The following is a 461,373-nucleotide window of genomic DNA, read 5'->3' as shown; positions in this document are numbered from 1 at the left end:
CGAGGGCCACGAGGCCGGTGGGGACCAGGTGGGCCGGGAGGAGTGCGGTGAGATGGTCGCGCAGGGCGGCGATCAGGGCGTCGGCGCTTCCGGCGGACCGGGGGCGGGCGCCGAGCCCGGCCCCGCCCCCTCCCCCGGGCCCGTCGTCCGGCTCCGGCACCACGTAGCCGACCAGCTGCTTGCCCGCCTTGCCGGTGACGTCCCTGGCCACGACCACGGCCTGCGCCACGTCCGGGTGGCCGGTCAGGACCGCCTCGACCTCGGCGGGCTCGACGCGCACCCCACGGATCTTGATCTGGTCGTCGGCGCGCCCGGCGTATTCGAGCTGTCCTTCGGGGTTCCAGCGGGCCAGGTCCCCGGTGCGGTACATGCGCGCGCCGGCCGGGCCGTAGGGGTCGGCGACGAAGCGCTCGGCGGTCAGGGACGGGTGCCGGTGGTAGCCGCGGCCGAGGCTGCCCGCCACGTACAACTCGCCGACCACGCCGGGCGGTACGGGGGTGAGGCCGGGGCCGAGGACGTAGGTGCGCATGTTGCCGATCGGGGTGCCGATGGGGGCGCTGCCGGTGCCCTGCCAGGTGTCGTCGGCGGTGAAGGTGGTGGCGTAGAACGACTCGCTCTGGCCGTAGGCGTTGATCACGGTCACGCCGGGCAGGGCCTCGCGCACCTTGGCGACCAGCGACGCGGGCAGTGCCTCACCGGCGAACACGACGGTCCTGAGCCCGGTGATGGTGCCCATCTGGTCGCGGAGTTCGGCGAAGACCGACGGCACCGTGCTGATCACGTCGGCGGCCAGGGACGTCCGCTCGCCGAGGACCATGGCGTCGCGCACCACTTCGACGCAGCCGCCCCGGGAGAGGGTGGTGACGATCTCGAACACGGACACGTCGAAGTTGACGGAGGTGCCCGCGAGCATCCGTGTGGTGGCGTCGACGCCCACGCGCCGGGCGAGCCGGGCCACGCCGTTGACCACGTTGGCGTGCGTGATCATGACGCCCTTGGGGGTGCCGGTGGAGCCGGATGTGTACATCACGTACGCCAGGTGGTCCGGGCTCGGCGGCTCGGGCCTGTCGGGGCCCAGCCGGTCGGAGGCGCCGAGGTCCATGCCTTCGAGGTGGTCGAGGTGCAGGCACGGCGTGTCCGTCCTCGGCAGCACGTCCACGGTCGCGGAGTCGGTGAGGATCAGGGCGGGCCGGGCCTGGGCGAGGATGAAGTCCAGGCGGTGGCTGGGGTACGCGGGGTCGATCGGGAGGTACCCGGCGCCCGACTTGAGGACGGCGAGCATGCCGGTGACGAGGTCCGCCGTGCGCGGCAGGGCCAGACCCACGACCTGCTCGGGACCGGCGCCGCGCGCGCACAGCTCGCGGGCGAGGACGTTGGCGCGGGCGTTCAGCTCCCGGTACGTCAGGGAGTGGTCGCCGCAGACCACGGCGGTGGCGTCGGGCGTCTCGGCCACCTGCTTCTCGATCAGCTCCGGGATCGTGTGCGCGGTGGTCGGCTCCGCGGTGTCGTTCCACTCGCCGACGATCCGGTGGCGCTCGCCCTCGTCGAGGAGGTCGACGAGCCCCACGGGGGTGCCCGGTTCCTCGGTGAGCCTCGTCAGGACGCGGCCGAGGCGGGTGGCCAGGTCGGCGGCCGTGGCCGCGTCGAGGGCGTGCCGCTGGTACTGGACGGTCAGGCGGGGGTGGGCGCCGTCGGGGTAGACGAACAGGGTCACCGGGTAGTGGCTCGCGGTGAAGGAGCGCAGGCCGCTCACCGTGATCCCGGCGGCCTCGCTCGCCTCGGCGATGCCGGTGCGGTCCAGCGGGAACGACTCGAAGGCGACCACGGTGTCGAAGAGCGTCGCGAGGCCGGTGCCGCGCTGGATCTCGGTGAGGCCGAGGTGGTGGTGGTCCAGGAGCGCGGCCTGCCGGTCCTGGAGTTCGGTGAGGACCTCGGCGAAGGGGCGCGCGGGTGCGCAGCGGACGCGTACGGGAACGGTGTTGAGGAACATGCCGACCACGGAGTCCACGCCGGGCAGCGTGGGCGGCCGTCCGGACACCGTCGCGGAGAACACCACGTCCTGCCGTCCGGTCAGCCGGCCGAGGAGGACTCCCCAGGCGCCCTGGACGAGGGTGTTCATGGTGACGCCGGACTCGGCGGCGCGGGCGGCGAGTTCACGGACCTGGGCCGGGGTGAGCGGCACGTCGGTCTGGTCGATGCCGGTGCTCGTGGTGTCGAGGGCGGCGGGGGCGACCAGCGTCGGCTCGGTGACGCCGTCCAACTCGTCGGCCCAGGCGCGCAGCGACTCCTCGGGGTCCTGCCGCTCCAGCCAGGCCAGGTACTCGCGGTAGCTGCGGGCCCGCCCGAGCGCGACGGCGTCGCCGTCCGCCGCGTAGAGCTGGAGCAGGTCCTGGATGAGCAGCGGCAGCGACCAGCCGTCCACGAGGACGTGGTGCACCGTCAGGACGACGGCGTGGCGGCCGGTCTCCGTGGCGATGTGGGCCAGGCGCAGCATCGGCGGCGCGGCCGGGTCGAAGTGGGCCTTCAGGTCCTCGGCGAGGAAGTCCTCGTACGCCGTGGCGCGTTCGGCCTCGGCGTGGCCGGTGAGGTCGAGGTGGCGCCAGGGCACCTCGACGCCGTCGACGACGAGCTGGACCAGGTCGCCGTCGGGGCCGGGCACGAAGGCGACGCGCAGAGCGGGGTGGCGGTCGAGGAGGGCCTGGGCGGCGGTGCGCAGGCGGGTGGTGTCGACGGGGCCCGACAGGTGCAGGACGTACTGCTCGTGGTAGGCGTCGAAGTCGGATCCGGACTCGGCGACCAGCTTGGAGTGGAAGAGCAGTCCGGACTGCAGGGGTGAGGCGGGCCAGACGTCGGACAGTCCGGGGTAGCGCTGTTCCCAGCCCTCGATGGCGTCCTGTCGGACGGGGGTGAGGAGGACGTCGGAGGGGGTGAGGCCGCCGGCGCCGGGGTCGGCGGTGTGCCGGGCGAGGCCGGTGAGGGCGGCGCACCACAGGTCGGCGAGTTCGCGCACCTCCGCGGCGCTGAGCACGCCCTGCGGGGCGGTGAACAGGGCGCCGAGGCTGGGGCCTTCGGGGGTGTCGGTGACGTGGGCGTTGATGTCGAGCTCGGCGAGGGCGGCCATGCGGGGGTCCTGGCCCGCGTCCAGTTCGGCCAGTTCCGTCAGGCCGGGGGTCTGGGTGAAGCCGAGGCCGCGGAGGTTCTCGGGCATGTCGGCGGCGGCGGAGAAGCGGCCCAGGTAGTTGAAGGAGATCTGGCCGGCCTCGTGACCCTTGAGGGCTTCGGTGGTCTCGGGGTTGAGGTAGCGGAGCAGGCCGTAGCCCATGCCCTTGTCGGGGACGCCGGCCAGGTGCTCCTTGACGGTCTTGACGACGCGGCCCGCGGCGGCGCCGCCCGCGAACGCCTCGTCGACGTCGGTGCCCGCGAGGTCGAGGCGGACCGGGAACACGCTGGTGAACCAGCCGACGGTGCGCGACAGATCGGCGCCCGGCGCCACGGACTCCTCGCGGCCGTGCCCCTCCAGACGGATCAGCGTGGACGGCTCGTCGACGCCGCGGCCGCGGCGCCAGCGCGTGACCGCCATCGCCAGCGCGGCTAGCAGGCCGTCGTTGACGCCGCCCCGGTAGGTCGCGGGCAGGGTGGTGAGGAGTGCCTCGGTGACGGCAGGGGGCAGTTGCACCCGCACCTTGCCGAGGGTGGCGACGACGTCGACGGTGGTGTCGAGGCGCCGGGTGCCGAGCACCGGGTCCGGTCCCGCGACCACGGACTTCCAGTGCTCCAGCTCGGCGGTGCGGCCGGGGCGGCCCGCCTCCTCGACGAGGGCGTGCGACCAGCGGCGCACGGAGGTGGCGACCGGGTCGAGTTCCGGTGTCGTACCGGCGCGCACCTGCTGCCAGGCCGCCGCCAGGTCGGGCATCAGGATGCGCCAGGAGACGCCGTCGACGACGAGGTGGTGCAGGGCGAGCAGCAGCCGTCCGGCCCGCTCCGGTCCGGCGTCGAACCACACGAACTGCGCGACGGTCCCGGCGGCGGGGTCGAGGCGTCCCGCGGCGGCGTCCAGCTCGGCGAGCAGCGACTTGTGCCACTCGGCGGTGTCCCACGCGCCCGCGCACGCGACGCGCCGGATCAGCGACGCCGTGTCGACCGCCCCCGGGGCCCCGGTGACCAGGCCGCTGAGGACGCCCTCGACCAGCCGGGCCCGCAGCAGGTCGTGCCGGTCGACGACCGCGCCGAGCGTCGCCGTGAGCCCCGCCTCGTCGATGCCCTGGGGCAGGTCGAGGACCATCGCCTGGAGGAACCGTTCGAAGCCGGGGCCGCGGTGCTGCAGCCAGCGCGTCACCGGCAGATGCGGTACGAAGCCGACGCCGCCGCTCTCGAACTCCGCGAGCACCGGGGCGTCCTCACCGGACGCGACGGTGTCCGCCGCGTGCGCGGCCAGGTCGGCGACGGTGCGCCGCTCGAACACCTCCCGGGTGCTGAGCGCCACGCCGCGGGCGCGCGCCCGGGTGACCAGCTGGATCGACTGGATGCTGTCGCCGCCGACGACGAAGAAGTCGTCGTCGACGCCGACCCGCTCCACGCCGAGGACCTCGGCGAACAGCGCGGCGAGTATCTCCTCCCGCTCCGTGCGCGGCGCCCGGTAGGCGGCGCCCCGGAACTCCGGCTCCGGCAGGCCCGCCCGGTCGAGCTTGCCGTTCGCGGTGAGCGGCAGCGCGTCGATGACCACGAACGCGGCCGGGATCAGGTACTCGGGCAGGGTGCGGGCGAGGAAGGTGCGCAGCTCGCCGGGGCCGAGGCCGGCCGCGAGGGCGAAGTGGCCGGTGCCGCCGCCGCGTTCGGCCTCGAGGTCGGCTTCGTCGGCGGCCGGGACGACATAGCCGACGAGCTGCTTGCCGCCGTTGCCGCGTCCCTCGTGCGGGACGACCACGGCGTGCGCGACCCGGGGGTGCAGCTCCAGGGCGGCCTCGATCTCGCCGGGCTCGATGCGGAAGCCGCGGATCTTCACCTGGGCGTCGACGCGGCCCTCGAAGCTGATCTCGCCGTCCGGGGTGCGGGAGACGATGTCGCCGGTGCGGTACATGCGCTCGCCGGGCGCGCCGAAGGGGCAGGCCACGAAGCGTTCGGCGGTCAGGGCGTGCCGGTTGAGGTAGCCGCGGGCGAGGCCGGGGCCCGCCAGGTACAGCTCGCCGCTGGTGCCGGGCGCCACCGGGCGCAGTGCGTCGTCCAGGACGTACGCGTCGATGCTGTCCATGGCCCAGCCGACCGGGAACGGCTCGGCCACGTCGGCGGGTTCGGACACCGGGCGGCACAGGGCGAACGTCGTCGTCTCGGTCGGGCCGTAGCCGTTGACGACCGTCAGGTCCGGGCAGCCGCGAAGCACCCGCCGCACCGCCTCCGGAGACACCACGTCGCCCCCGGCCCACACCTCGCGCATCCCGGTGAAACTCTCCGGCCGCTCCTCGGCGACCACCTTGAACAGGCCGGCGGACATGAAGGCGGCGGTGACGCGGTGCTCGGTGATGAGGGCGGCCAGGGCGGTCGCGTCGAGGACGCCCGGCGGGGCCACGACCAGGGTGCCGCCGGAGAGCAGCGGCACCCACAGCTCGTACGTCGAGGCGTCGAACGCGAGCGGGGCGTGCTGCAGGACGCGGGTGTGCGCACCGCCCTCGTAACGCCCGTCCAGGGCCAGGGTCACCACGTCTCGCTGGGTGACGGCGACGCCCTTGGGGGTGCCGGTCGAGCCGGAGGTGTAGATGACGTACGCGAGGTTGTCGGGGTGTCCGGGCGGGGGCGTGGCCCCGGTCAGCGGGCTGTCCGTCGTGGGCGCGGGGCTGTCCGTCGTGGGCCCGGTCGGCGTGATCGCCTCGCTCGTGCCGGGGTCGTCGAGGACCAGCTGCGGCACGGTGCTCGTGGGCAGGGAGCGGGCGGTCCCGGTGTCGGTCACCAGGACCGCGGGGGCGGCGTCGCGCAGCATGAAGTCGAGGCGCTCGGCGGGGTAGTCGGGGTCGACCGGCAGATAGCCGCCGCCCGCCTTGAGCACGGCGAGGACCGACACGACGTACTCCGGCGACCGGCGCAGCGCCACGCCGACGATCGACTCCTCGCGCACCCCGCGCGCGGTGAGCACCCGTGCGAGCCGGTCGGCGCGCTCGTCGAGCTGGCGGTAGGTCCACGCGACGTCGGTTCCCCCGACGACCGCCACCGCGTCCGGTGTCGCGGCCGCCTGCCGCGCGAAGAGCGCGGCGACGGTCACGTCGGGGACGGGCAGGGCTGCGGCGGAAGACTCATGAGGGTCGGTCACGAAGGCTCCAGAGACTCAGAAATTCCGTGCGGGACGCGGTGAGCGAACAGTTCGCGACGCCGTCGGTGCGGCGGCGGCGAGCCATGGCAGCGCAACGGAACCCAGCATTCGCCGGTGCCTCCGAGAGCCGTGGAGATAAGGGCGGATCGACGCGAAGTGCGGCGCACTTCCGGCGGCCCCGACCGTCTCCACTCCCCCATTGGTTTCCGGTCTCGCTTGCCTGCCGGGGAACCGTAACGCAACGAGTTCGGGGCCGTCCGACCACCGGATTTCACCCGTCGCCACGCCCACCGTTCTCAGTCGTTCGGACAGTCGCTCGTCGCATCGGACTCGTCCTGCGCGGATCACGTGAATGTCCTTTCTCACGCCTTCACCGCGGTGCGCCGCTCGATATTTCCCAAAGGAGGTAACTGTACTTTCTCAGCACCTCATTCAGAGAGATGCCTTCTCCCCCCTTAGCCGCAGGTCAGAGGCGGTACACCGACCGTTCTCACACCGCTTCTCGCGGGTGCCTCAATGACCTTCGAATCGGCCGGTCCACGCGGTTCGCACAAGCCCTGGCCAGCCATGTCCCGTCACCGGGACAGCCCCCGACGGCGAACCTTTCTTCGGTTCACCAGGGCTCGGGGACGGGGTACGTTCGGACTCGGCCCGAGTGCGGCCCGACGGCGCGTTCCGAATCGGGGCGCGGCAGGTCTCGCCATGAGACCCGGAGTTCTTGGATCCAGGCCGGGTCCCCACGATTTCCTGACGGAGAAATAACGCCGCCCAAATACCGCACGGCCTTCTTTAGGACCGTCCACGAGTTCCATCACGGCCGTCCCTTACGCCCCGTGCCGCCGCACGGCATCCGCCTAGACCGAGAGCGAGTAGAACCGTGTCTGCCGACCGCATGCGCACCGATGCCGGGCCCGCCGGGGAACCCCTCTTCCGCAGCGGCACGATTCCGCTGGTCGTCTCCGGGGCCACCCCGGCGGCCGTACGCACGCGGGCACAGCGGCTGCTCGCGCTGCCCGCCGACGGCCGGCCCGCCGTACGGGACCTCGGCCTGTCCCTGGCGGCCGCCCACGCCGCCGCTCCCCCCGGTGCCGGCGCCGAGCACGCGCGGCGCGCACCGACCGCGGCGCGGCACCGGGCCGTCCTGTGGGCCGACGACGAGGCACAGCTCGTCGAGGAGTTGACGGCGCTCGCCGAGGGCGGTCGCAGCGCCACCCGGATCAGCGGGATCGCCGGAGCGCTCGACCGGGCCGTGTTCGTGTTCCCCGGCCAGGGCCCGCAGTGGCTCGGCATGGCGGCCGGACTCCTCGACGACTCCGACGTGTTCCGCGCCTCCGTCGACGCGAGCGCCCGCGCGCTCGCCCCGTACATCGACTGGTCCCTGGAGGACGTGCTGCGCGGGACGCCCGCCGCCGCGTCCCTGGACCGCGACGACGTGGTGCAGCCCGCCCTGTTCGCCGTGATGGTGGGCCTGGCCGAGCTGTGGCGGTCTTTCGGGGTGCGGCCCGCGGCGGTGCTCGGGCACAGCGTCGGCGAGATCGCGGCGGCCGTGGTCTCGGGCGGCCTGTCCCTGGACGACGGGGCGCGGGTGGTGTCGCTGTGGAGCAAGGCGCAGGCGCGGCTCGCGGGCCTCGGCGGGATGATCTCGGTGTCGGCCACGCGGGCGTACCTGGACACGAAGGTCGCGCGCTGGGACGGCCGCGTCGGCGTCGCCGCGGTCAACGGGCCGCAGTCCGTGGTCCTGTCCGGCGACCGTGACGTGATCGACGTGCTCCTGGAGGAACTCGCCGCCGAGGACGTGCGGGCCCGGCGGATCCCGGTGGACCTCGCGGCCCACTCCTCGCACATCGAGGCCATCCGCGAGGAGATGCTGACCGGGCTCGCGCCGATCCGGCCGCGCACCGGGAACGTGCCGTTCCACTCCACCGCGACCGGCGACTACTTCGACACCGCCGGGCTCGACGCCGCGTACTGGTACGCCAATCTGCGCGGCACGGTCCTCTTCGAGCAGTCGACCCGCGCCCTGGCGGCGGACCACCACGCCTTCATCGAGGTCAGCCCGCACCCGGTCCTGACCATGGCGCTCCAGCAGACCCTGGACGACCTCCAGTCGGACGCCGTCGTCGTGGAGTCGCTGCGGCGGCGCGAGCCCGGCACCCGCCGGTTCCTCACCTCGGTGGCCCGCCTGCACGCCGCGGGCGCCGCGGTGGACTGGCGGCCCGCGTTCGGTCCGGACGCGACGCTCGTCGAGCTGCCCGCGCCCGTCCTGCCGGAGTCCGACCAGGGAGCGGACGCCGACACTCCGCACCGCGCGGACACCTCGGCCGGCGAGTCCGAGCAGGAGGCCGTGGCCCGCCTCCTCGACGTCGTACGCGCCGAGATCGCCGCCGTCCTCGGCCTCGACGCGGACGCCGAACTCGACGACACCGGGGCGTTCAAGGACCTCGGCTTCGACTCCGTACGCGCGGTGGAGCTGCGCAACCGCCTGGTCGACGCCACCGGGATGCGCCTGCCGGTGACCATCGTGTTCGCGCACCCGACACCGGAACGCCTCGCCCAGCACCTCGCCGCGCAACTGAACGGCCCCTCGGACTCCGCGGCACCGGCCGCGCCCGCGGCCCGGCGGAGCGCCGACCCGGACGAGCCCGTCGCCATCGTCTCCATGGCGTGCCGCTTCCCCGGCGACGTTGACTCGCCGGAGGACCTGTGGCAACTCGTCGTGGACGAGCGCGACGTCATCTCCGGCTTCCCCGTCAACCGGGGCTGGCCCCTGGACACCCTCTTCGACGGCGACCCCGACCGGGCGGGCCGCTCCTACACGCGCCAGGGCGGATTCCTGCACGACGCGGACCAGTTCGACGCCGAGTTCTTCGGCATCAGCCCGCGCGAGGCTCTCGGCATGGACCCGCAGCAGCGCCTCGTCCTCGAAACCGTGTGGGAGGCCCTGGAGCGGGCCGGCGTCGACCCGGCGGCCCTGCAGGAGACCGACACCGGCGTGTATCTGGGCGCGCTCGCCCAGGACTACGGGCCGCGTCTGCACGAGGCCGACGACAAGGCCGGCGGGTATCTGCTCACCGGCAACTTCACCAGCGTCCTGTCCGGCCGCGTCGCCTACACCCTCGGTCTGCGCGGCCCCGCCGTCACCGTGGACACCGCGTGCTCCTCGTCCCTGGTGGCCCTGCACCTGGCCGCGCAGGCACTGCGTGCCGGGGACTGCGAACTGGCGGTCGCGGGCGGCGTGACGGTGATGTCGAGCCCCGGCATGTTCGTCGAGTTCAGCCGTCAGCGCGGCCTGTCGCCGGACGGCCGCTGCAAGGCGTTCGCCGAGGACGCGGACGGCACGGGCTGGGCCGAGGGCGTGGGCGTGCTGCTCCTGGAGCGCCTGTCCGACGCCCGTCGCAACGGCCACGAGGTCCTGGCTGTCGTCCGCGGCTCGGCGATCAACCAGGACGGCGCCAGCAACGGTCTGGCCGCGCCGAGCGGTCCGGCCCAGGAGCGCGTGATCCACGCCGCGCTCGCCTCCGCCGGGCTCGGCCCCGCCGACGTCGACGCCGTCGAGGCGCACGGCACCGGCACCCGGCTCGGCGACCCGATCGAGGCGGGCGCGCTGCTCGCCACGTACGGGCAGGGGCGCGCGGACGAACAGCCGCTGTTCCTTGGCTCGTTGAAGTCCAACATCGGGCACACCCAGGCCGCGGCCGGGGTCGGCGGCATCGTCAAGATGGTCCAGGCGATGCGCCACGGCACGCTGCCCCGCAGCCTCCACCTCGACCGGCCCTCGTCCCACGTCGACTGGAGCGCCGGTGCGGTGCGCCCGCTGACCGAGGCGCGTTCCTGGCCCGAGACCGGCCGCCCCCGGCGCGCCGGGGTGTCCTCCTTCGGCATCAGCGGCACCAACGCGCACGTGATCCTGGAGCAGGCGCCGGTGGAGGCGGCTGTGCCGGGTGAGGGGGATACCGACGGGGCGGGTGGCAGCGCGAACGGTGCGAGGGTTACGGCCGCCTCGGACACCCCGAGCGACGCCGCCCCGCAGCCGTGGCTTCTCTCCGGCCGCACCGAGGAGGCCTTGCGCTCCCAGGCCGCCCGCCTGCGCGACTTCGTCGCCGACCAGACCGACCAGACCGACCGGACCGACCGGACCGACCGGACCGACCGGACCGACCGAGCTGATCAGACCGACCGGGCCGACCAGGCCCACCAGGCCCACCAGGCCATCCTCGCGGACATCGGCCTGACGCTCGCCACCGCGCGCACACGCTTCGCGCACACCGCCGCCGTCGTCGCGCAGGACCACGAGGGCTTCCTCGCCGGGCTCGCGGCACTGGCCGACGGGGCGCCCTCCGCCGACGTGGTGCACGGCCCGGCGGGCGCGGCCACCGGTGGCCGGACGGCGTTCCTGTTCACGGGACAGGGCAGCCAGCGCCACGGCATGGGCCGTGAACTGTACGCGTCCCAGCCGGTGTTCGCCGCCGCCTTCGACGCGGTGTGCGCGCAGCTCGACCAGCACCTCGACGTGCCGCTCAAGGACGTGGTGTTCGCCGCGGACGACGCCCGTCTGCACCGGACGGAGTTCACGCAGCCCGCCCTGTTCGCGCTGGAAGTCGCGCTGTTCCGGCTGCTCGAACACTTCGGGGTCACCCCCGACCACCTCCTCGGCCACTCCGTGGGCGAGATCGCGGCCGCCCATGTCGCGGGCGTACTCGACCTCACCGACGCCTGCACCCTCGTCGCCACCCGCGGCCGACTCATGCAGTCCGCCCCGGCAGGCGGCGCCATGACAGCGATCGAGGCCACCGAGGACGAGGTCCGCGAGGCCCTGGCTCCCTACGCCGGGCGCCTCGACATCGCCGCCGTCAACAGCCCCGGCTCCGTCGTCGTCACCGGCGACACCGACGCCGCCGCCGAACTCGCCGCGTCCTTCCGGGAGAAGGGCCGCCGCACCACCGACCTCAAGGTCAGCCACGCCTTCCACTCGCCGCACATGGACGGCGTCCTCGACGCGTTCCGCGAAGTCGCCGCCGGGCTCACCTACGCGCCGCCCCGCATCCCGGTCGTCTCCAACGTGACCGGCCGCACGGCCACCGCCGACGAACTCTCCGACCCCGAGTACTGGGTGCGGCACCTGCGGCACACCGTCCGGTTCGCCGACGGCGTCCGCGTCCTTCAGGACGAGAAGGTCACGACGTACGTCGAGCTGGGCCCGGCGCCCGTGCTCGCGGCGATGGCCCGGGCCTGCCTCGGCGAGGAAGGACCGCGTCCGGTCGCGGTGCTCCACCCCGACCGGCCCGCGCCGCACACCCTCGCCACCACGCTGGCCCACCTCGCCCTGCACGGGGCGCCCGTGGACGCCGGCGCGCTGTTCCCCGGCGCCCGCAGGACCGTGCTGCCCACGTACGCCTTCCAGCGCCGCCGCTACTGGCTCGACACGCCCGCGCCCACGGGCGACGCCACCGGACTCGGCCTGGAGGCCGCGGGGCACCCGCTGCTCGGCGGCATGACGAGCCTCGCCGGGGGCGACGGCCTGCTCCTGTCGGGACGGCTCTCGGCGCACACGCACCCCTGGCTCGCCCAGCACCTCATCGCGGGCTCCACGCTGGTGCCCGGCGCGGCCCTCGTGGAACTCGCCGTCGCCGCGGGCGACCGGGCCGGGCTCGGCTCCCTGCGCGAACTCGTCCTCGAGGAGCCGCTCCGCCTGCCCGCCGACGGCATCCGCCTCCAGATCACCGTGGGACCCGCCGACGACTCCGGCGAGAGCTCCGTCGCCGTCCACTCGCGCCGCGACCCGGCGGCCGAGGGCTCCGCGTGGGGCGAGGGCGAGTGGACGCTGCACGCCTCGGGCGTCCTCGCCGCCGCCGGTACGCCCGCACCCGCGTCCGACCCGCAGGGAAGCTGGCCACCGCCCGGCGCCCGGCCGCTCGACCACGAGGGCCTGTACGCGCGCCTGGCCGACCTGGGGTACGCCTACGGCCCGGCGTTCCAGGGGCTGCGGGCCGCCTGGCGGTCGGGGCCCGACCTGTACGCGGAGGTGTCGCTGCCCGAGGAGCAGCACGCGGAGGCCGCCGAGTACGGCCTCCACCCCGCCCTCCTCGACGCGGCCCTGCACGCCCTGCTGCTCGGCGAGCCCGACGCACCGGGCGGGCTGCGCCTGCCGTTCTCGTACGACGGCGTCACCCTGCACGCGGCGGGGGCCACGCGGCTGCGCGTCCGGCTCAGCCCGGGCGAGGGCGACGGCGTGCTCCTGGAGGCCACCGACCCCGCAGGGCAGCCGGTGCTCACCGTGGACTCGCTCACGATGCGCCCGGTGCCGCTGGACCGGATCGCCGCAGGGGGCGGCACCGTCCGCCAGGGCCTGCACCACCTGGAGTGGCACCCGGTCCCGGCCGTCAACAAGGCTCCGCAGAGCGGCCGTTGGGCCGTCGTCGGCGCAGCCGTGTCCGGCCTCACCGGCACGCCGTACCAGGACCTGGACGCCCTGGACGCCGCCCTGGACTCCGGCGAGCCCGCTCCCGACGTCCTCGTCCTGCCGTACCGCACCCCCGAGGACCGGCGCGAGGACCTGGCGGCGACGGGCGACGCGGTCCGCCGGACCCTCGCCACCGTGCAGCGCTGCCTCGCCGACGAGCGGCTGCAGTCGACCACGTTCCTGTTCGTGACCCGCGCGGCCGTCGCCACCGCGTCCGGCGACGACGTCCGCGACCTCCCCGGTGCCGCCGTGCACGGCCTGCTGCGCACCGCGCTGAGCGAACACCCGGGCCGTTTCGCCCTCCTGGACACCGACGGCGACTCCGAGGGGAGCGGCGCCACCGGGACCGCCGCGGCCGCCGCCCTCGCCGCCGCCGACGGGCTCCAACTGGCCCTGCGGGACGGCACCTTGTACGCGCCCCGCCTGACCCGCACGTCGGTCCCCGAGGACGCGGCGGTTACGCTCGACCCGGACGGCACCGTCCTGGTCACCGGCGGCACCGGGGGCCTCGGCCGACTCGTCGCCCGGCATCTGGCCGCCCGGCACGGGGTGCGGCACCTGCTGCTGTGCAGCCGCAGCGGGCACGCCCCCGAACTGGTCGCGGAACTGGCCGGTTCGGGCGTCACCGCGACCGTCGTGGCCTGCGACGTCACGGACCGGGAGCGGCTGGCCGAGGTCCTCGCCGCCGTGCCCGACGAGCATCCGCTGACGGCCGTGGTGCACACGGCCGGCGTCCTCGCCGACGCCACGCTCGACAACCTGCGCCCCGACGACGTCGACCGGGTGCTCGCCGCGAAGGCCGTCGGTGCCCGGCACCTGCACGAGCTCACCGCGGAGCTGCCCCTGTCCGCGTTCGTGGTGTTCTCCTCCATCGCCGGGCTCCTCGGCAACCCCGGCCAGGGCGCCTACGCCGCGGCAAACGCCCACCTGGACGCCCTGGCCCAGCACCGGCGCGCCCACGGTCTGCCCGCGACCTCGCTCGCCTGGGGGATGTGGGACGCGGCGGCCGGAGGCATGGCCGCGAAGCTGTCCGACGCGGACGTCGCCCGCTGGGGCCGCAACGGCATCCTGCCGCTCACGGCCGAGCGCGGCATGGAGCTGTTCGACGCGGCCCTGGCCTCGGGCGAGCCGCTGCTCGTCCCGGTCGATCTTGACGTGGCGGCGCTGCGCGCTCCCGACGCGTCCCCGCCCGCGCTCCTTCGCACCCTGGTGCCCCGCACCCGCTCCCGCCGCCGGGCCGCGGACGGCGGCGCGGGGACCGGCGCGGACTCGTGGGCCGCGCGCACGGCGGCGCTGCCGGAGGCCGAACGCCGCCGCGCCGTCATGGACTTGGTCACCTCGACGGTGGCCGCCGTCCTCGCGCTGCCGAGCGCCGCGGGCATCGCCCCGGACGCGGCGTTCCGTGAGCTGGGCCTCGACTCCCTGTCGGGCCTGGAGCTGCGCGGCCGGCTCGGCACGGCCACCGGCCTCAAGCTGTCGGCCACCGTGGTCTTCGACCACCCCACGCCGTCCGCCCTCACCGACCACGTCGTGTCCCGGCTCGACCAGGCCCCCGCCGCCCGTCCCGGCACGCCGAGCGCCACGCCGACCACCGTGCGGGACGACGACCCGATCGTGATCGTCGGCATGGCCTGCCGCTACCCCGGCGACGTCCGCACCCCCGACGACCTGTGGCGGCTCGTCGCCGACGGCACCGACGCCATCGGCCCGTTCCCGGAGAACCGCGGCTGGGACGTCGAGAACCTCTACGACCCGGACCCCGAGCGGCCCGGCAAGTCCTACACCCGGCACGGCGGCTTCCTGTACGACGCGGACCGCTTCGACCCCGAGTTCTTCGGCATCAGCCCGCGCGAGGCGGCGGGCATGGACCCGCAGCAGCGGCTGCTGCTGGAGACGAGCTGGGAGGCCGTGGAGAGCGCGGGCATCGCGCCGACGGCGCTGCACGGCAGTCGTACAGGTGTGTTCTGCGGCGTGATGTACAGCGACTACACCTCGCGGCTGCGCGCCACGCCGGAGAGCGTGGAGGCGTACGGCTTCACGGGCAACTCGCCCAGCGTGGTGTCCGGGCGCGTCTCCTACACCCTTGGCCTGAAGGGCCCCGCCATCACCGTGGACACGGCATGCTCCTCGTCGCTGGTCGCCACGCATCTGGCGGCGCAGGCGCTGCGCAACGGCGAGTGCGAGTACGCCCTCGCCGGGGGTGTCACGGTGATGTCGGCGCCCGCCACGTTCATCGAGTTCAGCCGTCAGCGGGGGCTCGCCCCCGACGGGCGCTGCAAGGCGTTCTCGGGCGCGGCCGACGGCACCGCGTGGAGCGAGGGCGCGGGCGTGCTGCTGCTTGAGCGGCTTTCCGACGCCCGGCGCAACGGCCACGAGGTCCTGGCCGTCGTCCGTGGCTCCGCCATCAACCAGGACGGCGCCAGCAACGGCCTCACCGCGCCCAACGGCCCCTCCCAGGAGCGGGTCATCCGCGACGCCCTGGCCCAGGCCGGGCTCTCCCCCGCCGACGTCGACGCCGTCGAGGCGCACGGCACCGGCACCCGGCTCGGCGACCCGATCGAGGCACAGGCGCTCCTCGCCACGTACGGCCAGGACCGGGACGCCGAACGGCCCCTGTACCTGGGCACGCTGAAGTCGAACATCGGGCACGCGCAGGCCGCGGCCGGTGTCGGCGGCATCGTCAAGATGGTCCAGGCGATGCGGCACGGCACGCTGCCGCGCACGCTGCACGTGGGCGAGCCGACGCCGCACGTCGACTGGGGCTCGGGCACGGTGTCGCTGCTCACGGACGCGCGGCCCTGGGAGGCGGGTTCGGTGCCGCGGCGGGCCGGTGTGTCGTCGTTCGGTGTCAGCGGCACGAACGCCCATGTCGTACTGGAAGAGCCGCCGCCGGTCGCTCCGTCGGCCGAGCAGGCGGGGCAGCCCGGGGAGCCGGGGGCCGAGCAGGCCGAGGGGTCCGAGGCCGGGGTGTCCGCGGGGCCGGGTCTGGTGCCGTGGCTGGTGTCGGCGCGGGGCGCCGGGGCGCTGCGGGCGCAGGCGGCGCAGTTGCGGCCGCTGGCGGCCGGGGCCGGCAAGGAGTCCGCCGGAGGCGTCGGGGCCACCGGGTCCGCTGGGGACGTCCTGCGTGACGTGTCCGCCGAGGTCGCCTTGTCCGACGCGTCGGCTCAAGCCATCCAGTCCGTCGCGTCGGTCGCGTCCGCCGCCTCCACCGGGGCCACCGAGGCCCGCGACGCCTTCGACGCGGCGGCGCTCCGCCGGGCGGACCTCGACATCGGCCACTCCCTCGCCGCGTCCCGCGCCACCCTCACTGACCGGGCCGTGATCCTCGCGGCCGACCGCGCGGAACTGCTCGCCGGGCTCGACGCCCTGCGCGACGGCGAGGCGGCGGCGAACGTGGTGACCGGCGCCGTGGCGGGCCCGGTGCGCACCGCGTTCCTGTTCACCGGGCAGGGCAGCCAGCGGCCGGGGATGGGGCGTGAACTCCACTCCCGCTTCCCGGTGTTCGCCGCCGCCCTGGACGAGGTCTGCGACCGGATGGAGTCGGTCGCGGGCGTCGACCTGCGCGAGCTGATGTTCGCCGACGAGGGCAGCCCGGAGGCGGCCCTGCTCGACGAGACGCAGTACACGCAGCCCGCCCTGTTCGCCGTCGAGGTCGCCCTGTTCCGGCTCATGGAGCACTTCGGGGTCACCCCCGACCACCTCCTCGGCCACTCCGTCGGTGAGATCGCGGCCGCCCATGTCGCGGGCGTACTCGACCTCACCGACGCCTGCACCCTCGTCGCCACCCGCGGCCGACTCATGCAGTCCGCCCCGGCAGGCGGCGCCATGACAGCGATCGAGGCCACCGAGGACGAGGTCCGCGAGACCCTCGCGCCCTACGCCGGACGTCTCGACATCGCCGCCGTGAACGGACCCACGTCCGTCGTCGTCACCGGAGACGTCGAAGCCGCCCTGGAACTGACCCGCGTCTGGCGGGACAAGGGCCGCCGCACGTCCCGCCTCCGCGTCAGCCACGCCTTCCACTCGCCGCACATGGACGGCGTCCTCGACGCGTTCCGCGAAGTCGCCGCCGGACTGACCTACGCGCCGCCCCGCATCCCGGTCGTCTCCAACGTGACCGGCCGGGTGGCAGGCGCCGACGAACTCGCCGACCCGGACTACTGGGTACGGCAACTGCGCGGCACCGTCCGCTTCTTCGACGGGGTGCGCCACCTCACCGCGGACGGAGTCACCGGCTTCCTCGAAGTCGGCCCGGACGCCGTGCTCACGGCCATGGTCCGGGGCAGCGAGGGCGAGGACGTCTCCGTCGCGCCGCTGCTGCGTCGCGGCCACGACGAAGTCCGTACCGTCACCACCGCACTGGCCCTCAGCCACACCGCCGGCGCGGCCGTCGACTGGAGCGACTTCTTCCCCGGCTGCCGCACGGTGCCCCTGCCCACCTACCCCTACCAGCGGCAGCGGTACTGGCTGAGCGCCCCGGCCGCCCCGGCCGGCCCCGCGGCGGCCGCGGGCCACGGCCATCCGCTGCTCGACGACGGCGTGGAACTCGCGGACGGCCAGGCCCTGTTGTTCACGGGGCACCTCGACCCGTACGCCGAGCCGTGGCTCGCCGACCATGTCATCGCCGGTTCCGTACGCCTGCCGGGCGCCGCCATGGCGGAGTTCGCCCTGTACGCGGCACGGCGCACCGGCGCGGCACAGGTGGCCGACCTCACCCTGGAACAGCCGATGTCGCTCGCGGAACCCGCCGCGGTCCAGGTCATCGTCGGCGCTCCGGCCGACGACGGCAGCCGCTCCCTCGCGCTCTACTCCCGGCCCGCGGGCACGCCCGCCGCCCCGTGGACGCGGCACGCCACCGGCGCGCTTGATCCGGACGGGGCCGCCGGGCCCGGCGCGGCCGGTGGGTCGGCGGGGGCCGCGCGAGGTCCGGCCGACCTCACCGCCTGGCCGCCCCGGCAGGCCGCCCCGGTGCCGATCGACGACCTCTACGCCCGCCTCGCCGACCGCGGCTACACCTACGGCCCCGCCTTCCAGGGCCTGCGCCGCCTGTGGCGTGCGGGGGCCGAGCTGTACGCGGAGGTCGGCACGCCGACGGGCACGCTCGACGCCGGGTTCATGCCGCACCCCGCGTCGCTCGACGCCGCCCTGCACTCGCTGCTCGGCGCCGCCCAGGACGACGACCGGCTCCTCGTCCCGTTCGCGTGCAGCGGCCTGAGGCTGCACACCGACAGCGCCGAGGCCGCCGGATCCGCGGACTCCCCGCTGCGTGTCATGCTGCGGCACGGCGGCGGCGACACGTACTCCCTCCTCATCGCCGACGCGACCGGCGCCCCGCTGCTCAGCGCCGACGCGCTCACCCTGCGCGAGCTGCCGCCCGGCACCGTCCAACCGGACGACAGCGCCGCCCTGTTCACCCTGGACTGGACCGAGCAGAAGCTGCCCGCGTCCACCGCGGCGGGCACCTGGGCCGTACTCGGCCAGGGCACGGACGCGCTGCGCGACACCGCGCGGGCCGGCGGCGTGACCGTTCGCGCCCACGCGGCGCTCGACGACCTGCTCCGCACCCACGACGACGGGGCCGAGGCGCCCGACGTCGTCGTCCTCACGCTCGGTGGGGCCGCCGCACACGGCGACCTCACCGGATCCGGCGCGCCCGGCCTGCCGGGCGGAGCCAATGGGTCCGCGGCACCCCGCGGATCCCACGCACCCGGTGGGTCCACCGAACATGGCGGACCCACCGGGGCGGCCACCACCGAAGTGCTCGAACTCGTCCAGCGCTGGCTCACCGAGGACCGGTTCACCGCGAGCCGTCTCGTCCTGCTCACCCGGGGCGCGGTCGCCGCGGCCGACGGTGAGCACCCCGACCCGGCGCGGGCCGCGGTGTGGGGCCTGGTCCGCTCCGCGCAGGCCGAGCACCCCGGCCGGTTCACGCTGATCGACACCGACGACCACGCCGACTCGGTCCGCGCCCTCGTACGGGCCATCGCCTCCGACGAACCCCAACTCGCCGTCCGCGCCGGTACGTCACTGGCTCCCCGGCTGCGCGAGCACCAGCCGGGCGACAGCGCGGCCGTGCCGTTCGGCGAGCACAGCAACGTCCTGATCACCGGTGGTCTGGGCGCACTCGGCCGGGTCGTGGCCCGTCATCTGACGGAGCTGCACGGTGTGCGCCGCCTCGTCCTGACCGGGCGGCGCGGCCTGGACACGCCGGGCGCCGAGGAGTTCGTGGCCAAGCTGGAGGCCGCCGGGGCGCAGGTGACCGTCGCGGCCTGCGACACGGCCGACCGGGCCGCCGTGGCCGCGCTCCTGGACGGGCTGGAGCAGCCGCCGACCGCGGTGGTGCACTCGGCGGGCGTCCTCGACGACGTGGTCGTGGAAGGGCTCACCCCAGAGCGCCTGCACGCCGTCCTGCGCCCCAAGGCGGACGCCGCCCAGCACCTGCACGAGCTGACCCGGCACCTGGACCTGTCGGCGTTCGTCCTGTTCTCCTCCCTGTCGGGCATGCTCGGCACCGCAGGACAGGGCAACTACGCGGCCGCCAACACCTTCCTCGACGCCCTGGCCCGGCGCCGGCACGCCGAGGGGCTGCCCGCCGTGTCGCTGGCGTGGGGCCTGTGGGCGGGCGAGGGTGACATGGCCGCAGGGCTCGGGAACACGGATCTGCTGCGCCTTTCGCGGTCCGGTGTCGCGCCGCTGTCCGCGGACGAGGGCCTCACCCTCTTCGACGCGGCCGTCGCGGACGGGGCGCCCGTCCTGGCGCCCGCCCGCCTCGATCTGCGCGGACTCGACTCCGGCACGGTCCCGCCGGTCCTGCGGACCCTCGCCCCGGCGGCGGCCCCGGCCCGGGCGGCGACCGCCCGGCCGACCGAGACCCCGGCCGCCGTACTGCGCGGCCGCCTGTCCAACGCGCCGCACAAGGAGCAGCGCCACATCATCCTGCAGGCGGTACGGGCCGAGGTGGCCGCCGTCCTCGGGCACGCGGCGCCGGAGCGGATCGGGGCGGGGAGCCGGTTCCAGGACCTCGGGTTCGACTCGCTCACCGCGCTGGAACTGCGCAACCGGCTCAGCACGGCGACCGGCGTCCGGCTGCCCCCGACCCTGGTCTTCGACCACCCGAGCCCCGGCGCCCTCGCCGACCGGCTCGCCGTGGACCTGGCCGTACGGGCGGATGGGCCGCAGGACGGACCTGTGAACGGCGATGTGCCGTCCGGATCGGACGGGGCCGACGGAGCCGACGGAGCCGACGGGGCCGACGGAGCTGTCTTGGCCGACGGGCCGGGTGACGACAGCGCCGTCGACGCGATGAGCACCGACGAGTTGGTGCGGCTCGCCCTGGGCGGCGACCCCGCCGGATCGGACGGTGCCGCGGGAGCGAACGGCGCGCCGGTGGCGTAGCCGCGACACAGCGGCCCTGGTCCCGGGTGGCACTTCCCCCGGGACCAGGGCCTTCTGCCTGTCGCGGCCCTGACGGACCGCCGGACCCGGTGCCCGACTGGCCGCATCCGCCCGACCAGCCGATCAGCCGGGCCCGCCCGCCTCTCCGGAACCGCCGCGCCGTCAGTCCGCCGCGACCTCCGCCTCGATGGCGTGGAACGGCGGGGCCTGCGGCAGTGGTGTGACGGACGTGACCGTGAGTCCGGCGCGGCGGCACACCTCCTCGAACTCCGCGCGGGTGCGCTCCCTGCCGCCGACGTTCACCAGCATGTTCAGGTCGCTCAGGTAGATGCGCCCGGCGGTCTCGGGGTCGACGATCTCGGAGAGGACGGGCTCCACGATCAGGACACGGCCACCGGGCGGAAGGGCCGCGCGGCAGTGGCTCAGGATGGTCACCACCTGGTCGTCCGACCAGTCGTGGACGATGCTCTTCATCATGTGCAGATCGGCGCCCTCGGGCACCGAACGGAAGAAGTCCCCTGCCACCAGCGAACATCGGTCGGCGAGACCGTCCTTGCCCAGGGTCGCCGGGGCCTGCGCCAAGCCCTCCTCGGTGTCGTAGATGATGCCGGTGACAGCCGGGTGCTCCCGCAGCACGGCGCTGAGCAGCGTGCCGTCACCGCCGCCGATGTCCATGACCGTCTTGAACCGCCCGAAGTCGACGGCGCCCGGCAGCGCCGCGGCCGTCTGCCGGGTGCCCTGGCTCATCGCCGTGTTGAACTCGGCCGACAGGTCCGGGTGTTGCTTCAGGTGAGCGAAGAAGTCCGTCCCGAAGACCTTGTCGAAGGCGACCTCGCCGGTGCGGACGCTGTCGTCCAGCTGCTCCCAGCCCCGCAGCATCATCGGGTCGGTGAACATCCGGGCGATGGACGCGAGGGAGCCGGGGCGCGCGGGGTCGAGGAGAGCTCCTGCGGGCGTGACGGCGAAGGTGCCCGCGGCGCGTTCCTCGAGCAGGCCCATGCCGGCCAGCGCGCGCAGCAGCCTCGCCATGGACTGCGGCGCCGCGGCCACCTCGGCGGCCACGTCGTCCGCCGTCATCTCCTTGTCGCCGATCAGCTCGACCACGCGGAGCCGCAGGGCCGCGCGCATCGTCTGCGCCGCGACGCCGCCGAAGGCGTACTCGATGACCAAGCGCGCGTCGTCGGGCAGAGCCTGCCGGGCCTCGTCATTCGTCACTGTGTCTTCCCTTTCGCCAGTGGGTCGCTGCTGAGCTGGGTGAGTCGGGTGAGTCGGGTGAGCTGGGTGAGTCGGTTGCTCAGCCGGGTGGGTCGGTCGGCTTGGCCGACTGGGTGGGCTGCTTCGCCAGGCGGGTCGGCTGTGTCTCGGGATGTGTGCCGGTGTCGGCCCGGTGCGCGGCTCGCGCAAGAGCGTCGCCGTCGGCGTCGGCGGAGGTCGCAGTCCGTACCAGCGCACCCGGTGTGCACCCGGTGAACTCGCGCACCTCGCGGTGGAGATGGGACTGGTCGACGTATCCGCACGCCAGCGCGGCCTCGGCGACGTCCGCGCCCGCGCGCAGGCGGCGGGCCGCGCCGTGGAAGCGGACGAGCATCGCCGCGCGTTTGGGGGTGAGGCCGACCTGGGCGGTGAATCTGGCCCACAGCCGCTTGCGGCTCCACCCGCACGCGGCCGCCAGGTCGCCGACCCGCACCCGGCCCCGCCGGGCGACGATGGCCGACCAGCTCGCGGCCACCTCGGCGTCCGCCGTCGGCGCCCGCGCCGCCCGTTCGGCGAGGAACCGGTCGACGAGGGCGAACCGCTCCGGCCAGCCCCCGGCGCCGGCGATCCGTTCGCCGAGTCGCCGCCCCGGCGCTCCCCACGGCTCCTCCAGGCCGGTCACGGCCCCCTGGAGGTCGGCGGGCGCGGTGTCCATGAGCGCGTAGGCGGCCAGGGGCGAAAGGCGCAGCTCGACGCAGGAGAACCGGCCGGAGCGGATGCGGGTCGGCCCAGGCACGGGACCGGCGACGAGGCCGGGCAGGGCCGCCCGGCCCGAGCCGCCCTCGATGTGCAGCAGGGCGTCGCCGAAGCCGAGGACGACGGTCACGAACGGCTGCGGGAGCACGCGCATGTCGAGGCGTCCGTCCGGGTGGGAGCGGTACCCGGCCATGTACACCCCGCGCACCGTGGGTCCGCCGACGGGCAGGACGGTGTCCCAGCCGCCTTCGAGGTCACCGCCGCCTTCGGAGTCGTCGCCGTACATGCCCCCACCCTGGCCGGTTCGCGCCGGCTCGTCTTGGACGAATGTTCCCCGTCCTACGCCGGGACGCGCGGGCTCACCAGCATCCGGATGTCGTCGGCCGCCCAGAGCACGAACCGCTCGACCGGCGTCACCTCGTGGCCCGGCACGGGCCGGAACCGGAAGCGTCTGAGCAGGACGGCGAGGATCAGTTCGGCCTCGACCACGGCCAGGTTCGCGCCCTCGCAGCTGCGCGGGCCGATGCCGAAGGGGATGTGGGCGAGCCGCGGCCGCTTCGCGATCTCCTCGGGCGTGAACCGCCCGGGGTCGAACCGCTCCGGCTCGGGCCAGTGCTCGGGGTTCATGTGGACGGCCCAGAAGGGGTAGAAGACCGTCGCCCCGGCGGGGATCTCGTAGTCGCCGACGACGAGGGCGTCGGTGGTCTCGCGTGCGCCGTAGGGCCCTGGCGGGTAGAGCCGCATCGACTCCTTGAGGACCATGTCCAGGTACGTGAGCCGGCGCAGGTCGGCGTAGTCGGGCGCGGCGCGGTCGCCGAGCACGCGGTCCAGTTCGTCGGTGACGCGCGCGGTCACGTCGGGGTGGCGCGCGAGCAGGTGCAGGGTCCAGGAGACGGCCACGCCCGTGGTGTGGTGGGCGGCGAGGAGCGTCGCCATGACGGTGTCGCGGATCCGTGCGGGCGGTTCGCCGGCCTCGACGAGCGCCCCGATCAGATCGCTGCGGTCGGCGCGGCCGTCGGAGCGGTGCGCCGCGACCACCTGGTCGACCGTCGCGCGCAGCTGCGCCAGGGCCGCGTCGGCCCGCTCGGCGCGCTCCTCCTGGGTGCCGGGGACCGGGACTTCGTAGAGCCGTCCCAGATACTCGGTGAGGACGTCCTCGAACGCGGTGATGACGCTGTCGGGGTCGGCGGCGCCGCTGCCCCCGAGGGCGTACGCGCAGATCATCCGCAGGGTCAGCGCGGTGAGGTCCTTCTGGAGCTCGACGGGCTCGCCGTCGGCCCGCGCGGCCCAGTCGTCGGCGAGGTCGGCCGTCAGCTCGGTGAAGGTCGCGAAGTGCCGTTCGTGGGAGGGGCGGCCGGCGAACACCGAGAGCAGGATCCGGCGCCACGGCGTGTGCTGGGCGGCCGGGATGACCTGGAGGTTGTCGGCCTCGCACAGCGGGGCGAGGAACTCGAACAGCCGGTCGGGGCGTTCGTTGAGGTGCGCGGTGGCTTCGAGGAGCGCGGGGTCGGCGACGGACACGGCCGTCTCCACGCCGGGCAGCTGGAACCGGACCACGGGGCCGTACTCGGCGTGCAGCCGCAGTTGGTACTGGTGCAGCCCGCCCGCCTCCGTCACGGCGCCCACGCCGCCGTCCGGCCGGGGCTCGGGTCCCGGTATTTTCGTCATGCTCATGGCCGGATTTCCTCCTCGTGCAGCCGCCCCACCAGAAAACCCCCACCCCGTGGGCCAGTTCCACTCCATTCGAGCCATTTCGATCCATGGATACCGGCCCCTCCGCCCGCGCGCACCGGCCGCGCACCCCCGTCAGGGCCGCTCGCGGCGCCGTCCTTCGGAGCGGTCCGCGGGCTCGGCGTCGCATGCCGCCCGATAGCGGGTGATGAGCGCCGTCAGCTGCGGGTTGAAGCCCTCGGCCGCCTCCAGGGCTGCGTCCGGCAGGGGGTCGTCGGCCGCGTAGCCCAGGGCGGGCTTTCCGCCGAGGTGTCCGCAGAGGGCGTCGAGGTGGTCCAGGAGGGCCGCGTCCCTGGCCTGCTCCGGGGTGAGGGAACGCAGCCACGCGAAGCGCCCGGCCGGGGCGGCGGGGCGGGGCGGCAGGTCCCGGCGCAGGGCTTCGGCGCGGGCGGACAGGGTGTTCCACACCGGCAGTCGCAGGGCCGCGACCAGGTCGCCGGGTGCGGCGCGCGTGGTGGTGGTCATGCGTCCACGTTCGCAGGGGGCACTGACATCGGCGGGGAGGCGGGGCGGGGGCCCTGCGGGGCTTTCCCCGATCCCGCCCCTTCCCGTAACGGGGGGCTCTGCCCCCAGACCCCCGCTCCTCAAACGCCGGAGGGGCTGATTTCAGCCCGTCCGGCGTTTGAGGACGAGGCGCGGAGCGCCGATCAGCGGGGGTCCGGGGGCGCAGCCCTCGGTTTCGGGAAGCCCCGATGCTCGCTAGTAGGAGTTCTGAGTGGGTGTTCTGCGGGTGTTCGGCAGAGTCGTAGTGCTTGAGGGCGGGTTGTCCGGTTCGAGGGCTTCCCGGCCAGCCGGGGGTGCGGTGCGCTGTGAGTGTGGAGGGACGCGAGCCGTACCCGAGCGATCTGTCGGATGAGGCGTGGGAGCTGGTCCGACCGGTGATCACTGCGTGGAAGGCGAGGCATCCCTCGGTCAGTGGGCACGAGGGCCAGTACGCGATGAGGGAGATCATGAACGCGCTGCTGTATCAGGCGCGGACCGGCTGCCAGTGGCGCTACCTGCCCCATGACCTGCCTCCCATGAGTGCGGTGTACTACTACTTCGGCCTCTGGCGTGATGACGGGACCGCCGAGACCATCCACGAGCTGCTGCGCTGTCTGGCTCGGGAGATGCGTCGGCGGCGCGAGGACCCCACCGCTGTGGTGCTGGATTCCCAGACGGTGCGGGCCTCGGTGAACACGCCGAAGGAGACGACCGGGCTGGATCCGGGCAAACGGAGCCCGGGGCGGAAAAGAGGCATCGCCACAGATGTCCTCGGCCTGGTCATCGCCGTGATTGTCGTCGCCGCGAGCGTGCACGACAACGCCATCGGAACCGCCCTGCTGGACAAGGTCGCCCGCACCGCGCCGGCGGTGACGAAGGCGTGGGTGGACGCCGGGTTCAAGGAGGCCGTCGTGGCGCACGGCGCCCGTCTCGGCGTCGATGTGGAGATCGTTCAGCGCGATCCGGGGATGAAGGGGTTCACGCCGGAGCCGAAGCGGTGGATGGTCGAGCAGACGCTCGGCACCCTCATGCTGCACAGGCGTCTCGTGCGTGACTACGAGAGCAGGCCGGCCAGTTCAGTGGCGTGGATCCACTGGTCCATGACCGGCATCATGCTCCGCCGTCTCACCCGCACCACCACCACGACCTGGCGCGACCCGCCCGCCCAGCAGGAGCCCCGGTGAAGCACCTCCTGGACAAGATCGAGGCCCGGCAGCAGCTGGTACGCGAGACAGCCGGGCACCTGCGTGAGCAGATCGCGCTCCTGACCGAACAGCTTGCCGCGGCCGAACGCACCCTTCAACGCCTGGACATCACCCGCGAGACGATGCTGGAACTGGCCGCCGAGGACGGCATCGAGGCGCCCGAGCCGCTGCCGCCCGGCTACCGCGAGGTCCTCGCCGCGTTCGACCAGGCCGGGCACCGCCTCCGGGCCAAGGAGATCTGCGAGATCCTGGGCATCGGCACCGAACCGCGGCACACCGAGAGCGTCCGCGCCAAGCTCAAACGCCTGGTCGACCGCGACATCCTCACCGAACCCGAACCCGGCCTGTTCACCCCCGCCCGGCCCGCACCGGCCACCCCGGACCCCAACTGTAGGGTCCGCGAGTCGATGCGCAATGTCGGCTGAGGATGCGCAATGAATGCGCAAATCCAGCACTCGATGCGCAATCGCTACAGCCCGTGGCCGTCGTTTCTCGGTCTCTTGCGGACTCTCGGGAAGGCGCACGCCAGGGCTCCGTACCGTCTAGAGCATGACAGTACGGAGCATGGGCAGCACCCGCTCCACACGCAAGGTTCCAACGGCATGGATCCGGTACGAGGATGCGTCGGTACGTGAAGTGCCGGTTCGGCAGCTGCGGTTGGCGGACTTCGCGGAGTCGAGGCCATGGCGGGATGTCCGGTCGGTACGCGGGCAGGCGCACTGCACGGGGAGCTATGCGCCGGTGACAGCGGGTGGGCGCGTGGTCTATGAAAGCCGTCTGGAACTGGCCCGGTTGCTCTTAGCGGACTTGGACCTCGCGGTTGAGGGGATCTTCGTCCAGCCGTGTCGGCTGGCGGCTCGGGTCGATGCACGCGTTTCCACGTGATCATGTGCACCGTTCGAGCATCCCCGCGTGATCATGGGCAGCGGCTTCGGCAGTAGCGGGCAGTCTCCTGCAGTATGGAAAGCTATCAGCCAATCTGCCACCATCTGTAAAGTATCTATCGCTCTGTGTAGTTTCGCCGGGAGGATGAGGCGGCGCAGCCCCGCGTCCGGCGAGGTTGTGCTCCTACGTGGGGAGCTGTGGATGTCTTCACCCGCCGACAACACCTCGGACGTAACGCAGCCTGAGCGGCTGGAGCGGCTGCGTGCGCAGCTGCAGGGCCGGCCGGTAGGCCGGTCCACCCCGCCGAAGGCGACGCCGGTTCCGGCGATGAACCTGCTGTACGGGGTGATGCTGCGCGGCGCCGCCCGCCTGGACGCGGGCCTGGAGCCGACCGACCTCGAAGCACAGATGCTCTCCTTATTGCGGAAGGTGGCCAGTGAGGAGGAGGTGCGCGAGTTCGGGCGCGTCTTCAAGGAGGAGGAACGCTCGGCGCGGGCCGCGCAGGTCTTCCCCACCGTCTTGACCTCCCGCAGCGTGGAGGAGGGGTATGCCTTCGCGGACCTGGTCCACGATCTGCCCGAACTGCGCCAGCAGATCGCCGAGCAGCCGAACCTGAACCTGGTGGACCTCGACCGCCTGCCCGAAGGCGCGCCGCAGGACAGCCCGGAGTTCGTGCAGGGCGTGGCCGACTACGGGCACGGGGTGACGGTGATCACCGCCTCCGACCACCGCGCCGACGACGCGGAGGCTTCCGCGCTGTCCAACGTGAAGATCGACCTGAAGTTCTTCAAGTGCCACCGGGAGTCGAACGAGGTAGGCCGGGACGAGATCTACTGGGCCCTGTCATCCGCTTCCGACACAGGCAACAAGCTCAAGAGCGTCACCGACGAGTACGGCGCCATCAACACCGGCGACATCGCGCACTTCAGCGCCGGGACCGTGCTGTTCCACAACACCATGCAGGACTTCCTCACCGCGCAGATCACCTGCTGGGAAGCCGACCACAGCCCCGGAGGCTGGTACGAGAAGCTGCACGAGGCGATCAGCACCATCTCCGACCTGCTGTTCGAGATGGCCGACAGACTCGCCCAGTACGGCGGGCACTTCCCCGTGCCGGAGTACCACGACCTGATCGACTACGTCGAAGTCGCCGGGATGATCGCCCTGGCGATCGCCGGGCTGATCAAACTGTTCACCAACCACGACGACGAGGTGGCCTCGCGCACCTTCGTCCTGGACCGTGCCGCCCTGCGGCGGGCCATCACCGAAAACACCCCCCTGAGCTGGGACTTCAACGGCGGCAGCGGTGGCCACTTCATCCTCGTGGCGCAGGCCAGCGGTATCGTCCGCAGCGACCTGCGACTGACCTCCGCCCCGTTCACGCCCACCGGCGTCACCTGGGGCAAGCAGTCCACACTCCCCGAACGGGACGTGACGGGCACACCGGCCCTGTCCGGAAGTCCCACCGGCCGGCTCGGCTGCGTGGCCCGGGGCTACCCCGACAGCAACCATCTGTACTGGGCCACCTGCCAGGGCGGAACCTGGAGCCCCTTCACCCGGATCCCGGGCATCGAGGACGCCGAGTCCGTCGCCCTGACCAGCGACGGCAACGGCAGGTTCCACCTCGTGTACGGACGCACCGATCGCCACCTGGCCCACTGGGTGCTGGACGGAAACACCTGGCGCAAAGCGCATGAATCAAACAGCAAGCTCGCCTACGGTGTGCCCGCCCTGGCCATGCGCGGACTGGAACTGCTGTGCGTGGTGCGCAACTCGGACCGGTACCTGTGGGAGGCCAAGTGGAACGAAACCTCCTCCCACATGGGATGGACCACCATTCCCGGCAGCAACAACACCCTCAACGACCCGGCACTCAGCAGCGCCGACGGAGGGCTCATGACGGTCAGGGGCGAGGGTTACCTCGTGCACTGGGCCAGGCGTGAAGCCTACAAATGGACGCCCTTCACCCCGATCCCCAACAGCAGGACCCACAGCACGCCCGCCCAGGAGGGAAACATGGTCGTGATCAAGCCCGCGGACAAGGGCGACGAACTGCACTGGGCGCTCTTCAACAGTGCTGCCGGCAGCTGGGGCCCGTTCACCAAACACCCCAGCGCCAGCAGCCAATACCCGCCCGCCCTCGCCTACCTCGGCCAGCAGTCCGGCGACCCCGACGCACCGTACGGCCGCCTGTACTGCCTCCACCTCCACTAGACGGTCCCTGCCGGGGCACCACGCGGCCGACGCCCAGGGTGCCCCGGCCAAGGTCGACACGGGGCTGGGCCTACGTAACACGCGTGCTAGCCGCTGACCAAGGCGCCCATGGTCTGGGTACAGACCGTGGCGGCCCCCGCTCCGGGATGTCGGTGCGAAGTGCGGCACAGGGCCGGCGCCTGCTGGACCAAGCCCTGGCCGCGGACGCAGCGCACCTCACCGGCCCGCAGCGTCTCGAAGCGATGCAGGCCCTCTCGCCTGGTCACGGCCTCGGCGGCTGCGGCTGGGTGGGCACGAGCCGCACGACGGGATCCGGATCAGCCAGCTGCCGTCGGCATCGCCGGTTCCCCGTGGCGAGTTGGTTCACGACGCGCACCAGGGATTCGACGACTTTGCGGAGAGTGGTCAGCTCACCTTGGTCCTTCCGACTCAGGATTTTGAGCCTGACGACCTCCTTGCAGAGTCGGAGCTCGACGGCTGAAGACAGATCGAAACGTCTGGTCTGTGTGGTGTGCCCCCGGCGTGTGACAGGCGGCTTTGCGCCGTCTTCGGACTCTCGATGGCCGGGTCCTGCTGGTGTGGATTGCGGATCGCACCCAGTGGCTACGGTTCAGGATGATCATCAGCGCCGTGAGGTCTGGCCGGTGCGGCGTCCATCGGATGGGGAGGCAGGCTATGCCCGAGAACAAGGTGCCGGGAATCTACGTACGAGAGACGCTCGGAGTGGGGCTGTCCGTGGGCGCGGGGGCGACAGCCGTGCCGGTCTTCCTCGGGGACTTCGGTCAGGCGGTGGACTCGGTAGCGCGCGTGAACGGCTGGCAGGACTTCACCGGCCTCGGCGACACGCTCAACGCCTCGGCGTTCGCGCCGGTGCTGCGGGGCTACTTCACCAACGGCGGCGGCTACTGCTACCTGGCCAACACCGCCGGACGCTCGCTGGACGACACACTCGCCGCGGTGGAGAAGTTCTCCGACATCACCATCCTGGTCGCCCCCGGCCTGTGGGACGAGGGCGAGAAGCAGGCGGGCGAGTGGGCCCGCGGCCTGGCCGGTTACGCGGCCTCCCACCGGGCGATGGCGATCCTGCACGCCGACCGGGCCCACACCGCCGCGCAGGCGAGCGTGGCGGTGGAGGGCTGGGGCCTGGAGGAAAACGTGCGCCCCTACGCGGCGCTCTACCACCCCTGGGTGCGCCAGGCCGGCACCGGCGGAGACGTGGTCGTGCCGCCGTCGGGGATCCTCGCCGGCATCTGGGCCCGCACCGACGTGCAGCGGGGTGTGTGGAAGGCCCCGGCGAACGTGGTGATGGCCGGGGTGACGGGCCTGGAGTATCAGGCGAGCGACGAGGAGCAGAGCGAGTACCGGGCGCTGAACTTCGTGCGCGAGTTCCCCGGCCGGGGGCCACTGGTGTGGGGGGCCCGCACCCTCGCAGCCGACGACGGCCCGGCCTGGCGCTACATCCCCATCCGGCGCCTGGCCGACGCCATCAGCCGGGACATCTCCACCGCGCTGCAGAGCGTCCTCTTCCAGCCCAACACCCCACCCACCTGGCAGGCGGTGCGCGCCGCGGTCGACAGCTACCTGAACAACCTGTGGCGCCAGGGCGCGCTCCAGGGCGCGAAGCCGGAGGAAGCCTACTTCGTCCACATCGGGGAGGGCGTCACCATGACCCCGCAGGACATCGCTGACGGCAGGCTGATCGTCAGGGCGGGGATCGCGACTACCTTTCCGGCCGCGTTCATCATTCAGGAGCACATCATCGAGGTGGGTCAGGGCTGACGGTTCCTGCGCGCCGGGTGGCGGTCTGCTTCGGCCGGCCACCCGGCGCCGGACCCGTCGCTGCCCGTCGGCGCGGGTGGAACGCCCACGTGACGCGAACTCCGCGGTCAGTGAGTGGGTCGCGGTGTAGCACGTGCCTCGCGCTGGTCCGGTGGTATCGAAGCGTGATCCAGCCCTGCGACTTTCGTTCAGACCGGCGAAGTGCCAGCATGCCCACCGTGATTCATGCACGCGGTACAGTCGGCGGCCCGCCGCCACAATCCGTGTCGGGAACTGTCGCAGGTCTATGTCGGGCGGGGGCGCGGGCAGAGGCCCCTGCCGCGTAGGGAGTTCGTGTGCGAGCTGGCTCACCTCGGCCACCTCACCGCGTAAGCGCAGGCGTCTTCCTGCCGGCTCTTGCCCACCCCCCGCCTTCGGGGCCCTGCCAGATGTCATCGGCAGCCTCGCCCGGTCGCCCCGAGTTCCAGTCAGCGCGGCCCATTGTGCAGAGCTGGGGTCTCGCCGCCCCGACAGCGTGCCTGATGCGGAAGATCCATTACTCAAAGTGAGCATTGAATCGGCACCGCAGGCGGGGATTGCTCACCTTCCACCGACAGCAGCACTGCTCATCGAGCCCGGATCCTGGAGTTTCCGCAGAATCCACTGCTCGCGGAGACGTGGAGCCTACACCAACTCAACCTGAAGCCCGGCGAAACAACACAGAACACCCGCTCAATCAGGGGCAGCGGTGGTTTAGCGGCTGCCGAGTTCTCCCTTGGTGAACCCGTATTTGTGTGCCGCGAGCACAGTGGCGAGTGCAGGGACGAGCAGTGCGAGCGTGACCCAACTCAGCCAGGATGCACCCGATCCGCTGAGGACGATGCCTCCGATGATTCCACCACCGGCGATTCCGACGTTCCATCCGGTGGTGAGGAGTGCTTGGGCGACATCGCCGGCGTCGCCTGCTGCTTCGGCGACTGCGGTCTGCAGCAGAGTAGAGGTGCCGCCGAACGCGAGCCCCCAGAGCGCTGCGCTGGCGTAGACGAGCCAAGGCACGCCGGAGAAGATGCCGAGCAGCAGCGCGCATGTCGCGAAGAGCACACACGCGAGGATCATGAGGAGGCGCAGGTGCCGATGGACGAGCGCTCCGGCGATCCAGATACTCACCAGCGACACCAGGCCGAAGGTGAGCAGCACGGCGTCGACTTGACCTGCCATGCCGAGCGGCTTGAGGAACGGGGCGATGTAGGTGTAGAGGATGCTGTGGGCGAGCACGAACGTGAGGGTCACGAAGAGCACGGGCGCTACGCCGGGAATGCGGAAGGTACGGGTGAGCGGGAGCCGTGAGCCCTTGGGCTGTCCGGGGAAGTTCGGCACCGCCGCGATGACCCACACGATCAACGCGAGCGTGAGGACGGTCATGATCCCGAACGCGTATCGCCATTCGACGAGCTTGGCCAGAAACGCCGCAGCAGGAACGCCGACGGACAGGGCAACGATTGCGCCCCCCATCGCGATCGCCATTGCCTTGCCGCGCTGATGTGAGGGAACCATCCGTACCGCGTACCCGGCCAACAGCGCCCAGAGCAACCCGCCGACGATGCCGCCGAGGCACCGGGCGGCTAGCGTAAGTGCGAAGCTCCCGGAGAGCGCGGTGACGGTGTTGGCGATCGCGAGTCCTGCGATCGCCACCAGCAGCAAGTGTCGGCGCGGCCAGCCGATCGTCGCCTTGGTGAGCGGGATCGCGGCGAGGATCGCCCCGATCGCGAAGACGGTGACGCTCTGCCCGGCAGTGCTCTCGCTCACACCCAAGTCTCGGCTCATCGCGGGAAGCAGCCCGGCGGGCATCGTCTCGGTCAGGAGCGTAATGAACCCGGTGGTGGCCAAGGCCAGAAGACCCGCCAGTGGGAGCCGGGCGTTCGTTATCGAGGGAGACGGCAGAGTATCTGATCGTGTCATGGCCCTATGGTCGAAGGGTGACATTGGTGTGAGGGTCAAATCGGTGTCCGCTGAGTCACACGACGCCAGCCACAGAGGGCGAGGAGAGGGATATGCGGATCGGTGAGTTGTCGACGCGCACACGGACTCCGGTGAGGTTGCTGCGCTACTACGAGGAGCAGGGACTGATCGCGTCAGATCGACTGCCCAACGGATACCGGGACTATGAGGAGTACGTCGTTGACCGGGTTCTCCAGGTACGAGGCCTGCTCGACGCAGGGCTGCCCACACGGATCATCAAGCAGATCCTGCCCTGCCTGAACACCCCCCGCACGATCCACATGCCCTACGTCACGCCAGACATGGTCGCAACGCTCGAACGCGAACGTGACCGCATGGCCGAAAAAATCGAATGCCTCACCAAGAACCACCGAGCCATCACCGACTACCTCGACGCGTACGCCGCGATATCCGAGCCTCCTACTGAGGTTTTCGGTGTGGGGTCGGGAGGTGACCGGTGATCGTGAGGCCGGTCTCGGCGAGGCAGCCTCGGCCGGGAACCCCTCGAACCGGACAACCCACCCTCAAGCACTACGACTCTGCCGAACACCCGCAGAGCACCCACTGAGGGTAGTTCCTGGTCAGAGCGTGCGAAAGCCCTCCCCGTGCGGCTCTCAGGTAGCGCACGGGGGGGGAGTCCCGGTCACTGCTGGATGTGTTCGGAGCTGTCCAAGGCACGAAGCTGAGCCAGCCGCTGCTGGTACAGGGGTCCGGCCACGTGCGCGGCTCGCGCCTCGCTCGGCGCTGACTGCTCAATGAGGTGGTGGGCCACAGCCTTGAGGTGTGCCGCCCACGCCAACACGTGTTGCTGAGCCGTCCGCCCACACTCCTGCGGCTCGCCAGGGAGACACAGAGGAAGATCAGGGCCGACCTTGTTCGCGGCGTGCCGGATGTACCCAGCGATGGTGGCCCATTCCTCTTCGCTCCGCTGCACGACACCGATGGGGGTTTCCGTGCCCCACTTGCTGAAGTCGTCGCCGTGGTCGTCCATTTGTGCGCTCCTGCGGTTCCGGAGGGTCAAGCAGGTGCGCCGATCGTAGCCGCCTCCGCCGTGGCGTCGGCCTTCCTCGGATCGCAGTGCCCCACGGAGGGGACACACGGTCCGCAGGGCCCGCACATGGGGAGGAACTGAGGCGGTGTGCACGACTGCGCACCTTCTCCGTGCACGGCGGCGATCTCGGCTGTCACCGTGGCCATCTGTTCGCCACCCCAGATTTCGGCGAGCGACGTTCGGAGCACGTTGCCGATGGTCAGGAACCGCCCCAGCACGCACGGCCACATGTCCCCGGAAGGACCGATGGCGCACTTCTCGTGGGCGCAATGCCCGCACAGGTCGTCGATCGTCGGTGCGGCCCCGTTGCCGGCTCGGCCGAATGCCCGCGTACGGTCCCCGCCGACCGTTTCCACCCCCAGCGCCGCCAGGTCCCGCGCTGCTTCCTGCACGCGCTGACCTTGGTTCACGGCAACGACGCCGCCCCTCAGCGGGATACCAAGGCTCAGCGCCCTGGCCACGTTCGCTCGGGTCCGCTTGTGGGAGCCCCGGAGTCGGGTCACCTGGTCGTGCTCGGTGGCCGTGTCCGAGTACTACGACGTGGCGAGCTTGACCCCGCATTCCTTGAACGTCTCCCACAGATGGCCCCGGATGTGGGTCAAGTTGGAGAACACCTCGACCGACAACCCTGCCCCGTGGGCGTGCGTGATCAGTTCCCGCAGGTGCGGGTACAGGGTCGGTTCGCCGCCGATGAACTGGACGTCCTCGGCGCCCATGGCTGCCAACTGGTCGATGGTGCGTGTCCAGTCCTGCATGGTCATCGTGCCGTTTGTCCCCTTGGGGGACGAGTCGGCGTAGCAGTGATCGCAGAACTCGTTGCAGAGGCCCGTCACCTCTAACCATGCGAATTTCAGCGGGTTTTGGGCAGCGCTCATCTGGAGACTCCTTGCGGATGGGATGAGAGATTGCGGCCCGCCCGGCCGACTCCGCTCACGGGAAATGGGAAGGCGTGCGGCCGGACGGGCGTAGTGCCCCTCCTCGAATGGCGCGGGGTCTGGGCAGCGATCCGAGGAGGGGAGTTTGAGTACGCGTACGCCCTGGTGCTGGATCAGGTGGCCCGTTGGCGCCCTGATGTGCGGCAGCGTCGGCAAGGGTAGGGGCAGGCTGGGAGTTCGCGTGCCTGGCCCTGTGGAATATGGACGACGCCGGAGCGCCGATCCAGTACGCCACCGAACTGGTTCCACCAGCCAGGCGGAGGCTCCGCGTACGGGCCTGTGGGGTCGTCGATGAGGCCCATCGACTCCGAGGGCAGCGAGAGCTGATCAGCACGCTTGTGGGGCCGTGCAAGGGCAGTCACTGCTGCACCAATTTCAGGAGCAAGGCGCGGAGTTCATCAAGGTCGTCGGCGGGACTGAACGTGTCCGTTTCCCACAGTTCCCCATCCCTCAGCGAAGCCAGCGTGACTGTGACCGTCTGGCCGTCCCACGCGAGTGCTTCCCCGATCCGGCCGTCGGATCCCTTGACCAGGTCGCCCGGCGCGGGCACCCACGGGACTGTCACGGCAGCGACCCGACCGGGCGTTTCCAAACCCGTGCCTGCCACGTCTCGTTTTCAGCCGGCTTGCGCAGTCGGCCAGGCGGCGCCGTCCACTCAATCCCTCCGCCCGGGGGCACGAGGTGCACGTTCCCTTCGTGCAGTCTTCGGACTTCCCCGATGCGGCTGTCTGCCGTGTCCACCGCGTACGTTCCCGTGGTGGGAGTCCATTCGTTATCCATCGATCTTCGCCGTCCCCTCGCGTCGTCTCTGCAACGACCATCGGACGGCAACGCCCCCCAAACAATTGGGAGTTTGGGAGTCGTCTGAGTTAAAGTCACATATCCGCAGGTAGGCGTACCGCGTCGGCCAGTTCCCGGATCTCAGGGGTCAACCGCCTACGCTTGCGCACCACCTTGCCGAGGATGTCCCGCGCGAACCGCTGGTTCGGCAGCCATTCGGGAGAATTGTTCCGGATCTCGGTCAGTTTCTCGACGGCCCGCCCGTAGTTCCGGAGCTCCACCTCGGCGTTCGCCACATCCAATAGGTGACGGTTCCAGTTGTTCGACGTGGGGCGACGACCGCCCACGGGTACGAGGGCGGACAGCCTCAACACTTCGTCCGGGCGCTGCACGACCGAAGCGTTCTCAGCTCGCTTCAAAGCAACGGTGATCGGCCCGAACGCCCGCAGAAAGTCGCCGCCGGGCGCGTGCTCCCGCCCCAGGGCCACAGCGGCGGCATGAGCCAAGCGGAGCGCGTCATCAGCGTCCCCTGGACGCTCGTCCCGAACACTGGCGGCAGACAACCGCAGCAGCGCCCAACCCCACGCGCTCAGCTCATCCGGCGTCGCTCTGGACATGCGGGGCTCAAGCTCGTCGGCCCATCGGACAGCCAGCTCGCGGGCCGCCGACAGCCGCCCTTGGCGGAGGAGCAGCCAGCACTGGGTGGTGACCGTGGCGGCTCCCTCCAGTCTGTCGGCGGAGCCGTCCAACGCGCGTGACAAGGCCACCTCCGCGGCCTCGAACTGGCGGGTCTGAACCATGAGCCACCCAGCGAGTTGCAAGAGCCGCACGCGAACTCTCCGGCCTTCTGCACCGAGTAGTTCGGCCTCGCGAAGCAATGGCGGCAGCACGGTGGAAAGCTCCGCGAACTGGTCCCCGGAGAACAGAGGCGTCATGTCCCGTACGAGGGTCTGAACACCCGCCACGGTCGGCGGCACGTCATCCGGTCCCAACACCGGCGGCGGACCCATGAGAACGGACCGAACGTCCGCCCAGCGCTCCACGGTGTCAGCATCCGGATCACCGGCCTCTGCCCGGTCGCCCTGTAGATAGCTCGTGGTCGTGCGCAGGGGAGCGGCCAGCTTTCGTAGCGTTTCCAGACGAGGCGTGCCACCTCGGCCTTGCTCCAGGTTCTCGACGGTCCGGAACGAGACCCCGGATGCCTTGGCCAGCTCGCGCTGCGTGAGATCAGCGCGCTTGCGGAGTTCCCTCAACCGATCCCCGACACTGCTCATGGCTCGCAGCGTACGCCGGAGGTGCTACAGCAGGCAGGGGATCACTTGTGCACCCGCGATCAGCCTCGGAAACACGAAAGGCCCCGCCCCCGCCGCCCCGAAGGGTGACGAGCGCGGGGACCTGTGAGCGTTAGCCGTTCAGGACGCCGGTCAGGCGGGCGGCTGCCTTGCCGCCGAACAGTGCGAGCCCGCAGTAGAAGTCGATGCGGGTGCGGTAGACGGGCTTGTCGTGGGACTCGCCGAGGTCGGTGACCTGGATGCCGCCGTTGGTCAGACCGGAGACAGCGGCATCGGCTTCGGAGGAGCCGAAGCGTACGGCGTAGATGTCGCCGGTCTGCTTGCCGCCCGTGCCGGTTGTCAGCGGCAGCACGTCGGTACCGTCGAGCTTCTGTCCTGCGTCCAGGAGCGGAATGCCGTTCCAGGCAACGGTCCGCTTCCCCGCAATCTCAGAGGGAAGCAGTTCCCCGCCGCCGAGTCGGCGGAACCCGGACACGACCTTGGCGCGGATCTCGGCGTTCATGGACAGCGCGCCATTGGATCCGTTGATGCCGCGTATCTGCGCGGTCAGCGCGTCCAACGCATCAAAGAAGTCACAGCCGTTGGCGACAGGCCCAACGCCCTTTGCATCCAGGACTTGAGAGCCGAGCAGCCGCTTGCGCAAACCGTCGAACCCCTTTGGGTTCACCGCGGTGTCGCCGTTGAAGAACTGGTCCGCAAAGTGGATGGAGGCGGCCTTGACCTTCATCACGGTCTGAATGGCCCGCTGGTCGTTCAGGTTTCCCCGGGTCTGCACGATGAACTTGTCCACGTCCGCGTCACCGCCGAGGATGGCGAGCGTCTCGATCCGCTGGTTCACAGCACCGGTGCTCTCCGGGTACGCCTCGTTCACTGCCCGGAACGAGACGCCGGGGAGGGAGGATTCTTCGTTGTAGCGGTAGGCGTTCCCCGCCACATCTATCAGCGGCAGTCGATCCAGGATGGGAGACTCCTGAACGAACGTCTCAATCACTCCACGCCGCAGATCATCCTGAGAGAGCTTCGCGGACTCAGTCAGGGTCAAAGCCATAAGAGTTCTCCTTAATAGGTAGCCAGAATTCGGCATATCAAGTGAGCGCCAGAACGTCTGGCGATGCGCATGACCCACAGGAACGCTCAAATGAGCCATGCGAGGTTTTCGCCTCCCTGCCGATCCATCTCGGCGAGGCGCGGGGGTCACCCCCTGGTCGCCGCGTCAGCGTCGGCGAGGCTTCACGCGCTCGGCAGCCCAACCACCCGGTTGATGCCGCGCGGTCTCACGGTTGTGGCACGACGTGCACAACGGACGCAGACGAAAGAACGCGTCCGGATCGGACACGCCCCGAGCAACCAACGAGCGGCGCGACTCTGGGAAGTGATCGGCCACCGTCGCGATGCGCGAGCACAGCACGCACCACGGATGCGCGTACAGGTAGCGCCGCCGGATGCGGCGCCAGCGGGTGTCATAGCCCCGCTCGGTGGTCGTGCCTCGTTGCTGCTGTGCCTCGCGTTCGTGCGTCGGGCAGCGTCCCCCGCTTGTCAGTTCGAGGCACCCGGGGATCGTGCAGGGGGTGCGGGGCCGTCGGGGCATGGGGGATCACCTCCCGAGGGGTGAGGGTGTCGAGAGGTGCCACTTTGCGCCAGTTTCTCGGCAGAAAGGCGCCAAAGCCATTCAAGATGGCATTCGGGGCAGGACAGTTGAGGGCGAACGCTGACAGCAGGCGTACCCCCGATCCTCCGGTGCGGTGTTGCTCCCTGAGTGGTGCCGGTCGCCGGACAGACAAGGAGTACAGATGCCCAACTTCCAGACCGGCGAGATCCCGCACGGCTTCGCGTTCAACGAGAATGGTGGGCTCATCCACTACAAGCACACCATCACGCTGGCCGTCCCGGCCGCCAACCAGGCGAATGCCTGGGGTGATGCGTGGCTGAGCTTCGGCTCCGACTGGGCGGACGTGCAGCTTCGGGTGGCTGTCCATGACGGCAAGATCTGGGCCCTTGTCAAGAACTGGGACATCAAGGCGGCGAGCGGGCGCCTCGCCGAGAAGCTCCCCGCGGGCGCCCAGAAGATCAGTATCGGGCGAGTGAAGACGAGCGGTACTGACTCGGTGGACGACGCTCCGGTCAGTTGGCTGCTTGAGTACCTGTAGGCCCGACTGAAGCTCCCATTCGGCGCCCTGGTCGAGCCCTTGGCCGGACCGGGGCGCCGTTGCCTGCCAGGCCATTCAGCTTGCACCCCTTCCGCATCCTGCGGACTCGACCAAGGCCCCGACGGAACAGCGCCCTTCGCGCCACCGTGTCGATTCCCGGCCGTTTCGCCGAGAGTTACTGTTCGGTGACACTGTGTCCTGCAACGCTCCGACCGGGTCAGCAACGTGCCGACCAGGGAGGGGACATAGGTATGTCCGAGACCACGCCCAACCAAAAGGGACCCGCACCGGCCCAGTACAAGCCCGCAGCGACCGAACCCGTGCCTGTCCCGGCGTCCGAGGTTAAGTCTGAGGACATCGGAAAACTGTCGCTTGAGTACCGGGACGGTCAACCCGTCATCATCGTCAATGACGGACCTGCCATTCCCGCGGGGCTCTCAGTTGTTGACCCCTCAGGGACGGCCATTGCCGGCTACGCCGCCACGCAGACCCGCAATCAGTACGGGTCTTTCCACACCGGCGATAGCTACATCGTTCTCAACACGTACAAGCCTCGTCCCGATTCTGAAAAGTAGATCTGTGTCAGCGTGAAGCCTGATGCATCTTGATGTGGCGGCACGGACACGCGGTGACGGCCCGTCGTCGTCCGTGCCCGTCGCGTTGAGCTGTGCGGCCCCCGAACTCCGCCGCTGTCTTCAGCCCGTGGCACCCGGTGCACAGCACCTGAACGTTGCCCGCCGTGTCCGTCCCGCCCATCGCGAGGGGCCGCACGTGGTCCACGTCCACCGCATCCGCGGGGAAGTCGCCCAAGCACCAGTCACACCACGCGTGACCGCGCTCCCGTACCCGTTGGCGGAGCCGCGCCGCCGCATCATGCCGCCCCGCACGACGCCTACCGCGTGAACGACGGACGCGAACCGAGGGACGCGTCTGGTACTGCGCATCGTGAACGTCGCAGCGTCCGCGGCGAGTTGCCGTATCGCTGCACTCAACACATGGGGTCATGAGGGTGCGCGCCTGGTAGGCCGTCCAGTGCGCCGAGGGGGAGAGCACGCCGTCCGCGTTCAGTCCGCGTGCGATCGTGTGCAGCCCTCGGCCGTCGACCAGCTCGGCAATGATCCGCTCAATGATCGTGACCGCGTACGGGTCGGCGACCAGGGTCCAGCCGATGCCGCCGTGCTCGGCGGGCATGGGGGCGGGCAGGTAGCCGTATGCGGGCTTGCCGCCGCCCCGCCACCGCAGCGGCATCCTGCGCATGGCTGCCTGTGCCCCGGTGACGCGGTCCTTGATGCTCTGCGACTCGACCTGAGCGGCAAAGGCCAGCATGAGCATCATGAGTTCCGCTCATGGGGTCCATCGGGTTGCGGAAGTCGAACGTCAGACGGCCCCCGCCGATGCCCTCGGCGAACACGATGAGCTTGCGATGCTTGCGGGCCCACTTGGCAAGCTCGTGCATGTCGCCCATGTCCCGGATGGCCCGGTCGAAGCGCCAGAACACCAGGGCGTCAAAGTCCCCGGGGCGCTTCAGCCATCCGCCGAGCTGTGGGCGGTCGAAGGGGCCGACCAGGGACGCGGACACGTCCAGGTCGACCGCTTCCCGCAGGGCAGCACCCTCGCCGAAAGTGATGCCGAGGGCTGCCGCCGCTGCGTCGTCCGCCTCGCGCTGCCGCTCCGGGCTCGTCGTCTCGTCGTCTCGTCGTCTCGTCGGTACGGACGGACAGCCGGATGCAGCGGACACCGCGCAGTGTGCCGGTAGGCAGATCCTTTACAGGTGTGGTGGGGTTCTCCATGCTCCTGCTAGGGAGCGAAGATTGCCTAGCGTCCCTGACCTGCGTAGATACCGCCATGACCCGATCACTCCAGAAGTGTCACTCTGGAGTGATCGGGAAGGGGCGGGGTTGGGGAGCCCCCGGCGAGCAGCTCGCGGCGAGCACGGCCCGGTGCACGGCCCGGGCGAGCCGTGCGCCCCACAGCGACCTCGGCCCGGCAAAGGCGTGCACCTCGTCCCCTGCACGCGGAACACGCGCGGCCACGCACACCGCGTCCGTGGGCGTGCCCGAGCAGTCGTGGGAGGCGTCGAGGAGCGCCTGCACCTTGGCCTCCGTGGCGGTGGCGACGGCGTTCACGAGCGCCGCGTCGGTCAGGGCGACCGGCAGCGCCACGACGATGTTGATCGTGCCGGGCCGCGCCAGGAGCAGGGCCCCCTCGTCCGGGGCGGCCGCCCAGCCGCGCACCCTGATGCCCGCGGTCACGACGGCCTCCACACCGCCGTCGTCGGCGTGGGCGAAGGCGGACACGTCGGCGGCGGTCATCAGGCCGACGCCGGGCCCTTCGGCTCACGCCGCGCGCGCGAGTTCCGCGAGGTGCCGCTCCGGGTCGGTGCGCCGATAGCCGTGCGAGACCTGCGCGTTGAGCACCCAGGAACGCTCCCCGATGCCACCGCCGAGGACGGCGCTGCTGACCATCCGCCAGCCCGGCCCGGCACGCCACAACAACGCCCGCAGCCGCTCCCCGTCTTCATCCCTCGTACGCATCTCCGGAGCCAACAGGCCCCTCTCCGGAGACGGCAGGCCGGATTGCGTCGCGGGACATCGCGTCGGGGGACTCGGTAGGGCGGAGGGCACGGGCGAGGACCTTTGCGGAGAGACTGAGCGGCAGGTGATCGTACGCCGTCACCGCCGACTGCCGCGCCCCACCCGAGTACCGCCCGAAGTACCGCCCTCCCAGGAGTAGCGCCATGAACGTCTCGATCGTGCTGTTCACGTCCGATCTGCGACTGCACGACCATCCCCCGCTGCGCGCCGCGCTGAACGAGGCGGACGAGGTCGTTCCGCTGTTCGTGCGGGACGACCGCGTCGACGCCGCGGGGTTCGCCGCGCCCAACCGCCTCGCCTTCCTGGCCGACAGCCTGACGGCGCTGGACGAGGCCCTGCGCGAGCGCGGCGGGCACCTGGTCGTGCGGTCCGGGGACGTGGTGGAGCAGGTCGGGGCCGTGGTCGCGGAGACGGGCGCCGGGTCGGTGCACATGGCGGCGGGGGCCAGTGGCTTCGCGCAGGCCAGGGAGCGGCGGCTGCGGGCCGCCCTCGCGGGGCGCGGCTGTGCCCTCACCGTCCACGACTGTGTGGTGACGGCCGTCGCGCCGGGCGAGGTGACTCCGGCGGGAGGCGACCACTTCGCCGTGTTCACGCCCTATTTCAGGCGCTGGTCGCAGCAGGGCGTGCGGGATGCCGTCGCCGCCCCGCGCACCGTCCGCGTCCCGTCCGGCCTCGCCTCCGAGCGGGTGCCGGCGCGCGCCGACGTACGGGAGGTGTCGCCGGGTGTGCCGCCCGGCGGCGAGGCCGTGGCGCGGGCCGGGCTCACGGCGTGGCTGCGTTCGGGGGTCGCGGGCTACGCGGACGGCCACGACGATCTGGCGGGCGACCTGACCTCGCGGCTCTCCCCGCACCTGCACTTCGGCACGCTCTCGCCCGTGGAGCTCGTCCACCGCGTGGGGAAGAAGGACGGGCCGGGTCCGGACGCGTTCGTACGCCAGTTGTGCTGGCGGGACTTCCACCACCAGGTGCTCGCGGCCCGGCCGCGCGCGGCGTCGGCGGACTACCGGGACCGGCACGACCGCTGGCGCGACGAGGACGAGGCGGCCGACGACATCGAGGCGTGGCGGCGGGGGCGCACCGGGTTCCCGGTCGTGGACGCCGCGATGCGCCAGCTCGCGCACGAGGGCTGGATGCACAACCGGGGCAGGCTGATCGTCGCGAGCTTCCTGACGAAGACGCTGTACGTGGACTGGCGCGTCGGCGCCCGCCACTTCCTGCGCCACCTGGTGGACGGCGACATCGCCGCGAACCAGCTCAACTGGCAGTGGACGGCGGGCACCGGCAACGACACCCGCCCGAACCGCGTCCTCAACCCCGTCCTCCAGGGCAGGCGCCACGACCCGGACGGGACGTACGTGCGCCGTTGGGTTCCCGAGCTGGCGGAGCTCGACGGCGCCGCGGTGCACGAGCCGTGGAAGCTCACCGGCCTGGACCGCGCCCGGTTCGACTACCCGGATCCCGTCGTCGACCTCGCCGAGGGGCTCGCCCGTTTCCGGCAGGCCCGGGGCCGCGACTGAAGCAATCGCTCCGCTTGTTCCGGGGGTGGCGTCCCGGGCCGGGCGGGGCACCGTGAATGATCGAGGTCATGCTCCTCGAGTTCCTGTCCGTCGCCGCTCTGGTCGTCGTTCTGGTGTGCGCCGTGGTCCGTCCCTTCGGGAGGCCGGAGGCGGTGTTCGCCGTGCCCGCCGCCGCGCTCGTCGTCGTCACGGGGGCGATCCCGCCGGACGACGTGCGCGACGAGGCGGCCCGGCTCGGGCCGGTGATCGGCTTCCTCGCCGCGGTCCTCGTGCTCGCCAAGCTGTGCGACGACGAGGGTCTTTTCCGGGCGTGCGGCACGTGGACGGCCCGCTGGGCCCGGCACCGGCCGCGGCGGCTGCTCGGCTCGGTGTTCGCCCTCGCGTCGGTCGTGACCGCAGCGCTCAGCCTGGACGCGACGGTGGTCCTGCTGACCCCGGTGGTGTTCGCCACGGCCACCCGCATGGGCACCTCCGCGAGGCCGCACGCCTACGCCTGCGCGCACCTGTCGAACACGGCGTCCCTGCTGCTCCCGGTGTCGAACCTGACGAACCTGCTCGCGTTCACGGCGACGGGCCTGACGTTCACTCGCTTCGCGCTCCTGATGCTGCTTCCCTGGGTGGCCGCGATCGCCGTCGAGTACGTCGTGTTCCGCCGCTACTTCGCGGCCGACCTGGACGCGCCCACCGACGACGACGGGGCCGACGAGCGCCCGGAGGTGCCGCTGTTCGCGCTGGTGACCGTCGCCGCGACGCTCGCCGGGTTCGCCGTGGCCTCCGCGGCCGGCGTCGATCCGGCCTGGGCGGCGGCGGCCGGCGCCGCCGTGATGGCGGTGCGCGCGCTGGCCCGGCGGCACACCACGCCGGCGGGGATCGTCCGCTCCGCGGGCCTGCCGTTCCTGGCGTTCGTCCTGGCCCTCGGGGTCGTCGTCCGCGCCGTCATCGACAACGGCCTCGGCGACGTGCTCGGTCACGCCCTGCCCGACGGCACGTCCCTGCCCGCGCTCCTCGGGACCGCCGCGCTCGCCGCCGTCCTCGCGAACCTGATCAACAACCTGCCCGCCGTGCTCGCCCTCACCCCGATCGCCGCCGCCTCCGGCCCCGGCGCGGTCCTCGCCGTCCTCCTCGGGGTCAACATCGGCCCCAACCTCACGTACGCGGGCTCTCTCGCCACGCTGCTCTGGCGCCGCATCACCCATCACCACGAGCACGACGTCCGGCTCAAGGAGTTCACCGTCCTCGGGCTCCTGACCGTCCCCGCCGCGCTCCTGGTGTCCACGCTCGCGCTGTGGGCGTCGCTGCGGGTCATCGGCACCTGACGCGCGCCCGCACGGCCCGCCCGTGCAGCCGCCCGACCGCCCCACGGCCAAGAACACCCGGCGCGTCCTCAGCGCGGGCAGGAGCGTCCGTCGCCCCGGGCCTCACCGGCGCTGGTGATGGCCGCGTCGAGGCGGTCCCTGGTCTCCAGCATGCCGGTGATCTGCTCGTCGATGCGGGCGCGTTCGGCGCGCAGCAGCTCCAGGATCTGCGGGACCACTTCCTCGGTCTCGATGCAGGGCAGCACCTTCACGACGGTCTTGCTCGCGAGACCGGCCGCGTACAGCTGCTGGATCAGCTGGACGCGCTCGACGGCCGAGTCCGGGTAGTGGCGCTGGCCGCTGGCGCTGCGCTGTGCGACCAGCAGGTCCTTCTCCTCGTAGTACCGCAGCGCCCGCACGCTCACGCCGGTCGCGGCCGCGAGTTCACCGATCCTCATGAGCCCCTCCTCCGGTCCCGCGCGGCCCCACCGGCCGCACTCCGCCGCCCGCCATCGGAACGGGCCGTCGCCCGTCATCGGGGCGGATCGCCGCCGACCACACTTGCCTCTGACGTCAACGTCAGGTTTTAGCGTAGCCGACGCACCACCCCGCACTCGCCGGTACTACGCGAAGGACACGACTGTGACCAGCCTGTTCGACAGCTTCCAGCTCGGGAGCCTGACGCTGCCCAATCGCCTCGTCATGGCCCCCATGACCCGCGCCCGCGCCTCGGCCGACGGCATCCCCGGCGAGCTCACGGCGACGTACTACGCGCAGCGCGCCACCGCCGGGCTCCTCGTCACCGAGGGCGTGCAGCCCAGCCTCACGGGCCAGTCCAACCCCCACACCCCGGGCCTGCACACCGACGCGCAGGTCGCCGCCTGGCGGCCGGTGACCGACGCCGTCCACACCAACGGCGGCCGCGTCTTCGCCCAGCTCATGCACGCCGGGCGGGTGGGCCACCCCGACGTCGCCGGGCACCACCCCGTCGCGCCGTCCGCGATCGCCCTCGACGCGACCCTGTACACCGGGCCCGAGGGCCGCCAGGCCGCCCCGGTCCCGCGCGCCCTCACCACCGCCGAGGTCGGGGGCGAGATACGGGTCTTCGCGGACGCCGCCCGGCGCGCCGTCGACGCGGGCTTCGACGGCGTCGAACTCCACGGCGCCAACGGCTATCTCATCCAGCAGTTCCTCTCCGCCAACACCAACCGCCGCACCGACGCCTACGGCGGATCGGTCACCGGCCGCATCCGCTTCGCCGTCGAGGCGGCCGAGGCGGCGGCCGACGCGATCGGCGCCGACCGGGTGGGTCTGCGCCTGTCCCCCGGCGGCAGCGTCTGGGGCATCGCCGAGGACGACGTGCCCGAGCTGTACGCCGCCCTCGTCGCGGCCCTTGCGCCCCTCGGCCTGGCCTATCTGCACGTCCTCACCGGCACCGACGAGGACACCCTCGTCGCGCTCCGCAAGGCGTGGCCGGGCGCCTACATCGTCAACCCCGGCGGCCAGATCGGCCCACGGGAGGGCGACCGGGCCGCCGGCGAGCACTGGCTCGCCCAGGGCGCCGACCTCATCAGCTACGGCCGCGCCTTCCTCGCCAACCCCGACCTCGTGGAACGCTTCCGCGCCGGCCTGCCGCTGCACACCGCCGACCCCGACACCTGGTACCAGGGCGGCGCGACGGGCTACGCCACGTACACCAGCTACCAGCACTGAGGGCTGCGGGACGGGGGGCGTCCGGGCGCGGGCGGCCCCCGTCACTACGCTCACTGCCATGGGCCTCGACATCACCGTGCTGATCGCCGACCGGTCGTGGCTCGGGGAGGTGCCGCCCCGGGAGCGGCTGCCCCGGTTGCGCGACGCCTGGTACGCCGACGAGACGGGACTGTGGGACGTCGGTCCTGAGGCCGCGCGGGCGGTGGAGGGCGACTGGGAGTGGCCGCGCGGGACCGGCGGCCCGCTCTTCGGGATCTACGAGTTCCGGGGCACCCTCGGTTCGTTCAAGGCGCATTTCTGGGCCGGGGAGCGGTGGGAGGCCGTGCGCGAGCACGCCGACCCGGTGCTGCGCACCGAGGTGGACTCCCTGCTGCTGGGGCTGGTCTGGAACGGCCTCGACGGCGAGGCCGAGCACACCGACCCGGAGTTCTTCGCGGACCCCGGCGTCCCCCGCGACGGCCCGGCCGTCCCCCACGGCGTGCTGCTCGCCCGGTCGCCCGACAGCGTGCGGCGTCTGGCCGCGACGTGGGAGCGGGCGCGGCCCCTCCTGGGTGGGCTGCGCGAGGCCTTCGGCGTCCCTTCCACGAAGCCGCACGGCGGCGGGTGGGTGCGCACCTTCGACGAGTTCGCCGTCCTCCTCGAGGACTGGGGGCGCGTCCTCACCGAGGCGGACCGGCGCGGCTGGTGCGTGGTGGGGCTCAGTGAGTAGACACACGATCGGAGCGTTGATGACGAAGACGAACGAGGACCGGCACCCCGGCCACGACGACCGCTTCCTCGACACCGTCGCGGACCGGCTCGCCGCCCTGCCCGCCGTGCGCGCCGTCGCCCTCGGTGGCTCGCGCGCCCAGGGCACGCACACCCCGGACAGCGACTGGGACGTGGCGGTGTACTACCGGGGCCGTTTCGACCCGGACGACCTGCGGGGCATCGGCTGGCCCGGGGAGGTCTCCGAGATCGGGGGCTGGGGCGGCGGCGTGTTCAACGGCGGCGGGTGGTTCACCGTCGACGGCCGGAGCGTCGACGTCCACTACCGGGACCTCGACGTGGTCGAGCACGAACTCGCCGAGGCCCGCGAAGGCCGGTTCCGCTGGGAGCCGTTGATGTTCCACCTCGCGGGCATCCCCAGCTACCTGGTCGTCGCCGAACTCGCCGTCAACCAGGTCCTGCGCGGCACCCTGCCCCGCCCCGACTACCCGCGGGCGCTGCGCGAGGCCGCCCCACCGGTGTGGCGACAGCGTGCCGCGATGACCCTCGACCACGCCAAGTCCGCCTACGCGCCGCGCGGCCAGGCCACGGAGGCCGCGGGCGCCATCGCCACCGCCGCCCTGCAGTCCGCGCACGCCGTCCTCGCCGAGCGCGGCGAGTGGGTCACCAACGAGAAGCAGCTCCTGCGCCGGGCGGGCCTGCGCGACATCGACGCGGTCGTGGCGGGGCTGCGGCCCGGCGACCCGGCCGCGTTGGCGCACGCGGTCGCCGAGGCGGAGGCGCTGCTCCTCCCATGACCGATCACCTGCTGGACCGGGACGCGTTCCGGGCCTCGGCCTCGCGGCTGGTCACGGCGCGCCACCCGCACGCCCTGGGCGCCCTGCTCGGCGGCTCGGCCGCGCAGGGCCGCGCGAAGGCGAGCAGCGACCTGGACGTGGCGGTGCTCCTGACGGACCAGGTCCGGCTACGTGGACGACTTGGACGACCCGGCCCACACAGGCGACGCGAGGGGCACTGACCCAGCCACGCCCCACATGCAGTTGTCCGTCGCCGACCACGGCCTGCGCGAGGCGACGCCTCTGCTGATCGCCCTGCACGGCGCACCGTGGCGGTGGAGCAGGTGCTCGGCCTGCCCGGCGGCCCCTTGCGCGAGGGGTACGGGCACCGTTGGAGGCCCTGACCCGGAACTCGGTCCGCCCGCGCCCGGAGCGTCAGCGCTGACTCAGCATCGGCAACAGCACCGCCGCCGACCAGCTGAAGTTGGGCGAGTTCAGGGGTGCGCCGGTCAGGGGGTCGTAGTTCTCCATGACCGGGCCTCGGGTCGAGAGGCCGTGGGGTGCGGTCAGGAGGCGGTCGGTGAGGGTGCGGGCCTGGGCTGTGTGGCCGTAGCGTCGCAGGCCCGCCTGGGCGAAGTAGGCCTGGTCGAGCCAGACGGGGCCGCGCCAGTAGCGCTGCGGGGCGAAGTAGGGGGAGCTGCGGGCGACGGTCGAGAAGGGGACGGGGGTGGCGAACTCGCGCGGGTCGGTGAGGCGGTCGCGGACGGCGGCGGCCTGGGCGCGTGAGGCCGTGCCGGTCCACAGCGGGATGGCGCCCTCGATGCCACGGCCGCGCGCGGTGAGCCGCCGGCCGCCGTCGAGGGCGATGTCGTGGAACCAGCCGTCCCCGGGGTCGTACATCCGCGTCCGCACCGCCCGGTGCGTGGCCTCTGCCCGGTCGCGCCAGCGCCGCTCCCCCGCGCGGTCCCCGGTCGCGCGGGCGATGTCGGCGAGGTGGTCCTGGTCGGCGGCGAGATAGGCGTTGAGGTCGACGGACTCCTGGGTGAGGGAGTAGCCGGTGACGGTGCCGGAGGCGTCGCGGTTGGTGACGACGGAGGTGCCGAGGGCGGCGTCGAAGCGCGGCGCGTTGTCCATGCCGCTCTCCCAGGCCGCGGCGAGCCTGCGCTCCTCGGCGCTGTCGTTGGCCGGGTCGACGGTCGCGCCGTACTCGGCGAGCCCGTCGCGGTCGTGGTCGCGGTTGCGGTACCACCAGGCCTGGTACGCGGCCAGCTTCGGGTACATCTCGCGCAGGAAGGCACGGTCGCCGCCGCGCCGGTAGACCTCCCACACGGCCCAGGCGGCCAGCGGGGGTTTGCTGTTGCGTTCGTTCCAGTTGCCGCCGCCGTCGGCCTGGTCGTTGTAGAAGACGGCGTCGGGGATCATGCCGGCGTCCTGCGGGCGGGTGGCCGATGTGGGCCGGATCTGGTGGTCGAACATGGCGCGGATCTGGGACTGGGCGAGCCGGGGGTCGAAGCGAGCGGTGCCGACGGCCTGTTTCCAGGTGTCCCAGGCCCAGATGCCGCCGGTGAACCACTTGTAGGAGATCGAGGGGCTGATGGCGTCGTGCCGGATCCGCCCGGCGGCGGAGCGCCAGTTGGTGACGAGGGTCTCCAGGGACTTCACGGCGAGGCGGCGCCGGTCGGCGGGGACGCCCCGGGTGACGTCGGCGACGTAGCCGCGCCAACGCGCTTCACCGGCCCGCGCGTTGGCCGCGGCGTGGGCGAGGACGCGGCGTACCGCGGCGGCTTCGCGGGTCCGCTCGGCGGCGGTGAACGTGTAGCTCTCGGTCCAGTCGAGGCTGCGGGCCGCTCCGGGGGCGAGTGTGAGGGGTGCGGTGAGGTCGCTGCGGTAGGTGTCGCCCGTGACGCTGGTGCGGACGGGCGCGCGGTGGGTGACCTCGAAGCGCTCGGTGCCGGCGGTGAGGTAGTCCCACTTCTCTCGGACCCGGGCGAAGCCGACGGCGACACCGCGGGCGGTGGCGGCCAGGGCGGGCGCGTCGCGCTGCGGCGGCGCGTCGGGGCGCAGCAGGGTGCCGGTCCAGGCCGCGCCGAGGGTGCGCGGCGCTCGGCCGGTGTTGTGGATCCGGGCCCGGACGAGGGCGGTCCGGTCGGTGGCGAAACGCAGGTCCAGGGTGAGGCGCAGGCCGTCGAGGCGGTAGGTCTGGCGCAGCGCCCCGGGCAGTGAGGTGAGGCGGGGTGCGCCGCCCGCGCCGAGGTCGAGGGCCTTGCCCGCTTCGGTGAGCCGGATCCGGCTGAAGGACCTGCTCAGCCACCAGGGGTACTCCTGGGCGATGTGCAGCGGTCCGGTGAACCCTCCGTACGTGGCCGGGTCTTCGGCCTTCGGCAGGGCGTAGGCGTGCCAGGCGCCGCGGTCGGCGAAGACGTTGACCGGGTTGAACTCGCTGGGCTGCGCGGCGGTCGGGACGCCTTGCAGGTCGAGGACGTTCGCGTACGAGGAGGGGGTGGCCGTGGCGCGGGGGTCCGGCGCCGGAGTGGCGTCCCGTGCGGGGTCCTGCCGTGCCGCGTGCGCCGGTGGCGGCCCGTGGTCCGGTCGCGCCGCGTCGGCGGCGGGGGCGAGGCCGAGGGCCAGGGCGGCGGCGAGGGCTGCGGCGGTCAGGGCGCGCGGGCGGGAACGCAACGTGCGGGTCTCCGAACTGTGGTGGGGAGGGGCGGCCGGGCGGGTGGTCCCGGCGTCGCCTCCGCGCGGCGACCGCACGGAGGCGACGGGACTGGCTACATGGTGATCGGCTGTGCGCCGGTTCGGTGGTGCTCAGCCGTGCGGGCCAGGCGGCGCTGCGGTCAGACGCCCGCGACGCTCTGGACCCAGGAGCGGTACGCCGTCACGTTCGTGTACGCGGTCGTGGTCTGGCGGTCGCTGGTGGACGCCACGCCGACCTGGATGCCGTTGGCCATCATCGGGCCGCCCGAGTCGCCGCCCGCGGTGATGCCGTTGCCGCGCCGGGCGCAGATGGCCTGGCCCTGGTAGGCGTCGCGGCAGCCGCCGGTGACGACGACGTTGGCGACCTTCAGGAGCTGCGACTGGCAGTTGATCTCCTGGCCGCACTGGGAGGTGGCGCCCCAGCCGTACACCTGCACGGTCTGGTTCACCTGCACGGAGCCCGGGTTGCCGAGGCGCGCGTAGGTGCCCGCCACGGAGCGGTCGAGCTTGACCAGGGACAGGTCGGAGCTGGCGTGGTTGTGGACGCTGACGCCGTTGGCCGTGGTGCCGCCCGAGGTCTGGTCGAGGCTGCCGATGCGGAACGACAGGCCGCCGCCACTGACACAGTGCTTCGCGGTGAGGATCCAGGTCGGGGCGATGATCGTGGCGCTGCAGGTCTGCCGGCCGTTGGAGAACAGGCGGGCCGCCCAGGGCGCGTTGCTGGCGTAGCCGCCGCCGATGATGGGCTGGGCGGAGGTGCCGGACGCCACGGTGGGCGCGGTGGCGGACGGGGCCGTCTGTGCCACGGCCGTGGGGGCGAGCCCCAGGACGGCGAGGGCGGTGGCCGCGAGCGCGGGGACGAGTCTGGATATTCGCACGTTCGTCTCCATTGTGTGGGGGATGAAACGCCCTGTGATGAGGACGCGACCGCATAGGTATGCGGGTGGAGCGCACACGCGGAAGGCGGGTTTCCCCTGGCGCGTGCATGCCATGCTCGGCTGGGGTGAATGTGGCAGAGGAGCCACGGAGGCCGCAAGAGGTTGACCGCCGAAATTCCCTCGCCATAGCGGCCCCGAGGGCGACTTGGGATCTGTTTCGCAGTTCACTGTTGCGATGTGACCTTCAAACACCTGCCCGGACGGGCGCGGCGCGAAGGGAACCCGGAAGCCCGCGCGCAGGGCCGGGGCCGACTGCGTGAGCTTGCGTCAACCCGCATGCCCAAACGGGGCATCTTGGTCTGGACCATTCTGTACGCAGGTGCGGCCACCCCGACAACCGCCTTTTGCGACAAGTCTCTTGAGGCCCGGCACCTCGGGCCGAACGTCATCGTCTTCGGCCCGCCCACGGGCGTCTCGTACCCCTGAGCACGTATCCGAAGTAAGCGAGGGGGGCTGGACGGATTCCCCGTCCAGCCCCCTCGCTCGATCCTGCCTAGCCGACGGCCACGGCGCCGCGCAGCGCCTCACGCACCGTCGCGATCACCTCCGCCGCGCGCGGGCTGAGGTAGAAGTGCCCGCCGCGGAACACCTGGAGGTGGAACGCGCCGGTGGTGTGGGCGCGCCACCGCTCGGCCTCCGGGACGGTCGTCTTCGGGTCGTCGTCGCCCGTCAGGGCGGTGATCGGGCAGGCGACGGTCGTGTCCACGGGGCCGTACGTCTCGATGGCCCGGTAGTCGCTGCGGAGGGCGGGCAGCACCATCCGCAGCAGTTCCTCGTCGCCGAGGACCTGGGCGTCGGTGCCGCTCATGGCCTTCATCTCGGCCACGATCCCGTCGTCGTCCCGCTGGTGGACGTTCTCCTCGCGCACCGTCGACGGCGCGCGCCTGCCGGAGGCGAACAGGAGCGCGGGCTTGTGGCCGCGGGCCTCCAGCCTGCGTGCGACCTCGAACGCGAGGACCGCGCCCATGCTGTGCCCGAAGAACACCACCGGCCGGTCGAACAGCGGCTCCAGGACCGGCGCGATCCGGTCGGCGAGGACACCGATGTCGTCCACGTTCGGCTCGTGCCGCCGGTCCTGGCGGCCGGGGTACTGCAGGGCCGTCACGTCACAGCCGTCGGCGAGCGCGGCCGAGACCGGGAAGTAGAAGCTGGCCGATCCGCCCGCGTGCGGGAAGCACACGAGGCGCACCGGGGCGTCCGCTGCGGGGTGGAACCGGCGGAGCCAGAGGTCGCTGCCGTCGGCAACTGTCATGTTCTTCGTCCATTCTGCTGTCGTTGTCGTACGGGGACGGGGTTCTCGTCCCGGTCTAGCGGGAGTTGGCGTCAGGGCCCTCCTCCAGCCAGGCTCGCACGGCGAGCGCGGTGGAGTCCGAGCGGTCCTCCATGATCGTGAAGTGGTCGCCGGGGACGTAGGCGTCCTCGTGCGGGAACGGCCAGTCGGGCTGCCAGTCGTCCTCTGTCTCCATGGCCTGCGACTCCCCCGGCGGGAAGGTCGCGTGCACGTACAGCGTCGGGATCGCGACCGGCTCGGGCTCCCAGTCGCTGAACACCCGCAAGTAGCCGCCCTGCCCGGTCAGTTGCGCGCCGTTCATCATCGCGAACGCCTCGGTGGTGGTGCCGCGGGCCTGCAGCGCCGCGTAAAGCCGGTCCTCGAAGGAGTTCGTCGCCGTGTACGTGTCCACGAGCACCGCCGCCACCGGGGCGTGGCCCTGCCGTTCGAGCAGCGCGGCGACGGCGTTGACCATCCAGCCGCCCGACGAGTATCCGGCGAGGACGAACGGCCGGTCACCGGCCGCCCTGCGGACGGCCTCCGCCTGGTGGCGTACGACCGCGTCGCGCGTCGCGGGCAGCAACTCGCCCGCACCGAAGCCGGGGTTGGGCAGCACGGTCACGTCCCGCTCGCCCGCGAAGACGGGGGCGAACCGGGCGTAGTAGTGCGGCCCCGAGGGCGCCATCGTCGGCGGGAAGCACAGCAGCGGGATGCCGGGGCCCTTCGCCAGGGTGACCGGCGGCAGCGCGGGCTGGTCCGCCGGCTCCTCGAACACCTGCCGCAGCCGGGCGGCGGCGTTCACCATCTCCCACGCCTCGTCCTCCAGGCCGAGGTCGTACGCCTGCCGGTACAGGCCCGTGAGGGAGTCCTCCAGTGCCGACGAGGCCGGGGCGGTGGGGGCGTCGCCGACCACCGAGGCGAGTTCGCGCCGCAGGTACCCGGCGAGGGCCGGTCCGGTCGGCTGGTCGAAGACGACGGTGGTGGGCAGACGGAGACCGGTCACGGCCGCGAGCTGGTTGCGCAGTTGCAGCGCGGTCAGGGAGTCCAGGCCGAGCTGGGTGAGGGTGCCGGACACGTCGAGGCCCTCCGGCGCGTAGCCGAGGACGGCCGCCACCTGGTCCCGGACGAGGCGCAGCAGTGCGCCCTCCTGCTCCTCCTCCGTGAGCCCGGCGAGGCGCCGCGTCAGCGGTTCCTCGTCGACGGCGGCCGCCTTGGCGGCGCGCGGGCGCACGAGGCCGCGCAGCAGCGGCGGCACGGCGTCGGGGCCGCCGCGCAGGGCGCCGGCGTCGAGCCGCATCGGCACGACGAGGGCCTCGTCGGCGGCGCAGCCGAGGTCGAACAGGGCGAGGCCCTGCTCCTCGGTGAGGCCCGCCACGGCGGAGCGGGACATCCGTGCGACCCCGCCGTCCGCGAGGTGCCCGGTCATCGCGCTCGCCGTCTCCCACAGGCCCCACGCCAGGGAGGTGGCGGGCAGGCCCTGGGCGCGCCGGTGCTGGGCGAGCGCGTCGAGGAACGCGTTGGCCGCCGCGTAGTTGCCCTGGCCGGGGCCGCCGAGGATGCCCGCCACCGAGGAGAACAGGACGAACGCCGACAGGCCCAGGTCGCGGGTCAGTTCGTGCAGGTGCCAGGCCGCGTCGACCTTGGGCCGGAACACGCCGTCGATCTGGTCGGGCGTCAGGGAGCCGATGGTGGCGTCGTCGAGGACGCCCGCGGAGTGCACCACGCCGGTCAGCGGGTGGTCCAGGGGCACCGCGGCGAGCAGCTCCGCGAGCGCGTCGGGGTCGGTGACGTCGCAGGCGGCCAGGGTGACGTGCGCGCCGAGGCCGGTCAGCTCCGCGTGCAGTGCGTCGGCGTCGGGCGCGGCGGCACCGCGGCGGCTTGCGAGGACGAGGTGGCGCACGCCGTGCTCGGTCACCAGGCGCCGGGTGACGAGGCCGCCGATCATGCCGGTGGCGCCGGTCACCAGGACGGTGCCGCCGGGCGCGAACGCGACCGGGGTCTCCGTCTCGGACGGCCGCGAGCGGGCGAGCCGCGGCACCAGTACGTCACCGGCGCGCACCGCGGCCTGCGGCTCGGCGCCGGTGAGGACGGCGGGCAGCGCGGCCCAGGACGCGTCGTGCCCGTCCACGTCGACCAGCGCGAACCGGTCGGGGGTCTCGGACTGCGCCGACCGGAGCAGACCCCACACGGCCGCTGCGGCGACGTCGGGCACGTCCTCGTCGGGTCCGGTCGCCACGGCCCCGCTGGTCACGAAGACCAGGCGGGAGTCGAGGAACCGGTCGTCGGCCAGCCACTCCTGGGCCAGGCGCAGCGCGCGCAGGGCGGCGGTGCGGGCGCCGGAGACCGGCTCCGCGTCGTCCTGCGCGAACGGGACGACGACCACCTCCGGCACCCCGGCCGCGGCGAGGGCCGCCAGGTCGGCGTGCTCCTCGACGGTGACGCCGGACGCCGCGAGGCCCGCACCGGCTTTGAGGTCGTCCGGTCCGACGACGGCGAGCGCGCGGGCGGGAGCGTGGGTGGCCGCACGGGTCGGTGCGGCCACCCACTCCAGCCGGAACAGCGCGTCGCGGTGGCGCGCACCCCATTGTTCCGCGGCGATCGGCCGCAGGACGAGGGATGCGACCGTCGCCAGGGGGTGCCCCTGGGCGTCGGTCAGTTCCAGGGAGACGGCGTCGGTACCGGCCGGGGTGAGCCGGACGCGCGCCGCTGTGGCACCGGTCGTGTGCCGTCGGATCCCGCTCCAGGAGAACGGGAGCCGGGGCCGACCGGCGTCTTCGACGAGGCCGCCGAGCATGCAGGCGTGCAGCGCGGCGTCGAAGAGCGCCGGGTGCAGCCCGAAGGACGCGGCGTCCCCGTGCTGGTCTTCGTCGAGCTCGATCTCGGCGTACACGGCGTCCGTGCCGCGCCACGCCGACTTCAGGCCCTGGAAGGCGGGGCCGTAGAAGAGCCCGGTCTGCTCCAGGCCTTCGTAGAGGCCGTCGAGGTCGACGGGTTCGGCGTCGGCGGGCAGCCAGTCGGCGGCCGGGGCCGGGTCGGGGGCGGCTCCGGTGGCTCCGGTGGCTCCGGTGGTGAGGAAGCCGGTGGCGTGCCGGATCCAGTCGGTGCCGGTGGCCGGGTCGTCGGGGCAGGAGTCGATGCTCAGCGTCCGGCGGCCGGAGCCGTCGTCGCCGCCGACGGTCACGCGCAGCCGGGCGCCGCCGCGTTCGGGCAGTACCAGCGGTGCGGCGAGGGCGAGTTCCTCGACCTCGTCCAGGCCGAGCCTGCCGCCCGCGGCGAGGGCGACCTCGACGAAGGCCGTGCCGGGAAGGAGGGTCGTGCGCCCGACGGCGTGGTCGGCGAGCCACGGGTGGGTGTCCGTGCCGAGCCTGCCGGTGCACACCAGGCCCTGTCCGTCGGCGAGTTCCACGACGGCGCCGAGCAGCGGGTGGTCCGCGCCCGCCAGGCCGAGCCCACCGGCCGCCTCGTCGAGGCGCAGGTCGCGGGGGGCGTTCAGCCAGTACGACGTGCGCTGGAAGGCGTACGTGGGCAGGTCGACGCGGCGCGCGCCACGCCCGGCGAACAGCGCCTCCCAGTCCACCCGCACGCCACGCGTGCCGAGTTGTGCAAGGGCGGCGGCCAGCGCGTGCTCCTCCGGCCGGTCGCCGTGCAGCACCGGCACGAACGCCGCGTCGGGCGCGGACTCAAGGCCCAGCGCCGACAGCGTCCCGCCGGGACCGACCTCGACGAACGTGGCCACGCCCTGGGTCACGAGGGTGTCCACGGCGGCGCCGAAGCGCACCGCCTCGCGGACGTGGCGCACCCAGTAGTCCGGCGATGCCAGCTCCTCGGCGGTCGCCTTCGTACCGGTCAGCGTCGACACGATGGGGAGCGACGGCGTCTCGTACGACACGCTCTCAAGGACAGCGCGGAAGTCGTCGAGCATCGGGTCCATGAGCGGTGAATGGAACGCGTGGCTGACTTTCAGGCGGGTCGCCTTACGGCCAGCTTCACGCCAACGCTCGGCGACCGCATCGATGTCGGCGGCCGCACCGGAAACGACGACCGAGTGAGGACCATTGACCGCCGCTATACCCACCTTCTCCGGCAAGCCCTCAGCCATCACCTCGGCCTCGGACGCCTGGATCGCGACCATCGCGCCGCCCTCGGGCAGCGCCTGCATCAGCGCACCACGCGCCGACACGACCTTGACCGCGTCGGCGAGCGACCAGACCCCGGCCACGTGAGCCGCCGCCAGCTCACCGATCGAGTGCCCGGCCAGCACATCCGGCCGCACACCCCACGACTCCAACAACCGGAACAGCGCCACCTCGACCGCGAACAACGCGGGCTGCGTCACCCCCGTCTCGTTCAGCGCCTCGGCATCCGCACCGAACAGCACCTCCCGCACCGACGGATCGAACTCGGCGAGCACGGCGTCCAGCGCCTCCGCGAACACCGGGAAACGGGCCGCCAGTTCACGCCCCATGCCGAGCCGCTGCGAGCCCTGGCCCGAGAACAGGAAGCCCACACCGCCCACGGCGACAGTTCCCGCGTACAGGCCGGGGAACGCCCGCCCCTCCGCCAGCGCGGCGAGCCCGTCGAGGAGTGCCGCGCGGTCGTCCGCCACGAGAGCGGCACGGTGGTCGAGGGCCGACCGCGTCGTCGCCAGGGAGTAGGCGACGTCCGTCACGTCGGTGTCCGGCTCGTCCGCCAGTCGCTCCCGCAGCCGGAGTGCCTGCGCCCGCAGCGCCTGCGCGTTCTGGGCGGACAGCACCACCGGCACCGGGCCGACCGGCGCGGCTTCGGTGGCGGACGCCTCGGGCTCAGGGGCCTGCTCGATGATGGTATGCGCGTTGGTGCCGCTGACGCCGAACGACGACACGCCGGCGCGGCGCGGGCGGCCGGTGTCCGGCCAGGACCGGGGCCGGGTCAGCACCTCGACCGCGCCCGCGGTCCAGTCGACGTGGGGCGAGAGCTCGTCGACGTGCAGGGTGCGGGGCAGCTCCGCGTGGCGCAGCGCCATCACCATCTTGATCACACCGGCGACACCGGCGGCGGCCTGGGAGTGGCCGATGTTGGACTTCAGCGAGCCGAGCCACAGCGGCTCACCGGTACGGTCCTGGCCGTAGGTCGCGAGGAGGGCCTGGGCCTCGATCGGGTCGCCGAGCGAGGTGCCGGTGCCGTGCGCCTCGACCGCGTCCACGTCGGACGTGGACAGGCCCGCGTGGGCGAGGGCCTGCCGGATGACGCGTTCCTGCGAGGGGCCGTTCGGGGCGGTGAGGCCGTTGGACGCGCCGTCCTGGTTCACGGCCGAACCCCGTACGACGGCAAGGACCTCGTGGCCGTTGCGGCGGGCGTCGGAGAGCCGTTCGAGGACGAGCATGCCGACGCCCTCGCCCAGGCCGGTGCCGTCCGCGTCGGCGGAGAACGCCTTGCAGCGGCTGTCCGGGGCCAGGCCGCGCTGGCGGCTGAACTCGATGAAGGCCCCCGGGCTCGCCATCACCGTCACGCCGCCCGCGAGGGCCAGCTCGCACTCGCCGGAGCGCAGGGCCTGCGCGGCCAGGTGCATGGCCACCAGCGACGACGAGCAGGCCGTGTCCACGCTCACGGCGGGCCCTTCGAGGCCGAACGTGTACGAGAGGCGGCCGGAGGCCACGCTGCCGGAGCTGCCGAACCCGAGCTGGCCTTCGAGGCCTTCCGGGGACCGGGAGAGGCGGGCGGCGTAGTCGTTGTACATCACGCCCGCGAACACGCCGGTCGTGCTGCCGCGCAGCGACCTCGGTTCGATGCCGGCCCGCTCGAACGCCTCCCAGGAGGTCTCGAGGAGCAGGCGCTGCTGCGGGTCGACCGCCAGGGCCTCGCGCGGCGACATGCCGAAGAAGGCCGGGTCGAAGTCGGCGGCGTCGTGCAGGAAGCCGCCCGTGCGGACGGTGCTGGTGCCGGTGTTCTCGGGGTCCGGGTCGTAGAGCGACTCCACGTCCCAGCCCCGGTTGTCGGGGAAGTCGGAGATCGCGTCGCGGCCCTCGGCGACCAGGCGCCACAGGTCCTCGGGCGAGGTGACGCCGCCGGGGTAGCGGCAGCTCATGCCGATGATCGCGATCGGCTCGTCGTCGGCGACGGCGCTGCGGACGACCGTCGCCCCTGTGTCCTGGTCGCCGAGGAGCCTTGCGCGCAGGCGGCCCGCGAGCGCCAGGGGCGTCGGGTAGTCGAAGACGAGGGTCGCGGGCAGGCGCAGGCCGGTGGCGGCGTCGAGCCGGTTGCGCAGTTCGACGGCGGTGAGCGAGTCGAATCCGAGGTCTCCGAAGGACCGCTCCGGCTCCACCTCGGCGGCGGAGGCGTGGCCGAGCACGGCGGCGACGGCCGTGCGGACGACGTCGAGGAGCGCCGGGAGGCGTTCGTTGTCCGGCAGGTCCGCGATGCGTGCGGCAAGGCCCCCTTCGGCCTTGGCGGCCTCGGGGCGGGCGGTGCGGACGAGGGAGCGAAGGAGCGGCGGGACGGTGTCGGGGCGTGCGCGCAGCGGCGCCAGGTCGAGGCGCATGGGGACGGCCACGGGCGCCGGCAGGGCGAGGGCGGCGTCGAAGAGGCGCAGGCCCTCGTCGGCGGACAGCGCGGTGGCACCGGCCCGGGCGAGGCGGCCGCGGTCGGTCTCGGCCAGCTCTTCGGTCATGCCGCTCGCTTCCGCCCACAGGCCCCACGCGAGGGAGGTGGCGGGCAGGCCCTGGGCGCGGCGGTGCTGGGCGAGGGCGTCGAGGTAGGCGTTGGCCGCGGCGTAGTTGGCCTGGCCGGGGTTGCCGAACGTGCCTGCCGCCGACGAGAAGAGGACGAAGGCCGTCAGGTCCAGGTCGCGGGTCAGTTCGTGCAGGTGGCGGGCGGCGTCGACCTTGGGCCGGAACACGGTGTCGATGCGCTCCGGGGTCAGCGACCCGATGACGCCGTCGTCCAGGACGCCCGCCGCGTGCACGACGGCCGTGACGGGGTGCTCCGCGAGGAGGGCGGCCACGGCGTCCCGGTCGGCCACGTCACAGGCGACGGCGGCGACCTCGGCACCGAGCCCCACCAACTCGTCGTACAGATCACCGACTTGACCGCGTCGACTCGCAAGCACCAGTCGTCGTACACCATGGCGCCGCACCAGGTGCCGCGCCACCGACCCGCCGAGCATGCCGCTCGCACCGGTCACGAGCACCGCACCGGCATCACCATCAGCACCGGCACCGGCACCGGCACCGGCACCGAATGGCGGAGCCTCCTCCCCCTCGGGGCGGGCCCGTACGAGCCTCGGGGCGAGGAGTTCGCCTGCGCGCAGCGCCAGTTGGGGTTCGCCGGTCGCGACGGCGGCGGGCAGCGCGGGGGCGGAAGCCGCGAGCAGGTCGACGTCGACGAGGGCGAAGCGGCCGGGGTGTTCGGCCTGGGCCGTGCGCACGAGGCCCCACACGGGGGCGTTGGCCAGGTCGGGGGCGTCCTCGTCGGGTCCCGCGGCCACCGCGCCGCCGGTGACGAACACCAGCCGCGCCGAGGCGAACCGGTCGTCGGCGAGCCACTCCTGCACGAGGGCGAGGGCCCAGTGCGCCGCCTCCCCGGGGTGCGCGGCCGGGGGCACGGGGGCGAACACGAGGTCCGGCACGTCCTCCTCGGCCAGCGCGGCGAGGTCCGGGTGGGCGTCGACCGGCTCGGTGAACTCCGCCTGGGCGAAGCCGTGTCCGAGGACGGCCCAGCTCACCGGGGTCGCGGCGGCGGGCCGCACACGCGTCCAGTCGACGCGGAACAGCGAGTCGAGGCGGCTGCCGGTGAGGCCGTCCGTCGACAGGGGCCGCAGGGACAGGGCCTCGACCGAGGCGACGGGGGTGCCCGTGGCGTCGGTGAGGTCGATGGCGACGCCCGCGGCGCCCGCCGGGGAGAGGCGTCCGCGCAGCGCGGTCGCGCCGCCGCTGTGCAGCCGCACGCCGCTCCAGGAGTACGGCAGGTGCAGCCGTTCGGCGTCGGCGACGAAGGTGCCGAGCCCGATGGCGTGCAGGGCGGAGTCGAGGAGCGCGGGGTGAAGCCCGAAGGAGCCCGCGCCGTCCTGCTCGGGCAGTTCCACCTCGACGAACACCTCGTCGTCCCGGCGCCACGCGGCGCGCAGGCCGCGGAACGCGGGGCCGTAGCCGAGCCCCGCCGCGGCGAGGTCGTCGTAGCGGCCTTCGAGGTCGACGTGTTCGGCTCCGGCGGGCGGCCAGGCCTCTCCGGTGCCGGTCGCAGGGGCGGCCCCGCCCGCGGTGAGCGTCCCGGAGGCGTGCCGTGTCCACGGCTCGCTGTCCGGCTCGTCGTCGGGCGCGTCGTCGGCCCGGGAGTGGACGCTGACCGCGCGGCGCCCGGACTCGTCGGGGGCTCCGACGGACACCTGGAGCCGCACCGCGCCGTCCTCCGGCAGGACCAGGGGCGCCGCCAGCGTCAGTTCCTCGACGTGGTCGAGGCCGACCTGGTCGCCCGCCCTGATGGCCAGTTCCACGAGTGCGGCGCCCGGCACGAGGACGACGCCGCCGACGGTGTGGTCGGCGAGCCAGGCGTGGGTGGCGAGGGAGAGCCTGCCGGTGAGCAGGGCGCCCTCCTCGTCGGCGAGGGTGACGGCGGCGCCGAGGAGGGGGTGGTCGGCGGGGCGGAGGCCCACCGAGGCGACGTCGCCGGCGTGCGCGCCCGCGTCAAGCCAGTAGCGGGTGCGCTGGAAGGGGTAGGTGGGCAGGTCGGTCCTGCGGGCGCCGCGGCCCGCGAACACCGCCTGCCAGTCCACGGTGACGCCCCGCACGTGCAGCGCGGCGACCGCCGAGGTGAGCGTGGCGCCCTCGGGCCGGTTCGCGCGCGAGGCGGCCACGAGCAGCGCGCCCTCGTCGGCGCAGTCGCGGCCCGCCGCGGTGAGGACGGCGTCGGGGCCGAGCTCCAGGAAGTGTGTGACGCCGTGCCCGGTCAGGGTCCGCACGCCGTCGAGGAACCGCACGGCCTCGCGGACGTGGCGCACCCAGTGCTCGGGGTCGCGCGCCTGCTCGGGGGTGAGGACGGCGCCGGTGAGGGTGGACACGACGGGGATGGTGGGCGTGCCGTAGTCGACGGTGCGGGCGACGGCACGGAAGTCCGCGAGGACGTCGTCGACGTGCGGGGAGTGGAAGGCGTGGCTGACCTTGAGGTAGCGGGTCTTGCCGCCGCGCTCCCGCCAGGCGGCGTCGATCGCGGCGACCGCGTCGGCGTCGCCCGCGACCACCGTGGACTCGGGGCCGTTGACCGCGGCGACGTCCACCGTGCCGCCGTGCTCGGTGACCAGCGCGCGCACGGTGTCCTCGTCGGCGCGCAGCGACAGCATCACCCCGCCCTCGGGCAGCGCGCCCATCAGCCTGCCGCGGGCGGCGACCAGCTTGCACGCGTCGGCGAGGGTGAACACGCCCGACACGTGGGCGGCCGCCAGTTCCCCGATGGAGTGCCCGGCGAGGAACTGCGGGGCGAGGCCCCACTGGGTGACGAGGCGGAAGAGGGCCACCTCGATCGCGAACAGCGCGGGCTGCGTGTACGTGGTCAGGTCGAGCAGGTCGGCGGTCTCGCTGCCGGGCTCGGCGAACAGCACGTCCCTCAGCGGCCGGTCCAGGTGCGGGTCCAGGCCCGCGCAGACCTCGTCGAGGGCCTTCGCGAACACGGGGAACTCCCCGTACAGCTCGCGGCCCATGCCCACGCGCTGGCTGCCCTGCCCGCTGAACAGGAACGCGAGCTTGCCGCGCGTGCCGACCGTGCCGCGCACCAGGTGCGGTGCCTCGCCGTCGGCGGCGAGGGCTTCGAGGCCGCGCAACAGCTCGGCGCGGTCCGCGCCGACGACGGCGGCCCGGTGTTCGAGGGCGGTCCTGGTCAGGGCGAGGGAGTAGCCGACGTCGACCGCCGGTACGTCCGTGCCGTCCAGATGGGTCAGGAGGGCGGCGGCGCGCTCGCGCAGCGCGGCGGGGTCGTTGCCGGACAGGACCCACGGCAGGGCGTCGGCGCGGACCGGGTCGACGGGTGCCTCGGCCGGTTCGTCCTCGGGGTCCTGGTCCGGGGCCTGTTCGAGGATCACGTGGGCGTTGGTGCCGCTGATGCCGAACGACGACACGGCCGTGCGGCGCGGCTGTCCGGTCTCGGGCCAGGGCCGTGCCTCGGTGAGGAGTTCCACGGCGCCAGCCGACCAGTCGACGTGCCGGGAGCGCTCGCCGACGTGCAGGGTCGGCGGGAGCACGCCGTGCCGCATCGCCATGACGGACTTGATGACTCCGGCGACGCCTGCGGCGGCCTGGGTGTGCCCGACGTTGGACTTCACCGAGCCGAGCCACAGCGGCTCACCGCCGCGCTCCTTGCCGTACGTGGCGAGCAGGGCCTGGGCCTCGATGGGGTCGCCGAGGGTGGTGCCGGTGCCGTGCGCCTCGACCGCGTCGACCTGGGCGGCGGTGAGTCCGGCGCTGTCGAGGGCCTGGCGGATCACGCGCTGCTGGGAGGGGCCGTTGGGCGCGGTCAGGCCGTTGGACGCGCCGTCCTGGTTCACCGCCGAACCGCGGACGACGCCCAGGACCCGGTGGCCGTTGCGGCGGGCGTCGGAGAGCCGCTCCAGGAGCAGCATGCCGGCGCCCTCGCCCCAGCCGGTGCCGTCGGCGCTCTCGGAGAACGACTTGCAGCGGCCGTCGGCGGCGAGGCCGCGCTGCTGGCTGAAGCCGATGAAGGTGTCCGGTGTCGCCATCACGGTGACGCCGCCCGCGAGGGCGAGCCCGCACTCGCCGGACCGCAGTGCCTGGGCCGCGAGGTGCATGGTGACGAGCGAGGACGAGCAGGCGGTGTCCACCGTGACGGCGGGCCCCTCCAGCGCGAACGTGTACGACACGCGCCCGGAGGCGACGCTGCCGAAGCTGCCGGTGCCGAGGAAGCCGGCCACTTCCTCCGGCACCGACCGCAGCCGGGACGCGTAGTCGTGGTACATCACTCCGGCGAACACGCCGGTCCTGCTGCCGCGCAGTGTCGCCGCGTCGATCCCGGCGCGCTCGAACGCCTCCCACGACGTCTCCAGGAGCAGTCGCTGCTGCGGGTCCATGGCGAGGGCCTCGCGCGGCGATATCCCGAAGAGGCCGGGGTCGAACTCGGCGGCGTCGTGCAGGAATCCGCCTTCCCTGCGGAACTCCCGGCCGGGGTCCTCGGGGTCGGTCAGTTCGACGTCGCCCCAGCCCCGGTCGGCGGGGAACGCCGTCACGCCGTCCCGGCCGTTCGCGACGAGCTCCCACAGGTCCTCGGGCGAGCGCACGCCGCCGGGGTAGCGGCAGCTCATGCCGATGATCGCGATCGGCTCCTGCTCGCCTTCCTCGACCTCGCGCAGCCGCCGGCTCGTCTCGCGCAGGTCGGCGGTGACCCGCTTCAAATAGTGGCGGAGCTTCTCTTCGTTGTTCATGCGGTCTCTACTCCAGGAAACGTTCGAGCAAGTGGGGTGGCCGGGCGGGTCAGGAGATGCCGAACTCCTTGCCGAGCAGTTCGAAGACCTCGTCGTCCGTCGCGTCGTCGAGGTCGTCGGACGCCGCCGCTTCGACGTCGGCGCGGCTGTCGCGCCACGCGGCGAGGAGCGCCGTCAGGCGGGCGCCGACCTGGTCGTCCTCGTCGTCGCCGGGCTTGACCGCGGCGAGGCTCGCCTCGATGCGGTTCAGTTCGGCGAGCAGCGGCGCCACCGCGCCGGGCTCCTCGATGGCGAGCCCCTCCTCGAGCAGTCCGACCAGGTCGAGCGGGGTCGGGTAGTCGAAGATGAGGGTGGCGGGCAGCCGGAGACCCGTGGCCGCGCCGAGCCGGTTGCGCAGCTCGACCGCGGTGAGCGAGTCGAAGCCCAGCTCCGTGAAGGCGCGCCGTTCGTCCACGTCCGCCGCGCCGGTCAGCGCGAGGACGGCGGCGACGTGGGCGCACACGAGGTCCACGAGCGCCGAGGGACGCTCGGACGCGGGCAGCGCCGCGAGCCGCTCCCGGAGCGCGGCGGCCGGGTCGAGCCCGGTCTCCGCGGCCCTGCGGGTCGTCGTGCGCACGAGTCCGCTGAACACCGGGGGTACGTACGGGAGTTCGCGTACGGCGCGCAGGTCGAGCCGCATCGGTACGACGACCGGGTCCGCGCCGAGGGCCACCGCGTCGAACAGCTCCAGGCCCTCCTCGGGGGTGAGGCCCGCCGTGCCGGCGTCGGCCATCCGGGCGCCCATGCCGTCCCCGCCGGACCACAGGCCCCACGCGAGCGAGGTCGCGGGCAGGCCCTGGGCGCGCCGGTGCCGGGCGAGGCCGTCGAGGAAGGCGTTGGCCGCGGCGTAGTTGCCCTGGCCGGGGTTGCCCAGGGTGCCCGCGGCGGACGAGAACAGCACGAACGCCGTCAGGTCCAGGTCGCGGGTCAGCTCGTGCAGGTTCCAGGCTGCGTCGACCTTGGGCCGGAAGACGGTGTCGACCTGGTCCGGGGTGAGCGAGCCGACGGTGGCGTCGGCGAGGACACCGGCGGTGTGCACGACGGCGGTCACGGGGTGCTCGGCGAGCAGGGCGCTCACCGCGTCCCGGTCGGCCACGTCGCAGGCGACGGCGGCGACTTCGGCGCCGAGGCCCACCAACTCGTCGTACAGGTCACCGACTTGACCGCGTCGGCTCGCAAGGACGAGCCGTCGTACGCCGTGCCGCCGCACCAAGTGCCGCGCCACCAATCCGCCGAGCATGCCGCTCGCACCGGTCACGAGCACCGCACCGGTGCCGAAGGACGAAGCCTCCTCCTCCGCGTCGGCGGTCCTGACCCGTGCGAGCCTCGGCACGAACGACTCGCCTCCGCGCACCGCCAGCTCGGGTTCGGACCTGGTGAGGGCGGGCTTCCAGCCGTTCTCGTCGTCGACGTCGACGAGCACGACGCGGTCGGGGTGCTCCGACTGCGCCGTACGCACCAGGCCCCACACCGCGGCGGCGGCCAGGTCCGGCACGTCCTCACCGGACCCGACGGCGACGGCACCCCTGGTCACGAGGACCAGGCGCGAGGTCTCGCACCGCTCGTCGGCCAGCCAGCCCTGCACCAGCTCCAGGACGGCCAGGACCCCGGGGCGTACCGCGCCCGCGTCATCGGTGCCGTCGGACTCGGCGCACCGCACCACGACGTTGTCGGGCAGCAACTCGCCCGCGTCCAGCTCCGCCCGCACGGCGGCCCAGTCCGCGAACTCCGCCACCGAGCCGACGCTCCCGCCCGAGGAAGCCGAGGCGGCCGTCCAGTCGAGCCGGAACAGCGACTCCCAGGTGCGCCGGGTCAGCGCGGCCGTGACCGGACGCAGGACGAGCGAGTCGATCGAGACGACCGGAGCGCCCGTTCCGTCCGTGACGGTCAGCGCCACGCCGTCGGTGCCCGCGGGCGCGAGACGGACGCGCACCGCGCCGGCACCGGAGGCGTGCAGCCGCGCACCCGACCACGAGAACGGCAGCCTGCCGGGATCGTCTCCCCCGCCCATGAGGCCGATGGCGTGCAGCGACGCGTCCAACAGGGCCGGGTGCAGACCGAATCCGCCCGCGTCGACGCCGTCCGGCAGGGCGACCTCGGCGTAGATCTCCTCGCCCTTGCGCCAGGCGGCGCGCAGGCCCTGGAACACCGGCCCGTAGCCGAACCCGCCATCAGCCATGCGGTCGTAGAGCCCGTCCAGATCCACGGCCTCCGCCCCGGCAGGGGGCCAGACTCCGGCGTCGACCATGGGCGTCTCCGCGCCGCCCGTGAGGGCGCCGCTCGCGTGCCGGACCCACACGTCGCCGTCGTCCTCGCGGGCGTGGACGGTCACGGGACGTCGACCGGACTCGTCCGGCGCGCCGACCCGCACCTGCACCCGAACGCCACCACGCTCGGGCACCACGAGGGGCGCCTCCAGCGTCAGTTCCTCGACCACGTCGCACCCGACGTGGTCACCGGCACGCACCGCCAGTTCCAGGAAGGCCGTGCCGGGCAGCAGGACCGAACCCTGGATCGCGTGATCGGCGAGCCACGGGTGGGTTCCCCTGGAGAGTCGGCCCGTGAACAGGACGGTGTCCTCGTCCGCGGGCGCGACCGCGGCGCCGAGCAGCGGGTGGTCGGCGGAGCCGAGGCCGAGCCCGGTGGCGTCGGTGGCGGGCCGCAGGCTGGTGTCGGGCCAGAACCGCTGGTACTGGAAGGCGTACGTCGGCAGGTCGACGGTGTAGCCGCTGCCCGAGTAGTAGGCGTCCCAGTCGACGCGCACGCCGCGTACGTCCAGTTCGGCGAGCGCGGTCATGACCGCGTTGTCCTCCGGCCGGTCGCCGCGCAGGACGGGCACGAAGGCCGCGTCCGGCAGGGACTCCTGTCCGAGCGCGGAGAGCACGCCACCGGGTCCGATCTCGACGAGGACGTCCGCGCCCATGTCGACCACGGCGTCGGCGAAGCGCACGGCCTCGCGCACGTGCCGCACCCAGTAGTCCGCCGAGCCCAACTCCGCGCCGGAGACCGCCTTACCGGTCAGCGTGGACACGATCGGGATCGTGGGCGTCTCGTACGACACGCTGTCGAGGACCGCGCGGAAGTCGTCGAGCATCGGGTCCATCAGCGGCGAGTGGAACGCGTGGCTGACCTTCAGACGGGTCGCCTTGCGGCCAGCCGCACGCCAGTGCTCCGCCACCGCATCGACATCGGCGGCGACACCGGAGACGACGATCGAGTGAGAACCATTAACCGCCGCAATACCCACCGTCTCCGGCAAGCCCTCGGAAGTAACCTCAGCCTCCGACGCCTGGATCGCCACCATCGCGCCGCCCTCGGGCAGCGCCTGCATCAACGCACCACGCGCGGAGACCACCTTCACGGCGTCGGCGAGCGACCAGACACCCGCCACATGCGCCGCAGCCAACTCACCGATCGAGTGGCCCGCCAGGGCATCCGGACGCACGCCCCACGACTCAAGGAGCCGGAACAGCGCCACCTCGACCGCGAACAACGCAGGCTGCGTCACCCCCGTCTCGTTCAGCGCGTCGGCATCCTCACCGAACAACACCTCCCGCACCGCCGGGTCGAAGGCGGCAAGGACCTCGTCCAGCGCCTCCCCGAACACCGGGAAACGCTCGGCCAGTTCACGCCCCATCCCGAGCCGCTGCGACCCCTGCCCCGAGAACAGGAAGCCGACCCGGCGCTCGTAGGCGACTCCGCGTACGACCGCGTTGGTGAGCCGTCCCTCGACGGCGTCGGTGAGTCCGGCGAGGAGGTCGGCGGAGTCGCGGCCGACGACGGCGAGCCGGTGTTCGAACCCGGCTCGCGAGGTCGCGAGGGCGCGGGCGACGTCCGCCGGGGCGAGGTCGGGCCGCGCGGTCAGGTGGTCGCGCAGCCGGACCGCCTGGTCGTGCAGCGCGCTCTCGGTGCGGCCGGAGACCAGCCACGGGCCGAGCGGTGCGGCTTCGGCGGCCTGCGGCTCGTCGGCGTCCGGCGCGGACTCGATGATGACGTGCGCGTTGGTGCCGCTGAAGCCGAAGGACGACACGCCGGCCCGGCGGGGCCGGTCGGTGTGCGGCCAGGGCCGTGCCTCGGTGAGGAGTTCCACGGCGCCCGCGGACCAGTCGATGTGCGATGAGGGCTCGCCGACGTGCAGGGTCTTCGGCAGCAGTCCGTGCCGCATCGCCATGACCGTCTTGATGACGCCGCCGACGCCGGCGGCGGCCTGGGTGTGGCCGATGTTGGACTTCAGGGAGCCCAGCCACAGCGGGTCCCCGGCGCGGTCCCGCCCGTAGGTGGCGAGCAGTGCCTGTGCCTCGATGGGGTCGCCGAGGGTCGTACCCGTGCCGTGCGCCTCGACCGCGTCGACGTCGGACGCGGCCAGGCCCGCGCTCGCCAGTGCCTGGCGGATCACCCGCTGCTGCGAGGGACCGTTGGGCGCGGTGAGGCCGTTGGACGCGCCGTCCTGGTTGACCGCAGAGCCGCGGACCACCGCGAGCACCTGGTGCCCGTTGCGGCGCGCGTCCGAGAGGCGTTCCAGGACGAGCATGCCGACGCCTTCGCCCCAGCCGGTGCCGTTGGCGTCCGTGGAGAACGAGCGGCAGCGGCCGTCCGGCGAAAGGCCCTGCTGGCGGGTGAAGTCGATGAACGCGGAAGGAGTCGCCATCACGGTGACACCGCCCGCGAGCGCGAGATCGCACTCGCCGGAGCGCAGCGCCTGAGCGGCCAGGTGCAGGGCGACCAGGGACGACGAGCAGGCCGTGTCCACGGTCATCGCGGGCCCTTCCATCCCGAACACGTACGACACGCGGCCGGACGCGACGCTGCCCGCGTTGCCCGTGCCGAGGAAGCTCTCGACGCTCTCGGGCACGCCGTGCAGCTGGGAGGCGTAGTCGTGGTACATGACGCCCGCGAAGACGCCGGTCGCGGTGCCGCGCACCGACTTGGGGTCGATGCCCGCCCGCTCGAAGGCCTCCCAGGAGGTCTCCAGGAGCAGTCGCTGCTGCGGGTCCATGGCGAGGGCCTCGCGCGGCGATATCCCGAAGAAGCCCGGGTCGAACTGGTCCGCGTCGTGCAGGAAGCCGCCCTCACGGGTGTAGGAGCTGCCGGCCCGCTCGCCCGCCGGGTCGTACAGGGACTCCACGTCCCAGCCGCGGCCGGTCGGGAACGGCGTGATGCCCTCGGCCTCGTCGACGAGCAGGCGCCACAGGTCCTCCGGGGTGGTGACCCCGCCGGGGTAGCGGCAGCTCATGCCGACGATCGCGATCGGCTCGTCGGTCACGGCCGCGACGGCGACCGTGCCGGTGGCCGGTGCGGCGGCGGGTGCCCCGGCGAGTTCGACGCCGACGAACGCGGCGATCGCCGCGGGGGTCGGGTAGTCGAAGATCAGCGTGGCGGGCAGCCGGAGGCCCGTGGCGGTGCCGAGGCGGTTGCGCAGGTCGACGGCGGTCAGCGAGTCGAAGCCGAGCTCCGTGAACGCCTGTCCTGCCGCGACCTCCTCCGGTCCGGCGTGGCCGAGCACCACGGCGGCCTGGGTGCGGACGAGGTCCAGGAGCACCCGCTCGCGCTCGTCCTCGGCCAGGGGCGCGAGCCGGTCGCGGAGCGCGGCGGCCGGGTCGGCGCCGCCTCCCGCCGCCCTGCGGGTCGTCGTGCGCACGAGTCCGCTGAACACCGGGGGTACGTGAGGGAGTTCGCGTACGGCCCGCAGGTCGAGCCGCATCGGTACGACGACGGGCTCGGTGCCGGAGACCGCGGCGTCGAACAGCGCGACGCCTTCGTCCGCGGACAGGCCGGTCTCGGCGGACTGTGCCACGCGGGCGCCCATGCCGTCGGCCCACAGGCCCCACGCGAGTGAGGTCGCGGGCAGGCCCTGGGCGTGCCGCTGCCGGGCCAGGGCGTCGAGGAACGCGTTGGCCGCCGAGTAGTTGCCCTGCCCGGGCCCGCCCAGCGTGCCCGCCACGGACGAGAACAGCACGAACGCCGTCAGGTCCAGGTCGCGGGTCAGCTCGTGCAGGTTCCAGGCCGCGTCGACCTTGGGCCGGAAGACGGTGTCGACCTGCTCGGGGGTGAGCGAGCCGACGGTGGCGTCGGCGAGGACACCGGCGGTGTGGACGACGGCGGTCACGGGGTGCTCGGCCAGGAGCGACGCCAGGGCGTCCCGGTCGGAGACGTCGCAGGCCGCGTACGTCACTTCGGCGCCCAGCGCGACCAGTTCGTCGCGCAGCTCCTCGGCGCCCTCGGCCGCGATGCCGCGCCTGCTGGCGAGGACGAGGCGGCCGACTCCGTGGCTGCCGACGAGGTGCCGGGCCACGAGGCCGCCCAGGGCTCCGGACGCGCCGGTCACGAGGACCGAGCTGTCCGGTCCGAACGCCGGGTCCGTGCCGGGCTCCGGCCGCATCCGCGCGAGGCGGGCCACGTACGCCCGTCCGTCCCGTACGGAGATCTGGGGCTCGCCGGTGGTCAGCAGCGGCTTCCACGCGCTGTCGTCCGCGGTGTCCGCGTCGACGAGCACGATGCGGTCGGGGTTCTCCGCCTGTGCCGCACGCACCAGGCCCCACACCGCGGCGGCGGCCAGGTCCGGCACGCCCTCGCCGGATCCGGCGGCGACGGCGCCTCGGGTCACGAGGACCAGGCGCGATGCCGCACAGCGGTCCTCGGCGAGCCAGCCCTGCACCAACTCCAGGACGGCCAGGACGTGTTCACGTACCGCGGACACGTCGTCGGACTCGGCGCACCGCACCACGACGGTGTCCGGCAGCGTCTCCCCCGTGCCCAGCTCCGCCCGCACGGCGGCCCAGTCCGCGAACTCCGCCACCGAGCCGGGGTTCCCGGCGGACGCCGGGGCGGGCACCCAGTCCAGGTGGAACAGCGACTCCCAGCCCTGCCGGGACAGCGCGGCCGTGACCGGACGCAGCACGAGCGAGTCGATCGAGACGACCGGAACACCCGCTCCGTCGGCCACGGTCAGCGCGACGCCGTCGGTCCCCGCGGGCTTGAGCCGCACCCGCAGCGCCGTCGCGCCGGAGGCGTGCAGCCGCACGCCCGACCACGCGAACGGCAGCCTGCCGGGTCCGTCCGCCGCACCCATCAGGCCGATGGCGTGCAGCGACGCGTCGAGCAGCGCCGGGTGCAGACCGAATCCGTCCACGCCCACACCGTCCGGCAGGGCGACCTCGGCGTAGATCTCCTCGCCCTTGCGCCAGGCGGCCCGCAGGCCCTGGAACACCGGCCCGTAGCCGAACCCGCCATCAGCCATGCGGTCGTAGAGCCCGTCCAGGTCCACGGCCTCCGCCCCGGCGGGCGGCCAGACACCGTCAGCGGCCGACGGCACGTCCGCACCGGTCAGGAGCGTGCCGCTCGCGTGCCGGACCCACACGTCGCCGTCGTCCTCACGGGCGTGGACCGTCACCGAGCGCCGACCGGAGTCGTCCGGCGCGCCGACCCGCACCTGCACCCGTACGCCACCACGCTCGGGCACCACCAACGGCGCCTCCAGCGTCAACTCCTCCACCGCATCGCACCCGACCTGGTCACCGGCACGCACCGCCAGCTCCAGGAACGCCGTACCGGGCAGCAGGACCGAACCCTGGATCGCGTGATCGGCCAGCCACGGGTGGGTCTCCACCGACAGCCTGCCGGTGAAGAACTGCCCGTCCGAGTCGGGCGTGTCGACGATCGCGCTGAGCAGCGAGTGGTCGGCCGCGCCGAGCCCCGCCGCGTCGAGGTCGCCCGCGGAGACCCCGGCGTCGAGCCAGTAGCGCTTCCGCTGGAACGCGTACGTCGGCAGGTCGACGCGGCGCGCGCCACGACCGGCGAAGAACGCCTCCCAGTCCACCCGCACACCGTGCGTGGACAGTTGGGCCACCGCCGTGGTCAGCGCGGTCTCCTCCGGGCTGTCGCCCCGCAGCGCGGGCACGAAGTTCGCGTCCGCCGCGCACTCCTGGCCCAGCGCCGCGAGGACGCCGCCGGGGCCGACCTCGACGAAGGTGACGATGCCCTGGGCCACGAGGGTGTCGACGGCGTCGGCGAAGCGCACGGCCTCGCGGACGTGCCGCACCCAGTACTCGGGCGAGGTCAGCTCCGTCTTGGAGGCCGCCTTGCCGGTCAGTGTGGACACGATGGGGAGCGACGGCTCTCCGTACGACACGCCCTCAAGGACCGCGCGGAAGTCGTCAAGGATCGGGTCCATCAGCGGCGAGTGGAACGCGTGGCTCACCTTCAGGCGGGTCGCCTTACGGCCCGCAGCACGCCAGTGCTCAGCGATCGTGTCGACGTCAGCGGCAACTCCGGAGATGACCACTGAGTGAGGACCATTGACCGCCGCTATACCCACCGTCTCCGGCAAGCCCTCAGCGGCGATCTCTTCCTCGGACGCCTGGATGGCGACCATCGCACCGCCGGCCGGAAGCGCCTGCATGAGCGCGCCTCGCGCGGACACCACCTTGACGGCGTCCGACAGCGACCAGACACCCGCCACATGCGCCGCTGCCAGCTCACCGATCGAGTGGCCCGCCAGCACATCCGGGCGGACACCCCAGGACTCAAGGAGCCGGAACAGCGCCACCTCGACCGCGAACAACGCGGGCTGCGTCGACCCCGTCTCGTTCAGCGCCTCGGCATCCGCACCGAACAGCACCTCCCGCACCGACGGGTCGAACTCACCGAGGACAGCGTCCAGAGCGTCCGCGAACACCGGGAAACGGGCGGCCAGTTCACGCCCCATGCCAAGGCGCTGCGAGCCCTGGCCCGAGAACAGGAAGCCCACCCCGCCCACGGCGGCGGACCCCGTGTGCAGGCCGGGGAACGGGCGCTCCTCGGCCAGGGCGGCGAGCCCGTCGAGGAGCGCCGCGCGGTCGTCCGCCACGAGGGCGGCACGGTGGTCGAAGGCGGACCGGGTCACGGCCAGCGAGTAGGCGACGTCCAGGACGCCGGCCGCGGGGGCGCCCGCGACGTGGTCCCGCAGTCGCCGTGCCTGCTCGCGCAGCGCCTCCGTGTTCCTGGCCGAGAGCAGCCACGGCACGGCGCCGTCGGCCGGTGCCGGGACGTGGTCGTCGCTCGGGACCTGCTCGATGATGGTGTGCGCGTTCGTGCCGCTCACGCCGAACGACGACACGCCGGCGCGGCGCGGGCGGCCGGTCTCCGGCCACGAACGGGCCTGCGTCAGCAGCTCGACGTCACCGGCCGACCAGTCCACCTGCGAGGTGGGCTCACCGACGTGGAGGGTCGGCGGCAGCACGCCCGCCCGCATCGCCATGACCATCTTGATGATGCCGGAGACTCCGGCGGCGGCCTGGGTGTGGCCGATGTTCGACTTGATCGAGCCGAGCCACAGCGGCTCACCGGCGCGGTCCTGGCCGTAGGTCGCGAGGAGGGCCTGGGCCTCGATCGGGTCGCCGAGGGTCGTGCCCGTGCCGTGCGCCTCGACCGCGTCCACGTCGGACGTGGACAGGCCCGCGCTCGCCAGCGACTGCCGGATCACACGCTGCTGGGAGGGGCCGTTCGGGGCGGTGAGGCCGTTGGACGCACCGTCCTGGTTCACGGCCGAACCGCGTACGACCGCGAGGACCTTGTGGCCGTTGCGGCGGGCGTCCGACAGACGCTCCACCAGCAGCATGCCGACGCCCTCGCCCCAGCCGGTGCCGTCCGCGCTGTCGGAGAACGACTTGCAGCGGCCGTCGGCGGCGAGCCCGCGCTGGCGGCTGAAGTCCACGAACGTGCCCGCGGTCGCCATCACCGCGACACCGCCCGCGAGCGCAAGTTCGCACTCTCCCGACCGCAGCGCCTGCACCGCCATGTGCAGCGCGACGAGCGACGAGGAGCACGCGGTGTCGACGGTGACCGCGGGGCCTTCGAGGCCCATCATGTAGGCGACGCGGCCGGACGCGACGCTGCCGGACGCGCCGGTGCCCAGATAGCCCTCGACGTCCTCCGGCACGGAACGGAGCCGCGCCGCGTAGTCGTGGTACATCAGGCCCGCGTACACACCGGTGGCGCTGCCCCGCACCGACTCCGGGGCGATCCCGGCCCGCTCGAACGCCTCCCAGGAGGCTTCGAGGAGGAGGCGCTGCTGCGGGTCCATGGCGAGGGCCTCGCGCGGCGAGATCCCGAAGAAGCCCGGGTCGAACTGGTCGGCGTCATAGAGGAATCCGCCTTCACGCGCGTACGAGGTGCCGATGTGGTCCGGGTCCGGGTGGTACAGCCGCGCCAGGTCCCAGCCGCGGTTGTCGGGGAAGTCGCCGATGGCGTCGGTGCCGTCGAGGACGAGCTGCCAGAGGTCCTCGGGCGAGTTGACGCCGCCGGGGTAGCGGCAGCTCATGCCGACGATCGCGATCGGCTCGTCGGTGATCGCGGCCACCGTGCGGGTGGTCGCCGTGACGACCGGGGAGCCCGCGAGTTCGGAGCCGAGGAAGGCGGCGACCGCCGCGGGGGTCGGGTGGTCGAAGACCAGGGTCGCGGGCAGGCGCAGTTCGGTGACCGCGTTGAGGTTGTTGCGCAGTTCGACGGCGCTGAGCGAGTCGAAGCCGACTTCGCGGAAGGCGCGGTCGGGTGCGACGGCGTGCGGAGAGCTGTGGCCGAGGACCATGGCCACGTGCTCCTGGACGAGCGTCAGGAGGGTCTTCTCCCGCTCCGCGTCGGTCAGGCCCACCAGGGACTCGGCCAGCGCCGAACCCGCGACGGCGGCACGCTCGACGGTCCTGCGCACGGTACCGCGCACCAGGCCGCGCAGGACGACCGCCACGGGGTGGGAGCGCGCCTGCCGGTGCAGCCCGGGCAGGTCGAGCGGGACCGGCGCGAGGACGGCCCGACCCGTCGTGCCCGCCGCGTCGAACAGCGCGAGCCCCTGAGCCGTGCGGAGCGGGATCAGGCCGCCCCTGCTCATCCGCTTCACGTCGGCCTCGTCGAGCTGTCCGCTCATGCCGCTTGCCTCGGCCCACAGGCCCCAGGCCAGCGAGGTGGCGGGCAGCCCGGCCGCGCGGCGGTGCTGCGCGAGCGCGTCGAGGAAGGTGTTCGCGGCCGCGTAGTTGCCCTGTCCCGGGCCGCCGAACACGCCGGAGGCGGAGGAGAACAGGACGAACGCGGACAGGTCGAGGTCGCGGGTCAGCTCGTGCAGGTGCCAGGCCGCGTCGACCTTCGGGCGGAAGACGGTGTCGATGCGGTCCGCGGTGAGCGAGCCGATCGTGGCGTCGTCCAGGACACCGGCGGTGTGGACGACGGCGGTCACGGGGTGCTCGGCCAGGAGCGCCGCGAGGGCGTCCCGGTCGGAGACGTCGCAGGCCGCGTACGTCACTTCGGCGCCCAGCGCGACCAGTTCGTCACGCAGGTCCTCGGCGCCCTCGGCGGCGATGCCGCGCCTGCTGACCAGGAGCAGGTTGCGTACGCCGCGCTCGGCGACCAGGTGCCGGGCGAGCAGACCGCCCAGGGTTCCGGTGGCGCCGGTGACCAGCACCGCGCCGGAGCCGAAGCCCGGGTCGTCCACGGCGGCGCGCGCGGCCCTGGCCAGGCGCGGCACGCTCACTCGGCCTGCGCGCAGGGCGAGTTGGGGTTCGCCGGTGGCGAGCGCGGCGGGCAGCGCGTCGAGCGAGGCCGCCTCCTCGTCGAGGTCGACCAGGACGATCCGGTCGGGGTTCTCCGACTGGGCCGTGCGCACCAGGCCCCACACGGCGGCGTGCGCGAGGTGCGGTACGTCCTCGTCGTCCGTGGTGGCGACCGCGCCCTTGGTCACGACGACCAGGCGGGCCGCATCGAAGCTCTCGTCCGTCAGCCACGTCTGGACCAGGTCGAGGGCCCAGTGTGCCGCCTCGTGCGCCGAGGCCACGGGGTCGGGCGCGGACGGGTCCGGGCTCGACACGACCACGTAGTCGGGCAGTTCCGCCGACGGCGTGAGCGAGTCGGTCCACGTGGTCGTCGGGAGGTCGCCGTCGGTCAGCGGTACGGGCGACCAGTCCACGCCGAACAGCGCGTCGCTGAGTTCGTCGCCGGCCAGCTGGTCCTGCGAGACGGGCCGGATCACCAGCGAGTCGACCGTGGCCACCGGGGCGCCCGCCCCGTCCGCGATCGCGAGCGCCACCCGGTCGGGGCCGGAGGAGGTCAGGCGTACCCGCAGCAGTTCCGCGCCGGAGGCGTGCAGCCGCACGCCCGACCACGCGAACGGCAGCCGGCCGACGCCGTCGGCCTCGCCGGACAGGCTGATGGCGTGCAGGGCCGCGTCGAGCAGCGCCGGGTGCAGCCCGAACCCTTCGGCCTTCACGCCGTCGGGCAGCGCGACCTCGGCGTACACCTCGCCGCCGTCGCGCCAGGCGGCCTTCAGGCCCTGGAACACCGGGCCGTAGCCGAAGCCGCCCTGGACCATGTGGTCGTAGAAGCCGTCCAGGTCGACGGCCTCGGCGCCGGTGGGCGGCCACTCGGTCAGGGCGGCGCCGCTGCGGGCCCGGCCACCGGCCTGGAGCACGCCGATGGCGTGCCGGGTCCACGGCCTGCCGTCGTCGGTGTCGCCCGCGCTGGAGTGGAGCGTCAGCTCGCGCCTGCCGGACTCGTCCTCGGCGCCGACCCACACCTGGACCCGCACCGTGCCGTTCTCGGGCACCACGAGGGGCGCCTCCAGCGTCAGTTCCTCGACCACGTCGCAGCCGACCTGGTCACCGGCGCGGACCGCCAGCTCAAGGAACGCCGTACCGGGCAGCAGGATCGAGCCGAGCACGGCGTGATCGGCCAGCCACGGGTGCGTGCGCACGGACAGGCGGCCGGTGAGCAGCACGCCGTCGGTGCCGCCGAGGACGACCGTCGCGCCAAGGAGTGGGTGGTCGGCGGCGCCGAGCCCGGCCGCGGTCACGTCGCCCATCGCGGGCATCACGTGGGGCCAGTAGCGCTGGTGCTGGAAGGCGTACGTCGGCAGGTCCACGCGGCGCGTGCCCTGGCCGTCGAAGAAGGGCCGCCAGTCCACCTGCACGCCGCACACGTGCAGGTGGCCGGCGGCGGTCGTGGCCGCGGCGTCCTCGGGGCGGTCGCCGCGCAACATCGGTACGAAGGCCGCGTCCGGGGCGGACTCCTGGCCCAGGGCGGACAGCGCGCCGCCGGGGCCGACCTCGACGAACGTCGCCACACCCTCGTCCACGAGCGTGCTCACGGCGTCGGCGAAGCGCACCGCCTCGCGGACGTGCCGCACCCAGTAGTCCGGCGTCGCCAGCTCCTCGGCGGTCGCCTTCGCACCGGTCAGCGTCGACACGATGGGGAGTGACGGCTCCGCGAAGGAGACGCCTTCAAGGACCGCGCGGAAGTCGTCAAGGATCGGGTCCATCAGCGGCGAGTGGAACGCGTGGCTCACCTTCAGGCGGGTCGCCTTGCGGCCCTCCGCACGCCAGCGCTCCGCGATCGTGTCGACGTCAGCAGCGCCACCGGAGATGACGACCGAGTGAGGACCATTGACCGCCGCAATACCCACCGTCTCCGGCAAGCCATCGGCGGCGATCTCGACCTCCGTGGCCTGGATCGCGACCATCGCACCACCGGACGGCAGCGCCTGCATCAACGCACCACGCGCCGACACCACCTTCACGGCGTCAGCGAGCGACCAGACCCCGGCCACGTGCGCGGCCGCCAGCTCACCGATCGAGTGGCCCGCCAGCACATCCGGCCGCACACCCCACGACTCCAACAACCGGAACAGCGCCACCTCGACCGCGAACAACGCGGGCTGCGTCACCCCGGTCTCGTTCAGCGCCTCGGCATCCTCACCGAACAGCACCTCACGTACCGACGGATCAAAGGCGGCAAGGACCTCGTCCAGCGCCTCCGCGAACACCGGGAAACGCTCCGCCAGTTCACGCCCCATCCCGAGCCGCTGCGACCCCTGACCCGAGAACAGGAAACCCACCTGTCCCGGTTCACCGGCGACGCCCGTGACCGCCGCACCGGTCATCCGGCCGTCCGCCACGGCCGCCAGCGCGGCCAGGAACTCGTCCCGCTCACCGGCGACGACCACCGTGCGGTGTTCGAGGACCGCCCGCGACGACACCAGGGCGTGGCCCACGTCCGCGACGGTCAGCTCGGGGTCGTCGGTGACGAAGGTCCTGAGGCGGGCGGCCTGTTCCCGGAGTGCCTCGGGGGTCTGGGCCGACAGGGTCCACGGCACGAGGCCGTCGCGCACCGGCTCCGGCGCGTCCTCCGGGGCGTTCTCCGGCTCGACCGCCGGGGCCTGCTCGATGATCGTGTGGGCGTTGGTGCCGCTGACGCCGAACGAGGACACGCCTGCCCGCCAGGGCCTGCCGGTCTGCGGCCAGGGCCGCGACTCGGTCAGCAGCTCCACGGCGCCCGCGGACCAGTCCACGTGCGACGAGGGGTCGGTGACGTGCAGGGTCCGGGGCAGGACTCCCTGCCGCAGCGCCATCACCATCTTGATGACACCGGCCACCCCGGCGGCGGCCTGCGTGTGCCCGATGTTCGACTTGACCGAGCCGAGCCACAGGGGGTCGCCGGTGCGGTCCCGCCCGTAGGTGGCGAGCAGGGCCTGGGCCTCGATCGGGTCGCCGAGGGTCGTACCCGTGCCGTGGGCCTCGACGGCGTCCACGTCGGACGGGGCCAGGCCGGCGCTCGCGAGCGCCTGGCGGATGACGCGCTGCTGGGAGGGGCCGTTGGGGGCCGTCAGACCGTTCGACGCGCCGTCCTGGTTGATCGCGGAGCCCCGCACCACCGCCAGGATCCGGCGTCCGTTGCGCTGGGCGTCCGACAGGCGCTCGACGAGCAGCATGCCGACGCCCTCGCCCCAGCCGGTGCCGTCGGCGCTGTCGGAGAAGGCCTTGCAGCGGCCGTCGTCGGCGAGGCCGCGCTGGCGGCTGAAGTCGATGAACACGCCGGGTGTCGACATCAAGGTGACGCCGCCGACCAGGGCCGTCGAGCACTCCCCTGAGCGCAGTGCCTGCACGGCCATGTGCAGGGCGACCAGCGACGACGAGCAGGCCGTGTCGACCGTGACGGCGGGGCCCTCGAGGCCGAACGTGTAGGACAGGCGGCCGGAGATGACACTCGCGGCACTGCCCGTGCCCATGTGTCCCTCGACCTCACGCATGGTGTCCGGCGCGGCCATCAGGAGCGTCGGGTAGTCCTGGCCGTTGGTGCCGATGAACACGCCGGACCGGCTGCCGCGCACGGAGTGCGGGTCGATGCCCGCCCGCTCGTACACCTCCCAGGTGGTCTCCAGGAGGAGGCGCTGCTGCGGGTCCATGGCGAGGGCCTCGCGCGGCGAGATCCCGAAGAACGCCGGGTCGAACTCGGCGGCGCGGTCGAGGAAGGCACCCTTGTCGGTGTACGACGTGCCGGGGGTCGCCAGTTCCGGGTCGTAGAGCGCGTCCACGTCCCAGCCGCGGTCGGTGGGGAACTCCACGACGGCGTCGGTGCCGCCGGCGAGGAGGCGCCACAGGTCCTCCGGCGAGTTCACACCGCCGGGGAAGCGGCAGCTCATGCCGACGATGGCGATGGGCTCGTCGACGGCGACGGTGGTGTGCGTGGTCGCCGCCTCGACGGGTGCGCCCACGAGTTCGGTGTCGAGGAACGCGGCGAGGGCGGCGGGCGTCGGGTAGTCGTAGATCAGGGTCGCGGGCAGGCGCAGTTCGGTGACCGCGGTGAGGTTGTTGCGGAGTTCGACGGCGCTGAGCGAGTCGAAGCCGAGTTCCTTGAAGGCGCGGTCGGGGGCGACGGCCTGCGCCGAGCCGTGGCCGAGGACCACGGCGACGTGGCTCTGCACCAGTTCGACGAGTGCCTTCTCGCGGTCGGCGGCGGTCATGCCCGCCAGCGACTGCGCCCAACTGGACCGGGCCGTGGCACCGGCGTCGGCGGTCCGGCGCGCGGCGGAACGCACCAGGCCGCGCAGGACCGGCGCCACGGGGTGGGAGCGCGCCTGCCGGTTCAGGGCGGGCAGGTCGAGCGGGACGGGTGCGAGCAGGGCGCGGCCGGTCGAGGCCGCCGCGTCGAACAGGGCGAGCCCGTCGGCCGTGCGCAGCGGGAGCAGGCCGCCGCGGCCCATCCGCTTCACGTCGGCGTCGTCGAGCGCGCCGGTCATGCCGCTGGCCTCGGCCCACAGGCCCCACGCGAGGGACGTGGCGGGCAGTCCGGCGTCGTGGCGGTGCTGGGCGAGCGCGTCGAGGAAGGTGTTGGCGGCGGCGTAGTTGCCCTGGCCGGGGGCGCCGAGGATGCCCGCCACCGAGGAGAACAGGACGAACGCCGACAGGTCCAGGTCGCGGGTCAGCTCGTGCAGGTTCCACGCGGCGTCGACCTTCGGCCGGAACACCGTGTCCACGCGCTCCGGCGTCAACGAGCCGATCACGCCGTCGTCGAGGACACCGGCGGTGTGCACGACGGCGGAGACCTCGTGCGCGGAGAGGAGCGCCGCGACGGCGTCGCGGTCGGCCACGTCGCAGGCCACCAGGGCGACTTCGGCGCCGAGCGCGACCAGTTCGGCGCGCAGTTCCTCGGCGCCTTCGGCCGCGGCGCCGCGCCTGCTGACCAGGAGCAGGTTCCGTAGGCCCCGCTCCGCGGCCAGGTGCCGTGCGACCTGGGCGCCCAGGGTGCCCGTGGCGCCGGTGACGAGGACCGCGCCCGAGCCGAAGCCGGGGTCGTCGACGGCGGACCGGCCGACCCTGGCGAGCCGCGGCACGCGGAGGTCGCCGGAGCGCACCGCCACCTGCGTCTCGCCGATGGCCAGTCCGGACGCCAGCGTGTCCAGGGAGGCCGCGTCGTCGTCGAGGTCGACGAGGACGAACCGGTCCGGGTTCTCCAGCTGGGCGGACCGCACCATGCCCCACACCGCCGCCTGCGCGACGTCCCGCAGCTGCTCGTCGGCCGACGCGGCGACCGCGCCCCTGGTCACGACGGCCAGGCGGGCCGCGTCGAACCGCTCGTCCGCGAGCCACGTCTGGACCAGGTCGAGGGCCCAGTGCGCCGCCCGGTGCGCGGAGGCCGCCGGGTCGGACCCGGACGTGACGGGGCACGACACGACCACGTAGTCCGAGCGCGGCTCCGTGAGGGCCGCCAGGTCGGTGAACTCGGTCGTCGGTGCGGCGCCGCCGGACGGCGCGACGGTCACCCAGTCGACGCCGAACAGCGCGTCGTCGCGGTCCTCCCCGGCGACCTCGTCCGGCGTGATCGGGCGCAGTGCGAGGGCGTCCACGGTCGCGACCGGGGCGCCCGCTCCGTCCGCGACGGCCAGCGAGAACCCGTCCCCGCCCGTGGGCGCGAGGCGCACCCGCAGCACCGTGGCGCCGGAGGCGTGCAGCCGCACGCCCGACCACGCGAACGGCACCTGTCCTGTCTCGTCGGCGCCGCCGGACAGACCGATGGCGTGCAGCGCGGCGTCGAGGAGCGCGGGGTGCAGGCCGAATCCGTCCGCGCCCGCCTCCTCGGGCAGTACGACCTCGGCGAACACCTCGTCGCCGCGCCTCCACACGGCCCGCAGGCCCTGGAACACCGGCCCGTAGCCGAGGCCGGCGTCGGCCGCCCGGTCGTAGAGCCCGGCCAGGTCGACGACCTTGGCGCTCGCGGGCGGCCACTCCACCAGGGAGGTGGCGTCGGTACGTCCGGCCGCGCGCAGCACACCGGTGGCGTGCCGCGTCCACGGCCGGTCGTCGTCGGTGTCGCCCGTGCTGGAGTACAGGGTCAGCTCACGGCTGCCCGACTCGTCCTCGGCGCCGACCCACACCTGTACGCGGACCGCGCCGTGCTCGGGCACCACGAGGGGTGCCTCCAGCGTCAGTTCGTCGACGAGGTCGCAGCCGACCTGGTCGCCCGCGCGGATCGCCAGCTCCAGGAACGCCGTGCCGGGCAGCAGGACCGAGCCGTGGACCACGTAGTCGGCGAGCCACGGGTGGGTCTGGACGGACAGGCGGCCGGTGAGCAGCACGCCGTCGGTGCCGCCCACGGTGACGGCCGCGCCGAGCAGCGGGTGGTCGGCGGCGCCGAGTCCGGCGGCCGTCACGTCGCCGACGGCGGGCCGCGCGTCGAGCCAGTGGCGCTGGTGCTGGAAGGCGTACGTCGGCAGGTCTACGCGGCGCGCGCCGCGACCGGCGAAGAACGCATCCCAGGCGACCTGGACGCCGCGCACGTGCAGCTGTCCTGCGGCGGTCGTGGCAGCGACGTCCTCGGGGCGGTCGCCGCGCAACATCGGTACGAAGGCCGCGTCCGGGGCGGACTCCTGGCCGAGCGCCGAGAGCGCGCCGCCGGGGCCGACCTCGACGAACGTCGCCACGTTCTCGGCGGCCAGGGCGGTCACGGCGTCGGCGAAGCGCACGGCCTCGCGGACGTGGCGCACCCAGTAGTCCGGGGACGCCAGCTCTTCGGCGGTCGCCTTCGCGCCGGTCAGCGTGGACACGATGGGGAGCGACGGCTCCCCGTACGACACGCTCTGAAGCACCGCGCGGAAGTCGTCAAGCATCGGGTCCATGAGCGGTGAGTGGAACGCGTGGCTGACCTTCAGGCGGGTCGCCTTACGGCCCGCCGCACGCCAGCGCTCCGCGATCGCATCGACGTCAGCGGCAACTCCGGAGATGACCACTGAGTGAGGACCATTAACCGCCGCTACACCCACCGACTCCGGCAAGCCCTCAGCCATCACCTCAGCCTCGGACGCCTGAATCGCCACCATCGCACCGCCCTCAGGCAGCGCCTGCATCAACGCACCACGCGCCGACACCACCTTGACCGCGTCCGAAAGCGACCACACACCAGCCACATGCGCGGCCGTCAGCTCACCAATGGAATGACCGGCCAGCACATCCGGCCGCACACCCCACGACTCCAACAACCGGAACAGCGCCACCTCGACCGCGAACAACGCAGGCTGCGTCGCCCCCGTCTCGTTCAGCGCCTCGGCATCCGCACCGAACAGCACCTCACGCACCCGCGGGTCGAACTCCGCGAGCACGGCCTCCAGCGCCTCCCCGAACACCGGGAAACGCTCCGCCAGTTCACGCCCCATGCCGAGCCGCTGCGACCCCTGCCCCGAGAACAGGAAGCCCACCTGGCCGGGGTCGCCGACGACCCCCGTGACCGCCGCACCGGTCACCTCGCCGGCGGCCACCGCCGCCAGCGCCTCCAGGAGTTCGGAGCGTTCGGCGGCCACGACCACCGCGCGGTGCTCCAGCATCGCGCGGGACGTCGCGAGGGAGTAGCCGATGTCGGCGACCGGCTGGTCGGCGACCGCGGCCAGGAGGCGTTCGGCCTGTTCCCGCAGGGCGTCCGCGTCACGTGCCGAGAGGACCCACGGCATCACGCCGTCGCGCACCGGCTCGGGCGCGTCCGCCGGGGCTTCCTCCGGCTCGACCGCCGGGGCCTGTTCGACGATGACGTGGGCGTTCGTACCGCTGACGCCGAACGACGAGACGCCCGCGCGCCACGGCCTGCCGGTCTCCGGCCACGCCCGTGCCTCGGTCAGCAGCTCCACCGAGCCCGCCGACCAGTCCACGTGCGAGGACGGCTTGTCGATGTGCAGGGTCTTCGGCAGCGTGCCGTGCCGCATCGCCAGGACCATCTTCATCACACCGGCGACACCGGAGACCGCCTGGGTGTGGCCGATGTTCGACTTCAGGGCGCCCAGCCACAGCGGCCGGTCGGCCGCCCTGTTCTGGCCGTACGTGGCGAGCAGCGCCTGGGCCTCGATCGGGTCGCCCAGGGTCGTGCCGGTGCCGTGCGCCTCGACGGCGTCGACGTCGGAGGGCACGAGGCCCGAGTGGGCCAGGGCCTGGCGGATGACGCGCTGCTGGGAGGGGCCGTTGGGGGCGGTGAGGCCGTTGGAGGCGCCGTCCTGGTTGACCGCGGAGCCGCGGATCACGCCGAGGACGGGGTGGCCGTTGCGCTGGGCGTCCGAGAGGCGCTCCAGGAGCAGCAGGCCCGCGCCCTCGCCCCAGCCGGTGCCGTCGGCGGCGTCGGCGAAGGGCTTGCAGCGGCCGTTCTCGGCGAGGCCGCGCTGGCGGCTGAACTCGACGAAGGTGTCCGGCGTGGACATCACGGTGACGCCGCCCGCGAGGGCGAGCCCGCACTCGCTGTGCCGCAGCGCGTGCACGGCGAGGTGCAGGGCGACCAGGGAGGACGAGCAGGCGGTGTCGATGGTGAGGGCGGGGCCCTCTAAGCCGAGGACGTAGGAGATGCGGCCGGAGACGACGCTGGCCGCGTTGCCCGTGAGGAAGTAGCCCTCGTAGCCGTCGGGCACGCCGCCCTTGGCCAGGCGGGCCAGGTAGCCCTGGCCGTTGGTGCCGATGAAGACACCGGTCCTGCTGCCGCGCGTCGCGTGCGGGTCGATGCCCGCGCGCTCGAACGCCTCCCACGACGTCTCCAGGAGCAGTCGCTGCTGGGGGTCCATCGCCGCGGCCTCGCGCGGCGAGATCCCGAAGAACGCCGGGTCGAACTGGTCGGCGTCGTGCAGGAAGGCGCCCTCCCGGGTGTAGCTGGTGCCCTGCCGCTCGGGGTCCTGGTCGTAGAGCGCGTCCAGGTCCCAGCCGCGGTTGGTGGGGAATCCGGAGACGGCGTCCCTGCCGTCCGCCAGGAGCTGCCACAGGTCCTCGGGCGAGTTGACTCCGCCCGGGAACCGGCAGCTCATGGCGACGATCGCGATCGGCTCGACCTCGCGCTCCTCGGCCTCGCGGAGCTTGCCACGCGCCTCTTGGAGGTCCACCGTGGCTCGCCGGAGGTAGTCGAGGTACTTCTCCTCGTTCGACATGTGTTGCGACCTTTCAAGCGAGTTCATCGGCTCAGGAACCGAGTTGTTCATCAAGGAGTGCGAGAAGTTCGTCCGCGGAGGCAGTGCGCGCGTCCGGTCCGGACGTGGCGGCTTCGGTGCTGGTGTGCGCCTCGTCCCACCTGGCCAGGAGCGCGCGCAGGCGGTCGCCCACGGCGGTGCTCTGCTCGGCGTCCGGCGTGAGGACGGCCAGCGCGGCCTCCAGGCGGTCCAGCTCCGCGTCGATGGTGGGCGTGCCCATGCCGAGCATCTGCTCCAGCACGTGTGCGGCCAGCGCCGACGGGGTGGGATGGTCGAAGACGAGCGTCGAGGGCAGGCTCAGTCCGGTGGCCGTGTTGAAGACGTTGCGGAACTCGACGGCGGTGAGCGAGTCGAAGCCCAGGTCCTTGAACGCCCGGCCGGGTTCGACGGCCGTCGTGGTGTCGTAGCCGAGGACGGCGGCGACCTGCTCCCGCACCAGGTCGAGGACGACGCGCTCGCGGTCCTGCGCGGGCAGTGCGGCGAGCTCGGCCGACAGGTCGAGCGGCGCTGCGGCCTCGGCGGGGGCCGGGGCCCGGTGCGCGAGGGGCAGGTCCCGCAGGAACGTGGCCGGGAGCGTGGGCGCGTACACGTTCCAGTCGATGTCCGCCACCACGAGGACCGTCGGGTCGTCCTGGCGCAGGGCCCGGTCGAGGGCCGCGACGGCCAGTTCGGGCTCGAACGGGGCGGTGCCCTTGCTGCGCAGGATGTCGGCGAGCTGCTCGCCGACCATGCCGCCGCCGCCCCACGGCCCCCACGCCACCGAGGTGGCGGCGAGGCCCTGCGCCACGCGCCGTTCGGCGAAGGCGTCGAGGAAGGCGTTGGCGGCCGCGTAGCTGCCCTGGGCGACCGCGCCGAACGTGCCGGAGATCGAGGAGAACATCACGAACGCCGACAGGTCCAGGTCCCGGGTCAGCTCGTCCAGGTTGACCGCGGCGTCGACCTTGGGCCGCAGCACGGTGGCGAGCCGCTCCGGGGTGAGCGCGGTGAGGACGCCGTCGTCCAGGACACCGGCCGTGTGCATGACCGCGGTGAGCGGGAACTCCTCCGGCACCGACGCGAGGAGCCGCGCCAGGGCGTCCCGGTCGGCGACGTCGCAGGCGGCGATCGTCACCTGGGCGCCGAGCGCGGTCAGTTCGGCGCGCAGGTCCTCCGCGCCGTCGGCGTCAGGGCCGCGCCTGCTGGTGAGCAGCAGGTGTTCGGCGCCCTTCGCGACGAGCCACCTGGCGACGTGTGCGCCGATGCCGCCGGTGCCGCCGGTGACGAGGACCGTGCCGGTGGGGTCCCAGTCGCCGAGGTGTCCCACGGGGGCCTGCACGAGCCTGCGGGCGAACACGCCGCTGGACCGGATGGCGACCTGGTCCTCGTCCCGGGTGCCCGACAGGATGCCGGCGAGGCGGGCGGCGGCGCGGTCGTCCAGGGAGTCGGGGAGGTCGACGAGGCCGCCCCAGCGCTCGGGCTGTTCGCGCCCGATGACGCGGCCCATGCCCCAGACCATGGCCTGTTCGGGGCTGACGGCGGTGTCGGAGCGGCCGACCATGACGCCGCCGCGTGTGGCGTGCCACAGGGGCGCGACGAGTTCGGCGTCACCGAGTGCCTGGATCAGGGCGAGCGTCGCGTACACGCCGCCCGACGGCAGTTCGGGGTCGAGGGCGAACAGGGACAGGACGCCCGCGACGGGTTCGTCGACGGCGAGCCGCGCCGTGAGCGCGTCCCGGTCCACGGCTTCGCCCGCCCGGACCGGCAGCACGCGGGCGCCGTGCCGGGTCAGCGCGGCGGCGACGGATTCCTCACCGGCGCCGTCCCGGCTCACCACGAGCCAGGTGCCCTTGAGGGCGGCGACGGGCTCGGGCACCGGCAGCCAGCTGACGCGGTAGCGCCAGCCGTCGATCTCGGAGTTCTCGGACTGTGCCTGCCGCCACGAGGCGAGGCGCGGCAGGACCGTGCCGATCGGGTCGTCGAGGGACACGTCCAGCTCGTCCGCGAGATCGCCGAGGTCGCCCTCCGCGACGGCCGCCCAGAACTGCGCGTCGACGGTCCCGGTGACGTCGCCCGTGGGCGCCGCGGCCATGGCGGGCCAGATCCGCCCGCGCCGGAAGGCGTAGGTGGGCAGGTCCACGTGCCGTCCTTCGGGCACCAGCTGGTGCCAGTCGAAGGGCAGGCCCGCCACGTGGGCCTCGGCGACGGAGGCGAGGAACCGGCCGACGTCACCGTCGTCGCGGCGCAGGGTGCCCACGACGACGGCCCGCGTGTCGGTGGCGTCCAGCGTCTCGCGTACCCCGAAGGTCAGCACGGGGTGCGGGCTGCACTCGACGAACGCGCCGACGCCCCGCTCGATCAGGCCGCGCGTGGCCTCCTCGAAGCGCACGGTGTTCCGCAGGTTCCGGTACCAGTAGTCCGCGCCCACTTCGGTGCCGGTCAGCCACTCCCCGGTGACGGTGGACAGCATCGGTACGCGCGCGGCCCGGGGTTCCACCCCGGCGAGCACGGTCGCCAGTTCGTCCTGGAGGCGCTCGACGTGCGGCGAGTGGGAGGCGTAGTCGACGGGGATGCGCCGGGCGCGGGTGCCGTCGGCGGCGCCGGCCTCGACCAGCTCGTCCAGGGCGTCCGCGTCACCCGACACGACCACCGAGCCGGGTCCGTTGACCGCGGCGATCGAGATCCGCCCGTCCCACGGCGCGATCCACTCCCGGGCGTCGTCGACCGTCGCCGCGAGCGACACCATGCCGCCCTGTCCGGACAGCGCCAGGATCGCCTTGCTGCGCAGCGCGGCGATCTTCGCGGAGTCGGCGAGCGAGAGGGCGCCCGCGACGTGCGCGGCGGCGATCTCACCCTGGCTGTGCCCGACAACCGCGTCCGGCTCCACACCGTACGAGCGCCACAGCGCCGCGAGGGACACCATCACCGCCCACAGCGCGGGCTGCACGACGTCGACGCGTTCCAGCGCTTCCGCGTCGGCGAGGACGTCCCACAACGACCAGTCCACGTACGGCGCGAGGGCCTCGGCGCACGCCTCCATCGAGGCACGGAACACCGGCGACGACTCCGCCAGCTCCGCGCCCATGCCCAGCCACTGCGAACCCTGGCCGGGGAACACGAACGCGACCTTCCCCGCGGGCCCCGCGACACCCGTCGCGACCCGCGCCGACTCGACGCCCCGGGCGACCGCCGTGGGTCCCTCGACGACCGCGGCGAGGCCGGCGAGAAGCCCGTCACGGTTCTCGCCGACGACGACCGCGCGGCTGTCGAAGGCCGACCGCGACACGGCGAGCGTCGCGGCGACGTCGCGCGGGTCGAGGTCGGGGTGCGCCGCGAGGTGGGCGCGCAGCCGGTCGGCTCCCGCGCGCAGCGCCTCGTCGTCCTTGGCCGAGACGAGCAGCGGTACCAGGGACGTGTCCGGTTCGGCGCGCTGGTCGGTGGCTTCGGTGGCGGGTGCCTGCTCGATGATGGCGTGCGCGTTGGTGCCGCTGAACCCGAACGACGACACGCCGAACCGGCGCGGCCGGTCGGTGTCCGGCCAGTCGTGCGCCTCGGTGAGGAGCGCGACGTCACCGGTCGACCAGTCGACTTCCGACGTGGGCTCGGCGACGTGCAGGGTCTTGGGCAGCACGCCGTGCCGCATCGCCATGACCATCTTGATGATGCCCGCGACCCCGGCCGCGCCCTGCGTGTGCCCGATGTTGGACTTGACCGAGCCGAGCCACAGGGGCTCGCCCTCGCGGTCCTGTCCGTACGTGGCGAGCAGGGCCTGGGCCTCGATGGGGTCGCCCAGCTTCGTGCCGGTGCCGTGTGCCTCGACGGCGTCCACGTCGGACGCCTGGAGTCCGGCGCTCGCCAGGGCCTGGCGGATGACCCGCTGCTGCGAGGGGCCGTTGGGCGCGGTGAGGCCGTTGGACGCGCCGTCCTGGTTGATGGCGGAGCCGCGGACCACCGCGAGCACCTGGTGCCCGTTGCGCTGGGCGTCGGAGAGCCGCTCCAGGACGACCGTGCCGACGCCCTCGCCCCAGCCGGTGCCGTCGGCGTCCGACGAGAACGGCCTGCACCGGCCGTCGGTGGACAGGCCGCGCTGACGGCTGAACTCGATGAACGAGCCCGGCGTCGACATCACCGTCACGCCGCCCGCGAGCGCCATCGAGCAGTCGCCCGTGCGCAGCGCCTGCACCGCCATGTGCAGCGCGACGAGCGAGGAGGAGCAGGCGGTGTCGACCGTGACCGCGGGTCCTTCGAGGCCGAAGGCGTAGGCGACGCGCCCAGAGACGACGCTGGCCGCGTTGCCCGTGCCGATGAAGCCTTCGACGGTCTCGTCGCTGTTCGCCAGGAGCAGGGTGTAGTCCTGCACGTTCGAGCCGGTGAAGACGCCGATGTCGCGCCCCCGCACCGCGCTCGGGTCGATCCCTGCGCGCTCGAAGGCCTCCCAGGACGTCTCCAGGAGGAGGCGCTGCTGCGGGTCCATGGCGAGGGCCTCGCGGGGCGATATCCCGAAGAACGTCGGGTCGAACTGGTCCGCGTCGTACAGGAAGGCTCCTTCCCGTGCGTACGAGGTGCCCGCGTGGTCCGGGTCGGGGTTGTACACGTTCGCCAGGTCCCAGCCGCGGTTCCCGGGGAACTCGCCGACGGCGTCGACGCCGTCGTGGACGAGCTGCCAGAGGTCCTCGGGCGAGTTGACGCCGCCGGGGAAGCGGCAGCTCATGGCGACGATCGCGATCGGGTCGTCGCTCACCGATGCCGTCGTGCGGGTGGCCGTCACGACGGCGGGCGCGCCGGTGAGTTCGGTGCCGAGGTGCGCGGCGAGCGCTGCGGGGCTCGGGTGGTCGAAGACGAGTGTCGCGGACAGGCGCAGCTCGGTGGCGGCGCCGAGGCGGTTGCGCAGTTCGACGGCGGTGAGCGAGTCGAAGCCCAGCTCCTTGAACGCGCGGTCGGGCACGATGGTGTGCGCCGAGCCGTGGCCGAGGACCACGGCGACGTGCTCCAGGACCACGTCGAGGAGCGCCTTCTCCCGCTCGGCCCCCGTCAGCCCGGCCAGCGACCGGGCCAGCGCGGATCCGGCGGCGGCGCCGGACTCGGCGGTCCTGCGCGCGGCGGAGCGCACCAGGCCGCGCAGCAGGTGCGGTACGGGGTTGGTGCGTGCCTGCCGGTGCAGGGCGGGCAGGTCGAGCGGGACGGGCGCGAGGACGGCGCGACCCGTGGTGCCCGCCGCGTCGAACAGCGCCAGGCCCTGGGCCGAGCGGAGCGGGATGACGCCGCCCCTGCTCATCCGCTTCACGTCGGCCTCGTCGAGCTGTCCGCTCATGCCGCTCGCGTCCGCCCACAGGCCCCAGGCCAGGGAGGTCGCGGGCAGCCCGGCCGCGCGCCGGTGCTGCGCGAGGGCGTCCAGGAACGCGTTCGCCGCCGCGTAGTTGCCCTGACCCGGGCCGCCGAACACACCGGCGACGGACGAGAACAGGACGAACGCCGACAGGTCCAGGTCGCGGGTCAGCTCGTGCAGGTGCCAGGCCGCGTCGACCTTGGGCCGGAAGACAGTGTCGATGCGGTCCGAGGTGAGCGAGCCGATCGTGCCGTCGTCGAGGACACCTGCGGTGTGCACGACGGCGGAGATCTCGTGTGCGGCGAGCAGGCCGGCGACGGCGTCGCGGTCGGAGACGTCGCAGGCCGCGTACGTCACTTCGGCGCCCAGCGCGACCAGTTCGTCGCGCAGGTCCTCGGCGCCCTCGGCGGCGGCGCCGCGCCTGCTCACGAGCAGGAGGTCGCGGACGCCGCGCTCCGTGACCAGGTGCCGGGCGACGAGGCCGCCCAGGGTTCCGGTGGCGCCGGTGACCAGCACCGCGCCGGGGCCGAAGCCGGGGTCGTCCACCACGGAGGGGCTGACCCTGGTGAGGCGGGGGACGCGGATGTCGCCGGACCGGAGGGCGAGTTGGGGTTCGCCGGTGGCGAGTGCGGCGGGCAGCGCGTCGAGCGAGGCCGCCTCCTCGTCGAGGTCGACGAGGACGATCCGGTCGGGGTTCTCCGACTGGGCGGAGCGGACGAGGCCCCATACGGCGGCGTGGGCGACGTTCCGTACGTCCTCGTCGTCCGTGGTGGCAACCGCGCCCTTGGTCACGACGACCAGGCGCGCCGCCTCGAACCGCTCGTCGGACAGCCAGGCCTGGACCGCGGTCAGGGCCCAGTGCGCCGCTTCGTGCGCGGCGGCGACGGGGTCGGACGTGGCGGCGCTCGGGCACGACAGGACGGCGAAGTCGGGGAGTTCCGTCGCCCCGGCCAGTTCCTCCAGGCCGAACAGCTCGGACAGGTCGGACAGGTCGGTCCGCCGGGTCGTCGGTGTCTCGCCGTCGGGCAGCGGGGCGGAGGTCCAGTCGACGCCGAAGAGCGCGTCGCCGCGCTCGTCGCGGGCGAGCTGGTCGGCCTGGACCGGGCGCAGCATCAGCGAGTCGATCGTGGCCACCGGGGCGCCCGCCCCGTCCGCGATCACCAGCGTCACGCCGTCCGCCGTGTCCGTGGGCGTGAGGCGTACCCGCAGCACGGTCGCGCCCGAGGCGTGCAGGCGCATGCCCCACCACGAGAACGGCAGCTGGTCGGGGTCCGTGCCGTCGGTGAGGCCGATGGCGTGCAGGGCCGCGTCGAGCAGCGCCGGGTGCAGCCCGAAGCCGTCGGCCTTCACGCCGTCGGGCAGCGCGACCTCGGCGAACAGCTCACCTTCCTTGCGCCAGGCGGCCTTCAGGCCCTGGAACACCGGCCCGTAGCCGAACCCGGCGTCAGCCCGCTCGTCGTAGAACCCCTCCAGGTCCACGGCCTCGGCCCCCGCCGGAGGCCACACCTCCAGGGAGACCCCGTCGGACAGGGCGGCCTCGCGCAGCACACCGACCGCGTGCCGGGTCCACGCACGACCGTCCTCGACATCGCCCTCACTGGAGTAGAACGTCAGCTCACGCCGACCCGACGCGTCCGACGCGCCGACCCACACCTGCATCCGCACCGACCCGGACTCGGGCAGGACGAGCGGCGCTTCGAGCGTCAGCTCCTCGACCAGGCCGCAGCCGACCTGGTCCCCGGCACGCACCGCCAGTTCGGCGAACGCGGCGCCCGGCAGCAGCGCCGATCCCTGGACCACGTACTGGGCCAGCCACGGGTGCGTCTGGACCGAGACCCGCCCGGTCAGGAGCACACCGTCCGTGCCACCGACGGCAACAGCCGCCCCCAGCAGGGGGTGTTCCGCCGCACCGAGCCCGATCGCCGCGGCGTCGCCGGTCGAGTACGAGGCGTCCAGCCAGTAGTGCTCGCGCTGGAAGGCGTACGTCGGCAGGTCTACTCGGCGCGCGCCGCGACCGGCGAAGAACGCATCCCAGGCGACCTGGACGCCGCGCACGTGCAGCTGTCCGGCGGCGGTCGTGGCAGCGACGTCCTCCGCACGGTCGCCGCGCAACATCGGGACGAAGACCGCGTCCGAGGCGGACTCCTGGCCAAGCGCCGACAGCGCGCCACCGGGGCCGACCTCGACGAACGTCGCCACACCCTCAGCGACCAGAGCGCCCACCGCGTCCGCGAAGCGCACGGCCTCGCGCACGTGCCGCACCCAGTACTCGGGCGAGGCCAACTGCTCGGCAGAAGCCCGGGCACCGGTCAGCGTCGACACGATGGGGAGCGACGGCTCTCCGTACGACACGCCCTCCAGGACCGCGCGGAAGTCGTCAAGGATCGGGTCCATCAGCGGCGAGTGGAACGCGTGGCTCACCTTCAGGCGGGTCGCCTTACGGCCCGCAGCACGCCAGCGCTCCGCGACAGCTTCGACATCGGCGGCAACACCGGAGACGACCACCGAGTGAGGACCATTGACCGCCGCTATACCCACCGTCTCCGGCAAGCCCTCAGCGATCACCTCGGCCTCGGACGCCTGGATCGCGACCATCGCGCCGCCCTCGGGCAGCGCCTGCATCAACGCACCACGCGCGGAGACCACCTTCACGGCGTCCGCCAGCGACCAGACCCCGGCCACATGCGCCGCAGCCAACTCACCGATCGAGTGGCCCGCCAGCGCGTCCGGACGGACACCCCACGACTCAAGGAGACGGAACAGCGCCACCTCAACCGCGAACAACGCAGGCTGCGTCACCCCCGTCTCGTTCAGCGCCTCGGCATCCGCACCGAACAGCACCTCCCGCACCCGCGGGTCGAACTCCGCGAGCACGGCCTCCAGCGCCTCCCCGAACACCGGGAAACGCTCCGCCAGTTCACGCCCCATCCCGAGCCGCTGCGACCCCTGCCCCGAGAACAGGAAACCCACCTGACCGGGCTCATCGGCAACACCCGTGACCACAGCACCGCTCGACTTGCCATCGGCCAGGGCCGCCAGCGCGGCCAGGAACTCGTCCCGCTCACCGGCGACGACCACCGCGCGGTGTTCGAGGACCGCCCGCGACGACACCAGGGCGTGGCCCACGTCCGCCACGGTCAGCTCGGGGGCCGAGTCCACGAGGGACTTCAGCCGCACGGCCTGCGCCCGCAGCGCCTCGGCGCTCCGGGCCGAGAGGACCCACGGCGCGATGCCGTCGGGCACCGGCGCCGTGTCAGCGGCCGACTCCTCCTCCACCGGGGCCTGTTCGATGATGGCGTGGGCGTTGGTGCCGCTCACGCCGAACGACGACACACCGGCGCGGCGCAGGTGGCCGGTCTCCGGCCACGGCTGGGTCTCCGTGAGGAGCTTGACGGCGCCCGCCGACCAGTCGACGTGCGACGACGGCGCGTCCACGTGCAGCGTGCGCGGGAGCACACCCTGGCGCATCGCCATGACCATCTTGATCACACCGGCCACACCGGCGGCGGCCTGCGTGTGGCCGACGTTCGACTTCACCGAGCCGAGCCACAGCGGGTCACCCGCACGGTTCTGCCCGTACGTGGCGAGCAGCGCCTGGGCCTCGATCGGGTCGCCCAGCTTCGTGCCGGTGCCGTGCGCCTCGACGGCGTCCACGTCGGACGGCGCCAGGCCGGCGCTCGCGAGCGCCTGGCGGATGACGCGCTGCTGGGAGGGACCGTTCGGGGCGGTGAGGCCGTTGGACGCACCGTCCTGGTTGACCGCCGAACCCCGTACGACCGCAAGGACCTTGTGGCCGTTGCGGCGGGCGTCCGACAGACGCTCCACCAGCAGCATGCCGACACCCTCGCCCCAGCCGGTGCCGTCCGCGCCCTCGGAGAACGACTTGCACCGGCCGTCGGCGGCGAGCCCGCGCTGGCGGCTGAACTCGATGAACGCACCCGGCGTGGACATCACCGTCACACCGCCGACCAGAGCCAGTTCGCACTCGCCCTTGTTCAGCGCCTGGCCCGCGAGGTGCAGGGCGACCAGCGACGAGGAGCACGCGGTGTCCACGGTGACGGCCGGGCCTTCGAGGCCGAACGTGTAGGAGAGGCGGCCCGAGATGACGCTCGCCGCACTGCCCGTGCCCGCGTACCCTTCGGCGCTCTCCTGCGCGGCCATCAACAGCGCCGCGTAGTCCTGGCCGTTGGTGCCGACGAACACGCCCGAACGGCTGCCGCGCACCGCGTGCGGGTCGATCCCGGCGCGCTCGAAGGCCTCCCAGGACGTCTCCAGGAGAAGGCGCTGCTGCGGGTCCATGGCGAGGGCCTCGCGCGGCGAGATGCCGAAGAAGTCCGCGTCGAACTCCCCTACGCCGTGCAGGAATCCGCCTTCACGCGCGTAGGTCGTGCCCGCGTGGTCGGGGTCCGGGTCGTAGAGGGACTCCACGTCCCAGCCGCGGTCGGTGGGGAAGCCGGACAGGGCGTCCGCGCCGGACTCGACGAGCCGCCACAGGTCCTCGGGCGACTCGACGCCGCCGGGGAAGCGGCAGCTCATGCCGACGATCGCGATCGGCTCGTCGGTCGTGGCCATGGCCGTGCCCGTGACCGTCTCGACCACGGTGACGCCCGCGAGTTCGGCGCCGAGGTGCGCGGCGAGCGCCGCGGGCGTCGGGTAGTCGAAGACGAGGGTGGCGGGCAGGGCCAGTTCGGTCGCCGCGCCCAGGTGGTTGCGCAGTTCGACGGAGCTGAGCGAGTCGAAGCCGAGGTCCTTGAACGCGCGGCCGGGTGCGACGGCACCCGCCGAGCTGTGGCCGAGCACCACGGCCACGTGGCCGAGTACGAGGTCGAGGAGGGCCTTCTCGCGGTCCGCGAGGCTCAGGCCGGCGAGCGAGCGGGCCAGCGCCGAACTCGCGCCGGCGCCCGACTCGGCGGTCCTGCGCGCGGCGGAGCGCACCAGGCCGCGCAGGAGGTGCGGAACGGGGCGGGTGCGGGCCTCGCGGCGCAGCACGGGCAGGTCCAGGGGCACGGGTACGAGCGCGGCGCGGCCGGTCGAGCCCGCCGCGTCGAACAGGGCGAGGCCCTCGGCCGTGCGGAGCGGGAGCAGTCCGCCCCGGCCCAGCCGCTTCATGTCGGCCGCGCCGAGGTCTCCGGTCATGCCGCTGGCCTCGGCCCACAGGCCCCACGCGAGGGAGGTGGCGGGCAGCCCGGCGGCCCTGCGGTGCTGCGCGAGCGCGTCCAGGAAGGCGTTCGCCGCCGCGTAGTTGCCCTGGCCGGGGGCGCCCAGCGTGCCCGAGACCGAGGAGAACAGGACGAACGCGGACAGGTCCAGGTCGCGGGTCAGGTCGTGCAGGTGCCAGGCCGCGTCGACCTTCGGGCGGAAGACGGTGTCGATCCGGTCCGGGGTGAGCGAGCCGATCACGCCGTCGTCGAGGACGCCTGCGGTGTGGACGACCGCGGAGATGTCGTGTGCGGCCAGCAGCGCGGCGACAGCCTCGCGGTCGGCCACGTCGCAGGCGGCGAGCACCACTTCGGCGCCCTGCGCGGCCAGTTCGGCCCGCAGTTCCTCGGCACCTTCGGCGGCGGCGCCGCGCCTGCTGACCAGGAGCAGATCGCGTACGCCGCGCTCGGCGACCAGGTGCCGGGCGACGAGGCCGCCCAGGGTGCCCGTGGCGCCGGTGACCAGCACCGCACCCGGCCCGAAGCCGGGGTCGTCCACCGCGGACGGGCTGACCCTGGCCAGGCGCGGGGCGCGCGCGGTGCCCGAGCGGAGCGCCACCTGCGGCTCGCCGGTGGCGAGCGCGGCGGGCAGCGCGTCCAGCGAGGCCGCCTCCTCGTCGAGGTCGACCAGGACGATCCGGTCGGGGTTCTCCGACTGGGCGGACCGCACCAGGCCCCATACGGCGGCCTGCGCGACGTCCCGTACCGCCTCGTCGGCCGAGGCGGCGATCGCGCCTCTGGTCACGACGGCCAGGCGGGCCGCGTCGAAGCGCTCGTCGGCCAGCCAGGCCTGGACCGTGGTCAGCGCCCAGTGTGCGGCGTCGTGCGCGCCGACGGCCGGGTCGGACGCCGAGGTGTCGGGGCAGGACAGGACCACGAAGTCGGGCAGTTCGGCCGCCAGCGACGCGGTGAGCGCTTCCAGGTCGGCCTGTTCGGCCGTCGGGGCGTCGCCGTCGGGCAGGGGCACGGACACCCAGTCGACGCCGAACAGCGATTCCGGGTCCTGCCTCGACAGTGTCTCCGTCACGGGACGCAGGACGAGGGAGTCCACCGTCGCGACGGGGGCGCCCGCGCCGTCGGCGAGCGTCAGCGTCACCGCGTCCGCTCCGGCAGGGGCGAGGCGCACCCGCAGCGCCGTCGCGCCGGAGGCGTGCAGGCGCACACCCGACCACACGAACGGCAGCCTGTCGTCGGCGTCCGCGCCGTCCGTGAGGCCGACCGTGTGCAGCGTCGCGTCGAGCAGCGCCGGGTGCAGCCCGAAGCCGTCCGACTTCACGCCGTCGGGCAGCGCGACCTCGGCGAACACCTCGCCGTCCTTGCGCCAGGCGGCCTTCAGGCCCTGGAACACCGGCCCGTAGCCGAACCCGGCGTCAGCCCGCTCGTCGTAGAACCCCTCCAGGTCCACGGCCTCGGCCCCCGCCGGAGGCCACACCTCCAGGGAGACCCCCTCAGTGCGGCCACCCTCGCGCAGGGCACCGACGGCATGCCGGGTCCAGGACCGCCCGTCCTCGACGTCACCCGCACTGGAGTAGAACGTCAGCTCACGCCGACCCGACTCGTCCGACGCGCCGACCCACACCTGCACCCGCACCGAGCCGTCCGAAGGCAGAACGAGCGGCGCCTCGAGGGTCAACTCCTCCACCAGATCGCACCCGACCTGGTCACCCGCACGCACCGCCAGCTCGGCGAACGCCGCACCGGGCAGCGACGCCACACCCTGGACGACGTACTCGGCCAGCCACGGATGCGTCCGAACCGAAAGCCGGCCGGTCAGCAGCACACCGTCCGTGCCACCCACAGCAACAGCCGCACCCAGCAGCGGGTGTTCCGCCGAACCGAGCCCGGCCGCGGTGACGTCGCCCGTCAGCGCCAACGCCTCGGGCCAGTAGCGCTCGTGCTGGAAGGCGTACGTCGGCAGCGCCACACGGCGCGCGCCGCGCCCGGCGAAGAACGCCGCCCACTCGACCTGGACGCCGCGCACGTGCAGCTGTCCGGCCGCCGTGGTGGCGGCGGTCGCCTCCGGCCGATCAGCGCGCAGCAGGGGTACGAAGACCGCGTCCGGGGCGGACTCCTGGCCCAGGGCGGACAGCGCGCCACCGGGGCCGACCTCGACGAACGTCGCCACACCCTCGGCGACCAGAGCGCCCACGGCGTCGGCGAAGCGCACGGCCTCGCGCACGTGCCGCACCCAGTAATCCGGGGAAGCCAGCTCCTCGGCCGTGGCGAGCTGTCCGGTCAGCGTCGACACGATCGGGATGGCGGGCGCCTCGTACGACACGCCCTCAAGGACCGCGCGGAAGTCCTCAAGGATCGGGTCCATCAGCGGCGAGTGGAACGCGTGGCTCACCTTCAGACGGGTCGCCTTACGACCCGCCCCGCGCCAGCGCTCCGCCACCGCATCGACATCGGCAGCGACACCAGAGACCACGACCGAGTGAGAACCATTAACCGCCGCAATACCCACCGACTCCGGCAAGCCCTCAGCCATCACCTCAGCCTCGGACGCCTGAATCGCCACCATCGCGCCGCCCTCAGGCAGCGCCTGCATCAACGCACCACGCGCCGACACCACCTTCACGGCGTCCGCCAGCGACCAGACCCCAGCCACATGCGCCGCAGCCAACTCACCGATCGAGTGGCCCGCCAGCGCGTCCGGACGCACGCCCCACGACTCAAGGAGACGGAACAGCGCCACCTCGACCGCGAACAGCGCGGGCTGCGTCGTCCCCGTCTCGTTCAGCGCCTCGGCATCCTCACCGAACAGCACCTCCCGCACCGAAGGATCAAAGGCGGCAAGGACCTCGTCCAGCTCCTCCGCGAACACCGGGAAACGGGCGGCCAGTTCACGACCCATGCCAAGCCGCTGCGACCCCTGACCCGAGAACAGGAAACCCACCCGGCCGGGCTCAGCCGCGACGCCCGAGACCACGGCGCCGCTCGCCTGGCCGGCGGCCACCGCCGTCAGAGCCGTCAGGAACTCGTCCCGGTCACCGGCGACGACCACCGCGCGGTGGTCCAGGGCCGACCGCGTCGTGGCGAGCGAGTAGCCGACGTCGGCGAGCGCGTGCTCGTCCACAAGGGACGTGAGGCGCTCGGCCTGCCCGCGCAGGGCGTCCTCGCCGCGTGCCGAGAGCACCCACGGCAGGGGCCCGTCGGCCACCGGCTCCGGAGCTTCCTCCGGCTCCACGACGGGGGCCTGCTCGATGATGGCGTGCGCGTTGGTCCCGCTGAACCCGAAGGACGACACACCGGCACGCCACGGCCGGTCGACGGCGGGCCACGAGCGGGTCTCCGCGAGGAGTTCCACCGCGCCCGCGGACCAGTCCACGTGCGGCGACGGCTCGTCCACGTGCAGCGTCTGGGGCAGCACTCCGTGCCGCATCGCCATGACCATCTTGATGATGCCCGCGACGCCCGCGGCGGCCTGCGTGTGGCCGATGTTCGACTTGACCGACCCGAGCCACAGCGGCCGGTCGTCGGCACGGTTCTGGCCGTAGGTGGCGAGCAGCGCCTGGGCCTCGATCGGGTCGCCCAGAGTCGTGCCCGTGCCGTGTGCCTCCACGGCGTCCACGTCGGACGCGGCCAGGCCTGAACTCGCCAGGGCCTGGCGGATGACGCGCTGCTGCGAGGGGCCGTTCGGGGCGGTGAGGCCGTTGGACGCGCCGTCCTGGTTGACCGCCGAGCCGCGTACGACCGCGAGCACCTCGTGGCCGTTGCGGCGGGCGTCCGAGAGGCGCTCGACGAAGAGCATGCCGACGCCCTCGCCCCAGCCCGTGCCGTCGGCGGCAGCGGCGAAGGCCTTGCAGCGGCCGTCCTGCGAAAGGCCGCGCTGGCGGCTGAACTCGATGAACGAGCCCGGCGTCGCCATCACGGTCACGCCGCCCGCGAGGGCCAGCGAGCACTCGCCCGAGCGCAGGGCCTGGATGGCCAGGTGCAGGGCGACAAGGGAGGACGAGCAGGCCGTGTCGACGGTGACGGCCGGGCCCTCGAAGCCGTACGTGTAGGACAGGCGGCCGGAGGCGACGCTGGACGCGTTGCCGGTCGCCGCGTAGCCGCCGGTGTCCTCGGCGGCGCCGCCGAGGACGTACGCGTAGTCATGCATGTTCGAGCCCACGAACACACCGACGCTCTCACCGCGCAGCGACGCCGGGTCGATGCCGGCGCGCTCGAAGACCTCCCAGGAGGTTTCGAGGAGGAGCCGCTGCTGCGGGTCCATGGCCAGGGCTTCGCGCGGCGATATCCCGAAGAAGCCCGCGTCGAAGCCGCTCACGTCCGACAGGAACGCGCCCGACTTGAGATACGTGGTCCCGACCGCGTCCGGGTCGGGGTTGTACAAGGCCTCCACGTCCCAGCCGCGATCGGCCGGGAACTCCGTGACCGCGTCGCCACCGGAAAGGAGCAGCTGCCACAGGTCCTCCGGGCTGGCCACACCCCCGGGGAAGCGGCAGCTCATGCCGACGATCGCGATCGGGTCGTCGGCCGCGACGGAGGCGGCGGCGACCGGGGCGGCGGCGATGCCCGCACCGGACAGTTCGGTACGCAGGTAGGCGGCCAGGACGGCGGCCGTCGGGTAGTCGAAGACCAGCGTGGCCGGAAGGGCGAGACCGGTCGCCTCGGTGAGGCGGGCGCGCAGTTCGACGGCTGTCAGGGAGTCGAAGCCCAGGTCGCGGAAGGCACGGGTCGCGGAGAACGCGTCCCCGGAGACATGGCCGAGGACGGCAGCGGCCTCGTACCGCACCAGCTCCGTGAGCTGACGCTCCTGCTCGGCCTCGTCCAGACCGGCCAGGCGCTGCGCGAGCGCCGACGTGCCCTGCTCGGCCGGAGCGGTGGCGAACGCGGCCTGCACGTCGGGCAGTTCGCTCAGCAACGGGCTGGGGCGCTGCGCCATGAAGGTGCCCGCGAACCGCTCCCAGTCCATGTCGGCGACGACGATGTTCCCGTCGCCGCGCTCCAGGACGGTGGCCAGGCCCGCGATCGCCACGACGGGAGCCATCGAGTTCAGGCCCCGGCGGCGCAGCTGTGCCGCCGAGTCCGCACCGGAGTCGGCGACCATGCCGCCGTCGGCCCACGGGCCCCACGCGACAGCGGTGGCGGGCAGGCCCGCGGCCCTGCGGTGCTCGGCCAGGGAATCCAGGTAGGCGTTGGCAGCCGCGTACGCGCCCTGCGCACCGCTCCCCCACACACCGGCGATGGACGAGAACAGCACGAACGCGTCCAATGGCGTGTCGACCAGGAGCTCGTGCAGGTTCCGCGCGCCGTCCACCTTCGCCGCGAGCACACCGGCCAGGTCGTCCTCGTCCAGCTCCGCGAGCGGGGCCGTGCGCTCGATGCCGGCCGCGTGCACGACCGCGGTGAGCGGGAACTCGGCGGGCACGGAGGCGAGTACGTCGGCCAGCGCGTCCCGGTCGGCGACGTCGCAGGCCGCGATGGTGACGCGCGCCCCGAGCGTGGTCAGCTCCGCACGCAGTTCCTCGGCGCCTTCGGCCGCGGCGCCGCGCCTGCTCGTGAGGAGCAGGTGCTCGGCGCCCTTCGCCACCAGCCATCGGGCGACGTGCGCGCCGAGCGCGCCGGTGCCGCCGGTCACCAGGACCGTGCCGCGCGGCGACCAGCCCTCGGGGGCGGCACCACCGAGCGGCGCGGGCACCAGCCTGCGACCGAGGATCCCGTCGCCGCGCAACGCGACCTGGTCCTCGCCGCCCGTACCGGCGAGCACGGCGGCCAGCAGCTCACCGGTCGCCTCGTCGGGCGCCGCGGGCAGGTCCACCAGACCGCCCCAGCGGCCCGGCTGCTCCAGCGCGGCCACCCGGCCGAGACCCCACACCAACGACTGCTCGAACCCGGCGACCGCGTCGCCGTCGGCCGCCGCCACCGCACCGGACGTCAGGCACCACAACGGCGCCTCCACGCCCGCGTCACCGAGCGCCCGCAGCAGGCCGATCGTGGCCGTGACCCCTGCGGGCACCGCCGACTCGCCCGCATCGGCGAGCCCAAGGAGCGAGACCGTTCCGCCGAGAGCGGGCAGTTCGCTCAGCTGCTCCGCCCAGTCGACCGTCTCCGGATCCACGTCCAGGGTGTGGACGTCGGCTCCGCCCCGGGCCAGCGCCGCACGCACCCATGCGGCGCGGTCCTCGCCCGCAGGCGCCACGACCAGCCAGACGCCGTCCAGTGGACGGCTCGCGGCGGTGACCGGGCTCCAGTCGATCCGGTAGCGCCAGCCGTCCACGGTGGCCCGCCCCTGCTGCTCCGTGCGCCAGGCGGACAGCATGGGCAGCACGTCGCTCAGCGGGTCGTCCGACGACACGTTCAGCATGCGGGCCAGGTCGGCGAGGTCGCCCTCCGCGACGGCCTCCCAGAACCGCGCCTCCACCGGCGACATCCGCTCGGTGCGCGCGTCGGCGGGCACGTCCAGCCAGAAACGCTCGCGCTGGAACGCGTACGTCGGCAGCTCGACCTGCCGGGCGCCGCTGCCGTCGAAGCAGGCGGTCCAGTCGACCGCCACGCCGTGCGTGTGCAGCGCGGCGACCGTGGTGAGGAACGCGTTCTCCTCGGGCCGGTCCGTACGCAGCGCGGGCAGGAACACCGCCTCGGGCGCACTGCCCAGGCCGAGAGCGCAGAGCGTGCCGCCGGGGCCGACCTCCACGAACGCGTCGACACCCTGCTCGCGGAGCGACACGACGGCGTCGGCGAAGCGCACGGCCTCGCGGACATGCCGCACCCAGTAGTCCGGGGACGCCAGCTCCTCGGTCGTGGCGAGCCGCCCGGTCAGCGTCGACACGATCGGGATCTGGGGCGCCTCGTACGACACCTCCGCCAGGACCGCGCGGAAGTCGTCAAGGATCGGGTCCATCAGCGGCGAGTGGAACGCGTGGCTCACCTTCAGGCGGGTCGCCTTGCGGCCCTCCGCACGCCACCGCTCCGCGACCGCATCGACATCGGCAGCGACACCGGAAACGACGACCGAGTGAGGACCATTAACCGCCGCAATACCCACCGTCTCCGGCAAACCCTCAGCGGCGACCTCGGCCTCCGTGGCCTGGATCGCGACCATCGCGCCACCGGACGGCAGCGCCTGCATCAACGCACCCCGCGCCGACACCACCTTCACGGCGTCCGCCAGCGACCACACACCCGCGACGTGCGCCGCCGCCAGCTCACCGATGGAGTGGCCCGCCAGCAGGTCGGGGCGAACACCCCACGACTCCAACAGCCGGAACAGCGCCACCTCGACCGCGAACAACGCGGGCTGCGTCACCCCGGTCTCATTCAGCGCCTCGGCATCCTCACCTAACAGAACGCCACGTACCGAAGGATCGAACGCCGCAAGCACCTCGTCCAGCGCCTCCGCGAACACCGGGAAACGCTCGGCCAGTTCACGCCCCATGCCGAGCCGCTGCGACCCCTGACCCGAGAACAGGAAACCCAGCAGGCCGCTGCCGGCGGTGCCCGTCACCAGGCCCGGGGTCTGCCTGCCCTCGGCCAGTGCCGTGAGGGCGGTCAGGCGGGACCCGTGGTCGTCCGCGACGACGACGGCACGGTGTTCCAGGGCCGCCCGTGTGGTGGCGAGCGAGAAGCCGACGTCCTGGGGGTGGAGGCCGGCGACGTGGGAGCGGAGCCGCTCGGCCTGGACGCGCAGCGCCTCGGGGCTCCGGGCCGAGAGGACCCAGGGCACCAGGCCGTCGCGTACCGGCTCCGGGTCCTCCTCCTGCTCGACGGCGGGGGCCTGCTCGATGATGGCGTGCGCGTTGGTGCCGCTCACGCCGAAGGACGACACACCGGCGCGGCGCAGGTGGCCGGTCTCCGGCCACGGCCGGGCCTGTGTGAGGAGTTCGACGCCGCCCGCCGACCAGTCGACGTGCGTCGAGGGCCGGTCCACGTGCAACGTCTGCGGCAGTACGCCGTGGCGCATCGCCATGACCATCTTGATCACGCCCGCGACACCGGCGGCGGCCTGGGTGTGGCCGACGTTGGACTTCACGGAGCCGAGCCACAGGGGCTCGGCGCCGCGGCCCTGGCCGTAGGTGGCGAGGAGTGCCTGGGCCTCGATCGGGTCGCCCAGGGTGGTGCCGGTGCCGTGTGCCTCGACGGCGTCGACGTCGGTCGGGGCGAGGCCCGCGCTCTCCAGGGCCTGGCGGATGACGCGTTGCTGGGAGGGGCCGTTGGGGGCGGTGAGGCCGTTGGACGCGCCGTCCTGGTTGACCGCGGAGCCGCGCACGACCGCGAGGATCTTGTGGCCGCGCCGCTGGGCGTCCGACAGGCGCTCCACGAGGAGCATGCCGGCGCCCTCGCCCCAGCCGGTGCCGTCGGCGGCCTCGGCGAACGCCTTGCACCGGCCGTCCACGGAGAGGCCGCGCTGGCGGCTGAACTCCACGAAGGAGCCGGGTGTCGACATCACCGTCACGCCGCCGACGAGCGCCATGTCGCACTCGCCCTTGTGCAGGGCCTGCGCCGCGAGGTGCAGGGCGACAAGGGAGGACGAGCAGGCCGTGTCGACGGTGACGGCCGGGCCTTCGAGGCCGAACGTGTACGAGAGGCGGCCGGAGATGACGCTCGCCGAGATGCCGGTGCCCGCGTAGCCCTCGACGGTCTCCATCGCGGCCATCAACAGGGCGGCGTAGTCCTGGCCGTTGGTGCCGACGAACACACCGGACCGGCTGCCGCGCAGGGTGTGCGGGTCGATGCCCGCCCGCTCGAACGCCTCCCACGCGGTCTCCAGGAGCAGCCGCTGCTGCGGGTCCATCGCCAAGGCCTCGCGCGGCGATATCCCGAAGAAGCCGGAGTCGAACTCCGCGGCGCGGTCGAGGAAGGCGCCCTTGCGGCTGTAGGTGGTGCCGGAGCGGTCGGGGTCCGGGTCGTAGAGGGACTCCACGTCCCAGCCGCGGTCGGTCGGGAAGTCCGACACCGCGTCCGTGCCGGACTCGACCAGACGCCACAGGTCCTCGGGCGACTCGACGCCGCCGGGGAACCGGCAGCTCATGCCGACGATCGCGATCGGCTCGGCGGCCTTCTCCTCGACCTCGCGCAGCCGTTGCTTGGTCTGCCGCAGATCCGTGGTGACGCGCTTCAGGTAGTCGAGGACCTTGTCGTCGTTCGACATGTGCTTTGTTACCCCTTTTGGTGAGAGTCCGGACCTGCGGTTCAGGACTCAAGTTCCTCGTCGATGATGTTGAACACGTCGTCGAGCGTTGCCGAGTCGAGGTCGCCCGCCGCGCTCTCCGGCTCCTTGTCGTCCCAGGTGGACAGGAGTGACCGGAGCCGCAGCCGGATGTCTCCGACCAGCGCGTCGTTCGGGTCGAGCTTGGAGATGGTGACCGTCAGCCTGTTCAGCTCGCCGAGCACCTCCGCGGCGGGTGTGCGGTCGTCGGCGAGCACCGTCGTCCGCAGGTGGGCCGCGAGTGCCGCCGGGGTCGGGTGGTCGAAAACCAGGGTGGCGGGCAGTCGCGTGCCGACCTCGGCGTCGAGCCTGTTGCGCAGCTCCACGCCGGTGAGCGAGTCGAACCCGAGCTCCTTGAAGGCCCGTTCCGCCTCGACGGCCTCCGGCCCGGCGAAGCCGAGCACGGCCGCCGTGTGGGTGCGGACGAGGTGGACGAGGGTGCGGTCCCGCTCCGCCTCGGTGAGGCCCGCGAGCCGCTGGGCGAGCGAGACCGTGCCGGGACCGTCGCCGGACCGCGCGGCCCTGCGGGCGGGTGTGGGCACCAGGCCGCGCAGCAGCGGCCGCACCTGCTCCGGGTGCGCCCGCAGCGCCGCCAGGTCGATCGCGGCGGGCACCGCCGTCGCGGCGCCGGTGGCGCGCGCCGCGTCGAAGAGTGCCATGCCGTCGGCGGAGGACAGCGGGGCCATGCCGCCGCGCGCCATCCGCTGGACGTCGGCGTCGTCGAGGTGCCCGGTGATGCCGCTGGCCTCGGCCCACAGGCCCCACGCCAGTGAGGTCGCGGGCAGTCCGGCGGCCCTGCGGTGCTGGGCGAGCGCGTCCAGGAAGCTGTTCGCCGCCGCGTAGTTGCCCTGGCCCGGGCTGCCGAACACACCGGCGACGGCGGAGAACAGGACGAACGCTGACAGGTCCGCGTCGCGGGTCAGCTCGTGCAGGTGCTGCGCGGCGTCGCCCTTGGGGCCGAACACCGCGTCGACGCGCTCCGGGGTCAGGGACTCGATCACGCTGTCGTCCAGGACACCGGCGGTGTGCACGACGGCGGTCACGGGGTGCTCGGCCAGGAGTGCCGCCACCGCGTCGCGGTCGCTCACGTCGCACGCGGCGATCGTGACGCCCGCGCCCAAGTCCTCCAGTTCCCGGCGCAGTTCCTCCGCGCCCGGCGTGGCCGGGCCGCGGCGGCCGGTGAGGACCAGATGGCCGACGCCGTGGCGGGCGACGAGGTGGCGTGCGGTGAGGCCGCCGAGCACGCCGAGGCCGCCGGTGATCAGGACCGTGCTGTCGGCGGTGAACGCCGCGGGCTCGGGTCCGTGGTCGGGCTCGGGTGTGTGGCCGGGCTCGGGTGTGTGGCCGGGCTCCGCGCCGTCGGCCGGAGTCGCGAGCCGTGCCAGCCTGGCCACGGAGGCGGCGCCGTGCCTGATCACGAGCTGCGGCTCCCCCGCGGCCACCGCGGCGGGCAGCCCGCGCAGCGACTTCTCGTCCTCGTCGACGTCGACGAGGACGAACCGCTCCGGGTGTTCCGACTGCGCCGACCGCACCAGGCCCCATGCGGGAGCGCGGACCAGGTCCGGGACGTCCTCGTCGGGCCCTGCCGCCACCGCGCCGTGCGTGAGGAGCACGAGCTGCGCGTCGGCGAACCTGTCGTCGGCGAGCCACTTCTGGAGCAGGTCGAGAGTGTCGCGCGTCGCCGCGCGCGGGGACGTCGCGCCCTCGCCGGGCGTCACCGCCACGCGCCGGGGCACGGGCGCGCCCCCGTCGACGGCGGCGACGAGCGCGGCCAGGTCACGGTGCTCGTCGACCGGCTCGCCCGCCGCGGTGAGCGCGTGGGCGAGGCGGGCGGTGTCGCCGCCGAGCACCGCCCACGTGCCCGTGTCGGGAGCGGCGTCCCGTACGGGGACCCACTTCACCTCGAACAGCGAGTCGCGGTGGGCGGACCGGGCGAGGTCGAGCTGGTCGGCCGAGAGGGGTCGCAGGCTCAACTGGTCGACGGCGGCGACCGGTTCACCGGAGCCGTCGGCGACGAGCACCGCCACGGCGTCCACGCCGACCGGCGTCAGCCGGACCCGCAGCACCGTCGCGCCGGTCGCGAGCAGCCGCACCCCGGCCCACGAGAACGGGAGCCCGTCCGAGCTCACCCCGAGCCCGGCCGTGTGCAGCGCGGCGTCCAGGAGGGCCGGGTGCAGGCCGAAGCCCTCGTCCGTGAGGCCGTCCGGCAACACCACTTCGGCGAACACCTCGTCGCCCTTGCGCCAGGCGGCGCGCAGGCCCTGGAAGGCGGGGCCGTGGTCGAGGCCCGAGGCGGCGACGGTGGCGTAGTGGTCGTCGACCTCGACCGGTTCGGCCTCGGTCGGCGGCCAGGCGACGAGGTCGTCGGTGACGGGTTCGGCGTCCGCCGCGAGGGTGCCGGTGGCGTGGCGGGTCCAGGCGCCGCCCGCGTCTCCTCGGGAGTCCACGGTGAACGCCCGCCGGCCCGCCGCGTCCGGCCCGTCGACGCTGAGCCGCACCTGGACGCCGTCCCGCTCGGGCAGCACCAGGGGGGCCTCCAGGACGAGGTCGTCCAGGGACGCGCAGCCGACGTGGTCACCGGCGCGCAGCGCGAGGTCCACGTAGGCCGCGCCGGGGAGCACGGCGGTGCCGAGGACGCGGTAGTCGGTGAGCCACGGGTGGGTGCGCAGGGACAGCCTGCCGCTGAACACGAGGCCTTCGGAGTCGGCGAGTTCGGTGACGGCGACGAGGACGGGATGGTCCACGCGGCCGAGGCCGGCCGAGGTCACGTCGCCGGACGCGGTGTGTGCCGCCGTGGGCCAGAAGCGCTCGTGCTGGAACGGGTACGTCGGCAGGTCGACGCGCTCTGCCGCGGGGAGCGGCCACTCCACCCGGCCGCCGCGCGTGAACAGCGTGGCCGCCGAGGTCATGAGCCGGGCCGGGCTCCCGTCGCCGCGCCGCAGCGAGCCGACGACCACGCCGTCGGCGCCGACGAGTTCGCCGAGCCCGGCCACGAGGACCGGGTGCGGGCTGACCTCGACGAAGGTGCTGAAGCCCGCTGCCACCAGTGCGGAGACGGAGTCGGCGAACTGCACGGTCCGGCGCAGGCTGCGGTACCAGTACGCGGCGTCCAGCTCGCGGGTGTCCAGCCAGCCGCCGGTCAGCGGCGAGAAGTACGGCACGTCCGCGGAGCGCGGCGTCACGTCCGCGATGCCCGCGAGAAGTTCCGCCTCGATCCGCTCGACGTGGTGGGAGTGCGGGGCGTAGTCCGCCTGGACCCGCCGCGCCCACACGCCCTTCTCGGCGCAGAGGTCCACCAGTTCGTCGAGCGCGGCGGCGTCGCCGGACACGACGACGGAGGCGGGGCCGTTCACCACGCCGATGTCGAGCTGCCCGTCCCAGGGCGCGACGAGGTCCCGTACGGCGTCGACGTCGAGCGCGACGGACACCATGCCGCCCTGTCCGGCGAGCGCGGTCAGCGCCTTGCTGCGCAGGACGACGAGGCGCGCCGCGTCCTTCAGGGGCAGGGCGCCCGCGACGCAGGCCGCCGCGATCTCGCCCTGCGAGTGCCCGAGGACGGCGCTCGGTTCGACGCCCCACGACCGCCAGGTCGCGGCCAGCGACACCATCACGGCGAAGAGGGCGGGCTGGACGACGTCCAGGCGCTCCATCAGGGCGGGGTCCTGGACGGCGTCGAGGAGCGACCAGTCGACGTACTCGCCGAGGGCATCCGCGCACTCCCGCATCCGCGCGCGGAACTCCGGCGAGGACTCCAGGAGTTCGAGGGCCATGCCGACCCACTGCGTGCCGTGGCCGGGGAACACGAACACCGTGCCGGTGCCGCGGTCGTCGGCCGCGCCGGTGACGACGTTCGGGGCCTCGCGGCCGTCGGCGAGGGCGGTGAGGCCGCTGAGGAAGTCCTCGCGGTCGACGCCCACAAGTACGGCGCGGTGGTCGAAGGCCGGCCGGGACCGCAGTGTGTGGGCGACGTCGGCGACCGGCATGTCCGCCTTGTGGTCGAGCTCGTCCCGGAGCCGGGCCGCCTGCTGCCGCAGGGCATCGCCGGACCGGGCCGAGAGGACCCACGGCAGGACGCCGGGCTCCGTCGGCTCTGTCGGCTCTGTCGGCTCCGTCGCCTCGGCGGGCGTCGGCGCGGGGGCCTGCTCGATGATGGCGTGCGCGTTGGTGCCGCTGAACCCGAAGGACGACACACCGGCACGCCACGGCCGGTCGACGGCGGGCCACGCACGCTCGTCGGTGAGCAGTTCCACGGCGCCCGCGGACCAGTCGACGTGCGGCGACGGCTCGTCGACGTGCAGGGTGCGCGGCAGGACGCCGTGCCGCATCGCCATCACCATCTTGATCACACCGGCGACACCTGCGGCGGCCTGGGTGTGCCCGATGTTGGACTTCACGGAGCCGAGCAACAGGGGCTCACCGGCACGCTCCTGGCCGTAGGTGGCGAGGAGCGCCTGGGCCTCGATGGGGTCACCGAGCTTCGTGCCGGTGCCGTGCGCCTCGACGGCGTCGACGTCGGACGCCTGGAGTCCGGCGCTCGCGAGGGCCTGGCGGATGACGCGCTGCTGCGAGGGGCCGTTGGGGGCGGTGAGGCCGTTGGACGCGCCGTCCTGGTTGACCGCCGAGCCGCGGATCACCGCGAGGACGGGGTGCCCGTTGCGCCGGGCGTCCGAGAGGCGTTCGACGAAGAGCATGCCGACGCCCTCGCCCCAACTGGTGCCGTCGGCGGCAGCGGCGAAGGCTTTGCAGCGGCCGTCGAGGGAGAGGCCGCGCTGGCGGCTGAACTCGATGAACGCACCTGGCGTGGACATCACCGTCACGCCGCCCGCGAGCGCCAGTTCGCACTCGCCCGACCGCAGCGCCTGCACCGCCAGGTGCAGCGCGACCAGCGACGAGGAGCAGGCCGTGTCGACGGTGACGGCCGGGCCCTCGAAGCCGAACGTGTACGACAGGCGGCCGGACGAGACGCTGGCCGCGTTGCCGGTCGCCATGTAGCCGCCGACGTCCTCGGCGGCCTCGCCGAGCACGAGGCCGTAGTCCTGCGCGTTCGAGCCCACGAACACGCCGACGCTCTCACCGTGCAGCGACGCCGGGTCGACCCCGGCCTGCTCCAGAAGTTCCCAGGAGGTTTCGAGGAGGAGCCGCTGCTGCGGGTCCATGGCGAGTGCTTCGCGCGGCGAGATCCCGAAGAAGCCCGCGTCGAAGCCGCTCACGTCGGACAGGAACGCGCCCGACTTGAGGTAGGTGGTCCCGACCGCGTCCGGGTCGGGGTCGTACAAGGCCTCCACGTCCCAGCCACGATCGGCCGGGAACTCCGTCACCGCGTCGCCACCGGACAGGAGGACGTTCCACAGGTCCTGCGGGCTGGACACGCCTCCGGGGTAGCGGCACGACATCGACACGATCGCGATCGGCTCGTCGCTCACCCCGGAGACCGCGACCGGAGCCGAGTCCGTGGGTGCCGCACTGGCGCCGCACAGTTCGGTACGCAGGTACGCGGCCAGGACGGCGGCCGTCGGGTAGTCGAAGACCAGGGTCGCGGGCAGGGCGAGACCGGTGGCGTCGCTGAGGCGGGCGCGCAGTTCGACGGCTGTCAGGGAGTCGAAGCCCAGGTCACGGAAGGCGCGGGTCGCGGAGAACGCGTCCCCGGAGACATGGCCGAGCACGGCGGCGGCCTCGTACCGCACCAACTCGGTGAGCTGCTGCTCCTGCTCGGCCTCGGCCAGGCCGGCCAGGCGCTGCGCGAGCGCCGACGTGCCCTGCTCGGCCGATGAGGACCCGAACGCGGCCTGGACCTCGGGGAGTTCACCGAGGAGCGGGCTGGGGCGCTGCGCCATGAAGGTGCCCGCGAACCGGGACCAGTCGACGTCGGCGACGACGACGTTCCCGTCACCGCGCTCCAAGGCCGTGGCCAGACCGGCGATCGCGACCGCCGGAACCAGCGTCGACAGGCCCCAGCGCTGTAGCAGCGCAGTCTGCTCGGCGGTGGCGACCATGCCGCCGCCGCCCCACGGCCCCCACGCGACAGCGGTGGCGGGCAGGCCCGCGGCCCTGCGGTGCTCGGCCAGGGAATCCAGGTAGGCGTTGGCAGCCGCGTACGCGCCCTGCCCGCTGCTGCCCCAGACTCCCGCGATGGACGAGAACAGCACGAACGCGTCCAGCGGCGTGTCGCCCAGGAGCTCGTGCAGGTTCCGCGCGCCGTCGACCTTCGCCGCGAGCACACCGGCCAGGTCGTCCCGGTCCAGCTCGGCGAGGGTGGCCGAGCGCTCGATGCCCGCCGTGTGGACGACGGCGGTGAGCGCGGGGACGCTGTCCAGGAGCGCCCGGACCGACTCCTTGTCCGCCACGTCGCAGGCGGCGACGGTGACGCGCGCGCCCAGCTCGACGAGCTCCGCCTCCAGTTCCTCGGCGCCCTCGGCGTCCGGGCCGCGACGTCCCGCCAGGACGACGTGCTCGGCGCCGCTCGCCGCGAGCCAGCGCGCCACATGGCCGCCCAGGGCGCCGGTGCCACCGGTCACGAGGACCGTGCCGCACGGCGACCAGCCGGAGCCGGAGCGGACCGCGCCGAGCGGCGCGGGCACCAGCCTGCGACCCAGGATCCCGTCTCCGCGCAGCGCGACCTGGTCCTCGCCACTCGCCCCGGCGAGGACGGCGGCCAGCAGGTCACCGGTCGCCTCGTCCGGCGCCTCGGGTACGTCGACCAGACCGCCCCAACGGCCGGCCTGCTCCAGGGCGGCCACGCGGCCCAGACCCCACAGCATCGACTGCTCGAACCCGGCGACGACGTCGCCCTCGGCCGCCGCGACCGCACCGGACGTCAGGCACCACAACGGCGCTTCCACACCCGCGTCACCGAGCGCCCGCAGCAGGTCGACCGTGCCCGCGACACCCACGGGCACCGCCGACTCGCCCTTGTCGATGAGCCCGAGCAGCGAGACGACCCCGTCGAGCGCGGGCAGTCCGCTCAGCTGCCGCGCCCAGTCGACCGCATCCGGGTCCACCTCCAGGACACGGATGTCCGCTCCGCCCCGGGCAAGCGCCGCACGCACCCACTCGGCTCGGTCCTCGCCCGTCGGCGCCACGACGAGCCAGACACCGGCCAACTGCCGCGCTTCGGCGGCTACCGGCCGCCACTCGACCCCGTACCGCCACCCGTCGGCGACAGACCGGTCCCGCTGTTTCCTCCGCCACGCCGACAGCCGAGGCAGCACCGCACTCAGCGGATCGTCCGACGACACCTCGAGCGTGCGGGCGAGATCGGCGATGTCGCCTTCCTCGACGACTTCCCAGAACCGCGCTTCGACCGGCGACATCCGCTCGGCGCCCATCTCGACGGGGTCGGCGTCGAGCCAGTAGCGCTCGCGCTGGAAGGCGTAGGTGGGCAGGTCGACCTGCCGGGCGCCGCCGATCGCGAAGTACGCGGTCCAGTCGACCGGCACGCCCTGCGTGTGCAGCGCGGCGACCGTGCCGAGGAGCGCGTTCTCCTCGGGCCTGTCGGCGCGCAGCGCGGGCAGGAACACCGCGTCGGGCGCGCTGCCGAGGCCGAGAGCGGAGAGCGTGCCGCCGGGGCCGACCTCGACGAAGACGTCGGTGCCCTGCTCGCGCAGCGCGACGACGGCGTCGTGGAAGCGCACGGACTCGCGGACGTGGCGCACCCAGTAGTCCGCAGAGGCCAGCTCCTCGGCCGTGGCGAGCTGTCCGGTCAGCGTCGACACGATCGGGATCTCGGGTGCGCCGCACGCGATTCCCTCGACCACCGCACGGAAGTCGTCGAGCATCGGGTCCATGAGCGGCGAGTGGAACGCGTGGCTCACCTTGAGGCGGGACACCTTCCGGCCCGCCGCACGCCAGTGCTCCGCAACCGCTTCGACGTCGGCGGCCACACCGGAGATGACGACAGAGTTAGGGCCATTAACCGCCGCTACACCCACTGTCTCCGGCAAGCCCTCAGCGATCAACTCGGCCTCGGACGCCTGGATCGCGACCATCGCACCACCGGACGGCAGCGCCTGCATCAACGCACCACGCGCCGACACCACCTTGACCGCATCCGCCAGCGACCACACACCCGCCACATGCGCCGCAGCCAGCTCACCGATCGAGTGGCCCGCCAGCACGTCGGGCCGCACACCCCACGACTCAAGGAGCCGGAACAGCGCCACCTCAACCGCGAACAGCGCAGGCTGCGTCACCCCGGTCTCGTTCAGCGCGTCGGCATCCGCACCGAACAGCACCTCCCGCACCGAAGGATCGAACTCCGCGAGCACCTCGTGCAGAGCCTCGGCGAACACCGGGAAACGAGCCTCCAGTTCACGGCCCATACCCAGGCGCTGCGACCCCTGCCCCGAGAACAGGAAGCCCAGCCGGTGCGGCGCCGCCTCCCCCACCGCGACACCCGGACCGCCACGCCCCTCGGCGAGCGCGGCCAGGCCCGCCCGGAAGTCGGCGCCGTCGGCGGCGACGACCACGGCGCGGTGCTCAAGGACCGCCCGCGAGAACACCAGCGCGCGGCCCACGTCCGGCACCGACAGTTCAGGCGCCGCTTCCACAAAGGACTTGAGCCGCCCGGCCTGCTCCCGCAGCGCCTCGGGGGTCTTGGCCGAGAGGGGCCACGGGACGACCGCGCCGACCGGCAGCGGCTCCGGGACGTCCTCCCGTACGACCACGGGGGCCTGCTCGATGATGGCGTGCGCGTTGGTCCCGCTGAACCCGAACGACGACACACCGGCACGCCACGGCCGGTCCGCGGCAGGCCACGGCCGGGCCTCCGCCAGGACCTCGACCGCGCCGGCGGACCAGTCCACGTGCGGCGACGGCTCGTCCGCGTGCAGCGTCCGCGGCAGCACACCGTGCCGCATCGCAAGCACCATCTTGATCACACCGGCGACACCGGCGGCGGCCTGCGTGTGGCCGATGTTCGACTTGATCGAGCCGAGCCACAGCGGCTCACCGGCACGGTCCTGGCCGTAGGCGGCGAGGAGCGCCTGCGCCTCGATCGGGTCGCCGAGCTTCGTGCCGGTGCCGTGGGCCTCGACCGCGTCCACGTCGGACGGCTCCAGGCCCGCGGCCGCCAGCGCGGCGCGGATGACGCGCTGCTGCGAGGGGCCGTTGGGAGCGGTGAGGCCGTTGGACGCGCCGTCCTGGTTGACCGCCGAGCCGCGCACGACGGCGAGCACCTGGTGGCCGTTGCGCTGCGCGTCGGAAAGACGCTCGACGAGCAGCATGCCGACGCCCTCGCCCCAGCCGGTGCCGTCGGCGTCCGCGCCGAACGCCTTGCACCGGCCGTCCACCGAGAGCCCGCGCTGGCGGCTGAACTCCACGAACGCGGCGGGCGTCGACATCACCGTCACGCCGCCCGCGAGCGCCAGTTCGCACTCGCCCTTCTGCAGGGCCTGCACGGCCAGGTGCAGGGCGACGAGCGACGAGGAGCACGCCGTGTCCACCGTGACAGCGGGGCCTTCGAGGCCGAACGTGTACGAGAGCCGGCCGGAGATGACGCTCGCCGCGCTGCCGGTGCCGAAGTAGCCGTCGACGGTGTCCTGAGCGGCCGTCATCAGCCGTGTGTAGTCCTGGCCGTTGGTGCCGACGAACACACCCGACCGGCTGCCGCGCAGCGACTGCGGGTCGATGCCCGCCCGCTCGAACGCCTCCCAGGAGGTCTCCAGGAGCAGCCGCTGCTGCGGGTCCATGGCGAGGGCCTCGCGCGGCGATATCCCGAAGAGCGCGGGGTCGAAGTCCGCGACGCGATCGAGGAAGGCACCCCTGCGGGAGTACGACGTGCCGACGCCCGCGCCCTCCGGGTCGTACAGCGCCTCGACGTCCCAGCCGCGGTCGGTCGGGAAGTCGGTCACCGCGTCCACGCCCGACCGCAGCACCTGCCACAGGTCCTCCGGGCTGGACACGCCTCCGGGGTACCGGCACGACATCGCCACGATCGCGATCGGCTCGTCGCTCACACCCACGGCGGCCGCGACGGCGGTGGTGGCGGCGGCTCCGGACAGTTCGGTACGCAGATAGGTGGCCAGCGCGGCGGCCGTCGGGTAGTCGAAGACCACGGCGGCGGGCAGGGCCACGCCGGTCGCCTCGCTGAGGCGGGCGCGCAGTTCGACGGCCGTCAGGGAGTCGAAGCCGAGGTCGCGGAAGGCGCGGGTGGCCGAGAAGGCTTCGCCGGACGCATGGCCGAGGACTGCGGCTGCCTCGTAGCGGACCAGCTCGGTGAGCTGACGCTCCTGCTCGGTCTCGTCCAGACCGGCCAGGCGCCGGGCGAGCGCCGACGTGCCCTGCTCGGCCGGAGCGGTGTCGAACGCGGCCTGCACATCCGGGAGTTCGGCGAGGAGCGGGCTGGGGCGCTGCGCCATGAAGGTGCCCGCGAACCGGGACCAGTCGACGTCGGCGACGGTGATCTGTCCGTCGCCGTGGCCGACGGCCGCGCCGAGGCCGGCGAGCGCCGCGTCGGGGGCCATCGTCGTCAAGCCCCTGCGGTGCAGGTGCGCGGCCACGTCCGCACCGGCGTCCTCGACCATGCCGCCGTCGGCCCACGGGCCCCAGGCGACGGCGGTGGCGGGCAGGCCCGCGGCCCTGCGGTGGTCGGCGAGGGCGTCGAGGTAGGCGTTCGCCGCGCCGTAGGCGGCCTGACCGCCGCTGCCCCAGACTCCGGCGATGGACGAGAACAGCACGAAGGCGTCCAACGGCGTGTCGCCCAGGAGTTCGTGCAGGTTCCGCGCGCCGTCGACCTTCGCCGCAAGCACGTCGCCGAATGCGGTGAGGTCGCCCGGGTCGAGGTCGGTGAGGGCGGCGGACCGCTCGATGCCCGCCGTGTGGACGACGGCGGTGAGCGCGGGGACGCTCTCCAGGAGCGCCGCGACAGCGTCCCGGTCCGCCATGTCACAGGCGGCGAACGTGGCGCGCGCGCCCAGCTCGACGAGCTCGGCCTCCAGGGCGGCGGCGCCTTCGGCCGCGGCACCACGACGGCTCACCAGGACGACGTGCTCGGCGCCGCGTGCCGCGACCCAGCGCGCCACATGGCCGCCCAGGGCGCCGGTGCCGCCGGTCACCAGGACCGTGCCGCGCGGCGACCAGCCCTCTCCGGCGGCAGCCCCGAGCGGCGCGGGCGCCAGCCTGCGGCCGAGGGTCCCGTTGCCCCGCAGGGCGACCTGGTCCTCGCCGCCCGTACCCGCGAGCGCCTTGGCCAGCAGGTCACCGGTCGCCTCGTCCGGTGCCGCGGGTACGTCGACCAACCCACCCCAGCGGTCAGGGTGCTCCAGAGCTGCCACCCGGCCGAGGCCCCAGAGCATCGACTGCTCGATTCCGGGGACCACGTCGCCCTCGGCCGCCGCCACCGCGCCCGACGTGAGGCACCACAACGGCGCGGACACGTCCGCGTCACCCAGGGCGCGTAACAGACCGATCGTGGCCGCGACACCCGTGGGCACGGCCGAATCACCCCTGTCGACGAGCCCGAGCAGCGAGACGACCCCGTCGAGCGCGGGCAGTCCGCTCAACTGCTGCGCCCAGTCGACCGCCTCCGGGTCCACGTCCAGGGTGTGGACGTCCGCTCCGTTGCGAGCCAGCGCCGCACACACCCACTCGGCGCGATCCTCACCCGTCGGCGCCACAACCAGCCACACACCGTCCAGTCGACGGCTCGCGGCGGCTACCGGCCGCCACTCGACCCCGTACCGCCACCCGTCGGCGACGGACCGGTCCCGCTGCTTCCTCCGCCACGCCGAAAGCCGAGGCAGCACCGCGCTCAGCGGATCGTCCGACGACACACCCAACGTACGGGCGAGGTCGGCGGGATCGCCTTCCTCCACGGCCTCCCAGAACCGGGCCTCGACCGGCGACATGCGCTCGGCGCCCGTCTCGACGGGGTCGGCGTCCAGCCAGTAGCGCTCGCGCTGGAAGGCGTACGTCGGCAGGTCCACGCGCTGTGCGCCGCTGCCGTCGAAGCAGGCGGCCAGGTCGACCGCGACACCGCGCACATTCAGGTGGCCGACGGCGCCGGTCAGCGCGACGAGCTCGGGGCGATCACCGCGCAGCGCGGGTACGAAGGCGGCCTCCGGCGCCGTCAGCTGCCCGAGGCCGGACAGCACTCCGCCGGGGCCGACCTCCACGAACACGTCGGCGCCCTGCTCTCGCAGCGACACGACGGCGTCGGCGAAGCGCACGGCCTCGCGCACGTGCCGCACCCAGTAGTCCGGGGACGCCAGCTCCTCGGCCGTGGCGAGCTGTCCGGTCAGCGTCGACACGATCGGGATGGCGGGCGCCTCGTACAACACGCCCTCAAGGACCGCGCGGAAGTCCTCAAGGATCGGGTCCATCAGCGGCGAGTGGAACGCGTGGCTCACCTTCAGACGGGTCGCCTTACGACCCGCCCCGCGCCAGCGCTCCGCCACCGCATCGACATCGGCAGCGACACCAGAGACCACGACCGAGTGAGAACCATTAACCGCCGCAATACCCACCGACTCCGGCAAGCCCTCAGCCATCACCTCAGCCTCGGACGCCTGAATCGCCACCATCGCGCCGCCCTCAGGCAGCGCCTGCATCAACGCACCACGCGCCGACACCACCTTGACCGCATCCGCCAGCGACCAGACACCCGAGACGTGCGCGGCGGCCAGCTCACCGATCGAATGCCCCGCAAGAACATCGGGCCGCACACCCCACGACGCCAACAGACGGAACAGCGCGACCTCGACGGCGAACAGCGCGGGCTGCGTCACCCCGGTCTCATTCAGCGCGTCGGCATCCGCACCGAACAGCACCTCACGTACCGACGGATCGAACGCCGCAAGCACCTCGTCCAGCGTCTCCGCGAACACCGGGAAACGGGCGGCGAGTTCACGCCCCATCCCCAGCCGCTGCGACCCCTGCCCCGAGAACAGGAAGCCCAGCCGGTGCGAGGCGGCCTCGCCCACGACGACGCCCGAACTGCCACGCCCCTCGGCGAGCGCGCTGAGCCTGTCGAGGGTGGTGGCCCGGTCCTCCGCCACAAGCACGGCGCGGTGCTCGAACAGGGAGCGGGTCGTGGCCAGGGAGAAGCCGGTGCCCGCCGGGTCGAAGTCGGTGGCGGCCGCCACGGCGGACCGGAGTCGGTCGGCCTGTGCGCGCAGCGCGTCGGGAGTGCGGGCGGACAGCGCCCAGGGCGTGACGGGGGTGGCCGACGTGTCGGCGTCCGTCGTGGGCCGCGGGTCGGCGGCGGGCGTCTCCTCCTGGACGGCGGGTGCCTGCTCCAGGATGACGTGGGTGTTCGTGCCGCTGACGCCGAACGAGGACACGCCGGCGCGGCGCGGCTCGCCGGTCTCCGGCCACGGCTGTGCCTCGGTGAGCAGCGCCACGGTGCCGGCCGACCAGTCGACGTGGCTGCTCGGCTCGTCGACGTGCAGGGTCTTGGGCAGCGTGCCGTGCCGCATCGCCATGACCATCTTGATGATGCCGCCGACCCCGGCCGCCGCCTGGGCGTGGCCGATGTTCGACTTCAGGGAGCCGAGCCACAGGGGGCGTTCGGCGGTGCGCTCGGCGCCGTAGGTGGCGATGAGGGCGTGTGCCTCGATGGGGTCGCCGAGGGTGGTGCCGGTGCCGTGCGCCTCGACCGCGTCGACCTGGGCCGGGGTGAGTCGCGCGCTCGCCAGGGCCTGGTTGATGACGGTCTGCTGGGAGGGGCCGTTGGGCGCGGTCAGGCCGTGGGACGCGCCGTCCTGGTTGACCGCGGAGCCGCGGACCACCGCGAGGATCGGGTGGCCGTTGCGGCGGGCGTCGGACAGGCGCTCCACGAGGAGCATGCCGACGCCCTCGCCCCAGCCGGTGCCGTCCGCGCTGTCGGAGAACGCCTTGCAGCGGCCGTCCACGGACAGGGCGCGCTGCCTGCTGTACTCGACGAACGTGCGCGGCGTGGCCATGAACGTGGCGCCGCCCGCCAGGGCGAGGGAGCACTCCTCACGGCGCAGCGCGACCATCGCGAGGTGCAGGGCGACCAGCGACGAGGAGCACGCCGTGTCCACCGTCACCGCGGGCCCGACGAGGCCGAGGGTGTAGGCGATGCGGCCGGACGCGATGCTGCCCGCGCTGCCGTTGGCGAGGAAGCCCTCGAACCCTTCGGGCGCCTGCGGCAGCCGCGTCGCGTAGTCGTTGTACATGACGCCCGCGAAGACACCGGTCCTGGTGTCCTTGGCCTGGACGGGGTCGATGCCCGCGCGCTCGAACGCCTCCCACGACGTCTCCAGGAGCAGTCGCTGCTGCGGGTCCATCGCCGCGGCCTCGCGCGGGCTGACCCCGAAGAACGCCGGGTCGAAGCCCGCGGCGTCCTGGAGGAAACCGCCGTGCCGGGTGATGGACGTGCCCGCGTGGTCCGGGTCGGGGTCGTAGAGCGTGTCGGCGTCCCAGCCGCGGTCGGCCGGGAACTCCACCACGGCGTCCCCGCCGTCGGCGACGAGCTGCCACAGGTCCTCGGGCGAGGCCACGCCGCCGGGGTAGCGGCAGCTCATCCCGATGATCGCGATGGGCTCGTGCTCCCGGTCCTCGACCTCGCGCAGGCGTCGGCGCGTGTTGCGCAGATCGGTGGTGGCCCGCTTGAGGTAATCGCGGAGCTTGTCCTCGTTCTCCATCTGGCGTGTACTCCTTACGGCGGTGCGGACGTGTTCGGTGCGGTCCGACCGGTTCACGAGGTCTCAAGTTCGTTGTCGAGGTAGCCGAAGAGTTCGTCGTCGGTGGCCGCGTCGAAGCCGGCCTCCGCGTCGTCCTCGGCGTCGTCGGCCCGGGTCTCGCTCCAGGTGGCGAGCAGGGCGCGCAGCCGCAGGTCCACCTTGGTGGCGGTGCCGTCATCGGTGAGCGCGAGCAGCGCGCTCTCCAGTTGGTCGAGCTGGTCGAGTACGCCGGTCCCGGGGTCGGGCTCGTCGCTCGGGAGCAGCGTGAGCAGGTGCCGGGTGATCGCGGCGGCCGACGGGTGGTCGAAGACGAAGGTCGAGGCGAGCCGCAGGCCGGTGACCGCGGTCAGTCGGTTGCGCAGTTCCACCGAGGTCAGCGAGTCGAACCCGAGGTCGCCGAGCGCGCGGCCGGGGTCGACCTCGGTGCCGGGCGCGTGGCCGAGCACCGCCCCGACCTGCGTGCAGACCAGGTCGAGGACCGTCTGCTCGCGTTCCTCGGCGGGCAGGCCCGCGAGAGTGTCGGCGAACGTCGCGGCCGCGACGGGGGCCGTCGGCGTGGCGCGGCGGGCGGGGGCACGGACCAGGCCGCGCAGCAGCGGGGGCAGGGTGCCGTCGGCCGCCTGACCGCGCAGTGCGGCGGTGTCGAGGAGGACCGGCACGAGTACCGCGCGGTCGTCGCGCGTCGCGGCGTCGAACAGCGCGAGCGCGTCGTCGGTGGGCAGTTCGAGGACGCCGGAGCGGCCGAGGCGGGCCCGGTCGCCCTCGTCGAGCGCCGCCGTCATGCCGCTCGCGGCGGCCCACAGACCCCACGCCACGGAGACGCCGGGCAGGCCGAGTGCGTGGCGGCGCCGCACGAGCGCGTCGAGCGCCGCGTTGGCGGCCGCGTAGCTGCCCTGGCCCGCGCTGCCGAGGACTCCGGCCGCCGAGGAGAACACGACGAACGCGGACAGGTCGGCGTCCCTGGTCAGCTCGTCCAGGTGCAGCAGGCCGTCGACCTTCGGGCCGAAGACGCGGTCGACGCGTTCGGATGTCAGCGACTCCAGTACGCCGTCGTCGACGACGCCCGCGGTGTGCACGACCGCGCCGAGCGGCCGGTCAAGCGAGGCGAGGAGCGCCGCGACGGAGTCCCGGTCGGCCACGTCGCAGGCCGCCACGGACACCTCGGCGCCCAGCGCGACCAGTTCGTCGCGCAGCTCCTCGGCGCCCTCGGTCGCCAGGCCCTTGCGGCCCGCGAGGACGAGGTAGCGGACGCCTCGTTCGGCGACGAGGTGCCGGGCCACGATCGCGCCGAGCGTGCCCAGGCCGCCGGTCACCAGGACCGGGCGGTCCGGGTCGATCGGTGCGGGCACGGTCAGCACGGCCTTGCCGGTGAGCCGGGTCTCGGCGACGTGACGGAACGCCTCGGGTGCGCGGCGGACGTCCCAGGCGCGCACCGGCAGGGAGGACAGCACGCCCGCCTCGCAGAGCGCGAGGACGTCGGCGAGCATCTCCTGGCAGCGGTCGGGGTCCGGCTGCGTCTGGTCGAACGCGGCGTACGTGACGCCGGACGGCAACGCGTCGGGCTCGTGTCCTTCGGCCTTGCCCGCCTCGACGAACCGCCCGCCGTCGGGCAGCAGTTCCAGGAAGGCGTCGGTGAACTCCCGCCCCGCCGGAGAGGTGTCCGCGTGCTCCCGCGCTTCCGTGGCGGCCGCCTCGGACTCCCGCGCCAGCAGGTTCAGGACCACGTGCACGCCGCGCCCGCCGGTCTCCACGGCGAACGTCGCCGCGAAGCCGGTGTCGTCCGACGACGCCAGGTGCGCGGCGGGCACACCCGCAGCCCGTACGACGTCCCACTCCTCGGGGCGCGCGGTCGCGAACACCTCCGCGCCCCAGTGCCGGGCGAGTTGTACGGCGGCCAGGCCGACGTCGCCCGCCGCTCCGTGGACGAGGACGGACTCGCCGCGGCGCAGGTCCGCCAGGTCGCGCAGGGCGTGGTACGCGGTGAGGAAGGCCAGCGGCACCGTGGCGGCGTCCGCGAAGGACCAGCCCGCGGGCACCGGGGCGAGGAGCCTGTGGTCGGTGACCGCGAGCGGTCCGAAGCCCCTGCCGGCCAGGCCGAGCACGTGGTCGCCCACGGTCAGGCCGGTCACCGCCGAGCCGGTCTCGGTGACCACGCCCGCGATCTCGCCGCCCGGTTCGGCGGCGTCGGGGTGGGCGTCGAGGGCGATCAGCGCGTCGCGGAGGTTCAGTCCGGCCGCGCGGACGGCGACGCGTACCTCGCCGGGTGCGAGGGGAGCGGTGGCGTCCGGGTGCGGCACCAGGGCGAGGCCGTCCAGGGAGCCGCGCGCCTTGACGTCGAGGTGCCACGGGCCGTCGGCGGGCGGAGTGAGCACCCTGTCGGCGGTGGTGCGGGCGAGCCTGGGCACGGTCACCCGGCCTGCGCGTACGGCCAGTTGGGGCTCGTCGGAGGCCAGCGCGGCGGGCACGGCGAGGGCGGACTCGGCGGTGTCGGCGGTGTCGTCGATGTCGACGAGCACGAACCGGCCGGGGTTCTCGGTCTGCGCCGACCGGATCAGGCCCCACACGGCGGCCTGCGCCGCGTCGGGCACGTCGGTGTCGACGGCGCCGCGGGTCACGAACACCAGGCGCGTGCCCGTGGTCCGCTCGTCGGCGAGCCAGGCCTGGGCCAGGGCGAGCGCCCAGGACACCGTGTCCCGGGCCGCCTTCCCGTCCACGTCGGACGCCCGGGGGCAGCGGACGAGCAGGTCGCTCACGCCGTCGAGGGCGGCGAAGTCGGAGACGGTGGGGGTGTCGGGGCCGAAGTCGGCCGCGTCCGGGCCGCGGTGGGCCGGACTGCGGCCGTTCACACGGAGGTGGTCCGCGCCGCCGGCCGTCGCGTCGCGGCCGTCCGCAGCGAGAGCGGCCGCATCCCGGCCGTCCGCGCCACGACCGTTGACACGGACGTCGTCCGCACCGCGAGCCGCCCCGTCCCAGCCGTCCACCCCGTGAGCCGTCGCCCCAAGGCCGTCCACACCGAGGCCCTCCGCCGCGAGCACGGCGAGCCCGACCGGCCTCTGCCCGCTCGCGGCTAGCGGCGCCCACTGCACTTCGAGCAGGGCGTCGGAGGTCCGGGAGCCGGTCCCGCGGAGGTCCGCCGGTCGCATCACCAGTGACTCGACGGTCGCCACCGGCCGCCCCGCGGGGTCCGCGACGGACAGCGACATCTCGTCCATCCCCTGCCCCGTCGGCGACCAGCGCACCCGCAGCGCCGAGGCGCCGACGGCGTGCAGCCGCACTCCCCTGAAGCTGAACGGCAGCCGGGGGCCCGCGCCGACCTCGTCGAGGGCACGCAGCACGGGTGCGTGCAGCGCGGCGTCGAGCAGGGCGGGGTGCACGCTGAAGCCGTCGCCGACGGTCCCGTCCGGCAGGGCCACCTCGACGTACACGTCGCGGTCGAGGCTCCAGGCCGCGCGCAGCGCGCGGAACACGGGCCCGTAGCCGTAGCCGAGTTCGTCGAGGCGGTCGTAGATGCCGTCGACGTCCATCGGTGTCGCGCCTCGCGGCGGCCACGCGGCGAGGTCGGTCTCCTGCACGTCGCCCGTGGTGAGCAGGCCGGTGGCGTGCTCGGTCCACGGTGCGTCCCGGTCGGCGTCGTCGGCCCGTGAGTGCACGCGGATGCTCCGCGTGCCGTCGTTCTCCGCGCCCACCGTGACGCGCAGGGCGAGGCCGCCGCGCTCGGGCAGGGCCATCGGGGCCTGCAGGGTCAGTTCGTCGACGGTGTCGAGGCCGCAGTGGCTCGCGGCGTGCAGGGCGAGGTCGAGGAAGCCGGTGCCGGGGAACAGCACCCGGCCACCGACGCCGTGGTCGGCGAGCCACGGATGGGTCCGGGTGGAGAGCCTGCCGGTGAAGACGACGCCGTCGGATTCGGGCAGCGCGACCGCGGCGCGCAGCAGCGGGTGGTCGCCCGCGGCGACACCGAGAGCCGCTGTCGCCCCGTCACCGGCGGGGGCGACGGCGGCGGTCAGCCAGTAGCGGTCGTGCTGGAAGGCGTAGGTGGGCAGGTCGACGCGGCGACCCGGGCCGCCGAGCGCGGCGGCGGCGTCCAGCTTCGCGCCGCGGACGTACAGGTGCGCGGCGGCGAGCGTGAGCGCGTCCGGTTCGGGCCGGTCGGAGCGGAGCGTCGGCACGAACACCGTGTCGGGGGCGCTGTCCTGGCCCATCGCGGCGAGCACGGTGCCGGGCCCGACCTCCACCATCGTCGTCACGCCCTGCGCGACGAGTGCCGTGACGCCGTCGGCGAACCGCACCGGTCGGCGCACATGCCGCACCCAGTGGTCGGGCGAGGCCAGTTCGTCGGCGTCGACCGGCGCGCCGGTCAGCGTGGACACGATGGGCAGCGTGGGCGGATGGGCGGTGGCGCCCGCCACGACACGGCGGAACGCGGCCAGCATCGGCTCCATGAGCGGCGAGTGGAACGCGTGGCTGACGCGCAGCCTGGTCACCTTGCGGCCCTGTGCCTTGAGGCGGTCGGCGAGGTCGAGCACCTCGCGTTCGCTGCCGGACAGGACCAGGGAGTTCGGGCCGTTGATGGCGGCGATGCCGACGTGCTCGGAGAGCTCCGGCGCGATCTCGTCCTCGGCGGCCTGCACGGCGACCATGACGCCACCGGCGGGCAGTTCCTGCATGAGCGCGCCGCGGGCGGCGACGATCGCGCAGGCGTCGGCCAGCGAGAAGACCCCGGCGACGTGGGCGGCGGTGAGTTCGCCGATGGAGTGGCCCGCGAGCGCGTCGGGCTTGAGGCCCCAGGACTCCCACAGGCGGTAGAGGGCGACCTCGACGGCGAACAGCGCGGGCTGGGCGTACTCGGTGCGGTCGAGGAGTGCCTGGTCGTCGCCGAGGACGACGTCGCGCAGCGGCAGCGCGAGGTGCGGGTCGAGGTGGGCGAACGCCTCGTCGAGGGCGTCGGCGAACACGGGGTGCGCCGCGTACAGGCCGCTGCCCATGCCGATGCGCTGGGAGCCCTGGCCGGAGAACAGCACGGCGAGCGTGCCGCCGTCGGGGGTGCCGCGCACCACGGCCGGGTCGTCGGCGCCGACGGTCAGCGCGTCGAGTCCGACGCGCAGTTCGGAGGTGTCGGTGCCGAGGACGACGGCGCGGTGGTCGAGCGCGGCGCGGCCGGTGGTGAGCGTGGTGGCGACGTCCACCGGGGACAGGCCGGGCCGCTCGTCGACGGTGGCGGCGAGGCGGGCCGCCTGGTCGCGCAGCGCGGCGGTGTCGCGGGCGGACAGCGCCCACGCCAGGGTCCGTCCATCGGGCTCGGCGGTCGGGGCCGCGGGTACGGACTCGGCCTGGGTGCCGACCTGTTCGAGGATGACGTGTCCGTTGGTGCCGCTGACGCCGAACGCGGACACGGCGGCACGCCGGGGCCGGTCGGCCTCGGGCCACGGCCGGTCGTCGGCGAGGAGTTCCACGGCGCCGGTCGTCCAGTCCACGTGCTGGGACGGGCGGTCCAGGTGCAGGGTGCGCGGCAGGACGCCGTGGCGCAGCGCCTGCACCATCTTGATGACGCCCGCGATGCCCGAGGCCGCCTGGGTGTGGCCGATGTTGGACTTCAGCGCGCCGAGGAGCAGCGGCCGGTCGGCGGGGCGTTCCTGGCCGTACGTGGCGAGGAGTGCCTGGGCCTCGATGGGGTCGCCGAGCCGGGTGCCGGTGCCGTGGCCCTCGACGGCGTCCACGTCCGCGGCGGACAGGCCCGCGTTGGCGAGGGCCGCGCGGATGACCTGCTGCTGTGCGGGCCCGTTGGGCGCGGAGAGGCCGTTGGACGCCCCGTCCTGGTTGACGGCGGAGCCGCGGACGACGGCGAGCACTTCGTGGCCGTTGGCCCGGGCGTCGGAGAGGCGTTCCAGCAGGATCAGGCCCGCGCCCTCGCCCCAGCCGACGCCGTCGGCGGCGTCGGCGAAGGGCTTGCACCGGCCGTCGGGGGCCAGGCCGCCCTGCAGGCTGAACTCGGCGAAGGGCATCGGCGTCACCATGATCGCGGTGCCGCCCGCCAGGGCCATCGAGCACTCCCCCGACCGCAGTGCCTGCACGGCGAGGTGCAGGGCGACCAGCGAGGACGAGCAGGCGGTGTCCACGGTGACGGCGGGACCGCGCAGGCCGAGGGAGTAGGCGACGCGGCCGGACACGACGCTCAGGGCGTCGCCGGTCAGGCGGTAGCCGTCCATCTCGGGCGTCGCCTGCTCCATGGTGCCCGAGTAGCTCTGCGGCGAGGCGCCGACGAACACGCCGGTGAGGCTGTCGCGCACGGACGACGGGTCGATGCCCGCCCTTTCGAAGGCCTCCCAGGCCAGTTCGAGCACCTGCCGCTGCTGCGGGTCCATCGCGAGGGCCTCGCGCGGGGCGATGCCGAAGAAGCCCGCGTCGAAGCCGCCCGCGTCGTCGAGGAAGGCGCCCTCCAGGGTGCGGCTGCGGCCCAGGGCCTCCGCGTCGGCCGGGTACAGCCGGTCGGTGTCCCAGCCCCGGTCGTCGGGGAACTCCCCGACGGCGTCGTGTCCGGCCATGACGAGCGACCACAGGTCCTCGGGTCCGCGGACGCCGCCGGGGTAGCGGCAGCTCATCGCCACCACGGCGATCGGATCGTCGGCGGCCCCGGTCGTGGTGGTCGGGGTCGGCGCGGCGGTCTGCTGTGCGCCGAGCACGACGGTCAGCAGTTCGGCGGCGAGGGCCGTGGGGGTCGGGTGGTCGAACACGACGGTCGCGGGCAGTCGTACGCCGGTCGCGGTGTTGAGGCGCTTGCGGAGCTCGATGGCGGTCAGGGAGTCGAAGCCCAGCTCGCGGAAGGCGCGGTCGGGCGTGACGGTGTCGGGTCCTTCGTGGCCGAGCACCGCGGCGGCGTGGCCGCGGACCAGGTCGAGCAGGAGCCGGCGCCGGTCGGCGTCGGTGAGAGGGGCGAGGCGGTCGGCGAGCGCGCCACCGGCGGCGGGCTGGTCCACGGCGTCCTGCTCGGCGAGCGCGACGACGTCGGGTATCTCGCTGATCAGGGGGCGGGAGCGGGCGGCCGTGAAGCCGGGGGCGAAGCGGGCCCAGTCGAAGTCCGCGACCGTGAGGGTGGTCTCGCCCGCCGCGAGGGCGGTGGCGAGCGCGCCGACCGCGAGCTGTGGCCGCATGGGGCGCAGGCCCCGGCGGCGCAGCTGGTCGTCCAGGTCGCCCGTGACCATGCCGCCGCCCGCCCACATGCCCCAGGAGACCGAGGTGGCGGGCAGTCCGTCGGCGTGGCGGCGCTGTGCGAGGCCGTCGAGGAAGGCGTTGGCGGCGCCGTACGCCCCCAGTTCACCGCTGCCCCACACCGCGGAGCCGGAGGAGAACAGCACGAACGCGTCCAACTCGCGTCCGGCGCACAGCTCGTCGAGGTGGACCGCGCCGACGGCCTTGGCGCCGACGGCGTGGGCGAGGTCCGAGGTGGTGGTGTCGGCGAGGGGCAGGGACGGGACGGTGCCGGCCGCGTGGAAGACGGAGCGGACGGGGGTGCCGTCGGCGTCGAGCCGGGCGAACAGGTCGGCGAGGGCGGCGCGGTCGGCGGCGTCGCAGGCGGCGACGGTGGTCCGGGCGCCGAGCGCGGTCAGTTCGGCCACCAGGTCCTGGGCGCCGGGGGCGTCCGGGCCGCTGCGGCTGGTCAGCACGATGTGTTCGGCTCCGCTTGTCGCCAGCCAGCGGGCGACGTGCCCGCCGATGGCGCCGGTGCCGCCGGTGATCAGCGCGGTGCCGCTGGTGCGCCAGGCGGGTGCCGCCGCAGGTGCGGGCGCCGGTACGAGCCGCCGCACGGTCACGCCGGAGGCGCGGACGGCCAGTTGGTCCTCGTCGGTCTGCCCGGCGAGGACGGCGGCGAGCCGGGTGCCGGTCCTGGCGTCGGGGGTCACGGGGAGGTCGACGAGGCCGCCCCAGCGCTCCGGGTGCTCCAGGCCGACGGCGAGGCCGAGGCCCCACACCTGGCTCTGCGCCGGGTGGGTCAGCGGGTCGGAGCGTCCGACGGACACCGCGCCGGTCGTGGCCAGCCACAGGGGCGCGCCGATCCCGGCGTCACCGAGCGCCCGGACCAGCGCCAGCGTGCCGGAGAGACCACCGGGGACGGTCGGCGCCGCGGGGTCGGGCCGCTCGTCGAGGGCGAGCAGGGACAGTACGCCACTGGGTACGACGTCCAGGGCGCTCAGCGACTCGGCCGTGCCATCGACGTGCAGGACGTCGGCGCCGTGGGCACGCAGCGCGTCGGCGGCCGCCGTCAGCCACGGGTGCTCCGCGTCGGACGGCGGGCCGACCAGGAGCCAGGTCCCGGTCAGGGTAGGGGTGGTGGCGGTGCCGAGCGGGCGCCAGACGATCCGGTGGCGCCAGGAGTCGACGGCGGTCCGCTCCTGGCTGCGGCGGCGCCAGTCGGCGAGGCTGGGCAGGACGTCGGTCAGGGGCGCGTCGGCGGGCACGTCGAGCGTGGTGGCGAGGTCGCCGCGCTCCACCGCGGCCCAGAACTCCGCGAACGCGGGGTCGTCGCCACCGGCCGCGGGGCGGGACGTCTCGTCGAGCCAGAACCGCCTGCGCCGGAACGGGTACGTCGGCAGGTCCACGTGCCGTCCGGCGGGCACGACGGCGTGCCAGTCGAAGGACAGGCCCTCGACGTACGCCTCGGCGGCGGAGAGCAGGAACCGGTCGAGGTCGCCGTCGGTGCGGCGCAGAGTGCCGACGACGATGGCGTCGCCCCCGGTCGCGTCCACGGTCTCGCGGACGCCGATGGTGAGCACGGGGTGCGGGCTGCACTCGACGAACGCGCCGACACCGTGGTCGATCAGGCCGCGCGTGGCCTCCTCGAAGCGCACGGTGTTCCGCAGGTTCCGGTACCAGTAATCGGCGCCCACCTCGGTGCCGGTCAGCCACTCCCCCGTGACCGTGGACAGCATCGGCACACCCGCGGCCTGAGGCTCCACGCCCGCCAGCACACGCGCGAGTTCGTCCTCGATGCGCTCGACGTGCGGCGAGTGGGAGGCGTAGTCGACGGGGATCCGCCGGGCCCGCCTGCCGTCGGCGGCGCAGGCCTCGACCAGCTCGTCCAGCGCGTCCGCGTCACCCGCGACCACCACCGAACCGGGCCCGTTGACCGCGGCGACCGAGATCCGCCCGTCCCACGGCGCGATCCACTCCCGGGCGTCGTCGACCGTCGCCGCGAGCGACACCATGCCGCCCTGACCCGACAGCGCGAGGATGGCTTTGCTCCGCAGCGCGACGATCCTGGCGGCGTCCGCGAGCGACAGGGCGCCCGCGACGTGCGCGGCGGCGATCTCGCCCTGGCTGTGCCCGACGACCGCATCGGGTTCGACACCGTACGAACGCCACAGCGCCGCGAGCGACACCATCACCGAGAACAGCGCGGGCTGCACGACGTCGACCCGCTCCAGCTCCGCCGCGTCGGCGAGCACGTCCCACAACGACCAGTCCACGTACGGCGCGAGGGCCTCGGCGCACGCCTCCATCGAGGCACGGAACACCGGCGACGACTCCGCCAGCTCCGCGCCCATGCCCAGCCACTGCGAGCCCTGGCCGGGGAACACGAACGCCACCTTCCCCGCGGGCCGCGCGACGCCGATCGCCATCCGGGCGGACTCGGCCCCCTGGGCCACCGCAGTCAGCGCGTCGGCGCCGCCCGCCACCACCACGGCGCGGTGCTCGAAGACCGAGCGGGACAGCAGACCGGCCGCCATGTCGGCGGGCGTCAACTGCTCCACGACGGCGGCGAGTCGGGCGGCGTGGGCGCGCAGGGCGTCCTCCGAGCGCGCGGAGAACACCAGCGGCACGGACGCGGACGACGGCTCCGGGTCGGCCGGAACCTCGTCGGGCGCCTGCTCCAGGACGGCGTGGGCGTTGGTGCCGCTGATGCCGAACGAGGACACACCGGCCCGCCGGGGGCGCTCGACCTCGGGCCAGGGCGTGTTCTCGGTGACCAGGGACACCGCGCCCGTCGTCCAGTCGACGTGCGGGGTGGGCTCGGTGATGTGCAGGCTCTTGGGCAGTTCGCCGTGCTGCAGCGCGAGCACCATCTTGATCAGGCCCGCGACGCCGGACGCGGCTTGTGTGTGGCCGATGTTCGACTTCACCGAGCCGAGCAGCAGCGGCCGGTCGGCCGGGTGCTCCTGGCCGTAGGTGGCGAGCAGCGCGTCGGCCTCGATCGGGTCGCCGAGCTTCGTGCCGGTGCCGTGCGCCTCGACGGCGTCGACCTCGGCGGCGGACACGCCCGCGTCGGCGAGGGCCTGCCGGATCACGCGGCGCTGGGCGGGGCCGCTGGGGGCGGTGAGGCCGTTGGACGCGCCGTCCTGGTTGATGGCGGTGCCCTTGACGAGGGCGAGCACGGGGTGTCCGTTGCGGCGCGCGTCGGAGAGCCGCTCCAGGAGCACCATGGTGGCGCCCTCGGCGAGGCCGAACCCGTCCGCGCTGGCCGAGAACGCCTTGCTGCGGCCGTCGGGGGCCAGCGCGCGCTGGCGGCTGAACTCCACGAACAGGCCCTGCGACGGCATGACCGTGACGCCGCCCGCGAGCGCGACGGTGCACTCGCCGCGGCGCAGCGACTGCACGGCCAGGTGCAGGGCGGCCAGCGACGACGAGCACGCCGTGTCGACGGTGACGGCGGGTCCTGAGAAGCCGAACGTGTAGGAGAGCCTGCCGGACGCGACGCTCGCGGTGTTGCCGGTGAGGAGGTAGCCCTCCAGGTCCGCGGGCGCCTCGTGCAGTCGCGGCCCGTAGTCCATCGTCATCGCGCCCACGAACACGCCCGCGCGGCTCCCGCGCAGCCCGGCCGGGTCGATGCCCGCGCGCTCGATCGCCTCCCAGGAGATCTCCAGGAGCAGCCGCTGCTGCGGGTCCATGCCGAGGGCCTCGCGCGGTGATATCCCGAAGAACTCCGGGTCGAACTCGGTGGCCCCGTGCAGGAATCCGGCTTCGCGCTGGTAGTAGCCGCCCGCCCGCTCGGCGTCCTCGTCGTAGCGTCCGTCCAGGTCCCAGCCGCGGTCGGCGGGGAACGCGGTGACGCCGTCGCCGCCCGCGGACAGCAGCTCCCACAGGTCCTCGGGGCTCTGTACGCCGCCGGGCAGGCGGCAGCTCATCGCGACGACGGCGATCGGGTCGTCGTCGCCGGCCGTCATGGGGGCCAGGGGCTCGTCGTCCTCGTCGGCCGTGCCGAGCAGGACGCGGTCGATGTGCGTGGCGAGGCCTCGGCACGTCGGGTTGTCGAACACCGCGGACACGGGCAGCTTCAGGCCGGTGGCGGCGTTCAGGAGGTTCCGCAGCGACACCGCGCCCGCCGAGTCCACGCCCAGCTCCAGGAGCGGCGCGTCCACGTCGCCCAAGAGCGCGGCGTCCCCGCCGGCGACGGCGGCGACCTGCGCGCGGACCAGGTCGAGGAGGAGTCCGTGGCGGTCGGCTGCGGCCGCGAGCCGGTCGGTGAGCGACGGGGCGGGGGTGGTCGCGGGCGCCGCGTCCAGCGGGTAGGCGGGCAGCGGCACCGTGCGGGCGTCCCGGCCCGCGAACACCGCGTCCCAGTCGGGGAGTACGCCGTGCGCGTGCAGGGCGGCGAGCGCGGCGGTCAGGTGGTCGGCGCTGCCCGGGCCACGGCGCAGCGTCCCGAGGACGACGGCGTCGACGGCGGCGTCCTCGGCGGTCTCCTGCACGGCCCTGGTGAGGACGGGGTGCGGGCTCGACTCGACGAGCAGGCGGTGGCCCGCGGCCAGTGCGGCGCGGGTGGCGCCCTCGAAGTCGGCGGTGTGGCGCATGTTGCGGCACCAGTGGTCCGCGGTGAGCGTGAGCGGGTCGACCCGCTCGCCCGTGGTGCCCAGGTAGATCGGCACGTCCGTCGGGCGGGGTGTGATCGGGGCGAGGTCGGCGCGCAGCCCGTCGAGGACCGCGTCGACCTGGCGGCCGTGCGCCGCGATGCGGATGTCGATGGCCCTGGCCTTGATGCCGTCCGTGGCGAGCTCGGCGAGTAGTTCGTCGGCCTCGGCCTCGACGCCGGAGACCAGGACCGAGCCGGGGGCGTGCACGGCGGCGAGGTCGAGCCCGTCGTAGCGGGTCAGCCGTTCGCGTACCTCGTCGGCGGACGCGAGGACGGACAGCATCACGCCGCCTTCGAGCAGGTGCACTTGCGCCTGGGCGAACAGGGCCACGGCCCGCGCGCCGTCCTCGACGGACAGCGCGCCCGCGACCGTCGCGGCCGGGAGCTCGCCGGCGCTGGAGCCGATCACGGCGTCGGGCACCACGCCCCAGGACCGCCACAGGGCGGCCAGGGACACCATCATCGCCCAGAGCGCGGGCTGTCCCACGTCCGGCCGGTCGAGCGACGGGGTGTCCGTGCGGCCGCGCAGGACGTCCATGACGGGCCAGTCCACGTGCGGCGTGAGGGCGTCCGCGCAGGCCCGCAGCTGCTCGGCGAACACCGGGAAGCGGTCCATCAACTCGTCGGCCATGCCCGGCCATTGGGGGCCGTGCCCGGGGAACACGAAGGCGAGGCCGTCCGCGGCGGCCGGGGCGGGGCCGCCGGTGGCGAGTCCCGGGACGGGCAGTCCGCCCTTGCTGAAGGCGGCCAACTCGTCGGTGAGGCGGGCCCGGTCGGCGCCGACGAACACGGCGCGCTCGGCGAGCGCGGGGCGGGTGGTGGCGAGGGACAGGGCGACGTCGGCGAGCGGCAGTTCCGGCTCGGCGTCGAGGAGTACGCACAGGTCGGCGGCGCGCGCCCGCAGAGCGTCCTGGCTGTGGGCCGAGAGCGTGATCGGGACGGCGGGGCCGGGTGTCGCGTCGCGGCCGGGGGCGGGGCGGCCCGAGTGCCGGGCGGCCTCGACGAGTGCGGAAACGTTGTCGGGCCACGTGTGGTCGGGGCCGACGCGGTAGCCGAAGGTCGCGGTCCTGGCGTCGTCGCCCGGCGCGAGCACGGCGTGGGCGCCGTCGGCGCCGACGAGCGCCAGGTCGCAGGCGCCGGAACGCACGGCGGCGAGGGCCTCGGCGAGGGCCTCGGGTCCGGTGCGGCGCGGGCCGCTGAGGCCGAGCGCGTCCGCTAACTCGTCGGCGTCGCCCGCATCCGCGCCGTCGGCGGTCAGGTAGACGCCGATGCCCGCCCGGTCGTCGCCGACGCCCGCGTCCTCACAGGCCGTCCACGCCGACTCCACGGCGGCGGTCAGGTCCGCCGGCGGCGTCGCACCGGTCAACTCGGCCCACACACCGGGATCCGGCTCGGTCCGCACCGGTGCCGCGGGGGCGACTCCGATGACGGCGACAGTGCCGATGTCCACTCGTGCCAATTCGCACATGGCAGCCTCTGCCCTCGTCAATCGTCCACTAAAGAACACGCACTTGATTGGCCCCGAATTGACTCCGACGACTTCTCGGCCAATCGGTCCCGACAACTGGCGCAAGTCAAGACCAGGGCTCCAGAAATTGTCAACTGACGTCTATTTCAAGTCGACCGACGACTATTTCCGGTCTCAACCATCACTGGCCGACTTTGAACATGCGGGTATCGCGCCCGCGCGAGGAATACACACCATCGCCACACGGACGCCAGTCGGCGCGCCCTGACTCATGAAATTTACGGGGCCGACCTCGGGAATTTACCGGGGCCGTTGACCTTCAAGGCAACGAAAACCCCTGCTCATACCATGCGAGGCGGCCGGACGGGCTCCCGAGGATGTGACGAGTCCGAGACATCTGGTTGATGCGTGGACATGTCCCTGTCATACGACTGTCGATCTCGGGTCACGCGAAGCTCCATAACAGGTAAACGCCTGCCCGTATTCGCGTCGAAACGCCAATCGCGTGACGAAAAGAAGACGCCGAGCGGACCGGTGGCGTAACCCCGGGAAACACCGGCGCGGGGCTCAAGGCAGGGCAATGGCGCGGATGCTGACGCGGCACCGGCATGGCACCGCGACGGCCCGGAACACCCAGGCCGGGGCAGCATGGAAGGGACCCGTCAGCGCCACCCGGAGCGGGCCGGGAGCGTGGGCTCGGACGACCTCGGCGCCGCCAGGCCGGAGCGGAGTGTCGTGCGCGTGTCAGCCGTCGGTGGAGCGCCGGGACAGGAAAGCACGGCGATCGGCGATTTCACGGTCTTCGGGACACGCAAGAAAGCAGAGGGAAAGCCCTGGTTCCGCTCTCGAAAGAACACGGCTGGGGTAGAGACGTGCAATACGTCGAGGCATGCATTACATCGAGGTTCGGCAGCCATGGACCGAGTGGGGCCGAGTGGCACGGAACGTCAGGGGTCTACTTGGTTTTAGGTATGGACAACGGCCCGGAATGGACTCCGCAGGGCGGCCGGCAGGGCGCGCCGGGAAGAACCAGAACCTGCTTCGCGGGTCACCGGACCTCAGTCTCCCTTTACCTGGACTCCACATGAGCATCGGGCTCACTGCGGGAAGTCGGGGGAACGACTCTCCGGGAGGCCCAATGGGGGTACGCGGCCATCTCGCTCACGGGTCAGGTGAATGCGATGTCACCGCGTTGCGCCTACGGCAACAGTATCGGACGCCCCTTTGCCCGTACCACCCTGACCTTTTGTGGCTATCGGTGGCGCGACCACCCTTCCTTACTCCTGCGTAAGATCAGTCGCCGCGCACACCGAACGCCCCATTTATATGCCTGAGCGAAGAGTCGCCGCCCTTGCCACCTGGGCGTCAGCCCGGCCCGGTTCGCATCCGCGATACCCGGGACCGACACCCGCGCGGCATCGGGCCCCGCACCCGGGAACGGACATCCAGGCAGGCGGACGTGCCCGTTTGGCCATCATGACTGCCCGTTTCCCGCCCGTATCGGGCCCTTAAATGATCATCGTGGCCCATCTCACAACGCACCCGGTCGCTCACGCACCGCAGTCCCGCGGGGCCCGCCGCAGATCGGCGAGGAGGCCGTCGAGCGCACCGCCCAGAGCTGCGGAGTTGGCCCGATCGAACCAAGTGGTGCGGATGCGCTCGTTGTTGCCGCGCGGGGTCTCGTGGTCGGCGGCGAGCCGGTCCAGGGAGCGGCTCGCGTCGCCCAGGGAGCGGCCGACGCCCTCAAAGAGCCCCCGGACGTAACGCTCGGCGTCCTCGGGGGCGATGCCCTGGTCGGCGGCCCACGACGCGAGCGTGGCGAGATACGCGTAGTGGGTCGTGAGCGTCCCTGTGAGCGCGGAGAAGACGTCGAAGGCGGCCTCGTCCGCGACCGGGAGCGCCCCGCCGAGGCGCTCGAAGAGCGCGTCCACGACCGGATGCGACGGATACGTGACCGTGACGGAACGGCGTTCGCGGACGGCTGGCAAGGGGATGGCTCGTGTCAACGGAGCGTCCGTGGCGAGCGTGCGGCGCAGCTCGTCGTTGCCGACGCCGGCCATCACGTTGACCACGACCTTGTCGTCGTCCACCCGCAACCCGGCGAGCGCCGCCCGCTGGTCCTGGCGGCGCACGGCGATGAACACCACGTCCGAGCGGTCCACCACCTCCTGGTTGTCCGCGCAGGTCCGCACGTTCTCGTGACGCGCCGACAACTCCGCGGCCGTGCGGGCCCCTCGGGGCGAGAGAAACACCTCCGGCGCCCCCTCGCCCCCGCCCTCGTCCCCCTCGCACAGGCCCGTCACGACGGCCCGTCCGATCTCGCCGACCCCGATCACGCCGATGCGCTTCACCATGTCTTCCTCTCCTTCGCGTGCTGATCGGGGCCCATGCTCCGTCGCCTCACCCGGCGAGGGAAGCGCGGAGGAAGTCGAGGATCTCCGCCCGCGCGGGCTCGGCCTGCGGGACCACGCCCGGCAGGCTCAGGAACGCGTGCGGGGCTTCGGCGTGTTCGGTGAGCCGCACAGACGTCCCGGCCGCGCGCAGCCCTTCGGCGTAGCGGCGGCCGTGATCGGCCAGCGGGTCGTGGGTCGGCACCACCACGAGCGCCGGGGGCAGCCCGCCCAAGTCGTCGGCGTACAGCGGCGAGAGCGCGCGGGGGTCGGTCCCCTCCGGCACGGCGAGCCGCTGGAACAGGCGCAGGACCGGCAGGGCGAGGGTCGGGGTGTGCGCGTGCTCGGTGATCGAGGGGTACGCGAACATCGTGTCGGTGACGTCGACGGCGGGGTTGACGAGCACCTGCGCCCGCAGGCCCACGTCGGCCCGCCTGGCCCGGATCGCCGTCAGGGCGCAGATCAACGCACCGCAGCTCTCCCCGAACACGGCGGTCCGCGCCGGGTCGACGCCCCAGCGCCCGGCCTCGCTCAGCACGTGCGTGAGCACGTCCCAGCCGTCGTCGACGGCGTCCGCGAGGGGGTGGTCCTGGTCGACGAGGCGATGCTCCACCGACACCACGACGGCGGGCAGTCGGGCCGCCACATGACTGGTGACCCAGTCGCACTGCGCCGCCGTCCCCACGAACCCGCCCCCGTGCACGTGGAGTACGAGCGGCAGGCCGGTGCGCCCGGCGCCCCCGTCGTCGTGTCCCGGGACCGGCCGGTACACCCGGACCGGGAGTTCACGTCCGGGCAGCGCCACCGTCTCCCACTGGACGGTGGCGCCGGGGTCCGGCTCGCCCAGGATCGACCGTGCCGCGCTCGACGCCCGGAAGCGGTTCTCCGCCTCGCGGTAGGCGACCAGTTCCTCGGCCGTGATCGTCGGCCAGTCGGGCTCCTGCGGGCGCTGCGCGGCAGTGATGTCACTCATGTTTTCTTCTCCTTGCCCGGCGTTGGTCATCACCCGGAGTTTCGCGACCCCAGGTATCGATACTCAAGGTAGCGAAAAGAGGTAGGGTGTGGATATGACATCGCCCACATCCGCCAGGCCGCCGGGCCGCCCGCGCGCCGGCGTCAACGCGGCGGTCTTCGCCGCCACTTTGAGCACGGTCCAGGAGGTCGGGTACGCGCGCGCCACCGTCGAGCGCATCGCCGGCGCGGCGGGCGTCGCGAAGTCGACGGTCTATCGGCGCTGGCCGACGAAGGGCGCGCTGATCGTGGACTGCCTCCTGGACGCCTTCGGCCCGGCGCCGCTCGCGGGCGGCAGCCGGGCCGAGCTCATGACCTCGACGATCCGCTGGGTCGCGGCGAAGGTCGGCGAGCCCGGGGTGGGCGACGCGTTCGCCGGAGTGTTCAGTGACGCCGTCAGCGACCCGGCCCTGCGCGAGATCCTGTCCACGCGGCTGCAGGACCCGTACCGGATCGCGCTCCAGGAGGCGCTCGACGAGCCGGAGAACCGGGTCCTGTTCTTCATCGACGTCGTCGTCGGAGTCCTGCTGCACCGCATGGGCATGACCGGCCAGCCGATGGTCGAGCGCGATGTCGACGCCCTGATCGACATGATCCTGCCGCACTTCACCGAAGGACCGAGCCGGGACTGACGCCTCATCGGGCCACGTCCGGGGCCCGGCGTCCGACGCCGGGCGCCGTGAACACGCGGGCCACAGGCGCCGGAACGCCTCAGGGGCGCCGTCGCCGACGAGTGTCGAGCGACGGGCCCCTGAGAGCTGAGGAGTTGCGGGCTGGGTCAGCGGGCGAGCACGCCGAACTCCATGCCGGGCCACGGGACCTCGGAGGCCGTCGGCGCCTTCACCACGCGGGTGGGCGCGGTCCCGGCGATCTTGCCGCCCTTCGTTCCGACCGACCACACCTCCGACACGTTCGCCCGGACGGGAACGGTGATCTCGGGCTGCTTGTCCCCGTTCAGATCCGTCGTCTTGAGCTGCATGGGGATGCGGTAGACACCCGCGGGACGGGGCAGGCCGGGCGCGTTGTAGCTGGTGAACAGGGCGCCGGTGCCGGTCACACCCTTCTTCGTGCCCTTGAGCACGTACAGGCCGCCCCCGCTGATGTAGCAGTGCTCGCAGGTGGCGTGCCGCTCACCGGGAGCGCCGACGACCAGGTCGGCGTAGCCGTCCTTGTTGAGGTCGCCGGCGGCGACGTCGATGCCGAAGCTGTCGCCCGCCTCCACACCGCCCGGGACTCCGGGGCTGTCCTCGGTGAACACCTTGGCGGCACGGTTCTCGTCCACGCCCCCGGAGGAGCCGTACTGCACCAGGACGCGGCCCGCGTGACGCTCGGTCTCCCGTACGTACGTCGAGTCGCCCACCGCGATGTCGCCGTACCCGTCCTTGTCGAAGTCGCCGACCGTGACGCTGTTGCCGCCGCGGACGGTGGCCGCCGTCTTGCGCAGCCCGGACGCCCCGCCGAGCAGCACCCGGCCCGGCCTGCGCTCGTCGCCGAGGACCACGAGGTCGTCGATGGCACCCTTGTTGATCCGGCCGACGGCCAGCCGCTTCTGGGCGTCGGTGTACCTGAACCCGGCGCCGACGTCCACGGACACGACCGACGCGGGCGAGCCGTCCGCCTTGAAGGGGCCCTTGTGCAGGCGGAGCGCCGTGGAGTCGCCGACGATCAGATCGGCCTTGCCGTCCCCGGTGAAGTCACCGGCCTTCAGGACCGTGCCGAATCCGTCTCCGCGCCCGCCGCCGGGCATCGTGCTGCCGCCCTTCAGGCCGGTGCGGCTGCCCCAGAGCAGCGTGACCTCGCCGCGGCCCTCGGAGCGGGACGCGACGGCGAGGTCCGCGTAGCCGTCGGCGTTGAAGTCGCCGTTCGCGAGCGTCCGGCCGAACACCTGGTTCTGCTTCGCGTCGCCCGGCACACCGGGGCTGTTCTGGGTGACGGCCTTCAGGCCGGTCTGCTGGGCGCCGTTCTTCGAGCCGTACGAGACGGTGACGTAGCCCGCGTTCAGGACCCGGGTGGTGCCGCCGTCCGCGCCGGGGACGTCCAGGCCGCCGTCCGGGGCGCCGATCGCGAGGTCGCGGTACCCGTCGCCGTTGAAGTCGTCGGCGTACCGGGTGGGCGCGGGACCCGCGGGAGCGGCCTCGGCCGCCTGGGTGCCGGTGAGGCCCGGCAGCCCCCCGGTGAGTGTCAAGACCGTCGTGGCCGCCGCGGCGACCACGATCGCGCGACGGAGGTGGCTGCGCACGTCCGTTCCCCCTCTGGGAAGTAAGTAGATGGCACCCCCAAGACCCGTGACGTGCGGGAACGGTTGTGCGGATCTTCACGGCACTTTCACCGCCGCGCCCGGATCCGCCCGGGCGACCGCACCGCCGGGGATGCCGGACGGGGGCCCGGGTCCCCACCCGCAGGAGGACGGCGCGCCGGAGCGCTAGCCCCATCGATGTACCGGCGGGCTCCGCACTCGGCACGATGAACGGCCGCTCGGCGCGGACGAGCATGGGATACGGGCCTTCTCCCCACCCGCACGCCCCCGTACATATCCCGCTCGCACCTGCCCGCACCTGTTCGCACCCGCCGCCTCGAGGAGGCCCCGTCGTGCCCAAGGCATCGAGATCACGGACGCAGCGCACCACCACGGCCGTCGCCGTCACCCTGCTTGCCGCCACCGCCCTGACCGGGCCACCGGCGGCCGCCGACGACCGCCCGCCGGGCGCCGACCTGCGCGCCGACCTGCGCGCCGACGTGAACCAGGACGGCCGCGTGGACGTCACCGGCGGCTCGGACGAGGCCGGTGAGGACTCCTGGCGGCCGGGGCGCGGCGCGGTGTTCCTCGCCAACGTCGACGACGACTCGCGGCGCTGCCGGACGCGCCCCGGCGACCTGGACCGGATCGACCCGGCCGTGGACACCCGCCTCGCCGCCTGCCACGACGCGGCCGACGAGAAGGTCAACGGGCCGCGCGACGCGGCCGATCTGGCGCCGCTGCGCGTCGCACCCACCGAGGTGGGCGACGACGCGACGGGCCACGTCACGGTGGCCTCGGCCCAGCGCCCGTACGTCCGCCTCTTCGTCAGGCGCGACGGCCGGCTGCGGGTCCTGCGCGGCCCCCTCACCACCGCCGAGCTGCGCGCCGGGGTCGAACTGGCCCTGGAAGGCCGCGACATCGTCCGTGACCCGCGCCGCTGGAACGGCCTGGCCGACGTGACGCTCACCGTGCGCGGCCAGGGGCACCGGAGCTCCGACCACGTGCGCCTGAAGGTGGCGCCCGTCCTCTTCCAGAACGACCTCCAGCGCGCGCGGAGCGTCTTCGCCGCGAAGCCGGGGCCCGGCAGCGGCGCCATCCCCGGAGGTCCCGGCGCCGGTTACCGGCCGCGCGAGTGGAAGCCGTTCGCCTCCTCGCTGCGCCGGGCCGCGCGCGCCGCGGGCCTCGCCGACCGGGACGTGACGTTCACGGCCGGTACCCGGCAGTGGTGGCGCGAGATCTGGCGGCAGGACATGGTCGAGCCCACCGTCGCGAGCGTGCCCGCGCCCGGCGGCCGGGTGCACACCATGCGCGTCCTGCTGCGCAGCCCCATGAAGTGGCTGTCCCCCGACGGCGGCAAGACGACCCTCAGCCGGTCGGGCCGGCTGCTGTTCCGTGACTTCCGGGGTCCGGACGTCGGCGTCGTGCAGCAGTTCACCCCCGGCCGCGAGCCGGACGGCATGGACCTGCAGAACGCCACCGGCAACTTCGAGTCCCTGCCGCCCTCCCCGGGCCATCTGCAGGGGCGGGTCCTGTACGGCACCGATCCGCTGCGGCAGCCGGACGCGTCGTACGTGAAGATGATCGAGGCGCAGGCCCAACAGCCCTCCGTCACCATCGACACCTCCTGGCTGCTCGTCGGCCATGTGGACGAGACCGTGCACGTGGTGCGGGCGGACAACGCACGCGGCTGGACACTCGCCGTCGCCGACCCGCGCCTGGCCCTCGACCTGCTGCGACGCACCCAGAGCGCGGGCCAGGGCGGACAGCGGATGTTCGCCGCGACGAGCATGCCGGACAAGCCGACCGTCGACGAGCTCCTGGCCGACGACGAGTTCCTCGCAGACAACGCGAAGGCCGCGGGCCACATCGACGGCCAGATCCGTGCCCTGCTGCGGCAGACCGGCCTCAGCGAGCGCGACCTGGTGCGCCTGCCCGTGCTCTACACCATGGCCACCGTCCATCCCGAGATCCCCGAGGGCGCGGTCGCCCTCTCCCCCAGCATCCCCAACGGCCTGTCCCTGACCAGCCGTGACTACGCCGCACCCGACCCCCACGGTCCTCGCCTCCGCGGGCGCGACCTGTTCCGCGACGCGGCCGAGAAGGCGCTGGCCACGGGTGGGGTGCGCGTGCACTGGGTGGAGAACTTCGCCTGGGCGCACCTGGCAGGCGGCGAGGTGCACTGTGCGACGAACGCCCTGCGGGACACCTCGGGGACGGCGCGGTGGTGGACTCGGCGCATGGCATAGCAGGACATAGAGTGATCGGTCGCAGCCCGCGGCCGAGTGTGCCGCGGGCTCTTGTTCGTCGGTCACCTCTCGGTGGCGCCCGGCCGACGCCGGGCGCCACGGGTTCTCTCAGCCAGGAGTTGTTCCCTTGTCCTCACATGAGCATGTGAAGTCGCAGGCGCCCGCCGGGTCCGCGTACGTCGGCACGGCGGCGGTCGGGCGTGCCCGGCGGTTGTCCGCGGCGGCCGTGGTGGCCGGTGCGGTGGTCGTGGCCTGTCTCGCGGGCACCGTCCCGGCCCATGCGGCCGAGGGCGCCGCGCCCGTCGGCCACCGGGCCGCGGCGGCGCCATCCGCCGCAACAAGCGTCGCAGCGGCGACCACCGTGGTGACGGAGGGCCAGGTCAAGGAGGCGGCACCCGGCGGGACGCTCCTGTACCCCAGCGTCACCAGCTGTCTGACCGTCACCGTCCACCTCCGCTCGGGCGGCGCGGTCGGCGCGCACGCGAGCCTCTTCCAGGTCCCGGGCGAGCTGCGCTCGGACCAGATCCTGGACCGGGTCAAGGCCCTGGTGGGTACACGCGAGGTGGCGTCCGTGGAGGTCAGGGGCGCGGTCGGGGCCTGGCATCCGGCGTACTTCACCAAGGCGATCGAGAGCTACGGCGAGGGCGAGGAGGTCCCCGTGCCCACGGGCCGGGACTTCGCGGGGCTGACGGCGGCGGTGGCCCGGGGCCTCGGCGTGCCGGCGGACGCGGTGACGGTCACGGACGTACCCGACGGCGATCAGGTCGTCGAGGTGCGGCGGCACTGACCCGCGGGGCCGGACCGCCGGGTTTCGGTGGCCGCCGCTCGGCGGTCCGGCAGACATCCGTGACCACCGCTCGGCGCTCCGTCAGGCCTCCGCCACCGCCTGGCGGTCCGTCAGGCCTCCGCCACCGCCTGGCGGTCCGTCAGGGCCCGCGCCTTGGCGTTCTCGATGTGCCGCCGCATCTTCTTCGCGGCGCCCTCCGCGTCGCCCGCCGCCATCGCCTCGTATACGGCGGTGTGCTCGCGCGCGGGCGACTCGGCCTCGGAGGAGCCGAGTTCGGTGAAGAGGCGGAAGCGCTGGACGTGGCCGCCGAGGGAGCGGTAGGCGGTCTCCAGGAACGGGTTGTCGCACTGGGCGGCGATGCGCAGGTGGAAGCGCTCGTCAGCGGCCCAGTACGGGCGCACCGACGCCGACCTCGGCGCCGCCGCGCAGCGCCTCAGCTCCTCGATGCTCTCCTTCAGCTCGTCCAGGAACTCCGGCGTGGTGCGGCGCGCCGCCTCCTGGACCATCGCCGGTTCCAGGACGAGCCGCGCGTCCATCAGCTTGATCAGTTCGCGCTCGGTGAAGAGCGGTGCGACGCGGTAGCCCTTGAGCGCCTCGCGGCGCACCAGGCCCGTGTGCTCCAGGCGGGCGAGGGCCTCGCGGAGCGGCGTCTGGCTGACGTTCAGCTCCCTGGTCAGGGCCCCGATGTTGAGGGACTGCCCCGGTGACCACAGCCCGTCCATGAACTGCCCGAGCAGGACCTCGTACATCTGGTCGGCCAGGGGTTGCCGGGCGGGCGGGCGCGTCGTAGCCATCATGCCTCCTTCGCGCTCGACCCTAGCGCAGCCGTTCCCCACTCTTGATCACGGCCAGATCCTATACTATTTTGCATATCGCTATAGTATAGCGAGTGATCGAGGAGGACTCCCATGCCTGCCACGCGGGTGCTCGTGACCACGGCGTATCTGGAACCCGGCGGAGAGGTCGACCGGCTGTTGCGGGAGGCCGGACTGCATACGGTCTTCGCACGCCCCGCGGACCGGCGTGCGACGGGCCGCTCCCTGGCCGCGGCCGTCGCCGACGCGGGCGCCGCGGGCATCGTCGCGGGGACCGACCCGTTCCCGGCCGCTGTGCTCGACGCCTCCCCCGCACTGCGGGTCGTCGCCCGCTGCGGCGCCGGGTACGACAACGTGGACGTGGCCGCCGCCACCCGCGGCGGCGTCGCCGTCACCCACACCCCCGGCGCCAACCGCCGCTCCGTCGCCGAGCACGTGCTCGGCCTGATGGTGAGCTGCGCCCGGGGCATTCCGCAGAGCGTCGCCGACGTACGGGCGGGCGGCTGGTCGCAGCCCAGCGGGCGGGAGTTGGCGGGCGCGACGCTCGGGGTCGTCGGGCTCGGCTCGATCGGGCGGACCGTGGCGCGCCTCGGCCTGGCCATCGGCATGCGCGTCGTCGGGCACGATCCGCGGCTCGACCCGGCGTTCCACGCGGAGACCGGGGTGGCCGCGCTGTCCCTGGAAGAGGTGCTCGCCGAGGCCGACTTCGTGACCCTGCACCTGGCCCTCGACGACTCGACCCGGCACCTCGTCGACGGGGCGGCGCTTCGTCGGATGCGGCCCGGCGCGTACCTCATCAACACCGCGCGGGGCGGCATCGTCGACGAGGAGGCCCTCGCCGACGCCATCGCCGAGGGGCGGCTCGCGGGCGCCGCGCTGGACGTGACGGAGCAGGAGCCGCTGCCCGCGGACTCCAGGCTCCGGGCGTTCGGCAGTGTCCTGGTGACAGGACACATCGCGGGCGCGACGGCGGAGGCCCGGTCGCGCTCCAGCCTGGCGGCCGCCCGGCAGGTGATCGACGTGCTTTCGGGGCGGGATCCCGCGCACGTGGTGAATCCGGAGTGGGCCACGGCACGCGCGGAGGTGCGGTGATGGCGGGCGACGACGCGCCGGGGACACTACCGGGAAAGTCGGCCCCCGCACCTCACGGAGCCGCCCTGCGCATACCGGGTGGCCCGCCCCTCGCCGCCAACCTCAAGTGGCTGTTCACGGAGCTGCCCTTCGAGCGGCGCTTCGACGCGGCGGCCGGGGCGGGCTTCGCGGGGGTCGAGTACGCCGACCCGTACCCGTATCCCCCGGCGCGGCTGCGCGGCCTGCTGCGGGACGCCGGGCTGCGGCAGGTGCTCATCAACTCGCCCGCCGGTGCGGCGGGTTCGCCGGAGCGGAGCGGACTCGCCTGCCACCCGGGGCGCAGCGCGGACTTCCGCGCCGGGATCGAGCGCGGCCTCGAGTACGCCACCGAGCTGGGCGCCGGGCTCCTGCACGTCCTCGCCGGGGTCACGCCCCCGGACGTACGCCCCGAACGGGCCTTCGCCACGTACGTCACGAACATCGCCTGGGCCGCGGACCGCGCGCACGGCACCGGGGTGCGCGTCGTCGTCGAGGCGCAGAACCAGCGGGACGCGCCCGGGTACTTCCTGCGCACCCAGGACCAGGCGACGGCCGTGGTGGAAGCCGTCGGCCTCGACCGGGCAGGACTGCTCCTCGACCTGTACCACGCCCAGGTCACCGAGGGAGACCTCATCAGAACCCTGGGCGCCTGCCTGCCGTTCGCCGCGCACCTCCAGATCGCCGACCCGCCCGACCGCACCGAGCCGGGCAGCGGCGAGATCCGGTGGCCGCGGGTCTTCGAGGCGCTGCGCACGGGCGGGTACGCGGGCTGGATCGGCTGCGAGTACCGGCCCGCGCACGGCACGGTCGCCGGGCTCGGCTGGGTCTCCGAGGTGAGCGCATGACCGCCTCCGCCCGCCCGCGCCCCCGCCCCCTGCCGCCGCGCGCCCGCCCCCGCATCGCGCTCATCAGCGCCACCCCGGCCGCGATCGGCCCCGCCGTCGCCGGGCTCGCCGCCGCCTTCCCCGAGGCCGAGCCCTGGAATCTGCTCGACGACACGCTGCTCCCCGACGCCGAGGCGCAGGGCGGGCTCACTCCGGCGCTCGCCGACCGGATGCGGCGGCTCATCGCGTACGCCGTCGAGGGCGGCGCCCAGGGCGTCCTGCTGACGTGCTCGCTCTACGGGCCGGTGGCCGAGTCGCTCCGCGGGCCGTCGGGGGACTCGCACCCAGGGTCGGCGGCAGGCTCGCTCCACGAGCCTTCGGCCGAACGCGCCGACCCGCCCGTCCCCGTGCTCGCGGCGGACTCCGCCGCCTTCGCCGAGGCGCTTGCCGGAGGCCATCGCCGGATCCTCGTCCTCGCCTCCTTCGCCGGGGCGTTGGAGGACTCCCTGGAGCGATTCCGCGCCGCGGCGCGGGCCGCCGGCTCGCCCGTGGAGGCGGTCGGCCGGGTGATCGTCCCGGGGGAACGCCCGGATCAGGGCGGCGCGGACGCGGTCCTCCTGGCCCAGTACTCGCTGGCCACGCACGCCGAGGACCTGGCCGCCGCGCTCGGGCTGCCCGTCCACACCGGGCCGCACAGCGCGGCCCGTGCGCTGCGCCTCGCGACCGGTGCGGGCACGGCGACCGCCCCGAGCAGAGCAAATGCGGCAATAACCATGAAAGGTTCATCAGCGACAGAAGGGGATCCGTCATGCTCGGAGTGATCGCCGATGACGTGACCGGGGCGAGCGATGTGGCCCTGGCCCTGCGTGCGAGCGGGCTGCGGACCGTCCTGTACTTCGGGGTGCCGGCCGCGGACGTGGCGCCGACGGACGGGGGCGAGGCGGTCGTCGTCGCGCTCAAGAGCCGGATGGCGCAGCCCGCGCACGCCGTCGCCGAATCGCTGGCAGCCCTGCGCCGCCTGCGGGAACACGGCGTACGGCAGGTGTACTTCAAGTTCTGCTCGACCTTCGACTCCACCGCCGACGGCAACATCGGCCCGGTCCTCGACGCCCTCGCCGACGCCCTCGACGCCCCGGCCGTGCTCCTGACGCCCAGCTCCCCGCAGCACGGCCGCACCCAGTACGAGGGCCAACTCTTCGTGAACGGGGTGCCGTTGGCCGAGTCGCCCATGCGGCACCATCCGGTGACGCCGATGACGGACTCGTCGCTGCCGAGGCTGCTCCGGACCCAGACGGACCGGCCCGTGGAGCTGGTCCGGTGGGGCACCGTGCGTGCGGGCGTCGACGCCGTCCGCGCGGCGGTCACCGAGGCCGCCGCGCGCGGAGTCCGCTATCTGCTGGCCGACGCGCTCGACGAGGACGACCTGCGCACCCTCGGCCGCGCGGTGGCCGACGCGCCGCTCACTGCGGGGGCGGCCGGGCTCGCGGGCGGCCTCGCGCACGCGGCCCCCGGCGGCGCCCTCGACCCGTACGAGGAGAAGGATCCGCTGGACGCCTGGCCCGCGGCCGTCCTCAGCGGAAGCTGCTCCGCGCGCACCCTGCAACAGCTCGACGCCCTGCGCGCCCAAGGCCGGCCCGTGCACCGGCTCGACCCCGTCGCCGAGCCCGACCCGGCGGCGCTGGCCGGGCGGGCGCTCGACTGGTACGACGCGCTGCCGCCCGGCTCGCCCGCCGGGGCACCCGTGATCCACTCGTCCGTCGGGCCCGGCGAACTCCGCGCCGTCCAGGAGGCCTTGGGCGCCGAGCGGGCCGCAGCCGTCCTGGAGGAAGCCACCGGCCGCATCGCCGCCGGGCTCGTGGCACGCGGCGTACGGCGCGTCGTCGCGGCGGGCGGGGAGACGTCGGGCTCCGTGGTGGCCGCGCTCGGCATCACGGGCGCCTGGATCGGCCGGGCCGCCGCCCCCGGCGTGCCGTGGCTCCGTCCCACGTCCGGCCCCGGCATCGCGCTGCTGCTCAAGTCCGGCAACTTCGGCGCCCCCGACTTCCTGGCGACCGCGTCGGCACCGCCCGGGGCCCGGGCCTCGTCTCCGGAAGCTCCTGAACCACGGCCCCCGGACGCCCCCGCTCCCCCGACCTCTTGCGCATCCCAGCACCACGCCGGGCCCCCGCGTCACACTCCCTCCCCTCCCTCTCCCTCAGCCGACGCGCACCCAACTCCCCGGGCCGACCACCCACCGCCCGACACCCCGGCCCCGCCCGACCGCGCCTCTCCGCCTCCCTCTCCTCCCCCTCAACCCTCTCCTCCCCACCACCAGGACCCCCCATCTCCCCCACCCCACTCCCCCTCCCCGCAGAGCCGTCCCCAAGGAGCCCGCCCATGACCACCACCCAGCCCCGCCCCACCGCTCCCGGCGTCCCACCCCACCAGTCGCACCAGACCCAACACCCGCACACCGCCGACCAGCCGCACCCTTCGCGCACCCCCGCCCCCTCGCTCTCCCACCCCTCCGCGCGTGCCGCCGTCGTCGCGACCGCGCACGCCCTGGCGGCCCGTGGACTCGTGCACGGGCGCACCGGCAACGTGTCGCTGCGCACCGCCGACGGCGGCATCCTCATCACGCCGACCGGCGTCGACCTCGCGGCCGTGGCGCCCGATGACCTGTCCGTCGTCGACGCCGACGGCGGCCACGTCGACGGACCGCCGTCGTCCAAGGAGGCGTTCCTGCACGCGGCGGTGTTGCGGGCGCGGCCGGACGCGCGGGCCGTCGTGCACACCCACTCGCCGTACGCCGTCGCCGTGTCGTGCCTCGAAGGGCTCGACGCCGACGACGCACTGCCGCCGCTCACCGCCTACTACGCGATGCGCGTCGGACGGCTCCCGCTGCTCCCCTACTTCGCGCCGGGCGACGTGCGGCTCGCGGGCCCGGCCGAGGAGAAGGCCCGTACCCACGCGGCGCTGCTGCTGCGGCACCACGGCCCGGTGGTGGCGGCGCCCGGGCTCGACGCGGCGCTGGAGGCCGTCGAGGAGCTGGAGCAGACGGCGCGGATCTTCCTGCTGCTTCGCGGCACGGACCACGCCCGCCTCACCGAGGAGCAGCGCACGGCCCTCGCCCCTCGACTCCCCCGCCCCGTGGCGCTGTTCAGCGCGCTCGCGATCAAGAAGGCCCTTGACGACACCGTCCTGGAGGCGTTCGCCGGCACCACCGGCATCGACGTCGAGGGCGTGTACGAGCCCACGAACGTCCTCCTCGACCAGATCGCGGGCGGCGCGCGGCCCGACGTCATGGTCGGGGTGACGGGCGGCCTGGAGAAGCTGGCCGCGTCGGGGGTGCTCGACCGGGCCTCGCTGCGTCCGCTCGCGCGCGTCGGCATCGGGGTGGCCGTGCCGCCGGGCGCGCCCGCCGTCGACGTCTCCAGCACGGACGCGCTCGTACGGGCGTTGACGTCGGCGCGGTCGGTGGCGTACTCGCGTACCGGGGCGAGCGGTGTCGCGTTCGCGGCGCTGCTCGACCGGCTCGGCATCGCGGCCGAGGTCAACTCCCGGGCCACGGTGGTCGAGAAGGGGTTCACGGCGCTCGCGGTCACCGACGGGCGGGCGGACCTCGCCGTACAGCAGCTGAGCGAGCTGCGGTTCGTGCCGGACGCCCGGGTCGTCGGCCCGTTCCCCGATGAGGTCCAGCACTACACCGACCTCTCGATCGCGCTCGGCGCGCACGCGCGGCAGCGCCCCGAGGCCGCCGCGCTGCTGCGTCACCTCACCGCCGCTCCCGCCCGCGCGGCGTACCGTGCGGCCGGACTCGAAGACGCAAGCTGATGAACGCGATCCTCGCCCTGGTGGCGTTCATCGGCGTCATCGTCATCTGGAACGTGGGCTTCCGGCGGAACATCGGTGAGGCGATGGTGCTCGGGTTCCTCGCGAGCGCGGCGTTCGGCGGCGCCGACGCGCCGCGCGTGGCCTGGGAGAGCCTCACAGAGGGCCTGAAGTCGGAGATCACGTTCGCGGCCCTCGCGTTCGTCTTCGTCAGCGAACTCCTCACGCGGACCGGCCTCGTGCACCGGATGATCGACATCCTCAGCTCGCTGCTCGGCCGCCGCAAGGGCGGTTCCGCGTACGCGGCGACGGTGGCCTCCGGTCTGTTCGGCGCCGTCGCGCACAACGGCGCGGCGATCGTCGCCACCGTCGGCTCGCTGGCCATCCCGTGGATGAAGCGGTCGCGGGCCAGCGGCGAGACGGCCGCCCTCGTGCTGTCCGGCAACGCGGGCGTCGGCGCGACCTTCCCGTTCAGCGGTGCGTTCTTCGTGCTCCTCGCCGCGCCGACCGTCGTACCCGTCCTGTCGTCGCACGATGTCGTCGCCACGCTGTTCGTCACCGGGGCGTGGATGGTCGCGATGCGGCTCGTCGTCGCGTACACGATCGTGCGGTGGCGCGGTGTGGGCACGATGGCCGCGGCGGACATCCGGCCGCTGCGGCAGTCGTTCGGCGCGGGCTGGACGTCCCTGCTCGTCCTCGCGGCCGTCGCCGTCCCCGTCCTCCTCACCACCTCGCCCGGCAGCGACTGGGCGACGGACCGCCTCGGCGGGCTCGACGCGACGGACGCGGTGCCGCTCCTGATGTGGCTGCCGGTGGTGATGCTGGTCGCCGGACTGCTCGTGGAACGGCGCGCGCTGCCGCACGGCGGGGCCGACTGGTGGCGGACGCTCGGCGAGATCAGCCCGAAGCTGGGGCTCGTGGGCGTCACGATGGTGTCCGCGTTCGCCGCGTCCGAGGTCCTCGCCCGACTCGGCCTCGGCGAGCAGCTGGCCCCGTACCTCGAGGACCTCCAGGACGTCCCGCCCCTGGTCGCGGCGCTCGTGGTGGGCCTGGTCCTCGTCATCGTCGCGGGCCCCCTCAACACCACGTCCACCCTCGCGGCCGTCGGCCCCGTCGCCTTCGCCGCGCTCACCGCCGCCGGCATCCCGGCCCACGTGGCCTTCGCGTCGGTCATCGTGTGGGCCTCGTCCGAGGGCTGCTCACCCCCCGGGGCCGCGCCCCTGTACGTGGCCGCGGGCATCGCCGACATCAACCCCGCCCGCATCTTCCTGCCCGTCGCCCTCTACTACCTGGTGCCGACCTACCTGTTCGGCGTCCTGATGGCGGTGGGCGTGCTGTGGATCCCGGGCTGACCGGCTCACGAAGCGAACTCAGTGAAGCGAACGCAATGAAGGAACGCAATGAAGAGAGTCTCGTGAAGAGAGAAGGAGAGCCCTCATGCACAACGTCGTGCACAGCTTCCTGCGCGTCTTCCTGCTCGGCGCGACCCGCGTCCTGCTCATCGCCTTCCTGCTCGGCGGCTGCGCCGTCGTCGCGGGTCAGATCGTGGCCCTCGCGGCCGGCGACCCGGACCTGATGACGCTGTTCGGCACCGACGTCACCGAGGTGGTCTGCGTCATCGCGGGCGCCGCGGGCGCCTGTTCGTTCCTGCTCCTGTACGTACGGGAGCGGGGGCCCGCCGACGGCCCCGCGGGCGGGGACGGCGGGGCGACGGACGAGGGGAAGAGCGTCTGGGACTGACCGGGACCGGCCGTCACCTCCCGCATACCACTCTCGGGAAAGGGCACTCGGTACGGCGGAGGTGGAAAGACATGGTTCCTTTGCTGCTGGTTCTGCTGATCGCGCTCGTGCTGTTCGGCGCGGGCTTCGCCCTGAAGTTCCTGTGGTTGGTGGCTGCCGTCATCCTCGTGGCGTGGCTGCTCGGCTTCATCGTCCGCCCGGCCGGGGTGGGCGGACGCAGGGGGCGGTGGTACCGCTGGTGAGTCACGGGGACCCGACGGTGTAGGTGTCCTTGACCTTCACCTCGGTCACCCCGCGCCCCTCGGGGAACACGGCCCGCCAGTCGCCGATGACGTGCAGCTCGTCCGTGCCCATGGCGCGCACCACGGCGAGGCCTTCGCGGTGCGCCTTGTACGCCTTGGTCCAGAGGTTGGAGAACGCCTGGGAGCGGATGAGGTGCATCCAGTCGGGGCGGTACAGCTCACGGTTGTAGTTCGACTCGCCCATCGTCGAGACGAACTTCGAGTACATCGCCTTGACGTACTCCAGCGTCACCTCGTCCGCCGCGGCGATCGCCGCGTCCCGGGCGTCCTTCAGGGCGACGCGGAACTTCTCCAGGAGGTTCTCCGTCGCGCCGGACGTGAACGACTCGTGGATCTCCGGCGGGTCGCACAGCCCGTACTTCGGGCCCGCCAGGCGCAGGAGCAGACGCAGGGTGGGTTCGGTGACCCACAGGGGCCCCGGTTCGTCGCGGTTGCCCAGGGGATTGGGCAGGATGTCGTCGTGGTGCCAGTCGGGCGGGGTGATGAGGTGCACGCCCGCGCGGCGGTGGTCGTGGTCGAAGCCGGTGGAGTGCTCCAGCTGGCCGATCGGCAGATGCGTCTTCAGGGCGGAGAGGTAGGCGCCGTTGATGTCGAGCGCGGTCACCTCGTGGGCGCCGGGCGGCAGTTCGCCGCGCGTCCACTTGGGCCGGCCCTCCCAGATCCGGTCGGCGCCGCGCGCCGTCTGCTTGCGCAGGATGTCCGGGACCCAGGGGTGCGCGACGACGTCGTAGCGGGCGCCCTTGCGGGTCTCGTCGAGCAGCGCCATGGCGTCCGGGATCGCCCGCTTCACCAGCGCCGCCGTGGCCGCCTCGACGTCACCGGAGGCCGCGTCGAGCGCCCCGGCGACGGCGTCGCCGATCAGATCGGGCATGTCGGAGACGGCCTGCGCGCGCCGCCCCACCGGGACGACCTTCATGCCCCGGCCGGGGCTGCGGACGACACGCTGTGGGGCGGTGACGGACGTCGGCCGCGATGCGGGGGCCGGGGTCTCCTGCGCGGAGGCCCGCGGCTCAGCCGCGACGGCCGAAGGCTCCGGTACGGCCACCCGGGGCTCGGCGGCGACCTCCGGAGGCTCCGGTGCGGGTGCGGCGCACTCGGCGGGGTCCAGATGCTGCGGATACCCCTCCACCTGGTGCCGGGCAGGCCGACCGCACAGCACGCAGGGGCGGGGCTCGGCGAGTTCACCCTGGTCGTCGACGGCTTCGGCGTCGTCCCGCACAGCGTGCGCCGCGACGGCTTCCGGCACGGCGGCCTCCGATGCCGCCGGTCCGGAGCCGGACCCGGCCGCCGGGTCCTCCGATGCGCCGCCCGGCTCCTCCCCCCGCCGCCCGTGCCGCTCCTCGGCCTGCTGGAGGAAGTACACGTACCGGCCGCGCAGCTCCCCGCTGGGATCGCGCCCCGCCTCCCACGCCGCGAGCGTCGACGAACCGACCCCCATGGCGCGGGCGACCTGCGCCCGTGACAGGCCCAGTCCTTCGCGCAGCAGCCGGCGCCGGTCGGCGGGGGGCAGCGGGGTGGCGTCGGGCGCGGCCGCGAGCAGCGCGTCGATCGCCTCGAATTCACTCACGGCGCTTCTCCTGGATGGGCGGAGCTGTCGGCTGGACGGGCGGAGCTGTCAGCAGCCAGTATCCAATGTCCGCGGCGGACACCGGGCCGCCCCGGCCCGCTCAGCCCGTCTTCCTCCGGTCGAACCACACGGTGGCGAACGTCGGCGCGAGACCGGCCCAGAACAGCACCGTCGGCACGGCCCGGTCGGTCCACGGCACCTGGGTGATGACAAGGGTGCAGAGCATGGCCCAGGCCGCCTGGGCGACCACGACGCGGGCCCAGCGGCCGCGCCTCAGCAGCGACTGGACGTTGAGCTGGACGCCGGTGCGCCGGCGGCGGTAGCGCAGCAGGGCGCCGACGGCCCAGATCGCGCTCATCGGGACGAGGAACCACAGCCGCTGGCCCAGCTCGACGGGCAGTTCCCGCTGTGTCTCGCCGTCGACGGCGAACAGGTCGATCATCGCGGCGCCGAGGCCGAGGCACAGCAGCGCGAGCCAGCGCACACCGCGCAGCATGCGGTACGTGGCGTGGTCGAGGCCGCGCCGCAGCTCCTCGGAGTCCGGCGCGACGGCGAGCCCGGCGGCGTACAGGTCGGCCGCCTCCACGGCCTTGACGCCGGGAGTGTCGGCGGCCTTGCGGGTCTGCCGCTCCAGGGCCCCCGGGTGCTGCGGGTCGAGCCGCAGGATGGCGAGGTCGAGCTGGTCGGCGGCGGTGCCGTTGCCCGAGATCGACGCGATCTTGTACGCGACCTCGTAGCCGTAGACCTCCTCGGGCGCGAGGCGCAGCGCCTCGTTGACGTGCTCTTCGGCGAGGCGCGCCGATATGTCCATGTCCTCGCGCGTGACCTGGCCGCCGCTCGCCTGGCCGCGGCCGACGATGTTGTTGATGAACGCGACGTCGGCGAGGAGTGCGTGGCCGAGCCAGTACTCCGGGGCGATGCGGACCACTTCGCGCAGGATCTGCTCGACCTCGGGCATGCGGCCGCCACCGACCCGGCGCAGCGCGTAGGACCGCATGAGGAGCCCGCCCACGTCCTCCGGGTCGAGCTTCAGGGCCTCGTCGGCGGCCGCGAGGGCCTCGTCGGGGCGGCCCGCGTCGAGGTGACAGCGGGAGAGCTTGGCCCAGGCGCGGATGTCGGCCGGGTCCTCGGCGATGCGCTGGGCGAGCAGGGCGCTCGCCTCGTCGTACCGCTCCAGGTCGATGAGGGCGTCGGCCCGCTCCACGGCGGGGTGGATCGTGGTCACAGCTTCCGCTTCTTCTTGAGGTGGGCCACCAGGTCGTCGTACATGCCGCCGTCGTTGGCGTACATCGCCACGTTCCGCGCCGAGGCGAACCACGGCTCGGTGGAGGGCACGACCTGCCGTGCGGCGGCGAGCAGGTCCTTCATGTCGATGAGGCGCACGGTGCCGGTGCGCGCCGAGTCGAGGAGCGCGCTCTCGGCCGCGGCCTCGCACAGGTGGGCCAGGTCGGCGCCGGACAGGCCGTCGGTTGCCTTGACGAGCTTGCCCAGGTCGACGTTCTCGATGGGCCGCTCCCGCAGGTGGTAGCGGAGGATCGCCTCGCGGGCCGGGCCGTCTGGCGGCAGGACGAGCAGGGTGCGGTCGAGGCGGCCGGGGCGGCGCAGCGCGATGTCCACGTCCCAGGGCACGTTGGTGGCGGCGAGGACGAACACGCCCTCGTTGGCGCCCGCGTCGACGCCGTCCAGCTCGGTCAGGAGCTGGTTGACGGTGTTGCGCATGCCGCTGCTCTGGCTGCGGCTGCGCTTGCCGCCGAGCGCGTCCAGCTCGTCGAGGAAGACCACGCACGGGGCCTGGCGGCGTGCGGTGCGGAAGATCTCGTGCATGTTGCGCTCGGAGTTGCCGATCCACATGTCGAGGACGTCGTTGACCGACACCGACAGGAACGCGGCGCCGAGTTCACCGGCGACGGCCCGTGCGATGAAGGTCTTGCCGCAGCCGGGCGGCCCGTACAGGAGCAGCCCGCCGCGCAGGCTCTTGCCGTACACGCGCCGCAGTTCGGGGTTGCGCAGCGGCGCGAGGAACGCGGCCTCCAGACGCTCCTTGACCTCCCGCATGCCGCCGACGTCGGCGAGCCGGACCGTACCGGGCCGCTCCACGTCCCACGCGGCGGCGTCCCCTGCGTCCCCGCTCCCGTCGGCGGTGAGCGGCGCCTCGACGAACCGGGGCGGGAGCACGTCACCGACCTGGTCCTGGGCGGCCTTCCAGTCGAAGCCCTGGCGGGTGGGCGGGGCTTCCGGGGCGGAAGGGGTCTGCGGGGCAGGCGCGACGTCCGGCGCGGGGGCGACCTCGGCGGCTGCTGCGGTCACCGGCGCGGACTCGACCCCCACAGCTCCCGCAGGCGCGACCTCGGGCCCTCCCACCCCCATCGCCCGCGCCATCAGTTGCCGCGCCTCCACGTCCCCCGGCGCGTGCTGCAGCGCGACGGCCGTCTCGGCGACCGCGGCGTCGCCGTGCCCTGCGTCCAGGAGCAGCGCGGCCAGGTGCAGCCGCAGGGGGACGTCGTCGGGCGCCGCGGCGACGGCTGTCCGCAGGCTCTTTATCAGGGGGGATTCCACCGGCATGGCGCCAACTCTACGAAGCCGCCGCCGGCGCCCGGGCCGCGCCCCCGTGCGGACGAGGCCCGGAACCGCTCCCTACCGAGGGGCCACGGCGCGCGTGTGCGCGGCCCGTGCGACCTTCGGGCCGAGCCAGCGCTTGAGCCGACGCAGGGCCGTCAGCCGTCCCACGGCCTTGTCGAGGCCGTAGTAGAGCTGCGGCGGGATGTGCGGCAGGAGCGGTGAGTGCCGCTGCCCGAGCAGGGCGAACATGCGGTGTGGCGGCAGCGCGAGATAGCGGGGCAGGTTCTCGTACCACTGGGCGCTGTAGCGGGCGGCGCTCTGGACGGGCAGGAGGGCGGACTTGCGCTCCTGCTCGTACGCGGCGAGGGCGCCCGGCAGGTCCGGGTGCGCGCGCAGGGCGTCGGCGAGCGCGATGGCGTCCTCCAGGGCGAGGGTCGTACCGGCGCCGACGGAGTAATGCGTGGTGTGGGCGGCGTCGCCGAGCAGGACGACGTTGTCGCGGTACCAGCGCTGGTTGGTGAGGGTGCGGAAGGTCAGCCACTGGGGGCGGCCGTCGGTGGCGGAGCGGCCGATGAGGCGGTGGCCGTCGAGGAGGTCGGCGAAGAGCCCTTCGAGGAGCGCGAGTCCGTCGGCCTCGTCCGCGCGGTCGAGCCCGAGGCCGGACCAGGTCTCCGGGGCGCACTCGACGACGCAGGTGCTGCCCTCGGCGCCGTACCCGTAGGCGTAGCACCAGACCCAGCCGTGCTCGGTCTCCACGAAGGCGAAGTGGAAGGCGTCGAAGACCTTGGTCGTGCCGAGCCAGGTGTAGTGGTTGCGCCCGGCCCTGACCTCGGTGCCGAAGTGGTCGGCGGCGTCGGTCCGCAGGGCGCTGTGCAGCCCGTCGCCCGCGACGACGAGATCGGCGTCGGCCGGCAGCGCGCCGACCTCCATCTCGTGCGCGAACTCGAGCCGCACACCGAGGGCCCTGGCCCGCTCGGCCAGGATCCGGAGCAGCCGGTGCCGCCCGATCCCGAAGCCCTCGTCCCCGTGGTGGCGGGTCGTCAGTTCCCGCACGTGGGCCACCCCGTCGTGCCACCGCACGGAGTGCTCCTCGACGGCACGCGCGGACTCCGGATCGTGCGCGTGCAGCTTGTCGAGCAGCCCCCGCCAGTAGGTGACCCCCCACCCGTAGGTCGAGCCCTCCGGGTTGCGCTCGTACACGACGACCTCGGTGGAAGGATCCTGACGCTTCAGCAGGATGGAGAGGTACAGACCCGCGGGCCCGCCTCCGACGCAGACGACCTTCACGCACACCTCTATACGTTGCTCATGATTGCCGAATCGCAACGGAGAGTAGCACCAAAAGTCAGAGATCCTACTAAATGCCGGAATTAGTGCCACCGATGGTGTCCTTACACTTCCGTCGACAGACTCCCTCGACGGCCGACAGGCCGATGCGCGCAGCGCGAGCCCGCCCAGGAAGAAGGTAGCGAGGTGCCGAAGCCGCTCGGCCTGTTCACCCACCGGCTCCTGGCCGCCCGCCGTGAGCGGTCGGCGGAGCGAGCGCTGCGACAGCGGCTGCGTCGGCAGCTTCGCGATCTGGACGTCCAACCCCCGTTGAGCGTCGCGGCCCTGTGCCGGGCGGTGGAGCGACAGCGGCAGCGCCCGCTCGTCCTGCGCCCCCATCCGCTGCCCGTCCCGGGCCCGCTGGGGCTGTGGGTGTACACCCCCCGCGCCGACCTCGTGCTCTACCAGCAGCACACGTCACCGATGCACCAGGACCACATCATCCTGCACGAAGTGATGGGCCACATCTGCGGCAACCACACGACCGGTACGGGCGGCGACCGGTGGGACGCGTGGACGCGCACGGTGCCCGGACTCGGCCCCGAAGCGGTGCGGCGGGTCATGGGACGCTGCGCCTACGACGACGGGCAGGAGTGCGAGGCGGAGCTGGCGGCGACGATCGTCATGGAGTGGGCACTCGTCCTCGACGGTGTCGCCCCCGCCCCGGTCGCCGATCCCGAGCTGCGCAGAATCCATTCCGCGCTGGGCGACAGCCGCGGGTGGCTGTAGATGTACTACGGGATCTTCTGCCTCGCCCTGGCGATCGCCACGGCGTGGAAGCTCTACCAGGTCTCCCGGGCGCCGAGGAGCCTTCCGCTGCGCTGGCTGACCCTGTGCCTCGCGTGCGCCGCGGTGCCCTATCTGCTGATCAGCGACAGCGGCAGGGCGGGGGTCGACGGTGCGCTCGGCGACGGCGCGGCGAAGCTCCTGGCGGACGTCCTGTTCCTGGGGATGAGCTACTGCCTCATGGTCTTCTATCTGTACTCCGCCGACGAGGGCCCGGCGACCCGGCGCAGGGTCCGCCTGGAGGGTCTGGGGCTGCTCGGCTTCGTGGCCGTCATCACGATCGCGGCGGCGACGGCGCCCCGGGACAGCGCGCTGCGCAGCTCCTTCGAGGGCGCCGACATGACGATCCCCCAAGTCGCCGCCTTCTACCTCGGCCTGGGCGTGTACCTCATGTACGCGTACATCGTGTCGTGCCGCCGGACCCATCGCTACGCGCGGATGTCCAGCGGTCACGAAGCAGTCGGGCTCTGGCTCGCCACCGTCGGCCTCCTGGGCCACATCGGCGCCACCGCTGTCCGCTCGGGCTTCGCCGTCGTCCGCACCCAGGGCGTCGCCGTGGCGGACTGGCTGACCCTTTCGTCGGGCGTGCTCCTCGTGGTCTCCACGCCGGTCTTCGTCCTCGGTGTCACCTGGCCAGGGGCGCACAGCCGCCTCACGGCGTGGCGCGTCCGGCGCCATCACCGCCGCGTGCACCGCCAGTTGGAACCTCTCTGGCTGCTGCTGTCCACCACATACCCGGACACCGTGTTCCCGGCCCCGGCCAGGGGCCGCCGGGCCCACCGCGCGTACACACGCCGGGTCGTGGAGTGCCGCGACGGCCTGGTCCGCATCAGCCCTCACCTGCGGCGCGAGATTCCCGCGGAGCCGGCTCTGGAATCCCTGGCGCCCGAGGACCTCGCCGAACGCCTGCGGCGCGCGGCGAACGACGTGCGCGGCGGACACGCCGGACCACCGTCCGGGACTCCGCTCCGCCTGCCGCACGTCGGTGACCGCGAGGCCGACGTGCAGCAACTCGTCACCTTGTCGCGCGCGTTGCGCGCACTGCCGGGCTGAACGGCACGGCAGCCGTGACGGCGCCGGATCGCCGCCGGACTAGCGGTCCGCGGACGCACCCCCGCCCGGTTCCCACTCCTCGTGGAAGTTGTCCACGAAGTCGTTCACGACCGCCAGCACATCCGCCGACAGCCCCTCGTCACCCAGGCCGCGCGCCGCGATGTGGCCGATGCGTCCGGCACGCGCCAGCTTGAGGGTGCGCAGTCCCTCCACGAGCTGCCGGACCATCAGGTCGTTCGGCTGGAAGAAGAACTCCGACACGCCGAACACCTGGGACAGGCCCTGCCGGATGACGGGTGAGGTCTCGGTCAGCCTGCCGGTGCGCAGCCCCTCCATCCCCTCCGCGGAGATCACCTCGGCGCCGGCGGCCTCGTTGACGCCCCGAGCCATCTCCGCGTCCGACGGGGGCTGCCGGTCCGGGTACGTGTGCGCAAGGAGGTACGCGATCTTCTCGGCGAGCGTTGTCGGGATCGGAGCCTCACCGCCGCCGAAGGATCGATCCTCCGCGGCCCTCAGGGCGTCCCCGCTCACTCCATAGGAAGCGGCAAGAGCGACGGCCAGGTCGGGGGCGAGGCGCCGAATGCCGCGCTCGGCCTCACCCACGGCGTCCTTGCCGCCGACCAGCTTCTCGATCTCGTACTGCGCGTACCCGGCATCGCACCGCAGATCGGCGAGGTCGGGGGCGCCGTGCCGGGGGAAGAGGAGGTTGATGTCCCGCCCCAGGGCCTTGGCGATGGCGGGAAGGCGCTCGCTGTCGGGCCCTCGGCCGCTCTCCCAGGTCGCGATCGCGGAGCGGGACACTCCCAGCACCTCGGCGAGGTCGGCCTGTTTGCGGTACCCGGCTTCCAGCCGCGCCGATCGCAGGCGCGGGCCATCGAAATGGCGTGCGGGCATGGGGACTCCAGTGCGGCTGGCTGTACACGACCAGGGAATCGTAGCCACTTGAACCCCAGGCCAAGTTGACCTAGTGTCAATTTCGCCCGGAAACCCGGATCAACAGCGTGACCGCACAGGATGGGACCCAGAACCATGACCTCACACGACTTCGGCCGCGCCCTGGCTCAGCGGGACTCCTCAGACCTCTCCTGGTCACTCGTCTGACAGCTCGGCCACCCGCACCCAGGACCAGCCCACCACCTCACGGCTTCCGCCCCACCCCCACATACACCGGCAGGTCCTCGTCGCGAATTCTCATCGCCCGGTCCGGCCGCCACTTCGGGCCGACGACGACGCCCGGCTCGCACAGGTCGAGCCCGGCGAAGAACGCGGAGACCTCGGTGCGTGACCGTGCCCGTACCGGGGTGCCGCCGCTGCGGTAGATCTCGTCGATGCGTTCCCAGATGCCGGGGTTGAACTCGTGGGTGACGTGCGACAGCAGGAGGTGACTGCCGGGGGCCAGGGGCTCCAGGAGGGTGTCGACGATGCGCCGGGGGTGCTGTTCGTCGGTCACGTAGTGGAGGAGCGCGATCAGGGACAAGGCGACGGGGCGGTCGAAGTCGAGGTGGGTGCGGGCGTACGTGATGATCGACTCGGGGTCTCTGAGGTCGGCCTGGACGTAGGCGGTGCGGCCCTCGGGTCTGCCGCGCAGGAGCGCTTCGGCGTGGCGCAGGACGATGGGGTCGTTGTCGGTGTAGACGACGCGGGCGTCGGGGGCGACCTCCTGTGCTATCTGGTGGAGATTCGGTTCCGTGGGGATTCCGGTGCCGACGTCCAGGAACTGCCGCACTCCCTCATCGGCGGCATAGCGCACGGCCCGGTGCATGAACTCGCGGTTGGCCCACGCCGTCTCCTTGGCGCCGGGCATCAGCTGGACCACTTCCTCGGCGGCCGCCCAGTCGGCGGGGTAGTTGTCCTTCCCGCCGAGGAACCAGTCGTACATACGAGCCGGATGCGGAACGCTCGTGTCGATGCCGTCCGCGTCGAACGCGCTCTCTGTCACGTCGGTCCTCCCCCGCCGCAAGGCGGCGCGCCGTCTTCGGTTCGGTCGAGTTGCCTGAATTCGGAGTACGCAGTTGCACAGGCTTGAGCATGCTCCCACTTGGATCACGGCATCGACAGGCCATCAGTTGTGTTTGCATTGCGGAAAGTTGAAAGGTGTCCTGAAGGCGCCCGCTACGATCTCGATCACATGGGCCCAGGACCGGGGCCCGACAGGCAAGTGGGGAACTTCCTATGGTGAGAAATGGGTTCGCTCGTTCGGCGACCGTGGCTGTGACCGGCGTGGTGCTCGCGGCGGTGGGCGCGACCACCGCCGTGGCCCAGCCGGCCGGGGACAAGGCCGCGACCGGCGGCAACGCGGCGGCGGCCGATCCCGCGGCCGTCCGCGCCGCCCTTGAGCGCACCGTCGCCGCGGGCGCGCCGGGCGCGTTCGCGGAGATCCGCGACCACGTCGGCCCCAAGCAGAGCCTCGCCGTCGGCAAGGCCGACCTCGACGGCACGCCGATGAACGCCAACTGGCGTTTCCGCGTCGGCAGCAACACCAAGATGTTCACGTCCGTGCTCGTGCTGCGCCTGGCCGAGCAGGGCCGCATCGACCTGGACAAGCCGCTGCGCGACTACCTCCCCGCGGGCACCCTGCCTGCGGGCTGGGACATGACCGGACGCCAGGTCATGCAGCACCGCTCCGGGATCTTCGACCACACCAACGACCTGCTCGAGCAGCAGGGCGAGGAGACCACCAAGGCGTTCGAGGAGCGCATCCGCAACACCGTCTACAAGCCCGCCGACATGGTGGCGATGTCGGTGAAGCACGGCCAGCAGTTCAGGCCGGGCAGCAAGTACGCGTACTCGAACACCAACTACGTCCTGCTCGGCATGGCGATCGAGCACCTCACCGGCGGCTCGTACGCCAAGGCCCTGCGCAAGCAGATCATCGAGCCGCTGAAGCTCAAGAAGACCTCGTACGTGGTCCCCTCCAAGACCATCACCGGCAAGCACGTCACCGGCTACCTCACCAACGACGACCGCACCAAGCCGCTCCTCGACTCCACCGAGCAGAACGGCTCCTGGGTGGGCAGCGCGGGCGCCGTCATCTCCTCCGCCGCCGACCTGGACCGGTTCCTCACCAAGCTGCTCAAGGGCCGCTCCGGCGGGCTGCTCTCCGACGCCTCGGTGAAGGAGATGACGACCACCCTGCCCACGCCCACGGCCAAGGTCTCCTACGGTCTCGGGCTGCGCGCGATCGAGCTGTCCTGCGGCACGGTGTACGGCCACGGCGGCATCGTGCAGGGCTTCCAGACGCAGTCCTTCGCCACCCGCGACGGCAAGAAGACCGTCGTCGTCTTCGGCAACGCGTCCAACAACACCTCGGTGACGCAGGGCCTGACCAACACCCTCGAACCCGCCTTCTGCAGCACCGAGCCCCCGGCCGCGGCCAAGTCGAAGCGCTCGGCCGACCGGAGCGCCTCGACCGCTCCCACCGCCCCGGCCGTCCCGGTGGTCGACGACACCCGTCTGTAGGACACGGCCGCCTCCGCAGGTGACGCCTCGGACCGCACCGTCCGGGGCGTCACCGAAGCCCCCTCGCGCCGTTGACACTGTGCGGCCGTACGCATACGTACAGAAGCGGAAGTACGTATCCCCTGCGGCGGCCCAGAGAAGTGGTCGGGACAACAGCGAGAGAGCGGTCGGCCGGTCCGGGATACGGCGGTCGACGGGCACGGGGGCGTCATGGGATTCGGCTTCGGGCAGCGGCGCGGCGGGCAACTGCCGGTCGAGCGGACCAGTTTCGTCGGGCGCGCGGCGGAGATCGCGCGGGTGCGGGCGGCGTTCGCGCAGGCTCCGCTGGTCACGCTGGTGGGACCGGGCGGCGTCGGCAAGAGCCGGACGGCGCTGCGCGCGGCGGAGGGGCTCGGGGACCGCTTCCCCGACGGCGTGTGGCTCGCGGAGCTGTCGGGCCTCCGGGATCCGGAGCTGGTGCCCGCGACGGTAGCCGCCGTCCTCGAACTGCCCGAACAGGTGGGGATGGAACCGCTCGACGCGGTCGTGGCGCATCTGCGCGGCAGGCGGCTGCTGATCGTCCTGGACACCTGCGAGCACCTGGTGGACGCCTGCGCGATGCTCTGCGACGTCCTGCTGCGGGAGGCCGCCGACGCGTGTGTGCTCGCCACCAGCAGGCAGCCCCTGGACGTGCCCGGTGAGCAGTGCCTGTCCCTCGCGCCGCTCGCCCCCGAGGACGCCGTGGAGCTCTTCGTGCAGCGCGCCACCGCCGTGGCACCGGGCTTCACCGCCGGTGAGGACAACCAGGCGCAGCTCAGCGCGCTCGTGGGCCGCCTCGACGGCATCCCGCTGGCCCTCGAACTCGCGGCGGTACGCCTGCGCGCCGTGCCCCTCAGCCACCTGGTGGCCCGCCTCGACCAGCGCTTCGGCGTCCTCACCGGCGGGCGGCGCACCGCTCCGGCCCGGCACCAGACGCTGCGCACGGCGATCGACTGGTCGTACGAGCTGTGCCTGCCGCGGGAGCGTGAACTGTGGGCGCGGCTCTCGGTGTTCGCGGGGTCGTTCGAGCTGGCCACCGCGGAGCAGGTGTGCGGCGGGGGTGAACCGGCGCCGGACGACGTCCTGGAGACGCTGGTCGGGCTTGTCGACAAGTCGGTGGTGCAGCACCTCGGCGCGGGCACGGGCCGCTATCGGCTCCTGGACACGCTGCGCGCGTACGGCGCCGAGCGCCTGGCCGAGGCGGACGGCGCGGCGGGCGTGCGCGAGGCACACTTCGCGTACTACCGGCGCCTCGGCCAGCGGCTGTGGGACGACCTCCTGACGGACGCGCAGGCCGAGCTGTTCCGGACGATGCGCGCCGAGGTCACCGATGTGCGGGCGGCGTTGGGGTACGCCTTCGCCACCCCGGGCCGGGCCCGGCAGGGGCTGTGGCTCGCCGCCCAGCTGGCGCCGTTCTGGCGGGCCGCGGGGACGCTGTCGGAAGGGCGGTACTGGATCGACAAGGGGCTCGACCTGGTGCCCGAGGACTGCTGGGAGCGGGCCTGGGGGCTGCTGCTCGGCGGGGTGCTCGGGGTGTGGAGCGGCGACCTGGAGGCGGCGCCGGGCCGGTTCGCCCGGGCGCGGGAGGTCGCCGGGCGGTGCGGCGAGGAGCGGGTGCTGCTGTTCGCCGAGCCGTACATCGGCGCGATGCGCGCGCTCGGCGGCGAGGTCGAGGAGGGCCTGGCCGCGCTGGAGCGGGGGCGGCTGCGGATCGTGGCGGCCGGGGACGCGCTCGGCATCGGCGTGGTGCACTACGAGGCCGCGCTGCTGCGGGCCGTGCTCGGCGACATCGACGGGGCACTCGCCCTGTGCGGGACCGGCCTCGCCCGCCTCGAAGGCACCGGCGACCGGCAGTTGTACGCCTCGACGCTCACGGTGCAGGGCATCATCCTGTGGCTCGCCGGGCGGCACGAGGACAGCGCGCCACCGCTCAGGCAGGCCCTGGACGCGGTCAGCGAGGTCGGTGACGTCCTGGTCGCCGCGCTCTGCTGCCTGGGCCTCGGCTGGCACGCGGCCGGGCAGAAGCGGTACGTCCGGGCGGCGTGGCTGCTCGGGTACGCCGAGAGCGCGCGGCGGCTGACCGGCGACCCGGTGGCCATGCTGCCGTCGCTCCTCGAAGAGCAGGAGTCGACGCAGCTCGCCGTCCGGGACGCCCTCGGCGACACCGCGTTCGAGCGCTGGCACGGCCTGGGGGCGCGGATGACGGGCACGGAGATCCTGCAGTCGGTGCGCGCCGACGTGGACGCGCCGACGTCGGCGCGGGGCGTGCCCGGCGCCCGGCGGGCGCGGGCCACGGACTCCCTCACCCCGCGCGAACGGGAGGTCGCCGAGCTGGTGGCGGGCGGCCTCTCCAACAGGGAGGTCGCCGAACGCCTGGTCATCTCCAAGCGGACCGCCGACACGCACGTCGAGCGCATCCTCACCAAGCTCGGCCTGCGTTCGCGGGCGGAGATCCCCGGCTCCCTTGCGGACTGACCGCTCCCGGGGCGGGAGGTGGCGTACGTACGTATGCTGCGGGCCGCCGCCGCGCGCATCCGGCCTGCCTTTACGTATACGGACCTCAGCGTATTGCGGATGCCGGGACGCCCGGCCGCTCGGGAGGATGAGGCCGCCGCCCGGGGGCCGGGAGCGTGGTGGGCGCCGGCAGCGCGGAGGTGTCCCACGCTGCCAGGCACGGGTGCCCGGTACCGCCTCCCCCCTCAGGCGGTGCGGGAGAGGTGCGACTGCCGGCGTCGGCGGGGCAGCCGCGCCTCCGCAAGGCGTCGCGGGCGCCCGCCGCGCCCGCGACGCCCCAGGGCCCCGGACCCCGGCCCCCGCACCACGCGGGCGCACCCGCCACCGACGCCGACCGGCCGCCGCCCAGCCTCCGCCGTCGCCCCGCCGTCGCTGTCGCCCCGCCTCCGCCGTGGCCCGGCCTGTCGCGCGCCGCCCCCTGCCTACGATCCCCCCATGGCCCTCTTCCGCGTCGAACGCGCCACTCCGCTCAGCCCGGCCGAGGCCTGGCGGCGGCTCACGGACTGGGAGCGGCACGGCCGGGTCGTGCCCCTGACCCGCGTCACCGTCTCCGGCGGCCTCCCGCGCGGCCTCGGCACCGTCTTCACGGCGCGCTCCGGGGTCGGGCCGCTGGCGTTCGACGATCCGATGGAGGTCACCGTCTGGCGACCGCCGGACGCGGCGCGGGGCGGGCTGTGCCGGCTGGTCAAGCGCGGTGCGGTGGTGACGGGTTGGGCCGAGATCGAGGTGTGGCCGCAGGGGCGCGGGGCGCGGGTGGTCTGGCGGGAGGAGCTGCGGATCCGGTGGCTGCCCCGGCTCCTGGACCCGGTGGTGGCGCGGGTGGCCGCGCGGGTCTTCGTACGGGCGGCCGGGGCGCTGCTGGCTGCGCCGTGAGGTTCCGGTTGCCGGGTTCGCTGTCGCTGCGGTGACCGGTCCGGCGGGTCGGCCGCGTCGATGACCGGTCAGCGGGTCGGCCGCTGCGGCAACCGGCCCGGCAGGTCTGTCGGCTCCGCCGCCCCGCCCCGACACTCAGTCGAGGGGCTTCTCCCACACCGACACATGCTTCGCACTCTCGCCGGTGAACGGGGTCCGCGACCACTCCTCCCACCGGTCCCGCAGCCGCAGCCCGGCAAGGCGCGCCATCAGGTCGAGCTCGGACGGCCACACGTACCGGAAGGGGACGGCCCAGTGCTCGGCGCGGCCGTCGGTGATGGTGACGTAGTTCGAGCTCATCGCCTGGGTGGCGACGTCGTAGGTGTCGAAGGCCCACTCGGTCGGGCCGATGCGGAACGGCACGGCGGTCTGGCCGGGCGGCAGGAGGCGCAGGTCGGGTACGCCGACCTCGACGACGAAGGTGCCGCCGGGCAGCAGGTGGTCGGCGGCGTTGTGGAAGCAGGCGACTTGGGCGTCCTGCGTGGTGAGGTTGTTGATCGTGTTGTAGACGAGATAGGCGACCGTGAACGCGCCGGGCACCCGGGTCGTGGCGAAGTCGCCGATGGTGACGCCTACGGCGTCGCCGCCGGGCTTGTCCCGCAGCCGGGCCGCCATCGCGCGGGACATCTCGATGCCGTGGACCGGGACGCCGCGGGCCGCGAGGGGCAGCGCGATCCTGCCGGTGCCGATGCCGAACTCCACCGCCCGCCCGTCGCCCGCCAGTTCGGCGAGCAGATCGACCGGCGGGTCCACGGCCTCGGGCCGGAACATGTCCGCCGACGACGTGTCGTAGGTGGCCGCGATGTCTTCCCCGAAGTATCCGTCCTCATCAGGCATCCCAGGACCGTAGTGCCTGGGATGCCCGGGGCGCGCGGCAATTTCCGTGCGGCGCGGCTGCGCGGTGGGACGTCCTGGACGAGGTCCGGGCGCGCGGCGCGGCGTCCCCGCCGGGGTTCAGGCGCGCAGCGCGGCGTCGAGGTCGCGGATGAACTCGCCCACGCGCCCGTCCCCGGACGGCGCGGCGGGCAGGCGGCCGAGGACCGCGCCGACCGCTGCCGGCGCGTGCCGGCGCGCCCACTCCAGGGTCTCCGCGGCGACGCGCGGGTCGTCCCCGGCGGCCAGTTCCTCCGCCCGCGCCGCGTGCGCCGCCGCACCGACGATGTGCTTCACCTGATGAGGGCTCGCCTTGGGGTGGAGGAACGCGGCCGCCGCCGCGTGGCTCGCCGACCACGCGGCGGCGGCCACGGCGGGGGACTCGGCCTCCTTCGCCGCCTTGTACGCGGCCCACGCGCTCTGCCGCAGCGCGGTCGTGCGCCGCTCACCCGCGGCGAAGGCGGCGGCCCCGTCGATGGCTTCGCGGGGGCGGGTGTCGGCGGGGAGTTCCTGCTCGAAGACCGCGAGGACCCGGCGGGCGCAGTCGGCCGCGTAGCCCGTGATCTCGCGCAGTTCGTCGTCGCTCAGCTCGATTTGCTCTGTCTCGGTGGGCACGGGCCCATCCTGCCGCAAGCCGCGCCGGCCCCCGCCGCAGGGTGCCCCGTCAGCTCTCGCCGACGGTGAAGTGCCGCTCCTCGCGCGGGTTCTCCAGCTCGTCGAGGACCGCCACGGCGAGGTCCTCGGCCGAGATCCGGGACCCGCCCTCGGCGTCGGTGAGGAGGGTGGTGGTGCCGCGCCGGTACGTACCGTTGCGGTGCCCGGGTTCGAGGACGGCGGGCGGGCTGAGGTAGATCCAGTCGGCGGCCGGGTGTGCGCGGCAGACGTCCAGTTGCGCGGCGCTCGCGGCGGCGATGCCGCGCCACTCCTGCGGCACGTACCGCGGGGTGTCGAGGACGAGGCGGTCGGGGTGGCCCGGTGCCCGCAGGGGTGCGGAGCCGCCGACGACGAGGATGCGGGTGCGGGCCGTGGCGGCCGCGTCCAGGAGTGCCGTGGTGGTCGGCACCGCCGTGTGTTCGTGCCCGGGGGCGGGGCGGGTCGCGGCCACGACCGCGTCGACGCCGCCGAAGAGGGCGCTCATGTGGTCGAGGTCCTCGGCGTTGCTCTCGACGGCGGTCACGCCGGGCGGCAGGGCGCCCGACGGCGGTCTGCGGTACACGGCTATGAGGTCATGGCCTCGGCTCGCGGCTTCGGTGATGACGCGGGAGCCGACCATGCCTGCGGCTCCGACTACGGCGATCTTCATCGGGGTGTCCCTTTCGATACGGGTACGGAAGCGGGGGCGGGAGTTGAGTGGGGAGTTGAGTGGGGAGTTGAGTGGCGAGTGGAACCGGGCGCGGGTGCGGGGGTGCCGGTGGATGCCGCACCGGGCGCGGCCGCGGCCCCACGTACCCGCCGCGACGGCGGCAGCTGCCCCGCGACGATCGCCGCGAGCGAGAGCCCGAAGCCCACGAGTTGGACCGGCCCCAGCGTCTGCCCGAGCACGGCGGCGCCGAGCACCGCGGCCACCAGCGGCGACAGCAGGCCGAGCACCGCCACGGACGTGACGGGCAGCGTCGTGATGCCGCGGAACCACAGGACGAAGGTGAGCAGGCCGCCGACCAGACCCAGCCAGAGGTAGCCGAGCACGGCGCGCAGGTCGACCGCGGGCGGCGCCCCCTCGGCGAGGAAGGTGAGGGGCAGCAGGAACAGTCCGCCGGCGGCGAGTTGCCAGCCCGCGAACGCGGTGGGGCCGACCCCGGCGGGCCGCCCCCAGCGCTTGGTGAGGGTCACGCCGAGCGCCATGGTGGCCGCTCCGCCGAGGCCCGCCACCACGCCGACGGCGTCGAACCCTGCGTTCGGCCGGATGACGACCAGGCCGACGCCCGCGGCGCCGACGACGCCCCAGAGGAAGCGCCGGGCGGAGGGGCTCTCGTGCAGGACCGTCACGGCCAGGACGGCGACCATGAGGGGGGACGCCGCGGCCAGGGTGGCGGCGACGCCTCCCGGCAAGCGTTCGGCGGCGACGAAAAGGAGCGGGAAGAACAGACCGATGTTCAGGACGCCGAGCACCGCGGCCTTCCCCCACCACGCCCCGCGCGGCAGCGTCCGGGTCACCGCGAGGGCGACGAGCCCGGCGGGCAGCGCGCGCAGCAGCCCCGCGAACAACGGGTGCCCCTGCGGCAGGAGTTCGGTCGTCACGACGTAGGTGGTGCCCCACACGGCGGGAGCGAGCGCCGTCAGGGCGATGCGGGGCAGATCCCCTCGGAGAGCACCCGCGCCGGTTCCACCGGAACCCCTCGGTGCTGCAGGACTTGTCATACCCATAGCCTCGCCCGGCGCGATCAATGAGTCCAACACATGTTTGTCAGCTCATCGATCTCGATACAAGATGGATCGCATGGAGCTCCAGCAGATGCGGTACGTCGTCGCCGTCGCCGAGACGAACAGCTTCACCCGGGCCGCCGAGCGGTGCCTGGTCGTCCAGTCCGCCCTCAGCCACCAGATCGCGCGCCTGGAGAAGGAGTTGGGCGCGCGGCTCTTCGAGCGCACGAGCCGCCGGGTGCGGCTGACCCCGGCCGGTGCGGCGTTCCTGCCGGCCGCCCGGCAGTGCCTGGACGCGGCGGAGCGGGCCGCGGCCGAGGTCGCGGCGGCGGTGGGGGAGGTACGCGGACGGCTCGCCGTGGGCCTGATCCCGACCGTCGCCGCGGTCGATGTCCCGGGCGCGCTGCGGGACTTCCGCCGCCAGTACCCGCAGGTGCGGATCAGTCTGCGCGTGGGCGCGAGCGACGACCTCATCGAGCAGGTCAGGGAGGGCGCCCTCGATGTGGCCTTCCTCGGGCTGCCGACGACGGCGCGGCCCCAGGGCGTCGCGGCCCACGAACTCGCCCGCGACCGGCTCGTCGCTGTGGTCGCCCCCGACCACCCCCTCGCCGGTCAGGCGTCGGTCAGCCTGCGCAGGCTCGCGACCGAGGTGTTCGTGGACCTCCCGGCGGGCACGGCCGGGCGCCTCCAGTCCGACCAGGCCTTCTCGGCCGCCGGTCTCAGCCGGGACGTCGCCTTCGAGGTGACGGCCGCCGACTACATGACCCGCCTCGTCGCCCCCGGCCTCGGCATCGCCATGCTCCCCTCCGCCTACGCGCCCCAGCTCACCGGCGTCACGACCGTCGAGGTCGCCGACGCTCCGGCCCGCGTCGAGTACGTCATCTGGAGCCGCCACGGCCGCACACCGGCGGCGGCCGCCTTCCTCGCCGTCCTCGACATCCCGACCGGGGTCGCACCCACCGCGTGACGCCCGTACCGCGGACGTCAGTCACTGCCGCCCGAGCCACCGCCGCAGCCGAACCCGCCGCTCGAACCGCCACTCGAACCGCCGCTCGCCCCACCGACCGAGCCACCGCCCGCACCGCAGCCGTCGCCCTCACCGCCGCCCGGATCCGTGTCTCGGTCGACGGCGTTGCCGAGGCGGATCATGGCGCGGCCGAGCCCCGAGGGAGCCGGGGCCGCGCTGAGGACGCCCTGCCGCACCGGCCCGTCGGGCAGGACCGCGGCGCCGGCGAAGACGTGAGCGGGACAGCTCCCGTCCCGCTCGGCCGCCGCGAGCAGCCGTCGGCCCGCGCGGGTCGGGCGGCCGCGCGCTCCGGCCACGAGCCCCTCGTCGGCGAGGCGCAGGACGAGGGCGTCGACCTCCGGTGAGCGCGTCAGGATGGCCCGCAGCCGGGTGAGGCCCCTGCTGCCTTCGGGCGGGCACGCCGCGAGCAGGGCCCGCTCGACCGGGTGCGCGGGCGGCGGCGCGCCCTGGCGGCCGCGTTCGGCCGCGCCCACCGCCCGTACCCGCGACGCCCGCACCACCACGAGCCCGCGCTCCGCCAGCGCGATCACCGCGCTGTCCACCACGCGCGGCACCCCACCGGCCAGACAGGCCACGTCGTAGACGTCCAGAGCCGGGGACTCCCCCGCCGCCGTGGACCGTCGGAACCGCATCCGCATGCCAACCACCCCCTGGAGCACCGCGCTTGACGGCAGTGTCGCCGTGCCGCGCAGCCCGCAATCCCCGGACCCCGCGCTTCAGAGGAACACTTGAGCTTCCCGCGCGGGCGGCCGGGCCGGGCCGCGCACCACCGGGCAAACCCGTCCCGAAAGCCTGTTGACTCCCCGGGCGGCCCAGGCGGAAAGTACCGCTGACCGGCTTGTCATGTTCTTGTCCACACCCTTCCGACAAGAGGTGAGCCTTGTTCCTCCGCCGCACACCCATACGACGCGCAAGAACGACGCACCCCCGAGCCCGCCGCGCAGGCCTCCTCGCCGCGCTCCTGGCCCTCGTCCTCCCCCCGCTGGCCGCCGTGCCCGCCCAGGCGAACCCCGAGCCGTCCGGCAGCCGCCCGCTCGTCCGGCCGATCGACCCGCAGCGCTGGCAGAACCCCGACGACATGACGTGGGCCGACTACCGGTCCGTCCCCGGCACCGACTGGGCGAACCCCGATCTGGAGCCGACGAAGCGGACCTTCAAGGGCGCCCTGGTCCTTCTCGACTACCCCGACGAGGAGTTCACGGTCAGCAAACCGGCGGGATCAAGCCTGTTCGGCAATCCGCAGCCCAGCGCATCGAACGTGCCGCGCAGTGAGGTTCCCTCCTTCTACCGGGACTTCCTCAACAAGCCGGGCAAGCTCAACCGCGGCCACACCATCAACGAGTACTGGATGGAGGACTCCGGCGGCCGCATCGGCGTCGACCTGACGTCCTTCGGCGTCTACCGCATGCCGCACAAGTCGTTCCAGTACGGCATCGAGCCCCAGATGAACCCGGGCGCCTGCCCGACCGGCTTCAGCTGCGGCAAGGACATCCGCGCCGACGGCAAGGCGGCGTGGGTCGCCGACGCGGGCGAGGCCGAGACCGCGAAGTACGACTTCATCTTCTACCTCACCGCCGGGCAGGACGAGTCGTCCGTCTGGCAGGAGTTCGGGCAGATGAAGTTCGCGTCCCCGCAGGACGTGCCGGCGAAGTGGGGGCCGCCCGCGCCCATCAGCACCGGGGGCAACGCCGCCAACACCCGCTATGTGCCCTGGACCTCGTGGGCGGCGGCCGCCCGGATCTGGCCGAACGCCTCCGGCGGCTCGTCCACCCAGGCCGAGAGCTCCGGCATGGCCGTGTACGCCCATGAGCTGAGCCACATCCTCGGCATCGCCGACAACTACAACAACCCCTACGGCACTCCGCTGCGCCGCGCCTACACCGGCATCTGGAGCATGCTCTCGCGCGGCTCCTTCAACGGCCCCGGCGGCCCGCACACCCGCTGGCAGATCCCGGCCGCCAACGGCGCGTCCATGGGCTCCCAGCACATCCTGCGCGACAAGCTGAAGCTCGGCATCGTCGACGAGAAGAACGTGCTGCGCCTGGACCGCGACGCGCTCAAGGACTCCGGCACGGTCGTCGCCCGCGTCACCGCGCGCTCCGCGCCGCCCGGTGACAAGGGGCTCAGCGGAGTCAACATCGCCATGAACCGCGATCTGTCCCCGGCGTGCGACCCCGCCACCGACCCGCTGTGCGACGGCGGCGGCTACAACAACTACACCGTCGAGGTCGTCGACCGCATGGGCATGGACTCCTTCACGCCCGACAACGGCGTCCTGCTGAGCAAGACCAAGAACCAGGACCGCGCCCCGTTCGCCTGGGTCGTCGACTCCCACCCCGAAGACATCGACATGGTCGACTTCAAGCGCCCCGACGGCACCCCGCAGAAGATCACCATGGGCGACTACCGGCAGCTCAGCGACGCGCTCCTGCACGCCGGGGCCGACTCAGGGAGCGAGTACGAGTACGTCGACCGCGCCAACCGCCTGCACTTCTACGTCCTTGACCTGCACCGCACCCGCGCCGGTGTGCTCTCCTACACCGTCGCCGTGAAGTCCCTGGACGGCGCGGGCCCGCAGCGCCGCGGCGCCGACCTGAGCCGCGGCCACGCCAAGGGCGACCCCGACCGCCGGGCCGTGTGCAGCTTCGACCTGGACAACACGGGGCGGGCGAAGGCCCCGCAGTCCGGGCACCCCGAGAACCCCGCGAGCATGGACAAGTACCTGGACTCCGACGTCTACCGGCTCACCGCCACGTCCTCCGCCCGCGGCTGGTCGGCCTGGCTGCCCAACCGCCTCACCACCGCGAAGGCGGGCGGCTCCGTCGAGGTCGACGTCGCCGTCAAGGCGAGGCCGGGCGCCGAGCGGCACAACCGCGTCACGCTCACCGCCCGGTCGGAGAGCGACCCGCGCGAGACCGCGACGGCCGTCTGCAAGCTCAGGAAGTAGCGGCGGGGGCGGTCGGCCACAGCGGCGTGGCCGGCCGCCCCTGGCGTGCGCGTGGCCGTCGTCACCCCTCACAACCGGCTCCCTCGCCGCCCGTTCCTCCTAGGCTTACGCCTGGAAAGGTGGGAATGATGGACATACCAAACGTCGTCGGGGACTGGCAGGAGTATCAGTCGGAGGAGTGGGCCGGGCTGCGCGTCCGCGTGCACCACCTCCGCAGGGCCACACCGCAGCGCGGGCGCGACGAGGACGCCAAGGGCCTGACGTATGTCGCGTTCGACGTCACCCTCGACAACCGCGGCTCCACCTACTTCACCATCGACCTGCACGATCACCCGCGCCACTACGACGTCCGCGTCGGCAGGGACGGACACGGCGCGTTCGTCGACGAGTTCGGCGGGGCCGTGATCCGTGACTTCAACCTGTATCCGCAGCGACGCGTCACGGCCACGCTCTACGCCGCGGCGCCCGCCTCCAAGCTCAAGCAACTCGACATCCAGATCAGTCCGGCGGTCGACGACGAGCCCGCGTTCGGCTACGTGTGGTCCGGCGGTCTCGGCGTCCACGAGGGCTCCACGCGCACCGGCGGCCGCGCCTCGTCCGCCAAGACCGGCGTGGCCAGCGAAGTGGAGCGGTTCCTCCAGGACAGCTCGGGCGACTGAGCCGGAGCCGGAACGCGGCCGGGCCCGGTCGGCACGGTCTCGCCGTGCCGGCCGGGCCCGGTGGCACCTGTCAGCGGGTGCCGGTCACCCCGTCAGTTGGTGATGGTCACGCAGGGCAGGCCCACGCTCGCCCCACCGCGGAAGCCCTCCGCACACAGCCGGGTGCCCGCGGGGAAGTGGCGCTGGGGGTAGGCCTGGTCGCGGTACGTCCTGAACTTGGCGACGTCCTCCACCTTGGTGTTGGCCGACCAGCCGTTGGTGGTCCACACGCGCGCGGAGATGCGGTTCGGCTGGTTGGTGTTGGTGACCGACACCTCGACCCGGCCGAGGTAGGTGCCCGAGTCGTACGTCTCGATGCAGACGGAGTGGTTGCACCACTTGCCGTCGGCCACGGCCGAGGGTCCCGCGACGATGACGCAGCCGAGTGCGGCGACCACGGCTCCGACTCCGGCGGCGACCTTCTTGGTGAGCTTGTACATGCTGAGCACTCCTTCGAGCGTGTCCCTCATGGCCCCGCGGCGAGGCACTGGGAGCTGACGGTTCGGGTCCCTCTGAACGGGCCCGCCCCGGTCCGATGTCGCCGGACAGGGGCGGCCCAGGCAGACCAACGCGGAGCAAGATCATGAGTTACGCCGAAACACGACGGAGCCCGGTCGACCGAGGTCGACCGGGCTCCGCTTCACATCGTCAGGAGGTCAGGCGCCGGGCCCCCGCCCTCCCCGGGGCTGAGGTCAGCGACCCCAGGTGCCCTGGTTCACCGCGCAGTTCCAGCCGTTGCCGCGGACGCTGAACTTCACCTTGTACGAACGGGTGCTCAGCAGGCGCGTGCGCACCTGGACGCCGAGGCTGGCCTTCTTCTTCAGGGTCTTGGTGTGGACGGAAACGGTCCTCGACGTCTTGCGCGTGACCTTGCCGCCCTTCGCCTTGGCGCTGCCGAAGCGAATGTTCTTCACGTTGGTCACCGTGAAGGTGACCTTCTTGAAGCTCTTGGTGCTCTTGTTCTTCAGGCCGAAGTACAGGCCGTTGCCGGTGACCCAGCCGTTCGAGTTCGTGTAGAACCTCGACGTGTAGACGATGTCGATCGGGCAGGCGGCGCTCCGCGGCGCGACCTTGGACGCGGTGGGAGCGGCCTTCGGCCCCTCGGCCGCGGACGCGGCACCGGCCAGACCGAGCTGAGCGGCGGTGATGGCCCCGGCGGTGGCCAGGACGGCGGCGGACGTGCGCATGCGGTTCACTACGGTGTTACCTCTTCCCCCTGTGGCCCCTTGTGGGACCGACTGACAACACAATGCAATGCGTTCGCGCCGGACGATTCACGTCCCTGCGGCGCGCCCCGTATTCCTAGCACGAGGACGACACAGGAGAACAAGTCAGCCAACGCGTCTCCGCGGCACCGTGACAGAAGCCGGACAATCGTAAGGCATTCCGAGGTGTACTCCGGAACGGGTTCCGAAAGGGCCCTTTCCGGGGTGATTCCGGTGAACTTCCGGGGGCGCCTTCCGCGGGCCTTTCCTTCGCGGAGCCCTTCGTTCCGCGTCCGGACGCGTTCACAGAATTCGATTGCAGTGGCTAATTCTCACCCCTCGCGGGGGCGTCGGGCGTGGCTTGACTGCGTCGTCACGGGGGCCACTGGGGCGGGTGCAATGGACGGGTGCACGGGAACGGACCTGTCCGCGCGGGCCCCGGCGGCCCGCACCTGCTCGGAGGAGACCGTCTTGGCAACGAACCCGACCGCGAACGCGCCCGGCGCGCACGGCACTCCCAACCCCACCCCCGACGACGTCGGGGCGATGTACGACCAGTTCGGCGACCTGCTCGCCATGACGCTCGGGTCGACGGCCGTGCACATCGGCATGTTCGTGCCGCACGGCGAGCCCGCGCCCGTCACGTCGCTCGTCGACCTCGCCGACCTCGCGCAGGACCGGCAGACCGAATTCCTCGTCGACACGCTCCACGGCGCCGTCGGCGGCACGCGGGCCCCGCACTTCCTTGACATCGGCTGCGGCACCGGCGGCCCCGCGCTGCGCCTCGCCGAGCGCACCGGCGGCCGGGTCTCCGGCATCACCGTCAGCAAGACCCAGCTGGCCCGGTGCGAGGACCGGCGCCGTGGGCACCCGGCGGGCGAGCGCGTCGACTTCGCGTACGGCAACGCCATGGAGCTCGGCCACCCCGACGCGTCGTTCGACGCCGCCTGGTCGATCGACTGCGTGCCCCATCTGTCCGACCGGCCCGCCGCCCTGCGCGAGGCGCTGCGGGTGCTGAGGCCCGGCGGGCACCTGCTGTTCACCGAGTTCGCGCTGCGCGGCACCCCCACCGAGGAGGAGTCGTCGGCGTACACGCGGCTGTGGACCTGTCCGCCGCTGCGGCCCTTCTCCGCGCTCGTCGGCGAGATCGAGGAGACCGGCTTCCGGATCGCGCGGGTGCAGGACATGACGGCCAACGCCGTGCTCTGTTCCGAGCTGATGTCGACCCTGTACCAGGACCGGCGTACGGAGATCGAGGAGCGCTTCGGCAAGGAGGCCCTGACCCACACCGACCCGCTGATGGGTCCCTACCGTTCCTTCTGCCGGGACCACTTGGACTACCACCTGTTGCTGCTGCGCAAGCCGGAGGCGTAGCCCGGCGGCGCACCGTCCCCGCGGTCCAGGTCCTACGGCTGCCCGCAGGCGCCCGCGACCTCGTCGAACGTGTCGAGGAGGCCGAGGAACGCCTCCCTCCCCCAGGCGCCCACCGCCAGCGCGGCGGCCAGGACCGCGGTGCCGTGCGCGCACGCCGTGCCGTCCTCGCCCCAGCCCCGCAGCCCGGTGTCGTCCCCCGCGGCCCAGGCCCGCACCGCCTGGGTCACGGCGAGTTCGTGGTGGGGCGGCCCGGCGGCGGCGATCACGTCGGCCGTGCGGACGACGTCAGACGCGGTGAGGGTGCGCGGGGCCGACAGGACGATGCCGACGACCAGGCGCAGGATGTCCCCGGTGACGGAGGGCAGTTGGCGGGCCGCGGCGGGGTCCGCCCCGTCGAGGGCGGCGGCGACCCCGGCGGCGTCCTCGCGCGCGTAGGCCCGGACGAGCGCGAGCCCGCGCCGCGCGGCCTCCCGACCGCCCGGGGAACCGGGCAGGGCCGCCCCCTCCCCCGTCTCCTCCCGGTCCGGAACCGACAGCGCCCCGTACGGGTCCAGCTCTGAGCGGTACGACGCCATGCCCAATCCCCTTTCACAGGACGTGCTCCGATCCTGCAACTTCAAGTGCACTCGAGGTCAAGTCGGCCGATCAGGGGATCGGAGCCGCTTGAGTCTCCTCCGAGGGGAGACTGCAGGGTGGGCCCATGAGCGACGAAGCGCTGTATTCGATCGGTGAGCTGGCCCGGCGCACCGGGCTGACCGTCAAGACGATCCGGTTCTACTCTGACCGGGGCGTCGTCGAACCGACGGACCGCAGTCCGGGTGGCTACCGCCGCTACGGCACCGAGGCGGTCGCCCGGCTCGACCTCGTGCGGACCCTGCGCGATCTGGGCCTCGACCTCGACACGATCCGCAAGGTGGTCGACCGTGAGCTGTCGCTCGCCGAGGTCACGGCGGCGCACGCCGAGGCGCTGGACGTGCAGATCCGCGGGCTGCGGCTGCGGCGCGCCGTGCTCGCGGCGGTGGCGCGGCGCGGCTCCACCCCCGAGGAGCTCGATCTCGTGCACCGGCTCGCGAAGCTCTCCGAGGCCGAACGGCGACGTCTCGTCGACGACTTCCTCGCCGCGGTCTTCGACGGCCTGCACCGGCACCCGGAGTTCATCGGCGTCAAGCGGTCGATGACGCCCGAGCTGCCCGCCGACCCGGAGGTCGAACAGATCGAGGCGTGGGTGGAGTTGGCCGAGCTGTTCCAGGACCCCGGATTCCGCGCCGGCATGCACGGCATGGCCCACGACATGGCGGCCGACCGGGCCCCGGACGACACCACCGGCCTCCCCCGCGTCCTCGCCGAGGCCCTCCGCGCCCGGGTCACCCCCGCCGTGGCCGCGGGCATCGCCCCGGACGCCCCCGAGGCCGGTCCCGTCGTCGCCGACCTCACCGCGCACTACGCGCTCATGATCGGCGACCGCATCGACCCCGCCGACCTGCGCCGACGGCTCCTGTCCCGCCTGGAGACCATGAACGACCCGCAGCGGGACCGGTACTTGGAGCTGCTCGCCGTCGTCAACGGCTGGCCGCCGCCGGACAGCCTGGCACCGGTCCTCGACTGGTCCGTCGCGGCACTCCGCGCACGGTGACCGCTGCGCCCGACGAGCTGACAGAGCCCACAGAGCCCACAGAGCAGCGGACCGCACCCGCCGCGCACCGGCCCCCGTCCGGCTACCGCGCGCTCCGCGACGTCCCCGGCTTCTGGCGGATCGCGGCGACCGGCATGCTGTCGAAGCTGCCCACCGGCATGGCCTCGCTGGGTCTGCTGCTCCTGATCAGTCATCACCATTCTTACGGCGTCGCGGGGTTGGCGATGAGCTGTGCGGCGATCGGGCAAGGGCTCACGGCTCCGGGGCGGGGGCGGCTCGTGGACCGCTGCTCCCACCGGCCGGTGCTGCTGTGCTGTCTCGCCGGGCAGGTGGGGGCCGTCGCGCTTCTGGTCGTCTGCGCACGGGACCAGGGCCCGCTCCTGCGGCTGCTCGCGCTCGCGACGCTCCTCGGGGCCTGTGCGCCACCGGTCGCCGTCATGATGCGTACCGTCTGGCAGGGGGTCGCAGCCCGCGCCCTCGGCCCGGCGATGGCGCTCGACTCGGCGATGACGGGGGCGGCTCTGATCTTCGGGCCCGCGCTGGCGGGCCGGCTCGGTGTGTCGGTCTCGCCGGGCGCCCCGCTCCTCGTGGTGGGCGTCCTCTCGGCCGGTGCGGTCTGGTCGTTGCTCGGACTGCCGGTCGCCCGGGGGCCGGTCGGGCGCGGGCTCGGGGCGGGGCCGCTGCGGAGCGCGCCGCTGCGCCGCCTCCTCGCCGTGAACGGCCTGTTCGTGTGCGCCGTCACCGGCATGGACGTGGTGCTGCCGAGCTACGCGCGGAAGCGCGGCGCCGCCGCGTACGCGGAGTGGTGTCTCGGCGCGCTGTCCGTCGGGAGCGTCGCGGGCGGTCTGGCCTTGGGGCTGTGCCTGCCCTGCCGGGAGGGCCGGGGGCGCCGGATCGGCGTGCTGCTGTGCGTCTTCGCCGCGGGGGCGGGCGCGCTGGCCTGCGCGGCGCGGGTCTCGCCGCCGGTCGTGCTGCTCGTCTGCCCGGTGGCCGGGCTCGCCATCGGTTCGGTCTTCGCGGCGCTGCGGACGACCGGTGGGGAGCTCGCGCCGGAGGGACGCGTCACGGAGACCATGTCGTGGCTGAGCACCCTCGACCTCGCGGGTGGCGCCGTCGGGGCGGCGGCCTTCGCACAGCTCGCGGTGGTGGCGGGGAGCGGGACGGCGCTGGTGGCGGTGGCGGGGGTCGCCGTGCTCGCCGCCGCGGTGCGCCGGCTTGCCGTACGCGCTCCTCAGCCGATCCACGCCTCCGGGTCCCGATGACGCCCGAGCCCCACCGCCGCGAACTCGTCCTCGTCCGCGCCCGCCACCACGCCGAGCCGCCGCAGTGCCTGCGAGATCGGGCTCCCGGCGGCGGCAAGCCGCCCCTCCCCCACCCTGAGCGGCCCCAGCGCGAGCGTGCCGCCGTCCCACACGGCGGCCCGCTGCTCGCCCACGCCACCGAAGTACTCGGCTTCCACGTACGCCACCGGACCCGCGGCCGACCAGGTGGCGAGGAGGGCGTCGAAGCCGCCCGGCAGCCGCCGGAACCCCGGCGGGCGCGCGGGCCCGCCGTCCGTGACGGCGTCGAAGAGCGCGTCGGTCATCGGCATCAGCGACAGGCCCTGGCCGAGCGGAGCGAGGCGGGCTGCGGCGACGTCGCGCGCGGCGTTCCGCAGCAACTCGCCCTCGGCGATCACCGCGTGCAGCTCATAGCCCATACCGGCGCCCCCTCCGTGGCCGGCCGATGCGACGCCCCATACTGCCCCACGGGGCGAGCGGTCCACAGGGCCACCGCACTCGCGCCGAAGCCGAGGCCGACGCCGAACGCACGGGGGCGCCCCACCCGCCGAGCAGGTGGGGCGCCCCCATCACAGAGATCACGTCACCCGGGCCACGTCACCACCGCCGCGCATGCGCAGGGCCTCGACCCTCACTCGTGCCCTCACTCGTGCGCCTCCGCCTCCACCGGCTTCGGGATGAGGAAGGACGTCACGAACGCCGCAGCGATGAGGGCGACTCCGGCGATCATGGCGGCCGAGTAGCCCGCGGTCGACGTCTTGTCGGCGGGTGCGGCGGCGGTCTGGACGGCGTACAGGAGGGCGAAGCTCAGGCCCGCGCCGAGGTTGAACGCGCCGGCGTTCAGGCCCGGCAGGAAGCCCGGGTTCTCCTTCGGGGAGAGGACGATGCCGAGGCCGTTGAGGACGATGTTGCCGACCCCGGCGTAGGTGACGCCGATGAGGACCGACGAGACGAGCAGGAGCGCGCGCGAGTCGGCCTGGAGGGTCACGAGCATCAGGGCGACCGTCGCGGCCGAGCCGACGAGGCCGAGGCGCAGGATCCTGCCGTAGCCGTGGGTGGCGGCGAGGCGCCCGGCGAGCGGGCCCATGGCGAGGCCCGCGAGGGCGTACGGGGTGAGGGTCCACCAGGCGGACGCCTCGGCGCTCATCCCGAACCCGGCGTCCGCGTTCTGGGCGAAGGCCGGGATCATGCCGTTCATGACGGCGAAGACACCGGTCATCGTCAGGACCGTGGTCAGGAGCAGCGCCCACGTGGAGCGCTGACGCAGGTGCCGGGTCGCGACGAGCGGGTGCCTGCTGCGGTCCTCGGCGCGCCAGAACGCGGCGAAGGCGAGGGCGGCGACGACGGCGAGCCCGGCCACGAGCGGCCAGTTGGCCTTGCCGAGCTTCCCGGCCTCGTTGAGGGCGACGAGGGCCGCGCCGACCGAGACGACCAGGAGCGCCACGCCGGGCCAGTCCATGCGGTTGTCGGCGCCGGAGGCGCGGGCCGTGGACTCCGGGGTGAGCGTGGCGACGAGGACCATGGCGAGTCCGGCGACGACGGCCATGACCCAGAAGACGGACTGGAAGCCGTAGTGGTCGGCGAGGGAGCCGCCCGCGATGGAGTCGACGCCCGCGATGCCGCCGTTGACGGCCGTGATGACGCCGAGGAGCGTGCCGTACCGCTTCGGCTCGTGGACCTCGTTGCGCAGCATGATCAGGCAGAGCGGCACGGTCGGCCCGGACACGCCCTGGATGACGCGGCCGACGAACAGCATGGGCACGCTCTGCGCGAGGGCGGCCACGACGCAGCCGACGGCCATGAGCGCCATCATCGCGGCGAGGACGCGGCGGCGGCCGATGAGGTCGCCGAGGCGCGGCAGGAAGAGCGAGAACAGCGCGGCGGACGTGAAGAACGCCGTCTGGGTCAGACCGACCTCGGCGGAGGTCGCGTCGAGGGAGTCCTCGACGCTCTTCAGGGCGGGGCTGAGCATGCTCGCGTTCAGCTGGAAGGCGAAGCAGGCCGCGAGGAGCGCGGTGACGAGGACCCACACGCGGACGGGCCGGCCGCCGGGAGAGGCGGCGGACGGTGCGGGTTCGGCGAGGGAGGCGTTCACGCGGGCACGTCACCGATCCGCTCGAGGGCATCCACGACCAGGCCCCAGAACCGCTCGTGGTCCAGGTCGACGGCGACCTGGGTGCGGCAGTCGGCGGGGGCGGGCGCGCGGAAGTCCGCGACGGTCATGCCGAGGGTGAGGGTGCCGGTCAGCTCGATGTCCACGGGGGCCTTGCGTACGGTCATGACGCTCGGGTCGATGACGTACGCGACCGCGCACGGGTCGTGCACCGGCGGGTGCTCGAAGCCCTGCGCCTCGCGGTAGGCGGCGCCGAAGAAGTCCAGGAGTTCGCCGACGAAGACGGCGGGGCGGGTGCCGACCTCGGCGATGCGGCGGGTGACCTCCGGCGTCGCGAGGGCCTGGTGCGTCAGGTCGAGGCCGACCATCGTGACGGGCCAGCCCGCGTTGAACACGATGTGCGCGGCCTCGGGGTCGATCTTGATGTTGAACTCGGCGACGGGGCTCCAGTTGCCCGTGTGGTAGCCGCCGCCCATGAGGACGACCTCGCGGACGCGCTCGGCGATGCGCGGCTCCTTGCGGACGGCGAGGGCGATGTTCGTCAGGCCCGCGGTGGGCACGATGGTGATCTCGCCGGGCTCGTGCGCCATGACCGTGTCGATGATGAGGTCGACGGCGTGGCGGGGGTCGAGGTCCAGGGTGGGCTCGGGCAGGACGGGGCCGTCGATGCCGCTCTCGCCGTGGATCTCGGGTGCCGTCTCGACGGTGCGCACCAGGGGGCGGGGGCAGCCTGCGGCGAACGGGACGCCGGTGATGTCGGCGATGCGGGCGACGGAGAGGGCGTTGCGGGTGACCTTCTCCAGGGTCTGGTTGCCGACGACCGTGGTGACCGCGACCAGTTCGACGTCCGGGTTGCCGTGCGCGAGGAGCATGGCGATCGCGTCGTCATGTCCGGGGTCGCAGTCGAGGATGATCTTTCGGGCCATCGGCGGAACCTCTTTGTTCGGCTGAGCTGCCACGGCGGGGCGGCACTCGGGAAAACGTTCTCCAACAGACTGTGTGGAGATGGATGAATTATGTCAATGATCCGCGGCACGTCCCGACCCACGCGCCGCCACGGGACCCGGTCCCACCCTTCCGACCAGGCATGAAGAACCCCTGGTGACCGACCCCCGCCGTTGATAACGTTTGCCGAAACGCATTGAAGGGGTGGGCCGAGGCGTGGCTGACGTAACACTGCGGGACGTGGCCCGGGCCTCCGGCTGCTCCGTCGCCACCGTCTCCCGGGTGCTCGCCGGGACGCGCCCCGTCGGCCCGGAGACGGCCCGCCGCGTCCGCGAGGCCGCCGAGGCCCTCGGCTACCGGCCCAACCAGGCCGCCCGCGCCCTGCGCAGCCGCTCCACCGGCACCGTCGGCCTGGTCCTGCCGCAGATCACCAACCCCTTCTACCCCGCCCTGGTGCGCGAGCTGACCCACGCCCTGCACGCCGAGGGCCGCGCCGTGCTGTTCGCCGACTGCGACGACGACCCGAAGGCCGAGGCCGAGTACATCGACGACCTCCTGAGCCGTCGCGTCGACGCCCTCCTCGTCATCCCGGCCGACGAGCACCGCAGCCGGGACGCGGTCGCCGCGGCGGCCGCCCGGGTGCCGCTGGTCCTGATGGACCGCGGCTGCGGCCCGGGCATCGCCGACTCGGTGGCCGTCGACAACGCCGCGGGCATGGCCCTCGTCCTCGGCCACCTGGCCGCGACGGGCCGCCGCCGCGTCTGCTACCTGGGCGCCGACGGGACGGCTTCGGCCGCGGCCGAGCGGCGCGCCGCGTACGCGGCCGGGGCCGCCGTCCTCGATCCGGGCGCGCCCGGGCGCCTGGCGCTCGGCGGCTTCTCCGTGGAGTGGGGCCGGGCGGCCGTCGACCTGGTGTGGGACGCCCGGCCGGACGCGCTGGTGTGCGCCAACGACCTGATCGCGGTGGGCGCGCTGCAGCGCCTCCAGCAGCTCGGCGCGGACGTGCCCGGCGAGGTGGCCGTGACCGGCTTCGACGACATCCCGATGGCCGCGCTCGCCGCCCCCGGCATCACGACCGTCCGCCAGCCGGTCGCCGAACTGGCCGCGGAGGCCACGCAGTTGCTGAACCGCCGCCTCGCCGGGCGCAGCGAGGGCCCGCAGCGGGCGATACGGCTCGCGCCGGAGCTGGTCGTACGGGAGTCGAGCGCGCCGCGCCCCTGAACCGGCACCGGTGTCCCCGTCAAGGTCATCGGGACGTACCTTGTGCGGTGAGACAGTTCACGCCCCGGTAGAAGACGGACGGTGCCATGACCGACCCCTCGACGACGCCCGGACAGGCCGCGCGCCCGCACATCGACACGTCGGTGCCGCACTCGGCCCGGATCTGGAACTACTGGCTGGGCGGGAAGGACAACTACCCCGTCGACGAGGCGGCCGGTGACGCCTACAGCGCCGTCTACCCCGGCATCGTCACCATCGCCCGCAGCAGCCGCGCCTTCCTGGCCCGCAACATCACGTACCTGGTCGACGAGGCGGGCATCCGCCAGTTCCTCGACATCGGGACCGGCCTGCCGACCGTGGACAACACCCACGAGGTGGCGCAGCGGCTCGCCCCCGAGACCAGGATCGTCTACGCCGACCACGACCCGATGGTCCTCGCGCACGCCCGCGCCCTGCTCACCTCCACCCCCGAGGGCGCGACCGCCTACGTCGACGCCGACATCGCCGAACCCGACCGCATCCTGGCGGCCGCGGCCGAGACGCTCGACCTCAGCCGCCCCACCGCCCTGATCCTCAGCAACATCCTGGGCCACGTCGCCGACTACGACCAGGCACGCGCCATCGTCGCCCGCCTCCTCGACGGACTGCCCTCGGGCAGCTACCTCTCGATCAACGACGGTTCGCGAGGCGTCGACGCCGACTACGAACAGGCCCAGGACGCCTACAACGAGACCGGCGCCGTCCCCTACTACTTGCGCCCCGTCGACCGGATCGAGGCCTTCTTCGAGGGCCTGGAGCTCCTGGACCCCGGCGTCGTCTCGGTCCCCTTCTGGCGCCCGGACCCCAAGTCGCCCGCCCCGGTGGCCATCGGTGAGCACGGGGGCCTCGCGCTCAAGCCGTGACGCCCAGGATCGGGTGAGCGCACCGCGGTCGGTGCGTGCGCGCGGGACGGCGCGGTCCGGTGCGCGCCGCTGCGCCGCCGTCGCGCGGAGCTGTGGGCGGCCGCGGGCCGACCGGACGACCCGCTCGTCGGACTGTGCCTGGTCGCCGCGCAGCGATGGGTGCACGGCGCCGTTCGCGCCGCCGCTCACAGCCACCCGGCGTCGCTCACCGATCCCAGGCTGGTGCCCGACAGACGGCGGTGCAGGGTCGTGGCCTGGCCCTCGGTCAGGGACGCGACGTGGTCGGCCGCGGCGCGCAGCGGGTCGCCGTGCAGCTCCAGTTCCTCGGCCCGGTCGGTGGGCAGGAGCCCGGGGGACTCATGGGTCCAGCGCAGCAGTTCGGAGACGACGCGGCGCTTTCCGTGCTGCTGGGTGGCGAGGGCCGGGCGGTCGATGACGTAGCACCAGACCAGTTCCTTGAGCAGGTCGCAGGCGGCCCGGCGCTCGGCGGGGACGACGAGCCGCGCCCCGTGCCGGATCGCCGCCGGGCCGCCGACGTCGAGGCCGATGTCCCGCGTGAAGTGGTCGATCAGCTTGGCGGTCCTGGCGTTGACGGCGACGTCGTCCGCGTGCCGCCCCGCGTAGGGCCCCGGCACCGAGAGGGCCTTGGCGATGTCGGCGAGCAGGCGCACCGCCTCGTCCCGGTCGAAGGCGGCACCGGCGCGCAGCCGCTTGGCCTCCACGTAGTCCAGGAAGCGCCGCGTCTCACGCTCGGTGTCTCCGCCCCCGGCCCCGGGCGGCGGGAAGAGCGCGGCGAGCGGGATCAGCCCGGTGCGGTAGAAGTCCTCCACGTCGTGACAGGCGTACGTGACGTCGTCGGCCCAGTCCATCACCTGCTCCTCGACCGGCACCGCGTCGTCGCCCCGGCCCGCCCGCACCCAGGCGAACGCCTCCCGGTCGACCGCGTAGACGCCCCACTTGGTGTGCCGGGCGGGGTCGACGTCGCGCGAGGCGCGCTCCCAGGGGTACTTGGTCGCCGCGTCCAGGCAGGCGCGGGTCAGGTGCAGGCCGCGGTGGCCGGGGTACTTGTGCGCGGCCAGGAAGGTGAGGATGTGCAGGGTCTGCGCGTTGCCCTCGAAGCTGTCGAGCTTCCCGTCGGCGGCGCGCAGCTCGTCCATCGTCGCCCGCAGCGCGGTCTCGCCGGCGTGGCCGAAGGGCGGGTGACCGATGTCGTGCGCCATGCAGGCCGCCTCGACGAGGGCCGGGTTGGGGCCGCCGTAGCGTCGCTCGAGGCGCTCCGCCATCCGCCGCCCGAGCTGGGCGACCTTCATGGAGTGGGTCAGCCTGGTGTGGTACGCGCCGAGTTCGCCGCTGGCGACGACCTGGCTCTTGCCCGCGAGCGCGCGCCACTGCGTGGAGTACAGGATCCGGTCGACGTCGTGCTCGAACCCCGATCGCTGTCCGTCGTCCGCGACCCTTCGGCGCAGGGAGTGCTGTTCCAGGTCTTCGTCGCTGTACCGGGCCGGTCGCATGACGGGATGGTAGTGCCCCGCCACCGTTCCCCGACGGGGGGGACTTGCCTCAGCGCCCGCCACCCCGCTCCCGGGCATCCGTCACCTCGGCCCCTCCTCCGCCCTCGCGAGGATCCCCTCGACCACGTCCGACTTGGCGTCGGCGTAATTCTGCAGGTACTCCCACGTCCGCTCCGCCAGCGCCCTCTTGGTGCGGGCGTACAGGTCGCGGTCGTCGTCGTGGGCGCGGAGCCGGTCCCGGAACCGGAGCATGCGGGCGGCCTCCTCGCAGCCGTACGGGAACACGTGCAGGTTCGCCGAGGCGGCACCGGGCGCGAGGTCGTACCGGCGCAGCACGCGGTGCTCGTACCAGTCGGGCTCCCGGATGGCGAGGGTGTGGCCGAGCTGTTCGAGCGCGGGCACGTACGTCTGCTCCGCCCCCGGGTCCGGGACGGTCAGGAGCATGTCGATGACCGGCTTGGCGGGCAGGCCGGGCACCGACGTCGAGCCCACGTGCTCGATCGTGTGCCGGACGTCCGCGAGGGCGGCGCCGATGCGTGCGGCCTCGGCGGCGAAGACCTGGGGCCAGCGGGGGTCGTACTCCGCCAGCGTGACCTGGTCGTCGAGCCTGGGCACCGCGCCCACGTGGGCCGCGGCGATCTCCTCGGCGGTCATCGGCGCTGTGCCGTCGGGCACCGGAGCGTGCTGCTCCTGGTCGTGGGTTCCCGGCTCGGGCATGGCCTGCCGCTCCTCACGTTGGTCTGGGTGGTGTACTCCATGATCCCGCAGTGCGGTCCGGGGCCGCCTATGCCGGGCACAGGCCTTTCACCGGTTGGTCCGGGAGGAGTTGTGCCCAGTGGTGGGCTGTGCTGAGGCGGCAGACGCGCGTGGCGACGTAGTCGGCATCGATGCTCCAGGCGCGGGTCGTACCGGGGGTGCCGACGGCCAGGGCGCGGCCGTCGGGAGAGAACCGCACGGTGGGTATGCCCACAACGGCCGATCCGGTGAGGGTGGCGCGCACACGAGCGGCGCGGGTGTCCCACAGCCGTACGCTGCGATCGGTGCTGGTGGTGGCGAGCGTGGAGCCGTCGGGGCTGAACTCCGCCCCGATGATGACGCTCGTGTGGCCGGTGAGCGTGGCGGTGGCGCGTCCGGCGGCGATGTCCCACAGCTTGACGGTGCCGTCGTTGCCGCCGACGGCCAAAGTGCGGCCGTCGGGGCTGAAGACCAGGGCCATGCTGGCGTCCGTGGGGGCAGGCAGGGGGCGGGCTGCCGGTCCGGAGCGGATGGTCCACAGCCGCGTGGTCCCGTCACCGCTGGTGAAGGCCACGGCGCGGCCGTCGGGCCGCAGGGCCAGCGCGGTCACCGGACGGCCCGTGCGCAGCGTGGCGACGGTGCGGCGGGCGGCGACGTTCCACACCCGGATGGTGCCGTCCGTGCCTCCGGCGGCGAGGGTTCTGCCGTCCGGAGCGATCGCCAGTTGCCGCAGGTTCCAGGTGGCCTTGGGAAGCGTGGTGATGCGTCTGCCGGTAGCCCGATTCCACACGCGCACGACGCGCTCCCGATCTCCCGTGGCAAGCACCCGGCCGTCGCCACTGACCACTGCTTCGGTGACGGGCGCCGGGGAGCGGATGGCGGCCGGGCGGGTGCGCGGGGCGACGGTGGACCAGCGGAAGGCCGATGTGGCGGGGTCGACGGTGAGGTAGGCGTGGGGGTCCGCGAAGGACGGCCTCGCGGTGAGAGTGCCGGAGCGCTCGGGCAAGGTGGCGGTCGGCCGACGCGAGTCCGCGTCCCACAGGCGGACGGTGGGGTCTTGGCCCGCGGTGACCAAGGTACGCCCGTCAGGGGAGAACGCGACCGAGTTGAGGGGCTTCTTCGTGGTCAGGGTGGCCACGGCCGGACCCGGACGGGGACGCCACAACCGGACGGTGCGGTCGGCGCTCGCGCTGGCCAGCGTGCGGCCGTCCGGCGAGAACGCCACACCTTGCACAGCGCCGGTGTGGCCGGTCAGCGTCGCCAGCAGGCGGCGGGAGCGCACGTCCCACAGCTTCACGCTGTCATCGGTGCCCGCTGTGGCCAGGGTGCGGCCGTCGGGAGAGAAGGCCACCGCGTTGACAGCGCCGGTGCGCCCGGCCAGCACCGCGAGGGTTCTGTGGGAGGACACGTCCCACAGGCGCGTCGTGCGTCCGGAGTCCGCACTGGTCAGCATGGCGCCGTCCGGAGAGAACTCCACGCGGAACACCGGATCGGCGTGGCCGGTCAGGACGACGCGCTCCTGGTGCGTGCGTACGTCCCACAAGCGCACCGTGCGATCACTGCTCGCGCTGGCCAGGGTGCGGCCGTCCGGGGAGAACGCGACTCCCTCGACCGTGTTCGTGTGGCCGGTCAGCGTGGCGAGGAGGCGGCGGGACCGTACATCCCACAGCTTCACGCTGCGGTCGTTGCTCGCCGTGGCCAGGGTGCGGCCGTCGGGCGAGAATGTCACCGCGGTGACGGCATCGGTGTGGCCGGTCAGGGTGGCCAGGAGGCGGCGGGAGCGCGGGTTCCACAGTTTGACGCTGTGGTCCCAGCTCGCTGTGGCCAGGGTGCGGCCACCGCGGGCGAAGGCCGTGCTCAGAACGGACGCGGCGTGCCCGGTGAGCTGGTTGGCGTTGAAGCGGGCGTGCACGCTCAGCAAGCTGCTGCGGGCTTCCGTGGTGGGGGCCTGCCGGTATCCCCGAAGAGCGAGAACCATGGCCGCCTCCGGGCGTCCGTCGCTCAACTGACCGGCACGTGCGGCCAGTTCACGGGAGGTGGCCAGGCGCCGCTGGGTGTCGGCGGCGGTCGTCCGCTGGACGGCGATGCCGGTCGCGGTCAACGCGAGCACCACAAGGACACAGAGGGCCGCCATGACCTGACGGGTGCGCCGGGTGCGCCGTCGGGCGGCGCGGGTGGACTGGTGGAGGAAGTCACGCTCCGGCGGGGTCAGTTCCTCTTGCTGTCCGGCGGTACGGAAGGCGTCCTCCGCCTCGCCGAGTTCGGTGCCGCGCAGCAGTGCCCCGCTGTCCCGGCCGCGGTCGTGCCAGTTGCGGGACGCCGCGGTCAGCCGCCGGTGCCTGCGCAGCCGCTCGCGGTTGTCGTCGATCCAGCTCCGCAACCGGGGCCACGCGGTGATCAGTGCCTCGTGGGCGAGGTCGACGGTGTCGCCGTCCAACGTGACGAGGCGGGCCCGGGCCAATCGCTGCAGCACCGTGTCCGGGGCGGGGTCCGGAGCCGGGCCCGCGCAGGGGGCGGTGGCGAGTTCCGCGCGGTCGACGGGGCGGCGGGTGTCGGGGGCGCCCTCTCCTGGGGTGATCAGGCGCAGCAGTATGTGGCGGGCCGCCTCCGCCTGGGGCGGGGTGAGTCGGGTGTGGAGGTCTTCGGCGGTCTGGGCGATGGCGCCGTGGATGCCCCCGGCGGCTTCGTAACCCGCCAGGGTCAGTGTGCGGCCCTGACGGCGGCGCCAGGTCTCCAGGAGTGTGTGCGAGAGGAGCGGAAGTCCGCCTGGCTCCTGGCCGGTCTCCTCGATGAGCCGGGCGGTCAGGGCCCGTTCCACGATGAGGCCCTCGGCGGCCGCGGGCTTGACGATGACGTCGCGCAGCTCGTCCGGCGACATGGGGCCGACGGGCAGGCTCGCCTCTCCGAGGACCCCGGCGAGCCCCTGGTGTTCGAGGCAGCGGGCGTAGAAGTCCGCCCGCACGCCCACGACGGCGCGCAGCCCGCTCCCGGCTTCCCGGGCCGAAAGCACCAGGTCGATGAACTCCCGCCGCTGCCCCACGTCGTGGCAGAGGGTGAACACCTCCTCGAACTGGTCCACCACCAGCCAGGTGTCCCCCGCTCCCGCGGCCGGGGTGAACAGTCGGCGGTGATCGCGCACCGGCTGCGGGCCGGGCGTGAGGATGCGGATGGCCGCCGGTCGCAGCTCCGGGTCGGTGGTGTTCCGTAATCGCGGGACGAGGCCGGCGCGCAGGAGGGAGGACTTTCCGCTGCCCGAGGCGCCGAGCACCACGAGACACCGTCGGGCCCCGGCCAGGGCGGTGAGCCGGTCCACGAGACGCGTGCGGCCGAAGAACCGTGAGTGGTCGCCGGGTTCGAAACGCGTCAGACCGCGATAGGGCGGATCAGCCGCCTCCGCGTCGGCCTCCCGGACCTGTGCGGCCTCTTCGTCCCGCACGGCCTGCCATCGCAGCTCCCACTCCGCGGGTTCCCCTCCGCAGGCCCGTACATAGGCCAGGGTCAGCGCCAGGGACGGCAGCACCTCCCCCGCCGCCGCGCGGGACAGCGCGGCGATGGAGTATCCGGCGTCCTCGGCCATCGCGCGGTAGGGCGGACCTCCCGCCTCTCGGCGCAGTTTGCGCAACGCGAAGGCGAATGCCTGCACCGGCCCCGCGCCGGGATCGATCGGTTTCTCACGGCGCCCCACCGCAGCCTCAGCCTCCCCTCGACGGACTCCTCCCCAGCCCATCACAGCCACCACGGCGCCGAGAAGGCGCCGTCAGGCCGGTCTCCCCCGCAGCCGGGCCGGCGCTGTTTTGTCCACCGGCACGGACAGGGGCTGCGAGAAAACGGCCGACCGCCTGAAATCGCCAGGACAGCCCGGCCACGAGCCGAGCACGCAGCTGCCACATCCGGACGGAAGGGATCGTTCACCCGTGAACTCACATATGACCAAGGCGCGCACAGCCGCCGTGAGCGGCATTGCCGCCGCAGCGCTGCTGGGCGGCATGCCGACGGCGACCGCTGCTCCTGACCCCGGCGCCGATGCTCCCCAGCTCCGCAACTGGCAGGGCCATCTGAGCGGCGCCCTCACCGGATTCCAGTCCCGCCGGTGGCAGGACAAGGGGTACTCACAGGTGTGGTTCAAGAAGTGCCGGGTCCTTGGCGCCCGGGACATCTCCACGCATGTGCAACTCCGGTGGGACCGCAGCTTCCGGCCGGACAAGAGCTGGGGCACCAAGAAGTTCTCCCGGTGCTTCCACGGCAACCGCAAGAGCAACGGCCAGTGGCACGGCCTGTCCAACGGAAAGCACTTCTTCCAGATCAAGAAGATCAACGGCCGTGACTACGGCAACAGGCTCAGCGTGCGAAAGGTGTACGTCGACACCTCGAAGCACGACTGACCCGGAAGCCGGCCACGTCGAGGGGTGCCTGCGGACCACGGAGGCACCCCTCGCTTCTCGTCTCTGCTGCTCTGGAGTCCCATGAGATTCGCCGCCCTGGTACGCACCTCCAGCGCCCTGTGGGCTGCCCCGCCGGCGCTCGGGCTGGTGTTGTTCTATTTCCACGTCAGCTTCTCGCGCGACTACGAGTTCACCCGGGGGGACATCCCGTACGCCCTGGAGACCGTCTCCTTCGTACTGGACCCCCTGTACGCTCTCGCGTACGCCACCGCGTCCAGCCTGGCGGCGTGGGAGAGCGGCCGCATGAAGCGCGCCGGAGTGTGGGCGGGCGCACCCGCCAGGAACCACCACGCCATCGCCGCCCAGGCGCTGCTCCCCGTCCTGGTGCTGGCCTGGGCCATGCTCCTGTTCCCGGTGGGCCTGGGCCTGCTCAGCGAGGGAACGGTGTTGACGCCGGACTGCGTCCCGCTGCTGGCCATGGCTCTGTTCGTGGCCGCCGCTCACGGTGTCATCGGCTTCGCCGTCGGCCTGGTCGTGCCCCGCCTCGTTGCGGCGCCGCTGCTCGCCGCGGGCGTGTTCTACGGCGTGGCCTCGTCGGCCTCCTCCGGCGAGCGCATGTGGCCCCGCCATGTGTCCGGGGCGTTCTCCACGGTCCTGTCGTTCGGGGAGCGGACCACGTGGACCGCTCTCGCTCCCCAGTTCCTGTTCACCGGGAGCATCGCGCTGGGCTTGGCGTTGCTCGGGGTGACCGCCCGGAACCGCGGTGTCCGCACCGCCGTGCCCGTGCTCTCCTGCGTGGTCGCCCTCACCGGCACGCTGGCCGCGTACGACATCGCCGAGGGCTGGGGCCACACCGCGCCGCTTTCGGTCGGCCACGCGCGGATGACCTGCGCGGGATCGGCTCCCCGGGTCTGTGTCCCCGTCGCCGGGGGCGCGGAGCCCGCCGAGGTGCGTGCGGAGGCAGAAGCAGTGGTGCGTGAACTCGCCGCAGCGGGCGTGCGGGTGACGTTGCCCCGCACCATCTCCGACAACGTCATCAACGGCGCCCGCCCCCGCCCCTCCACCGGCGAAATCTGGTGGCTCCCCCTCACAGCCGGCCAGCGCGACGCAACCACGCGCTACCAGGTCCTGACCCGGGCCGTCCGCTTCCCGTGCGCGAACACCTCCGACGAAGTCGCCAGCCGCAGCGCCATGTTGTGGGCCGCCGGGAACACCGGTGAGGCCAAGCGGTATCTGACGGCGCAGCGCGAGGAGTTGGCCCAGTACGACAACGGCGACGAGGTGTTCGCGCTCATCAAGGAGCGAGTCGCGACCGTGCGCCGCGCCTCCACCGCCGCGCAGGCGTCCTGGTACCGGAGCGAGCTCAAACGCGCCTGCGGTGACGCGGGCCGCGCGGGTGACACGTGATGTGGTGGTGGGTCAAGGCGCGCCGCGCGCACACCCTGCTGCCCGTGGGGCTGACACTGCTCACCGCACTCGTCCTGCTGCTGCACGACACCGTGGCGCGGTTGCCGTCGTTCCGCACCGGTGCCGACAACCCGGTGCCGGCCATGCTGCTGGTGCCAGTGCCCCTGTGTGCCGTGCTGCTGATGTCGCTGGAGTCACGGCTGTCGGCCGCCGAGGACTCGTCCGTGCGCCGCGTCCGTGCCCGAGACGCGGGACTCACGCTGGCCGCCGTCGCCGCCGCGACGGCGGCCGGGCTCGGCGCCGACGCGGTGCTGGGCCCCGGTGCCGCCACGCCCCTGGGCCGCAACACCGCCTTCCTCACCGGACTGACGCTCTGCGTGCGGCCCCGTGCCGGGCCGCCCGCCGTGATGACACCGGTCGTCTGGTTCGCCGCCGTCGTCTTCTTCGGCTTCGACCGCACCGGCGACCCCGCCCTCTGGACCGTGCTCCCCCGCGCCGCCGACGACCCCGTCGCGGCCACGGCGGCCGCCCTCACGCTGTCCGCCGGTCTCGCCGTCCAACTCGGCACCCGCCCCCGTACCGACTCCTGACCACTGGGGAAGAGATCGCCATGACCCTCGAAATCCGTTCGTGCACCTACGCCTACCGGCCATGGGCCCCGCCCGTCCTGCGCGACCTCGAGTACACGCTGCCGCGGGGCCTGACTGTCCTGCTCGGCCCCAACGGGGCGGGCAAGTCGACCCTGCTGCACCTCGCGGCATCCGTGGCCCGCCCCCGCAAGGGCACCATCACCCTCGACGGCATCCCCTCGCACCGGCGCGCCTACCGTGCCGCCGTCGCGTGGCTGCCGCAACGCGTCATCCCCATGACCGGGCTGACAGCGCGCGAACAGGTCGCCTACACCGGCTGGCTCAAAGGCATGGGCAAGCGCGCCGCGTGGGACGCCGCCGCCCGTGCGCTCGCGCGCGTCGAGCTCACGGAGGAGACCGAGACGAAGGCCAGGCGCCTGTCCGGCGGCCAACTGCGCCGCGTCGGCGTCGCCTCCGCCCTCGTCCACGAAGCCCGTGTCCTGCTCCTGGACGAGCCCACCGCCGGCATGGACCCGCACCAGCGCCGCGTCTTCCACGACACGCTCGGCGCACTCACCGACGACGTACGCGTGCTCCTCTCCACCCACGACGTCGCCGACCTCGCCGCGGCGGCGGACCACGTGACCGTCCTGCGCTCCGGCCGCATCACGTTCAGCGGCACCCCTGCGGGCTTCCTGGCCCACGCCCCGGCGGACTCCGCCCCGGGCCGTGTCGCGGAGGCCGCCTACACAGCCCTCAGTGAGGGAAGGTGGGCACGAGGCCGAGACTCAGTCCCGCAGCACCACCAGGACGAACGCGGCGGACACCGCGCCGAGGGCGACGGCCGCGACCCCGCGTGAGAACCGGTGGTCCCGCAGCACGGGCAGCAGTTCGTCGGCGGCGAGGCGGCCGGGCCCCGCCAGGGCCACCGACACCGCGCCGGCAAGCAGCACGATGTCGTACTCGACGCCCTCGGGGCTGAAGAAGCCGCCGCCCCACTTCACGGCCATGGCGTTGAGCATGATGCCGAGGATCCCGGCGCCCGCGAGCGGTGTGAGCAGGCCGATGGCGAGGCCGAGACCGCACAGGGTCTCGGTCAGGGCCGCGACCCAGGCCATCGTCTTGGCGGCCTTGTAGCCGTCGGAGGCGAAGAAGGCGGCGGTGGCGTCGAGGCCGTTGCCGTCGAACCAGCCGAAGAGCTTCTGCGAGCCGTGCGCGGCCATCGTGAGGCCGACCGCGAGGCGCAGCAGCAACAGGCCGACGTCAGCGCCGGGTTGGGGGCCGGAGGCGACCGCGAGGGCGTGTCGGCGCGGGGTGCCGGTCGGTACGGAGGTGTGAGGGGACGGGGAGGGGGGCGGCGGGGCAGAGGAGTCGGTGGAGTGAGGGGGGTCGGCGGAGTGGGTGGGGTGAGCGGAGTGAGGGGGACGTGACGGTGAGGACATGCGTGATCTCTCCTTGTGCCGAGGGGGGAAGGACGGGAACAGGGAGGAGAGGTCCCTCTGCGTGCTGAACGGCGTGCGGCGTGGCTCCCGCAAGCGGGACGTCCTGTCGGAGCCGAGGCGCCCGCCCCGGCCCGAGGGCGTACGCTCGCCCGCTCATGCCGACCGATGATAGGTCCAGACCAAGTCGGTATGAAGCCCTCCGACCGTCACAGACCCCGCCCTGGCTCACTGCGGCCGGTTTTCGCCCCTCGCCGCTCCCCTACCTCCCCCGGCTACCGGAGAGGCGCGGCGGGCAGCGGCACGGGGCGCCGCATGCACACGCGGGGCCAGCGGTCCAGGCCGTGCTCGGCCTCCTTCGCCCGGACGGCCCGCAGCCCCGGGCCCAGTTCGGCCTCGTCGAGGAGCACGAAGCCGCAGCGCGCGTAGTACGGGGCGTTCCACGGCACGTCCCTGAAGGTCGTGAGCGTCAGCGCGGGGACCGCCTCGGCCGCGGCGCGGTCGGCGAGGTGGTCCAGGAGGGCGCGGCCGATGCCGTGGCGGGCGTGGTCGGGGTGCACGGACACCTGCTCGACGTGCAGGTCGCCGTCGACACGGTCGGCGATGAGGTAGGCCACCGGTACGTCGTTCTCGTCGGCGGCCACCCAGGCGAGCCCGGCGCGCTCGTAGCCCGCGAGTTCGTCGAGGGCGGGCGGTTCGTCGTCGGCGATCTCCGGCATGCCGACGTCGTGGAAGCAGCGGCCGGCCGCCCGCTCGATGTCCTGGAGGCGGGTCGACTCACCGTGACGGAGGGATCGGATGCGCATCGCGCCATTGTCCCGGGTCGGTGGGGCGACAGGGCCTCGGGCCCCCTGGGGCGCGGCCGTGCGGTCGACGGCGAGGCGGAACCGCCTTGCCGATCCCGGTCGGGCTTCGGGCTCGGCGAGGCGGATTCCACCCGGTGGCTCAGGCCTCGCCGCGCCGGGGCTCGGGCGCGAACGTCTCCGTGTGCAGGGTGATCGCCCGGACCGGGCAGGCCCGCGCCGCCTCCCGCAGCATCGGGTCGGCCACCTCTTCCTCGCACCCGGGAAGCAGCTCGCTGAAGCCGTCGTCGTCCTGCGTGAAGACCTTCGGTGCCGTCAGGACGCACTGGCCCGCGCCGATGCAGACGTCCGTGTCGATGGTGACGCGCATCAGCCGCGCCCCCAGGTGACGGGCAGGTCGACCAGGCCCTGGATGGTGTCGCCGGGCTTCATCTCGATCTCGTCGACGGGGACGGCGAGCCGCAGGTCGGGTAGGCGGGTGAGCAGGGATCGCAGGGCGATCTCCAGTTCGGCGCGGGCCAGGTTCTGGCCGAGGCACTGGTGGATGCCGAAGCCGAACGCGAGGTGGTGCCGGGCGCTGCGGCGCACGTCGAGGTCGTCGGGGTCGGGGTAGACGGCGGTGTCGCGGTTGATGGTGGAGGCGGCGAGGACCACGCCCTCGTCGGCGCGGATGGTCTGCCCGGCCACCTCGATGTCCTCGGTGGCGACGCGCACGAGTCCGTCCGCGATGGACAGGAAGCGCAGCAGTTCCTCGACGGCGTCGCGGATCAGGTCCGGGTCGGCGTGCAGGGCCGCGAGCTGATCGGGGTGTTCGAGCAGCGTGAAGGTGCCGAGCGAGATCATGTTGGCGGTGGTCTCGTGCCCGGCGACGAGCAGGATGAGGGCGATGCGCACGAGTTCGTCGCGGTCCAGGCTGCCGCTGCTCAGCCGTTCGCGCACCAGCTCGTCGAGTACGCCCTCGGGGGTGGCGTCGGCCGCGGCCGCCCCCGTGCCGCCGTCGGCCGTCTTGGCCTTGCGGTCCACCAGGTCGCCGAGGTAGTCGAGGAGTTCGACACGGCCCGCCTCCGACTCCTCGGCCGTGGCGCCGCGCAGGATGCGGCGTGCGGCGTCCTCGAAGAAGTCGTGGTCGGCGTACGGGACGCCGAGGAGTTCGCAGATGACGATGGACGGCACGGGCAGGGCGAAGGCGGCGACCAGCTCGACGGGCGGCCCCTGGGCGACGACGGCGTCGAGGAGCCCGTCGACGATGTGCTGGATGCGGGGGCGCATCGCCGCCACCTGTTTCACCCCGAACGTGGGGATGAGCATGCGGCGTTGTTTGTTGTGCAGCGGGTCGTCGACGCCGAGCAGGGCGAGCGGCTCCCGGCGGGAGAGCTCGAAGCGGGCCGCGATCATCGGGAAGGCGGGATGCTGCCGGTCGGCGGAGAGGCGGCGGTCGGTGAGCAGGGCCTGGGCCTCGGCGTGCCCGGTGACGAGCCAGGCCTCGCTGTTGTCGTAGAGGGTGACGCGGTTGACCGGGCCCTGGGTGCTGAGCGGCCGGTAGCCGGCGGGCGGGTGATAGGGGCAGGTTCGGTCCTGGGGGAAGGGGGCGGCTTGCGCCATGGGGGCCTCCGATGCGCTCGGACGGGTGGTGCGGTGTCCCGACCCCCACTTCATGCCCCATGCACACATCTGGAACATGCCCGGTTCGGCCAACTTCGCGCCGGACGCCCCTGAGTTCAGCATCACGGCCGGTTTGTGATGCTCCCGCGCCGCCGTCACGCCCCATGACCTCGCAGGGGGCGCAGCTCTCGCCCGGGAATTTCGCGACAGTCACTGACACGAATGGCGTGATCACGTCGTTCCCGTCTGCCGCGCCACCCGGTCCCGTGCCGTCGCGCCACAAGGACGGGCGGCGTCCCGTGCTACAGCGCCGCCGCCAGGCGTTCGGCGCCCGGCCCGGACACGCCCGCGAGCCCGGCGGGCCTGCCGGTCGCCAGGAGCAGCAGGTCGCCCGCCGGGCCGCTGACCTCCTCCGCGCCGTCGCCCGTCGACCAGTCCGCGTCGGTGGCGATCAGGCGCAGGCCGCGCAGACGCTTGCGGGCGCCGTAGAACGGGCTGCCCACGACGTGGTCGAGAGCGGTGGCCGTCGGCTCCGGGGGCATGGTCCGCGTACGTCCGAGCGGGCGCGCGATGTCCTGCCCGTGGACGAGGAAGTCGACCAGGGGGTCCGCGGGGGCGGCCATGGGTGCCCGGCGGGGCGACGCGGCCGTCTCCCGGATCTGGGCGACGAGGTCGGCGGGCGGGAACGCGGCCGCCCGGCGCACGGCGAACTCGGCCTCCATGCGGTTCCAGTCACCCCGGGCGCGCAGGGCGCCGCCGAGCACCATGCGCCATGTCGTACGCGTCGACAGCGTCAGATGCGCGGCGACATCGCGCACCGTCCAGCCCTCGCAGAGCGAAGGCGCCTTCCACTCGGCGTCGTCGAGCTCCGCCAGGAGGTCGGCGACGCCGAGGCGCTCCGTCTCCACCCAGCCCAGAATCCGCTCCGCGTTCACGTTCGTGCCCATGGTCACGCCTCTCACCTCGAAGGCAGCAGGGCACCGGCGGCGCAGGACCGCCGGAACCTCTGCGCGGGAAGTGCAGGTATGACCACCCGACCGGCGAGAAGTGAGCGACCCGCTGGCGTGGCCTGGGTCACAGCGCGTGCGCGACGGGCGGGTCACGGTCGGCGACCCGCCCGCCGCGGCACCGATCAGGACCCGACGTACTCGCGCAGGTGACGGGCCGTCAAGGTGTCGCTCCCGGTGACCAGTTCGGCGGGGGTGCCGGTGAAGACGATCTCGCCGCCGTCGTGGCCGCCGCCCGGGCCGAGGTCGATGATCCAGTCGGCGTGGGCCATGACGGCCTGATGGTGCTCGATGACGATGACGGAGTTGCCGTCGTCGACGAGCCGGTCCAGGAGGGCGAGGAGCTTGTCCACGTCGGCCAGATGGAGGCCGGTGGTGGGCTCGTCGAGGATGTACGTGGAGGACTTCTCGGCCATGTGGATGGCGAGCTTCAGACGCTGCCGCTCGCCCCCGGAGAGCGTGTTGAGCGGCTGGCCGAGGCGCAGATAGCCGAGGCCGACGTCGGCGAGGCGGCCGAGGATGGTGTGCGGCTGGCCGGAGGGGAAGAAGTCGTACGCCTCGGCGATCGACATGCCGAGGACCTCGCTGATGTTCTTGCCGTTGAGGCGGTAGGTGAGGACCTCCGGTGTGAAGCGCTCACCCTGGCACTCCTCGCAGACGGAGGCGACGCCCTGCATCATCGCCAGGTCGGTGTAGACAAGGCCGAGGCCGTTGCACTTCGGGCAGGCGCCCTCCGAATTGGCGCTGAACAAGGCCGCCTTGACGCCGTTGGCCTTGGCGAAGGCGTTGCGGATCGGGGTGAGCAGGTTCGTGTACGTCGCCGGGTTCGAGCGGCGCGAGCCACGGATCGGGGACTGGTCGGCGACCACCACCCCGTCCTGCCCGGACAGATAGCCGTGGATCAGGGAGCTCTTGCCGGATCCGGCGACCCCGGTGACGACGGTGAGCACGCCGAGCGGCACGTCGACCGAGACGTCCTTCAGGTTGTGCGCGTCGGCGCCCTTGACGGCCAGGTGGCCCTTCGGGGTGCGGACGGTGTCGCGGAGCCGGGCGCGGTGGTCGAGGTGGCGGCCGGTGAGGGTGCCCGAGGCGCGCAGGCCCGCCACGTCGCCGGTGTAGCAGATCTCGCCGCCCGCGGTGCCCGCGCCCGGGCCGATGTCCACGACGTGGTCGGCGATCGCGACGACCTCCGGCTTGTGCTCGACGACGAGCACGGTGTTGCCCTTGTCGCGCAGCCGGAGCAGCAGGTCGTTCATGCGCTGGATGTCGTGCGGGTGCAGACCGATCGTCGGCTCGTCGAAGACGTACGTGACATCGGTGATGCTGGAGCCGAGGTGGCGCACCATCTTCACGCGCTGCGCCTCGCCGCCCGACAGGGTGCCTGAGGGGCGGTCGAGGCTGAGGTAGCCGAGGCCGATCTCGGTGAGCGAGTCGAGCAGGTCGAGGAGGTTGGCGAGCAGCGGGGCGGTGCCCGGGTCCTCGATGGAGCGGACGAAGTCGGCGAGGTCGTCGATCTGCATCGCGGAGCACTCCGCGATGTTCACGCCGTCGATCTTCGAGGAGAGCGCCTCCTGGGTCAGGCGGGTGCCCTCGCAGAGCGGGCATCGCCGGAAGACCACGGCACGGTCGACGAAGGCCCTGATGTGCGGCTGGAGTCCGTCGCGGTCCTTGGCGAGCCAGGTGCGCTGCATCTTGGAGACGAGGCCCTCGTACGTGAAGCCGTTCGAGCCGACCTTCACCTTGACCGGGCCCTTGTGCAGCAGGTCCGCCCACTCCTGCTCGGTGAAGTCCTTGAGCTTCTTGTCGGGGTCGTAGAAACCGGAGTTGACCATGATCTGCCAGCTCCAGGAGTCCACCGCGTAGTACGGGAGGGTCAGGGCGCCCTCGTTGAGGGACTTCTCGCGGTCGAGGAGCTGGTCCACGTCGACGGTCGAGACCTCGCCGGTGCCCTCACACTCGGGACACATGCCGTCGGGCAGATTGAAGCTGAACGCCCCGGACGTGCCGATGTTCGGCACGCCGAGGCGGCTGAAGATGATCCGCAGCATCGTGTACGCGTCGGTGGCGGTGCCGACCGTGGAGCGGGAGTTGGCGCCCATGCGCTCCTGGTCGACGACGATCGCGGCGCTGAGGTTGCGCAGCTCGTCGACGTCCGGGCGGCCCACGCTCGGCATGAACGACTGGATGAAGGCGGTGTACGTCTCGTTGATCAGGCGTTGCGACTCGGCCGCGATGGTGGCGAAGACGAGCGAGGACTTGCCGGATCCCGAGACTCCGGTGAACACGGTGAGGCGCCGCTTGGGCAGGTCGAGGGAGACGTCCTTGAGGTTGTTCTCCCGCGCTCCGCGGACCTGGATCAGGGTGTGGCTGTCGGCGGGGGTGACCTTCACGGGGGCTCCTTGTACGGCTCGCACAGCTGTCCGGCATGAATAGCGTACAGCGTACTCAGTCAGCGGCCACCACGCCTCTGTTTTTCGTGAGCCTCCCGTGCCGCGGTCCCCCCTCGCCCCCGTACGCCCCTTATGTCGCGGGTCCGGCGGTCACGTCGCCGGGACCAGGACGCCCCGGCTCTCCGCGATCTCGACCTTTCCGGTCGCGACGTACAGGGCGAACTGGAGGTCGCGCAGGCCGCCGAGGGAGCCGAGGTCCCGGGACATGTGCGCCTCCAGGGCCCGCAGATGGGAGCGCACGGTGGCCTCCGACAGGCCGAGCGCCCGCGCGGCCGGCTCCAGGTGCGCCTCGTGGGTGAGCCACACCGTGGCGGTCGTGATCAGGTCCCTGCGGTCGCCGCGGGCCGACCGCAGCAGGGTGTCCGCCCACGCCGTCACCTGGGGCGAGGACAGCAGGGAGTGGAGCGTCGGCGCGTAGGCGCCAGGCGTCATGGACCGCGCGGGCGGCTCCCGGTGCGTGACCAGTTCGAGCGCGAGGCCGACGGCTATCCGGTCGGCGACGGAGGCGAAGTCCACGCGCAGCGCCTCGGCGGCCCGGGCGACGCGGCGCGTGACGGTGTTGCGGTGCAGGTTCAGGCGCCGGGCGGCGACGGTGTAGGGGTGGGCGAGGGCCATCGACAAGGTCTCGCGCATCTGCTCCCACTGGCCGTCGTGGCGCATCAACGGGTCGAGCAGGCTCCTCGCCCACAGCTGCGCGTCCCGCGGCGGGAGCAGCCCGATCAGGTCCGTGTTCGGCGCGGACAGCGCGGCCGCGTCCGGCTGCAGCAGCGCGAACCCCTGGGCCGCGCTCGCCTCCCGGAGCGCGTCGGCGAGCAGGGACATGGAGTAGACACCGCTGCCGCCGACGGAGGCCTCGGCGCCCAGGGCGGCGACGAGCCGGGTGAGGTCGGCGCCCACGCCGTCGTCGGCCCGGCCGGGGCGGACCGGCTGCACGACCAGGATCCGGCGATCGGCGCGCGGGTCGGCGATCACCAGGGCGCGGCCCTCCGTGACGACCTCGCACCGGCGCACGGCGACGTCCCGGTGGGCGCAGGGCACGTCGACGACGAAGACCCGGACCGTGTCGGCGTCGAGGAGACCGGGCGCCTGGGCGGCGAGCACCCTGCGGGCCTTGTCCACCTCGCCGTCGAGGAGCAGCTCCACCGCCGCCCTGCGGGCCGCGCGGGAGGTCTCGGCGGCGGCGCGGTACTCCCGGCGCGCCTGGTCAAGGAGGCCGAGGAGTTTCGCGGCGTGCCCGAGCAGACGCACCTCGGCGTCGTCGAAGGGGGCCGTGCCGCGGGCGATGGCGAGGACCGTGCCCGCACCGCGCGCCGGGCCGAGGGAGATGAGCCGGGTGTGCGGACCCGTGGGGCGGCCGGACGCCGCCGCGTCGACGGAGCTGTGGATGATCGCCGGGGCCAGGGCCTCGGCGGCCGTGGCGGGCGAGGCGGCGAGCACCCGGTGCGGGTCGCTGACGAGGACCTGGACCTGGAGGGCGCGGGCGAGCCAGTCCGCGATGCGCTGCATGGCGCGGGGGTCGGCGAGTTCGGACGGCACCTGCTGCACCAGCGTGGTGAGCTGGCTGGCGCGCAGCTCGGCCCCGGCGAGGCGGCTCTCCTGGAGGCGGTGGCGCGTCTTGGCCCACTCCCGCAGCGGCGCGGTGGTCACGAGCACGGGCACGGAGAGCGCGTGGGACAGGTCACGGATCGCCTGGGGCAGCGGCTGGTGCGCGCCGGGCGCGAGGCTCACCACGAGGCCGGCGCAGGCGTCCAGGGCCAGCTGCTCCATGAGCGTCTCCAGGGCGACCTCCGCGCGGCCCCGGCCGCGGAACTGCAGCCCGGTGACCAGGACCAGGCACCCGGCGTCGAGGCGCCGCTGAGGCTCGCCCTCCAGCAGCTGCGACACGGTCAGGGCCGTCAGTCCGGCCACGCCGACGGCCTCGAAACGGGCGGCGTCGACACCTCCGGCGAAGGCCAGCTCCAGCTCCGCCCTGCCTGCCAGCATGCCCAGTGTCAGCACGTCATCTCCCCCTTCTGCCCGAGGAGTTGGTGATGTCCCTCGACGGGTCTCACAGCCGCATGGTGTGCCGACGCGCTCTCTCTCGGGCTCGCCGACACGTCAACTCCAGCCGAAGCAAGCTCAGGCAGTGCACGGCGACTTGACCGGTTTCCCGTCGGCTGTCGCCATGGACATACTCAAAGGGTTGCGCACACAGATTGCAAGCGACAAGGTGTGCACTGTCCGCAAATTGCGGAGAGTGCCGGAAGGAGCGTTCGTGGCCCGCGAAAGGTCTGGTCCGACCCTCGCGCATCTCGTTCTGGCCACCCGGCTCAAGAGCCTCCGCGAGGCGGCGGGACTCTCCCGCAAGCAGGCCGCCGACGCCCTCGGCGCCCACCCGGTCACGGTCCGCCGGATCGAGCAGGCCCAGACGTCCCTGGACGAGGGCCAGGTCCGCTCGCTCCTCGGGGCGTACGGGGCACCGGACGCGGAGATCGAGGAGTTCCTCGGTAAGCTCGCGACCGCCAACCTGCCCGGTTGGTGGCATCCCTGGCGCTCCGTCATGGACCCCTGGCAACTCGACCTGATGAGCGTGGAATCCGCGACCAGCATCATCCGTACCTGGGAGCCGGCCCTCGTCCCCGCCCTGTTACGCACGCGGGACTACGCCCGCGCCGTCGACGACGCCCTGCGGCCCGACCTCACCGCCGCCGCCAAGGAGGCCCGCACCGAACTCCTCATGGTGCGCCAGGAGCGGCTGCACACCCAGCAGACCCGGATCTGGGCGCTGATGTCGGCCGTGGCCCTGCACACCCGCGTCGGCAACGCAGGGGTCATGACCGAGCAGCTGACCGCGCTGCGCGCCGCCGCCGAACGGTCGGACGTGACCTTGCAGATCCATCCGCTGGACGGCCCCCCGCACGCCCTGACCGGCAAGCCGGCCATCACCGTCTACCGCGTCGAGGCACCGGAGATCCCCGACCGGGTGGTCCGCGAGGGCGGCCCGGTCGGCGCCGCCGACATCTGGGACGCGCCCACCACCGTGACCGACTACCGCCTGCTCCTTGACTACTCCTGCGCCACCGCCCTCCATCCCGACAAGTCGAAAGAGGCACTGTCATGACCGAGCCGACAGACCCCCTGCAGATCGACACCTCCGTCGCGCACAGCGCCCGGGTCTGGAACTACTGGCTGGGCGGCAAGGACTGGTTCCCCGCCGACCAGGCCGCGGGTGACGCCTACCGCGACAAGTACCCGATGATCGAGCCGATGGCCCGGGAGTCCCGCGGCTTCCTCATACGCAGCGTCAACTGGCTCGCCCGGGAGGCGGGCATCAGGCAGTTCCTGGACGTCGGCGCCGGGCTGCCCACGGCCAACAACACCCATGAGGTCGCCCAGCGCATCGCGCCCGACTGCCGGGTGGTGTACGTCGACCACGACCCCCTCGTCCTGCTGCACGTCCACGCGATGCGCAAGAGCACGCCCGAGGGCGCGATGGACTACGTACTCGCGGACATGCGGGACACCGACGCCGTCCTGGAGGGCGCCGCCAAGACCCTGGACATGACCCGGCCCATCGCCTTAGTGATCAATGACGTGCTCGGCCACATCGTGGACTGGGACGAGACGCTGTCGCTGGTGCGCCGGCTCATCGCCCGGCTCCCCTCGGGCAGTTATGTGTCGCTGAGCCACTCCACCGCCGCCGACGAGCGGCACCGGGAGGTCCAGGAGGAGTACAACAACTCCGGCGCGATCCCCTACATCTTCCGGGAGCCGGAGCAGACGGTCGCCTTCTTCGACGGCCTCGAGCTCGTCGAGCCCGGCTATGTGTCCTGGCCCAACTGGCGACCCGACGCCACCACCGGCCGGCTCACCGAGCGGGCCGGGTGGGGCGGGGTCGCCCGGATCTCATGACGACCGGTGGCACGGGCCGCCCGCAGCACCTCGCGGCGCCCGCGCCCACTCCCCCGGCGCCGGACCCGGCGGGCCAGTGGGTGCAGCGGCTCACGCGGGCGGCGGCACGCTCCGGCGCCGTCCTCATCGCCGAGACCGCCGCGCTCGCCGACGGCTGGGCCGCCCTCGTGGACCCCTCGGTCGGCGCCGTCCACAGCACCCCCCGTACCGCGGGCCCCGACGGCGAGCGCGCCGCCGCCCACCCGCAGACCCATCCGCACCTCACCGTCCGGCACGTGGGCGACGCCTCCGGTTCCGTCCTGGTCGTCGGCCCCGGGCGGGCGCCGCACGCCCACGTCGCCCTGATCGCCCAGGCCACCGCCGACCTGCTGCGGGTACGGGCCCGGCGGGCGGACGACGTGCGCGGCACCGAGCAGCGGCTGCACGCCGCCGTGCTCAACCTGCTGCTGCACGGCCAGCACGCCCTGGCCGCCTCCGTCCTGGGCGACGGCGGCGCGACGCACGCGACCGTGTACCGCCTCACCGGGCGCACCGTGCACGCCGCCTACCAGTCCCTGTGGCGGGCGGCGCAGCCCGGCGCGTTCCTCGGCGGTCCCCGGATGCTGGTCTGTCTCGACGGGACGGAGCTGGTGGCCGTCGCCCGCCACGGCGCGCACGGCGACCACACGTCGGCGCGCACCCTCGTCGCGCGCATCGCCGAACGGCACCAACTGACGGGGGGCGCGGCGGAACCCGCGCCGCTGGACATGTTCGCCACCGCCTGGTCGGAGGCCGGTGCCGCCCGGCACAGCGTCACCGCGGGCCGTCTCGCCGCCGCGAGCGGCCTCGGCGCGGAGGGGCTGCTCCGGGTCGTGCCGGGCGACCGCCTCGGCGCCTGGTCGGCGGCCGTGCTGCGGCCCCTGGACCGGGAGCAGCGCCGGACCCTGGAGGCCTGGCTGCGGTCGGGCTCGGCGCAGACGGCCGCGCCCGCGCTCGACGTGTCCGAGGGGACGGTGCGCGCGCGGCTGCGGACGGCGGGGAGCCTCCTGGCCGTCGATCTCGACCACCCCACCGTGCAGGCGCAGTTGCTGCTCGCGCTGCGCGCCCCGGCCGCGCCCCTGCCCGGGCAGGCCGCCGCCGCCCCGACGACCGCTCCGGTGCTTCCGGTCCCGCCGGTGCGGGCGACCGCGCCGACCAGGCTGCGCACCGACCCTGCGCTGCCCTCCGGTCTGCTCGGCCCGCAGGACGCGGCCCGGTGGGCGTCCGGGCTGCTCGAACCGCTCGACACCCGCTTCCGCATCACGCTCCGGTGCTGGCTGCGGCACCGGGGCCGCACCGCGCCCGCGGCCGCCGAGCTGGGGCTGCACCGGTCCACCCTCACGGCCTGGCTGGCCGAGTGCGGCAAACTCCTGGACCTGGAGCTGTCGTCGACGACGACCAGGAGCGAACTGCACCTGGCCGCCGAGACGATCGCCACCCCCGCCGACACACCGGCGGCGCTGCCGCGCCGCGGGGGCAGGACCTATCGAGGGGCACGGCAGTAGGGCTTTTCGGCAACGCGGCGAGCGTGCGTGCCAGACGCCGCGACGCCGCGCCGACCCATCGGACAGGCCCTAGGACCCGGCGGCGGCCAGGGGCGCGGCGAGCCCGCCGAGGACCCGGGCCGCGGGGGCCGGGTCGGTCAGCCACTTCAGGTGGCTGCCCGCCAGGTCGCGGACGTCGTACGGGTTGTCCGGGGTCAGCGCGTCGCCCTCGCGGATCAGCCGGTCCTGGAGGGCGAGCGGCAGGCTCGTGTCGTCCGTGAGCCGCACGTAGGTCTTCGGGATCCGGCCCCAGGTCTCGGCCTGCGCCCGGTCGGCGGAGGTGCCGACGTCCAGGTTCTCGTCGGGCTGGAAGGTGTTCAGGAAGGTCAGGAACTCCTCGTCGGTGCCGTCGGCGAGGAAGGCCGCCTTGAACGCCGCCAGCGCGTCCGGGTCCGCGGTGCGGAAGTTGACGCGGAGCAGGCCGAGTTCGGCCGGGTTCCCGGCCATCGCCAGGGCCATCGACGCGGCGTCGACCGAGGCCATCTCCGGCTCGGCGTAGTAGTCGCCGACGTTGAGGAGGACCGGGCACCAGGCGGAGACGTAGACGATGCGGTCGATGAGGTCCGGTCGCGCGTTGGCCGCGGCGGTCGCCGTGACGCCGCCGCGGCTGTGCGAGACGAGTATCACGGGGCCGTTCCGCTTGGCCCGCTCCAGGATCCCGATCAGGTGCGCGACGTTGTCGGCGAGCGTGACGCCCTTGATCCCGCCGGGCGCGGTGGCGAGCCCTTCGGAGTCCTGCGGCGCCTGGTAGGCGCGGGTGTAGGTGGCGGCGAAGCCGTGGCCGGGCAGGTCCACGGCGACCGAACGGTGGCCGAGGAGGCCGAGTTCGGCCTGGAGCGGCGCGAAGGAGAAGGAGTTCGCGAAGGCTCCGTGCACCAATACGAAGGTCGGCTGCATCTGTGTGCTCACTTTCTGGCCCCCCATGGCGTCGAACGGGCGGCCGCACGCCCGACACCGGGAAAACTGGTTTCCGGTTCCGATGGCGCACCCTACCTGCGCGTTTCCACGGGGAGCACCCCTCTGAAGAAACATACACACGCGCATGTATGGTTGCTCCCGGAGGAAGGGCAACCGGCCTCCGTACAGCAGGACTTCGACCATCCGGTGCGACGAACCGAGCGGAGCAGTCATGCGGACCCCGGACGCGCGGGACGAGGCACGGCCCCGGCCGGCCGCCACGGACGGCACCGGCCGCCCTCGCCCCACCCAGGCCGACCGCAGCGCGCGCTCGCGCACCGCGCTGCTCGAGTCGGCCGCGCGGGGCCTGTCCCGCCACGGCTACGGCCATCTCAAGCTGGAGCAGGTGGCCCGCGAGGCCGGGTACACACGCGGCGCGCTCTACCACCAGTTCAAGGACAAGCAGGATCTGGCCCTGGCCGTGTGCGCGTGGTTCCGCGAGACGTACTGGCACGAGGTGGCGCGCTTCGTCGAACAGGAGCCGGACCCCGTGGCGGCGCTGCTCACCCTCGCCCGCGGTCACGCCGTCTTCTGCCGACGGGACGTGGCGCGCGTGCCGATCGCGCTGCGCCTGGAGTTCAGCGGCCGGGACCATCCCGTCGGGCGCGAGGTCGAGCGGAACTACGACACGCTCCTCACCCGCGTCGCCGGTCTCATCGACGCGGGGCGCGCGGCGGGCGCGATTCCGCCCGGCCGACCGACCCGGAACCTCGCGCTCGCCTTCGTCGGCGCGCTCGAGGGCACCGTGATCGCACTGGCGGGCCGGCCCCCGGACGACGAGCTGTTCGCGGCCCGGGCCGTCGCGGGCGTGCTCGGCGTCGCTCTCCCGCCGTAGCGGGCACGCCCACGCGCGCCCGCGCCCCCGCGCCCCCGCGCCCCCTCTTAGGCCCCGCGGACCCAATCCCTCGACGTCACCGACACACCGAGCAGACGGAGGTTCCACGCATGAGGCTCCCCAACACCGCGCACACGTCCCGGCCCTGGCGGATCCACGAGGTCACGCCGGACTTCCGTCTCTACGACGTGTGGGCCCTGCCGACGCCGGGCGGCCCCGACGACTTCCCGCACCTGGTGCGGCAGACCACGAAGGGCGACACCTCCGACAACCCGTCCCGGATCGCCCGCGTGCTCTTCGCGATCCGCTGGAAGCTCGGGAGGCTCTTCGGCTGGGACAAGGCCGACGCCGGGGTCGGCTCCCGGGTGGCGACGCTGCGGGACCGGCTGCCGGACGACCTGCGCGACGGACCCTTCGGGCCGGAATTCGACCGCCTCCCCTTCCGCTCGGTCTTCCTGACGGACGACGAGTGGGCGTCGGAGATGAGCAACCGGACCATGCACGGGGTGATGCACATGAGCTGGGTCCCCGACGGCAAGGGCGGCCACCGCGGCCAGATGGCCGTGCTCGTCAAGCCCAACGGCCTGTTCGGGAAGGCCTACATGGCCGCCATCGCACCGTTCCGGCACCTGCTCGTCTACCCGCCCCTGATGCGGGGCATCGCCGCCGAGTGGCGCGCCGATCCACCCCGAGGGGCCGAGCCCGCGGCGCCGGACAGGTCCTAGTTCGCGTCAGTGGCGTCCCGGCGGGCCGGAGCGATGGTTCAAGCCGGGACGACCGCTGGCCGGTACGCCTCTCACGTCTTGTCATGTCCACACCTACCTTGGTGTGTCGAAGCGGTCGCGCGCAGCGTTCCGCTTCCGGCCGATCCAACGGCCGACCCACCAAGGAGGCAACCGTGTTGAGACGCATCATCGTGGCCGCCGCTCTCGTGGCCACGACCGTCCTGGTCCCCGTCGCGCCGACGGCGGCGGGCGACGCCTCGCTGCCACGCGCCGAGGCCGCCCCGATCCCCACCGTCGGCGAGGAGAAGGCGGTGGATCTCGCGCTCGGCTCGTCCGGGAGCCCGTCCCGGCAGGAGATCCGGCACCCCGGAGCGGCGTACGTCAAGGTGCACTTCGCCCGGCTCGACCTCGCCCCCGGCGACTACGTGACCGTGGCGGACCCGACCCGGCGCGAGGTGCACACCTACCACGGCGACCCGACGCGCGGGTCCGCCGCGCGCGACGACGCCGGATTCACCCGGCACGGCCGCGCCGGCTTCGCCGCGATGTCGGTCGACGGCGACACCGCCGTGATCACCCTGCACACCCGCGGCAAGCGAGGATCGACGGCCGCGATCGACGGCTACTGGCGTGGCTACGGCGAGACGGAGATCACCGCCAGGAACCCGCGCAGCGTGTGCGGCGCCGACGGCCGCAGGGACGCGGTCTGCTACCGCACCAGCCATCCCGCGCAGTACGCAGCGTCGCGCGGCGTGGCCCGCATGCTGAAGAACGGCGGCGGCTGGTGCACGGCCTGGCGCGTGGGCCGGGGCAACCACATGATGACCAACAACCACTGCGTGAAGAACCAGGCCGAACTCGACACCATGGAGGTGCAGTTCGACTACGACTGCGCGACCTGCGGCGGCAACAACCCGCGCCCCGGCACCAAGGTCGGCGCGAACGCCCTGCTCCGCACCTCGCCCGCGCTCGACTTCTCGCTGTTCAGCGTGGACAACTTCGACCAGATCACCCAGTTCGGCACCCTGTTCCTCGAGCCCCGCGCGCCGATCGCGGGCGAGCGGGCCTACATCGCCGGCCACGGCGACACCAAGCCGAAGCGCATCTCCCTGTTCGAGGAGAACGACGGCGGCGCCTACTGCGGGATACGCGCCCCCCAGCTCGGCACGGAGGACGTCGGGTACAACTGCGACACCTCCGGCGGCAACTCCGGCTCCCCGGTCCTCGCCGCTTCCTCGCACAAGGTGATCGCCCTGCACTGGGGCGGCTCCTGCCCGAACAACGTGGGCACACGCATGGACAAGATCTATCCGCAGATCCAGGACCTGGTGGACAACCGCCCCTAGCCGCCCCCGGCCGCGCCTGCCGGACCGCGGCACTCCGCGGTCCGGCACCTGGCCGGAACAAGCCGGTGCCCCGCACCTTCGGGGTTGAGGACGAGCACGGTCCCAGGAGTTACTTGGTCCAACAGCTCCGGGCGCGACTCGCCCTGCCAGCAAGGGACTTCACATGAACCTCCGCCTCGCCGCCCCCGCCGTCACCGCGGCCCTCGCCATCGCCCTGGGCGGCCTCGCGCTCACCCCCACCGCCGCCGCCTCCCCCACCTCGCCCACCGTGTCCCCCGCGTCCGCCTCGTCCGCCTCGTCCGTCCCCTCCGTCAAGGACGCCCCCGCCTTCGACGCCTCGGGTACCTGGGGCGTCACCCAGAGCAACGGGTTCCACCCCACCGTCCACGTGACCCAGGACGCCCTGGGGAAGCTCAGCGGCACCGCGTCGTACGGCGGCACGACGGGCACCTTCGAGCAGGGCTTCGTGGACGGGACCTACATCGAGTTCGTCATCGCCTGGAGCAACGGCAGCAAGGGCCGCTACATCGGCTCCCTCGGGGCCGACCGCCGCCTCGGCGGGGTGGGCACCGACCTGGCCCATCCGGAGAGCCAGGCAACGTGGGCGTCGAACCGGACGTTCTGAGACGGAACCCGTGCTCCAGGACCTGACCCGCGAGGTGTCGGCGGGAGTTCCCCGAGGGAAGGAAGACCGGCGTGACTGATTCTGACGCTGAGGGTGTGTCCGACGTCCGTACGGAGTGCGGAACGGTCCGCGGGCGACGGGAAGGCGGGGTGACGGTCTTCCGGGGGATCCCGTACGCGCGGCCGCCGGTCGGGGCGCTGCGGCTCGCGGCGCCGGCGCCCGCCCTGCCGTGGGAGGGCACGCGGCACGCCGACGCCTTCGGCGAGTCCCCGCCGCAGTCCCGGGCCTTCGGCCCCTTGGGCGGGCCCGAGGGCGACGCGGGGACCGGGGACTGGCTGACGGTGAACGTCTGGACGCCCGACCCGGGCGCGGCGCGGCTGCCCGTGCTCGTGTGGATCTACGGCGGGGTCTATCTGTTCGGCACCAGCGCGGGACCGACCTACGACGGCACGGCGCTGGCCCGGCGCGACACGGTGGTCGTCACCTTCAACCACCGCGTGGGCGCGGAAGGGTACGGGCACTTCGAGGGTGCGGTGCCCAACCGCGCCCTGCTCGACCAGGTGGCCGCGCTCCAGTGGGTGCGGGACAACATCGCGGCCTTCGGAGGCGACCCGGACCGCGTGACGGTCTTCGGGGAGTCCGCGGGCGCGGGCGCGATCGCCGCGCTCCTCGCCATGCCCCGCGCGGCCGGGCTCTTCCACCGTGCGGTGGCGCAGAGCGTGCCGGGGCCCTTCTACACCACGGCGCTTGCCGCAGACATCGGGACCGCCGTCGCGGCCGAGCTGGGAACGGCGCCCACGGCGGCCGAGGTGGCCGCGGCGACCCCCGAGGCGCTGCGGGACGCGGCCGACGCCGTCCTGCACAAGATCACCCAGCACGAGCCGCGGTGGGGGCTCGCCGCACGCGCGCGGATACCGTTCGCACCCGTGGTCGACGGCGAGGTGCTGACGCGCTCGCCCTGGGAGGCGCTCCGGGCGGGCGCGAGCGCCGACGTGACGCTGCTGGCCGGTCACACCCGGGACGAGACACGGCTGTTCACCGCGCTGTCGGGTCAGCTCGGCCTGGTGACCCCGGAGGAGGCCGCGGACACCGTGGCGTGGTTCGCCCCCGGGGACGCCGGCCGGCGCGCCTACCTCGCGGGGCCGGCGGCGGCCGACCCGACCGCGCTGCGGGACCTGGTGATGACGGACTGGCTGTTCCGGATGCCCAGCCTCCATCTGGCCGAGGCGCACATCGAGGGCGGCGGCACCGCGTACGCCTACGAACTCGCCTGGGAGGCGACCGGTCTGGGAGGCGCACTCGGCGCCTGCCACGCGCTCGACGTGCCGCTCGTCTTCGGCTCGCTGCACGACGGGATCGGAACGCTGCTCCTGGGCGAGGAACCGTCGGAGGAGGCCGTCGCGCTCTCGGACCGGATGGGGGCCGCGTGGACGGCGTTCGCCGCGACCGGCGACCCGGGCTGGGCCCCGTACCGGACGCGGGAGCGGCTGACCCGCGTCTTCGACGCGGAACCGCACACGGCTCCCTACCCGGCGGAGGAATCCCGTCTGATCTGGGCGGAGCATGTGTTCGCCACGCTCGATGCGGCCCCGGCGGCGGACTGACGGCGGGTCAGGGCACGTCCTTGGGCGGGGCCTCGGCCTGCCTCACCCGGGGCAGCTCCTTGAAGAGCGTCAACTGCGGTAGCAGTTCGGAGAGTTGGAGGTGGACGCGGGCGAGCTGTTCGTGGCCGCGGTTCCGCTCCGCGACGACCGTGGCGAGGACCAGGGAGGTCAGGGCGGCGGAGCCGTTCAGGGCCTGCAGGACGAGCATGCGCGTCGCGACGTCGTGCCCGGCGAACGGGCCGGTGCCCGCGGCGGCCGCGGGCACGGCGAGCACGGACACCAGAAGCGCGCAGGCCACGCCACCGACGATCTGGAAGCGGTAGGCGGCCCAGATGAGGAACGGGAAGACCAGGAACGACAGATTGAGGGACGTGCGCGTCGCGAGCAGTGTGACCGCGGCCGCGGCCGCCACGAGGGCCGCCGCCTCGGCCCAGCGCGCCACGGGGATCCGCCGCGGCCACGAGGAGCCGAAGAGCACCAGGAGCAGCGGGGTGACGAGGAGGACCCCCATCGCGTCGCCCGTCCACCACACCGACCAGGTCGCCCACACGCGGTCCGGGCGCAGCGCGCCGGTGCCCGCCAGGACCGCCGTGCCGACGGTGGCGCTGACCAGCATGCCGGTCAGCGCGCCCAGGAAGACCAGGGACAGCGTGTCCCGCAGCGCCATGAGCGTCGGGCTGAAGCGGACCTGGCGCAGCAGCAGGACCGCGCACACGGGGGCCAGCGTGTTGCCCGCGGAGATGCCGACGAGCGCCCAGAGGGACGGCCCGAAGGGCCAGTTGACGAGAACGGCGCCGAGCGCGATCGCGGGCCACACGCGCAGCCCCCACAGCAGCAGCGCGGCCACGGCGATCCCGGTCGGCGGCCACAGGGGCGTGACCTGCCCGCGCACCACTTCCAGGAGCAGTCCGCAGCGGCCCGCGGCGTAGTAGGCCGCCGCCACGGCGGCCAGGCGCAGGATGCGGTCGGTGTGGTGGCCGAGCGGGTCGGACGCGCTGCACCGCAGTGCCAACATGGGCTCCGGGGATGTGCTGCCGCCGGGCGGGGACCGAACCGGCGCTGTTCGTACGGGATGTGAGGATTCCACGCCGGCGCCCCTGTGAACCGTACTTCCCCACAATGCGTCGACCCGTCGCGGTTCGGCACGTACGGCGAAGTGACGCGCCGGGTCGACGGACCGGTACGTTCACACGTCGCGCCGCCGCAGGCGCCAGGCGGCGAGGACGAGGAGCAGCGCGCTGTAGGCCGTCACCAGGGCCAGGGAGGGCCAGGCGCCCAGGGAGCCCACCGCCTCCGGTCCGGCGTCGGAGGTCTGGGTCAGCTTCTCCAGCGCGGCGGTCGGGGAGGCGCCCGCGATCCACCGGCGGGCGTCGCCGAAGAGGGGGCCGAACAGGGAGGGCAGCAAGAGGACGGCGACCACGGTCGTCACCGAGCCGACGGAGGCCCGCAGCAGGGTGCCGATCGCGAGGCCCAGGACACCGACGACGGCGAAGAGCGCGGCGATCCCGAACAGCGCGGGCAGCGGTTCGCCGCGTGCGTACGCGCCGTCCTCCAGGATCGCGCCGCCGAGCAGGTACGCCACGGCGCAGGAGACGAACGCGACCCCGTACAGGAGGACGGCGAGCAGGACCGCCTTGGCCAGGAGGACCCGGTCGCGGCGGGGGACGGCGGTGAACGTGCTGGTGACGGTGGCGGCGGCGTACTCGCCGCACACGGTCAGGGCTCCCACCACGCCCGCGATCATCAGGGACACGATGCTGAGGGTGAGGCTGCCGCCGAGGACCGTGTCGTCGGGTTGCAGGCTGCCGCTGACGCCGACGAAGACCGCGCCCGCCACGGTGACCAGACCGGTCGCCGCCATGGTCCAGCGGGTCGAGCGGAGGCCGGCGAACTTCGTCCATTCGAAGGCCAGGGCCGCACGGAAGCCGGGTGTCCGGCCGGTGAGGGTGCTCATCGCGCCGCTTCCTTCCCGTGGGAGGTCGTGTCGGAGGTCGTGCCGGGGACCATGTCTGCGCCCAGGTCGGAGGCGGCTCCCCGGTACTCGACCGAGGACCGGGTCATGGCCGTGTAGACGTCCTCCAGGGAGGAGAAGACCGGGGTCAGCTCGTGCACGGCCAGGTGGTGCGCGCGGGCCAGCTCGCCGATCTCGGCGGGCGGGATGCCGACGGCGCGCCAGCCGCCCCGCGCGTCCAGGCGCACCTCCGCGCCGTGCGCCTCCAGCAGGGCGCGCAGGCGCTGTGCCTCGCCGTCGGAGGTCCGCACCCGGGTGCCGCCCTGCGAGTGGTCCTCGATGAACGTCCGCATGCCGGTGTCGGCGAGCAGCCGTCCCTGTCCGATGACGATGAGCCGGTCGGCGGTCAGCTCCATCTCGCTCATCAGATGGCTGGAGAGGAAGACGGTGCGGCCCTCGGCGGCGAGCCGTTTGAGAAGGTCGCGGATCCAGCGGATGCCTTCGGTGTCGAGCCCGTTGACCGGCTCGTCCAGGATGAGGACCGCCGGGTCGCCGAGCAGCGCGGCGGCGATGCCGAGCCGCTGGCCCATGCCCAGGGACAGGCCCTTGGCCCGCCGGTCCGCCGCCTTCTCCAGGCCGACCTCGCCGAGGACCTCGTCCACGCGCCGCCGGGGCAGGGCGTTGGAGCGGGCCAGGCCGAGCAGGTGCCCGCGCACGGTGCGCCCGCCGTGCACCGCGCGCGCGTCCAGGAGCGAGCCGACCTCGCGCAGGGGCGCGGCGAGGCGGTCGTAGCGGTGTCCGTCGACGGTGACGGTGCCCGCGCTCGGGGCGTCCAGGCCGAGGATCGCGCGGATGGTGGTCGACTTGCCGGCGCCGTTGGGGCCCAGGAAGCCCGTCACCACGCCGGGTCGTACCGTGAAGGTCAGCCGGTCGACGGCGGTCCGCGCGCCGTACCTCTTGGTCAGTTCCCGTGCTTCGATCATGCGGCCGACGCTACGGACGCCGGACGGCCCGGACATCCGCCGTGGGGAGTCGGCCGCTACTCCCCCGGGAGCAGCCGCTCGGTGTCAGCCCTCGCCGGGCCGCACCAGGCCGGTCTCGTACGCGAGCACGACCAGTTGGGCCCGGTCGCGGGCGCCGAGCTTGGTCATGGTCCGGCTGACGTGGGTCTTCGCGGTGAGCGGAGACATCAGCAGGCGGGTGCCGATCTCGTCGTTGGACAGGCCGCGTCCGACGAGCGCGAGCACCTCGCGCTCGCGGTCGGTCAGCGGCGCGAGCCGTTCGCGGGCCTCGGCCCGCGGGCCCTGCAGCCGGGCGAACTCCTCGATGACGCGCCGGGTCACGGCGGGCGCGAGCAGGGAACGCCCCGCCGCGACCGTGCGGATGGCTTCGCGCAGATCGTCGGGGTCGACGTCTTTCAGGAGGAAGCCGGCCGCGCCGGAGCGCAGGGCGTCGAAGACGTACGCGTCGGCCTCGTAGGTCGTCAGGACGAGGACGCGGACGCCGTCCAGGGAGGGCTCGGCGACGATGCGGCGGGTGGCCTCCAGGCCGTCGACGCCGGGCATGCGGATGTCCATGAGCACGACGTCGGGCCGGGTGGTGCGGGTCAGCTCGACCGCGGCCGCCCCGTCGGCGGCCTCGGCGACCACCACGAGATCGTCCGTGAGGTCGAGCAGCGCGCGGAAGCCCGCCCGGACGACGGTCTGGTCGTCGGCGAGCACGACCCGGATCACGGCGCCTCCAGGGGAAGCACGGCACGTACGCGCCAGCCACCGCCCGGAACCGGGCCCGCAGCGGCACTCCCGCCCGCCGCCGTGGCCCGCTCCCGCACGCCGATCAGGCCGTAGCCCCCGGTGGCGGCGGCCCGCGCGGGCGTTCCGTCGTCGGTGGCCTCCACGATCAGGGCGTCCCCGTCCGGGCGGCCCGCCGCCAGGACGACCGAGACGGCGACGTGCCGGGCCTCCGCGTGCTTGATCACGTTGGTCAGTGCCTCCTGGACGATCCGGTACGCCGCCAACTCCACCATCTGCGGCACCTCCCGGCCACCGGTGTCCACGTGCAGCGACACCTGGAATCCCGCTCCCCGCACCCGCTCCACCAGGTCCGCGAGGCGTTCCAGGCGGGGCGCGGGCCCGCGTTCGGGCTCCTTTCCCTCCCGCAGCACGCCGACCGTGGCCCGCAGCTCCCGTACCGCTTCCTTCCCCGACGCCCGCACCTGCCGCATGGCGTCGCGCGCCACATCCGGCCGCTTGTCCAGCGTGTCAAGGGCCAACCCCGCCTGCACGGTCATCGCCGACACGGTGTGCGCCACCACGTCGTGCAGCTCCCGGGCGATCCGCACCCGTTCCTCGCGCACCTTGCGCCGGCCCTCCCGCTCCCGCTCGGCCTCCGCGCGGACCGCCCGCTCGGCGTACTCCGCGAGGAGTTCCGCGCGTCCGCGGACCACTTCGCCCAGGAGCAGCGGTACGAGCGGCCAGAGCATCTCCAGGAGGGGCGCCCCCTGGGGCTGCGCCACGTCGATGCCCGCGACCACCGACACGACGCCCGATGCGAGCGCGGCGACGGCCCCCGCCTTCAGGGTCCGGCGCCGGTCGCCGCGCACGGCGAGCGTGTACAGCGCCACCATCACCGGCAGGTTCAGGAGCTCCCCGATGTGCCCGTACAGCGCCCAGCCCGCGCACGCCGCCCCCGTGACGACGCTGACGGCCACCGGCCACCGGCGGCGCACGAGGAGCGCCGCGACGGAGACGCCGAACAGGAGCCAGGTCAGCCAGTCGGCCTGGCGGTAGGAGGGGTCGTTGACCGCCGCGTCGGCGCCGGTGAGCGCCGCGACCACGGCCGCCACCGCGAGGTCCGTCGTGAGCGGGGACGGCGGCCGCAGGGGCCGGGGGACGCGGCGCGGGCCGGGGTGAGCGGGGCTCGGAGAGGGCACGTTCGAAACGATAGGCCGCCGGTCGGCGGCCCGTGTACGCCCTCAGGAGTACGCGTCCCCGGGCCCGCTGTCGCAGCCGTACTCGGCGATGACGCCCTCCGCGAGCCAGCAGTGCGTCTGCCCCAGACTCGGCCCGGGGGCGGTGGTGAGGGCGTCCAGGTGCTGCCAGTAGCGGCGGACCAGGGGCACGGTGGTCCGTACGCCCGCGGCCATGAAGGCACGGAAGTCGGCGGTGTCGTCCATGTCGAGGGCGCGGGCGCAGGCCCGGCAGAAGGCGTCGAGCGCCTCGCACCTGTGCGGTGCGCGCCCGGCGGCGACGGCGGGCGCGGCGCCGTCCGAGGCGTCGAGCAGCGCCGCGTACATCGATGCCTTGTCCCGTACGTGGGCCGCGGCCCAGTAGTCCAGGAACGCGGGCTCCGCGACGAGCAGGTGCAGTTCGGCGTAGGCCAGCACGGCGTCGGGGGTGGGGTCGAGCGGCAGCTCGGGGACGGCCTGCGCGGTGACGGCGGCGGCCAGGCGCGGCGGCAGGCTCGCGGGCAGGGCGCGCTGCCACGCCCGGGTGAGGTCGGCGGTGTCGTGGGGCCGCCGCTGCACCCGGGCCAGCAGGCGAAGTCGTCGCAGCCGCTCCGGTCCTTGGCACTCCGCGAGCGCCCGCAACGCCGCCTCCCGCCACCGCAGTTCCGCCAACTGTGTGCGGGTGCTGTCCAGTTGCTCGGCCACCAGGTCGCCGAGCCCCGACTCCCCCGTCGCCACTTCGGTGATGGCGGCGATCGGCACGCCCAGCGCGCGCAACTGCCGTACCAGCCGGAGTTGTTCGAGCGCCTGCGGCGGATAGCGGCGGTGGCCTCCCTGGCTGCGCGGGGCCGTCGGCAGGAGGCCGATGTCGGTGTAGTAGCGGATGGCCTTCACCGAAAGGCCCGTGCGCCGGGCGAGTTCTCCGATCGACCAAGTGCCGTGCATCCCAGCCCCTTGAATCTCCCGTGCGGTGGAGGTCCTAGCGTACGAAGCACCGGACCAGGCTTCCCTCGGACCGAGCCGCACGCATTGGAGGAGCTCATGGTGCTTCCCCCGGGCCAACGTGCCGTCGCCGGATTCCCGCGCTTCGGCACCCACCTCCATCATCCGCCGCCGCCCGTCCCCGCCGACCCGGTGATCACGATGGCCGGAGCCCTGGCCAAGGACGTCACCCTGTCCGTGGCCGACCTCGCACTGCTGCCACGACAGGAGGTGGCGGCCGACTTCCACTGCGTCGCCGGATGGTCGGCGACCGGCCTGCGGTGGGAAGGAGTCACATTCGGGGCCGTGTACCGCGCCCGGGTCGAGCCGCTGCTCGCGTCGGACGCGGCCGTCAGCCACGTCGTCTTCGAGGGGCTCGACGGCCACCGGTCGGTCGTGTGGCTGGAGGACGCCCTGGCCGACGACGTCCTCATCGCCGACCGGCTCGACGGGCGGCCGCTCGACAGCGACCACGGTGCTCCGGTGCGGCTGGTCAGCCCCAGTCAGTACGGCTTCGTCAGCACCAAGCATCTCTGCCGCGTCGAGTTCCACACGTCCCGGCCCCCGGACCCCGACCGGTGGTCGCTCATCGCGGCGCACCGCAGGGCGAGGGTCTGGCAGGAGGAACGGCACCGGCGCCTTTCGGGTCGCTTGGTGCGCCCGGTGTACCGGACGCTGATCCGGCCGATCCGCGCGCTCAGCGCGCGAGGCAGTCGGACCGGGACGCAGGGATAGCGCTCGCGCAGGTCGGGGCGCAACGAGCGGGCTCCGGAGGGGTTTTCACGTCCCGTTAGGATTCGATCATTCGAACCCCCCGGCCCGTCGCGCATCCGAACCGACCTCGTTCCTGGAGACGACATGAGCAGCGCCCTTCTCGTGATGGACGTCCAGCAGGCCATCGTGGACCTCGTCGACGACGGCTCCGGGTATGTGCCACGGGTGCGCAGGGCGATCGACGCGGCCCGGGCCGCGGACATCCCCGTGATCTACGTGGTGATCGCGTTCCGCCCCGGCTTCCCGGAAGTCGGCACGCGCAACAAGCCCCTCGCGGCCATCGCGCAGGCCGGTCTCTTCGTCGAGGGCGCCCCGGGCACCGAGATCCACCCCGGGGTCGCGCCGCGGCCGGGCGACGTGGTGGTCACCAAGAGGCGGGCGAGCGCGTTCTCGGGCAGCGACCTCGACGTGGTCCTGAGGGCACGCGGCATCGACGGCCTCGTGGTCGCCGGCATCGCCACCAGCGCCGTGGTGCTCTCGACCGTGTGCCAGGCCAACGACCTGGACTTCGGCCTCACCGTCCTGTCCGACGCCTGCCTGGACCCCGACCCGGAGGTGCACCGGGTGCTCGTGGAGCGGCTGTTCCCGCAGTGGGCGGACGTCGTCACCGTTGACGACTGGGTCAAGTCGACGGCACCGACGCTATCGTGATCGCATGTCGTCCGTGCCAGAGAATGTATCGCCACGGGTCACAGAAGTTGACCGTGACTCCGCCGTTCAGCGCCTGCAAGAGGCATTCGCCGAGGGGGTGATCCCTCAGGACGAGATGCACGCGCTGCTCCAGACCGCGCTGACCGCCACGACCCAGGCAGAGTTGGCGTCGGCCCTGGCGTCGCTGCCCGCCGAGGACACGGGACCGACAGTGGTCGTGAACGCCGCCGGCGGGCTGATCCACCGGCGCGGCAGGTGGCACGTCCCACGGAACTTCAAGGTCACCTCCCGGATGGCGAAGGTGTACCTGGACCTGTCGCGGGCGGTCGTCGAATACCCCGTGGTCAACATCGAGTTGCATCTGGGGTACGGCTGGGCCCGGATCATCGTGCCGCCCGACGCGACGGTCGACTACGAAGAGCTGACCGCCGAGTGGAAGCAGCCGCTCTACAAGGCGCCCCAGCACAGCGGCACCAAGGGGCCGCGCGTCCGGATCCTCGGGACCATGGGGCACGGCCGGTTGCGCGTGAAGCACGGCCGCGGCTGAGACGGTCTCAGCCGCGCAGGACGCGGCCCTCGGCGTCGGTCTTGCCATTGCTGGCGATCATGAGGATCCCGTCGAAGAGGGACCAGACGCCGAGCCCGCCCAAGGTGATGAGCTGGCAGACGGCCATGCGGTTGTGGCCGGTGTAGAAGCGGCCGATGCCGAGGGGGCCCAGGACGATCGAGAGCGCTCCTGCCACGATCTTGGACTTGTCGGAGTAGGGCCGCCCGAACGGGTCGTAGCCGTACGGGGCGTTGGTGTCGGGTGCGCCGCCGGGTGCGCCGACGCCCGGGGCCGCGCCCGGCCGGGGTGCCGGAGCGGCGCCCGACTGGGGTGCCGGAACCGTGCCCGGCCGGGGCGTGCCGGCGGGGTCACCACTGGACTCCGCCTGGCCCAACTGCTTGATTTCCTGGCCGTATTGGTTCTTCGGGACCGGGTGGCTCACGAGTGTGTTCCTCCGAGCGATCGTGGTGGGGGACTGTACCCGTCGCGAGGGGCATCACCCTGGGAACCCCCGTGCCGCAGTGACAGATCCTGACCATGCTCGTCATAGGGAGTGCCAGTTGTCCAGTGCAGTTTTGGCCGCTTGCGGCATGATCTTTGCCGCGATCACTGACGCCCTCCGCACAACCTATGCCGTGACGACCGACACTCCCGCGTCCACGAACCGCGCGGCCATGTCCGCCGGGACCGCCGTGTCGGTCACGAGTGTGTCCACGCGTCCGGTCTCGCAGATGCGCGCGAACGCGCGGCGGCCGAGCTTCGTCGCGTCGGCCGCGACCACGACCCGCGTGGCGCTCTCGCACAGCAGCCGGTTGATGGCCGCCTCGTCCTCGTCGTGCGCGGTCGCTCCGTGCGCCACGTCGAAGGCGCCGACGCCGAGCACCGCGACGTCCATCGTGATCTGCCCGAGCACCCCGCCGGCCAGCGGGCCCGTGAGCTCGTAGGACTGCGGGCGGGCCACCCCGCCCGTCACCACGATCTTGAACTGCGGTCGCACGGCCAGCTCGTTGGCGATGTTGAGGGCGTTGGTGACGACGGTCAACGCCGGTGAGCCGGTGGCCAGTTCGGGCCGCAGGGCGAGCGCCCGCGCGACCTCCGTGGTCGTCGTGCCGCCGGTCAGGCCGACCGCCTCACCGGGGGCGATCGCATCAGCCACCGCCTTGGCGATCCGCTGCTTCTCCGAGGCCTGCCGGGCGGTCTTGTAGCGCAGCGGCAGCTCGTACGAGACGCCGTGGACCACCGCGCCGCCCCGGGTGCGCACCAGCATCTGCTGCTCGGCGAGCTGGTCGAAGTCCCGGCGGATGGTCGCGGCCGAGACGCCGAGCTCCGTCGCCGCCTCGTCGACGTCCAGGCGCCCCCGGTCGACCAGCAGTTCAAGGAGCGCCTGCCAGCGGGCATCGCGCGACATCCGCACCCTCCACTCCGTTCCCACTCACTGTCCGTAATGACTTTAACCCACCAGTGAATGCTTGATTGTGATTGAAACATGGCTATAGATTGCAGAAAACTGCATCCTGGCGCCGAGGGGCGCCCGACCTCCAGGGTGGAAACCGGCCATGAGCCATGCCGAGAACGAACTGACGACCCAGCCCGAGTGCTGGATCCGCGCCGCCGACCTCGCGGTGCGCCACAAGGACGCGCTGGCCTCGCCCGGCGAGCGGGTCGCCGTGGTGGGCTGCGGGACCTCCTTCTTCATGGCGCAGGCCGTCGCCGCGCTCCGCGAGGACGCGGGCCTCGGCGAGACCGACGCCTTCGCCGCCTCCGAGTTCCCCGCGGCGCGCTCCTACGACCGGGTGATCGCCCTGACCCGGTCCGGCACCACGACCGAGGTGCTCGACCTGCTCGCACGGCTGCGCGGCGGCGTCCGCACCACCGCGATCACCGCCGACCCCGAGACCCCGGTGATGCGCGCCGCGGACGACCTCGTGGTCCTGGACTTCGCCGACGAGCAGTCCGTCGTCCAGACCCGGTTCGCCACCACCGCCCTGACGCTGCTCCGCGCCCACCTCGGACTGCACACCGAACAGGCCGTCGCCGACGCCCGCACCGCGCTCGCCGAGCCGCTGCCCGCGGGGCTCGTGGAGTGTTCCCAGTTCACGTTCCTCGGCAAGGGCTGGACCAACGGCCTCGCACAGGAGGCCGCGCTGAAGATGCGCGAGGCGTCGCTGTCCTGGACCGAGGCGTACCCGGCGATGGAGTACCGGCACGGCCCCATCAGCATCTCCACCGACACCACCGCGACCTGGATGTTCGGCGAGGCGCCGACGGGGCTCGCCGAGGAGGTCCGGGCGACCGGCGCGCTGTGGGTCGAGGGCGGCCTGGACCCGCTGGCCGAACTCGTGCGCGCCCAGCGCCTGGCCGTCGCGGTCGCCGCCCACCGGAACCTCGACCCGGACCGGCCGCGCCATCTGCGTCGCTCCATCGTCCTCGACACCCCCTGACCGGGACGGAGGAGACCTGATGCCGCTGGCACAGACCGGCGCCCTCGTCGCCGAGGCCGCCACCAAGCGCCGCGCCGTCGCGGCCTTCAACATCATCACGCTGGAACACGCCGAGGCCGTCGTCGCCGGCGCCGAGGCCGCCACGTCCCCGGTGGTGCTCCAGATCAGCGAGAACGCGGTCAGCTACCGCTACGGCCGCATCCTGCCGCTCGCCCGCGCCGCGCTCGCGCTCGCCGAGGCGGCGACCGTGCCGGTCGCCCTGCACCTCGACCACGTCACGCAGGACGCCCTGCTGCGGCAGGCCGCCGACGCCGGTTTCAGCTCCGTGATGTACGACGCGTCCCAGCTTCCCTACCACCAGAACCTGACCGCGACCCGGGCCGCCGCCGACTGGGCGCACAGCCAAGGCCTCTGGGTCGAGGCGGAGTTGGGGCAGGTCGGCGGGAAGGGCGGCAAACCCCCGCTGGACGCGCACGCTCCCGGCGCGCGCACGGGCCCCGAGGAGGCCTGCCAGTTCACCGCCGAGACCGGCGTCGACGCGCTCGCCGTCGCCATCGGCAGCTCGCACGCCATGACCTCGCGCACGGCCGTCCTCGACCACGCCCTGCTCGCCCGCCTCGACGAGGCCCTGCGGGTGCCGCTGGTCCTGCACGGCTCCTCCGGTGTCCCGGACGACGAGCTGGCCCGGGCCGTCTCGGGCGGCATCGCCAAGGTCAACATCGGTACGGCCCTGAACATCGCCATGACCAACGCGATCCGCGCATACCTCGCCGACCACCCCGAGGCGGTGGACACCCGCAGCTATCTGACGGTGGGCCGGCAGGCGATGACCACGACGGCCACCCGTCTGATCGGGGTCCTGAACGCGGACAGCTAGCGGTCCTCGACGACGCAGCGGCGCCCGGCGGATCACCGCCGGGCGCCGCTGCGTTCCGGCCACCGACTCCGAGGCGGCCGGAACACGCCGCCGAGCTCGTGATCGAAGAAGCGTGGATTGTCGAACACGGTACGGGGCATGCTGCTCCGAGGCCGCAGCCTCGCGCGCTCGTCGAGCGAACAGCGAGGGTTCACGCGCGGCGACGCGCCGACGGGGCAGCACCGGGCGTCGGCCGCGTACCCGCTCAGGCGCCGACGGCGCAGCGGCGGCCCGTCCCCGCACAGCGACGACTCAGGGGGCGCACGCAGCACGTACTCATCCGCCTCATCCGCCTCATCCACGCAAGGATCGGAGACGAAGACCGCATGAGCACCACCACACAGGGATCGCAGTGGCTCGCCCAACAGGTCCGCTGGACCCTCGGGCACGCCCTGCCCCGTATCACCGTCGCCGCAGCGGCACGGCGGGACGAGCTCCACAGCCAGTTCGTGGCCCAGTCCAGAAAGCCCGACCCCACGGGCGCGGGCGAAGAGCGGCTCCACCACCTGATGGACCGCATCCGCGACCTGGGCCCCGTCCATCACGGCCGGTACGGCTACGTCACGGCCTCGCACGCCGTCGTCAAAGAAGTGCTCAGCAGCAACGACTTCCGCACGGGCATCATCCCCGACGGCACGAGCCCGCTCGCACGCCTCGCCTCCTGGTCCGCCGCGAACGCGCCGATGGGGCCGTTGAAACCGCCGTCCCTGCTGGTCACCGAACCGCCCGAGCACACGAGGTACCGCAAGCTCGTGACCCGCGTCTTCTCCGCCCGGGCCGTGCAGCAGCTGCGCACCCGCACGGAGAAGATCGCCGACGAGTTGCTGAGCGACCTCCAGCGCGCCGAGCCCGGCGCCGCGCCGGTGGACCTGGTCGCCTCGTACTGCAGTCTGCTGCCCGTCACCGTGATCGCCGAGATCCTCGGTGTGCCGCAGTCCGAGCTGCGACGGCTGCGGGCCTTCGGCGCGGCCCTCGCTCCCAGCCTCGACTACGGACTGTCCTGGCGCCGGTTCCGTTCCCTCGAACGCTCGCTGACGAACTTCGATCGCTGGCTGGAGCACCACATCGAGCGGGTCCGCCGCGAACCCGGCGACAACCTGCTCAGCCAGCTCGTCGCCACCCGTGACGACGACGGCAGCGGCCTGACGGACGTCGAACTCCGGGCCACCGCCGGGCTCGTGCTCGGCGCGGGCTTCGAGACCACGGTCAATCTGCTCGGCAACGGCATCGGCTTGCTGCACCGCCATCCCGACCAGCGTGCCGCGCTCGGCGACGATCCCACCCTGTGGCCGAACGCCGTGGACGAGATGCTGCGGTTCGACCCGCCGCTGTTCCGCACCGGACGGACCGCCGTCCGCGACACCACCGTCGCCGGACACGCCATCCCTCAAGGAGCGGCCATCTCCCTGTTGCTCGCCGGAGCGAACCGGGACGCCTCGGTGTTCGCCGAGCCGCACCGCTTCGACATCACCAGGACCGACGCCAAGGACCATCTGTCCTTCTCCGCAGGCCGCCACTACTGCCTCGGCGCGGCACTCGCCCGCATGGAGGGAGAGGCCGGGCTGCGCACTCTCTTCGAGCGCTTTCCGCGGCTCGGCCTGACAGCGGGGGCCCGCCGTCGCGGCACCCGCATACTCCGCGGCTATGACCGGCTGCCCGCCCGCCTGGAGCCGGCACCGGCCTAGCCGCCTCTCACCCTCTTCGCAGCCCCGAAACTGGCAAATCTATGCACACTGCTGTCAAGTGAAAGGGGAAGTTCATGTTCCGAAATGCCTCGGAGCTGCAGACTTTCCCTTTCATTTGATGTCACACAAGGAGATCCATTGGATCTCTGGACTCCCGAACAAGCCCTGTGACAGACTCGCCGCGTTGCACGTGAATCCTGCACGCAGTTTGACCGACCGCCCATGCATGCCGTTGTGACCTGCACTTTTACGACGGATGCGATAGCGGCCAGCACAGCTTCGCACCGTCGAGGCCGTTGCGCCGGCCGTCGCGAAAGGAATTGAACGCGGCATGACCAAACAGGCACATTCTTTGCATGACGCTGTGCACGACGATCTCATTGTTGAGTTGAAGAATCACCTTGAGTCGCTCACTGCCTCCACGGTCGAACCGGACGACGACTTCTTCGAGCGCGGGCTCATCAATTCCCTGAGAGCACTCGAAATCGTGGTCCACGTCGAACAGGCCCATGGCGTTTCCGTCGACGTCGAGGACCTCGATCTCAACAATTTCCGTACCGTCAACCGCATCGCCGATTTCGTCCGGCGCAAGCGTGGGGAGCAGCAGTCGCCCGCCGCGGAAGCGGTGTCGCAGTGACGGTGACCGACCTCGCCCCCGGTCTCCCGCCCGGCCTCTCCCCCGGCTACCCGGCGCTGCTCGCGCGCGCGAGGGCCGAGGCGTCCGCGTGGGACGCCGGGACCGGCCTGCCCCGTGACGTCATCGGGGAGGCCGCGCGGGCCGGGCTGCTCGGCCTGGATGTTCCCGTCGCGTACGGAGGCGGCGGCGCCGGTGCCCGCACGATGGGGCACGCGGCCGCCGAACTCGGTGCCGTCTGCTCCTCGTTGCGCGCCCTGCTCACCGTCAGCGGCATGGTCAACGCGGCCGTCCAGCGCTGGGGCACGGCAGCGCAGCGGGGGACCTGGCTGCCGCGCCTCGCCTCGGGAGACCTCCTCGCGGGCTTCGCCGCCACCGAGCCCGGCGCGGGGACCGAGCTCGCGGCCGTCGCCACCCGCGTCGAACCCGACGGCGGCGAGGTCCGGGTCAGCGGCCACAAAGTGTGGGTCACCTTCGGCCAGGACGCCGACGTGCTGCTGGTCCTCGGCCGCGCGCCGGGCGGACTGACCACGGTCCTGGTGCCGGCCGACGCCCCCGGCGTACGAAGACAGCCGGTCACGGACGCGCTCGGGCTGCGCGGCGCCCGCCTCGCCCACATCGGCTTCGACGACGTCCGCGTCCCCGCGGACCACGTCGTCGGCCCGCCCGGATTCGGGCTCACCCACACCGTCGGCACCGCCCTCGACCACGGCCGCCACACGGTCGCCTGGGGGTGCGTCGGCATGGCCGAGGGCAGTGTCGCCGAAGCCGCCGGGCACGTGGCCCGGCGCAGGCAGGGCGACGTGCCGCTGTCCGGGCACGCCACCGTGCGCGCGGCCCTCGGCCGTGCCCACGTGCGCGCGGAAGGCGCCCGCTCCCTGTGCGAACGGGCCGCCGCCCTGCGGGAGTCGAAGGACCGCGAGGCCATCGCCGCGACCATCATGGCCAAGTACGCCGCCGCCACCGCGGCCGCCGCGGTCACCCGCGACACCGTCCAGCTCCTGGGCTCGGCGGGCTGCACCCTCGACGGGCGGGCCGGGCGCTTCTTCCGGGACGCCAAGATCATGCAGATCATCGAGGGCACGGACGAGGTCTCGGAGCTCGCGATCGGCGACCGGGTCGTCGCGCGCCACACCCCGCACGTCAGGGACAGGCAGCGGTGACCGCCGCACCGCCGGTGACCATCGGCCACGTCGGCACCTGGTTCCCCGACACCGTCAGGACCGTCGACCGCCTGGCGGAAGGGCTCCCCGACGCCCGGCGCGGGCACGCCCGCGCCCTCGGCATCGACGAGGTGCGCGCCGCCGACGGCCTCACCGAGTCCGACCTCGCGGTACGGGCCGCGGAGGCGACGCTGCGCGCGACCGGCACCGAGGCCGCAGAGCTCGACGCGCTGCTGCTCGTCCAGGGCCGCGCGCCGCAGTACCTGATGGCCTCGGAGGCGACCCGCGTCCAGCACGCCATCGGCGCCCACCGGGCGCTGGTCTCCGGCGTCGGCGACCTGGGCTGCGTCTCGGTGTCGGCGGCGTTCAGCCTCGGCACCGGGCTCCTTCGCGGCATGCCGGGCTTCCGCCGCGTCTTGGTCGTCGCCACCTCCAAGGCCGCCGCGCCCGCACGCTACCGCCCGCCGATGACGATCGTGGGGGACGGCGCCGCCGCCGTGCTCCTGACCACGTCCGGGGAGCCGGGCCCCTTCGAGCTGGTCGACCAGTCGCTGCGCACGGACGGCGCCTTCGCCGATCTGTTCCGCATCGACTACCGCGACGTGCCGGAACGCGACTGGGCGGAGCAGTGCGCCAACGAACCGGACTACACGTTCCGCCTCGCCGTGCGCAGCCGCAAGGAGTTCCTCGCCCTCAACGAGGACCTGCTCCGCCGCAACGGCCTGACCGGCGGCGACATCACGGCCCACCTGACGCAGAACCTGTCCGGGGGCGCCTTCGGCTTCTGGCAGGAGGCCCTCGACGTCCCCATCGACCCGGTCTGCGGGCGCAACCTCGCCCGCTACGGGCACCTGGGCCCCGTGGACGTCCTGCTCAACATGGCCGACGCCGCGCCCGCCCTAAACCCCGGCGCCCACGCCCTCGTGATGAACAGCAGCCCCGTGGCCGCCTGGAGCAGCTGGCTGGTGCGCCGCACCGCGCACGCGGCGGCCCCGACACCGGGAGCGGCCGCGACCCCGACACCAGGAACGGAGGAACCGCGATGACCTCACAGCCTTCACCGACCCCACAGGCCTCGTCGACCTCGCCGGTCGCACCGGTGAAGTGCCTGGTGTGGGACCTGGACGACACCATGTGGGACGGCGTCATCCTGGAGAACGACGCCGTCACCCCGCGCCCGGAGGCCCTGCGCGCCCTGGCCGAACTGGACCGACGCGGCATCCTGCACGCCGTCGCCAGCCGCGGCGACCACGAGACCGCCACGACGCATCTGCGGGCCCACGGCCTCCTCGACCGGTTCGCCGCGGTGTGCGTGGGCTGGGGCGACAAGTCCGAGTCCGTGCGGCGGATCGCGCGGGAGCTGAACATCGGCGTCGACTCGCTCGCCTTCATCGACAACGACCCCCTGGAGCGCGCCGAGGTCAAGCACGCCGTGCCGGAGGTCCGCGTCTACGCGCCCGAGGACATGGCCGACCTGCCGGAGCGGCCCGAGTTCACCCCCGCCGTCACCACCGCGGAGTCCGCGGACCGCGCCGCCCTCTACCGCACGGAACGCGCGCGGAAGGAGAGCGAGGACGCGTTCGACGGCACCCGCGAGGAGTTCCTGAGCTGGCTCGGCCTGGAGATGCGGATCTGGCGGGCCACCCCGGACGACCTGGCGCGGGCCCACGAACTCACCGTACGCACACACCAGTTGAACAGCACGGGCCTGGTGTACGGGATGGCGGAACTGCGGGATCTCATGGATTCGCCCGACCACGAGATCCTCGTGGCCTCGCTGCGGGACCGCTTCGGCGACTACGGCACCATCGGGCTCTCCGTCTCGCACCGGCGCGGCGGCGACAGCGTGCTGCGGCTGCTGCTCATGTCGTGCCGGGTGATGTCCCGGGGCGTGGGCAACCTGTTCATCCAGCACGTCAACGCCCGGGCCAGGACGGCGGGGCTGCGTCCGCTCGCCGAGTTCGTGGCCACGGACGTCAACCGCGTCATGCTCGTGACGCTGCGCTTCTCCGGCTTCCAGGTACTCGATCCGGGGCCGGACCCCGTGGTCCTCGTCGCGCCCGACGCGCAGGGCCCTCCCACGCCGCACGTCACGCTCGTCGACGACTCGGTGGCACCTGCTCCGGCCGTCACTCCGCCCGACGTCCTCGGCCTGATCTCGCGGCAGTTCCAGCGGGTGCCCGAGCGGACCGCCGCGGCCGTCGGCGCAGAGTCCATGACGTATCGTCAACTTGACGCGCAGAGCGGTAACTTGGCGCGCCGACTGCAAGACTCCGGTGTGCGTCCCGGAGACACCGTGGTGCTCTACGCGCGCCAGCGGCTCTCGCTCCTCGTCGGCATGGTCGCGGCCCTGCGCACGGGGGCGGCCTGGTGCGTCGCCGACCCGGGGCATCCCGTCGCGCACCTGCGTGCGGTCGTCGGCGACACCGGCTGTGCGGCGGTCGTCTTCCACGGCGAGGACGCCGCGACGTCGCCGGAGAAGGTACGCGCGGCGGTGGCCGTCGACGCCACCGGCCCTCGGCTCGTCGACCTGGACGCGCCACCGGTGGGACGGACGCCGGACGAGGGCGCCGGGGGTGCCGGCACCACGCCGCCCCCTGCCGTGTCGTACGCCGTCCCCTCCCCCCACTCCCCCGCGTACCTCATCTCCACCTCCGGCACGACCGGCCCGCCCAAGAACGTGATGATCAGCCGCGGGGGCCTCGCCTCCCTGATCGCCTCGCGCCCTTACGAACCCGGGCTCACGGCGTTCTCCGCGCTGCGCCTCGCCTTCGACGGCTCGCTGATGTTCACGTTCCACGCGCTGTGCACGGGCGGCACCGCCGTGCTCCCCGACGCGGACGAGCTGATGTCCGCCGAGCGGGTGGCGGCCCTGCTGCGCGCCCACGAGGCCCAGCAGTGCCTGACCACGCCGTCCTTCTACCGGCAGTTGCTCGCGCACCTCGACGGCGCCGACCGTCATCTGCGGCTCCTCGTCCTGGCCGGTGAGGCCACCGCGCCCGCACTGGTCCGGCGCCACCGCGCCGCGCTGCCGGGCACGCGGCTCGGCAACGAGTACGGGCCGACGGAGGCGACGGTGGCGGTCACCGCCCACGACGTCAGCGGTGACCCGGAGGACGTGGTGCCCATGGGGACGATCACCGCGGGCTCCTCCGCGCACCTCCTGGACGATCGGCTCAGGCCCGTCCCGGCGGGTGACGTCGGCGAGTTGTACCTGGGCGGTCTCCAGCTCGCCCTCGGCTACGCGGCGCGCCCGGCGACGACCGCGGTGCGGTTCGTCGCCAACCCCTTCGCACCCGGGGAGCGGTTGTACCGCACGGGTGATCTGGCGCGGCTCAACCCCGAGGGGCACTTCGAGTTCCTGGGGCGCGGCGACGGCCAGGTCAAGATCGGCGGGGTGCGGGTCGAACGGCTCGCCGCCGAGACCGTCCTGGAGGGTCACCCGGGGGTCGGGCAGGCCGTCGTGGTCGCCACCACGGAGGCGCTCGCGGGCGTGGAGGACGCGGACGTCACCACGCTGACCGCCTACTGGGTGCGCGCCACCTCCGAGGGCGATGAGCAACCGCCCCCCGATGCACGGGAGTTGCGGGAGTTCTGCGCGCGCGGGCTCGTCCCCCAGGCTGTACCCGGACGGTTCGTGGCGGTGGACGCCATCCCGCTGACCCCCAACGGCAAGGCGGACGAGAAGGCGCTGCGCCGACTCCACACGGCGACGGCCGGGACTGTGGCCCTCGACGCCGACCGGTGGCCGACCGACGCGCAGCGGGAGGTCGCGGCGTGCTGGGCGGGCGTACTCGGCCACGGCGACTTCGACGCGCGGGACAGCTTCTTCGACCTCGGCGGCACCTCGCTCCAACTGCTCGCCCTGCACGCGTCGTACGAACTGCGCTGGCCCGGCGCCGTGCAACTGGGCCAGCTCTTCGACAGTCGGACGGTCGCTTCCCACGCCGAACTCATCGCGAGCACCGGCGCGCCGGAGCCGGCCGCCGCGCGGCCGTCGACCCCGGCCGTGCCCACAGGGAGCGACGTATGAGCGCAGCGGAACGCACGAACCGCAGCCGAGACGGAGGGGCCGCATGAGCGCGGGAGCACAGATCGGTACCGCGATCCTCAGGGGCGAGGCGCACGGACTCCGGGAACCGGCCACGGGTCCGCTCGGCCCGCAGGAAGCGGACGGCGCCGCGAGGGGCGTGCTCGACACCGACATCGCCATCGTGGGCATGGCCGTGCGCTTCCCGGGCGCCGACGACCTGGACGCCTTCCGCGCCAACCTCCGCGCGGGCCACGACGCCGTCCGCACCATGCCCGCGGCGCGCGCGGCGGCCACCGGACTCGACCCCGCGGCGGACTACCTGCCCATGGGCTACCTGGACGACATCCACACCTTCGACCACGCGTTCTTCGGACTCACCCGGCACGAGGCCCAGCTGATCGACCCCCAGCACCGGATCGCCCTCACGCTCGCCCACCAGGCGATCGAGGACGCCGGGCAGAGCACCGGAGAGCTGCGCGGCCGGTCCACCGCCGTCGTCTTCAGCGCCACGTCCTCGGGCTACGGAAGACGCATCGACCAGTCCGACGTGCTCGGCGCCCTCGGCAACGCGCCCTTCGGCCTGCCCGCCCGGATCGCGCACACCCTCGGCCTCGACGGGCCCTGCTACTCCCTCGACAGCGGGTGCAACGGGTCGCTGCTCGCCGTCCGGCTCGCCTGTCGCGAACTGGCCGCGGGCGACGCCGAGTACGCGCTCGCCGGGGGCGTGAGCGTACGCCCCGACGGCGTCACGCGGCAGCAGGTCGGCGGCTTCGCCGAGATCGCGTCGAGCAGCGACCGCTGCCGGTCGTTCGACGCGACGGCCGACGGCACCGTCGCGGGCGAGGGCGGTGCGGCGCTGCTCCTCACCACGGTGGCGCGGGCCCGCGCCGCGCACCTGCCGGTCCACGCCGTGATCCGCGGGATCGCCGCCCGTCACAACGGCGGCGCGGCCGCGACGATCAGCGCGCCCAGCGCGGCGGCGCACGCCACCGTCATCCGGCAGGCGTGGCGGACGGCGGGCGTCGACCCCTTCCGGGCGGGGTTCCTGGAAGCCCACGGCTCGGGCACCAGGCTCGGGGACGCCGTGGAACTGGAAGGTCTCGCCGAGGTCTTCCGGGGCCGTGCGCGACCGCTGCCCGTCGGGTCCGTGAAGTCCGCCATCGGCCACCTCGACGGCGCGGCAGGAGTGGCGGGCCTGGTCAAGGCCGTCCTGAGCGTGCGCGACGCCGAGCTGTACCCCTCGCTGCACTTCACCCAGGCGCCGCCCGGGGTCGACCTGCGGGCCGCGTCCCTGGAGATGATCGGCGAGCCCCGTCCGTGGGAGGACGACGAACGCCTCGCGGGGGTCAGCTCCTTCAGCCTCGGCGGCGGCAACGCGCACTGCGTCGTGCAGGCTCCGCCCCCGCCGCCCGCGCCCGCAACGCCGGACACGCGGTCTCCGCGGCTCGTCGGCGTGTCGGCCCGCAGCCGCACCGCCCTCGCGCGGCTGTGCGCCGATCTCGCCGTGGCCCTCCACGGCGACACACGGCACCTCGACGACATCGCCCACACCCTCAACCGGGGCCGCACCCACTTCCGGCACCGCGTCGGTGTGACCGCCGATTCGACCGGAGCGCTCGCCCTGAACCTGGCCGCCCAGGCCACCTGGCTCGCCGCGGGCCCCGAAGAGGACCCGCCCACCACAGCGCCCCGGGACGACCGCCCCCAGGTGGTGCTGCTGCTCTCCCCGGACGCGCCCGCGCCCGTCGCCGCCCCGGCGGGCCTGCCTGACCGGCTCCCGGCCGTCGGTGCCACCGCGGAGATCCTGTCCGCCCAGCTGGCCGCCGTCACCGAGCTGAGGCGCTGCGGCATCCGTCCCGACGTGGTCATCGGCGCGGGCGTCTCGCGCTACCTGGCCCGTCACCTGCGCGGCGAACTCACTCCGGCGGACACCGCCGACCTCGCCGCGGGCACCGACCCCGGCCCGGTGGACGCCGGCCGCTTCGCCCAGGTGGTCGGGGACCTGCTCGAGCAGGGGCCCGCCGTCCTCGTCGACGTCACCCCCGGTGGCTCCCTGGGCACCCTCGCGCGCGAACGGTTCGGCGCCGACCCGCGCGCCCACTGCCATGTCGTCGACCCCGACGACCGGGACCTGCTGGGTGTGCTCGGCGCTCTGTACGAGGCCGGGGTGGACCCGGACTGGTCCGCGGTCGGCCCGGCCGCGCCCCGGCACAGCCGCGTCCGGCTCCCCGGACACCCGCTGCGGCCGACGACGTGCTGGCTGCCGCCACGGGAGGCGCACGCGGCGCCGCCCCCGCCCGCATCGACACCGGCACCGGCACCGACACCGACACCGACACCCGACGCCGTCCGCGCCGCGGAGCCGGGCGACGGGCGCGGCACGCTCGACTGGCTGTGCGCGACCCTCGGCGAGCTCCTCGGGATACCGGTCCCCGGCCCCGAGAGCGACTTCTTCGAGCTGCGGGGCAACTCGCTGATCGCGCTCCAGGTCATCAACCGCGTCGAGGAACGCCTCGGGGTCCGCCACCGGCTCCTCGACCTCTACGAACACCCGCGCATCGAGGACTTCGCGCGGTTCATCGAGCCCTCCTCGAACGGGCCCGCCCCCGACCCGGCGGAGCCCGCCCCCGATCTGGCGGAGCCCGCTCCCGTCCCGGCACCACCTGCCGCCGACGCGGAGCCCGCTCGCGCGCCGGAGCCCGCCGCACCGGCGGCCCGGCCCGAACTGGCCCCGCGCGACGAACTGACCATGTCCTTCGGTCAGGAGCGGATGTGGTTCCACCATCAGATCGATCCCGGCACCACCCTGTACAACCAGCCGACGGTACGGCGGATCGACGGTCCGCTGGACGTGGACGCGCTGCGCGGCATGTGGCACGACCTCGCCCTGCGGCACGAGCCGCTGCGGTGCAACTTCGTCGACGTCGACGGAGTACCGCAGATGCGGGTCCGCCCCGACCCGGGCGACTTCTTCACCTTCACCGACGTCTCCGACTCCCCCGACCCCGAGTCGTCCGCCAGGGAGTTGGTCCTGCGGGCCGCGCAGCACCGCTTCGACGTCGCCGAAGAACCGCTGCTGCGGGTGCTGCTGGTGCGCGTCGCGCCCGACCGGCACGTGATGCAGTACACGACGCACCACGCCGTGAGCGACGGCGGCACCCCGCGCATCCTGCGCCGCGAACTGCCCGAGCTGTACGCGGCACGGCAGGAGGGTCGAGCGGCCCGGTTGCCCGCCCTGCCCGTGCGGTACCGGGACTATGCCTGCTGGCAGCGCGAGTTGCTCGCAGGATCCGCCCTGGACCGCGAACTCGCGTACTGGAGGAAGACCCTTCAGGACGCGCCCCGCGTCGAGCTGCCCCTCGACCACCCGCGACCGGCGCGCAAGTCGTACACCGGCGCCATGGTGCCGTTCACCGTCGAGGCACCGGTGGTGGAGCGGCTGCGGACGCTGGCGGCCGAGGAGTCGGTGACGCTGTTCGTGGTGCTCCTGTCCGGGTTCAATCTGCTGCTCGCGCGGCTCACCGGGCAGCGGGACCTGGTCGTCGGCACGCCGACGTCCGGCCGCAACCATCCGGCGCTGCAGGACCTGATCGGCTACTTCAACAGCACGGTCGCGCTGCGCTGCGCGGTGCCGCCGCAGGCCGGCCTCGGTGACTTCCTGCGCCGGACACGGGCGACGGTGCTCGACGCCATGGACCACCAGGAGGTCCCCTTCGACCGGGTGGTCAGTGCGCTGGGCGCCCGGCGCGAGGCAGGTCGCGACCCTGTCGTCGACGTGTCGTTCGTCCACCAGGAGGTGCCCGGCTTCACGCTCGCCGACGGCAGCGGCGGCGGCCTCTTCGACGAGCGGGAGAACGTCGTCACCCTCGTCGAGGGGATGCCCGCCCACACCTCCAAGCTCGACCTGACGCTGGTCACCAGCGTCAGGGAGGGCCGGGCGGACGTGACGGCGGGCCTGGAGTACAGCACCGAGCTGTTCACCGCCGACACCGCGGCCGGCTTCATCGGCGCCTACCAGGACGTGCTGCGGGCCCTGGCCTTCACCCACGACACCGCGCAGCCGATAGCCGCGCTCCTCGACACCTCCGACGCCGCTCCGCACACCACCGCCGAAGGCCCGGACGCCGACTCAGTCCTGGAAGGACCACGATGACCGCAGACAACCGCCCCCTGGACGCCGCGGAACGCGTCGGTGTCGTCGGCGCCGGGACCATGGGCAGCGGAGTCGCCCAGAGCCTCGCCCAGGCCGGGTACGAGGTCGTGGTCGTCGAACCCGACCCTGCCGCTGCCGAACGGGCGCGCGCCGCCATCAAGGACGGCGTGCGGCTCGCCGCCCTCCTCGGCCGCGTCGAGCGGGGCGCCGCCGTCGGCGTCCTCGGCCGCGTGCGGTGGGCACAGGAGCTGAGCGCCCTGGACGACGTCGGTTTCGTCGTCGAGTGCGCCACCGAGCGGCAGGACCTCAAGGAGAAGCTGTTCGCCGAGCTCGACCGCGTCACCCCGCCGGGCGCCGTCCTCGCGTCCCTCACCTCGGCGATCCCCATCGCCGGGCTCGCCGCCCGCACCGACCGCCCCGACCGGGTGCTCGGTCTGCACATCATGAACCCGGCGCCGCTGAAGGAGACCGTCGAGGTCGTCCGGACGCCGGAGACCAGCGACGACACGCTCGCTGTCACGGCGCGGCTCCTGGAGCGCATGGGCAAGCGGCAGTTGGTGGTCCTCGACGGCCCCGGCTTCGTCATCAACCGCGTGCTGATGCTGACCATCGTCGAGGCGGCGGCGGCCATGGGCGAGGGCAAGGCGGACGCGACGACGACGGACGCGCTGTTCGAGCAGTGCCTGGGCCATCAGATGGGCCCTCTGCGCACGGCGGACCTCATCGGCCTCGACAACGTGGACGACACCTTGACCGTGCTGCGGGCGCACACCGGGGACAGCCGCTACACGGCGCCGCCCGCCCTGCGCGAGCTGGTGGACGCGGGGCACTTCGGCCGCAAGACCGGGAAGGGTTTCCATGACTACGCATGAGACACGCGGCCCGGAGCGGGAGAACGGCGCCACGACGGCGGAGGGCACCGCGGAGCGCCCGCAGGACGCCTTCCGCCAGATGAGCACCGACGAGCTGCGCGCCCATCTCGACACGATCCTCGACGCCACGCCCCAGCAGCCCTCCTCACCGCGGCGGCCCGCCCCGCCCGCCCCCGGCGACCGGCCGGCGACCGGCCCCACCGGCCCCGGACAGCGCCCCGTCCTCGTGCACGAGCGCTTCGCCCAGTGGGCCACGCGCACCCCGCACGCGGTCGCCCTGGTCGACCGCGACACCCACGTCACGTACGCCGAACTCGACGCCCGCGCCGACCGGATCGCGCACCGCCTGCGCGCGCACGGCGTCGGACCCGGCATCCTCGTCGGCGTCAGCATGGACCGGTCCGCCGACCTGGTCGCGGCTCTTCTCGCCGTCCTCAAGGCCGGGGGCTGCTACGTCCCGCTCGACCCCTCCTACCCCGAGCGACGGCTCCGGTACCTGGTCGAGGACTCCGGGGTGGCCACGGTGCTGGTCAGCCGCGAGGTCCCGCGGTGGTGGTCCGGGTTCACGGGCACCGTCCTGGACCTGGCCGACGCCCGCGAGGACGATCCTTACCCGGCCACGCCGGTGGCGGACGGCGCCGGGCCCGACGACCCCGCGTACCTCGTCCACACCTCGGGCTCCACGGGCCGCCCCAAGGGCGTCGTGGTGCCGCACCGCAACGTCAGCAGGCTGTTCGACGCCACCGAGCAGTGGTTCGGCTTCGGCCCGCGGGACGTGTGGACGCTGTTCCACTCGTACGCCTTCGACTTCTCGGTGTGGGAGCTGTGGGGCGCCCTCGCCCACGGGGGCCGGCTCGTGGTGGTGCCGTACGAGACCAGCCGCGCGCCCGACGCGTTCCTGCGGCTCCTGCGCGAGCAGCGGGTCACCGTCCTGAACCAGACGCCGTCGGCCTTTCACCAGCTCATCCGCGCCGACGCCGCCGCGCGTCCCGACGAGGGCGAACTGGCCCTGCGGTACGTCGTCTTCGGCGGTGAGGCGCTCGACCCGCGCGCGCTTGCCGACTGGTGCGCCCGGCACGGCGACGCCACGCCCCAGTTGATCAACATGTACGGGATCACCGAGACGACCGTGCACGTGACCTACCGCCCGATCACGCTGAGGGACGTCACGGCGGGCACGAGCAGTGTGATCGGCCGCCCCCTGCCGGATCTGGAGCTGCACGTCCTGGACCCGCGACGACGACCGGTTCCGGCCGGAGAGACCGGCGAACTGTACGTGGGCGGAGCGGGCCTGGCCCACGGCTACGCCGGCAAGCCCGGTCTCACCGCCGAACGCTTCGTCCCGCACCCGTTCGCGACGCGCCCCGGGCAGCGGCTGTACCGCACGGGCGATCTGGCGCGCGTGCTGCCCGACGGGGACATCGAGTACCGCGGCCGGCTCGACTCCCAGGTCCAGCTCCGGGGTTTCCGGGTGGAACTGGGTGAGATCGAGTCGGTGCTCACCGAGCATCCGGCCGTGCACGAGGCCGTGGTGGTGCCGCGTACCGACGAGGAGGGGCACGTCCGCCTCGCCGCGTACGTCACCGCGCGCGAGACGGCCCCCGGCCCCGGGGCGCTGCGCACCCACGCGGTCGGCGGGCTGCCCGCCCACATGGTTCCCGCGACCTTCACCGTCCTGGCCGAGCTCCCACTCACCGACCACGGCAAGGTGGACCGCGACCGCCTTCCCGTGCCGGACGCGCACGAGGCAGGGTCCGCCGAGCCCTACGTCGCTCCCCGCGACCGGGCGGAGAAGATCCTCGCCGACGCGTGGTGCCGGGTCCTGCGCCTGGACCGTGTGGGCATCGACGACAACTACTTCAGCCTCGGCGGCGACTCCATCCTCAGCATCCGGATGCTGGCGCTCGCCCGGAAGGCCGGCCTGGACCTCGCGTTCCAGGACCTGCTGGAGTGCCAGACGGTCCGCACGCTCGCCGCGGTGGCCCGGCAGACCGCGCAGGAGCCCCGGGCGACTCCGGCGTACGAGGCGTTCTCCCTGCTCGCGTCGGCGGACCGGGACCTGTTGCCGGACGGCGTCGCCGACGCCTACCCGATGACGCGGCTTCAGCAGGGCATGCTGTTCCACAGCGATCCGACGGCGCCCGGAGCGGCGTACCACAACGTCTCGACGTACCGGCTGCGCGGCCCCTTCAGCGAGCGTGCCTGGCGCGAGGCCGTGTCCGGCCTGCTGGAGCGGCACGACGTCCTGCGGACCTCGTTCGATCTGGTCCGCTTCAGCGAGCCCCTGCAGCTGGTGCACCGGCGGGTCGAACCGCCCCTGACGTTCGAGGACCTGCGTGGGCGCGATCAGGCCGAGCTGAACGCGGCCGCGGACCGCAGGTTCGCCCGGGAGCGGGCCGAGCGGTTCGACTGGCGGTCGGCCCCGCTGATCAGGTTCCACGTGCAGCGCCGCACCGACGACACGCACCAGCTGTTCGTGACCGAGCACCACGCGATCCTCGACGGCTGGAGCGAACGCTCGCTCTTCGTCGAGCTGCTGCGCCGGTACGCCGACGGGGTCCGCGGCACGCACAGCGCGACGCCTCCCGCGCCCGCCACCCGCTTCGCCTCGTTCGTCGAGCTGGAGCGCGCCTCGGTGGCCGGCGAGGCCGACCGGCGTTTCTGGGCGGACCAGTTGGCGGGGGCGACGTTCACGCCGCTGCCGCGCGGCGTGCCCGCCGCCGGGAGAGCGCCGGGACCGGCGATGCGGATCGACGGCCGCTGGATCTCTCCGCAGGTGTACGAGGGCCTCCAGGCGTTGGCCCGTGACCTCGGTGTGTCGCTGCGCATCGTGCTGCTCGCGGCCCATCTGCGGGTGATGAGCCTGCTGAGCGGGTCGGACGACGTCGTCACCGGCGTCATCCACAACGGGCGCAGCGAGGAGGAGGACGGCGACCTGACCCTCGGGCTCTTCCTCAACACGCTGCCCGTGCGCGGCCGTCTGACCGGAGGGACCTGGCGCGACCTGGTGCGGCACACGGCGGAGCTCGACCGTGCCGTGCAGCCGCACCGCCGCTATCCGCTCGCGGAGATCCTGCACGGCACGAACGCACCCGAGCTCTTCGAGACGTTCTTCAACTACACCCACTTCCACGTCGAGCGTTCCCTCGCCGACCAGTCGGAGGTGGAGGTCGTCGAGCAGGACGTCGTCGCCGACACGCACTTCCCCTTCGGCGTGGAGTTCCTCCGGAGCGGCACCGAGGACGCGCTGGGCCTCGGGCTGCGGTTCGACGCCTCGCTGTTCACCGCCGAGCAGATCGACCTCGTCCACGGCCACTACGTGGCCGCGCTCACCGCCCTCGCCACGGACGGGGACGCGCGCTACGAGACCACCGACCTGCTGTCGGCGGCCGAGCACCAGCGGATCCAGAAGTGGAACGACACCGCGGAGCGCTTCGACCGCCCGCACGTCCTCCACACGCTGGTGGCGGAGCAGGCACGCCGGACCCCCGACGCCACGGCCGTGCGCTTCGACGGCGCGGGGATGACGTACCGCGAACTGGACGAGCGGGCCGACCGGCTCGCCCATCTGCTGCGCGCCGGGGGCGTCCGGCGCGGCAGTCTCGTCGCGGTGGTCCTCGACCGTTCGGCGGAGCTGCCGGTGAGCCTGCTCGCGGTGCTGAAGGCCGGTGGCACCTATGTGCCGCTCGACCCCGAGCACCCGCGGCGGCGGCTGCGCGAGATCCTCACCGACGCGGGGATCACCCTGGCGGTCTCCCAGGGGCCCGGCGGCGAGAAGGTCGCGGCGCCCGGCGTCACGGTCGTCCGGCCCGACGCGGCCGAGGTATCGGGGTTCACCTGCCCGCCGGGGCCGCCCGAGAGCGGTGCGGGGCCGGACGACGGCGCCTACATGATCTTCACGTCGGGCTCGACCGGGAAGCCCAAGGGCGTCCTCGTCTCCCACGGGGCGATCGCCAACCGGCTCCTGTGGCTGCAGCGGCAGTTCCCGCTGCGGCCCGGTGAGCCGGTGCTGCAGAAGACCCCCGCGACCTTCGACGTGTCCGTCTGGGAGTTCTTCTGGCCGCTGTTCACCGGCAGTGTCCTGGTCGTGGCCCGGCCCGGCGGCCACCGCGATCCCGCCCACCTCGCCGAGCTGATCGTCGCCGAGTCCGTCACGACGGTGAACTTCGTGCCCTCCATGCTCCGGGCGTTCCTGGAGGATCCGGCCGGCGCCCGGTGCACCGGTCTGACCCGTGTCCTCTGCGCGGGCGAGGCCCTCCCGTACGACCTGCAGCGGCAGTTCCAGGCCACGCTGCCCGCGGAGCTGCACAACATCTACGGCCCCACGGAGGCCGACCTCACGCACTGGCGGTGTGCCGAGGACGGCAGCGGCACCGTGCCCATCGGGTGGCCGATCGCGAACTCCGAGGTCCATGTCCTGGACCGCCACGGGCAGTACGTCCCCCAGGGCGTGACCGGGGAGCTGTACCTCGCAGGCGCCGGGCTCGCCGAGGGCTACCACCGGCGGCCGGACCTGACCGAGGCCGGCTTCGTCCAGCACACCGACCACGCCGGTGTGGCCCGCAGGATGTACCGCACGGGTGACCTCGTCCGGCATCGGCCCGACGGCGCCCTGGAGTTCCGCGGCCGTGCCGACGCGCAGCTCAAGCTGCGCGGCCACCGGATCGAGCCGGGCGAGATCGAGGCCGTGCTCCGGAGCCACCGGGACGTGCTGGAGTGCGCCGTCCTGCTGCGGGAGGGGCGACTGGTCGCCTTCTTCGTCGCGGACGCGGGAGCCCGCCCCGACGCCGGGGAGCTCGCCGCCCACGCGGCGAGCAGGCTGCCCGCCCACATGGTGCCGGCCGTCTGGTCGCGACTCGACGCGATGCCCCTCACCGGCAGCGGCAAGGTGGACCGCAAGGCCCTGCCGTCGGTGCCGGGCACCCTGCTGACCGACGCGGCACGCGACACCACGCCGCCACGCGACGCCCGCGAGGCCCGGCTCCTCGAACTCTGGACCGAACTCCTCGGTGGGCAACAGCTCGGCGTGCACGCCGACTTCTTCGCCGCGGGCGGTCATTCCTTGCTGGCGACCCGCCTGGTGTCGCGCATCCGCTCCGAGTTCGGTGCGGAGCTGAGCATCGGCACCTTCTTCGAGAAGCCCACGGTCGCGGCGCTCGCCGCGGTCCTGGACACGTCCGGTCGCCGTCGGCCCGCGCTCACCCCCGCGACCGGCCCACGGGTGACTCCGCTGTCCTTCGCCCAGGAGTGGTTCCGGGACGAGTTGGACGGCCCCACCCGGCACAACATCACGATGGCGCTGCGGCTGACCGGCTCCCTGGACCGCAAGGCACTGCGGGCGGCGCTCCAGGATGTGGTCGACCGGCACGAGACGCTGCGGACGGTGTTCCCGTTCAGGGACGGCGAGCCCTGTCAGCACGTCGTCGACACGGGTGTCGCCTCGTTCGGCCTGCCGGTGCTCGACGTGACGCGCGAGGAGGTGCGCCCGGCCATCGAGCGGGAGTCCCACCACGCCTTCGTCCTGAGCGACGAGATCCCCTGGCGGGCCCACCTGCTGGCGGTGGACGAGGAGGAGCACGTACTGGTGATGGTGGTGCACCACATCGCGTCGGACGGATGGTCCGAGCACGTCCTCGGCCGGGACATCTCAGCCGCCTATGCGGCCCGCGTCGAGGGCCGTGCGCCGCACTGGGCCCCGCCGCCGGTGCGTTACACCGACTACACGCACTGGCAGCGCGACCTGCTCGGCGACGAGAGCGACCCGGACAGCACGCTGCGCCGCCAACTGGCGTACTGGAAGGCCAGGCTGGCAGGGGCCCCCGAGGAGCTGACGCTGCGCACGGACCGGCCGCGTCCGGCCGTCGCCTCGCGCCGGGGCGGCGATGTGCCGCTGCGCCTGCCGGCCGATCTGCACCGCGATCTCGTCGCGCTGGCCGACGAGCACGGGGCGAGCGTGTTCATGGTGCTGCAGTCGGCGCTGGCCCTGCTGCTGTGCCGCAGGGGGGCGGGAGAGGACATCCCGATCGGTACGGCCATCGCCGGACGCACCGACGACGCGCTGGAAGATCTCGTCGGCTTCTTCGTCAACACCCTCGTGCTGCGTCACGACCTGTCCGGAGAACCGTCCTTCGGCGAACTGCTCAAGCGGACCCGCACGCACACGCTGGCCGCCTACGACCACCAGGATCTGCCGTTCGAACGGCTCGTGGAGGAGCTGGTCCCCGACCGGTCGGCAGCCCGCAACCCCCTCTTCCAGGTCAAGCTGGTCCTGCACAACACCCCGGAAGCCGCCCTGGACCTCACCGGCCTGAAGGCCGAGCCGGTTCCGATGGAGCACACGTTCATCGTGTACGACATCAACATCCACCTGTACGAGCGGTTCGACGCCGCGGGCCGCCCGGCCGGTCTCGAGGGGAACCTGATCTTCGCCACCGACCTCTTCGACCGGAGCACCGTCGAGGCCCTGGCCCGGGGGCTCACCCACGTCCTGACCGCGGCGGCCGCCGATCCCGCGCAGCCGGTCAGCGGATTCCGCGTACCGGTCTGACATGCCCTCGATGCCCGTTCTGCTGGAAGCCCCGGAGAGGGCACGGGAGGACCGCGACTGGCTGCGGCGTCTCGACGAGCATCCGGACATCGGGGTTCTCACCTACGGCACGGCGCCGCCGCATTGGGAGGTGTCGCTCGACCACGGGCACTCCGATCATGTGCTCCACCTCGTGGTGGCCGGCCGGTACGAGGGTGTGGCCGGCCACCGGCGGATCCAGGTGGGGCCGGGGACCCTGGTGTGGCTCAAGCCGGGGGTGCCGTTCGCGGTGCGCGCGGCCGGAGCGCGGCCGCTCGCCCTCTACCGGCTCCACCTGCCACCGGCCCCCGGGGAGGAACCGCCGCTGGGTCCCGCCGTGGTGCTGCCCGGCGCGTGGGAGCTGCGGGCGCCCCTTGACCTGCTGATCAGCGAACGGCAGGAACAACAGCCGTTCCGCGAGGTCCGGATGCGGGCGGCTCTCGAATTGCTGTTCAGCTCGGCTCTGCGGCTCGCGGAGCAGCAGCAGACCGTACGTCCGGCGCTGGACGCCGCGCAGCGGCGCATCCTGGAGGACCACTCCGACGAACGGGTCGCCGAGCGGGTGCACCCGGCGGAACTGGCCCAACTCCTTCGGATGTCCCCGGAGCACTTCACGCGCTGCTTCCGCCAGACCTATGGCTGCCCGCCGAAGGTGTGGCTGGTGCGGCGGCGGATCCAGCACGCGGCGCGGCTGCTCGACGAGACGCGGGAGACCGTCACCCGGATCGCCCGCGGCCTCGGGTACTGCGACGTCTATCTCTTCAGCCGTCAGTTCAAGTCCGTGATGGGTGTGTCCCCGCGGAGCTATCGCGCGCGCTGAGGCGTGCGGTTGAGTGCAAGTTTTACCCGGCCTCGGGCATGGTCGCCGGGGGTCGCCCACTGCCACCGTGATCTCCATGGACACCACCACTGCAGCGCTGACCCGCGACGAGGTCGCCCGATTCCACGAGCAGGGCTTCATCGGGCCGTTCGTCGCCTGCCCGCCCGAGGAGATGGACGCCTTCCGCGAGCGCATCGACGCCGAGGTGCTCACCTCGCCAGGGCCCAATCCGGCGACGCCCCTGCACTCCCGTCACCTGGACCACCGTCCGGTCCACGACCTCGCCACCCTGCCCGAGGTGCTCGGCCGGGTGCGGAGCCTGCTCGGCGACGACATCCTGCTGTGGTCCACGTTCCTGTTCAACAAGGAGCCGGGCGGCCTGGAGGTGCCCTGGCACCAGGACATCGACAGCTGGCCGCTCGATCCGCCGGTGAACCTGTCCCTCTGGCTGGCGATCGACGAGGCGACCACGGAGAACTCGTGCGTCCAGATCATCCCCGGCTCGCATCACGAGCTGCTGCACCACGTGCCCTCCCGCCCGGGGCGGGCGTTCCCGCAGGAGATCGACCCGGCCCTTGTCGACACCACGAACGCGATCGACATGGAGCTCGCCCCCGGTGAGTTCTTCCTCTTCAGCGAGCAGCTGATGCACCACTCGAACAAGAACACGTCGGACCGGCGCAGGCTCGGGCTCTCCGCCCGCTACACGACCCCCGCGGTCAACATCGTCGACCAGGACTCCTCGCCCCTGTTCCCGGGCCACGCGTGCGTCCTGGTGAGCGGGAGCGACACCGTGGGCCACAACCGCATGACGCAGCCCCCGGCCTGACCCCGGCGGACCCGTCCTGTCGGTGCGGTCGCGCGTACGGGTGAGAACACAGGAGCGCCGTACGTCCGCGGGGCGGCCGAAGCCGGTCCCCGCGGACGCACGGCGCGAGTGGACTCACCCGGCGGGCTCGAGCGCGGGCCCGCCGGACGACAGGCGTCAGCCCAGTTCGCCCGCCGCCTTCTTGATGTCGGCCGCGAAGTGGCTCACCTCGGTGTAGACACCCGGCTTGGACGGACGGGCGCAGCCCTCGCCCCAGCTCACGATGCCGACCTGGACGAGCTTGTCGCTGTCGTCCTTGCGGAACATGGGGCCGCCGGAGTCGCCCTGACAGGTGTCGACGCCGCCGGTGTCCATCTTCCCGGCGCACAGCTCCTCGTCCTCGACCAGGTTGGAGTAGGCGCCCTTGCAGGTCGCGTCGTCCACGAACGGCACCTGGGCCTTGAGGAGGTGGCGCTGCTGGCTGCCGCCCTCCTTGTCGGCGCCCCAGCCGGCGATGGTGAAGTCGCCCTTGTCGAACGAGTTGTTCTCGGCTATCGGCAGCGTCGGCTGGTCGATGGCCTTCTCCAGCTTGATGACCGCCCAGTCCTTGCCGGTTCCGTTGTAGCCGGGAGCCTGGATGACCTTGGTGGCCTTGACCGTGACGGCGTCCGGCGACTCCAGGTCGACCACACCGCCGGTCGCCGTGATGTTGGGGTTGTCGCTGCTGCCGTCGACGCAGTGGGCGGCCGTCAGGACGACGTCCTTCTCCAGGAGCGAGCCGCCACAGCCCATCGAAAGCCGGACCATGAACGGGAATTCGCCCTGCTCGGCCGGGGTGCCGCCGACGACCCTCGTGCGGGGCCCGTCGCCGCCGGGACCGTCGGCGGGGACGGCCCAGGAGTTGGCGGGGTTCAGGCTGAAGGCGGCGAGGGTGACGGCGCCGACGGCGGCGGCCCTCTTGAGGTACGTGACCGTGTTCTTCAACGGACTTCCTCTCGGTGGGGGGATGAGCACTCTGATGGGCTCATGCCAACCCCAATGACCGGAGGCGCCCTTCGGAAAAACCGCGTGGAGAAGGGCAGTTGACCGCAAGGTGTCCGGGCCCAGTGGGGTGAGCCCGTGAAGTGCTCCCGTGATTATGGAGAACCACCGAACGGCACGGCAAGACCTTCTCGCACACCAGTCGCACCCAACGCGGAGCGCCCGCAGGGCACTTCTGCCCCGAGATCGCCGGGTCACGCGTGCCCGGGAGACGGTGGGCGACGCGCACCCGGGACGCAGTGCGCCCGCACACGGAAGGCAGCAGCGGCCCGCGCCCGCGCGAACCGGGAACATTGCTCTGCCCCGGCGCGCCCTGCCCACGGCCTGCACGTTTGCCCCTCGCGGCGCTCCCGGCGCCCACGGCAATGTTCCCGAACCAGCCGATCTTCTCGCCGTCGGGCCGCGCGCGGCCCATGCTGGCTCGCAGTTCCTGGGGCGGGGGGCGCCGGTGGGCGTCACAGGAGCTGGTCCACGTACCAGGACGCACGATCACGTAAGCGAAGGAGCCTGATGCACAGGCCACAGACAAGCCCGCGCGCGGACGGTTTACGCACACCCCCGCCCGCGACCGACGCCGGGGAGGGCGCTCGGTGAGCGCACAGCCGGCACCGAAAGGCGCCCGCCACCGACGCCCCGGGCGCAAGCTGGGGCCCATCGCCGAGGGCACCAAGCCGGCCCACCGGGCCTGGCTCGAGCACCTGCGCGGCGCCTATCACGACAGTGGCCTGACGTTCATGCAGCTGGAGAAGGAGGCGAACTGGCCACGTTCCAAGATCTCCGAGCTGTTGCGGGCCATAGGCCGCTATCCCCGCTGGCAGATCACCCGCGACCTGCTGGTCGCCCTGCGCCTGCCCGACCCGGCGCTCGCCGACATCAGGGCCCAGTGGGTGCGTGCCGCCCAGGAGGCCGACAAACGTCTCAACTGGATACACAAGGCCCTGGCCAAGGAGCGGGAGAACGGTCTGCTCGGCCAGCGCCCCCCGCTGGACTTCCTCGCCTTCAGGGACACCCACCGCACGAACTACACCGCGTACGCGGCCACGTTCCAGCGCCGGTCCGGGGAGGCGAAGCGGTCCGTCGGCGACGTGTTCCACCTGCTCCTCATCCTCTGGCCGGACGCCCTCGCCAGCGAGCGGCCCGAGCAGTACGCGTGGCGGCTCCTGCGCCAGACCGTCATGGAGCGCGCCCCGCACTGCGACGGCCATCCCGCGCTCGCCGAGGCCGCGTTCGACACCCGCGCCCAGCGCGACGCGGCGGACCCGCTCGCCCGGATCGCGAAGACCCTCGACCTCTTCGACGCGATCCGCCGCCTGCCCGCCCTGCACCTCGACGTCATCGTGCTGCTGCACCTGCGCGGGCTGCGGGACAGCGACGTCGCCGAAGTCCTGGGCATCCCGTGCGCCACGGTCCGTGCGGCGGACCGGCACGCCAAACGCCATCTGACGGCACATCTCCGCACCACCACCTAGGAGGGACACCCCGGTGACCTCACCGATTGATGAGCTGCTCCAGGGCGCTCTGCTGCTCGACGAATCCCCTGCCCCCCACGACCCGGTGCCGACCCGACCCGCCCTGCCGCCCCACCCGGCCGCGGCCGACGACCCCGGCCACGCCACCGCTCGCGCGGCGGACAGCGATCTGCGGATCCTGTGCGAGGCCGTCGTGACCACCACGCCCCTGGCGTCCCTGACCGACTTCCTCACCGAGTTCCTGCCCACCCCGTCGGGCGCGCTCGTCCTCGGCTGCATGCTGCGGCTCAACGACAGCGCGCACACCGCCCGCTTCCTGTGGCAGTACGCCGCCGGGGCCGGGGAGACGGCGGCGGCCTACTGCCTCTACCTGCACCACCTCACGCTCGGCGAGACCGACGACGCGGCCTGGTGGAAACAGCAGACGCCTGACGCCGCCCTGCCCGCCCCGGAGGCCGATGCCCCCCTGCCCCGCCGCGCTCCCCGCCCCGAGCGGGGCGCCCCCCTGCTGAAACTGGAATGGCCCACGGAGCCGCCGGCCGTCAGCGTGGCGGCGACCCTGCGGATGCTGGGCATCCTCAGGATGACCAATCGGGCGACGTTACGCTCCTGGCCTCCCGTCGCCCTCGCCGTCATGGAGTACGCCGCCCTGGCGGTGCGGTTCGTCGACGACGACGTCGAACTCCCCCTGCCCATGGGCGGGTTCCACGACCGCGTCCGCCATCTGACCGCCCGGCCCGGCCACGCCCTCGACCCCGCGCGGCGCGCCGACCCCGCCCCCGACGAGCGCGACGAACTCCCGCCCCGGCCCGCACGGCAGACCCCCTGGCCCCCGGGGCCCTGGCAGAAGCACCCCACGTACCGCAGGCGAGGACGCGGCAACCGCGCCTACGTCGTCGAGTACAAGCTCAAGTGCGGCGCGTGACCGGCGACTTCGGGCCAGAGGTTCCCGGGCGTCACCTGCGGAGCCAGGCGCTTGCCGCCTCCCGCCACTCCTGGAACAGCTCCCGGTCCCCCACGATCTCCACCGCTTCGTCCAGGACGGAGTCCCGCTGGTACATGAGCATCAGGAGCGCCGCAGCCGAGCCGCGCAGGCTCACGGCCGCTTCCCCGGGGGTACGCTCCCCCGCCCCGGAGCGCCGCACGGCGGGGGCGTCGCCGGTGAGGTCGATCAGCCAGTCGCCCTCCGCCCCGGGGGCCGCGTCCGTGGCGTGGAAGTGGACGGTCCTGCCGGGCCCGAGCAGGGCGCGCATCGCCTCGACGGACTCGTAGACCTGCGGCAGTTCGAGGAAGCCGAGCCACTCGGCCAGGGCGTCGAGGGCGACGTCGTGGTCCAGGGTGTACGTCCCGTCGACGGCCCCGACCGCGTCCGCGCGGTGCACCACCGTCTCCACCGTCATGCGGCGCGCCCAGAACACCGGGGTGCCGCCGGGCGCCACCGTCCACACCGGCGCCTCCGGTCCGGCCTTCCGCAGGGCGTCCGCGTACAGCGCCGCGCCCTCGGTCAGCCAGGCGCCGAGCGCGGCGACGTCCGCCCGGTCGTCGCCGGACACGTCGTTCACCTGGTCGTCGGGGACCGGGCCCGTCGCCCGGGTGCGGACGATCTCCTCGGCCCAGCGGTGCGCGCCGCCCAGGTGCCGCAGGAGGTCGCCGAGGCTCCATCCCGCGCAGGTCGGTACCGGGGCCGCGAGGTCCGCGCCCTTGATCGACGAGGTCAACTGCTCGGTCTGGGCGATGATTTCGGCGGCGTATCGATCCAAGGTCAAGTCGGTCATGGGGTCACGATAGCGAGGGGTCGGCGCTGGGTCCCGGTAGTTTTCCCGGGTGTGGGGCGTCGGGTTCCGGGGGTCGTGGAGCGCGGCGTTCCGCGAGCTCGGAATGCCGCATGCGCCGCGCGCGGGGCGTCGCCCGCACCGGGCCCGTGGGGCGCGGCGGGCAGGGCGGCCGCGTGTGCAGCGGCCGCCCTGCCCGCACCGGTCAGGACCCGTCCACGCCCCCGCTCAGGACGACGTCGCCAGGAACTGCGTCGCGGCCAGCTCCCCGTACAGCGGGTCCCCCTCGACCAGTTCGTCGTGCGTGCCGACCGCCCGGACCCGGCCCGCGTCCATGACGACGATCCGGTCGGCCAGTGTGACCGTCGACAGGCGGTGCGCGACGACGAGGACCGTGACCGTCCTCGACACCTCGGCGACGACGTCGCGCAGCGCCAGCTCGTTGACGGCGTCCAGCTGCGAGGTCGCCTCGTCGAGGAGCAGCAGCCGGGGCTTGCGCAGCAGGGCGCGGGCGATGGCCACGCGCTGGCGTTCGCCGCCGGAGAGCTTGGAGCCGCGGTGGCCGACCACGGTCTCGAGGCCGTCGGGAAGCTTCGCCACGAGGCCGTCGAGGCGTGCCTGCACGAGGACGTCGTGGATCTCGGCGTCGGTGGCGTCCGGCGCGGCGAACAGCAGGTTCTCGCGCAGGGTGCCCGCGAGGACGGGGGCGTCCTGCTCGACGTACCCGATGGTCGCGCGCAGTTCGGCGAGCGGCCAGTCCTGTACGTCCCTGCCGTCGACGAGGACGCGGCCGCCCGTCGCGTCGTAGAAGCGCTCCACGAGTCCGAAGACGGTGGTCTTGCCCGCGCCGGACGGGCCGACGAAGGCCGTCATGCCGGGGCCGGGGACGGCGAAGGTCACGCCGTGGTGGACGTGCGGCAGGTCGGGGCGGTAGCGGAAGGTGACGTCGTCGAAGAGGACGGACGCGGGCCGCTCCACGGCGGCGCGAAGGACCGCCGCCCGCCCCGCTCCACCGGCCTGGTCCTCGACGGCGGCCGCTTCCTCGGTCTCCATCCGCTCCGCCTGCACGATGCGGGCCACGGCGGCGGAGCCCACCTGGTACTGGGTGACGGCGTCGACGAGGCGGCTGACCGGGTCGATCAGGTAGAAGAGCAGCATCAGGAACGCCACGAGGGTCGCCACGGAGATCGCCTCGGAGGCGACGCGGGCGCCGCCGACGCCGAGCACCGCGAGGAACGACACCTGGATCGCGAAGCCCATCGAACTCCATGCCACCGCCTGCCACTTGGCCGACTTCACGCCGTGCCGCCAGGCCTCGCGCGCCGCCGCCTCGACCTTGGCGACCTCGCGCTCCTCGGCGCCGGACGCCTTCAGCGTGCGGAAAGCGCCGAAGGCCCGCTCCAGGGCGGTGGAGATCATGCCCACGGCTTCCTGGGAGCGCTGGGTGGCCTTGGAGATCTTCGGCATGACCAGGCCGGTGGCGGCGCCGATGAGGACGATCACGCCGAGCGTGACGCCGAGGAGCACCGGGTCCATGAAGGCCATCATCACGATGGTCGCGACGACGGTGAGCGCCCCGGAGAACGCGGACACCACGGCCTGCGTGGTGACGGCCTGGAGCAGCGTGGTGTCCGAGGTGACGCGGGACATCAGGTCGCCGGGCTGCACGCGCTCGATCTCCGCGACCTTCAGGCGCAACAGGCGGCCGATGAGGGAGCGGCGGGAGTCGAGGACGACGGACTGCGCGGTGCGTTCCAGGATGTAGCTGCCGACGGACTCGACAGCCGTCCCGATCACCAGGAGCCCCGTGAGCAGCACGAGGATCGAGGTGATCGACTCGTCGTCCTGGAGCCGGCTCACCAACTGCTCGACCGCGACCGGCTGCGCGAGGCCGGTGGCGGCGCCGATGAGCGTGAACAGCGCGCCGAGCGCCACGATGCCGCGGTGCGGCTTGAAGTGGCGGTACAGGACGGTCCAGGTCTCCCGCGCGGGAAGCCGCTCGGGCCCGTCCCCCTTCTCGGAGTTCTCGGAGTTCTCGGAGTTCTCGGAGTTCTCAGCGCTCTCGGTGCTCTCGGACTCCTCCGTCCTCTCGGACTCCTCGGCGTCCACCGGCTCCTCGGCCGGGTCGGTGTCGGGTCCGGCCCGGCGCGGGCCGGTGGGGTCTCTCTCCGCGTGAGGTTGTTTGTCGAACGTTGGTTCTGGACTAGTCACACACGACAGGACGCGTCAGGGCGCGTTCTGCCTGACCGGAATTCGCGGTCGGCCGCGCGGCGTCGGGCGGGCGCGTGCGGGTCAGGTGTTGGTGCCTCGTGCGGTGACCTGCCAGCGGTCGACCACCTCGCGGTCCCGGACGACCAGCAGCTCGTCGGCGAGGTTCACCGGCGTGCAGACGTGGTTGGGGACGACGGCGACCGTCGACCCGAGGCGCGGCCCTCGCACCCCCTCCGGGAGCCGCACCACGGCGTGGTGCTCCCACAGTCCGGTGACGGTCCCCTCGGGGAACCGGGGCAGGTAGCCGTGGCCCGACACCCAGGGCGACCGGTCGGAGCCGAGGACCTTGCTGCCGACGTCGAGCACGAAGCGTTCCGGGGCGGGAACGCTGATCACCGTCGCCACGTCGGCCAGCGCGAGGTCGTCCGCCCCGCAGGTGCCGATGGCCAGCTGGGTGGCGTCGTTGAAGACGTAGACACCGGGCCGCAGCTCGTTCACCGCGCCGGGCCGCCACTGCCCCACCGTCGGGGTCGACCCGCCGCTGACCACACGGACGTCGAGCCCGAGGTCCCGCAGCACCTGCGCGGCCTCCCCCAGCGTGCGCTCCTCGTCCCGCGCGGCCCGCTCCCGCGCCCGGGCGTCGTGGCCGTAGCCGTGCCCCGGGAACGTGAACACGCCGACCACGTCCAGGCCCGCGTCGGCGGCCGCCTTGCCGACCTCACCGGCGGCGTCGGGCCGCACCCCCGTCCGACGGCTCCCGCTGTCGACCTCGACGAGCACCTCGACCGCCCGGTCGCCGCCGCGCAGGGCGTCCCCCAGCCGCCGCGCGCCCTCGACCGACTCCACACCGACCCTCAGGGCGACGTCGTCCGCCAACCGCCGCAGCCGCCGCTCCTTGCCGGCGTCGAGCCACACGGGGAAGGCGATGAACAGGTCGTCCACGCCCGCGCGGGTGAACGCCTCGGCCTCGCCGATCGTGGCCACCGAGAGCCCGCGCGCGCCGGACCGGAGCTGACGGTCCGCGATCCGCGCGCACTTGTGGCTCTTGGCGTGCGGACGCAGGGCGAACCCCTGGGCGCGCGAGGCCTGCGCCATCCGCGCGATGTTCCGGTCCAGCACGTCCGGATCGACGACCAGCGCCGGTGTGGCCGGCCCGTCGGGCAGCGATATCGCCATTTCTTGCCTCCCACCTCGGAACACGACGGGATGATCATGGCAGGTGGGCGCACCCCGGCCGCAGGGCCACCGCCGACGGCCCCCGCACCGACCGGGAGGTGCGCCTAGGACCGCCGCCCGCCCAGCTCCGCGGCCCGGGCCCCCGCGTTCACCGTGATCCTCCGCAGCACCCCCTGCAAGGCCGCGATCTCCGCCTCGTCCACGCCCATCGCCCCGCCGATCGCCGCGGGCACGTGGGCCGCCTGCTGCCGCATCGCGCGCCCCTCTGCCGTGAGGACGACGGCGACCGAGCGCTCGTCGTCGGGGCGGCGGCGGCGCTCGACGAGGCCCCGCGCCTCAAGGCGCTTCAGGAGCGGGGACAGCGTGTTGTAGTCGAGCTGCAGCTCCTCCACCAGCTCCCGGACCGTGCTCTCGTCCCGTCGCCACAGCACCAGCATCACCAGGTACTGGGGGTAGGTGAGACCCAGCGGGTCGAGGAGCACCCGGTACACGGACGTGACGCTGCGCGAGGCCGCGTAGAGGTCGAAGCAGAGCAGTTCGGCCAGCGGTGACGTGTCTTCCCTCGTGCCTTCCATGAGGACCACTGTAAGCCAGAGCACAGCGCGGACGATTGCATCGTGCGCGAGGTAATCGTGTACGCTGTTTCTGCGTCGGCAAGCGAGACGACCAGAGGGAACGAACGAGAGGGACTGCCATGCCGTACATCACCGTCGGTACCGAGAACAGCGCGTCGATCGACCTCTACTACGAGGACCACGGCACCGGCCGCCCCGTGGTGCTCATCCACGGCTACCCGCTGGACGGGCACTCCTGGGAGAAGCAGGTGCCGGCCCTCCTGGAGTCCGGGCACCGCGTCATCACGTACGACCGCCGCGGCTTCGGCCGCTCCAGCCGGCCGACGACCGGCTACGACTACGACACCTTCGCCTCGGACCTCGACATCCTGATGCGCACGCTCGACCTGCGCGACGCGGTGCTCGTCGGGTTCTCGATGGGCAGCGGCGAAGTCACCCGCTATCTGGCGACGTACGGCACGGAGCGCGTCGGCAAGGCCGCGTTCCTGGGGCTGCTCCAGCCCTTCCTGCTCAAGACGGACGACAACCCGCACGGCGTCGACCAGTCCGTCTTCGACGGGATACTCGCCGCCGTGAAGGCCGACCGGTACGCCTACTTCGACGCGTTCTACGCCGACTTCTACAACACCGACGAGACCCTCGGCTCCCGCCTCAGCGAGGCGGCGCTGCGCGCCAGCTGGAACGTGGCCGCGGGCTCGTCCGCCCACGCGTCGGTCGCGGCCGTGCCGACCTGGATAACGGACTTCCGGGCCGACTCGGCCGCGATCGCCGCCTCCGGTGTCCCCACGCTGCTCCTGCACGGCACCGCCGACCGGATCCTGCCGATCGACGCCACCGCCCGGGCGTTCCGCGAGATCCTGCCGGACTCCACGTACGTCGAGATCGAGGGCGCCCCGCACGGCCTGCTCTGGACGCACGCCGAGGAGGTGAACGAGGCGCTGGTCGCCTTCCTCGCGAAGTGAGCGAGCCCGTTCCGCGCGAAGTGAACGGGCCCGCGCGGAGATGACCGGGCCGGGGGCCGGGTCAGAGTGCCGCCCGCGCGGCCGGGCCGAGCGACGGCCCGGCCCCCGGCGCCTCCCCGGTCTCCGTCCGCCGCCGCCCGCCCCGCGCCAGGAAGTCCGCGAGCGGCAGCGTCGCCGCGCCCACCGTCACCGCGTCCGGGCCCAGCTCGCCGAGCGCCACGGTGACGCGGGCCGCGGGGTGGCGCAAGGAGTACGCGGCGGCGTGCTCGCGGACGGCGGGCAGCAGGCGCGGGCCGAGGGCGAGGCCGGCCCAGCCGCCGACGAGGACCCGTTCGGGGCCGAAGAGGTTCACCAGGCCGGAGATGCCCGCGCCCAGATACTCGGCGGTCTCGTCGAGCACGGCCCGCGCCACGGGGTCCCCGGCGCCACCGCCCTCGGGGTGGGCGGCCTCGAGCAGCGCGGCGACCCCGCTCTCCTCACCGGTCGAGGGCGGCTCGCCCCCCGCCTCGCGCCAGCGGTCGAGCAGCGCCTCCGCCCCCGCGTACGCCTCCAGACAGCCGAGCGCCCCGCACCGGCAGCGCCGCCCGCGCACATGGACGGTCAGGTGCCCCCACTCGCCGGGCCCGCCGTGGGCGCCGCCGTGGATGACGCCGTCGGTGACGATGCACGCGCCGACGCCGGAGCCGAAGAGCACGATGACGGCGTCGCGCACCCCGCGGCCGCCGCCGAACCACATCTCGGCCTGGCCGAGCGCGCGGGCGCCGTTGTCGATGAAGTACGCCGTGTCCGCCGGGAGTCGGACGGCCTCGCGGAGCAGGGACTCCAGCGGCACCGCGTCCCAGCCGACGGTCTGGCCGTGGACGAGGGCGCCGCCGGGGGCGGTCGTCTCGACGATGCCGGGGACGCCGACGCCGACGCCGATCAGGCCCTCGCCCGCCGTGAGCCCGGCGGCGGCGGTGACTTCGGCGATGCCGTCGCGGATGTGGCCGACGACGGCCTCGACGTCGTGGCCGGTCGGGGTCAACGGGCGGTCGGTGCGGGCGAGTTCGGTGAGGGCGAGGTCGAAGGCCTCGACGCGGACGCGGGTCTCGCCGACGTCCACGCCGATGAGGTGCCCGCTGCCGGGGGCCACCCGCAGCAGGGTGCGGGGGCGGCCGCCGTCGGACTCGACGACGCCGGCCTCCTCCAGGAGGTGGTCCGCGGTGAGTTCGGCGACGACGTTGCTGACGGAGCCGGAGCTGAGCCCGGTCGCGCCGCCGAGCGCCTGGCGGCTCATCGGCCCGTGGAAGTACAACCGGCGCAGCACCGAAGCCCGGTTGCCCAGGCGCAGGTCACGCACGGTTCGGCTGTTCCGCTCGGCCATGTGGCTCCTCTCCCCGTTCGCAACATACCCGTGCCGAACCTCTTGACGCGACTTGCCTTCAGGATTTAACTCACGTCCTAAATTAAGTCGTGAAGCTCGTTCAAGCACTGAACACAACCGTCACGGGGACCCCTCGCGCCACCCCTCGGGTTCCCCGACACGGCCGTGCTCGCAGGGACTTGGGCGCAGCCACCGCCGAGATCCTCCCCGGAAAGGGGCGTATCCGTCATGCGCAGACTCCGAGCCGCAGCCGCCGTCGCCGCGCTCACCGCTCTCACCGCCACCGCGTGCGGCGGCGGCACCGCCACGGGCGGCGGGAGCAACGACTCGCCGAAGACGCTCACGTACTGGGCGTCGAACCAGGGGCCGGACATCGAGGCCGACAAGAAGATCCTCACGCCCCGGCTCGAGAAGTTCGAGGAGCAGACCGGGATCAAGGTCAAGCTGGAGGTGATCCCCTGGTCCGACCTGCTCAACCGCATCCTGACCGCGACCACTTCGGGCCAGGGCCCGGACGTCCTGAACATCGGCAACACCTGGTCGTCCTCGCTGCAGGCGAGCGGCGCGCTGCTGCCGTGGGACGCGAAGAGGTTCGGGCGGATCGGCGGCAAGGACCGGTTCGTGTCCGCCGCGCTCGGCTCGACGGGGGCGCGCGGCAAGGACCCCGCCGCGGTGCCGCTGTACTCACTGGCGTACGCCCTCTACTACAACAAGAAGATGTTCGAGGACGCGGGCATCGAGAAGCCGCCCGCGACCTGGGAGCAGCTGGTCGCCGACGGCAAGAAGCTCTCCAAGGGCGGCAAGTGGGCGCTGGGGGCGGAGGGTTCGAACCTGGTGAACAACATCCACCAGGCCCATGTCCTCGGCAAGCAGCACGGCGCGGACTTCTTCGACGCGGCCGGGAAGCCGACGTTCACGTCCCCCGGCGCGGTCGCCGCCGTGAAGCAGTACGTCGACTTCATGGCCAAGGACAAGATCATCGCGCCGGGCAACGCCGAGTACGCGCGCAACCAGTCGCTTCAGGACTTCGCCAAGGGAAAGACGGCGATGGTGCTGTGGCAGGCGGCCGCGACGACCTTCGAGGCGCACGGCATGAAGCCCGCCGACTGGGGCGTGGCCCCGGTGCCGGTGCCCTCGGGGACGCCGGGCGCCGGCAAGCAGGTCAACTCGATGGTCGCGGGCATCAATCTGGCCGTCTTCAAGAACACCGACAACCTCGACGGCGCGGTGAAGTTCGTGAAGTTCATGACGAGCGACGCCGAGCAGACCGGGCTCAACAAGGCCTACGGCTCGATCCCTCCGGTGAAGGCCGCCCAGTCGGACCCGGCGTTCGCCCGCCCGGAGACCGCCGTGCTGCGCGACACACTCGCCAAGAGCGCGGCGCCACTGCCCCAGGTGCCCAACGAGTCGCAGTTCGAGACGGCGGTGGGCACGGCCATCAAAGAGCTGTTCGCCGACGCCGCCGAGGGCCGCCGGGTGACCACGGACTCGGTCAAGTCGGCGCTCGCCAAGGCGCAGCAGCAGATGCCGAAGGGCTGAGCCGCGCCATGACCGCTCCGACCACCGCCCTCGACGAGACGCACGCGGCGCCCGCGCGCGAGGAGGGCCCCGGTACGCGTCCGCGCGCACGCCGTCCGCGCGGACGCCTTCGCCGCCTCGCCCTGCCGTACTTCCTGCTGCTCCCCGCGCTGCTGCTCGAACTGCTCGTCCATCTGATCCCGATGGCCGTGGGCATCTTCATGAGCTTCAAGGAGCTCACGCAGTTCTACATCCGCGACTGGGGCGCCGCGCCCTGGGCCGGGCTCGACAACTACTCCCTGTCGGTCGACTTCGACGCGCCCGTCGGCGAGGCGCTGCTGCACTCGTTCTTCGTCACGTGCACGTTCACCGTGGTGTCGGTGGGCCTGTGCTGGCTGATCGGCACGGCCGCCGCGCTGTTCCTCCAGGACCACTTCCGGGGCCGGGGCCTGCTGCGCGCCCTGTTCCTCACGCCGTACGCGCTGCCCGTGTACGCGGCCGTGATCACCTGGGCGTTCATGTTCCAGCGCGACAACGGCCTGGTGAACCACGTCCTGCACGACCAGCTCGGGATCACCGACGGCCGGCCGTTCTGGCTGATCGGCGACAACAGCTTCTTCGCGCTCGCCACCGTGTCGGTGTGGAAGCACTGGCCGTTCGTGTTCCTCATCGTCACGGCCGGGCTGCAGAACATCCCCAAGGAGCTGTACGAGGCGGCCGCCATCGACGGCGCCGGGATGTGGCAGCAGATCCGCCGCATCACGCTGCCCTCGCTGCGGCCGGTCAACCAGGTCCTGGTCCTGGTGCTCTTCCTGTGGACCTTCAACGACTTCAACACGCCGTATCTGCTGTTCGGCGATGCGGCGCCGGAGTCGGCGGACCTCATCTCGATCCACATCTACCAGTCGTCGTTCGTGACCTGGAACTTCGGCACGGGCGCCGCGATGTCGGTCCTGCTGCTGCTCTTCCTGCTCGTGGTGACGGCCGCGTACCTGCTCCTGACCTCCCGTGGAAGGAGGGCCTCCGATGGCTAGCGCGACCAAGGCCCCGCCGGTGCCCGACGCCGCGCGACGGCGCTCGCCGATGGCGCCGCCCCGCTCATTCCTGTGGCTGCGCCGCGTCTTCCTCACCCTCCTCGCCGGGTTCGTCCTGGTCCCCGTGTACGTCATGGTGTCCAGCTCCCTGAAGCCGCTCCAGGACGTCGCGGGGAGCTTCCGCTGGCTGCCGTCCACCGTGACGTTCCGCCCGTACGTCGACATCTGGACGACGGTGCCGCTCGCGGACTACTTCGTGAACTCGCTGATCGTGGCGGGCGCGGCGACGGTGTGCTCGGTCGTCGTCGCGGTGTTCGCGGCGTACGCGGTGAGCCGCCACCGCTTCCGCGGCAAGCGCGTGTTCACCGTGACCGTGCTGTCCACGCAGATGTTCCCGGGCATCCTCTTCCTGCTGCCGCTGTTCCTCATCTACGTCAACGTGGGCAACGCGACGGGCATCGCGCTGTTCGGTTCCCGCGCGGGCCTCGTCCTCACCTATCTCACGTTCTCGCTGCCGTTCTCCATCTGGATGCTGATCGGGTACTTCGACTCGGTGCCCAAGGAGCTGGACGAGGCGGCGCTCGTCGACGGGTGCGGTCCGCTGGGCGCGCTGTTCCGGGTCGTCGTCCCGGCCGCGGTTCCCGGGATCGTGGCCGTCGCCGTCTACGCGTTCATGACCGCCTGGGGCGAGGTCCTCTTCGCCTCGGTGATGACCAACGACACCACCCGCACCCTCGCCGTGGGCCTCCAGGGCTACTCCACGCAGAACGACGTGTACTGGAACCAGGTCATGGCCGCCTCGCTGGTCGTCAGCGTGCCGGTGGTCGCCGGATTCCTGCTGCTCCAGCGCTACCTCGTCGCCGGGCTCACCGCCGGAGCCGTCAAGTGACCGCTCCCGCGCCCGTCCCGCCCCGCACTCCCCCTGCCGAAAGGACCTCCGTGACCGACGCCTCCGACCTCGCCGCGCTCCCCCACCCCTTCACCTGGGGGGTCGCCACGTCGGCGTACCAGATCGAGGGGGCCGCCGCGGAAGACGGCCGCTCCCCGTCCATCTGGGACACCTTCTCCCGCACCCCCGGCAAGGTCGCGGGCGGCGACACCGGCGACGTGGCCTGCGACCACTACCACCGCTGGCCCGAGGACATCGCCCTGATGCGGGAACTCGGCGTCGACTCCTACCGCTTCTCCGTGGCCTGGCCGCGCGTCGTGCCGGGCGGCGACGGGCCGGTCAACGCGGCCGGCCTCGCCTTCTACGACCGGCTCGTCGACGCCCTCCTCGAAGCGGGCATCACGCCGAACGTCACCCTCTACCACTGGGACCTGCCGCAGGCCCTCCAGGACCGCGGCGGCTGGCCCGCGCGCGACACCGCCGAACACTTCGCCGCGTACGCCGCCGTGGTCGCCGAACGCCTCGGCGACCGCGTGCCGCAGTGGGCGACGCTCAACGAACCGCTCTGCTCGGCCTGGATCGGCCATCTGGAGGGCCGCATGGCCCCCGGCCTCACCGACATCCGCGCCGCCGTGCACGCCTCGTACCACCTGCTGCTCGGCCACGGACTCGCCACGCAGGCCATCCGCGCCGCCGCGCCCGAGGCCGAGGTCGGCATCGTCAACAACCTCTCCCCCGTCGAGCCCGCCACGTCCCGCCCCGAGGACGTCGCCGCGGCCCGGCGCGTCGACGGCCACACCAACCGCTGGTGGCTCGACCCGCTGCACGGCCGGGGCTTCCCCGCGGACATGCTGGAGGTGTACGGCGTCGAACTCCCGGAACAGCCGGGCGACTTGGACACCATCGCGCAGCCCTTGGACTGGCTGGGCCTCAACTACTACTTCCCGGCCCACGTCACCGACGACCCCGCGGGCCCGCCTCCGCACGCCCACCAGATCCACCGCCCCGGCAGGCGCCACACCGGCATGGACTGGGAGATCGACGCGAACGGCCTGGAGACCCTGCTCCTGCGCCTCACCGAGGACTACGGCGCGCGCAAGCTGTACGTCACCGAGAACGGCTCGTCCTACCCGGACGTGGTCCGCGCCGACGGCTCCGTCGACGACCCCGAGCGCGCCCGTTACCTCCGCGAACATCTCGCGGCCTGCGCCCGCGCCACCCACCGGGGCGCGCCCCTCGCCGGGTACTACGCCTGGTCCCTCCTGGACAACTTCGAGTGGGCGTACGGCTACGACAAGCGCTTCGGCCTCGTCCACGTGGACTACGCGACGCAGCGGCGGACGGTGAAGGGCAGTGGGCGCCTGTACGCGGACCTGATCCGGCGGCACCGGCTGCGGGCGCGGCGGGCGGCCTGAGGCTCAGGAAGGTCCGGGGCGGGCCGCGTCGGTGAGGGCGGTCGCGGTCTGGGTGAGGTGCCGCGCCAGGACCTCGGCCGCCGTGTCGGCGTCGCGGGCCAGTGCCGCCTCCTCCAGGCGGCGGTGTTCGCCGAAGCCGTCCCGGTCGGGGTCGCGCAGGGCCGACCAGCGGCGGGCCAGCTCGCTCGCGGTCCACATGCGGTCGAAGGTCTCCATCAGGACGCGGTTGCCGCAGGCTTCGAGCAGGGTGCGGTGGAAGACGCGGTGGGCCTCGGACCAGGCGCCGCTGTAGTGCTCGCCCTCGCCCGGTTCGTAGGCGGGGGTGCGGGCGAGGCGGTGGTGGGCGGCCCGTACGCGGGCCTCCCAGTCGACGTCGCCGCGCTCGATGGACATGCGCAGGACGACGGGTTCGACGGTCCTGCGGGCCTCGGCGATCTCCTGCCAGCGGTGGTCGGAGAAGGCCGGGACGGCGAAGCCGCGGTTGTGCAGGCGGTCGGCGAGGCCTTCGCCGACGAGCCGCACGAGCGCTTCGCGCACGACGGCCAGGCTCACCCCCTGGTCCTTGGCCAGGTCCTGCGGTTTGAGGGCGTCGCCGGGGGCGAAGTCCCCGCGCATGATCGCGTCCCGCAGGTGTGCGTGGACCTGCTCGGAGAGCATCTGCTTCCCGGGCGGGGGCGAGGTGGGGGCCGTCTGCGTCATGCCGTCAGCATAGACGATCCCTTCAATAATCGATTATTGGTGCTATGGTCGATTCATCGGCGACGAGAGACGGCTTCGGCGCCTCCGTACGACGCTGCGTGCCCTCCGTCGGCCACCTCGTCGCCATCCCCAGCACGGCTTGAAAGGAACGACGTGATGAACGCCAACGACCCGTTCGCCCGCCTCCCCGAGGCGGCCTCCTTCACCGTCACCAGCGCCGACGTCACCGACGGTGCCGCCTGGTCGCCCGCGCAGCTCTCCGCCGGTGTCCCCGGCGGCAAGGACCTCTCCCCGCAGCTGTCGTGGAGCGGCGCCCCGGAGGGCACGAAGAGCTACGCGGTCACGGTCTACGACCCCGACGCCCCCACCGGGTCCGGTTTCTGGCACTGGGCGGTCGCCGACATCCCCGCCACCGTCACCGAGCTGCCCGAGGGCGCGGGCGACGACACCGGTTCGGGCCTGCCGGAGGGCGCCTTCCAGCTGCCCAACGACGCCCGCCTGGCCCGCTACATCGGCGCCGCCCCGCCCGCCGGGCACGGCCCGCACCGCTACTTCGTCGTGGTGCACGCCCTCGGCGTCGAGTCCATCGGCGTCCCGGCGGAGGCCACCCCTGCCTTCCTCGGGTTCACCGTCGCCGGCCACATACTCGGCCGCGCGGTCCTGACCGCCACCGCCGAGACGTCCGCCTGACGCACGGCATGACCCGACTCATCGACGCCACGGAGATGTACCTCCGCACCGTCCTGGAGCTGGAGGAGGAAGGTGTGGCCCCGCTGCGGGCCCGCATCGCCGAGCGCCTGGACCAGAGCGGTCCCACGGTCAGCCAGACCGTGGCCCGTATGGCACGCGACGGGCTGCTGCGCGTGGCCGCCGACCGGCGCCTCGACCTGACGGAGGAGGGGCGGCGCGTCGCCACGCGCGTGATGCGCAAGCACCGGCTCGCGGAGTGCCTGCTCGTCGAGGTGATCGGGCTCGACTGGGAGCAGGCCCACGCCGAGGCCTGCCGCTGGGAGCACGTGATGAGCGAGGCCGTGGAGCGCCGCGTCGTACGGCTGCTGCGGCACCCGACCCAGTCGCCCTACGGCAACCCGATCCCGGGCCTGGAGGAGCTGGGCGAGGAGAGCGCCCCACGGCCGGCCACCGACGCCCGCATGGTCAGCCTCAGCGACCTCCGCCCCGGGCCGGACGGCGCGCGTGCCGTCGTCCGGCGCATCAGGGAACGCGTCCAGACCGACCCGCAGTTGATGGACACCCTGTGGCGTGCGGGGGTGCGGCCGGGCGCGGTCGTGAGCGTGACGTCGGCACCCGGCGGCGTGCTGGTCGGCAGCGGCGGGGCGACCGCCGAACTCCCCGCGCGCACCGCCGCGCACGTCTTCGTGACGGAGCACTGAGCCCGGCGGGGCACCGACGCGGACGCACACGGGGACGGCCCCCGACCACGGTGGTGGTCGGGGGCCATCCCTCTCCATGGCTCTCTCCGGCTCAGCGCAGGACGCGCAGCCGCAGCTCACCGACCCTCAGCAGCCGCGCGAGCAGCACGTATCCGGCGATCAGGACGGCGGCGCCCGCCGTGAGCGCGAGGGCCGTCGTCGCCGTGTTCGCGGCGCCCGCCCGGTCCGCGCAGGCGCGGGCCACCAGCCAGGCGAGGGCACCGGCGGGGGCGGCGGCCAGGGTGAGCTTGCCGTACGTGCGCACCAGGCGCCTGCCGTCCATGCGGCCGTCGAGGCGCCGACGCAGCAGCCGCGCGGTGAGCAGCAGTCCCACGGCGTACGACAGCGTGTACGCGGCGGCCATGCCGACGACCGCCCAGCGCGCGGGCAGGAGCTGATAACAGACGGCGGCCAGGGCGATGTTCACGGAGGCGATCCACGCCGCCGTCCAGAACGGCGTGCGGGTGTCCTCGTACGCGTAGAAGCCGCGCAGCAGCAGATACTGGGCGGAGAACGGGATCAGGCCGAGGCCGAAGGCCTGGAGCATCTGGCCGAGGGGGCGTGTGGCCGCCGCGTCGGCCGCTCCGTGGCCGAACAGCAGCGCAGCCGTCTGCGGGCCGAGCGCCAGGAAGAAGAATCCGGCGGGCACGATCACGACTCCGGTCAGGCGCAGCGCGCGGGACAGCTCGCCGCGCAGGTCGTCGGTGCGGCCCTGCGCCGCGGCCTTGCTCAGCCTCGGCAGCAGCGCGGTGACCAGCGAGACCGTGACGATGGACTGCGGCAGGAGCCAGATGGTCTGCGCGTACGTGTACGCCGTGTACCCGGCACCCGCGTGCGGAAGGCGCTGGTCGGTGGCGTTGGCGTAGTTCGAGACGACGGTCAGGGCGACCTGGTTGACGAGCACGAACAGCAGGGTCCAGCGGGCGGCCCGGGCGCTCTTGCGCAGGCCCGTGCCGCGCCAGTCGAAGCGCGGCCGGAAGCGGAACCCCGCCTCGCGCACGTACGGCACGAGCGCGAGGGCCTGCAGCGCGATGCCGCAGGTGGTGCCGACGCCCAGGAGCCTGACCTGCTCGGCGGTGATGTCGCCGACGCTGTCCGGCGTGGCCATCAGCCCCAGGTAGGCGCCGAACATGGCGATCAGGACGACGTTGTTGAGGACGGGCGTCCACATCATCGCGCCGAACTTCTCGCGGGCGTTCAGGACTTGGCCGAGCATGCCGAACATGCCGTAGAAGAAGATCTGCGGCAGCAGGAAGCGGGCGAAGACGACGGTGAGTTCGAACGCCTCGTGGTTCTCCGCCGTGTCCCGCATGTACAGGCCGACGATCTCCGGCGCCGCCCACACGGCGAGCGCCGTGCCCGCCGCGAGGACGCACAGCACCAGGGTGACCAGGCGCTGTTCGTAGGCCCGGCCGCCGTCGGCCTGGGTGGCGCGGGCCCGGACGAGCTGCGGCACGAGCACGGCGTTCAGCGCGCCGCCGATCAGGAGCGTGTACAGGCCGGTGGGCACGGTGTTCGCCGTGTTGTACGTGCTGGCCAGCAGGCCCGTGCCGAGCGCCGCCGCCTGGAGGACCTGCCGGATGAGGCCGGTCGCCCTGGACACGACGGTCCCGGCCGCCATGAGCAGCGAGGACCGTGCGAGGCCGCCTTGTCGCGCGCTTTTTCTCTTGTGTTTCGCGATGGTGTTCCCCTCCCCCATCCCGCCACCTTACGCAATGAAGATCAAGTGGGGGCAAAGGCCGCATCGCTCTCAAGGCCTGCTGAGCCGGATGGTGTCCCCTGCCCTGCCACCCCTGATCACGGTGATCTCCGCTCCGGTGTCGGGGTCGGCGAAGGTCTGCCCGGGGGCGTGGGCGGCCAGGTCCAGTGGCGCGCAGCGGGCGGATCGGGCGGCGGACGGCGCGGCGTTCATGACTCTGACGGGGCCCTCGCCGGTCGGGGTGGCGGAGTCGACCTTGTAGATGAGGACGCCGGTGGAGCAGGCGTTCCGGTCGTGGCCCTCGGCGCGGCGGGACTCGGCGACGTACGCCGTCGTCTCGCCGGTGCGCAGGACGGCGATCTGCGTGCCTCCCCCGCGTTCCACGGGGGTCAGCCGCACCGTGCGCCGCCCGGCCGCGGGCAGGCAGGCCACCTGCCGGTCGCGGATCCAGCCGAGCTTCCAGGAGTGCCAGCCGAGGTGCTGCGGCGCGCGTCCCGCGATGTCGCCCATGACGTCCCAGCCGCCGGTGTACCGGTGGGTGTCGCCCGTGAACGCGTAGAGGTCGGGCAGGCCGAAGGTGTGCCCGGTCTCGTGGGCGGCGACCTTGTGCCCCCAGCGCCACAGGTCCTGGCCGAAGGTGACCCCCCACTTGACGCGCCTGCCGTCGGCGCTGACGCCGGGCGTGCCCGGGTCGAAGAGGTAGGTCGGCGAGAAGGTGATGGCGGCGGCCGCGCGGGTGGGGACGACATGGACCATGTCGTAGCGGGAGAAGTCCGCGTGCGGGTCGGCGGCGGTGACGGCGTCACGCACGTACTTCTCGTGCGCCTCGAAGGTCAGACCACGTTCGAACCCGTACGAGGCGGAGTCCGCGGGCATCCGGATCCAGCGGTGCAGCGAGGTGACGGCGAGCCGGGAGCGGCCGTGGCTGGCCTGCTTCAACCACGCTGCGGCGGGGGCGAGTCGGTCGGCATAGGCATGTGTGGAGTCGGTGGCGGGCGCGTCGGGGAAGTCGACGAAGAGGGTCAGGACCTTGCGGGTGCCGGCGGCGCGCTGGAACTGCCGGGTGTCGGTGTCGTGGCCCTCGTCCGCCCAGCCGGTGCGGCCGGGAAGGGCGCAGTCGGCGGCGGGGGCTGCGGGCCGGGGCGGGGTGGCCGCTGCGGCGGCGGTGGGGGCGGCGAGGCAGGCGACGAGGGCGAACGCGGCGGTCAACAACAGCGGGCCGAGGGGGTGTGCGGGCATGGCTCTCCCGAGGGTGCGGAACGGCCCGAGGGTGGAAGGGGGCGGTGCGTGTGGGGGGATGGTGCGGCGTGCACGGGGAGGGGAATGGGGCGGAGCGCGCCGGACAGGCCCTAGGCGCGGCCTGCGGCCATCGCCGTCAGGCGTTCGAGGACGCGGCCACCGGAGGCGGTCACGCCGTCGTGCTCCCACTCGTTGGTGACCCAGACGCGGGCGGCGCCGACCTGGCACGCGGTGCGCAGGGAGAGTCCGGCGTCCACGTACATGTCGTCGTGGTAGACGATCGCGGCGAGGGGGACCTGGTTGGCCGCGAGGCGGTCGAGGTCGTACAGCGGGGGCCAGTCGGCGCGGTCGGCAAGGAGGTCGGCGGCGGCCGCGAAGGGGCGCAGGCCCGCGATGTCGCGGAACATCCAGGGGTAGATCATCTCGCCGGTGGGCAGGAGCGGGTCGGCGTCCTCGGTGAACTCGGCGAAGTCGGCGAGGGCACGGGCCGCGGCCCACCCGGTGGGGCCCGCGCCCTGGCCGTACAGGGTCTCCTGCATGACGGCGAACAGCGGGTTGTCGGTGAAGCCGGTCAAGGCCATCGCCTGGTGCAGGAAGGTGTCGCTCAACTCCCCGTCGTCGTCGAGGGATTCGTCGAGCAGCCAGTGGATCCTCTCGTATCCGTCGCCCATGCCCAGGGCGAGCCCGAGCGTGCGCAGTCGGCGGACGGTGAGGCGGTCGCCGTCGGGGAGGCGGACGTCCTTGACCGCCAGGAGGTCCGCGATGCGGCGCAGCCGGGTGGCGTCCTGCGGATAGCGGGCGTAGAGGCCGTGGACGCGGTCGCGCACGCGCGGGTAGGTGCGGGCGTAGACGTCGTCGGCGGTGGCGGTGAGCCCGGGCAGGCCCCCGGTGACGTAGCAGGCCTTCAGCCCCTCGGGTGCACGGGACAGATAGGTGAGGGTGATGAAGCCGCCGTAGCTCTGCCCGAGGGTCTCCCAGGGTTCGTCGCCGCAGAGTTGACGACGTATCAGCTCGGCGTCGGCGACGATCGCGTCGGCCCGGAAGTGCCCGAGGTACGCGGCGAGCCGGGCCGGGTCGGCGAAGCGGGCGGCGACCCTGGCGGTGACGGGGGTGGACCGCCCGGTGCCGCGCTGGTCGAGCAGCAGCACCCGGTGCGTCTTGAGCGCCTCGTCCAGCCACCCCGGCGAACCGGCGGAAGGGCGTGGGGACTTCCCGCCGGGACCGCCCTGAAGGTAGAGCAGCCACGGCAGCCGCTCACCCGCACGGGCCGGGTCGACGACCTCGCGGGCGAAGACCTGGATGGCCTCCCCGGCGGGCGAGGAGTGGTCCAGGGGGGCGGTGAAGAGGTGGTCGACGGTCGAGTAGGCGGGATTCATGGACCCTTCTCCTGGGGTGCGAGGACGAGAGGGGGACGGCACCGGGCCCCGTAAGGGGCGCGGGGAACTGCGCGACCAGCCCCCACCGGACCCGCAGAGAAAGACCCCCGGAACAAGGCCTCACACAGGCGCCCCCGGCGCCACGGTGTAGGTCCGCGTCGCCGCATAGAACTCCAGAGCCACCCGCCCCTGCTCACGCACCCCATGGCTGGAAGCCTTCGTCCCACCGAACGGCAGGTGGAAGTCGACCCCGGTGGACGGAGCATTGATCCGCACCATCCCGGTGTCGAGCCGGTCGAGCCCACCCAGCGCGGCGTCCAGGTCAGCCGTGTGCAGCGAGGTGACAAGCCCATGCGGCACGGAGTTGCTGATCCGGACCGCGTGCTCAAGGCTCTCCGCGGGCAGCAAAGCCGCGACGGGCCCGAAGACCTCCTCGGACACCAGCCGATGACCAGGGGGAACATCCTCCACCAGGGTCGGCGCCGCGTACCACCCGCCCCCGTCCGGCACGGTACCGCCCGCGAGCACGCGAAGACCCTTCACGGCATCGACGACCCGATCGCGGGCGCGCGCGTCGATGAGCGGCCCGCACACGGTCGCCACGTCGGCCGGGTCACCGACCGGCACGGCCCGCACCGCCTCGGCGAGAGCCTCACGCAGCGGGTCGAGCGCCGCGCCGACGGCGATCACCCGGCTGGTGGCGGTGCACTTCTGACCCGCGTACCCGGCGATCGCGCCGGCGATGTGCGCGGCCGCCCGCTCGACGTCCGCGTCCGGCAGGACGACGGCCGCGTTCAGGCCGCCCATCTCGGCCTGGACGGGGATGCCACGGGCGGTGGCGGTGCGCACGACGGCCTGCCCGACGGTGGTGGAGCCGGTGAAGGAGACCACGTCGGAGGCGGAGACGAGCGCGTTGCCCTCGGTGGCGTCACCGGGCAGAACGGTGAACACCCCGGCAGGCAGGGCCTGTTGGACGATCTCGGCGAGGCGCTGGGCGCAGGCCGTGGCCTGCGGGGCGGGCTTGAGGACGACCGCGTTGCCGACGGCGAGCGCCGGAGCCGCCTTCCAGCTCGGGATGGCGAAGGGGAAGTTCCACGGGGTGATGAGTCCGGCGACGCCGTGCGGCCGGCGTCGGCTGAGAAGGAGCCCCGCCCCGGCGGCGGTCTCGTGGACGGCGCCGACGGGGTCGTAGGGGGCCTGGGCGTAGTACCGCCAGATCGCGGCGGTACGCGCGACCTCGGCCCGCGCCTCGGTCAGGGGCTTGCCCACCTCGCGCACGGCGAGCGCGGCCAGCTCCGCAGCCGAGGCCTCGACGGCGGCGGCGACGGCGCCGAGGGCGGCCGAGCGTGCCGCCGCCCCGCCGAGCAGCCAGCCCGGCTGTGCCGCGCGGGCCCGCTCGACGGTGTCGACGGCGGCGAAGGCACCCGGGGCGCCGACGCGCAGGACCACGTCGTCGGGGTCGGCCGGGTTGACGGAACTGAACGCGGTCGCGGACAGCGGGGATACGGCGGCGGTCACAGGAGGAATCCTCCGGGGAAGGGGTCGTCCGGGTCGAGGAAGTACTGGGCGGTGCCCGTCACCCAGGCGCGCCCGGTGATGGTCGGCACGACGGCGGGCACCCCGCCGACCTCGGCCTCGGCGACGAGCCGGCCGGTGAACCTCGTACCGATGAAGGACTCGTTGACGAAGTCGCGGTCCAGGGGCAGTTCGCCGCGGGCGTGCAGCTGGGCCATCCGGGCCGAGGTGCCGGTGCCGCACGGGGAGCGGTCGAACCAGCCCGGGTGGATGGCCATGGCGTGCCGCGAGTGGTGGGCGTCGGAGCCGGGCGCGGCCAGGTAGACGTGCTTGACCCCGGCGATGTCGGGCCGCTCGGGGTGGACGGGGCGGTCCGGGGAGGCGTTGATGGCGTCCATGAGGCCGAGCCCGGCGGCGAGCAGGTCGTTCTTGCGGGCGCGGTCGAACGGCAGGCCCAGGGCGTCGAGTTCGACGAAGGCGTAGAAGTTGCCGCCGAAGGCGAGGTCGTAGGTGACCGTCCCGAAGCCCGGGACCTCCGCCTTGCGCTCCAGGCCGACGCTGAACGCGGGCACGTTGGTGAACGTGGCGGACCGGGCGACGCCGTCCTCGACGCGCACGTCGACCGGGACGAGCCCGGCCGGGGTGTCGAGGCGCACCGTGGTGACGGGTTCGGTGACGGGGACCAGGCCGGTCTCCACCAGGACGGTCGCGACGCCGAGGGTGCCGTGGCCGCACATCGGAAGGAGGCCGGAGACCTCGATGAACAGCACGCCGTGGTCGGCGTCGGGGCGGGTGGGCGGCTGCAGGATCGCCCCGCTCATCGCGGCGTGGCCGCGTGGCTCGTACATGAGGAGCGTGCGGAGGTGGTCCATGTGCTCGATGAAGTGCAGCCTGCGCTCGGCCATGGTGGTGCCGGGGATGACCCCGACGCCACCGGTGATCACGCGCGTGGGCATGCCCTCGGTGTGCGAGTCGACGGCGTGGAAGACGTGACGCGTACGCACGGAAGGTCCTTTCGGGAGCGGGCGGTTGCGGTCGGCTCGGAGCCGGTGGGTCGCGGTCGGTGCCGCGCCGTCACGGTCAGCGGTGGCCGTGCGCGACGGCCTTCTCGGTGGCCTCCCGCACGCGCCGCGCGTCCTCGCCACAGAGCGGGGAGCGCGGCGGGCGCACGGGGCCGCCGGGGCGGCCGACGATGTCCATGGACAACTTGATGGCCTGCACGAACTCGGTCCTGGAGTCCCAGCGGAGCAGGGAGTGCAGGGAGCGGTACAGCGGCAGGGCCGTGGTCAGGTCACCGGCGACGGCGGCGTGGAAGAGCTGGGCGCAGGAGGCGGGCAGGGCGTTGGGGTAGCCCGCGATCCAGCCGACCGCCCCGGCCACGGCGAGTTCGAGCAGCACGTCGTCCGCGCCGATCAACAGGTCGAGTTCGGGGGCGAGTTCGGCGATCTCGTAGGCCCGGCGCACATCGCCGGTGAACTCCTTGACGGCGACGATCACCCCGTCCCGGTGCAGTTCGGCGAGCAGGGCGGGGGTGAGGTCGACCTTGGTGTCGATCGGGTTGTTGTACGCGACGACGGGCACCCCGGCCTTGGCGACCTCGGCGTAGTGGGCGCGCACGGCGCCCTCGTCGGCGCGGTAGGCGTTGGGGGGCAGGAGGAGCACCGAGCCGCAGCCGGCCGCGGCGGCCTGCTCGGCCCAGCGCCGGGCCTCGGCGCTGCCGTACGCGGCGACGCCGGGCATGACGCGGGCGGCGTCGCCCGCCGCCTCGACGGCCGTGTGCACCACGCGGGCGCGTTCCTCGGCGGTGAGGGTCTGGTACTCGCCGAGCGAGCCGTTGGGGACGACGCCGTCGCAGCCGTTGTCGATGAGCCAGCGGACGTGCTCGGCGTACGCGTCGTGGTCGACGCTCAGATCGTCCCGGAGCGGCAGGGCGGTGGCGACCATGATGCCGCGCCAGGGGCGGGTGGTGTTCCAGGCGGTGTCGGTCATGACGGACGACCTCTCTATAGTGTGTGACATTTTATTGAGGGAAGTGCGGTGGCCACAAGGGGGCACGGGCAGTGGGCGGCGGGCGGTCCTGCGGCGATTCTCGACGCCGGGTCAGGCGGCGGGTCAGGCGGCAGGCCCGTCGCCGGGTCCGCCAGGGGGCCCTTCGCCGACCGGCCCGGCGGCGGCCCCGTCGATCGCCGCAAGCGCCCCCAACGGCACCGGCACGGCGAGCGGGCGGCGCTCGGCGGGCGGCTCCCCCTGCCCCGCGCCCGCCGCGAGGCAGGCCACGCCCGCCCCGCACATCCGCCCCTGGCACCAGCCCATGCCCGCGCGGGTGAGGAGCTTGACGGTGCGCGCGTCGCGGGCGCCGAGGTCGGCGACCGCCGTCCGGATGCTGCCCGCGGTCACCTCCTCGCACCGGCACACGTCCGTGTCGTCGGTGACCCAGCGCGACCAGCCGGGACCGGGGGCGTGCGCGGCGGCCATGGCGTCGGCGAAGGCGCGCATGCGGTCGCGGCGCCGCTGGAGCTCCCGGACGCGACGGCCACGGGCGGGCCGCCCGCGCAGCCGGGAGACGATCGCGAGCCCAGCCAACTCTCCCTCGGCCCTGGCTAGTTGTGCCCCGCCGATGCCACCGGCCTCCCCCGCCGCCCACAGGTCCGGCACCGACGTCTCCTGCAGGTCGTCCAGGACGAGGGCCGTGGTGCGGTCGGGGGTGGCGCGGGTCGCGCAGCCGAGGGTCGTGGCCAGTTCGATCTGCGGTACGAGGCCGTGGCCGACGGCGAGCGCGTCACAGGCGATCCGGCGCGAGGTCCCCGGCAGCGGCCGCCAGTCACGGTCGAGCCGGGCGACCGTGACGGCCTCCACCCGGTCGCACCCGTGCACCTCGGTGACGGCGCTGCGGGTGCGCAGCCGTACCCGGTGCCGGAGCAGGATGCCGCCGTGCAGGACCGCCTCGGCCAGCTTGTGCGGGTTGGCCGCGAGCACCCTCGGGTGCCGTGCGTACGCCAGGTAGCCGGACGCCTCGACGACGGCGGGCACCCGCGCCCCGGCGGCGGCCAGCGAGGACGCGACGGCGAGCAGCAGCGGACCGCTCCCGGCCACGACGACCCGCCTGCCGGGCAGCACCAGGCCGGACTTGAGCATGGCCTGCGCTCCCCCGGCACCCACCACTCCGGGCAACGTCCAGCCGGGGAAGGGGAGGTGACGCTCGTACGCGCCGGTGGCGAGGAGCACCGCACGGGCCCGCACCCGCACCGGCCGTTCCGCGCACCCGTCGGCGCCGGTGACGGCGTGCACGGTCCACGGCCCCTCGCCGCCCGCAAAGCCGCCCGCCGAGCCGCCCGCGGAACCGCTCTCCCTGGAGTCGGAGCCGCCCTCCCGGGACACGGTCCACACGTGGTGCCCGCCGAGGCGGGTCACCGTACTCGCCTCCAGGCGTCGGCGGAGCCCGGCGTAGGCGGACCAGTCGTGGTGCAGGGCTTCGGGGCGCAGGGCTCCCGCGGCCGGTGCCGGATGGCGGTAGAACTGCCCGCCGGTTCCGGTCGCGGTGTCCAGGAGGGCGACGGACAGGCCGAGTTCGGCGGCGGTCACGGCCCCGGCGAGACCGGCGGAGCCCGCGCCGATCACCGCGAGGTCGTACAGCTCGGACGGCTCGGCGGGTCCGGCCGCTTCCGGGGTCGCCGCCGGGTCAGACGCCGAGGCGCTCATGGCCGTGTCCTTCCTGGGTCGTGATCGCGTCGCCGGGGCGTGCGGGCACCAGGCAGGCCCGGCGGTTGGGCGAGCCGTTGATGGTGGCGAGGCAGTCGTAGCACTGGCCGATGCCGCAGAAGGCGCCGCGCGGCCGGCCGCCGACGCGGGTGGTGCGCCAGGCGAGGATGTCCGCGGCCCACAGCGCGGCGGCGACGGACTGCCCCGGCAGGGCGGGCACGGGGCGGCCGTCGAAGGTGATCTCGAACGGCGGTCCTGGCTGCGCGCCGACCAGGTCGGCGGGGGTACGGGCACGGGCCACGGTGGGCCTCCTCTCGACGTGGTGACTGGTCAGGCGGTGGGCTGGTCAGGCGGTGGGCATGAAGCGGCCGGGGTCGAACGGGCTCGCGTCCAGGGGCGGTCGGCCGCCGGTCAGACAGCGCGCCACGATCAGGCCGGTCGCCGGGGCGAGCCCGATGCCCGCGCCCTCGTGCCCGCAGGCGTGCAGCAGGCCGGGGACGCGCGGGTCGGGTCCGATGGCGGGCAGGTGGTCGGGGAGGTAGGGCCGGAACCCGGCGTACGTACGCATCGCCCGGACCCCGGCGAGGACCGGGAACAGGGCGGTCGCCTGGGCCGCGAGGCGCCGCAGGACCTCCGTGGACAGGGTGCGGTCGAAGCCGACCCGTTCCCGGCTCGCGCCGATCAGGACCGGGCCCGCCGCGGTGCCCTCGACCACCGCCGAGGTCTGCAGCGCCGCCGAGCCGCTGGCGACGTCGGCGACGTAGTCGGCCGCGTACACCTTGCGCCGCACCACGCGCGGCAGCGGTTCGGTGACGAGGACGAAGCCGCGGCGGGGCAGGACCGGCAGGTCCACGCCCGCGAGCGCGGCGACCTCGCCGCCCCAGGTGCCCGCGGCGTTCACCACGTACCCGGCGTACAGCTCCCCGGTCGTCGTCGCGACCCCCCGCAGTTCACCGTGGCCGCCGGTGAGCAGGCCGGTGACCTCGTCGCCGAGCCTGAGGCGCACCCGGTCGCCGCCCGCCTTGAGCAGGTGAGCGGCGGCCAGGGCGGGCATGACCTGGGCGTCCTGGGGATAGAGGAAGCCGCCCGCGAGGCCGGGGGCCAGATGCGGCTCCAGGTCGTGGAGCCGGTCCGGCGCGACCTCCTCCGCCCGCACCCCGGCCTTCTCCTGTCCGGCCGCGAAGTCGCGCAGGGCGCGCATCCCGTCCTCGTCGGCGGAGACGACCAGGCCGCCCTTGGTCTCGTACTCGATCTGCGGCGGGAGCAGTCGGGTCAGCTCCCGCCACAGCTCGGTGGAGAGCAGGGCCAGTTCGAGCTCGGGGCCCGGCTCCTTGTCCGAGACGAGGAGGTTGCCCTCGCCCGAGCCGGTGGTGCCGCCCGCCACCGGGCCGCGGTCGACCACGGTGACGGTGAGACCGGCCTGCGCGGCGTAGTAGGCGCAGGCCGCGCCGACGACGCCCGCGCCGACGACGATGACGTCCGAGGAGTTTCTCGTGAGCACGTCAGTAATATTTCACATGGCACTGACGATGCCAAGGGTTTCGCACGAGCCGTCCCCGGTTCAGCCCTCCATCAGCGCACCCATCCACTCCTCCACACCGTCCGGCGTCCTCGGCAGCGCGCCGGACATCAGGCGGGCCCCGTCCGCCGTGACGACGAGGTCGTCCTCGATGCGCACGCCGATGCCGCGCAGTTCGCGCGGCAGGGTCTCGTCGTCCGGCTGGAGGTAGAGGCCGGGCTCGACGGTGAGCACCTGGCCCTCCTCAAGCACGCCGTCGAGATAGGCCTCCGCCCGGGCCTGGGCGCAGTCGTGCAGGTCGATGCCGAGCATGTGGCCGCTGCTGCACAGGGTGTAGCGCCGGTGGAACTCGCCCTCGGCGTTCTTGAGCACCCCCCATTCCGCGAGCCCTTCGGCGATGACGCGCATCGCGGCCCGGTGGAAGTCGCGGAAGGCGGCGCCCGGCCGCAGCGCGGCGATGCCCGCGTCCTGTGCGGCGAGGACGAGTTCGTAGACCTGCCGCTGGACCGGGGAGAAGCGCCCGGACAGCGGCAGGGTGCGCGTGATGTCGGCGGTGTAGAGGCTGTCGGTCTCCACGCCCGCGTCGAGCAGCAGCAGTTCGCGGGCGTCCAGGGGGCCGTCGTTGCGTATCCAGTGCAGGACGCAGGCGTGGGCACCGGACGCGGCGATGGTCTCGTAGCCGGTGCCGTTGCCCTCGGCGCGGGCGCGCAGGCCGAAGACCCCCTCGATCCAGCGCTCGCCGCGCGGCTCGCCGAGGGCGCGCGGCAGGGCGCGCACGACGTCCTCGAAGCCGGTCGTGGTGTGGTCGACGGCGAGTTGGAGCTGGCCGACCTCCCACGGGTCCTTGACGAGCCGCAACTCGCTGAGGGCGGTGGCGAGTTCACTGTCGACGGCGGCGTTCCTGCCCGGCGGAAGCTCGGTCGGCGGCACGCACCGCAGGCCCGTCATCCGCTCGGCCTCCGCGAGGTCGGCGCGCCGGCCCACCCAGAACTCGCCGTAACGGCGGTCCCGGTAGAAGCCGTTGTCGGTGCGCGGCGACCGCGGGCGCAGGTGCAGGACCGCCTCGTGGCCGCGCGGCCCGTCCGGTTCGAGGACCAGTACATGACCGGCCTGGTCCTCGCCGGTGAGTCCGGTCAGCCAGGCGTACGCGCTGTGCGGACGGAAGCGGTAGTCGCAGTCGTTGGAGCGGACCCTCAACTCCCCCGCCGGGACGATCAGTCGCTCGCCGGGGAAGCGGGCCGAGAGGCGGGCGCGGCGGGCCGGGGTGAGGTCGGCGGCGGGCAGCCGGATGCCGTCGGGCAGGGGGCTCGGCACCCAGTCGCGGGCCATGAAGGCCGCGAACTCGGGGGATTCGGGAAGGTCGTGGCTGACCGTGCGGATGCCGGTCGACGCGGGCTCGTTCACTGGGATCCCTTCGGACACAGGTGAGTAACGGACGAGTCGATGCCTTGCCAGTACAATTTCACATTACTATGTTACCGGTCACATTCCAGCCACCTCGGGGCTGGCCGACTGTTCTCGGAGTGACCACTGATGAACAAGCGCACCCTCACAGCTGTCGCCGCCGTCCTGGCGACGGCCGTCACCCTCGGCACGGCGGGCTGTTCCGGCTCCACGGCGGGCAAGAATCGGGGCGGCAAGAACCCCGCGACCCTCAACGCCGGGGCCGTGGTCGGCGGCACTCCGCAGCGCGGCGGCACCCTGACCGTTCTGTCCAACCAAGACTTCACCCACCTCGACCCGGCCCGCAACTGGGTCATGAGCGACATGGACTTCGGCACCCGGCTGCTCTACCGCACCCTCGTCACCTACAAGGCCGCCCCCGGCACCGCGGGCGGCGAGCTGGTCCCCGACCTCGCGGCGGACCTCGGCACCCCCTCGAACGGGGCCAGGACCTGGACCTTCCGCCTCAAGAAGGGCATCAAGTACGAGGACGGCACGCCGGTCACCGCCCAGGACATCAAGTACAACGTCGAGCGGTCCTTCTCCCCCGACCTGCCCGGCGGCGCCGACTACGCGGCCCGCTACCTCGCCGGGGCCAAGGGCTACCAGGGCCCGGCCGAGGGCGAGCACCTGGACTCGGTCAAGACCCCCGACGCCCACACGATCGTCTTCGAACTGCGCAAGCCCTTCGCGGAGTTCCGCAACGTCACGGTGATGCCGACGTTCGCACCGGTGCCCAAGAAGCGGGACAAGGGGCCGCGGTACGACAACAGGCCCTTCTCGTCCGGGCCTTACAAGATCCAGTCGTATCAGCGCGGGAAGAAGCTGGTGCTCGCCCGCAACCCGCACTGGAAGGCCTCGACCGACACGGTCCGCAAGGCCCACCCGGACAAGCTCGTGATGGTGATGGGCCTCAAGGCCAACCAGATCGACGACCGCCTCATCGCCTCGCAGGGCGCCGACGCCTCCGCCGTCTCCTGGGGAGCGGTACGGCCGGAGAGCGCCGCCAAGGTGCTGCCGAGCGCCGAGGTCAAGAAGCGCCTCATCGCCGAGTCCACGAACTGCACCGACATGGTTCAAATGCACACCGGGCGAGGTCCGTTCACCGATGTGTTGGTCCGTCAGGCCGTGCAGTACGCCCTCGACCGGGAGTCGGTGCTCACCGCGTCCGGCGGCCCCGCCTTCAACGACCCGTCCACCGCCTACATGCCCGCGTCCCTCTTCGGCGGCAAGCAGCCCGACACCCTGAAGATCCCCGTCGCGGGTGACGTCGACAAGGCCAAGCAGCTCCTGAAGGAGGCGGGCAAGCCGGGCGGCTTCAGCACCAGGATGACCGTCTCCACCGGCGACAAGGGCCGGGCCGAGGCGATACAGGCATCCCTCGGCAAGGCGGGGATCAAGGTCACCATCGAGACCGTCGACCCGTCCGCGTTCTACGCCACGATCGGCGACACCAAGAACCGCACCGACCTGGTCTACACGGGCTGGTGCCCGGACTACCCGTCCGGATCGACGTTCCTGCCCTTCGTCTTCGACGGCCGCTACATCAAGGAGAAGGGCAACACGGGCAACCACTCCTTGTTCCGCGACGAGCCGACCATGAAGCGCATGGACGAGATCGCCGCCATGACGGACGCCGAGAAGGCGGGCGCCGCCTGGCGGGCGCTGGACGGCGAGATCCTCGCCAAGGCCCCGACCGTCCCGGTCCTGGTGCGCCGCTGGCCGCTGGTCCTCGGCAGCAACATCGCGGGCGCGTACGGCCAGACGTCCTTCGGCGGCCAGCTCGACTACGCCACGGTCGGCCTCAAGGACCCGTCCAAGAGCAACGGCTGAGGGGCGCCCCGACCATGACCACCCTCACCCCGAAGACACCCGAACCCACACCGGCATCGGCATCGGCGCAGGCACCGGACCAGCGACCGGCACCGGCCACCGCGGGCAGCGGCCCCTGGCGCCTCGCCCGCGCGGAACTGCGCCGCCGCACCTCGGCGAAGGTCTCCCTCGTCATCGTCGCGCTCTTCGCCGTCATGGCGGTCGCCGCTCCCCTGCTGAGCGCGCTCGGCGGCTGGTCGCCCGAGGAGTTCGACAAGACCGCGGTCGACCCCTATCTCGGCGGGCAGCCCATCGGGCCGCTCGGCGGGATCTCCGCCGACCACTGGCTGGGCGTCGAACCCGTCACCGGACGCGATCTGTTCGCCCGGGTCGTGCACGGCGCCCAGGTCTCCTTGCTCATCGCCTTCGCGGCCACGGCGATCGTCGTGATCGCGGGCACGGCGGCCGGGGTCGCGGCCGGCTACTTCGGCGGCCGCGTCGACGCCGTGCTCAGCCGGATCATGGACCTGACGATGTCCTTCCCCTCGCTCATCTTCATGATCGCGATGATGTCGGTGGCCAAGGACGTCAACCGGATCCTCCTGATGACCGCTGTGATCGGCCTGTTCGGCTGGCCCGGCATCGCCCGCGTCGTGCGCGGCCAGACGCTCTCGCTCAAGCACCGCGAGTACGTCGACGCGGCCCGCGTGGGCGGCTCGGGGCCCTGGCGGATCCTCACCCGCGACATCCTTCCCGGCGTCGCCGGGCCCGTCATCGCGTACACGACCCTGATCATCCCCGGCATGATCGCCACCGAGGCGGCGCTGAGCTATCTCGGCGTCGGCGTCCGGCCGCCCACGCCCTCCTGGGGCCAGATGATCGCCGAGAGCGTCGCCTTCTACGACACGGACCCCATGTACTTCGTCATCCCGAGCACCTGTCTGTTCCTGACCGTGCTCGCGTTCACCCTGCTCGGCGACGCGCTGCGGGACATCCTCGACCCGAGGGGCAGCCGCACATGATCCTCTACATCGGCCGCCGTCTGCTCGCCGTGACCGGCGTGCTCGTCGCCATCGCCGCCGTCACCTTCACCATCTTCTACGTCCTGCCGTCCGACCCGGCCGCCGCGGCCTGCGGCAAGTCGTGCAGCGTCGACCGGCTCGCGGCGATCCGCGCCAACATGGGCCTGGACCAGCCGATCTGGCGGCAGTTCTGGGACTTCCTCGCGGGCATCTTCACCGGCCGCACCATCGGCACCGGCCAGTACGCCCTGCGGTGCGACTTCCCGTGCCTCGGCTACAGCTACGAGAACAGCGAGGCCGTGTGGGGTCTGCTCATGGACCGCCTTCCGGTCTCCGCCTCGCTCGCGCTCGGCGCGGCCGTCCTGTGGCTGGCCCTCGGCCTGACCGCGGGCGTGACGGCCGCGCTGCGCAAGGACACCCTCACCGACCGGCTCCTGATGGTCGGCGCGGTCGGCGCCGCCTCGCTGCCCGTGTACTTCACGTCGATGGTGCTGATCTACGGCCTGATCCGCACGGCCGACCTGCTGCCCTATCCGCAGTACGTACCCTTCGGCTCCGACCCCGTCGACTGGGCGTCCAACCTGCTGCTCCCCTGGCTCGCGCTCGCCATCCTGTACGCGGCCATGTACGCACGCCAGAGCCGCAGTTCGATGATCGAGACGATGGCGGAGCCGTACATCCGCACGGCCCGCGCCAAGGGCCTGCCGCGCCGCAAGGTCGTCGTCAAGCACGGTCTGCGGGCGGGGATGACGCCGATCCTCACGCTCTTCGGCATGGACCTGGGCGGGCTCGTCGCCGGCGCCGTCATCACCGAGTCCATCTTCGGCCTGCCGGGCATCGGACGGCTCTTCTACGGCGCCCTGTCCACCGGCGACCAGCCGGTCGTCCTCGGCGTCACGCTGCTCGCCGCCGCCTTCATCGTCGTCGCCAACCTGGCCGTCGACCTGCTGTACGCCGTCGTCGACCCGCGAGTGAGGTTCTGATGACCCTGCTGTCCCACGAGGACGCGCCCCCGCCGGTCGAGCGGGACGAACCCCTGTTGTCCGTGCGGGATCTGGGCGTCACGTTCACGACCGGACGCGGCCGGGTCCGGGCCGTGGACCAGCTGTCCTTCGAGGTGCGCCGGGGGCGGACCCTCGGCATCGTGGGCGAGTCCGGATCGGGCAAGTCCGTCACCTCCCTCGCCGTCCTCGGCCTGCACACCGGCGCGGAGGTCACCGGCTCCATCCGGCTGCACGGCCGGGAGGTGGTCGGCCTCGACGAGCGCGGCCTCAACCGGCTGCGCGGCCGCCGCATGGCCATGATCTTCCAGGATCCGCTGTCCAGCCTGCACCCGTACTACACGGTCGGCGAACAGATCGCCGAGCACCACCGCGTGCACTTCGGCTCCCGGCGCGCGGCGGCCCGTCGGCGTGCGGTGGAGATGCTCGCCGAGGTCGGCATCCCCGAGCCGGAGCGCCGGGCCGGCGAGTATCCGCACCAGTTCTCCGGCGGCATGCGTCAGCGCATGATGATCGCGATGGCCCTCGCCTGCGAGCCCGAACTGCTCATCGCGGACGAGCCCACCACGGCCCTCGACGTCACGGTGCAGGCGCAGATCCTGGAACTGATCGCGCGGCTGCAAGAGGACCGGGGCCTCGCCGTCGTCATGATCACCCACGATCTGGGCGTGGTCGCCCGGGTCGCCCACGAGGTGCTCGTGATGTACGGGGGCCGGGCCGCCGAACAGGCCCCGGTGGACACGCTGTTCGCGACCCCGGCGCACCCCTACACCCGGGGCCTGCTCGACTCCCTGCCGCGTCTGGACGACGCCGACGACGAGCCGCTGCGGGCCATCCCCGGCAGCCCGCCGTCCCTGCTCGCCCCCGCCCCCGGCTGCGCGTTCGCGCCCCGGTGTCCCCGGGCCGCGGCCGCCACCGCGGACGAACGGCTGCGGTGCGAGACCGAACGGCCGCCGCTCGGCGGCCCGGCCGGCCATCCGGCCGCCTGCCACTTCCCCGCGTACGAAGGCGCCCCCTCATGACCCCAGCGAACCGGCCCACCACGACGGACCAGCGACCGCTCCTTTCCGTACGGGACTTGACGAAGTCCTTCCCGGCCCGGCGGCGCGGCACGGCTCCCGTGCGGGCCGTCGACGGCATCAGCTTCGACGTGGCCGAGGGCGAGACGCTCGGCCTCGTCGGGGAGTCCGGCTGCGGCAAGTCCACCACCGGGCGCACCATCGTGCGGCTCCTGGAGCCCACCACCGGCACGGTCCACTACGACGGCCGCGACATCAGCCGTCTGTCGCAGCGCGCACTGCGGCCGGTGCGCCGCGAGATCCAGATGGTCTTCCAGGACCCGCACTCCTCCCTCAACCCGCGCCAGACCGTCGCCCGGATCATCGCCGACCCGCTGCTCGTCCAGGGGAGTCCGGCCGCCGACGCCCGCAAGCGCGCCCTCGAACTCATGGAGCTCGTCGGGCTGATCCCCGAGCACAGCGACCGCTATCCGCACGAGTTCTCCGGCGGCCAGGCCCAGCGCGTCGGGATCGCCCGGGCGCTCGCCACCGGTCCTCGCCTCGTCGTCGCCGACGAGCCCGTCTCCGCACTCGACGTCTCCGTCCAGGCCCAGATCGTGAACCTGATGGAGCGCCTGCAGCGGGAGCTCGGGCTCGCCTACCTCTTCATCGCCCACGACTTGTCCGTGGTCAAGCGCGTCTGCGACCGGGTCGCCGTCATGTACCTCGGCCGCATCGTCGAGATCGGCCCCAAGGAGCGGGTGTACGCGGCCCCCGCGCACCCCTACACCCGGGCGCTCCTGTCCGCCGTGCCGCTGCCCGACCCGGCGGCCGAGCGGGCCCGGGAGCGCATTACGCTCCTGGGCGACCCCCCGAGCCCGGCCGCTCCCCCGCCCGGCTGCACGTTCCACCCCCGCTGTCCCAAGGCCGAGGCCATCTGCCGGACCGAGGCGCCGGTCCTGCGGATCGGGGCGCCGGGCGAGGCGCGGGAGGTGGCGTGTCACTTCCCCGAGACGGCCGTGGCCGCGTCACTCACGCCCGGAACGTCGCCGGGCGCTCGGGGGACGCCGCCGCGAGCGCGTCGGTGACGGCGGTGACCCCGGCCCGCAGGCCGTAGACGGGGGTGTCGGGCTGCTGGCGCCAGGACTCGTCGATGCCGCCCGCGTCCACGGTGTCGAAGCCGAGCTCGTCGATCAGGTCGCGGACGACCTTCTTGGCGGCCTCGTCGTCACCGGCGACGGGCAGCGCCATGCGCTCCGGGTCACCCTTGGGCAGCGGCTTGTCGAGGATGTCCTCCGCGTAGGTGCCGTTGAACGCCTTGATGACCGGGTGGCCGATGTGCCGCTCGGTCCAGCGGCTCTCCGTGACGCCGTCGTCCTCGATGGCGTCGATCCTGCCGTCGCGCCCCGGGTAGTAGTTGCCGGTGTCGAGCACCGCGAATCCGTCGGCGGCCCCATCGAACAGGCCGGACGGCAGGTCGGGGACCTTCCCCAGCGGGATGGTGACGACGACGAGCTCGGCGCCGCGCGCGGCCTCGGCGACGGTCACGGGCGTGGCGCCGGTCTCCTCGGCGAGGGCGGTGAGGGTCGCGGGCCCCCGGGAGTTCGCCACGGACACCTCGTGCCCGAGCTTCGTCAGGCGCCGGGTGAGATTGCCGCCGATGTTGCCCGCGCCGATGATGCCGATCTTCATGGGGTCCTCCAGAACCGTGGCGCGACGGGAGTGCCGCTGCCGCATGTGTGCACCCAACCCCGCGGTCACCTGCGCTATTTCCGCCGGCCCCCGGGAATATCCGGCGCACCCGATCGTTCGCACGTGGCCCGTGGCGGTAGGCCTTCGGGGGCTTGGGGACCGTCCGGATATTCCCCGCCGACCATTGGATATCCGATGGCTGCCAGTGGCGTTTCCATGGGATCCCTATGGAACGGGACACCTGCGTTCGGCGCCTCCTGACGCCCGAGGTCAACGGTGGACAGGAGGGCGCCGACCGGATCGCCGTCGGGCTCGCCTGCCACGGCACGGCCGACGCCCGGCCCGCCCCACCAGCGGCTTCGGTCCTGTCCTGTCCGACGTGACGCCGGGCGGCCGTCATTCCGACGCCGCGTCGGACGGCTGCCCCTGCGGGGCCGAATCCGTTGTTCGCGCGTTCTTGCACATAGGTTCGGAGTCACACATCTTGTCGTACGCACGCCGTGAAAGGACCGCTCCCATGAGCACCTCGAACACCTCGCGCCCCGCCGACGCCTCGGGCAGCTTCGCCCTCGGCGGCGACCTGCCCGTCAACCGGCTCGGCTACGGTGCGATGCAACTCACCGGACCGGGCGTCTGGGGCGAGCCCAAGGACCGGGACGAGGCCATTCGCGTGCTGCGGCGCGCCGTGGAGCTCGGCGTGACCTTCATCGACACCGCCGACTCCTACGGCCCGATCGTCAACGAGGTGCTGATCCGCGAGGCCCTGCACCCCTACGCCGACGACCTGGTCATCGCCACCAAGGCCGGTCTGACCCGGTCGGGTCCTGACGACTGGCGTGCCGTGGGCCGCCCCGAATACCTGCGCCAGCAGACCGAGTTGAGCCTGCGCCACCTCGGCATCGAGCGCATCGACCTGTTCCAGCTGCACCGCATCGACGAGCAGGTCCCGCTCGCCGACCAGCTCGGCGAGCTGGTGCTGCTCCAGAAGGAGGGCAAGATCCGCCACATCGGCGTCTCCGAGGTGACGGTGGATCAGCTCAAGGAGTCCCGCGAGCACGCCGAGATCGTGTCCGTGCAGAACCAGTACAACCTGGTCAACCGCGGCTCCGAGGACGTCCTGGAGTATGCCGAGCGCGAGAACATCGCCTTCATCCCGTGGTTCCCGATGGCCACCGGCGAGCTGGCCCGCCCGGGCGGCCCGCTCGACGCCGCCGCCAAGGAGCACGGCGCATCGCCGTCGCAGCTCGCCCTCGCCTGGCTGCTGCGCCGCTCGCCGGTGGTCCTGCCCATCCCCGGCACGTCCAAGGTGGCCCACCTGGAGCAGAACACCGCCGCCGCGGAGATCACCCTGACCGACGCGCAGTTCGAGGCGCTCGCGGCCGCCGTCTGACGGTCGCCGGGCACGGGGTGGCGGCGCTCACCGCCGCACGGTGGGCGCCGCCGCCCCTGGTCACCGCCGCGCAGTGGGCGCCCCCGGCCATCGCCGCACGGTGAGCGCCACCACCCCCGGTCACCGCCGCAGCCCCACCGCCACCACCCCCGCCGCCGCGGTCAGCCCGCCGAGCACCATCACCGCCGACGGCGTCGCCCCGTCCACCACGGCGCCACCGGCCAGCGCCCCCAGCGAGATCGTCGCCTGGAACGACGCGGTGAAGAGCACCGAGGCCGCCTCCGGCGAACGCGGCACCGCCGCCGCGAACCAGGCCCCCGAGCACACCGGCACGGCGCCGTACGCGACCCCCCACACGACGAGCAGCGCCACCGCCCCGCCGGGCCGTTCCCCGAGCACGGGCAGGAGCAGGGCCGCGGCGGCCATCAGCCCGGCGGCCACCGCGAACGCGGCACGCGGGCGGCGGGCCACCGCGGCGCCCCCGAGGAAGTTCCCGGCGATGCCCGCGGCTCCGTATGCCAGCAGGAACACGGTGACCACGCCCGGGCCCACGTCCGTGACCTGCCGCAGGAACGGCGTGACGTACGTATAGGCACCGAAGTGCGCCAGGACGACGAGGAACGTCACGAGCAGCGCCCAGCGGGTGCCCGAGCCGCGCAGCGCGGCCCGCAGGACGCTCGCGCGGAGGGCCTCCTCCGGTGCCAGCGGCGGCAGCACCAGGACCATGGCGCCGCAGACACCCACGCTCAGAACTCCCATGACGGTGAAGGCCGTTCGCCATCCGGCGGCCTCCCCCAGGAAGGTGCCGAGCGGCACGCCGAGCACCGATCCGAAGGGCACCGCGGAGAAGATCACCGCCGTGGCCCTGCCGACGGACTCCGACGGCACGAGCCGCCCCGCGAGCCCGGCCCCGATCGACCAGAACCCGCCGATGGTCACGCCGACCAGGACCCGGGAGACGAGCACGAGCCAGTACGCCGGTGCCACCGCCACGACGAAGTTCGCGAGCGCGAGCAGCGCCATGAAGGCGCACAGCATGACCCGCCGGTCCACGCGGGCCGTGGCCGTCGTCACCAGCGGCGCGGACAGCGCGGCCAGGAAGCCCGGCATCGTCATCGTCAGTCCGGCCGTGCCGTTCGTGACGTCGAAGCTGCGGCCGATCTCGGGCAGCAGGCCGATCGGCAGGATCTCCACCGTGACGATGGCGAAGAGCCCCGCCGTGACCGAGCAGACGGCGAGCCAACTGATCAGCGGGGAGCGGGGATTCGCTCCGGAGCGCTCGGCGGTGGTCGTGCGGGTGTGCGGCATGGATGGGTCCGTCCTGGCGGAGAGTTCCTGCGGGGTTCCGGTGGAGAAGACACATCGATGTATCGACACATCGATGTGGGCGCGCCGAGGGCGCGCCTCAGTCCACCAGGGGACGGGGTCCGCGGTCTGGCAGGTAACCGACCCCATGGTCGGCCCCCGGCACGCACCCGTCGGCGCTGCCCGGCGCCCCGTACCCGACGGAAAACAACAGGTCCGGCGGCGCACCGCGCTGCTAGCATCCCCGCATGATCACGCCAGAGTTCCGCGTCGCCATGATGCCCCGCCGACGGGGCTGCTGACACCGGACACGAGCGTGCCCGAGGCCCCGAGACGGGGCCTCGTCCTGTGGCACGGCACGGAGCCCCGCCTCTCCCATCCGGACATCACCCGGAGATCGCACTCAGATCCTGGAGGCTCCCATGACCACACCCCGTACGACCTACGTCACGACGACCATTCCGTACGTCAACGCCCGCCCCCACCTGGGCTTCGCCCTCGAACTCGTGCAGGCCGACGTACTGGCCCGCCACCGCCGCCACCGGGGGGACAGGGTCCGCTTCCTCACCGGCACGGACGACAACTCCCTGAAGAACGTCCTCGCCGCCGAGGCCGAGGGCGTCCCCGTGCAGGACTTCGTGGACCGCAACGCGGACGCGTTCGCCGCGCTGCGCGACCCGCTCGCCCTGTCGTTCGACGACTTCATCCGGACCAGCCGGGACCCGCGCCACCGCGTCGGCGTGGAGCGGCTCTGGCGGCGGTGCGCGGACTCCGGCGACCTGTACCGCAAGCACTACGAAGGCCTGTACTGCGTCGGCTGCGAGCAGTTCTGCACCCCGGCCGAACTCGTCGGCGGCCGCTGCGCCGAGCACGGCACGGAGCCCCGGCCCGTCGCCGAGGAGAACTGGTTCTTCCGCCTGTCGCGGTACACGGACCAGCTGCACGCACTGATCTCGTCCGGCCGTCTGCGCGTCGAGCCCGCCGTCCGCCGCAACGAGGTCCTCGCCCTGATCGAGGGCGGTCTGCACGACTTCTCGGTGTCGCGCTCGCAGACCCGTGCCCGCGGCTGGGGCATCCCCGTGCCCGACGACCCGGACCAGGTCGTGTACGTGTGGTGGGACGCGCTCGGCAACTATGTGACGAGCCTCGGGTACGGCACCGACGACCCCGCGTTCGACCGGTGGTGGACCGGTGCGACGCGCCGCAGCCACCTGCTCGGGAAGGGCGTCGTCCGCTTCCACGCCGTGTACTGGCCCGCGATGCTCCTGTCGGCCGGTCTGCCGCTGCCCACCGACATCCTCGTGCACGACTACCTCACCGTCGACGGCCGCAAGATCAGCAAGTCCGGTGGCACGACGGTCGATCCGGCGGAGCTGGCGGCGGAGTTCGGCACGGACGCGGTCCGCTGGTGGCTGCTGCGCGAGGTGCCCCGGGTCGGGGACGCCGACTTCACCCGGGAGCGGCTCGTGGCGCGCGCGAACGCCGACCTCGCGGGCGGGCTCGGGAACCTCGTCAACCGGGTCGTGACGATGGCGCACCGCTTCCGCGACGGCCGGGTGCCGGAGCGGAGCACAGGGGCCGAGGGCGCCCCGGCCGAGGGCACGGAACGGCTCGCGGCCGTCTGCCGTGAGGTGCGGGACCATGTCGACGACGCCCTCGCGGACTTCGACTTCCGGCGGGCGACGGCCGCCGTGTGGCGGATCGTGCAGGAGGCCGACCGCTGTGTCGACGGCACGCGGCCGTGGGAGCTGGCCGGGGCCGAGCGCGCGGGCGACCGGGCTGCGGGCGACCGGCTCGACGAGGTCCTCGCGGCGCTGGTCGGGGCGTGCCGCACGGTCGCGGACCAACTCGGCCCGTTCCTGCCGGAGTCCGCGGCGCGGGTGGCGGCGCAGTGCGCGCCGACGGACGGCCGCCTCCCGGCGGCGCGCCCGCTGTTCGCGCGGGTGGGCGAGGGGTAGGCGACTTCACCGGGGCGGCAGGTCGGACCTACGCTCCGTCGACCTGTTCTTGCCGTTCGACGTCCCGTACGAGGTCGAGGGCCCGGCCCAAGGTGGTCAGGCGGGCGGCGAGGGTGGCTCCGGCCGGGTAGAGGCGGACGGTGGTGACGCCCGCCGCCCGCCACACCCGCAGCCGTTCGCGCACCCGCTCCTCGGTGCCGATGAGGGTCGTCGCGAGGACCATGTCGTCGCTGATCAGCGCCGCGGCGCCGTCCCGGTCGCCGGCCTGCCAGCGGTCGCGCACGGCGGCGGCGACCTCGCTCCAGCCCTGGCGGCTGTACGCGTCGTTGTAGAAGTTCGTGGCCGCCGTGCCCATGCCGCCCAGGCTGAAGGCGAGTTCCTTCTTGCGTCCGCCGACCAGCGTGCGCATCTCGTCCTCGTCGTCGGCGAACGCCACTTCGGCGCCCTGGCAGATGTCCAGGTCGGCGCGGTTCCGCCCGGCCTCGGCGAGCCCGGCGTCGAGGTGGTCGAAGTAGGCCTCCTTGGCTCCTTCGGGTACGAAGCTGGTGCCGAGCCAGCCGTCGGCGACGCGGCCGGTGAGGCGCAGCATGCGGGGTGAGAGCGTGGCGAGGTGGACGGGCAGGTCGTGCTCGGCGCGGATCGCCAGGCGCATGGGCCGGGCGTCGCCGCCCGGCAGCGGCAGGGTGAACTCCCGCCCCTCGTAGGCGAGTTTCTCCCCGGCCACCGCCTGCCGGACGATCTCGACGGTCTCCCGCATCCGCGCGAGGGGCCGGTCGAAGGGGACCCCGTGCAGCCCCTCGACGACCTGCGGTCCGGACGGCCCGAGGCCCAGCAGGAACCGGCCGTCGGAGATGTTCGACAGGGTGATCGCGGCGCGGGCGATGGCCACGGGTGTGCGGGTGCCGAGCTGGATGACACCGGAGCCGAGCCGGATGCGGTGGGTGCGGGCGGCCAGGTAGCCGAGCGGGGACGGCGCTTCGGCGCCCCAGGCCTCGGCGACCCAGCAGGTGTCGAGGCCCAGTTTCTCGGCCTCGGTGACGTAGGTGACGGTGTCCTGCCAGTCGGCGCCGGACGCCTCGACGGTGGTCGCCGTGCGCATCACGCGTCCCCCTCGGCGAGTGCCTTGATGGTGTCGAGGGTGGCGCTCATCCCGCGCTCCAGTTCCCGCATCCGTACGAAGACGATCTTCTGCTCCTTCTCCGGTGCTCGCTCGATCGCGAGCGAGAGGCCGGAAGGGCCGGGGCCCATCCGCATCCAGTGCGTCAGCTCGGTGCCGCCGTCGCGGTCGCGCAGGCTGAACCGCCAGGAGGCGCTGGGGTGTTCGGGGTCGGTGACCGCCCAGCCGAAGACGCGGGGCGGCTCGCACTCGACGACGTGGGACGTGGTGGTCCACGCGCCGAAGGCCTCGTGTGCGTTGTGCCCGGCGAAGCGCGCCCCCCGGGCCGGGGCGGCGGCGCCGTCCAGCCACTCCACGGCCCGCAGTTCGCCGCTGCGGTCCGGCATCAGCGTGATGTCGGTGGCGAGGTCCCACACACGGCGGGGCGGCGCGTCGATCCAGGTGCGCACCTCGACGGTCGGCTGGTCCACGTAACGTACGCCAGTCCACTCCATGGCCAGCAGAGTTGCTCAACAGGACTGACCTGTCAAGGAGTTGCGACGGACGCCGGACGTCGGGAAAGCGGGGTTCCGGCCGCGGCCGCTCGGGCACACTGGTGCGGTCGGATCCCCTCTGCGGGGCGGGCGATGCGGGTGAGGCGAGGACGATGTGGCCGCGGGTCAATGGAATGCGCTCCCTCGAACTGGGCGTCCCGGGGGCGATGCGGGCCGAGCTGAACAGCCTCGTCCTTGCGGGGGCGAAGACGACCACGACGGGCCTCCTCGCCGACTACGCCAAGGAGACCGAGGGGCTGGAGTATCCCGGCGAGTTCCTCGCCGTCCTGGACGACGCCGGCGGGTGCGTGGCCACGGTCGAGATCACCGGCGTGCGGGTGCTGCCGTTCGCGGAGGTGACGTGGGCGCACGCCGACGCCGAGGGGGAGGGTTTCGCGGACCTCGCCGACTGGCGCTCGGGGCATCTGCGCTACTGGGCGCGGCAGGGGGTACCGGTCACGGACGGCACCCTCGTGGTGTGCCTGGCCTTCCGCCTGGTGGAGACGCCGTGACCTGGACCCGGGAGAACCGGGAGAAGGCGCGGCAAAAAGGAAGGCAAGGAGAACTTCCGCTCCTTGCCACTCTCAACTTATAGCGCACCGGGGGGCTTGCGGCAAGGCCCCGGTCGTACCGCAGAATCGCTGACCTCAGCCCGACCTGCGGAAATGGGAGATTCACCCAGCATGACCCCCCTGACCACCAGTGCGTTCAACCTGCCCGACCGACTCGACGCCAAGGCCGACCCGGCGCTCATCGCCGACGACGAGAAGCACTTCGCGGCCATCGCGGAGACCCTCGCGCAGACGATCGCCGAGCTGTCCGACCGCCTGGACAGCGTGCGCAGGGCACCCGGCGGCATCGGCCGCCAGGGTCTGGACCGGGACGCGGAGGTCCACCGGCTGACCGCACGGCTGCGCGCCCTGCGCCGCTTCGGCCTCGACCTGTGCCTGGGGCGCGTCGTCGGCGCGGACGACCCCGAGCCCCTGTACGTGGGGCGGCTCGGCCTCACCGACAGCTCGGGGCGAAGGCTCCTGATCGACTGGCGCTCCCCCGCGGCCGAGCCGTTCTTCGCGGCGACCCACGCCAACCCGATGGACCTGGCGAGCCGCCGCAGGTACCGCTGGACCGGCGGGCGGATCAGCGACTACTGGGACGAGGTGTTCACCGCCGACGGCCTCGAACATCACGCGGCGCTCGACGACCAGTCCGCGTTCATCGCGAGCCTCGGCAGCAACCGGTCGGAGCGGATGCGTGATGTGCTCGGCACCATCCAGGCCGACCAGGACGCCATCATCCGCGCGGGTTCCCGCGGCGCCCTCGTCGTCGACGGCGGCCCCGGCACGGGCAAGACCGTCGTCGCCCTGCACCGCTCCGCGTACCTGCTGTACTCCGACCCCCGCCTCGGCCACCACCGGCGCGGCGGCGGCATCCTGTTCGTCGGTCCGCACGAGCCCTATCTGGGGTACGTCGCCGACGTGCTGCCGAGCCTCGGTGAGGACGGCGTGCAGACCTGCACCCTGCGGGACCTCGTCGCCGAGGGCGCGGCGGCAAAGCCCGAGGCCGACCCGGAGGTGGCCCGCCTGAAGTCGTCCGCGGGCATGGTGCGGGCCATCGAGAAGGCCGTCGCGTTCTACGAGGAGCCGCCCACCGAGGCCATGGCCGTCTCGACGCCCTGGGCCGAGGTCCGGGTGAGCGCCGACGACTGGGCCGAGGCATTCGGGGCACCGGGCTCCGGCACTCCGCACAACGAGGCGCGGGAGCAGATCTGGGAGGAGCTGGCTTCGATCCTGATGGACAAGCAGGGGCTGGACGAGGAGGAGGACGGCGTCTCGCCCGAGCTGTTCCTGCGCGCGCTGCGCCAGGACCGCGACCTCGTCACGGCCCTCGACCGGGCGTGGCCGCTCCTTGAGGCCGCCGATCTGGTCTCCGACCTGTGGACGGTCCCGGCCTATCTGCGGATGTGCGCGCCCTGGCTGGACCGCGACGAGGTGCACAGGCTCCAGCGCAAGGACGCGCCGCAGGCCTGGACGGTGTCCGACCTGCCGCTCCTGGACGCGGCCCGGCAGCGGCTCGGCGACCCGGAGGCGGCCCGTCTGAAGCGCCGCCAGGCCGCCGCCGTCGCCGCCGAGCGCGAGCGCATGTCCCGCGTCATCGACGAGATCGTCACGGCCGCCGACATCGACTCGGCCGGGGACGAGAGCGAGGGCGCCGTGCGGATGCTGCGCGGCAAGGACCTCCAGGACAGCCTGATCGACGAGAACGCCCTGCCCACCGCCGACGCGGACCGGCTCGCGGGCCCGTTCGCGCACGTCGTCGTGGACGAGGCGCAGGAACTGACCGACGCGGAGTGGCAGATGCTGCTCCTTCGCTGCCCGTCGCGCAGCTTCACCATCGTCGGCGACCGCGCGCAGGCCAGGCACGGGTTCACGGAGTCGTGGGAGGAGCGCCTCGGGCGGGCCGGACTCGACCGGATCAGGCCGGCCTCCCTGACCGTCAACTACCGCACCCCGGAGGAGATCATGACGGAGGCCGAGCCGGTGATCCGGGCCGCGATCCCGGACGCCAACGTGCCGACGTCCATCCGCAGCAGCGGCCTGCCCGTCGACCACGGCTCCGTCGCGGACCTCGGCACGGTCCTCGACGACTGGCTGGCCACGCACGCCGACGGGACCGCGTGCGTCATCACCACGGGCGCCACCGACGTCGGCGCGCTCCCGGCGACGCCCCGGGTCCGGTCGCTGACCCCGGAGCTGTCGAAGGGTCTGGAGTTCGACCTGGTCGTCCTCGTCGATCCGGAGTCGTACGGCGAGGGCATCGAGGGGGCCGTCGACCGCTATGTCGCGATGACCCGGGCGACGCAGCGGCTCGTCGTGCTCACGAGCGACTGAGACCGCGAACGCACGGGCACCCGGCGTCGGCCGTGGGTCAGCGGTGGCTCAGTACGTTGACCACACGGCCGTCGGGGTCACGTACGAAGAACCGCCGTACGCCCCACTCCTCGTCCTGGAGCGGGTGGACGATCTCCGCGCCGCTGTCCCGCACCGCCGCGTAGGCCGCGTCCACGTCGTCGACCTCCACACTCATGTCGGGCGCGACCGGCGCGGTTTTGTCGGCGGCCGCGTAGAGGCCGATCTGCGCCGTCGGGACGGCCGGGGAGGCGAGGGTCATGAACCAGCCGTGGTTCATGACCTCCTCGAAGCCCAGCAGGCCGTAGAACTCCCGGCTCTCCGCGGGGGCGTCCGAGGGGATGTTGGGCACGACTCGGCGAACGGACATCGGGGCTCCTGAGGGAAGACGACACCAACGGAAATGTGTCCGGCTGGCGCTGGGGCTGTCACTGGTTCTGGTCTCACGCTGGGACTGTCACTGGATCCGGCACTCGGTCTGGACTGTGTCCGGGGCTGTCACGGGGCGAACCGCCTGCGCACGTCGGCCCGTTCGGCCAGGTGGGCCGGGAAGCCCGGGCCCATCCGGGGGCGGGTGTCCGCGGCCGTCATGGGTTCCTTGCAGTGCGCGCACACGACCTCGGCGGCGCTCTCGTGGCCGCACGGCTCGTGCCGGAAGACGACGGGCGCGCCGTCGTCGCCGCTGAGCCAGCGGTTGCCCCAGCTGTTCATCGCGGCGAGGACCCCGAAGAAGTCCCGGCCCTTCTCGGTGAGTACGTAGTCGTGGCGCACCGGGTCGCTCTGGTACGGGCGCTTGTCGAGCAGCCCCTCGTCGACCAGGCGTCGCAGCCGGTCGGCGAGGGTGTTGCGCGCGATGCCGAGCTCCTGCTGGAACGCGTCGAACCGTGTGACTCCGTAGAAGGCCTCGCGCAGCACCAGCGGTGTCCACCAGTCGCCGAGCAGGTCCATGGTGCGCGCGATGGAACAGGGCCAATTCGCAAAGGAGGTCCGCCTCATGGGGTCAGCATAGGAAGGGTTCGCGCACACGTACGCCTTCTGGAGTTCACCGGCTCTCCTCACGCTCCTTACGCCCCTCGTGCCCCCTGGTCCCGCCGGGACGGCCGGCGTTCCTTGGCGCGCCGGTGGTCCGCCACCCGTTCGCGGGTCGCGCAGCGCGGTGAGCAGTAGCGGCGCTCCGCCCCGCTGCCGCCGGTGACGTACACGTCGGCGCAGCGCGTCGACGCGCACACTCCGCCAGGGGGCCGCTGGCGGTCCCAGACGAGGACGGCGAGGGCCATGCAGGACGACGCGAGGAACCACTCGGCCCAGGGCGCGGTGTCGGCGCTGTCGAGGTGGATGTGCCACGGCGAGCCGCCGCCGTGCGCGGTGAGCCGGACGGGGCCGCAGCCCTCGGCGAGGAGCCGGTTCAGGCGGGTCGCCGCCGCGTCGACGTCGGGGGCGGCGAAGACCTCGCGCAGGTGGGCCGCGACGGCGCGCATGTCCGTGACGTCCGCGTCCGACAGGTCGAGCGGATCGGTCTCGCCGTACTCGCGCAGGACCGCTGCGAGCGCGGCGAGCGAGTCGGCCGTGGGCTCGGCGGCGCCGTCGTCGTCCTCGGCGCCGAGGACGTTGACGAGCGCGGCTGCGCGCCGGGCGGACCGCAGCACGGAATGGCGGGTGGACCACTCGTTCGTCGACCCGCGCTGTGGCTCGCTCGTGGACGGGGTGGCGGCTGCGTCGTTCGGCCTGTTCACGCCCGTCAGGGTAACGCCCTTGGCCGCACACCCCGTTACCTTGTAACGTCTTGCGAATGTCAAAGCGTTACAACATGACGCTCTGTCTCACCGGTGCCACGGCCGCCCGCACCGGGGACGAGATGTCGGGGCCCGCGCTGCTCCTGGTGGGGCTCTCGGTGACGGGGTCGGCGTCGGCGGCATCGGCGCTCCTGGCGGCGATCACCGTGTCGGCGGCCGTGGGCGGGCCCGTCTTCGGCGCGCTGCTCGACCGGGCGGCGCGTCCGGGGCGGCTCCTCGCCGGTGCGCTGGCCGTGTACTGCGCGGCGCTGCTCGTCATCCTGCTGAGCCTGGGACGGCTGCCGCTGCCCGTCGTCCTCGCCACCGCCGTGTGCGGCGGACTGCTCGGGCCCGCGCTCGCCGGTGGCTGGACCTCGCAACTCCCGCGTGTGACCGCCCAGGAGGACCTGTCGCGCGCCAACGCCCTGGACGCGCTGACGTTCAACACCGCGAGCCTCGCGGGCCCCGCCCTGGCCGGCGCGGTCGCGATGACGGCGGGCGCCTCGGTGAGCGTCGTGGTGTCCCTGGCCCTGATCGCCCTCGCGCTCCCGGCCGCGTGGACGCTCCCGACGCGCGCCCCCGCGGCCCGCGCCGAGCCGTCCACGTCCGTCGTCGCCGACCTCGTCGCCGGCTTCGCCGCCATCGGCCGCGCCCGGCCCCTCGCCCGCGCCACCCTCACCTCCGTCGTGTCCTACGTAGGCGTCGGCATGCTGGTGACCTGCACGCCCCTGCTCGGCGAACGGGCCCTGGGCTCGACCGGTTCGGGCACGTTCCTGCTCGCGGCCCTCGCCGCCGCGTCCCTCCTCGCGAACGCGCTCCTGGCCCGCCGCCCCGACCTGCTCCGGCCCGACGCCACGATCCTGGGCAGCGTCCTCGTCCTCGCCCTCGCGCTGCTCCTCGCCGCGACCCTGTCGCCCCTCGCCCTGTTCGTGGCGATGGCGGTGGCAGGGGCGGGCGAGGGACCCCAGTTGACCGCGCTGTTCGCGGTACGCCACCGGGAGGCCCCCGACCGGCTGCGCGGCCAGATCTTCACCACCGGCGCCAGCCTGAAGATCACCGGGTTCGCGATCGGCGCGGGCCTCGGCGGCCCGGTCGCCACCTGGTCGCTGTCCGGCTCGCTCCTCGTGGCGGCGGGCTGCGAAGTCCTCGCCGCGCTGGGCTTCGTCCTCCTCACCGTGCTCCCCGTACGTCACTCGGACGCGCCGCCGTCACACGCCTCCCGGGCACGGGTACAGCCGTAACGTCCGCTGCGTCCCGTGCGACGACGCACAGCAGCGCCGCCGCCGACCAGGAGCCCGGACGGGAGCGCCGCCGCTGATGCCTGCCTCACGGAATCCCTCCGCGCCGCCGGACGCGGTCGTGCTCCAGGACTACGACCACCACGGGCGGATGTGGTCGCTGGAGATCGCGACGGGGCTGCTCAGGCCCGCCTCGGGCCGCTGCCACGGGTTCGTCCACGTGCGGGACGCACCCGCGCGGGGCGGCCCGCCGGTCGCGGCGGCGCTGTACGCCGAGGGGCACGGCGCGGGCGTCCTCTGGCTCCAGTACGGGCCGCAGCGCTGGGACTGCGCGGCGGTGGCCGTGCGGCAGGTGTCCGAGCCGGACGGCCACCGGCTCTTCACGGTGTTCGGGGAGCGCGGCCCGGAGCTGGAGCTGCGCTACCCGAAGCCGGATCCGGGGCCGGCGGACCCGGCGTACGACTGGATCGACACCGTCGCGGACGACTTCTTCCTGTGGGTCGCCGAACGGCTCGCCGACGCCGACTCCGGGGACGGCACAGCGAATTCCGCGACCGCCCGGCGGGCTCTGGCGGAGCACTTCGCGACGGGGTTCCTGCCGGACTGACGTCAGCCCGGCACGGAGCGGCCCGGCTACGGCAGGATCGCCCCGAGCAGCGCCCGCGCGCACAGGTCCCGCACCTGTGCGCGCGTCAGCTCCGGCTCGTCCAGCCACTCCAGGCACACGGCGACCATGAAGGCCAGCCAGCCGCGCACCGCGAGGCGCACGGCGGGGAGTTCGGCGGCCAGGGGCGCCGTCTCGGGGTCGGCGGCGAGGGCGGCGAGGATCTGGCGCTCCTGGGCGGCGAGGCCCTGGCGGTAGACCTCGCGGACCGTGGGGTCGCCCGCGGCCTCCGCCCGGTGGAAGGCGCGGAAGCCCTGGGCGTGGCCCTCGACGTACCCCAGGAAGGCGTCGAGTCCGGCGCCGAGCTGCTCGCGCACGGGAAGGCCGGGTTCGGCGGTCGTCAGGCGCAGCATGCGCTCGCTCTCGCGCTGCACGACGGCGGCGAAGAAGTCCCGTTTGGTCGGGAAGTAGTGGTAGAGGAGCCCGCGCGACACGCCCGCGATCTCGGCGACCTGCTCGATCCAGACGTCGCCGTACGGGTTCTGCGCGAACAGCCGCGCGCCCACGGTGAGGAGTTGCTCCCTGCGCTCCTCGGTGCTCAGTCTGCGGCGCGTGCGCTCCTGCGGATTCGCGACCATACGAGCACCTTACTTGACGTCGGTTCAACAACAGGACCAGACTCGATCCCCTATTGAATCCACGTACAACAGGCTCGAACGAGCCCTGTGCACAAGGGAGATGGCGGTCATGGCGCAGACGACGCAGCCGACGGGAAGTGCCGAGCCGCTGTCCGGGGACCTGCCGAAGGGATTCCGCGGCGCCGAGGCGGGCTGGCCCGAGCTGCACCGCATACCGCACCCGCCGCGCCGGCTGCCGCTGGTCGGCGACGTGCTCGGGGCGAACGTCCGCACACCCGTGCAGGACTCGATGCGCATCGGCCGCGCCCTGGGGCCCGTCTTCCGGCGCAAGGCCTTCGGCAAGGAGATCGTGTTCGTCTGGGGGGCGCGGCTCGCGGCGGACCTGGCCGACGAGGCGCGGTTCGCCAAGCACGTGGGGCTCGGGGTGGCCAATCTGCGGCCGGTCGCGGGCGACGGCCTGTTCACGGCGTACAACCACGAGCCGAACTGGCAGCTGGCGCACGACATCCTCGCGCCCGGTTTCAGCCGTGAGGCGATGGCGGGCTACCACCCGCTGATGCTGGACGCGGCCGGGCAGCTGACGGCCCGCTGGGACGGCGCGGCATCCGCGGGGCGGGCCGTGGACGTGGCGGGCGACATGACGAAGCTGACCCTGGAGACCATCGCCCGCACGGGCTTCGGGCACGACTTCGGCTCCTTCGAGCGGTCCCGGCCGCACCCCTTCGTGACCGCGATGGTCGGCACGCTCTCCCACGCCCAGCGGCGCAACGTCCTGCCGCCCGCGCTCGCGCCGCTGCTCCTGCGCCGGTCCGAGCGGCGCAACGCCGCCGACATGGCGTATCTCAACCGGACCGTCGACAAGGTCGTCGCGGCCCGCCGCGCCGCCGACTCCTCCGGCGCTCCGGGCGACCTGCTCGACCGGATGCTCGACGTCGCCCACCCCGACACCGGGGAGCGCCTCTCGGCGGAGAACATCCGGCGCCAGGTCATCACCTTCCTCGTCGCGGGGCACGAGACGACGTCGGGCGCCCTGTCGTTCGCGCTGCACTATCTGGCGTGCCATCCCGAGGTGTGCGCCCGCGCGCGGGAGGAGGTCGAGCAGGTGTGGGGGCGGACGGAGGTGCCCGCGTACGAGCAGGTGGCCAAGCTCCGTTACGTACGCCGGGTGCTCGACGAGTCGCTGCGGCTGTGGCCGACCGCGCCGGCGTTCGCGCGGGAGGCGGTGCGCGACACGGTGCTCGACGGGACGCACCCGATGCGGCGTGGCGCGTGGGCGCTGGTCCTGACGATGCTGCTGCACCGGGACGAGGAGGCGTGGGGCGACCGGCCGGAGGCGTTCGACCCCGAGCGGTTCACGCCGGCCGCGGTGCGCGCCCGGCCGCCGCACGTCTTCAAGCCCTTCGGCACGGGCGCGCGGGCCTGCATCGGCCGTCAGTTCGCCCTGCACGAGGCGACATTGGTGCTCGGTCTGCTGCTGCGGCGCTACGACCTGGTGCCGGACGCGGACTACCGGCTGCGGGTCGCCGAGCGGCTCACGCTCATGCCGGAGGGGCTGCGGCTGCGGCTCGTCCGCCGGGCGGGGTGAGCGCGGGGCTCCGGCCGGGGCGGACGGGGCGGCTCGCGCGCCGGTTCCGGGGCACACGCGCGTGGTGGTTGAAGGGCAATTGTCAGACCCGTGCGCAAGAGTGGGGCTTGCACCTTCGACCTTGGTGACCGCGCGCAAAGGAGCCAACCGACATGACCGGCACGACACACCCCGAACTGGCCGCGGCACAGGCGTGCTTGCGCCTCCTCCACACAGCACGCGCCGCCCTGTCCGGACCCGTGACGGCGCAGACCGCGGCGCTGCTCGCCGTGCCGATCGCGGACGCCGACGAGGCCCTGAGCCGCGCGGGCCTCGCGGGCAACGAGGCCGCGCTCCTGAACAGGATCTACGACCTGTCGCCACCCGCGCCCGTCCCCGGACCCACCCCTAGCCCCGAGGGGAGCCTGCGGTGAGCGGCGCGGAGCAGGAATCGGCGGGCAGCGAGGAGGCGGGCGGCAACGCCACGTACGGCAAGAAGCCGTTCAAGCGCTCGCGCAGCCACTTCGCCGACCGCGTCACCGCCGACGGACGCGACGGCTGGCCGGTGGAGGCCGGGCGCTATCGCCTGGTGGTGAGCCGCGCCTGCCCCTGGGCGAGCCGCGCGCTGATCTCCCGCAGACTGCTCGGCCTGGAGGACGCCCTCTCCCTCGCGGTCACCGACCCCATCCAGGACGACCGCAGTTGGCGCTTCACGCTGGACCCGGACGACCGTGACCCGGTCCTCGGGATCCGCTATCTGAGCGAGGCGTACGACGCGCGGGAGACGGGCTATCCGGGCGGCGTGAGCGTCCCGGCGATCGTGGACGTCCCGAGCGGCCGGCTGGTCACGAACGACTACCAGCAGATGACGCTGGACCTGGCCACGGAGTGGACGGCCCTGCACCGCCCCGGAGCCCCCGATCTGTACCCGGAGGCGCTGCGCGACGAGATCGACACGGTGATGGACGGCATCTACCGCGACGTCAACAACGGCGTGTACCGATCGGGTTTCGCGTCCTCCCAGAGCGAGTACGAGACCGCGTGCCGGGATGTGTTCCGGCGCCTGGAGGAGACGTCGCGGCGCCTCGCCGACCGCCGCTATCTGGTCGGCGACAGCATCACGGAGGCGGACATCCGCCTGTTCACGACGCTGGTGCGCTTCGACGCCGTCTACCACGGCCACTTCAAGTGCAACCGCCGGAAGCTGACCGAGGACCCGGTCCTGTGGGCGTACGCCCGCGACCTCTACCAGACACCGGGCTTCGGCGACACGGTCGACTTCGACCACATCAAGCGGCACTACTACGAAGTGCACACGGGCATCAACCCGACCGCCATCGTGCCGCTCGGCCCGGACCTAGGCGGGTGGCTGACACCGCATCACCGCGAGCGGCTCGGCGGCAGCCCGTTCGGGAAGGGGACGGCACCGGGTCCGGTCCCGGAGGGCGAGGAGGTGCCGGAGGCGGGGCGGCCCTGAGAGCGCTCGTCCGCAGAGGGCGGATCAGGCGGGGCCGACTCGGAGGCTCCGTGGCGCCCTGGTCCGGCACTCGGCCGGACCAGGGCGACTTCGCCCACCGGTCCCCTTTTGTTAATGGGATCCATTTTCATGTAGCCTCTGGGCAGCTCTCCCCCACCCGCACGCACCACCCCCGGAGGACCCCATGGCCGTACCGAAGCGGAAGATGTCCCGCAGCAACACGCGGCACCGCCGCGCCCAGTGGAAGGCGACCACCCCGCAGTTGGCGCCCGTGACGGTGGACGGTGTCACGCATCTCGTGCCGCAGCGACTGATCAAGGCGTACGAGCGCGGGCTCATCACCCCGGAGGGCTGACCCGCCCCGCCCCGCCACGACGGCTCGACTCGGCTCGTGTCAGCTCGGCTGGGTCAGCTCGCGTCGGCGGGCGCGGCGGCCGGCTTGAGGTAGCCGTGGTCGAGGAGCCACTTCACGTTCAGGCGCCGGCCCTCGCCGGGGTTCAGGAAGACCGGGTCGAGCTTGATCTGCTCGCCGCCGCCGGGCTGCTCGAACCAGGGGGCTATCCCGCCCTGCCAGACGGAGAACGGCTTCGCCACCTTGTACACGCGATAGTCGCAGGCGTGCGCCGCGTCGCGGGTGTTGAGGTTCTGCGGCGGCAGCGAGCGCTCCGCGTAGGAGTCCCCGGCGGGCGCGAGGAACGAGCCGAACTCGGAGCCGAAGCGGTCGAGGAGCTCGCCCTTCTCCAGCTGCTCCGGGTGTTTGTCGACCTCGCCGTTGACCGTCTCGAAACCGTCGTGGGGCGGGTACTTCCAGGTGCCGGAGTCAGCCGGGCCCTCCCAGTACTTCTTGAGGAAGGCGGACGGCGTGAGCTTGCCGGTGCGCTTCCACTTCTTCAGGAGCGGTCCGACGGGCTTCTGCCACTTCTTGGGCAGCCACTTGGGGCCGAGGCGGGCATCGTCGAGCAACGCGCCGGTGCAGGGCTCCGGCTTCGCCCCCGCGGCGGGCGCCGTCGCGGCGGTGGTCGAGCCGGACGGCGCCGCGTGCGCGGTGGGCGCGACGGCGACGACCGTCACCACGGCGGCCGTCACCCCCATCGCGGCCAGGGTCGTACGGATCCGGGTCACACGGCTCTGCTCCACTCGGCGACTCCTCAGGTCTGCGCTCGCACGGGCGCGGGCATCAAGATTCACTCGCACAACGTAGCGACCTGGTGCTGCCGAGTCGTCAACTCACGTGTGTGGATGGCTGTTTTACGGCGCCCGCGCCCGACACGCAGCGGGGGCGGGTGCGTCCGGCGTACGACCTGGCCGCGACAAGCAGTCCCCAACCGAGCCCGCCGAAGGCGAGTCCGCCGAACGCCACCATCCAGGCGAGCCCCGAGCCGGTCGTGAACACGCCTTCCGGCTCCGGCTTCGACAGCACTCCGGCCGCCATCAGCAGGGCCCCGCACGTGAGCAGCGTCCCGTAGAGCGCGAGGGCGAACCCGGTCAGCCAGGCGGGGATCAGCGGCAGGAGCCGGGGCACACGCCGGTCGGCAAGGGGCAGGGTCCAGCGCGGGAAGACCTGGCCCCAGCGGTGCGTGAGGCCGAGCGTCAGGAACACCCCGAGCAGCGCGGCGAGCACCGTCACGTCCACGCCCACCGAGGCGAGCGCCCGCGCGCCGCCGGTCGCGTCCGCCTCCATCTCGCGCTGCCAGGCCTCCCCGCTCACCCCGATCGCGTCACCACCGAGGAGCCAGACGGTCTTCACGACGGACCACGGAAGGAGCCCGCACAACAGCGCGTACGCCGCCAGGCGCGTCCCGCGGGGCGCGGTGGACGCGTCAGGGTGGCTGAGCGGCCCCTCGCCGTCGCCCGGATGCGGGTGCCCGCAGCGGGGGCAGCGCCCGCGCCCCCGACGGCGGTACGAGACGGCGACCATGCCGAGCAGGGCCGTCCCGGGTGTGAGCAGCAGGAGGTGGGCGAGGCCGGTGGCGCTCTCCAGGCCCGAGCCCGACATGAGGACGACGACGTACAGGGGGAGGCCGATCACGCCCCAGCCGAGCGCCGGGATCAGCACGACGAGCGTGCCGCCGACGGCACGGCGGGCCCGGCGGGTGAGCGGTCTGGTCGTGGCGAGACCGACGGCGGCGGCGAGCAGGGCGAGGGCGGCCAGGAGGAGTTGGAGGGCGGCCGGGGTGCGTCGGTCCCCGGCCATCGGTACGGCGGTGCCGGTGGCCGCCCACAGTGTCTGGGCCGTGGCGTACGTGACGCCCCAGGCCGCGGTGGCGCGTGGCGCCCAGGCGGGCCGGCGCCGCCACCAGGGTGCGGGGCCCCGCGTCGGTGGGGCCGGGACGGAGGCGGAGGACGAGGGAGTCGGCGGCGCGGGCACGGTCTCGGTGCGGGCGGGGCGGGCGGGGAGCGCCACAGGGTCCTCCGGAGTGCGGTTCGGCAGGAGACGGCCACGCCACGGCGGGGGCCTGTGCCTGAGACCCTGCCGTCCTGCCGCGGCCCGCACATCGCTCCCCCGGACCACCCTCCTCCCCCGCACGGCGGAAGAAGGACACGGAATGGCGTTGCACATCCTGCAACTCAGGTTGCGGCTCTTGCCTGTCGCCGGGGTTCGGGCCACTGTGTCTGCCACGTGCGCCCCATCCGTCACCACTGACCCGCGAGGTGGAGTCATGAGTGGAGTCATGAACAGAAGGCGGTTCCTCGGTTCGGGCCTGGCCGCGGCCACGGCCCTGACGACCGGCGTGGCCGCGGCCGCCCCCGGCCCGCGCGGGCGACGGCCCCTGTTCCTCGGCACGTACACCTCGCAGCCGGGCGGCGGCAAGGGCATCGGGCTCGCCGCGTACGACGAGGAGACGGGTGCCGTGACCGGCGTCGGCACGCTCGGTGGCGTACCGGATCCGTCGTATCTGGCGGCGCATCCGTCGGGGCGGACGCTGTACGCCGTCAACGAGAGGGAGCAGGGCGGGGTGACCGCGATCGCGCTCTCGCCCGACGGCGACCACCGCGTCCTCGGCACCCGCGGCACCGGCGGCGCCGGGCCCTGCCACCTCTGGGTGCACCCCGGTGGCCGCTGGCTGCTCAGCGCCAACTACACGTCGGGCAGCGTGGCCGTGCACCCGGTCGAGGCGTCCGGCGCGCTCGGCGAGCGCACCGATCTCGTCACGCACTCCACGCCGCCGCCGGGGCCGGGGCAGCAGGGTCCGCACGCGCACCAGATCGTCACCGCCCCGGACGGCCGGTACGTGCTCGCCGTCGATCTGGGCACCGACACGGTGTACACGTACCGGCTCGACACGAAGGCGGGGAAGCTGAGCCGCGTCTCGTACGCGACGGTGCGGCCGGGCGCGGGGCCGCGGCACCTCGCCTTCCATCCGTCGGGGCGGTTCGCGTACGTCGCCTGCGAACTCGACAACACGGTCGTGGTCTGCGGCTACGACCCCGCGACCGGGCGGCTCTCGCCGGGCGAGCCGCAGTCCACGGGCACCGGGCCCGGCGTCACGAGCTACCCGGCGCAGCCCGTCGTGACCGCCGACGGCGGCTTCGCCTTCCTGGCCAACCGCGGCGACAACAGCCTCACCCGGTACGCCGTCGAGCGTGACGGGGCCCGCCTGCGGCTGCTCGACACGGTGCCCGTGGGCGGGGACTTCCCCCGGCACATCGCCCTCGCGCCGTCGGGGCGGCTGCTGTTCGCCGCGAACCAGCGGTCGGGGTCGGTGAGCGTCTTCCGCGTGGACGGGCGCACCGGTGAACTCGCCCTCGCGGGGACGCCGTTCGGGGCGCCGATGGCGGTGTGCGCGCTGCCGCTGTGAGGTGGGGCGGCGTGTCCCGGGGCCGGTGCGGGGCGCGCCGACGGGCGGCGCGGGACTCCTAGCATGAGCGCATGTCCGAAGACGAGCAGCACAAGGCAGACGTAGCGCACGATGTCCAGGCAGACCGAGCGCGGTCAGGATCGTCACGCCCAGCAGCGTGACGAAGCTGAAGCTGACCACGAGACCGGCGACGACGGCACAAGGACGCCGGCTGCGAGCCCGTCTGGGCGCCCGGCGTGGCGAGGTGGGGCGTTCGGCTCCCACGGCATAGCCGCCACGAGCAGCGGAAGCCCCCCACGGGCCGGGCAGCTTCGCTGCGCGCTCAGGTTCCGCTTGGGGACCGTTCTCACCCGGTGCCAGGGGGTGAGGCCGGGGATGGCGACGTCACCTGACCCGGCGCTGTCCGGCGGGACCGCCGGCGGCCACGGCAGGTGCCGCCTCTAGGCTGCGGCCATGACCGAGACTCCTACGCCCCGCGACGCCTTCGACCTGCTCATGGCCGGTAACGACCGCTTCGTCTCCGGCACTCCCGAGCACCCCAACCAGGACGCCACCCGCCGCACCGAGGTCGCACCGTCCCAGCGGCCCTTCGCCGTGCTGTTCGGGTGCTCCGACTCCCGGCTGGCCGCCGAGATCATCTTCGACCGCGGCCTGGGCGACCTGTTCGTGGTCCGCACCGCCGGACATGTCGCCGGCACGGAAATCCTCGGGTCCATCGAGTTCGGCGTGAGCGTCCTCAACGCGCCGTTGGTCGTCGTCCTTGGCCATGACTCGTGCGGCGCGGTTGCCGCAGCCTGCTCCGCCCTGGAGAACGGGCAGACGCCGGGCGGCTTCGTCCGGGACGTTGTCGAACGGGTGACCCCGAGCGTGCTGGCAGCCCGGGCCGCCGGACGCGAGAGCGCCGAGGAGATCCTGGCCGAGCACATCGAGCACACCGTGGACCTGCTGCTGGAACGCTCCCGCGTCCTGGCCGATGCGGTGGCCGCCGGTCGCCTCGCCGTGGTGGGGCTGTCCTACCGCCTGTCCGACGGAAGCGCCCAGCTCGTCGCCACCCGCGGCCTCGACGCGGCGGTCCCCACCGCGTCCTGACCGCCCCGGCCGTGACCGCTCACGCGGAGGGCCGGGGCCCCGCAGCCCGGCGAAGCCGGTTGGCGACCGCAAGCCCCAGCCCCTCCTCCACCGGCAGGGACGCGACGATGAGGTCGCATCCCTGCCGGTCGAGCTCACGCAGGAACCCGTAGAGCCCGTGCGCGTAGGCGTCCAGCGAACCGGGCAGGACCACCACGGCGTGGGCCTTCACCGCGGCGTCGGCGAGGGATGGGGGAACGAGGACGCCCACCTGGCGCCCCGCCTCCTGGGCGCGCTCGGCTTCGGCGACGACCTGCTCCGGCTCGACGAGGACAACCCGCGCACGCGGCGCGTAGTGCGACGGGTGCTGGCCCGGCACCCGGACACCGCTCGTCGCCGGGACCGCGACCGGATGCCCCAACACCGCTTCGAGGTCCTCACGCGTCACCCCGCCTGGTCGCAGGATGCTCGGGGTCCTGCCCGTGACGTCGACGATGGTCGACTCGACGCCGACCTGGCAGGAGCCGCCGTCCAGAACGAAATCGACGGCGTCACCGAGCTCCGTCCGGACGTGGTCCGCGGTGGTGGGGCTGACCGAGCCGAAGCGGTTGGCCGACGGGGCCGTGACGCCACCGCCGAAGGCCGACAGGAGCGCGAGAGCCACGGGGTGGTCAGGCACACGCACGGCCACCGTCTCCAGACCACCAGTCGCTTCGAGCGGCACTCGGTGACCGCGTCGCAGGATCAGGGTCAGCGGTCCGGGCCAGAAGTGCTCGGCCAGTAGGCGCGCGGTCGCGGGCACCTCCTCGACCCAGTCGTCCAACTGGTCCGCGGCGGCGATGTGGACGATCAGCGGATGTGAGGACGGCCGACCTTTGACCCGGAAGATCCTCGCGACGGCGACGGCGTCCTCGGCGTTCGCGCCCAGACCGTAGACGGTCTCGGTCGGCAAGGCCACCAGGCCCCCCCGCGCGCAGCACACCCGCCGCACTCTCGATTGCCGTCACCCTGCAACTGCCTTCTCACGGTTCCGTTCACTACGCACCTGGCGGCCACGAGACCCAAGCACGCCCTGTGCCCCAAGAGTAGCGGTGCGGCCGGCTCCCCAGGCGGTGACGTCGGCGGGGAGGCGGTGGGCGAGTTCGGGGCCGTGGGGGCCGTGCTCGGGCGCTCCCGCCGGGCCGTCGCCCACGCCTCGTGCTCAGCCAGGACCGCGGTGTCGTGCGGCGGCCTCTTGCAGAGCACAGGCGGTGAGTTGAGGCCGGCAAGCCGAGGCAGAGAGTGCCGTGCAGGTGCTCGGTCTCGTGCCGCAGAAACGTGGCGAACCGGCCGCGCCCCCGACGACAAGGACATGGCAGCCCATGCCCCTGATGAGCAGGCCCGCACCCCATCTGCTGCTGTGGGCGCTTGCAGGACGGCGGGCGGTTCCTCAGCTCACAGACCTGGGGAGCAAGGGCACTACGGCTGCTCGGCCGGCGCGGACTGTGAAACAGGGCGACACGCAGCCGGGCATCCGCTGTCGTGTGGCGAACCTTCGGCTTTGGTGTGTAGAGGTGGTTCGCCGACGAAGGAGTGAGATGACCGTTCAACAGCACGCGGCTCCGGACATCATCGTCATCGGAGCCGGGCTCGCCGGGCTCGCCTGTGCCCGGGATCTGTGCCGCTCCGGAGAACGGGTGGCTCTTTTGGAGGCGTCCGACGGTGTGGGCGGCCGAATGCGTACGGACCACAGGGACGGGTTCTTGCTCGACCGCGGATTCCAGGTCTTCAACACGTCGTATCCCCAAGTCAAGCGGCGTCTGGGACTGCGGAGCCTGCGCCTGCGTCCGTTCACTCCGGGGTTCTTCGCCCATACGTCCACGGGGACGGTCGGGTTCGTGGATCCGACGAGGCGGCCGACAGCCGCCGCGCAACTGCTGTCGAATCGAACGCTGTCTCCTCGCGACCTGGTGGCGCTCGCGGCGCTCACCGCGTGGGACACCTTGCTGCCCGCCCGCGCTCTGAGGCGGGGCACGGACCGCAGCACCTCGGCCGAACTGAACAGGGCGGGCCTTTCGGGCACGGTGGTCACCGAGGTCCTGCGGCCGTTCCTGTCGGGCGTTTTTCTGGAAGACCGGCTGGAGACCTCTGCGCGCTTCTTTCATCTGGTCTGGCGCAGCATGATCAGGGGAACGCTCGGCCTGCCCGCCGAGGGCATCGGTGCCGTGCCCGCACAGCTCGCCGACGGGTTGCCGGACGGCGTCCTGCGCCTTGAGACACCTGTTGCCCGCCTCACAGCCGCGGGCGTGCTGCTGGCCGACGGCACGGAGCTGCCGGCCACGGCCGTGGTGGTGGCGACGGACGCCGTCACCGCGGCCCGCCTGCTGCCCGGCCTGCGGATCCCGCCCGGTCGGACGGTCACCACCTACTACCACGCGGCCGACGCGACACCGATGCCGGAACCCACCCTGGTGGTGGACGGCACCGGGTTCGTGCTGAACACCTGTGTCCTCAGCGAGGTCTCCCCCACCTACGCACCGCGAGGCACCTCGCTGATCTCCAGCTCCGTCCTCGGCGAGGACGGGCCCGACGTGGCGGGCAAGGTGCTCCGGCGTCTGAGCGAGCTGTACGGAACTGACACGAGCGGCTGGCAGCAACTCACCTCCTACACCGTCGCGGGAGCGCTGCCCGCGATGCCGCCGCCGCTGCCTCTGAGTCGTTCGACCCGTTTCGCTCCGGGCCGGTACGTGTGCGGGGACCATCGCGCGACCGGGTCGGTGCAGGGCGCGCTGGCGTCGGGCACACGGGCCGCTCGCGAGGTGCTCGAAGACGTCGCACGCGCCTGACGGTCTCCGGGATGTCCCGTTGCATCCGTGCGCGGGCGATCGGCCGAAGTGAGAGTGCGACAGGGTAAGTGAGTGATCCGGGGTGAGGCATGGACATGCACGGCTCGCGCGTGCTGGTAGCTGGTGCGACCGGCGTACTCGGCGGCGCGATCACTGCTGAACTGATCGGCCGAGGAGCGCGCCCTGCTCTGGCCGGACGCGACCCAAGTCGTCTGGCCGCCGCAGCGAGGGCCCACGGCTCGGCGCCGACCGCGCTGTTCGACGCGTATGATCCGGCGTCCTGCGCGCGTGCCGTGCACACGGCGGTGGCCGGACTCGGCGGTCTGGACGCCGTCGTGACCGTGTTCGGGTCGGTGGCCTTCGGCAGCGTGGACGAGGTCGGTGACGAGGTGGCCGAGCACCTGACGGCGGTCAACTTCCTCGCGCCCGCGGCGTTCTTCCGCGCCGCGCTCGGCGTCATGGGTCCCGGCTCGCTGATCGCGGCCGTCACCGGTGTCGTCGCGGAGCGCCCGCAACCCGGGATGGCCGACTACAGCGCCTCCAAGACAGCACTGAGTGCTTGGCTCGCCGCAGTACGCCGGGAGGCACGAACCGCGGGTGTCCGGGTGCTCGAACTCCGGCCGGGCCACACGGACACAGGCTTCGCCGACCGGCCCGTGGCCGGCAGTGCCCCGCCCATGCTCGCGGGCGCCGACGTGGACACGGTCGTCGCGGCCATGGTGGACGCCATGGCCGCGGACGCGGAGCTCCTGCGCACCTCCACCGACGGAGCTCCTTCGATCGAGCGGCGGGCCCGGTGACACCGCCGGCGTCTCAGCACCCCGCCGACGAGAGGTCCGACGTGGTCGTCGTGGGCGGCGGCGCGGCAGGACTCAGCTTGGCGCATCGGCTGACGGCTGTCGGCTCGACCACGGTGACCGTCGTCGAGGCCCCGGACGGGCCACTGCGGCCGCCGGAGCGGACCTGGTGCTTCTGGGAGGAGGGTCCGTGCGACTTCGAGGAGGCGGTGAGCGCCTCGTGGTCCCGCCTGCGTGTGCACTCCGCCGACAACACCCCGGTGACCGTCACCCCTGCCCCGTGGCGGTACCGCATGGTGCGGTCCGGGGCGTTCGAGCGGCTGGTGCACGCCCAACTGGCCCGATCCCCCGGCGCACAGGTGGTCCGCGCGACCGCGGACGCGGTGCGTGACGTGGACGGTGGCGCCGAGGTGGACTGCACGCTCCCCGGCGGCGGAGCCCTGACACTGCGGGCCGACGTGGTTTTCGACTCACGCCCCGTGCCCGTGCTCCCACCTGCCCGGACGCAGTTGCTGCAGCACTTCCGCGGCTGGTTCGTGCGCACGCCCGCGGATCACTTCGATCCGACGGTCGCGGACCTGATGGACTTCCGGGTTCCGCAGCCCCGGCACGGGCTCGCCTTCGGGTACGTGCTGCCGCTGGCTCCGGACCGGGCGCTCGTGGAGTACACCCGGTTCTCCCGCGCTCCCCTGAGCACGGACGCGTACAACGCGGCACTGAGCCGCTACTGCCGCGAAGTCCTGGGGCTCGGCGCCTGGACCGTGGAAGCGGTGGAGCAGGGCGTCATCCCGATGACGGACGGGCGCTTCCCGCGCCGGGTGGGGTCCGCCGTCTACCGGATCGGGGCAGCGGGCGGTGCCACCCGGCCGGCGACGGGGTACACGTTCGCGGCCGTGCAGCGGCAGACCCGAGCCATCGCCGACAGTGTGCGCCGCGGGCGAGTGGCTGTACCTCCCGCTCATGGTCGGCGGGCCCTGGCGCTCGACGCGGTGCTGCTGCGGGCACTGGACACCGGGCGGATCGACGGTCCCGCATTCTTCACCGAACTGTTCCAACGCACCCCGGCCGAGCGTCTGCTGCGCTTCCTCGACGGTGCCACCAGCCCCTGGGAGGAATGGGGCATCGGAATCCGCAGTCCCGTGTGGCCCATGCTGCGCACCGCGGTCGAACTCCCTTTCCTTCGCGGCCGCCTGCGAACCGTCCCCACTGCCCCTCCCACCCGCGAAGAGAGCCAATGATGGCCTTGCTGCACGACCACGACCTCGCCCATGCGTTCGACGACGCCGCGCGCACCTACGACCTCCTCACCGGCTTGAACCCCGGCTACCGGACCGACCTGCTCCGCTCGGCACGCCGTCTCCAACTGCCCGATGAGGGCGCGGGACTGCACGTGCTCGACCTCGGCTGTGGCACCGGTGCCTCCACGCGCGCGCTACTGCAGGCCGCGCCCCAGGCCCGGATCACCGCCGTCGACGCCTCCGCCGGGATGCTGCGGCGCGCCCGGGCCAAGCCGTGGCCCGCACGGGTGAACTTCGTGCATCAGACCGCCGAACATCTGCCGGCGATGCAGGAAGGGCCTTTCGACGCGGTCTTCGCCGCCTATCTGTTCCGCAACGTCACGCACCCGGACAGCGTCCTCGCGTCCGTGCGCAGCCGACTGCGACCGGGTGGCAGGCTCGTCATCCACGAGTACAGCCTCAGCGGCTCGACCATCCACCGCGCGCTGTGGACCGCCGTGTGCCAGGGCGTGATCATCCCCATGGGGACACTCAGCGGCGACCGTGCGCTCTACCGCCACCTGTGGCGCAGTGTCCTCGCGTTCGACACCGCACCAGCCTTCGCGGACCGGTTGTCCCGTGCCGGACTCACCGGGGTGCGCACCGCTCCCGTCGCAGGCTGGCAGACGGGGATCACGCACACGTTCCTGGCCCGGAACGGCTCATCCGCCGCGGCGACCGAGCAGGCCGTATGAGCGCTCCACCGCGCACGGCCCGGCGGGGACGAGACCGCAAGGCCGAAGTCCTGATGCCCCGGCCGGGCCGGGACCGCTTCGCCCCGGGGGACGCACCGCGCGTCGCCGTGATCGGGGGCGGAATCGCCGGTCTCGCCGCCGCCGTCCTGCTGGCCGAGCGTGGCGCTCACGTGACGGTGTACGAACGAGAGCACGCGCTCGGCGGCCGCCTGGCCGGATGGCGCACGCGCCTGGCCGACGGCTCCACGGTGACGATGAGCCGTGGCTTCCACGCCTTCTTCCGTCAGTACTACAACCTGCGGGGGCTGCTGCGGCGCACCGACCCGGGCCTGACACGGCTCACTCCGGTCCCCGACTACCCCTTGCGCCACAGCGGTGGGCTCACCGACAGCTTCGCCCGTGTCCCGCGGACACCACCGCTGAGCGCCCTCGGGTTCGTCGCTCTGAGCCCTACGTTCGGCTGGCGGGATCTTGCCGCCATGAACCCCCGCGCGGCCCTGCCCCTCCTCGACGTGCGGGTGCCGCAGGTCTACGAACGCTTCGACTCCGTCAGCGCGACCGCGTTCCTCGAAAGCGTCCGATTCCCCGAAGCAGCCCACCACTTGGCGTTCGAGGTGTTCTCGCGGAGCTTCTTCGCCGACCCCCGCGAACTGTCCGCCGCCGAACTGCTCCTGATGTTCCACATCTACTTCCTCGGCTCCGCCGAGGGGCTCCTCTTCGACGTCCCGGGCGCTCCTTTCCCGCAGGCGCTCTGGGATCCCCTGGGCGACTACCTTCAGCGCCTCGGAGCGGACATCCGCACGAGCACGACCGTGCACCAGGTCCGACCGCGTGACGACGAGCAGGCCGAGGTGCGCACCGAGACCTCGGCCGAGGTCCACGACGCGGTCGTCCTCGCCCTCGACGCGGGCGGACTGCGCGAGCTGGTGGCCGCGTCGCCTCACCTCGGCGCTCCCTCCTGGCGCGAGGACATCGCGGCTCTGCGCACGGCGCCGCCGTTCCTCGTCTCCAGGCTCTGGCTCGACCGGCCGGTTCGCGCCGACCGGGCCGCGTTCCTCGGCACCAGCGGATACGGCGGTCTTGACAACATCAGCGTCCTCGACCGCTACGAGAGCGAGGCCGCCCTGTCGGCCGCGCGGACCGGCGGCGGCTCCGTGGTCGAGTTGCATGCCTACGCCGTCGATCCGGCGGCGGACCCCGGCGCCGTAGAGGCCGGACTGATCGACCGACTGCACGAGGTGTACCCGGAGACACGGGAGGCCGGGATCGTGGACGCCCGTCACGAATGGCGCTCCGACTGCCCGCTCTTCCCGCCCGGGTCGTACCTCCGCCGCCCGACGGTACGCGGTCCGCACACCTGGCTGAAGCTGGCCGGGGACTCGGTGCGCTGCGACCTTCCGGTGGCGCTGATGGAGCGCGCCGCCACCACCGGATTCCTGGCCGCCAACGAACTGCTCGCCCGCTGGGGCGTGCGGGGGCAGGTGCTGTGGACGGTGCCGCGCGCCGGGCGCTCGTCCGCACTGCGCGCGCTGGGGGCGCTCGCAGGGCGCTGATCTGCTCGCCAGGCCGTCGGGCGCCTCTTCGGGGCCGGTGGGGAGGTACCAGCGCCCGGCCCCGACGAGACGGGTCACCCAGGGAAGCGACCGGTGCTGCGCAGGGTCCAGCGCCGCTCGGCGTAAGCGAGGTCGTCGCGCCACAGGCGGCCCGCCGTGCGGCGCATCAGTGGCCGGAGGGCGGGGGCGGCGGCCCGTGCCACAGCGAACCCCCTGCGGTCCGACGCGGCGACGACCGCCTCGACCACCACGGTCCTCGGCCGCCCGGCTCCCTCGGCGGTGAGCGGTGTGGCATGGGTCTCCACAACCGAGGAGGCGCCCTCTCCCTCAGTGATGCGCATCAGGACGGTTCGCGGATCGGGCGCGGTGAACTCCGCCCTCACCGGCACCACCAGACGTCCCGTCACCCGGAACGAGACGTCGACGACGAAAGCGTCGTCATCGTCGCCGGTCGGCGAGCGCACGACGGTCAGGTCCACGAACGAGTACGGGTGGAACCACGAACCGTGCCACGGGTCGAGGCGGTTGGCGACGACGTCCTGCGGCTCGCACGCACCCACCGCGGTGAACACGGCGTCCAGAGCCGAACCCGGTGCCGGGCGAGACGGTATCGACGGGCGCTCCGTCGGTTCCTCGCCACCGACCTCGTCGAGCCGCACCCACAACAGCACTCCGTCGTCGTGGACGGGGAAAGGCTCCCAGCCCGCGAACGGAGCGCCGTTCAGAGCCAGTCCGTGCCAGTGGCAGACCAGCGTGCCGCAGACCACCCGGCTGTCCCGCAGCGGAGCGCCCAGGTGGGGGCAGGCACCCGGGCCGGCGTGCGGTGCACCGTCGTCCGAGCGCCACAGCACGATCTCGACGCCGCCCACCGTCCGGCCGCGCGGACCCGCACCCGCTCGGACATCCCGCGAGGCGCCGACCACGAACCAGTTCCCGGAGGGGCGCGCCGATGCCCGCTTGAGCGCTTCGGCGATCAGAGCGGGGCGCGCGGCCTGCCAAGTGGGCTTCTGTGCCGCCCACCCCGGCCCGTTGCGACGGCGCAACGGTGGTGCCCAGCGGGCCCTGCGCCGACCGTCAGTCACTGCTCTGTCCTTCCACTGAAGTTCCGTGCCGCTGACATGGCCCGCCGCCCGGTGCGATCGCAGGCCGGGCGTCCGCCAGGCGCGCGCGGCACCGCGCCGCGACGATGCGCAGAGCTCCCCTGGCGGCTGTCGCCGCCCTGCGTCTGCGGGACACCACGGCTCGGCGGTGCAGCACGGTGTAGTCCTGATCGGCGATCGCGTCGAGGATGCCGCCGTACAGGGTGAAGGCCGTCCGGATGCAGGGGCGCACCCGCGGGTCGAGCATCGCGATTCCCGGCTCGGCGTCCTTGTACACGTCCCTGGTGAGCGCCTCGGCCGCGACCAGCGCCGCACGGACCCGCGGGTCGTTGCGTCCGGTGCGGCGGCTCCACTCGAGCAGGGTGCGGTCGACGCCATGGGCGGCGAGCAGGTCCGCAGGCAGATAGACGCGGCCCCGGTCCAGGTCCTCGCCCACGTCCCGCAGGAAGTTGGTCAGCTGGAACGCCACCCCGAGCGCCTCCGCGTGCGGCGCCGCTTCCTCGCGCGGCCCGGTCGTCCCCAGGACCGGCAGCATCTGCAGGCCGATCACTGCGGCCGAACCATGCATGTACGCGCGCAGGTCGGCGTAGGAGGGGTAGTCCGTGACGGTCAGATCGCTGCGCATGGAGGCGAGGAAGTCGGCGAACAGCGTGTGGTCGATGGCGTACCGGGCGGCCGTGTCGGCGACGGCGCGGACCACGGCCACATCCCCTCCGCCCGTGCGCAGACCGTGCGCCAGGTCGTCCTCCAGGCGTTCGAGGAGCCGGTCGCGCTCGGAGGGTGTCAGGCGCCGGTCGCTGTCGTCGACGATGTCGTCCGCCCAGCGGGCGAAGCCGTACAGCGCGTGCACCGCCGAGCGGCGCTCGACAGGCAGCAGCCGGGTGGCGAGGAAGTAGGTCCGGCCGTGCCGTGCGTTGAGGTTCCGGCAGTGGGTGTACGCGGCGCGCAACGAGGGGTCGCCGATCCCTGCGGCGTCCAGTTCACGACGGGTCATCGGTGCCTCTCGCGGGGGTGACGGGCGCGGCGGCGCCGACCACCGGCGGCCTACCTGGTCTCCTCCGGCAGCCGTCGCCGGTGACGCGCGCTGCGGCGAGCTTGCCGCTGATGAGTACGGTCGGCACGCCGACCCCGGGAGTGGTCCCGCAGCCGGCCAGCACGACGTTGTCGAGGCCGCTGACCAGATTGCGGGGCCGGAAGGGGCCGGTCTGGGCGAACGTGTGGGAGACCGAGAAGGGGCTGCCCGCCGCGTGCCCCTGCGCAGCCCAGTCCAGCGGGGTGACAAGGAGTTCCTTCTGAACAGCGGCCCCGAACCCGTCCAGGCCCCGGCGCTCGAGGACGGCGGACAGGCTGTCGCGATATTGGGGCCCGAGGTCGCGCCAGGCCGCCTCCGAGGGCCCGGTGACGGTGTTCGGACAGGGCGCGAGCACGTAGTGCAGGTGCCGTCCCGGCGGCGCGAGGGTGGGGTCGTGTGTCGTGGGCCGGGTGATGAGCAGGGAGGGGTCGCTCATCAGGCTTCCGGTGCGGGTCAGCTCGTCGAAGGTCTGTTCCCAGGCCGCGCCGAAGGAGAGCGTGTGGTGGGCGAGAGCGGGCCAGGTGCGGTCGGTCCCGGCATGGAGGATCACCGCGGACGGGGAATGGCGCAGGCTCACCGGGCGCCGGGGAGTCCGTCCCAGAAGGCGGTATGCGGAGGAAAGTTCGCAGGACAGGACCACCGCGTCGCAGGGAATCCGCTCCCCGCTGGTCAGGCGTACAGCACGTACCCGGCCCGCCGATCGCTCCAGCGCGTTCACCTCGGTGGACCACCGGAAGTCGGCGCCCGCCTCGTCGGCCGCGTCGGCCATGGCACGGGGCAGCGCGTGCATGCCCCCCTTGGGGAACCAGACTCCGGCCACGGTGTCCATGTAGGAGATCACGGCATAGGCCGCGAGTGCCTGCGCGGGCGCGACTCCGGCGTAGAGGGCCTGGAAGGTGAAGACGCGGCGCAGCCGGGGGTCGGAAACGAAGCGCCCGACGCGCCGGTCGAGGCGCCCGAAACCGCCGAGCGCCGCGAGCCGCGCCAGATCCGGATGCAGCAGTTGGAACGGTGAGTCGAAGTTGGTGTCGATGAAGCGCCGCATTTGCGCGCGGTAGAGCCGCTCCAGCCACTCTCTCAGCCTGCGGTAGCCCAGGGCCTGGTCGGGACCGGCAAAGCGTCTGACCTCGGCCTCCATCGCCTCGCCGTCGGTGTGCACGTCCAGGGAACTGCCGTCGGCGAAGCTCGCACGGTAGGCCGGGTGGAGCGCCACCAGCTCCACCCGGGAGTGCAGGCTCTCGCCGACGGCGGCGAACGCCTCGTCGGCCAGGTCCGGCATGGTCATGACCGTTGGGCCGGTGTCCACCTGGTAGCCGTCGAGGTCTACTCGTCCGGCCCGTCCGCCGGGCACGGAGTCCCGTTCGACGACCGTCACCCGGCGTCCGGCGCCGAGCAGATGGAGCGCGCAGGCGAGACCGGAGAGCCCGGCACCGACCACGACAACGTGGTCGGTGGGGCCCGGTACGGCCTTCACCGTGCCTCCCCACGCTGGTGCGGCGCAGGGCCCGCGGCACGCTCGACCAGGGCGGCGAACTCGCATCGCGCCTCGGGGCTCGCCCCGCTCTCGCCGAAGTACTTCAGACTTTTGGCCGCGAGTTCCTCGATCTTCGCCTCGACCACGGCGCGCGCCTTCGTGCGTTCGAGCGCGAGGCGCATGCGCTCCACTGTGGCGTCGGAGCGAGGGTTCGTACCCGGTGCGAGCACGGCCGCGGCGTCGTCGTCTCCGGAGGCGTCGGCGAGGGTGAGCGCGACGGCGATCAGGTAGGTGAGCTTCCGTGTGCGCAGGTCGTCGTCGGCCGGTTTCCCCGTCAGCAGCGGGTCACCGAAGGCCCCGAGGAGGTCGTCCCTGAGCTGGAAGGCCAACCCCGCACACCGGCCCGCGGAGCGCAACGCGTCCAGAGTGCTCGCGTCGGCGCCGGCCAGGGACGCGCCGAGCGCCAGCGGGCGCTCGACCGTGTAGAGGGCGCTCTTGAGCGTGGCGATGGTCACGGCTTCGTCGAGGCCGGAGGCGCCGGTCGCCTGGGCGTGCAGGTCGCGGTACTGGCCGGCGACCATCTCCCCGCGCATCGCCCGCCACTCGCGGTGCAGCCGCACGCCGTGCGGGGAGCCCAGAGCCGTCTCGGTCAGCAGGTCGTCGGCCCAGGCCAGCGCGAGGTCTCCGGCGAGAACCGCCGCGGAGTCGGCGAACGACTCCGGCACGCCGTTCATGTTGTCCGCCCGGTGCTGGCGCGCGAAGTCGACGTGCATCGCCGGACCGCCCCGGCGCAGGGAGGATCCGTCCATCACGTCGTCATGGATGAGGGCGCACGCCTGCAGGAGCTCCAGAGCGGCCCCGACTCCGAGCACGTCTGTGGCGTCGGCCGAGCCGCCCGCGGCGCGCCAGCCGCACCAGGCGAACGCCGTACGCAGCCGCTTCCCACCACGCCGGACGAACGCGTTCACGCGAGCCACGACGTCCCGGGCATACACCGGGTCGGTGTCGTGGGCGCGGCGCAGTCCGGCGTCGAGAACGTCGCCGAGCACCCTCTCCACGGCTTCGGTGACCTGGTGGGCCGTGCGAGGGGGAGCTATGAGCCCGGCGTGTGGGGCCGCGTCCGGCCGCAGTCCTAGCATTCCCAGCCCTTCATCGCGTTCGGTGACCTGTGCACCAGTACTTCCGCGGCAGCCCCGCGGGCGGATGCGCTGATTCCTTCCCGGTACGCGGTCACCTCCGTCCCCGCTCACACCAACGGTCGATCGGTCCAGGTCTCATGGCGGCGCGTCACCTCGTTCACGCTCTTGTCGGCGGACCTCGGCGAGATCGACGAGCCGGTCGAGCTGTCGCACCGGCTGTACCGTGCGGTGATTGTGCGCGAGGCGTTCGCGGTGGCGGTCGACGAACGTCCAGTAGCCCGCGGTGTAGGGGCAGGCGCGGTCACCGGTGCGCTCCCCCGGCCGGTAGCGGCACGGTCCGCACAGGTCACTCATACGGTTCAGGTAGGCGCCACCCGATGTGTACGGCTTGGTGGTCATCCGCCCGCCGTCCGCGTACTGGGACATGCCCACGACGTTGGGAACCATGACCCAGTCGTGTCCGTCCACGAAACAGCGGTGAAACCAGTCGGTGACCGCGGCGGGTTCCCAGCCCCGCTGGAGCGCGTAGCCGCCGAGCACCATCAGCCGGGGAATGTGATGCGTCCACCCGGTGTCCCGCACCTGGGCCAGCGCTGTGCGCAGGCAGTGCGCGCCGACCGCCTCCGCGTCCAGTTCGCTCCACCAGGCGGGCAGGGGTGTGGTGTGCCGCAGAGCGTTGGAGTGCCGGTAGTCGTCGCCGAAGTACCAGTACAGCTGCCAGACGTACTCTCTCCAGCCCGCGATCTGCCGGACGAAGCCCTCCACGCTGTTCAGTGGCGCCTCGCCCGCCCGCCAGGCCGCCTCGGCCCGTTCGACGCACTCGGCGGGATCGAGCAGCCCCAGGTTGAGCGGGGCGGACAACAGGCTGTGACTCATGACGGGGTCGGCCGCGAGGATGGCGTCCTCGTACGGGCCGAAGGTGGCAAGCCGGCGGTCGATGAAACGGCGGAGCGCCGTGAGTGCCTCGGCGCGGGTCGCGGGGAAGAGACGTGGCCCGTCGCGGCCGACGAAAGAGACCTCGCCGTCCCTCTCCCAGCGGTCGAGGTCGTGGCGGACCTCTTCGTCGATGTCGTCCTCTCGCGGCCGGTAGGGAGCGGCGATGTGCAGGCCGGTCGCTCCGCGGGGCGGTGGCTCACGGTTGTCGTGGTCGTGGTTCCACCGGCCGCCCACCGGAGCACCGGCCTCCATCAACAGGTCGTGCCGTCGGCGCATCCAGCGGTAGAAGTCCTCCTGCCGTAGCCTCTTGCCGTCGTGACCATCCGCCCAGGTCGTGAACTCATCCATGGGCAGCAGGAATCCGCGCGCCGGGCCCACCGTGACGTGCGGCTCGGACCGCACCAGGCGCAGGGCAGCGTGGGAGGTCGGGTGATGAACCGTCACCGGGGAGCCCCCCGCGGCCTTCTGAAGCCCGTCGCGATAGGTGTCGGCCCGGACGTAGGTGAGCCGGTCGCCGAGTTCCGCGGCCCGGTGCCGCATCGCGGAGAGCACCAGATGGGCCTTGGCGCGGTGGAATGTCCGCCGCCGGAAAACCGACTTCGCCTCGATCATGAGTAGCGGGGTGTCGCGGCCGGGGCACCCGTCTCCTGAGGTGAGGAAGTGGGGCCCGAGCTGATCGCCGAAGAGCCAGTGCACGCGGGTCCTCCTTCAGTCCCGGTCCCGGGCGCGCTTGAAACGGGCGAGGCCGTCGGCCAGATCCAACAGCGGGTCGGGGTAGTCGAGCGCGGTACGCGCGGCCCGGGGCAGCCTCCAGGGCTCGTGCACCAACTGTTCGTCCACGTTTTTCAGCTCCGGTACCCAGCGGCGTACGTAGGCGCCGGTCGGGTCGAAGCGCAGGCCCTGGCGGACGGGGTTGAGGACGCGGTGGGGGCGGGTGTCGGTGCCGGTTCCCGCGACCCACTGCCAGTTGAGCTGGTTGTTGGCGATGTCGCCGTCGACGAGCAGGTGCAGGAAGTGCCGGGCGCCGATCCGCCAGTCCACGTAGAGCGTCTTGGTGAGGAAGCTCGCCGCGAGCAGGCGCCCCCGGTTGTGCATCCAGCCCTCGTGGGCCAGTTGTCGCATGGCGGCGTCGACGACCGGATAGCCGGTACGTCCTTCCCGCCAGGCGGCGATGTCGTCGGCGGCGCTCGCCTCGGTCCGCCAGCGGTCCTGATGGCCGCGGTAGTCCTGGACGGAGGCGTCAGGACGGGCGGCGAGGACCTGATGGTGGAAGTCACGCCAGCACACCTGCCGCACGAACGCCTCCGCGCCCGCCCCACCCCGGGCGCGGGCCCGGTGGACGACCTCAACCGGTGACAGGGCGCCGAAGTGCAGATAGGGAGAGAGCCGCGACGTCGTGTCGCCCGCCAGGTCGTCGTGGCCCTCTTCGTATCCGGCGAGAGCGGACCGCGTCCAGCGGAAGAGGCGTGCGCGCCCGGCCGTCTCTCCGCCGTCGGGCAGGCCCGGCGAGAGACCGGACATTCCGTCTCGGGCGGGAAGCCGTTCACCGCGCACCGCGTCGGGGACGCGCACGACGCGCGGTGCCGGGCGGACCTCTCGCAGCAGCTCCTGCGACCAGCGGTGCAGGTAGGGCGTGAACACCGCGTAGTGGTCCTTCCCCGCGGGCGTCACGGCTCCGGGTGCCACGGCCGTGATCACGGAGTCGTGCAGGTGCAAGGCGGCCCCGCCGGTGGCGAGGGCGTCTCGCAAGCGCTGCTCGCGCCGGTGAGCATGTGCGGTGACACCGGCGGCCATGTGAACATCAGTCGCCCCGCACTCGGTGACGACCCGTGACACCACCTCGGCCACAGGTCCGCCGCGCACGACAAGACGCCCACCGCGCTCACGCAACCCGCGGTCGAGGTCGGTGAGGCAGTCGGCCAGAAAGGCACGTCGATTGGGTGCGTCGAAGCCGGCCGCGTGCACGGCCGGGTCACGGACGAAGAGCGGCACCACTTCGTCGGCGGCCGCGATCGCGGCCCGCAGCGGAGGATGGTCGTGCAGACGCAGGTCCGAGGTGAACAGGACGACCGCGACGCTCATGGACAGACTCCCTGGGGTGGTGTGGTGTGGGGTGGATCGGGTCACCGGTGCTCCGTCCGCCCGGTGCGCACGGGCCCGCCGGGACCGGAGCGGGATGTGTTCCGGTGTGCACCCATGCCTTTGGCGGCGGCCTGCGTGATGTTGCGGGCCATGCCGCCGAACACGACGGCGTGGAAGGGAAACACGGCCCACCAGTACGCGTGACCGAGCAGACCACGCGGGTGGAACAGGGCGCGCTGGCGGTAGCGGGTATGACCTGTGTCGTCCGAATCGGCGTACATCTCGAGCCACGCGAGTCCGGGCAGCCGCATCTCCGCCCGGAGCCGAAGCAGACGGCCCGGCTCGATCTCCTCGACGCGCCAGAAATCCAGGGAGTCTCCAACCCGCAGCCGCTCGGCGTCCCTGCGGCCGCGCCGCAGGCCGACACCTCCGACGAACCGGTCGAGCCAGCCCCGGACCGCCCACGCGAGCGGCATCGAGTACCAGCCGTTGTCGCCGCCGATCCCCTCGATCACCTTCCACAGCACGTCCGGGGGCACGTCGACCGACCGCTGCCGATCGTCCTCATAGAGGCTGCCCCCCGCCCAGTCCGGGTCGGTGGGCAGCGGGTCGCTGGGCGCGCCGGGCACCGAAGCGGAGGACCAGCGGGTCGTGACCTGAGCCTCCCGCACCCGGCGCAGCGCCAGGGCGAGCGCCTCGTCGAAGGGCAGCGGACGCCCGGGAAGGTCGGGCACGTACCGCGCGATGTCGTGTTCCTGGCAGACGACCTCGTGACGAAGTGACTCCGTCAGCGGACGGGCGAGCGCGGCGGGCACCGGGGTGACGAGCCCGACCCAGTGGCTGGACAGCCTCGGAGTGAGCATCGGCACGGGCACAATGAGCCGCTTGCGCAGCCGGGCCACCGCCGCGTACCTGCGCATCATCTGACGGTAGGTGAGCACATCCGGACCGCCGACGTCGAAGGCCCGGTCCACGTTCTGCGGCATCGTGGCGGAGCCGACGAGGTAGCGCAGGACATCGCGGATACCGATGGGCTGGGTGCGGGTGTGCACCCAGCTGGGAGTCACCATCACCGGCAGCCGCTCGGTCAGATAGCGCAGCATCTCGAACGAGGCCGACCCGGAGCCGATCACCACGGCGGCCCGCAGCACCGTGGCAGGCACCGGACCGTCCAGGAAGATCCGTCCGACCTCGGCGCGGGAGCGCAGGTGCGGGGACAGTTCGTTCTCGGGTACGCCCCGGGGTGTGAGCCCGCCCAGATAGATGATCCGCCGCACGCCCGCGGCCTGTGCTTGCTCGGCGAAGACACGCGCCGCGCGACGGTCGGTCTCCTCGAAACCGGCGCCGGATCCGAGCGCGTGCACCAGGTAGTACGCGACGTCGATACCGCTCATCGCCGCCGCCACGGACTCCGCGTCCGTAACATCGCCCCGCACCACATCCGCGTCCGCGGCCCATGGGTGATCGCGGAGCTTGCCCGGTGCGCGGGCGAGGCATCGCACGCGGTGGCCGGCCTCCAGCAGCTCGGGTACCAGCCGCCCGCCGACGTACCCGGACGCCCCTGTGACCAGACAGTTCAGGGGCCTCTGGGCAAGCTGCCGGACTGTTTCCATCATCGTTTCCTTCCGTGCTCGCCGACGTACGCTCACGGGCGCAGCAGGGCGACCGTGCCCGTGGCGGAGACTTGACGGCCGACAGTCACGACGAAGCGAGCTCCGCGCGGCTCCGTCGTCACTTCGACACCGGCGCCGCGCCACGGCACCGGTGTCCGTACCTCCACGCTCAGCCCGACCACGGCCGCCGCGGTCCTCCCGGACGTCAGCATCACGGCCTGCCGTCCCGCCTCAAGGACCGCCGGCGCGGGCAGCAGGGCGGGACGGCCCGCGAGGAGGATCGGATGGCCGGGGTCACGCGGCAGGATGACCAGCCGCGCCTGTGGCGCTCGCGCGATCAGGACATCGGCGTCAGCGGCGGCGCCCACGGCCCCGGCCGAGGGATGCAGCAGACCGGCTCGGTGGTCGGCCTCTGCAGCCGGGGGCTGCGGGGTGGCCCGGGCGAAGCGCATGGAGCACCACCCGAGAGGCGTTCCCCCATGGGTGAACTCCGCGGTGACGCGACAGGCGGCAAGCCCGTCATGGCCTGCCGCGAGGTCTGCGACGGTCAGCCGTGCGGCCACGTCGGTGACGCTTCCACGCTCGGTCGGCAGCGCGGCGGCATTCAGGCCGAGGCGGATCGAGACGGCCTGCAGTGGTGGCGTACCGCTCTCGGGAAGTTGTCGATGCTGCAACGCCATCGCGAGCTGGCGCGTGGACTCAACCATGATCAGCGGATGGTGGCGAACGGCGACCGTCCGCTCGTTCAGCGGGTGAAGGCGTGGCCACTGGCACACGGCCGCGAACGAGCGGCTTCCCCGGCGGCTCAAGGACACGACGAGGAGCGCCGTGACCGTCTCCAGGCCCAGCGCCCGCCGTGCCAGCTCGGCTCCGTGCAGCTCGGCCACCGGGGCGTCAAGGTCGTCCGCGAGGCGCTCCCACCGGTGAACGGCAGCACGAGCACGGATGGTGGCTGATTCGTGCATGAGCATCTCCTCCGGAAGGGCGAACCGGAACATTCAGCCCTCGGCCACACTTCCGCCAACGGCGTGTGGATGGATGCACGACACGTCTGGCATCAGCTGGTCCTTTTCAGCCGGCCTTCCTCGGGCTCGCCGCCGTCATGCGGTACCGCTTGGGAGGAAGCAGCCGCTTCGGTGTCGGAGAGGGCCCCGCCGCCGGATCCGCCGCCGGATCCGCCGTTCCGGCGGGCCAGGGAACTGGGCCACCAGGCACGGGGGCCGATGTCGATCACTAGCGCGGGCACCAGGATCGAGCGGACCACGAGGGTGTCGAGCAGGACGCCGAAGGCGACGATGAAGGCGATCTGGACCAGGAAGGCGAGCGGGATCACCATCAGCGCGGCAAAGGTCGCGAATCCGTACAGCGGTACCGAGGCGTCCGTGCCGCTGAAGCCGAGCAGATGCTCGAAGACGAGGGCGCAAACTCCGAGCGTGGCGGGGAAGTTGAGCCCGACGGTCGCGACGAGCAGCACGGGCACGAGCAACGAGCGCAGCAGCAGGACAAGAATGAGCAGGATGATGGCGAGGACGACGGGCACGATGAGCGAGCGGTCGCGCTCGGTGGTCTTTTGCGTGTCGTACTGCTGGGCTGTGTAACCGCCGACGAGAGCATCGGCGCCGGGGACCGCGGCACGTTCGCGCGCAGTCGCTCCACGGCCTGCTTGGCGGCGTCACTGTCCGCGGCGTCCCGCAGGGTGGCGTCGATCCGGACCCGGCCTTCGACGACCAGCGGCTCACCGGCCCCGGCCGGCCCGAGGCCGGGACAGGTCCTGCCGAAGCCACTCCCTCGGTGCCCTTCGCGGCCTCGGTCACCTCAGCCGTGCGGCCGGAGTCGGCGATGATGACCGCGGGGTTGCCCGAACCGCCCGGGAAGTGCTCGCCGAGTGTCCGCTGGGCAGCCACTGACGGAGCGTCGTTCACGAAGATCTCATCGAGTGGAACGCCCTTGGCCGACAACGAGGGGGCGAAGGCCGCCAGTGCGGCGAGCCCCAACGCGGTCGCCACCCACATCCGTCGCGGGCGACGGTCCACCGCCGCGGCGACCCTGCGCCACACCGCGTGCCCCTCCACGGACGCGTCGGACTCCTTCGGCCGCGAGGGCCAGTACGCGGTCCGCCCGAGCAGGGCGAGCACGGCGGGCAGGAAGGTGAGGGTGGAGAGCACCGCGCAGACGATGCCGATGGCACCCACGGGCCCGAGGGCGCGGTTGTCGGTCAGGTCCCTGGCGAGCAGGGCCAGGAGCCCGAGGGCCACCGTGGCGGCACTCGCGGCGAGCAACAGCGCGTAGTCCGTGGCGGCACCGATGACGAGGATGGACAGGATGCCCTGCACCCGGCCGTCCACTCGGACCATGTCGCGGTCCGCGAGCGCGTAGACGATGGCGCACGCAAGGCCGAGTGCGAAGACGGCCCCGATGATGATCAGGAACGGCAGCAGGACACTCCGGTAAACGAACAGCAGGATCAGCAACACGGCTGCGAGTGCGACCCCGAGCAACAGGCCGTCGATACCGGCGAACGCGTCCGACAGGTCCGCCTGGATCGCGGCGGGCCCGGCGACTCGCGCCTTCGCCCCCGGAACGCCGTCCGCGGCGGAGCGCACGGCGTCGAGGGCATCGGGCAGCTCCTCGCCGAGATCGGGTTTCAGCTGGACGACAGCCTGCAGCGCCTGCTTGTCGTCGGACATCAGGGCCGGCGAGGGGCGACCCACGACCCCGGCCTTCCCAGCGAGTTCGGCGACGGCACGCGTGGCCTGCGCCTGCTGGGCCCTGCTGACCTGATCCCCGTCGCCCCGAGCCGTCCAGACGACGACGGCCGGCAAGGACGGCACCAAGGGCCCTCAGGTCTCACTTCCCCCGGACAGCGCCACAGGGTTGCAGTCCTTCGCCGTTCTCCTTCGCGGGATGAACAGCGAGTTCAACCGTGCTGCCCATGAGTTCGCACAGACGCAGACGCAGGGCCTGCATGTCACCGATGTCCAGGCGCTGATCGCGATCCTCGACGCCGACGCCGACACAGACGCGGGCCCGATGACGCCTGGCCGGTTGCGCAAGCAGCTGGACCTGACATCCGGCGCCGTGACGGCCTGCATCGACCGGCTGGAGAAGGCGGGACACATCCGCCGGGTCCGGGCAGTCAGCGACCGGCGCGTCGTGCACCTCGCATACGAAGAGGCGGCCAGGGCCGTCGCCAGGAACTACTTCCTGCCCCTCGCCCTGATGGCACCCCCCACCTGGTGCCCGTGGGCGTGACATATGACTCCGTCTCGCGCATCGCGCGGGTCATCAGCAGCGCAAGCAGCAAGAAGGTACGCAATATCCTGGCCGCCGGACCTGACGCGAGGGTGACCGTGTCCCAGGTCGACGGACGCCGCTGGTGCACCCTTGAGGGCTCAGCGGTCGTCAGGGCTGACCCAGGCTCCGTCGCCGACGCCGAGCGCTACAAGCCGCCGCGGCCGAACCCGGAGCGCGTCGTCATCGAGATGGTGACGACGGCGATCACCGACACCCAGAGGCCAGGGTGTCCCAGATGCCGCCGTCCGCGCGTTCTTCGTGAGCGTCGGCTGTCGCACCCTCGGCCGGCGGTGTCTGTACCGGGTGTGGCAGCTGTGGATCAGTCATCTGTTTCAGATTCGCCCACGTCATCCACGAGCGCACCCGCTGGGCGTACCCCCATTGCTCCCGCGTCGGCCGAGCGAGGTCAGCGCTTCAGGAGGCCGCGTACCACGCTGTTTCCTGAGTGCGCCGGGTCGCCGTTGTACTCCTGGTCCGATACGTCGACGAGGGGGTAGTCGGCCAGGTTCACGCCCTTCGGCAGGGGCAGGGTGGCGGAGCCCCGGGGGCCGAGCACCCCGATGGCGATGAGCTTCTTGTGGGTCGGGTCCATCAGCCACACCTCGAAGTAGCCGTCCGTCCCGGGCAGGCCCTCCACGTCTATCCGCAGTTGCTGTCGGGAGCCGCCATCCGAGTTGTCCAGACGGGCCACACCTTGCGCGTCACCAGCGGCCAAGGGCTTCAGCGAGGACCCCCTACCCGTGGGCGCGGCTGCCGCGTCGTCGCCGCGCAGTTGCCACCACGTCGTGGCGCTGCCCAGGGCCGCTCCGGCCACGAGGCACGCCGCCGCGAGCAGTATCGCGAATCTCCTACGCCGAGTGGGCCGCGAACTGGCCGGCTCGCTTCCCTCCGCGCGGGGAAGGCCAGCGGGGGGGACCTCGGCGAGGCGCGGTCGCCGCGCCCGCGCGTCGACCGCCGGGTCCGTACGGACTGCGGACGCCGTCGCGTCTGCCTCCTCGTCACTCAGGTCACCGGGAGCCGAATCGAGGCCCAGCTCGGCTGAGATCGCCTCCCACACCCGCTCGGGCGGAGGCGCGAGGACGTCGTCGGCCGACATGGAACGTGCCGCGACGACGACCCTGTGCAGCTCTTCCAGCTCGGTCCGGCATGTGACGCACTCGCCGAGGTGTCGCGAGAGAGGCGACTGACCGTCGTCCATCTCGCCCAGAGCGATTTCAGCCAGCTCCGCGTGGTCAAGATGCCTCATCGCTTGCCACCTCCTCGCGGCTTCAAGGACGCCAGCGCTTCGCCCAGCTCAAGCCTGACCATGTGCGTGGGGACCCCGAGCCGCTCCGCCGTCTGCGTCGCCGTCAGCGACCCATGAAGAGTGAGTTCCAGGACCGCGGCGCGCAGCGGGGGAAGTTCACTCAGCAGCTCCCTGAGGACCGCCTGATCGACGGCGGCTGCCAAGGCTTCGTCGTGTCCCAGTTCGGGGCGCTGACGGACGATCTCACGGCGCATTCCGTCGAGCAGCAGGAGGCCCAGTCTGCGGACGGGGTCGGAGGAAGCACGGTTGCGCCAGGCGTCGACGAACACCCGAGATGTCGATGCTTCGGCGGTCCGCTCCGGCAGGAAGCGCAGCGCGAGGGCGTGTATGGCGCCGCCCCAGCGACGATAGGCCTCGGCGAGGGCACCCTGGTCGCCGTGCAGGAACCGCTTCGCCAGGTCGGGGTCCGCGCTGCGCGGTGTGCGCGGACTCGTGGCGAAGCGGTCCCCTGGCTGTTCTTCGGCCGAACCGGGTGCAGACACGGCAGCAGCGTAGCGGCGTCGATCACCTTCCACGTCCCGCATCGTTCAGTCTCTGCTTGTCGGTTCCGCGGTGACGACGAGGTTCTTCTGGTAACCCCCGCGCGCTCTGTCGAACGGAGCCGCGCAGGTGATCAGCGTGAGCACCGGCCTGCCGTCTCGGCGGAAGACCTCGTCCGGCAGTTCCTTCTTCGGGACGATCTGCCGGGCGGACACGCGGTATCGGAGGGGGGCGGCGGCACCGCGCTCCACGATCACGTCGTCCCCCGCGCGGACGTCGTACAACGCCGCGAAGGCACCCAAGTCCCCGGTGCGGGAGTCGACATGGCCCACCAGGACGGCGGAACCGCTCGGATCGCCCGGAGCCGGCCCGTAGCGGTACCAGCCCGCCGTCGCGGGATCGGAGGGGATCTCCGCCCGGCCGTCGGAGTCGACGCCGACGGCCCGCAGCCGCGTGCTGACCTCGAGGCGGGGCATGCGCACGCGCGTCGGTTCGGCTCGCGCGTCCTTCGCTGTGTCCGTGGCGCCGGTGCGGCCACCGCCATCGAGTGGCCGCGCCGGCTCACCGGCCGCTGGTGCCGATCCGGTGTCCGTGGCGTCGGAAGGACGTACGTCCGCCGGTGCCCGCTCTCGGAGTGCGGGAGAACCTTCGGCACCGGTGCGCTTCCCGAACTCGTCCGGCAGTTGGTCATCGGACGGCGTCAGGACGAAGAACAAGCCGGTTGCGAGCACCGCCGACAGGGCAGCGCCCACCACGAACCAGCGGGAGCGCAGCATCCGGCCCCACCTCGCACCGGTAGGGTCAGCCACGCTGACGAGCGACGCGGCGCACCGCGAACGCTCCGCCGAAGGCGACAACGCCGGTGCCTGCGATCCACACGAGCGCTGCCTGCGAGGAGTCGGGGGCGGCTGCGCCCGACTGCCCGGCGTCGACTCCGCCGGGTGCAGAGTGCATCCCCTCGAACGACTGCACCTTCAACCCCAGGTTCTTGTCCTTCGCGCTGCCCCAGGCGTACACCACATTGCTGGTGCCCTCCTTGAGGTTGAGGTCAGCCGGGCCGATCGCCACCTTGTCCGTCCCGGCGAGGACGACATCGGCGGACGCCGTGCCCGCAGGCGCGTCGCCCTTGGCCTCCTTGGGGTTCTCCAGATCCTTGAACAAGGGCTTCTCCCCGGCACGCACGTCAACAGCAGGCGCCGCCGCGACATGGCGGACAGCGAGCCGGGCCTTCCCGGCCGGCACCTTCGACACGTCGTTGACGAAGGCGCTGAGCTGCGGCTTGCCGTCGGCCGAGAGATGCGCGACCACCGTGGCGTTCGCGCCCGCGGGCACGTCCACCTTCTTTTGGAGGGCGGGGGTGCCGTCGGGGCCCTCGCCGTCCTTGAAGACCTTGATGTCGTAGGAGCCCGCCGGCAGTTCCTGCGGGTCGGTGAGCGTTCCGGGCTTGAAGTCGGGGATCAGCTCGTCACCGTTGGCGTAGACGTCGACGGTGAGGCCGGGCACCCCGTGGAAGACAGAGACCATGGCCTTGCCGTCGTCGGCCTGCGGAGCAGCGGCGACCGGAGCCGCGCCGGCCAGCGCCAGGGTGAGGGCGCCGGCGGTACCAGCGACGAGGCCGTGGGTGCGCGAGATCATCAGGGGATTCCCTTCGCGATGGACCCCGGTCGGGCCGGGATCTCACAACCACTTCCGAGGGCGTGGAGTTGCCGGATGCAGCGCTGCGGTGGTCAATCCGCGTCAGCCGCTCGCCGCGCCCCGTCCCCGTCGCCAGGCGGGAGCTCGCTCGACGTGTGGACGAGTTCCGGTACGCGGGACGCCTCGTCGTGCCGGTGCGCCTCCCGCGGGTGGCGCTGCCGCCAGTACGGATTGTCGTGCGGCAAGCCTCCACTCACCCGGCCGTACATGCCGAACGTCATGATCAACAGGCCCATGAGGAAGCTGAAGACCACATTGGACATCCTGAAGTCGAGGATGTTGGCCGCCCGGTCGAGGATGAAGAGATGTACGAAGCCGCTCACCAAGAAGAGCACGCCCACCGCGATGTTCACCGTGGAGGCGACGTTGCCGCCGACCACCGCGGCGGCGATGAGGGCTACGCCCACGACGACGGAGATCAGACTCAGGGCTCCGTTGGTCGACAGGCCCGCGATCCGTTCCCCGCTGGTGTCGAAGAAGCTGAGCTGGTCCGCGAACCCCAGGCACCCGAACACGAGCAGAACCAGTCCGCACAGCCCGGCGCCCACTCGGTACACGGTGGCAAGACGGTGGTCGACCGGCAGTTCATCGTGGAGTTTCATGTGGTCTCCTCGGAACGAGCTTCCCCCTATGATGGTGCCTCTGAGAGACCCTTGGGGCCTCTCGCATCGTTTATGCATCATTGGCGGGGCCCGCCAGGCCGCCAGGCAGAGATCATCGTGCCTACGACTCCGAGCGGGCCGACTCCAAGGAGCGCCGCAGACTGTGCAGTCCGCGGCGGGTGTGGCTCTTCACGGTGCCGAGGGGAAGCCCGGTCCTCTCGGCGATCTGCGCCTGGGTCAGATCGCCGTAGAAGGCGAGGCCGAGAATCTCCCGCTGGACAGGCGTCAGCCGAGCGAGCGCCTCGGCGACGAGGACTCGATCGAGCGCGGCTTCCGTGTGCCCGCTCGTCGCCTCTCGCGTCTCGCGGTCGGCGAGCCCGACGGCAGAGCACAGTTCGGTGCGCCTCGTCCGCGCCGAAAGGGAGTCCGCGATCTTGCGGCGTGTGACGCCGACCAGCCAGGCGGAGATCGTCCCGCGCTCCGGGCGGTAGCCTCCTCTGCCGCGCCACGCCGCGAGGAAGACCTGCTGCGTGACGTCCTCGGCCTCCCTGACGTCCCCCAGGGAGCGCACTGCGAGCGTGTACACGAGGGAACCGTAGCGCCGGTACAGGAGCGCGAAGCTCCGCTCGTCGCCCTGGACGAAGCCGGCGACGATCTCCTCGATCTCCCGAGCGTCCTCGACGGGAGCGTACGTCGGAGTCACGCCACCGGAGACTGTCCTGGTTACGCCCACGACCTTCACCTTCCTGACGGTCCATGACACTTTCGTTCCGGACTTTTCCGTTGCGCCGAGAGGCAGCAGAGCGCAGATCCGACGCAGAAGGAGACGCGGATCGCCCGGCCTCCTGCCGCTCTCCCACGATCGTCATGAGGGAACGGCCGAGCAACGCGCATCGGTAATGCGTCGTATGCTGAAGCGATGACGGAGAAACAGCCTCCGTGCCCGGAGGGTGACCGCCAGGTGGGCCTCACCACCGGCTCTGTGGCGCGCCGCTTCGGAGTCGCTCCCACGACGCTGCGCTCCTGGGACCGCCGCTATGGAATCGGCCCGGCCGCTCGTGAAGGCGGGCGACATCGTAGATGGACGCAGCAGGACATCGCCGTGCTGGATCGCATGTGCCGACTGACCGGTGAGGGAGTGCCGCCATCCGAGGCGGCGAAGGCGGCACTGGCCGGCTCGGCGGGAGCCGGCAGTGCCTCCACGCCTGGCCCCGCGTCGACTCGCACCGACAGCATCGGCTCGCTCGACGGGCCCACCGGCGCGCCCGCGCAGTCGCGTCAGCGTGGGCTCAGCCGCGCGGCGCTGCGCCTTGACTCACAGGCCGTCGACGAAGGACTGTCCAGTTGCATCGCCGACCTGGGCCTGGTGGCCGCCTGGGAGACGGTCATCATGCCCACGCTGCACGCGGTGGGCCGCAAGTGGCAGACATCCGGCGAGCGGTTCGTCGAGGTGGAGCACCTGCTGTCCTGGCATGTGTCGACGGCGCTGCGTCGCGCGGCCGTGGACCAGACCGAGCGTCCGGTGGGACCACCGGTTCTTCTGGCCTGCACGCCGGGCGAAGGGCACTCCCTCCCCATGGAAGCACTGGCTGCCGCTCTCTGCGAACGCGGCCTGCCGGTCCGGATGTTCGGTGCGGCCCTCCCTGCCGAGGCTCTCGACAACGCGGTCCGACGCCTCGGCCCCACCGCAGTGGTCCTGTGGGCCCAGTCGCTCAACACGGCGAGCCGCCCGCTCGCCGAGCACCTCAAGGCAACGGAATGGGGCGTGAGAGGCGCCCGAGCACACCCGGCCGTCCTGCTCGCAGGGCCCGGCTGGGCAGCGTGCCCTCACATTCCGGAGACCGTCCGCCCGCTGGGGCTCGGTGACGCGGTGGCCACGCTGGCATCGCTCTTCAACGCGGACGGCGTCGGTCCGTATAGACGACGTCCGTCGGGATCAGCGACGTGAGCCGCCCGAAAGAGCGCAACGCAGTCCCCTGGCACCCTCTTCGCCGTGAACTTCGCCGACCCGGCAGCAGCCTCCGCTTCCAGGTGCTGTGCACCGGGTGTGTCACGGGGTGAGGACGGCGCCGGAGTGCGATCGGGCCGTGCGAATCCGCCCCGGTACGGGTGTTGCGAGAGCCGTACCGGGGCGGGTGGGAGTCAGCTGAAGATGACGGAGCGGAGCTTTGCCCTGTCGCTCAGAATCCTGCCCGGTTGCATGACGTAGGAGGTGTCGTCGCCCTCGCAGTCGAGGAACACCACGGCCGTGGACGTGGTCAGGTTCTTGGGCGCAGACACGGGCTGCTCGTCAGTGGCCCCGAACAGGTTGATGCACGCCGTCGCCGTCGAGGGTGAGGCCCGTGCCGGGCAGCGGCCGGGCCGTCCAGTGGTTGAGCAGGGCCAGGTCCGCCGCTTCGGGTGCGGTGGCCGCGCGTACCGCCGCCGCGATCCGGTGCACGGCCTCACGCAGCGCCCGCGCCTCCCCCAACTCCTCATCGGACACGGCGAGGTGATGCTCCGTCATGCCTGCCTCGCGGAACCAGCGGGACAGGTCCGCCGGGTCCCGCTGCCGCTCGACGGCGCCCGGTCCGCGCCTGCCCACGGTCGCGGTGAGGTTCAGGGACGTCCACCCGCCGCGCCAGCGGAACTCCCGGTCGGCGGCGGGCGGTTCGCCGCCCGCCGGCACGGGGGCGGTACGCGCCTCGGTCTGGCCGCACGCCAGCAGCGTTACCCCGTCAGGCAGTAACTCGCTAGGGTGACGGCCGGGCCGTCGAGCGTGCGGCCCGGCCCGGTACCGCGCGGCGGCCCGGCGTCGGCACACGGGGAGGTTCTTCATGGCGGAGACGGTGCGGGACGCGGGCGGGGCCCTGAAGGTCGCGGTGGTCGGCACCGGCGGCGTGGGCGGCTACTTCGGCGGGCGGCTCGCGGAGGCCGGGCACGACGTCGCGTTCGTCGCGCGCGGCGCCCACCTGGAGGCGCTGCGGCGCGAGGGCCTGACCGTCGAGAGCCCGGCGGGCGGCTTCACCGTCGCACCGGCGCGCGCGAGCGACGACACGCACGACATCGGCGAGGTCGACGTCGTCCTGCTGTGCGTCAAGACCTGGCAACTGCCGCCCGCTGTCGCCGCGTTGAAGCCCCTCGTCGGCCCGGACACGGCGGTGGTGACCCTGCAGAACGGCGTCGAGGCGCCGGAGCAGGTGGCCCAGGAGGTCGGCCGGGACGCGGTGCTTCCCGGCACGGCGAAGATCCTGGCGCAGCTGGACGGCCCCGGCCGGGTGCGGCACATAGGCGGACCGGGCGCCCTGGCCTTCACGGAGTGGGACAACCGCGCCACACCTCGCGTCGAACGGCTGCGCGCGGCGCTCGCCGGGGCGGGCGTGAGCGTCACCGTGCCCGACGACATCTGGGCCGAGCTGTGGGCCAAGTTCCTGTTCGTGGTGCCCTTCGGCGGCCTCGGCACGGTGACGGACGCCCCGTTCGGGGTGCTGCGCTCGCGCCCGGGCACCCGGCGCCTCCTGGCCGAGGGGATGGCGGAGATCGAGCGGATCGCACGGGCCGTGGACGTCCGCCTCCCGGACGACATCGTGCCGCGCACCCTGGACTTCGTCGACCAGCAGCCCGCCGAGGGCACCTCGTCGCTCCACCGCGACATCCGCTCCGGCCGCCCGTCCGAACTGGACGCGTGGAACGGCTCGGTGGTCCGCCTGGGCGCCCGCACGGGGACGCCGACCCCCGTCAACGGCTACTTCTACGAGGTGGCGAGCGTGCTGGCGGCGACCCGGGCCGGGGAGCCGGGCGGGGGCAACGAGGGCTGACGGCCTGACGGCCGCCACTCCCACGACCGCGCACTCCCGTGGTCCGGCGCCAAGGCCCGGCGCCGGACCACGGGCGAGGCAGCCCGTCGGCCGCACGGCCGACAGTCGCACCGCCGACAACCGCACGGCCGACGCCCATGCGACCAGCGACCAGCGACCAGCGACCAGCGACCAGCGACCACGCAGCGTCGACTACGGCGCGACGAAGCTCACGTCGTCCACGCTCGGCACGATCTCCACCTCGTCGCCGAGCGCCCACTCCGCGACCCGCGACACCGTCGCCGCCGGGACGGCGTCGCTGATGCCCGGCGCCGCCGGAATGTCGTACGTCCCGTGCGCGTCATGGGCGATGACCAGGCGGAAGTCCAGGTCAAGGGCGGTGCGCGCGGTGGCGCTCACGCACATCTCCGACATGACGCCGCAGACGGTGAGCGAGGTGACGCCCTCCTCCCGCAGCACGTCCTCGAGTTCGGTCTCCTCGAAGCCGTCGTCGACGGTCTTGCGGAACAGCAGTTCACCGCGCTCGGTGTCCACGGGGAAGTGCAACTCCCACGTGGGTGTGCCCGGTTCGTCCAGGGCGTCGTCCGGGCCGTCGTTCTGCAACTGGATGACGAGCGCGTCGGCGGCCCGCGCCTTGGCGAGGAGCTGCTCGACGCGCGACAGCAGGTGGCGCGCGCCGGGCACGGCTTCGTCACCGGTGACGAAGCCCGACTGGGTATCGATGATGATCAGGGCCTGAACAGGCTCGACGGGTTCGCATTCTGCGGGGGCGGGACTCATGTGGCCCATCATCCCCGCGCGTTGCGCGCGCCCGACACCGGGGGCCGCTCACGCGTGCGAGGCGCAGCCCGACCGGTCCGGGGCGGGCCTCAGGACTCGGGCGGCGCCGGACGCAGCACGGGCCGGCGCAGCAGCCGGGCCTTGGTGAGCAGGGTGTGCATGCGCTCGGTGACCTGGCCGAGGTCCGCCACCGGTTCATGGAAGGGCAGCCGTACGTCGGCCTGGCTGCTGACGCGTTCCAGGCGCAGGGTCAGGCCGTGGCGGTCGATGGCGAGCGGTTTGACGTCGACGACACCGGCGAGGCTGTCGGCGGCGACGAGCCGGGTGAGCTGTTCGACGGCCTCGGGGTGGGAGTCGGCCAGGTGTGTGAGGAGCCGGGCCTCGGCGTGCGCCAGCGGGTCGGCGTCGGCGAGCGCGAACTCCTCCAGATCGATGCCGGTGCGGCCGGATCCGTCGTGCAGCACCGCGCAGGCGGGCTCGAAGACGAGGTGGTCGCGGGTCGCCGTGAGGGTCCCCGAGAGCCAGAGCCGTGAGCGCACCCGGTCCCTGACCGGCACCGGCGCGACGTCCGCGAACTCCACGAGCGTGGACGGTTCGCCGCGCGGGGCGCAGATCAGCGCGGCGGCGAGGGCGCTGTCCTCCGGCGGGTGCAGGAGCACCGTGCCCCGCTCGCTGACGGTGTGGGCGCCGACGAGGTCGTCTCTGCCGATCTCCGTGGTCACCGCGCAGGACCAGGCGGTGGCGAGCACGGAGCGGGCGCGCGCCGCCGCGCTGGGCATGGTCGTGCTGACGTGTCGGACACCCATCCTCAACCTCCATTAGGTAAGCCTTGCCTAACTTATCGGAGATCGAGTCGTGCTGCCAGCATGCGTGCGGGGTGCCGTGAACGCGTCGGGGATGCCGTGGACGTACCGGTCGGCGCACAGAAACGGGCCACCCCCGAGCCGTGCTCAGGGGCGGCCCGTGCGCCGTGGCGGGCGAGCCGGAACCGGACGGTCCGGCCCGCCGGGACCGAAGGGCGCGTCAGTGGCCGCGCGCGATCCACTCCTCCAGGTGCGGCGCCTCCGCACCGACCGTCGTGCTGTCGCCGTGCCCGGTGCGCACCACCGTCTCCGGCGGCAGCGTCAGGAGCCGGTCGCGGATGGAGTCCACGATCGTCGGGAAGTCGCTGAAGGACCGGCCGGTCGCGCCGGGACCGCCCGCGAAGAGCGTGTCCCCGGTGAAGACCGTGCCGAGCGCCGGTGCGTACAGGCTGACCGCGCCCCGGCAGTGGCCCGGGGTGTGCAGGACCCGAAGCACCGTCCCGGCGACGGTCAGCTCCTGGCCGTCGGTCAGCTCGGCGTCCGGCGCCCGGTCGGGGTGGGTGAGCCTCCACAGCTCCTGGTCGGCCGGGTGCAGCAGGATCGGCGCGCCGGTGCGGTCGGCGAGCGCGGGCGCCGCGTCGACGTGGTCGTCGTGAGCGTGCGTGCACACGATCGCCACCAGGCGCCGCTCCCCCACGGCGGCCGCGATGGCCTCCGCGTCGTGCGCGGCGTCGATGACGACGGCCTCGTGGTCGTCGCCGACGATCCAGACGTTGTTGTCGACCTCCCAGGTGCCGCCGTCCAGCGAGAACGTGCCGGACGTGACGAGGTGGTCGACGCGCGCGCCGCCCGGCGCCGCGGAGTCTTCGGAGGCCGCCATCAGAAGACCACCACCGAGCGCAGGACGTCCCCGTGGTGCATCCGCTCGAAGGCCTTCTCGACCTCGTCGAGCGCGATCGTCTCGGTGACGAACGCGTCCAGGTCGAGCCGCCCCTGCCGGTACAGGTCGATGAGCATCGGGAAGTCGCGCGAGGGCAGGCAGTCCCCGTACCAGCTGGACTTGAGCGCGCCGCCGCGCCCGAAGACGTCGAGCAGCGGCAGGTCGATCCGCATCTCCGGCGTGGGCACGCCGACCAGGACGACCGTGCCCGCGAGGTCGCGGGCGTAGAAGGCCTGCTCGTACGTCTCGGGGCGGCCGACCGCCTCGATGACGACGTCGGCGCCGAAGCCGCCGGTCAGCTCGCGGACGGCCTCGATGGGGTCGCTGGTGCGGGAGTTGACGGTGTCGGTGGCGCCGAGGCCGCGGGCGGTCTCCAGCTTCCGGTCGTCGATGTCCACGGCGATGATCTTCGCGGCCCCGGCGAGCCGGGCGCCGACGACGGCGGCGTTGCCGACGCCGCCGCAGCCGATGACGGCCACCGAGTCACCGCGCCCCACCTCGCCGGTGTTGATCGCGGCGCCGAGCCCGGCCATCACGCCGCAGCCGAGCAGGCCCGCGGCGGCCGGGGACGCGGCCGGGTCCACCTTCGTGCACTGTCCGGCGGCGACCAGCGTCTTCTCGGCGAACGCGCCGATGCCGAGCGCGGGCGCCAGCTCGGTGCCGTCGGTCAGGGTCATCTTCTGCTTCGCGTTGTGGGTGGCGAAGCAGTACTGGGGGCGGCCGCGCTTGCAGGCGCGGCACTGGCCGCACACGGCACGCCAGTTGAGGATCACATAGTCGCCGGGGGCGACCTCGGTGACGCCCTCGCCCACCGACTCGACGACGCCCGCCGCCTCGTGCCCGAGCAGGAACGGGAACTCGTCGTTGATGCCGCCTTCGCGGTAGTGCAGGTCGGTGTGACAGACCCCGCACGCCTGGACCTTCACCACGGCTTCGCCCGGCCCCGGGTCCGGCACGACGACCGTCTCGATCCGTACCGGCTCACCCTTCGCGCGTGCGACCACGCCCCGCACTTGCTGCGCCATGAATCTCGCCCTTCTCTCGCCTGCGTCACTCCGTCCGGCGCCGCGACCCCAGAGGCCCGAAACGCGCCGGTACGAGGAGCCTAAGGCCCCCCGCGCCTAGGGTGAGGACGTGCGTGAAATCGCTGCTCAGACCCTGCTCCCCGTCAATGTCACGCTCGCCGTCGTGCTGGTCGTGCTGCTGCTCGCCGCGGCGACGGTGGCCGCCGTGTTCCGGCTCTCGCCGGACGGGTCGCGGGGGCGGGCCCGGGAGATGGCCGTGGCCGGGGTGCGGGCGACGGTCCAACTCGGCGCGGTGTCGCTCGTCATCGGCTGGGTGGTCCACCACACGGCGGCGCTGTTCGGCTTCCTGCTCCTGATGTTCGCCGTGGCCACCCGCACGGCCGGGCGGCGCATCACCCCGAACGGCACCTGGTGGTGGGCGGCCGTGCCCATCGCGGCGCCCGTCGTGCCGGTCGTCGCCGCCCTCACCCTCGCGGGCCTCGTCCCCGTCCGCGGCATCGCGATGATCCCCGTGACCGGCATCCTCATCGGCGGCGCGCTCACGGCGACGGTCCTCGGGGGCCGCCGCGCCCTGGACGAACTGCGCACCCGCACCGGCGAGTTCGAGGCGGGCCTCGCCATCGGCCTGCTCGCGCGCGACGCCCGCCTCGAAGTGATCCGCCCGGCCGCGTCCGACGCGCTCCTGCCGGGCCTCGACCAGACCCGCACCGTCGGCCTCGTCACGCTGCCCGGCGCGTTCGTCGGCATGCTGCTCGGCGGCGCGTCGCCGGTGCAGGCGGGCGCCGTGCAGCTCTTCGTCCTGATCGCCCTGATGGCCGTGCAGGCGCTGGCCGTGGCCCTGACCGTCGAGCTGGTCGCGTACGGAAAGCTGCACCGCGACCCGCCCCCGGACGCCCCCGGGACGCCCGGTGCCGCCGCGCCCGGCCGCGCCGCCGACGCGTAGGCTCCGCCTCATGTCTGTTTACGACGCAGTAGAGATCGACGCCCTCCAGGGCGGCCCGGCGAACCTGTCCCAGTACCTGGGCAAGGCCGTCCTCATCGTCAACGTCGCCTCCAAGTGCGGCCTCACCCCGCAGTACGCGGGCCTGGAGCGCCTCCACGAGACGTACGCCGCGCGCGGCTTCACCGTCCTCGGCGTGCCCTGCAACCAGTTCATGGGCCAGGAGCCCGGCACGTCCGAGGAGATCGCCGAGTTCTGCTCGGCGACGTACGGCGTGACCTTCCCGCTGACGGAGAAGGTCGACGTCAACGGCGACGGGCGGCACGCGCTGTACGAGCGTCTGGTGACGACGGCGGACGCCGAGGGCCACACCGGGGACATTCGCTGGAACTTCGAGAAGTTCGTCATCGACGGCTCGGGCAAGGTCGTCGCCCGCTTCTCCCCGCAGACGGAGCCGGACGCCGCGGAGGTCGTCGCCGCGATCGAGGCGCACCTCCCCGCCTGACGCGCCCGCGCGGCGCGCGCCCTCAGGGCCGGTACACGCACTCCGTCAGCGGCGTGCCGAGCCGCCAGCCCAGCGTTTCGTACAGCGCGCGCCCGTCGTCGGTCGCACCCAGGACGCCCACCCTCGCCCCGCGTGCCAGCGCCTCGTCGGCGAGCGTACGCATGACGAAGCCGCCCAGGCCGCGGCGGCGGTGGGCCTCCTGGGTCACGACCCGGTCCACGACGCTCGCCTGCCCGATGACGGCCGTCTGGCCCTGGGCCGCGAGTCCGCCGGCGGCGTCGCGCACGCGCACGAAGGTGACGCCGTCGTCCGTCCTGACCGATGCCGTGTAGCCGTCGGGCGCCACCGGCTCCGTGCGCCGGAGCCCGACCGTCATCAGATGGCCCGACTCCTCCTCGTCGACCACCCAGCCCTCGGGGAGCCACGGCTGCGCGTCGCACGGCTCGCCGGGAAACTTCATCCAGGTGTACGGCGCCTCGACCGAGGCGGCCGCCGCGCGCACCGTGGCCGCGCTCGGCTCGGGCAGCACGAGACGACCCACTTCCTTGGGCTCGTCCACCCGCACGTCCACATACAGCCCCCAGGGCAGCTCCGTCGGCCGGGGCGTCCGTCGTGACAGGGCCCAGCCCGCCACCCAGGTCCTGACCAGTTCCGCGACCATGAGTCCCCTCCCAGGATGGGTACCACCCATCGCATCGCGTGCGATAAATTGGACTGTATTCCAGAATACTGTTCATGGCGAGAGGTGGCGCTCTCCTGCCGCGCTCGTGGCGACGGGCAGCGAAAAGCCCCACGGACGGGTGTCCGTGGGGCAGTCGGGCCTGGTGGGCGCGGTGTCAGTAGAGGCTGGAGAACAGCACGACCACCATCTGCGCCGGTTCGTCGCCGTCGTTGCGGAAGGTGTGCGGATGGCCCGCCGACCACTGGATGCAGTCCCCGGCGCGCAGCGCGTGGTCCACGCCGTTGTAGCGGGCCACGAGAGTGCCGCGGGTGACCATGACGAGGTCGGTGCCCTCGTGCCGGAGGTCCTCGGTGAGTCCGCAGCCGGGCGCGAAGTCGCCGGTGACGACCTGGTATCCGAGTTCCGGTGAGCGCAGCACGTGGTAGACGACACCGGGTGCCCGGTTCAGGGTCTCCTGTTCCTCCCTGGGGAAGACCGAGGGGGCGGCCCGGCCGCGGGAGAACCCGAGGAAGGAGCCGACGTCGTGGCCGAAGACCTTCGCGAGCCTGCCGAGCCGCTCCAGGGCGATGTCGGTCTCGCCGCGCTCCAGGGACGCCAGGAACGAGACGGAGAGCCCGCACTCGGCGGCGACCTGACGCAGTGACATGCCCCGCTGGGTACGCAGCCGGTGCAGCACCTCGCCGGGCGGCGGGAAGCCCAGCTCCGGATCCCGCGCGGCGGTACGGGTCGAGGGGTCCGGATCAGCCATGACGGCATCCTAAGCACCCGCGGCCGCGGCCCGGCCGGTGGCCGTGGTCAGGGGCGGCGGTTGTGGGTGCCCGGCGTGTACCCGAAGGACCTGCGGAAGACGTCGATGAACGCGCTCGGCGACGACCAGCCGCAGCGCCGCGCCACCGTGGTGACGGGCGTGTCGTCCGCGAGCATCCGCAGGGCGTGGTAGAGGCGCGACTGGGTGCGCCACTGCGGGAAGGTCATGCCCAGTTCGGCGCGGAAGAGGCGGCTGAGGGTGCGCTCGCCGACGCCGGTCGCGGCGCCGAGCGCGGCCAGCGTGCGGGGGTCCTCGGGGTGGTCGTGGACGAGGGCGCAGACCGCGGCGAGGCGGGGGTCGGACGGGGTCGGGAGCTGCATCGGCGCTTGCGGGGACGCGCACAGCTGGTCGAGCAGGACCGCGCGCAGGCGGCGGCGTGCGGGGCCGGTGTCGGTGGGGGCCCGCGTGTACTCGATGACCAGCTCGCGCAGCAGCGGGCTCACGGTGAGGACGGTGGGCGCGTCCAGGCCGAGCGGGTTCTCGTCCGCGGGGAAGCCGACGAAGTACGCGTTCAGCCGGCCGTGGGCGCGATGGGCGTGGACGGTGCCCGCGGGCACCCAGATGGCGCGGGTCCCGGGCGCGAACCACGTACCGGCCTCGGTGGTGACGGCGACGACCCCGTTCCCCGGCAGCACGATCTGGTGGTCGTCGTGCCGGTGGGCGTCGATGCGCTGCCCGGCGGCCAGGGTCCGGACGTGGGTGGGGGCCTTGGGGGTGTGGCGGACGGCTTCCGGCACGGGTGGTGGCACCTCCGGGGCGCGGGGCGGTCCGCGGCGGGCGGTCGGCCGGGACCGGCGCGGGCCGTCCGCCAGGTGGTCCTCACCGTCTTTGGCGGATCATCGATACAAGCTGGCATTTTATCGGAAGCCCGACAGCGGGTGCCCTCGCGACGATCGACACGTGACCACAGACAGGACCACGGCCCCACCCCGCACCCGCCCCCGCCCCGGCTCCGCGCCGGGCCGCCGCCCCGCCCGCGACAGACCCCTGACCCTCATGGCCCTCGGCCACGCCTGCGTGGACGTGTACCAGGGGTCGGTCGCCGCACTCGTGCCGTACTTCGTGGCCGAGCGGGCCTACTCGTACGCCGCCGCCTCCGGCATCGTGCTCGCCGCCTCGCTCCTCTCGTCCGTGGTGCAGCCGCTGTTCGGGGCGCTCACCGACAAGTGGGCGATGCCGTGGCTGCTTCCGGTGAGCACGCTGGTGGGCGGCGCGGGTGTCGCGCTCAGCGGCGTCGGCGGCTCGTACGCCCTCACCCTGGCGGTCGTCGCGGTCTCCGGGATCGGCGTCGCCGCGTACCACCCCGAGGCCGCGCGGGTGGCGCGCCTCGCGAGCCGGGGCAGCCACACCGCGATGGGGTGGTTCTCGCTCGGCGGCAACATCGGCTTCGCCACGGCCCCGTTGCTGGTCGCGGCCGTCGTCGCCACCGGCGGCCTGGGCGCGTCCCCGCTGCTCGTCGTCCCCGCCGTCGCGGGCGCGGCGCTGTGCGTGGCGGCGCTGCGGGCCCTGCGGGCGCCCGGCACGGCAGCGGCTTCGGCGCGGGGCGGGCACGCCGACGGCAGCGACGACTGGCCGTCGTTCCTCCGCCTGTCCGGTGCCGTGGTGTGCCGCTCGATCGTGTTCGTCGGGCTGAGCGCGTTCATCGCGCTGTACGTGCGCGAGCGCGCCTTCGGCGGGGAGTTCGCGGGGACGGCCGCCCTGTTCGTGCTCTACGTCGGCGGGGCGGTGGGCACGGTGGCCGGGGGGCGGCTCGCCACCCGCTACAGCCGGGTGCCGGTCGTGCGGTGGTCGTACGCGCTGAGTGTCCTCGCGGTCGCCGGGGTCGTCCTCGTCCCGGGCCCGGCGCTGTATCTCTTCGTCGCGCTCACATCGGCGTGCCTGTACGTGCCGTTCTCCCTGCACATCACCCTCGGCCAGGACTATCTGCCCCGGCACATGGGCACCGCGAGCGGCGTCACGCTCGGCCTGACCGTCAGCGTCGGCGGCCTCGCGAGCCCCCTCGTCGGTGCCCTCGCCGACGCCACGTCCCTCCAGGTCGCACTCGCCCCGCTGATCGCCCTGCCCGCGGTCGGCTGGCTCCTCTTGCGCCGGCTGCGCGAGCCGTCGATGCCGGAGGCGGCGCCCGGCCAGGGCAAGGGAGCCGACACACCCGCGATCGAACTTCCTTGCTACGATCCGGCCACGCGTGCGCCTTCCGCGCCCGCCAAGGACTGCCGCTCCGACGAGGGAGGTTGATGAATATGGCCCGCCAGGCCCTTCACCAGCATGCCCTTGTCCGGGTCGCGCACGGACGGTGAGTCGCGGCCCGGTCGTCTGAACCGACCAGGAGCTCCGCATGTCTTCTCCCACACCTTCCTCTTCTTCCTCTTCTTCCTCTTCTTCCTGCCCCTCCGGCCCCGCCGGGGTCCTGCTCACGGACCGGCTCGTGCTGCGCCCCTGGGCGCCGGACGAACTGGCCGCCGTCGTCGGCGACTCCCGCCGGGCCGACTGGGCGCCGGACTTCCCCGCCGAGGGCGACCGCGTCATCGCCGGTTTCCTCACCGAGCACCCCGAGGGCATCACGCCCTACGGCCACCGGCTCGTGGTCGAGCGCGACGGCGGTCCGGTGGTCGGCTCGATCGGGCTTTTCTGGCCGCCGAGCGACGGTGCGATCGAGGTCGGGTACGGCATCGTCGCCTCGCGCCGGGGCCGGGGCTACGCCTCCGAAGCCACCCGCGCCCTCGCCGAGTTCGCCCTGACCGCGCCCGGCGTGGACGCCGTGTACGCGAACGTGGAGCTGTCCAACCCGGCCTCCGTCCGCGTCCTGGAGAAGGCCGGACTACGGCGCCTGACCTCGGACGCGACGACGGCACGGTTCCGCGCCGTGGCCGCGGACTTCGCCCGGCCCTAGCCGTCCGACGAAGCCCGGGGGCCCGCGCGGGCCCCCGGGCGGAGCAGTCCGGCGGCGGCGTACATCCACCCGGGCCAAGCCGATCTGCGCAGTGGGGAGCCCGCTCCTACGGTGGCTGAATGGTCATCAGGTACCTTTCGCGCCCGGTCCGACGCGCCACCGCACTGCGCGCCACAGCCCTCGCCACCGGGGCCCTGGTCTGCCTCACGGGACCGGCCGTCGGCGCCGAACCCGCGCCCCCGAAGCCGCCGCCCGCGTACTCCTCGTCCCTGCTCGACCGGCCCGGAACGCAGGTGCGTCCGGGTCCCCGCACACCGGCCCTCCCCCGCGGACTCACCGCCCTGTCGTGGGTGGTGTCCGACGCCCGGACGGGCGAAGTGCTCGCCGCGCACAACGCGCACCGCCGACTGCCGCCCGCCTCCACCCTCAAGTCCCTCTTCGCGCTGACGGCGCTGCCCCGGCTGCACCCCGAGACGCGACACACCGTCACCGGCCGTGAGCTGTCCCGCGTCGGCGGCGGCAGCAGCCTGGTGGGGGTCGCCGCGGGCCGCAGCTACCGGGTCTCCGACCTGTGGCGCGGGGTGTTCCTCAGCTCCGGCAACGACGCCGTGCACGTGCTCGCCGGGATGAACGGCGGCTGGGACCGCACCGTGCGGCAGATGCAGGCCAAGGCCCGCTCGCTCGGCGCCCGCGACACGCACGTGGTCTCGCCCGACGGCTACGACGCGCCGGGGCAGGTGTCGTCCGCGTACGACCTGGCGGTGTTCGGGCGGGCCGGGCTCGCCGATCCGCAGTTCGCCCGCTACTGCTCGACGGCCGTCGCGCGCTTCCCCAACGGCAACTGGTCCTACCCCATCCAGAACACCAACCGGCTCCTCACCGGCGCCGACGGCGTGGCCCGCTACCCCGGCCTGATCGGCGTCAAGAACGGCTACACCAGCGGCGCCGGGAACACCCTGATCGCCGCCGCGCACCGGGGCGCGCGCACGGTCCTGGTGACGGTGATGAACCCGCAGCGTGGCGGCCACTCCGTCTACGAGGAGGCCAGGTCGCTGCTCGACTGGGGCTTCGCCGCGGCAGGGCGGGCGCGGCCGGTGGGCTCGCTGCTTCCCGCCAAGCCCCGCAAGGCCCCGGACCGGGTGCGCCGGACCGCGGCGGCCGCGATCGTGCCGCCCGCCGCGACCGACGACGGCTCCGACTGGCCCGCCCTCGTCCTGGTCGGCGTCGGCTCGACCGCGCTGATCGCCGGGTGCGTGGTGATCGTGCGGCGGCGGGCGGCTACGGTGGCCCGACGCAGAGCGCTGGGAGGGGAGTTCTTGCCGTGAGCGAACCGTTGGGGGTGGCCGTGCTCGGCGCCGGTCACATGGGTGCCGACCATGTGCGGCGCCTCGCGCGGTCCGTCGCCGGGGCCCGCGTGGTGGCCGTGGCGGACCCGGACCGGGCGCGGGGCGCGGCGGCGGCCGCCGGGATCGAGGGCGTGCGCGTGCACGCCGACGCGCTCGCGGCCCTCGCCGAGCCCGGGGTGGGGGCGGTCCTGGTGGCCTCGCCCGACCACGCGCACGAGGAGGCGCTGCACGCGGCCCTCGCGCGCGGCCTGCCCGTGCTGTGCGAGAAGCCGCTCGCCGCCGACGCCCGGGCCGCGCTGCGCGTGGTCGAGGCGGAGGCACGCGGCGGGCGGCGGCTGATCCAGGTGGGGTTCATGCGCCGGTACGACACCGAGTACCGCGGGCTGAAGGCGCTCCTGGACAGCGGGAGCATCGGCCGGCCGCTGATGCTGCACTGCCGCCACCGCAATGTGTCCTCGCCGCCGCACTTCACCTCCGCGATGCTGATCAGCAGCTCGGTGTCGCACGAGATCGACGCGGCGCGCTGGCTGCTCGGCGACGAGGTCACCGCCGTGACCGTGCTCCGGCCGCGGCCGTCGGCGGCCGCCCCCGCCGGGCTCCAGGACCCGCAGCTGGTCCTCTTCGAGACCGCGGGCGGCGCCCTCGTGGACGTGGAGATCTTCGTCAACTGCGGGTTCGGCTACGAGGTCACGTGCGAGGCCGTCGGCGAGCGGGGCAGCGCCCGCATCGGCGACGAGCCCGCCATGGTGGTACGGACGGCGGGCCGCGCCTCTCAGGACATCGCGCAGGACTACGTGGTGCGGTTCGCCGACGCCTACGACCGCGAGGTGCGGGAGTGGGTCGCCGGTGTCCGCGAGGGGCGCGTCGCGGGGCCGAGCGCGTGGGACGGGTACGCGGCGGCGGCCGTGGCCGAGGCCGGGGTGCGGGCGCTCGCCGACGGCGCGCGGGTCGCGGTCGAGCTCGCGGAGCGCCCCGCGCTCTACCGCTGAGGCGGCGTCAGGCCGGGCCGGGCCGCCAGTAGCCGAGCGCGTGCACGCGGTGGCGCGGCACGGCGAGCTCCTTGCGGGCGTACGCGGACAGGGACCTGGTCGTCGTCGTGTCGCAGGTGATCCACACGTACGCGTCCGGCTCCTCCTCGACGGCGGCAGCGAGCCCGGCCCTGGCCGCCCGGTCGACGCCGGTGCCGCGCTCGACCCAGTGGACGTCGTGGCGTGCGGGGTCGACGCGCAGGTCGAGGTCGCGGTCGTCGGCGTGCTGGGTCTCGAACCAGATCGTCGCGGGGGTGTCCGGCATCGCGCCGAGCAGCGAGTTGATCGCGGGCAGCGCCGCCGCGTCGCCGACCACGAGCAGTCGGGACGGCGTCGGGGTCGGCACCTCGAAGCCGGTGCCCTGGACGGTCGCGTCGATGGTGTCGCCCGGTTCCGCCTTGCGCGCCCACTCGCTGGCGGGGCCGTCGTGCAGCGCGAACTCCAGGCTGAACGTGCCGGCCTCCGCGTCGGGGTCGACCAGCGTGTAGGCGCGCTGGTGCGGCTTGCCCGCGTTGTCGAACCACAGCCGCACCCACATCGTGGGGTGCACGCCGGTCGCCGCGAGCATGCCGCCGTCGGTGAGGTGAAGGCGGCGATAGTGCTCGGTCACCTCGTCGGTGCCGGTCACCGTGAAACGGAAGTCCTTGCCGCGCAGCAGCTTGAGGACGACGCCTTCCCAGCCGTGGCCCACCCTGGTCCCCTCCCTAGAGACACCCGACCAGACTTGATCGAGTTAGGGCAGCCTAACCTATCTGGCGCCGGGTCGACCCACCGCGTTCGCGCCGTTCACACCCCGCCGAGCAGCTTGGTGAGCCCCTGGTCCAGGTCCCCCGCCGCCTCCTCGCGGCCCGAGCCGACGACGGCGTACGAGCGCATCAGGAAGCGGCGCAGCGCGGCCCGGTCGAACTGCACCAGGGCCAGGCCGTGCGGCGCGTGGAACTCCAGGACGGTCCGCTCCCGGCCGCACGGCCAGATGTGCACGTCGCCCGTACCGGCCGGGGCCCCGAGCCCCTCCTCGAGCAGGCCGCGGGCGAAGATCCAGGTGACCTCGGCGCCGTCGAGGGACACCTCGGGCGGGAAGGTGACCTGCACGGCGAGGGGGTCGGACGCGGCGTAGCGCAGCATCACGGGGATCGGCCGCTCGCGGCCCTCGGGGGTGACCAGACGGGCGCGGGCGGACTGTTCGAGCGTGACGGCCATGGTCGATCTCCACTTCTGCTGCTTCCTTGCCCTTTCGACCCCACTGCGGGTGCCCGCATTACGGGAGTGCACAGAGAAAGCTGTGTGACCTGCGCCACTCCCCCCTGATAAGTCGGACATTTCTGACCTAGGCTTCCGAACTCGTCCCCATCCCCGCAGTGGGACAGGAGTGTGTCCTGCCATGTCAGACGTCCCCGCAGACGTCCCAGCGGACGTCCCGCCCGACGTTCCCGCGGACTCCGCGCCCGGTGTCCCCGCCCAGGCGTCCGGCGCCACGACCGCCGCGTACGCGCGCGTCTACGAGGCCGAGCACCCGCGGCTCGTGGCGTACGCCCGATCCCTGACCGGCAGCGCCTGGATCGCCGACGACCTGGTCGCCGAGGCGCACTTCCGCGTCTGGCGGCGCCTCGCCGCCGGGCACGAGATCGAGAACGTACCGGCGTATCTGATGACGACCGTGCGGCACCTCGCGTCGTCCGCGGGGCGCGCCGCCGCGCGCGAGACCCCGCGCGACCCGCAGGACGCGGGCGCGGCCGAGACCCTCGACGTCACCACCGTCCCCGACGGCGGCGGCGACCCGGCGGCCCGCGTCTCCGCCGTCGACCTGCTCACGCGCGTGCTCGGCCAGCTGCCCGAGCGGTGGGTGAAGGCGCTGTGGCTCGCGGAGGCGGAGGGCCAGCCGCTGGAGGCGGTCGGGCGCGGCATCGGCGCCGGGAGCGGGGCCACGGCCGTGCTCCTGCACCGGGCGCGCGAGGGCATGCGGCAGGCGTTCCTGCGCGCCCACCCCGGTACGCCCGAGGACCCGGCGTGCGAGTCCCACTGGGACCGGATGCCCGCGCACATCCGCGGCGAGGCGTCCCCGCGCCAGTCCGAGACCCTCGCCGCCCACCTCGGCGGCTGCGCCGACTGCCGGACCCGGCTCGCCGTCCTGACCCGCGCCAACAACCGCCTTCCCGCCCTGGTGGGACCGGCCCTGCTGATCTTCGTGCTCGGCGGCGCGGGCAAGTTCCTGGTGCCGCTCGCGGCCGGGGCCGGTGCGGGTGCCACGGCGTCCGCCGCCGGGTCCGGCCCGTCCGGGCAGGCGGGGCTGTTGCACGGCGTACGTCATGTCCTCACCGGGGGCGGGAAGCTGCCCGTCGCCGTGGCCGGGGCCATCGGCACGACGGCGACCGCGGCCGCCGTCGCCGCGGGCCTCGTCCTCAGCGGCGTCGGCACCGGCTCGGCCCCCGCGCGGGCCACGGCGGCGGAGAGCGGGAGCGCCCACGCGCCCCGGCCGTCGGCCGCGCCCGGGCAGGCGGAGGTGCCCGGGGGCGGGGGTGGAGCGGTGCCGCAGCCCAGGAGTGAGGGGGCGCCGGTGGCGCCGGCTCCGGACGCGGCGGCCCCTGATGCGGTGGCTCCCGACGCGGTGGTTCCGCAGCCCCCGGCGGTGGCGCCGCCCGCGCCGGAGCAGCCCGTGCCACCGGCGCCGGTGATACCCGCTCCGCCGGGCGAGGCCGAGGCGCCCGCGCCGGATCCCGCGCCCGTCGTTCCGGGGCCCGTCGCCCCGGCACCCGCGCCGACCCAGCCGACGGAACCGCCCGAGCCGGAACCGACGCCCACGCCGACCCCGACACCGAGTCCAACCCCCACGCCCACCCCGACACCAACCCCCACACCGACACCCACGCCTACCGCCACGCCCACACCGACGCCAACGCCCACCCCGACACCAACCCCCACTCCGGTCGACCCCACTCCTACCCCCGTCGACCCCACGCCTACTCCCACCCCGACGCCGACTCCCCCGCCCACTCCCACGCCGACACCCACGCCGACACCCACCCCCACACCAACGCCCGTTCCCACCCCCACGGATCCGCCGCCCACCACGGACCCCGTCTGCCACTGGGTCGGGCCGATCCTCATCTGCTACCGGGGCCAGTGGGTCCTCGACGAAGCCGGGGCGAACGGGTAGGAGTCGAGGCGTGCCTGACACCTCCTCGAACACCCCGGACTCCCCAGCCTCCCGGCCCCACACCCCCACCCGAATGTCCGCACGCGAGGCCATCGCCCTCGTGACGTCGGACTTCACCGAGCTCCCGTACCCGCACCGGGCGACCCGGCCGGACGGCCCGCTGGCGTGAGCGGGGTACGACGACGCGCGGGCCGCCGCCACGGAACGTACCGGCGAGTCGGAGTCCGTGATCTGCGGAACGGCGGCGGTCGCGGGCCGCCCGGCCGTGCTCGTCTCCTTCGAGTTCCGCTATCTGGGCGGTTCGCTCGGCGAGCGGACCGGGGACCGTCTGGAGGCCGCCTACGCGGCCGCCCGCGAGCACCGCGTCCCCCTCGTCTCCCTCGTCGCGACCGGCGGCAGCCGCATGCAGGAAGGCATGGTCGCACTGCGCCAACTCCAGCGCGTGGCCGCCCAGTCGGAGCTGAACCGGGCGGCCGGGCTGCCGCAGCTCGCGGTGGTGCGCGACCCGACGACGGGTGGCGGCTGGGCGACGCTCGGCGCGGGTGCGGACATCGTGCTCGCGCTGCCGGGAGCGCAGGTCGGCTTCGCGGGCTCCCGGGTCAGGCCGCCGGACGCGGACCCGGCCGCGTACACGGCGGAGGGTCAGTTCGCGGTGGGCGCGGTCGACGCCGTCGTGGCGCCGGAGCGGCTTTCCGCACGCCTCGGGCACTGGCTGCGGCTGCTCACCACGCCCGCCGCCGGGGCGCCCGAGCCGCCGCTCGCCCTCGGGGACGCGGAGCCGCCGGGGACCGGCTGGGACGCGGTTCGCCGCGCCCGCTCCCCCGAACGACCGCGTGCCGAGGCCTACTTGGACTCCTACTTCTCCTCCCGGGAGCCGATCAGCGGAGACCGCTGCGGCGGTACGGACGACGGGATGCTGTGCGGCGTCGGGATGCGCGCCGGACGCGCCGTCGCGTACGCGGCGCAGACCGGCGCCCCCACCCGTCCCGCCGGTTACCGCACAGCGGCCCGCCTCATCCGCCTGGCCGACCGCCTCTCCCTCCCCGTCCTCACCCTCATCGACACGCCCGGCGCCGCCAATGACGCGGCGGCGGAGCGGGCGGGCGCGGGCGCGGCCATCGCCGACGTCTTCGCGGCCGTCGCCGCCGCCCGCGTCCCGCTCACGTCCCTCGTCGTGGGCGAGGGCGGCTCGGGCGGCGCACTCGCACTCGCCGCACCGGCCAACACCTGGGCCACACCGGACAGCTACTTCTCGGTGATCGCCCCGGAGGGCGCGGCATCCATCCTCAAGCACCCACCCGAGGAGGCCCCCGCGCTGGCCGACAAGCTGCGCCTACGCCCCCAGGACCTGGTGGACCTGGGCGTTGTACGGGGCATCGTGCCGGGGTAGGACGAGGAGAGCCGCAAGCGGCACGGACACGGGACAATCCGCGCACACCTCACACACCGCACCCCTGCCTCACGAACCACGCCCCACGCCCCACGTGCCCGCCTCACGTACCGCGCATCGCACACCAACCCTCGCCCCCACGCCTACGCCCCCCGCCGCGCGGCGATGACATCTGCTGACGCCAGCCGACCGTCAGCGGCACAGGCGGCCCGAACCTGACGGTCCACTGGAAACGGGTGAGCGGGTGGGAGATGCCCGCCGCGGAGCGGCGGGGAAGACGACCCGGCCCGGGACGGCGCGGGGCAGGCGCAACACCCACCACGTCCCACGCCATGCGGGATCACGCACCGCGTTGCAGGATGGCCGCATGCTGTTCGTCCGCGTCGCCGACGTGTCCAAGGGCGTGGCCGCGACATCGGCGCGGTCACAGAAGGTCGAGCTCCTGGCCGAGCTCTTCCGGTCGGCCGAGCCGGACGACGTACCGCTTGTCATCCCGTACCTGGCCGGACGGCTCCCGCAGGGACGGATCGGAGTGGGCTGGAGCGCGCTCAAGGAACCCGTCGCCCCGGCGGCCGAGCCGACGCTCGCGGTCCGGGACGTGGACGCCGCCCTCACCGCCCTCGCAGGGGTGTCAGGCGCGGGCTCACAGTCCGAACGGCGGCGACTGGTGGAGGAGTTGATGGGCGCGGCCACCGCGGACGAGCAACGCTTCCTCTTCGGCCTGCTGACCGGCGAGGTGCGACAGGGAGCGCTGGACGCCCTGGCCGTGGAGGGCCTCGCCCGGGCGACGGGCGCGCCCGCCGCGGCCGTACGGCGGGCGGTGATGCTCGCCGGGGAGACCGCGCCCGTGGCGCGGGAGCTCCTGGCGCGCGGTCCGGACGCGCTGGCGGAGTTCCGGCTCACCGTGGGGCGACCGGTGCAGCCGATGCTGGCGCACGGCGCGGCGTCCGTGGGCGAGGGGATCGACAAGCTCGGCCCGTGCGCGGTCGAGGAGAAGCTGGACGGCATCCGGATCCAGGTGCACCGCGACGGCGCCCGCGTCCGTGCGTACACCCGCACACTCGACGACATCACCGACCGCCTGCCCGAACTGACCGCCACCGTCGGCGAGTTGTCGGGCGAGCGCTTCATTCTCGACGGCGAGATGATCGCGCTCGGCGACGACGGTCGGCCGCGATCCTTCCAGGACATCGCGGGCCGTGTCGGGTCACGCCTCGACGTGGCCGGGGCGGCCACCGAGCTGCCCCTGTCCGCCGTCTTCTTCGACGTCCTGTCGGTCGACGGCGACGACCTGCTGGACCTGCCGCTGCGGGAGCGGCACGCCCGGCTCGTGCGGCTGGTGCCCGAGCCGATGCGGGTGCGGCGCGCGGTCGTGGCGGACCCCGCCGACGAGGAGGCGCGCCGGGCCGCCGACGCGTTCTTCGCCGACACGCTGCGGCGCGGCCACGAGGGCGTCGTCCTCAAGGGCCTCGACACCCCGTACAGCGCGGGCCGCCGAGGTGCCGCCTGGCTCAAGGTGAAGCCCGTGCACACCCTGGACCTCGTGGTCCTCGCCGCCGAGTGGGGCCACGGCAGGCGCACCGGGAAGCTGTCCAACCTGCACCTGGGCGCGCGCCGCGACGACGGCACGTACGCGATGCTCGGCAAGACCTTCAAGGGCATGACCGACGTGATGCTGGCCTGGCAGACCGAGCGCCTGCGCGAACTCGCCGTCGAGGACGACGGGTTCACGGTCCGGGTCCGCCCGGAGCTGGTCGTGGAGATCGCCTACGACGGGCTGCAGCGCTCCACGCGCTATCCGGCGGGGGTGACGCTGCGGTTCGCGCGGGTGGTGCGGTACCGCGAGGACAAGTCGGCGGGGGACGCGGACACGGTGGAGACGGTGCTGGGGCGGTACGAGGGGTAGGGCGCGGTGGGCCCCGGGGGCTTCAAGCCCGCCCGGGTGCGCCGTCAGCCGGTCCGGGGTGCGCCGTCGGCCGGTGCCGGGTGCGCCGCGCCGGTGGGCCTGGGCTTGCGCCCGGCAGGGAACAGCACGCACACCCCGGCGGCCATCACGGCGAAGCCCGCGACCGACAGCGGGTTCCAGTCCGGCTCCAGGGCGCGCATCTGGGCGGTGCTCAGCACGTCGGAGGTGTCGTCCGCGTGGTAGATCACCTCGATGGGGCGCCCTTCCTCCGCGTGCGGGAGCGACGGCGTGGTGGGCAGGTCGACGGTGACGGGAGCCTTCCCCGTCGGCCGGAAGCGCACGGTGACGCCACTGGTCCGGCCGTCCCCGTCGGTCCTGACGTCGACGGCCCTGCCCTCGACGGTCACCCCGTTCTGGTACAGCCTGGTCACCCGCGAGTGCCCGCTGTACCCGAACAGCGTGACGACGATCGAACCGCCGACGATCAGCAGCGCCGCGAGCCAGAACAGCTTGACGCCCCGGCTCACCACCGGGGCCGGAGTCTGCGTGGTCGAGTGGGTCATGCGCCCAGCGTGACCGGTGGTCGTGGCGGTGGCGTGACGTCCGTGTCCGGGATGCGCCACAGTCGGGGCGGCGAGAGCCCTGGCGTCAGGCGCAGGTCAGCGTGCAACCAGCGACGATGAAGCCAGGGCCGAACCCGAGCAGCAGGCCCCTGTCTCCGGGGGCGGGCTCGTCGAACGAACGGCGCAGCACATCCAGGACGGACGCGCCGCCAAGGTTTCCACACTGCTCCAGGCTGTCCCACGAGTGGCGCAGCGGGCCCGTGCGGGCCGCTTCCTCCTGTCCGGCACCGACGCGCAGCACCGACTCCGCCTGTCTCAGGATGGCCGGGCCTCCGGCGTGTACGACGCAGAAATCGGGCACGAACTCGGCGCCATGGCCGTCCAGCCACTCGTAGAGGGCCGGCGCGACGAACCCGACGGCCCGGGTGGCGTCCTTCGTGGAGTCGAAGTGCAGGCCGTAGGCATCAAGCCGCCCTTCGTAGAAGTTCTGGCTTCTCGGCAGGACGTACTGCCAGGTGTCGTCGATACGGAACCGCGGCCCCTCCCCGCTGCCGTCCCGGCCGGAGACCACGCAGGCCGCGGCGCTGTCGCCGAAGAGAACCTTGTAGATCATGCTCTCGCGGCTGGTGTCGACGGGGTTGTACGTCGCGGCACTCAGGCACTCCGCGACGACAACCAAGACGTGCGCGCCCGGGTGGGCGGTTATGTAGTCGTGCGCCAGGGTCAGGGCCTGGGCTCCCCCCGCGCAGCCGTACGAGCCAAGAGGGATGCGTGCGATGTCCGGTCGCAGCCCCTGCGGGGCCAAGCACCGGATGAGGTCCGTGTCCAGACTCGGGGCGGTCCAGGAGGTGGTGTGGCTGGTGACGACGCAGTCGACGTCCGCCAGCGTCAGCCCGGCGTTCTCCAGAGCCCGTGGCACCGCGAGCAGGGCCATCTCCAGTGCGTCGTCGTAGGCGGCCTGGTTGCGTTCCTCGAAGGCAGCATCTCCCGCGACGGTCGCTGATCGCAGCGGCCTGCTGAAGTACCGCGTCTGCACCCCGGTGGACCACGCGGTCCTCAGACGGGCACCGAGGCGAGCGAGGTCGGCGTACCGTTGGACGATGTCCGCAGTGAGGTCGTCCATCGAGATGGCGTGCTTGGCGAGTTCGACGTGCGGTCTCGCGATCAGTGCAGTCGACATGGACTAGGGGCTCCTTCGGCCTGCCGGGGTGGGCTCAATCTACGGCAGCTACGAGAGCTGGGGGACCTGGGGGAACTGCAGCAGATCGGGGACGGGGCAGGGCTAGTGGCCCATGCCGGCGCCCCCGTCGACGGGGATGACCGCACCGGTGATGCAGTCGGCCTGCGGGGACGCGAGGAAGGCAATCGTCGCCGCCCCGAGAGGCACGCGGCGCCCGCCCCAACCGCATCGCAGCCGTGATCCTGGCCCTGCTATCGGTACGACCAGGCTGCCGCCTTGCTGGAGAGCTCGAGGATGCTCGGGGAGGGGGAGCCACCATGCAAATGGCTGTACTCCACCGCAATGACTATCATCAGCCGCTCCGGCAGCCCCAGTTGAGGATAGAAATCCTGCCGGAAAAGCTCGTCCATGGTTTCCTCCACGGTGAGACCGGCCTCGTGGCAACGGTGAACCTCACGCTGCACCGTGCGAAGGTAGCGCACGTAGTCATTCAGCCCTGCTCGATCCGGCGGCCGCCCGTGTCCGGGGATGATGACCCGCGGATTGAAGCCGAGGACGAGCTCGCACGCGTCGATGATGTTCTGCAACGGCCCTGCCCAGTGAGGGGGGTGGTCGCCGTGGAAAAAGATGTCGCCGGTGCAGACCACGTCCCCGATACGGGCCACCAGATCGCTCACGTGGTGAGCGGGCCCCACCTCGTACAGCTCCACCTTCTTGTCGCCCACGGCGACGGTGTGCCGTCCGGAGAAAGTCAGAGTGGGCGCGGTGACTTGAGCCGACGTGAAGTCGAAAACACTGAAGTGGTCGCGGAGATAGCGACCCAACGGAAGGTCGGGGGGCGAGTCGTGCACAAGTGCGTGCATCTCCCGCGGAGTCGGCTCGTGATGATCGTCGCGATCGGCGCCGGTGGCGATTATCTCCGCGTCAGGGAAAAGGTAGTTCCCGAAGGTGTGGTCACCGTTCGCATGAGTGTTGATCACAGTCCGTACGGTGCGTCCGCCGAGCCTGGGGTGGGCAGCAGCGATCATCGCTTCGGTCATCGGACCGTCGTAGGGCGTGTCGATCACAGCCGCGTCGGCACCCGAGATGATCCACAGGCAGTTCGCGTACCCCCAGAGCCCCGTGCCCTCGGGGGCCCAGAGGTAGAGGCCGTCTGCGCCGGGCACGGGAGAGAGCTGTGTAGGCAGATTCATGGGCGCATTGTTACCGGTCAGAGCGCCGGGTAGCGCTGTGGCGTCGCGCACAGTCCGATTGCCGGCTCGATCGGGCTGCGGCACCAAGTCCCGTCACCGGAGCTTCCTGTGACGTCCCGTCACCTATGACATCAGTCGTTCGCCGCCGGCGCGAAGCTCTCCCCGGACACCCGCCTAGCGCCACCCCCAGTCCCGCACCACCAAGTATCAGTAAAATCTGGACCGATAGGGTGGCATGAGCACGAAGTAACCCATGAGCATCAGGGGAGAGCTGTGTCCGCTCCACGTATGAGCCGAACGCCACTGCCAGGCATCGGTACGCGCTACGACCTCACCACCCGCGAACAGCGGCGCTTGTCCGTCGTGGCACACCGGGACGGGGGCCGGACGCTCAGCGCCTACCGCTCCGACGACCCGGACGCGTGCGCGCTCTCGCTCCGGCTCAGCGCGGGCGAGGCGGCGGCGCTCGTGGACGCGCTGCTTCCGACGCACCAGAGCCCCAACCTGCTGCACACCACCGACCTCGGCCTGCTCGCCGAGCGCATCGAGATCGCGGCGACCTCGCACTGGAACGGCCGCGTCCTCGGCGACACCCGGCTGCGCACCGAGACCGGCACCTCCGTCGTGGCGGTGCTGCGGCGGGCCGACGCCATCCCCTCCCCCACGCCGGACTTCCGGCTCGCGGGCGGCGACACCCTCATCGTGATCGGCACCCGGGAGGGCGTCGAGAGCGCCGCGGCGATACTCGGCCGGGAGTGATCGCGTGCACTCTGCCGTCCTGCTCATAGAGTTCGGCGCGATCATCCTCGCGCTCGGACTGCTCGGCCGCCTCGCCGGGCGCCTGAAGTTCTCCCCGATCCCGCTGTACCTGCTCGCCGGACTCGCGTTCGGGACGGGCGGGCTGCTGCCGCTCGGCACCAGCGAGGAGTTCGTCGCCATCGGCGCCGAGATCGGCGTCATCCTGCTGCTCCTGATGCTCGGCCTCGAGTACACGGCCAGCGATCTCGTCAGCAACCTCAAGACCCAGTACCCGGCCGGGATCGTGGACTGCGCCCTCAACGCCCTGCCGGGCGCGGCCGCCGCGCTCCTGATGGGCTGGGGTCCGGTGGCAGCCGTCGTCCTCGCCGGCGTCACCTGGATCTCCTCGTCCGGCGTCATCGCCAAGGTCCTCGGCGACCTGGGGCGGCTCGGCAACCGCGAGACCCCGGTCATCCTGAGCATCCTCGTACTCGAGGACCTCGCGATGGCCGTGTACCTGCCCATCATCACCGCGCTCCTCGCGGGCGTCGGCTGGGCCGCGGGCGGCCTCACGCTGGCGATCGCGCTCGGCGCGGCGGGCCTGGTCCTGTTCGTCGCGGTGCGCTACGGCCGGATCATCTCGCGGTTCGTGTCGAGCGACGACCCGGAGAAGCTGCTCCTCGTGGTCCTCGGTCTGACGATCCTGGTCGCGGGCATCGCCCAGCAGCTCCAAGTGTCGGCCGCCGTCGGCGCGTTCCTCGTCGGCATCGCGCTGTCGGGCGAGGCAGCGGAGGGCGCGCACAGTCTGCTCGCGCCGCTGCGGGACCTCTTCGCCGCCATGTTCTTCGTCTTCTTCGGCCTGCACACCGATCCGGCGAGCATCCCGCCGGTGCTCCTGCCCGCCCTCGCGCTCGCCGCGGTCACCGCGTGCACGAAGGTCGCCACCGGGTACTGGGCGGCGCGGCGCGCGGGCATCTCCGTCAAGGGCCGCTGGCGGGCGGGCGGCGCGCTCGTGGCCCGCGGCGAGTTCTCCATCGTCATCGCGGGCCTCGCGGTCACGGCGGGCATCGAGCCCCGCCTCGGCCCGCTGGCCACGGCGTACGTACTGATCCTCGTCGTGGTGGGCCCCCTCACCGCCCGCTACGCGGAGCCCGTCGCGGCGCTCGCCGGACGGCTGTCCCGTCGCCGGGATACCGGCGCGTCCGGGACTCCGGCGCCCCTGGAGACCGTCCCCGCCGCGCCGACGGAAACGGAGCACACCGCACCGGGCCCCGAGGACCCCGAAGCCGTGCGGTCCGTGCCCGTGGAGGAACCCGGCAGCGGGGCGCGCCGCTCCTGACCGCCGATCACGGCCCCGCGCGCGCGGGGCCGTGATCGGCCCAGGTCGCGGGGCATGGGCGGGGCGCTTAGCGTGTGACGGGGGTGTCTCTTGACGCGGGGGGTCTGGAGGTCACGATGGACCGCTCGCCCGGCTCCGGCCCCGAGGGCATACCGGAAGGCATTCCGCAGCCGCTGTCCCAGCCGGCGCCCGCCGCCGACACCCCTCCCCCGCCTCCGGCCGCCCACCACACCGGCGGCAAGCACGAGCACCGCTGGCTGATCCTCGCGGTCATCGCCACCGCGCAGCTCATGGTGGTCCTGGACGCGACGATCGTGAACATCGCGCTGCCGTCCGCGCAGCAGGACCTGGGCTTCACCGACGGCAACCGGCAGTGGGTCGTCACCGCGTACGCGCTCGCGTTCGGCAGCCTGCTGCTGCTCGGCGGGCGCATCGCGGACCTGGTGGGCCGCAAGGCGGTCTTCCTGGCCGGTCTCGCCGGGTTCGCCCTCGCCTCCGCGCTCGGTGGTGCCGCGACCAGCTTCGGGATGCTGGTGGTCGCCCGGGCGCTCCAGGGCCTGTTCGGCGCGCTCCTCGCGCCCGCCGCGCTCTCCCTGCTCAGCACCACGTTCACGGACCCGCGCGAGCGCGCGAAGGCGTTCGGCATCTACGGCGCCGTCGCGGGCTCCGGCGCCGCGGTCGGGCTGCTGCTCGGCGGCGTGCTCACGGAGTACCTGGACTGGCGCTGGTGTCTGTACGTGAACCTCGCCTTCGCCCTGGCCGCGATGATCGGCGGCTGGCACCTGCTGCACCCGGGGGCGCCCGCGGACCGGCCCAAACTCGACGTGCCGGGCACGCTGTTGGTGTCGGCCGGCCTGTTCTGCATCGTCTACGGCTTCGCCAACGCCGAGACGCACGACTGGGGCGACCCGCTGACGTGGGGTTTCCTCGTCATCGGCGTCGTACTCGTGACGGCCTTCGCCTGGTGGCAGACACGGGCCGCGCATCCGCTGCTTCCGCTCAGGGTGGTGCTCGACCGGGACCGGGGCGCGTCGTTCCTCGCGATGTTCATCTCCGGCGCGGGCATGTTCGGCGTGTTCCTCTTCCTGACGTACTACATGCAGCAGATCCTCGGCTACACACCCGTCAAGACGGGGCTCGCCTTCATCCCGATGGTCGTGGTGATGGTCGTGATCTCCGTCCTGACCACCAACGTCCTCGTGCCGCGCTTCGGGCCGAAACCCGTCGTGCCGCTCGGCATGCTGCTCTCGGCGGGCGGCATGGTGTGGCTGACGACGCTCGACACCACCAGCGGCTACACCCTGCACGTGCTGCCGCCGCTGCTCGTCTTCGGGTTCGGGCTCGGCCTCATCTTCGCCCCGGCGATGAGCATGGCCACCTCGGGCGTCGCCGCGCACGACGCGGGCGTGGCGTCCGCGATGGTCAACACCACCCAGCAGGTGGGCGGTTCCATCGGCACGGCGCTCCTGAACACCCTGGCCACCAGCGCCGCCGCCAACTACCTCGTCGGCAAGCGCCCGACGCCCGAGGTGCAGGCCGAGGCCCAGGTACAGAGCTACGAGACGGCGTACTGGTGGTCGGCCCTCTTCTTCGCCGTCGGCTTCCTCGTTACGTTCGTGCTGTACCGCAAGGGGCGTCCCGCCGACAGTCACCTCGGCGAGGGCGCCGTGCACATGTAGGCCGCGCGTCCCGGCACGGAACCCGCGTACAACGGCCAGGAGGGCGGTGGGTCCATGACGGCGTCCCCCGACGGCGCACACGCTCCGGGCGGCGACGGCGGGGTCGCCCTCGCGTCGACGCGCGGCCGGTGGGTCCTGACCAGCGCGGTCCTCGCCTCCGGCATGGCGATGCTGGACGGCACCGTCGTGAACGTCGCCCTGCCCACCCTCGGCCGCGACCTCGACGCGTCGATCTCCTCGCTCCAGTGGGTCGTCAACGCCTACATGCTCACGCTGTCCGCGCTGCTCCTGCTCGGCGGGGCCCTCGGCGACCGGATCGGGCGGCGGCGCACCCTCGTCATCGGCGTGGTGTGGTTCGCCCTCGCGTCCGCGCTGTGCGGCCTCGCGCAGGACGCGGGCACCCTCATCGCCGCGCGTGCCCTGCAGGGCGTGGGCGGCGCGCTGCTCACGCCGGGCTCGCTCGCGCTGGTCCGCTCCTCGTTCCGGCCGCGCGACCAGGCCAAGGCGGTGGGCGCGTGGTCGGGGCTCGGCGGGGTCGCGGGGGCGGTCGGTCCATTCCTCGGCGGCTGGCTGATCGACGGGCCCGGCTGGCGGTGGATCTTCCTCATCAACGTGCCGCTGGCCGCGCTGGTGCTCTTCGCGGTGCGGCACGTGCCGGAGAGCCGCGACGAGAGTGCCGCGGGGCAGCGCTTCGACGTGCCGGGCGCGGTGCTCGCGGCGCTGTTCCTGGCGGGCGTGAGCTTCGCGCTGATCGGCGCGTCCGGCGACTCCTCGTTCCTCGCGGGGATCCTTCCGGGGCTCGTCGGGCTGGCGGCGGGCGCGGTGTTCCTGCTGGTCGAGCACCGGCGCCGGGACCCGATGCTGCCCCTGGAACTCTTCCGCTCCGGCCTGTTCTCCGCGGCCAACGTCATGACGCTGTGCCTGTACGCGGCCATCGGCGGCATCCTGTTCATGCTGCCCGTGCAGTTGCAGACGACGCTCGGCTACGACGCCCTCCAGGCCGGTACGGCGACGCTGCCCATCACCGTCCTGATGCTGCTCCTCTCGGCCCCCGCGGGCGACCTGGCCCGGCGGCTCGGCCCGCGCCTGCCGCTGTGCGCGGGCCCGCTGATCGCCGCCGCGGGCGTCCTGCTGATGCTGCGGATCGGCCCCGGAGCCTCCTACGCCACCGACGTCCTGCCCGCCGTGGTCGTGCTCGGCCTCGGCATGAGCGTGTTCGTCGCCCCGCTCACGGCGACGGTCCTCGCGTCGGTCGACGCGGGCCGCGCCGGACTCGCCAGCGGGGTGAACAACACGGCGGCCCGCATCGCGCAGCTCCTCGTGGTCGCCGCGCTGCCGCTCGCGGTCGGCCTGACCGGCACGGCGTACACCGACCCCGACGCCCTCGACTCCGCGTTCGGGAAGGCGGCCTGGGGCTGCGCCGGTCTCTTCGTCCTCGCGGCCGCCGCGGCCTTCGCGTTCATCCGGCCGCGCCCCGCGGACTGGCACGAGGACGAGGGCAACACCCCGCACTGCACGGCCAACATGTCGGTGACGTCGCCCCCGCTGGAACCGGGCGAGTGCGGGCGGTCCTGAGAGCGGCGGACCCGCAGGTCGGCGGCCGGTCCTGCGCGCGTCCGACGGATTGTCCCAGCTACCCACCGCGCACATCAACAGCTCGGCAGCGTAACCCAGTTGGCGCAGGGTCCGATGCGGGTCGGCCGCCGCTCAGGGCCTATGGTGTACGCCATGTCCGCTCCCGAGCTGATCCGCATCGTCTCCCGCTCGTCCCCCATGGCCCTCGCCCAGGTCGAGCGCGTGCGCGCCGAACTCGCCGCCCGCCACCCCGGCATCCGCACCGAGGTCCTGCCCGTGACCACCTCCGGCGACCGCTGGATGGGCGACCTGGCCAAGCTCGGCGGGAAGGGCGCGTTCACCAAGGAGGTCGACGCGGCGCTGCTCGCCGGAGAGGCGGACCTCGCGGTGCACTGCGTCAAGGACGTCCCGGCGGACCGGCCGCTGCCCGCGGGCACGACGTTCGCGGCGTTCCTGCGGCGCGACGACATCCGGGACGCGCTCATCCACCCCAAGGGCCTGACCCTCGACGAGCTGCCCCCGGGCACCCGCGTCGGCACGTCGTCGGTGCGCCGCATCGCGCAGCTCTCCGCGTCCCACCCGCACCTGGACTGCGTACCGATGCGCGGCAACGCGGGCCGCCGCCTGGCCAAGCTCGCCGCCGGGGACGCGGACGCGCTGCTGCTCGCGGTGGCGGGACTCGAACGCATCGGCGCGACGGAGCACATCTCCGAGGTCCTCTCCGTCGAGACGATGTGCCCGCCCATCGGCGCCGGGATCCTCGCCCTGCAGTGCCGCGAGGACGACACGACGACCATCGACGCGGTGAGCGGCCTCGGCGACCGCGACGCCTGGCGCGAGGCCACCGCCGAGCGCATGTTCCTGCACGTGCTCCAGGGCCACTGCAACTCGCCGATCGCCGGGTACGCCCGCAGCGAGCCGAGCGGTGACCTGTCCCTGCGCGCCCGGGTGTTCACGCCCGACGGCAAGACGGTCCTGAACGCCCACGAGTGGGCCGGGCCGCTGGACCCGGCGACCCTCGGCACGTCCGTGGCGGTCACGCTGCTGCGCCAGGGGGCGCGCGAGCTGATCGACTCGATCGCCCACTGACGGCCGCCCGGCCTGCCGTTGTCCTCGGCGGTCAGGTCATGACGCGGCGCGGGCGGCGGGCTGCCCGGCGCGTTCGTGCCGGTGCAGCAGCGGCAGCACCCTGGTGCAGAAGATCCGCATCTCGTCCCGGGTCGGCCAGCCGGAGAAGATGAACTCGCTGATCCCGGCCTCCTTGTACGCGTAGAGATACGCCGCGACCTCCTCGTAGCTGCCCACCACGCACAGGGCGGGACCGCCGCGATAGGCCACGGCGCCGGAGAACAGCATGGGTGAGAGCCAGTCGGATGCCGCGGACTCGGCCAGCCGGAAGGACGTGTTCACCGCCACGGAGTCGGAGGAGGCCACAGCCGCCGCGATCCGTTTCCGGTGCTCTTCGTCGGGATCGCGCATCATGTCGGCGAGATCCGCGAGGGCCTGCGCCCGGGCCTCCCGCGGACGCACCGCTGATGTAGATCTCGGGCCGGCCTCCGCCCTTGTACCCCAGGCCGACCTGCGCGTCCTTGATGCGGTAGTGGTCACCTTCGTAGGACAGCGGGGTCTCACCGCGCCAGAACCGGTGGAGGATGTCCAGGAACTCGTTGGAGCGCGCGTAGCGCTCGTCGTGGGCGGGCCGAGACGGCGGCCGCGGAGGACGTGGGAGGACGGTTGGCGGCGTGGCTGGTCGCCCGCGGCCTCATCCCCGGGACCAGCCCCAAACGCGTCTTCGCCGCCGCGACCTTCGTCAACCAGAGAGGCAAGGGCCTGTTCATCGCCGGGGCCGCGCTGTTCTTCACCCGCTCCGTGGGCCTCCCGGTCTCCCAGGTCGGACTCGCCCTCGGCGCCGCCCTGATCGGACTCGCCGCCGGCATCCCCGTGGGCCGCCTGGCCGACCGGCGCGGCCCGCGCGAGGTCTTCCGGCTCGCGGTCGTCGTGCAGGCCCTCGCCGTGGCGGGCCTTGTGTTCGTGCAGTCCTTCCTCTCCCTGGTCGCGTGCGTGTGCGTGGTCGAACTCGCCACCCCGGCGCGGCGCCCCAGCCGGGCACACCGACGCGCCGCGCTGGTTCGTCGGCGCGAGCGTCGCGGTCAACACCGCCCTCGTGGTCTGCCTGCAGGTACGGGTCAGCCGCGGTGTGGTCAGCAACGCGTCGGCCGGGCGGGTGGCGCGCCGCGCCGGGGGGCGTTCCTGCTCGCCACCGCCCTCATCGCGGCGGCGGGCGGCGCGCCCGGCTGGGCCGCCGTGGTCGTCATCGTGCTCGGGGTGGTCGTGCACACCGTGGGCGAACTGTGGCACGCCGCCGCCTCGTTCGAGCTGTCCTTCGGCCTCGCCCCGGAGCACGCGCAGGGCCAGTACTCCGGTCTGTTCGCCATCGGCCAGGGCCTGTCCAACGCGGTCGGGCCGCCGCTGCTCGGCGTGCTCTGCCTCGGCTGGGGCGGGCCGGGCTGGCTCGTCGTGGGAGCTCTCCTCCTCGTCGTCGGCCAGTTCGTACCGCTCGTCGTGAGCTGGTCCGACCGCTTACGCGTCCACAGCCCCGGCTGAGCCGACCGGGCCGCCGCCTCGTCCCTGGGGGAAAACCCCCAGCTCAGTCGGAGGAAAGCCGCGTTACGGCGGTGCCTGCCCCCGACCTAGCGTGAGCGACATGACAACGCCAGGTTCCCGGCAGGAGCAGTGATGATCGAGGTCAAGGGCCTGACCAAGCGGTACGGGCCGAACACCGCCGTCGACGCGCTGAGTTTCGACGTGACGCCCGGCGCCGTGACGGGCTTCCTCGGCCCGAACGGCTCGGGCAAGTCGACCACCATGCGCATGATCATGGGACTCGACCGCCCCGACGCCGGACACGCGCTGATCGCGGGCCGACCCTACGCCGCACTGCGGCGGCCGCTGCGCGAGGTGGGCGCGCTCCTCGAAGCGCGCACGTTCCACCCGGGGCGCAGCGCGCGGGCGCATCTGGCCGCCCTGGCCGCGGCGGGTGACATCCCGGCCGCGCGCGTCGACGAGGTCCTCGCCACCGTCGGCCTGAGCGACGTCGCCGGGCGCCGCGCCGGAACGTACTCCCTCGGCATGGTGCAGCGGCTCGGGATCGCGGCCGCGCTGCTCGGCGACCCCGGGGTGCTGCTGTTCGACGAGCCGGTGAACGGGCTCGACCCGGAGGGCGTGCGCTGGATCCGGGACCTGATGCGCTCGCTCGCCGCGGAGGGCCGCACGGTGCTGCTCTCCAGCCACCTCATCGGCGAGATGGCACTCACCGCGGACCACTTGGTGGTGATCGGGCAGGGGCGGCTGCTCGCGGACACGTCCGTGCGGGAGCTGACCGGGCGCGGGCGGTCGCTGGAGGAGGCGTTCTTCGCCCTGACGGAATCCGCGTCCGCGTACCGGGGCACGGCCCACCCCACCGCCCGCCACGAGGACGCGTCCGCGTCCGGTCCGGCGCCCGCACCCTGCGCAGGGCCCACCCCCGGCACAGCCGCCACGTCCGGCGCAGGCCTCACCCCCGGCGCAGGCCCCACGCCCGACACCGCGCAGAAGAGGAACCCCCGATGACCGCCCTCACCTCCACCCCCACCTCGCACTCCTCCCCCTCCTCCCCCTTCGCACGCGCGGCCCGCATGGAGTGGATCAAGCTCCGCAGTCTGCGTTCCACGGCGTGGGCGCTGCTGCTCACCGTCACGGGCATGGTCGCCGTCGGAGTCGTCACCATGGCCCACACCAAGGCGCCGTCGCCCGCCAAGGCCGCCGTGTTCGACCCGACGAACAACGTGCTCGCGGGCGTCGCGCTCGGCCAGTTGGTCGTCGGCGTGCTCGGTGTCCTCGTCGTCACCGGGGAGTACTCCTGCGGCTCCATCCGCTCCACGCTCGCCGCGGTCCCCGACCGGCGCACGATGCTCGCGGCCAAGGCGGCCGTGTACGGCACCGTCACGCTGGTCGTCGGTGAGGCGGTCGCCCTCGTGACGTTCTTCGCGGGCCGCGCGGCCCTCGCCGACGGCGTGCCGCGCCCCGGCATCGGCGACCCGGGCGTGCTGCGTGCGGTGCTGCTCGCAGGCGCCTACCTGAGCCTCGTCGGGCTGCTCGGCATCGGCATCGGCGCCCTGACCCGGCACACGGCGAGCGCCATCGCCGCGCTCGTCGGCGTCACCTTCGTGCTGCCCGCGGTGATCGGCGGCCTCTCGGGCCCGACCGTCGCGAAGTTCTTCCCGACGATGATCGCCGGGAACTCCCTGGCCGTCGCCAAGCCCGTCGCCGACATGCTCACGCCCTGGACCGGCTTCGCCGTGCTGTGTCTGTACGTGGCCGTCACCCTCGGCGCGGGCGCCCGGCTGTTGGCCCACCGCGACGCCTGACTGGAAAATGATCACCATGCACGACTCCTCACGTCCCACCCGGCCCACCACCCCGCACCTCGCGCCCGGCGCACCGGCGGCGCGCGTCGCCACGGTCCTGCGCGCCCCGCTCACCCGTCGCGCCTGGGCCGAGGCGGCGTACTGCCTGCTGGCGTTCCCGCTGAGTCTGGCGGGCGGTGTCGTGCTGCTCGTGCTCCTCGCGCTGGGCGCGGGGCTGACGGTGTCCTTGGTGGGCGCGGTGATCGGCGTGCTCGTCCTGGTGGGCTGCCTGTGGCTGGCGCGCGGGCTCGGCGGACTGAACCGGGGGCTCGCGTCGGGGCTGTTGGGAGAGCGGGTGCCGGCTCCGGCTCCGCCGCGCCCCGGCTCCGGGGTGTTCGGCTGCCTCGACGCGCGGCTGCGGGACGTCGCGGGCTGGCGGGCCGTCTGGTACGTCCTGGTGAAGCTGCCGGTGGGCGCGCTCGGCATGTACGCGGTGCTCTTCTGGGTCACCGGCCTGATCAATCTCACGGCGCCGCTGCGGTGGGGCGTGTTCGGGCAGCAGGAGGCGCCCGCCGACGGGGGCGGCATGCCCGTCCTCACGCCCGTCCCGGTCGGCGGCTTCGAGGTGCACAGCCTCGCCGGTACGTTCGTGGCGGTTCCGCTCGGCCTCGCGCTGCTGCTGCTCGCGCCCTGGACGACGCGGCTCGTCGTGGAGGCCGACCGGCGGCTGCTGCGCGCCCTGCTCGGGCCGAACCGCCTGGCGGCGCGCGTGCGGGACCTGGAGGAGACCCGGGCGCTCGCGGTGGACGACTCCGTGGCGCTGCTCCGCCGGGTCGAGCGCGATCTGCACGACGGCGCGCAGGTGCGGCTCGTGGCGGTGGCCATGGGCCTGGACATGATCAAGGAACGCCTCGGCGCTCCGGACGGCGGGAGCCGCGACGAGCCCGTCGACCTCGACCGCGTACGCCAACTCGTCGACGGAGCGCACCGCAACGCCACCGAAGCCCTCACCGAACTGCGCGACCTCGCCCGGGGCATCCACCCCCCGGTCCTCGACGACGGCCTGCCCGACGCCCTCGCCACCCTCGCCGCCCGCAGCACCGTGCCCGTCGAGCTGACCACGGACATCCCCCGGCGCCCGACCCCCGCCATCGAGACCATCGCCTACTTCTGCGCGGCCGAACTCCTCACGAACGTCATCAAGCACAGCGGCGCGTCCCAGGTCGTGATCGCGGTCACGCAGAGCGCGGCGGATGACGGCGCGAGCACCGGCGGTGTGCTGCGCCTCAGCGTGCGCGACGACGGGCGCGGGGGCGCCGCCGTCGGCGCGGGCAGCGGCCTGACCGGGCTGACGCAGCGGGTGCGCACGGTCGACGGGAGCCTGCGCGTGGACAGCCCCGAAGGCGGGCCGACGACGGTCGTCGTCGAGCTGCCGCCGCACGCGTGAGATCATTTCGGCATGCGTGTCGTGATCGCCGAGGATGCCGCTGTCCTGCGGGAACTGCTGGCTCAGATGCTGGTGGAGCGCGGCCATGAGGTGTGCGCGGCCGTCGGCGACGCCGACGCGCTGCGGACCGCCGTCGCCGAGCACTGCCCGGACGTCACCGTCGTCGACATCCGGATGCCGCCGTCGCACACCGACGAGGGCCTGCGCGCCGCCATCGACATCCGGCGCGACCACCCGGGCACCGGCGTGCTCCTGTTCTCCCAGTACGTCGAGACGAAGTACGCCACGCGGCTGCTCGCGGCCGGGTCGGCGGGCGTCGGCTATCTGCTCAAGGACCGGGTCGCCAACATCGCCGAGTTCACCGACGCGCTGGCCCGGGTGGCCGGCGGCGGCACCGCGCTCGACCCGGAGGTCGTCACCCAGCTCGCGGGCGCGAGCCGGCACGCGGCGGAGCTCGCGCCGCTCACCCCCCGCGAGCGGCAGGTCCTCTCGCTGATGGCCGAGGGCCGCTCGAACGCCGCGATCGCCCAGGCGCTCGTGGTCTCGGCGGGCACGGTCGAGAAGCACGTGGCCGCGGTCTTCGACAAGTTGGGCCTGCCCGCTTCGCACGACGCCAACCGGCGGGTCCTCGCGGTGCTGCGGTACCTGCACGGCTGACGGAGCCGGGCCCCGCGGACGGCCGGGACACCACCCCCGTGGGTGTCCCGGACCGCGGCAGGACGTCCGGCTCAGGCGGCGGGCGGGGCGTCCACCGGGGCGTTCTGGCCGACGACGATCTTCCAGCCCTCCTGCTGCCGCGCGATCACGTAGGTCGTCACGCCGTGCGGGCCCGCGACCGGGTTCCCCGAGCTGTCCGTGGGGGTCTGCCGCACGTTCACGCCGATCACCTCGGGCGTGACCTCGAGGAGCTTGACGACGTCGTAGCGGGCGTAGGAGTCGCGCAGGAAGCCCTTCATCGCGGGACCGCTGAACTCGGCGATGGCCGCGCGGCCGTCGAGGCGCGTGCCCACGGCGTTGGTCCAGGACGCCTCGCGGGCGAACTGCTCGCTCAGGGCGACGGGGTCATGGGCGTTGAAGGCCTGCTCCAGATCCTTCACCACCGCCGTCACCGCCGCCTGGGTCCGCGCCGGAATGGCCCCCACCACAAGGATCTCGTTCGTCATGACCGCGCCCTCTCGTCACCCGGTCCGACCGACCGGATGCTCGTCACCGGATCCCTCCGGGGCGACGTTCTCGCCGCCAGAAGCAACTCAACAACCTCAAGCGGACTTGAGGTCAACCGGGCCCGACGGGCGTCCCAGCAGGCGACGACCAGGCCCGTATGTCAGGTGCTGTCACCGCAAGGACAGCGACATATGCCAGAAGCACCACCGCATCGGGTGTTGCCAAATCCCTTACGAGCGTGGGCGCGCTGTGCCAGAGTCGTTACCGGTCGAAGAGTTGTCACTGAAGTCAGTACGGAACCCGGCACGCACGTCACCCCCGTCACGCGCGTACGTCACGTACCCGACGCACGAAGGCCAGTACGAACGCCACACCGCTACCGGTCGAGGAGCCATGACCGGCGATCCCCACAGCAAACCCGGTCGCACCGCATCGTCAACGGAGCACCCCATGCCGTCCCATGTGTTCGCGGACCGCCCCGACCGGCCGCAGGAGCACGGCGCGGTCGACGCGCTCATCTCGCAGACGCGCCGACTGCGGGGCGAGGTCGACGCCGTGCGCCGCGAAGCCGTGGCCGACCACAGCGACCCCACGGGCCGCTGGCAGCGCGCCCTGTGCGAACTGGCGGTGCATCAACTCAACGACCTGCACGGACACTTGGCTCAGCTGCGGGACGGCCCGCCGCGCACCCACACCCCGGACACCGGGCCCGCGCGGCCGGAGCCGCAGCACGGCTCCCTGCTCAGCCGGGTCGGCAGCGCCGAGTGGAACCTCCTCACCGACGAGGCCACCTGGTCCGGCGAGCTGTTCCAGATCCTCGGCCGGGACCCGTCCGCGCCGCCCCTCTCCCTCGACGAGCTGCCCTCCCTGGTCCACCCCGACGACCAGCCGATGCTGACGGCGATGGTCACGGACTGCCTGGTCGACGGCAAGCCGATCGACGGCGAGTTCCGCGTCGTCCGCCCCGACGGCGTCGTGCGCCAGGTGCACATGATGGGCGAGCCCGTGCTCGCCCCCGACGGCTCCACCGCCTCCATGTGGGCGGTCCTCAGAGACGTCAGCGAACTGCGCCGCAGCCAGCGCGTGGTGCGCGAGACCCGGGACTCAATGCAGCGCCAGCGCCACATCGCGCAGACCGAGCACCGCCTCGCGGTCGAACTCCAGGAGGCCGTCCTTCCGCCGTGGCGCGGCTCCCTGCGCTTCCCGCACGGCGGCTCCGCGAACCTGGACCTCGCCGCCCACTACCTCCCGTCGTCCTCGACCGCCCTCATCGGCGGCGACTGGTACGACGCCCTCGAACTGGCCGACGGCCGCACCCTGCTGAGCGTCGGCGACCTCACCGGCCACGGCGTCACGGTCACCTCCGGCATGGCGATGCTCCTCGGCGCCCTGCGCGGCATGGCCGTCGCCGGAGCCGACCCGGGCCGCCTGATGGGCTGGCTGAACCAGTTACTCGACGCGTCCGTGCAGCCCGCGCTCGGCAGCGCCGTCTGCTGTCTGTACGACGCCGATGAGCACACCCTCACCTGGGCGCAGGCCGGACACCCCGCCCCGCTGCTGTTCCGCGGCGGGACGGGGCGCGCGCTCACACCACCGGACGGCGTGCTCCTCGGCGCGACGTCCGGTGCCGTCTACGAACAGGCCCAGGAGCGACTGCGCCCCGGCGACCTGCTGTTGCTGCACACCGACGGCCTGGTGCCGCGACGTTCCCGAGAGGCCGCGACCCACCGGCTGCTCGCCCTGGCACCGCGCTTCGCCGAGGCGAAGGTGGCGCAGGACTGTGTGCGCATCGCCGTGGAGGAGTTCGGCGTGGCCCCGCGCGAGGACGACGCCTGCCTGCTGGTGGCCAAGGTCGAGGCCTAGACCCTGACGGCCGAAGTCGAGGCCTGGACCGTGGCCAAGGTCGAGGCCTGGACCGCCTGCCGGTGGCCGACGGCCCTGGCCCGGGCTTTCCCGCTCGTGGCCGGGTCCGGGGACCGGGCCGGCCGTGCGGCCGAAGACGAAGACCTAGCCACGACTTCGTCACCGCCGTACCCACCGGCCCCGCGCCGGCCGGGTGCTATGCCCGGACCCACTTGCCTCCCCCCGGCCGACCCGCCGCCCTGGGCAGCGCCTGCTTGATCTCCGCACGCAGGTCCTCGATCTTCGGATAGCCCGCGTACTGACCGGTGAGCCGGTACATCTCGCGCAGCCGGTCCCAGGTGCGGTGCGAGGAGTTGGCGCCCATCGACACCAGCGCCAGGCGCGCGTACCGGTCGGCCTGCTCGGGGTCGTCGGCGATGAAGCACGCCGAGGCCAGCGAGATGTAGTCGAAGATCGTCGAGCGGTCGCGGCCCTTGGTGCGCAGCTCGATGGCCTCCTTGGCGTGGCGCTGGGCGAGCTGCGCCGCGGCCGGCTCGTGCTCGGCGAGGGTGCGGTACGCCAGGGCCTGCATCCCGTGCAGGTCCGCCTCGTCGAACATCTGCATCCAGCTGGGCGGCGGCACGTCGCCCTTGTCGGAGACGAACAGGTCCTCCGCCCGGCCGAGCGTGCGGCGCATCGCCTGCCCCTTGCCCATCGAGGCCTGGGCCCAGGCCTCGATGGTGTGCAGCATCGCCTGGGTGCGCGGCAGGGTCTGCTCGCCCGAGCCGGACTTGGCGAGTTTCATCAGGTCAAGGGCCTCGTCGGGCTTGCCCAGGTGCACCATCTGGCGTGCGGCCCGGGACAGGGCCTCGCCCGCGCGTGGCCGGTCGCCGCCCTCGCGGGCCGCGTGCGCGGCGATCACGAAGTACTTCTGGGCGGTGGGTTCGAGGCCGACGTCGTGGGACATCCAGCCCGCGAGGACGGCGAGGTTGGCGGCGACGCCCCACAGGCGCCGCTGGAGATGGTCGGGGTGGCGGTAGGCGAGCATGCCGCCCACCTCGTTCAGCTGCCCCACCACGGCCTTGCGCTGCAGGCCGCCGCCACGGGACGCGTCCCAGGCGCGGAACACCTCGACCGAGCGCTCGAGGGCCTCGATCTCCTGTGACCCGATGGGGGCGGCCTCGTAGCGGTCGAATCCGGCGGGGTCGGCGTGCAGGGGATCGTCGGTGCGGGGGGCGTCGGCCTTCAGGGTCGGATCGGTGTGCAGCCAGTCGTGCATGGCGCTGCTGAGTGCGGAGCCGGCGGCGAGCGCGGCACCCGCGCCCACCAAGCCGCGTCGGTTGAGCATGAGGTCCATTCCCGTGAATTCGGTGAGGACCGCGGCGGTTCGCTCGGGCGCCCACGGCACGCCGTCCGGGGATTCCACGCTCCCGTCGCCGCGCTGTTTGCCTACGCGCCCGTGCCGGACCAGACCGAGGTCCTCGATGGTCACGACACGGCCGAGACGCTCGGTGAACAGAACAGCCAGGACCCTGGGTACCGGATCGCGCGGGATCTCTCCCATGTCGATCCAGCGCCGCACCCGCGAGGTGTCGGTGGCCAGCTGCGGATGACCCATCGCTGTTGCCTGCCGGTTCACCATTCTGGCGAGTTCACCCTTGGACCAACCCGCCAGGCCGAAGAGATCCGACAGGCGGGTGTTGGGTTGTCCGTTCACGTCAAGCCCCCAGGTTCTCGGCTGAATTGACAGTAACCGTCTGTCAGTTGCTGAGCGACTATTCGCCAGGGTTCGCCAGGGTGCGCCACATGGTGTGCCACGGGCTCACGGGTGTCAGGTAGGAATGCGCCACCCCGACCCGGCCGCCTCAAGGCACTCCCCAGGGTGCACCCACAGCGGCCGGGGCGGGAGGGCGCCGCAACTCGCTGGCACACGAAGGGATCTGTATCGCCCATGTACGCAGCATCGTCCTCCGTGTCCGCCCCGCCTCGGCCGCTGCGCCCGCACCCCTCCTCCCGCGGCCCGGCCCGCGCGGCGGAGGTCCCGCTGACCGGCGGCGGCCCCTATCTGGCTCCGGCGCGCCCTGCGGCCGCGCCGCTCGGCACCGGCCGGTCCCGGCGCGTACCGGCACCCGGCGCCGGACCGCTCAGCGGGAGACTCGACCTGTCCGGGCCCCAGGGAGCTCAGCTGCGCACCGCGATCGCCTCGGTGCACCGCATCTGTCCGGAGTTCCAGCCGGTGCAGGTGCTGCGCCGCAGCGGGCGCACCGTGCTCCTGGTCGGCACGGCGGGGCGCGCCACCGTCGTCGCCAAGTGCCTGCTCGACCACTCGCCCCTGTGGGCCGAGCGGATCCGGCACGAAATAGCTGCTTACCGCTCGTTCGTCAGGCATCGTCCGCCGGTGCGCGTGCCGCGTCTCATCGCGGCCGACCCGGACGACTGCACCCTGGTGATCGAGCGGGTTCCGGGCCGGGTGGCGGCCCTGCAGCGCCACCCCGCGGACGCCCCGCCGCGCGCGGACGTCCGGGCGGCGATGGGAGCCGTGTGCCGCCTCAACCAGTGGCGGCCGCCGCAGGAGATGTTCGGCAGGCCGCTGGACTACGGCCGTCGGATCTCCCGCTGCCACGAGCTGGGGCTGCTCACCGACCGCGACATGGGCGACCTGCAGAAGCTGCTGCACGGGATAGCGCACGCCCACCCGTCGGGTCCTCAGCTGACCTGGCAGTTCTGTCACGGCGACGCGTTGCTCTCGAACGTGCTGCTGTCCCCGGCGGGCCCGGTCCTCGTGGACTGGGAGCAGGCGGGCTGGTATCTGCCGGGCTATGACCTGGCGACGCTGTGGTCGGTGCTCGGCGACTCGCCCGTGGCGCGTCGCGACATCAGCCAGCTCGCCCAGGCGGCGGGTCCGGCGGCGCGGGACGCGTTCCTGGTCAACCTGATGCTGGTCCTCACCAAGGAGATCAGGATGTGCGAGACAGCCGTGCAGCGCACGCTGCACGAGCCGACCCCGACGGCATCGGGCCAGGCCCACCCCGGTGCCGCGCCGTCCGGCGAGGAACAGCGGCTGCTGCTGCGGCGGCTGCACGACGACTGCCAGATGGCCCGCCGGGCCGTGCGCGCGGCGGTCGGCACTCGCTGACGGGGAGACGAGGACCCGCGGCGCGCTGTTGGACAGGGAGCGCGCCGCGGGTCCTCGTGTGTGACCACTGCGGAGGCCCCGCGTTGGGGGACTGTGGGAATCTGGCTTCTGAACAACTTCGGTACGCTCGCGCTCGCCTGCCTGCTGGGAGGCGGTGCCGTCTGCGTCGGGGTGGCGGGCACCCTGCTGCTGCGGCGCCTGCTGCCCCGCGCGGCGGACGGCAGATACAACGACATGGTCGGCGTCGTCCTCAGCATGTACGCCGCGATCTACGGCATCATCCTCGCGTTCGTCGTCGTGGCCGAGTGGGAGGGCCTCAACGAGGCGGAGACGAACGTCGCCGCCGAGGCCAGCCAGACGGCGGAGGTGCTGCGTGACGCCTCGGCGTTCCCACCCGACCAGGAGCGCCTGGTGACGCAGGCCGTCGGCGCGTACGTCCACGCGATCGTCGAGAAGCAGTGGCCGCTGATGCGCGAGGGCCGGCCCGACCCCGGCATCACCAACCCCCAAGTGGTCCGGCTGTACGAGGTGTTCCAGGAGTACGAGCCGCGGACCGAGTCGGAGAAGGTCTACTACGAGCAGGCCGTGTCCACCCTGGGCGAGGTCGCCGCGGCCCGCCGCACCCGCCTTGCCGACTCGGAGCAGTCCCTGCCGATGCTCCTCAACGTCCTCGTCTACGGCGGCGCGCTCGTCATGCTGCCGCTGACGTTTCTCTACGGCATCAGGAGCCTGCGCGCCCAGCTGATGTTCGTGGTCTCGGTCGCCGGGCTGATCGGGGTGAGCCTGCTCCTGTGCCTGTCCCTGGACCATCCGTTCTCCGGGAACCTCGCCGTCTCACCGGCTCCGTTCAAGGAGGGCGTGCTCGCCCGGTTCTGGCCCTGAGGCTCACCGGCCCCGGTGCGGGACAGGGGCCGGTGAGCGGTCGCGAGGGTCAGCCCGTGGGGGCCGAGAACGCGACGGCGTCCACGTCGAAGGAATTGTTCTGCGGCGACTTGAAGACCACGTACAGCTTGTGGGTGCCGGTCAGGGCCTCGATGTCGACGGCCGGGGTGTTCTGGTAGGTGTCCCAGCCTCCGGTGTTGAGCACCGGGGTCGTGGCGAGGAGCTTGCCGTCGGGGGCGTCCGCGCGGAGCTCGATGGAGCCCACTCCGTACGGGGACGACATGCGGTAGGAGACCTTGCTGACGCCCTCGACGCTCATCGGCGTGAACGCGATCCAGTCGCCGTCGCTGACGTCACCGATGCGCTTGCCGTTCTCGGCGCCCGCCTGCGAGACGATCCGGGTGCCCGACTGGTCGTCGTGGTACTCGGCCTGCTTGTGCTTGGGGTGCATGACCGAGCGGCCGTAGCCGGTCAGGGCGCTCGTCCCGGACCCGCCCTTGTCGGTGTACTTGGCGTTGAGGACGTACGTGAGGTCGGCGCCCTCGGGGTGGCCGCCCAGGTCACCGGTGTCGACGGTGCCCTCGCAGCCGGGGATGTCGGTGGTCGGGTGCTCGTGGTCGTCGTGGCCGAGGGCCGGGTTCACGAAGACCTTGGAGCAGTCGATCTCGCCGTCCTCGGGGTCGGTGACCTTCACCTTGTACGGGATCTTGTCGCCGAAGGTGATGAGCTTGCCGTCGACGGGGGTCTCGACGGTCACCTTCGGTGCCGTGTTGCCCGCCGTGACGGGGATGTTGGCGTAGCCGGACTTGCCGGTGGAGTCGGTGACCTTGAGCTGGGCGTTGAAGTCGCCCTTGGCGGTGTAGGTGTGCGAGGGGTTGGCCTCGGTGGAGTCGTAGGTGCCGTCGCCGTCGAAGTCCCAGGCGAAGGTGAGCGGGTCGCCGTCCGGGTCCTTGCTGCCCTCGCTGGAGAAGTCGGTCTTGAGGGGCACGGGTCCGTTGGTGGCGGATGCCTTGGCCTTGGCGATCGGGATGCGCTGCCCCTGGGCATAGTCGATCCGGTAGAGGCCGGAGTCGTTGTTGCCGCCGCCGAACTCGCTGCCCCACTCCAGGACGTACAGCGAACCGTCGGGCCCGAAGGTCATGTCCATGGGCTTGGCGAACTTCGCCGACTTCAGGAAGTCATTGATCTTCAGGAGCTTGCCGGAGTTGTCGAAGCGCATCTCCTTCACGGAGTCGCGCGCCCACTCGTAGAAGAAGTTCGCGCCGTCGAAGTACTGCGGGAACTTGGTCGTGGACGGGTTCTCGGGGTCGTAGCGGTAGACGGGTCCGCTCATCGGCGCGGAGCCGCCGGTGCCCATCTCGGGGAACTCCTTGGAGGCGCCGTAGCCGTACCAGACCTCGGGGAGCGTCAGCGGTGGCAGGTCCTTCAGGCCGGTGTTGTTGGGTGAGGGGTTGACCGGCTTCGCGCAGTCGAACTTCGGCCCCGGCTTCTGGGTGTCGGGGTCGTAGGGCGCGTACGCCTGGTTGTCGCCGTGGCAGAAGGGCCAGCCGAAGTTGCCGGGCTTCTTGATGACGTTGTACTCGACCAGGCCCTCGGGGCCCCGGTCGGTGGTGGGGGCGCCGCGGTCGGGGCCGTAGTCGGAGACGTGCACGTCGCCCGTCTTCGGGTCGACGGTGAAGCGGAAGGGGTTGCGGAAGCCCATGGCGTAGATCTCGGGGCGGGTCTTCTTCGTGCCGGGCTTGAAGAGGTTGCCCCGGGGGACGGTGTAGCCGCCCTTGTCCTTGGGCTTGACGCGCAGGATCTTGCCGCGCAGGTCGTTGGTGTTGCCGGCCGTGCGGGCGGCGTCGAGCATCTGCTTGCCGGGGCGCCAGTCGAGGGGCGCGTAGCCCTGCCAGTTCGGGTCGAGGTTCGGCGGCACGTCGTCGCCGACGCCCAGGTACAGGGTGCGGTCGGGGCCGAACTCGACGGCGCCGCCGGTGTGGCCGGGCTCGGGGAAGGTGCGGTCGCGGTAGGCGGGGACGTCGAGGATCTTCTTCTCGGAGGCGAGGTCGAGGGTGTTGTCCTTCTTGACCGTGAAGCGCGCGAGGCGGTTCACGTCGTCCTTGGCGCTCTTGGGCGCGTAGAAGAGGTAGATCCACCGGTTCTTGGCGAACGACGGGTCCAGCTCCATGCCGACCAGGCCGTCCTCGCCACCGGTGTAGGTGTCGACCTTGCCCGCGGTGGTCGTGGCGTGGGTCTTCGGATCGAAGATCTTCACCTCGCCGCTGCGCTGGACGTAGAAGACCTTGCCGTCCTTGGCGACGTCCAGCTCCATCGGGTCGGCGGTGTTCTCGTCGAGGGCGATCTTCTCGTAGCCGGACCAGACGGTGCCGCCGCAGTCACCGGGCTTGTTGCCCGCCGCCCACTGGATGCCGCCGAGCACGTGGTCGCGGAAGGCGGGCTCGCTGTACGAGGCCTTGTCGTGGCCCATGGCGGTGGCCCAGACCTTGCCGCCCTCGGCGTTGCGGCACCAGGAGATGGGGTGGTCGGCGCCCATGGCGGACCCGCCGGGGTTGTACGTCGTCTCGTCGGCGGAGACCAGGACGTGTACGTCGCCGCGCGGGTTCTTGTCGAAGTTGTACCACTCCTCTGGGCGCTCCCAGCGCTGCGGGAGGCCCTTGGTGGAGGGGTGCACGTGGTCGGCGACCTTCGCGGTGCCCTTGAGGACGCCCGGGGAGTGGGCGGGCATGTGGGCGCCGCCGTTGACCGTGTCGTCCCACCACGGGAAGGAGTCCTCGATGCCCATGTCGAGGGTGTTGTGGAGGGCCACGATCCCCTTGCCGCTGCGCACGTACTTCTGCACGGCCTCGCGCTGGGCGTCGGTGTCCCAGACCATGCCGGAGTTCTGCAGCATGACGATGACGTCGAAGTCCTTGAGCTCGGCGTCGTCGAAGACGGTCGAGTCGTCGGTCTGGACGACCTCGAAGTCGTTCGCTGCGGCCTGTTCCTTGACCATCTGGATGCCGGCGGGGATGGAGTCGTGGACGTAGCCGACGGCCTCCGTGAACAGCAGCGCGCGGAAGGCCGGGGCCTTGTCGGCGGCGGTGGCTCCGGTGGCGGGCAGGAAGCCCACGGACAGGAGCAGCGCCGTCAGGACGGCGATGACCGCTCTTCGTACGCCTCTGATGTCACGAGCATGACATCCCATGAGGTGGTCCTCTCTGTGGGATCGGAGGGTGCGGGTGCCGGATGCCGGAAGTGTGGGGGGGCGCCTTGCCCGGTCAGCGGGCGGAGAGGGCGTGGCGCAGAAAGCGCAGGCCGTCGGTGGCGAGCGCGTCTTGGCCGGGGGCGAGCGGACGCCACACGGAGGCGGCGACCGCGATGGAGGCGTTGTGCGCGGTGAACGACTCGATGCACAGGGCGCCTCGATAGCCGATCGCGCGCAGAGCGCCGAGGAACCCGGCCCAGTCGAGGTGGTCGGCGCCGGGCGTGCCGCGGTCGTTGGCGCACACCTGGACGTGGACGACCCGGTCCCCCGCCTCGCGCACGGCGGCGGGAAGGGAGCGTTCCTCGATGTTCTGGTGGTACGTGTCGAGCGCGACGCCGATGCCGTCCCCGGGCAGGCCCGCGAGGGCGTCGAGGGTCTGCGCGACGGTGTTCAGGAGGCTCGTCTCGTAGCGGTTGAGGGGTTCGACGGCGATGCGCACGGCGGTCTGCCGCGCGTGGTCGACGACCGGCGCGACGTGCTCGCGCCACTCCTCGTACGCGGCGCTCCGCTCGGCGGGGTCCATGCGCCAGGTGCGGCCCACGGCGGCGTAGACGGGGCCCGCGACGACGGGGGCGCCGATCGTGTGGGCCGCGTCGACGCAGCGGCGGAGGTAGTCCTGGGTGGCGCGCACGGTCGTCGGGTCGGCCCGGACGAGGTCGCGGCCGGGCGGCATGACGGCGACGACGGCCGCGGGGGCGAGACCGGTGCTTTCGAGGAGCTTGGCGGTGGCCTCGGGCTCCCAGTCGTCGGGCTGCTCCAGGGGCAGTTCGGCGCAGTCGAAGCCCCAGGAGGACAGGCGCGGCAGGACCTCGGCGAGGGCCCGTGCGGTGACGGGCGAGTGCCAGATCCAGGGGTTCGCGCCCACGGGCAGGGGTGCGGGGTCCGACCGCGGGACGACGGGTTCCGGCCGCGGGACGTCGTGGCCCTGGTCTCCCCCGGGCCGCGTCACTTCTTGCCTCCCCAGGCCCCGGGGAACCCGGGCAGCTTCTGGCAGCCGCACATGGCGTAGTGCAGCGGCGGCATGCCGTCCTGGAGGTAGTCGTCGAGGTTGTCCTCGGTGACGGTGGGCTGCGGGAGCTTCCACTCCTTGGGCACCTGCTCGCCCTTGAGGATCCGCAGGGCGGCGATCACCGGGGTGCGCCACTGGAACGTGGGATAGGTGGGGGCGATCGCGGTGAGCTTCTTGTCCTTCCAGGTCTCCAGGAAGTCCTGCTGGTCCTCGCCCGTGAGGGGCGGCACGTCGGCGCCCGCGTCCTCGAAGGCCTCCACCGCGGCCACCGCCGTGGCGCCGGAGTCCATCCACACACCGTCGATCACGCCGTGCCGGGCGATCGCGTCGGACACGACGGACTTGGTCTTCGCCGGGTCGCCGTCGGTGAACTTCACGTCCACGACGTCGAGTTCGCTCTTCTCGAAGGCGAGCTTCGCCGCCGACCAGCGGGTCTCCAGGACGTCCACGCCGGGCGAGATGCGCAGCGCGAGGATCTTGCCCTTGGGCTTGACCTCGTCCACGAGGAAGTCGGCGGCGACGGCACCGTAGCCGTAGCCGCCGATGGGGTTGATGAAGGTGACGGCGCAGTCGGTCTCCACGCCCCGGTCGAAGACGATGACGGGCAGCTTGCCGCAGGCCTCCTTCACCGCGGGGGTGAGGGTGGCGGTGGTGTTGGGCGAGACGATGAGCGCGTCGCAGTCCTTGTTGCCGGCGAGCTCCTGGATGTCGGAGATCTGCTTGTCGTCCTTGCCCTGGGCGTCGAGGACGGTGAAGTCGTCGATCTCGTCGTGCAGTTCGGCCTCGGCCTTCATGTTCTTGAGGCCGACCTGCCGCCAGGGGTTGAACACTCCGGCGTTGGAGAAGCACAGGTCGACGTCGTCGGCCTCGCCCTTCTTGCGGTACCTGGCGGTGTCGGTCATCTTCGGTGCGAGCATCTGCTCCCAGGGCCTGGCTGCCGGGCCCTTCGGGGTCTGGCCGCTGAGCGTCAACTGCCGGTCGTACTCGGCCCGGTCGAAGAACTTGGACGGCTTGTCCCCGGTGTCGTCCGGCTGCTCGGCGTTCTGCCCGGACGCGGCGGGAGCCTCGGCGGGGGCGTCGCTCGAGCAGGCGGTGAGCACGGCGAGCAGGGCGGTGGCGAGGACGGCGGCGGCCGCGGGTGCGGTGGGGCGGCGGCGGGGTCGCGGGCTACGGCTGCGGGTCATGGGGGTGTCCCTCCCGGTGGGTGCGCGATGGGGTGGCCGGTGCGGGTGGTGCGGCCGCGGGCGGGCCCGGCGGGTGGGCGCGGCGGCGGCGCAGCCGGGAGAAGTCGGCGGCGCCGAGCCCCACGGCGGCGATGACGATGACGCCCTGGACGGTGGACTCCAGCGCCCCGGACACGCCCTGGAGGTTGAGGAGTGTGAACAGCGCCTGCAGCGAGAAGGCACCCGCCATCGCGGCGACGACGCTGCCCCGCCCGCCGCCGAGCGCGACCCCGCCGAGCACGACGGCGGTGATCGCCTCGAACTCGTAGCCGCGGCCCGCCTGCGCGGACACCCCGGAGAAGCCCCCGACGAGCACGGCGGCGAGGGCGGCGGCGACACCGGACAGCATGAACGCGAGGACGCGGACCCGGCGCACGCGCACCCCCGCGAGGTGGGCGGCGCGTTCGCTGTCCCCGGTGGCGACGAGCGTGCGGCCGAAGTCGGAGCGCATCAGAAGCACCACGAGGACGCCCGCGACGACGCAGGCGAGCACGGCCCACGGCAGCCAGCCGAGCGCCGTGTCCCGGCCGAGCCGGCGGAAGTCCTCCGGGAGGCGGCCCTGCGGGGAACCGCCGGTCCAGTAGAAGACGGCGCCTTCGAGGATCAGCATCATGCCGAGCGTGGTGATGAACGACGGCACCCGGAGCACGGTCGTGATCAGCCCGTTCAGGAGCCCGGCCGCGGCGCCCGCGAGCAGCAGTCCGGCGGTCATCAGCGCCCAGGGAGCGTCCGGGTACGTGCCGTGGACCTCGGCGGCCGCGACCACCCCGGCGGTGACGATCGCGCCGACGGACAGGTCGAACTCGCCGCACACGATGACCAGGTACTGACCGGCGGCGAGGATCACCAGCGGCGCCGCGCGCTTGACGAAGGCGAGGAAGCGGTCGGGGTCGTAGAAGCCGGGGTCGGTCGCGGCGAGCGCCACGAGGAGCACGATCAGGAGGGCGTAGACGGGCGCTCCCGTGCCGAGGCCGCGGGCCAGGGTCCGGTACGCGGCGGTGGCGGGCGCCGGGGACCGGTCCCGTGCCGCGTCCGTGGCCGTGCCGGTGCTCATGCGGACCTCCTGGCGCCGCGCCGGGCGTAGAGGGCGACGGCCGCGATGATGACGACGCCGCGCACGACGTTCTTGAAGAAGGGGTCGACGCCGAGCTGGTTGAAGACGGAGTCGAGGACGGCGAGCACGAGGACGCCGCCGAGCGTGCCGACCACTCCTCCGCGCCCGCCCGCGAGCACGGTGCCGCCGAGGACGACGGCCGCGATGGACTCCAGGTCGTAGCGGGCCTCGGTGCCGGCCCACGGCGCTCCGGCGCCGAGGCGCGAGGCGAGGAACAGGGCGGCGGCGCCCACGCACAGCGAGCACAGGACGTGGGCGGCGATCACGGTGCGCCGGGTGCGGACGCCGGACAGGCGGGCGGCGTGCTCGTCGCCTCCGGTCGCGTACAGGTGGTGTCCGAAGCGGGTCCGCCGGGTGATCACCCACAGCGCCACGGTGACGGCGAGGAGCAGGAAGAGGGAGACGGGGACCGGGCCCATGCGGTCGTAGCCGAGGTGCTGGAAGGAGGCGGGGACCTTGCCCGCGGGGCCGGTGTAGTTGTCCTCGATCCAGCCGCGCAGGATGAAGGCGGTGCCGAGGGTCGCGATGAACGCGTTGACCTTCAGGCCGGTGACGATGAGGCCGTTGGCGAGCCCGACGGCCGCGGAGAGCGCGAGGACCGCGAGGACCCCGGTGACCACGGAGCCGTCCTCCATCGTGGTGGCGGCGACGAGGGTGCCGAGGCTGATGAGGTACGCCACCGACAGGTCGAGGGAGCCGGTGAGGATGACGGCGGTCTGGCCGACGGCGACGAGTCCGAGGGCCACGCTGTTCTGCAGGATGCCGACGACGTTGGTGAGGGTGAGGAAGTCGCCGCCGCGGGCGTCCACGACGATCCAGCCGAGCGCGGTGACGGCCGCTGCGGCGAGCCAGACCCCGACGGCGGGGTCGGCGAGCCGATGACGGCCGAGCGGGGCGCGGCTCTTCGCCGGGGCCGCGGCGGGCCGCGGGCCGAGGGCGGTGCCGGTCATGCCGCTCCTTCCTGCGGTGTCGGGGTGGAGGGGGGCGGGGTGGGGTCCGGGGAAGGCGGGGGCGGGGTGGGGCCGTCGGAGGTGGGGCCGTCGGGGGCGGCGCCACCCGGGCCGGTCGTCGCGGCGCCCTCCGCGCCAGACGTCGCGAGCCGCATGACGTCCTCCTCCGTCGCCCCGGCGGGCAGTTCACCGGCGACGCGCCCCTCGGCCATGACGAGGATCCGGTCGCTCATGCCGATCAGTTCGGGCAGTTCGGAGGAGACGATGAGGACGGCGAGGCCTTCGCGGGCGAGGTCGCGCACCAGCGTGTGGATGGCCGCCTTGGCGCCCACGTCGACACCCCGGGTCGGCTCGTCGAAGAGGAGCACGCGGGGGCGGGCGGCGAGCCACTTGGCGATCACGACCTTCTGCTGGTTGCCGCCGGACAGGAAGCGTGTCTCCTGGTGCTCGCCGCGCGCCTGGAGGCGGACCTTCTCCAGGAGCGCGGCCAACTCCTTGGCTGCCGAGGGCCGTTCGCGGTCGGGGACGGCGCGGGTGACCAGCAGGGCGTTGTCCCGCACGGACTGGCGCAGCGCGAGCCCCTCCGCCTTGCGGTCCTCCGTGACGAGGGCGACACCGGCGCGGATGGCCTGCCGCGGCGTGCTCGGCCTGAGCGCCGCCCCGTCGACGGTCATGGTGCCCGTGGTGAAGGGCGCGGCGCCGAACAGCGCCCGGGCGAGGGAGGTGCGGCCCGCGCCCTGGAGGCCCGCGACGCCGGTGATCTCGCCCGCGCGCAGCGTCAGGTCGATGCCGGTCAGCCGCGCGTTGCCGCCGCCGCGCACGGCGAGGCGGGCCCCGCCGACCTCCTCGGGGCGGGCGCGCGGCGGGTAGTAGGCGCTCAGCTCCCGGCCCACCATGGCCCGTACGATCCGGTCGGTGTCGGTGTCCTCGGTGCGTACCGTCGTCACATGGCGGCCGTCCTTGAGGACGGTGACGCGCTGGGACAGGTCGAAGACCTCGCGCAGCCGGTGCGAGATGTACAGGATGCCGAGTCCGCGCGCGGCCAGACGGCGCACCAGGGCGTGCAACAGCCCCGCCTCGTGGTCGGCGAGCGGCGCGGTCGGCTCGTCCATGACGAGGACGCGGACGTCGGAGGCGAGCGCCTTGACGATCTCGACGGTCTGCTGCCGGGCGACGGACAGGTCGCGCACGTAGGTCCGCGGCCCGATGCCGTCCTCCCCGAGGTCGGCCAGGAGCCGGGCGGTGCGGTCCTCCATGGCACGGCGGTCGACGAGGCCGTAACGGGTGGGCTCGCGGCCGAGGAAGACGTTCTCGGCGACCGTGCGGTGCTCCAGGAGCGCGAACTCCTGGTGGATGATGCCGATCCCGGCGGCCTGGGCCTGGGCGGGGTGGCTGAAGTGGTGGCGGCGTCCGTCGAGCGTGACGACGCCTTCGTCCGGTACGTGTTCGCCCGCGAGGACCTTCATGAGCGTGGACTTGCCCGCGCCGTTCTCCCCGACCAGGGCGTGCACCTCGCCCGCGGCGAGGTCGAGCGAGACGCCGTGCAGCACGCGCACGCCGAGGAAGCTCTTGGACACGCCGTGCATCGCCAACATCGTGTGCGTCGCCTGCTTCGCATGCATCGCCTGCACCCTCAGCTCCTTCGGCAGCGGCCTGCAGAGCAATGTGATGAGGACCCTTTGACCTGTCAAGGGTCCAAGCGCGTTTGTTCACAAGGGATGTGACGGTGACTTAGGTCGACGATCAAACATCATCGGCCTTGTGAGCAGCGAAAGTCGTCCCTAGGGTGACTGGCATGTCTGGAGCGCCGGATCTCCCCCCGTCCGCCCCGTCCCCCGACGGCTCACCCGCGCCGGTGGCCTCCTCGCCCGGGGACGTCCTCGCCCTGCTGCGCGCGGGCGCGGCTGCCACCCGGGCGGACCTGGCCCGCCTGACGGGCCTCGCGCGTTCGACCGTCTCGCAGCGGGTGGACGCGCTCATCGCGCACGGCTTCGTGACGGAGGAGGCCGACGGCAGCTCCACGGGCGGCCGCCCGCCCCGCAAGCTGCGCCTGCGGTCCCGTGAACACGCCGTCGCGGGCGTCGACTTGGGCGCCTCGCACTGCCGGGTCCTGCTGATGGACGTCGGCGGCGAGACGCTCGCGCTGCGCGAGGACCCGCTGTCGATCGCGGACGGCCCGCAGTCGGTGCTCGGCCATGTGGAGCGCACCCTGCACGCGCTCCTGAAGGAGGCCGGGCGCGATCCCTCGACGCTCCAGTCGATCGGCGTGGGCGTGCCCGGGCCCGTCGAGTTCTCCACCGGCCGCCCCGTCGACCCGCCGATCATGCCCGGGTGGCACCAGTACCCGATCCCGGAGTTCTTCGCGGACCGGTTCCAAGTGCGCGCGCTCGTCGACAACGACGTGAACGTGATGGCGCTCGCCGAGCAGCGCCGGGCGTTTGTGGACACCCGCTATCTGCTCTACATCAAGGTCGGCACGGGCATCGGCTGCGGAATCGTCGCCGACGGCAGGCTGCACCGGGGCGCCCAGGGCAGCGCGGGCGACATCGGCCACATCCGCGTCGGTGAGCTGGACGAACCGTGCCGCTGCGGCAACTCCGGCTGCCTGGAGGCGGTCGCGGGCGGCGCGGCCCTGGCCCGCCGTCTTTCGGACCTCGGCCTGGCGGCGGCGTCGGGCAGCGATGTCGTACGCCTGGTGAAATCCGGCCACCGCGACGCGGTCCGCATGGTCCGGGAGGCGGGGCGGGCGGTGGGCGAGGTCCTCGCGGGCCTGGTGAACTTCTTCAACCCCGACACGGTGGTGGTCGGCGGCGCGCTCGCCGCGGTCCACGACCAGCTCCTCGCGGGCGTACGGGAGGCGGTGTACCGCCGCTCGCACCCCCTCGCGACGCACGTCCTGCGCATCGAGCCGAGCCGCACCGGCGAGAACGCGGCGGCGATCGGCGCGGGCATCCTCGCGGTGGAGCACGCCCTCTCGCCGCGGCAGGTGGACCGGGTGGTGGCGGGGGGCGGGTCCTGAGGGGCGCCGTCGCGGGTGGTCGGCGTGCCCTGGCACGGGCGGTCGGCCCGGCCCTCGCCGCCCGCACGCCCACACCACACGCCCACCTGCGCGTCCCTCCTTCGGGGGATGGCGGCTCGCCGGACAGATCAACAAGCCTGGTTCCTCCTCGGCCCGCGCACCGCTGTCCCGGCGGCCCGCCCTCGCGGACCCGCGGGCCCTGAAGACGAAGGTGGACCAGCATGCGCAAGGCCCTCGCACCGAGGAAGAAGCTCTCCCTGCTGTTCGTGGCGGCCCTCGCCGCCGCCACCACCGCGGTGCCGGTCTCGACGGCGCACGCCGCCGACGGGTACGACCGGTGCCCCGACGGCCACTACTGCATGTTCTCGGGCCTCGACGGCACCGGCGACATGATCACGCTCAAGGCGAACACACCGGACCTCGCGCCGCTCGGCATGAACGACCGCGCCAAGTCGGACTGGAACCGCACGGCGTCGACCATCTACCTCTGGTCGGACGCCCAGTACTCCGGCTGTACGGCGGTGACGTCCTCCGGCCCGACGGGCAAGGGCAACTTCTACCCCGCCTACCAGGACTTCTTCAGCTCGGTGCAGTTCGACGGGCCGGGCGGCCCGAGCTGCGGCACGCCGCCCGGCGAGGACGGCTGAGCGGCGGGCCGGCCGCGCGGACCAGGGCGGTCGTTGTCAGTGGCTCCTCCTACGGTGTGAGCAGTGGGGCCCGCCGGAGAAGCCGCGGGTCCGCCCTGGGGAGGGGTCTGCCATGCCTGCCGCGTCCACGCTGTCGACGACGTACCTGGAGCTGTCGCAAGAGGGCGAGGGCGCGCACAAGTTCTACGAAGTGACCGTCGCCGACCAGACGGTGACGGTGCGGTACGGACGCATCGGCGCCGCCGGGCAGACCCAGACGACCTCGTTCGCCTCGGCGGCGAAGGCGCGGGCGGCGGCCGCGAAGAAGGTCGCGGAGAAGGTCCGCAAGGGGTACGCCCCGGCCGTCCCCGGGCTGCGCGCGCCCCGCGCGGTGACACGGCGTCAGGTGGCGTCGGCGCCGTCCACCGCGCGGGCCGTCGCCCCGGTCCTTTGGCGCTTCCGCACCGGCTCGTCGGCGTTCGGCATCCACGTCGACGACGACCACTGCTGGGTGGGCAACCAGGCGGGGGACGTGTACACGCTGGACCACAACGGCGGCGTCCTCGCCCGCTTCCAGCTCCCCGACGGCGTGAAGTGCCTGGTCGCCGACGACTTCTGGATCTACGCGGGCTGCGACGACGGCAGCGTCTACGACCTGTCGTCGAAGCTGCCCTTCGCGGCGTACGACATCGCCGCCGACGTCGACATCTTCTGGCTGGACATCCACGAGGGCGTCCTGAACGTCTCGGACCGCGAGGGCCGCCTGACGGTCATCGACCACGAGGACGAGCACCAGTGGGCGCGCCGCAGCCAGGGCGAGCACGCCTGGATGGTCCGCGCCGACGACCGGGCGGTGTACCACGGCCACACCGGGGGCGTCACCGCCTACGCACCCGACGGCGGCGGCGAGTTGTGGCACACGCCCACCCGCGGCGGCGTCCTGTTCGGCTGGCAGGAGGACGACGCGGTGTACGCGGGCACGGCCCACCGCGCGGTCCAGCGCCTGTCGAAGGCGACGGGCGCGGTCGAGGCCACGTACGCCTGCGACAGCCCGGTGTACTCGTGCGCCACCTCACCGAGCGGCCGGTTCGTCTTCGCCGGTGACGCCGCGTCGTCCGTGTACTGCTTCGACCGGGACGGCACGCGCCTGTGGAAGCTCGGCACCGGCGGCGGCTCGGCCCTCTCGATGCAGTACCGCGACGGGCGGCTGTACTTGGTGACGACGGACGGCTCGCTCGTCTGCGTCGACGCGAGCGAGGCAGCGATCTCCGCTGCGCAGCAGGGCACGGTGCCGCAGCCGCGGGACGTCAAGCTGGCGGCGGCCCTGCCGACGTACGCACCGGCCACGACGGCGACCGCGGTGGCCACCGTCACCCGCGTCCCCGCCGGCGCGGTCGTCGTCGAGTGCGTCCAGGACGGCGGCAGGCTGCGCGTGCACGTGGTGTCCGAGGGATACGACGGCTCCTGGAACGTCCAGTTCCCGCGCGCGATACGGCAGCCCGGGGCGCGCTATGTGGTGGACGCCCTGCACCCGGCCGCCGGTGGCTTCTACCGCGTGCGCGGGGACATCCGCCGGCTTCAGTGAGCCGCGGTGACCGGAACCGGAACAGATGGCGGTAGTTCTGGTCTACACCAACCATCCCGGTCCCAGTATTCTCATGCGTGGCCAGTTGCACACCATCCCCCACCCAGGTTGCGTGCTGGCACGGGCGACACCCCCTCACAACTGCCCCTAGCAGCTGGGTGACTTCCCCCATTCGCCGCCTCCAGGAGGATCACGGTGAAAGTTCGCACCAGAAGCTCGGCGATCGTCGGCACCCTCTGCCTCGTCGCCTCCCTCGCCCTCACCACGGCGTCCGCCGACGAGCCCGCCGCGTCGAAGCAGGCACCGAAGGTCTCGCTCACGAAGGTGACCACGGCCAAGAATCCGATCGCCGGGACCGCGGGTCCCGGCGGCACGGTCTGGATAGCCGAACGCGCGGGCACGGTCCGGGTCCTGGACAGCAAGGGAGGCCTCAGCAACCCCGTCGTCGACATCACGAAGGAGACCACCACCGACGGCGAGCGCGGCCTCCTCGGCATCGCCTTCGACAAGAAGTTCGCGCACTTCTACATCTCGTTCACGAACCTCCAAGGCACCAGCACCATCGACGAGTTCGCCGTGCGGAAGGGCAAGATCCAGCCGCAGACCCGGCGCACCGTCCTCACCCAGACGCAGCCCTACTCCAACCACAACGGCGGTGACATCAAGTTCGGCCCGGACGGCTATCTGTACATCGCGTTCGGCGACGGCGGCTCGGGCGGCGACCCGCACGGCTACGGCCAGAACCTCGACACGCTGCTCGGCAAGCTCCTGCGGATCGACCCGAGGGGCGCCAAGCCGTACGCGATCCCGAAGGACAACCCGTTCGTCGGCGACCCGAAGGCGAAGGACGAGATCTGGTCGTACGGGCTGCGCAACCCGTGGAAGTTCTCCTTCGACGCGGGCTCCGGCGACCTGCTGCTCGGTGACGTGGGCCAGAGCGCCTGGGAGGAGATCGACTGGTCCCCGGCGAGCAGCGACGGCGGCGAGAACTACGGCTGGTCCCAGATGGAGGGCACCCACCCCTTCCGGGACGGCAAGGAGCCCGCGAACCACGTCCGGCCGGTCTACGAGTACGACCGCACGGGCCTCGGCTGCTCGGTGACGGGCGGGTACGTGTACCGGGGCAAGGCGATCCCGGACCTCAAGGGCCAGTACCTGTACAGCGACTACTGCGACGGCACCGTCCGCGCCCTGAAGATGGAGAACGGCAAGGTGACCGGGGTGAGCGACCTCGGGGTCAACGGCGGTGAGGTCGTCTCGTTCATCGAGGGCGGCAACCGCGAGCTGTACGTCCTGGACATCGGTGGCAGCGTCTACCGCATCGACCGGGCGTAGCACTCGGGCGCGGGAGCTCGGCCTGTCGTCCGGTCCACAACCGGCGGCAGGCCGTTCTCTTCGCCGCGGCCGCGGCGGGGAAGGGTGTACGGCATGACAATCGATGATGTTTCCGGTGCCTCCCGTCGGACGATGCTCGGCGCCGGTGCCGCCGCGGCGGCGCTGGCCGCCCTCGGGCCGCTCGCGTCGACGGCCCGCGCCGGGACCGCGGGCGGCGCCTGGCCCACGGACTTCCCCCTGCCGAACGGCTTCCAGCCCGAGGGCATCGCCATCGGCCCCGGCGCGACCGCCTGGTTCGGCTCGCGGATCGGCGGGGACCTGTACCGCGCGAGCCTCGCCACCGGGCGCGGCGAGCGGATCCCGACCGGCGCGGACGGGATGAGCCTCGGCCTCAAGAGCGACGGGCGGGGCCGGCTGTTCGTCGCCGGTGGCTTCACCCGCGAGCTGCGCGTCGTCGAGGGCCGCACCGGCCGCGTGCTCGCCGCGTACGAGGTCGGCACGCCGAAGACCGTCGTGAACGACGTCGTCCTCACGCCCCGCGCGGCCTGGTTCACCGACTCCACCCAGCAGCAGGTGTACGGCCTGCCGCTCGGACCCCGCGGCGAGCTGCCCCCGGCGCGGGAGATCGTGACGCTGCCCCTGGTGGGCGAGTGGGTCTCGGCGCCCGCCGACGGCTTCACGACCAACGGCCTGGAGCGGACGCCCGACGGCCGCGGACTGCTCGTCATCAACGTCCACGCCCACGGCGGCAGCCTCTACCGCGTCGACCCGCGGACCGGCGACACCCGCAGGGTCGACCTCGGCGGCAGCAAACTCCCCGACGGCGACGGCGCCCTCCTCCTCGGCCGCACGCTCTACGTCGTCCAGCAGGTCCAGAACGCCGTGGACGTGTTCCGCATGCACCCTACGGGCCTGCGCGGCTCGGCCGTCGCCCGGATCACCGACGCGCGCTTCCGCATCCCCACCACCGTGGCCGCGTTCGGTGACCGCCTCTATCTGCCGAACTCCCGCTTCACGGAGGAGACCACACCCTCGACGCCGTACAACGCGGTGGCGGTCAGTCAGGTGCGCTAGTCCCCGCTGGTTCCCTCACTGCGGCGGGCCCGGTAGGCGCGCTGGCGGCACGCGCGTGAGCAGTACGTCCGGGGCCGCCCGCGCGGGGACCGTGCCAGCGGCCGACGGCAGCCGGGACAGAGCCCCGGGTTTTCGTCACGCTCGGGGTGCTCCGCCGCCGGAGTTGCGTAACGGGCTGACGCGCCTTCGTGCCGCTTTCCGCCGCCGCGTGCCGTGCGTGCGGCGGTGACGAGGTCGGTGGCGGCGACACGCCCGCGCGGGGTGCGCGAGGACAGCTCGCCCTCCAGGACGGGGCACTCGGCCATGTCGTCGTCCGTGCAGCTCAACAGGTGGCGGAGGTAGTCCCGTGCGGCCGTCAGCTCCTCGATCCGCTGTTCCAGCAGCGTGATCTGCGCACCGACCGTGCCCTGCCAGGTGCTGTGCGTGGACTTCCCCGAGGTGACGACGGCCGCCTGGTCCAGCGGCATCGCCCCGACCACGCAGCACAGATAGGCGACGCCGATGCGGCGCAGGTCGGGGTCGCCGTAGCGCCGTTTGCCGCCGTCACGGGCGGGCGGGTTCAGCACGCCCCGACGCTCCCACCACCGCACCGTGGACGGCGCGAGGCCGTACAGCGCCGCCGCTTCACCGATGGAGACCGCACCAGGCATCACAACTCCCGTTGACATCAAGCCGACTTCACGAGGCAAGGTTCAGGTAAGGCAAGCCTAAGTAGCCATGTCCTCGCAACAGAAGGGGTCTGTCATGACTGTCATCGAGTACGCGGAAACCGTCGTCATCGGCGCCGGGCAACAGGGGTGCGGGACGGCCGCCGCCCTGCAGGAGCTCGGCCGGGACGCGCTCGTCCTGGAGCGGGCGGAGATCGGTCAGGCTTGGGCGCACGAACGGTGGGACAGCCTGCTCGTGGGCAGCGGGAACCGCTCGGTCCGCTTCCCCGGCTGGGACTACGACGGCGACGACATCGACGGCTTCATGTCGGGGCGGGAGCTGGCGGACCACTTGCGCCGGTACGCCAAGGAACGCGAGCTGCGCGTGCGGGAGCACACGCCCGTGCGGCGGGTCGAGTGCCTGTCGGACGCCGACGACCGCGATGACGTGCGGTTCCGGACCCATCTGACCGCGGGCGGCGTCGTCGAGTCCCGCAACCTCGTCGCCGCGGTGGGCGGTTACGCGGCGCCCCGCGTGCCCGGGCTCGCGTCCGCGATCGACCCGTCCGTGCGCCAGCTGCACTCGCGCGACTACCGCAACCCCGGGTCCCTGCCGGACGGGGCCGTCCTGGTCGTGGGCGCGGGCATCAGCGGCCAGCAGATCGCCGACGAGCTCGTGGACGCCGGGCGCGCGGTCTTCCTCTCGGTCGGCAGGCACCGGGCGTGGCCGCGCCGCTATCGGGGCCGGGGGCTCCATGAGTGGATGTTCGCCCTCTCCCTGTACGAGGACTTCGTCACGGTGGGCGCGGGCGGCACGTCGGTGCTGCCCGGCCTGCCGGTGACCGCCGTGCGGGACAAGAGCGGCGACCTCAATCTCGGCACCCTGGCGGCGAAGGGAGTCGTCCTCGTCGGCTCCGTGCGGGCGGTGGGCGGGGGCAGCCTCGTCCTGGAGGACAACGTCGTCGCCGTCGCGGAGGAATCCGCCCGCTCCTTCCGGGAGACGACGGACCTCATCGACACCCGCATCCGGCAGCGGGGTTTCGTGGCCCCGGAGGAGCACCCCGCACCGGCCGTCGACATGGACCGGATCGCCGGATTCGGGGAGCGCCTCGACCTGGCACGGCACCGCGTCACGAGCATCGTCTGGTGCACGGGCTTCGGGCCGGACTACCGCATCCTGCCCGCACACGTGCTCGACGAGCACGGCGCGCCCCTCCAGGAGAAGGGCCTTCTCGGCGTGCTGCCCGGCCTGTACTACGCCGGGCTCCCGGACGGGAACTCGCTCGCCCCGGCGGCCATCTCGGCCAGCGTCGAGAACGGGCGCTTCATCGCTCGCCAGATCCACATCGACCACGTCATGCGGTCCGGCACCTCCGCGTCCGTGATCACTCCCTGACGCACAATGCGGGCATGACGACAAGGCGCTCCCTCGACATCCAGGTCAAGCGGATCTACGACTCCACGGCACCGGACGACGGCTCCCGCGTCCTCATCGACCGGCTGTGGCCCCGCGGCGTGTCCAAGGAGCGGGCGGGCCTCGACGCCTGGGAAAAGGAGCTCGCCCCGTCGAACGACCTGCGACGCTGGTACGGCCATGACCCCGACCGCTACGACGAGTTCGCCGCGCGCTACCGGCAGGAGCTCGCGGAACCGGCCCGCGCCGCGGAGCTCGACCGGCTCCGCGCGCTCGCCCGCGCGGGCCGGCTCACCCTCCTGACGGCCACCAAGGATCTCCCGCACGGGCACGTGCGGGTCCTGACGGACGTCCTGACCTCCAGCTGACCGAGGAGACTCCCGTGTCCCGCACACCGCAGCAGATCTTCGAGAGCTACGTCCACGCCGGCGCGCTCACCCAGAACGCCGCCGCCCTGGCCGAGCAGTTCACCGAGGACGGCGTCCTCGAGCTGCCGCTGATGCCGCCCGGGGCCGCTCTTCCCCGGAGGATGGTGGGACGCGAGGAGATCCGCGACGCGATGGCGGCGTACTACGAACGGCAGGCGAAGGACCAGCGTGCGCCGAACCTGGAGAAGTCCGGGTTCGTGCTGCACACCACCGCCGACCCCGACGTGTTCATCGCCGAGATCGACACGGTCTTCGACGGAGGCGGAGATGGAGATGGAGACGGGCACAGAGACACAGACACCGTCTCCCTCGTGCAGATCTTCCGGATCCGCGACGGGAAGATCGCGCGGCTGCGTGACTACTTCGCACCCGAGCTGACGAGCTGAGAGTCCGCCGACCCGCGTCGGCGGACTCCCCGGCCCGGACCACCGCCACCCCGGGCCGCCCCGCTACGAACCGTCCTCGTCCGCCCACAAGTCGGTGCTGTGGGCCTCCACGAGCGCGCCGACACGGGCGAGGACGTCGGACGCGGGGCGCGGGTCGAGGCGGCGGCCGTCCCGCAGCCGCAGGGCGACCTGGTCGTCGGCGGCTTCCTTCGCGCCGACGACGGCCTGGTACGGGACCAGGCGGGCCGCCCTGATCCGGGCGCCGAGGCTGCCCCGCTCCGGCCCGGCGACCTCGGCGCGCAGGCCGAGGGCGACGCAGCGCCGGACGAGTGCCTCGGCGTTCGGCACCTCGCTCTCGGAGACGGGCAGGACGACCAGCTGGGTGGGCGCGAGCCAGGCGGGGAAGGCGCCGCCGTGCTGCTCGATGAGGTGGGCGACGGCCCGCTCCACGCTGCCGATGACGCTGCGGTGCACCATGACCGGGCGGTGCTTGGCGCCGTCCGCGCCGATGTAGTGCAGGTCGAACCGCTCGGGCTGGTGGAAGTCGACCTGCACGGTGGACAGGGTGGACTCGCGGCCCGCGCTGTCGGCGACCTGGACGTCGATCTTGGGCCCGTAGAACGCGGCCTCACCCTCGACCGCCTCGTAGGGCAGCCCGGAGCGGTCGAGGACGTCGGTCAGCAGGGCGGTGGCCCGCCGCCACAGCTCGGGCGCGGCGACGTACTTCCCGCCGGGGCCCGGGAGGGAGAGGCGGTAGCGGGCGGGGGTGAGGCCGAGCGCCCGGTAGGCGGCGCGGATCATCTCCAGCGCGCCCCGCGCCTCCTGCTCGACCTGGTCGAGGGTGCAGAAGATATGGGCGTCGTTGAGCTGGATGGCCCGCACCCGGGTCAGACCGCCGAGGACGCCCGACAGCTCCGCGCGGTACATGCCGCCCAACTCGGCCATGCGCAGCGGCAGTTCGCGGTAGCTGTGGGAGCGGGAGCGGTAGATCACCGCGTGGTGCGGGCACAGGCTCGGCCGCAGCACGACCTGCTCGCCGCCGACGTCAAGCGGTGGGAACATGTCGTCGCTGTAGTGCGACCAGTGCCCGGAGATCTCGTACAGCTCGCGTTTGCCGAGCACGGGCGAGTACACGTGCCGGTATCCCGCACGGCGTTCGGCGGCGCGGATGTACTCCTCCAGGGCGTGCCGTACGGCCGCGCCGTCGGGCAGCCAGTACGGCAGGCCCGCGCCGATCAGCGGGTCGGTGTCGAAGAGGTCGAGCTCGCGGCCGAGCCTGCGGTGGTCGTGGGCGGTGGTCATCGGGGTCTCCTCGCTGGTGGCGGAGCGAGTGAGGAGCCGCACGACGAAGCCCCGGGGCACTCGCCCCGGGGCTTCGCTTCAGATCAGCTGTCAGCGCGCCGGGACTCTGTCCGGCGTCGTCGTCACTGCGGCGCGCTTCATGTCGGTCACCGTAACAGAGACACAGGTGGCGGGGCCCGGCGACAGCAGGGCGAGCGCCGACTGCTCGGCGTCGGTGACGCCGTTCCAGTGTTTGCACATGCGCCACAACTCGGCCTCGGCACGGAGGAATTCCTCGATGTCGCGGTCGACGGCGCGGTAGACGTGGTCGATGGCGCCCTGCGTGTCCAGGCCCAGTTCTCGCCGTACGACCACGATCCCGTTGTTGGTGTCGCCGATGCCCACCTCCTTCCTCAGGGACACGACGTCGTTGACCCACGCCACGACGTCGGTGGCCTTGCCGAACATCGTCCGCAGCTGGCGGGTCTCGTGCAGCAGCGACGGGACCTCCTGCCCCGTCGCGTACTCCAGGAGGTCCAGGCACGCGGTCACCGAACTCGACGCGCGGCGCAGCTCGGCGTACGCGCCGAGCCCGGGCGGGAGGCCTTCGCGCCGGTGCATGCGCTCGTAGCGGAACGCCGTCAGGAAGTGCGCGACGTGGGTGGCGAAGCGCATGCGCCACCAGCGGCTCAGCTGCGGGGCGATGTGCCGCCAGAGGCGGGCCAGTTCGCGGGCCAGCGGGGCCTCGTGATGACGGATGCGGCTGTGCGGTTCCACAGGAAGGGCGTCGATGATCTCGTCGGTGAGGGTGTCGGGGTACTCGTCGCCCTGGACGTCGAGGCGGTCGTAGTAGTCGTCGATGACGAAGAGCCAGGAGATCCAGCCCGCCAGCGGGGCCGCCCGGTCGGGCCGGAGTCCCGGGTAGCAGGACGTGATGAGGTCGCCCACGGCGGCGTCGCCGAGCCGCTCGTGGGCGGAGGCGTCCTCCAGGAGGCCGCACGCGTCGGCCCAGTGCCGGACCAGGTCGTCCAGGCGGTGGCCGTCCGGCTCGGTGCGGGAGGGCAGTCGGTACAGGAGGTGGTCGGGGCCCGGGAAGATCCGCAGCGCGTCCAGGTCGTCGTACGGGAGCGTCATGGCCGCGCGCCGCCCCTTCCGGTCCGCGGGGACGGCGCGAGCAGCGTGAGGGGGGACGCCGTCATGTGCTGTACGGCGAGGAACCTCCGGTAAAGGACGGGGTCGTCGGGGACGCGGCGCAGCAGGCGTGCCAGGTAGCGGCGCGCGAGCAGGGCCGCGACGGGGGCACGCTCGGGGCGCCAGCCCAGGTCGAGGCTGGTCGACAGGTACCAGGGCAGGAGCAGGGTCCGGGCGGAGCGGCGCTGGAAGTGCCCGCAGGCGGCGGCCGGTCCGTGGGCGTCGAGCATGCGGGCCAGGAGGACGGCCTGCTGTGCGGCGACGGTCATGCCGTGTCCGTACAGGGGGTTGAGCACGCACAGGGCGTCGCCGAGCACCGCGAGGCCGCGGGGCCAGGGGCGGATCCGGTCGTAGCGGCGCCACTGGCCGCCGAGCCCGCCGTAGCGATAGATGGCGCCCAGGGGCTCGGCGTGGCTGACGACGTCCTTGATGTGAGGGTTCGCGAGGGAGGCCGCGTACGCGCTGAACCCGGCGGGGTCGGTGGGCGCCGACTGCCCGTCCGCGCCGAACAGGCACACCAGCCAGCGGTCGTCCTCCAGCGCGACGACGGTGCCGCCGCGCCTCGCGGTCGGCGCGAGGGTGGCCTGCAGGGACGCCTGCCAGGGCGGCGGGGACGCGGTGTCGCGCCGGTAGACGCGGGAGGTGTACGAGAGGTTGCCGTCGACGCGGAGCAGGTCGGGCGCGGGGAGACCGCCGGCCAGGAGACCGGCGGGGAGGCGCGAGGTGCGACCGGTGGCGACGACGACCAGGCGGGCGGGGTGCAGGGTGTCCCCTTCGGTCCGTACGCCGATGACGTGCTCGCGCGCCGCGTCCAGGACCACGCGTGCGACCCGGGTCCGGTCGAGCAGACGGACCCGTGGGCACGCGAGGACGCGTCGTCGTAGCGCGGCCTCCAACAGGGGGCGGCTGAAGGTCTGCAGGGCGAGGTCCGTGTGGACGCGCGGCGACCATCCGGCCGGGTACAGCATCGGGAACTGCCCGAAGTCGGACACCGGGGCACCCGCGTCCCGGAGTTCGGCGCGCAGCCCCGGGAAGAGGTCCTCCAGGAGCTCCGCGCCCCGGGCCAGGAGCGCGTGCGGGTGACGGCTCTGCGGGGTGCCTCGGCGGTGCTCCGGTGCGGCGGTGAGGTCGTCCTGCTCCAGGACGACCACCTCGTCGAAACGGTCGGCGAGGACGCGGGCGGCCACGAGGCCCGCATAGCCGCCGCCGACGACCAGGGCGCGCTCGTCTCCCTCAGGCGTCATGGCCGGCACGCCGGTTGAGCTCCAGGCGGAGCCTGCGGGGGCGGTAGAAGGCGGCGAGCGGCACCGGGCGGATGTCCGCGCCCGGCGCGCAGCCGATGGACCAGTGGCCCGCGACCGCGGTGAGGGCGAGGACGCACTCGGCGACACCGAAGGTGTCCCCGATGCACTTGCGCGGCCCGGTGCCGAATCCGGCGAACGCCCCGCGCGGCAGCCCCGAGGTGCGCTCCGGCAGCCACCGGTCGGGGTCGAAGTCGGCGGCCCGCCGGAAGATGCCGGTGTTCCGGTGCACCGGGACCGGGCTGATGACGACCGTGGTGCCCGCCCTGAGGTGCCGCCCGGCCAGGGTGACGTCCGCCGTCGTGACCCGCGTGAACAGCCAGCCCGGGGGATACAGGCGGAGCGTCTCCGTGATGACGCGGTGAGTGTGGGGCAGGCGCGGGAGGTCGTCCCAGCGGGCCGGTCGGCCGCCGAGCACGGAGTCGGCCTCCTCCTGGAGCCGGCGCTGGGCCGCCGGGTTCCTGGCCAGCAGGTACATCGCCCAGGTGAGGGTGGACGCCACGGTCTCGCTGCCCGCCGCGAGCACGGTGACGACCTGGTCGTGGATCTCGGCGTCGGCCGCTCGCGCGTCGGCGCCGGTCGCGCCCGCCCCGCCGTCGCCCGTGCCGCCCGTGCCCGCGTCGGCGCCGCCCGTGCCCGCGTCGGCGGCGCTCTCCCGGGACGCGAGCAGCACCGACAGGACGTTCCGCGCGTCCGCCTCCCCCGCCGCCCCCGCCGTGGAGTCCCGCAGCACGCGGTCCACGATGCCGTTGAGGTTCCGCAGGGCACGCCGGTGCCGGAGGTTCGCGGGCAGCGGCAGGCGCAGCAGGGCCGGGGGCATGAACATCTGCCGGAAGAATCCGCTGAACGCGATGTCGAAGGAGTGCTGGATGTCCGTGACGACCGCGTCGGTGACCCGGGTCGAGAAGAGCGTGCGCGTCACGGTCCGGAGGGCGAGTGCGTAGAGCACGGGATACGCGTCGATGACCTCGGCGTCGCCCCAGGAGTCGGTCAGCGCCCGCACTTCCTGCTCCATGGTCGTCGCGTAGGCCTCCAGGCGCGAGGGGTGGAACGCGGGCTGGAGCAGCCGTCGTTGCCGCCGGTGGTCCTGGTGCGCGCAGGTGGCCACGCCGTTCCCGGCCATGGCCCTGGCCCGGTCGTAGTACTTGCCGCCCTTGTCGAAGGTGCGGTCGTCGGTCAGGGTCTGCCGCAGCAGCTCGGGGTGGCACGGGACGTACACGCGCGTCGGGCCGAGCCTGATCTCCACCAGATCGCCGTGGGCCGGCAGGGACGTCAGGAACTCGATGGGCCGTCGCATCAGGGGCCAGACGTGCCCGAGGCCGGGCAGTGCGCCGGGAGCCGTACCGGTGGTGAAGGGCTGACTGGACATGTTTCCCTCCTGTTTCCCTCCTGCCGACGGACAGGCATCCCACTCAACTCAGCCTGTGCCGGGGCAACAAGGCGCCCCGTGGGGCGCATCGATCACCGTCGGCGCGGGGCGGCCCGATCGCCGGGTCCGGAACACGCTGCGTACAGAACCGCTCCTTCCGCACTTCCGTACGCCGGAGGGGCCCCGCGCTCCGACGGGCTCGACGGGAGTGGTGAAGGAGCTGGTCAGGGGGCGTTGTCAGTGCCGGGTGCGACGATCGCACACATGACTGAGACGGCGGGCGCGCACGACGACTGGCGGCGGTTCCTCACGCGGTGGAGCGAGGAGTGGGCGGACGCCTGCGCCCTCGACGACGAGCTGGGACCGGACGACGAAGAGGCGCGCCGTGCCCGCTGGTTGGGCTTCGCGCCCGCGCCGCCCGCGCGCATCGAGGCCCTCGAGGAGCGTCTGGGGCACAGGCTGCCGCCGTCGTACCGCACGTTCCTCGAGGTCACGGACGGCTGGCGGCACGCGGGCGGATTCGTGTGGCGGCTCGCGGGCACGGCGGACGCCCGTTGGTACGAGGACGACGCGGGGCTCGCCGAGATCTTCCAGGAGGACTTGGCCAAGGACGCGTCGCGGGAGGAGGTCCTGGAGGCCACGATCTGGACGAGGGCGCTCGAACTGGCCGTGGACTCCGACGCGGTGGCCGTGCTCCTCGACCCCGAGGACGTGGACGAGCACGGCGAGTGGGCGCTGTACACGTGGGCGCCCTGGACCGCGGGACCACCGGAACGGCACGCGTCCTTCTGGGAGTTCATGCGCGACGCCTACCGGGAGTTCCACAGCCTGCGGGCGCGCGACGACGACCGGCCGGAGTTCGTGAACGCCACGACGCGGGAGCTGGACGCGCGCGTGGCGGAGGCACGGCGCGACGCGCTGCGCGGGGCGTACGCGTCGGCCGAGGAAGTGCTCACGGAGGCGCGCGAGTTCGGCAGGCCCCGCGCCGGGGCGCTGCGGGACCAGATCAGATGGCTCCTCGGCGACCGGTACGCCCGCACCTTCGAGGGCCTCGCGGGCGACCCGGTGTACGCACCGGAGCTGCTGCCCGCGCTGCTCGCCGAGGAGACCGAGCACCGGGGCCGGTCCTGGGACGCCGACGGAGCGTACGCGGCGCATCTGCGCGGCGGCCCGGACGGGACGCGTGAGCTGGAGCACGAGGTCCTTGGCCGACTGCGGGAGGGCACGTACGCGTACGTGGCGCGGGGGCCGTTCGGCGACGCCGTGCGCACGGCCCGGGAGCAGGCCCGCTGGGGCGAGACGGACGCGGCCTGGCGGACCCTGCTCGCCGCGCTGCCCGACTGGCGGCCGCCGGGGCCCGACCTCCTCGCCCCGGTCGGCCTCCTCGCCGACCCGCTGCTCGGCCCGGTGCTCACGCCGGAGCGGGGCCGGGTGCTCCTGTCCACGCCCCGGGGCGAGGAGGCGACCGGTGTCGTCCCCGCGGCGGTCGACCAGGATCCCCGGGGCCTGGCGTGGCTCGCGGAGCCCGCCCCGGGCAGCGACCGCCGCCAGGCGTACCGCTTCGTCCTCGTGGAGGGCGTGGAGCCCGCCGCCCTGCCCGGCCTCTTCGGCGCCGACGACGGGACGGCGCTCCGGGTGCCGATGCAGGAGTGGGAGGCGCGCCGGACGCTGCGGACGGACGGGGTGTCGTCCTCGTACGACGACCAGGCGCTGGTCTCGGTCGGCCGGGCCGGGGACGGGTGGAGCTTCGCGGTCGACCGTGAGCCGCAGCCGTTCCACGACGTGCGGTTCGTCTCCCCGGCCGTCGCCGCGTCCCGGTACGGCCGTGCGGTGGTGGTCTGGGCCGAGCCCGACTCGTTCGACCGGGGTGCGCTGTTCCATCTGTCCGTGGCGGAGCACGGCGTGGAGCGGTACGCGTTCACGGTGTTCGGCGGGCGGTGCGAGCGCTCCGGGGAGATACCTCCGGAGCTGGTGCCGGAGCGGCTCTTCCCCGAGGTGCGCGACGGCGGCCGGTACCGGCGAGGGCTCGGTGAGGCCGCCGCGCTGGACGCCGTCGCGGCGCGGTTCGGTGTCACGCTCCCCCGGTTCGCCCTCGACCACGGCCGCCTGCACACGTTCCGCACCCGCTCCTGGACACGCCCGCCGGAGTCGGGCGAGACGTACACGGTCATCACGGTGGGCCCGCGCAGGGGCGGCCGGTCCGAAGCCTGAAACGCCGCCGCGCGCAGGGTCCGTGGGCCCAGGGGAGGCCGGGAGCCGGGGGGCCGTCGAAAACGCGGTGGAGTCGCGGCGGGCCCGTGTCTAGGGTCGGGCCATGAGCACTCGCACCTTCCGCGTCACCGTCCGCGGCGTCTTCCAAGGGCTGAGCGGCGACCAGCGGGCCGAACTCCTGGCCCGCGCCGCGGAGCACGACATCCTGCGCGCGGCCTTCACCCCCGAGGGGCACCTCAGCTACGACCTGGCCGCCCGGCCCGCCTTCACCTTCCGGTTCCTCGCCTCCGGCGAGGCGGAGGAGGACATCCTCGACGCGACCGAGCACGCCGAGGAGACGGCGAAGGCATGGCTGGCCGAGCGCGGCTACGGCTACAAGAACCTGCGGTCCCAGGCCGAGGACCTCTCCCAGGCTCCCCTCGGCAAGCGGCAGCGCCGGGAGGCGGCCCGCGCGCAGGGCTGAGCGCACACGGGGCTCAGCGCGCACAGGGCTGAGCACACACGACCCGCACGGCACCCCGGGACCTGCTTCCGTCGGCGTCCCCGGAACGTGCGGGTCGGTCGGCTCCCCCGGAACCTACGGCGTCGGCACCCCGGTGTCCCAGAGGAGTTCCGCCACCAGGAACCGGCACGTCCAGCGCCGGCTGCTGCGCACGCCCTCCGTGATCATCATGAAGCCGTCGACGGTGCGGTAGAGCTGCGTCCGCTTCCGGTTCCAGGGGTGCTCGGGCACGTAGTGGCGGGCCAGGTCCGCCAGCATGGCGAGCGCCTGCTCCCGGGTCCCGACGCACTCCCCGAGGAGGTCGGTGCCCCAGAAGCCGCCGCCGGTCGCGGTCTCGTGCCGCTCGACGATCAGATGCCACGTCGACTGGGGCGCCTGCGGGCTGCCCACCGGCCGCTGCGGAATCCCCTGGGGCATGTTCACGGTCTCGCCTCTCCCCTCACCTCGCGCGGCGGCGTCCGGGTACCGCCGTCCGCCGCCGCGCGCTGTCGCCTCGCTGATCGCTCCGTCGAGCATCACCCGGGGAGATCACACGCCGACCGTCGTCCCGTCACGGGCCTGCCACAGGAACGGCCGAGACCCCACCGCCCGCCACGGCCGCCTACCGCTTCCTGCGGACGAACACGAACACGTCCGCGACCCCGTTGGTGTCACCGGCCACGAAGTTCGCGCTGTCGAACCCGGAGAAGACGACGGTCCGCGCGGCGGCGTCCGTCCGCGCGTCGATCGCGTTGCCGGGCCGTCCGTCCTTGTCGGGCGAGACCAGGACGTTGGAGCCGGTGCGCAGGTCACGGACGTACTCGGCGTCCTCGACGGTGAGGATCGGCCAGGTGTCGAGCAGCAGCTTCGACCCGTCGGCGGACACGCCGTCCACGGAGAGCACGCCTTCGGGCCCCGGCAGCACCGCGTCGACCCGCTCGAGGGTGCCGGTGCGCAGGTCGCACACGAAGGGGTTGTGGCTGCTGTTCGGGTCGTGGCCGGGGACCAGGTTCGAGGCGCTGGAGTCGAAGGCGAGGGTGGAGCCGTCGGCGCTGAACAGGGGGTTGACGGCCGCGCCGTTGGCAGGGCTGCCGTCGTGGGGGATGTCGATCTGGGTCTCGCCACCGGAGTCACGGTCGTGGACGTAGATGTCGGACCAGTCGCCGCGCGGCGGAGTGCCGTGCGTGTACTGGTAGGCGACGCGCTGTCCGTCCGCGCTCAGGGTCGGGGCGCGGAAGCCCAGGAAGGTCTCGTCCTGCTCGGCGGGGAAGCTGGCGATTTCGGTGCGTTGGGCGCGCAGGTCGCGCACGTAGACGGCCTGGGCGCCGGTGCGGGTCGAGTCGGTGCCGAGGACGGCGAACGCGACCGTGCGGCCGTCGGCGGAGACGGTCGGCGCGTGGGCGTCGATGTGCTGCATCGGGAGGTCCACGTCGGCGCGTTCGGTCCCGCCCTTCCACAGGTCCCGGACGAAGACGGCGGTGCCCTCCTCGTCGCGGATCGTGTAGGCGACGTACCGGCCGTTCGCGCTGAGGGTCGGCGAGGAGATCTCGCCGCGGGGGTCGACCACCCGCCGGAGCTCACCGCCGCGCAGGTCCCGTACGAACAGGTCGGACCGTTCGTTGGTGTCCCCGGCGACGAGGTTGGTCGCCTGCGACATGAACGCGACGACACGGCCGTCGGCGCTCACGACCGGGCGGCCGGAGGGGCCGTCGGCCTGACCGCCGTCGGCGGCGGCGCTGAGCAGCTGGGTGGTCCCGGCGGCCACGGCGGGCCCTCGGGGTGCCGGGGCCGGGGCATCGGCGGGTGCGGCGACGGCCGTGGGCAGGGCCCCGGCCGACAGTAAGACGGCGAGCGCGCCCGCGCCCGCCGTCCGCACGAATCCGCCACGTCTCTTGAGCGGGCCGGTTCCGGCCATGTGTTCCCCCCACGGAGCGCGGCCCCGGCCCGGTGCCAGGGCCCCTCGGGGATGCAAGCGCATACCGGGCGGACGGTCAATCGGTCGGACCGCGTGCACATCCGAACGCGTACAGCCTGGACGGGCCGGCGATCGTCCGTGACCGTTCAGAAGTAGTGATCGTCGACTCCGGCCCCTACCGGGACGGCACCCGAGCGCTCCCCCCACGGCGCCCCGCGTGCCCGGGCGGAGCGCGGCCGGGGGACAATCGACCCATAGCCCTACCGCACACCCGAGCACGCAGAGCACGCACAGCCCCCAGAGCACCAGGAGCCACCGCCTTGTCCGACTCGTCCACCTCAGCAGATTTGCGAGGCTTGCCCGGCTTGTCCGAGCGCGCCTCGCACGCCGACCAGCCCGAGCTGAGGGCCGACTGCGGCAGCTGCTTCGGGCTGTGCTGTGTGGCGCTGCCGTTCTCGCGTTCGTCGGACTTCCCGGTGGACAAGGCGGCGGGTACGCCGTGCGGCAATCTCCAGGACGACTTCCGCTGCGGGATCCACGAGCGGCTGCGCGACAAGGGCTACCAGGGCTGCACGGTCTTCGACTGCTTCGGCGCCGGTCAGAAGGTCTCGCAGGTCACGTTCAAGGGCATCGGCTGGCGCGAGGCGCCGGACACGGCCCGCACGATGTACGAGGTCTTCCCCGTCGTGCGGCACCTCCAGGAGCTCCTGAAGTACACCGCGCAGGCCCTGGACCTGGCCGCGGCCCGCCCCGTGCACCGGGACCTGCGCCGGGCGTACTCCCGGATCGACGCGCTCACGCGGGACACCCCCGAGGCGCTGCTCGGCGTGGACGTGGACGCGCTGCGCGGCGAGGTGAACCCGCTGCTCCTGCGGGCGAGCGAGCTGGCCAGGTCGGCCGTGCCCGGGCGCAAGAAGGACCACCGGGGCGCCAACCTCCTGGGCAAGCGCCTGCGCGGCGCGAAGCTGCGGGGCGCCAGCCTGCGCGGTGCCCTGCTCGTCGCCGCCGACCTGACGGACGCCGACCTGCGCGACGCCGACCTCATCGGTGCGGACATGCGGGACACGAACCTGTGCGGCGCCGACCTGACGGGCGCCCTGTTCCTCACCCAGCCGCAGCTGAACGCCGCGCGCGGCGACGCGCGGACGAAGGTGTCGAGCCCGCTGGAGCGGCCCGGGCACTGGACCCCGGAAGGCTGACCCCGCCCCCCGGGGCCGCCCCCGACGATCAGCCGGCGGGCGCCGCGGGCGGCACCGGCTTGTCGAGCATGGCGCACATCGACGCGACCTGAAGCTCCTGGGACACCTCGTTGATCTCCGGGAAGGCGTCCGGGTGCTCGGCGAAGGCCTCCGTCGAGACGAGGACGGTCGCCGTGCGCCTGCCCGTGGGGTCGGTGAAGTTGGTGCTGAGGTAGCCGGGGATACCGCCCTCGTGCGCCCACACCGTGCCGCAGGGGCTCGGGAGCCGCTGGATGCCGAGACCGCCGCCGGGCCCGTCCGGCCGGTCCGGGAAGACCGGCACGGTGGTGCGCATCTGGGCCAGTTGGGCGGCGGGCAGCAGCTCGCCCGACATCAGCGCGCGGTAGAACCGACTCCAGTCGCGGGCGGTCGACACCATCGCACCGGCCGCGCCGCCCCACGACGGTGAGTTGTCGGAGACGTCCACATGGCCCTCGCGCGCCGCCCCGGCGTACTCCCGGTACTCGGGCGGCACACCCGGCGGCATGTGCGCGGCGTCGGGTTCGTAGCCGCGGGCGTGCCGGCCCCGCCAGGCGGAGTCGGTGGCGTAGTAGGTGTGCCTGAGGCCGAGCGGCCGGGCGATCCGGTCCCGGACGAGGTCGGCGAGGCTCTTGCCCGTGACCCGTTCGAGCAGGGCGCCGACCGCGACGTAATTGGTGTTGCTGTACGCCCATGTGGTGCCCGGAGGGAAGGGCCGGTCGCGCTTCACGCCGACGGCGAGCAGTTGCTCCGACGTCCAGGGCCGCTGGTCCTTGCCGAGGATCGACGGCAGGAGCTCGGGGGCTTCCGTGTAGTCGCCGATGCCGCTGGTGTGGTTGAGGAGCATGCGCAGGGTGATCTCGTCGCCGTGGGGCACCCGGCCGGGCAGCCACTTCTCCACCGGGTCGGTCAGGGCGAGCCTGCCCTCGGCGACCAGTTGCAGGACGAGGGTGGCCATCACGGTCTTGGTGTTGGACCCCATCCGGAACTCGTCCCCGCCCCGGAGCCGGTGATCGGCCCGGGCCCAGGGCGCCTGCTCGACGACCTCGACCGGCCGGCCGTGCCCGTCGTCCACCCGCACGATCACGCCGGGCGCCCCGGCGGCCACCAACTTCTCGGCCAGTTCCTCCAGTTGGGCGCGCTGCTGTGGCGGGGCGCCGTCCGTGCGCACGAGCGCCTGGCCCGGCTGGGCGAGCGCGACGACGAGGCCGGTCGCGGCCAGGAACGACGACGCCGCGAGCAGCCGGACGCGGCGACGGCGGTGGGCGGGTCGGGGGCGGGACGGTTCGTGCCCGCTGACGGAGTGGGCTCTCATCGGCATGCCGATCACTTTCACGCACCGGCGGCCCCGGGTCACTGGGGCACACCGGACCATCGAGGCTGGGGCCTGCCCCCCTTTCGGGTCAACCACCGGCAACGTCGGGCTCAACCACCGGCAACGTCGGGCACGTTCCGCCCCGGCCGGGGGCCGAGCGGGGCCGTGCGATCTTTGGTCCACTCCACTGACGCGCCGCAGGCGACGGCACCGCCCATGGCGAAAACCGCTGGCGAAAACACGCCAGACCAGCGCTGACATGGGAAATCCCTTCTCCTGGGCATGATTGACGGATCGTCGGCGAGCCGGTACCACTGACGCACGCCCGGCCCCGCACGCCCCGTCACGCCGCTTCGGCCCGGAAGTCCCAGGAGGCTGCCTTGCGAGGATCCGTCACCGCATCCGTCCCGCCCACGCGCAGACGTGCCGCCAGGGCGGCGGGCGCGCTCGCGTCGGCCGCCCTCCTTGTGCCCCTGCTCGGCGCCGCGCCGTCGTCGTCCGCGTCCCGGCCCGCCCCGGACGCCGGGCCCGGGAGCCTGCAGAGCGCCTTCGCGGCGGCGGCCGCCGAGTACGACGTACCGCAGAGCGTGCTGCTCGGCGTCTCCTACCTCCAGTCCCGCTGGGACGCGCACGGCGGCGCCCCGAGCGTGACCGGCGGCTACGGCCCGATGCACCTCACCGACGCCCGCACCGCGCTCGCCTCCGCGCCGCACCACGCCGACGGCGCCGAGGACCCGCGCGGTGACTCCTCACGGGCCACGCTGCGGCCGAAGGCGAAGCCCCCGACGGAGGCCCAGCTGCCCGCTCGTCTCAAAACCCTGAAGCGGGCGGCGAAGCTCAGCGGGCTGTCCGCCGAGCGGCTGCGCGAGGACTCGGCGGCGAACGTCCGGGGCGGCGCGGCCCTGCTCGCCGCCGCCCAGAAGCAGCTCGGCAAGCCGCTCAGCGCCGACCCGGCCGACTGGTACGGCGCCGTCGCGCGCTTCTCGGGAGCCGACGACCGGGCGAGCGCGGCCGCGTACGCAGGCGACGTGTTCGCGGTGATCCGCGACGGGCAGCGGCGCACGACCGACGCGGGCCAGCAGGTCACCCTCGCCGCCCGGCCCGGACTCGCCCCGGAGGCCGCCCAGTTGCGCGGCATGGGGCTGCGCAAGGCGAAGGCGGCCGCGACGGACTGCCCGAAGACGCTCGCGTGCGAGTGGATCCCGGCGCCGTACGAGGAGTTCGGCGACGGCGACTACGGCAACCACGACAAGGCCGACCGCCCCAAGAGCCAGGGCATCAAGTACATCGTCGTGCACGACACCGAGGGCACCTGGGAGGGCGTCCTCAAGATGGTGCAGGACCCGACGTACGTGTCCTGGCACTACACGCTGCGCTCCTCCGACGGCCATGTCGCCCAGCACGTGCGCACCAAGGACGTCGCCTGGCACGCGGGCAACTGGTTCGTCAACGCCAAGTCCGTCGGCCTGGAGCACGAGGGCTTCCTGACGGCGCCCGACACCTGGTACACGGAGGCGATGTACCGCTCGTCGGCGCGCCTGGTGAAGTACCTCGCCAAGCGGTACGGCATCCCGCTGGACCGCCAGCACATCCTCGGCCACGACACGGTGCCGGGCACGACGGCCGCGACGATCCGCGGCATGCACACCGACCCCGGCCCGTACTGGGACTGGCAGCACTACTTCAAGCTGCTCGGCAAGCCGTTGCACCGCACGGCGGGCCCCCAGGGCGGCCTGGTCACGGTGGCACCCGAGTTCAGCAAGAACCAGCCGGAGTTCACGGGCTGCGCGAAGCCGGGCGAGAAGTGCGTGCCGCACGGCTCCAGCGCGGTGCGCGTGTACACCGAGCCGCGCGAGGACGCGCCGCTCATCAAGGACATCGGCCTGCGCCCGGGCGGTGAGCCGTCGACGATCGACGTCAACGACATGGGCTCGCGCCTGTCCACGGGCCAGCAGTACGCGGTCGCCGACCGGCAGGGCGACTGGACGGCCGTCTGGTACCTCGGCCAGAAGGCCTGGTTCAAGAACCCGAAGAAGCAGCCGACGGCCGTAGACGCGCGCGGCTGGGTCCTGACACCGAAGGAGGGCGCGAGCGACGTCCCGGTGTACGGCCGCGCCTACCCGGAGAAGGAGGCCTACCCGACCGGGGTGCCGGTGCAGGCCGTGTCGCCGCTGCCGTACAAGCTCCTCGCGGGCCAGAAGTACGCGGTCGGCGACAAGCTGCCCGGCGAGTACTTCTACTCGCCTACGTTCGACCTCGCCCCGCACCGCGTGGTGCGCGGCAAGGACATGTACTACGAGATCCAGTTCGGCCACCGGGTGGCGTTCGTGCGCGCCGCCGACGTGAAGGTGGTGCCGTCCGGATCGTGACGCCCTCAGGCATGACGGCGTGACCGAGTGAACTCGTCGGGCCCGGACCTGCGTGGGGGCAGGCTCCGGGCCCGACGTCGTCCGCGGACGGGCTAGGGCCTGTCCGAGGGGAAGGCGTAGCGGCGGCCCGCCACCGCCTTGAAGGAGTGCTCGCCGCCCGGCACCAGCGGGCAGCGCACGGTCAGTTCGCGGGTGCGCGACGCGTGCACGACGAGGCGGGTGGCGCGGCCGCCGGACCAGGTGATGTCGACGGTGGCGCCGCCGCGTGCCCGCAGGCCGCGCACCGAGCCGGTCGGCCAGCTCGCGGGCAGGGCGGGCAGCACGTCGATGACGTCGTGCTGGCTCTGCAGGAGCATCTCGACGATCCCGGACGTGGCACCGAAGTTGCCGTCGATCTGGAACGGCGGGTGGGTGTCCCAGAGGTTGGGCAGCGTGGAGGACTTGAGCTGTTCGCCGAGCATCTTGTGCGCGTGGTCGCCGTCGCGCAGGCGCGCCCAGAAGTTGATCTTCCAGGCCTTGGACCAGCCGGTGCCGCCGTCGCCGCGTGCCTTCAGGGAGACCTCGGCGGCCTTCGCCCACTTGCTGCCGGGCCGGATCTGCCGGCCGGGGTGCAGGGCGTAGAGGTGGGAGACGTGCCGGTGGTCGTCACCCTGGTCGTCGAGGTCGTCCTTCCACTCCTGGAGCTGCCCCCAGGAGCCGACGCGCAGGCCGGGGTCGAGCCGGTCCAGGGTCTGCTCCAGGCGGGTGCGGAGCGCGGGGTCGTCGCCGAGGACGCGGGCCGCCTCCAGGGTGTTGGTGAGCAGGTCGTGCACGATCTGCTGGGACATGGCGGCGCCGACGGTGAAGTCGCCGTGCTCCGGCGAGTAGCTGGGCGTGACGACGAGGGTGCCGTCGCGCGGGTCGGTGCGCAGCTGGTCGAGCCAGAACGCGGCGGCCTCCTTCAGCACCGGGTAGGCGGTGTGCCGCAGATAGCGCGTGGACCCGCCGAAGCGGTAGTGCTCGTAGAGCTGCGCGGTCAGCCAGGCGGCGGCCTCGGGGAACCAGAACGCGGTCGCCCAGTCGTGGACGCCAGTGAAGCCGTAGGGGTTGGTCTCGTTGTGCACCACCCAGCCGGGCGCCCCGAACATCTCCCGCGCGGTGCGCCGCCCGGGCGCGCGCAGGGCCTCGACGAAGCGGTCGTAGGGGGCAGTGGTCTCGGCCAGGTTGGCGGCCTCGGCGGGCCAGTAGTTCATCTGGAGGTTGATGTTGACGTGGTAGTCGGCCGACCACGGCGGGGCGGTGCTGTGGTTCCAGCCGCCCTGGAGGTTGGCGGGCAGCGAGCCGGGGCGCGAGGAGGCGATGAGGAGGTAGCGCCCGTACTGGAAGAACAGCGCCTCGAGGGCCCGGTCGGCGGCGGGCGCGCTGCCGTACTCCTTGAGGAGCTGGTCGGTGGGGACGTCCGGGGGCGGCGCCGTGCCCAGGTCCAGGGTGACGCGGTCGAACAGGGCCCGGTGGTCGCGCACATGGCGGGCGCGCAGCTCCTCTTGGCCGCGGGCGAGCGCGGCGTCGACGGTGCGCGTGACGGTCCGGTGCGGGTCGTCGCCGCGGTAGCGCGGGTAGGTGTCGGCGTAGTCGGTGGCGGCCGCCAGCACGAACCACACCTGGTCGGCGCCGGTGACCGTGAGGCTGCCGTCGGCGCCCGTGGTGAGCGTCCCGCCCCGGTGGGCGACGCGGATCTGGGTCTCGAACTTCAGGCCGTTGTCGGCGAGTTCACCCCGTACGGTGATGCGGTCGCCGTCGGCCGCGGCGGTGACGTCGGTGCGCGGTGAGGTGGTGCGCAGGGTGCAGGTGACGGCTCCTGGGCGGTCCGCGCCGAGCCGTCCGACGAGCACGCCGTCGGGGTGGGAGGCGAAGAACTCCCGGGTGTGGCGGGTGTCTTGGCGGGTGTACGCGACGCTCGCGACGGCTTCGCGCAGGTCGAGGGCGCGGCGGTAGGAGGCGTCGGGGGTGTCCGGTGCGCCCGCGACGTCGATGCGCAGGTCGCCCAGGGTCTGGTGGGCGCCGTAGCCGCGGCGGGGCTGGCCGAGGGCGGCGGCGGCGGCGTCCGGGGTGAGGCGGCCGCGGTCGTCGAGGTCCTTGCGGACGGCGGCGAGGGCGTCGGGGCGGGGTGCGCGCCAGTTGCCGTGGTCGTAGCCGCCGTCGGCGCCCGGGCCGCCGGTCCACAGCGTCTTCTCGTTCAGCTGCAGCCGCTCGCTGCCGAGGGATCCGAAGACCATGGCGCACAGCGCCCCGCCGCCGACGGGCAGCGCCTCGCGTTCCCAGTCGGCGGCCGGGGCCCGGTACCAGAGCCTCAGGTCATCGGATGACTGGGCGGAATCGCCGGTGGCGGCTACGCCCTCGGACGCCGGTCCGCCGAGGGCCAGGGCGGCTCCTGCCCCTACGGCCGACTGAAGGGTGGTGCGTCTGGTGATGCCTTGCCGGATGGAATCCAGGAACTGTGGCCTCATGGGCCGTCACGCTAAAAGTCCGATGACTCGCCTGACAAGGCGCATGACAAACCCACTCCTTGGACGGAGTGGGCGGACCCTTGGACTTCGGGGGTGCGGGTGGGCCTCCGGCGGGCCCTCAGCCCTGCTGGAACAGCTCCGCGGGCAGTGGCTTGAGGAGTGCGTACAGATCGTCGGTGATCGGGCGGTCCCAGGCCGCGATGGTCACCAGGACGTTGTCGCTGCGGTCGAACTGCACGCAGGAGACGCGGCTTTCGGACAGCCGCAGACGGCGCACGATCAGGAGGTTGTCGCCCTGCATCACCGGCACGTCCTCGCTGGCGACGACGGTGACCTCCTCGTCGTTCTCCAGCGCGAGCAACAGCTGGGCCACCTCGAAGGGCACCTCGCCGTCGGCGAGCTCGCGGGCCGGGGAGCCCTCCGGCAGATTGCCGATCACCATCGCGGGACCCCGGCCGCCGAACAGGTCGTAGCGCAGGAACACACCCTGGCAGCTGCCGTCGGGGGCCGGCAGCAGGCCGGCGCCGAGATTGCCGGGCCAGTCACCCGGGTCCATGGCCAGGACGTCGAAGTCCGGGCCCGCGGGAGTGGCGGAGCTGCGGCGGCGGAGGAAGGACATGTCGCCATGGTACGTGTCCGGCGCGCCCGACCCGGCCCGGGGGCGGCGGCGGGAAAGCGCCGGTGGGGTGCGGTTCCCGGCCGGTCGCGGCTCAGCCCCGCCCCCGGCTGCGGTCGTGGTGGCGGGCCACCCGGGCACGGTTGCCGCACGCGGGCTTGCACCACTCCTGGCGCGGGTGGTCCTTCAGGAAGTACCGCACACAGCGGGGCGCGTGGCAGGCGCGCAGCCGCTCCCGGTCGGGTCCGGCGAGGAAGGTGAGCGCGGCGCGGGCCAGGGCGGCGTTCAGGAGGTCGGCGCGCTCGACGACACCGGCCCGGACGACGGGCTCGTCGCGGACGGTGGGAGCGGCGCCGCGCGGCCAGCTCAGGACGGGCACGGTGGGCACCCGGGCGGCGGCCTCGTTGAGCCTGGTCGCGGCCTGTCCCGGCGGCAGCAGCCTGCGGGCGTCGGCGGGGCTCGGCTCTCCCGGACGCACGGCACGGGCGAACAGCGCGCGGACGGCGGCGCGCACCCCCCGCACTGCTTCCAGTGCGCTCTCGTCGGCCCGGAAGCGCCGGGCGGCGAGGGCGCCGGGCAGCGCGTCGGCGTGGGCGCGGACCCAGGCGGTGAGGCCGTCCGGCGTGTCGAGGTCGTCGGCGACGCCACCGTGTCCGTCGTGGCGGATGGTGGCGGTGAGGTCGAGGGTGAGGAGGGTGGCGGCGGGGGCGGGAGTGGGTGACTCCGGGGGTGCCGACGGCTCGGCAGGTGCGGGCATGGGGCTAATGATAGGTTCCCCGGCAACCATTAACAGGGGGTGGCTCACGGTGACGGACGGAACCGTACTGGACTACTGGCGCGCGGGACTGGACTCCGTCCCCGAAGCGGTGTGGGACCACCCCCGCGTCGAGTCCCTGCTCCTCGCCGACAACGCGCTCAGACACCTGCCCGCCCGCGTCGCCACGCTCACGGCCCTGCACACCCTGGACCTCGGCCACAACCTGCTGACCGAGGTCCCGCCGGAGCTAGGCGCCCTGCCCGCGCTGACCGACTTCCTCTACCTGCACGACAACCGCCTCACCGCCCTGCCCGACGAGCTGGGCGGCCTGAACCGGCTCGCCTACCTGAACGTGGGCGAGAACCGGCTCACCGCACTGCCCGACGCGCTCGGCCGCATGGCGTCCCTCGTCGAGCTGCGCGCCCAGCACAACCGGCTCGCCACGCTGCCCGCGACGCTCGGCGGCCTGCGCCGACTGCGCGAGCTGTGGCTGCGCGGCAATGAGCTGACCGCGCTCCCCGACGACGTACGCCACCTCGGTGAACTGCGCGAACTTGAGCTGCGCGAGAACGCGTTCGTGACCGTGCCGGACGCCGTGCGCGGGCTGCCGCTCCTGCGCCGCCTCGACCTGCGGGCCAACCGGCTGCGCGAAGTGCCGCACTGGCTGGCCGCGTTGCCGTCCCTGGAGAAGCTGGATCTGCGCTGGAACGACGTGCGAGGCGGCGAGGACATCATGGCGGCCCTGCGCGCACGGGGCTGTGTGGTGCTGCGCTAGCCCACCGGTCCCGCGCTAACCAACCATGCTTCCGCGGCGGCGCTCGATCAGCGAGGCGCGGATCTCGCCCGCCCTGACCGCCGTGTTGGACAGGAGCGTGGAGGTCAGGCCGTGGGTGTGCTCGGTGCCGCCCTGGAGGTAGATGTCGGCGGCGACGTTGGCGTGCGTGGCGACGCGGTGGTCACGGCCGACGACCAGGGCGTCCTCGTCGTCGCGGCGGCACAGCTTGCCCAGCTCGCCCATGCGCTCGTCGATGCCGCGCGGCTGGTAGCCCGTCGCGCACACCAGGAGGTCGGCGTCCAGGACGTCGCGCTCGGCGGTGGGCAGGAACTCGATGCCCAGGCGCAGGCCGTCGTCGCGGGTCTCGATGTCACGGATGCGGGAGATGTTGAGCATCCGCATGCGCTGGCGGCCCTGCACCTTCTCCTGGTACATGGTGCGCGAGAGCGACTCGATGAGGTCCATGTCGACCACCGAGTAGTTGGTGCCGCGGTGGTAGTCGAAGAGGGACTGCTTCACCTCCGGCGGCGCGTTGTAGAAGATGTCCACGGCCTCCGGGTCGAAGATCCGGTTGGCGAACGGGCTGTCGTCGGCGGGCGTGTAGCCGTACTTCGCGAACACCGAGCAGATCTCGGCGTCGGGGAAGTGCCGGTGCAGGTAGTCCACGCTCTCGGCGGCGCTCTGGCCCGCGCCGAGGACGACGGCGCGGCGCACCTGGGTGCCCGACTCCAGGAGCGTGCCGACCCGCGGGATCAACTCGCTGTTGTGGAAGACCCGTTCGGAGCGGCTCGCGCTCGGCGGCAGGTGGGGCTCCATGCCGGTGGCGACACAGAGGCTGCGGGCCCGGCGCACGATCTTCTGCCCCGGGTCGCCCGGGTCACGGCTGACCACGTCGAAGGCGACGACCTCGCCGTTCTCGGTCACCGGCTTCACGGCGACGACCTCGCAGGAGTACTCCACGAGCCCGGCGACGCGGCCCGCGGCCCACTCCAGGTAGTCGTGGAACTCGATGCGCAGCGGGAAGAGCGTCTTCTGGTTGAGGAAGTCCACGAGCCGGTCGCGCTCCTGCAGATAGCACAGGAAGCTGTAGCTGCTCTTCGGGTCGCGCATCGTGACGAGGTCCTTGAGGAAGGACACCTGCATCGTCGCGTCGTCGATGAGCATGCCCCGGTGCCAGCCGAAGCGCGGCTGCTTCTCCAGGAACCCGGCGCGTATCCGGTCGCCCTCGGCGGCCTGCGCGTTGTGCTCCTCGACCGCGATCGCGAGGGCGAGGTTGGACGGCCCGAAGCCGATCCCCAGGACGTCGTACGTCACTTCCGGCCCCCCGTGCGCCGACCCCGTGCCGCCGCCTGCCGGCTCCGTGCCGCCGTACGTCGAATCCTGTTCGCTGTGCAAGGTGTTCACCCGCGTCATCGCCTCCCTAAGCAGGCACATGTTAGATAAGGTTAGCCTTACCTTGCAATGTCTGAGGAGGATTCACATGCGGGTCGTCATGTTCGGCTACCAGACGTGGGGCCACCGCACGCTGCAGGCCTTGCTGGACTCCGAGCACGATGTGGCCCTCGTCGTCACGCATCCCAGAAGCGACCACGCGTACGAGAAGATCTGGGACGACTCGGTCGCCGATCTCGCCGCGGAGCACGACGTGCCCGTACTCCTCCGCAACCGCCCAGGAGACCCCGAACTCCTCGAAAGCCTCAAGTCGGCCGAACCGGACCTCATCGTCGCCAACAACTGGCGCACCTGGCTGCCCCCGGAGATCTTCGACCTCCCCCGGCACGGCACGCTGAACGTACACGACTCGCTGCTGCCGACCTACGCCGGCTTCTCGCCGCTGATCTGGGCCCTCATCAACGGCGAGCCCGAAGTCGGCGTCACCGCCCACCGCATGGACGCCGACCTGGACATGGGCGACATCCTGCTCCAGCGCGCGGTGACCGTCGGCCCGCGGGACACGGCCGCGGACCTGTTCCGCGCGACCGTCGCCCTGATCGCGCCGATCGTGCGCGAGTCGCTCGACCTGATCGCCTCGGACACGGCGGTGTGGACGCCGCAGGACCGGTCGCGGGCCAGCTTCTTCCACAAACGCGCCCTGGAGGACAGCCGCATCGACTGGACCTGGCCGGCCGAGGACCTGGACCGGCTCGTGCGCGCCCAGTGCGACCCGTACCCGAACGCCTTCACGCACCATCGCGGCAAGCCGCTGCGGATCGTGGAGGCAACGGTCTCCGAAGGCCGGTACGGCGGCACTCCCGGGCGGATCTTCATCCGCGAGGGCGACGCCGTCGTCATCGTCGCCGGGGCCGACGCGCGCACGGGCCGCCGCCACGGGCTCGCGGTCAGGCGGGTGCGGACGGAGGACGGGACGGAGTACGCGGCGGCGGACTACTTCCGCACGATGGGCGGCTACCTGACGGAACGTCCGACCTGACACCATCTACCCCAAGGCGACCCGATCTGTCCCGACTTCTCGCGCCAGGGGGCGGTGTCCGCGGAGAGCGTGCAACGCCATGCCCTTGCCCACTCCCCCAGGCGACCACTTGATTAGGCAATCCTTACCTTAGTATGGCGTCGGTCTCCGGACCGCTCGCACCGGTCTCCGGGCCGGCGACACCGCTACCGACACCGAGGAGTGACCACAGATGAGCAACCCCTTCGACGACGCCGACGGCCGGTTCTCCGTGCTCGTCAACGACGAGGGCCAGCACAGCCTGTGGCCCGAGTTCGCCGAGGTGCCGGCCGGGTGGACCGTGGCCCACGGCCCGGCCGACCGGCAGTCCTGCCTGGACCACGTCGAGACCAACTGGACCGACCTGCGGCCCAGGAGCCTGCGGGAGGCCACGCGCGGCTGATCCTGACGACCGCGCACCCACAGCGCCCGCCGGTGACCTCCGAGGCGTAAGTGTCCTGCGGCCGGGACGGCAGCACCCCCGCGCACCTCACGCGTCCCCCGCACCCCGCGCATGCGCCAGCGGTCCGTCGTCGACCCGCACCAGGCGGTACCCCCGCCCGCCCACGGGCCCCCCGCGCCGCTCCGCCCTGCGGGCCCGCGCCCGGGCGCGACGGGCGGCGGCGAGGAGCGCCGCGACCTCCGGGCTGCGTCGGCGCAGCCGCAGGAAGGACCGCTCCGACCAGCCACCGAGCACGGCGGCCGAGGGCTGGGCGACCCCGTCGCGCACGGCCCGCAGGACGACCCGCAGGGCCGCGGCGCCCGGTCCTGCCGAGGTCGCCACCGGGCGCCCCCGCTCGCGTTCGCCGGCCGCCATCAGGGCCGCCGCCGCCATCGCCTCCGCGAACGAGGGGTCCTGGGCCTGCCAGTTGAGCAGCAGCCGCTCCGTCACCCCGGCCGCCGCGGCGCAGCCCGCCGGTCCGAGGCCGAGCGCCGCCGCACGCAGAGCGTCGGCCCTGCGCACCGCGGTCTCCTCGCGCAGACTCGGGTCCACCCGCAGGGCCTGCAATAAGGAACGATCGATATCTTCTTGCGCGTCGAGGCCCGCGACCACACCATCGGCCCAGGCCTCAAGGCGGTTGACCGCGGCCGTACGCCGCTCCACCCGTTCGTCTTCCACCAACTCACCACCAAAGCAACTTAGGCTAGCCTCACCTAACAATAGAACATCAGCCCGTCGGAATCCCGTACGGACGAAGACCGGACCCGACACACCGCTGCCTCGAAGGGATCTGTTCGTGCTCTGCACCAGGATCACCAACGCCCGCGTCGTCACGATGGACCCGGACCGTCCCACCGCCCGCCAACTCGGCATCTGGCGGGGGCGGATCGTGGGGCTCGACGCCGATGTGGCGGACCTCCCGGCCCGCCGCGTCCTCGACCTCGGCGGCGCGACCGTGCTCCCCGGCTTCATCGACGCCCATGTCCACCTCGTCTGGGCGGGCCTGAAGGCCAAGGCGGCGAGCGTGGCGCCGAGCACCCGCGTCGACGACGTCCTGAAGGTGGTGGCCGGCGCCGTCGCCGCGGCCCCCGGTGACGGCTGGGTGACCTTGGCCGGATACGACCAGCGTGAGCTCGACCGGCCCCTGACCGCCAAGGAACTCGACGCGGTGAGCGCCGGGCGCAAGGTGTACCTGGGGCACATCTCGGGGCACGCGTGCCTGGTCAACACGGCGATCCTGGACCTGCTCCCGGCGCATGTCGCGGGCTCGGACGGGTTCCTCGCGGAGGAGGACATGGGTGCCGTGCTGCGGCTGCGCCCGCCGCACGCCCTCGGCGAGCTGGCCGACGCCATCGAGCACGCGGCCCGCCAGTGCCGCTCCGAGGGCGTGACGGCGGTCGCGGAGGCGGGCATCGGCAGCGAACTGTTCGCGCACAGCCCCATCGAGGCCGCGGCCTACCAACTCGCCCACGAATCGGGCCGGTTGCCCGTGCGGGTGCAGCTGATGGTGGCCGCCGACGCGCTGGCCCCGGTGGAGGCGGCGCGCGAGGACACCACGACCCGCGCCTTCGGGCTCGGCCTGCGCACGGGCTTCGGTGACGGCGGGCTCTCCCTCGGCGCCCTGAAGGTGTTCACCGACGGCGGCATGATGGCGCGCACCGCCGCGCTCACCGACCCCTATGTGGGCAGCGAGTCCAACGGCCAGCTCCAGATGGCCCCCGACCTGCTCAAGGACACCATCGTGGCGGGCCACCGCGCGGGCTGGCAGCTCGCCGTGCACGCGATCGGGGACCGCGCGGTCGACGTCGCCCTCGACGGGCTCGAAGCGGCCCAGCGCTCCCGGCCGCGGCCCGACGCCCGCCACCGCGTGGAGCACGCGGGCCTGGTGCGCCCGGACCAGCTGCGCCGGTTCGCCGAACTCGGCGTCACGGCCGTCGTCCAGCCCAGCTTCCTGCGGTTCTTCGGCGACGACTACGCCACGATCATGGGCCCGGAGCGGGCGCCGTGGATGTACCGGGGCCGGGGCTTCCTCGACCACGGGGTGCGCCTGGTGGGCAGTTCGGACCGGCCCGTGGCCGACGGGGCGCCGCTGCGGGCCATCCAGTTCATGGTCGAGCGGGCCTCCGCGTCGGGGCAGGCCATCGGCCCCGACGAGGCCGTCGACGTGGACGCGGCGCTGCGCGCGTACACGATCGACGCGGCGTACGCCTGCCACTGGGAGGACAGCGCGGGCAGCATCACGCCCGGCAAGCGCGCCGACCTGGTCGTGCTCGGCGAGGACCCGAGGGAGGTGGCGCCGGGGCGGATCGGGGACATCGAGGTGCTCGGCACCTTCGTCGAGGGCGAGGACGACCTCGCCGCGCCCGCCGCCGAGACGCCCTGACCCCCTGGGAGACCGCGGTGGCCCCGGCCCCCCGCCGTGCGGGAGACCGGGGCCACCGGCCGTCGCGGCGCACGCGCGCCGACCCGCGGCCTACGTCAGGTCGAACCGTCCCTCACGGGCGCCGTGCACGAACGCGCCCCACTCGGCGGGCGTGAAGATCAGGGACGGGCTCTCCGGCCGGCCGCCGTTGCGCATCGCGATGAACCCCTCGACGAAGGCGATCTCCACATCGCCGCGCCCCTCGCTGCTCGACCGCCATTCGGCGCTGCTGAGGTCGAGGTCCGGCTTGTCCCAACCCGCGAGCGGATGCTGCTGGATGATGGTGCTGTCGGCCACGTCCGTGCTCCTCCCGATGCGTCGTCCGCCGCCAGCCTAGCTTTCACCCCCGGGCGCGGCACAGGCCGCGGCACCGGCCAGGGAAACGGGCGGAATCACGCCCACCGGAACCACGTGTCACGTCGTGGGCGGCTCCGCGCCGACCAGCCACATGGCGAAGAACTGCGAGCCCCCTCCGTAGGCGTGCCCAAGTGCCCTGCGCGCACCGGGCACTTGGTGCGCACCGGCCTGTCCCCGCACCTGGAGCGCGGCCTCGGCGAAGCGGATCATCCCGGACGCCCCGATGGGGTTGGTGGACAGGACACCGCCCGACATGTTCACCGGAAGGTCACCGTCCAGTTCCGTCACGCCGGACTCGGTGAGCTTCCAGCCCTCGCCCTGCGCCGCGAACCCCAGGTTCTCCAGCCACATCGGCTCGTACCAGGAGAACGGCACGTACATCTCGACCGCGTCGATCTCCCGGCGCGGATCGGTGACGCCCGCCTGCCGGTAGACGTCGGCCGCGCAGTCCTTCCCGGCCCGGGGCGACACGAAGTCCTTGCCCGCGAACATGGTGGGCTCGCTGCGCATCGCGCCCCCGTGCATCCAGGCGGGCGGCCTCGGCGCCCGGGCCGCGCCCGCCCGGTCGGTGAGGACCATCGCGCAGGCGCCGTCGGAGGAGGGGCAGGTCTCGGAGTAGCGGACGGGGTCCCAGAGCATCGGCGCCGACTGCACCTTCTCCAGGGTGATGTCGTGCTCGTGCAGGTGCGCGTAGGGGTTCTTGAGGGCGTTGCGCCGGTCCTTGTACGCGACGAGCGAGCCGACCGTGTCGGGGGCGCCGGTGCGCCGCATGTACGCGCGGATGTGCGGCGCGAAGAAGCCGCCCGCGCCCGCGAGCAGCGGCTGCTGGAACGGCACGGGCAGCGAGAGGCCCCACATCGCGTTGGATTCCGACTGCTTTTCGAAGGCCAGGGTGAGGACGGTGCCGTGGACGCGGCCCGCGACGAGGTTCGCGGCGACGAGCGCGGTGGAGCCGCCGACGGAGCCCGCGGTGTGGACGCGCAGCATGGGCTTGCCGACGGCGCCGAGCGCGTCGGCGAGGTACAGCTCGGGCATCATGACGCCCTCGAAGAAGTCGGGCGCCTTGCCGATGACGACGGCGTCGATGTCGGCCCAGGTCAACTCGGCGTCCAGGAGGGCGCGTTGCGCGGCCTCGCGGACCAGGCCCGCGATCGACACGTCCCGGCGCGCCGCGACGTGCTTGGTCTGCCCGATCCCGACGACGGCGACCGGCTCCTTCGCCGCCCCCGCCGCCCTCGTGGGCGCTGACGCGTCGCTCATCGCGGATCTCCTTCCAGGACGGCGACCAGGTTCTGTTGCAGACAGGGGCCCGAGGTGGCGTGGGCGAGGGCGCGCTCGGAGGCGCCACGGTGGATGCGGGCCGCGGCCTCGCCGAGCCGGATGAGACCGGCGGCCATGACCGGGTTGGCGGCGAGGGCGCCGCCCGACGGGTTGACCGTCACCCGCTCGTCCAGGCGCAGCGCCTTGCGCAGGACGACCTCCTGCGACGTGAACGGCGCGTGCAACTCGGCGGTGTCCACGGGCCGTTCGAAGGCACCGGCCCGCTCGGCCGCGAGGCGTGCGGACGGCGAGTCCGTGAGGTCGCGCACGCCGAGGCCGTGCGCCTCGATGCGGTGGTCGATGCCGCGGATCCAGGCGGGCCGCTCGCACAGCTCCCGCACCCGCTCCCCCGCGGCGAGCACGACGGCGGCGACCCCGTCGCCGACCGGCGGGCAGTCGCCGGTGCGCAGGGGGTGTACGACATAGTCGCCGTGCGGCACCGAACCCCGCAGCTGGGCATGGGGGTTGGTGCGTGCGGCGGTGCGGCTGCGGGCCGCGACCCCGGCCAGCGCGGGCTCGTCCGTGTCGCCCGCGTCGATCAGCGCCCGCGCCTGGAGGGCGGCGAGCGCGACGGAGTCCGGCCACAGGGGCGCCACGTAGTACGGGTCGAGCTGGCGGGTCAGGACGTCGCGCACCGATCCCGGCGAGGACTTGCCGTAGGAGTAGACGAGCGCGGTGTCGCACTCGCCGGTCTGGAGCTTCACCCACGCCTCGTACAGCGCCCAGGCGCCGTCCATCTCCACGTGCGACTCGGAGATCGGCGGCCAGGCGCCGACGCCGTCGAGGGCCATGGTGAAGGAGAAGGCACGCCCGGCGAGGTAGTCGGAGGAGCCGGAGCAGGTGAAGCCGATGTCGCCGGTCTTCAGGCCGGTGGCGGCGAGGACCTCGTGCAGGACGGGCATGAGCAGCTCGACCTCGGACAGCTCGTCGGTGGTGCGCCGGTGGTCGCTCTGCCCGAAGGCGACGATCGCGACGTCCCGTGCCCCGTGCGCGGCGGGCGCCATCTACACCAGCTCCTTGTACGTGTCGTAGTCCGCGTCGGGTTCGCCGGTGGGCCGGTAGTGGTCGGGGTAGCGGCTGTCCGCCGAGGGCTCGGCCCACACCGGTTCGACGCGCAGACCCATCCGGACCTGGTCGTAGGGGATGCCCGCGATCCGGGCGTGCAGGGCGAGGTCGGCGCCGTCGAGGGCGATGTGCGCGTAGACGTAGGGCACTTCGATGTCGAGGTTCTTCGCCTTGATGTTGACGATGCAGAAGGTCGTCACGGTCCCGCGCGGCCCGACCTCGACCTGCTCGGCGGTCGCGACGCCGCAGGTGGGGCAGGCCCCGCGCGGCGGCACGTACACCTTGCGGCAGGACGGGCAGCGCTCGCCGACGATCCTGCGACCGGACAGGGCGTGGATGTACTGGGACTGGGCGCGGCCGGGGCTGTAGGTGTAGTCGAGCCGGGCGTGCGCGACGATCCCGGTGACGGCTTCACCGGCGAACTTGCCCTCGTGCGAGGTAGCTTGACGCTCCATCACTTCGCCTTCGTACGGCTCGAAGCAGGCGATGTCCGTGATGGCGCCGGTGCGTTCGGCGGCCCAGCGGACGCGGACGCGCATACCGGTGCGTACGCCGTCCGGGCCGGGAGCGTCGAGGGCGTGCAGCAGAGCCGTGTCGGCGCCGTCGAGGCGTACGAGGACCCAGGCGAAGGGCGTTTCGAGGGGCTGGCCACGGCGGGGCTCGTGGTTCCAGGCCCAGGTGGTGACGGTGCCGGTGGGGGCGACCTCGACGAGGTCGCGCAGCTCTTCGGCGGTCGCCGGGTCGTACTCGACGGGCGGCACGAGGACCTTGCCGTCGCCGGTGCGCACGCCGAGCACGGTGCGCTCGCGCAGGCCGGTGAGGAAGGCCGACTGGACGGGGCCGAGGGAACGGGTGAAGGGGAACTCGACGACGAGGGGGGCGCTGAGGACTTCGGTCACGGGGGTGGCTCCTCGGGTCAGGCGCGGCGGTAGACGGGCGGGCGCTTCTCAGCGAAGGCGCGGGCACCCTCCTTGGCGTCGGCGGTGTCGAACACCGGCCAGCCGCGCTCCAGTTCGGCCGCGAGTCCGTCGGCCTCCGTCATGTCGGCGGTCTCGTACACGGATGCCTTCACGGCCTCGACGGCCAGCGGCCCGCAGGCGTTGATGCGCTCGGCGATGGCGAGGGCCTTCTCCAGGGCGGTGCCGTCGGGGACGACATGGCCGATCAGGCCGACGGCGGCGGCCTCCGTGGCCGTGTAGGGGCGGCCGGTGAGCAGCATCTCCAGGGCGTGGGTGCGCGGGATCTGGCGCTGGAGGCGCACCGTGGAGCCGCCGATGGGGAAGAGCCCCCGCTTGACCTCGAAGAGCCCGAAGGTCGCGGACTCCCCCGCGACGCGGATGTCGGTGCCCTGGAGGATCTCGGTGCCGCCGGCCACACAGGCGCCCTCGACGGCGGCGAGCACGGGTTTGCGGGGCCGGTGGTGGCGCAGCATGGCCTTCCAGTGCAGGTCGGGGTCGGCCTTGAGCCGGTCCCGGTACTCCTCGCCCACCATCTGCCCGCCCGCGAGCGCCTTCAGGTCCATGCCCGCGCAGAACGCGCCGCCCGCGCCGGTGAGCACGACCGAGCGCACGCCGTCGTCCTCGTCGGCGGCCAGCCACCCGTCGTACAGGCCGACCAGCATCGGCAGCGAGAGCGCGTTCCTGGCCTCCGGCCGGTTGAGCGTGAGTATCAGCGTGGCGCCCTCGCGCCGCACGGAGAGATGTTCCGTACCACCCATAGCCGTCCTCCCGTCGTCAGACCTGGAACAGGTTGCAGGAGGGGAGGTGGCAGTTCAAGAGTTTTCTGACAGGTAGTCAGTTTTCTTCTACGCGGACCCTTCCCACTTGTGCGCGCCTCTGCTCTCATGACCGCCACACGCGATGGCGCCGGGGTCAGGAGGAGCGGTGGAGTACAACCTTGCCGACCTGTTCGAGTCGGTCGTGGACGCGGTGCCGGACCGCGCGGCGCTGCTCTACATCGACCACCCCGGCACGGGCGCGGAGCGCGCCCTCAGCTACGCCGAGCTCGACGCGGCCGCCAACCGCATCGCGCACCACCTGATGGACCACGGCGTCAAACCGGGCGAGCACCTGGGCCTGCACCTCTACAACGGCGTCGAGTACCTCCAGACGGTCCTGGCCTGCCTGAAGGCACGGATCGTGCCGGTGAACGTCAACTACCGTTACGTCGAAGAGGAGTTGGCGTACCTCTACCGGGACGCCGATCTGGCCGCGCTGGTCTTCGACGGGGAGTTCGGCGAGCGGGTGGCCGCCGCGCTGCCGCGTGCGGAGAAGCTGCGGCACCTGATCCGGGTCGGCGAGGCACCGCCCGGCACGCCGGGTCCGGACGCGGTGGCGTTCGCGGAGGCGGAGGCGTCCGGGTCGCCCGGGCGCGGGTTCCCGGAGCGCTCGGCGGACGACCTGTTCATCATCTACACCGGGGGCACCACGGGCATGCCCAAGGGCGTCATGTGGCGCCAGGAGGACCTGTTCTTCTCGGGGCTCGGCGGCGGCGCCCCCACCGGCGAGCCGGTGACGCGCCCGCAGGAGGTCGCCGAGCGGGTGGCGGCCGGGGGCGACGGCATCACCTTCTTCCCCACCCCGCCCCTGATGCACGGCACGTCCACGCTGACGGCGTTCATCTGCTTCCACTTCGGCCAACGCCTGGTCATCCACCGCAAGTTCGCCCCCGAGGAGGTCCTGCGCACCATCGCGAAGGAGAAGGTCACCAGCGTGTCCCTGGTGGGCGACGCGATGCTGCGGCCCCTCGTCGACGCCCTGAACGGACCACTGCGCGGCACCGACCTGTCCGCCCTCTTCAGCGTCTCCTCGTCCGGCGCGATCATGTCGGAGACGGTCCGCGCCCAGTTCGCCGCGCTCGCCCCGAACGTGATGCTCCTCAACAACTTCGGCTCGTCCGAGTCCGGCTTCAACGGCACCGCCACGGACGACTCGGGACCCGACAAGGGCTTCCGGATCCAGGTCAACTCCCGCACCCAGGTGGTGGATCCGGCGACGTACGCCCCGGTGGCCCCCGGCGAGCCGGGACGCATCGCCCAGCGCGGCCACGTGCCGCTCGGCTACTACAACGACGCCCGCAAGACCGCCGAGACCTTCTTCCAGCGCGGCGACGAACGCTGGGTGCTGCTCGGCGACATGGCGACGGTCGACGCGGACGGCATCGTGACGGTGCTCGGCCGCGGCTCCCAGTGCATCAACACCGGCGGCGAGAAGGTCTACCCGGAGGAGGTCGAGCAGGCCCTGAAGTCCCACCCCGACATCTATGACGCGCTGGTCGCGGGGGTGCCGGACGAACGCTGGGGCAACCGGGTCGCCGCGGTCGTGCAACTCAGGGACGGCGCCGACCCGTTGGACCTCTCGTCACTCCAGAGCCACTGCCGCACGCACCTCGCCGGGTACAAGATCCCGCGGGCCGTGGTCTTCACCGACCACATCCAGCGCTCGCCGAGCGGGAAGGCCGACTACCGCTGGGCGCGGACGGTGGCGGCCGGGGCGTAGCAGCCACCGCGGCCGGTCACCCGCACACTCCGTACGCCCGGACCCTCACCCACACACCGACCCCGACGCCCGGACCCTCAGCCGCACACCGACCGCGAAGCCCGCACCAGCGCCCCCGCGTGCAGCACGTCCAGCCGCCGCTCGTGCACCACCACGGCGGTGGTCGCGGTGAGCAGGCCGCGGCAGTACGGTGCGGTGCGGGCGGGCTCCGACGCGGCGACGGCGTGGACCAGTTCACCGTTGACGCGGTTGATCTCCTCGCGCACCTTCGCGAGGTCGGGCCGCTCGGTCGGGGCCGACGCGGGGTCGGCGACCCAGCGCCGGTGCAGGGCGCGCTGCACGACCTTGTTGGCCTCGATCTGGTCCCGGAAGATCCGCACGGTCGCCTCGGGGTCCGCGCCGATCTGCTCCGCCTGCCGCGCCACGGCGTCCAGGACCTGCCGCTCGCGGGCGGGGTCGTCGATGGGGGCGCCCGTGCCGTACTTGGCCGCGGCGACGAGGTCGGCGGTGGCGAGGCGCCGCGCGGAGAGGTCGGAGAGCGGGCGCAGTTGCGCGTACGGGCTCACGGAGACGGTCCGCGCGTCGGGCGCGACAGGGGCGGCGACCGCCGCGCCGCCGCCCACGAGCAGCGCCGCGGCGACACCCCCGGCAGCGAGCAGACGTCCGACGGATGAGGCAACGCGCACGAGAAGTCCCCTTGCTGACGGCGGCCGTTGAGCGAGTGCGCGCCGAGGCGGCATCCGCGATGACGCGGCTATCGTAAAGCCGCCCTTCCGGTTCAGCGGGCTGGCCCGCCATACAGCCCGCTGAAGGATCTCTTGTCATGCACCTTGTGAGGCGTACCCGCTCTTTGCTATTCCTTGGTTAGGAAAGGTTCCTAACCTTCAATGGCTTGGAGTCCCCCATGAGACCAGCCCGTCTGGCCGCCACTCTCGCCGCAGCACTCGTCGCCGCCCTCGCCTCCGCCGCCCCACCGGCCGCCGCGACCGCGTCCGGCCCCTCCGCGCCGCGCGCCGCCGCGCCGACGCCGGTCGCCGCGAACGGCCAGCTCACCGTGTGCGGCACCAAGCTCTGCAACAAGAACGGCAAGGCCGTCCAGCTGCGCGGCATGAGCAGCCACGGCACCCAGTGGTACGCGCACTGTCTGACCAACGGCTCGCTCGACGCCCTCGCCGGCGACTGGAACGCCGACGTCCTGCGCGTCTCCACGTACGTACAGGAAGGCGGGTACGAGACCGACCCCAAGAAGTACACCGATCTCGCGCACTCCCTCATCGAGCAGGCCTCCGCGCGCGGCATGTACGTGATCGTCGACTGGCACATGCTCAGCCCCGGCGACCCGAACGCCAACCTGTCCCGGGCCAAGACGTTCTTCACCGAGATCGCCAAGCGGCACCAGGGCAAGAGCAACGTCCTGTACGAGATCGCCAACGAGCCCAGCGGCGTGAGCTGGTCGCGCATCAAGTCCTACGCCGAGCAGATCATCCCCGTGATCAGGAACATCGACTCCAACGCCCCGGTGCTCGTCGGCACCCGCGCCTGGTCGTCGTTCGGCGTCTCGGAGGGCGCGAACGAGTCCGAGGTGGTCAACAACCCGGTGAAGGCCTCGAACATCATGTACACCTTCCACTTCTACGCCGCCTCGCACCGCGACGAGTACTTGGACACCCTCTCCCGCGCGTCCGCCAAGCTCCCTGTCTTCGTGACGGAGTTCGGCACCCAGAACTACGCGGGCGAGGACGCCAACGACTTCGGCATGTCGCAGAAGTACCTGGACCTGATGGCCTCCAGGAAGATCAGCTGGGTCAACTGGAACTTCTCCGACGACAACCGCTCCGGCGCCGTCTTCAAGACCGGCACCTGCAATAAGGGCGGCCCCTGGACCGGCACCTCACCGCTGAAGCCCGCCGGGGTGTGGATACGCGAGCGGATGCGTACCGCCGACGACTTCTGAGCACGGCGGGGACCGGCGCGGAACGTCCGCCGACCGGCGCCGGTCCCCGGCCACACCCGCACGCTCCGCCGCCCCCAGAACCGGAACACCACCCCTGTCCCGGGAACCACCCGTCCGCCGCGACACCGCCCATGCCACCTCGGACGAAACCCTTGCCAGAAGCCATGAAACCTTGAATAACTGACCCCGACACAAGATCGGCCAAGGTCCGGTCGCCCGGCATGGGACGGGGGTACTCCAGATGGCGCGCACACCGGCACTGCTGGACGCGGGGGAGCGGCTCGGCCGCGCGGAGCTGGAGGCACTGCAACTGGACCGGCTCCAGGACACGCTGCTGCACGCCTACGAGAACGTGCCCTTCTACCGGGCGGCCTTCGACGCGGCGGGGCTCGGCCCCGACGACTGCCACTCGCTCGCCGACCTCGCCCGGTTCCCGTTCACCACGAAGGCGGACCTGCGCGCGAACTACCCCTTCGGAATGCTCGCGGTCGAGCAGTCCGAGCTGCGCCGGCTGCACGCGTCGAGCGGCACCACCGGGCGCCCCACCGTCGTCGGCTACACCGAGCAGGACCTCAGCATGTGGGCGGACGTCGTGGCCCGCTCCATCCGGGCCGCGGGCGGGCGGCCGGGGCAGAAGGTGCACGTCGCGTACGGGTACGGCCTCTTCACGGGCGGGCTCGGCGCGCACTACGGCGCGGAGCGGCTCGGCTGCACGGTGATCCCCGCGTCCGGCGGCATGACCGCGCGCCAGGTGCAGCTCATCCTGGACTTCCGCCCCGAGATCATCATGGTGACGCCGTCGTACATGCTCACGCTCCTCGAGGAGTTCGAGCGCCAGGGCGTCGACCCGCGCAGCACCTCGCTGCGGGTCGGCATCTTCGGCGCGGAGCCCTGGACGGAGGAGATGCGGCGCGAGATCGAGGAGCGGTTCGCGATCGACGCCGTCGACATATACGGGCTCTCGGAGGTGATCGGGCCCGGCGTCGCCCAGGAGTGCGTGGAGACCAAGGACGGCCTGCACATCTGGGAGGACCACTTCTACCCGGAGGTCGTCGACCCGATCACCGGCGAGGTGCTTCCGGACGGCGAGCACGGCGAGCTGGTCTTCACCTCGCTCACCAAGGAGGCGCTGCCCGTCATCCGGTACCGCACCCGGGACCTGACGCGGCTGCTGCCCGGCACGGCCCGGGTGTTCCGGCGCATGGAGAAGGTCACCGGGCGCAGCGACGACATGGTGATCCTGCGCGGTGTGAACCTCTTCCCGACGCAGATCGAGGAGATCGTCCTGCGCACCCCCGGGCTCGCACCGCACTTCCAGCTGCGGCTGACGAAGGAGGGCCGCATGGACGCCCTCACGGTGTGTGTGGAGGCCCGCGCGGACACCCCGCCCGGGCGGCGCGTCACGGCGGCGCGGGAGATCTCGTCGGCGGTCAAGGACGGCATCGGCGTCTCGGTGTCCGTCGAGGTCGTGGACCCCGAGACCATCGAGCGCTCGGTGGGGAAGTTCAAGCGGATCGTGGACCTGCGGGGGAAGTGAGGGGGGCTCCCGCCGGGGGCGCGTGTCGGGCGCGGTACTGGTCGATCGTCCGCACGGCGGCCCGGAACGCCTCGTCCTGCTGGTGCTCGGACAGGGCTCCGGGCAGGACGACGGGGCGGCCCTTGACCAGGTGCGCGCGGACCACGTACCAGCAGCGGCCGCCGCGGCCCGTACGTCGTTCCGCCTCGATGCGAGTGACCGTGCGCCACGGGATCAGGCGTCGGCTCACCGCCGTCCTGAGCCGCATCCCCTCGGGGGTGAGCGTGGTCGTGCCCGCCGCGCGGTTCAGCACGTAGAAAGCGGTCGGCAGCCAGATCCCGGCGAGCACGGTGGTGGCCGTGCGACCGCTGCTCGTCGAGTGCGCGTAGGCGCCGGGCAGCACGAACAGAGCGATGAGCCCCAGGGTGACGGTGACCACCGCGAGGCCGAGGTGCAGGGAGCGGCGGCGGGGCCGAGGGAGCGCTATTCGAACTGTTTCCACCGGTTCATGGTAATTCGGTGGTACGGGTCCTTCGGCCGTCCGGTCAGTCGTTGATCGCCTCGACGCCCCGGTAGCGCCGTCAGGCGGGTACGGCCCCGACGAGACCCCCGTCGACGATCAGGTCCTGGCCGTTGACGTAGGACGCGTCGGACGAGGCGAGGAACGCGACGGCCGCCGCGACCTCCTCGGGGCGGCCGAAGCGCCCGGCGACGATCCGGCCGGTCACCGCCGCCGCTTCCGTCGCGCTCAGCGAGGCCGCCGGGTACATGGGGGTGTCGATGTATCCGGGGCTGACGGAGTTGACGCGGATGCCGCGCGGGGCGAGGCCCGCGGCGAGGGTCCTGGCCAGGTTGTGCGCGGCGGCCTTGGTCGCCGAGTACAGGGTGAGGACGCTGTTGCCCCGGTGCAGGGTCCAGGACGCGTTGACGACGACCGAGCCGCCGTCCACGAGCAGCGGCAGCGCCTTCTGGACGGTGAAGAACACGCCCTTGAGATTGACGTCGACGGCGTGGTCGAAGTCCGCCTCGGTGATGTCCTCGAAGGGCAGGAAGGTGCCGGTGCCCGCGTTCGCGAAGAGGGTGTCGAGGCGGCCGTGCCGGTCCCGGACCGTGTCCATCAGCGCCTCCACAGCGCCGAGCTCGGCGGCGTCGGCCACGGCGCCCGAGGCGTTCGGGCCGAGGTCCGCGACGGCCGCGTCCACGCGGGCGCAGGTGCGGCCGGTGACGACGACGTGAGCGCCTTCGGCGACGAGGCGGCGCGCGGTCGCGAGCCCCATGCCGCTGGTGCCTCCGGTGATGAGGGCGGTCTTTCCGGTGAAGCGGTTCATGCCGGGGCTCCTGAGTGTTCTGGGGAGGTGGTTCATGTCGGGGCTCCGGTGTGTGCCGGGGAGGCCGTTTGTGCTGGGGCTCCGGTGTGTGCCGGGGAGGCCGTTCATGCCGGGGATTCCGGTGCGTGCCGGGGAGGTGGTTCATGCCGGGGATTCCGGTGCGTGCCGGGGAGGCCGTTCATGCCGGGGCTCCCGTGCGTGCCGGGGAGGCCGTTCATACCGGGGCTCCCGTGCGTGCCGGGGAGGCCGTTCATGCCGGGGCTCCCGTGCGTACCGGGGAGGCCGTTCGTGCCGGGGCTCCCGTGCGTTTCGGGGACGTCGTTCATGCCGGTGTCCCTGTCAGTGCTTGCGTGATCCAGTCCGCGACCTGGGGCAGCCAGTCGGGGCGCGCGTTGCCCAGGAGGTGATCGCCGTGCGGGACGGACAGGTGGGTGCCGTGCGGCGCGAGGCGGGCCAGCGGTTCCCCGTTCGTCACGCCGGGGATGACGTCCTGGCCGCCGTCCACGGTCAGGAGCGGGGCCGTGATGCGCGGCGCCAGCTCGGAGAGGTCCACCTGCCGGGCGAACGCGCGGGCGGCCTCGGCCGATCCGGCGCGCCGGGTCAGGATGTCCCGTACGGGGCCGGGCAGTTCGTCCCAGTCGAGGCGGAAGGGGCCGCTGACGGTCGCGGCGGCAACCACGCGCGACTCCCGTGCGGCGGTCTCGGCCGCGTAGTAGCCGCCCAGGCTGAGGCCGACGACGGCGACGCGCGGGGCGCCGAGAGCGTCGATGGCTCGGCCGACGACCCGGTGGTAGTCGGCGCGCACGGTCGTCGTGGCGGCGAGCGCGCCCTGTCCGGGGCCGTCCATCGCGAACACCGCGAGGCCGCGGGCCAGGAGCGCGGTGACGAGGTCGAGGAACTCCTCCTTGGCCGAGTCCAGGCCGGGGACGACGATGACGGTCCCCGCCGGGTCCGCGGGGCCGCGCAGCCAGCCGGTGAACTCCGCGCCGCGCACGCGCCGGGCACCGGGCTCCAGGAGGGCGAGCGCCCGGCCGAGCGCGTCGTCCGCCGCGGCCGCGGCCCGCTCGGCCCCGGCGAACGGAGCCAGCGTGGCGACGTGGAACCACCGCGCCGCCGTCAGCAGCCGCTCCCCCGCCGACAGCGGTGAGCCCTCGTCCGCCGCGCGCCGGAGGTGCTCGCGTCCGGCACGGTCGAAGGCCGGGCCCCAGTCGGCCACGGACTCCAGGGCTCCGGTGACGCGCTGATACTCGTGCGGGTCGAGGCCCGCGCCGGTGGCGCGGCTCCACTGGGCGGCGGCGAAGTCGGTGGCGGCGGCCTTCGTGGCGACGAGGTCGGGGGCGGCCTTCGTGGCGGCGGAGTCGGCGGTTGCCTCGGTGGAGGCGGAGCCAGGGGCTGCCGTTGCGGAGGCGAGATCAGCGGCGGGCTTGGTGACGGCGACCTCGGCGGCGACCTCGGCGGCGGAGCATGCGGCGGCGCTCATCGGGCGGCCCCCGTCGTGAGGACGGCCTTGCCGCGCACGCGGCGCTCCCGCAGGTCGACCAGGACGTCGGCGGTCCGGTCCCAGTCGGCGACCCGGCCGATCTCGGGGTGCAGCCGCCCCTGCTCCACGAGGCGCACCAGCGCGGTGAGGTCGGGGCCGTAGGGAGCGCCCGCGTAGTGGAAGTGCTGGATCGTGACGCCCGCCGGACCGCCGAGGAGGTCGAAGAAGTCGAGGGTGACCGGGGTGCGGCTCGCCTGGCCGAACCAGATGAGCAGGCCGCCCGGGCGCGCCTTGGACAGGGCGGTCGGCAACTGCGGGCCGCCCGTGGACTCCAGGACGACGTCGAACGGCCCCTGGGCCGCCGCCACGTCGTGCACCACCTCGGCCGCGCCCAGCTCGGCGAGCCGCCGTCCGCGCTCCGGGGTGGCCGTCACCACGGTGAGGTCCGCCCCGGCCGCGGCGGCCAGCTCGGTGACGTAGTGGCCGACACCGCCGGAGGCGCCGGTCAGGAGCACGCGGCGGCCGGCCAGGGAGCCCGCGGCGCGCAGCAGGCGCAGCGCGGTGATGCCCGCCAGGGGCAGGGCCGCCGCCCGGGTGCTGTCGATCGCGTCCGGGAGCACGGCGAGGGAGTGGGTGGGGACGGCGGCGTACTCGGCCCAGCCGCCCTGCGGCGGATGCCCGGCCACGCGGGTGCCGACGCCGGGGCCCGAGCCGTCCGCGGCGGCCTGGACGACGAGCCCCGCGATGTCCTTGCCGGGCAGCAGTCCGGGGCCCGGCCGTTCCAGGAGGAACGTCTCGCCCCGGTTGGGCGCGAACGCCTCGACCTTGATCAGTGCCTCATGGGCCTGCGGGGCGGGCTGGGGGACGTCGGTGAACTCCACCGGACGCGCCGCCTCCCCCGTGGGAATCAGTCTTCGCATGCCGACGATGCAATCCCGCCGACCGCGCGGTGATCCAACAACGGACCGGAAAGTCCGACAACCATCAGTTGTCACCTATGGTGGTGGGCGTGGATCTGGACATGGCGCAGGTGCGTGCCTTCGTGCACGCCGCCCAGGAGCTGCACTTCGGGCGGGCTGCCGGGAAGCTGGCGATCACGCAGCAGGCCCTGTCCAAACGGATCGGACGGCTGGAGTCGCTGCTCGGCGCGCGGCTCTTCGCACGCCTCGGCCACGGCGTGGCCCTCACCGAGGCGGGGCGCGGCTTCCTCGAACCGGCCCGGCGGGCCCTGGCCGCCGCCGACGACGCGGTGGCCGCGACGGCGCGGAAGGACAGCCCGCTGCGCGTCGACGTCTGGGGCCATCTCTACGCGCCGATGCGGACGCTGGCCCACGTCGCCGGACGGACCGAGGAGCTGGAGCTCGGCCACGGGCGCGATCTGCCGACGGTGCTCGGCGCGCTCCTGCACGGCGACATCGACGCGGCCTTCGGCCGGGTCCACCCGCCGCTGCCCGCCGAGCTGACACACCGCCTGGTCCGCCTCGAACCCGTCGACGCCGTCCTGAGCGCGGACCATCCGCTCGCGGCCGAGCCGGCGCTGCGGCCCGGGCAGCTGCGTGACAGCGTGCTGTGGGCACCCGGCGCCCTGGACCGGCTGGACTTCCTGCGCCGGTTCGCCGACCGCTTCGACGTCCGGGAGCGGGCCGTCGGCGTCAATCTGGGCCTCGCCCACTTCCTCACCGAGGTGGCCGCCCACCCGCGCTGCTTCTCCCTGCTGCCCGCCGACGTGCCCCTGCCGGACGTCCCCGGCCTGCGCTCCGTCCCGCTCGTCGACCCCACGCCGCTGTACGCGTGGTCCCTGCTGTGGCGCACCGGAAACACCCACCCCGGCCTCGACGAACTCGCCGCCGCGTGCGCCGGGGAGGCGGGGCGGAGCCGGTGGCTGGAGTACGACCCCGCCAGGGACTGGCTGCCCGAACAGCCCGTCCACGGTCCCGACGCGGGCACGGCGTGACCCGGGAGCCCGATCAGTGGCCTCCGTGCCGCCCCCCGACCGCCCTCACCACTCCTCGCCGCCGCCCGTCTCATCCGCGACGTACGCGGTCGTCAACGCCCCGTCCCGGGTGCGGACCTTGGGGTGCAGGGTCAGGGTGATCCGCTGCGTCCGCGCCGCGGAGCGCGTGGCGTCCGCCGTGCCCTCCACCACCCAGAACCGAATCTTTCCCTGTCCGCCCGCCGTGCGCTCGGCCGCGACGGTCGCCTCGATCTCGACCGGCCCGAGTTCGAACCGGAGCTGCTCGTCGGGACCGGCGGTCAGGGCTTCGTTCAGTTCCTCGCGCAGGGCGCGAATCATCTCGGCGAGTTCCACTGCCTGTCTCCCTGGCGCGCGCGACCGTCGTACTCTCGTCCATGTGGCCTGTGCCACAAGGCAGTTGATCGGGTGGAGCCTAGCCACTCGACGGCTCGGGTGGAACAGGTGGCGGACGTGTCCGGACTGCGCGCCGGTCAGGTGGCGGAGATCGTCGTGCCGCACGGCGCGGGCAACCGCCGCGGCTCCGGCTATCTGGTGCGGCCCGGCATCGTCCTGACCGCCGCGCACGTCGTCGCGGGGGCCGACCACGCGCGCGTGCGGTTCGACGCCGGCCGGCCGGGCGAGTACAGCGGGGACGCCGAAGTGCGGTGGCGGCACGCGGGAGTTGATGTCGCCGTCCTGGGCGTGCCGTCGCGGGACGGGCCGCGGACCGGCAGGGCGCACTTCGGCCGGGTCCCCGAGGAGGACCTGCTGCTGCGGTGCAGCGCGGCGGGCTTCCCGTACTTCAAGGTGCGGCAGGGCAGGGACGGTTCGCGCTACCGGGAGTACGAACACGTCCACGCCACCTGTTCGGTGTTCGCCAACCGCCGCGAGGGGACGCTGGACCTGCGTGTGGCCCGGAGCGACCACGCCACGGCCAAAGGCGGCTCGGTCTCGCCCTGGGAGGGCATGTCCGGGGCCGCGGTGTTCAGCGACGGGCGGATCGTCGGCATCGTCTCGCGCCATCACCTCGGCGACGGACCCGGCCGGCTCGGCGCCTCCCGGGTGGACCGCTGGGCCGAGACGCTGTCGGCCGACGAGCGGGGGCGGTTGGAGGAGCTTCTGGGCCGCCGTCTGACGCTCGACGCCCTGGAGGCCGTACGGGAACAGGCCCGTCCGCCGTCGTCGTACACGCCGGACGGGCAGCTCGACCACTATCTCGCGGCGGCCGAGCGCTACGCGGGCACGCACCCCTACGACGACGTGTCGTTCGGCCTCACCCCACCGCTCGCGGACGTGTATCTGCGCCGGTGTGTCAAGCGGCGCCTCGTCGAACACCCGCAAGGGGGCGAGGAGAGCGAGGGAGCGGGGCCGCAGGGAAGCCGGGAGCGGCTCTCCGCCCGGCTGTTCGAAGAGGTCTCCGCCGAGGAGGTGTTCACCGGCGAGGAACCCTGTGTCGTGGTCGCCGGAGCGGGAGGCGGCAAGACCAGTCTGCTGCGCCGCTGTCTCGCCCTCGGCATCGAGGCACGTCGGCGCGGCGAGGCCGACGACGTGAGCGTCCCCGTGCTCGTTCCGGCGGCGTCGCTGGCCGGTCGGCCGCTCGCGGAGGCTCTCGCGGCCGCCGCGACCGCGGAGCTGGCGCCCCACGGGCTCCTGGAGACGCTGTCCCCGGCCCTGTTCAGCAGGGGGCCCGGTCCCGGGGCGCGCTGGACGGTGCTGGTCGACGGGCTCGACGAGATCGCCGACGTCGGCGTACGACGGACTGTGCTGCGCGGTCTCGCCGCGCTCGGCGAAGGCGGTCCCGCGGGCCCGTTCCGGTTCGTCGTCGCCACCCGGCCGCTCGCCGACGAGGAGTTGGAGAGCTTCACGCTGCACTACGTCCTGAAGCCGTTCCAGGACCACGACGTGCGCGAACTCGCCCTGGTGTGGTTCCGCTACCTGGGCCTGCCCGACCCGCAGGGGGCCGCCGACCGCTTCCTGGCCGTCCTGGCGCGGGCCGACCTGGCCGAGATGGCGAGCAGCCCGCTCATGGCCACCATGCTGTGCCGCCTCTACGCCGCGGGCCCGGACGGGACGCTGCCGAGCAGCCGGGGCGCGGTCTACCGGAGCTACATCGACCTCCTCGACAGCGGCCGCAGCCCCGCCGGCCTCGTCCGCGTCAGGACCCAGACCCGCGCCGCCCTCCAAGGGCGCGGCGACCAGGCCCTGAAGGCCGTCGAACGCACCCTGGACCACCTGCCCGCCCTGATCGCCCAGGTGGCGGACGTCCTGCACGGCGACAACCGGCTTTCCGCGGTCGACGTCCTGGAGACGCTGCCCGCGGTGGAGCGGCCCTGTGCGGTTCCCCCGCGGGAGTGGCGCGCGTTCCTGGAGGCCGCGCTGCGGGGCAGCGGTCTGCTGACGGCCGGTGCCGGACGCCTCGAGTTCTGGCACCAGACGCTGCTGGAGTTCCTGGCCGCACAACACGCGCTGGCGGACGCCCACGCGCTGGGGCCCGCGCTCAAGCGGGTCTTCGAGTTCGACGTCCCCGAGGGGCAGTCGTGGCGCGTCGAGTACGGCATCCGCATCCCCAGCGAGTACCTCTCCTACATCGCCTTCCTCCTGGACGCGGCCTCGGAGAGCGGCGACCAGCGGGCCACGCGGCAGATCAGCGTGCGCCTGCGCCGCCTGGTCGACGGCGGCTACCCGCTGCGCGCCTGCAAGTTCATCGCCCAGCTCGCCCGGTTCGGCGCCGCACTGCCGCCGCAGGTCGTCGACGCCGTCGTGGACACCGCTGTTCGGCTGCTCACGGGTACCCCCACCAACTACGAGTACGAGGACCACGCGGAGATGGTGGACGTCGTGCTCGGCGTCGGACATCCCGACGCCATCGAGATCTGCGCCGACCTCGTCAAGGATCCCCGACTCGACGACCGCGCCGCCATGTGGGCGGCCCGGGCCCTGCCGCGCGCGGGCGGCGCACGGGGCGTCGAGCTGTGCGTGCGCCTCGCCTCGGACCCCGGCCTGCCCGGGGCCGTCCGCGTCCGAGGGGCACGCGCGTTGGCCGGGTGGAAGCCGCACGGCGCGGACCTGTGCGCCGCTCTCGGGCAGGACACCGGCCTGGACGACGAGACCAGGGTGCGGGCGCTGCGCGCCCTGGCGCGGCTCGGCGACCCGCGCGCCGCCGACCTGTGCGTGGACCTCTGCGCGCAGCGCGCGCTCAGCCCGAAGCACCGCACCTGGATGGCCATCCTCCTGGTCGCGCTCGACGACGCGCGCGGAGCGGACCAGTACGCCCTGCTCGCCGGGGACGCCCGGCTCGACCTGTCGCGTCGCCGACGCCTCATCACGACGCTGAGCCTGCTCCCGTTCCCCCGCGCGGCCGGCTTCTGCGCCGGGCTCGCCGGGGACAGCTCACGCAGCGGAGCGGTGCGGGTCGCCGCCGCCGAGGCCCTGTTGTCCCGATGCCCGGACGGCCGCGCCGTCGCCGTGGCCACGGCGCTCGCCACCGACACCCGGCTGCGGCACGGGCACCGCGTCGCGGCGGTCCGTGCCCTCGCGCTCCGGTCGCCCCGGCACGGCGCCCCGCTCTGCGCCGAGCTGGCCGTCGACGAGAGCCTCGACCCTCACGCCCGTGCCGCACTGTGGCAGCTGCTCGCGGAACTCCGGAGCGACGACGCCACGCCCTGAGGAGCCCGGAAGACTCACCACGGCCCGCCGGTCCCTGCGACCCGCCGGTCACTCCGCGCCGAGGCGGTCCCGCAGCTCCCTCTTGAGGATCTTCCCGCTGGCGTTGCGCGGCAGCGCGTCCACGAACACCACGCGCTTGGGCGCCTTGAAGTGCGCGAGGCGTTCGCGGGCGTGGGCGATCAGTTCGGCCTCGCTGACCTCGCCTCCGCGTACGACGACGGCGGTGACGGCCTCGATCCAGCGCTCGTCGGGCAGGCCGACGACGGCGGTCTCGGCGACGGCCGGGTGGGTGTAGAGCGCGTCCTCGACCTGGCGCGAGGCGACGAGGACACCGCCGGAGTTGATGACGTCCTTCACCCGGTCGACGACCGTGAAGTAGCCCTCCGCGTCCCGCACCGCGAGGTCGCCGGAGTGGAACCAGCCGTCCCGGAACGCCGCCGCGGTCTCCTCCGGCTTGTCCCAGTAGCCCTCGCACAACTGCGGCGAGCGGTAGACCACTTCGCCCCGGGAGCCGTCGGGCACCTCCTTGCCCGCATCGTCGACGACCCGCGCCTCGACGAAGAGGACGGGCCGCCCGCAGGAGTCCATGCGGCCCTCGTGCTCGTCCGGGCCGAGCACGGTGGCGAGCGGGCCGATCTCGCTCTGCCCGAAGCAGTTGTAGAAGGCGAGGCCGGGCAGGCGTGCGCGCAGCCGTTCCAGGACCGGCACCGGCATGATCGACGCGCCGTAGTACGCCTTGCGCAGGGCGCTCAGGTCGCGCGTCGCGAAGTCGGCGTGCTGCGAGAGGCCGATCCACACGGTGGGCGGCGCGAACAGGCTGTCGGCGCGGCCCGCCGCCACCAGGTCGAAGATCTGCACGGCGTCGGGCGCGTCGAGGATCGTGTTCTCGGCGCCGACCGCCAGGTACGGCAGCAGGAACACGTGCATCTGGGCCGAGTGGTACAGCGGCAGGGAGTGCACCGGCCGGTCGGACTCCGTGAGGTCCAGGGCGTGCACGGCGCTCATGTACTCGTGGACGAGGGCCCGGTGGGTGAGCATCGCGCCTTTGGGGGCGGCCGTTGTGCCTGAGGTGTACAGGAGTTGCGCGAGGTCCTCGGCGTCCGGTGCGGGGCCGTCGTAGGGGGCGGTGGTCGCGAGCCGCGCGAGGAGCGCGTCGTCGGCGTCCCTGAGCGGCAGGACGGCCACGCCTTCGGGGAGGCGGCCCGCGAGGTCGGGGTCCGCGAGGACGAGGGCGCTGCCGGACTGCCGGACGATGTACGCGAGGTCGTCGCCGGTGAGGTTCTGGTTGACCGGGACGTGGACGAGGCCCGCGCGGGCGCAGGCCAGGAAGCCGATGAGGTAGGCGTCCGAGTTGTGGGCGTAGGCGCCGACGCGGTCGCCCCGGTCCAGGCCGGCCGCGCGCAGGACGGCGGCGGCGCGGGAGACGGCGTCGTCGAGTTCGGAGTACGTCCAGGCGCGGTCGCCGTAGCGCAGGGCGGTGCGGGCCGGTGTCCGGCGCGCGCTGCGCCTCAGGACGCCGTCGACCGTGCTGCCGCGCGCCGCCGCGGTGGCCGTGCCGTCGCCCGCTGTCGCCCTGCCGCTCTCACCCGTCATGGCCGTGATCCTGCGGGCGGTCCGGTCCGGTGGTCAAGGGTCCCGCGCCGTGCGTCGACTTCACGTCAGGCGCCGTCGCCCCACGTCAGGCGCTCCGGACAAGATACATACCGCTTGGTACGCTCCAACGGCCACTGCTCTCACACCAGTTGGGAGACCCTATGCGCATCCGCACGAGACCCGTCGTGGCGTTGGGCGCCGCGCTCGTCACCGCCTCGGCCCTGCTCTCGCCCATGGCGTCCGCGCGCGACGACGACCGCTCCCCCGCCGCCGACCCGTCCGGCGGCGGCCTGTCCGCCACGATCCGCTACACCGAGTACGGCATCCCGCACATACGCGCCGACGGCTACGCCGGCCTCGGCTTCGGCACCGGCTGGGCCCAGGCCGCGGACCAGGTGTGCACGCTCGCCGAGGGGTACGTCACCGTGCGCGGTGAGCGGTCCCGGTACTTCGGCGCCGACGGCGACCCCGGCGGCGAGCTGTCGTCGGCCACCACGAACCTCGCGAGCGACCAGTACTTCCGGGGCGTACGCCGAGCGGGCACCGTGGAACGGCTGTACAAGCAGTCCGCGCCGCTCGGCATGAGCCGGGAGAGCAAGGAGCTGGCGCGCGGGTTCGCCGCGGGCTACAACGCCTGGCTGAAGCAGAACCGGATCACGGACCCGGCGTGCGCGAAGGCCGACTGGGTGCGCCCGACGACCACCCTCGACCAGGCGCGGCTCACCTACGCGGTGGCGGTGCTCGGCGGCGAGGGCCGTGGCGTCGACGGCATCGTCGGGGCCACGCCACCGGCCGCGGACACCACCCGCCGGGCCCCGGACGCACGGCGGGCCGCCGCCGCGGCGCGCGACCTCGTCTCCCCCGACGGCAACGCCGACATGGGCTCCAACGCCGTCGCCTTCCACGGCAGCACCACGGCCAACGGCCGCGGCCTGCTCATCGGCAACCCGCACTACCCCTGGCACGGCGCCCGGCGCTTCTGGCAGTCGCAGCAGACGATCCCCGGCGAGCTGAACGCGTCGGGCGGCTCCCTCATCGGCACCCCCGTGATCAACGTCGGCTTCAACGGCCAGGTGGCGTGGAGCCACACCGTCGCGACGGGCGTCCCCTTCAACGTGCACGAGCTGACCCTGGACCCCGCCGACCCGACCGCGTACCTCGTGGACGGCAAGCGCGAGCGGATGACGCGGCGGACCGTGACCGTGCCGGTGCGGGACAGCCCCCCGGTGACCCGCACCCAGTACTGGACCCGCTTCGGCCCCGTCGTGACCTCCCTCGGCGGCCAGCTTCCGCTGCCGTGGACGAAGACGACGGCGTACGCCCTCAACGACCCCAACTCCCGCAACCTGCGCGTCGGCGAGGCCAACCTCCGCTTCGGGCAGGCCCGTTCGACCCAGGGCGTCCTGCGCGCGCTGCGCTCCACCCAGGGCCTGCCGTGGGTCAACACCGTCGCCGCCGACCGGCACGGCAACTCCCTGTACACGCAGTCGCAGGTCCTGCCCCGGCTCACCGACGACCTCGTCGGGCGCTGCTCCACCGCCCTCGGCAAGGCCACCTACCCGGCGGCGGGCGTCGCCGTCCTCGACGGGTCCCGCGCCCAGTGCGCGCTCGGCACCGACAAGGACGCCATCCAGCCGGGCATCTTCGGCCCGTCGCGGATGCCGACGCTGGTGAACGCCCCGTACGCCGAGAACTCCAACGACAGCCCCTGGCTGAGCAACGCCGACCGGCCGCTGACCGGGTACGAGCGGGTCTTCGGCACCATCGGCACGCAGCGCTCCATGCGCACCCGCGGCGCGATCGAGGACGTCGCGGCCATGGCCGAGCGCGGCGGTCTGACCGTCAAGGACCTCCAGCGCCAGCAGTTCTCGAACCGCGCGCCGACCGGTGACCTCGCCGCCGCCGACGTGGCGCGCGCCTGCGCCGCGCTGCCGCCCGGGGCCGCGCGGACCACCGACGGCAAGGCCGTCGACGTGACGGAGGCCTGCCGCGTGATCAAGTCCTGGGACCGCACGATGGACACGTCGAGCAGGGGCGCGCTGCTCTTCGACCGGTTCTGGCGCGCCCTGACGGCGAAGGTGCCGGGCGCCCAGCTGTGGAAGGTGCCGTTCTCCGCAGCCGATCCGGTGCGCACCCCGAACACTCTCGACACCGGCGTGCCGGGCTTCGCGACGGCGCTCGCCGACACGGTGGCGGAGCTGACGGCGGCGAGGATTCCGCTCGACGCGCGGCTCGGGGAGCACCAGTTCGTCGTACGGAACGGGAAGCGGCTGCCGATCCACGGCGGCACGGAGTCCCTCGGCGTCTGGAACAAGATCGAGCCGCGGTGGAACGCGGCGGGCGGCGGGTACACGGAGGTGGCGCACGGATCCAGCCACATCCAGGCCGTCGGCTGGGACGACTCGTCCTGCCCCAAGGCCCGCACGCTGCTGTCGTACTCGCAGTCGTCGAACCCCAACTCGCCGCACTACAGGGACCAGACGCAGCTCTACTCCGAGGAGCGCTGGGTGACGTCACGCTTCTGCGAGAAGGACATCCGCAGCGCGCCCGGCCTGAAGGTGGTGAAGGTCCGCCGGCGCTGACGCCCGTCGGGGCGGGAGCGCGGCGGTCTCACACCGTCCGCTCCCGCCCCTCCCAGTACGGCTCCCGCAGTCGGCGCTTGTACAGCTTGCCGTTGGGGTCCCGGGGCATGGACGCGACGAAGTCGACGCTCTTGGGCCGCTTGTAGCCCGCGAGTTGACGCTCGCAGTGGCGCAGGATGTCGGCGGCGAGCGCCTCGTCCGCCGGGTGCCCCTCGGCGGCCTCGACGACGGCCTTGACCTCCTCGCCCCAGTCGTCGTGCGGGATGCCGAACGCGGCGGCGTCGGCGACGGCGGGGTGGGTGAGCAGCGCGGACTCGATCTCCGCCGGGTAGATGTTGACGCCGCCCGAGATGATCATGTCGATCTTGCGGTCGCGCAGGAAGAGATAGCCGTCCTCGTCCAGATAGCCGAGGTCGCCCACGGTGAAGAAGTCGCCGATGCGGTTCTTGCGCGTCTTCGACTCGTCCTTGTGGTACGAGAAGCCGCCGGTGCTCATCTTCATGTAGACGGTGCCGAGATCGCCGGGCGGCAGCCTGTTCCCGTCGTCGTCGAAGACCGCCAACTCGCTGATGGGCCAGGCCTTTCCGACGGTCCCGGGCTTCTTCAGCCAGTCCGCCGCGGTGGCGAAGGCTCCGCCTCCCTCGCTGGCCGCGTAGTACTCCTCCACACACCCGCCCCACCACTCGATCATCGCCCGCTTCACATGGTCGGGGCAGGGCGCCGCCCCGTGGATCGCGTGCCGCATCGACGACACGTCGTACGCCGCCCGGATCCCCTCGGGCAGGGCGAGCAGGCGGTGGAACTGGGTGGGGACCATGTGGGTGTGCGTGCACGCGTGCTCGTCGATGAGGCGCAGCATCTCCTCGGGCGCCCACTTGTCCATGAGGACGAGGGGATGGCCGATGTGCAGGGCGGCGCCCGCGAACTGGAGCACGGCCGTGTGGTAGAGCGGCGAGCACACCAGGTGGACGTTGTCGTCGAAGGGCTTGATGCCGAAGATGCCGAGGAAGCCGCCCAGATAGGACTCCTCGGGCGGCTTGCCCGGGAGCGGGCGGCGGATGCCGCGGGGTCGTCCGGTGGTGCCGGACGTGTAGTTCATGACCCAGCCGAGGGTGCGGTCGTCCGGCACCGACTCCGGCTGTCCGTCGACGAGTCGGTCGTACGGGCGGAATCCCGGTACGTCGCCGACGGCGTAGCGGTGCGTCGCGGGGAGCTTCGCCTCGTCGGCCGCCGCGGTCGCGGCGTCGGCGAACCGCTCGTGCGCGATCAGGACCTTCGCGCCCGAGTCGGCGACGATCCACGCGATCTCCGGGCCCACCAGGTGGTGGTTGACGGGGACGAGATAGAACCCGGCCTGGCTGGCGGCGAGGTACGCGGTCAGGAACTCCACGCCGTTGGGCAGCACGACGGCGAACGCGTCGCCGCGCTCCAGGCCCGCCGCGCGCAAGCCGTGCACGAGCCGGTTGACGTCGGCGTGCAGCCGGCCCGCCGTCCACCCCTCGCCGCCGGGGTCGACGAGGACGGTACGGCCGGGGTCGGCGCCGGCCTGGGCCCAGAATCCGTTGGGCGGGGTGCTCATCGGTCCTCCTCGGGGATGGGGGCGGGTGGCGTGGCGCGAGGTGCGGGGTGCCGGGGCGCGCCCGATCGGCGCGGCAACCGCCCGGGATCCCGCGCCCCGGCCCTCTCAGGCCCGACCCGCGATGCGGTTCAACCGGTCGATGGCCCGCTCGAAGCCGCGGGTCAGGTCGTCGAACACGGCCTGGACGCTGCGCTCGCTGTTCATCCGGCCGACGATCTGCCCGACGGGTGTGCCGAGCAGCGGCTCCACCTCGTACTTCTGGATGCGCGACACGGCCTCGGCGACGAGCAGCCCCTGCAGCGGCATCGGCAGCGTGCCCGGTCCCGCCGGGTCGTCCCACGCGTCGGTCCACTCCGTGCGCAACTGGCGTGCGGGCTTGCCCGTGAGGGCCCGGGAGCGGACGGTGTCCCCGGACCCGGCGGCGAGCAGCTTGCGGGTGAGCGCGGCGGAGTGCAGGTCGGCCTCCGTCGTCGTGAGCCACACCGAGCCGAGCCAGACGCCCTGCGCGCCGAGGGCGAGGGCCGCCGCGACCTGTTCGCCGCTGCCGATGCCGCCCGCCGCGAGGACCGGCAGCGGCGCGACCGCGTCGACGGCTTCGGGCGTGAGCACCATGGAGGCGATCTCGCCGGTGTGGCCACCCGCCTCGTAGCCCTGCGCCACGACGATGTCGATGCCGGCGTCCGCGTGCTTGCGGGCGTGCCGGGCGCTGCCCGCGAGGGCGGCGACGAGCACGCCCTTCTCGTGGGCGCGGGTGACGACGTCGGCGGGCGGTGAGCCGAGGGCGTTGGCGAGCAGCTTGATGGGGTAGTCGAAGGCGACGTCGAGCTGGCCGCGCGCCACCTGCTCCATCCAGCCGGTGATGCGCCAGCCGGACGCCTCGCCCTCGGCGAGCGCGGGCACGCCGTGCTTGGCGAGGGTCTCCTCGACGAACTGCCGGTGCCCCGCGGGGATCATCGCCTCCACGTCGGCCTCGGTCAGCGACTGCCCTCCGGGGGCCTCGGCCCGTTTCGCGGGCATGACGACGTCGAGCCCGTAGGGCAGGCCGTCCGCATGCTCCTGCATCCAGTCGAGGTCGCGCGCGAGGGCGTCGGGCGCGGTGTAGCGGACCGCGCCGAGCACCCCGAACCCGCCCGCCCGGCTGATGGCGGCCGCCACGGCGGGGAACGGCGTGAAGCCGAAGACGGCGTACTCGACTCCGAGTTGCTTGCTCAGCTCCGTCTGCATGGGCGCAGGATGCCGTAGCGGCGCGGACGAGGGAAGAGGTTTCTGATGCAGCGTCAGATTATTTACGGACCACCGAACCTGACCGCACGGTCAGACATCTGACCGATCGGTTAGAGTGACCGAGCCGCAGAGCACGGGACGCGGCACACGACCGGCGTGACGCTCACGCTCAGGCCATGACGCTCGAAGGAGACCCGGACATGGAACGCACGACATGCTGTGTGGTGGGCGGCGGACCGGCGGGCATGATGCTGGGCCTGCTCCTCGCCAGGGCCGGGGTCGAGGTCACCGTCCTGGAGAAGCACGGGGACTTCCTGCGCGACTTCCGGGGTGACACGGTGCACCCGTCGACGCTGCGGCTCCTCGACGAACTGGGCCTCGGCGAACGCTTCGACCGGCTGCCCGCGCAGCGGCTCACGCGGATGCGGATGCATGTCGAGGGCACCACGTTCGTGGCGGCGGACCTGCGCCGGGTGCCGGGGCGCCGCAAGTACATCGCGATGGTCCCGCAGTGGGACTTCCTCGACCTGCTCGCGTCGGCGGCGGCCGAGGAGCCGTCGTTCGAACTGCGGATGCGGACGGCGGTGACGGGCCTGCGCACGGACGCGACGGGGCGGGTCACGGGCGTGACGTACACCGACGAACAGGGCGCGCCGGGCGAGTTGGCGGCCGATCTGACCGTGGCCTGCGACGGCCGGGACTCCGTGGTGCGGGCCGCCGCCGGGCTCGTGCCCGAAGCCTTCGAGGTGCCGATGGACGTGTGGCAGGTCAAGGTTCCGGCGCCGCGCGACGGGCGGGGGCGCGGCCAGGTGTTCCTGACCGTCCGCGACGGCCAGGTCGCCGCCACGATGGACCGCGGCGACTACTACCAGACGGCCTACCTCATCAAGAAGGGCACGGACGCCGAGCTGCGCTCCCACGACATCGCCTGGTTCCGCGACCGCCTGGGCGCCCTCCTGGGCTGGGACGACGAAGCGCTCCTCGCGATCCGTTCCTGGGACGACGTGAAGCACCTCGACGTCACCATGGGCCGGCTCCCCCGCTGGTACCGCGACGGCCTCCTGTGCATCGGCGACGCCGCCCACACGATGTCCCCGGTGGGCGGCGTGGGCGTCAACCTGGCCGTCCAGGACGCCGTGGCCGCGGCCCGCCACCTGGCCGCCCCCCTCCGCCGGGGCCACCCGACCACCACCGCCCTCCACCGCGTCCAGCGCCGCCGCGAGTTCCCCACCACCCTCACCCAACGCTCCCAACTCACCGAACACGAAACCCTCCTCCGCCCCGCCCTCGACGGCACCCTCCGCCCAGGCCACCTCCCGACCCCGCTCCGCCTCCTGCGCCGGGTACCGGCCCTGCGGATGGTGGCGGGTTACGTGGGCGGGGTGGGGGTGCGGCCGGAGCATGCGCCGGGGTTCGCGCGGCGGGAGCCGAGCTAGCGCACCAGACAAGGCCTCTTCGCGTCGAACGTCCAGCCCGGGACGAGGTAGCGCATCGCGGTGCTGTCGTCGCGGGCGCCCAGGGATTTTTCCCGGTAGAGGGTGTGGGCCGCGTGGAGGCGGTCCGGGTCGAGGGTGATGCCGAGGCCCGGGGCGTCGGGGACGGGGATCTCGCCGTCGGTGATGGTCGGTGGGGTGACGGTGAGGCGTTCCAGGCCCTCCTGCCAGATCCAGTGGGTGTCCAGGGCGTTGTAGGGGCCGGGGGCGGCGGCGCCGCAGTGCGTGACCATCGCCAGGGAGATGTCGAAGTGGTTGTTGGAGTGGCAGCCCCAGGTCAGGCCGAGCGCGTTGCAGAGCTGGGCCACGCGGACCGAGCCCTGCATGGTCCAGAAGTGCGGGTCGGCCAGGGGGATGGAGACCGACTGGAGGGCCAGGGCGTGGGTCAGCTGGCGCCAGTCGGTGGCGATCATGTTGGTCGCGGTGGCCAGGCCGGTGGCGCGGCGGAACTCGGCCAGGACCTCCCGGCCCGAGTAGCCGTCCTCGGCTCCGCACGGGTCCTCGGCGTAGGCGAGGGTGCCGACCAGGGGCGCGCACAGGTCGACGGCCTCGCGCAGGGACCAGGCGCCGTTCGGGTCGAGGGTGATCCGCGCCTCGGGGAAGCGGTCCTTGAGGGCGCGTATCGCCTCGACCTCCTCGGCGCCCGGCAGGACCCCGCCCTTGAGCTTGAAGTCCCGGAAGCCGTACCGGGCGTGGGTCGCCTCGGCCTGGCGGACGATGGCCTGCGGGGTCAGCGCCTCCTCGTGCCGGACGCGGTACCAGTCGACGTCCGAATCCGACTCCCGGACGTAGTCCAGGTCGGTGCGGTCCGGGTCGCCCACGTAGAAGAGATAGCCGAGTACGCGTACGGAATCGCGCTGTTGGCCGTCGCCCAGCAGCGCCGCCACCGGGACGCCGAGGTGCTGGCCGAGCAGGTCGAGCAGGGCCGACTCGACCGCCGTGACGGCGTGCACGGTCGTCCGCAGGTCGAAGGTCTGGGCACCGCGTCCGCCCGTGTCGCGGTCCGCGAAGCTGCTGCCGATCGCGCGCAACACCCGCTTGTAGTCGCCCAGTTCGGCTCCCACGACCAAGGGCTCGGCGTCCCGCAGCGTCCGCGTGATCTTCTCGCCGCCCGGCACCTCCCCCAGGCCCGTCCGGCCTTCGGAGTCCTTGAGGACCACGACGTTGCGGGTGAAGTAGGGGCCGTGGGCGCCGGAGAGGTTCAGCTCCATGCAGTCACGGCCCGCTACCGGGTAGACGGCGAAGTGCGTGACGGTCGGCTGACTGCTCATGCCGGTCGGGGTCCTTTCGGGAGGGGCGGGGTACGGGGGGTGCGGTGCTCTCAGATGCAGGGGCGGTGATCTCGGAGGTTCGGGCAGTGGTCTCACAGGTTCAGGACGTCCAGGGTTCGCTCCAGCCCGGGTCGTTGACGTGGGAGAAGGCGATCGAGCCGCACGAGACGGCGAGCACCATGGTTTCGGGGTGGATGCCGCTGCCCACGAGCAGCGGCAGGACCGCGCCAGAGTCGTCGGTGGTGTCCTTGATGCAGTCGGAGATGCCGCCTTCGACGAGGACGTTCTTGAAGGCGCCGCCCGCGCCGATGACGAGGAGGCCGCGAGGGACAGCGTGAGCAGGAGCGCGATCGGCGCCGCGCCGCGATGCGCTGGGCGGCACCGGAGTCGCCCACGACCCGGCCGACCATCGCGCCGAGCCCGACCACGAGGAGAGGCATGACCGTCCCCCTTCATCCTCGTATGCAGATGACGTACATGTATGGGAACGGAGATTATGGGGGTGAACAGGTGGGGTCAATGGGTGCGGCGCTCTCCATGACGCACGGCTCCCCACCGGGGCACTCGGCGCCGAATTACGATGAGGCCATGGCGAAGACGGGCGGGACCCGCGGGGTGAAGTCGGCGGCCCGCACCGTGGAGTTGCTCGAACTGCTTGCCGCCCGCGGCGACCGGCCCGCCCGCCTGGACGAACTGGCCGCGGAACTCGGCGTACCGCGCAGCAGCATGTACCAACTGCTGCAGACCCTCGTCGACTGCGGCTGGGTGCGCACCGACACGACCGGCTCCCTCTACGGCATCGGGATCCGCGCCCTGCTCGCGGGCACCGGCTACCTGGACAGCGACCCGCGGGTCCGCCGGGTCCGCCCCGCGCTCGACCAGGCCTCGGACACGCTCGGCGAGACGATCCACCTGGCCCGGCTCGACGGCCCGGACGTCGTCTACCTCGCGACGCGCGAGTCCCACGAGTACACGCGCAGCCTCAGCCGCGTCGGCCGTCGTGTCCCGGCGCACGCGGGCGCCCTCGGCAAGGCCCTGCTCGCCGAGCGCCCCGACGGCGAAATCCCCGTCCCCGAGGGCCCGTTGGCCGCGTACACGGAGAACACGCACACCGACAGGGCCGCGCTCGTCGCCGACCTCGCCGGGGTGCGCGAGCGCGGCTACTCCATCGACCGCGAGGAGACGGTCACGGGCATCGCGGGCTTCGGCTTCGCCCTGCGCTACGACGTCCCGGCCACCGACGCCATCAGCTGTTCGGTGCCGGTGGCACGGCTCAGTGAGGAGCACGAGGCGCGGATCGTGGCGGTCATGCGGGAGACGCGGGCCAGGATCGAGAGCGTGGTGGCGCCCGCGCCGGGCGCTCCCGACTGGCGCTGAGGCTCAGGCAGTCCGCAGCCGTACGCCCGCTCTGTCCGCTCGAACCGGCGGTCCTCCCCGGCCTCAGCTCGCCGCCGCGCCGCCGCCTCTCACGCCGGCGGCCGCCCCAGCCACTCCAGTGCCGCCGTCGTCAGCGCCGTCACACCGGTGGTGACGGCCGGTTCAGGAACGGGCGCGAAGCGCGGCGAGTGGTTGGAGGGGATGTCGCTGTCCACGGTGCCCGCGGCCTGTGCCGCGGCGTACGTCCCGGGGTCGCAGCCGCCGAACAGCCAGTAGCAGACCGGGGCCTTGGCCGCCGTGCCGAGGATCCCCACGTCCTCGCTGCCGGTCACCGGCCCGGGGTCGATCACCTGCCCGTCGCCGACGACCGCGCCGATCGCGGCCATGGTCCTGGCCACCGCCGCCTCGTCGTTGACGAGCACCGGGAACGCGTCGAGCTGCGTGAACTCCGGCTCGCGCGTGGCACCCGCCACCCACGCCTCGCCGCGCACGATCCGCTCGACGGCGGCGCGCATCCGGGCCCGGACGTCCTCCTTGTAGGAGCGGATGCTCAGCCGCAGCTCGGCCTCGTCCGGGATGATGTTGTCCACCGTGCCCGCCCGCAGCGCCCCCACGGTGAGCACCGCCGTCTCCCCCGCCGGCACCTCGCGCGAGACGACGGTCTGCAGCCGCATCACCGTCGCGGCGGCCATCACCACGGGGTCGACCGACGTCTCCGGCCGTGAGCCGTGCGCGCCCTTGCCGTACATGACGACCTTCAGCGAGTCGGTGGCCGCGAACGCCTCCCCGGCGTGACAGGCCACCATGCCCGCGGGCAGCGGCGCGACATGCTGGCCGAGCACCACGTCCGGGATCCCGAAGCGCTCGAAGATGCCGTCGTCCACCATCGCCTGCGCGCCCTCGCCGATCTCCTCGGCGGGCTGGAAGACGGCGACGATCCGCCCGCACCAGCTCCCGCGCGCGGCCGCGAGCAGCTTCAGGGCGCCCAGCAGACAGGTGACGTGCAGGTCGTGGCCGCAGGCGTGCATCACGCCCTCGGTGCGGGAGGCGTAGGGCAGGCCGGTGCGCTCGACGAGGGGCAGGGCGTCGAAGTCGGCGCGCAGCAGGACGGTGGGGCCCTCGCCGTTGTCGAGGACGGCGACGACGCCGGTGCGGCCCACGCCGGGTGTCACGTCGCAGCCGTACGCCGTGGCGTGCCGGGCGATCTCGGCGGCGGTGCGGTGCTCCTCGAAGGACAGCTCGGGGTGGGCGTGCAGGTCCCGGTAGAGGTCGACGAGTTCGGGCAGGGCGGCGTCGAGGCCGCGCAGGGCGGAGGGTATGGACTCCTGGTCCGGGCCCTGCGGTTCGGACGGGGGGTTACTGACGCCCATGCGACGGCTCCTTCGGCACGCGGTGGTACGGCGTCGCCGCGCGGCCCCGGTGGCCTGCGGCGCACGCCCCCCAAGTGCTGCCCACGGCCCACTGGGCACACACCTGTGCGCCCCGCCACACGCCCGGTTCAGCGGTCGCCGGCCCCGATCGCTTTCAGCGTGAACGTCTCCAGCTCGTCGGCCGCCGCGTCCAGGTCGAGGTCGGGGTGGGCCAGCCAGTGGCCGATGACGCCGTCGATGGCGCCGCCGACGGCGAGGGAGACGGTGCGGACGTCGAACGGACGGAAGGCGCCCGCCCGCTGGCCCGCCGCCAGGAGGTCGGCGAGTGCCTGCCAGCGGCCCGCGGTGTCGTGGCCGCCGGGGGTCTTGAGGCGGGTGCCGCCGTGGTCGTCCAGGAGCATCTCCGTGATGACCCGGACGTGGCGGCGGTGCGCCTGCTGGTAGCCGATCATCGCGCGGACGTAGGCGATGACGGCGGCGCGCGGGTCCGCCTCGGCCGCGACGCGTTCGCCGACGTACGCGGTGAACTCCTCCAGGACGTGGTCCAGGGTCGCGCGGGTGAGGTTGTCCTTCGAGGAGAAGTGGTAGAGGACGGCCGCCTTGGACAGGCCCGCCTGTTCCGCGATGGCCGACAGGGACGTCGCGGGGTAGCCCTTGGTGGAGATCAGGTCGATCGTGCACTCGATGAGCTGCCGACGGCGCGCCTGCTCGGTGAACGTCGGGGAGTCCCCGCTGCGACCGGCGCGTCGGGAAGCCATGGTGAGCACCTCTTGTCTCCGTCACTCACGCGTGGGTCCTCCTCGCGCATCGAACGGTGTCCGACCGTACACCAGCGCGTTCCGCGCGGCCGCCGCTCACCGTTCCAGCGCCTTCGGCACCCTCGCCGCTCACCGTTCCGTCGCGGTCGCCGCTCACCGCTCCAGGACGGCCATCGCCGCGTTGTGCCCCGGGATGCCGCTCACCCCGCCCCCGCGCAGCGCGCCCGCGCCGCACAGCAGGACGTTCGCGTGCCGGGTCTCCACGCCCCAACGGCCCTCGTGGCCCCGCCCGTCGGGGGCGCTCTTGTCGGCGTACGGGAAGGACAGGTCGCCGTGGAAGATGTTGCCGCCGGGAAGGCGCAGGTCGCGTTCCAGGTCCAGCGGGGTCTTCGCCTCGACGCACGGGCGGCCGTCGGCGTCGGTGGCGAGGCAGTCGGCGATCGGCTCGGCCAGGTGCGCGTCGAGCTGGGCGAGGGCCGACGTCAGGAGTTCGGCGCGCAGAGCGTCGTTGGTGGCGTCGGTGAAGAGGCGGGCGGGGGTGTGCAGGCCGAAGAGGGTGAGGGTGTGGCAGCCGCGGTCGACGAGGTCCTGGCCGAGGATGGTCGGGTCCGTGAGGGAGTGGCAGTAGATCTCGGACGGCGGGGCCGTGGGCGGTCCGCCCGCCGCCGCCTGTGCGTGGGCCCGCGCCAGCTCCCCGTACCCCTCGGCGATGTGGAAGGTCCCGGCGAAGGCCTCGTGCGGGTCGACGTCCGGGTCGCGCAGCGCGGGCAGCCGGTCGAGGAGCATGTTCACCTTGAGCTGGGCGCCTTCGGCCGGGGGCGGCGGCGTGTCCCCGGTGAGCGCGGCGAGCTGCTGCGGCGACGCCCCCACCAGGACGTGCCGGGCCCCGACCGTGCCCTCGCCGTCCGCCGTCCGGTACGTCACCTCGGCGTGCCGTCCGTCGGTGTCGACGCGGGTCACCTCGTGGCCGGTGCGCAGCTCGGCGCCGGCCGCGCGGGCGGCGTCGGTGAGGGCGCGGGTCAGGGCGCCCATGCCGCCGACGGGCACGTTCCAGTCGCCGGTGCCGCCGCCGATCACGTGGTAGAGGAAACAGCGGTTCTGGCGCAGGGACGGGTCGTGGGCGTCGGCGAACGTGCCGATCAGCGCGTCCGTGAGGACCACGCCGCGCACCAGGTCGTCCGCGAACCGCTCCTCGACGGCCCGGCCGATGGGCTCCTCGAACAGCATGCGCCAGGCGGTGTCGTCGTCGACGCGGCCGCGCAGCTCCTTCTTCGTCGGCAGCGGCTCGGTGAGGGTGGGGAACACCCGGTCGGCGACATGCGCCGTGCGCGCGTAGAACTCCCGCCAGGCCGTGTACTCGCGGTCGTCGCCGGTGAGCCGGGCGAACGACTCCCGTGTGCGGGCCTCGCCGCCGCCCACGAGCAGCCCCGTGGGGCGCCCCGCGCGGACCGTCGGCGTGTACGACGACACCGTGCGGGTGCGCACCCGGAAATCCAGGTCGAGGTCCCGCACGATCTTCCGCGGCAGCAGGCTCACCAGGTACGAGTAGCGGGAGAGGTGGGCGTCCACGCCGGGGAACGGGCGCGTCGACACGGTGGCTCCGCCGGTGTCCGGCAGCCGTTCGAGGAGCAGCACGGAGTGGCCCGCCCGGGCCAGGTAGGCGGAGGCAACCAGGGCGTTGTGGCCGCCGCCGACCACCACGGCGTCGTAGCTGGTTCGCATGATTCTTGGTAGCACGGAATCGAGCTGTTGTCCGGAGGCGGAGCGGGAGATCGACGCGGGTCCGCCTGAGTACGCGTACTCATGCCCGTCGTCCCGTGCCGGAGCACGATGCCCGTATGGCAGAGATGAATGTGACCCCGCAGAGCCGCCGCAAGGCCGTGCGCGCGACGGCAACAGGGCTGGGGATCGCCGCGGCGCTCACGGGTTTCATCGGCCTCGCCCGCTGGTTCGAGGGCGTCTGGGTGGGCGATCCGTATCCCGTCGCCGACCCCGCGGCGACGTCCCGGGCCCTGGACGAGCGCAGCCAGGCGGTGTACGACGCGCTGGCGCTGCCGGACGCCCGGCTCGACACCGAGCGGTCGGGGGTGCGCGCCTACACCGACACCTACACCTGCGACCGCAGGGGCCTGCGCACCTGGTCGGACGCGCTCGACCCGTCGCCGCCGAGCGAGCCGGGCGTGGTCAGCGTCAGCTACGACTGGACCCTGCGGGACGTTCCCCGCGCCCGGGCGGTGACCGCCCTCAAGGACGCGCGGAAGGAACTGACGCGCCAGGGCTGGCGGGTGACCGAGCACCGCGACGACCGCTACCGCCTGGAGCTGAGCATGCGGCCCCCGAAGGCCGGCTCGTCGATCGCGGTCACGGCCTACCCCGGCGACCGCCTTGAGGTCTCCGCGTACGGCGACTGCGCCCGCTACCCCGCGGGCACCGCGATGGACATCGACGGCGACCCGGAACTCGCCGACATGCGCGCGCCGGTCCAGCTCCGGGGCTGACGGACTCCGCGGCCGGCCGGAGGGACAGGCCGCGTCTCAGTGCGCCCCGGACGCCCGCTGCTGCCGCAGCGCCGCCACCCTCCGGTACAGCTCCACCGCTTCCGTGCCGCGGCCCAGCTGCTCCAGGCAGTGGGCCTCGTCGTTGCGGCTCGCGAGGGTGTCGGGGTGGTCGGGGCCGAGGACCTGTTCACGGGCGGCCGCCACCCTGCGGTACTCGGTGAGGGCGTCCGGCCACCGCCCGAGCCAGCCGAGGCCGACGGCGACCTCGCGGCGGCTCACCAGAGTGTCGGGGTGGCCGGCGCCCAGGACGCGTTCGCGGATCGCGCACACGTCGCGGGCCTCCGCGAGCGCCTCCTCCCAGCGGCCGAGGCGGCCCAGGTTCACGCCGAGGCCGTGCCGGGCGCGCAGGGTCTCGGGGTCGGCGGGGCCGTTCACGCGGGTGCGGTCCGCGATCAGGGCGCGGTACAGCTCCAGGGCCTCCGCGCTGCGGCCGAGCCGTCCGAGGCTGATGCCGACCTCGTAGCGCGCCGCGAGCGTGTCGGGGTGGTCGGCGCCGAGCGCCCGGGTCCGCGCCTCGGCCACTTCGCGGTACGTCTGCAGCGCCTCGGTCCAGTGCCCCAACTGGCCGAGGGCGTACGCCACTTCGTAGCGGGTGACGAGGGTGTCGGGGTGGGTGGCGCCGAGGACGCGGGCGCGCGCGGCGGCCACGTCGCGGGCCAGGCGGTAGGAGTCCTCCAGACGGCCGAGGCGGCTGAGGTTGAAGGCCAGGTTGTGGCGACATCGCAGGGTGTCGGGGTGGTCGGCGCCCGCGGTCCGCTCCCGGGCGCCGAGCACCTGTGTGTACACCTGGTGCGCCTCGAAGTGCCGGCCGAGCTGGCCGAGGACGTACGCCATCTCCTGGCGGGCGGCGAGGGTGTCCAAGTGGTCGGCGCCCAGGGCGCGTTCGCGGCCCTCGGCGACGCGGCCGTACTCGCGCAGGGCGTCCGCGGGGCGCCCGGTGCGGCTGAGCGTGAAGCCGACCTCGTAGCGGCTGGCGAGGGTGTCGGGGTGGTCGGGGCCGAGCACGTGCTCACGCTCGGCGGCGACGGCGCGGTGCACCTCGCCGGCCTCCGCCCAGCGGCTGAGACGGCCGAGGCTGAGGCCCGCGTTGTGGCGGCTGACGAGGGCGGCGACGACGGACGGCGGGGGTGCGGGCCGCTCCGGCGCGGGCGGCGGCACCACGGTGTGGTGGCCGGTGGGGCGCGGGATCCACTCGCCGGTGAGGCCCGCCGCGGCGTCCGGCGGTGTGATGCGCAGGCCGGCGCCGGTCGCCTTGTGGCCGGTGGTCATGCCGCGCGTCCAGGACGGCAGGGCGGGCTCGCGGTGCGGCTCGGGGCGTGCCGGGCGGCCGGGGGACGCGGTCTCGGGGCGGCGCAGGGAGGGCGAGACGACGGTCGGTACGTACGTGACGGGCGCGGTACGGCCCGCGGTGATGCGGCGGCCGAGTTCGCGGGCGTCGGCGGGGCGTTCGTCGGGGCGCTTGGCGAGCAGGTCGAGGACGATCCGGTCGAAGTACACGGGCAGTTCGCCGCGGTGGCGGCGGGGCGGCTCGGGCGCGGTGTCGCGGTGTCCGACGAGGACCGCCCAGGCGTCCTCCATGTCGAACGGCGGGGCGCCGGTGGCGAGTTCGTAGAGGACGCACCCGAACGAGTAGAGGTCGCTGCGCTGGTCGACCTCGGCGCCGCTGATCTGCTCGGGCGACATGTAGTGCGGGGTGCCCATGGCGATGCCGGTGCCGGTGAGCCGCGACGTGAAGCCGATGTCGTGGCCGAGCCGGGCGATGCCGAAGTCGCAGATCTTCACCGTGCCGTCGACGAGCCGCATGATGTTGGCGGGCTTCAGGTCGCGGTGCACAATGCCCTGTTCATGGGTGTACGCGAGCGCGGAGGCGACCTGGTCGGCGATGTCCACGACGTCGGAGACGGGCAGCGGGTGCTGTCTGTTGTCCTCGAGGAGCTGGCTCAGGTTGCGGCCCTCCAGGAGCTCCATGACGAGGAACAGCACGCCGTCGTTCTCGCCGAAGTCGTGCACGACGGTCACTCCGCGGTGCTGGAGCGCCGCCGCGACCCGCGCCTCGCGCCGGAAGCGCTCCCGCAGGACCCGGGTGAACGACTGGTCGTGCTGGGGCCCGAGCGGCTTGAGGCATTTGACGGCGACCTTGCGGCCGAGCGATTCGTCGCGTGCCCGCCACACTTCGCCCATGCCGCCGCGCCCGATCAGGTCGAGCAGTCGGTACCGGCCCTGGATCAGCCTGGTGTCCCCCGCCTGTGGCATCTCGCGCCATCGCCCCCGTCGCCTCGCTGCGCCCTCCCCGGCCCGTCCAGTATGGCGTCCCGTCTGTCGACTTTGTACGGGACACGGCGTCGGTCGGGGCGGCTGCCGGGGCCGAGGCGGGCCATGGCGCGCAGGATGTGCTTCGGCGGGAGCTGCCAGCGCACCCGGGCGGGCACGAGGCGCAGCAGGGTACCGGTGGCGGCGAGGCGGCGGGTGACCGTCGGGGGCGGTGGGGCGGGTCTGCCGTACAGCTCGTGGGCGTAGCGGGGCAGGGACGCGTACGCGAGGTTCGCCACGCGCCGCCACAGCAGGGCGCGCGCCGGGATCAGCAGGGCGCGGGTGGGCGGGCGGCGCAGGAAGTCGTCGACGGCGCGGGCCTCGGGGCCGACGGCGAGCTCGGGGCGCACCTTCTCGAAGTAGGCGGCGAGTTCGGCGGTGGAGGCGGGTACGCCGTCGGGGTCGAGGCCGACCAGGCGGGCGCTCTCGCGGTGTTCGGCGACGTACTGGTCGGCGGCCGTGTCGCTCAGCGGGAAGCCGGAGCGGCGCAGGACGTGGAGGTAGGAGTCGATCTCCGCGCAGTGCACCCACAGGAGCAGCTCCGGCTCGTCGACGCCGTAGCGCTCGCCGGTGTCCGGGTCGGTGGCGGAGAGCATCGAGTGGATCTTGCGGACCCGGGCGCCCGCCTTCTCCGCGGCCTGCGTGGTGCCGTACGTCGTCGTGCCGACGAAGTTCGCCGTGCGCATCAGGCGGCCCCAGGCGTCCTTGCGGCCACTCTTTTGACGATCAAACGCCGTGGAGTTCTGCATGACGCCGCGCACGGCGCGCGGGTGCAGCGCCTGCAAGTACAGCGCCCTGATGCCCGCGACCCACATCATCGGGTCCCCGTGCGCCTGCCAGGTCACCGACGAGGGCCCGAAGAGCCCGGCGTCCGCCTCGCGCATGCCGTCACCTCCCTCTCGCAGGTTACGCACAGGTGCGCGGCCCGCGATACGGCCGTGAGCGGCTCGCCTCGTGTCCGTGCGGCGGCACGGGCACGAGAGCGTCGTCTGCGGGCCCGGAGGGGCTCGGGACTACTGGCCCAGTTCGCCGTTCGGGCTCGCCGCGTCCACGGCGAGAGGCAGCATCTCGGCGACCTTCTGCGCGATCGCGTCCGCGGTGGTGCCGGTGACCGTGGCTATCCGGTCGACGGCCCCGCCGAGGACCTTGCTGATCTCGTCCGCGGTGACGGGCAGGTTCTCGCCCGTGCTCAGCCAGGAGTCGACCTTGTCGCCGAGGCCGGCCTGACGCAGCTCATCGAAGGCGGCGCCGACCTGGCTGCCGTCGTAGAGGGTGGCGATGAGGAGCTGCTCCAGGGGGGTGGCCGGGGCTTCGAAGGCAGCCATGTGTTTCTCCCATACGTTGCATGTGGATCGATGGTCCCGGGCACCGCGGCCGTGCGCCGCCGCTCGGACGCGGCCGCGTTCTCCCTGCTGCCGAGGTGCCCTTGTGGGACCAGACGTGAGGGTGCCGTCCGACGGTTGCCCGGCAATTTCTGCGGGGCAAGGAACCAGCCACGCCCCCCGTGAATACGGCCTGACCAGCACCGACTTTCGGCCACGTCGAGGCGGCCGCCCGGTGAACTCCCCGTGGCGGGGCCGGGGTCGGGCCTCGCTCAGGAGATCCAACACGTACGCGGAACGGCATAAGGTCCGCCGCATGACCTCTGCATGGAGCACCCGACTGACTGTGGCCGGATCCGCGGCGGCCGTCGTCGCCACGCTGCTCGTGAACGCCCCGCCTGCCGCCGCCGCGATGCCGTTCGGGGCGGTGGACCCCGCCACCGTCGCGCAGTTCAGACTCAACCAGGTCGTCGCCGGGGGTGGCGCCGACGGGACGGACGCCGCGGTCGCGGCCGTGGAGCGGACCGGCGCCGTCAAGACCGTCGACGTCAGCACCGTCCTCGACACGGGCGGCAGCACCGGCATCGCGGGCCTGTGCCACGACACCGGCCTGTCCGCGAGCCTCAAGCCCGGCGGCCACTGCTGGAAGAAGGAGGACGACCGGTCGAGCAGCTGGAACGCGACGGAGGGCGGCTGGACCCCGCAGGGCCTCTCCCTGCCGTACAGCGACTCCGGCGCCCCGGCCGACAGCAAGTGGAAGGGCGTGCCCGCCCACGCCGTGACCTGGCACCACGGCACCGACATGGGCAATCCCGACCCGGCGAAGCGGCGCGGTGACGAATACGCCCGGCTCACGCTGGTGAACGCGAGGAACGCCGCGCCGAACTACCACAACCTGCTCCTCGTCCAGCCCGTCAGGAAGGCCGACGGCACGGGCGACTTCCGCGTCGTCCCGCGCAATCACGTCGACGGTGTCGTCTGGTACGGCGACCGTGCCTTCGTCGCCAACGGCCGCTACCTCCAGGTCTACGACCTGCGGCACATCTGGAAGCTGAACAAGCAGGGCAAGGAGGTGGGCGTCTCCGGCACGACCTCGTCGGGCCTGTGGCACAACTACGCCGTCCCGATGGTCGCGATGTATCAGACCACCACCGGCGACACCCCTTGCTCCGTCACCTCGGGCACCACCCCCTGCCTGAACTCCCTCAGCCTGGACCGCACCGGCGGCCAGGACTCCCTCGTCTCGGCCGAGTACAAGAAGGACGCCGCGGGCGGCCGCGTCGTGCGCTGGCCGCTCGACGCCACGACCAAGCTCCCCAAGGGCACCGCGTCGGCCGCGTACTCGTCCCCGGTCTGGTCCATGCAGGGCGCGGCCACCGACGGCACGAACTGGTACCTGGCGGGCACCTGCCCGACGGGCTCGGGCGGCGGCACGCCCAGTGACCCGTACTCCTGCATCCACAAGGCGCAGGCGAACACCGCGCCGCACGTCATGACGGCCGCCCCCGTCTACACCCAGAACCTCTCCTACTCCTGGACCACGGACCGGCTGTGGGGCATCAACGAGCGCATCGACTCGACGGTGGGCAAGCGGGTGGTGTTCTCCGTCAACACCCCCTGAACCAACCGCTTACCTCTGGCTGTCCGCCAGGGCCCGTGCTCCGGGAGCGCAACACTCCCGGAGCGCGGCGAGCTCGGCGGCGGGCAGCCGCAAGGAGGAGCCACGCCGGCTGCCGTCGAGGCGCGCGGCCCCGGTGTCGAGCCACTGCGGGAGCGGCTCGACACCGATGAAGTCGGCCAGCCGTGTCAGCTCCGCGCGGGGGTCGTCGAGCAGGTCCTCGTACGCGAGCGTGGTCCGCAGCGGGGCGGGCACCTCGCCGAGCCGGGCCACCCCCTGGCTGACGAGCTCCGACCACAGCGCGCCGAATCCGGTCAGCGGCAGATCGCTGTCCAGTACGAGGGCGGGGTCGAACCGCTCTCCCAACAGGGGCGCCAACTCGGGCGGCAGGGACCGGACCTGCTCCTCCGTCAGATTCTCGACGCGCTCGGCACCGGTCCGCGCGAGAATCTCCCTGAGCAGGAAGATCAGCCGATACCCCGTGTGCCGGCTCATGGACAGGGCACAGTCGGGCCCGTCCCTGAACAGATGCACGAAGCGCGCCTCCGGGAACACCTTGCGCAGCAGCGGCACCCGCTCCAGCGAATACCCGGACCGCTCGACGGCCACCGTCCGCCCGAAGCGCGCGCCCAGCAGGTCGAACAGCGCCTCGTAGTGCCCCGCGGCCGTGCGCTCCGGCCACCGGCACACCTCCCCCTCCAACTCGTCGTAAAGCCCGTCCGGGTCGTCGGTCAGGTGCGGCAGCACCATCAGCGACAGCGCGGGGATCCCGGTCGTCTCCGTCGCGAACCGCCCGGGCCGCCGCGGATAGACGAACTCCGGCATCGGTACGCCGTTCCGGATCATCCGCTCGAACAACGGATTGGGCTCGGCGAGCAACCGCCAGAACTCCCCACCCCCGAACACCCCCTCCGGAAACCCCCGACTCTGCACCGACGCCAGCAGCTCGTTGAGACTCAGCACATCCGGATGCGCGTTGACGATCCCGGACAACGCGGTCGACCCACTACGGCCGGTACCGACGACGAACGTCAGGGTGCGCATAGGGCGGTTCTCCTTCGACGACGACCCGTATCGATCACGGGCAGGCTTCCCTGGGGGATGGGGTCCGACGCCTTCCCTTCGACCCCCGGGCGGCCGACGAGGCTCAGCGCCGCATCCAGCCGCAGAAAGCCTCCGCCAGGCCGGCTGAGGGCAGAAAGTCCGCGCCGCCGCAACTCTCCAGAAGACATGCAATTCCCCGACTCGTAAATTCACTGGAGGGCACAAAGTTTCTCGGTGCGCAAATCAAGCAGTGGGCACGAAGTCCGTTCAGACGCAATGGTTTTGGTGAAGTAATTCAAGCTTGACGGCGTTGCCGAATTTATTTATGGTCCTGGCGTTCACGTTCTCGCCGATCAATATCCGAAGGTGTTCATGACCGTGCCTCCCGCGTTGCCGAAGTCCCGGCAGCAGTTGATTCTTGCTGTTCTCATGCTGTGTTCGCTGCTCATCTGGCTGGAAAATACCGTCCTCAGCACGACGCTGGAGACCCTGGCGGACCCGGCCCGTGGGCTTGGAGCCGATCCCGGTCAGCTGCAATGGGCGACGGGTTCGTACACGCTGGCCTTCGCCACGTTGATGTTCACCGCAGGTGCGCTGGGTGATCGCTTCGGTCATCGGACGGTGTTCTCCAGTGGGTTGGTGACCTTCGCGGGGTCCTCGCTGTGGGCGGCGTACGCAAGCGACGTGGGGCAGCTGATTGCTGCTCGGGCTGTCATGGGGATGGGCAGTGCGCTGATCACACCCGCCATGATGGCGATCCTCATGTGGACCTTCAGCGGCCCCGCGCGGGCTGCCGCGATCGGTGTCTTCTCTACGTCGGCCGGTGTCGGAATGGCCGCCGGACCTGTGCTTGCCGGGTTCCTGCTCGACCATTTCTGGTGGGGCTCGGTCTTTCTGGTCAATGTCCCGGTCGCGGCTTTGACGTTGGTCGGGCTCGCCGTGCTGGTGCCGAATTTCCGCAGCCCCACGCGACGCCCTCTCGACCCCGCCGGAATGCTGCTTTCGATCGGCGGGCTCGTCGCCTTGGCCTACGGGCTGATCCGGGCGGGGCAGGTGGCGGCGTGGACGCGTGCCGACGTCCTTGCGCCGATCGTCGTCGGCCTGGCGCTGCTGGCCGTCTTCGTGCTCGTCGAACTGCGCGTCAAGGCGCCCAGCTTCGATCCGCGGCTTTTCGCACGACGGGCGTTCGGTGGCGGCAATGTGGCGCTCGGACTGCTGCTCTTCGGCGTGGCCGCCGTCACCTTCTACAACGCCTTCTATCTGCAGGGCGCGCTCCGGTTCTCACCGATGAAGGCGGGTCTTGCCAACATCCCGACCGCGGTCGGCGCGCTCGTGGGGGCGCCCCTCGCCTCGCGCCTCGTCCGCCGCCTGCCGCTCCGCCTTGTCGCCGTACCGGCGCTGACCGTGGCCGCGCTGACCATGGGCGGGTACGGGTTCCTCGGACTCCAGACCCCACTCATCTGGATCGAGACCCTGTTGTTGATACAGGGCCTCGCGGTCGGCATGGTCATCGGCCCCGTCACGGCCGCGTTGATCAGCGACCTGCCGCTGGAACAGGCCGGTGCGGGATCAGCCGTCACCAACACCGTGCGGCAGACCGGCAGCGTGATCGGAATCGCCGTGGGCGGCACGATCATGTCGATCACGTACCGCCGCACGATCGAACCTTCACTGGACGGCACACCCGGTCCGGTACAGGATCAGGCACGGATTTCCGCCGAACAGGCCCGCCACGTGGCCACCACTGACCATCGGCCCTCGCTGGCCCAGGCTGCCGATGACGCCTTCATCCACGCCATGCACGTCGGCGCGGGCTGGATCGCGGGCATCGCACTTCTCGGAGCAGTTGTGCTGCTGATCGCCTTGCCTGCCGGCGGAAAGAAGAAGGGGCCGAGGCCGGAGCCGGACCACGAAGAGGCCCGCAGCCCCGACGCGAGTTCGGCGGCGACGCCGGGCTGACCCGCGTCGATGTCAGCGGCGCACCCGCGGCATCCCCAAGCCGATCCACGAGATGATCTCCCGTTGGATCTCGTTGTTGCCGCCGCCGAAGGTGAAGATGACCGCCGAGCGGTAGCCGCGTTCCAGTTCGCCGTGGAGGACGGCGCCTGCCGAGGCCTCCTTCAAGGCGCCTGCGGCGGCGATGACTTCCATGAGCCAGGCGTAGGCGTCGCGGCGGGCCTCGGAGCCGTAGACCTTGACGGCGGAGGCGTCCTGGGGGGTGAGGGTGCCGTCCTGGACGGCGTTCACCATCTGCCAGTTGAGGAGTTTCATCGCGTCGAGCCTGGTGTGGGTCTGGGCGAGGCGGCGGCGCACCCAGGGCAGGTCGATGACGCGGCGGCCGTCGGCGAGCTTGGTCTCGGCGGCCCAGCGCTGGACGTCGTGCAGGGCGCGGATCGCCATCGTGCCGTGGGCCGCGAGGGTGACGCGTTCGTGGTTGAGCTGGTTGGTGATCAGGCGCCAGCCCTTGTTCTCCTCGCCGACGCGGCGGGAGACGGGCACGCGGATGTTCTCGTAGTAGCTCGCCGTGGTGTCGTGCGAGGCGAGGGTGTTGATGAGGGTGCAGGAGTAGCCGGGGTCGGACGTCGGCACGAGCAGCATGGTGATGCCCTGGTGCGGCGGCGCATCGGGGTCGGTGCGCACCGCGAGCCACACCCAGTCCGCGGTGTCGCCGTTGGTCGTCCAGATCTTCTGGCCGTCGACCGTGTAGTGCCCGGTCTCCTCGTCGCCCTCCCGGACCGCCCGGGTCTTGAGCGCCGCCAGGTCGGTGCCCGCGTCCGGCTCGCTGTAGCCGATCGCGAAGTCGATCTCGCCGGAGAGGATCCGGGGCAGGAAGTACGCCTTCTGCTCGTCCGTGCCGTACCGCATGAGCGTCGGGCCCACGGTGTTCAGGGCCATGAGCGGCAACGGCACCCCGGCCTGCGCCGCCTCGTCGAAGAAGATGAACTGCTCCATCGGCGTCAGACCGCGGCCGCCGAACTCCTCCGGCCAGCCGACGCCGAGCCAGCCGTCGGCTCCCAGGCGGCGGATCGTCTCGCGGTAGAACCGCTTCTGCGCGGCGGGCTCGGCGTAGCGGGTGTACGCGCGGCCGGGCACGAGCTCGGCGAAGTACGTGCGCAGTTCGGTGCGCAACCGCTGCTGCTCGGGGGTGTATTCGAGGTGCACGGGCCCTCCTGTCGTCCCTGCGCCCGACCCTGCCGAGGCGCTGCGGCTTGACGGCGGACAGAGTAGAACGTGTTTCAGTAAGGGGGAAGGGGGGTGGGGAGAGGAGGTCGGGGGCGGTCCGGGGGCGGGGAGTTGGTGGCCGGTAGCCGTGCGGGGCGTTCCGGGTGGGTTCCGGCGCAGGCGCGGTCTCGTCGCGGCCCCGGCGCGCCCCGCCGCCTCGAGTCGCAGCCCCGGTGCGCCACGCCCCCTTGAGAGGCTGGCCGCATGACGAACGATCAGCCGGGCACGACGGACGCGGGCACCGAGACACCCGGGCCGCGGGTCGGCAATCGGCACCCCCTCGCCCTGGCCCTCTTCGCGCTCACCGCGGTCAGCGGCTTCGTGGACGCAGTCACGTTCCTCGGGCTCGGCCGGGTCTTCGCGGCGAACATGACCGGCAACGTCGTCGTCATCGGCTTCGCCGCGGCCGGGGCGCCCGGGTTCTCCGTCGCCGGGTCGCTGGTGTCGCTCGGCGCGTTCCTGGTGGGCGCGGCCGGGGCGGGGCGGCTCGCGCGGGCGTTCCGGGGGCGGCGCCGGGTGCCGTGGGTGCGGGCCGCCCTCGTCGGCGAGGCGGTGCTGCTGGGGGTCACGACGGTCCTGGCGTTCGCGGGGGCCGCCGACGCCACGTACGTACTGATCGCGCTGCTCGCCCTCGCGATGGGGCTGCGCAACGGCACCGTCCTGAAGCTGAACGTCCCGGACCTGACCACGACCGTGCTGACGCGCACGCTCACCGGGCTCGCCGTCGAGTCCCGGCTCGCGGGCGGCGCGGACCGGCTCGCCGTCCGCAGGATCGGCGCGACCCTCGCGATGATCGCGGGGGCGTTGCCCGGAGCCTGGCTGGTTCTGCACCACGGGATCGGCTGGCCGCTGCTCGCGGGGACCGCGGCGGTGACGGCTGTGGCCTGCGTGTACCGCGAGAGGCCGGAGGGGACCGGTGGGGAGTCGGGCGGTCGGTCCGGCAAGCGCAACTTCAGGACTCACTCCTAGCTTAGACATTGTCTCGGTTTGGTCACAGCCCTCAGAAGGCTGAACAGGCGTGAGTGCGGCGCTCGTACTCACGCCTCGAAGGCCCGCGAAAGCCCGGGCGACCGAGCGACGACATCTCTAGGAGACCTCCCATGTTCAGCAAGAACACCCGGCCGGCCATGCTCTTCACGTCCTTCGCAGCGGCGGGCGTGCTGCTCCTGACCGCGTGTGGCGGCGGTGACGACGGCGGCGACTCGAAGGCCGCGGGCGACGCCCCCGCGTCCAACGCCCCGGCCGCCGACGGACAGTCGGGCGGCGGCGACGGCGCGATGGACCTGTCGCTGCGCTCGGGCACCGCCGAGCAGAACAACGCCCAGCGGCGCACCGGCGACTGGGCCAACCCTCCGGGCAAGCCCGCCACCAAGCCCGTGCAGCGCAAGTGGGTCCAGCTGTCGGCGGGCCGGGCGGGCGACCTCGACCCGGTCGTGGTGAACGGCTCGGGCTTCACCCTCTACCGCTTCGACAAGGACACCGCGCAGCCGTCCAAGTCGAACTGCGCCGGCGCCTGCGCCACCACCTGGCCCCCCGTCCTGGTGGACCCGGGCGGCAAGATCTTCGTCGACGGCGTGAAGCCGTCGGCCGTGGGCGTCATCAAGCGGGACGACGGCACGCGCCAGGTGACGATCGGCGGCTGGCCCGTCTACCGCTTCAGCAAGGACACCAAGCCCGGCGACACCAACGGCCAGGGCGTGGGCGGCACGTGGTTCGGCGTGACACCGGAGGGACAGAAGTCGGGGCAGCCCGCGGGCGGCGGCACGGGCACCGACGAGGGCACCGGCGGCGCGGGCTCGGACCAGGGGACCGGTGACGCAGGCGGCGGCCAGGCCGCCGCCCCCGCCACCAGCGCGATCCTCTTCGACGACGCCGACTTCCCCGGCAATGGCGTCGCGCAGGGCGTGGCGGGCGAGGGCTGCCAGAACGTGGCGCGCCCGAAGGTGGCGTCGTCCATCTCGGCGAGCGGCTCGCTGAAGCTCTGGTCGAAGGCGAACTGCAAGGGCGAGTCGAAGGTGATCAACGGGGACGTGGCGGACCTGGCGACCATCGGGTTCGACAACAAGACCAGCTCGGTCGCCTTCGGCTGACGGACCCTCACACCCGGACCCGCGCCACATGCCCGTCCGGCCGGATCAGCGCCGAGCCCACCCCCACCCAGTCGGGGTGGGCCTCGGCCAGGGGCCCCTCGTGGACGACGACGTCCGGCGAGGGGCCATCGGCGTGCCCGGCGCCGTCGAGGTCGAGGAGGACGTGGCGGCCCGGGCGCAGCAGGTCGAACAGGGCGCGCCCGCCCGCGAGTCGCAGGTTCGGGGCGCGCCGCCCGGTGAGCGGGTGACTGCCGGAGTCGGCCGCGTACGCCACCGAGAGGCCCGAGAGCCCTTCGGCGAGCCGCCGGGAGAACTCCGGTACGGCGGCGATGGCGCCGCTCAGCAGATCGCGCAGGGCGGCTCCGTCGCCGGAGTACGCCGTCATCAGGGCCGTCTGGGCGCGGGTGGTCCCGATCAACTCGACGCCGACCGGGTGCCGTTCGGCGTGATATGTGTCGAGGAGCCCGTCCGGGGCGTCGCCGCGCACGGTCGCGGCGAGCTTCCAGCCGAGGTTGGCGGCGTCCTGCACCCCGACGTTGAGGCCGACCCCGCCCGCAGGGAAGTGCATGTGCGCGGCGTCGCCCGCGAGCAGCACCCGGCCCTTGCGGTATGTCTCCACCTGCCGTGCCGCGTTCCCGAACCGCGAGAGCCAGCGCGGGTCGCGCATGCCGAGGTCGTCGCCGTTGATCCGCAGGACCTTCGCCCGCAGCTCCTCGAAAGTCAACTCCCCCGGCCAGTCCTGCTGTTGATCCTCCGGCGTGTGGCCGACGAAGCGGTGGACGCCGCCGGGCAGGCCCACGCAGAGCAGTCCTCCCCGCGGCGTCGACACGCTGAGGACGGGTCGGGCGGGCGGCGCGTCCAGGACGACGTCGCCGAGCCAGCCCCACACCGTGGCGTCGCTGCCGGGGAAGCCGATGCCCGCCGCGTCGCGCACGGTGCTGCGGGTGCCGTCGCAGCCGACGACGTACACCGCCTCGGCCTCGTACGGGCCGCTCGGGCCCTCGACGTCGACGCGCACGCCCGTCGCATGCTCGGTCAGGCCCGTCAGGCGGTGGCCGCGCCGGATGTCGGCGCCGGCGGCGCGCGCGTGCTGCTCCAGGAGCGCTTCGGTGCGGGCCTGCGGCAGGGCGAGCGTGAACGGGTACGGCGTGTCGAGGACGCCGAAGTCGAGGCGGTGGTCGAGGGCCGCGAAGTGCCCGTCGGGCAGGCGCATGCCTTCGGCGAGGAACGGCTCGACGACGCCGCGGCACGCCAGGACCTCCAGGGTGCGAGGGTGCACGGTGAGGGCCTTGGAGTGCGGGGACGGCGTGGCGCGCTGCTCCAGGACGGTCACCGGCACGCCGCCCAGCCGCAGTTCGGCGGCGAGCCAGAGGCCCACGGGCCCGCTCCGGCGATGAGGACGTGCGGGTGCTGCCGGTTTCGGCGGGTCGCTGCTGCTGCGTGCTCCGTGTCCACGGGGCCTCCCCTTCGAGTCTCACTTGGTCAGCGACTTCGCGTCGCACCTGGCCAGCGACTTCGCGTCGCACCTGGCCAGCGACTTCGCGTCGCACTTGGTCAGTGACCAAGTCGTCTGAGCGTCAGTAGACTAGGTCAGTGACCAAAAAGCAAGGGAAGGCCGCCCGGACCGAGAGCGGCCACCGCGCGGGGCTCACGCCCGGCGCCGTGGCGCGCGCGGCTCTCGACGTCCTCGCCGACAAGGGCGCCGACGGGCTCTCGGTGCGGGCGACGGCGGAGCGCCTGGGCGTGCGGATGAACACGGTGCTCTGGCACGCCAAGACCAAGGCCAGGCTCCTGGAGCTGATGGCCGACGCGATCGTCGCCGAGATCTCCCTCGACGGGCTGCCGGACGAGTGGCGGGCGCGGGCGCGTGAACTCATGCGCCGCTACCGGAGCGCGCTGCTCGCGCACCGGGACGGCGCGCGCATCGTGGCGGGCACCTACGCGGCCGAGCCCGCCACGCTCCGCTTCGCCGAAACGCTCACGACGGCACTGTTGGCGGGCCTCCAGGCGGACCGGACGGACCCGGCGGACGCAGCGGGCCCGGCAGGCGCCGCCCGCGAGCGCGAGGCGGCGTGGACGGCCTGGAGCCTGCTGTACTTCGTCCTCGGCCTGACGCAGGAGGAGCAGTCGCTGCCGGAGACGCCCGACCCCCGTTTCACCCACGCGCTGGAGTCGGGCGAGTACCCGTCACTGCGCCGTCTCGCGCCGTACTTCCGCGACCCGTCCTTCGACGGCCGCTTCGAGCACGGCCTCGACCTGCTCGTGGGGCCCGGGTCGGCCTAGCCCCTGCTCCGCGCGCCGGGCCTAGGCCCCGTCGGCCGCCGCCCGCACCGTCGCCACGTCGATCTTCTGCATCCGCAGCATCGCCGCCATGGCCCGCTGCGCCCGCTCCGGGTCGGGGTCGGTCACGAGCGTGATGAGTTCGTCGGGGACGACCTGCCAGGACAGGCCGTACTTGTCCTTGAGCCAGCCGCACTGGCTCTCCTCGCCGCCGTCCGCGGTGAGCCTGGTCCAGTAGTGGTCGACCTCTTCCTGGTCCGCGCAGCCGATCTGGAAGGACACGGCCTCGTCGAAGGTGAACTCGGGTCCGCCGTTGATGCCGGTGTAGTCCTGGCCGTCCAGCGAGAAATCGACCGTCAGGACGGTACCGGCCGGGCGCGGACCTGCCTCGCCGTAGTACGACACGTTCGTGACCTTGGAGTTCGGGAAGACGGACACATAGAACTCGGCGGCCTCCAGTGCCTGGGTGTCGAACCAGAGGTTGGGCGTGATCTTGGGCATGGCGCTCTCCTGTCGTCCGCGTGGACCCTCGCTTGTCTGTACTGACCCTCGCTCCGGTCGAAACTCATCGCCACCGGACGCCCCGACGTCTTGGCCGCCCTCCTCCGCGCCCCGATGATGCGTCCAGGGGCCGGGCACGTCGGGGGGAGGCCGGACCATGGACAGCGGTCTGATCAGCACCGTCATCGCCACCGTGGGCGGCGGTCTGCTCGGCGGGGGCGGCGCGATGCTGAGCCACCGCAGCAACACCCGCACCGCCGCCCGCCTCATCTACGCCGAGCTGGCCAGGAACAGCGCGGCCGTCGCCTACTTCCGGCAGACCGGCCACTGGACGGCGCCCACACTGTCGCGGACCGCCTGGGACGAGCAGGCCGCGATCATCGCCCGCAGGCGCGGCAGCGCGGCCTTCGTCGCCGTGCACCAGGGGTACGAGGCCCTGGAGATCGCCCCCGTGCTCGCGGCGGGCGGCCTCGGCGACGCCGTCCGGGACCGGCTCCTGAACGGGGCCGTACGCCAGTTGGTGCGGGCCCTCGAAGAGGTCGCCGCGATGGCGCGCATCCCGCCCGAGCTCGTCCGCGAGGCCACGGGGCTGCTCGACGGCTCGCACCCGGCGCCCGTCGAGGAGACCGACGCGCTCACCTGGCTGCTCCAGGGCGTCGTCCCGCTCGCACTCCAGGCGCGCCTCGCCCCGGAGGACGTGGCGCGCCTCGTCACCGAGTCCCCGGCTGCGGAGCCCGCCGCCGTCGAGGACGCGGACCACGTCGTGTACGACGCCGGGCACAGCCGCGAGACCACGGGACTTGCCGTGGCCCGGCGCACCGGACAGCCACCGACGGGCGACCCGGTGGTGGACGAGACGTACGACGCGATGCTCGCCACCTCGGCCTTCGCGCGTGCCGTCCTGGGCCGCGCCCCCCTGGTCCGGCGGCCCATGACCGCGGTCGTGCACTACGGCGACGGCTTCACCAACCTGTACTGGAACGGGGAGCTGCTGGTCCTCGGCGACGGGGACGGCCAGACCTTCGGGCGGTTCAGCCAGTGCCTGGACGTCGTCGCCGGTGGCATCTGGATGGGGGTGCGCGAGATGAGAGGGCTCTTCTCCCACGCGGGGCAGAGCGGTGCGCTCGCGGTCTCGCTCCGCAACGTCTTCGGGCAGCTCGTCCAGCAGTACTCCGCAGGCCTCGGCGTCGAGGACGCGGACTGGGTGGTCGGCGCGGGCCTGCTCGCACCGGGCGTCCGGGGCGTCGGGCTGCACTCCCTCAAAGCACCCGGCACCGCGTACGACGACGCCGCCATCGGCAAGGACCCGCAGGCGGCGACCATGGACGCCTACGTCCGTACGGGCCGCGACAACGGCGGCGTCCACATCAACAGCGGCATCCCCGGCCACGCGTTCTACCTCGTCGCCGAGCGCCTCGGCGGGTACGCGTGGCAGCGCGCCGGGATGATCTGGTGGGACGCGCTGACCGTGCACGCGGTCGGCCGGGCTCTGCTCTTCGAGGACTGGGCGCACTTCACGACGGTGGCCGCCGTGAGCAGGTACGGCGAGGGGAGCGTCGAGCACCGGGCCGTGCTCGACGCGTGGGAGCGGGTGGGGGTGCGCATGCCGGAACGGTGAGTGCGGGGCTCCTGGTTCAGCCCCGGCCCCGCAGCGCCTCCGTCAGCGCGGCGGCGAACTCCTCCGCCGTGGCCTCCTCCGGCCGCGCCAGGGCGTTCCGGGTGAGCTGCCCGAGCCACGGCGTGAACCAGAACTCGCCCTGGACGGGCGGCTGGCGCGCGTCCCAGTCCGGTACGGGCCCGGCGAGGCGCGCCACGAGGAGCGCCACCCGGTGGACGTCGCGGACCAGGGGCGGCATGCGCGGGTCGTCGCCCCAGTCCGGCTGGTGCATCAGGACGGGCCGCGGGTCGTCCAGGGGCGTCACGCTGTCGATGTCGATGAGCCGTCCGCGCCCCCGGCCCGCCTCGACGCCGTACACGAAGTTCTTCCAGTTGGTGTCGCCGTGCGCGAGGCCCATCGCGTGCAGCAGGGCGTGGGCCGACACCACGTCGAGCAGGAGCTGTGCGCGCTGGAGGGACGAGGGCACCTGGCAGCCGGCGTAGTCCGGCTCCTCGGCCAGGAGGTGGTCGCCGGTCTGCGCGCCGCCCTCGCGGAGCAGGAACGGGGCCGCGAGCGGCGGGTACAGGACGCCGACGGCCCGCTCGCCGTCGCCGACGACCGCGCGCGGCCACAGCAGGACGCGGTCGGCGGCGCGGCGCCGGGGTGTGGGCAACGTGCCGACCCGGGAGAGGAGTTCGCGGTACGGGGCGAGGGCGCGGACGGGATTGCGCTGCCGCTCCCCGCCGCCCGCTGGGCCCGCCTCGCTCTCCTCGTCGAACTGCTTGAACAGGAACTGCTCGGCGGAGCCTGCGGCGCGGGCCCGGCGGATGTGCGGCGGCGCCCCGGGCGGGGGGTCTCCTTTCCACAGTCCGGCCTCCGGCACGAGGTCGATCATCGGGTAGCCGTGGGCGGGCGGGGCGGGTCCGAAGCCCGGCCGTGACCGGCTGTTCTCCGGTGTCCCGAGCGGCTTCGCGGGCGTGGGTCGCGGGGACACCGGGGGCATGCGGGACGTGTGCGCCAGGGACCCGAGCGGGATGTCGGGCAGAGTGTCTGACGGGCGCACGGACGCGCCCGGGGGCGGGGTGCCGGGCCGGACCCCGACCGGTGTCGCCTGCGGCGCGAGCCGCGCGGGCGGGTCGATCGTGTCCACCAGGGCCGTGGCGTCCGCGCCGAGCGCCACCGGGCCCGCGCGCCGCGGCACCGTCGCCACGACCCGGCGTACCAGCGGAGACACGGCGATCACGACGACGCTCGCCGTCGTGCCCTCGGCCGCGTCGTCCGCCCCCGCGGGCCCCGCGACGAGCAGAGCGCCCGCAGCCACGTACACGAGGAAGGCCACCGACCGGTCGAGGGCCGCGGGTTGCCCGGCGACCCGGGCCGTCGCCCACAGCGCGAGCAGCAGGGCGGCGGGGCCGCCGAGCGCGAGGCCGACGACGACGTCCTCGTCCCAGCGCCTCGGCTCGGGCCAGCGCGCGTTGACGTCCCACAGCCAGCACGCCGCCTGGCTGCCCGCCCAGACCGCGGTGAGGAGCAGCCACCCGGCGGCGCGGCGGCGCCGGGCCCGCCACCGCAGACCGCGCAGCCGGTGGGCGTGTCCGGAAAGCTCCGCGCCCCGCGTGGTGCCGCCGCCGGTGTCCGCGCGCCGCCGCAACTCCGCGGCAGCGGCGGCGAACCGCACCGCGTCGGCCGCCGCCGCGTCCATCGCGCGGCGCACCACCTCGGCGAGGAGCTGCGCGGCGGCGACGACGAGCACGAGCCACCAGCCGAGGTTCACGTCCAACGGCCCTCACCCCGTGCCGGAGCCGAACGTGCCGTCGGGCCCCGCCTCGTGGTGGCCGAGCCAGGCGACCGCGGCGGCCCGGTCGTCGCTGCGGTCGTTGCGCCGCACGGCCAGTGAGCCGAGGAACTCCAGCGGGGTCGGCGGGGTCGCCCAGAGCCGCCCCAGGAAGGCCCGCACCTGCTCGTCGCGGCCGTCGCGCGCAAGACCGTCGGTGGTCAGGGCGAGGACCTCGCCGTCGCCGAGGTCGAGGACCTGGATCTGCAGGGCCGCGTAGTTGCCGGGCAGGGCGGCGGTGGGCGTGAGGTCCTCGGCCCGGCCGGGGAAGACGGGCGCGAGGAAGCCGGGGCGCAGCCGCCACGCGGTGGAGTCCCCGACGCGGGCGACCACCGCGGCGACGCCGCCGCCCGGCGGGATCCTCGTCGGCAGCGCCGCCACGACGAGCGTCGTGCGGTACTCGCCGTGTTCGTGCCCGCCGCCGGTGCGCCGCCGGGACAGTGAGTCGAGGGTGACCGCGACGTCGGCGACCGTCTCGCGCACCCGGTCCGCGAGGTGGTCGCCGGAGAGGCCGGGCGCCGGGAGCCACTGCGCGCGGAACGCCTTCACCGCGACCCGGGCGGCGGCGCGGGCGGCGCGGCCCGCGTCCTCCGAGCGGCCCACGCCGTCCGCGACGGCCAGGAAGCAGATGCCGGTCGCCTCGTCGGACCACAGGGCGAAGGCGTCGTTGCAGTTGTCC

General features: G+C 73.2%; 317 protein-coding genes and 10 pseudogenes (2 of these 327 running past the window's edge). 154 read left to right on the top strand and 173 right to left on the bottom strand.

The features are described from left to right. On the bottom strand, window positions 1–6,298 hold the 5' portion of the coding sequence (locus tag AB6L24_RS17815) for an amino acid adenylation domain-containing protein (RefSeq protein ID WP_405656339.1). It extends 359 nt beyond the left edge of the window; 6,298 of the gene's 6,657 nt are visible here — the first part of the coding sequence; it begins with the start codon at window positions 6,296–6,298; its stop codon lies beyond the left edge, outside the window. Window positions 6,299–7,175: 877 nt separating this feature from the next. On the opposite strand from AB6L24_RS17815, the gene AB6L24_RS17810 reads away from it, so the two are divergent. Next, window positions 7,176–20,153, top strand: a complete 12,978-nt coding sequence (locus AB6L24_RS17810) for an SDR family NAD(P)-dependent oxidoreductase (RefSeq protein WP_405656338.1) — start codon at window positions 7,176–7,178, stop codon at window positions 20,151–20,153. Window positions 20,154–20,315: 162 nt separating this feature from the next. Here the strand turns inward: AB6L24_RS17810 and AB6L24_RS17805 are convergent, their stop codons facing one another. From AB6L24_RS17805 to AB6L24_RS17790, 4 genes are all read right to left on the bottom strand, one after another. Beyond that, window positions 20,316–21,368: a methyltransferase gene (locus tag AB6L24_RS17805; RefSeq protein ID WP_405656337.1), complete on the bottom strand. Its 1,053-nt coding sequence runs from the start codon at window positions 21,366–21,368 to the stop codon at window positions 20,316–20,318. 79 nt (window positions 21,369–21,447) lie between these two features. Further along, entirely contained in the window at window positions 21,448–22,389 is a 942-nt protein-coding gene (locus tag AB6L24_RS17800) for a helix-turn-helix domain-containing protein (protein ID WP_405656336.1), read from the bottom strand. A 53-nt stretch (window positions 22,390–22,442) separates the two neighbouring features. After that, a complete protein-coding gene (locus tag AB6L24_RS17795) occupies window positions 22,443–23,777 on the bottom strand; it encodes a cytochrome P450 (RefSeq protein WP_405656334.1) in 1,335 nt (444 codons plus the stop codon). A gap of 132 nt (window positions 23,778–23,909) precedes the next feature. Next, window positions 23,910–24,299: a hypothetical protein gene (locus AB6L24_RS17790; protein ID WP_405656333.1), complete on the bottom strand. Its 390-nt coding sequence runs from the start codon at window positions 24,297–24,299 to the stop codon at window positions 23,910–23,912. Window positions 24,300–24,649: 350 nt separating this feature from the next. On the opposite strand from AB6L24_RS17790, the gene AB6L24_RS17785 reads away from it, so the two are divergent. The 4 genes from AB6L24_RS17785 (at window position 24,650) to AB6L24_RS17770 (ending at window position 30,400) form a co-directional block, all read left to right on the top strand. Then, entirely contained in the window at window positions 24,650–25,501 is an 852-nt protein-coding gene (locus tag AB6L24_RS17785; protein WP_405657207.1) for an IS5 family transposase, read from the top strand. Beyond that, window positions 25,498–25,947 carry a hypothetical protein gene (locus tag AB6L24_RS17780; protein ID WP_405656332.1) on the top strand — a complete coding sequence of 150 codons (450 nt, stop codon included), beginning with the start codon at window positions 25,498–25,500 and terminating at the stop codon, window positions 25,945–25,947. Before AB6L24_RS17785 ends, AB6L24_RS17780 begins: the two co-directional genes overlap by 4 nt. Window positions 25,948–26,608: 661 nt before the next feature. Continuing rightward, the gene (locus AB6L24_RS17775; protein ID WP_405656331.1) at window positions 26,609–28,621 is read left to right on the top strand and encodes a hypothetical protein; all 2,013 of its coding nucleotides are present in this window, start codon (window positions 26,609–26,611) and stop codon (window positions 28,619–28,621) included. A gap of 675 nt (window positions 28,622–29,296) precedes the next feature. Next, complete coding sequence (locus AB6L24_RS17770; RefSeq protein ID WP_405656330.1) at window positions 29,297–30,400, top strand: phage tail sheath family protein; 1,104 nt, start codon at window positions 29,297–29,299, stop codon at window positions 30,398–30,400. Window positions 30,401–31,132: 732 nt separating this feature from the next. Here the strand turns inward: AB6L24_RS17770 and AB6L24_RS17765 are convergent. Beyond that, entirely contained in the window at window positions 31,133–32,266 is a 1,134-nt protein-coding gene (locus tag AB6L24_RS17765; RefSeq protein WP_405656329.1) for an MFS transporter, read from the bottom strand. Between the two features lie 164 nt (window positions 32,267–32,430). Between AB6L24_RS17765 and AB6L24_RS17760 the strand changes: the two genes are divergently transcribed. Then, entirely contained in the window at window positions 32,431–32,838 is a 408-nt protein-coding gene (locus tag AB6L24_RS17760; protein WP_405656328.1) for a MerR family transcriptional regulator, read from the top strand. Window positions 32,839–33,020: 182 nt separating this feature from the next. Here AB6L24_RS17760 and AB6L24_RS17755 read toward each other — a convergent pair whose 3' ends face one another. The 6 genes from AB6L24_RS17755 to AB6L24_RS17730 all read right to left on the bottom strand — a co-directional run bounded on the left by AB6L24_RS17755 (window position 33,021) and on the right by AB6L24_RS17730 (window position 37,483). Further along, window positions 33,021–33,368, bottom strand: a complete 348-nt coding sequence (locus tag AB6L24_RS17755) for a hypothetical protein (RefSeq protein ID WP_405656327.1) — start codon at window positions 33,366–33,368, stop codon at window positions 33,021–33,023. Between the two features lie 26 nt (window positions 33,369–33,394). After that, complete coding sequence (locus tag AB6L24_RS17750) at window positions 33,395–33,820, bottom strand: SPASM domain-containing protein (RefSeq protein ID WP_405656326.1); 426 nt, start codon at window positions 33,818–33,820, stop codon at window positions 33,395–33,397. 141 nt (window positions 33,821–33,961) lie between these two features. Further along, on the bottom strand, window positions 33,962–34,303 hold the full coding sequence (locus tag AB6L24_RS17745) for a radical SAM protein (RefSeq protein ID WP_405656325.1): 342 nt from the start codon (window positions 34,301–34,303) through the stop codon (window positions 33,962–33,964). A gap of 418 nt (window positions 34,304–34,721) precedes the next feature. After that, on the bottom strand, window positions 34,722–34,913 hold the full coding sequence (locus tag AB6L24_RS17740) for a hypothetical protein (protein WP_405656324.1): 192 nt from the start codon (window positions 34,911–34,913) through the stop codon (window positions 34,722–34,724). A 325-nt stretch (window positions 34,914–35,238) separates the two neighbouring features. Further along, complete coding sequence (locus tag AB6L24_RS17735) at window positions 35,239–36,417, bottom strand: helix-turn-helix domain-containing protein (RefSeq protein ID WP_405656323.1); 1,179 nt, start codon at window positions 36,415–36,417, stop codon at window positions 35,239–35,241. A gap of 130 nt (window positions 36,418–36,547) precedes the next feature. Then, window positions 36,548–37,483: a major capsid protein gene (locus tag AB6L24_RS17730; protein WP_405656322.1), complete on the bottom strand. Its 936-nt coding sequence runs from the start codon at window positions 37,481–37,483 to the stop codon at window positions 36,548–36,550. 742 nt (window positions 37,484–38,225) lie between these two features. Here AB6L24_RS17730 and AB6L24_RS17725 point away from each other — a divergent pair. Further along, window positions 38,226–38,582, top strand: a complete 357-nt coding sequence (locus tag AB6L24_RS17725) for a hypothetical protein (protein WP_405656321.1) — start codon at window positions 38,226–38,228, stop codon at window positions 38,580–38,582. Between the two features lie 251 nt (window positions 38,583–38,833). Further along, window positions 38,834–39,157 (top strand): hypothetical protein, encoded by a 324-nt coding sequence (locus tag AB6L24_RS17720; protein WP_405656320.1) that lies wholly within the window; start codon window positions 38,834–38,836, stop codon window positions 39,155–39,157. Between the two features lie 7 nt (window positions 39,158–39,164). Here AB6L24_RS17720 and AB6L24_RS17715 read toward each other — a convergent pair whose 3' ends face one another. From AB6L24_RS17715 to AB6L24_RS17705, 3 genes and pseudogenes are all read right to left on the bottom strand, one after another. Continuing rightward, entirely contained in the window at window positions 39,165–39,587 is a 423-nt protein-coding gene (locus tag AB6L24_RS17715; protein WP_405657206.1) for an HNH endonuclease, read from the bottom strand. Window positions 39,588–39,593: 6 nt separating this feature from the next. Further along, window positions 39,594–40,372, bottom strand: a pseudogene (locus AB6L24_RS17710) (recombinase family protein); the annotation flags it as partial. Window positions 40,373–40,450: 78 nt separating this feature from the next. Further along, a pseudogene (locus AB6L24_RS17705) lies at window positions 40,451–41,116 on the bottom strand (adenosylcobinamide amidohydrolase). A gap of 203 nt (window positions 41,117–41,319) precedes the next feature. On the opposite strand from AB6L24_RS17705, the gene AB6L24_RS17700 reads away from it, so the two are divergent. Together AB6L24_RS17700 and AB6L24_RS17695 are read left to right on the top strand one after the other, a co-directional pair. Further along, window positions 41,320–42,693 carry a cryptochrome/photolyase family protein gene (locus tag AB6L24_RS17700; RefSeq protein WP_405656319.1) on the top strand — a complete coding sequence of 458 codons (1,374 nt, stop codon included), beginning with the start codon at window positions 41,320–41,322 and terminating at the stop codon, window positions 42,691–42,693. A 68-nt stretch (window positions 42,694–42,761) separates the two neighbouring features. Continuing rightward, window positions 42,762–44,009: an SLC13 family permease gene (locus AB6L24_RS17695; RefSeq protein WP_405656318.1), complete on the top strand. Its 1,248-nt coding sequence runs from the start codon at window positions 42,762–42,764 to the stop codon at window positions 44,007–44,009. 68 nt (window positions 44,010–44,077) lie between these two features. Here AB6L24_RS17695 and AB6L24_RS17690 read toward each other — a convergent pair whose 3' ends face one another. Next, a complete protein-coding gene (locus AB6L24_RS17690; protein ID WP_405656317.1) occupies window positions 44,078–44,446 on the bottom strand; it encodes a MerR family transcriptional regulator in 369 nt (122 codons plus the stop codon). A gap of 184 nt (window positions 44,447–44,630) precedes the next feature. Here AB6L24_RS17690 and AB6L24_RS17685 point away from each other — a divergent pair, with 184 nt between their 5' ends. From AB6L24_RS17685 to AB6L24_RS17670, 4 genes are read left to right on the top strand one after another with little or no spacing between them, the layout of a single operon-like run. After that, on the top strand, window positions 44,631–45,701 hold the full coding sequence (locus AB6L24_RS17685; protein ID WP_405656316.1) for an alkene reductase: 1,071 nt from the start codon (window positions 44,631–44,633) through the stop codon (window positions 45,699–45,701). A gap of 58 nt (window positions 45,702–45,759) precedes the next feature. Beyond that, window positions 45,760–46,410 carry a hypothetical protein gene (locus AB6L24_RS17680; protein WP_405656315.1) on the top strand — a complete coding sequence of 217 codons (651 nt, stop codon included), beginning with the start codon at window positions 45,760–45,762 and terminating at the stop codon, window positions 46,408–46,410. Between the two features lie 19 nt (window positions 46,411–46,429). After that, a complete protein-coding gene (locus tag AB6L24_RS17675; RefSeq protein WP_405656314.1) occupies window positions 46,430–47,206 on the top strand; it encodes a nucleotidyltransferase domain-containing protein in 777 nt (258 codons plus the stop codon). Continuing rightward, window positions 47,203–47,427 carry a hypothetical protein gene (locus tag AB6L24_RS17670; RefSeq protein WP_405656312.1) on the top strand — a complete coding sequence of 75 codons (225 nt, stop codon included), beginning with the start codon at window positions 47,203–47,205 and terminating at the stop codon, window positions 47,425–47,427. Before AB6L24_RS17675 ends, AB6L24_RS17670 begins: the two co-directional genes overlap by 4 nt. Window positions 47,428–47,620: 193 nt before the next feature. Here AB6L24_RS17670 and AB6L24_RS17665 read toward each other — a convergent pair whose 3' ends face one another. The 10 genes from AB6L24_RS17665 to AB6L24_RS17620 form a co-directional block, all read right to left on the bottom strand. After that, window positions 47,621–49,861: an MGH1-like glycoside hydrolase domain-containing protein gene (locus AB6L24_RS17665; RefSeq protein ID WP_405656311.1), complete on the bottom strand. Its 2,241-nt coding sequence runs from the start codon at window positions 49,859–49,861 to the stop codon at window positions 47,621–47,623. A 161-nt stretch (window positions 49,862–50,022) separates the two neighbouring features. Then, window positions 50,023–50,760 carry a S1 family peptidase gene (locus tag AB6L24_RS17660; RefSeq protein ID WP_405656310.1) on the bottom strand — a complete coding sequence of 246 codons (738 nt, stop codon included), beginning with the start codon at window positions 50,758–50,760 and terminating at the stop codon, window positions 50,023–50,025. A 553-nt stretch (window positions 50,761–51,313) separates the two neighbouring features. Next, window positions 51,314–52,072, bottom strand: coding sequence for a thioesterase II family protein (locus tag AB6L24_RS17655; RefSeq protein ID WP_405656309.1), 759 nt, complete (start codon window positions 52,070–52,072; stop codon window positions 51,314–51,316). Window positions 52,073–52,127: 55 nt separating this feature from the next. After that, entirely contained in the window at window positions 52,128–63,488 is an 11,361-nt protein-coding gene (locus tag AB6L24_RS17650; RefSeq protein ID WP_405656308.1) for a type I polyketide synthase, read from the bottom strand. A 49-nt stretch (window positions 63,489–63,537) separates the two neighbouring features. Beyond that, window positions 63,538–84,234: an SDR family NAD(P)-dependent oxidoreductase gene (locus AB6L24_RS17645; protein ID WP_405656307.1), complete on the bottom strand. Its 20,697-nt coding sequence runs from the start codon at window positions 84,232–84,234 to the stop codon at window positions 63,538–63,540. Between the two features lie 4 nt (window positions 84,235–84,238). Further along, entirely contained in the window at window positions 84,239–103,840 is a 19,602-nt protein-coding gene (locus AB6L24_RS17640; RefSeq protein ID WP_405656306.1) for a type I polyketide synthase, read from the bottom strand. Window positions 103,841–103,881: 41 nt separating this feature from the next. Further along, entirely contained in the window at window positions 103,882–118,500 is a 14,619-nt protein-coding gene (locus AB6L24_RS17635) for a type I polyketide synthase (protein ID WP_405656305.1), read from the bottom strand. A gap of 53 nt (window positions 118,501–118,553) precedes the next feature. After that, entirely contained in the window at window positions 118,554–131,828 is a 13,275-nt protein-coding gene (locus tag AB6L24_RS17630) for a type I polyketide synthase (RefSeq protein ID WP_405657204.1), read from the bottom strand. A 1,568-nt stretch (window positions 131,829–133,396) separates the two neighbouring features. Next, a complete protein-coding gene (locus AB6L24_RS17625) occupies window positions 133,397–134,200 on the bottom strand; it encodes an NAD(P)-binding domain-containing protein (RefSeq protein WP_405656303.1) in 804 nt (267 codons plus the stop codon). A 46-nt stretch (window positions 134,201–134,246) separates the two neighbouring features. Next, complete coding sequence (locus AB6L24_RS17620) at window positions 134,247–135,209, bottom strand: alpha/beta hydrolase (protein WP_405656301.1); 963 nt, start codon at window positions 135,207–135,209, stop codon at window positions 134,247–134,249. Between the two features lie 94 nt (window positions 135,210–135,303). Here AB6L24_RS17620 and AB6L24_RS17615 point away from each other — a divergent pair, with 94 nt between their 5' ends. Further along, window positions 135,304–135,879 (top strand): TetR/AcrR family transcriptional regulator, encoded by a 576-nt coding sequence (locus AB6L24_RS17615; RefSeq protein WP_405656300.1) that lies wholly within the window; start codon window positions 135,304–135,306, stop codon window positions 135,877–135,879. A gap of 146 nt (window positions 135,880–136,025) precedes the next feature. On the opposite strand, the gene AB6L24_RS17610 is transcribed toward AB6L24_RS17615, so the two are convergent. Further along, complete coding sequence (locus AB6L24_RS17610) at window positions 136,026–137,486, bottom strand: FG-GAP-like repeat-containing protein (RefSeq protein WP_405656299.1); 1,461 nt, start codon at window positions 137,484–137,486, stop codon at window positions 136,026–136,028. A 350-nt stretch (window positions 137,487–137,836) separates the two neighbouring features. On the opposite strand from AB6L24_RS17610, the gene AB6L24_RS17605 reads away from it, so the two are divergent. Both AB6L24_RS17605 and AB6L24_RS17600 read left to right on the top strand, forming a co-directional pair. Beyond that, complete coding sequence (locus AB6L24_RS17605) at window positions 137,837–139,732, top strand: protein-arginine deiminase family protein (RefSeq protein ID WP_405656297.1); 1,896 nt, start codon at window positions 137,837–137,839, stop codon at window positions 139,730–139,732. Between the two features lie 127 nt (window positions 139,733–139,859). Next, window positions 139,860–140,519: a hypothetical protein gene (locus AB6L24_RS17600; RefSeq protein WP_405656296.1), complete on the top strand. Its 660-nt coding sequence runs from the start codon at window positions 139,860–139,862 to the stop codon at window positions 140,517–140,519. A 110-nt stretch (window positions 140,520–140,629) separates the two neighbouring features. On the opposite strand, the gene AB6L24_RS17595 is transcribed toward AB6L24_RS17600, so the two are convergent. Further along, window positions 140,630–141,313: a GntR family transcriptional regulator gene (locus tag AB6L24_RS17595; protein WP_405656294.1), complete on the bottom strand. Its 684-nt coding sequence runs from the start codon at window positions 141,311–141,313 to the stop codon at window positions 140,630–140,632. Window positions 141,314–141,427: 114 nt separating this feature from the next. Here AB6L24_RS17595 and AB6L24_RS17590 point away from each other — a divergent pair, with 114 nt between their 5' ends. The 8 genes from AB6L24_RS17590 to AB6L24_RS17555 all read left to right on the top strand — a co-directional run bounded on the left by AB6L24_RS17590 (window position 141,428) and on the right by AB6L24_RS17555 (window position 149,060). Next, window positions 141,428–142,426 carry a phosphoglycerate dehydrogenase gene (locus tag AB6L24_RS17590; RefSeq protein ID WP_405656293.1) on the top strand — a complete coding sequence of 333 codons (999 nt, stop codon included), beginning with the start codon at window positions 141,428–141,430 and terminating at the stop codon, window positions 142,424–142,426. Further along, window positions 142,426–143,289: a hydroxypyruvate isomerase family protein gene (locus AB6L24_RS17585; RefSeq protein ID WP_405656292.1), complete on the top strand. Its 864-nt coding sequence runs from the start codon at window positions 142,426–142,428 to the stop codon at window positions 143,287–143,289. Before AB6L24_RS17590 ends, AB6L24_RS17585 begins: the two co-directional genes overlap by 1 nt. After that, the gene (locus tag AB6L24_RS17580; protein WP_405656291.1) at window positions 143,286–144,089 is read left to right on the top strand and encodes a hypothetical protein; all 804 of its coding nucleotides are present in this window, start codon (window positions 143,286–143,288) and stop codon (window positions 144,087–144,089) included. The genes AB6L24_RS17585 and AB6L24_RS17580 overlap by 4 nt, the downstream gene beginning before the upstream one ends. Next, complete coding sequence (gene otnK / locus AB6L24_RS17575; RefSeq protein WP_405656290.1) at window positions 144,077–145,648, top strand: 3-oxo-tetronate kinase; 1,572 nt, start codon at window positions 144,077–144,079, stop codon at window positions 145,646–145,648. Before AB6L24_RS17580 ends, otnK begins: the two co-directional genes overlap by 13 nt. Then, entirely contained in the window at window positions 145,645–147,081 is a 1,437-nt protein-coding gene (locus tag AB6L24_RS17570) for a class II aldolase/adducin family protein (RefSeq protein ID WP_405656289.1), read from the top strand. The genes otnK and AB6L24_RS17570 overlap by 4 nt, the downstream gene beginning before the upstream one ends. Further along, complete coding sequence (locus AB6L24_RS17565; protein WP_405656288.1) at window positions 147,081–148,430, top strand: SLC13 family permease; 1,350 nt, start codon at window positions 147,081–147,083, stop codon at window positions 148,428–148,430. Before AB6L24_RS17570 ends, AB6L24_RS17565 begins: the two co-directional genes overlap by 1 nt. Before the next feature lie 85 nt (window positions 148,431–148,515). Further along, the gene (locus tag AB6L24_RS17560) at window positions 148,516–148,818 is read left to right on the top strand and encodes a hypothetical protein (protein WP_405656287.1); all 303 of its coding nucleotides are present in this window, start codon (window positions 148,516–148,518) and stop codon (window positions 148,816–148,818) included. 71 nt (window positions 148,819–148,889) lie between these two features. Beyond that, entirely contained in the window at window positions 148,890–149,060 is a 171-nt protein-coding gene (locus AB6L24_RS17555; RefSeq protein ID WP_087882673.1) for a hydrophobic protein, read from the top strand. A 1-nt stretch (window position 149,061) separates the two neighbouring features. On the opposite strand, the gene AB6L24_RS17550 is transcribed toward AB6L24_RS17555, so the two are convergent. The 4 genes from AB6L24_RS17550 to AB6L24_RS17535 form a co-directional block, all read right to left on the bottom strand. Next, on the bottom strand, window positions 149,062–150,687 hold the full coding sequence (locus AB6L24_RS17550) for a helix-turn-helix domain-containing protein (protein WP_405656286.1): 1,626 nt from the start codon (window positions 150,685–150,687) through the stop codon (window positions 149,062–149,064). 100 nt (window positions 150,688–150,787) lie between these two features. Next, the gene (locus AB6L24_RS17545; protein WP_405656285.1) at window positions 150,788–151,912 is read right to left on the bottom strand and encodes a tetratricopeptide repeat protein; all 1,125 of its coding nucleotides are present in this window, start codon (window positions 151,910–151,912) and stop codon (window positions 150,788–150,790) included. Next, complete coding sequence (locus AB6L24_RS17540; RefSeq protein WP_405656284.1) at window positions 151,909–153,249, bottom strand: ATP-binding protein; 1,341 nt, start codon at window positions 153,247–153,249, stop codon at window positions 151,909–151,911. The genes AB6L24_RS17545 and AB6L24_RS17540 overlap by 4 nt, the downstream gene beginning before the upstream one ends. 72 nt (window positions 153,250–153,321) lie before the next feature. Continuing rightward, window positions 153,322–154,533: an FAD-dependent monooxygenase gene (locus tag AB6L24_RS17535; RefSeq protein WP_405656283.1), complete on the bottom strand. Its 1,212-nt coding sequence runs from the start codon at window positions 154,531–154,533 to the stop codon at window positions 153,322–153,324. A 186-nt stretch (window positions 154,534–154,719) separates the two neighbouring features. Here AB6L24_RS17535 and AB6L24_RS17530 point away from each other — a divergent pair, with 186 nt between their 5' ends. Together AB6L24_RS17530 and AB6L24_RS17525 are read left to right on the top strand one after the other, a co-directional pair. Next, window positions 154,720–155,301 (top strand): hypothetical protein, encoded by a 582-nt coding sequence (locus AB6L24_RS17530; RefSeq protein WP_405656281.1) that lies wholly within the window; start codon window positions 154,720–154,722, stop codon window positions 155,299–155,301. Then, window positions 155,302–156,411, top strand: coding sequence for an MAB_1171c family putative transporter (locus tag AB6L24_RS17525; protein WP_405656279.1), 1,110 nt, complete (start codon window positions 155,302–155,304; stop codon window positions 156,409–156,411). A gap of 39 nt (window positions 156,412–156,450) precedes the next feature. On the opposite strand, the gene AB6L24_RS17520 is transcribed toward AB6L24_RS17525, so the two are convergent. Both AB6L24_RS17520 and AB6L24_RS17515 read right to left on the bottom strand, forming a co-directional pair. Beyond that, window positions 156,451–157,305, bottom strand: a complete 855-nt coding sequence (locus tag AB6L24_RS17520) for a helix-turn-helix domain-containing protein (protein ID WP_405656278.1) — start codon at window positions 157,303–157,305, stop codon at window positions 156,451–156,453. Between the two features lie 244 nt (window positions 157,306–157,549). Beyond that, window positions 157,550–158,350 (bottom strand): SAM-dependent methyltransferase, encoded by an 801-nt coding sequence (locus tag AB6L24_RS17515; protein WP_405656277.1) that lies wholly within the window; start codon window positions 158,348–158,350, stop codon window positions 157,550–157,552. 266 nt (window positions 158,351–158,616) lie between these two features. On the opposite strand from AB6L24_RS17515, the gene AB6L24_RS17510 reads away from it, so the two are divergent. The 3 genes from AB6L24_RS17510 (at window position 158,617) to AB6L24_RS17500 (ending at window position 163,275) form a co-directional block, all read left to right on the top strand. Further along, window positions 158,617–159,870, top strand: a complete 1,254-nt coding sequence (locus tag AB6L24_RS17510; protein WP_405656276.1) for a serine hydrolase domain-containing protein — start codon at window positions 158,617–158,619, stop codon at window positions 159,868–159,870. Window positions 159,871–160,080: 210 nt separating this feature from the next. Beyond that, the gene (locus AB6L24_RS17505) at window positions 160,081–162,363 is read left to right on the top strand and encodes a LuxR C-terminal-related transcriptional regulator (RefSeq protein ID WP_405656274.1); all 2,283 of its coding nucleotides are present in this window, start codon (window positions 160,081–160,083) and stop codon (window positions 162,361–162,363) included. 474 nt (window positions 162,364–162,837) lie between these two features. Then, entirely contained in the window at window positions 162,838–163,275 is a 438-nt protein-coding gene (locus AB6L24_RS17500) for an SRPBCC family protein (RefSeq protein ID WP_405656273.1), read from the top strand. 135 nt (window positions 163,276–163,410) lie between these two features. Here AB6L24_RS17500 and AB6L24_RS17495 read toward each other — a convergent pair whose 3' ends face one another. From AB6L24_RS17495 to AB6L24_RS17480, 4 genes are all read right to left on the bottom strand, one after another. Further along, entirely contained in the window at window positions 163,411–164,151 is a 741-nt protein-coding gene (locus AB6L24_RS17495) for a class I SAM-dependent DNA methyltransferase (RefSeq protein ID WP_405656272.1), read from the bottom strand. A 117-nt stretch (window positions 164,152–164,268) separates the two neighbouring features. Continuing rightward, window positions 164,269–164,802 (bottom strand): putative immunity protein, encoded by a 534-nt coding sequence (locus AB6L24_RS17490; protein WP_405656270.1) that lies wholly within the window; start codon window positions 164,800–164,802, stop codon window positions 164,269–164,271. Window positions 164,803–164,851: 49 nt separating this feature from the next. Beyond that, window positions 164,852–165,490 (bottom strand): NAD(P)-dependent oxidoreductase, encoded by a 639-nt coding sequence (locus AB6L24_RS17485; RefSeq protein WP_405656268.1) that lies wholly within the window; start codon window positions 165,488–165,490, stop codon window positions 164,852–164,854. Next, the gene (locus AB6L24_RS17480) at window positions 165,487–166,545 is read right to left on the bottom strand and encodes an EamA family transporter (RefSeq protein ID WP_405656267.1); all 1,059 of its coding nucleotides are present in this window, start codon (window positions 166,543–166,545) and stop codon (window positions 165,487–165,489) included. The genes AB6L24_RS17485 and AB6L24_RS17480 overlap by 4 nt, the downstream gene beginning before the upstream one ends. A gap of 79 nt (window positions 166,546–166,624) precedes the next feature. Here AB6L24_RS17480 and AB6L24_RS17475 point away from each other — a divergent pair, with 79 nt between their 5' ends. Next, the gene (locus AB6L24_RS17475) at window positions 166,625–167,515 is read left to right on the top strand and encodes a LysR family transcriptional regulator (protein ID WP_405656266.1); all 891 of its coding nucleotides are present in this window, start codon (window positions 166,625–166,627) and stop codon (window positions 167,513–167,515) included. Between the two features lie 17 nt (window positions 167,516–167,532). Here the strand turns inward: AB6L24_RS17475 and AB6L24_RS17470 are convergent, their stop codons facing one another. Next, window positions 167,533–168,213: a TIGR04222 domain-containing membrane protein gene (locus tag AB6L24_RS17470; protein ID WP_405656265.1), complete on the bottom strand. Its 681-nt coding sequence runs from the start codon at window positions 168,211–168,213 to the stop codon at window positions 167,533–167,535. A gap of 353 nt (window positions 168,214–168,566) precedes the next feature. On the opposite strand from AB6L24_RS17470, the gene AB6L24_RS17465 reads away from it, so the two are divergent. After that, on the top strand, window positions 168,567–170,522 hold the full coding sequence (locus tag AB6L24_RS17465; RefSeq protein WP_405656263.1) for a M6 family metalloprotease domain-containing protein: 1,956 nt from the start codon (window positions 168,567–168,569) through the stop codon (window positions 170,520–170,522). A gap of 128 nt (window positions 170,523–170,650) precedes the next feature. Next, entirely contained in the window at window positions 170,651–171,181 is a 531-nt protein-coding gene (locus AB6L24_RS17460; protein WP_380859413.1) for a hypothetical protein, read from the top strand. Window positions 171,182–171,273: 92 nt separating this feature from the next. Here AB6L24_RS17460 and AB6L24_RS17455 read toward each other — a convergent pair whose 3' ends face one another. Together AB6L24_RS17455 and AB6L24_RS17450 are read right to left on the bottom strand one after the other, a co-directional pair. Then, window positions 171,274–171,660 carry a hypothetical protein gene (locus tag AB6L24_RS17455; protein ID WP_380859410.1) on the bottom strand — a complete coding sequence of 129 codons (387 nt, stop codon included), beginning with the start codon at window positions 171,658–171,660 and terminating at the stop codon, window positions 171,274–171,276. A gap of 252 nt (window positions 171,661–171,912) precedes the next feature. Further along, window positions 171,913–172,407: a hypothetical protein gene (locus AB6L24_RS17450; protein ID WP_405656262.1), complete on the bottom strand. Its 495-nt coding sequence runs from the start codon at window positions 172,405–172,407 to the stop codon at window positions 171,913–171,915. 489 nt (window positions 172,408–172,896) lie between these two features. Between AB6L24_RS17450 and AB6L24_RS17445 the strand changes: the two genes are divergently transcribed. Continuing rightward, on the top strand, window positions 172,897–173,799 hold the full coding sequence (locus AB6L24_RS17445; RefSeq protein ID WP_405656261.1) for a class I SAM-dependent methyltransferase: 903 nt from the start codon (window positions 172,897–172,899) through the stop codon (window positions 173,797–173,799). A gap of 32 nt (window positions 173,800–173,831) precedes the next feature. Here AB6L24_RS17445 and AB6L24_RS17440 read toward each other — a convergent pair whose 3' ends face one another. After that, complete coding sequence (locus tag AB6L24_RS17440) at window positions 173,832–174,374, bottom strand: hypothetical protein (RefSeq protein WP_405656260.1); 543 nt, start codon at window positions 174,372–174,374, stop codon at window positions 173,832–173,834. 125 nt (window positions 174,375–174,499) lie between these two features. Between AB6L24_RS17440 and AB6L24_RS17435 the strand changes: the two genes are divergently transcribed. Then, window positions 174,500–175,432, top strand: a complete 933-nt coding sequence (locus AB6L24_RS17435; protein ID WP_405656259.1) for a MerR family transcriptional regulator — start codon at window positions 174,500–174,502, stop codon at window positions 175,430–175,432. Next, entirely contained in the window at window positions 175,429–176,694 is a 1,266-nt protein-coding gene (locus AB6L24_RS17430) for an MFS transporter (protein ID WP_405656258.1), read from the top strand. The genes AB6L24_RS17435 and AB6L24_RS17430 overlap by 4 nt, the downstream gene beginning before the upstream one ends. Here the strand turns inward: AB6L24_RS17430 and AB6L24_RS17425 are convergent. The 3 genes from AB6L24_RS17425 to AB6L24_RS17415 all read right to left on the bottom strand — a co-directional run bounded on the left by AB6L24_RS17425 (window position 176,664) and on the right by AB6L24_RS17415 (window position 179,751). Beyond that, the gene (locus AB6L24_RS17425) at window positions 176,664–177,131 is read right to left on the bottom strand and encodes a hypothetical protein (RefSeq protein ID WP_405656257.1); all 468 of its coding nucleotides are present in this window, start codon (window positions 177,129–177,131) and stop codon (window positions 176,664–176,666) included. The two genes, AB6L24_RS17430 and AB6L24_RS17425, sit on opposite strands and share 31 nt — an antisense overlap. 224 nt (window positions 177,132–177,355) lie before the next feature. Continuing rightward, window positions 177,356–178,807, bottom strand: a complete 1,452-nt coding sequence (locus tag AB6L24_RS17420) for an MFS transporter (protein WP_405656256.1) — start codon at window positions 178,805–178,807, stop codon at window positions 177,356–177,358. After that, window positions 178,804–179,751, bottom strand: a complete 948-nt coding sequence (locus AB6L24_RS17415; protein ID WP_405656255.1) for a nucleoside hydrolase — start codon at window positions 179,749–179,751, stop codon at window positions 178,804–178,806. Before AB6L24_RS17415 ends, AB6L24_RS17420 begins: the two co-directional genes overlap by 4 nt. Window positions 179,752–179,986: 235 nt before the next feature. Here AB6L24_RS17415 and AB6L24_RS17410 point away from each other — a divergent pair, with 235 nt between their 5' ends. Both AB6L24_RS17410 and AB6L24_RS17405 read left to right on the top strand, forming a co-directional pair. Continuing rightward, complete coding sequence (locus AB6L24_RS17410; RefSeq protein WP_405656253.1) at window positions 179,987–180,991, top strand: LacI family DNA-binding transcriptional regulator; 1,005 nt, start codon at window positions 179,987–179,989, stop codon at window positions 180,989–180,991. Between the two features lie 86 nt (window positions 180,992–181,077). Then, window positions 181,078–181,893, top strand: coding sequence for an SAM-dependent methyltransferase (locus AB6L24_RS17405; protein WP_405656252.1), 816 nt, complete (start codon window positions 181,078–181,080; stop codon window positions 181,891–181,893). A 185-nt stretch (window positions 181,894–182,078) separates the two neighbouring features. Here AB6L24_RS17405 and AB6L24_RS17400 read toward each other — a convergent pair whose 3' ends face one another. From AB6L24_RS17400 to AB6L24_RS17390, 3 genes are all read right to left on the bottom strand, one after another. After that, window positions 182,079–183,404 carry a deoxyguanosinetriphosphate triphosphohydrolase family protein gene (locus AB6L24_RS17400; protein WP_405656250.1) on the bottom strand — a complete coding sequence of 442 codons (1,326 nt, stop codon included), beginning with the start codon at window positions 183,402–183,404 and terminating at the stop codon, window positions 182,079–182,081. An 81-nt stretch (window positions 183,405–183,485) separates the two neighbouring features. Beyond that, window positions 183,486–184,121: a GrpB family protein gene (locus AB6L24_RS17395; RefSeq protein ID WP_405656249.1), complete on the bottom strand. Its 636-nt coding sequence runs from the start codon at window positions 184,119–184,121 to the stop codon at window positions 183,486–183,488. Between the two features lie 67 nt (window positions 184,122–184,188). Continuing rightward, a complete protein-coding gene (locus tag AB6L24_RS17390; protein ID WP_405656247.1) occupies window positions 184,189–187,824 on the bottom strand; it encodes a hypothetical protein in 3,636 nt (1,211 codons plus the stop codon). 229 nt (window positions 187,825–188,053) lie between these two features. Here AB6L24_RS17390 and AB6L24_RS17385 point away from each other — a divergent pair, with 229 nt between their 5' ends. From AB6L24_RS17385 to AB6L24_RS17370, 4 genes are all read left to right on the top strand, one after another. After that, the gene (locus tag AB6L24_RS17385) at window positions 188,054–188,521 is read left to right on the top strand and encodes a hypothetical protein (RefSeq protein ID WP_405656246.1); all 468 of its coding nucleotides are present in this window, start codon (window positions 188,054–188,056) and stop codon (window positions 188,519–188,521) included. 81 nt (window positions 188,522–188,602) lie between these two features. After that, complete coding sequence (locus AB6L24_RS17380) at window positions 188,603–189,928, top strand: hypothetical protein (RefSeq protein ID WP_405656245.1); 1,326 nt, start codon at window positions 188,603–188,605, stop codon at window positions 189,926–189,928. A 44-nt stretch (window positions 189,929–189,972) separates the two neighbouring features. After that, window positions 189,973–190,518 carry a hypothetical protein gene (locus AB6L24_RS17375; RefSeq protein WP_405656244.1) on the top strand — a complete coding sequence of 182 codons (546 nt, stop codon included), beginning with the start codon at window positions 189,973–189,975 and terminating at the stop codon, window positions 190,516–190,518. A gap of 20 nt (window positions 190,519–190,538) precedes the next feature. After that, window positions 190,539–191,357 (top strand): ATP-binding cassette domain-containing protein, encoded by an 819-nt coding sequence (locus AB6L24_RS17370; RefSeq protein WP_405656243.1) that lies wholly within the window; start codon window positions 190,539–190,541, stop codon window positions 191,355–191,357. Here the strand turns inward: AB6L24_RS17370 and AB6L24_RS17365 are convergent. The 7 genes from AB6L24_RS17365 to AB6L24_RS17335 form a co-directional block, all read right to left on the bottom strand. Further along, window positions 191,286–191,939 carry a DoxX family protein gene (locus AB6L24_RS17365; protein ID WP_405656242.1) on the bottom strand — a complete coding sequence of 218 codons (654 nt, stop codon included), beginning with the start codon at window positions 191,937–191,939 and terminating at the stop codon, window positions 191,286–191,288. The two genes, AB6L24_RS17370 and AB6L24_RS17365, sit on opposite strands and share 72 nt — an antisense overlap. Before the next feature lie 272 nt (window positions 191,940–192,211). Next, on the bottom strand, window positions 192,212–192,742 hold the full coding sequence (locus AB6L24_RS17360; RefSeq protein ID WP_405656241.1) for a GNAT family N-acetyltransferase: 531 nt from the start codon (window positions 192,740–192,742) through the stop codon (window positions 192,212–192,214). Window positions 192,743–192,881: 139 nt separating this feature from the next. Then, the gene (locus tag AB6L24_RS17355; RefSeq protein ID WP_405656240.1) at window positions 192,882–193,109 is read right to left on the bottom strand and encodes a ferredoxin; all 228 of its coding nucleotides are present in this window, start codon (window positions 193,107–193,109) and stop codon (window positions 192,882–192,884) included. Next, on the bottom strand, window positions 193,109–194,341 hold the full coding sequence (locus AB6L24_RS17350) for a cytochrome P450 (protein ID WP_405656238.1): 1,233 nt from the start codon (window positions 194,339–194,341) through the stop codon (window positions 193,109–193,111). The genes AB6L24_RS17355 and AB6L24_RS17350 overlap by 1 nt, the downstream gene beginning before the upstream one ends. Before the next feature lie 302 nt (window positions 194,342–194,643). Then, window positions 194,644–195,288, bottom strand: coding sequence for a maleylpyruvate isomerase family mycothiol-dependent enzyme (locus AB6L24_RS17345; RefSeq protein ID WP_405657203.1), 645 nt, complete (start codon window positions 195,286–195,288; stop codon window positions 194,644–194,646). A 185-nt stretch (window positions 195,289–195,473) separates the two neighbouring features. Beyond that, window positions 195,474–197,738 carry an ATP-binding cassette domain-containing protein gene (locus AB6L24_RS17340; RefSeq protein ID WP_405656236.1) on the bottom strand — a complete coding sequence of 755 codons (2,265 nt, stop codon included), beginning with the start codon at window positions 197,736–197,738 and terminating at the stop codon, window positions 195,474–195,476. 150 nt (window positions 197,739–197,888) lie between these two features. Then, entirely contained in the window at window positions 197,889–199,796 is a 1,908-nt protein-coding gene (locus AB6L24_RS17335; protein ID WP_405656235.1) for a PucR family transcriptional regulator, read from the bottom strand. Between the two features lie 256 nt (window positions 199,797–200,052). Here AB6L24_RS17335 and AB6L24_RS17330 point away from each other — a divergent pair, with 256 nt between their 5' ends. From AB6L24_RS17330 to AB6L24_RS17320, 3 genes are read left to right on the top strand one after another with little or no spacing between them, the layout of a single operon-like run. Beyond that, window positions 200,053–200,898 (top strand): helix-turn-helix domain-containing protein, encoded by an 846-nt coding sequence (locus tag AB6L24_RS17330; protein ID WP_405656234.1) that lies wholly within the window; start codon window positions 200,053–200,055, stop codon window positions 200,896–200,898. After that, the gene (locus tag AB6L24_RS17325; RefSeq protein WP_405656233.1) at window positions 200,895–201,689 is read left to right on the top strand and encodes an SAM-dependent methyltransferase; all 795 of its coding nucleotides are present in this window, start codon (window positions 200,895–200,897) and stop codon (window positions 201,687–201,689) included. Before AB6L24_RS17330 ends, AB6L24_RS17325 begins: the two co-directional genes overlap by 4 nt. Next, window positions 201,686–203,212 (top strand): helix-turn-helix domain-containing protein, encoded by a 1,527-nt coding sequence (locus tag AB6L24_RS17320; RefSeq protein WP_405656232.1) that lies wholly within the window; start codon window positions 201,686–201,688, stop codon window positions 203,210–203,212. Before AB6L24_RS17325 ends, AB6L24_RS17320 begins: the two co-directional genes overlap by 4 nt. A 69-nt stretch (window positions 203,213–203,281) precedes the next feature. Here the strand turns inward: AB6L24_RS17320 and AB6L24_RS17315 are convergent, their stop codons facing one another. Continuing rightward, window positions 203,282–204,148, bottom strand: coding sequence for an alpha/beta hydrolase (locus tag AB6L24_RS17315; RefSeq protein ID WP_405657202.1), 867 nt, complete (start codon window positions 204,146–204,148; stop codon window positions 203,282–203,284). A gap of 232 nt (window positions 204,149–204,380) precedes the next feature. Between AB6L24_RS17315 and AB6L24_RS17310 the strand changes: the two genes are divergently transcribed. From AB6L24_RS17310 to AB6L24_RS17290, 5 genes are all read left to right on the top strand, one after another. Further along, on the top strand, window positions 204,381–205,043 hold the full coding sequence (locus AB6L24_RS17310) for a TetR/AcrR family transcriptional regulator (RefSeq protein WP_405656230.1): 663 nt from the start codon (window positions 204,381–204,383) through the stop codon (window positions 205,041–205,043). A 110-nt stretch (window positions 205,044–205,153) separates the two neighbouring features. Then, window positions 205,154–205,768 (top strand): DUF2867 domain-containing protein, encoded by a 615-nt coding sequence (locus tag AB6L24_RS17305; protein WP_405656228.1) that lies wholly within the window; start codon window positions 205,154–205,156, stop codon window positions 205,766–205,768. Between the two features lie 173 nt (window positions 205,769–205,941). Further along, on the top strand, window positions 205,942–207,114 hold the full coding sequence (locus AB6L24_RS17300; protein WP_405656227.1) for a trypsin-like serine peptidase: 1,173 nt from the start codon (window positions 205,942–205,944) through the stop codon (window positions 207,112–207,114). A 163-nt stretch (window positions 207,115–207,277) separates the two neighbouring features. Next, window positions 207,278–207,739, top strand: coding sequence for a hypothetical protein (locus AB6L24_RS17295; protein WP_405656226.1), 462 nt, complete (start codon window positions 207,278–207,280; stop codon window positions 207,737–207,739). Window positions 207,740–207,810: 71 nt separating this feature from the next. Further along, entirely contained in the window at window positions 207,811–209,343 is a 1,533-nt protein-coding gene (locus AB6L24_RS17290; protein ID WP_405656225.1) for a carboxylesterase/lipase family protein, read from the top strand. A 7-nt stretch (window positions 209,344–209,350) separates the two neighbouring features. Here AB6L24_RS17290 and AB6L24_RS17285 read toward each other — a convergent pair whose 3' ends face one another. The 6 genes from AB6L24_RS17285 to AB6L24_RS17260 form a co-directional block, all read right to left on the bottom strand. Next, on the bottom strand, window positions 209,351–210,358 hold the full coding sequence (locus AB6L24_RS17285; RefSeq protein WP_405656224.1) for an MASE1 domain-containing protein: 1,008 nt from the start codon (window positions 210,356–210,358) through the stop codon (window positions 209,351–209,353). 171 nt (window positions 210,359–210,529) lie between these two features. Next, window positions 210,530–211,297 (bottom strand): ABC transporter permease, encoded by a 768-nt coding sequence (locus tag AB6L24_RS17280; protein WP_405656223.1) that lies wholly within the window; start codon window positions 211,295–211,297, stop codon window positions 210,530–210,532. Then, on the bottom strand, window positions 211,294–212,277 hold the full coding sequence (locus tag AB6L24_RS17275) for an ATP-binding cassette domain-containing protein (RefSeq protein WP_405656222.1): 984 nt from the start codon (window positions 212,275–212,277) through the stop codon (window positions 211,294–211,296). The genes AB6L24_RS17280 and AB6L24_RS17275 overlap by 4 nt, the downstream gene beginning before the upstream one ends. A gap of 84 nt (window positions 212,278–212,361) precedes the next feature. Further along, a complete protein-coding gene (locus AB6L24_RS17270) occupies window positions 212,362–213,027 on the bottom strand; it encodes a response regulator (protein WP_405656221.1) in 666 nt (221 codons plus the stop codon). Then, complete coding sequence (locus tag AB6L24_RS17265; RefSeq protein WP_405656219.1) at window positions 213,024–214,226, bottom strand: sensor histidine kinase; 1,203 nt, start codon at window positions 214,224–214,226, stop codon at window positions 213,024–213,026. Before AB6L24_RS17265 ends, AB6L24_RS17270 begins: the two co-directional genes overlap by 4 nt. Window positions 214,227–214,268: 42 nt before the next feature. Further along, window positions 214,269–215,186 (bottom strand): MerR family transcriptional regulator, encoded by a 918-nt coding sequence (locus tag AB6L24_RS17260; RefSeq protein WP_405656215.1) that lies wholly within the window; start codon window positions 215,184–215,186, stop codon window positions 214,269–214,271. A gap of 96 nt (window positions 215,187–215,282) precedes the next feature. On the opposite strand from AB6L24_RS17260, the gene AB6L24_RS17255 reads away from it, so the two are divergent. From AB6L24_RS17255 to AB6L24_RS17245, 3 genes are all read left to right on the top strand, one after another. Further along, window positions 215,283–215,957: a molybdopterin-dependent oxidoreductase gene (locus AB6L24_RS17255; protein WP_405656214.1), complete on the top strand. Its 675-nt coding sequence runs from the start codon at window positions 215,283–215,285 to the stop codon at window positions 215,955–215,957. Window positions 215,958–216,080: 123 nt separating this feature from the next. After that, on the top strand, window positions 216,081–216,647 hold the full coding sequence (locus tag AB6L24_RS17250) for a cysteine hydrolase family protein (protein WP_405656212.1): 567 nt from the start codon (window positions 216,081–216,083) through the stop codon (window positions 216,645–216,647). A 4-nt stretch (window positions 216,648–216,651) separates the two neighbouring features. Next, window positions 216,652–217,194, top strand: coding sequence for a DUF1707 domain-containing protein (locus tag AB6L24_RS17245; protein ID WP_405656210.1), 543 nt, complete (start codon window positions 216,652–216,654; stop codon window positions 217,192–217,194). A 7-nt stretch (window positions 217,195–217,201) separates the two neighbouring features. Here AB6L24_RS17245 and AB6L24_RS17240 read toward each other — a convergent pair whose 3' ends face one another. Continuing rightward, entirely contained in the window at window positions 217,202–217,636 is a 435-nt protein-coding gene (locus tag AB6L24_RS17240; RefSeq protein ID WP_405656209.1) for a TM2 domain-containing protein, read from the bottom strand. Window positions 217,637–217,822: 186 nt separating this feature from the next. Further along, a complete protein-coding gene (locus AB6L24_RS17235; protein WP_405656208.1) occupies window positions 217,823–218,602 on the bottom strand; it encodes a DeoR/GlpR family DNA-binding transcription regulator in 780 nt (259 codons plus the stop codon). 148 nt (window positions 218,603–218,750) lie between these two features. On the opposite strand from AB6L24_RS17235, the gene AB6L24_RS17230 reads away from it, so the two are divergent. The 12 genes from AB6L24_RS17230 to AB6L24_RS17175 all read left to right on the top strand — a co-directional run bounded on the left by AB6L24_RS17230 (window position 218,751) and on the right by AB6L24_RS17175 (window position 241,305). Further along, window positions 218,751–219,635 carry an SIS domain-containing protein gene (locus AB6L24_RS17230; protein WP_405656206.1) on the top strand — a complete coding sequence of 295 codons (885 nt, stop codon included), beginning with the start codon at window positions 218,751–218,753 and terminating at the stop codon, window positions 219,633–219,635. 19 nt (window positions 219,636–219,654) lie between these two features. Continuing rightward, window positions 219,655–220,512 (top strand): ketose-bisphosphate aldolase, encoded by an 858-nt coding sequence (locus AB6L24_RS17225; protein ID WP_405656205.1) that lies wholly within the window; start codon window positions 219,655–219,657, stop codon window positions 220,510–220,512. A gap of 365 nt (window positions 220,513–220,877) precedes the next feature. Beyond that, window positions 220,878–222,236 (top strand): cytochrome P450, encoded by a 1,359-nt coding sequence (locus AB6L24_RS17220; RefSeq protein WP_405656204.1) that lies wholly within the window; start codon window positions 220,878–220,880, stop codon window positions 222,234–222,236. Window positions 222,237–222,567: 331 nt separating this feature from the next. Continuing rightward, window positions 222,568–222,873, top strand: coding sequence for an acyl carrier protein (locus AB6L24_RS17215; protein ID WP_405656202.1), 306 nt, complete (start codon window positions 222,568–222,570; stop codon window positions 222,871–222,873). Next, complete coding sequence (locus tag AB6L24_RS17210) at window positions 222,870–224,033, top strand: acyl-CoA dehydrogenase family protein (protein WP_405656201.1); 1,164 nt, start codon at window positions 222,870–222,872, stop codon at window positions 224,031–224,033. The genes AB6L24_RS17215 and AB6L24_RS17210 overlap by 4 nt, the downstream gene beginning before the upstream one ends. After that, on the top strand, window positions 224,030–225,079 hold the full coding sequence (locus AB6L24_RS17205) for a 3-oxoacyl-ACP synthase (protein ID WP_405656200.1): 1,050 nt from the start codon (window positions 224,030–224,032) through the stop codon (window positions 225,077–225,079). Before AB6L24_RS17210 ends, AB6L24_RS17205 begins: the two co-directional genes overlap by 4 nt. Next, window positions 225,076–228,066, top strand: a complete 2,991-nt coding sequence (locus AB6L24_RS17200) for an amino acid adenylation domain-containing protein (protein WP_405656199.1) — start codon at window positions 225,076–225,078, stop codon at window positions 228,064–228,066. Before AB6L24_RS17205 ends, AB6L24_RS17200 begins: the two co-directional genes overlap by 4 nt. Before the next feature lie 43 nt (window positions 228,067–228,109). Beyond that, the gene (locus AB6L24_RS17195; protein WP_405656198.1) at window positions 228,110–232,219 is read left to right on the top strand and encodes a condensation domain-containing protein; all 4,110 of its coding nucleotides are present in this window, start codon (window positions 228,110–228,112) and stop codon (window positions 232,217–232,219) included. Then, window positions 232,216–233,091 carry a 3-hydroxyacyl-CoA dehydrogenase family protein gene (locus AB6L24_RS17190; protein ID WP_405656196.1) on the top strand — a complete coding sequence of 292 codons (876 nt, stop codon included), beginning with the start codon at window positions 232,216–232,218 and terminating at the stop codon, window positions 233,089–233,091. The genes AB6L24_RS17195 and AB6L24_RS17190 overlap by 4 nt, the downstream gene beginning before the upstream one ends. Then, the gene (locus AB6L24_RS17185; RefSeq protein WP_405656195.1) at window positions 233,078–239,638 is read left to right on the top strand and encodes an amino acid adenylation domain-containing protein; all 6,561 of its coding nucleotides are present in this window, start codon (window positions 233,078–233,080) and stop codon (window positions 239,636–239,638) included. The genes AB6L24_RS17190 and AB6L24_RS17185 overlap by 14 nt, the downstream gene beginning before the upstream one ends. Window positions 239,639–239,648: 10 nt before the next feature. After that, the gene (locus tag AB6L24_RS17180; protein WP_405656193.1) at window positions 239,649–240,476 is read left to right on the top strand and encodes a helix-turn-helix domain-containing protein; all 828 of its coding nucleotides are present in this window, start codon (window positions 239,649–239,651) and stop codon (window positions 240,474–240,476) included. A 76-nt stretch (window positions 240,477–240,552) separates the two neighbouring features. Then, the gene (locus tag AB6L24_RS17175; RefSeq protein ID WP_405656192.1) at window positions 240,553–241,305 is read left to right on the top strand and encodes a phytanoyl-CoA dioxygenase family protein; all 753 of its coding nucleotides are present in this window, start codon (window positions 240,553–240,555) and stop codon (window positions 241,303–241,305) included. 156 nt (window positions 241,306–241,461) lie between these two features. Here AB6L24_RS17175 and AB6L24_RS17170 read toward each other — a convergent pair whose 3' ends face one another. Then, the gene (locus tag AB6L24_RS17170; protein WP_380889728.1) at window positions 241,462–242,268 is read right to left on the bottom strand and encodes a S1 family peptidase; all 807 of its coding nucleotides are present in this window, start codon (window positions 242,266–242,268) and stop codon (window positions 241,462–241,464) included. A gap of 647 nt (window positions 242,269–242,915) precedes the next feature. Here AB6L24_RS17170 and AB6L24_RS17165 point away from each other — a divergent pair. Both AB6L24_RS17165 and AB6L24_RS17160 read left to right on the top strand, forming a co-directional pair. Further along, a complete protein-coding gene (locus AB6L24_RS17165; RefSeq protein ID WP_405656190.1) occupies window positions 242,916–243,794 on the top strand; it encodes a sigma-70 family RNA polymerase sigma factor in 879 nt (292 codons plus the stop codon). Between the two features lie 13 nt (window positions 243,795–243,807). Next, a complete protein-coding gene (locus AB6L24_RS17160; protein ID WP_405656188.1) occupies window positions 243,808–244,719 on the top strand; it encodes a hypothetical protein in 912 nt (303 codons plus the stop codon). A gap of 31 nt (window positions 244,720–244,750) precedes the next feature. Here AB6L24_RS17160 and AB6L24_RS17155 read toward each other — a convergent pair whose 3' ends face one another. The 4 genes from AB6L24_RS17155 to AB6L24_RS17140 all read right to left on the bottom strand — a co-directional run bounded on the left by AB6L24_RS17155 (window position 244,751) and on the right by AB6L24_RS17140 (window position 249,528). Further along, window positions 244,751–245,569 (bottom strand): maleylpyruvate isomerase N-terminal domain-containing protein, encoded by an 819-nt coding sequence (locus AB6L24_RS17155; RefSeq protein ID WP_405656187.1) that lies wholly within the window; start codon window positions 245,567–245,569, stop codon window positions 244,751–244,753. 225 nt (window positions 245,570–245,794) lie between these two features. Then, window positions 245,795–247,534 (bottom strand): ABC transporter ATP-binding protein, encoded by a 1,740-nt coding sequence (locus tag AB6L24_RS17150; RefSeq protein ID WP_405657201.1) that lies wholly within the window; start codon window positions 247,532–247,534, stop codon window positions 245,795–245,797. Window positions 247,535–247,858: 324 nt separating this feature from the next. Further along, window positions 247,859–248,953 carry an alanine racemase gene (locus AB6L24_RS17145; protein WP_405656185.1) on the bottom strand — a complete coding sequence of 365 codons (1,095 nt, stop codon included), beginning with the start codon at window positions 248,951–248,953 and terminating at the stop codon, window positions 247,859–247,861. Window positions 248,954–249,057: 104 nt separating this feature from the next. Further along, window positions 249,058–249,528 carry a MarR family winged helix-turn-helix transcriptional regulator gene (locus tag AB6L24_RS17140; protein ID WP_405656184.1) on the bottom strand — a complete coding sequence of 157 codons (471 nt, stop codon included), beginning with the start codon at window positions 249,526–249,528 and terminating at the stop codon, window positions 249,058–249,060. Between the two features lie 119 nt (window positions 249,529–249,647). Between AB6L24_RS17140 and AB6L24_RS17135 the strand changes: the two genes are divergently transcribed. After that, complete coding sequence (locus AB6L24_RS17135) at window positions 249,648–250,490, top strand: alpha/beta fold hydrolase (protein WP_405656182.1); 843 nt, start codon at window positions 249,648–249,650, stop codon at window positions 250,488–250,490. A 61-nt stretch (window positions 250,491–250,551) separates the two neighbouring features. On the opposite strand, the gene AB6L24_RS17130 is transcribed toward AB6L24_RS17135, so the two are convergent. Continuing rightward, on the bottom strand, window positions 250,552–251,853 hold the full coding sequence (locus tag AB6L24_RS17130) for an ROK family protein (protein WP_405656180.1): 1,302 nt from the start codon (window positions 251,851–251,853) through the stop codon (window positions 250,552–250,554). A 228-nt stretch (window positions 251,854–252,081) separates the two neighbouring features. On the opposite strand from AB6L24_RS17130, the gene AB6L24_RS17125 reads away from it, so the two are divergent. The 4 genes from AB6L24_RS17125 to AB6L24_RS17110 are packed head-to-tail and all read left to right on the top strand — an operon-like array spanning window position 252,082 to window position 256,709. Further along, entirely contained in the window at window positions 252,082–253,392 is a 1,311-nt protein-coding gene (locus AB6L24_RS17125; RefSeq protein WP_405656179.1) for an ABC transporter substrate-binding protein, read from the top strand. Window positions 253,393–253,400: 8 nt separating this feature from the next. Next, window positions 253,401–254,405, top strand: coding sequence for a carbohydrate ABC transporter permease (locus tag AB6L24_RS17120; protein WP_405656177.1), 1,005 nt, complete (start codon window positions 253,401–253,403; stop codon window positions 254,403–254,405). Further along, window positions 254,398–255,294, top strand: coding sequence for a carbohydrate ABC transporter permease (locus tag AB6L24_RS17115; protein WP_405656175.1), 897 nt, complete (start codon window positions 254,398–254,400; stop codon window positions 255,292–255,294). Before AB6L24_RS17120 ends, AB6L24_RS17115 begins: the two co-directional genes overlap by 8 nt. A 50-nt stretch (window positions 255,295–255,344) precedes the next feature. Continuing rightward, complete coding sequence (locus tag AB6L24_RS17110) at window positions 255,345–256,709, top strand: GH1 family beta-glucosidase (protein ID WP_405656174.1); 1,365 nt, start codon at window positions 255,345–255,347, stop codon at window positions 256,707–256,709. Between the two features lie 3 nt (window positions 256,710–256,712). Here the strand turns inward: AB6L24_RS17110 and AB6L24_RS17105 are convergent, their stop codons facing one another. Beyond that, window positions 256,713–257,408, bottom strand: a complete 696-nt coding sequence (locus AB6L24_RS17105) for a GntR family transcriptional regulator (RefSeq protein ID WP_405656173.1) — start codon at window positions 257,406–257,408, stop codon at window positions 256,713–256,715. Between the two features lie 156 nt (window positions 257,409–257,564). On the opposite strand from AB6L24_RS17105, the gene AB6L24_RS17100 reads away from it, so the two are divergent. Then, window positions 257,565–258,098: a YbhB/YbcL family Raf kinase inhibitor-like protein gene (locus AB6L24_RS17100; protein ID WP_405656172.1), complete on the top strand. Its 534-nt coding sequence runs from the start codon at window positions 257,565–257,567 to the stop codon at window positions 258,096–258,098. A gap of 8 nt (window positions 258,099–258,106) precedes the next feature. After that, window positions 258,107–258,799 (top strand): metal-dependent transcriptional regulator, encoded by a 693-nt coding sequence (locus tag AB6L24_RS17095; protein ID WP_405656171.1) that lies wholly within the window; start codon window positions 258,107–258,109, stop codon window positions 258,797–258,799. Between the two features lie 91 nt (window positions 258,800–258,890). Here AB6L24_RS17095 and murJ read toward each other — a convergent pair whose 3' ends face one another. The 10 genes from murJ to AB6L24_RS17045 form a co-directional block, all read right to left on the bottom strand. Then, entirely contained in the window at window positions 258,891–260,459 is a 1,569-nt protein-coding gene (gene murJ, locus AB6L24_RS17090) for a murein biosynthesis integral membrane protein MurJ (protein WP_405656170.1), read from the bottom strand. A gap of 129 nt (window positions 260,460–260,588) precedes the next feature. Beyond that, window positions 260,589–261,776 carry a M6 family metalloprotease domain-containing protein gene (locus tag AB6L24_RS17085; protein ID WP_405656169.1) on the bottom strand — a complete coding sequence of 396 codons (1,188 nt, stop codon included), beginning with the start codon at window positions 261,774–261,776 and terminating at the stop codon, window positions 260,589–260,591. 110 nt (window positions 261,777–261,886) lie between these two features. Further along, window positions 261,887–263,152 carry an alpha/beta fold hydrolase gene (locus tag AB6L24_RS17080; protein WP_405656168.1) on the bottom strand — a complete coding sequence of 422 codons (1,266 nt, stop codon included), beginning with the start codon at window positions 263,150–263,152 and terminating at the stop codon, window positions 261,887–261,889. Window positions 263,153–263,272: 120 nt separating this feature from the next. Then, window positions 263,273–264,670 (bottom strand): aldehyde dehydrogenase family protein, encoded by a 1,398-nt coding sequence (locus AB6L24_RS17075; RefSeq protein ID WP_405656167.1) that lies wholly within the window; start codon window positions 264,668–264,670, stop codon window positions 263,273–263,275. After that, entirely contained in the window at window positions 264,667–265,671 is a 1,005-nt protein-coding gene (locus AB6L24_RS17070) for a proline racemase family protein (RefSeq protein WP_125262952.1), read from the bottom strand. Before AB6L24_RS17070 ends, AB6L24_RS17075 begins: the two co-directional genes overlap by 4 nt. Window positions 265,672–265,747: 76 nt before the next feature. Then, a complete protein-coding gene (locus AB6L24_RS17065) occupies window positions 265,748–266,656 on the bottom strand; it encodes a dihydrodipicolinate synthase family protein (RefSeq protein ID WP_405656165.1) in 909 nt (302 codons plus the stop codon). A 123-nt stretch (window positions 266,657–266,779) separates the two neighbouring features. Then, a complete protein-coding gene (locus tag AB6L24_RS17060; protein WP_405656163.1) occupies window positions 266,780–268,366 on the bottom strand; it encodes an FAD-dependent oxidoreductase in 1,587 nt (528 codons plus the stop codon). Continuing rightward, entirely contained in the window at window positions 268,347–268,667 is a 321-nt protein-coding gene (locus AB6L24_RS17055; protein WP_405656161.1) for a (2Fe-2S)-binding protein, read from the bottom strand. Before AB6L24_RS17055 ends, AB6L24_RS17060 begins: the two co-directional genes overlap by 20 nt. 45 nt (window positions 268,668–268,712) lie before the next feature. Next, a complete protein-coding gene (locus AB6L24_RS17050) occupies window positions 268,713–269,867 on the bottom strand; it encodes an NAD(P)/FAD-dependent oxidoreductase (protein WP_405656160.1) in 1,155 nt (384 codons plus the stop codon). Between the two features lie 60 nt (window positions 269,868–269,927). Beyond that, window positions 269,928–271,295 (bottom strand): aminopeptidase P family protein, encoded by a 1,368-nt coding sequence (locus AB6L24_RS17045; RefSeq protein ID WP_405657200.1) that lies wholly within the window; start codon window positions 271,293–271,295, stop codon window positions 269,928–269,930. A 123-nt stretch (window positions 271,296–271,418) separates the two neighbouring features. Here AB6L24_RS17045 and AB6L24_RS17040 point away from each other — a divergent pair, with 123 nt between their 5' ends. The 5 genes from AB6L24_RS17040 to AB6L24_RS17020 are packed head-to-tail and all read left to right on the top strand — an operon-like array spanning window position 271,419 to window position 277,249. Next, window positions 271,419–273,161, top strand: coding sequence for an ABC transporter substrate-binding protein (locus AB6L24_RS17040; RefSeq protein ID WP_405656158.1), 1,743 nt, complete (start codon window positions 271,419–271,421; stop codon window positions 273,159–273,161). Window positions 273,162–273,175: 14 nt separating this feature from the next. Then, window positions 273,176–274,162: an ABC transporter permease gene (locus tag AB6L24_RS17035; protein WP_405656157.1), complete on the top strand. Its 987-nt coding sequence runs from the start codon at window positions 273,176–273,178 to the stop codon at window positions 274,160–274,162. After that, window positions 274,159–275,145 carry an ABC transporter permease gene (locus AB6L24_RS17030; RefSeq protein ID WP_405656155.1) on the top strand — a complete coding sequence of 329 codons (987 nt, stop codon included), beginning with the start codon at window positions 274,159–274,161 and terminating at the stop codon, window positions 275,143–275,145. Before AB6L24_RS17035 ends, AB6L24_RS17030 begins: the two co-directional genes overlap by 4 nt. After that, window positions 275,145–276,185 (top strand): ABC transporter ATP-binding protein, encoded by a 1,041-nt coding sequence (locus tag AB6L24_RS17025; protein ID WP_405656153.1) that lies wholly within the window; start codon window positions 275,145–275,147, stop codon window positions 276,183–276,185. The genes AB6L24_RS17030 and AB6L24_RS17025 overlap by 1 nt, the downstream gene beginning before the upstream one ends. Continuing rightward, a complete protein-coding gene (locus AB6L24_RS17020; protein ID WP_405656152.1) occupies window positions 276,182–277,249 on the top strand; it encodes an ABC transporter ATP-binding protein in 1,068 nt (355 codons plus the stop codon). The genes AB6L24_RS17025 and AB6L24_RS17020 overlap by 4 nt, the downstream gene beginning before the upstream one ends. Here AB6L24_RS17020 and AB6L24_RS17015 read toward each other — a convergent pair. Next, window positions 277,194–277,853, bottom strand: a complete 660-nt coding sequence (locus AB6L24_RS17015; RefSeq protein ID WP_405656151.1) for an NADPH-dependent F420 reductase — start codon at window positions 277,851–277,853, stop codon at window positions 277,194–277,196. The genes AB6L24_RS17020 and AB6L24_RS17015 overlap by 56 nt on opposite strands. A gap of 227 nt (window positions 277,854–278,080) precedes the next feature. Between AB6L24_RS17015 and AB6L24_RS17010 the strand changes: the two genes are divergently transcribed. Together AB6L24_RS17010 and AB6L24_RS17005 are read left to right on the top strand one after the other, a co-directional pair. Beyond that, window positions 278,081–278,236 carry a hypothetical protein gene (locus AB6L24_RS17010; RefSeq protein WP_405656150.1) on the top strand — a complete coding sequence of 52 codons (156 nt, stop codon included), beginning with the start codon at window positions 278,081–278,083 and terminating at the stop codon, window positions 278,234–278,236. 134 nt (window positions 278,237–278,370) lie between these two features. Beyond that, complete coding sequence (locus AB6L24_RS17005; RefSeq protein ID WP_405656149.1) at window positions 278,371–279,243, top strand: aldo/keto reductase; 873 nt, start codon at window positions 278,371–278,373, stop codon at window positions 279,241–279,243. Between the two features lie 120 nt (window positions 279,244–279,363). On the opposite strand, the gene AB6L24_RS17000 is transcribed toward AB6L24_RS17005, so the two are convergent. Then, the gene (locus AB6L24_RS17000; protein WP_405656148.1) at window positions 279,364–280,551 is read right to left on the bottom strand and encodes an MFS transporter; all 1,188 of its coding nucleotides are present in this window, start codon (window positions 280,549–280,551) and stop codon (window positions 279,364–279,366) included. Between the two features lie 419 nt (window positions 280,552–280,970). On the opposite strand from AB6L24_RS17000, the gene AB6L24_RS16995 reads away from it, so the two are divergent. Continuing rightward, window positions 280,971–282,506, top strand: coding sequence for a methionine--tRNA ligase (locus AB6L24_RS16995; RefSeq protein WP_405656147.1), 1,536 nt, complete (start codon window positions 280,971–280,973; stop codon window positions 282,504–282,506). A 28-nt stretch (window positions 282,507–282,534) separates the two neighbouring features. On the opposite strand, the gene AB6L24_RS16990 is transcribed toward AB6L24_RS16995, so the two are convergent. Both AB6L24_RS16990 and AB6L24_RS16985 read right to left on the bottom strand, forming a co-directional pair. After that, window positions 282,535–283,605: an LLM class flavin-dependent oxidoreductase gene (locus tag AB6L24_RS16990; protein ID WP_405656145.1), complete on the bottom strand. Its 1,071-nt coding sequence runs from the start codon at window positions 283,603–283,605 to the stop codon at window positions 282,535–282,537. Next, window positions 283,605–284,117 carry an SRPBCC family protein gene (locus AB6L24_RS16985; protein WP_405656143.1) on the bottom strand — a complete coding sequence of 171 codons (513 nt, stop codon included), beginning with the start codon at window positions 284,115–284,117 and terminating at the stop codon, window positions 283,605–283,607. The genes AB6L24_RS16990 and AB6L24_RS16985 overlap by 1 nt, the downstream gene beginning before the upstream one ends. A gap of 173 nt (window positions 284,118–284,290) precedes the next feature. Here AB6L24_RS16985 and AB6L24_RS16980 point away from each other — a divergent pair, with 173 nt between their 5' ends. Next, entirely contained in the window at window positions 284,291–284,668 is a 378-nt protein-coding gene (locus AB6L24_RS16980; protein ID WP_405656142.1) for an ASCH domain-containing protein, read from the top strand. A 171-nt stretch (window positions 284,669–284,839) separates the two neighbouring features. Further along, the gene (helR, locus tag AB6L24_RS16975; RefSeq protein ID WP_405656141.1) at window positions 284,840–287,044 is read left to right on the top strand and encodes an RNA polymerase recycling motor ATPase HelR; all 2,205 of its coding nucleotides are present in this window, start codon (window positions 284,840–284,842) and stop codon (window positions 287,042–287,044) included. A gap of 37 nt (window positions 287,045–287,081) precedes the next feature. Here helR and AB6L24_RS16970 read toward each other — a convergent pair whose 3' ends face one another. The 3 genes from AB6L24_RS16970 to AB6L24_RS16960 form a co-directional block, all read right to left on the bottom strand. Then, window positions 287,082–287,432: a VOC family protein gene (locus AB6L24_RS16970; RefSeq protein WP_405656139.1), complete on the bottom strand. Its 351-nt coding sequence runs from the start codon at window positions 287,430–287,432 to the stop codon at window positions 287,082–287,084. Between the two features lie 128 nt (window positions 287,433–287,560). Further along, window positions 287,561–288,058: a winged helix-turn-helix transcriptional regulator gene (locus AB6L24_RS16965; protein WP_405656138.1), complete on the bottom strand. Its 498-nt coding sequence runs from the start codon at window positions 288,056–288,058 to the stop codon at window positions 287,561–287,563. Window positions 288,059–288,126: 68 nt separating this feature from the next. Further along, window positions 288,127–288,795 carry a CGNR zinc finger domain-containing protein gene (locus AB6L24_RS16960; protein WP_405656137.1) on the bottom strand — a complete coding sequence of 223 codons (669 nt, stop codon included), beginning with the start codon at window positions 288,793–288,795 and terminating at the stop codon, window positions 288,127–288,129. A gap of 56 nt (window positions 288,796–288,851) precedes the next feature. Here AB6L24_RS16960 and AB6L24_RS16955 point away from each other — a divergent pair, with 56 nt between their 5' ends. After that, a complete protein-coding gene (locus AB6L24_RS16955) occupies window positions 288,852–290,075 on the top strand; it encodes an MFS transporter (protein ID WP_405656135.1) in 1,224 nt (407 codons plus the stop codon). 76 nt (window positions 290,076–290,151) lie between these two features. Further along, window positions 290,152–290,679, top strand: a complete 528-nt coding sequence (locus AB6L24_RS16950) for a hypothetical protein (RefSeq protein WP_405656133.1) — start codon at window positions 290,152–290,154, stop codon at window positions 290,677–290,679. A gap of 26 nt (window positions 290,680–290,705) precedes the next feature. Here AB6L24_RS16950 and AB6L24_RS16945 read toward each other — a convergent pair whose 3' ends face one another. After that, window positions 290,706–291,314: a TetR/AcrR family transcriptional regulator gene (locus tag AB6L24_RS16945; RefSeq protein WP_405656132.1), complete on the bottom strand. Its 609-nt coding sequence runs from the start codon at window positions 291,312–291,314 to the stop codon at window positions 290,706–290,708. A 109-nt stretch (window positions 291,315–291,423) separates the two neighbouring features. Here AB6L24_RS16945 and AB6L24_RS16940 point away from each other — a divergent pair, with 109 nt between their 5' ends. The 4 genes from AB6L24_RS16940 (at window position 291,424) to rpmF (ending at window position 294,710) form a co-directional block, all read left to right on the top strand. After that, window positions 291,424–292,899: a cytochrome P450 gene (locus AB6L24_RS16940; RefSeq protein ID WP_405656131.1), complete on the top strand. Its 1,476-nt coding sequence runs from the start codon at window positions 291,424–291,426 to the stop codon at window positions 292,897–292,899. A 152-nt stretch (window positions 292,900–293,051) separates the two neighbouring features. Then, entirely contained in the window at window positions 293,052–293,312 is a 261-nt protein-coding gene (locus tag AB6L24_RS16935) for a hypothetical protein (protein ID WP_405656130.1), read from the top strand. Then, a complete protein-coding gene (locus tag AB6L24_RS16930; RefSeq protein WP_405656129.1) occupies window positions 293,309–294,355 on the top strand; it encodes a glutathione S-transferase family protein in 1,047 nt (348 codons plus the stop codon). The genes AB6L24_RS16935 and AB6L24_RS16930 overlap by 4 nt, the downstream gene beginning before the upstream one ends. Window positions 294,356–294,539: 184 nt before the next feature. Then, window positions 294,540–294,710 (top strand): 50S ribosomal protein L32, encoded by a 171-nt coding sequence (gene rpmF, locus AB6L24_RS16925; RefSeq protein ID WP_380853219.1) that lies wholly within the window; start codon window positions 294,540–294,542, stop codon window positions 294,708–294,710. Between the two features lie 53 nt (window positions 294,711–294,763). Here the strand turns inward: rpmF and AB6L24_RS16920 are convergent, their stop codons facing one another. Continuing rightward, on the bottom strand, window positions 294,764–295,477 hold the full coding sequence (locus AB6L24_RS16920; RefSeq protein ID WP_405657199.1) for a TNT domain-containing protein: 714 nt from the start codon (window positions 295,475–295,477) through the stop codon (window positions 294,764–294,766). Window positions 295,478–295,577: 100 nt separating this feature from the next. Next, complete coding sequence (locus AB6L24_RS16915) at window positions 295,578–296,759, bottom strand: hypothetical protein (protein WP_405656128.1); 1,182 nt, start codon at window positions 296,757–296,759, stop codon at window positions 295,578–295,580. Window positions 296,760–297,027: 268 nt separating this feature from the next. On the opposite strand from AB6L24_RS16915, the gene AB6L24_RS16910 reads away from it, so the two are divergent. Both AB6L24_RS16910 and AB6L24_RS16905 read left to right on the top strand, forming a co-directional pair. Continuing rightward, the gene (locus AB6L24_RS16910; protein ID WP_405656126.1) at window positions 297,028–298,155 is read left to right on the top strand and encodes a lactonase family protein; all 1,128 of its coding nucleotides are present in this window, start codon (window positions 297,028–297,030) and stop codon (window positions 298,153–298,155) included. Between the two features lie 453 nt (window positions 298,156–298,608). Then, the gene (locus AB6L24_RS16905) at window positions 298,609–299,244 is read left to right on the top strand and encodes a carbonic anhydrase (protein WP_405656125.1); all 636 of its coding nucleotides are present in this window, start codon (window positions 298,609–298,611) and stop codon (window positions 299,242–299,244) included. A 19-nt stretch (window positions 299,245–299,263) separates the two neighbouring features. On the opposite strand, the pseudogene AB6L24_RS16900 reads toward AB6L24_RS16905, so the two are convergent. Beyond that, window positions 299,264–300,230, bottom strand: a pseudogene (locus tag AB6L24_RS16900) (L-threonylcarbamoyladenylate synthase). A gap of 570 nt (window positions 300,231–300,800) precedes the next feature. Here AB6L24_RS16900 and AB6L24_RS16895 point away from each other — a divergent pair. The 5 genes from AB6L24_RS16895 to AB6L24_RS16875 all read left to right on the top strand — a co-directional run bounded on the left by AB6L24_RS16895 (window position 300,801) and on the right by AB6L24_RS16875 (window position 306,370). Next, entirely contained in the window at window positions 300,801–302,048 is a 1,248-nt protein-coding gene (locus AB6L24_RS16895) for an NAD(P)/FAD-dependent oxidoreductase (RefSeq protein ID WP_405657198.1), read from the top strand. Window positions 302,049–302,158: 110 nt separating this feature from the next. Further along, window positions 302,159–302,848, top strand: coding sequence for an SDR family NAD(P)-dependent oxidoreductase (locus AB6L24_RS16890; protein ID WP_405656124.1), 690 nt, complete (start codon window positions 302,159–302,161; stop codon window positions 302,846–302,848). Further along, window positions 302,845–304,083 (top strand): lycopene cyclase family protein, encoded by a 1,239-nt coding sequence (locus AB6L24_RS16885; protein WP_405656123.1) that lies wholly within the window; start codon window positions 302,845–302,847, stop codon window positions 304,081–304,083. Before AB6L24_RS16890 ends, AB6L24_RS16885 begins: the two co-directional genes overlap by 4 nt. Beyond that, the gene (locus tag AB6L24_RS16880; RefSeq protein ID WP_405657197.1) at window positions 304,083–304,817 is read left to right on the top strand and encodes a methyltransferase domain-containing protein; all 735 of its coding nucleotides are present in this window, start codon (window positions 304,083–304,085) and stop codon (window positions 304,815–304,817) included. Before AB6L24_RS16885 ends, AB6L24_RS16880 begins: the two co-directional genes overlap by 1 nt. Further along, window positions 304,814–306,370: an FAD-dependent oxidoreductase gene (locus AB6L24_RS16875; RefSeq protein ID WP_405656122.1), complete on the top strand. Its 1,557-nt coding sequence runs from the start codon at window positions 304,814–304,816 to the stop codon at window positions 306,368–306,370. The genes AB6L24_RS16880 and AB6L24_RS16875 overlap by 4 nt, the downstream gene beginning before the upstream one ends. A gap of 74 nt (window positions 306,371–306,444) precedes the next feature. On the opposite strand, the gene AB6L24_RS16870 is transcribed toward AB6L24_RS16875, so the two are convergent. The 9 genes and pseudogenes from AB6L24_RS16870 to AB6L24_RS16830 all read right to left on the bottom strand — a co-directional run. After that, complete coding sequence (locus AB6L24_RS16870) at window positions 306,445–307,452, bottom strand: DUF5914 domain-containing protein (RefSeq protein WP_405656120.1); 1,008 nt, start codon at window positions 307,450–307,452, stop codon at window positions 306,445–306,447. Next, on the bottom strand, window positions 307,445–308,464 hold the full coding sequence (locus tag AB6L24_RS16865) for a phytoene/squalene synthase family protein (RefSeq protein ID WP_405656119.1): 1,020 nt from the start codon (window positions 308,462–308,464) through the stop codon (window positions 307,445–307,447). Before AB6L24_RS16865 ends, AB6L24_RS16870 begins: the two co-directional genes overlap by 8 nt. Then, window positions 308,451–310,016: a phytoene desaturase gene (locus AB6L24_RS16860; RefSeq protein ID WP_405656117.1), complete on the bottom strand. Its 1,566-nt coding sequence runs from the start codon at window positions 310,014–310,016 to the stop codon at window positions 308,451–308,453. The genes AB6L24_RS16865 and AB6L24_RS16860 overlap by 14 nt, the downstream gene beginning before the upstream one ends. Continuing rightward, on the bottom strand, window positions 310,013–311,155 hold the full coding sequence (locus AB6L24_RS16855; protein ID WP_405656116.1) for a polyprenyl synthetase family protein: 1,143 nt from the start codon (window positions 311,153–311,155) through the stop codon (window positions 310,013–310,015). Before AB6L24_RS16855 ends, AB6L24_RS16860 begins: the two co-directional genes overlap by 4 nt. A gap of 135 nt (window positions 311,156–311,290) precedes the next feature. Continuing rightward, a complete protein-coding gene (locus tag AB6L24_RS16850; RefSeq protein WP_405656115.1) occupies window positions 311,291–312,787 on the bottom strand; it encodes a cryptochrome/photolyase family protein in 1,497 nt (498 codons plus the stop codon). Between the two features lie 12 nt (window positions 312,788–312,799). Continuing rightward, window positions 312,800–314,173 carry a cryptochrome/photolyase family protein gene (locus tag AB6L24_RS16845; RefSeq protein WP_405656114.1) on the bottom strand — a complete coding sequence of 458 codons (1,374 nt, stop codon included), beginning with the start codon at window positions 314,171–314,173 and terminating at the stop codon, window positions 312,800–312,802. A 41-nt stretch (window positions 314,174–314,214) separates the two neighbouring features. Further along, window positions 314,215–315,786 (bottom strand): SDR family oxidoreductase, encoded by a 1,572-nt coding sequence (locus AB6L24_RS16840; RefSeq protein ID WP_405657196.1) that lies wholly within the window; start codon window positions 315,784–315,786, stop codon window positions 314,215–314,217. A gap of 32 nt (window positions 315,787–315,818) precedes the next feature. Next, window positions 315,819–316,757 carry an AfsA-related hotdog domain-containing protein gene (locus tag AB6L24_RS16835; RefSeq protein ID WP_405656113.1) on the bottom strand — a complete coding sequence of 313 codons (939 nt, stop codon included), beginning with the start codon at window positions 316,755–316,757 and terminating at the stop codon, window positions 315,819–315,821. Window positions 316,758–316,843: 86 nt separating this feature from the next. Continuing rightward, window positions 316,844–318,611: pseudogene (locus AB6L24_RS16830) on the bottom strand (MMPL family transporter); the annotation flags it as partial. A 79-nt stretch (window positions 318,612–318,690) separates the two neighbouring features. On the opposite strand from AB6L24_RS16830, the pseudogene AB6L24_RS16825 reads away from it, so the two are divergent. Both AB6L24_RS16825 and AB6L24_RS16820 read left to right on the top strand, forming a co-directional pair. Then, window positions 318,691–319,002: pseudogene (locus AB6L24_RS16825) on the top strand (MarR family transcriptional regulator); the annotation flags it as partial. Continuing rightward, window positions 318,951–319,304, top strand: a pseudogene (locus AB6L24_RS16820) (pyridoxamine 5'-phosphate oxidase family protein); the annotation flags it as partial. The pseudogenes AB6L24_RS16825 and AB6L24_RS16820, both read left to right, overlap by 52 nt. A gap of 182 nt (window positions 319,305–319,486) precedes the next feature. Here the strand turns inward: AB6L24_RS16820 and AB6L24_RS16815 are convergent. The 6 genes from AB6L24_RS16815 to AB6L24_RS16790 all read right to left on the bottom strand — a co-directional run bounded on the left by AB6L24_RS16815 (window position 319,487) and on the right by AB6L24_RS16790 (window position 323,866). Continuing rightward, window positions 319,487–320,326, bottom strand: a complete 840-nt coding sequence (locus AB6L24_RS16815) for an anti-sigma factor (RefSeq protein WP_405656112.1) — start codon at window positions 320,324–320,326, stop codon at window positions 319,487–319,489. After that, window positions 320,323–320,868, bottom strand: coding sequence for an RNA polymerase sigma factor (locus tag AB6L24_RS16810; RefSeq protein WP_405656111.1), 546 nt, complete (start codon window positions 320,866–320,868; stop codon window positions 320,323–320,325). The genes AB6L24_RS16815 and AB6L24_RS16810 overlap by 4 nt, the downstream gene beginning before the upstream one ends. Window positions 320,869–320,913: 45 nt before the next feature. After that, the gene (locus tag AB6L24_RS16805; RefSeq protein ID WP_405656110.1) at window positions 320,914–321,342 is read right to left on the bottom strand and encodes a class F sortase; all 429 of its coding nucleotides are present in this window, start codon (window positions 321,340–321,342) and stop codon (window positions 320,914–320,916) included. A gap of 325 nt (window positions 321,343–321,667) precedes the next feature. Beyond that, a complete protein-coding gene (locus AB6L24_RS16800; RefSeq protein ID WP_405656109.1) occupies window positions 321,668–322,501 on the bottom strand; it encodes a DUF4397 domain-containing protein in 834 nt (277 codons plus the stop codon). Between the two features lie 92 nt (window positions 322,502–322,593). Beyond that, window positions 322,594–323,163, bottom strand: coding sequence for a DUF4383 domain-containing protein (locus AB6L24_RS16795; RefSeq protein WP_405656107.1), 570 nt, complete (start codon window positions 323,161–323,163; stop codon window positions 322,594–322,596). 121 nt (window positions 323,164–323,284) lie between these two features. Continuing rightward, on the bottom strand, window positions 323,285–323,866 hold the full coding sequence (locus tag AB6L24_RS16790) for a sigma-70 family RNA polymerase sigma factor (RefSeq protein ID WP_405656106.1): 582 nt from the start codon (window positions 323,864–323,866) through the stop codon (window positions 323,285–323,287). 216 nt (window positions 323,867–324,082) lie between these two features. On the opposite strand from AB6L24_RS16790, the gene AB6L24_RS16785 reads away from it, so the two are divergent. Then, on the top strand, window positions 324,083–325,111 hold the full coding sequence (locus tag AB6L24_RS16785; protein ID WP_405656104.1) for a MerR family transcriptional regulator: 1,029 nt from the start codon (window positions 324,083–324,085) through the stop codon (window positions 325,109–325,111). Window positions 325,112–325,305: 194 nt separating this feature from the next. Here the strand turns inward: AB6L24_RS16785 and AB6L24_RS16780 are convergent, their stop codons facing one another. Both AB6L24_RS16780 and AB6L24_RS16775 read right to left on the bottom strand, forming a co-directional pair. Beyond that, complete coding sequence (locus AB6L24_RS16780) at window positions 325,306–325,443, bottom strand: hypothetical protein (RefSeq protein WP_405656102.1); 138 nt, start codon at window positions 325,441–325,443, stop codon at window positions 325,306–325,308. A gap of 10 nt (window positions 325,444–325,453) precedes the next feature. After that, on the bottom strand, window positions 325,454–325,981 hold the full coding sequence (locus AB6L24_RS16775; protein ID WP_405656101.1) for an ABATE domain-containing protein: 528 nt from the start codon (window positions 325,979–325,981) through the stop codon (window positions 325,454–325,456). Between AB6L24_RS16775 and AB6L24_RS16770 the strand changes: the two genes are divergently transcribed. Beyond that, window positions 325,980–326,960 (top strand): 2-dehydropantoate 2-reductase, encoded by a 981-nt coding sequence (locus AB6L24_RS16770; protein WP_405656100.1) that lies wholly within the window; start codon window positions 325,980–325,982, stop codon window positions 326,958–326,960. The two genes, AB6L24_RS16775 and AB6L24_RS16770, sit on opposite strands and share 2 nt — an antisense overlap. Before the next feature lie 192 nt (window positions 326,961–327,152). On the opposite strand, the gene AB6L24_RS16765 is transcribed toward AB6L24_RS16770, so the two are convergent. The 4 genes from AB6L24_RS16765 to AB6L24_RS16750 all read right to left on the bottom strand — a co-directional run bounded on the left by AB6L24_RS16765 (window position 327,153) and on the right by AB6L24_RS16750 (window position 330,508). After that, a complete protein-coding gene (locus AB6L24_RS16765; RefSeq protein ID WP_405656099.1) occupies window positions 327,153–327,740 on the bottom strand; it encodes an isochorismatase family protein in 588 nt (195 codons plus the stop codon). 89 nt (window positions 327,741–327,829) lie between these two features. After that, on the bottom strand, window positions 327,830–328,546 hold the full coding sequence (locus AB6L24_RS16760) for a DUF2470 domain-containing protein (protein ID WP_405656097.1): 717 nt from the start codon (window positions 328,544–328,546) through the stop codon (window positions 327,830–327,832). A gap of 217 nt (window positions 328,547–328,763) precedes the next feature. Further along, the gene (locus tag AB6L24_RS16755) at window positions 328,764–329,423 is read right to left on the bottom strand and encodes an MBL fold metallo-hydrolase (RefSeq protein ID WP_405656096.1); all 660 of its coding nucleotides are present in this window, start codon (window positions 329,421–329,423) and stop codon (window positions 328,764–328,766) included. Then, the gene (locus AB6L24_RS16750) at window positions 329,423–330,508 is read right to left on the bottom strand and encodes an S-(hydroxymethyl)mycothiol dehydrogenase (RefSeq protein WP_405656094.1); all 1,086 of its coding nucleotides are present in this window, start codon (window positions 330,506–330,508) and stop codon (window positions 329,423–329,425) included. The genes AB6L24_RS16755 and AB6L24_RS16750 overlap by 1 nt, the downstream gene beginning before the upstream one ends. Before the next feature lie 109 nt (window positions 330,509–330,617). On the opposite strand from AB6L24_RS16750, the gene AB6L24_RS16745 reads away from it, so the two are divergent. Continuing rightward, entirely contained in the window at window positions 330,618–331,451 is an 834-nt protein-coding gene (locus AB6L24_RS16745) for an ABC transporter permease (RefSeq protein WP_405656092.1), read from the top strand. A 10-nt stretch (window positions 331,452–331,461) separates the two neighbouring features. Next, on the top strand, window positions 331,462–331,953 hold the full coding sequence (locus tag AB6L24_RS16740; RefSeq protein WP_405656091.1) for a glutathione peroxidase: 492 nt from the start codon (window positions 331,462–331,464) through the stop codon (window positions 331,951–331,953). A 22-nt stretch (window positions 331,954–331,975) separates the two neighbouring features. On the opposite strand, the gene AB6L24_RS16735 is transcribed toward AB6L24_RS16740, so the two are convergent. The 3 genes from AB6L24_RS16735 to AB6L24_RS16725 all read right to left on the bottom strand — a co-directional run bounded on the left by AB6L24_RS16735 (window position 331,976) and on the right by AB6L24_RS16725 (window position 334,180). Continuing rightward, a complete protein-coding gene (locus AB6L24_RS16735) occupies window positions 331,976–332,614 on the bottom strand; it encodes a GNAT family N-acetyltransferase (protein ID WP_405656090.1) in 639 nt (212 codons plus the stop codon). A 175-nt stretch (window positions 332,615–332,789) separates the two neighbouring features. Further along, complete coding sequence (locus AB6L24_RS16730; protein WP_405656089.1) at window positions 332,790–333,383, bottom strand: cupin domain-containing protein; 594 nt, start codon at window positions 333,381–333,383, stop codon at window positions 332,790–332,792. Between the two features lie 47 nt (window positions 333,384–333,430). Next, window positions 333,431–334,180, bottom strand: a complete 750-nt coding sequence (locus tag AB6L24_RS16725; RefSeq protein ID WP_405656088.1) for an AraC family transcriptional regulator — start codon at window positions 334,178–334,180, stop codon at window positions 333,431–333,433. 259 nt (window positions 334,181–334,439) lie between these two features. Between AB6L24_RS16725 and AB6L24_RS16720 the strand changes: the two genes are divergently transcribed. The 4 genes from AB6L24_RS16720 to AB6L24_RS16705 all read left to right on the top strand — a co-directional run bounded on the left by AB6L24_RS16720 (window position 334,440) and on the right by AB6L24_RS16705 (window position 338,668). After that, window positions 334,440–335,678 (top strand): MFS transporter, encoded by a 1,239-nt coding sequence (locus AB6L24_RS16720; protein WP_405657195.1) that lies wholly within the window; start codon window positions 334,440–334,442, stop codon window positions 335,676–335,678. Between the two features lie 100 nt (window positions 335,679–335,778). Continuing rightward, window positions 335,779–336,333, top strand: a complete 555-nt coding sequence (locus AB6L24_RS16715) for a GNAT family N-acetyltransferase (protein ID WP_405656087.1) — start codon at window positions 335,779–335,781, stop codon at window positions 336,331–336,333. A gap of 119 nt (window positions 336,334–336,452) precedes the next feature. After that, on the top strand, window positions 336,453–337,658 hold the full coding sequence (locus tag AB6L24_RS16710; protein WP_405656085.1) for a D-alanyl-D-alanine carboxypeptidase family protein: 1,206 nt from the start codon (window positions 336,453–336,455) through the stop codon (window positions 337,656–337,658). Beyond that, window positions 337,655–338,668 (top strand): Gfo/Idh/MocA family protein, encoded by a 1,014-nt coding sequence (locus AB6L24_RS16705; RefSeq protein ID WP_405656084.1) that lies wholly within the window; start codon window positions 337,655–337,657, stop codon window positions 338,666–338,668. Before AB6L24_RS16710 ends, AB6L24_RS16705 begins: the two co-directional genes overlap by 4 nt. 7 nt (window positions 338,669–338,675) lie before the next feature. On the opposite strand, the gene AB6L24_RS16700 is transcribed toward AB6L24_RS16705, so the two are convergent. Both AB6L24_RS16700 and AB6L24_RS16695 read right to left on the bottom strand, forming a co-directional pair. Further along, window positions 338,676–339,398, bottom strand: coding sequence for a siderophore-interacting protein (locus tag AB6L24_RS16700; RefSeq protein WP_405656083.1), 723 nt, complete (start codon window positions 339,396–339,398; stop codon window positions 338,676–338,678). A gap of 95 nt (window positions 339,399–339,493) precedes the next feature. Then, complete coding sequence (locus tag AB6L24_RS16695; protein WP_405656081.1) at window positions 339,494–339,907, bottom strand: SsgA family sporulation/cell division regulator; 414 nt, start codon at window positions 339,905–339,907, stop codon at window positions 339,494–339,496. A 181-nt stretch (window positions 339,908–340,088) separates the two neighbouring features. Here AB6L24_RS16695 and AB6L24_RS16690 point away from each other — a divergent pair, with 181 nt between their 5' ends. From AB6L24_RS16690 to AB6L24_RS16680, 3 genes and pseudogenes are all read left to right on the top strand, one after another. Beyond that, window positions 340,089–341,861, top strand: coding sequence for a sigma factor (locus AB6L24_RS16690; RefSeq protein ID WP_405656080.1), 1,773 nt, complete (start codon window positions 340,089–340,091; stop codon window positions 341,859–341,861). 73 nt (window positions 341,862–341,934) lie between these two features. Beyond that, a pseudogene (locus tag AB6L24_RS16685) lies at window positions 341,935–343,251 on the top strand (carboxyl transferase domain-containing protein). A gap of 367 nt (window positions 343,252–343,618) precedes the next feature. Next, window positions 343,619–345,157, top strand: coding sequence for an ATP-dependent DNA ligase (locus AB6L24_RS16680; protein ID WP_405656079.1), 1,539 nt, complete (start codon window positions 343,619–343,621; stop codon window positions 345,155–345,157). A 44-nt stretch (window positions 345,158–345,201) separates the two neighbouring features. On the opposite strand, the gene AB6L24_RS16675 is transcribed toward AB6L24_RS16680, so the two are convergent. From AB6L24_RS16675 to AB6L24_RS16660, 4 genes and pseudogenes are all read right to left on the bottom strand, one after another. Continuing rightward, on the bottom strand, window positions 345,202–345,720 hold the full coding sequence (locus tag AB6L24_RS16675; protein ID WP_405656078.1) for a DUF3592 domain-containing protein: 519 nt from the start codon (window positions 345,718–345,720) through the stop codon (window positions 345,202–345,204). An 85-nt stretch (window positions 345,721–345,805) separates the two neighbouring features. Further along, a complete protein-coding gene (locus AB6L24_RS16670; RefSeq protein WP_405656077.1) occupies window positions 345,806–346,900 on the bottom strand; it encodes a PhlD in 1,095 nt (364 codons plus the stop codon). Window positions 346,901–347,002: 102 nt separating this feature from the next. After that, window positions 347,003–347,110, bottom strand: a pseudogene (locus tag AB6L24_RS16665) (beta-ketoacyl-ACP reductase); the annotation flags it as partial. A 41-nt stretch (window positions 347,111–347,151) separates the two neighbouring features. Beyond that, window positions 347,152–348,093, bottom strand: coding sequence for an MBL fold metallo-hydrolase (locus AB6L24_RS16660; RefSeq protein WP_405656076.1), 942 nt, complete (start codon window positions 348,091–348,093; stop codon window positions 347,152–347,154). 288 nt (window positions 348,094–348,381) lie between these two features. On the opposite strand from AB6L24_RS16660, the gene AB6L24_RS16655 reads away from it, so the two are divergent. The 5 genes from AB6L24_RS16655 (at window position 348,382) to hemC (ending at window position 354,513) form a co-directional block, all read left to right on the top strand. Further along, entirely contained in the window at window positions 348,382–348,852 is a 471-nt protein-coding gene (locus AB6L24_RS16655) for a cation:proton antiporter regulatory subunit (protein WP_030357382.1), read from the top strand. A 4-nt stretch (window positions 348,853–348,856) separates the two neighbouring features. After that, window positions 348,857–350,170, top strand: a complete 1,314-nt coding sequence (locus tag AB6L24_RS16650) for a cation:proton antiporter (protein WP_405656075.1) — start codon at window positions 348,857–348,859, stop codon at window positions 350,168–350,170. Window positions 350,171–350,286: 116 nt separating this feature from the next. Beyond that, window positions 350,287–351,849: an MFS transporter gene (locus AB6L24_RS16645; RefSeq protein WP_405656074.1), complete on the top strand. Its 1,563-nt coding sequence runs from the start codon at window positions 350,287–350,289 to the stop codon at window positions 351,847–351,849. A gap of 54 nt (window positions 351,850–351,903) precedes the next feature. Then, a complete protein-coding gene (locus tag AB6L24_RS16640) occupies window positions 351,904–353,424 on the top strand; it encodes an MFS transporter (protein ID WP_405656072.1) in 1,521 nt (506 codons plus the stop codon). Between the two features lie 153 nt (window positions 353,425–353,577). Further along, window positions 353,578–354,513 (top strand): hydroxymethylbilane synthase, encoded by a 936-nt coding sequence (gene hemC / locus AB6L24_RS16635; RefSeq protein WP_405656071.1) that lies wholly within the window; start codon window positions 353,578–353,580, stop codon window positions 354,511–354,513. Between the two features lie 36 nt (window positions 354,514–354,549). Here hemC and AB6L24_RS16630 read toward each other — a convergent pair whose 3' ends face one another. Both AB6L24_RS16630 and AB6L24_RS16625 read right to left on the bottom strand, forming a co-directional pair. Beyond that, entirely contained in the window at window positions 354,550–354,954 is a 405-nt protein-coding gene (locus AB6L24_RS16630) for a hypothetical protein (protein WP_405656070.1), read from the bottom strand. 52 nt (window positions 354,955–355,006) lie between these two features. After that, window positions 355,007–355,078, bottom strand: a pseudogene (locus tag AB6L24_RS16625) (hypothetical protein); the annotation flags it as partial. Between the two features lie 80 nt (window positions 355,079–355,158). Between AB6L24_RS16625 and AB6L24_RS16620 the strand changes: the two are divergent. The 5 genes from AB6L24_RS16620 to AB6L24_RS16600 all read left to right on the top strand — a co-directional run bounded on the left by AB6L24_RS16620 (window position 355,159) and on the right by AB6L24_RS16600 (window position 359,913). Then, window positions 355,159–356,028, top strand: a complete 870-nt coding sequence (locus tag AB6L24_RS16620) for an MFS transporter (protein ID WP_405656068.1) — start codon at window positions 355,159–355,161, stop codon at window positions 356,026–356,028. Window positions 356,029–356,160: 132 nt separating this feature from the next. Further along, window positions 356,161–357,033, top strand: a complete 873-nt coding sequence (locus tag AB6L24_RS16615; RefSeq protein ID WP_405656067.1) for an ABC transporter ATP-binding protein — start codon at window positions 356,161–356,163, stop codon at window positions 357,031–357,033. After that, window positions 357,030–357,830, top strand: coding sequence for an ABC transporter permease (locus tag AB6L24_RS16610; protein ID WP_405656066.1), 801 nt, complete (start codon window positions 357,030–357,032; stop codon window positions 357,828–357,830). Before AB6L24_RS16615 ends, AB6L24_RS16610 begins: the two co-directional genes overlap by 4 nt. A gap of 16 nt (window positions 357,831–357,846) precedes the next feature. Then, a complete protein-coding gene (locus tag AB6L24_RS16605; RefSeq protein WP_405656065.1) occupies window positions 357,847–359,256 on the top strand; it encodes a sensor histidine kinase in 1,410 nt (469 codons plus the stop codon). A 12-nt stretch (window positions 359,257–359,268) separates the two neighbouring features. Beyond that, on the top strand, window positions 359,269–359,913 hold the full coding sequence (locus AB6L24_RS16600; protein WP_405656064.1) for a LuxR C-terminal-related transcriptional regulator: 645 nt from the start codon (window positions 359,269–359,271) through the stop codon (window positions 359,911–359,913). A 71-nt stretch (window positions 359,914–359,984) separates the two neighbouring features. Here AB6L24_RS16600 and AB6L24_RS16595 read toward each other — a convergent pair whose 3' ends face one another. Next, a complete protein-coding gene (locus tag AB6L24_RS16595) occupies window positions 359,985–360,419 on the bottom strand; it encodes an SgcJ/EcaC family oxidoreductase (protein ID WP_405656063.1) in 435 nt (144 codons plus the stop codon). A 451-nt stretch (window positions 360,420–360,870) separates the two neighbouring features. On the opposite strand from AB6L24_RS16595, the gene AB6L24_RS16590 reads away from it, so the two are divergent. Then, a complete protein-coding gene (locus AB6L24_RS16590; protein WP_405656062.1) occupies window positions 360,871–362,283 on the top strand; it encodes a PP2C family protein-serine/threonine phosphatase in 1,413 nt (470 codons plus the stop codon). Between the two features lie 196 nt (window positions 362,284–362,479). Here the strand turns inward: AB6L24_RS16590 and AB6L24_RS16585 are convergent, their stop codons facing one another. Next, entirely contained in the window at window positions 362,480–363,979 is a 1,500-nt protein-coding gene (locus tag AB6L24_RS16585) for a hypothetical protein (protein WP_405656061.1), read from the bottom strand. 234 nt (window positions 363,980–364,213) lie between these two features. Between AB6L24_RS16585 and AB6L24_RS16580 the strand changes: the two genes are divergently transcribed. Both AB6L24_RS16580 and AB6L24_RS16575 read left to right on the top strand, forming a co-directional pair. Next, the gene (locus AB6L24_RS16580) at window positions 364,214–365,398 is read left to right on the top strand and encodes an aminoglycoside phosphotransferase family protein (RefSeq protein ID WP_405656059.1); all 1,185 of its coding nucleotides are present in this window, start codon (window positions 364,214–364,216) and stop codon (window positions 365,396–365,398) included. A 93-nt stretch (window positions 365,399–365,491) separates the two neighbouring features. Further along, window positions 365,492–366,280 carry a DUF4239 domain-containing protein gene (locus AB6L24_RS16575; protein ID WP_405656058.1) on the top strand — a complete coding sequence of 263 codons (789 nt, stop codon included), beginning with the start codon at window positions 365,492–365,494 and terminating at the stop codon, window positions 366,278–366,280. A 49-nt stretch (window positions 366,281–366,329) separates the two neighbouring features. On the opposite strand, the gene AB6L24_RS16570 is transcribed toward AB6L24_RS16575, so the two are convergent. The 6 genes from AB6L24_RS16570 to AB6L24_RS16545 form a co-directional block, all read right to left on the bottom strand. Continuing rightward, the gene (locus AB6L24_RS16570) at window positions 366,330–369,467 is read right to left on the bottom strand and encodes a ThuA domain-containing protein (RefSeq protein ID WP_405656057.1); all 3,138 of its coding nucleotides are present in this window, start codon (window positions 369,465–369,467) and stop codon (window positions 366,330–366,332) included. Between the two features lie 73 nt (window positions 369,468–369,540). After that, complete coding sequence (locus AB6L24_RS16565; protein WP_405657194.1) at window positions 369,541–370,398, bottom strand: sugar phosphate isomerase/epimerase family protein; 858 nt, start codon at window positions 370,396–370,398, stop codon at window positions 369,541–369,543. Between the two features lie 74 nt (window positions 370,399–370,472). After that, window positions 370,473–371,720, bottom strand: a complete 1,248-nt coding sequence (locus AB6L24_RS16560; RefSeq protein WP_405656056.1) for a substrate-binding domain-containing protein — start codon at window positions 371,718–371,720, stop codon at window positions 370,473–370,475. Continuing rightward, on the bottom strand, window positions 371,704–372,813 hold the full coding sequence (locus AB6L24_RS16555) for an ABC transporter permease (protein WP_405656055.1): 1,110 nt from the start codon (window positions 372,811–372,813) through the stop codon (window positions 371,704–371,706). The genes AB6L24_RS16560 and AB6L24_RS16555 overlap by 17 nt, the downstream gene beginning before the upstream one ends. Beyond that, window positions 372,810–373,823: an ABC transporter permease gene (locus AB6L24_RS16550; RefSeq protein WP_405656054.1), complete on the bottom strand. Its 1,014-nt coding sequence runs from the start codon at window positions 373,821–373,823 to the stop codon at window positions 372,810–372,812. The genes AB6L24_RS16555 and AB6L24_RS16550 overlap by 4 nt, the downstream gene beginning before the upstream one ends. Then, complete coding sequence (locus tag AB6L24_RS16545; RefSeq protein WP_405657192.1) at window positions 373,820–375,418, bottom strand: sugar ABC transporter ATP-binding protein; 1,599 nt, start codon at window positions 375,416–375,418, stop codon at window positions 373,820–373,822. Before AB6L24_RS16545 ends, AB6L24_RS16550 begins: the two co-directional genes overlap by 4 nt. 200 nt (window positions 375,419–375,618) lie before the next feature. On the opposite strand from AB6L24_RS16545, the gene AB6L24_RS16540 reads away from it, so the two are divergent. The 5 genes from AB6L24_RS16540 to AB6L24_RS16520 all read left to right on the top strand — a co-directional run bounded on the left by AB6L24_RS16540 (window position 375,619) and on the right by AB6L24_RS16520 (window position 381,462). Further along, window positions 375,619–376,842, top strand: coding sequence for an ROK family protein (locus AB6L24_RS16540; RefSeq protein WP_405656053.1), 1,224 nt, complete (start codon window positions 375,619–375,621; stop codon window positions 376,840–376,842). Window positions 376,843–377,063: 221 nt separating this feature from the next. Beyond that, window positions 377,064–377,489: a peptidase inhibitor family I36 protein gene (locus AB6L24_RS16535; RefSeq protein ID WP_405656051.1), complete on the top strand. Its 426-nt coding sequence runs from the start codon at window positions 377,064–377,066 to the stop codon at window positions 377,487–377,489. A gap of 112 nt (window positions 377,490–377,601) precedes the next feature. After that, entirely contained in the window at window positions 377,602–379,053 is a 1,452-nt protein-coding gene (locus tag AB6L24_RS16530; protein WP_405656050.1) for a WGR domain-containing protein, read from the top strand. 195 nt (window positions 379,054–379,248) lie between these two features. Next, window positions 379,249–380,388, top strand: coding sequence for a PQQ-dependent sugar dehydrogenase (locus tag AB6L24_RS16525; protein ID WP_405656049.1), 1,140 nt, complete (start codon window positions 379,249–379,251; stop codon window positions 380,386–380,388). A 93-nt stretch (window positions 380,389–380,481) separates the two neighbouring features. Beyond that, window positions 380,482–381,462 (top strand): superoxide dismutase, encoded by a 981-nt coding sequence (locus AB6L24_RS16520; RefSeq protein WP_405656048.1) that lies wholly within the window; start codon window positions 380,482–380,484, stop codon window positions 381,460–381,462. Here AB6L24_RS16520 and AB6L24_RS16515 read toward each other — a convergent pair. Beyond that, the gene (locus tag AB6L24_RS16515; RefSeq protein ID WP_405656047.1) at window positions 381,459–382,112 is read right to left on the bottom strand and encodes a MerR family transcriptional regulator; all 654 of its coding nucleotides are present in this window, start codon (window positions 382,110–382,112) and stop codon (window positions 381,459–381,461) included. The genes AB6L24_RS16520 and AB6L24_RS16515 overlap by 4 nt on opposite strands. 94 nt (window positions 382,113–382,206) lie before the next feature. On the opposite strand from AB6L24_RS16515, the gene AB6L24_RS16510 reads away from it, so the two are divergent. Genes AB6L24_RS16510 through AB6L24_RS16500 form a run of 3 tightly spaced genes read left to right on the top strand, consistent with a single transcriptional unit; the run spans window position 382,207 to window position 384,337 of the window. Beyond that, window positions 382,207–383,505, top strand: coding sequence for a flavin-containing monooxygenase (locus AB6L24_RS16510; protein ID WP_405656046.1), 1,299 nt, complete (start codon window positions 382,207–382,209; stop codon window positions 383,503–383,505). Between the two features lie 14 nt (window positions 383,506–383,519). Next, a complete protein-coding gene (locus AB6L24_RS16505) occupies window positions 383,520–383,891 on the top strand; it encodes a DUF488 domain-containing protein (RefSeq protein ID WP_380853328.1) in 372 nt (123 codons plus the stop codon). A 14-nt stretch (window positions 383,892–383,905) separates the two neighbouring features. Then, window positions 383,906–384,337, top strand: coding sequence for a nuclear transport factor 2 family protein (locus tag AB6L24_RS16500; protein ID WP_405656044.1), 432 nt, complete (start codon window positions 383,906–383,908; stop codon window positions 384,335–384,337). A gap of 63 nt (window positions 384,338–384,400) precedes the next feature. On the opposite strand, the gene thrS is transcribed toward AB6L24_RS16500, so the two are convergent. From thrS to AB6L24_RS16480, 4 genes are all read right to left on the bottom strand, one after another. Continuing rightward, window positions 384,401–385,639 carry a threonine--tRNA ligase gene (gene thrS / locus AB6L24_RS16495; protein WP_405656042.1) on the bottom strand — a complete coding sequence of 413 codons (1,239 nt, stop codon included), beginning with the start codon at window positions 385,637–385,639 and terminating at the stop codon, window positions 384,401–384,403. 90 nt (window positions 385,640–385,729) lie between these two features. Continuing rightward, complete coding sequence (locus AB6L24_RS16490) at window positions 385,730–386,752, bottom strand: hypothetical protein (protein WP_405656041.1); 1,023 nt, start codon at window positions 386,750–386,752, stop codon at window positions 385,730–385,732. Further along, entirely contained in the window at window positions 386,749–388,053 is a 1,305-nt protein-coding gene (locus AB6L24_RS16485) for an FAD-dependent oxidoreductase (RefSeq protein WP_405656039.1), read from the bottom strand. Before AB6L24_RS16485 ends, AB6L24_RS16490 begins: the two co-directional genes overlap by 4 nt. Next, entirely contained in the window at window positions 388,043–389,479 is a 1,437-nt protein-coding gene (locus AB6L24_RS16480; RefSeq protein ID WP_405656038.1) for a cytochrome P450, read from the bottom strand. Before AB6L24_RS16480 ends, AB6L24_RS16485 begins: the two co-directional genes overlap by 11 nt. 264 nt (window positions 389,480–389,743) lie before the next feature. Between AB6L24_RS16480 and AB6L24_RS16475 the strand changes: the two genes are divergently transcribed. After that, window positions 389,744–391,690 carry an SMI1/KNR4 family protein gene (locus tag AB6L24_RS16475; RefSeq protein WP_405656037.1) on the top strand — a complete coding sequence of 649 codons (1,947 nt, stop codon included), beginning with the start codon at window positions 389,744–389,746 and terminating at the stop codon, window positions 391,688–391,690. A gap of 103 nt (window positions 391,691–391,793) precedes the next feature. Continuing rightward, window positions 391,794–392,153 (top strand): DUF6204 family protein, encoded by a 360-nt coding sequence (locus tag AB6L24_RS16470; RefSeq protein WP_405656036.1) that lies wholly within the window; start codon window positions 391,794–391,796, stop codon window positions 392,151–392,153. Between the two features lie 114 nt (window positions 392,154–392,267). Here the strand turns inward: AB6L24_RS16470 and AB6L24_RS16465 are convergent, their stop codons facing one another. Next, a complete protein-coding gene (locus AB6L24_RS16465; RefSeq protein ID WP_405656035.1) occupies window positions 392,268–392,615 on the bottom strand; it encodes a hypothetical protein in 348 nt (115 codons plus the stop codon). A gap of 178 nt (window positions 392,616–392,793) precedes the next feature. After that, window positions 392,794–394,086 (bottom strand): TolB family protein, encoded by a 1,293-nt coding sequence (locus AB6L24_RS16460; protein WP_405656034.1) that lies wholly within the window; start codon window positions 394,084–394,086, stop codon window positions 392,794–392,796. Between the two features lie 365 nt (window positions 394,087–394,451). Between AB6L24_RS16460 and AB6L24_RS16455 the strand changes: the two genes are divergently transcribed. Continuing rightward, entirely contained in the window at window positions 394,452–395,285 is an 834-nt protein-coding gene (locus AB6L24_RS16455) for a pentapeptide repeat-containing protein (RefSeq protein ID WP_405656033.1), read from the top strand. Between the two features lie 28 nt (window positions 395,286–395,313). On the opposite strand, the gene AB6L24_RS16450 is transcribed toward AB6L24_RS16455, so the two are convergent. Further along, the gene (locus AB6L24_RS16450; RefSeq protein WP_405656032.1) at window positions 395,314–396,624 is read right to left on the bottom strand and encodes a serine hydrolase domain-containing protein; all 1,311 of its coding nucleotides are present in this window, start codon (window positions 396,622–396,624) and stop codon (window positions 395,314–395,316) included. Between the two features lie 374 nt (window positions 396,625–396,998). Here AB6L24_RS16450 and AB6L24_RS16445 point away from each other — a divergent pair, with 374 nt between their 5' ends. Then, on the top strand, window positions 396,999–398,987 hold the full coding sequence (locus tag AB6L24_RS16445; protein ID WP_405656031.1) for an N-acetylmuramoyl-L-alanine amidase: 1,989 nt from the start codon (window positions 396,999–397,001) through the stop codon (window positions 398,985–398,987). A 92-nt stretch (window positions 398,988–399,079) separates the two neighbouring features. Here AB6L24_RS16445 and AB6L24_RS16440 read toward each other — a convergent pair whose 3' ends face one another. From AB6L24_RS16440 to AB6L24_RS16430, 3 genes are all read right to left on the bottom strand, one after another. Then, window positions 399,080–401,473: a glycosyl hydrolase family 95 catalytic domain-containing protein gene (locus AB6L24_RS16440; RefSeq protein WP_405656030.1), complete on the bottom strand. Its 2,394-nt coding sequence runs from the start codon at window positions 401,471–401,473 to the stop codon at window positions 399,080–399,082. A 118-nt stretch (window positions 401,474–401,591) separates the two neighbouring features. Beyond that, entirely contained in the window at window positions 401,592–402,092 is a 501-nt protein-coding gene (locus tag AB6L24_RS16435) for a hypothetical protein (protein WP_289954534.1), read from the bottom strand. Between the two features lie 91 nt (window positions 402,093–402,183). Next, a complete protein-coding gene (locus tag AB6L24_RS16430) occupies window positions 402,184–402,846 on the bottom strand; it encodes an ABATE domain-containing protein (protein ID WP_405656029.1) in 663 nt (220 codons plus the stop codon). A 49-nt stretch (window positions 402,847–402,895) separates the two neighbouring features. Between AB6L24_RS16430 and AB6L24_RS16425 the strand changes: the two genes are divergently transcribed. Next, window positions 402,896–403,621 carry a leucine-rich repeat domain-containing protein gene (locus AB6L24_RS16425; protein WP_405656028.1) on the top strand — a complete coding sequence of 242 codons (726 nt, stop codon included), beginning with the start codon at window positions 402,896–402,898 and terminating at the stop codon, window positions 403,619–403,621. 15 nt (window positions 403,622–403,636) lie between these two features. On the opposite strand, the gene AB6L24_RS16420 is transcribed toward AB6L24_RS16425, so the two are convergent. Beyond that, on the bottom strand, window positions 403,637–405,055 hold the full coding sequence (locus AB6L24_RS16420; protein ID WP_405656027.1) for a lysine N(6)-hydroxylase/L-ornithine N(5)-oxygenase family protein: 1,419 nt from the start codon (window positions 405,053–405,055) through the stop codon (window positions 403,637–403,639). A gap of 46 nt (window positions 405,056–405,101) precedes the next feature. Here AB6L24_RS16420 and AB6L24_RS16415 point away from each other — a divergent pair, with 46 nt between their 5' ends. Both AB6L24_RS16415 and AB6L24_RS16410 read left to right on the top strand, forming a co-directional pair. Further along, window positions 405,102–406,052: a methionyl-tRNA formyltransferase gene (locus AB6L24_RS16415; RefSeq protein WP_405656026.1), complete on the top strand. Its 951-nt coding sequence runs from the start codon at window positions 405,102–405,104 to the stop codon at window positions 406,050–406,052. A 211-nt stretch (window positions 406,053–406,263) separates the two neighbouring features. Beyond that, window positions 406,264–406,473, top strand: coding sequence for an MbtH family protein (locus tag AB6L24_RS16410; protein ID WP_405656025.1), 210 nt, complete (start codon window positions 406,264–406,266; stop codon window positions 406,471–406,473). Between the two features lie 87 nt (window positions 406,474–406,560). Here the strand turns inward: AB6L24_RS16410 and AB6L24_RS16405 are convergent, their stop codons facing one another. Next, entirely contained in the window at window positions 406,561–407,190 is a 630-nt protein-coding gene (locus tag AB6L24_RS16405) for a hypothetical protein (RefSeq protein WP_405656024.1), read from the bottom strand. Between the two features lie 118 nt (window positions 407,191–407,308). On the opposite strand from AB6L24_RS16405, the gene AB6L24_RS16400 reads away from it, so the two are divergent. Then, window positions 407,309–408,895, top strand: coding sequence for an amidohydrolase (locus tag AB6L24_RS16400; RefSeq protein WP_405656022.1), 1,587 nt, complete (start codon window positions 407,309–407,311; stop codon window positions 408,893–408,895). 90 nt (window positions 408,896–408,985) lie between these two features. Here the strand turns inward: AB6L24_RS16400 and AB6L24_RS16395 are convergent, their stop codons facing one another. From AB6L24_RS16395 to AB6L24_RS16375, 5 genes are all read right to left on the bottom strand, one after another. Continuing rightward, on the bottom strand, window positions 408,986–409,231 hold the full coding sequence (locus tag AB6L24_RS16395) for a DUF397 domain-containing protein (RefSeq protein ID WP_190115140.1): 246 nt from the start codon (window positions 409,229–409,231) through the stop codon (window positions 408,986–408,988). A gap of 117 nt (window positions 409,232–409,348) precedes the next feature. Further along, entirely contained in the window at window positions 409,349–410,551 is a 1,203-nt protein-coding gene (locus AB6L24_RS16390; RefSeq protein WP_405656020.1) for a thiolase domain-containing protein, read from the bottom strand. Then, complete coding sequence (locus AB6L24_RS16385) at window positions 410,548–411,615, bottom strand: thiolase domain-containing protein (RefSeq protein ID WP_405656018.1); 1,068 nt, start codon at window positions 411,613–411,615, stop codon at window positions 410,548–410,550. Before AB6L24_RS16385 ends, AB6L24_RS16390 begins: the two co-directional genes overlap by 4 nt. Next, entirely contained in the window at window positions 411,616–412,575 is a 960-nt protein-coding gene (locus AB6L24_RS16380) for a Zn-ribbon domain-containing OB-fold protein (protein ID WP_405656016.1), read from the bottom strand. It abuts the gene before it with no gap. A gap of 17 nt (window positions 412,576–412,592) precedes the next feature. Beyond that, window positions 412,593–413,393 carry a crotonase/enoyl-CoA hydratase family protein gene (locus AB6L24_RS16375; protein ID WP_405656014.1) on the bottom strand — a complete coding sequence of 267 codons (801 nt, stop codon included), beginning with the start codon at window positions 413,391–413,393 and terminating at the stop codon, window positions 412,593–412,595. A gap of 166 nt (window positions 413,394–413,559) precedes the next feature. Between AB6L24_RS16375 and AB6L24_RS16370 the strand changes: the two genes are divergently transcribed. Then, window positions 413,560–415,173 (top strand): acyl-CoA synthetase, encoded by a 1,614-nt coding sequence (locus AB6L24_RS16370; protein ID WP_405656012.1) that lies wholly within the window; start codon window positions 413,560–413,562, stop codon window positions 415,171–415,173. Between the two features lie 77 nt (window positions 415,174–415,250). Here AB6L24_RS16370 and AB6L24_RS16365 read toward each other — a convergent pair whose 3' ends face one another. Next, a complete protein-coding gene (locus tag AB6L24_RS16365) occupies window positions 415,251–415,859 on the bottom strand; it encodes a chorismate mutase (RefSeq protein WP_405656010.1) in 609 nt (202 codons plus the stop codon). A 218-nt stretch (window positions 415,860–416,077) separates the two neighbouring features. On the opposite strand from AB6L24_RS16365, the gene AB6L24_RS16360 reads away from it, so the two are divergent. Both AB6L24_RS16360 and paaK read left to right on the top strand, forming a co-directional pair. Continuing rightward, window positions 416,078–417,127, top strand: a complete 1,050-nt coding sequence (locus AB6L24_RS16360) for a glycoside hydrolase family 5 protein (RefSeq protein ID WP_405656008.1) — start codon at window positions 416,078–416,080, stop codon at window positions 417,125–417,127. Window positions 417,128–417,368: 241 nt separating this feature from the next. Further along, window positions 417,369–418,664, top strand: a complete 1,296-nt coding sequence (gene paaK / locus AB6L24_RS16355) for a phenylacetate--CoA ligase PaaK (protein ID WP_405656007.1) — start codon at window positions 417,369–417,371, stop codon at window positions 418,662–418,664. On the opposite strand, the gene AB6L24_RS16350 is transcribed toward paaK, so the two are convergent. The 4 genes from AB6L24_RS16350 to AB6L24_RS16335 form a co-directional block, all read right to left on the bottom strand. After that, on the bottom strand, window positions 418,633–419,145 hold the full coding sequence (locus AB6L24_RS16350) for a PH domain-containing protein (RefSeq protein ID WP_405656006.1): 513 nt from the start codon (window positions 419,143–419,145) through the stop codon (window positions 418,633–418,635). The genes paaK and AB6L24_RS16350 overlap by 32 nt on opposite strands. 79 nt (window positions 419,146–419,224) lie before the next feature. After that, window positions 419,225–419,971 carry an SDR family oxidoreductase gene (locus AB6L24_RS16345; RefSeq protein WP_405656004.1) on the bottom strand — a complete coding sequence of 249 codons (747 nt, stop codon included), beginning with the start codon at window positions 419,969–419,971 and terminating at the stop codon, window positions 419,225–419,227. 322 nt (window positions 419,972–420,293) lie between these two features. Next, on the bottom strand, window positions 420,294–421,451 hold the full coding sequence (locus AB6L24_RS16340; RefSeq protein WP_405656003.1) for an alpha/beta hydrolase family protein: 1,158 nt from the start codon (window positions 421,449–421,451) through the stop codon (window positions 420,294–420,296). After that, on the bottom strand, window positions 421,448–422,371 hold the full coding sequence (locus tag AB6L24_RS16335) for a zinc-binding dehydrogenase (protein ID WP_405656002.1): 924 nt from the start codon (window positions 422,369–422,371) through the stop codon (window positions 421,448–421,450). The genes AB6L24_RS16340 and AB6L24_RS16335 overlap by 4 nt, the downstream gene beginning before the upstream one ends. 89 nt (window positions 422,372–422,460) lie before the next feature. On the opposite strand from AB6L24_RS16335, the gene AB6L24_RS16330 reads away from it, so the two are divergent. Beyond that, window positions 422,461–423,405 (top strand): LysR family transcriptional regulator, encoded by a 945-nt coding sequence (locus AB6L24_RS16330; protein WP_405656000.1) that lies wholly within the window; start codon window positions 422,461–422,463, stop codon window positions 423,403–423,405. A 45-nt stretch (window positions 423,406–423,450) separates the two neighbouring features. Here AB6L24_RS16330 and AB6L24_RS16325 read toward each other — a convergent pair whose 3' ends face one another. Next, the gene (locus AB6L24_RS16325) at window positions 423,451–423,759 is read right to left on the bottom strand and encodes a trypco2 family protein (protein ID WP_405655998.1); all 309 of its coding nucleotides are present in this window, start codon (window positions 423,757–423,759) and stop codon (window positions 423,451–423,453) included. A 117-nt stretch (window positions 423,760–423,876) separates the two neighbouring features. On the opposite strand from AB6L24_RS16325, the gene AB6L24_RS16320 reads away from it, so the two are divergent. Then, on the top strand, window positions 423,877–427,071 hold the full coding sequence (locus AB6L24_RS16320) for a trypsin-like peptidase domain-containing protein (RefSeq protein ID WP_405655997.1): 3,195 nt from the start codon (window positions 423,877–423,879) through the stop codon (window positions 427,069–427,071). 48 nt (window positions 427,072–427,119) lie between these two features. Here the strand turns inward: AB6L24_RS16320 and AB6L24_RS16315 are convergent, their stop codons facing one another. After that, window positions 427,120–428,664, bottom strand: coding sequence for an acyl-CoA synthetase (locus AB6L24_RS16315; RefSeq protein ID WP_405655996.1), 1,545 nt, complete (start codon window positions 428,662–428,664; stop codon window positions 427,120–427,122). Between the two features lie 161 nt (window positions 428,665–428,825). Here AB6L24_RS16315 and AB6L24_RS16310 point away from each other — a divergent pair, with 161 nt between their 5' ends. Then, window positions 428,826–431,246, top strand: a complete 2,421-nt coding sequence (locus AB6L24_RS16310; RefSeq protein ID WP_405655994.1) for a penicillin acylase family protein — start codon at window positions 428,826–428,828, stop codon at window positions 431,244–431,246. A gap of 28 nt (window positions 431,247–431,274) precedes the next feature. Here the strand turns inward: AB6L24_RS16310 and AB6L24_RS16305 are convergent, their stop codons facing one another. Continuing rightward, window positions 431,275–432,825 carry an acyl-CoA synthetase gene (locus tag AB6L24_RS16305; protein WP_405655992.1) on the bottom strand — a complete coding sequence of 517 codons (1,551 nt, stop codon included), beginning with the start codon at window positions 432,823–432,825 and terminating at the stop codon, window positions 431,275–431,277. 105 nt (window positions 432,826–432,930) lie between these two features. Then, complete coding sequence (locus AB6L24_RS16300) at window positions 432,931–434,049, bottom strand: NAD(P)H-dependent flavin oxidoreductase (protein WP_405655991.1); 1,119 nt, start codon at window positions 434,047–434,049, stop codon at window positions 432,931–432,933. Between the two features lie 200 nt (window positions 434,050–434,249). Between AB6L24_RS16300 and AB6L24_RS16295 the strand changes: the two genes are divergently transcribed. Beyond that, window positions 434,250–435,485, top strand: coding sequence for an FAD-dependent oxidoreductase (locus AB6L24_RS16295; protein WP_405655990.1), 1,236 nt, complete (start codon window positions 434,250–434,252; stop codon window positions 435,483–435,485). On the opposite strand, the gene AB6L24_RS16290 is transcribed toward AB6L24_RS16295, so the two are convergent. Both AB6L24_RS16290 and AB6L24_RS16285 read right to left on the bottom strand, forming a co-directional pair. Continuing rightward, window positions 435,482–436,813, bottom strand: coding sequence for an enolase C-terminal domain-like protein (locus AB6L24_RS16290; protein ID WP_405655988.1), 1,332 nt, complete (start codon window positions 436,811–436,813; stop codon window positions 435,482–435,484). The two genes, AB6L24_RS16295 and AB6L24_RS16290, sit on opposite strands and share 4 nt — an antisense overlap. 121 nt (window positions 436,814–436,934) lie before the next feature. Beyond that, window positions 436,935–437,138 (bottom strand): annotated as a pseudogene (locus AB6L24_RS16285) (gluconate permease); the annotation flags it as partial. 263 nt (window positions 437,139–437,401) lie between these two features. Here AB6L24_RS16285 and AB6L24_RS16280 point away from each other — a divergent pair. Next, window positions 437,402–438,190 carry an IclR family transcriptional regulator gene (locus AB6L24_RS16280; RefSeq protein ID WP_405655987.1) on the top strand — a complete coding sequence of 263 codons (789 nt, stop codon included), beginning with the start codon at window positions 437,402–437,404 and terminating at the stop codon, window positions 438,188–438,190. 89 nt (window positions 438,191–438,279) lie between these two features. On the opposite strand, the gene AB6L24_RS16275 is transcribed toward AB6L24_RS16280, so the two are convergent. The 3 genes from AB6L24_RS16275 to AB6L24_RS16265 all read right to left on the bottom strand — a co-directional run bounded on the left by AB6L24_RS16275 (window position 438,280) and on the right by AB6L24_RS16265 (window position 442,040). Continuing rightward, a complete protein-coding gene (locus AB6L24_RS16275; protein ID WP_405655986.1) occupies window positions 438,280–439,560 on the bottom strand; it encodes an amidohydrolase in 1,281 nt (426 codons plus the stop codon). A gap of 128 nt (window positions 439,561–439,688) precedes the next feature. Next, window positions 439,689–440,318: a TetR/AcrR family transcriptional regulator gene (locus tag AB6L24_RS16270; RefSeq protein WP_405655985.1), complete on the bottom strand. Its 630-nt coding sequence runs from the start codon at window positions 440,316–440,318 to the stop codon at window positions 439,689–439,691. Window positions 440,319–440,471: 153 nt separating this feature from the next. Next, window positions 440,472–442,040, bottom strand: coding sequence for a phytoene desaturase family protein (locus tag AB6L24_RS16265; protein ID WP_405655984.1), 1,569 nt, complete (start codon window positions 442,038–442,040; stop codon window positions 440,472–440,474). A 116-nt stretch (window positions 442,041–442,156) separates the two neighbouring features. Between AB6L24_RS16265 and AB6L24_RS16260 the strand changes: the two genes are divergently transcribed. Further along, on the top strand, window positions 442,157–442,816 hold the full coding sequence (locus AB6L24_RS16260) for a hypothetical protein (protein ID WP_405655982.1): 660 nt from the start codon (window positions 442,157–442,159) through the stop codon (window positions 442,814–442,816). Between the two features lie 36 nt (window positions 442,817–442,852). Here AB6L24_RS16260 and AB6L24_RS16255 read toward each other — a convergent pair whose 3' ends face one another. The 3 genes from AB6L24_RS16255 to AB6L24_RS16245 all read right to left on the bottom strand — a co-directional run bounded on the left by AB6L24_RS16255 (window position 442,853) and on the right by AB6L24_RS16245 (window position 446,511). Next, a complete protein-coding gene (locus tag AB6L24_RS16255; protein WP_405655980.1) occupies window positions 442,853–445,129 on the bottom strand; it encodes a tetratricopeptide repeat protein in 2,277 nt (758 codons plus the stop codon). Continuing rightward, window positions 445,102–446,070, bottom strand: a complete 969-nt coding sequence (locus AB6L24_RS16250; RefSeq protein ID WP_405655978.1) for an oxygenase MpaB family protein — start codon at window positions 446,068–446,070, stop codon at window positions 445,102–445,104. Before AB6L24_RS16250 ends, AB6L24_RS16255 begins: the two co-directional genes overlap by 28 nt. Before the next feature lie 129 nt (window positions 446,071–446,199). Further along, the gene (locus tag AB6L24_RS16245) at window positions 446,200–446,511 is read right to left on the bottom strand and encodes a YidB family protein (RefSeq protein WP_405655977.1); all 312 of its coding nucleotides are present in this window, start codon (window positions 446,509–446,511) and stop codon (window positions 446,200–446,202) included. Window positions 446,512–446,824: 313 nt separating this feature from the next. Here AB6L24_RS16245 and AB6L24_RS16240 point away from each other — a divergent pair, with 313 nt between their 5' ends. After that, window positions 446,825–448,129, top strand: a complete 1,305-nt coding sequence (locus AB6L24_RS16240; RefSeq protein ID WP_405655976.1) for a hypothetical protein — start codon at window positions 446,825–446,827, stop codon at window positions 448,127–448,129. A gap of 9 nt (window positions 448,130–448,138) precedes the next feature. Here AB6L24_RS16240 and AB6L24_RS16235 read toward each other — a convergent pair whose 3' ends face one another. Continuing rightward, window positions 448,139–449,170, bottom strand: a complete 1,032-nt coding sequence (locus AB6L24_RS16235) for a sulfotransferase (protein ID WP_405655975.1) — start codon at window positions 449,168–449,170, stop codon at window positions 448,139–448,141. A 372-nt stretch (window positions 449,171–449,542) separates the two neighbouring features. Between AB6L24_RS16235 and AB6L24_RS16230 the strand changes: the two genes are divergently transcribed. Beyond that, window positions 449,543–451,129 (top strand): MFS transporter, encoded by a 1,587-nt coding sequence (locus tag AB6L24_RS16230; protein ID WP_405657191.1) that lies wholly within the window; start codon window positions 449,543–449,545, stop codon window positions 451,127–451,129. Between the two features lie 12 nt (window positions 451,130–451,141). Here AB6L24_RS16230 and AB6L24_RS16225 read toward each other — a convergent pair whose 3' ends face one another. Then, the gene (locus AB6L24_RS16225) at window positions 451,142–452,332 is read right to left on the bottom strand and encodes an acyl-CoA dehydrogenase family protein (RefSeq protein WP_405655974.1); all 1,191 of its coding nucleotides are present in this window, start codon (window positions 452,330–452,332) and stop codon (window positions 451,142–451,144) included. Window positions 452,333–452,596: 264 nt separating this feature from the next. Here AB6L24_RS16225 and AB6L24_RS16220 point away from each other — a divergent pair, with 264 nt between their 5' ends. Together AB6L24_RS16220 and AB6L24_RS16215 are read left to right on the top strand one after the other, a co-directional pair. Continuing rightward, window positions 452,597–453,361, top strand: a complete 765-nt coding sequence (locus AB6L24_RS16220; protein ID WP_405655973.1) for a YoaK family protein — start codon at window positions 452,597–452,599, stop codon at window positions 453,359–453,361. Window positions 453,362–453,492: 131 nt separating this feature from the next. Continuing rightward, a complete protein-coding gene (locus AB6L24_RS16215) occupies window positions 453,493–454,482 on the top strand; it encodes a hypothetical protein (protein WP_405655972.1) in 990 nt (329 codons plus the stop codon). 7 nt (window positions 454,483–454,489) lie between these two features. On the opposite strand, the gene AB6L24_RS16210 is transcribed toward AB6L24_RS16215, so the two are convergent. Next, window positions 454,490–455,860 (bottom strand): FAD-dependent monooxygenase, encoded by a 1,371-nt coding sequence (locus tag AB6L24_RS16210; protein ID WP_405655970.1) that lies wholly within the window; start codon window positions 455,858–455,860, stop codon window positions 454,490–454,492. 215 nt (window positions 455,861–456,075) lie between these two features. Between AB6L24_RS16210 and AB6L24_RS16205 the strand changes: the two genes are divergently transcribed. Continuing rightward, window positions 456,076–456,765 (top strand): TetR/AcrR family transcriptional regulator C-terminal domain-containing protein, encoded by a 690-nt coding sequence (locus AB6L24_RS16205; RefSeq protein WP_405655968.1) that lies wholly within the window; start codon window positions 456,076–456,078, stop codon window positions 456,763–456,765. A gap of 21 nt (window positions 456,766–456,786) precedes the next feature. Here AB6L24_RS16205 and AB6L24_RS16200 read toward each other — a convergent pair whose 3' ends face one another. Then, window positions 456,787–457,263: a VOC family protein gene (locus AB6L24_RS16200; protein ID WP_405655966.1), complete on the bottom strand. Its 477-nt coding sequence runs from the start codon at window positions 457,261–457,263 to the stop codon at window positions 456,787–456,789. A 157-nt stretch (window positions 457,264–457,420) separates the two neighbouring features. Here AB6L24_RS16200 and AB6L24_RS16195 point away from each other — a divergent pair, with 157 nt between their 5' ends. Then, entirely contained in the window at window positions 457,421–458,881 is a 1,461-nt protein-coding gene (locus AB6L24_RS16195; protein WP_405655965.1) for a M4 family metallopeptidase, read from the top strand. A 16-nt stretch (window positions 458,882–458,897) separates the two neighbouring features. Here AB6L24_RS16195 and AB6L24_RS16190 read toward each other — a convergent pair whose 3' ends face one another. After that, window positions 458,898–460,640: a hypothetical protein gene (locus tag AB6L24_RS16190; RefSeq protein ID WP_405655964.1), complete on the bottom strand. Its 1,743-nt coding sequence runs from the start codon at window positions 460,638–460,640 to the stop codon at window positions 458,898–458,900. 6 nt (window positions 460,641–460,646) lie between these two features. Continuing rightward, window positions 460,647–461,373, bottom strand: partial view of a protein phosphatase 2C domain-containing protein gene (locus tag AB6L24_RS16185; protein ID WP_405655962.1) — the 3' portion only. Its footprint extends 167 nt past the window's final position; 727 of the gene's 894 nt are visible here — the last part of the coding sequence; the start codon falls outside the window, past its right edge; it ends in the stop codon at window positions 460,647–460,649.

This window comes from Streptomyces sp. RK9 (assembly GCF_045070545.1).
GTDB lineage: Bacteria > Actinomycetota > Actinomycetes > Streptomycetales > Streptomycetaceae > Streptomyces > Streptomyces alboflavus.
The sequence above is the reverse complement of the archived record's forward strand: the minus strand, read 5'-3'. Positions and strand labels throughout refer to the sequence as shown.

What these genes read in the sequence shown, in the direction of transcription:
- AB6L24_RS17800 (WP_405656336.1), bottom strand. Translation starts at nt 22,389, where the DNA reads ATGTACGGCGACGACTCCGAAGGCGGCGGTGACCTCGAAGGCGGCTGG.
- AB6L24_RS17795 (WP_405656334.1), bottom strand. Translation starts at nt 23,777, where the DNA reads ATGAGCATGACGAAAATACCGGGACCCGAGCCCCGGCCGGACGGCGGC.
- AB6L24_RS17790 (WP_405656333.1), bottom strand. Translation starts at nt 24,299, where the DNA reads ATGACCACCACCACGCGCGCCGCACCCGGCGACCTGGTCGCGGCCCTG.
- AB6L24_RS17775 (WP_405656331.1), top strand. Translation starts at nt 26,609, where the DNA reads ATGTCTTCACCCGCCGACAACACCTCGGACGTAACGCAGCCTGAGCGG.
- AB6L24_RS17770 (WP_405656330.1), top strand. Translation starts at nt 29,297, where the DNA reads ATGCCCGAGAACAAGGTGCCGGGAATCTACGTACGAGAGACGCTCGGA.
- AB6L24_RS17760 (WP_405656328.1), top strand. Translation starts at nt 32,431, where the DNA reads ATGCGGATCGGTGAGTTGTCGACGCGCACACGGACTCCGGTGAGGTTG.
- AB6L24_RS17755 (WP_405656327.1), bottom strand. Translation starts at nt 33,368, where the DNA reads ATGGACGACCACGGCGACGACTTCAGCAAGTGGGGCACGGAAACCCCC.
- AB6L24_RS17745 (WP_405656325.1), bottom strand. Translation starts at nt 34,303, where the DNA reads ATGAGCGCTGCCCAAAACCCGCTGAAATTCGCATGGTTAGAGGTGACG.
- AB6L24_RS17735 (WP_405656323.1), bottom strand. Translation starts at nt 36,417, where the DNA reads ATGAGCAGTGTCGGGGATCGGTTGAGGGAACTCCGCAAGCGCGCTGAT.
- AB6L24_RS17730 (WP_405656322.1), bottom strand. Translation starts at nt 37,483, where the DNA reads ATGGCTTTGACCCTGACTGAGTCCGCGAAGCTCTCTCAGGATGATCTG.
- AB6L24_RS17725 (WP_405656321.1), top strand. Translation starts at nt 38,226, where the DNA reads ATGCCCAACTTCCAGACCGGCGAGATCCCGCACGGCTTCGCGTTCAAC.
- AB6L24_RS17720 (WP_405656320.1), top strand. Translation starts at nt 38,834, where the DNA reads ATGTCCGAGACCACGCCCAACCAAAAGGGACCCGCACCGGCCCAGTAC.
- AB6L24_RS17715 (WP_405657206.1), bottom strand. Translation starts at nt 39,587, where the DNA reads ATGACCCCATGTGTTGAGTGCAGCGATACGGCAACTCGCCGCGGACGC.
- AB6L24_RS17700 (WP_405656319.1), top strand. Translation starts at nt 41,320, where the DNA reads ATGAACGTCTCGATCGTGCTGTTCACGTCCGATCTGCGACTGCACGAC.
- AB6L24_RS17695 (WP_405656318.1), top strand. Translation starts at nt 42,762, where the DNA reads ATGCTCCTCGAGTTCCTGTCCGTCGCCGCTCTGGTCGTCGTTCTGGTG.
- AB6L24_RS17690 (WP_405656317.1), bottom strand. Translation starts at nt 44,446, where the DNA reads ATGAGGATCGGTGAACTCGCGGCCGCGACCGGCGTGAGCGTGCGGGCG.
- AB6L24_RS17680 (WP_405656315.1), top strand. Translation starts at nt 45,760, where the DNA reads ATGGGCCTCGACATCACCGTGCTGATCGCCGACCGGTCGTGGCTCGGG.
- AB6L24_RS17675 (WP_405656314.1), top strand. Translation starts at nt 46,430, where the DNA reads ATGACGAAGACGAACGAGGACCGGCACCCCGGCCACGACGACCGCTTC.
- AB6L24_RS17670 (WP_405656312.1), top strand. Translation starts at nt 47,203, where the DNA reads ATGACCGATCACCTGCTGGACCGGGACGCGTTCCGGGCCTCGGCCTCG.
- AB6L24_RS17655 (WP_405656309.1), bottom strand. Translation starts at nt 52,072, where the DNA reads ATGACAGTTGCCGACGGCAGCGACCTCTGGCTCCGCCGGTTCCACCCC.
- AB6L24_RS17650 (WP_405656308.1), bottom strand. Translation starts at nt 63,488, where the DNA reads ATGAACAACGAAGAGAAGCTCCGCCACTATTTGAAGCGGGTCACCGCC.
- AB6L24_RS17645 (WP_405656307.1), bottom strand. Translation starts at nt 84,234, where the DNA reads ATGAACTCGCTTGAAAGGTCGCAACACATGTCGAACGAGGAGAAGTAC.
- AB6L24_RS17640 (WP_405656306.1), bottom strand. Translation starts at nt 103,840, where the DNA reads ATGTCGAACGACGACAAGGTCCTCGACTACCTGAAGCGCGTCACCACG.
- AB6L24_RS17635 (WP_405656305.1), bottom strand. Translation starts at nt 118,500, where the DNA reads ATGGAGAACGAGGACAAGCTCCGCGATTACCTCAAGCGGGCCACCACC.
- AB6L24_RS17625 (WP_405656303.1), bottom strand. Translation starts at nt 134,200, where the DNA reads ATGGTGAAGCGCATCGGCGTGATCGGGGTCGGCGAGATCGGACGGGCC.
- AB6L24_RS17620 (WP_405656301.1), bottom strand. Translation starts at nt 135,209, where the DNA reads ATGAGTGACATCACTGCCGCGCAGCGCCCGCAGGAGCCCGACTGGCCG.
- AB6L24_RS17615 (WP_405656300.1), top strand. Translation starts at nt 135,304, where the DNA reads ATGACATCGCCCACATCCGCCAGGCCGCCGGGCCGCCCGCGCGCCGGC.
- AB6L24_RS17595 (WP_405656294.1), bottom strand. Translation starts at nt 141,313, where the DNA reads ATGGCTACGACGCGCCCGCCCGCCCGGCAACCCCTGGCCGACCAGATG.
- AB6L24_RS17590 (WP_405656293.1), top strand. Translation starts at nt 141,428, where the DNA reads ATGCCTGCCACGCGGGTGCTCGTGACCACGGCGTATCTGGAACCCGGC.
- AB6L24_RS17585 (WP_405656292.1), top strand. Translation starts at nt 142,426, where the DNA reads ATGGCGGGCGACGACGCGCCGGGGACACTACCGGGAAAGTCGGCCCCC.
- AB6L24_RS17580 (WP_405656291.1), top strand. Translation starts at nt 143,286, where the DNA reads ATGACCGCCTCCGCCCGCCCGCGCCCCCGCCCCCTGCCGCCGCGCGCC.
- otnK (WP_405656290.1), top strand. Translation starts at nt 144,077, where the DNA reads ATGCTCGGAGTGATCGCCGATGACGTGACCGGGGCGAGCGATGTGGCC.
- AB6L24_RS17570 (WP_405656289.1), top strand. Translation starts at nt 145,645, where the DNA reads ATGACCACCACCCAGCCCCGCCCCACCGCTCCCGGCGTCCCACCCCAC.
- AB6L24_RS17565 (WP_405656288.1), top strand. Translation starts at nt 147,081, where the DNA reads ATGAACGCGATCCTCGCCCTGGTGGCGTTCATCGGCGTCATCGTCATC.
- AB6L24_RS17560 (WP_405656287.1), top strand. Translation starts at nt 148,516, where the DNA reads ATGCACAACGTCGTGCACAGCTTCCTGCGCGTCTTCCTGCTCGGCGCG.
- AB6L24_RS17555 (WP_087882673.1), top strand. Translation starts at nt 148,890, where the DNA reads ATGGTTCCTTTGCTGCTGGTTCTGCTGATCGCGCTCGTGCTGTTCGGC.
- AB6L24_RS17540 (WP_405656284.1), bottom strand. Translation starts at nt 153,249, where the DNA reads ATGCCGGTGGAATCCCCCCTGATAAAGAGCCTGCGGACAGCCGTCGCC.
- AB6L24_RS17525 (WP_405656279.1), top strand. Translation starts at nt 155,302, where the DNA reads ATGTACTACGGGATCTTCTGCCTCGCCCTGGCGATCGCCACGGCGTGG.
- AB6L24_RS17520 (WP_405656278.1), bottom strand. Translation starts at nt 157,305, where the DNA reads ATGCCCGCACGCCATTTCGATGGCCCGCGCCTGCGATCGGCGCGGCTG.
- AB6L24_RS17505 (WP_405656274.1), top strand. Translation starts at nt 160,081, where the DNA reads ATGGGATTCGGCTTCGGGCAGCGGCGCGGCGGGCAACTGCCGGTCGAG.
- AB6L24_RS17500 (WP_405656273.1), top strand. Translation starts at nt 162,838, where the DNA reads ATGGCCCTCTTCCGCGTCGAACGCGCCACTCCGCTCAGCCCGGCCGAG.
- AB6L24_RS17495 (WP_405656272.1), bottom strand. Translation starts at nt 164,151, where the DNA reads ATGCCTGATGAGGACGGATACTTCGGGGAAGACATCGCGGCCACCTAC.
- AB6L24_RS17485 (WP_405656268.1), bottom strand. Translation starts at nt 165,490, where the DNA reads ATGAAGATCGCCGTAGTCGGAGCCGCAGGCATGGTCGGCTCCCGCGTC.
- AB6L24_RS17480 (WP_405656267.1), bottom strand. Translation starts at nt 166,545, where the DNA reads ATGACAAGTCCTGCAGCACCGAGGGGTTCCGGTGGAACCGGCGCGGGT.
- AB6L24_RS17475 (WP_405656266.1), top strand. Translation starts at nt 166,625, where the DNA reads ATGGAGCTCCAGCAGATGCGGTACGTCGTCGCCGTCGCCGAGACGAAC.
- AB6L24_RS17470 (WP_405656265.1), bottom strand. Translation starts at nt 168,213, where the DNA reads ATGCGGATGCGGTTCCGACGGTCCACGGCGGCGGGGGAGTCCCCGGCT.
- AB6L24_RS17460 (WP_380859413.1), top strand. Translation starts at nt 170,651, where the DNA reads ATGGACATACCAAACGTCGTCGGGGACTGGCAGGAGTATCAGTCGGAG.
- AB6L24_RS17455 (WP_380859410.1), bottom strand. Translation starts at nt 171,660, where the DNA reads ATGTACAAGCTCACCAAGAAGGTCGCCGCCGGAGTCGGAGCCGTGGTC.
- AB6L24_RS17450 (WP_405656262.1), bottom strand. Translation starts at nt 172,407, where the DNA reads ATGCGCACGTCCGCCGCCGTCCTGGCCACCGCCGGGGCCATCACCGCC.
- AB6L24_RS17440 (WP_405656260.1), bottom strand. Translation starts at nt 174,374, where the DNA reads ATGGCGTCGTACCGCTCAGAGCTGGACCCGTACGGGGCGCTGTCGGTT.
- AB6L24_RS17435 (WP_405656259.1), top strand. Translation starts at nt 174,500, where the DNA reads ATGAGCGACGAAGCGCTGTATTCGATCGGTGAGCTGGCCCGGCGCACC.
- AB6L24_RS17425 (WP_405656257.1), bottom strand. Translation starts at nt 177,131, where the DNA reads ATGGGCTATGAGCTGCACGCGGTGATCGCCGAGGGCGAGTTGCTGCGG.
- AB6L24_RS17415 (WP_405656255.1), bottom strand. Translation starts at nt 179,751, where the DNA reads ATGGCCCGAAAGATCATCCTCGACTGCGACCCCGGACATGACGACGCG.
- AB6L24_RS17405 (WP_405656252.1), top strand. Translation starts at nt 181,078, where the DNA reads ATGACCGACCCCTCGACGACGCCCGGACAGGCCGCGCGCCCGCACATC.
- AB6L24_RS17400 (WP_405656250.1), bottom strand. Translation starts at nt 183,404, where the DNA reads ATGCGACCGGCCCGGTACAGCGACGAAGACCTGGAACAGCACTCCCTG.
- AB6L24_RS17395 (WP_405656249.1), bottom strand. Translation starts at nt 184,121, where the DNA reads ATGCCCGAGCCGGGAACCCACGACCAGGAGCAGCACGCTCCGGTGCCC.
- AB6L24_RS17380 (WP_405656245.1), top strand. Translation starts at nt 188,603, where the DNA reads ATGAGATTCGCCGCCCTGGTACGCACCTCCAGCGCCCTGTGGGCTGCC.
- AB6L24_RS17370 (WP_405656243.1), top strand. Translation starts at nt 190,539, where the DNA reads ATGACCCTCGAAATCCGTTCGTGCACCTACGCCTACCGGCCATGGGCC.
- AB6L24_RS17365 (WP_405656242.1), bottom strand. Translation starts at nt 191,939, where the DNA reads ATGTCCTCACCGTCACGTCCCCCTCACTCCGCTCACCCCACCCACTCC.
- AB6L24_RS17360 (WP_405656241.1), bottom strand. Translation starts at nt 192,742, where the DNA reads ATGCGCATCCGATCCCTCCGTCACGGTGAGTCGACCCGCCTCCAGGAC.
- AB6L24_RS17355 (WP_405656240.1), bottom strand. Translation starts at nt 193,109, where the DNA reads ATGCGCGTCACCATCGACACGGACGTCTGCATCGGCGCGGGCCAGTGC.
- AB6L24_RS17350 (WP_405656238.1), bottom strand. Translation starts at nt 194,341, where the DNA reads ATGGCGCAAGCCGCCCCCTTCCCCCAGGACCGAACCTGCCCCTATCAC.
- AB6L24_RS17345 (WP_405657203.1), bottom strand. Translation starts at nt 195,288, where the DNA reads ATGGGCACGAACGTGAACGCGGAGCGGATTCTGGGCTGGGTGGAGACG.
- AB6L24_RS17325 (WP_405656233.1), top strand. Translation starts at nt 200,895, where the DNA reads ATGACCGAGCCGACAGACCCCCTGCAGATCGACACCTCCGTCGCGCAC.
- AB6L24_RS17320 (WP_405656232.1), top strand. Translation starts at nt 201,686, where the DNA reads ATGACGACCGGTGGCACGGGCCGCCCGCAGCACCTCGCGGCGCCCGCG.
- AB6L24_RS17315 (WP_405657202.1), bottom strand. Translation starts at nt 204,148, where the DNA reads ATGCAGCCGACCTTCGTATTGGTGCACGGAGCCTTCGCGAACTCCTTC.
- AB6L24_RS17310 (WP_405656230.1), top strand. Translation starts at nt 204,381, where the DNA reads ATGCGGACCCCGGACGCGCGGGACGAGGCACGGCCCCGGCCGGCCGCC.
- AB6L24_RS17305 (WP_405656228.1), top strand. Translation starts at nt 205,154, where the DNA reads ATGAGGCTCCCCAACACCGCGCACACGTCCCGGCCCTGGCGGATCCAC.
- AB6L24_RS17295 (WP_405656226.1), top strand. Translation starts at nt 207,278, where the DNA reads ATGAACCTCCGCCTCGCCGCCCCCGCCGTCACCGCGGCCCTCGCCATC.
- AB6L24_RS17285 (WP_405656224.1), bottom strand. Translation starts at nt 210,358, where the DNA reads ATGTTGGCACTGCGGTGCAGCGCGTCCGACCCGCTCGGCCACCACACC.
- AB6L24_RS17280 (WP_405656223.1), bottom strand. Translation starts at nt 211,297, where the DNA reads ATGAGCACCCTCACCGGCCGGACACCCGGCTTCCGTGCGGCCCTGGCC.
- AB6L24_RS17275 (WP_405656222.1), bottom strand. Translation starts at nt 212,277, where the DNA reads ATGATCGAAGCACGGGAACTGACCAAGAGGTACGGCGCGCGGACCGCC.
- AB6L24_RS17260 (WP_405656215.1), bottom strand. Translation starts at nt 215,186, where the DNA reads ATGCACGGCACTTGGTCGATCGGAGAACTCGCCCGGCGCACGGGCCTT.
- AB6L24_RS17255 (WP_405656214.1), top strand. Translation starts at nt 215,283, where the DNA reads ATGGTGCTTCCCCCGGGCCAACGTGCCGTCGCCGGATTCCCGCGCTTC.
- AB6L24_RS17250 (WP_405656212.1), top strand. Translation starts at nt 216,081, where the DNA reads ATGAGCAGCGCCCTTCTCGTGATGGACGTCCAGCAGGCCATCGTGGAC.
- AB6L24_RS17245 (WP_405656210.1), top strand. Translation starts at nt 216,652, where the DNA reads ATGTCGTCCGTGCCAGAGAATGTATCGCCACGGGTCACAGAAGTTGAC.
- AB6L24_RS17235 (WP_405656208.1), bottom strand. Translation starts at nt 218,602, where the DNA reads ATGTCGCGCGATGCCCGCTGGCAGGCGCTCCTTGAACTGCTGGTCGAC.
- AB6L24_RS17230 (WP_405656206.1), top strand. Translation starts at nt 218,751, where the DNA reads ATGAGCCATGCCGAGAACGAACTGACGACCCAGCCCGAGTGCTGGATC.
- AB6L24_RS17225 (WP_405656205.1), top strand. Translation starts at nt 219,655, where the DNA reads ATGCCGCTGGCACAGACCGGCGCCCTCGTCGCCGAGGCCGCCACCAAG.
- AB6L24_RS17220 (WP_405656204.1), top strand. Translation starts at nt 220,878, where the DNA reads ATGAGCACCACCACACAGGGATCGCAGTGGCTCGCCCAACAGGTCCGC.
- AB6L24_RS17215 (WP_405656202.1), top strand. Translation starts at nt 222,568, where the DNA reads ATGACCAAACAGGCACATTCTTTGCATGACGCTGTGCACGACGATCTC.
- AB6L24_RS17200 (WP_405656199.1), top strand. Translation starts at nt 225,076, where the DNA reads ATGACCTCACAGCCTTCACCGACCCCACAGGCCTCGTCGACCTCGCCG.
- AB6L24_RS17195 (WP_405656198.1), top strand. Translation starts at nt 228,110, where the DNA reads ATGAGCGCGGGAGCACAGATCGGTACCGCGATCCTCAGGGGCGAGGCG.
- AB6L24_RS17190 (WP_405656196.1), top strand. Translation starts at nt 232,216, where the DNA reads ATGACCGCAGACAACCGCCCCCTGGACGCCGCGGAACGCGTCGGTGTC.
- AB6L24_RS17185 (WP_405656195.1), top strand. Translation starts at nt 233,078, where the DNA reads ATGACTACGCATGAGACACGCGGCCCGGAGCGGGAGAACGGCGCCACG.
- AB6L24_RS17180 (WP_405656193.1), top strand. Translation starts at nt 239,649, where the DNA reads ATGCCCGTTCTGCTGGAAGCCCCGGAGAGGGCACGGGAGGACCGCGAC.
- AB6L24_RS17175 (WP_405656192.1), top strand. Translation starts at nt 240,553, where the DNA reads ATGGACACCACCACTGCAGCGCTGACCCGCGACGAGGTCGCCCGATTC.
- AB6L24_RS17155 (WP_405656187.1), bottom strand. Translation starts at nt 245,569, where the DNA reads ATGACCGACTTGACCTTGGATCGATACGCCGCCGAAATCATCGCCCAG.
- AB6L24_RS17145 (WP_405656185.1), bottom strand. Translation starts at nt 248,953, where the DNA reads ATGGCGATATCGCTGCCCGACGGGCCGGCCACACCGGCGCTGGTCGTC.
- AB6L24_RS17140 (WP_405656184.1), bottom strand. Translation starts at nt 249,528, where the DNA reads ATGGAAGGCACGAGGGAAGACACGTCACCGCTGGCCGAACTGCTCTGC.
- AB6L24_RS17135 (WP_405656182.1), top strand. Translation starts at nt 249,648, where the DNA reads ATGCCGTACATCACCGTCGGTACCGAGAACAGCGCGTCGATCGACCTC.
- AB6L24_RS17130 (WP_405656180.1), bottom strand. Translation starts at nt 251,853, where the DNA reads ATGGCCGAGCGGAACAGCCGAACCGTGCGTGACCTGCGCCTGGGCAAC.
- AB6L24_RS17125 (WP_405656179.1), top strand. Translation starts at nt 252,082, where the DNA reads ATGCGCAGACTCCGAGCCGCAGCCGCCGTCGCCGCGCTCACCGCTCTC.
- AB6L24_RS17120 (WP_405656177.1), top strand. Translation starts at nt 253,401, where the DNA reads ATGACCGCTCCGACCACCGCCCTCGACGAGACGCACGCGGCGCCCGCG.
- AB6L24_RS17115 (WP_405656175.1), top strand. Translation starts at nt 254,398, where the DNA reads ATGGCTAGCGCGACCAAGGCCCCGCCGGTGCCCGACGCCGCGCGACGG.
- AB6L24_RS17105 (WP_405656173.1), bottom strand. Translation starts at nt 257,408, where the DNA reads ATGACGCAGACGGCCCCCACCTCGCCCCCGCCCGGGAAGCAGATGCTC.
- AB6L24_RS17100 (WP_405656172.1), top strand. Translation starts at nt 257,565, where the DNA reads ATGAACGCCAACGACCCGTTCGCCCGCCTCCCCGAGGCGGCCTCCTTC.
- AB6L24_RS17095 (WP_405656171.1), top strand. Translation starts at nt 258,107, where the DNA reads ATGACCCGACTCATCGACGCCACGGAGATGTACCTCCGCACCGTCCTG.
- murJ (WP_405656170.1), bottom strand. Translation starts at nt 260,459, where the DNA reads ATGGCGGCCGGGACCGTCGTGTCCAGGGCGACCGGCCTCATCCGGCAG.
- AB6L24_RS17085 (WP_405656169.1), bottom strand. Translation starts at nt 261,776, where the DNA reads ATGCCCGCACACCCCCTCGGCCCGCTGTTGTTGACCGCCGCGTTCGCC.
- AB6L24_RS17080 (WP_405656168.1), bottom strand. Translation starts at nt 263,152, where the DNA reads ATGAATCCCGCCTACTCGACCGTCGACCACCTCTTCACCGCCCCCCTG.
- AB6L24_RS17065 (WP_405656165.1), bottom strand. Translation starts at nt 266,656, where the DNA reads ATGACCGACACCGCCTGGAACACCACCCGCCCCTGGCGCGGCATCATG.
- AB6L24_RS17060 (WP_405656163.1), bottom strand. Translation starts at nt 268,366, where the DNA reads ATGAGCGCCTCGGCGTCTGACCCGGCGGCGACCCCGGAAGCGGCCGGA.
- AB6L24_RS17040 (WP_405656158.1), top strand. Translation starts at nt 271,419, where the DNA reads ATGAACAAGCGCACCCTCACAGCTGTCGCCGCCGTCCTGGCGACGGCC.
- AB6L24_RS17035 (WP_405656157.1), top strand. Translation starts at nt 273,176, where the DNA reads ATGACCACCCTCACCCCGAAGACACCCGAACCCACACCGGCATCGGCA.
- AB6L24_RS17030 (WP_405656155.1), top strand. Translation starts at nt 274,159, where the DNA reads ATGATCCTCTACATCGGCCGCCGTCTGCTCGCCGTGACCGGCGTGCTC.
- AB6L24_RS17025 (WP_405656153.1), top strand. Translation starts at nt 275,145, where the DNA reads ATGACCCTGCTGTCCCACGAGGACGCGCCCCCGCCGGTCGAGCGGGAC.
- AB6L24_RS17020 (WP_405656152.1), top strand. Translation starts at nt 276,182, where the DNA reads ATGACCCCAGCGAACCGGCCCACCACGACGGACCAGCGACCGCTCCTT.
- AB6L24_RS17015 (WP_405656151.1), bottom strand. Translation starts at nt 277,853, where the DNA reads ATGAAGATCGGCATCATCGGCGCGGGCAACATCGGCGGCAATCTCACC.
- AB6L24_RS17010 (WP_405656150.1), top strand. Translation starts at nt 278,081, where the DNA reads ATGGAACGGGACACCTGCGTTCGGCGCCTCCTGACGCCCGAGGTCAAC.
- AB6L24_RS17005 (WP_405656149.1), top strand. Translation starts at nt 278,371, where the DNA reads ATGAGCACCTCGAACACCTCGCGCCCCGCCGACGCCTCGGGCAGCTTC.
- AB6L24_RS17000 (WP_405656148.1), bottom strand. Translation starts at nt 280,551, where the DNA reads ATGCCGCACACCCGCACGACCACCGCCGAGCGCTCCGGAGCGAATCCC.
- AB6L24_RS16995 (WP_405656147.1), top strand. Translation starts at nt 280,971, where the DNA reads ATGACCACACCCCGTACGACCTACGTCACGACGACCATTCCGTACGTC.
- AB6L24_RS16990 (WP_405656145.1), bottom strand. Translation starts at nt 283,605, where the DNA reads ATGCGCACGGCGACCACCGTCGAGGCGTCCGGCGCCGACTGGCAGGAC.
- AB6L24_RS16985 (WP_405656143.1), bottom strand. Translation starts at nt 284,117, where the DNA reads ATGGAGTGGACTGGCGTACGTTACGTGGACCAGCCGACCGTCGAGGTG.
- AB6L24_RS16980 (WP_405656142.1), top strand. Translation starts at nt 284,291, where the DNA reads ATGCGCTCCCTCGAACTGGGCGTCCCGGGGGCGATGCGGGCCGAGCTG.
- helR (WP_405656141.1), top strand. Translation starts at nt 284,840, where the DNA reads ATGACCCCCCTGACCACCAGTGCGTTCAACCTGCCCGACCGACTCGAC.
- AB6L24_RS16970 (WP_405656139.1), bottom strand. Translation starts at nt 287,432, where the DNA reads ATGTCCGTTCGCCGAGTCGTGCCCAACATCCCCTCGGACGCCCCCGCG.
- AB6L24_RS16965 (WP_405656138.1), bottom strand. Translation starts at nt 288,058, where the DNA reads ATGAGGCGGACCTCCTTTGCGAATTGGCCCTGTTCCATCGCGCGCACC.
- AB6L24_RS16955 (WP_405656135.1), top strand. Translation starts at nt 288,852, where the DNA reads ATGTCAAAGCGTTACAACATGACGCTCTGTCTCACCGGTGCCACGGCC.
- AB6L24_RS16950 (WP_405656133.1), top strand. Translation starts at nt 290,152, where the DNA reads ATGCCTGCCTCACGGAATCCCTCCGCGCCGCCGGACGCGGTCGTGCTC.
- AB6L24_RS16945 (WP_405656132.1), bottom strand. Translation starts at nt 291,314, where the DNA reads ATGGTCGCGAATCCGCAGGAGCGCACGCGCCGCAGACTGAGCACCGAG.
- AB6L24_RS16940 (WP_405656131.1), top strand. Translation starts at nt 291,424, where the DNA reads ATGGCGCAGACGACGCAGCCGACGGGAAGTGCCGAGCCGCTGTCCGGG.
- AB6L24_RS16935 (WP_405656130.1), top strand. Translation starts at nt 293,052, where the DNA reads ATGACCGGCACGACACACCCCGAACTGGCCGCGGCACAGGCGTGCTTG.
- rpmF (WP_380853219.1), top strand. Translation starts at nt 294,540, where the DNA reads ATGGCCGTACCGAAGCGGAAGATGTCCCGCAGCAACACGCGGCACCGC.
- AB6L24_RS16910 (WP_405656126.1), top strand. Translation starts at nt 297,028, where the DNA reads ATGAACAGAAGGCGGTTCCTCGGTTCGGGCCTGGCCGCGGCCACGGCC.
- AB6L24_RS16905 (WP_405656125.1), top strand. Translation starts at nt 298,609, where the DNA reads ATGACCGAGACTCCTACGCCCCGCGACGCCTTCGACCTGCTCATGGCC.
- AB6L24_RS16895 (WP_405657198.1), top strand. Translation starts at nt 300,801, where the DNA reads ATGACCGTTCAACAGCACGCGGCTCCGGACATCATCGTCATCGGAGCC.
- AB6L24_RS16880 (WP_405657197.1), top strand. Translation starts at nt 304,083, where the DNA reads ATGGCCTTGCTGCACGACCACGACCTCGCCCATGCGTTCGACGACGCC.
- AB6L24_RS16875 (WP_405656122.1), top strand. Translation starts at nt 304,814, where the DNA reads ATGAGCGCTCCACCGCGCACGGCCCGGCGGGGACGAGACCGCAAGGCC.
- AB6L24_RS16865 (WP_405656119.1), bottom strand. Translation starts at nt 308,464, where the DNA reads ATGACCCGTCGTGAACTGGACGCCGCAGGGATCGGCGACCCCTCGTTG.
- AB6L24_RS16855 (WP_405656116.1), bottom strand. Translation starts at nt 311,155, where the DNA reads ATGCTAGGACTGCGGCCGGACGCGGCCCCACACGCCGGGCTCATAGCT.
- AB6L24_RS16845 (WP_405656114.1), bottom strand. Translation starts at nt 314,173, where the DNA reads ATGAGCGTCGCGGTCGTCCTGTTCACCTCGGACCTGCGTCTGCACGAC.
- AB6L24_RS16840 (WP_405657196.1), bottom strand. Translation starts at nt 315,786, where the DNA reads ATGGAAACAGTCCGGCAGCTTGCCCAGAGGCCCCTGAACTGTCTGGTC.
- AB6L24_RS16835 (WP_405656113.1), bottom strand. Translation starts at nt 316,757, where the DNA reads ATGCTCATGCACGAATCAGCCACCATCCGTGCTCGTGCTGCCGTTCAC.
- AB6L24_RS16815 (WP_405656112.1), bottom strand. Translation starts at nt 320,326, where the DNA reads ATGAGGCATCTTGACCACGCGGAGCTGGCTGAAATCGCTCTGGGCGAG.
- AB6L24_RS16805 (WP_405656110.1), bottom strand. Translation starts at nt 321,342, where the DNA reads ATGCCCCGCCTCGAGGTCAGCACGCGGCTGCGGGCCGTCGGCGTCGAC.
- AB6L24_RS16800 (WP_405656109.1), bottom strand. Translation starts at nt 322,501, where the DNA reads ATGATCTCGCGCACCCACGGCCTCGTCGCTGGTACCGCCGGCGCCCTC.
- AB6L24_RS16795 (WP_405656107.1), bottom strand. Translation starts at nt 323,163, where the DNA reads ATGAAACTCCACGATGAACTGCCGGTCGACCACCGTCTTGCCACCGTG.
- AB6L24_RS16785 (WP_405656104.1), top strand. Translation starts at nt 324,083, where the DNA reads ATGACGGAGAAACAGCCTCCGTGCCCGGAGGGTGACCGCCAGGTGGGC.
- AB6L24_RS16770 (WP_405656100.1), top strand. Translation starts at nt 325,980, where the DNA reads ATGGCGGAGACGGTGCGGGACGCGGGCGGGGCCCTGAAGGTCGCGGTG.
- AB6L24_RS16775 (WP_405656101.1), bottom strand. Translation starts at nt 325,981, where the DNA reads ATGAAGAACCTCCCCGTGTGCCGACGCCGGGCCGCCGCGCGGTACCGG.
- AB6L24_RS16765 (WP_405656099.1), bottom strand. Translation starts at nt 327,740, where the DNA reads ATGAGTCCCGCCCCCGCAGAATGCGAACCCGTCGAGCCTGTTCAGGCC.
- AB6L24_RS16760 (WP_405656097.1), bottom strand. Translation starts at nt 328,546, where the DNA reads ATGGGTGTCCGACACGTCAGCACGACCATGCCCAGCGCGGCGGCGCGC.
- AB6L24_RS16755 (WP_405656096.1), bottom strand. Translation starts at nt 329,423, where the DNA reads ATGGCGGCCTCCGAAGACTCCGCGGCGCCGGGCGGCGCGCGCGTCGAC.
- AB6L24_RS16750 (WP_405656094.1), bottom strand. Translation starts at nt 330,508, where the DNA reads ATGGCGCAGCAAGTGCGGGGCGTGGTCGCACGCGCGAAGGGTGAGCCG.
- AB6L24_RS16740 (WP_405656091.1), top strand. Translation starts at nt 331,462, where the DNA reads ATGTCTGTTTACGACGCAGTAGAGATCGACGCCCTCCAGGGCGGCCCG.
- AB6L24_RS16735 (WP_405656090.1), bottom strand. Translation starts at nt 332,614, where the DNA reads ATGGTCGCGGAACTGGTCAGGACCTGGGTGGCGGGCTGGGCCCTGTCA.
- AB6L24_RS16730 (WP_405656089.1), bottom strand. Translation starts at nt 333,383, where the DNA reads ATGGCTGATCCGGACCCCTCGACCCGTACCGCCGCGCGGGATCCGGAG.
- AB6L24_RS16720 (WP_405657195.1), top strand. Translation starts at nt 334,440, where the DNA reads ATGGCCCTCGGCCACGCCTGCGTGGACGTGTACCAGGGGTCGGTCGCC.
- AB6L24_RS16715 (WP_405656087.1), top strand. Translation starts at nt 335,779, where the DNA reads ATGTCTTCTCCCACACCTTCCTCTTCTTCCTCTTCTTCCTCTTCTTCC.
- AB6L24_RS16710 (WP_405656085.1), top strand. Translation starts at nt 336,453, where the DNA reads ATGGTCATCAGGTACCTTTCGCGCCCGGTCCGACGCGCCACCGCACTG.
- AB6L24_RS16695 (WP_405656081.1), bottom strand. Translation starts at nt 339,907, where the DNA reads ATGGCCGTCACGCTCGAACAGTCCGCCCGCGCCCGTCTGGTCACCCCC.
- AB6L24_RS16690 (WP_405656080.1), top strand. Translation starts at nt 340,089, where the DNA reads ATGTCAGACGTCCCCGCAGACGTCCCAGCGGACGTCCCGCCCGACGTT.
- AB6L24_RS16680 (WP_405656079.1), top strand. Translation starts at nt 343,619, where the DNA reads ATGCTGTTCGTCCGCGTCGCCGACGTGTCCAAGGGCGTGGCCGCGACA.
- AB6L24_RS16675 (WP_405656078.1), bottom strand. Translation starts at nt 345,720, where the DNA reads ATGACCCACTCGACCACGCAGACTCCGGCCCCGGTGGTGAGCCGGGGC.
- AB6L24_RS16670 (WP_405656077.1), bottom strand. Translation starts at nt 346,900, where the DNA reads ATGTCGACTGCACTGATCGCGAGACCGCACGTCGAACTCGCCAAGCAC.
- AB6L24_RS16660 (WP_405656076.1), bottom strand. Translation starts at nt 348,093, where the DNA reads ATGAATCTGCCTACACAGCTCTCTCCCGTGCCCGGCGCAGACGGCCTC.
- AB6L24_RS16655 (WP_030357382.1), top strand. Translation starts at nt 348,382, where the DNA reads ATGAGCCGAACGCCACTGCCAGGCATCGGTACGCGCTACGACCTCACC.
- AB6L24_RS16645 (WP_405656074.1), top strand. Translation starts at nt 350,287, where the DNA reads ATGGACCGCTCGCCCGGCTCCGGCCCCGAGGGCATACCGGAAGGCATT.
- AB6L24_RS16640 (WP_405656072.1), top strand. Translation starts at nt 351,904, where the DNA reads ATGACGGCGTCCCCCGACGGCGCACACGCTCCGGGCGGCGACGGCGGG.
- hemC (WP_405656071.1), top strand. Translation starts at nt 353,578, where the DNA reads ATGTCCGCTCCCGAGCTGATCCGCATCGTCTCCCGCTCGTCCCCCATG.
- AB6L24_RS16615 (WP_405656067.1), top strand. Translation starts at nt 356,161, where the DNA reads ATGATCGAGGTCAAGGGCCTGACCAAGCGGTACGGGCCGAACACCGCC.
- AB6L24_RS16610 (WP_405656066.1), top strand. Translation starts at nt 357,030, where the DNA reads ATGACCGCCCTCACCTCCACCCCCACCTCGCACTCCTCCCCCTCCTCC.
- AB6L24_RS16605 (WP_405656065.1), top strand. Translation starts at nt 357,847, where the DNA reads ATGCACGACTCCTCACGTCCCACCCGGCCCACCACCCCGCACCTCGCG.
- AB6L24_RS16600 (WP_405656064.1), top strand. Translation starts at nt 359,269, where the DNA reads ATGCGTGTCGTGATCGCCGAGGATGCCGCTGTCCTGCGGGAACTGCTG.
- AB6L24_RS16595 (WP_405656063.1), bottom strand. Translation starts at nt 360,419, where the DNA reads ATGACGAACGAGATCCTTGTGGTGGGGGCCATTCCGGCGCGGACCCAG.
- AB6L24_RS16590 (WP_405656062.1), top strand. Translation starts at nt 360,871, where the DNA reads ATGCCGTCCCATGTGTTCGCGGACCGCCCCGACCGGCCGCAGGAGCAC.
- AB6L24_RS16580 (WP_405656059.1), top strand. Translation starts at nt 364,214, where the DNA reads ATGTACGCAGCATCGTCCTCCGTGTCCGCCCCGCCTCGGCCGCTGCGC.
- AB6L24_RS16570 (WP_405656057.1), bottom strand. Translation starts at nt 369,467, where the DNA reads ATGGGATGTCATGCTCGTGACATCAGAGGCGTACGAAGAGCGGTCATC.
- AB6L24_RS16560 (WP_405656056.1), bottom strand. Translation starts at nt 371,720, where the DNA reads ATGACCCGCAGCCGTAGCCCGCGACCCCGCCGCCGCCCCACCGCACCC.
- AB6L24_RS16555 (WP_405656055.1), bottom strand. Translation starts at nt 372,813, where the DNA reads ATGAGCACCGGCACGGCCACGGACGCGGCACGGGACCGGTCCCCGGCG.
- AB6L24_RS16550 (WP_405656054.1), bottom strand. Translation starts at nt 373,823, where the DNA reads ATGACCGGCACCGCCCTCGGCCCGCGGCCCGCCGCGGCCCCGGCGAAG.
- AB6L24_RS16545 (WP_405657192.1), bottom strand. Translation starts at nt 375,418, where the DNA reads ATGTTGGCGATGCACGGCGTGTCCAAGAGCTTCCTCGGCGTGCGCGTG.
- AB6L24_RS16540 (WP_405656053.1), top strand. Translation starts at nt 375,619, where the DNA reads ATGTCTGGAGCGCCGGATCTCCCCCCGTCCGCCCCGTCCCCCGACGGC.
- AB6L24_RS16535 (WP_405656051.1), top strand. Translation starts at nt 377,064, where the DNA reads ATGCGCAAGGCCCTCGCACCGAGGAAGAAGCTCTCCCTGCTGTTCGTG.
- AB6L24_RS16530 (WP_405656050.1), top strand. Translation starts at nt 377,602, where the DNA reads ATGCCTGCCGCGTCCACGCTGTCGACGACGTACCTGGAGCTGTCGCAA.
- AB6L24_RS16520 (WP_405656048.1), top strand. Translation starts at nt 380,482, where the DNA reads ATGACAATCGATGATGTTTCCGGTGCCTCCCGTCGGACGATGCTCGGC.
- AB6L24_RS16515 (WP_405656047.1), bottom strand. Translation starts at nt 382,112, where the DNA reads ATGCCTGGTGCGGTCTCCATCGGTGAAGCGGCGGCGCTGTACGGCCTC.
- AB6L24_RS16510 (WP_405656046.1), top strand. Translation starts at nt 382,207, where the DNA reads ATGACTGTCATCGAGTACGCGGAAACCGTCGTCATCGGCGCCGGGCAA.
- AB6L24_RS16505 (WP_380853328.1), top strand. Translation starts at nt 383,520, where the DNA reads ATGACGACAAGGCGCTCCCTCGACATCCAGGTCAAGCGGATCTACGAC.
- thrS (WP_405656042.1), bottom strand. Translation starts at nt 385,639, where the DNA reads ATGACCACCGCCCACGACCACCGCAGGCTCGGCCGCGAGCTCGACCTC.
- AB6L24_RS16490 (WP_405656041.1), bottom strand. Translation starts at nt 386,752, where the DNA reads ATGACGCTCCCGTACGACGACCTGGACGCGCTGCGGATCTTCCCGGGC.
- AB6L24_RS16485 (WP_405656039.1), bottom strand. Translation starts at nt 388,053, where the DNA reads ATGACGCCTGAGGGAGACGAGCGCGCCCTGGTCGTCGGCGGCGGCTAT.
- AB6L24_RS16480 (WP_405656038.1), bottom strand. Translation starts at nt 389,479, where the DNA reads ATGTCCAGTCAGCCCTTCACCACCGGTACGGCTCCCGGCGCACTGCCC.
- AB6L24_RS16475 (WP_405656037.1), top strand. Translation starts at nt 389,744, where the DNA reads ATGACTGAGACGGCGGGCGCGCACGACGACTGGCGGCGGTTCCTCACG.
- AB6L24_RS16470 (WP_405656036.1), top strand. Translation starts at nt 391,794, where the DNA reads ATGAGCACTCGCACCTTCCGCGTCACCGTCCGCGGCGTCTTCCAAGGG.
- AB6L24_RS16460 (WP_405656034.1), bottom strand. Translation starts at nt 394,086, where the DNA reads ATGGCCGGAACCGGCCCGCTCAAGAGACGTGGCGGATTCGTGCGGACG.
- AB6L24_RS16450 (WP_405656032.1), bottom strand. Translation starts at nt 396,624, where the DNA reads ATGCCGATGAGAGCCCACTCCGTCAGCGGGCACGAACCGTCCCGCCCC.
- AB6L24_RS16440 (WP_405656030.1), bottom strand. Translation starts at nt 401,473, where the DNA reads ATGAGGCCACAGTTCCTGGATTCCATCCGGCAAGGCATCACCAGACGC.
- AB6L24_RS16435 (WP_289954534.1), bottom strand. Translation starts at nt 402,092, where the DNA reads ATGTCCTTCCTCCGCCGCCGCAGCTCCGCCACTCCCGCGGGCCCGGAC.
- AB6L24_RS16430 (WP_405656029.1), bottom strand. Translation starts at nt 402,846, where the DNA reads ATGCCCGCACCTGCCGAGCCGTCGGCACCCCCGGAGTCACCCACTCCC.
- AB6L24_RS16420 (WP_405656027.1), bottom strand. Translation starts at nt 405,055, where the DNA reads ATGTGCCTGCTTAGGGAGGCGATGACGCGGGTGAACACCTTGCACAGC.
- AB6L24_RS16415 (WP_405656026.1), top strand. Translation starts at nt 405,102, where the DNA reads ATGCGGGTCGTCATGTTCGGCTACCAGACGTGGGGCCACCGCACGCTG.
- AB6L24_RS16410 (WP_405656025.1), top strand. Translation starts at nt 406,264, where the DNA reads ATGAGCAACCCCTTCGACGACGCCGACGGCCGGTTCTCCGTGCTCGTC.
- AB6L24_RS16390 (WP_405656020.1), bottom strand. Translation starts at nt 410,551, where the DNA reads ATGAGCGACGCGTCAGCGCCCACGAGGGCGGCGGGGGCGGCGAAGGAG.
- AB6L24_RS16385 (WP_405656018.1), bottom strand. Translation starts at nt 411,615, where the DNA reads ATGGCGCCCGCCGCGCACGGGGCACGGGACGTCGCGATCGTCGCCTTC.
- AB6L24_RS16375 (WP_405656014.1), bottom strand. Translation starts at nt 413,393, where the DNA reads ATGGGTGGTACGGAACATCTCTCCGTGCGGCGCGAGGGCGCCACGCTG.
- AB6L24_RS16360 (WP_405656008.1), top strand. Translation starts at nt 416,078, where the DNA reads ATGAGACCAGCCCGTCTGGCCGCCACTCTCGCCGCAGCACTCGTCGCC.
- paaK (WP_405656007.1), top strand. Translation starts at nt 417,369, where the DNA reads ATGGCGCGCACACCGGCACTGCTGGACGCGGGGGAGCGGCTCGGCCGC.
- AB6L24_RS16345 (WP_405656004.1), bottom strand. Translation starts at nt 419,971, where the DNA reads ATGAACCGCTTCACCGGAAAGACCGCCCTCATCACCGGAGGCACCAGC.
- AB6L24_RS16340 (WP_405656003.1), bottom strand. Translation starts at nt 421,451, where the DNA reads ATGAGCGCCGCCGCATGCTCCGCCGCCGAGGTCGCCGCCGAGGTCGCC.
- AB6L24_RS16335 (WP_405656002.1), bottom strand. Translation starts at nt 422,371, where the DNA reads ATGCGAAGACTGATTCCCACGGGGGAGGCGGCGCGTCCGGTGGAGTTC.
- AB6L24_RS16315 (WP_405655996.1), bottom strand. Translation starts at nt 428,664, where the DNA reads ATGACGGGTGAGAGCGGCAGGGCGACAGCGGGCGACGGCACGGCCACC.
- AB6L24_RS16310 (WP_405655994.1), top strand. Translation starts at nt 428,826, where the DNA reads ATGCGCATCCGCACGAGACCCGTCGTGGCGTTGGGCGCCGCGCTCGTC.
- AB6L24_RS16305 (WP_405655992.1), bottom strand. Translation starts at nt 432,825, where the DNA reads ATGAGCACCCCGCCCAACGGATTCTGGGCCCAGGCCGGCGCCGACCCC.
- AB6L24_RS16300 (WP_405655991.1), bottom strand. Translation starts at nt 434,049, where the DNA reads ATGCAGACGGAGCTGAGCAAGCAACTCGGAGTCGAGTACGCCGTCTTC.
- AB6L24_RS16295 (WP_405655990.1), top strand. Translation starts at nt 434,250, where the DNA reads ATGGAACGCACGACATGCTGTGTGGTGGGCGGCGGACCGGCGGGCATG.
- AB6L24_RS16290 (WP_405655988.1), bottom strand. Translation starts at nt 436,813, where the DNA reads ATGAGCAGTCAGCCGACCGTCACGCACTTCGCCGTCTACCCGGTAGCG.
- AB6L24_RS16280 (WP_405655987.1), top strand. Translation starts at nt 437,402, where the DNA reads ATGGCGAAGACGGGCGGGACCCGCGGGGTGAAGTCGGCGGCCCGCACC.
- AB6L24_RS16275 (WP_405655986.1), bottom strand. Translation starts at nt 439,560, where the DNA reads ATGGGCGTCAGTAACCCCCCGTCCGAACCGCAGGGCCCGGACCAGGAG.
- AB6L24_RS16270 (WP_405655985.1), bottom strand. Translation starts at nt 440,318, where the DNA reads ATGGCTTCCCGACGCGCCGGTCGCAGCGGGGACTCCCCGACGTTCACC.
- AB6L24_RS16265 (WP_405655984.1), bottom strand. Translation starts at nt 442,040, where the DNA reads ATGCGAACCAGCTACGACGCCGTGGTGGTCGGCGGCGGCCACAACGCC.
- AB6L24_RS16260 (WP_405655982.1), top strand. Translation starts at nt 442,157, where the DNA reads ATGGCAGAGATGAATGTGACCCCGCAGAGCCGCCGCAAGGCCGTGCGC.
- AB6L24_RS16255 (WP_405655980.1), bottom strand. Translation starts at nt 445,129, where the DNA reads ATGCCACAGGCGGGGGACACCAGGCTGATCCAGGGCCGGTACCGACTG.
- AB6L24_RS16250 (WP_405655978.1), bottom strand. Translation starts at nt 446,070, where the DNA reads ATGCGCGAGGCGGACGCCGGGCTCTTCGGGCCCTCGTCGGTGACCTGG.
- AB6L24_RS16245 (WP_405655977.1), bottom strand. Translation starts at nt 446,511, where the DNA reads ATGGCTGCCTTCGAAGCCCCGGCCACCCCCCTGGAGCAGCTCCTCATC.
- AB6L24_RS16240 (WP_405655976.1), top strand. Translation starts at nt 446,825, where the DNA reads ATGACCTCTGCATGGAGCACCCGACTGACTGTGGCCGGATCCGCGGCG.
- AB6L24_RS16235 (WP_405655975.1), bottom strand. Translation starts at nt 449,170, where the DNA reads ATGCGCACCCTGACGTTCGTCGTCGGTACCGGCCGTAGTGGGTCGACC.
- AB6L24_RS16230 (WP_405657191.1), top strand. Translation starts at nt 449,543, where the DNA reads ATGACCGTGCCTCCCGCGTTGCCGAAGTCCCGGCAGCAGTTGATTCTT.
- AB6L24_RS16220 (WP_405655973.1), top strand. Translation starts at nt 452,597, where the DNA reads ATGACGAACGATCAGCCGGGCACGACGGACGCGGGCACCGAGACACCC.
- AB6L24_RS16215 (WP_405655972.1), top strand. Translation starts at nt 453,493, where the DNA reads ATGTTCAGCAAGAACACCCGGCCGGCCATGCTCTTCACGTCCTTCGCA.
- AB6L24_RS16200 (WP_405655966.1), bottom strand. Translation starts at nt 457,263, where the DNA reads ATGCCCAAGATCACGCCCAACCTCTGGTTCGACACCCAGGCACTGGAG.
- AB6L24_RS16195 (WP_405655965.1), top strand. Translation starts at nt 457,421, where the DNA reads ATGGACAGCGGTCTGATCAGCACCGTCATCGCCACCGTGGGCGGCGGT.